Raw genomic sequence first — 445085 nt, forward strand, 5'->3', positions numbered from 1 at the left:
CCGACGCGGTCGAGCTGGACGACGACGTCGCCTGAGCGGCGAGCGTATCGCATGAGGGAGGCGCATCATGTCGGATGAGACCGGCGGCGCCTCCGTTTCCAAGCCCTCCGTGGCCGATGCCGGGTCGACGCCCGGCGGCGTGCTGTCGATCGACGCGATGGGCGGTGACCTCGGACCCGAGGCGGTCGTCGCGGGCATGGCCCGCGCGGTCAAGCTCATCCCCGCCATCCGCTTCGTCGTACACGGCGACAAGCCCGCCCTCGATGCGCTGATCGCCAAGCGGCGCGGCCTGTCGGATCACTGCACCACCCGCCACGCGGAAGGCGTCGTCACGATGGACGACAAGCCCGCGCAGGTCATGCGCAACGGCAAGGACACCTCGATGTGGTCCGCGATCGAGTCGGTCCGCTCGGGCGAGGCGACGGTCTGCGTCTCCTGCGGCAACACCGGCGCGCTGATGGCCGTGGCGATGATCCGGCTGCGCAAGCTGCCGGGCGTCAACCGGCCCGCCATCGCGATCTTCTGGCCGTCGCGCAATCCCAAGGGCTTCAACGTGATGCTCGACATGGGCGCCGATATCCGCGCCGATGCCGACGATCTTCTCCAATACGCGCTGATGGGCACGTCCTACGCCCGCAACGCGCTGGGCCTCGACCGGCCGCGGGTCGGCCTCCTGAACGTCGGCACCGAGGAGCACAAGGGCCGCTCGGAGCTGCGCGAGGCGCATGACCTGATCGAGGCGCTGGCCGATGCCAACCGCTTCGAGTTCGTCGGCTTCGTCGAGGGCGGCGACATCCCATCGGACCGCGTCGACGTGATCGTCACCGACGGCTTCACGGGCAACGTCGCGCTCAAGACCGGCGAGGGCACGGCCAAGTTCGTGCGCGACATGCTGTCCGAGGCGTTCCGCGCCACGCCGCTCTCGAAGATCGCGGCCCTTCTGGCGATGACGTCGCTCAAGCGGCTCGCCGCCCGGATCGACCCGCGCCGCGTCAACGGGGGCGTGTTCCTCGGGCTCAACGGCACGGTCGTCAAATCCCACGGTTCGGCGGACGAGACCGGCGTCGCCTCGGCCATCGCGCTGGCCTGGGACCTGTCGACCTCGGGGTTCAGCGAGAAGCTCAAGGCCCGGCTCGACACGGCCACCGGCCTTCAGGACGAGGATCAGGCATGACGGCAAGCGTGACCCGAGCGGTGATCCGCGGTGTCGGCCATTACCTCCCCGAGCGGGTCGTCGAGAACGACTGGTTCACCACCTTCCTCGACACCTCGGACGAGTGGATCAAGTCCCGCTCCGGCATCGAGCGCCGCCACTTCGCCGCCGAGGGGCAGACGACTTCGGACCTCGCCACCCGCGCGGCCGAGGGCGCGCTGGCCGATGCCGGGATGCAGCCCGACGATATCGACACGATCATCCTCGCGACCTCGACCCCCGACCTGACCTTTCCGGCCACCGCGACCATCGTGCAGGAGCGGCTGGGCATGACCCGCGGCTTCGCCTTCGACGTCCAGGCCGTCTGCGCGGGCTTCGTCTACGCGCTGTCGAACGCCAACGCCCTGATCCTCTCGGGTCAGGCCAGGCGCGTTTTGGTGATCGGCGCCGAAACCTTCAGCCGGATCATGAACTGGGAGGATCGCACGACCTGCGTCCTCTTCGGCGATGGCGCTGGCGCGGTGATCCTCGAGGCGACCGAGGGCACGGGCACCGCGTCCGATCGCGGCATCCTCGCGACCGACCTCCATAGCGACGGACGCCACCGCGACATCCTCAAGGTGTCGGGCGGCGTCTCCGCGTCGCAATCCACCGGTCATCTCATGATGGCCGGCAAGGAAGTCTTCCGCCACGCCGTCGAAAAGCTCGCCCGCTCGACCATCGACGTGCTCGACCGGGCGGGCGTGACTGTGGGCGACGTCGATTGCGTGATCCCGCACCAGGCCAATATCCGCATCATCAGCCGCACCGCCCAGAAGCTCGACCTGCCGATGGAGAAGGTCGTCGTCACCGTTCAGGACCACGGCAACACCTCGGCGGCATCGATTCCCCTCGCGATGTCCGTGGCCAAGGCCAGCGGGCAGGTCTCCGAGGGCGATCTGGTCGTGACCGAGGCGATCGGCGGCGGTCTCGCCTGGGGGGCCGTCGCGCTGCGCTGGTAGCCTAAGCCCAGACCCCGCAACGGCGTTCCATGTTCGTTCCTGCGCGGTTCGCCGCAGATGAACTTCTCGGCGCAAGCCCTTGTCATTGACACTATTTCCGGCGCGCTCCAATCTGTCCGCGGACGACCAATCCAAAAGACGAACCGGAGCAAACATGACCGGAAAGACCCTGACCCGAATGGACCTGAGCGAGGCCGTCTTTCGGGACGTCGGCCTGTCGCGCAACGAAAGCGCGAACCTCGTCTCGTCGGTCCTGCAACACATGTCGGATGCCCTCGTGGGCGGCGAACAGGTCAAGATCTCGGGCTTCGGCACGTTCTCGTGCCGCGACAAGGCCGCCCGTGTCGGCCGCAATCCGAAGACCGGCGAGGAGGCCCCAATCCCGCCCCGCCGCGTCCTGACCTTTCGGCCGTCGCACCTGATGAAGGACCGTGTCGCGGCCGGCAACGCCGAGCTCGAGCAGGCCTGAACTTGGCCAAACCTCCCGAGAAGGCGGATGGGGCCTTTCGCACCATCCGCGAGGTCGCCGACTGGCTGACCGTCCCGACGCATGTGCTGCGCTTCTGGGAGTCGAAGTTCGAACAGATCGCGCCCGTGAAAGGCGCGGGCGGGCGCCGCTACTACCGCCCGGAGGACATGCGTCTTCTGGGCGGCATCAAGGTCCTCTTGCACGATCGCGGCCTCACGATCCGCGGCGTGGGCCAGAAGATCGACGATGACGGGGTCGAGCCGGTGATGGCGCTCTCGCCCGAGCTGGAGATGCCCGAGCAGCCCGTCCAGCGCACCCGCAAGGTCATCCGCAACGGCGAGGCCGAGAGCACCGCGCCCCGCGTCGTGCCCTTCGACCGCAAGACCAAGAGCCCCGCCGCCCCCGACACGCCCGTCGATGCGACCCAGGCCGACCGGCCCGAGGCCGATCCGGTCGAAGCACCAGGGACCGACACCGCGCGCCCGCAGCCCGCGGACCGCATCACGCTGCCCGCCGGACCGGATCAGCCCGCCCCCCCGACCCCCGAGGACACCGCCGCCCCTGGCGACGCGCTCGACCCCGCTTCCCCGGACGAGGATGCCGAGCCCATCGCGCCCGACGGCGTCGGCCCGGTCCCCGACGGCCCCTCGCCCGACATGCCGGAGGTCGACCTGCCCGACGTGGCCGAGGCCGCGCCGCAACCCGACCGCCCCGAGCCCGACGCGGCACCGCCCGCGATGGAGATCCCGATGATCGACGCCGCCGCACCTCCGCCGACGCTGGCCGCCTTGCGGCTTGCGCGCGCAGCGACCGGGATCGACGCCTCCAACGCGCGCCGGATGCGCCGCGTGATCCGCAAGCTGCGCGGTCTCGTCGAGGAGATCGAGGACGAGCTGGACGCCTGAGATGACCGGATTTTGCCGCTTGCGCCCCCGTGCGAGTTCCGTATGTAGGGCGCCAGTCGGGCTATGGCGCAGCCTGGTAGCGCGTCCGTCTGGGGGACGGAAGGTCGCAGGTTCGAGTCCTGCTAGCCCGACCAAGCGCACCTCTCGGGGTGCTTGCAGAACGCTCCGTCCCGCGACGGGGCGTTTCGCATATCAGGGGGACCGCATATGACCGACGCGCCCGGCGTGCTCGCCAGTCAGCAGATCGAAGCCATGCTGGCCCACGGCGCGATCACGGCCCCGCCGCTGGTCGACGGGCAGGTCCAGCCCGCCTCCCTCGACCTTCGCCTCGGCGACGTCGCCTACCGCGTCCGCGCCTCGTTCCTGCCGGGTGCCGGACGGCGCCTCGCCGACCGCCTCCCCGAATTCGAGATGCACCGCATCGACCTATCGGACGGCGCCGTTCTGGAAAAAGGCGCGGTCTATCTCGTGCCCTTGCAGGAATCGCTGACGCTGCCCCCCGGTCTTTCGGCAGTCGCCAACGCCAAGTCCTCGACGGGGCGCCTAGACCTCCTGACCCGCACGGTCACCGATGGCGGGACCGAGTTCGACCGCATCCCGCCCGCCTATGACGGCCCGCTCTATGCCGAGATTTGCCCGCGCAGCTTCTCGGTCCTCGTGCGCCCCGGCATGCGCCTCAACCAGATCCGCTTCCGCGCGGGCGAGGCGGCGCTGGACGACGACGCGCTGCGCGCCCTCCATGCGCAGGTCCCGCTGACCGACGGGACGCCCGTGATCGACGACGGCCTCGGCTTCTCGGTCGACCTGACGCCCGGCGAGGGCGATCTCGTCGGCTGGCGCGCCAAGCCCCATACCGGCGTGATCGACCTCGACCGGCTGGGCCACTACGCGCCCCGCGACTACTGGGAGGCGATCCGCACCACCGATCGCCGCATCATCCTCGACCCCGGCGCCTTCTACATCCTCGTCAGCCGCGAGGCGGTCACGATCCCGCCGACTCATGCCGCCGAGATGGCGCCATACCTCGCGATGGTGGGCGAATTCCGCGTGCATTACGCGGGCTTCTTCGATCCGGGCTTCGGCCATGGCACGCCCGCGCGCGGCGTCCTCGAAGTGCGCTGCCACGAGGCGCCTTTCGTGCTGGAAGACGGCCAGATTGTCGGACGCCTGATCTACGAGGGGATGTCCGAGGTGCCCGCACAGCTCTACGGGCAAGGCATCGCGTCGAACTACCAAGGCCAAGGCCTGAAGCTCTCGAAGCATTTCGCGGCGCCCTGACGGTCAGTCGCGGATGTGGTCCTCGGCGGCGAGCGCATCGGTGACGCCCGCCTGCACGCCCCGCTCCAGATAGGTCGAGAGTGCGAGGAACGTCCGCGTCCGCTGCACGCCCTGCAGGTCGTAGACCCGCGACAGGAACCCCTCGAGCGCGTCCGAGGACGCCACCCGGACCTTCAGGATGATGCAGGCATCGCCCGTGGCCGAGTGGATCTCCTCCAGCTCCGGCAGATCCGCCAGTTCGGTTAGCGCGCGCGTCTTGCCCCAGCCCGTCGTCTCGACATGGACGAACGCCAGCATCGGCTTGCCCATCGCCGCCCCGTCGAGATCGGCCGTCGTGCCCCGGATCGCGCCCGAGGCCCGCAGACGCCGCACCCGCTCGTGGACCGCGGCCGCCGACAGCCCGACTCGCTCGGACAGGGCGGCGTAGGACAGTGTCGCGTCCCCGGCCAGCGCGCCGGATATTCTTCGGTCGATCGCGTCCAGACCCCGGCCTGCCGGACGTGCGGGCCGAACCTCCTCCGTTTCTTCGCCATCGGCCATATCGCAGCCTTCCCGTATATCATCCGCCCCGATAGCCCCGGAACCGGACCAAGATCGAGGAGATGGCGATGAACCGCAACCTGAACCTTCTGATGGCCGCCGTCGGCGTGATCGGCGCGAACTCCCTCGTGCTGGGGCCGGTCTCGCCATCCGTGGGCGCAGCACTCGGGCGACCGGCGGCGGATGTCATGCTCGCGGCGGCGGGGTTCGGCGCGGTCACGGCGCTCTCGGCGCTGGTCCTCGCGCCGTGGATCGACCGGATCGGCGCGGCCCGCGCGATCCGGCTCGCCTTCGCGGCGCTGACGCTGGGCCTGCTGCTCTGCGGCGCGGCACCGAGCTTCGGCTGGCTCGTGGCCGGACAGGCCATCGCCGGACTGGCTTCGGGCGTCGCCCTGCCCGCTGCCTACGCGCTCGCCGCCGAACTCGCACCGCCGGGCCGCGCCGCCGAGGCGCTGGGCCGAGTGCTGACGGGATGGACGCTGGCGATGGTGTTCGGCGTCACACTGTCGGCGGTGCTGGCCGATCTGGTGCATTGGCGGGCGGTCTTCGCGCTGGCGGCACTCGGCGCGGGCAGTCTGGCGCTCGTGCGGCTGCCCAACCGGCCGGGCGGCCCGGTCACCCCGCCCTGGAGCGCCCTGCCCCGGCCCGGCGTGGCGCGCGGCCTTTTGGCGCAGGCGGCGATGATGACGGCCTTCTACGGCACCTATTCCTTCCTTGGCGCACATTTCGAGCGGATCGGCGTGCCGACGCTCTGGGGCGCGCTGCCGGTGCTGGCCTATGGCATCGGCTTCGGCCTCGCGGGGCGGTTCGATCCCTGGCTCGACCGGCACGGCTATGGCGGCGCAGGACCCTGGGTCTTCGGCGCGGTGGCGCTGTCGCTTCTGGCGCTGGCAGGGGGCGCTGGATCGCTCTGGACGCTGGTCCCGGCCTTCTTCGCCTGGGGGTTGGCGAACCATCTGGGCCTCGGGCTGCTGGTCGGGCGACTGACGCAGGCGGGCGGCGCGCAGAAGGGCGCGGTGCTGGGTCTGAACACCGCCGTCACCTATCTGGCCGTGGTCGCCGGGGCCGCGGGCTTCCGGCCCGTCTTCGAAGGCGGGGGCTTCGCGCTCTGCGCCGGGGTCGGGGCGGGCCTCGCGGCCCTCCTCGCGGTCGAGGCGATCAGCCGACGGGGCAGCCGGCCCGCTGCGCCGGCGTGAGCCGGGCCAGCGGCACGATCCACGTATGCACCGCGAAGAGCACGGCGCCCGTCCGCGGCAGGCGCAGCACCGTCTGGCGTTCCGAGCGGACATAGCGCGCCGTCTCGGGGGCCTCGGGCGCCGCCGCTTCGGCCCGCGGCCGGTGAAGCACGGCCTCGGCATGGGGCAGGACGTTGGCGCGCCACATCGGGCGGCCGGGGACCGCGCGGTCGAACAGGCGCTGCACCCGCCGGGCCAGGTCGGCATCGTATTCGGGCACCGGCGCGTGGATGCGAACGAGCGGACGCCCGATCTTCTCGGCGAGGGTCCAATGGGCCGGGAAACACAGAAGTCCGGCGATCAGCACGTGCTCCGCCCCCCGCCGGTCGAGCAGCAGCAGATCTTCCTGCACCAGACGCGAGGCGACTTCGAGCGGTGCGCCGTCCAGAGACACGCGGAACCCGTCGGGGCGGCGCACCACGCGGCCTTCGCGGGCGAAGCCCGGCGGCAGTGCGGCGAGCACTGCGTCGAGGCACTCCGCCTCGGCCGCCTCCGCGCCCGGCTCCGCCATCAGCACCTGGTCCCGGCGTTCGGTCATCAGCCGCGCCTTCTCGGCCAACTGCGCGCCGTAGACCTCGTCGACGATGATCCACGACCCCTCGGTCACCGGCCGCATGCCCGGCATCCGCGACAGCGCCGGATCGGCCCAGGGCGTATGCGGCAGCACGGATTGGGTGATCTCCAAAGCGACATTCCCGGCGTCGGTTGCGGGCGCGACGGCGGGTCCGCAGAGCCCGACGGTCTGCATCATGAAGGACCACTATCGCGACAGTCGCAAGATCGACCCGTCCCGCGGCACGACGCTGGGCGACGGCACCCCCAACAATCAGGACCGGGTCGAGATCGGGCCGACCCCGCTGGCCTTCGCCGAATGGGCGGCGGCGGGCCTGGCGCTGCCGCATCTGCCGACAATGCGGCGCTATCGCCTCGACCGTCTGATCGCCGCCTGTGCGGCGCGGGACTATGGCGGTCTCCTGCTCTTCGATCCGCTCAACATCCGCTACGCGACCGACTCGACCAACATGCAGCTCTGGAACGCGCATAACCCGTTTCGCGCCGTGCTGGTCCGGGCCGATGGGCACATGGTCATCTGGGACTACCGCCCGGCGATGTTCCTGTCGGAGTTCAACCCGCTGGTGGCCGAACAGCGGACCGGCGCGGATCTCTTCTATTTCGACCGGGGCGACGGGCTGCCCCAGGCCGCCGCCGCCTTCGCCGCCGAAGTCCGCGATCTATTGACCCAAGGCGGCGCGCCGCTTCGGATCGGGGCCGACAAGCCCATGATCCACGCCCTTCGCGCGCTGGAAGCCGCCGGGATCGAGGTCCATCCCGGCGAGGAGGCGACCGAGAAGGCCCGCAGCGTGAAAGGCCCCGACGAGATCGCGGCCATGCGCTGTGCCCTCCAGTCCTGCGAGGCCGCGATGGCCGAGATGGAGGCCTTCGCCCGTGCGGAGGTGCCCCGCGGCGGCGTCACCGAGGCCGATATCTGGGCCGAGATGCACGCCGCCAATATCCGGCGCGGGGGCGAATGGATCGAGACGCGGCTCCTGACATCCGGGCCGCGCACCAACCCGTGGTTCCAGGAATGCGGTGGCCGCGTCGTGTCCGAGGGCGAGATCCTCGCCTTCGACACCGATCTCGTGGGGCCCTACGGCATGTGCGCCGACCTCAGCCGGACGTGGTGGATGGGTGACATGCCGGCCCGCGGCGACATGATCGACGCCATGCGCCACGCGCTCGACCATATCCGCGAGAACGAGGCGATGCTGGCCCCAGGCGTGCCCCTGCGCGACCTGACCTTCGGGACCCATGTCCTTAGGCCCGAGTTCCAGGCGCAGAAATACGGCTGTCTGATCCACGGCGTCGGGCTCTGCGACGAGTGGCCTCTGATCGTCTATCCCGACCACCATGTCGACGGCGCCTTCGACGCCTACGCGTTGGAGCCGGGCATGACCCTCTGCGTCGAAGCGCTGGTCTCGCCCGAGGGCGGCGACTTCTCGATCAAGCTCGAGGACCAGGTGCTGATCACGGAAGACGGGGTCGAGAACCTGACGCGCTACCCGTTCGATCCGCGCCTGATGTGAGGTCGGGCCGGGGGACGCCCCCCCGGACCCCCGTTTGCCCGGTGACCGCCCGTGCGGCAGCGGCGCACGCGCCTGCGCCCCGCGCGCCGTGCATATTTTGCGGAGCAAAGACGTCGGGCGGGCTATTCCTCGGGCGCCGCCCTGCTCAGCAGGTCCTTGTGGGCCTCCTCGCGGCGCTCCTCGTCGACCATCCTCTCGATGGTCCGGTCCGCGGCGACGTCTTCGGGCGCGGGAGCCTCGGGCTCGGGCGCGGGCGCGGCTTCGGTCACCACGATCTCGCCGTCGCGGCCCGCCTGGTCGGGCAGATCGAGGACCGGCAGCCCGCCGCCAGTCAGGTTCAGGCGATATGTCGGCTCGGGAAGGCCGATATTGGCGCGGGTCAGAGCCGCCATCACGATCCGAAGTGCCTCGCCCCGCGCGACCATGAAATTCGTCGCGCTCTGATCGACCCAGCCGTAGAACTCCATCGTGATCGTGCTGTCCCCGGCCTCCTTGACCCAGACCTGCGGCGGCGGATCGGCCTGGACGAAATCGAGCCCTTCAAGCGTCGCAAGCCCGATGCGCTTGGCCTCGGCCAGGTCGTCGTTGGGATCGATCCCGAGCGAGAAGCCGAACCGGCGCGCGGCATTGCGCGTGTAATTGATGATCTTGGCCTTGAAGACGACGGCATTGGGCAGGCGCAGGTGGTTGCCGTCGGGATCGAGCAGGATCGTCGCGCGGCTCGTGAGGCGGATGACCGAGCCCAGCGAGCCCTCGATCTCCACCATGTCGTTGGGCCGGAACGGCTGCCGGAGCGAGAGCATCACCGAGGCGATGAAGTTCTCGACCGTGTCGCGCACCGCGAAGCCCACCGCGAGGCCGACGATCCCCGCGGCCCCCAGAAGGCCCGTCAGGATCGCCGTCGCGTTGAGGATATCGAGCGCGACGACCACGCCGGCCAGCACGAAGGCCAGCCGCAGGATCATGCGGTAGATGTCGGCGATGAACGCGTTCGGGGCGAGCCGGCGCCACGGCGCGTCCCAGCGCGCAAAGGCCCAGCCCAGCGCGATCACGATCAGCCCCGCCGTGATCGCCACGAGGAGGAGCGGCAGGTAGGCCACGAACTGTGCGATCCGGTCGCCGAAGCGGTCGAGCACGGGATCGAGCCGGGTTGCGACCTCGGTGTTCTCGGTCACCTCGTTCTCGATCGCGACGACGCCGTCCACCCGCGCGGCCAACTCGTCCAGCCGGTCGATGGCCTCCGCGTCGAGGACCTCGCCCGAGAAGGTCACGATGCCCTCGCTGACGGTCACGGTGACCTCGCCGAACCCGTCGAGCTCGGCGATGATGCCCTCGATCCGGCGGTCGATCGCCGCGTCCGACGCTCCGTCCTGCGCCGTGGAGATCGTGCCGGATGGCTGCGCCGGGGCCTCCTGCGCCGCAGCGGGACCGCCAAGGAGTGCGGCGGTGAGGATCAGGGCGCGGAGGACGGGCATATCAGAACGTTTGATCGTAGTCGCCGACATTCGGCTCCTCGCGGATGATGGCGTCGAGATCGGCGAAGATCGCGCGCAGCTCCGCCTCGCTCTCGGGGCTTTCGCAGACAACGACCAGGTTCGGCGTGTTCGACGAGGCCCGCACGAGGCCCCAGGCCCCATTCTCCAGCATCACCCGCGCGCCGTTCACCGTCACCACGTCGACGATCCGCCGCCCGCCCAGCGTCCCCTCGCCCGCCATGGGCACGATCCGATCCACGATCCGCTGCAACGTGTCGTATTTCTCGGTATCGGGGCAATGCGGGCTGAGCGTCGGCGTATTCCAGACCTTCGGAAGGGCCTTTCGCAGGTCGGACATGGCCTTGTCCGGGTTGCGGTCGAGCAGCTTGCAGATCTCGACCGCCACGCGCGCCCCGCAGTCGTAGCCGCGCCCGATCGGTTCGGCGAGGAAGTAGTGACCCGACTTCTCGAAGCCCGCCAGGGCGCCGATCTCGTGGACACGCCGCTTCATGTGGCTGTGTCCCGTCTTCCAGTAGTCTGCCTTGGCGCCGTTGGCCTGCAGCACCGGGTCGGAGGCGAAGAGGCCCGTGGACTTCACGTCCGCCACGAAGGTCGCGTTCGGGTGCAGACCGCTCAGGTCGCGCGCCATGATGACACCGACGATATCGGCAAAGATCTCCTCGCCTTCGTCGTCGACCACGCCGCAGCGGTCGCCGTCGCCATCGAACCCGAGCGCCAGGTCCGCGCCCGACGCCTTCACCGATGCCGCCATGTCGTGCAGCATCTCCATCGCCTCGGGGTTGGGGTTGTAATGCGGGAAGGTGTAGTCGAGCTCGTTGTGACTGGGGACAACCTCGACGCCGATCCGGCGCAGCACCTCGGGCGCGAAGGCCGAGGCCGTGCCATTGCCCGTCGCACAGACCACCTTGAGCGCGCGCGACATCCGAAAATCGCCCACGAGGTCGTCGATATAGGCCTCCATCACGCCGTCCACCCGCTCCCAACGGCCACCGTCCCGGGCCTCGCCCCGACCCTCCAGCACGATATCCCGCAATTCGCCCATCTCGTCCGGGCCATGGGTCAGGGGGCGCTCGAACCCCATTTTCACGCCGGTCCAACCATTGGGATTATGGCTCGCCGTGACCATCGCGACGGCGGGCGCGTCGAGGTGGAACTGTGCGAAATACGCCATGGGCGAAACGGCGGGACCGATATCCTGAACATGAATGCCGGCCTGCGTCAGCCCGAGGATCAACGCATGCTTGATGGCCAGCGAATAATCCCGGTAATCGTTCGCCACGGCGATCCGCGGCTCGATCCCGCGGGCGTGCATCTGGGTGCCCAGCCCGAGACCCAGCGCGGTCACGCCGGGCAGGTTGATCTCGTCGGGGTATTTCCACCGCGCATCGTATTCGCGAAAGCCCGTGGGCGCGATCATCGGGTCGCGCAGGAAGGCCCAGGTGTTCGGCGTGACGGTGGCGTGGGGTTTCATCGAGACCTCGGCGTTCTTGTTCCCCGAAGACGTAGCGGGACCACCGCAGGTTGCAAACCGGACCGGCCCCTTCGCACGCTAAATCGGCCGATGGGTGCGCGAGGGGGCCATCCCCCTCGCCCGAACCAGAGCCGTGTGGCCGCCCGGGCGGCCGCTCCGCCGGATCAGCCGGTGACCTGCTCGCGCAGGATGGCGGCGGTCAGCGTCATCATCAGGTAGATGCCTGAGAAAATCAGGAAGGCGAGGATCGTGCTCTCGAAGGCGCGCGGATAGGTCGGCTCGTCGGGCTGGACGGGCGGGACGGGCGTCGAGAGATAGCGCACCTGCCGGTTGGCGGCGATGCGGCTGACCTCGAGCTGCTGGGCAGCCTGCTGCAGGAGAAGCTGCCGCGTCACGAGATCCTGTTGCGCCACGGCCAGCTCGGCCGTCACCCGCGCAAGGCTCGCATCATCCGCCGCGCCATCGGTCAGGCTGGACCGCAGGACATCCAGTTCCTGCTGCAGCCGCGCGATATTGGCCTCGGCCACCTGCACGCGAGTCGCGTTGGGCCGGGCATTGGCGTTTAACTGGTCGAGACGCAGGCGTTCGGCCCGAAGCTCGGTCTCGATCACGCCGATCTGGCTGTAGCTGTTGGAGACCTCGGCCTCGGCCGAGACGACGCCCAGCTGTTCCTGCAGGTCGACGACGCGGGTCTGCGCCTCGAGCATTCGGGTCTCGGCCGAGGCGAAGCTTTGCTCGGCGCCCGCCATCTGGTCGTCGCGCAGCCGCGAGGTCAGGTTGTCCACCTGCTCCTCGGCATAGCCGATCAGCGCGCGGCTGAAGGCGGCCGAGACGTCCGGATCGGCGGCGACGACTTCCATCTTGAGGACGCCCTCGGTGGGATCGTAGCCGATCTCGACCATGCGCTCGTAAAGCTCGTAGGCATCCTCGGAGCTGGCATCCGGCTCCAGCCGCTGAAGCGCGTCGATCTCGGGTTGCGCGAAATGCGCCCGAAAGCCGAGATCGCGGTCGAGCCGCTGGAACGCGTCGCGCGACAGAAGGTAGCCTTGCACCGAGATGCTGTCCTGCTGCGTGGCCAGCCCCGTCCCCGAGAAGAGACCGCCTAGCCCAGATGCGCCCGCGGACGCGGTATCGGCCTGCTGGATGATGAATTCGGACTTGGTCGCGAACATCGGCGTCGCGATGACGTAGTAGTAGAACCCCGCGATGAAGGTCGGCAGGGCCACGAAGAAGCCCAACCGCGTCAGCAGGAGCGCCAGCTTCCGGCGGCGGCGGCGCATGATGTCGCGCTGGATCTCCATGATCTCGCCCGCCCGGGCGTGGTCGTCGAGCACCTGGGCCGAGGGCTCGGCCGGCAGCGGCGCGGGGCGCGCGATGGCGGGGACGGCGGCGTCGCCCGAGGTCTCGCCCGGCACCAGTTCCAGCATGTTGGACCGCTCGAACGGGTCGATGCCGCGCGCGCGCAGCGCCGCGACCGCCTCGTGATCCGAAGCGACCTTGATGCCGTGCTTCTGCGCGATGCGTCGCGCCATCCGAAGCTGGCGGCCCGTCGGCTCGGCACCCTCGGCGGGATTGGCGTCATTGGCGGCCGGTGCGATCACGGTCACGCCCGTTTCGGGAAGGCCGCCCTCGGGCACCTTGACGCCGGGGCGGTTGAAGCCCGCGTCGGGGCGAATGCGGAATTTGCGGGCCTTAGGCATCGTATTCGTAAAGCCTCCGCGCCTCGTCCAGCGTGTCGAACTGGTGCAGCTTGCCGTCGCGCAGGACAGCCGCCGAACTCGCGAACCGCTCGAGCACCTTGGGCTGATGGCTGACGATCACGACCGTCGCCTTCTGCAAGCGGTCCTTCAGGATCGACCCGGCCTTGCGGTTGAACTCGGCATCCGTGGTCGCGGGCATCCCCTCGTCGATGAGGTAGATGTCGAAATCGAGCGCCAGCAGCAGCGCGAAGCTGAACCGCGCGCGCATCCCCTGGCTATAGGTGCCGACGGGCATGTCGAAATACTCCTCCAGCCCGCAGACATAGCGGCAGAAGGCTTCGACGTAATCCGCATCCAGCCCGTAGAGCTGCGCGATGTAGCGCGCATTCTCGGTCGCGGTGTTGCGGTTGACGATGCCGCCCATGAAGCCCAGCGGAAAGGACACGCGGGCGCGGCGGCGCACCTCGCCCTCGTCCGGCTTCTCGAGGCCCGCCATCATGTTGATGATCGTCGTCTTGCCGGTGCCGTTGGGCGCGAGGATGCCGACCGACCGTCCCATATCCACGCGGAACGACGCGCGATCGAGGATCACCTTGCGCCGTTCGCCGGTCCAGAAGGACTTGGATACGTTGTCGAATTCGATCATCGGGATCCCGAATCATTCGTTAACACGACGTCCCCGACACGGGGCCGCCCTGACCCATGTGGTAACCATGCTTTCCGTCAACAATGCGATAACGTGGCGCGAAACGTGATCGCCGGGCGCAGAAAGCGGGGCGTTTCCGGGGCGCTCCCCCCGGTGCGCCCCGCCCCGCATGGGTCAGCCGTGCTGTTTCTGGACCTTCGTCAGCTTGCCGGCAACGATACTGATCGCCGCGGCCGCAAAGCTCAGAAGCGCGCCCATCTTGGCCGCATCCTGTACCGGCCCCGGATCGAACGCCACGGAGGCCACGAAGAGCGACACGGTGAAGCCGATCGCCGCCACGCAGCCGATCACGAAGAGATCGACCGTCCGCATCCCCTGCGGCAGCCCGAACTTGAGCGTATGCGCCCCGATATAGCCGAAGAGCAGAACGCCGAACGGTTTGCCGATGATCAGACCCGCCAGCACCAGCCAGGTCGGCGCCGAGATCGAGGAGAACTCGACGCCCGCATTCATCAGACCGAAGAGGAAGAGCACGATCTCGACCGGGTGCTTCAGCAGGTGCTCGGTGTGGTTCAGAAGGTCGGTCAGGTACTGCTCGGCCTCGGCGAAGATTCCGAAGGCGCGGTCCGCATGGGGCAGCGTCGGCACGATGGGCAGAAGGCCCAGCGCCGGGTGCAGGCCGGCCTGCGCGAAGCCGAACCAGCTCAGCGCGCCCGCGATCAGGTAGGGCCACCACGACAGCTTCTGGCGCACCCAGGTCGATCGTGGGCGCAGCTGGTCGCCGCGATCCAGCCGCCGCGGCAACCGGTTGAAGAGGTAGAACACCCCCAGCGCCGAGAAGAGCGACAGGAGCAGCCAGATCGGCGCCAGCTCGCCCTCGGGGTAGAAGACCGCGAGGATGATGAGGCCCGCCGCGTCGTCCGCGATCGCCAGCAGCAGCAGGAACCGCACCGCCGGATGGCCCGCGCCGAACACGATCCGGCCCACGAGGTAGGAGAAGGCGATATCGGTCGCCGTCGGGATCGCCCAGCCGTTGGCCACCGCGTCGAAGGTGGTCGAGCCGAGGATCGCGGCGAGACCCAGATAGACCGCGATGGGCCCGATCATGCCGCCCAGCGTCGCGAAGAGCGGGGTCGCCGCCTTCTTGCCGCGCAGAGAGCCGTTTTCGAGGATCACCGCCTCCCAGACCTCCTTGCCCGCGATGGCGAAGAAGAAGGCCATGAGGATGTCGTTGACAAGGTAGTGGACCGTCAGGACCTTCGCCGTCTCGGCATGGCCGAACAGCTCGGCATCCTCGCCCATGGCGACTTCCCAATGGTGCAGGTCGTAGCCGATCAGGTCATTGAACCAGAGCGGCCACTCGACCATCAGGTGATACGAATGGGCATCGGTATTGGCCCAGACCAGGGCGATCAGCGCGCCGAAGATCAGCAGCAGCGAATAATTCGTCAGGAAGTTCCAGACCCGGTACATGCGCGCCCCTCTCGTGTCATTGCGGAGCGTGGTAGCGAGTGGCACCCGGAGCGGCAAGCGTGGTGCCGGTATCGGGCGCAAATAGGGGAGCGGCGGCCACGCCGCCGAGCACGGTCCGGCCGCGCGCTATTCGCTGGCCCCGGTCGACAGGAAGATCGGCCCGAGATTGGTGTTGCGCAGCCGGTCACGATGCAGAAGTTCGCCATCCGCGATGCAGACACGGTCGAGCAAGGAGTCGCGTGGGCCGTCCTCTGTCTCGAGCCGGAGCGCGTCGCCGTCTCCGGTCGCGATGATGGCGGCCGTGGGGTCGTTCGCCGCGACTCTCTCGAGGATGCCGCGCACATCGCCCGGATCGGTGATCCGCTCGACCTGGAAGAAGCACACCGCCTCGTAGGCGCCGCCGCCCACCAGAACCGTCCCTCCCACCAAGAGCGTCGCGGAGGCCATCAGGATCGAGCCGATGGTGCCCAGCGTGCCGCCAGCCCCGGCCGCGATACCCGCGGCGGTCGACACGCCAGCGGTCGCCGCGCCGATCATCGCCAGGCCCGAGCCATCGTGGACGAGCATGTCGTAGCTCGCCGTCGTCCGCGCGGCCTCCCCTGTCAGCGCGACCAGCATCGCGGCGGCGCAGATCTTCATGGGTCGTGGGATCGCAGGACTCCATAGGCCTCCGGTCCTCTGCGAGAGACGGGGAGCCGTCCGGACGAGAAAAAGGGCGCCCCGAAGGACGCCCTTTTCCGTTCCGTTCGCGGAGGCTTACATCATGCCGCCCATGCCGCCCATGTCGGGCATGCCGCCACCGGCGCCCGCGCCGCCGTCCTTCGACGGCTTGTCGGCGACCATGGCTTCCGTCGTGATCAGCAGACCGGCGACCGAGGCCGCGTCCTGCAGCGCGTGACGCACAACCTTGGCCGGGTCGATGACGCCGAACTTGAACATGTCGCCATATTCCTCGGTCTGCGCATTGAAGCCGAACTTCGGATCGGTGCTCTCGCGGACCTTGCCGGCCACGACCGAGCCGTCGACGCCCGAGTTCTCGGCGATCTGGCGCAGCGGGGCTTCCAGCGCCTTGCGGACGATGGTGATGCCGACATTCTGATCGGAGTTGTCGCCGGTCAGACCTTCGAGCACCTTGCCCGCCTGCACGAGGGCCACGCCGCCGCCGACGACGATGCCTTCCTGAACGGCCGCACGGGTCGCGTTGAGCGCGTCGTCGACGCGGTCCTTGCGCTCCTTGACCTCGACCTCGGTCATGCCGCCGACGCGGATGACGGCGACGCCACCGGCCAGCTTGGCCACGCGCTCCTGGAGCTTCTCACGGTCGTAATCCGAGGTGGTCTCCTCGATCTGGCCGCGGATCTGGGCGACGCGCGCCTCGATCTCGGCCTTGTCGCCCGCACCGTCCACGAGGGTCGTGTTGTCCTTCGTGATCGAGACGCGCTTGGCGGAACCCAGCATGTCCATCGTGACGTTCTCGAGCTTCATGCCGAGATCGTCCGAGATCACCTGGCCACCGGTCAGGATCGCGATGTCCTGCAGCATGGCCTTGCGGCGGTCGCCGAAGCCCGGTGCCTTGACGGCGGCGATCTTCAGGCCACCGCGCAGCTTGTTGACGACGAGCGTGGCCAGGGCCTCGCCCTCGACGTCCTCGGCGATGATCAGGAGCGGCTTCTGCGACTGGATGACCTGCTCCAGCAGCGGAACCATCGGCTGCAGCGACGAGAGCTTCTTCTCGTGCAGCAGGACGATGACGTCCTCCAGCTCGGTCGTCATCTTGTCAGGGTTGGTCACGAAGTAGGGGCTCAGGTAGCCGCGGTCGAACTGCATGCCCTCGACCACGTCGGTCTCGGTCTCGAGGCCCTTGTTCTCCTCGACGGTGATGACACCCTCGTTGCCGACCTTCTGCATCGCGTCGGCGATCTGGCGGCCGATCTCGGCTTCGCCATTGGCCGAGATGGTGCCGACCTGGGCGACTTCGTCGCTGTCGGACACGTCGCGGGCGGCGGCCTTGATGGCCTCGACGACCTTCGAGGTCGCGAGGTCGATGCCGCGCTTGAGGTCCATCGGGTTCATGCCGGCGGCGACCGACTTCATACCCTCGACCACGATGGCCTGGGCCAGCACGGTCGCGGTCGTGGTGCCGTCACCGGCCTCGTCGTTGGTGCGGGAAGCGACTTCCTTCACCATCTGTGCGCCCATGTTCTCGAACTTGTCCTCGAGTTCGATCTCCTTGGCGACGGAGACGCCGTCCTTGGTGATGCGCGGGGCGCCGAACGACTTGTCGAGGACCACGTTGCGGCCCTTGGGGCCCAGCGTCACCTTGACGGCGTTGGCGAGGGTGTTGACGCCCTTCAGCATACGATTGCGGGCGTCGGTATCGAATTTCACGTCCTTGGCGGCCATGAGAATCTCCTAGAATTGAATGGGGGGATCGATCTTCGGCTTTGGCGACGGGCACGGCGGCCCGGTCGCTCACATGATGCCGAGGATGTCCGATTCCTTCATGATCAGCAGCTCTTCACCGTCGAGGGTGACCTCGGTGCCGGACCACTTGCCGAACAGGATCTTGTCGCCGGCCTTGACCGACGGCGCGATCAGCTCGCCGCTATCCTTGCGCGCGCCTTCGCCGACGGAGACGATCTCGCCCTCGGCGGGCTTCTCCTTGGCGGTGTCGGGGATGATCAGACCACCCTTGGTCTTCTCGTCGGATTCGACGCGGCGGACCAGAACGCGGTCGTGCAGCGGTTTGAAAGCCATGTGAGCCTCATAAGCTTGGTGTTTCTCCCGTTGTCACTCACCCGGAGGGAGTGCCAACGAGGGGTAGGTATGAAGCGAGACAAGCCGAGTCAACATCGCCTAGAGGGGAAATTCGCGCGCGCCGAGTGGCGGCGTATCAGGGCTTGCCACTCCTCATGCCCGAACGACACGCTGGTCGCAATCCGATCGCGCGCAACTCAATTCGCCCTAAGCCACACCGCCATCGTTCGGCGGCGGCCCGTCCGGCTCGTAGTCCAGCAGGTCTCCCGGCTGGCACTCCAATTCGCGGCAGATCGCGTCGAGCGTGCCGAACCGCACGCCCCGCGCCCGCCCCGAGCGCAGTACCGAGAGGTTCTGTTCCGACAGCCCGATCCGCGCCGCGAGGTCGCGCGAGGTCATCTTGCGCCGCGCCAGCGCCACGTCGAGGCGCACCACGATCGCCATCAGATCATACCCCGGGTATCGTGCCAGAGCTCCGCCCCGAGCGAGAATGCCCGCGCCATGAACGCCGCCAGCAGCGCCGCCAACGCCGTCGAGACCTGCGCCGACCCGAGGCTTATACCCAGCATCCGCTCGCCGTCCGGATAATGCCATGTCGCGACCCCGGTGGCGGCCATATGCGTCAGCACGCCGACGATCAGTACCGTCCAGAGCCAGCGCGCCGTTCGCCCCGCCGCCAGCGACGCACCTGCGGGATCGAGCCAGCCCAGCGCCGCGAAGGTCTGCCGCATCGCCCCCGCCGCCCCCATCCATAGCCCGAGTTGCCCCGCCGCCACCAGCGCCAGCACCACCGCCTGCCAGAGCGCCATCCCGTGCGGGTCGGCCCCCGCGAGCCCGGCGAGCCATCCCCCCATCGGCATCGGCGTGTTCACCGCCCCCGCTAGAAGCACGAAAATCCCCGCCACCAGAAGCGCCTGCACCCCCGTCAGCACACGCGTCAGCATCCGAGCCGACCGTTGCAGGCCTGTCGTATCGACCATGTTTCGTCTCCCAATCCAATAATGAATGTTTTACATTAAACATCCAACGATTCGCAATTCATGATCGGATGCTACCATGAAGACAATCCTGCCGCTCCTCTTTCTGACCACCCTCGCGGGATGCGACGCGATCACGCCAGCGGGGCTGATGGCCGCCGCCCGGCTCGATCCGTTGACCACCGCGCCCGAGCATGTCGCACTCGCCGTCACAGTCCCCGACACGGTCCGGCTCCGCTCCGGCGACGCGGTCCTGTCGCTCGCCTTCCGGGCGGAGGGCGCGGACATGCCCGCCGTTTCCGAAACCGTACCCCTGATGATCGCGCCCGCAACCACCGCGTCCCCCGGCACGCGCCGCTACGTCGCCCGTATCGCGCCTGCCGACGCGCCGCGGCTGGTCGCCGCACAGACGGCCATCCGTGCGCTTCGCGCATCCGGCACGATGGGTGCGGGCAGCCTCGGCGTGTCGGTCGAACGCGGCTGCACCACCGCCCCCCTGGGCCGCTCGCTCCCGATCTCGACCGCGATCCGCACCGATCCCGAGGCGCCCTTCGTCCCGCTGACCCGTTCCGTGGACGCCTTCGACCGACTCTCGCCTGCAGAAGCGGCAGCCCTGCGCGCCCGCTTCGCCCCCTGCGACGCGTCCTGAGCCTGCGGCGCGCGGGGACCCACCCGCGCGCCGATCTCCACCGGCGGCCGCGCCCCCCTTGGCCCGCCGCCGCGCCCGCCTACCTGCCGGGGATGCCCGTCACCGACGACATCGCCGCCTGCCGCCACTGCGCCGACCGTTTCGCCGCCACCGCCAGCGCCCATCGCCCCCGGCCCGTCGTCTGGTTCCGCCCCGGCGCGCGCATCCTGATCGCGAGCCAGGCGCCCGGCATGCGCGCCCATCTTTCGGGCAAACCTTTCGACGACCCCTCGGGCGTGCGCCTGCGCGACTGGATGGGCGTGAACGGCGACACCTTCTGGGACCGCGACAACGTGGCCATCGTGCCGATGGGCTTCTGCTTTCCGGGCTATGACGACAAGGGCGGCGACATCCCCCCGCCGAAGATCTGCGCGGCGACATGGCGGGCCGCGGCGCTCGATCACGCGGGCGACCCGCCCGTGACGCTGCTGATCGGAGGCTACGCGCAGGACTGGCACCTGGGTCGCGGGCGCGTCACCGACAGGGTGCGCGACTGGCGCGCCCTCGCCCCGCGCATCTGGTGCCTGCCCCATCCCTCCTGGCGCAACACCGCGTGGCTGAAGAAGCACCCCTGGTTCGAGGCCGAGACCCTGCCCGCGCTCCGCACCGCCATCGCCGACGCGCTCGCGTGACGCCGCCCGACCGATCCGCTAGGGGGCGGGACCGACCGCAGCCGACGGACCCCGCATGACCGACGACACCCCCCTCGACCGCGCCCATCTCCGGGCCGAGGCGACCGGCGCCGACACCGACCGGCTCGCCTTCTGGAACGCGCTGGCCGAGGCCGAGATGCATCTCCTGCTCGACGCGGCCACGGACGATGCCGTCACCCCGCGCCTCGTCGAGATCGAGGGCGCGCGCTACGCCCTCGCCTTCGACCTGCCCGAGCGGCTGGAAGCCTTCACGGGGGCCGCGCCCACCGCCACGCTCTCCGGTCGCCGCCTCGCCGCGATGCTGGCCCCCGAGGCGCTGGGCCTCGCGCTCAACCTCGACGACGCGCCCTCGGCCCAGCTCCTCCCGCCCGAGGCCATCGGATGGCTCGCCGACACGCTCGCCCACGCCCCCGAAGAAGCCGAGCGCCGCATCGCCGAGGTCACGGCCCCCGGCGGCCTGCCGGACGCACTCCTGACGGCGCTCGACGGCAAGCTGACCCTCGCGGCGGGCCTCGCGCGGACCGCCTACCTCGCCGGCGTGACCTATACGGACGGCGCGCGCGGCCATATCCTCGGGGTGGTCGATCCGGTGCCGGGCGCCGAGCCCGACCTCGCCCGCGCGGTCTCGGAGGCGCTCGTCTTCTCGGGTCTCGACGCGGGCCAGATCGACGTGACGTTCCTGCGCGCCGCCCAGCCGCTGGCTGCCAGCCTCGCCCGCCACGGCCTCCGCATCGACCTGCCGCAGCCCGAGCCCCCGGGCCCTGCATCCGACCCCGACGCCCCGCCGCGCCTGCGCTAATTCCCCTACCGTCCGGGCGGCCCGACCCGAGATGGCCGGACCACCTTCGCGACCCGCGCAGCTCGAAGCGCCACGCTTCACCATGTCCCACCGCACCCTTACCCGCACCATCGCGGCGCATACCCTGCGACCCCAACACGGACCCGCGGCCCGGGCCGTCGCGCCCATATCCCATCGATGTGCCAGAAATATGCAATCGCCCGGCCCGCCGTTCATCGCGCGTTAACCGCTCGCGGCCAAACCCGTCCCCGTCGCGACGCGGATCGGCTCTCACCCGGTCCGGACATGGAAGACCGATCCCGTGCCCCCGGATGTTCGGGGGGTCGTGCGATCACCGGTGATGGCACCGACCCGGCCCCGAGGAGGGGTCGGACAGCGGGTGGTCTGCCCCTCGGGGGCGCGGCGCCGCATCCATCTCTCGCGAGCGACACCGGCCACCCGGCGGGACGCAATTTTCTTCCCGAAGAAAATTCGCCCCGCGGCGGCGCTACGCGTGTCGGCCGACCATCGGCGCGAGCGTCACGCCCTCGGCCTCCAGCGCCGTCCGCACGGCCCGCGCGATCGCGACCGCCTCCGGCCCGTCGCCATGCAGGCAGATCGAGTCGCACGCCGCCGGGATCGTCTTGCCCGACACCGCGTAAATCGCGCCGTCGCGGACGAAGCGCACCATCCGTGCGGCCGCGACCTCGGGGTCGTGGATCATCGCACCGGCTGTGCCCCGCGTGATCAGCGTGGCGTCGTCCGCATAGCCCCGGTCGGCGAAGATCTCGCCCGCCCATGGCCCGCCCATTTCGCGCGCGACCCGCTCCTGCGCGGTGCCCGCCAGCACCAGAAGAATCGCCTCCGGGTCGATCCGCCGGGCCGCGCCATATGCCGCGCGCGCCAGGTCTGCATCCTCGGACGCCATGTTGGCCAGCGCCCCGTGCAGCTTGAAGTGCCGGACCTCCGCACCGACGGTCGCCGCGACACCCCGCGCCGCGCCGAACTGCCAGGCCACGAGATTGGCCACGCTCTCAAGCGGCATGGCGATCCGCCGCCGCCCGAAGCCCTGCAGGTCCGCGTACCCCGGATGCGCGCCGATCCCGACACCCTTTGCCACGGCGCCGGCCATGGTCGCGGCCATCACGTCCCAATCGCCCGCATGGGCGCCGCAGGCGATATTGGCCGAGGTCACGATGTCGAGGAGCGCCGCGTCGTCGCCCATCGTCCAATCGCCGTAGCCCTCGCCCATATCGGCGTTGAGATCGACCTGCATGCCCCGGCTCCCGTCCCGCGAACCGGGGGCCAGCCCCCGGACCCCCGAGGTATTTCCGGCCAGAGGAGGACGGGTCAAGCGTCCCGTGCCGAGATCACGCCCCCGATCAGCTGCTCTCCGTTGAGATCGAGCGCGCGGGGGTCGCGGATCAGCGGCGCGGTCCGGGGTCGGCCCCAGCGGGCGGCGCGCGCCACCTCGCGCGTCACGAACCGCAGGGTCAGGGGCGCGCCGGGCGGCGCCTGCAGCGCGCGCGGCAGGTCTGCGGCGATGACCGTGCCGATCCGTGGATAGCCCCCGGTCGTCTGGCATTCCGGCCCGAGGATGTAGGGCACGCCGTCGCCGGTCATCTGCACGTCGCCGGGCCGGATGAAATCCGACAGGAGGCCGAGCTGTCCCGCGGTCTCGAACCCCGCGCCCGCCATGGCGAGCCGGACCCCCTGCCGGTTGCCGCGCGGGTCGCGGATGAAGGCGGTCGTCGTGAACCGGTCCCGCACCTCGGGCGGGAACAGCGCCGTCTGCGGACCCGGCACGATCCGCAGGACGCCCCCGCCCAGCCGGTCCATCGCCTGAACCCTGCGAGCGGGCCCATCGCTCGGACCGTAGGGCAGGACGTCGCCGGGGACGAGCGCGCGCCCGATCCGCGCGATCAGATGCGCCGCGCGGCTGCCGAGCACCGGCGCGGTCGCAAACCCGCCCGCGACATGGAGGTAGGAATAGACGCCCGCACCCGTGGGTTTGAGCTCGAGCCGCGTCCCCGCCGGCAGCGTCGTCGCGGTGTTCCACTCCACTGGCGCGCCATCGGCGGTGGCCCGCATGGGCGCACCGGTCAGCGCGACATGCGCCGCCGCTCCAAGCCGGACCGCGAGTGGCGCGCCCGGCGTCTCGATCCCGGCCCCCGCCTCGCCCAGCAACGCATCGGCCTCGTCGAGCGCCGCCCGGTCCGCCGCGCCGCCCTGCGCCAACCCCTGCGACAGCCAGCCGGGACGCCCGCGATCCTGCACCGTGACGAGCGGCCCGCAGGCGATGATCTCGAGCCCGGTCACGGCGCGCCCTGTCGGGACGTCCGGCGCAAGGATATGACCCCGCCGCCGTTCAGGTCTGCCATTCGGGCGGTCTGCACGACTGCGTTGGTTCGGGCCCGTCCCGGAGACAGCCATCCGGCACGACCGCGATCCGACACCGCGACGGGCAGTCCGCCGGTGACGACGGCGCGCGAGGTCATGGCGCATCGCGCCCGGCCAAGGGGCGTGCGAACCCGAAGCGCCTGTGCTCGCGACGTGATCGACGCGCGATCCGCTTGGCCAGCCGCATGCGGCAAACGCCAAGGTGGCTGCGCGTCCGGCTCGCCGCACCCCACCTCTGGATCCCGTCGCCGACCTGATCCGATCCCCATTCGGACCAAGCTGCACCGGCGCGCGCGGGTCACGACAACCGCTCCCATGTCGCACCGCCATGGCGGTCGGGATCCGCGGCGGCCCGGTCTTCCAACTCGGCGGGCGAGACCGCCGGGAAGGTCATCTCGTCGCCCGGCGCCAGCGCGATGGGGCGCGCACGACCCGGATCGAAACAGCCGAACGCCGTGCGCCCCACCTGTCGCCAGCCGGTCGGCGCCTCGGTCCCGAAGAGCACCAGTTGCCGGACCGCGACGACCAGCGCGCCCTCGGGCACCTTCGGCGTCAGATCGGTCTGACGCGGCAGGTCCCAACGCGGCGGCAGGATCCCGAGATAGGGCATCCCCGGCGCAAAGCCGAGCGCCAGCACCCGGAGCCGCGCCCCCGACAACGCCGCGACTGCCGCATCCTCGTCCAGCCCCGCCATCGCCGCCGCCTCGGCCAGTTGCGGCCCGTCGGCGCCGCCATAGGCGCATGGCACCCGCCAGAGGCGGCGCGGTGGGAGCGGCACATTGGCCCAGTCGCGGGCGCCGAGACGCGCACCCAGATCGGCCTCAAGCCCGTCGCCGCCGCCTCGGACCAGCACCGACCCCAGCGAGGAGGCCGTCTCCTCCACTCCATCCGGCGGGTCGGCGTCGAGTGCGGCGCGGAACGCCATGGCAGCCCGGTTCGCCGCATCGTCCAGCACATCGGTGAACCGCACGAGAAGCGCGTCTTCTCCGAGCGGATCGATGCGGGGAAAGCGGTTGGCCATGGCCCAGCCGTGACGCGCCCACCCGTGCCGGTCAAGCCCGGGACTTGCACCCCCGCGCCCGCCCTGCGATCCCTCGCCCATGCGGCTCGCCTATACCATGACCGACGGCAAACGCGCCCTCGACCCACTCCTGCACGGGGCGGCACGGCGGGCGATCACGGCCGGTCTCCGCGTCGCGGGGGTGGTGCAGGTGAACCATGACCGCCCGGGCGGCGAGCGCTGCGACATGGACGCGATCGTGCTGCCGGACGGGCCGACCGTGCGGATCAGCCAATCGCTCGGCCCCGCGGCGCGCGGCTGCCGGCTCGACCCCGAGGCGCTCGAGACCGCCGTCGCCGCCGCCGAGGCGGCGCTGGCGCGGGGCGCGGACCTCCTTATCGTCAACAAGTTCGGCAAGCACGAGGCTGCGGGGCGCGGCTTCCGCCCGGTGATCGCACGGGCGCTCGAGGCGGGGACGGACGTGCTCGTCGGGGTGAACCCGATGAACCGTGCGGCGCTCGACGCCTTTACGGACGGCGCCGCCGAGGCAGTGCCCCCCGAAGACGCCGCCCTCGATGCCTGGATCGCGGCACACCGCTCGGACCGCCGCCGCGTCGACGCGTCCGTTTAGCCACGCGCCCGAGCCGCCCCACGCGCTATCCGCTTACCGCAGGTTCGGAAGACGGCACCGCCAAGCGAACGCCCCTGCAACATGGACGGCAGGGCTCGCCGCCCATCGTTCATCTGCGGCCCTCGACCGAATGCCATCTTCACCGTGCAATTCGACCCCCACCTTCTGACAAACGAGGACCGCTACTCAGGCTGCGCCAAGTAATGTCCGACTCCCGTCGGGCCTGATCCTGTCGGACCCTTGGCGCTGAACGTTCCCAAGTAGGCACCCTGTCCGTCGGCTCCGTCGACATGGTCCGGGCACCGGCCAGCGCAGCGCGATCGGCCTTCGCTTCGATCACCGCGAACAGCATCGCTCGCGCCTCCGGCCTTGGCTCTTCACCGCCGCGCACCGGCACCGGCTCCATCGCGTTCAGGACCATTCCCGACCCAAATTCCTACCCCCAGCTTCGTGGGGTCGCTTCGCGCCACGCCTCCCGCTCTCCGATGTCGCTGACTCTCCCTCACCGAAGACCCGCTCGCAGACGCCGACCCTCCATCGCCCCCGCAACCCCGAGGCGCGCCGACTGGACCTTCGCAGCGGCGACCGCCTCCCACCGCGAAGCGCCGCTGCCGCCAACCACGCAGCGCAGTCCTTCTGGCCCAGCGCACCGGCCGCCCACCCGCACCGAAGCCGCCCTGCCGTCCAGCGCGATGGGCCCGCCGCCATGTCTGGGTCTCGGTGCACCACCATTGCAACCGTCCGGCACAGGGGCCAAGGAAGGCGCGTGACCGATCCCCGCACCCCCGATCCGGTCCCGGCCTGGCAAGTCTGGATCTGGCCCATCGCGCTCGTCGCGATCGGCGGCGTGCTGTGGCTCTTGCCCTGGCGCGACCAGGTGCCGGATCTCAAGGCCTGGGTCGAGGCGCGGGGCGCGCCCGCGTGGCTGGCCTTCCTGATCGTCTACATCGTCGTCGTGATCCTGCCCCTTCCGGCGGCGGCGATGTCGGTGGTGGGCGGACTGGTGTTCGGCTGGTGGGGTTATCCCCTGTCGATGGCCGGAAGCCTGCTGGGCTGCCTGCCGCCCTACCTGATCGGGCGGCACTGGCTGCGCGGTCCGGTGATGCGGCGCTTCGACGGGCCGCGGGTCGCGGCGGCCGACCGCGCGGTGGCGCGCCGCCCGCTTGTCTTCGTGGCGCTGCTGCGGCTGACCCCGATCCTGCCATTCACCTTGCAGAACTGGCTTCTGGGGCTGACCTCCGTCCGGACGATGCCTTACGTCGCCGCGACCGTGCTGGGGCTCGCGCCGGGGACGTTCGGCATGGTTTGGCTGGGCGTGCTCGGCGGGCTCGCCGTGGCGCGGACGGATCCCGCGACCCTCGCCATCGGCGCGGTAGCGCTGGCGGCGTTCGGGGCCGTGATCCTCTGGCTGGGGCGCATCGCGACCGACGCGCTGCGCGCCGAGGGCTTCCAGATCGGCACGCGGCGCCGCTAAGTCGTTGGGAACCTTCCGGCCCCGAGCGGATTGGGGCCAGTAACAGGCCCAGAACATCCTGCACGACATGAATGGCACGACACAGATCACGCCCCTGCCCGCCCGCGCCCCCCGGCGCGCCGGCGCGGTTGCGTGACGGACCGACCGGAGACGACACCATGGATCTCGACATCAAGGGCCGCACCGCGGTCATCTCCGGCGCGGCGGGCGACATGGCGCTCGAAACGGCGAAGATCCTCCAAGGCGACGGCGCGAACCTCGTCCTGACCGATATCGACGAGGACGAGCTGTCCGAGGCGGCCTCCAAGCTGGGCGACGGCGTGGTGACCGTGGTGGCGGACCTTACGTCGCAGGACGGTGCCGACAAGGTGGCCCAGGCCGTGGCCGACGCGGGCTGGCAGGCCGATATCCTCGTCCATGCCGCCGGGGTGACGGGCGCCAAGGGCGACCCGCTGGCCGACATCACCGAAGAGGACTGGGAACACGCCTGGAACACCGATTTCATGACCGCCGTGCGCATGTCGAAGGCGTTCATTCCCGGCATGAACGACCGGGGCTGGGGCCGGGTCGTCTTCGTCACCTCCGAGAACGTCGCGCAGCCCTATCCCGACGAGGTCGTCTACAACGCGTCGAAGGCCGCCGTCCTCAGCTTCGCCAAGGGCATGAGCCAAGTTTACGCGCAGAAGGGAACGCTGATCAATTGCGTGGCCCCCGCCTTCATCGAGACCGACATGACCGACGGGATGATGGAAAAGCGCGCCGAGGAGAAGGGCGTGTCCTTTGAAGAGGCGATCGACAGCTTCCTCGAGGAAGAGCGGCCGCACCTAGTGCTCGACCGGCGCGGCAAACCCGAGGAAGTCGCCTTCGTGATCGCCTGTCTCTGCTCGAACCGGGCGTCCTTCGTGAATGGCTCGAACTGGCGTGTGGATGGCGGTGCCGTCCAGACGATCAACGTCTGATGCCGTTCGAGGCCCCCGTCACCCGCGAGCGCCTGCTTCGCCGCATCCGCGCCCATCCGCTGGGCGAAACGCCCGAGGAGATGCGCCGCGCCTTCCACGATCTCGTGGTTGGACCCGCGACGGGGCGGATGCGCCGTCAGGTCTCGGTCGCCGAAGATCCCGGCGGGCTGACTGTCCGGTCGGTCGACGCGAGCGGCTTCACCGCGATGCCCCGGATCGTCTGGTTCCACGGCGGCGGCTATGTCTTCGGATCGCCCGAGACGCATATCCGCCCCGCGATCCGGCTGGCCGAGCATCACCGGTTCACCGTGCGCCTGCCCCGCTACCGGCTGGCACCCGAGCATCCCTGGCCTGCCCAGCGCGACGATGCCGTGGCCGAGGCCGAAGCCGCGCCAGCCCCGGTGATCCTCGCGGGCGACAGCGCAGGTGGTCATCTGGCGCTGGTGACCGCGCTGCGGATGGTGCGCGCCGGGAACGCGCCGCTGGCGCTCCTCCTCTTCTCGCCCAACACGGACCGGAGCGGGCTCAACACTGGTCGCGCCCGGATGGACGCGCTCGATCCGATGGTCGATGACGCGGGCGACCGGCGGCTGGCCCGGATGTGCTTCGGCGACATGGCCGACGACCACCCCGAGGTCTCGCCCGTGCTCGACGACCTGTCGCTGCTGCCGCCGACCTGGATCGAGGTCGGCACGCCCGAGGTGCTACATGGCGACGCGGTCGCGCTGCATCGGCGCGCGACCGAACAGGGCGCCGAGGTTCACCTGCACGAGACGCCGGGCCTTCTGCATATGGGCCAGCTCTGGCAGCCGTGGTGGGGCGAGGCGACCGCCTCGATCGACCGTGCCGCCGCCTTCGCGCTGTCGAAGGCCGCCAAGCGCCGGAACGAGGCAGCTGCATAACGGGACGCGGCGGGGTCTGCCGAACCGGCAGGCACGGTCCCGGTGAAATCGGCTAGATGGGACGGCAGGCATAATATGCTGTCGTAGGGGCCGCACGAAGGTTGATCTGGCCGGCTCTCGAGGCTGGGGAATGCAGGTCCGACGCAGGGTCGCACGACCCCGCTCGGGCACTCTCTACGTGGTCGACCGTGCTCCGACGCACGTGGCCTCAGCAGCATTATCTCAGTCAAATTGCCTGTAAAAAGATCGGCCGCGTCCGGCTAGCGGCGCATCCGACGTGCCATCTTCGCCACCCGGTCGACCTGGCGGATATTGCGCGCGGCCTTGCCGCCCAACAGCTTTGCGATCCCGCTGAACAGGACCAGTCGGAGGATCTGCTTCATCATGGCCGGTCTCCTCGGTGGCGTGCCACCGGGCCAACGCATGCGGCCCGTTGCGGGTTCAGTCGTCCTCGGGCGGCGGCGGCGTGAAGAGCTCGTCCTGCCCGTCCTCCTCGGGGAGCTCGGGGTCGCCGCCGGGGGGCGGCGCGCTGTCCAGCAGGCCCGCCGCGCGCAACTCTTTTAGACCCGGCAGGTCGCGCGGACTCTCCAGCCCGAATTGGTCGAGGAAGTTGCGCGTCACCACGAAGGTCACCGGGCGGCCCGGCGTGTCGCGGCGCCGCCCCAGCTTGATCCAGTCCAGTTCCAGTAGCTGTTCAACCGTGCCGCGCGACACCGACACGCCCCGGATCTCCTCGATCTCGGCGCGCGTCACGGGCTGGTGATAGGCGACGATGGCCAGCGTCTCGATCGCAGCCCGGCTCAGCTTGCGGGTCTCGACCGTCTCGCGGGTCATCAGGAAGGCGAGGTCCGGCGCGGTGCGGATCGCGTAGGCGTCGCCAACCCGCACGAGCCGCACCCCCCGCCCCTCGTAGCGGCGGCGCAGAAGGTCTAGGGCCGCGGGCGCGTCGCAGCCATGGGGCAGGCGCGCGTGCAGGTCAGCGACCGTCACGGGGGACGCGGTCGCGAAGAGGATGGCTTCGACCATCCGCTCCTGCTCGGCCAGCGGCGGCGCCTCGAAGAGCGGGTCGGTCTGCGCGTCGCTCATGCCCGCCCCCTGACGCGGATCGGGCCGAACATCGCCTCCTGCCGCAGCTCGATCCGGCCGTCCTTGGCCAGCTCCAGTGTCGCCGCGAAGGTCGAGGCGGTGGCCGAGCGTCGACGCGCGGGATCGCCGTCCCAGCCCTCGGGCAGAAAGGACAGAAGGTCCGTCCATTCGATGGCATGCCCGATCAGAGGACGCATCCGGTCCAGCGCCTCCTCCATCGTCCAGACGCCGTCGCGATCCATGGTGAAGGGGCGGAAATCGTCGCGGGTGCGCAGTCGGGCGTAGCCCTGCATCAGGTCGAGCAGCGTCGCGGTATAGGTCACGCGACGCGAGCGTGACACCTCCTGTGGCTCGCCGCGCGCGAAGACGTCGCGACCCAGCCGGTCGCGGGCCATCAGCCGCGCGGCGGCGGTGCGCATCGCCTCGAGCCGTTCGAGCTGGAAGGCCAAGTGTGCGGCCAGATCCTCGGCCGACACCTCCTCGCCCGGCTCGGGCGGCAGGAGAAGCTTCGATTTTAGGAAGGCCAGCCACGCCGCCATCACGAGGTAATCGGCGGCCAGCTCGATCCGAAGTTCGCGCGCCTTCTCGACGAAGGCCAGGTATTGCCGCGCCAGATGCAGCACCGAGATCGTGCGCAGGTCGACCTTCTGCGTCCGCGCCAATGTCAGCAGCAGGTCGAGCGGTCCCTCGAACCCGTCGACATCCACGATCAGCGCCTCGGCGGCGCGGCGGGCGTCGACATCGGTCGCGTCGCGGGGCGGTCCTTCGGTGAAGGGCAGGTCGGTCAATCGGCCCCCGTGGGATGCGGCTCAGGCGGTCAGTGCGCCAAGTTCCGCATGGGCCGCCTCGATGTCAAGTTCGACCGGCAACGCGCGGTCGGCCAGCGCGCGATCCGCCCGCTCCAGCGCGACACCGCCAAGCGCGGGACAGGTCGCGGCCACCTCCTGCATCTCGTCCCAGAGGCCGTTGCAATGCAGGACCACGTCGCAGCCGGCGGCGAGGCTGGCGGTGCAGCGTTCGGTTACCGTCCCGCCCAGCGCGCCCATGCCGATATCGTCGGTCATCAGGAGGCCGTCGAAGCCGATCCCGTCGCGGATCTCGGCGATGACGGGTGCGGACACGGTGCCGGGCGCGTCGTCGATCGCCTCGTAGACGACATGGGCCGACATGCCCATCGGCAGGTCGGCGAGGCGTCGGAAGACCTCGAAATCGGTCCTGCGCAGCACCTCCAGCGGCGTGTCGACACGGGGGAGCCGGTGATGGCTGTCGGCGGGGGCACGGCCATGGCCGGGGATGTGCTTCATGACCGGCAGCACGCCGCCCTGAAGACAGCCGTCGGCATTGGCGCGGGCACGCGCGGCGACCGTCTCGACATCGTCGCCGTAAAGGCGCGACAGCAGGAAGGGATGCGTGTCCTCGCCCGCGATATCGGCGGTCGGCGTGCAGTTCACGTCGATGCCCACGTCGCGCAATTCGCGTGCGATCAGCGTGGCGCGCAGGAACATCGCGCGGACCGGATCGGCGGCGCGGCTCATCTGCGTCAGCGGGCGCGGCCAGCGGGTCCAGAAGGGCGGACCGAGCCGCTGCACGCGCCCCCCCTCCTGGTCGATCAGGACGGGGGCGTTGCGGCCGACGGCCTCGCGCAGGGCGGCCGTCAGGGCACGCAGCCTGTCGGGTGTCTCGACGTTGCGGGCGAAGAGGATGAAGCCCCAGGGGTCGGCCTCGCGGAAGAAGGCCGTCTCGCGGGGGGTCAGGTCGGGGCCTTCGCACCCGGCGATGAAGGCCCCGGCCATGTCAGCGGACCGTGACCGGGATGCAGGCCGCGTCCTTGGCCAGAAGCGCCGAGCAGAAGCGGCGCGCATCGGCACCGTCCTCGAAACCGACGACGCGCAGGCGCCAGAAGTCGCGCCCGCCGGACGTGGCCTTCTGGATCATGCGGCTCTTGCCCGCGAGGTAATCGCCGAAGCGGCCATCGAGACGGTCCCATTCCGAGCGGGCGACGGCCTCGCTGTCGAAGGCGCCGAGCTGGACGACGCGGGTGCCCGGCGCGATCGTCGCGGGGTCGATGTCGCGGCTGGCCGAGGCGACCTGCGTGCCAGACGCGGCGGCCGGGGCGTCGGTCGGTACGGCAGCCAGCGCGGCAGAGACCGCAGAGGCGACCGGGTCGGCGGAGGCGGCGGCCGCGGCGGCCGCGGCGCGGCGTGCGGGCCGGGCGGCGGGCCGGGCCGAGCGCGCGACGCCCGCGACCACCGGTGCGATGGGGGCGGCAGCGATTTCCGGTTCGGAGGGGGTCAGCACGGCGAGGTTCGAGGCGACGATCTCGGCGGCGGGTGCCGAGGCGTTGATGGCCTCGGCCATGTCGTCGTCACGAAGGACCGCGGCAACGGCCACGGGCGCCGCCGGGAGGAGTTTGGCGGCTAGATCGGTCTCGGGCGTCGCGACCGGCGCGGCGGCGATTGCGGCTACGGGCGCGGGCGTGGCGAGCGCCTCGGCGACCGGATCGACCCCGGCGGCGGCCAGCCGCTCGCCCAGGGCGGGCGCGTCGAGCGTCAGCGGCGCGGGGGCGAGGACGATCTGGTCAGGCGCAGGCGCCGCGGCCCCGCCCGAGGTGATGTCCGAAAGCGCCATGCCCTGGAACGGCGCGACCGTGCCGCCGGGATTGTCCGGCTTGACCCGCATCGGCCCTTCGAGGGCGGCGATGACGGGAACGCCCGACACGTCGCGGAAGGTCAGGTCCACCGCCCAGGTCGCCATCGCGGCGGTCAGACCCAGCGAGGTCAGCGCCCCGGCCCAGTTGACCCAACCGAAATTGCGCGCCGCATCCGCCAGACGGGAAGGCGCCTCGGCCCCATAGTCCGCACCGAAATAATCCAGATCCGCCATGTGCCTGCCCTCCATCGACCGGGGCGGCGAAGCCCCGTCGATTGCCCGTATCACTGCCCAAGGACGCCCCGTTCCGGGTGTCGTCCCGATTGCCTCATCCCTCTGACGCGTGTGCCCCTCAGGGGGTCTTCAACGCATCTCGTCAGCGGGAGCGACGCCAAGGATACCCAAACCGGCTGCAATTACAATGGACACGGCACGAGGCAGGGCGATCTTGGCGGGCGAGTGTGACTTGTCGTCCTGAAGGAAGCGAAGCTGCGTCTCGCTGTTGCCGAGGTTCCAGAGACCGTGGAGCCCCGCCGCCAGCTCGTAGAGATAGAAGGCGATCCGGTGCGGCTCGTGGGTCCGGGCGGCGATCTCGACCAGCCGGGGCCATTCGGCGAGCTTGGCGGCCAGGGCCTGCTCGGCGGGATGATCGAGACCCGAAAGATCGGCCTGCGCCAGCGCCGAATCCGATGCGTCGATCCTCTGCTCGGCGGCGCGCCGCAGCACGGATTGCACGCGGGCATGGGCGTATTGCACGTAATAGACCGGGTTGTCCTTCGACTGCTCGAGCACCTTGGAGACGTCGAAATCGAGCGGCGCGTCGTTCTTGCGGGTCAGCATCACGAAGCGGGTCACATCCGCGCCCACCATCTCGATCACGTCGGCCAGCGTGACGAAGGTGCCGGCCCGCTTGGACATCTTCAGGGGCTCGCCGTCGCGGGTCAGGCGGACGAGCTGCGTCAGCTTGATATCGAGCGGCACGCGGTCGTCGGTCAGCGCCGCGACGGCGGCCTTCATGCGCTTGACGTAGCCGCCGTGATCGGCGCCGAAGACGTTGATCAGCGCGTCGAAGCCGCGCTCCACCTTGTCGAAGTGATAGGCGATGTCGGGCGCGAAATAGGTCCATGCCCCGTCGGATTTCTGGATCGGGCGGTCGACATCGTCGCCATAGGCGGTCGAGCGGAACAGCGTCTGCTCCCGCGCCTCCCAATCCTCGGGGAGCTTGCCCTTGGGCGGCGCGAGCGTGCCGCGATAGATCAGGCCCTTGGCGTCGAGCGCCGCGATCGCCGCCTCGATCCGGCCGGTGCCGTAGAGCGACTTCTCGCTGAAGAACACGTCCATCTCGACGCCCAGCCGCTTCAGGTCGGCGCGGATCAGGTCCATCATCGCGTCCGTGGCGAAGTCACGGATCGGGTCGAGCCAGACCTTCTCGGGCTGGTCGAGATAGGCGTCGCCGACTTTGTCCTTCAGGGCCGCGCCTACGGGCACGAGGTAGTCGCCGGGATAGACGCCCTCGGGAAAGGACACGTCGCGGCCATGCGCCTCGAGGTAGCGCAGGTAGACCGATCGCGCGAGCGTGTCGATCTGCGCGCCGCCGTCGTTGATGACGTATTCGCGCGTCACGTCGTGGCCCGCGTATTCCAGAAGCGCGGCCAGCGCGTCGCCGAACACCGCGCCACGCGTGTGCCCCACGTGCAGCGGACCGGTCGGGTTGGCCGAGACGTATTCGACGTTGACCCTGGTCCCCGCCCCCATCTGCGAGCGGCCGAACGCGGGGCCCTGCGACAGCACGGCGGCCACGGTGTCGCGCCAGACCTCAGGGGCCAGCCGGATGTTGAGAAAGCCGGGCCCCGCCACCTCGGCCGACGCGATGCGCCCGTCGGCTTCGAGCCGTGGGGCCAGCGCCTCGGCGATGTCGCGGGGCTTCATCTTCGCGGGCTTGGCCAGCACCATCGCGGCATTGGTCGCCATGTCGCCATGGGCCGCGTCGCGCGGCGGCTCGACCGTGACGTTGGCCGTCTCCAGCCCCTCGGGCAGCGCCCCGTCCGCCGCCATGGCGGTCAGCGCATCGATGACGAGGGCGCGGATATCGGCGAAGAGGTGCATGGGGCGCGGGTCCGTGGCTTGGGGTCAGGCCGCGCATCTACCCGCGGCACGGCGCGGGTTCAATCCACCACGCCCGCGCGGCGTCGGCCCGTCGCCCGCATCAGCCCGTCCCCCGATCGGCGCCGTCCCCGCGCGCCAGTGGCGTCACCCGGCATGTTCCATCGTCATCTCGATCGCCAGCGTGCATCCCGCCATGCCGGGCATCACCTCGCCCTCGGCCTTCATCAGCGCCTCGATATCCATGAAGACGCGGCTCTCGATCAGGACCGGCGACAGGGCGGCCATCGTCACTTCGAAGGCACCCGCAGGCATGCCCGGCACGGCGGCGACCCAGCTGTCATCGGGCTGGCGCGTCCAGTCGAGGCTGTCGCTGTCATCCTTGGCGATCGACATCAGGTTTGGATCGAAGCGGCCGTTCCAAGCGATTTCCATCGGCTGGTCGGCGTCGAAGCCCGCGGCCATCATCTCGGCCATGCCTGCAGCGAAGGGCGGGCAGGTCGGCGCAAGCTCGGTCTCGCGCGATTTCGGCTGCCAGGTGCCGTCGCGGGGCACGATCTCGGACAGGGCGGGCGTCGCGGCGAGGATCAGGAGGATGGGGGCAAAGCGGATCATCGGGGTCTCCGGGGTTGGGTCGCCGCACATCTCGCGGATCGGAATACGCGGGCCAAGTCCGGAAAACCCGGCCTCGCGGCGCGGGTCTAGGGGTCGGGTGGCACGAACTGTGCGTGACATTGCAGCGCGAAACGGTCGGTCATGCCCGCGATGTAGTCCGACACGATGCGCGCGCGGTCGGTCTCGGTCTCGGCGGCTGCGACGTCGGGCTGCCACCTGGCGGGCAGGTCCTGCGGATGGGCCATGAAATGCGGGAACAGCTCGTCAACCACGCGGGTGACCTCCTCGCGCATCTCGACCACCGACGGCGCGCGATACATCCGGTCGAAGAGAAACGCGCGGATGACCTTGAGATCGGTCCAGAGCGCAGGCGAGAACCGGGCCATCATGCGCCCGGCCTGGCGCACGTCGTCGGCCGAGGCGGGGGCTAGCCGCGCGAGGTTGGTTTCGGTGGTGCGGATCACGTCCTCGACCAGAACACCGAAGAAGCGGCGGAGCGCCTCGTGGCGGCGGCGATACGGGGCGAGGTCGGGCCAGGCGGCGTCGACCTCGGCGAAGCAGTCGCGAAGGATCGGCAGGTCGACCACTTCGGCGGCGGCGAAGAGCCCGGCACGCAGCCCGTCCATCAGGTCGTGGTTGTTGTAGGCGATGTCGTCGGCGATCGCGGCCACCTGCGCCTCGGCCCCCGCATGAGTGTGGAGTTCGAGGTCGTGGACGGCGTCGTACTCGGCCAGCGCGTAGGGAATGTCTCCGGTGACCGGCCCGTTGTGTTTGGCGATGCCCTCCAGCGTCTCCCAGGTCAGGTTCAGCCCGTCGAAGGCCGCGTAGTGCCGCTCCAGCCGGGTGACGATGCGGATGGCCTGCGCGTTGTGGTCGAAGCCGCCACGGGGCGCCATCAGGCGATCCAGCGCCTCTTCGCCGGTATGCCCGAACGGTGTGTGCCCGAGGTCGTGGGCCAGCGCCACGGCTTCGGTCAGGTCGAGGTTCAGGCCCAGATGCCCCGAAATGGTGCGCGCGACCTGCGCCACCTCGATCGAATGGGTCAGGCGGGTGCGGAAGTAGTCGCCCTCGTGCTCGACGAAAACCTGCGTCTTGTGCTTCAGTCGCCGGAACGCGCTGGCATGGATGATCCGGTCCCGGTCGCGCTGGAAGGGCGATCGGAAGGCGCTCTCCTCCTCGGGGAAGAGACGGCCGCGCGTGGCATCCGGGTCGCAGGCATAGGGGGCGGTCACGGGCGGCGGCTCACTTGTGCAGGGGCACGTCCCGCCCATATATCGGAGGGACCGGCAATTCCCACCCCCGGAGCCTGCTGCCATGGATCTCGCCCTGCCCCCCCGCGTCACCCCCCGCGCCTTCGAGCGCCTCTCCGAGATAGGCGCCGCCGACCAGGGCAAGGCGCTGCGCGTGGCGGTCGAGGGCGGCGGATGTTCGGGGTTCCAGTACCAGATCGAGCTGGGCGAGCCCGAGGAGGGCGACCTGAAGCTCGAAGGCGCAGGCGAGACGGTGGTGGTGGACGAGGTGTCCCTGCCCTTCCTGTCGAACGCGGTGATCGACTTCACCGAGGAGCTGGTGGGCGCGCGGTTCACCATCGACAATCCGAACGCGGCCTCGAGCTGCGGCTGCGGGGTTTCCTTCTCGATGTGATGGGGCGGGCCAAGGCTTTTCGGCGAAAAGCCTTTCTCAAATTCTTCGATAAGGATTTGAGGCGCGCCGGATCGGCTCAGGCGGCTGCCAGCCCGACGTCCCGCGTCATCCGCGCGAAGCGCACCCCCAGCATCGCGCTGACCGCCGCGAGGCCGACGACGAGGCCCAGCCAGATGCCCGACGGTCCGAGCCCGAGCGGGAAGCCCAGGGCATAGCTCGCCGGGATGCCCAGCGCCCAATAGGAGCCGATCGCGTAGATCATCGGGCGGCGCGTGTCCTGCATCCCGCGCAGATATCCCAGGAGCATGACCTGCGCGGCATCGACGCCCTGGAAAAGCGCCGCGAGCAGGAGGAGGTGGACGCCGAGCGCGAGGATCGCGGGCGCCTGCGGATCGGTGCCATCGAGGAACGCGCCGATCAGGAGCGGGCCCAGCCCCAGATACATGGCCGTCGCCGCCGCGACCGCCGCCGCCGACAGAAGGCCTGCCGCCCAGGCGGCGCGGCGGATCCCCGCCCGGTCGCCGCGCGACCACGCCTGACCCACGCGCACCGTCGCCGCCGATGACAGGCCGAGATGCACCATGAAGGTCAGGGCAGCGATCTGGATCGCGATGCCATGGGCGGCCAGCGGGATCGTCCCGAGCCAGCCCATCATCAGCGCCGAGGCCGCGAAGAGGCCGCTTTCGGACAGGTGCGTCAGCCCGATGGGCCAGCCCAGCGTCGCGATCTGGCGGAAGGCGGGCCAGTCGGGGCGGTGCGGATTGCGCCAGATGTCGAACCGCGCCATGCCCGGTCCCCGCGCGGCATAGAGCGCCAGCAGCAGGGCCGCGACCGCCTGCACCGCGACGGACGCGATGGCCGCGCCGCGCAGGCCCAGCTCGGGCGCACCGAGATTGCCGAAGATCAAAAGCCAGTTGAGCGCGATATTGACCGCGACCGCCGCCAGCGTCGCCCAGAGGACGATGCGGGTCCGTTCCAGCGCGCTGAGATGGCTGCGAAGCGTCGACATCACGAGGAATGGCAGGATGCCGATCCCTGCGATCCGCAGATACCCTTGGGCATCTGCCGCGATCTGCGGCTGCTGGCCGAGGGCGAGGAGGATCGGCTCGGAAAAGACAAAGAGCGGCAGCGAGGCGACCCCGTAGAGGATCGAGAGCCAGAGGCCCATGCGCGCGACGCGGCGGGCCTGTTGCTCGTCGCCGGTCTCGACCGCGGCGGCGGACATCGGCATCACCGCATAGGCGAAGCCCGAGCCGAGGATCGCGATCGAGAAGAAATAGCTCGACGCGAGGGTCACGGCGGCCAGCGCGTCGACCGAATACCAGCCGAGCATGATCGAATCTGTGACGCCGATCAGGACCTGCGCGACCTGGCTGCCCACGAGGGGCAGGCCGAGGGCCAGCGTCCGCCGGAGATGGTGGGTCAACGTGTCGGCCATGGTCCGGCGCTACGCCCCGCGGCGCGGCCTGTCCACACCCGTCAGGGGTCGATCCGCTCCTGCGTGCGGTTGGCGAGGGCCACCAGCTCGGCGCGGTGGCGGTCGAACATGCCGCGATGCTCGGGGTCGGCGCGGCCGGTGTCGGTATAGAGATCGAGGATCGCGTTCTCGGCCCGAAGGAGGCGCTTGAAGGTCGCGGGGCGCAGACCGGTCAGGGTCGCACCGATCCCGGCGACCTCGCCGCCGATGCCCGCGCCCGCGGCCGACTCGGGCTCGACCCGGAGACCGACCAGCGCCGACGAAAGCTCGTCCCTGTGGCCCAGATGCGCCGCGCGCCAATCATCGACCAGCGCGCCCAGATCGTCACCCGACGCGCCGTCGAGCGCGCCCCAGCGGGCCTCGGCTTCCTCGACCGCGTGGAGCAGCACCTGAAGCCGTTCGGCCGCGCCGGCATCGGGGGCGGCGGGCTCGGCCACGGCGTCGCTGGCGGCCTTGCCATTCGCGGCGAGCTGCGGCGGTGTCGCGGGTTGGTTGTCGTCCATGTCCATGTCCGGCCAACCCCCGCCCCGTCAGGACGGTTCCGCCAGCGCGTCGAGACCGGCCGCCATCTCGGCGGCGAGGGCCGGGCCGTCGATATCCGGACGCTCGACCGTGGCGCGCAGCCCGGTGACGTCGGATTGGTGCCGGCGGGCCAGCCGCGCGGGGTCGTGATGAGGCGCGATCTCGCCTGCCTCCTGCGCTGCACGGAATAGTGCCTCGAAGCGCGCTTCCATCGCGGTCAGGGCGGCGGCGGCATGGTCCAAGAGCGGGCCCTCGGGCGCCTCGAGCAGCGTCTTGACCAGCATGCAGGCGCGCGCCGGGGCCGGATCGGACGCGAGCGCGTGGAGATGCGCCTTGAGCCCGCCGAGCGGGCCGTGCCGCGCCCGAAGCTCCTCGAGCCGGGCAGCCCCGTCGGCGGTATAGCGGTCGAGCGCCAGCGCGTAGAGACGGTCCTTCGATCCGAAGGCCGCATAGAAGCTGCCCGGCCGCATGTCGAGCGCCTGCTCGAGATCCTTCAGCGACGTGCCCGCCCAGCCCTGCCGCCAGAAGAGATCGCGGGCGGTTGCGACGAGCATTTCGCGGTCGTGGCGGGCGGGGCGGGGCAATCGGTTCACCTCAACTTGATCGAACACTCAATAATTAATCTTGAGCGATCACTCAAACAAGGGCAGATTGGGGACAGCCAACCAATGGAGATAGATCATGGCCGACTTCACCGCCCACGACCTCGAGACCGCGCCCGATGCCGCCAAGCCGCTTCTGGAGAAATCCAAGGCCGCCCTCGGACGCATTCCCGGCCTGCACGCCGTCATGGCGGAGAGCCCGCAATTGCTCGAAGGCTACCAAGTGCTGCACCGGCTGTTCGCCGAGAGCGATTTCGACGCCGACGAGAAGACGGTCGTGTGGCAGGCGATCAATGTCGAGCATGTCTGCCATTACTGCGTGCCGGCCCATACCGGCATCGCCCGCATGATGGGCGTGGACGATGCGATCTCGGACTCCCTGCGCAACGAGACCGCCCTGCCCTCGCCGAAGCTCGAGGCGCTGCGGACGTTCACGCTGGCGATGCTGCGCGGGCGCGGCCATGTGGATGACGCCGAGATGGCCGCGTTCTTCGACGCCGGCTACGACCAGCGCGCGGTGCTGAATGTGATCCTGGCGCTCGCGCAGAAGGTGATGTCGAACTACACCAACCATGTGGCCGAGACGCCGGTGGATCAGGTCATGCAGAAATTCGCGTGGTCGAAGGCCGCCTGATCGCACCTGCCGCAACGAAAAAGGGCGCCCCGCGGGGCGCCCTTCCTGCATCGGACGGGACGGGATCAGCCGACCAGTTCGAGACCCGAGAAGAAATACGCGATCTCTTCCTTGGCGGTGTCGGGGCCGTCGGAGCCGTGGACCGAGTTCTCGCCGATGGACAAGGCGTAATCCTTGCGGATGGTGCCGGGCGCAGCCTCGGCGGGGTTCGTGGCGCCCATGACTTCGCGGTTCTTGGCGATGGCGTCCTCGCCTTCGAGGACCTGCACGACGATCGGCTCGGAGGTCATGAACTCGGTCAGCTCGCCGAAGAAGGGGCGATCCTTGTGGACGCCATAGAATTCCTGCGCCTGGGCCAGCGTCATCTGGATGCGCTTGGAGGCGACGACGCGCAGGCCGGCCTCCTCGAGCTTGGCGGTGATGGCGCCGGTCAGGTTGCGCTTGGTGGCGTCGGGCTTGATAATCGAGAAGGTGCGTTCGAGGGCCATGGGATGCTCCGTGGGGTTGCGTTTGGGCGCGCCCTAGCACGGGGCCTTCCGGGGGTGAAGCGGATGTGCGCGCCCGCTGGACCGCCCTTCGGCCGCGCGCGGCACCCCCGCGCGCACCACCTTGCCGTCGGGCGCGGAATGCGCGAAGGCAACGCCCATGCTGCAGATCACCGACCTCACCTATTCCGTCGCGGGCCGCACGTTGCTGGAGGGCGCGTCCGCCTCCATTCCCGACGGCCACAAGGTCGGGCTGGTGGGGCGCAACGGCACCGGAAAGACGACGCTGTTCCGGATCATCCGGGGCGAGATCCCGCTGGATGCGGGCGAGATCGCGCTGCCGTCGCGGGCGCGGATCGGGGGCGTGGCACAAGAGGTGCCGTCCTCGGACGTCAGCGTCATCAAGACGGTGCTCGCCGCCGACGAGGAGCGCGCGGCCCTCATGGCCGACACCAGCCAAGATCCCGCCCGCATCGCCGAGGTGCAGGCGCGGCTCGTCGATATCGACGCGTGGTCAGGCGAGGCGCGGGCCGCCTCGATCCTGAAAGGGCTGGGCTTTGACACCGCGATGCAGCTCCGGCCCTGCTCGGATTATTCGGGCGGTTGGCGGATGCGCGTGGCGCTGGCCGGCGTGCTCTTCGCGCAGCCCGACCTTCTGCTGCTGGACGAACCGACGAACTATCTCGACCTCGAAGGCGCGCTCTGGCTCGAGAACTATCTCGCCAGGTATCCGCATACGGTCATCATCATCAGCCACGATCGCGGCCTCTTGAACCGGGCCGTGGGCGGCATCCTGCATCTCGAGGACAAGGGGCTGACCTACTACACCGGCCCCTATGACAGCTTCGTCAAGATGCGGGCCGAGAAGCGCGCCGGCCAGGCCGCCGCGGCCGCCAAGCAAGCGGCGCACCGCGCGCATCTCCAAGCCTTCGTGGACCGCTTCAAGGCGAAGGCGTCGAAGGCCAAGCAGGCTCAGAGCCGGGTCAAGATGCTGGAGCGAATGGAGACGATCACCGCGCCCGAGGATGCCGCACGCGTGGTTTTCACCTTTCCGAAGCCCGAGGAGCTGTCGCCGCCGATCATCCGGCTGGAGGGTGCGGCGGTCGGCTACGGCGGCGATCCGGTCTTGAGGCGCCTGAACGTGCGGATCGATCAGGATGACAGAATTGCGCTGCTGGGACGCAATGGGGAAGGTAAATCGACCTTCTCGAAGTTGATTTCGGACAAGCTCAAGACCTGCGACGGCACGAAGATCACCTCCTCCAAGCTGCGGATCGGGTATTTCGCACAGCACCAGGTGGACGAGTTGCATATCGACGAGACCCCGCTGGAGCATATCCGGCGCGAGCGGCCCGACGAGGCGCCGCCAAAGCTGCGCGCGCGGCTGGCAGGGTTCGGGCTAGGCGTGGATCAGGCCGATACGGTCGTGGCCAAGCTCTCGGGCGGGCAGAAGGCGCGGCTGTCGCTACTGCTGGCGACGCTGGACGCGCCGCATATTTTGATCCTCGACGAGCCGACGAACCACCTCGACATCCAGAGCCGCGAGGCGTTGGTCGAAGCGCTGACGCGCTATTCGGGGGCGGTCGTCCTCGTCAGCCACGACATGCACCTGCTGAGCCTCGTGGCGGACCGGCTGTGGCTGATCGGCGGCGGCACGGTCGAGCCCTATGACGGCGATCTGGAGCAATACAGAAAAATGCTCCTGCAAGGTGAAGAACGTACCGCAGGTAGCGGAAAGAAAAAGGAAAAGCCCAAACCCGTGCCCGCCAGCCGCGAGCGGATCAGCGCGTTGCGCAAGGATGCGCGCGCCGCCGAGGAGCGGGTGAAGAAGATCGAGGGGATGCGTGACAAGCTGGCCAAGAAGCTGGCCGATCCGGAGCTCTATGAGAATGGCCGCGTGGGCGAGCTGGAGACCTGGAACAAGAAATACGCCGAGGTGATGGAAGCCGCCGACCGGGCCGAGGCGCTCTGGATGCAGGCGATGGAGAAGCTGGAGGCGGCCGAGGCATGACGACGCTCGAAGCCATCGCGGCCTTCACGGCCCTCTTCGTCATCATCGACCCGATCGGCCTTGCCCCGATCTTCGTGGCGCTGACCCGCGGCATGACGCCGGCACAACGCCGGATCATCGGGCTGCGCGCCTGTGCGCTCGCGGCGGTCCTCCTCGTCGTCTTCGCGCTGGTGGGCGAGGCGCTCCTGAACTTCCTCGGCATCTCGATGCCCGCCTTCCGCATCGCGGGCGGCATCCTGTTGTTCCTGACCGCGCTCGAGATGCTGTTCGAAAAGCGCACCCCCCGGCGCGAGGGTCAGGCCGAGGCGCATGTCGCGGATCCGTCGGTCTTTCCGCTGGCCCTGCCCCTGATCGCGGGACCGGGGGCGATCACGACGATGATCCTGCTGACCGACGGGGCGGAGCCGCTGGGTGCCGCGCAGGCGATCGGTGTGATGCTGGCGGTGATCGGAGTGGTGCTGGCGCTGTTCCTCGCCGCCTCGCCGATGGAGCGGCTGCTGGGGCCGACTGGCATCAACGTTGTCACGCGGCTTCTGGGGATGCTTCTGGCGGCGCTTTCGGTGCAATTCGTGCTGGACGGCCTCATGGCGATGCCGTGGTAGGGCTGGCATCGCGGCCCCCCGCGCCTATCTGACAGCCATGACCGGGGACGAGACCGCACGTCTGATCTATCTGGGGCTGTTCGGCGTCGTCATCGCGGGCAGCTACCTGGTCGCGAACCGGTCGCGGATGGGCCAGACGATGCAGATGGCCGCGATCTGGGGCTTCATCTTCGTCGGCGTGGTGCTGGTCTACGGCATCTGGGACGATCTTCAGCGCACCCTGATCCCGAGCCAGGTGGTCGCGGTCGATGGCGACAGCGTGATGGTTGACGTGCCGCGTTCGGCGGACGGGCATTATCACCTGACGCTGGACGTGAACGGCGAGGCGATCCGCTTCGTGGTCGATACCGGCGCAAGCGACCTCGTGTTGACGCGCGACGATGCGGAGCGGGCCGGGATCGATGTGGACGCGCTGCGCTTCCTCGGCCGGGCCTTCACGGCGAACGGTACGGTCGAGACGGCGGATATCCGGCTCGACGCCGTGTCGCTGGGCGAGATCGCGGACACGGATGTGCGGGCGGTCGTCAATGGTGGCGAGATGAGCCAGAGCCTGCTGGGCATGTCCTATCTGCAGAGCTTCGGGCGGATCGAGATCGAGGGCGACCGGCTGCGGCTGATCCGCTGAGAGCGGGGTTCAGGCGGCCCGCTCGCAGGTCACGGCGGCGTCGCACGCCAGGGACGACGGCGCGGCCGGCCCGATGATCGGCAGACCGGGCAGGAGCGGCGGCGGCGCCATCGGCGAGGCGAAGGCGGGACCGGCAGTCAGCAGAAGGGCGGTGAGGATGCGCATGGAAGCGCAACCCCCGCGCGGCCTAAAGGGTTCCGGCGTCAGACGTTTTTCGTCGCCTTCTCATCCCACTTGCCCGATTCCTCGGACCAGTAGCGCGCACCGATCCCGGCATCGGTCAGGGTTTTCCACTGGACGCGGGCGCGGGCCACGGCCTCGCCGTCGAGCCCGTCGAAGAGGACACAGCACCGCTTGGCGGCCGTGACCTCGACGGCATCAAGATCGGCCCCATCCACCGCCATCAGGCAATCGGGCGCGTTGGACGCCGCACCGGTGGTCAGGAGGATCGGCTGCTGCGCGTCGTGATCCCCGCCGGCGATGCCGTGGGGCAGGAAGCTGTCGGGCGGGCCCTGCCAGAGCGCGGCGTCGAGCCCCTCGAGCCGGGACGGGTCGCCGCCCCGGACCGCGACGCGCCAGCCCTGCGCCAACGACCGGGTCAGGAGCGGGATCAGCGTGTCGGGGACCGAGCGCCGCGTCAGATGGTAGAAATAGACCTCGCCCAATCAGTCGGCCTCGTAGGCGTCCCGCACCAGCCGGTCGAGCGCGCGCACGCCCCAGCCGGTGGCCCCTGCGGGCGCGAGATCGGTCCCGGACGACACGCTGGCCACGCCCGCGATATCGAGATGGATCCAGGGCGTCTCGTCCTTGACGAAGCGCTGGAGGAACTGCGCGGCGGTGATCGAGCCCGCGGGCCGGCCGCCCACGTTCTTCATGTCGGCCACGCGCGACTTGATCTGCTTGTCGTAGGCCTTGCCCAGCGGCATCCGCCAGGCGCCCTCGCCTTCGGCGGCGGCGGCCTTGAGGAAGGCGTTCGCTAGCGTGTCGTCGTTGCCGAAGACGCCCGCGTTGTGATGGCCCAGCCCGATGATGATGGCGCCGGTCAGGGTCGCCAGATCGACCATGCCGACCGGCTCGAACCGCTCCTGCGCGTACCACATGACGTCGCACAGAACGAGGCGGCCCTCGGCGTCGGTGTTGATGACCTCGACCGTGTCGCCCTTCATCGAGCGGACCACGTCGCCGGGGCGGTAGGCGCGGCCGTCGGGCATGTTCTCGACCAGTCCGACGATGCCGACGACGTTGGCGCGGGCCTTGCGGGTGGCGATGGTGTGCATGGCGCCGGCGACGGTGCCCGCGCCGCCCATGTCCATCGTCATGTCCTCCATCCCGGCGGCGGGTTTGATCGAGATGCCGCCCGTGTCGAAGACGACCCCCTTGCCGATCAGGGCAAGCGGCTTTTCGTCGCCACCGCCGTTCCACTGCATGACGACGACCTTGGAGGGGCTTTCGGAGCCCTGCCCCACGGCCAGCAGCGTCCGCATCCCGAGCTTTTCGAGATCGGCCTCCTCGAGCACCTCGACCTCGACGCCGAGATCGCGAAGCGCTTCGAGCCGGGTGGCGAACTCGGTCGTGGTCAGGATGTTGGCAGGCTCGTTGACGAGGTCGCGGGTCAGGAACACGCCCTCGGCCTGCGCGCGGAGGTCGACGAACCCGGCCTCGGCGGCCTCGGCATCCTTGACCATGACGACGATCTCGGCGGCGGGTTCGGCCGCGTCACCGGTCTTGTGATCCGCGAAGTCGTAGCCGCGGAGTGCTGCGCCCAGCACGACCTGCGCCAGCATCTTCTGCGACCCGCCCAGCACGGTCAGCGGACGCGCGCCGCGCATCTTGGCCAGTGCCGCCCCGGCGCGCATGGCGTCATCGGCGTCGGGCTTCTTGTCGAGCCGGACCAAGGCCACGGCCGAGGCGTCGAGACCGGCGGGAAACCCCAGCTCCATCACGTCGCCCGAGGACAGCTTCTCCCATGCGGGCGATTCGACCGCCCGCTTCACCGCGCCCTTGGTCAGCCGGTTCAGGCGGCGTGCCTCGGCCCCCATCGCGCCCCCTTCGGCGACGAGGCAGGCGATGACGCCCTCGGTGCCGGCGACGGCGTCGAGATTGGTGGCGACGAAGGAAACGGCGGCGGGACGGGTCATCGGGCACTCCGGCAGAGGGGTTGGGTCGGGCCGGACCCTAGTGCGGGGCGCGCGGGGATGCCAGCGGCCCCGATCGGGGGTTCCGACGCATCGCGCGGGCCGCTAGACAGATCGCATCGGGGACCGCCGGGGGACGGCTTGGGACTATTCGACAGATACCTCGCGGGGCAGTTGCTGATCTATTTCGGCTTCTTCAGCCTCGTACTCGTCGCGGTCTATTGGGTGAACCGCGCGATCGGGCTGTTCGACCGGCTGATCGCGGGCGGGTCGTCGGTGCTGACCTTCCTCGAATTCACCGCGCTGGCGCTGCCGAACGTGATCTATGCCGTCCTGCCGGTCTCCGCGCTGGTCGCCACGCTCTACGGTATCAACCGGCTCTCGGGCGACAGCGAGATGGTCGTGGCGCAGACCACGGGCCTGTCGCCCTGGCGGCTGGCGCGCCCGGTCCTGATCTTCGGGGTGGCGGTGGCGATCATGATCTCGGTGCTGGGCCATCTTCTGGTGCCCGCCGCGCGCACGGCCCTGTCCGAGCGGGGCCAGGCGCTCAGCCAGGACGTCACAGCGCGGTTCCTGACCGAGGGCGAGTTCCTGCATCCGGGCGACGGCGTGACCGTCTACGTGCGCGAGATCACCGAGGCGGGCGAGCTGCTGGGCCTGTTCCTGCAGGACCGCCGCAGCCCCGATGCGCGCACGTCCTACACCGCCGAGCGGGCGCTTCTGGTCCGCGCCGACGGGGCGACGCGGCTGGTGATGTTCGACGGCATGGCCCAGACGCTCGAGGTGCCGACGCGCAACCTCGTCACGACGACCTTCGACGATTTCGCCTATGACCTGGCGGGCCTTGCGGGGGGCGAGGGCGTGCGCCTTCTCGACCCGCGCGAGCTTTCGACGGCGGCGCTCCTGCGCGCGGATGAAGAGGCGCAGCGGATCACCGGCGCCGATGTCGCCAAGCTGCGATACGAGGGGCACGCACGCTTCGCCGATGCGGCCTTCGCGCTGGTGCTGCCGGTGATGGCGCTCGGGTTCCTGATGCTGGGCGGCTATTCGCGTCTGGGGCTCTGGCGGCAGATCCTCGGAGCGGTGCTGGCCGCCATCGTGCTGGAGATGCTCGGGAACGTGGCCGAGAACACCGTCCGGCGCGACGCGGACCTCTGGCCGATGGTCTATCTGCCGGCGCTTCTGACGGCGGCGCTGGCGGTGGCACTGGTCTGGCGGGACACGCGCGGGCCGCGCCTGATCGGACGACCGGCATGATCCTCGCGACCTATATCGCGCGGCGCTTCGCCTGGCTGGTGCTGATGGTGACGCTGGTCTTCACGGGGCTCCTGCTGCCGATCGACCTGATGGAGCAGCTCCGCCGTCTCGACGGGCAGGAGGCAGGGTTCGGCGACGGGCTGCGGCTGGCGGCGCTGAACCTTCCGGCGGCGCTCTACCAGATCCTGCCGCTGATCGTGATCCTGTCGACGCTGGCGCTGTTCCTGGCACTCGCGCGGTCGTCCGAGCTGGTGGTGATCCGGGCCGCCGGACGATCGGCGCTGCGGGCCCTGCTGGCCCCGGTCGCGGCAGCACTGGTGCTGGGCCTCGCCGCGCTGATCGTGGTGAACCCGATCGTGGCCGCGACCCAGGGCGTCTACGAGCGCGAGATCGCGGGCTTTCGCAACGGCCTCTCGAGCGTGCTCTCGATCAGCGAGGAAGGCGTCTGGCTGCGCCAGGGGGACGATTCGGGCCAGACCGTGATCCGGGCCGTGCGCTCGTCGCTCGACGGCACGATCCTGTTCGAGGCGACCTTCATCGCCTTCGACGCGAACGGCACGCCGGTCGAACGGATCGATGCCGCGCGGGCCGAACTCTCCGAAGGGCAATGGCTTCTGGAGGACGCCAAGCGCTGGCCGCTGGGCAGTTCGGACAACCCCGAACGCGACGCGCAGGCCGTGCCCTTCGCCACCGTCCCCTCGACGCTGACGCGCGAGGGCATCCGCGACAGTTTCGGCGTCCCCTCCTCGATCCCGATCTTCCAGCTTCCGGGCTTCATCCGGCAGCTTGATGCGGCGGGTTTTTCGGGGCGCACGCACCGGGTCTGGCTGCATATGGAGCTGGCCAACCCCTTCATGCTGGCCGCAATGGTCCTGATCGGGGCGGCCTTCTCGATGCGCCATTCACGGGCGGGGAAGTCGGGGATCATGGTGCTCTCGGCGCTGCTTCTGGGGTTTGGCGTGTTCTTTCTGCGCAATTTCGCGCAGGTGCTGGGCGAGAACGGGCAGCTTCCCGTGATGCTGGCCGCCTGGGCGCCGCCGCTGGCCGCGATTCTTCTGTCGCTGGGCGTCATCCTGCGGCTGGAGGACGGCTGATGCGCCTCGTCCTCGCCCTTCTCCTCGCGCTTCTCGCGGCACCCGCTTTCGCGCAGCAGGGCCCGGCGACGCTGGTGGCGGACCGGATCGATTTCGACGCGACACGGCTGATCGCGTCGGGCGGGGTCGAGATCTACTCGGACGGGCGCATCCTGCGGGCCAGCCGCATCACCTATCTGCGGGCCGAGGACCGGCTGGTGGTCGAGGGGCCGCTGGTGCTGCTCGACGGCGAGGGCAGCATCGCCGTGGCCGATTTCGCGTCGCTCTCGGCGGATCTGCGGGCCTCGGTCCTGCAGGGTGCGCGGCTGGTGCTGAACGAACAGCTCCAGATCGCCGCAACCGAGATCGCGACCGGGGCCGAGGGACGCTATACCCAGCTCTACCAGGCCGTCGCCTCGTCCTGCGAGGTTTGTGCCGCGAACCCGGTCCCGCTCTGGCAGATCCGTGCCAAGCGCATCGTCCACGACACCGAGGCGCGGCAGCTCTATTTCGAGAATGCCCGCTTCGAGGTGCTGGGCGTGCCGGTCGCGTGGCTGCCGCTCCTGCGGCTGCCGGACCCGTCGCTCGAGCGGTCGCGCGGCGTGCTGGCACCGCGTTTCTCCTCGGACGACCTGCTGGGCACAGGCGTCACTTTGCCGTATTTCATCCCGCTCGGGCCGTCGCGGGACATCACGCTCCTGCCCTATGTCACCAATACCGAGACGCGAAGCCTGGGCTTTCGCTACCGGCAGGCCTTCGACAACGGCGCCATCGAGATCAACGGCGCGGCCTCGGACGACACGGTCACCACTGACGACCTGCGCGGTTATCTCTTCGCCGAAGGGGCGTTCCTTCTGCGCGGCGACTGGCGGCTGGAATTCGACATCGAGACCGTCAGCGACGACACCTACCTCCTGAACTACGATATCAGCGAGAAGGACCGGCTGGACAGCCGTATCGCGGTCACCCGGATCGACCGCGACGACCGGGTGCTGGCCGAGGCCATCGTATTCGACAGCCTTAGGGCGGGCGACGACAACCGGTTCCTGCCGACCCGCGTCGTCACCGTCGAGAGCCAGCGCCGGGTGCCGCGCAGCGTGCTGGGCGGACAGGCGATCTGGACGCTTCAGGCCCATGCGCGCGAACGTACGGCAAGCGAGGTGCCGCTGGGCTTCCCGACCAATTCGGCGCGCGACGTCGCCCGCGCCTCGGCGGCCTTCGACTGGCGGCGGACCGAGATCCTCGGCAACGGGCTGGTGCTGACCGGGATCGCGGGGCTGCATCTCGATGCCTATAGCGTGCAGCAGGACCCGACCTTCGCCGACACGACCTTCGCGCGCGCGGTGCCCTATGGCGGCTTCGAGGCGCGGCTGCCCTTGGCGCGGGCGGGGGCCGGCGGCGTGCGCCACCTGATCGAGCCGGTCGTGCAGGTGATCTTCTCGCCCGACAACCGCGCGCGCACCCCCAACGAGGACAGCCTGACGCCCGAGTTCGACGAGGGGAACCTCTTCTCCGAGCAGCGCTTCGCCGGTCGCGACACGCGCGAGCTGGGAAACCGGGTCAATATCGGCATCGGCTACAGCCGCTTCTCGCCGACGGGCTGGACGCTGGGCGCGACGGTCGGCCGCGTGCTGCGCGACGACGACCTGGGGCAGTTCCGGCCAGGCACGGGGCTCGACGGGCGCAGCTCGGACTGGCTCGTCTCGGCCAGCGCGGAATACCGCGACCGCTTCCACCTGATGCAGCGGTCGATCTTCGACGATCAATTCGACTTTGCCCGCTCCGAGACGATCCTGCGCTGGACCGGTCCGCGTCATTCGCTCCAGACGCGCTACACCTGGCTCGAGGCCGATGTCGCGGCGGGACGTCCGATCGACACGTCGGAATGGGCGCTGGACGCATCGCGCGACCTTGGCGGCGACTGGACGGGGCGGGTGAACTGGCGATATGACTTCGTCACGAACGATGCCAGCCGCGCGGGCGCCGGCCTGACCTACCGGTCGGATTGCGTGACGGTGGATTTCGACGTGGAGCGGCGCTTCACTTCGAACACCACGCTGCGCCCCTCGACCCGGTTCGGGCTGGGGGTGGAGCTGGCGGGCTTCGGAGCGGACGACAGGCGCACGCGAAAGAGGCGCTGCGGAATATGAGGGGCTGGGGCATGACGAGATTTCTAGGCGCGCTGATGATCGCCGCGACGGTGCTTTGGGCACCCGCGGGGGCGATGGCGCAGAACCTCTTCGCCGCCGCCGCGCGCGTGAACGGGACCGCCATCACCGAATACCAGGTGCAGCAGCGGGCCCTCTTCCTGTCGCTCCTGCGCGCGCCCGACGCCACCTACGAGGGCGCCCGCGAGAAGCTGATCGAGGAGACCTTGCAGGTCGAGGCGGCGCGTGCCGCGGGGCTGCAACTGACCGCCGAGGAGCTTGACGCCGGCATGGTCGAGTTCGCCTCGCGCGCAAACCTGAGCCCCGATGAATTCATCGCCGCGCTCGAGGGCGCGGGTGTCGCCGGCGAGACCTTCCGCGATTTCGTGCGCAACGGCCTCTACTGGCGGCAACTCGTGCAACAGCGCTTCGGGCCGCAGTCGCGCCCGTCCGAGGCCGAGATCGAGCGGACGCTGGCGCGGGGCGGCGGGGCCGCGGTGCGCGTCCTCCTGTCCGAGATCGCGCTGCCGCTGACCCCCGAGACGCAGGACGAGGTGACGGCCCTGGCCCAGCGCCTGTCGGACACCGTCGTGGGCGAGGCCGCGTTCCAGCGCGCCGCCCGCGCCTATAGCCGCTCGCCCTCGCGCGCGCGGGGGGGCCGGGTCGACTGGGTCCCGCTGGCGAGCCTTGCGCCGCCCATAGCGGCCGCGGTCCTGACGCTGGCGCCGGGCGAGACCTCGGACCCGGTCAATCTGGGGTCCTTCATCGGCCTCTTCCAGCTGCGCGATCTCGACGAGACCGGCACCGCGACCGAGCCCACGACCGTCGATTACGCCGAATACCTCATCCCCGGCGGGCGCACCCCCGAGGCGCTGGGAGCGGCCGCGCGGCTCGCCGACCGGGTCGATACCTGCGACGACCTCTACGGTGTGGCCAAGGGCCAGCCGGCCGAGCGCCTGATCCGCGAGACCCGGCCGCTGGCCGAGCTGCCGAACGACCTGCGCCAGGAGCTGGCCAAGCTCGATGACGGCGAGGTCTCGACCCTGCTGACGCGGGGGGCGAACCTGCGCTTCGTGATGATGTGTGGCCGCGTCGTCGAACCCGAGGAGGGCGCCTTCGAGACGCTGGGCCAGCAGCTTCTGAACCAGCGCCTGACGAGCTATGCGCAGGGCTTCCTCGACGAGCTGCGCGCAGATGCCATCATCGAGATCCCCTGACGCCGCACCCGTCGCGGTCACCTGCGGAGAGCCCGCGGGAATTGGCCCCGAGGTCGTCGCCAAGGCGCGCATGGCCGCGCCTGACCTGCCGTTCTTCGTCATCGGCAGCCCGGACCATTTCGCGGGCCACGGCATCCCGATCGAGGTGATCGATGACCCGTCGGACGCGCGGACCGACGCCCTCTCGGTCCTGCCCCACGACATCCCCGGCCCCGCCCGCCCGGGTCACCCCGACGGCGCGCAGGCGGCGGGCGTGATCTCGGCCATTGCGCGGGCGGTTGAACTGGCCCGGTCGGGCGCGGCCTCCGCGGTCTGCACCGCGCCGATTCACAAGAAGGCGCTGAAGGACGGGGCGGGCTTCGCCTATCCCGGCCATACCGAGTACCTCGCGGCGCTGGGCGGGAATGTCGACGTGGTGATGATGCTCGCCTGCCCTGAGCTTCGCGTCGTGCCCGCGACGATCCACATCGCGCTCGAGGCCGTGCCCGCCGCGCTGACGCCCGAAGGGCTGGAGTCGACCCTCCGGATCACCCACACCGCCCTCCAACGCGAGTTCGGCATCGCGGCCCCGCGCATAGCGGTCGCCGGGCTGAACCCCCATGCAGGCGAAGGCGGCACGATGGGCCGCGCCGAGGTCGAATGGATCGATGCGCTGGTCGCGCGGCTCGGGCCCGAACTTGGATGCTTCGGCCCCCTGCCCGCCGACACGATGTTCCACGCGGGCGCACGCGCGGGCTACGACGCGGCGGTGGCGATGTATCACGACCAGGCGCTGATCCCGATCAAGACCATCGATTTCGCGGGCGGCGTGAACGTGACGCTCGGACTACCCTTCGTTCGCACCTCGCCCGATCACGGCACCGCCTTCGACATCGCGGGGCGCGGCGTCGCGGACCCGACATCGATGCTCGCCGCCCTGCGGATGGCCTGGGACATGGGGCGGCGACGCTGACGTCTTGGCTCCCCAAATATGCAGGCCCGGTCCGCAGCCCGACGCAAGACCTGCCCGCGGGGCGCCCGAAAACTCTTACCTTAAGAGTTTTCCGCCGCTAGCTGGGGCGTCATGAGCCAGATCGACGACCTGCCCCCCTTGCGCGACGTGATCGCCGCCCATGACCTGCGCGCGAAAAAGTCGATGGGGCAGAATTTCCTTCTCGATCTGAACCTGACGGCGCGGATCGCGCGGGTCTCGGGGCCGCTGGGCGGCGCGCGCGTGCTGGAGGTCGGGCCGGGGCCCGGCGGCTTGACGCGCGCGCTTCTGGCCGAGGGCGCGGGGCGCGTCGTAGCGATCGAGAAGGACGCGCGATGCCTGCCCGCGCTGGCCGAGATTGCGGCGCGCTACCCGGGTCGGCTGGAGGTCGTCTCAGGCGACGCTCTGGAGGTCGATGTGCCGCTCGAGGCGCCGTGGCGAGTGGTGGCGAACCTGCCTTACAATGTCGGCACCGAGCTCTTGGTGCGCTGGCTGACGCCCGCCGCCTGGCCGCCCCCGTGGGAAAGCCTGACGCTGATGTTCCAGCGCGAGGTGGCCGAGCGGATCGTGGCCGCGCCGGGATCGAAGGCCTACGGGCGGCTGGCGATCCTCGCGCAGTGGCGCTGCGACGCGCGGATCGCGATGACCCTGCCGCCCGAAGCCTTCGCGCCGCCGCCCAAAGTCTCATCGGCGGTCGTGCACCTGACCGCCCTGCCCGCCCCGCGCTTCGAGGCCGACGCTCGGGTGTTGAGCCGGGTCGTGGCGATGGGGTTCAACCAACGGCGCAAGATGCTGCGCGCGGCGTTGAAGGGGCTCGGGCCGGATATCGAGGACCGGCTGCGCGCGGCCGGGATCGCGCCGACGCAGCGGGCCGAAGAGGTCACGCTGGAACAGTGGTGCGCGCTGGCGCGGGCGGTGGCGGAGGCCTGACCCGAGGGTCAGTCCTGCGGCGTCGGCTCACCTTCGGGGGCCGGGGCCTTCTTGCGCACGCGGGACCGCTTGGACTTGTCCTCGGGCGCGGCTTCGGGGCCGCCCTGTGCGGGCGCTGCGGGCTCGGCCGCGACAGGTTCGGCGCGCGGGGCATCGGTCGCCTCGGGGGCGGCACGCTCGCGCTCGTCGCCGTTCGCATCGCCGGCGCCGTTGCGGTCGTTGCCGCCCCGATCATCCGAATTGCGGTCGTCGCGGTCGCGCCGGTTGCGACTGCGGCGCTTGGGACCGCCTTCGTTCGACTGGCCGTCCTGCCCGCCCTGGGTGTTCTGCTGCGGCTGGCCGCCATTCTGCTGGCCGCCCTGCTGGCCGCTACCGTTCTGGTTGCCGCCATTGCCGCCTTGGCCGTTCTGCTGACCGCCCTGCTGGGCATTCTGGCCGCCTTGGTTCTGCTGGTTCTGCTGCTGGCGCGCGTCCATTTCCTTCTGCGCGGCGGCAAGGATGCGGGTGTAGTGCTCGGCATGCTGCTGGAAGTTCTCGACGGCGACGCGGTCGCCGGAGAGCTGCGCATCGCGGGCGAGCTGGTTGTATTTCTCGATGATCTGCGCGGGCGTGCCGCGCACCTTCCCCTCGGGACCCGAGCTGTCGAAGACGCGGTTGACGATGTTGCCGCCCTGGGGACGGTTGTTCCGGTTCTTGTTCCGCGAACGGGACTTGCTGCTTCTCATGCGTGGGGTGTTTCCGCTGATCTTGGCCGTTCGTGCTGGCCGGGGACCGATGGCCCCGGCGGGGCTCGAGAGGTCCGGATTGGTCGGGCAGGCACCCCGGATGCGCCTGCGGCGCGTCAGCATGGATGCTGGGGTGGTTATGGGTGGCATCCCTGCGACTTACAAGAGGATTCGTTGCATTCTGCCCGTATTCGCGATGCCTCAGCGGGGATTTCCGCCGATGACGACGCGGTCGCGCCCGTCAAGATCGGATCCGATCTCCACGTCGCTGAGGCCTGCCGCCCGCCAGAGCGCCGCGACGGCCGCGCCCTGAGTCGGCCCGATCTCGACCATCAGGCGACCGCCGGGCGCGAGGCGCGCGGGCGCGTCGCGGGCGATGATACGGTAGGGGTCGAGCCCGTCCCCGCCGGGGGTCAGCGCGATCCGCGGCTCGCGCAGGACCTCTGGCGAGAGGTCGGCCATCTCGGCCTCGGCGATGTAGGGCGGGTTCGAGAGGATCAGGTCGAAGGAGCCGTCGATGCCGTCCAGCCAGTCGGCGCGGCGGAGCGTTGCCCGACCCGCCACACCGAGGCGTTGGGCGTTGTCGCGGGCCACGGTAAGGGCCGCGTCGGAGATGTCCGTGCCCGTGCCGGTCGCGTCCGGCCGGGCGGCCAAGAGCGACAGGAGGATGCAGCCCGAGCCGGTGCCGAGGTCGAGCACGCGGTCGAACGGTCCGGCGAGCGCGGCCTCGACCAGCGTTTCGGTATCGGGACGCGGGTCGAGCACGTCGGGGCTGACGCGGAATTCGTGGTCCCAGAAGGCGCGCCGCCCGGTGATATGGCTGACGGGTTCGCGCGCCGCGCGCCGGTCGATGGCGGCGGCGAAGCGGTCGAGCGTGCCGGGCGGCAGGTCCGTGGGGGGACGGGAACCCCGGGCGGCGTGGGTCAGGAGGCGCGTCGCGTCGCCCCGTGGATCTATGATACCGGCGTCGGCGAGCCGGATCGTGGCCGCGCGCAGGGCCGCGGCGACCGTGTCGCTCACGCCCCCATCTCGGCCAGTTGCCGGGCCTGCAGATCGGCAGTCAGCGCGTCGATCACCTCGTCGAGATCGCCCTGCATCACCTGATCGAGCTTGTAGAGCGTCAGGTTGATGCGGTGGTCGGTCATGCGGCCCTGCGGAAAGTTATACGTGCGGATGCGCTCGGAGCGGTCGCCAGACCCGACCTGCGCGCGGCGGTCCGAGGCGCGCTCGGCATCCGCGGCCGCACGTTCGGCATCGTAGAGGCGCGCGCGCAGCACGTTCATCGCGATCTCGCGGTTGCGGTGCTGCGATTTTTCGGCGGAGGTCACCATGATCCCGGTGGGCAGGTGGGTGATGCGGACGGCGCTGTCGGTCGTATTGACGTGCTGGCCCCCGGCCCCGCTGGCGCGCATTGTGTCGATGCGGATATCGGTCGCGGGGATGTCGATCTCGACGGCCTCGGCCTCGGGGAGGACCGCGACGGTCGCGGCGCTCGTGTGGATGCGCCCGCCGCTTTCGGTCGCGGGCACGCGCTGGACGCGGTGCACGCCGCTTTCGAACTTGAGGCGGGCGAAGACATTCTCGCCCTCGACCCGGACGACCAGTTCCTTGATGCCGCCGAGATCGGTTTCCTGCCGCTCGACCACCTCCATGCGCCAACCGCGCGCTTCGGCGTAACGGCGATACATCGCCTCGAGATCGCCCGCGAAGAGCGCCGCCTCCTCACCCCCGGTGCCGGGGCGGATCTCGAGGATCGCGGGCCGCGCGTCGGCGGCGTCCTTCGGCAGAAGCGCGATCTGGAGCTCGGCTTCGAGGGTCGCGCGGCGGGCGGCCAGGTCGGGCAGTTCCGCGCGGGCCAGTTCCGCCATCTCGGGGTCGTCGAGCATCGCCTGGGCCTCGGCCTCGGCCACCTCCAATGCGCGCCAGTCGCGGGCCAGTTCGGCCACGGGCTTCACGTCGGCATATTCGCGCGTGAGGTCGGCGATTTCGGAGGCGTCCGGCCCCGCATTCAGCCGCGCCTCGAGATATTCGAACCGTGACAGGATCTGGTCGAGGCGGTCGGAGGGCATCATGCCGTGGGCTTGGCGGGTGTGCATGCCTTGGTCAAGAGCCGCGCGCGTGCTATTTTGACGGCCAAGGAGGACCGCCCATGTTGAGAACGATCGCCATCGCAATCTTCGCGACCCTGCCCGCCGTCGGCGCCTATGCGCAGGCCACGAAGTCCATTCCCTGCGAGTGCCGCGACACGACCGGCAACCTGCACGAGGTCGGCGCCACGACCTGCCTGACCGTCGATGGCCGCACCTTCAAGGCGCTGTGCGACATGTCGCTGAACGTGACGATCTGGCGCGATACGGGCGAAATCTGCCCGATGAGCTAGGCCCGCCGATAGGTCGTGACCGCGCCGTAATCCTTGCGGGGCCCGCGGACGCGCCAGCGAACGGACCAGTCGGGCCACCGGCTGAAATCATAAGACAGGCGATAGTCGTCCGGTGGGCAGTCATGCGCCGCCTTCGGACGGGCGCCGCCCGTGATGCGATGAAACGGACGGCCATCGGCGAACTGCACCGCGATCCCGTCCGGCGCAATTGTCCAAAGCGTCCGGCGCGCGGCTTCGAAGCGGCTGCCGTCCGGGCGCATCATCGTCCCCGTTTCGAGACAGTCGAACGCGTCTTCACCCCTCGTCCAGACGGCGCGTCCCGTGACGCGGGTCGTGCCACCCTCCGCCTCGACGATATGTCGGCGGAAGGTCCATTCCCCTTCCAGCGCGGCCAGTCGGGCTTCGGGCGTCACGCCAGTGCCGACCCCAGCGCCCAGAGCGCGTGGCCGACGAAGACCAGAAGGACGCAGCCGACCGCGAAGCTGCCGAGATCCTTGGCGTGCTTGGCGAATTCGCTGATCTCGGGCGAGACGCGGTCGACCAGGAGTTCAATCGCGGTGTTGAGGGCTTCGGTCGCGAGCCCGGCAAGGAACAGCGCGATCATCACGCCCCATTGCACCGGCCCCACCCCGACGACGAGAAAGAGCAGCGCCGTGACCGCGCCCATCACGAGCTGGATCTGCGCCGCGCGCTGGCGCATCAGGAACCGCCCGCCCGCGAGCGAGTAGCCGGTCGCGGCGACCGGATGCATCCAGATGGGTTTGGCGTCTTTCGGCGGCGGCATCGTCACTAGCGGAAGGCCCCGTCGGTCGCGTTGCCGCGATCGTCGACGAAGCGGATGCGGGAGCCGTCGCCGGAGATCATGACGTCGAAGCAGGACCAGCTTTCGACCGGCGGCCAGACCGAGCAATAGCGCCCCGCGCTTTCGGTCCAGCGCCCGACAGAGGGCGTGCCCGCGTCGTAGCGCGTGCTGCCGTTCGAGCGGAACGCCTGCGTCGCCGACGGGTACTGCACCGTTCGGCCCGAAAGCGTGCCGTAGACATCCGCGACGGGCTGCCAGTCCTGCGCAACCACGGGCAGGGCCACGATGCAGAACATGGCGGCGAGGCGGACGGTCGGGCGCATTCTCGGGTCTCCTTCCCTTTCGGCGGCCCCCAGCGTAGGACGCCCGCGACCGACAGGAAAGGCCAGAGCCCATGATCCCCCGCTATTCCCGCCCCGACATGGTGAAGATCTGGTCGCCGGAGACGAAGTTCCGCGTCTGGTTCGAGATCGAGGCCCATGCCTGCGACGCGATGGCGGATCTGGGGGTCATCCCGCGCGAGAACGCCGAGGCGGTCTGGACGGCGAAGGACGTCGAGTTCGACGTCGCCCGCATCGACGAGATCGAGGCCGTGACCAAGCACGACGTCATCGCCTTCCTGACGCATCTGGCCGAGCATGTCGGCGCCGACGAGGCGCGGTTCGTGCATCAGGGGATGACGTCCTCCGACGTGCTGGATACGTGCCTCAACGTGCAGCTGACGCGGGCGGCGGATCTGTTGATTGCGGATGTCGAGGCGCTGCTGGCGGCGTTGAAGCGACGCGCGCTGGAGCACAAGGACACGATCCGCGTCGGCCGCAGCCACGGCATCCATGCCGAGCCGACGACGATGGGCCTGACCTTCGCGCGCTTCTACGCCGAGATGGACCGCAACCTGCGGCGTCTGCACACCGCACGCGAGGAGGTGGCGACCGGCGCGATCTCGGGCGCGGTCGGGACCTTCGCCAATATCGACCCGGCGGTCGAGGCGCATGTCTGCGCAAAGATGGGTCTCGAGCCCGAGCCGATCTCGACCCAGGTGATCCCCCGCGACCGGCATGCGGCGTTCTTCGCGGCGCTGGGGGTCGTGGCCTCGAGCGTCGAGAACATCGCGACCGAGATCCGGCACATGCAGCGCACCGAGGTGCTGGAGGGGGCGGAGTTCTTCTCGATGGGACAGAAGGGCTCTTCCGCGATGCCGCACAAGAAGAACCCGGTCCTGACGGAGAACCTGACCGGCCTCGCGCGGCTGGTGCGTGGCATGGTGATCCCGGCGATGGAGAACGTCGCCCTCTGGCACGAGCGGGACATCTCGCATTCGAGCGTCGAGCGGATGATCGGGCCGGACGCGACGATCACGCTGGATTTCGCGCTGGCCCGGCTGACCGGCGTGATCGACAAGATGCTGATCTTCCCCGACAACATGCGCGCCAACATGGACACGTTCCCCGGCCTCGTCATGTCGCAGCGCGTGCTTCTGGCGTTGACGCAGGCGGGCGTGTCGCGCGAGGACGCCTACGCAATGGTGCAGCGCAACGCCCTGACGGTCTGGGAAACGCGGAGCGATTTCCGCGAGGAATTGCTGGCCGATCCGGAGGTGGTGGCGGCGCTTGGAGCGGACGGGATCGAGGCGAAGTTCGACGAGGCCTACCACACCAAGCATGTCGACACGATCTTCGCGCGGGTCTTCGGGGATTGACGGATCGGCCCGCCGCCCCGGGGGGCGGCGGACCGGATAGCTCAGTTGCCGGAGGCGGCGCCTTCGACGGCCTCGGCGGCCCCTTCGACGGCGGCGGCCGCGCCCTCGACCGCATCGGCTGCGCCTTCGTTGATGACCACGGTCGCGTCACCGCCGCCACCATCGGCGACATCGCCGCCGCTGGAGATGAACCAGAAGATCGCGAGCGCGGCGATCACGGCGCCGAGGATCAGCCAGAGCGCCGATCCGCCGGAGCCGGAGCGCGTTTCGACGACGTTGACGGTCGTCTTGGGTTCGGAATGGGGGTCATTCGGGGTGGCCATGTCGGCTCCTCTCGGTTGTGCAGGCATGCCCATAAAACGTGCAGCTGCACGGAAAGGTTGCAGCGTCCACCCCGGGAATCGCGTCGGTCGTTTGCGATCGCGCCGGGATGCGCTACCCTTACGTCACCCAGAACCCGAAGGAGCCGTTCGATGAAGACCGTGAAACTCGTCCTCGCCGCCGCCATCCTGACCGGCGCCCCCGGCCTCGCCCTGGCGCAGGGGTGCAGCTACGGCAAGCAGCAGTCCGCCCAGATGTCCTGTGCGCCGGGCACCACGCTGAACGCCGACACCGGCACCTGCGTCCCTGTCACCGGGTGACACGCACCGGGCCGCTCGCGCGCCCGGTCTAGGCAGGATGCGATGCGAGGCACCGCCGGCCGGCGGGATGGTTCGGTGCGGCCGGCCTGTCCCGCCCAATGTCGGCGTTTAGACGTCATACCGAGAAACTGAACCATGACCGTACCGGGCCAAAGACGTCTCAGCCCGACGGCTGTCCCGCGACATAGGTCTCGGCGATGGCGCGGTCGTCGCCCATTATGATCGTCGGAAAGACCGCCTCCCAGAGGGTCTCGGCACGAGCGTGGCGCTGCGCGATCACGGGGGTCGAGGCGAGGTCGAGGATAACGAGGTCGGCGGCGCTGCCTTCGGCCAGCGTCCCGATCTCGTCCGCGGCATGGAGTGCGCGGGCCGACCCTTCGGTCGCCAGCCAGAGAAGCTGCGCGGGATGCAAGGCCCGGCCGCGGAGTTGCGCCACCTCGTAGGCCGCCGCCATCGTCCGTAGCATCGAGAAGTTCGAGCCGCCGCCGGTATCGGTCGCGAGGCCGACGCGATGCGTGTCGGCCAGGCCCATGTCGAAGAGGCCCGAGCCGATGAAGGTGTTCGAGGTCGGGCAATGGACGAGTGCGGCGCCCGTCTCGCGCAGGCGGTCGATCTCGCGCGGTTCCAGATGGATCGCATGGCCGTAGAGCCCGCGTTCGCCCAGGACGCCATGCGCCTCGTAAGTGTCGAGATAGTCGCGCGCGTCGGGGAAGAGGTCGCGGACCCATGCGATCTCGTCGGTCTGCTCGGAGAGGTGAGTCTGCATCAGGCAATCCGGATGCTCGGCCCAGAGCGCGCCCAGGGCCGAAAGCTGGTCGGGCGTCGAGGTGGGCGAAAAGCGCGGCGTGATCGCATAGCGCGCGCGCCCTGCCCCGTGCCAGCGGTCGAGAAGCGCACGGCTGTCGTCATAGGCCGATTGCGCCGTGTCGCGCAGGTCGTCGGGTGCGTTGCGGTCCATGCAGGTCTTGCCCGCCCAGACCGCCATGCCGCGCGCCGCCGCCGCCTCGAAGATCGCGTCGACGCTGGCCGGGTGGATCGTGCAGTAGCTGGCCAACGACGTGGTGCCGTGGGCGCGGGCAAGATCCAGCGTGCGGTCGGCGATGCGGCGGGCATAGGCGGGGTCGCCGAAGCGCGCCTCCTCGGGGAAGGTATAGCTGTTGAGCCAGTCGATCAGGCGCTTGCCCCATGACGCGATGATTGCGGTCTGCGGGTAATGCATATGCGCATCGACGAAGCCCGGCAGGATCAGCGCGTCGCCATGGTCGCGGAGGGTCGCGTCCGGGAATCGCGCCTGCATGGCGCCGCGCGTGCCCGTGGCGATGATCCGCCCGTCGGCGACGGCGACCGCGCCACGGGTCTCGTGACGTGCCGCATCTTCGGGCGGGACGGTGAACGGATCGGCGGTGAAGGCCAGAAGCTGGCCTGCGATGAGCATGGTCATGGGACCGGCGTAGCGCGCGCGCCAAATCGCCGCTACCCCTGACGCGACGGGCAGGCTATCGACGCGCAGACCCCAGTGGAGGCCGTGTCCATGCCGGAATTCGACGATGCCGTGATCGAGGCCGACACGCCCTACGAGGACGAGGTCGAGCTGGACGAGCCGCGCCTACGGGCCATCGCCGAAGCGCTCGAGGCGCGCGAGAGCACCGTCCTCGACGACCTCCTGGAGCCGCTTCACGGGGCGGATATCGCGGACCTTCTGGAACAGCTGACGGATGCGCAGCGCGGCCTGCTGCTGGCGCTCTGGTCGGGCCAGATCGACGGCGAGATCCTCTCGGAGCTCGACGAGGCGCTGCGCGAGGAGATCCTTGAGGCACTGCCCGCCGAGGACGTCGCCGAGGCGGTGCGCGAACTCGACACCGACGATGTCGTCGACCTGATCGAGAACCTCGAGGATGCCGATCAGGCCACCGCCATCATGGGCGCGCTGACCGAGGTCGACCGGGTCGCGGTCGAACAGGCGCTGACCTATCCCGAGTTCTCCGCCGGCCGCCTGATGCAGCGCGAGGTCGTCGTCGCGCCGTCCTTCTGGACCGTGGGACAGGCCATCGACCACCTGCGGACGATCGACACCGAGACCCTGCCGGAGCAGTTCTATCACGTCATCCTGACCGATCCGCGGATGCGGCCCGTGGGTCACGTGACACTGGGCAAGATCCTCTCGACCCCGCGCGAGACGCCGCTGGCCGAGATCGAGGAGGAGAGCTTCAGGACCTTCGAGGTGGACGATCCCGAGAGCGAGGTCGCCTACGCGTTCAACCAGTACCACCTGATCTCGGCGCCCGTGGTGGATGCCGACGACCGGCTGCTGGGTGTCATCACCATAGACGACGCGATCCGGATCCTCGACGAGGAGGCCGAGGAGGACATCCTGCGCCTTGCGGGCGTCGATGCCGAAGAAAGCCTGTCGAACCGCACGCTGGGCGTCGTGCGGCGGCGCTTCCCTTGGCTTGCGGTGAACCTCGTGACCGCGATCCTCGCCTCGCTGGTGATCTCGCAATTCGAGAGCGTCATCACCGAGATCGTGGCGCTGGCCGTTCTGATGCCGATCGTGGCGTCCATGGGCGGCAACGCGGGCACCCAGTCGTTGACCGTGGCGGTCCGGGCCCTGGCGACGCGTGACCTGACCGGCGCGAATGTCTGGCGCGTCATCCGGCGCGAGGTCATGGCGGGGGCGATCAACGGTGCCGCGTTCGCGGTCATCATGGGCGTGGTCGGGATCGTCTGGTTCGGCTCGCCGATGCTGGGCGTCGTCATCGCGGTGGCGATGGTCATCAACCTCGTGGTGGCGGGCTTTGCGGGGGTGGGCATACCGGTGGTGTTGCAGAAGGTGGGCGTGGACCCGGCACTGGCCTCGGGCGCATTCGTGACCACGGTGACGGACGTGGTGGGCTTCTTCGCGTTCCTCGGGCTGGCGGCGCTCTGGTTGCTCTAGGCGGGGGCAAAATCTTCGGCGAAGATTTTGCGGGCGCCCCTGCGCCGCGTTGCGCGGTCGGAGGGGCCGCGCAGGCTGCGGGTCGCGGCATTTCCATATTTGACGAGCAAAGACGGGCGAGGTCGCGCCCGGATCAGGCCGCCGCGTCGAGGAGGGCCCGGGCCGCGCCGCGGGCGGCCTCGGTGACGGTGTCGCCGGCGAGCATCCGGGCGATCTCGTCCACCCGGTCGGCCTCGGCCACGGGCAGGACGGTGGAGGTGGTTGTGTCGCCCGTGCTGCGCTTCTCGACCCGCCAGTGATGCGCGCCAAGGGCCGCGACCTGCGGGCTGTGCGTGACGACGAGGACCTGACCGCCCTGGGCCAGGGCCTGGAGGCGGCGGCCCACGGCGTCGGCCGTTGCACCGCCGACGCCGCGGTCGATCTCGTCGAAGATCAGGGTGAGGGACTTGTCGCCGCCGGTCAGGCAGACCTTCAGCGCCAAGAGAAACCGGCTGAGCTCGCCGCCCGAGGCGATCTTGTCGAGGGGGCCGGAGGGCGCGCCGGGATTGGTCGCGACCTCGAATGCGACGTGGTCGGCGCCTTCGGGACCGGGTTGGCCCGGCTGGACGATCGTGGTGAAGACCGCGCGCTCCATCTTGAGCGGGGCCAGTTCGCGGGCCATGGCGGCGTCGAGCCGGGTCGCGGCATCGCGGCGGAGCGTCGTCAGCGCCGCGGCGGCGGCGTCGTAGCGCGCCTCGGCCGCCGTCTCCGCCGCGGCCAGCCGCTCGAGCCCGCCCTCGGAGGCGTCGAGCAGGTCGAGCCGCTGTCGCAGATCGGCGAGGAAGGCGGCGAGGTCGTCGGGCTGGACGCCGTGTTTGCGGGCCATGGCGCGGATCGCGAAAAGACGCTCCTCCGTCTCCTCGACCTCGCGCGGATCGAAGGTCAGCGCGTCGAGGCAGCTTTCCACGCCGGCCTGCGCCTCGCCCAGTTCTACCAGGGCGCGCCCGAGCGCGTCGATCGCGCCCGCGAGGCTCTCGCCCGCCTGTTCGGCCGCGTCCTCGAGCCAGCGGGTGGCGTCGAGCATCTGGCCCTCGGCCCCCTGTCCGCCGATCGCGGCGAGGGCCTTGGCGACGTCGTCATGGATCCGGCCCGAGGCCTGCATCAGCCGGCGGCGGGTGTCGAGCTCGGCCTCCTCGCCCGGCGCGGGGGACAGGCGGTCGCCCTCCTCGACGGCGTGGCGGAGGAAATCCTCCTCGGCGCGGGCCGCGTCGATCGTGGCGCGGGCGGCTTCGGTCGCGCGGCGGGCCTCGGCCAGCTCGGACCAGGCGGCGCGCACGGCGGCGAGCGCGTCCGCATCACCGGCATAGGCATCCAGCAGCGCGCGATGGCCGCGCACGTTCAGAAGGCCACGATCGTCGTGCTGGCCGTGAAGTTCGAGGAGCGTGTCCGAGAGCGCGCGCAGCACCTCGCCGGTGACGCGCGTCCCGTTGACCCAGGCCGTCTTGCGCCCGTCGCGGGCGTTGACGCGGCGCAGGAGAAGCTCGCCCTCCTCGGCCTCGATCTCGTGGGCGTCGAGCACGGCGCGCGCCGGATGGCCGGGCGGCAGATCGAAGCTGGCCGTGACCTCGCCCTGCCGGGCGCCCTGTCGCACCAGTTCGGCCCGCCCGCGCCATCCGAGCACGAAACCGAGACTGTCGAGCAGGATCGACTTCCCGGCCCCCGTCTCGCCGGTCAGCACGTTGAGGCCGCCCCCGAACTCGAGGGAGAGCCGCTCGATGATGAGCATGTCGCGGATGTCGAGCGAACGGAGCATATGTCGGCGTCAGCGTCCTTGCGCGGGAGCACCGCGTGGTCCCTGCGGGACCCCGGTGATGGGCCTGTCACGAATGATGAGGGTGCGGAGCATGCCGGATAATTAAAGCGCCGCGCGAGGATTGGCGAGGGGATTGGAAGGATCGGTGCATGGGGGTGAGCCCCCTTCCGATGCGGGTCCAAGGAGCGCTTGGAGAAAGATCCCGCATGCCGGGCGGCCTCGCATTCGGGCGAGGGGCGAATACCGGACCGGCGCGAGAGGAGACCGCCGCAGGCCACGGGTTCAAGCGGCGTTGTCAAAAAGGGGGGCCGGGCATCTGAACCGCGCCCCGAACGGATCGCTGCGCGATGGACGCGGTCTAGAGCCAGTTGCCCCGGATCGTGCGGCGGTAGATGTCGCGGAGCCAGCCGGTGCCCGCCGCCTCGGGCGAGAGGCCGCGGCCGGTCAGTTGCCGGAAGGCGTCGTCGTAGAAGGGTGAGGACTGGAAGTTGTGCCCGAGGATCGCGCCCGCCGTCTGGGCCTCTTCGGTGAGGCCGAGGGCCAGATAGGCCTCGACCAGACGCATCAGCGCCTCGGGCGTGTGGGTGGTGGTCTGGAATTCCTCGACCACGGCGCGGAAGCGGTTGATCGAAGAGGGGTAGAAGCCGCGCTTGAGGTAGTAGCGCCCGATCTCCATCTCCTTGGCGGCGAGGTGATCGAAGGCGAGGTCGAACTTCAGGATCGAGGAGCGGGCGTATTCGCTGTCGGGATAGGTCTCGATAACCGTGCGCAGGCTGGAGAGCGCCTGGAAGGTCAGGCCCTGGTCGCGGCCCACCTGATCGATCTGGTCGTAATAGCTGAGCGCGAGGAGGTACTGCGCGTAAGCCGCGTCCTCGTCCGCCGGGTAGAAGTCGATGAAGCGCTGAGCCGAGGCGCGCGCGTTCTCGTAATCGCGGTCCTCATGGTAGGCAAAGGCCTGCATGATGAGGCCGCGCTTGGCCCATTCGCTGTAGGGGTAGAGCCGCTCGACCTCGCCGAAGAGGACCGCCGCGTCATCGGGATCGCCGGCGGCGAGCTGGACTTCGGCCTGCTGGTAGATGCCTTCGGGCGACGTGTCTTCGAGATCGATATTGGTGCCGCCGCGTCCACAGGCCGCAAGGATCGCAAGCGCGACGAGCGCGCCGGTCCATCGTATCGTTCCACCGGTCGTCATGTGGTCCAGATCCCCTGCCCCGTGCCCCCTGACAGGGCTTGCGCCGCACCATAGCGGCGACGGGTTGAGGTGTGAAGCATGCCGAGCGACCAATTCTCGTCAGAGATGCGTAAACACATCCTTCTCGAGACCCGCGCCGGGCAGGATGCCGCATTCGGCGGCCGTCAATGTGCGGACGCGGTAGGCGAGCGGGTCGGCAAACAGGGCGTGCAGAAGCTTGTTCGTCATGGCGTGGCCGGCGCGGATGCCGGTGTAGCGACCGAGGATCGGCGCACCGGCCAGCGACAGGTCGCCCAGCGCATCGAGCATTTTGTGACGCACGGCCTCGTCGGTGTGGCGGAAGCCTTCGGGGTTCACGACGCGGTCGCCATCGACCACGACGGCGTTGGCAAGCGAGCCGCCGAGCGCCTTGCCCGCCGCATGCATCGCGTCGACATCGGACTGGCGGCAGAAGGTGCGGCTGTCGCAGAGCTCGCGTACGAACGTGCCGTTCGACAGGCGCAGCACCTTGTGCTGCTGGCCGATGGCGCGATCGGCGAAATCGATGGAGAAGTCGATCTCGAGCTCGGGCGCGGGCGTCAGCGTGGCCGAAGCGGCGCCGTCGGAGACATGCACGCGGCGCAGCACTTCCAACGCGTGGACGGGCGCGTCCTGCCGCGCGATGCCGGCCTTGAGGATGGCCCGCACGAAATCCGAGGCGGAGCCGTCGAGGATGGGAACCTCGGGGCCGTCGATCTCGACGATGGCGTTGTGGATGCCGCATCCGGTCAGCGCGGCCATCACATGCTCGACGGTCGAGACGGAGACACCCGCCTCGTTGATCAGAAGCGTGCAGAGCGGCGAGGTCTCGACGCTGTCGTGGCGGGCGGCGATCATGCCGTTGCCCGCGACGTCGGTGCGGCGGAACCAGATGCCGTGATTGGCCATGGCGGGATGAATCGACATGCGGGCGGACCGGCCATGGTGCAGGCCGACGCCGGTGAAGTGGATCGCGGTGCGGATCGTGTTCTGCATGTCGTCTCAACCTCCGGGCGGCCATCGGGCACGCCGTTGAGACTGAGCTAGGCGCAGGGGGGCTGCACCGCAATTCAAGCTGGGTTACGGGGTGAAACAGCCGGGTCGCGGGGGTGGCGAAACTTCGCCGACCACCCCCGCCCTAACCGAAAATCAAACGTAACCAACATGTTGCGAATGCGCCTTCGGCGCGATTCCCCCCGTCATAGGGGCATGATGTGAACGCTTCGTAACGGTTCGAGACGAAAAAACGGCGGCCCCGAGGGGCCGCCGCCGGTCTTGGTGCTTGGGTGCGTCTGGCCCGCGTTCAGTTCGCCTGGCGGCGAAGGAATGCGGGGATCTCGATGCGCTCGTCCTCGGGGTCCGCCTGCGGGGCGGGGGCGGGGGCGGGGGCGGCCGTGGCCGGTGCGGCGGGGCGCGCCACAGGGGCATCCGCGGCAGTACCGGTCATCCGATTGATGAGGCTGCCGATGCCGAAGCGGGCGTTGTGGTCGGCGCCGCGGGGCGCTTCCTGCGGCTGCGCGCGCTGTTCGCCCTTGAGGACGGCGGCCCGCAGGCGGTCCATCGCCTCGGGGGTCGGCGCGCCCGGCGTCGCCTCGGGGCGCGGCTGGGCCTGGAAGCTCGGCACGGCCGGCTCGGCGGCCATCGCGGGCGCGGGCGTCGGCGCCGGCTGGTAGGACGGCGGCGGCAGGTCGTCGGCGGCGGGGCTGCGGCGACCGAAGAAGTCGTCGGCCATCGACGCCTCCTCGGCATCCTGCTGATCGACGGCGTCGAAGAAGCTGGCCGCGGCGGGAGCCGCGATGGGGGCCGGCTCGGGCATGGGTGCGGGCTGCTCGAGGGTCAGCGGCTGCGGCGCGGGCTCGGGCGTCACGGCGGCGGCAGCGGCCTGCTGGGCCTGAACCGGGGCAGTCGCTTCGGAGAGACGGCGGCGCGGCATCGGGGCCTCGTTGGCGCCCTCGGCGACGTCGATCCCGGTCGCGACGACCGAGACACGCATCGTGCCTTCCATCGCGGTGTCGAGGGTCGAGCCGACGATGATGTTCGCGTCCTCGTCCACCTCCTGGCGGATGCGGTTCGCGGCCTCGTCCATCTCGAAGAGCGTGAGGTCGTGCCCGCCGGTGATGTTGATGAGAACGCCGCGCGCACCCTTGAGCGACAGCTCGTCGAGAAGCGGGTTGGCGATGGCCTTCTCGGCCGCCTCGACGGCGCGATCCTCGCCCGTGGCCTCACCGGTGCCCATCATGGCCTTGCCCATCTCGTCCATCACGGACCGGACGTCGGCGAAGTCGAGATTGATCATGCCCGGACGGACCATCAGGTCGGTCACGCCCTTGACGCCCTGGTAGAGCACGTCGTCGGCGAGGCTGAACGCCTCGGTGAAGGTGGTCTTCTCGTTGGCGAGGCGGAAGAGATTCTGGTTGGGGATGATGATGAGGGTGTCGACGACCTTCTGGAGGGCCTCGACGCCCTCCTCGGCCTGACGCATGCGCTTGGCGCCCTCGAACTGGAAGGGCTTGGTGACGACGCCGACGGTCAGGATGCCCAGCTCGCGGGCGGCCTGCGCGATGATCGGGGCCGCACCGGTGCCGGTGCCGCCGCCCATCCCGGCGGTGATGAAGCACATATGTGCGCCGGCGAGACGGTCGACGATCTCCTCGATCGTCTCCTCGGCGGCGGATGCGCCGACCTGGGGCCGCGCACCCGCGCCGAGCCCTTCGGTGACGCGCGCGCCGAGCTGGATGCGCGACTGCGCCTGATTTTGCTGGAGCGCTTGGGCGTCGGTGTTCGCGACGACGAACTCGACCCCCTCCAGATCCTTCTGGATCATGTTGTTTACGGCGTTGCCGCCAGCTCCGCCGACACCGAAGACGGTGATGCGCGGACGCAGATCGAGTTCGGCGCCGCCGCCGGGCATGGTGAGATTCAACGTCATTGCTCTGTCCACCTGTATTGTGGGCCCGCCTCAGGCCGCTTGGTTCATGCGTTTTCCGCAGATTTTGACACAAGGTAACGAATCGCAAACCGTCCGTCACCCAAAAAACGAATCGGTGTGGCGGATCGGCCCGTGGACGGGACGCACGGCCCCGAAGGTGAGGAAATCCCGACCTTATCCGGTGCGCGGGTCATGGATTCCCGACTGACGGTCCGCCGCCCCGCCCGACATGCTGTCCTCACACCGTCGGATGACCCGGCGGGCACCACATCGGATGCGAAACGCATCCCTCAGGGAAGGATCAGAACATGTCTGCCAATATCGTCACCGTCACGCTGGGTCTCGGGGGCGGCGTCGTCGGCGCCCTCGCCGCCGCACTGCTCATCTCGGCCGCCGGGCCCGCCGCCGCCGGACAGGGCAGCTACCCGAACTGCGAGCCGCAGAAATTCGCCGACCTGCCGCGCCACACGCAGATCGCGATCTCGCAGTTCTGCCGCGACAGCCAGGAGGACGGGCCGGCCACGCCCGCCGCCGCGCCCGCGCCCGTCTTCGAGCCCGACTTCGAGAGCATCCCGGACATCGTGACCTTCGCGGAGCCGGGAGATACGGCGCTGCGCTGAGATCGGCGCCGCCCGCCCGGGGGGACGGGGTGAGCCGAGTGACGGGGCGGTCCCACCGGGGCCGCCCCGTTTCGTGTCGGCCTTTTTCGCGCCCCTGCCCGGTCTTGCCGCGAACAAGCCACGCGGGCGCAACCCTTCCCCCCGATCGCCATGTCAGGTTCGCCGCCGTGGCCACCGAACGCGCGGAGGACGACCGGCGGTGGAAATTCGCGATCATCGCGTTGGGCGCGCTTCTCGTGGCGGGCGCCGTCCATGCGGAGGTCCCTGCCTCTGCGGCCGCCACCCATTCGTCAGGGGTGCGCTGACGACACGTGTCGGGCGCCCCGATCCGCGTCGAGACACGCCCCATCCCGGCCCAAATCGCGCCGTCATCCCGGTGCAGATGCCGACCACCACATATCGAGAGGACATCCCATGACCCGCCCCAGCATGACAGCCCTGGTCGCCATCGCCGCCGTGACCCTCGGCACGAGCGCCCATTCGGCCGAAATGGTCCAGTATACGCTCGCCATCAGCGCCTTCTCCAAGCCCAGCGTCCAGATCACCAAGTCCAGCTCCACGCCGAAGCAGACGATCGGCTTGAACAAGAAGATCCGTCTGAACCAGAACCAGATCACCCAGCTGCCGCTCAATCAGCGGGCCGCCTACATCCTGAGTTCCGGCGGATCGCTGAGCCAAAATTCGAAAGTCAACGAATCCGAAGGCGACGTGGTCGCGTCCGTGCCGGACATCGCGACGCACGATCCGCATTTCTGACGACTACCAGTTGTCGCGGAACCAGCGGACGGCGCGGCGGATCGAGCGGCCAGATGTCCGCTCGGGCACGGCGTCGAAATCCCAGAACTCGTCCTGCGGCTCGGCACCCTGCATGCAGAGGCCCACGCAAGCCGCGAAGGCCGGGCCCTTGGCCGCTTCGGGCAGGCCCTGGACGCGAAGGGGGCGTCCGAGGCGCACCTGATTGCCCAGGATGCGCGCCGCCAGCCCGTCGAGACCGGGGATCTGGCTGGCCCCGCCGGTCAGCACGATGCGCTGGGACGGCAGGTCGCCGAAGCCCGCGATGTCGAGCCGGGCGCGCGCCTCTTCAAGGATTTCCTCGACGCGGGGGCGGATGATCCCGATCAGTTCGGTCCGCGTGACCGAGCGGCGGTCGTGATGCCAGTCGCCGGTATCGGCCTCGAGCGCGATGACCTCGCGGTCGTCCATTCCCGTGGCGACGACCCCGCCATAGCGGCATTTGATCATCTCGGCGGTCTGGCTGGGGATGCGCAGCCCCTGGCTGATATCGGAGGTGACGTGATCGCCACCGAGGCGCACCGTGTCGGCATAGACCATGTGCTTGCGCATAAAGATCGACACGCCGGTCGTGCCGCCGCCCATGTCGATGCAGGCCGCACCCAGCTCCTTCTCGTCCTCGACCAGCGCGCTGGTCGCGGCGGCGTAGGGCGCACTCGCGAGGCCGGCGAGTTCGAGATCGCAGCGGTGGATGCAGGTCAGAAGGTTCTCGATCGCGTGGGCATCGACCGACAGAAGGTGCATGTCCGTTCGCAGCATCTCGCCCGTCTGGCCGCGCGGATCGCGCAGCGTCGTGCGGTGATCGAGGCCGAAATTCACCGGCTGGGCGTGCAGGATCTCGCGCCCCGCGCCGAGATCCGGCGTGTCGACCGAAGCCAGCACACGGGCCACGTCATGGACGGTGCAGGGCCCGCTTTCCAGCGTCACCTCGCCGGCGAGGCCGTAGCTTGCGGGTCGTCCGCCGGAGAAGCAGGCGATGACATGATCGACGCGGACGCCCGCCATCTTCTGCGCACCCTGCACCGCGGTGCGGATCGCACGCTCGGTCTCGGGCATGGCGTCGACCTCGCCCATGCGGATGCCCCGCGACCGGGTCGTCGTCGCACCGATGACGCGGAAATTCGACTGGCCGGCCATGTGGCCGACGCCCTCGCCTTGGGGCGTATTCTCCTCGAAGCGCAGCACGAGGCACGCGGTCTTGTGGGTGCCCACGTCGAGAATGGCGACGACGCCCCGCTGGAGGGCGGCCTGACGCTTGCGGCGCATGGCCCGCTGGGCCTGGAACAGACGGCTCATTGATCCTCCGGTGTATAGCTGAGGCGCTCTAGCTCCTGCAGGCGGCGCAGCTCGTCGCGGGCGGGCCCGCTGAGGCGCAGCACCGGCCGGTGCGGAAGACGCAGGTCGATGACGGTGACGTCGCGGTCGAGCACACCTTGCGCGGCATGCATGGCCAGCGCGCGGTCGAGGGCGGCGGCAGGCGCGGCTTCGGGCAGCGCGATCCGCTGGCCGCGGTCGAGCACCACGTCCCAGCGGCGCGCGCCGATCCGGGTCAGGCCAACCAGGCGGTCGGTGACGGGCGCCGCGGCCTGGATGAGTGTCAGGGCCTGGGGCACGTGCTGATCGGCGCCGTCGCCTGCCACGATGGGCAGGGGCCCGGCCTCGGCGATATCCGTAAGCGTCGCGACGCGCTGACCCGTGGCGTCCAGCACTTCGATCCCGTCCGCATGGGTCCAGATGACCGCCGGTTCCCGCTCGGTCACCTTCAGAAGGAGGACGCCGCCCGATTTCACCCGAACCTCCGCGTCGAGCACGGGGTCGAGATCGACCAGCATCGCGCGCAGACCGTCGATATCGAGCTGGAACTGCGACAGCGGCAGGTCGATCGGCAGCACCTCCTGAATTTCTTCCTGAAGCTGCTCGGACGCGCCCTCGATCCGGAGCAAGCCGACCATGAATTCGGGGCGGTCCTGCACGGTGCGGATGGCGGTCTCGTAGCCGTCGACGATGGCCCGGATGCGCGCCTCGTCGTTGATGTACCAGGTGAAAAGGAAGACGAAGCCGAAGCTCGGGATGCCGGTGCGGATCAGCGCCCGGAAAAGCGGCGTCAGCCAGAGCCGCTGCAGCCGGTAGCGCCATTTCGACGGCGCAGGATCGGCGACCGCGCGTGCGCCGGGTTTCAGCGGTCGCATGAGGCATCCTCCACCAGCATCGCGCAGAGCGTCGCGAAATCGTGGCCCGCATGCTGCGCCTGCTCGGGCGTCAGCGAGGTGGGCGTCATGCCCGGCTGGGTGTTCGTTTCCAGAAGGATCAGCCCGTCCAGCCCGCGCGCCGGGTCCCAGCGGAAATCCGTGCGACTGATCGAGCGGCAGCCGAGGGCGGCGTGGGCGAGGCGCGCGTAGTCCTGACAGGCGGCGAAGATCTCGGACGGCAGATCGGCGGGCAGGACATGGGACGATCCGCCCTCGGCGTATTTCGCCTCGTAGTCGTACCAGCCGTCGGTGACGATCTCGGTCACGGTGAGCGCCGCGTCCATCAGGACGGTGCAGGTCAGCTCGCGGCCCGGTGCGTAGGTCTCGACCATCACGCGCTCGGGCATGGTGTCCGCGAGGTCGGGCGGCGCGTTCGCGCCCTCGGGGACGATGTAGATCCCGACCGACGAGCCGTCGGCATTGGGCTTGATCACGTAGGGCGGCGGCAGGACGTGTTTCGCCATCGCCTCCGCCTTCGACGCCATCCGGCTCTCGACGACGGGCAGTCCCGCGCGCGCGAAGGCCGCCTTCGACAGCGTTTTGTCCATCGCGCGGGCCGAGGCCAGCACGCCGGAATGGGTGTAGGGGATCGCCAGCCATTCGAGCAGGCCCTGGACGCAACCATCTTCGCCCCAGCGGCCGTGCAGCGCGTTGAAGACCGCGTCGGGCGCCAGATCGGTCAGGACCTGTGCGAGATCCGGGCCCGCGTCGATCTCGGTCACGTCGTAGCCCGCGTCGCGCAAGGCTTGCGCACAGCCGCGCCCGGTCGACAGCGAGACCTCGCGCTCCGACGAACGGCCGCCCATGAGGACGGCGACATGCTGGAATGTCCTGCCCGACATTGCCGTTACCTGCGCCTCTGCCGGGTCGCTCGCGCGCCGCGGTCTGTTGTTGTCGTCCCCGGCCTCTGACGGGCCTTAGCGGGGTCCGGGCTCTCCGACCCGCATGATTTCCCACTCTAGCGTCACGCCGCTGGTCTCGAAAACCCTCTTTCGGACCTCCTCGCCCAGACCCTCCAGCTCTGCGGCGGTTGCGCCACCCTGGTTGACGAGGAAGTTCGAATGCTTCGGGCTCATGATCGCACCGCCCCGCGTGGCGCCGCGCAGGCCCGCGTCGTCGATGACCTTCCAGGCCTTCAGGTCGTGCGTATCGTCGGCCCGTCCGGTCGAGGAAAATCCCGCCGGGTTGCGGAAGGTGCTGCCCGCGCTGCGATCCTTGGTCGGCTGGGTCTCGTCGCGGCGGGCGAGCTGCGCCGTCATCCGGGCCTCCAGCTCCCCCGGGTCGCCCTCGGGCGCGCGGAAGGTGGCGCGGGTGATGACGTGGCCCTCGGGGATGCGGCTGGATCGGTAGGCAAAGTGCAGGTCGGCCGCCGGGATCGTAACCGCCTCGCCCGCGCGCGTCACGGCCTCGATCTCGACCAGGTGGTCGGCCACGTAGGTGCCGTAGCAGCCCGCGTTCATCTTCACCGCGCCGCCGATCGCGCCGGGTATGGTGCGCAGGAAGGTCAGGTCGCGTCCGGCGGCGGCGGCGCGGCGCGCGACATGGGCATCCAGCGCGGCGGCGCCGGCATGGACGAGGTCGCCGTCGATCTCGAAGCCGTTGAAGCCCCGCCCCAGACGGATGACCACGGCCCTGATCCCGCCGTCGCGGACGATCAGGTTCGATCCGACGCCCATGGGGAAGACCGGCATGGCGGGGTCTAGATCGCGCAGGAAGGTGCGCAGATCCTCGGCATCCGCGGGCTGGAACAGCGCGTCCGCCGGACCGCCGACGCGCAACCAGGTCAGGTCCGCGAGGGGCCGGTTCTCGGTCAGCGTGCCGCGCACGACCGGCCAGCTCATGTCAGCCGCGCCTTCAGCCAACGGGCCGCGTAGCGCAGTGGCCAGCGCAGCACGAGCGCCATGACCCCAAGCCCGAGCAGCGCCCAGAGCGGCGACATCGAGAGCCAGAGCCACGCCAGCAGCGGCAGGCCGATGGCGATCAGGCCGTAGGCGGCGGGCCAGGACTGCTTCGCCGTCAGGACGGTCTGAAGAACCCAGGCGAGCACGACCCAGAGGCAGAGGGCGATCAGGGCCATGCCGCCTCTCCGTCCTCTGGCCCGAAATACCTTCGGGGGTGTCCGAGGGGGCCGACGGCCCCCTTGGCGGGGGGTGCGGGGGGCCGGCCCCCCGCCCTTACCCTCATGCCGCCAGACGCGCCGGCAGCGCGTTGGCCCAAGCCGAGATGGTGCCCGCCCCGAGGCAGACGATGATGTCGCCGGGCCGCGCCTGTTCGCGCACGAGACGTTCGAGATCGGCCTCGTCGGTCACCGCGCGGGCATGGCGATGACCGGTGCGGATCAGGCCCGCCACGAGGTCGTCGCGGGAGGCGCCCTCGATCGGGTCCTCGCCTGCGGCGAAGACGTCGGCGATGCCCACCACATCGGCATCGGCAAAGCAGCGCGCGAAGTCGTCGAAGAGCGAATGGAGCCGCGAAAAGCGGTGCGGCTGATGAACGGCGATGACGCGGCCGCCTTCGTCGATGGACTGGCGCGCGGCCTTGAGGACGGCGGCGATCTCGACCGGGTGGTGGCCGTAATCGTCGATGATGGGCACGCCATTCCACTCACCCACGCGGGTGAAGCGCCGGTTGACGCCGCCGAAGGCCGCAAGCCCGTCGCGGATCACGTCGTTCGGCACGCCCAGTTCGCGCGCGACCGCCACGCCGGAGAGCGCGTTCGACACGTTGTGATCGCCCGGCATCGGCAGGCGGCAGCCCTCGATCACCTCGCCCGTGTCCTGCAACGCGATGTCGAACAGCGCGACCCCGCCCTCGTAGCGCAGGCCCGTGGCCCGGATGTCGGCCTGGGCGTTGAAGCCGTAGGTGACGATGCGGCGGTCGGTGATGCGCCCGACCAGCGCCTGCACCTCGGCGTGATCGGTGCAGCAGATCGCGAGCCCGTAGAACGGGATGTTCGAGACGAAATCGGTGAAGCCCTGGCGCAGGTTCTCGATCGTGCCCCAATGCTCCATATGCTCGGGGTCGATATTGGTGACGATGGCGATAGTCGCGGGCAGGCGGTTGAAGGTGCCGTCGCTCTCGTCGGCCTCGACCACCATCCACTCGCCCTGCCCCATCCGGGCGTTCGAGCCGTAGGCGTGGATGATGCCGCCATTTACGACCGTCGGGTCCAGCTTACCCTGATCCAGCAGCGCCGCAACCATGGTGGTCGTCGTCGTCTTTCCATGCGTGCCCGCGACGGCGATGTTGGATTTCAGCCGCATCAGCTCGGCCAGCATCTCGGCGCGGCGCACCACCGGCAGGCCGCGCGCGCGGGCGGCGTCGAGTTCGGGATTGCCCGGCTTGATGGCCGAGGAGATGACGACGACTCCGGCCGCCTCGAGGTTTTCAGCACGCTGGCCCTCGAAGATGCGCGCGCCCTTCCCGGCCAGCCGGTCGGTGATCTTCGATGCCTTCAGGTCCGAGCCCTGCACGGTGTAGCCATGGGACAGGAGCACTTCGGCGATGCCCGACATTCCGATGCCGCCGATGCCGACGAAGTGGATCGGGCCCAGTTGGGTGGGCAGCTTGGTGGCGTTCGTGTTCATCGGCCTCGCGTTCATAAGTCGCTCACGTCTGTGACGAGGTCGGCCAGCCGGGTCGTCGCGTCGGGCACCGCCACGGACATGGCCGCGCGCGCCATCTGGCGCGCGCCGTCGGGGTTGGTCAGGATCAGCTCGGCCTGTGCCGCAAGGCTCGTCGCGTCGAGTTTCCGCTCCGGCAGCAGGATCGCGGCGCCGGCCTCGACGAGTCCGCGCGCATTGGCGGCCTGGTGGTCGCCGGCGGCGTGGGGATAGGGGATCAGGATTGCGGGCCGCCCGATGATCGACAGGTCCGCGATGGTCGACGCACCCGCGCGGGCGATCACCAGCTGCGCCTCGGCCATCAGGGTCGGCACGTCGTCGAAGAAGGGCCGGATCTCGGCATCCATGCCGGTGGCGGCATAGGCCGCCGCGACGCGGTCGTGATCCTCGGGGCGGGCCTGCTGGAAGACCCGAAGGTTGGCGCGGATGGCCTCGGGCAGCCGGGCAAGCGCGTCGGGCACGCAATCGGCCAGCACGCGCGCCCCCTGGCTGCCGCCGATGGCGAGGAGGGTCACCGGGTAATCGCCGGGCGGGATGTAGGGGCTGGCCGCGCGGGCGGCGACGGCGGCGCGGACCGGGTTGCCGGTATGCTGCCCCTCGACGCCCTCGGGCAGCTTCGTGGGCCACGTGCCGCAGGCGAAGGCATCGACGCGGCTGGCGAAGATCTCGTTGACGCGGCCGGGGACGCCGTTCTGTTCGTGGATCATGCGCGGCAGCTTCATCATCGTCGCCGCCGCCAGCGCCGGGATCGACGGGTAGCCGCCGAAGCCCGCGACCACGGCCGGCCGGTCGCGCCGGAAGCCCGACAGCGCGCGCATGACACCCGAGGTCAGCTTGAACGGCACGCCGAGCTTGGCCCCGAGCCCGCCCCGCTGCGGCGTGGCCGACGGCACGATCTCGATCTCGACCTCGTCCGGAAAGCCGCCCGCATAGCGCGCGCCCCGGTCGTCGGTCGAAAGCTTCACCCGCCAGCCGCGCGTCAGCATCTCCTCGGCGAGGGCCTGCGCCGGGAACATGTGGCCCCCGGTGCCTCCGGCGGCGATGACGACGAGGGGCGGCATGGGCTCAGCGGTATCCGTTCGACAGCAGGTGGTCCCCGATCTCGGCCTGGGGTCGCGTCCGGGTGAAGCACAGGAGCATTCCCGTCAACAGGCCCATGGCGATGAGCGAAGAGCCGCCGTAGCTGACGAAGGGCAGCGTCATGCCCTTGGCCGGAAGGAGCCGCACCGCGACCCCGAGGTTGATGAAGGCCTGGCTGGCGAGAAGGACGGTCAGGCCGGTCCCCGCTAGGCGGATGAACATGTCGCGCTCGACGCAGAGGCGCAGCAGGCAGCGCGCCGCGATGAACGCGAAGAGCGCCACTACGAAGAGCACCATGATCAGCCCGTATTCCTCGGCCGCCACCGCGATGATGAAGTCGGTATGGGCGTCGGGCAGGATCCACTTCACCCGGCCCTCGTTGACGCCGGTGCCGAAGAAGCCGCCCTCGCGGATGGCGTCGATGGCATAGCCCATCTGGGTGCGCGGATCGACTTCAGGGTTCAGGAAGCCGTCGATCCGGCGCGCGAAGTGTTCGGAGTTGTGATAGGCCGCGACGCCCACCAGACCGACCACGCCCACGACGCCCGTCAGAAGGACGATCGGCGCACCCGCGACGAAGTAGATCGAGGACCACGCAACGATCGTCAGCATCGCCTGACCGAAATCGGGCTGCAGCGCGAGGAAGGCGATCACCACCACGAGGATGCCGAAGCTGATCGACTTGCCCGGCGGGCCGTTCGGCTCGGATGCGGAGGCCATGAGCCATGCGGTCATGATGATGAAGACCGGCTTGAGGAACTCCGACGGCTGGAAGGACGCGAAGCCCATGGAATACCAGCGCGTCGCGCCCTTTCCGAAATCGGTGCCGAAGACCGGCAGGAGCATCAGGGCCGCGGCGGCCACGAAGAACCCGACCACGCCGAGGCGCCGCACGACCTGCGGCTGCATCATCGAGACGATCAGCATCACGACGAAGGCCAGCCCGCCGAAGATCGCCTGCTTCTTGACGTAGTAGAACGGGTGAAGCTCGTTGCGCTCGGCCAACGGCACCGAGGCCGCGAAGCCGAGAAGGAGCCCTGTCGCGAAGAGCAGGACCACCGCGCCCAGCACGCCCTTGTCCAATGTTCGCCACCACCGGGATACAATGGCCTCGCCCGGAAGGGCGACGACCGCGCCATGCGCGATTTCCGTCATCGATACGCCTGTAATGTCTGTTTCTGCCCGCCCGGTTATCCGGGTCTGGGCACAGGTTAGCGAATCAGCGCGAATCAGGCCAGAGAATTCCGCCCCTGCGCGGAATGGCCCGTATTCAGGAGGTTGCGACCTCGTGGTCGCGGACCGTTCGGGACGACTCCCAGAGTTCGATCGGATTGCCCTCGGGGTCGTGGATGCGCGCGAAGCGGCCGACCTCGGAATCCCACTCGGGGTCCGTCCGGATTTCGATCCCGGCGGCCGTCAGTTGGGCCGTCATGGCGTCGAGGTCGTGCACCCGGAAATTCAGCATGAAGGCCCGGTCGATGGGGAAATAGGCGTCCAACGTGGCGAAGGTCGCGAAGACCGTCGTGCCTCCGGCGGGTGCCCACTGCCCCGGCGTGCCGGTGATGCCGAGATGGGTCTCGTACCATTCGGACAGGGCCGCGGGGTCACGCGCGCGGATGAAGACGCCTCCGATCCCTTCGATCCGTTCCATGACACGACCCTCCTCGGGCCGCATCCTAGCGCGCGGGGCGGCGATCAGCCAAGAACGGCGGCGATCTTGGCCTTGGCGGTGTCCGGGTCCTCGCCATAGGCGATCAGGTCGACGACCGCGCCCTCGGCGTTCAGAACGAAGACCGAGGCGTAGTGGTCCATGGTGTAGTCGCCCTCGCCCAGCGGCCGCTTCTGGAAATAGACCTTCCACGATCGGGCCATCGCCCAGACGTCCTCGGGGGTGCCCGTGATGCCGGTGATCCGGTCGGATTGGGGCGTCAGGTAGTCGTCGAGGAACTCGGGCGTGTCCCGCTCGGGGTCGATGGTGACGAAATACGCACCCAGCGCGTCCGGCCCGACCTCGAGATCGCCCAGCCACGTCTCCATGTCGTAGACGGTCGTGGGGCAGATCTCGGGGCAGTGGGTGAAACCGAAGAAGAGAAGCGATGTGCGGCCCTGGAACGCGGCCTCGGTGATCGGGTCACCGCGATGATCGACCAGCTCGAACGGGGCGCCGAGTTCGGTCGCCGTGGCGAGCGTCACACTTCGGCTGTCCAGCACCTGGCGCAGAGCGATGCCCGCGCCGAGTGCCAGGACGGCGACCGCTAGGCCCGCGACGAGGATCAGGACTCGACGGCTCACGCGATCAGTTCCCGTGGCCAGAGGCACCATGGCCCATGCCGCCCGCCTCCTCAAAAATGGCGCGGATCTCGCCCAGACCTGCCACCGGCATGGCGAGGGTGATCTCGCCCGCCTCGGCGAAGGTGAGCGTGACGGCGTGGCGGTCGCCCGCCACGAGCGGTCCGCCCAGATCGAAGAGCATCAGGTGCAGCCCGCCGGGCATCAACGTGACGGTCTCGCCCGCCGGCAGCTCGATGCCGCCCTCGACCTCGATCATCGACATCACACCGTCATTCATCTCCATCGCGTGCAATTCGACCCGCCCCGCGACCTCGGGCGCGATCGCGGCGGCGACGAGCGTGTCGCCGGCGGCGCCGGTGTTGGTGATCCGGAGGAAGCCGCCGGCCACCGGGGCGGCGGGCGGCGTCGCGCGCAGGACCGGCGTCGCGATCCGCAGATCGCCCAGCGTCGCCATCTCGGCCGCGGCGGGGGTGGCGAGGACGGCCAGGGCGGCAAGAAGGCGGATCATGCGTGGTCTCCAACGGTGTGCTGGCCCCCACATGGCACCGGATCGCGCCGGTTCCAAGTGAGGCACCGCGTCGCAACCTTCCACTACTGGAAGGTTGGTCAGTTCCCGTAGGCCACCGAGGGCAGCCACGTCGTCAGCGCGGGGAAGTAGAACACGATCGCAAGGCCCGTGAGCTGCAAGAGCACGAAGGGAATGACGCCCTTGTAGATATGCGCGAGCGTGACCCCCGGCGGGCAGACGCCCTTGAGATAGAAGAGCGCGAATCCCACGGGTGGCGTCAGGAACGATGTCTGTAGCGTCACCGCCACGAGGATCGCGAACCACACGACGCTCGGGTCCTGCACCTGGTCGAAGCCCGGCACCGCCAGCTCGAGCCCGAGGATGATCGGCAGCATCAGCGGCATGATGATGATCGTGATCTCGATCCAGTCGAGCAGGAAGCCCAGCAGGAACACGATCAGGAGGATGAAGAGCACGATCATGTAGGGGCTCTCGAACGCGCCGAGGACGTGGTTCTGCACAATCTCGTCGCCCCCGTAGCGGCGCAGCACGAGCGCGAAGAAGTTCGCCGCAAGGAAGATGCCCACGATGTAGCCCGCCGTGTTCAGCGTCGAACGTCCCACGTCGCGCAGCACCGCGAAGCTGAGCTTGCCGTTGACCGCGGCCAGCAGGGTCGCGCCGAACGCGCCCAGGCCCGAGGCTTCGGTCGGTGTGGCGATGCCCGCGAAGATCGAGCCCAGCACCAGAAGGATCAGGAACATCGGCGGCACGACCGCCAGCAGGACTTCTTTGACGACGGGCCAGCCGACCTCCTCGGTCTTCTCGGGCGGCGGCATCGCGCCGGGCGAGATCAGGCCGTAGATCACGATGAACGCGATGTAGAGTCCGCCGAGGATCAGGCCGGGAAACAGGGCGCCCATGAAGAGGTCGCCCAGCGAGATGGCGAGCTGGTCGGACATGATGACCAGCATGATCGAGGGCGGGATCAGGATGCCCAACGTGCCCGCGCTGGCGATGGTGCCGGTGGCGATGGGCTTGGAGTAGTTCTGCTTCATCATCGCCGGCAGGGCCATGACGCCGAGGAGCGTGACCGAGGCGCCGATGACGCCCGTCGAGGCGGCGAGGATGATGCCGATCAGCAGCACGGTCAGCGAGAGGCCGCCGCGCAGCCCGCCGAAGAGCTTCTGCATCGCGTGCATCATCCGCTGGGCCACGCCCGACTGGTCGAGCATCAGGCCCATGTAGATGAACATCGGCAGCGCCACGAGGACGGGGTTCTTGACGATGTTGCCGAAGAGCCGCCCCGACAGGACCGAGAGCCGCTGGTAATCGATGCCAGTGCGGTCGAACTCGATCACGTCGCGGAAGCTGGAGCGGAACGGGTCGAGGAAGATCTCGGCGAAGAGCGCGAAGATCAGCGACACCCCGACCAGCGCGAAGGCCACGGGAATGCCGCGGAACAGCAGGAAGATGAAGGTCAGGAACATGACCAGGACGGCCAATTCGTTCAGCGTCATGAACGGCGCGATGGCTTCGAGGAGGAACATGGGCTCAGGCGTCCTCGGACTTGTCGCGCAGCAGATAGGCGGCGCCGATGATGATGACGGTGACGATCAGAGCGGAGGCGACGGTGTATTTCATCTCCTCCGGGCCAATCGCGAAGGTGTCGAAGAACCAATGCCGCGTCGCCTCGCGGGCGGTGGTGGCCTCGGTCGTCGCGAGGACCAAACCGAGGGCTGTGTAGTAGATCACGAGGTTCACGACGAAGGCGACGGCGGGAAAGGCCCAGAAGAGCTTGCGCCACCAGAGCGGGCGCACGAGTTTGCGCAGGTTGCGCACGTAGGCGAACCAAGTGGCCGCCGCGATGAAGAGGAAGCTCAGGTTCATGAAGACCTTGAGCAGGTAGAGCCGGTGCAGGCCGTTGGGGCTGTCGGAGCCCTCGCCCGCCTTCACCGAGCTGATGGCGTAGTCGAGCGTGGTGTCCCAGCACAGGATGATGAAGGGCAGGAACAGCCAGGCGAGGCCGAAGATGTCGATCTTGCGCTGCTTCGGCGCGTCGTAGCCGTCATAGAAGATGTCCACGCGCACATGGCTGTTGGTGGTGACCGCGTAGCCGATGCCGATCAGCACGGCGGCGCCGTAAATCCACCATTGCGCGTCGTCGAGCCAGGCCTGGTTCATGCCCGCGCCGCGCAGAACGACCTGGGCGCAGATGGCAATCATCAGGATCGGGAAGAGCCAGGCGACGACGTTGGAGATGGAGATGATGAACCGATCGCCGGCGCTGTGATCGGCGCGGCCGACCTCGCCGGGATCCGAGACCGCGACGATCGGCGCCTCGGCATCGTCCGAGACGGGCTCGGGCGGAATGGCATGGCTCATGGATGTCCCTCCGTGGTCCGCGCGATGCGCGGGGTCGTCGTGCCCTCCCTCGGGGCCGGTCGTTCGAGGGGCCGGGCGGCAGATGGCCACCCGGCCCCATCGTCGTCAGGTGCGGTCGGCGCGGGATCACACCGCGCCGACGCGCCGGATCAGTTGCGCGGACGCGGCAGGTAGATCGTGTCGCCCCAGGTCTTGTAGCCCGCGCGGAACTCCTGAAGGTCGTCCCAGACCTCTTTGAAGAACGCGTCCTCGGCGGCCAGTTCCTCGGCCACGTTGGTCCACTCGGTCTCGAATGCGGTCAGCATCTCGTCCGGCCAGGTCTTGATCGTCACGCCGTTCTGCTCGGTGTTGTCGATCATGGCCTGGAAGTTGGTGGCCTCGCCCTCGGCGTAGTTCGTGGTGATGTTGGCGAGACAAGCGACCTCGATCTGGTTCTGGGCGCGCTCGTCGAGCTCCTCCCAGCGATCCTTGTTGATCAGCAGCTCGAACATCGTGGCGGGCTGGTGCCAGCCGGGGAAGTAGTTGAACTTCGCGATGTTGTAGAAGCCGAGGCGCGCGTCCACGAGCGGCATCGAGAACTCGGTCGCGTCGATCGCGCCGCGCTCGAGCGCCGGGAAGATGTCGCCGCCCGCCAGAAGCGAGGTCGAGACGCCGAGGCGCTGCATCACTTCGGCGCCAAGGCCGAAGAAGCGCATGTTCAGACCTTCGAGGTCGGCAACCGAGTTGATCTCGTTCTTGAACCAGCCGGAGGTCTCGGGGGCGATGATGCCGCAGGGCTGGACGTGAACGTTGTAGCCGTTCTCGTCATACATGCGCTGGAACAGCTCGTGGCCGTCGTCATAGAGCATCCATGCGGTGAATTCGCCCACTTCGGGGCCGAAGGGCACGGCGGCGAAGAGCGAGGCGGCGGTGATCTTGCCCTGCCAGTAGCCGGACGTCGTGTAGGCGGCGTCGACCGACCCGTTCGACACGGCGTCGAGCGCCTCCAGCGTCGGGACCAGCTCGCCCGGATCGAAATGCTCGAACTCGACCGATTCCGAGATCGAGTTGATCTTCTCGACGAAATCCGTCCCGGCGGTGCCGAGGATCGGAAGGTTCTTGCCGAAGGCCGAGGTCATCTCCAGCACGTCCTGCGCCTGGGCGCCGGTTGCGAAGATGGCCGCGGTCGACGCGAGCGCGATTGCCTTGAGTTTCATGGATGTGGTTCCTCCCTGTTGAACCGTGCGATGGATGACGTTGCATCCGGGGCGACGCGCTCCTCACCAGCGCATCCGGTCAGATTTCCTTACCGGAGATGCCAAGTCGGTGTCACCCGAATTCGCCCGATCCGGATCAGGTTAGCGCCATCATACCCAGTTTCCCGTAGGCGTGGGGCCGTTTTTTTCAGCCATTCGCGCCAAATTCCGGGATCGCCCGCGACGGCCCGTGCGATAGGCGCCAGACCTCGCCGCCCTCGTGCGGGAAGACCTCGCGCACGATCGGGTCGTGTCCGGGCACGATCAGGTCCGGCCCCGAGGCCAGCCGCCCGAGCGCCGCGAACCCGTCCAGCATCTCGGCCAGGTCGGCCACGATGGGGAAGGGTTTCTCCGCGCGCATGTTCTCGTAGAAATGCGAGGCGTCCGACGCAAGGCAGAGCCAGCCCGCCTCGGTCCGCACCCGCACCGCCTGCAATCCCTTCGAATGCCCGCCGATGCGGTGGACCGTCACGCCTTCCGCGACCTCGGCCTCGCCGTCATGGAACACGACCTTCCCCGCATAGAGCCGCTTGACCGCCTCGCAGATGTGGTCGCCCGTGAACGGCATCCGGAGCGTGTCGTGGCACATGCAGGGCCCGGTGGCGAAGGCCATCTCGGCGGCCTGCATGTGAAGCCGCGCATTCGGAAAGAGATGCAGCCCGCCCGCGTGGTCGTAATGCAGATGCGTGACGATCACGGTCTCGATGGCCTCTGGCGTCAGGCCGAACGGCGCCAGCGCCGCGCCCGGATCGGTCAGGATTGGCCGGTCGCGCCGCGCGCCCTCGGCCGCGTCGTAGCCGGTATCTACGAGGATCGTCTCGGACCCGCGCCGCAGAAGCCACATGAAGTAATCCATGCCGTGGGGCGCGGCCGGGTGGTCGTCGAAGATGAAGCTCTCGCCGCGCACCCGAGCGCCCCGCTCGGCGTAGCGGATCGCGAAGACCTCCCACGGCTCAGCCATGCAGGACGGACCAGGTCGCCACGTCTTTCGCCGCGATCATCGGATCGCAGGTCGCGGTGAAGGTCTTGTAATGCGGCGTCTCGCGATGCGCGTCGAACCCCGCCGCGTCGTCGTAGAGTTCGTAGAGGAACACCTCGTCGGGGCGCGCCGGATCGGTCGCGACATCGAAGCGGTTGCAGGCCGGCTCGCCCAGAGAGGCGCGCGCGTTCTCCATCATCGCGGGCAGGAAATCGGGCATCCGGCCGGGCTTGACGGTGATGGTGACGGCGACTGCGAACATGTCTGGTCCTTGCGTTGGGCTCTGATTACGGTCCCGACAGTGCCGCCGGAGGAACCCCCATGTCCAAGACATTCGACATCGCCGTCTTCCACGGCGATGGCATCGGCCCGGAGATCATGGCCCCGACGCTCGACCTGCTCCGCGGCCTCGACCACGACTTCGCGTTCCATGACTGCCCGGCGGGGGCGGCGAGCTTCCTCGATTGCGGCAGCGACCTGCCCGAAGCGACGCTCGACACTGCGCGCCGGTCGGATGCGATCCTGCTCTCGGCGCTGGGCGATCCCGCCGTGCGCAAGCCCGACGGCACCGAGCTGGTGCCGCAGGTGGATCTGAGGATCGCGCTCGACCTCTATGCCGGCGTGCGCCCCGTGCGCATCGTGCCCGGCATGAAGACCCCCCTCGCGTTGCCCGAGGGCAAAGCGGTCGATTTCGTCCTGATCCGCGAAAGCACCGAGGGCCTCTTTCACACCCAGGGGCGGGGCACGGTCACCGACGAGATGGCCGAGGAGACGCTCCGCCTGACCCGCCGCACCACCGAGAAGGTCTGCCGCTTCGCGTTCGAGTTCGCAGCCGAGCGCCGGGCCGCCGGGCACGCGGGTCGCGTGACCAGCGTGGACAAGGCCAACGTCTTCCGCGCCTTCGCCTTCTGGCGCGACATCTTCGACGAGGTGGCGGGCGATTATCCCGACCTCGCCGCCGACCACGCCTATGTCGATGCGATGGCGCTCTGGTTCGTGATCCGGCCCTGGGACTGGGACGTGATGGTGACCGAGAACATGTTCGGCGATATCCTCTCGGATCTGGGCGCGGGGCTGATGGGCGGGCTCGGCATGGCGCCCTCGGCCGATATCGGCGACGACCACGCCGTGTTCCAGCCCTGCCACGGCACCGCGCCCGACATCGCCGGACGCGGTCTTGCGAACCCGGTCGCGATGATCCTCTCGGCGGGGATGATGCTAGACTGGCTGGGCCGCCGGCACGGGAACGACGCCATGGTGCGCGACGCCGTCCGCATCCAGGCCGCGGTCGATGCCTGCCTCGCGGCGGGAGAGACGACCGGCGATCTCGGCGGCACGCTCGACACGACCGGGGCGGCGGCGGCGGTGATGACGCGGCTGTGACCCGCGCCGTCGGTCTCTTCGGGCTGGGCTATTTCGCGCAATTCCACCGCGAGGCCTGGGGGCGCGTTCCGGGCGCGCATCTGGCCGCGACCGCCGATGCGGACCCCGCCACAGGCGCCGATCACGCCACGCTCGACGCGATGCTGGGCGCGGGCGGCATCGACATCGTAGATATCGCGACGCCGCCGCCGACCCATGCGGAGGCGATCCGCACGGCCCTCGCCTGTCGTCCGCAGGTCATCATCTGCCAGAAGCCGTTCTGCCGCTCACTGGACGAGGCGAGCGCGATCACCGCCGAAGCCGAAGCGGCCGGAATACCCCTGCTCGTACACGAGAATTTCCGCTTCCAGCCGTGGTTTCGGGCGATGAAGAGCTTGCTGGAGGACGGTGCGGTGGGCCGCCCGCTCGGGCTGACGTTCCGGCTGCGCACCGGCGACGGACAGGGCCCGGACGCCTATCTCGCGCGGCAGCCCTATTTCCAGACCATGCCGCGCCTTCTGATCCACGAGACGGGCATCCACTACCTCGACGTGTTCCGCTACCTGCTGGGCGAGCCGGACGGCATCTATGCCGATCTGCGCCGCCTGAACCCCGCGATCCGGGGCGAGGATGCGGGGCTCGTCGTGCTGGATTACGGCGGCGGCTGCCGCGCGGTGTTCGACGGCAACCGACTGGTGGATTTCGATACGGACGATCCGCGCCGGACCTTCGGCGAGGCGCTACTCGAGGGCGAGGACGGCACGCTGGCGCTGCGCGGCGACGGGGCGGTGATCCTCCGCGCGCATGGCGCGAGCGAGACGACCGAAGTGCTGCCCCCCGAGGATCGGCCCGGCTTCGCGGGCGACAGCGTGCAGGCGTTCCAGGCGCATGTGGTCGCGGGGCTCGGGTCGGGCCGCTGGGAGACGACGGCCCGCGACTACCTCGCGACGATGCGCCTGGTCGAACTGGCCTATGCCAGCGCGGCCTCGGGCACCCGCCTTCCCGCCGGGGTATGACGGCCAAGTACGTTTCCCCTTCGTTCACGCTCTCTTAAACCCTCGGCGCTAGACCTCGGGACATCGCGATGTCGTGGCCCTGTCGTGCCCGCCCCGCGATGAACGGTCGGGTGAAACCCGGCCCTCGGCGCGGGCCAGAGCGGCCCGCCCCCTGCCCCGAGGAACTCGGAGAGAGGCTGCAAGATGTCCAACCTGGCCGCACAGATCCGCGCAATGCCGCACCATGACTGGCTGACGATCGCATTGATCGCGCTGACCGCCCTCGTCCTGCTGGCACCGGCCGCCTTGCCGGCAATCGGCGCCGATCCTAGCAGGGGCGCCGTCACGTGCACGGTCCCGGCGCATGCGGACGCCCCGATCCGGTGCGGCTTTTCGGCGGGATAGACGCCGCAGTGCGAGCGGTTGTCGTCGTTGGGGCGGCGCCCGATGCTCGGGGTCGCGCCGTCGGCCGCGCCTAGCGCCGCGCCGCCTCGGCTGCCGCGCGGATGGCGCGGATATTCTCGCCATACGGCCCGGGCTCGCGGACCGAGCCGCCCTTGAACACCGCAGAACCCGCGACCAGCACATCCGCCCCCGCATCGACAACATCGGGCGCGGTCGTGGGATCGATCCCGCCGTCGATCTCGATATGCACGGGACGGTCGTCGATCATCTCGCGCAGGCGGCGGATCTTGCCGATCTGGCTTTGGATGAAGCGCTGCCCGCCGAAGCCGGGATTCACGGTCATCACGCAGACGAGGTCCACATCGTCCAGTAGCGCCGCCGCCGCCTCGGCCGGCGTGCCCGGATTGAGCGCCAGCCCGGCCCGCGCGCCCGCGCCCCGGATCGCCTGCAGCGTGCGGTGGATATGCGGCCCCGCCTCCAGATGCGCGGTGATTATATCCGCCCCGGCATCCGCAAAGGCGTCGATATAGGGATCGACCGGCGCGATCATCAGGTGGACGTCCATGACGCCCTTGATATGCGGCCGGATCGCCGCGCAGGTGGCAGGTCCGAAGCTGATATTCGGGACGAAATGCCCGTCCATCACGTCGACATGCACCCAGTCGGCGCCCTGCGCCTCGACCGCCTCGCATTCCGCGCCGAAGGCGGCAAAGTCCGCGGCGAGGATCGAAGGTGCGATCTTGATGGAACGGTCGAAGGTCATGGCGGCTCCTGTCGTCGTGTGCCTGCGGGCTAGCGCGCGGCGGGCGGCAGATAAACCCCCGCCTCGGTGATGACGGCGTCGAGCGGCATGTCCGTCGCCTCGCGCGGGACGGCATCGACCCGCTGCGCCTCGCAGGCGAGGCCGATGGCTTGCGCGTCCCGCAATCCGGCGAGCGTCCGGTCGTAGAACCCGCCGCCATATCCAAGCCGCCCGCACGCCGCGTCGAACCCCACCAAGGGCACGATCAGGAGATCGGGCACGCGCCAGCCGCCATCGACCGGCACCGACACGCCGAACGCTCCGGGTTCCAGCGCGCAGCCGGGCCACCATTCGCGAAACCGTAGAGGGGCGCCCTTCGCGGTGACCACCGGCACGCAGATGCGGTTCGCGCGGCTCAGCACCGCCATCGTGCCGCGCGGGTCGGCCTCGGACCCGATGGGCAGGTAGCCCGCGATCGTCCGGCCGCGGACGTCCATCATCCGCGCGAAGAGCCGGGTCGCCGCAGCCGCCCGGGCCTCGCGCCCGACCCCGTCGCGCGCGGCGATGCAGGCGGTTCGCAATTGCGCCTTTCGGGCCGGGGGGTTAGCGTCCGCTGTCATGCCATCCTTCGATCACCTGGCCATCTCGGCCGCCACGCTGTCCGAGGGGGCCGCCCTTGTCGAGGCGCAACTCGGGCACGTCATCGGTCCCGGCGGAAACCACACGCGGATGGGGACGCACAACAGGCTTTCGGGGCTGGGCGAGGGTGAATACCTCGAAGTCATCGCAATCAACCCCGACGCAGAAGCCCCCGACGGGCCGCGCTGGTTCGACCTCGACCGAAGGGGGGGCGCGGCGCGGGTCGGCAACTGGATTGCGCGCTGCGAAGATCTCGACGCCGCCATCGCCGAACATCCCGACGTGGGGCAGCCGATCCAGTTCGAGCGGGGCGAATATCGCTGGCGCATGGCTGTGCCCGAGGATGGCGTTCTGCCCTTCGACGGCTGCTTTCCGGCGCTGATCGAATGGCAATCCGGCCCGCCCGCCTTCGAGGATGCGGGCCTGCGCCTCGAAGCGCTGATGCTGCGGCATCCCAAGGCATCCGAGTTGCGCGAGATCCTTCACAGTCTCGTGCCCGATCCCCGCATCGTCGTGACCGAGGGCGACCGCTGGCTCTCGGCCCGGATCAAGACGCCGGACGGGACCCGCGTGCTCTCGTGACGACCGCGCCCGACGCAGCCGCGATCCTCGCCATGGCCGAGGCGACGCGCGCGGCCTTCCCCGGGCCCTTCGCGGGACCCGCGGCGGAGGTGCGGCTGAGCGTCGAGGAGTGGGCGGCGGACGCGCTGCTGGACGAGATGGAGATCGACGACGCCTACGATTTGACCGGCATCTACGAGGGCGTCGCGCTGACCGAGCGAAGCGTCGACTGGCCCGAGCCGCCGTCTTCAGTGACGCTGTTCCGGCGGCCGATCCTCGACGAATGGGCGGCGCGGGGGGACGTGACGGTCGAGGCGCTGGTCGCGCATGTCACCGTGCACGAGTTCGCGCATCATTTCGGATGGTCCGACGACGATATCGCGACCATCGACCGGTGGTGGGAGTGAGCGGGGCCTGACCCGGACATGAAAACGGGGCGCCGCCAAGGACGCCCCGTCAGTCGTTCTTTGTCGCCGGATCAGGCGGCGGCGGAGGGCCGCGAGGACAGTATCTCGTCCACGGCCTTCAGGGCGCCGTCCTCGTCCATGTCGTTCACGGCGGCCAGTTCGCGCGTCAGGCGGTCGAGCGCGGCCTCGTAGAGCTGACGCTCGGAATAGGACTGCTCGCGCTGCTCGTCATTGCGGTGCAGGTCGCGGACCACCTCGGCGATGGCGATCAGGTCGCCCGAGTTGATCTTGGCCTCGTATTCCTGCGCGCGGCGGGACCACATGGCGCGCTTGACGCGGGCCTTGCCCTTGAGCGTCGTCATCGCCTTGGTCACCACGTCGGGCGGCGAAAGCGAGCGCATGCCGACATCGGTTGCCTTGTTGGTCGGCACCCGCAGCATCATCTTGTCCTTGGCGAACGAGATCACGAAGAGCTCCAGCTCGAAGCCGGCGACCTCCTGCTTCTCGATCGACACGATCTGGCCGACGCCGTGCGCGGGGTAGACGACGAAATCGTTGGGGCGGAATTCGGACTTCTTGGCCATGGGCATCCTTTCGGTTGTCTTCGGCATGTCCCGCGGCCTGCGGCCGGTCGCGCATCGCGACAAGAAGACCGGCCTCCGGGTCGCCCCGGGGGTCGATGCGTTCGTTCTGACATGTCGACCGGGTCGGCAGACGAACCCGGAGTTGGTGGTGGCGCGCGGTGCCGGAGAGGCCCCGCTATCCTCGGGATCATACCACGAAAACGGGCGTCACGAAAGTGTCACCGTCGCTGACCCAATCGGGCGCGGTCTGGACGTGGCGTCAGCCGCCTTCGCCGGGCGCTTCGGAAAAGAGGTCCATCTTGCCCTCCTTGCCGTCCATCTCCTCGGCGTCGGGGAGCGGGTCCTTCTTGGTGATGATGACCGGCCAGGCTTCCGAGTACTTGCGGTTGAATTCGACCCATTTCTCCATCTCCGGCTCGGTGTCCGGGCGGATGGCGTCGGCGGGGCATTCCGGCTCGCAGACGCCGCAATCGATGCATTCGTCGGGGTGGATGACCAGCATGTTTTCGCCCTCGTAGAAGCAATCCACGGGGCAGACCTCGACGCAATCGGTGTATTTGCAGGCGATGCAGGCGTCGGTGACGACATAGGTCATGCGGGTTGTCCTTTCCGGTCCGCAGGCGGTCTAGCGGCGGGGCCGAACGGGTTCAACCGATGATACGCATTCGTGAGCGGCCGCCTCAGTCTTCAGGGGCCGCACGTTCCGCGTCGAGGCGGCGACGATCGCGCCCCGTCGGGCGGGGTCCGACACGGGGCACCGGCGGCGGCGTATGGTCGAGATAGAGTGCCTGCGCCTCGGCGGCGGGGCCCCGCCGGGTGCCCAGCGCGGCAACTTCGACGACGCGGATGCGGTTGCCCTGCGGGAAGGTCAGCGAATCGCCCGGGGCGATGCCGTGGCTGGCCTTGATGACGCGCTCGCCATTCACCCGGACGCGACCCTCTCCGACCATGCGCGCGGCGAGGCTGCGGGTCTTGAAGAACCGCGCCTGCCAGAGCCACTTGTCGATCCGAAGCCGCGCCCCGGGCGCGTCGCTCACTTGTCCTTCAGAGCCGCCAGCGCGGCGAACGGGTTGTCGGGGTCGATCGCCTTCTCGCGCTTGGGCCGCGATTCGAAGGTCTTCGGCCCGGCATCGCGCGCCTTCGGCCCGCCGCCCTGACGGGGGCCGCCCTTGCCCTTCGGCTTGCCCTTGCCGCGCGGACGCTCGCCCTGCCCCTCGCGGCGCGGACCGCGGGAATGGCGCGGCTTGGGCGCCCAGGTGAAGGTGTAGAACGTCCCGACCTCGGCGGCGTCGGCGATGGGCGCCGGGTCGTCGGACGCGGCATCGCTGGCGTCTGGCGCCGCTGCGGTCTCCGGTGCGGCATCCCCGGCGGGCGGGGCATCCGCGTCTGTCGCGACCGTTGTCTCGGTCACCGTCTCATCGGCCGGCACGGGGCGTTCGCCACCCATGGACGCGGGCGGCGCGGCGACCTCACCCTCGGGGGGCTGGGCCGCCTCAGGGACGGAATCGGTCGGCGTGGTGTCGGCCGCGGGCTTGGCGGGTGACGCCTTCGGGCGCTCGCCCTTCTCGGCGGCGTAGCCGAGCCCGCCCATCAGGTCGGCGAATTGCTCCAGCGTCATGCCTGTGATCGAGAGCATGTCGGCCGTCGCCTCGAATCCGCCCTTGCTGTCCATCGGGCGGATCATGTCGGCCAGCCGTTCCAGCATATCGATGCGGATCGCGCGCTGCCCGGCCAGCCGGTAGCCCGCCATCGCGTAGTAGCCATCGGGCGCGTCCGCCGCGGCGGGCACGGTCACGAGGCCCGGCGGCGGCGCCTCGGGGAATTCCTGCAGGCCCTTCGACAGCGACCAGAGCACGAGGCGCAGGCGCGTCGGCGCGGGCTTCAGGAGAAGCTGCTGGAAGATGGTGAACTGGCCGAAGCGCACGCCGTGCTTGCGAAGCTGGCCGCGCGCATCCTGGTCGAGAGCCTTGACGTCTTGCGCGACCTGCATGCGCGGCAGGATGCCGAAGCCTTCCGTCATCTGGAACGCAAAACCCCGCGCGAGGCCGGTGACCGCCTCGTCGCGCGACATGGCCAGAAGCGGCTCGAACGCCGCGGCGATCTTGCGGTCGATGAAGTGCTGCAAGCGGCGCGTGACCTTCTGGATGACCTCGGGGCCCGCCTCCTCGTCGACGAAGGCCTCGACGCCGGGCTTTAGCGGCTCGGGTCCGGCGACGAGCTTGCCGACGGCCTGGTCGCCCCACATGAGACCACCCTGCTCGGTGAAGTCCATCTCGGTGTCGGGCGCGTTATAGAATCGGTCGGCGCGCAGGTGGAATTCGGGGCGCAGAGCCTGCGTGGCGGCCTGGCGCACGGTCTTCGCCTCGTCGGGCGTGGTCGTCCCGGTCTGGTGGAAGCGGAAACCCTCGATCCGGCCGAGCGTCTCGCCCTCGACCGTCACCTGTCCCTTGTCGTCGATCTCGGCCAACAGGCCCTCCTTCATCTTCAGCCGCCGGAGCAGCACGCTGGTGCGCCTGTCGACGAACCGCTGGGTCAACGCCATGTGCAGGGCATCCGACAGGCGGTCTTCTACCTTGCGCGTCTCGCCGCGCCAATGGGCCTCGTCGTCGACCCAGTCGCGGCGCTGCGCGACATAGGTCCAGGTGCGGATATAGGCCAGCCGCTTGGACAACGCGTCGATATCGCCCTGCGTCCGGTCGATGCGCTTGATCTGACGCGCGAACCAGTCACCGGGGACGCGACCCTTGGTGCGCAGGAAGTCGAAGATCCGCGCCAGAAGGCTGGTGTGCTCGCCATGGCTGATGCCCTGGAAGTCGGGGATGCGGCACACGTCCCAAAGAAGGCGGACGTCGCGCGCATCGCGGATCTGCCCCGCGACACCTTCGAGCGCGTTGAGCGTCTTGAGTGATTGCAGGTCGTCGGCCTCGCGTCCCTTCGTCAGCAGGGTATCGCCCGACGGCGCCTCGAGCGACGCGATCAGTGCCTCGGGCGAGCCGAATTCCAGCGCCGAGGACCGCCACGCCAGCCGGTCGATGGCCTTGAACCGATGCTCCTCGATGGCCTCGACCAGACCGGCCTCCAGCGGCGCAGCCTCGCCCGTCACACCGAAGGTGCCCGGCTCGGTATAACGACCCGCCCGACCCGCGATCTGCGCCAGTTCGTGGGGCATGAGCGGCCGGATGCGGCGCCCGTCGAACTTGGAGGTGGCCGAGAAGGCGACATGCTTGATGTCGAGGTTCAGGCCCATGCCGATCGCGTCCGTCGCCACGAGGTAGTCGACATCGCCGTTCTGGTACATCTCGACCTGCGCGTTGCGCGTGCGCGGGCTGAGCGCGCCCATCACCACGGCGGCGCCCCCCTTCTGACGACGCAGGAGCTCGGCGATGGCGTAGCAATTCTCGACCGAGAAGCCGACGATGGCGGTGCGGCCGGGCATCCGGCTGATCTTCTTCGAGCCTGTATAGGTCAGTTCGGAGAAGCGTTCGCGCCGGGAGAACTGGGCCTTGGGGATCAGGTGCTGGATCGCAGGGCGCATCGTGTCCGAGCCCATGAACAGCGTCTCGTGCAGCCCCCGCATATGCAGCAGGCGATCGGTGAAGACATGCCCCCGCTCGGGATCGGCGCAGAGCTGGATCTCGTCGACGGCGGCGAAATCGGTCCCGAGGCTCGTGGGCATCGCCTCGACCGTACAGACCCAGTAGGCGGCGCGCGGCCCGACGATCCGCTCCTCGCCGGTGACCAGCGCGCAGACCGAGGGGCCGCGGATCGCGACGATGCGGTCATAAACCTCGCGCGCGAGCAGGCGCAGCGGCAGGCCGATCACCCCCGTCCGGTGCGCCAGCATCCGCTCGATGGCGTAATGCGTCTTGCCCGTGTTCGTCGGCCCGAGGACCGCCGTGACCCGTCCACCATCCGTCATGGATTCAGAGCGTCCGTCCGCCGGTCTGCTGCTCCAGCCGCTCGACCGCGGCATTCACGTTCGCTTCGGCGGGATGGACCTCCTGCGCGGCACGCAGGGCGTTGAGCGCGCCCGCCTCGTCGCCAAGCTGCTCCAGCATGATCCCGAGCCCCGCCAGCGCGCCGAAATGCCGTGGCTCCAGGATCAGCACCTGCTCGATATCCGCGATCGCGGGCCCGTAGCGGTCCATCAGAAAGAACGCAGTCGCCCGCTGGTTCCAGCCTTCAGCGAATTCGGGCGCGTGGTCGGTCAATGCGGTCAGGTGCACGATGGCGCGGGGGTAATCCTCGGCCGCCATGGCTCGGAGACCCCGCTGCAGCAAAAGGTCGATCGTGGCGCTGCCCGAATGGGTCCAGCGCTCCTGGATCTCGCGGGCCAGCCGCGCAGCCTCGGCGGCATCATGCTCGGGCGTCAGGGTCGAGAGCCGGTTCAGAAGCTGGTCGACATCGCCCTCCAGCACCTGTGCGGCGACGGGCGCGGACGTGGCGTAACACGCGACGGCGACGCAGAGGGCCTTGAGGGTGACGCGCGCGTCCATCATCCTAGTTTCCGATCCACCCTTATCCGTCATCCAGAGGACATCATGAGCGACATCATCAACGAAGCCGTCACCCAGCTCTCGGCAAAGATCGGTACCTTCGACGGCTCCGTCAAGTTCGTGATCCCCGGCGAGGGGTCGATCTTGGTCGATCAGGCCGGCGTGCGCGAAGGAGACGAAGACGCCGAATGCACGATGACCGCCGACGCGGAGACCTTCAAAGGCATCCTCGATGGCGACGTCAACGCGACCGCCGCCTTCATGTCGGGCAAGCTGTCGGTCGATGGCGACATGGGCACGGCGATGAAGCTCGGCGCGCAGCTCTAGCCGGTGGACGACGCCCCCTATTTCGCGGACGTGGCCATCGGGCCGCGTCCGTCGCGCTGCGTCTGGACCCGGACCTCGGACGACGTGACGCTGCGGGCGGCGACATGGGAGAGCGGACCGCGGGGAACGGTCATGCTGTTTCAGGGGCGGACCGAGTACATAGAGAAATATTCCGATGCGGCGGCGCAGCTCGGGCGGCACGGCTTTGCCTGTGCGGCGATCGACTGGCGCGGCCAGGGTCTGTCGCCCCGACCCGCCCGCGACCGGCGGCTGGGCCATGTCGGCGGCTTCGACGAATACCAGCGTGACGTGGACGCCCTGCTCGAGATCGCGCGCGCTGCCGACCTGCCGCGTCCGTGGCACGTGCTGGGCCATTCGATGGGCGGCGCGATCGCGCTCCGGGCCTGCATGCGGCAATCGGTCTTCCGGCGCGCCGTGTTCTCGGCGCCGATGTGGGGCCTGACGCTGCGCCCGCACGAGCGCGTCATGGGCTGGGGTGTGTCCGGCCTCGCCTCGATGCTTGGCCTCGGCGAGCGCAATACGCCCGGATCGGGCAAGTCGGCCGATCCGGCGGGTCAGCCCTTCGAGGACAACCTCCTGACCACTGATCCCGAGATGTTCGCCTGGATGAAGCGGCAGATCGCGGAACATCCCGACCTTGCGCTGGGCGGCCCGTCGCTGTCGTGGCTCTGGGCCGCGCTCCGCGAGATGCACGCGATGGCGCGGATGGCGGCGCCCGATCTGCCCGCGCTGACGCTGCTGGGCACCGACGAGCGGATCGTGGATTCGGACGCGATCCACGTGCGGATGAACGGCTGGGACGGGGGCACGCTCGAGATCGTCGAGGGCGCGCGGCACGAGGTTCTGATGGAGGGCGAGGCCCGGCGGAGCGCGCTGTATGACCGGATCGCGGCGCACCTGGACGGCTGACGGACGTCAACGCTTTCTCAACACCCGCTCGGTATTCGACGGACACCCCGAAGGTACGGCGGGGCGGTGAGATCGACGTCCGAGCGGGCGGCGGGCGATCCGGTGCGAAGAACCATTTTTCGTACGAAGAATGGTAAAGATTGTTCGTACGAACAATCTCCAGAAGGCCAGTATGGCGCTTCGACACCATGATCCCCGGCGGTCGAGGAACCCTAGGGGCGCCGACCGACTTTCACGGACCAAGTTGTCTGGCACGGCCGGGGCCGCCCCTTACGAAGACAGCTGGGAACCCGCCAACCTGGCGACGTATCGTCAGACCCTGTCAGTCAACGCCACCGCCAGGACCGGCGATCCGGACACGCATCACCGCCCCAACCGGTGCGCGACCGCGGCCGCGCCCATCTCCGACCGTGCCGCATGACGGACCCAAAGGATCATTCGCCGAGCGAATCTGCTCCACCCAGATCGTCAGCCGGAATCGTCTAGACCAGCCGACCCGCCTCCAACCGCAGCACGCGGTCCATCCGCGCGGCCAGCTCGAGGTTATGCGTCGCGATCAGCGCGGCCATCCCCGTCTCGCGGACCAACGCCATCAGCGCGTCGAACACCGTGTCCGAGGTGCCGGGGTCGAGGTTGCCGGTGGGCTCGTCCGCCAGCAGAAGTTCCGGCGCATTGGCCAGCGCGCGGCAGAACGCGACCCGCTGCTGCTCGCCTCCTGACATTTCCGCGGGGCGATGATCGGCGCGGTGGCTCAGGCCCACCCGGCCCAGAAGATCGTCCGCACGGGCCCGCGCGGCCGCCGGGGCAGCGCCGTCGGCGAGCTGTGGCAGGACGACGTTCTCGGCGGCCGTGAATTCCGGCAGGAGATGATGGAACTGGTAGATGAAGCCGATCCGCCGCCGCCGCGCGCGCGTCCGGGCCCGGTCGCCCTGCCCCGTCAGATCGTCGCCGCCCAGCGTGACGCGGCCCGCGTCCGGCGTGTCGAGCAGTCCCGCGATGTGCAGGAGCGTCGACTTGCCAGCACCCGAGGGCGCCACGAGGGCCGCGACCTCGCCCGACGCGATCGCCAGATCGACGCCGTCGAGCACCCGGATCTCGTTCGGACGCCCGAGATGGTAGCCCTTGGCGATCCCGTCCAGCCGCAATGTCTCACTCATAGCGCAGCGCCTCGACCGGGTTCATCCGCGCCGCGCGCCGCGCCGGGAAGATGGTCACCACGAAGGACAGCGTCAGCGAAAGGGCCACGGCGGTCAGCACGTCGCCCAATTCCAGCCGCGCCGGCAGCGCCGAGATATAACGGACCGACGGGTCCCAGACACCGCCCCCGGCCAGCGCGTTCACCGCGTTGAAGATCGGGTCGATATAGATCGCGAAGAGGCAGCCCAGCACCACGCCGATCACGGTTCCGACCACGCCGATCGACGCGCCGCAGATGAAGAACACCCGCAGGATCGTCCCCTGCGTCAGGCCCATCGTCCGCAGGATGCCGATATCGCGGCCCTTGTTCTTGACCAGCATCACGAGCCCGGAGGTGATGTTGAGCGTCGCGATAAGCACGAGGATCGAGAGGATGACGAACATGATGTTATCCTCCATCTGGAGGGCCCTCAGGAACGCGCCCGATGCGTTCTGCCACGTCCAGAGGTACGTTCCCTCGCCCCCCGCCGCGATCAGGTCGGTGGCGAACTCGTCCACCGTCTCGGGGTCGGCGACCGCGACCTGCACCGCGTCCGCCACGCCCGTCCGGTTGAAATAGATCTGGGCCTCGTCGAAGGGCATGTAGACGCGGGTCGAGTCGATGTCGAAGCGGCCGACCTGGAAGACGAAGGTCACCGGGTAGGCCTTGACGCGCGGGCTGGTCCCGAAGGCGGTCCGCACCCCGTCGGGCGAGATCAGGCGGATCGTGTCGCCTGCGCCCACGCCGAGGCTGCGCGCCACGCCCGATCCGATGGCGATTCCCTCGTCGAAGGCGTCGATGGAGCCTTGGCTCTCCTCTGGGTCGGCGATCCGAGGGATCTGCCCAAGATCCTCGGCCCGGATGCCCACGACCTGCACGCCCGCGTTGCGACCCGTCGCGCTGGCCATCACCTGCCCCTCGATCACCGGGGCGGCGCGCAGCACGCCCGGGATCGCCGCGACCCGCTCGGCCACGGCGTCGAACTCGGCAATGGTGCGCGTCGACTGACCGTTGGGCAGCACGTCGCCGTAGTTGAGGACCTGCACATGGGGGTTGGCGCCGATGATCGTGTCGACGAATTCGAACCGGAAGCCCGACCGCACGGCGAGCGTCGCGATCAGCGCGAAGACGGCCAGCGCGATCCCGATCAGCGAGATCCACGTCATGACGCTGATCCCGCCCTCGGACCGGCGCGCGCGCAGGTAACGCCAGGCGATCATCCATTCGAAACGTCTGAACATGGGGCCTCCGCGCCGGTTGGGGCCTAGGTGCGGGGGATGGAAGGCGGGGTCAAGGTGGCGCCGCGCCATCGGCGGCCGCGGATCGTCTCGCGTCACGCCCCGCGGCGGAGACCCGCATAGGTGATCCGGCGCAGGACCCATTCGAATGGTCCTTGCGCGAACCGCGTGCGCCAGACTGACAGCGCGACGATCAGGAGGATCGTCGTGATCATCCCGATGGCCACGGCGGCGCCCCGCCCGACCGCGTTCCAGAGATCGGCGCCATAGGCGGCGAATACGCTCGACAGGATGATCGACTGGCCGAGATAGATGCTGAGGCTGGATCCGCCCGCCGCAAGGGCGCGCGCCATGAGGGGCCCCGGTTCGCGCGCGATGGCCGCGATGAGGCCGAGATATCCGAGGGTCGCGATCGGGGCCGCGACGAAGGCCAGGGCCGCGCCGGGGATCGCCGTGCCCCATTGCCAGATGCCCGCCCCGAGAAGGCTGAGGGCGACGCCCGGCCCCAGACAGATCCGTCGCGCGCGCCGCCAGAGGGGGTGGCTTGCTGCGTCGATCATACCCGATTTGACCGAGGCCAGCCCGAGGCAGAACCAGCCGAGCGCCGAAAGACCCTGGACCACGAGAAAGAGCGGGAAGGTGAACGCGAACCCGATGCTGCGGAAGACGACCGCATCGAGGAGGCCGCCGTCCCCGAGCGCGGCGGCTTCGAAGAGGATGAACGCAACCGGCGTATCGGACGGCGCAAGAAGCAGGGGAAGGGCCACGACCGGTTGCACCACGAGGAGGGCGGCCCCCACCCGGACGAGGCGGGCGACCGGCCAGTCGCGCATAAAATAGAGGACCGACCCGGTCACGGCGTAGATCGCGAGGATGTCGCCGGGAAAGAACAGGCAGCCGTGGAGCACCCCCAGTAGCAAGAGGCCGAGCATGCGGTTCCGGTAGAGGCGTCCGAAGGGCAGGTCCCGGCGGGCCGCCGCGCGCATCAGGAAGCCGAGTCCGACGCCGAACATGAACGAGAAGAGCCCGTAGGTCTTAAGGAGGGCCAAGCCGTTGACCAGCCAGAGGACGATGGCGTCCAGCGCCGTCTCGCCACTCTGGTCGGCGAAGTCGGTCAGGACCGAGAAGGCGATATACTGGACGTTGACCACGACGATCCCGAACAGCGCGATCAGCCGGAGGTAGTCGGGCATTAGGGCCCGGTCGCGGATGGCCATGGCGGGGCTCCTCGTCCTCTGGCGTCCCGTGGGGCCCGGTGGTGCGGGTGGGCCGGATGCGGGCGGTTCGGGGTCTGTCCGCGGCTGCGGCGGCACGGGCGGCCCTACTGGAGGGCGAAGCCCGCGCGGATCAGGCTGGGCGGGCCCCGGCCCTTCGAGCCCGCCTAACCCGGCAGCATGTCAGGGATGCGACGCGTAGATCTCGCGCAGCTTCGCGATGGCCTCCTCGGGGGCCATCTCGACGCTCTCGCCGCTGCGCCGCGAGGTCAGCTCGACCTTGCCCGCGGCCAGGCCGCGCGGGCCGACGGTGATCCGCCAAGGCAGGCCGATCAGGTCCATCGTCGCGAACTTGCCGCCCGCCCGCTCCTTCGTGTCGTCGTAGAGCGGGTCCAGCCCCTCGGCCACGCATTGCGCGTAGATGCCGTCGCAGGCGCTGTCGGTGGCGCTGTCGCCCTGTTTGAGGTTGACGATGCCGACGCGGAAGGGCGTGACGCCCTCGGGCCAGATGATGCCCTTGTCGTCATGGCTGGCCTCGATGATCGCGCCCAGAAGACGGCTGACCCCGATCCCGTGCGATCCCATATGCAGCGCGGTGGGCTTGCCGTCGGGGCCCTGCACCGTGGCGCCCAGGGCGTCGGAATACTTGGTGCCGAAATAGAAGATCTGCCCGACCTCGATGCCGCGCGCCGTGCGGCGCCGCTCCTCGGGGACCTTCTCGAAGAGCGCCGCGTCATGGGTCTCGTCGGTGCGGGCATAGCGCGAGGTGAACTCCTCCATCACGCCGGCGCATTCGGCGACGTCGTCATAATCGATCTCGCGGTCGCCGAAGCTGAGCTCGGTGACCTCGGCGTCGTAGAACACCTCGCTCTCGCCCGTTTCGGCCAGCACCAGGAACTCGTGCGTGTCGTCTCCGCCCATCGCGCCGCTGTCGGCCCGCATCGGGATCGCCTGCAATCCCATCCGCTCGTAGGTGCGCAGGTAGCTGACGAGGTGGCGGTTGTAGGCGTGCAGCGCATCCTCGCGCGTCAGGTCGAAATTATAACCGTCCTTCATCAGGAACTCGCGCCCGCGCATCACGCCGAAGCGGGGCCGCACTTCGTCGCGGAACTTCCACTGGATGTGGTAGAGCGTCAGGGGCAGCTGCTTGTAGGAGCCGACATTAGCGCGCACGATGTCGGTGATCAGCTCCTCGTTGGTGGGGCCGTAGAGCATCTCGCGGTCGTGGCGGTCGGTGATCCGCAGCATCTCGGGGCCGAACGCGTCGTAGCGCCCGCTCTCGCGCCAGAGATCGGCCGATTGCAACGTCGGCATCAGCATCGGGATATGGCCCGCGCGCTGCTGCTCCTCGTGGACGATCTGCTCGATCCGGCGCAGCACGCGGTAGCCCAGCGGCAGCCACGAATAGATGCCCGCGCTCGATTGCTTGATCATGCCCGCCCGCAGCATCAGGCGGTGGCTGACGATCTGCGCCTCGGCGGGCGTCTCCTTGAGGACGGGCAGGAAGTAGCGGCTCAGGCGCATGGGTCGGGCTCCGGATCGGGTCCAAAACCCGATAGCCCCCGACCCGGCGCGGGGCAACAGGGCCCGCGACGCGGGGCGGCAAATACTCGCGGGGGACTGGCGCACACGGTAGGGCGGCGGGCAGATTATTCCGGAATAATCTGCGCCCCCCGCGTCACCGGCGCACGACCTTCACGCGGGCCTCGGCGCCCAGGGACGCGGCGAGCGAGCGGAACCGCGCCTCGGCGACCTCGCCATAGAGCGCCTCGCCGTCGCCCTTGGGCAGCGCCAGTTCCAGCACGCCCTTCTTGGGATAGAGCTTCATCGCCCCCATCAACGACGGGTCCTGTGCCGAGAACATCGCGCCGAAGCGCATCGCCTTGCCGACCTGCTCGGCCTGCCAGGTGTCCTCTTCGGACAGGAGGGGCGCCAGGTTCTCGAAGGGCGTCCCCTCGCGCTTGTTGCGGTAGCGATGGAGAAGCGCCGCCCCGAGGAACACCCGCTCGGAATGGGTCAGGCCGCCGAGATTGGCGCGCGTCGCGTTGTCAAAGCAGATTTCCGCACGGTAGTCGGGATGCGCCCGCCAGGACACGTCATGCAGCAGGCAGCAGGCCCGGATCAGCCGGCGGCGTCGGTCCGGCGCGCGGGTGAAGAGCGGCGAGACGAACTTGTAGAGCACCCGGCCGAAACCCGGCAGGCGCGCGTCCTTGGCCTCGGCGAAACGACAGCTTTCGATCAGCGGGTCGCGGGCGCGCAGCACGTCGGGCATCTGTTCGTAGAGAAGCCCCTCGCGGATGCCGTAGGCCGAGATGGCGATGATCTTCGGGTGGAAGGTCTTGAGGACACGGCTCAGCACTTCGGCAGCCACCGGCACCAGCGACATGCGCGCGCCCGATGTGCCGGTGCGGCCGCGCAGGTCCTCCAGATCGGCTTCGACGATGTAGTCGAACGTCGCGCGCAGGTCCTTTGGCGTCATCGTGTATTCGTGAAGGACGTGCAGCGGATAGCCGCGCCGTTCCATGTCGATCCGCGCGATCGCGCGCCACGACCCGCCCACGAGGTAGAGCCGGTCGTAGCGGTCGCGGCCGAGGGCCTCGGCCATCTCCCGAACGCCCGCCTCGATCTCGCGCTTTCGGGCGGCGCGGCCCTTGGCGGCGGCGAGCTTCAGGGGCCCGAGCTTGCCCGAGACGACCGCCCCGACGGCCCCGCCCGACAGCTCGGCCAATTCCATCGACGAGCCGCCGATGTCGCACATCAGGCCCTCTGCCTCGGGCCAGCCCAGGAGCACGCCCTGCCCCGAGAGCCGCGCCTCCTCGGTGCCGTCGATCACCCAGAGTTTGAGGCCCGTCTCGGCGCGCACCTCGGCCTCGAAGGCGGGGCCGTCCTCGGCCTCGCGGACGGCGGCGGTGGCCACGACCGTCAGGGAATTGACCTCCATCCCGCGCGCGAGGATGGCGAAGCGCTTCAGCGCGACCATGGCGCGGGCGCGCCCCTCGGGGTTCAGCTTGCCCGTCTCGGAAAGGCCCGCGCCGAGGCCGCAGAGAATCTTCTCGTTGAAGAAATAGGCAGGCGAGCGCGCCGCCCCATCGAAGACGACCAACCGGACCGAGTTCGAGCCGACGTCGATCACACCGACCCGCCGCAGGCTGCGCGCTTCGGGGCCGTCGAAGAGCGGCGTCCCGAAGGGGCCGTAATCCGCGGGGTCGATCGGAGGCGTCGTCATCGGGCCCGCCCTCCCCCGGCGCAGCGTCACGGGGGAGGAGTGGCACGGGGTCGGGGATGGGTCAATCTAGGTGCCGCCTCGCCACCACATGGGGACGCGACGGCAGCGTCACGCTAGCCAGGCCTGGAACAGGAGCCCCGAGGCCAGCGAGCCCGTCAGCGCAAGTGCGATATAGAGGACGAAGACCGACCGCTTCGCCAATGCCCAGACCGCGATGGCGGCGGGTAGCGAGGTCACGCCGCCCGCCACGAGGAAGGCAAGCCCGGCACCGGGTGCCATCCCCTGATCGACCAGCCCCGAGACGAGCGGTAGCGCCGCGTAGCCGTTGAGATAGGCGGGCACGCCGACCAGCGTAGCCGTCAGGATCGAGCCGATCCCGGTGCCGCCCACTGCCTGCGCAACCCATTCGGCAGGCACGAAGGCGATCATCAGGCTTTCGAGAATGAAGGCGAGGGTCAGCCATTTGAAGAGGAAGAGCGTCGTCTTGACGGCATCGCGCCGGAAGCGGGCGCGTCGCTCGGGGTCGTGCCAGAAGGCCCAGACGGGGGGCCTGGGGTTGCGGACACTGGACGCGCCGCAGCCGCCATTGCCGACGCCGTCCCGCAGCGGCGCGGCGAAGGCGCCCGCGCGGGTCAGTTGCAGCGTCACGAGACCGCCAAAGAGACCGAGGCCGATCGCCGCCATCGTCTTGGCGACCGCGAATTCGAAGCCGAGAACACCCGCCGTCAGCACGAACATCGACGGGTCGATCACCGGCGAGGCGAGCCAGAACGCCATCACCGCCGACAGGGGCACGCCCATCGCGAGCAACGCGGCGATCAGCGGGATTACTCCGCAGGAACAGAAGGGCGACAGCCCGCCGAATGCCGCGGCGAGCGCGATCATCAGGAGGGGCGAGCCGGTGAAGGCCCGCGCGATCAAGCCGTCCGCCCCGGTGGCGCCCGCATAGGCCGCGAGCGTGATCGACAAGAGAAGATAGGGCGCCGTTTCGGTCAGGGCGCGGGCGACGAAGGCGAGCGTGTCGCGGGCCTGTGCCGGATCGGCGATGGCGAGGCCGAGAAGGATCGCAGCCGAGACGAGCCAGACCCTGTGATCGGTCCAGACCTGTCGGGCGAACGCGGCGGCGGGGCTCGGCCGGCGGGGGGCGATATCTGTCATATCAATATATCCGGTTTCATGGTTATTTTAGGGCGACGAAAACGTCTCGTGGGCGTCATGCCGCGTCCTCCCGCACGAGGGACACGCCGTGGCAGCATTCTTCGGTCAAAAAACCGACCGCCGCCGCCATGCGGTCGTAATCCGCACGGTTGACGACCTCGCGGCCGCGCCGCTCCTGCTGCACGAGACCGGCCGCGACCAGCGTCCGGAGGTGATGCGCCAAGGTCGAAAGCGGCAGCTCCGTATGCGCGGCGATGTCGCCCACGATCAGGCCGTCATGCCCGGCGCGCACCAGCAGGCGAAACACGTCGAGCCGGGCGGCATGTCCCAGCGCCGCAAGTGCGGTTGCCGTAGCGGCGGTACGGTCGACATCGGTCATGGGACAATTATGACCACATTTCCGGTTTTGTAAAGATGCACCCTCAGTCCGGCGAGTGCGTCAGCTCGGGCACGTCCTTGGCCCCCGCGCTCCCGCGACCCGACAGCGACGGGTTCTCCATGAAGAAGCGATGGCAGTTGAACGGGTTGTCGAGCGCCGAGAGATCGGGCCGCGTCCACTCGCCCTCGGGGCCGAGGGTCCAGCTCTGCGCCACGTCGGCAAGGTTTGCGGCCATGATCTGGCCCACGATCTGCGCCTTCACGGTCGGGTTGGTACATTCGACCAGCGTCTCGATCCGGCGGTTCAGGTTGCGGCCCATCCAGTCGGCCGAACTGATATAGACGCGCGCCTTCTTGTGCGGCAGGCCGTGACCGTTCCCGAAGCATACGATGCGGCTGTGTTCGAGGAAGCGTCCGACAACCGACTTGACGCGGATCGTCTCGGAGAGGCCCTCGACGCCCGGCCTGAGGCCGCAGATGCCGCGGATCACGAGGTCGATGCGCACCCCTGCCTGGCTCGCGTCATAGAGCGCGTCGATAACGTCCGGCTCGATCAGCGCGTTCATCTTGGCCCAGATCATTGCGGGCCGCCCGGCGCGCGCGTGCTCGGCCTCCTCGGCGATGGACGCGATCAGCCGCTGCTTGATACCCGAGGGCGAGATCGTCAGCGATTCCAGCCCCTCGGGCGGCGCATAGCCCGAGATGTAGTTGAAGACCTTGGTCGCATCCCGCGCCAACGTGTCGCTGACGGTGAAGAGCGACAGGTCGGTATAGATGCGCGCCGTGATCGGGTGATAGTTGCCGGTCCCGAAATGCGAGTAGGTCACCAGCCGGTCGCCCTCGCGGCGGACGACGGTGCTGATCTTGGCGTGGGTCTTGTAGTTGGTGAAGCCGTAGACGACATGCGCGCCCGACCGCTCCAGCCGCCGCGACTGCCGGATGTTGGCGGCCTCGTCGAAGCGGGCTTTCAGCTCCACCAGCGCGGTGACGGTCTTGCCCGCCTCGGCCGCCTCGCAAAGCGCCGCGACGATCGGGCTGTCGCGCGACGTCCGGTAGAGCGTCTGCTTGATCGCCACGACATCCGGGTCCGTCGCCGCCTGCGCAAGGAAGCGGATCACCATGTCGAAGGTTTCGTAGGGGTGGTGCAGCAGCATGTCCTTCTGGCGGATCGCGGCGAACATATCCCCGTCGTGGTCCTGCACGCGTTCGGGGACGCGCGGCGTGAAGCTGGACCAGAGGAGGTCCTTGCGGTCGTCAACGACCAGCTCCTTCAGGGCGGCAAGGCCGATCAGGCCGTCGACCTCGATGACCTCGTTCTCCTCGACGCCGGTCTCCTCGATGATGGTCCGGCGCAGTCCCGTCGGCGCGTTCGCCGTGATCTTCATGCGCACGACCTCGCCCCGGCGGCGGCGCTTGAGCGCGGTCTCGAACTCCCGCACGAGGTCCTCGGCCTCCTCCTCGACCTCCAGATCGCTGTCGCGCAGCACGCGGAACGCGCAATGCCCCTTGATCGCATAACCCGGGAAGATCTGCTCGATCCGCATCAGGAGCAGGTCCTCGAGCGGCAGGAACCGGATATGCGGCGGCGTGTCGTCCCCGGTCGGCGCGTCGTCGAGGCGCAGGAACCGGTCGATCTGCGCGGGGACGGGAAGGAGCGCGCGCAGGGTGCGGCCATCGGCCTTTCGTTGCAGCTCGACGGCCAGCGCGAAGCCTTCGTTCGGGATGAAGGGAAACGGGTGGGCGGGGTCGATCGCCAGCGGCGAGAGGACCGGAAAGACCTCGCGCATGAAGCGGTCTGCGAGCGTTTCGCGTTCCTCCGCGGACAGGCCCTCGGGCGTCAGAAGGCAGATCCCCGCCTCTTCCATCTCGTCGCGCAGGGTCTTCCAGGTGGCCTGCTGTCGCTCCAGCAGGCGCAGCGCCTCGGCGTCGATCAGCACCAGCTGTTCGGCAGGGCTGCGCCCATCGGCGGCGGGGGTGCGGTTCCCGGCGCGCGCCAACTCGCGCAGGCCGGCCACGCGTACGGTGTAGAACTCGTCTAGATTGGCCGCCGAGATCGACAGGAAGCGCAGCCGCTCCATCAGCGGCACGCGGGGATTGTCGGCCTCCTCCAGCACGCGCCAGTTGAACGACAGCCATGACAACTCGCGGTTGAAGAACCGGCGCGGCCCTTCGCGGCGAGCGGCGTCGAGCGCCCTGGGGGCGGGAAGATCCGCGTTCAGGAAATCGGCATCGGGGGCGTGGACGCTCTGGCTGTCGGGCATGGGGCTGCGGCTACCCTTCGGGTATGACGGAAGAATGACGGGGTATGGCCCGAGGATATGCCAGACGCCCGCCGCGCGCCAGTTCACCCGTCGAGAAGGCTCCGGGCGAGCGCCAGATTGGGCGGCACGCCCTGCGCCAGCGATTCCCGGTCCAGACGGTCGACCATGGACGCGGCGGCGGCGAAGCTGCGCTCCATCCGCGGCAGGAGATAGCCGATCAGGGCGGGCTTCACCTGAAGTTGGCGATCCGCGAAGAGCTTGATGAGCACGACCGACAAGAGCACGTCGTCCGGGTCCTCGATGATCGCGGGCGTGACCGCCGCCAGGCGCGACGCCAGGTCCGGCAGCCCGACGTGCCAGTGCGCGGGCGGCGTCCGGCCGGTCAGCAAGAGACCCGCGCGACTGCGCGCGGCGGCGTTCAGAAGGTGGAAGAGCGCCGCCTCGTCCACGCCCCGGTCGGCATCCTCGACGACGAGCGGCCCTTCGGCCAGATCGGGTGCCATCTCGGGCGTAAGGCTGGCGGCCGGCACGATCCGCGCGCCCGCCGTCTCGGCCCAGATCGCGGCCAGGTGGGACTTGCCGCAGCCCTCCGGCCCGATCAGCGCCAGCCGCGCCTCGGGCCAATCGGCCCAGGTCTCGATCAGAGCCTGGGCCGTCGCGTTGGACGGAGCCACCATGAAGTCATCGCGCCCCCGCGCGTCCAGGCGCGGCAGCGGAAAAGCCAATTGATCGGCGGTCACTCGATCGGTCCGGCCGGGTCTGACGGCCGGTCGGACCCGCGATAGAGCAGGCTGTCGCGATAGCGCGCCAGCACGAAACGCGCGATCACGCCCAGCGCCGCTGCCACCGGGACGGCCACCAGCATCCCGACGAAGCCGTAGATGCTCCCGAAGGCCGAGAGCGCGAAGAGGAGCCCGACCGGGTGCAACCCGACCGACGAGCCGACGAGTTTGGGCGTCAGGATATTGCCTTCGAGGAATTGCCCTGCGGCGAAGATCGCCGCGACGAGCCCGATCGACAGCCAGTCGCCCCAGAACTGGAAGAGCGCAAGGCCGATCGCGAGTGCCCCGCCGACCAGCGCGCCCACGTAGGGGATGAAGGTGATCAGCCCCGCGACCGCCCCCACCACGAGGCCGAACTGCAACCCCACGGCCATCAACGCGACCGAGTAAAACGTGCCGAGGATGAGGCAGACGGTGCCCTGCCCGCGCACGAAGCTGGCCAGCGTGCGATCGATCTCGCGCGCGACCGTGCGGACGGTGCCGACGTGATCGCGCGGCAGAAGCTCGTCGATCCGGGCGACCATGTTGTCCCAGTCGAGCAGCAGGTAGAAGGCGACCACCGGCACGACGACGATGAAGACGAGCGCGTTGACCACGCCGAAGAGCCCTGCGACCACCTGCTGTGCCAACTGCCCGCCACGCGCGCGGATCGTCTCTCCCAGGTCGGTCAGGCCGCGGCGGATCAACCCGTCCTGCTCCATCAAGTCCGGGAAGCGCAGCGTCAGCCAGTCCCGCAGGGCCTCGAAATAGGTCGGCGCCGCCTGCACCAGCGCGCTCCCTTCGCGGATGATCATCGGGATGACGATTCCGACCGCGAGGACGAGCACGAAGATCCCGACCAGAACGATGATGGTCGTCGCCGCCCAGCGCGGCAGGCCGAGCCGCTCCAGCCGGTCGGCCAGCGGGTCGAGGATGTAGGCGATGGCGCCGCCGACGATGAACGGCAGCAAAATGTGCCCGAGATACCACAGGATGACGAGGAAGACCGCCGTGGCGAGCCCCCAGTAGAGCGCCTGTTGCCGGACCGGCAGTGCCATGGATCGTCCTTTCGATTGGGCGATAGATGCCCATCGGGGACGTGGGACGCAAGATGGGGCGGGGCGGGGTGGACGCCGCAAAAAGCCCGGATGGGCCTGGCCACGGCCCTGCGCGCGGGAGGAGATTGTTCGTACGAACAATCTCTACGTTTCTTCGTACGAAGAAACGTCGCGGCCAACGGCAGCCGCCGCCGGCGCGCATCCGGCGGACGTCTCTCGCGGCCTGCGCGCGGCCCCTGCTTCGTTTTGGATCGATAAGGATTAAGGACGCGTCAACGTCCCGGCGCGATCGTCAGACCAGCCGCGCCTTCACCATCGGGCCGACCGCCGCGAAGTCGATCTGACCCTGATGGCGGTCCTTCAGGATGCCCATGACGCGCCCCATGTCGCGCAGCGACGCCGCACCCGTCTCGGTGATCGCCGCGTCCAGCGCCGCCTCGACCTCGCTCTCGGAGAGCTTCCGGGGCAGGAATTCCTCGACCACCGCGATCTCGCTGCGCTCCTGCTCGGCCAGCTCGAGGCGCCCGGCTTCTTCGTAGGCACGCGCCGATTCCTGTCGCTGCTTGACCATCTTGGCGAGGATCGCCAGCGCCTCGGCATCGCCCACGGTTCGTCCCTCGGCCCGGAGCGCGATGTCCTGGTCCTTCAGCGCCGCGTTGATCAGCCGCAGGGTGCCGACCCGGCGCGTGTCCTTGTCGCGCATCGCCGCCTTCAGCCCGGAGGCCAGCCTGTCCCGCAATTCCATTCCGTGCCACTCCGCACCGGTTTCGACGAAGGGGCGAACTTAGGGGCTGACCGCGCGCGGGGCAACGCGGCGCGACCTCGCGTCACGCCGGGTCCGTGGCGCATCGGCCACGGCGCCGCCGCGCCTTGACCCGGACCGGCGGCGGGCCTATGCCCCCGAACGTTTGCCCGACAGCCGTCCTGTCCTCCGGAGCGCCCCATGTCCCAGCACCCCACCGCCTGCCTCGCCCTCGCCGATGGAACGGTCTTCCGGGGCCGCGGCTTCGGTGCCACGGGGCAGGCGACGGCCGAGCTCTGCTTCAACACCGCCATGACCGGCTACCAGGAGATCATGACCGACCCGTCCTATGCGGGCCAGGTCGTAACCTTCACCTTCCCGCATATCGGCAATACCGGCATCACCCCCGAGGATGACGAGACCGCGGACCCCGTCGCGGCCGGCATGGTGGTCAAGTGGGACCCGACCGAGCCGTCGAACTGGCGCAGCACGCGCGATCTCGAGGATTGGCTGGCCGCGCGCGGCCGGATCGGCATCGGCGGGATCGACACGCGCCGCCTGACCCGCGCCATCCGCCAGCAGGGCGCACCGCATGTGGCGCTGGCTCACAACCCCGACGGAGACTTCGACATCGAGGCGCTGGTTGCCGCCGCCCGCGCCTTCCGTGGCCTCGAGGGCATGGACCTCGCGCGGAAGGTCACGACGGCGCAATCCTACCGCTGGTCCGAGACGAAATGGGCCTGGCCCGACGGATACGGCACCCAGAGCGCACCGAAATACAAGGTCGTCGCCATCGATTACGGCGCCAAGCGCAACATCCTGCGCTCGCTCGCCCATGTCGGCTGCGACGTCACCGTTCTGCCGGCGACCGCCACCGCCGAGGAGATCAAGGCCCTGAACCCCGACGGTCTGTTCTTGTCGAACGGGCCGGGCGATCCGGCGGCGACCGGCGAATACGCCGTCCCCGCCATCCGCGAGATGGTCGAAAGCGGGATCCCCGTCTTCGGCATCTGCCTCGGGCACCAGATGCTGGCGATGGCGCTGGGCGCGAAGACGGTCAAGATGAACCACGGGCATCACGGCGCGAACCACCCCGTACAGCGCCGGGGCGACGGCAAGGTCGAGATCACCTCGATGAACCACGGCTTCACCGTCGATGCACAGACGCTGCCCGACGGCGTCGAGGAGACGCATGTCTCGCTCTTCGACGGCTCGAATTGCGGCATTCGCCTCTCGGGAAAGCCCGTCTTCTCGGTCCAGTACCACCCAGAGGCATCGCCCGGTCCCCATGACAGCGCCTATCTCTTCGACGATTTCGCAACGGCCATGGCGGCGCGCGCGGGCTGAGCCTGCAGAGTTAACCCTTCGTTAAGTCATAGGCGGCGACGGTCTTCGGACGTTCAGTTCCGAGACCGCCATGGCACCGTCGCTACAGTCCGTTGATTTCACTGACCTGTCAGAGGCTTACGATCCGCCGGCGGTCGATGGGGCCGTGCTGCCCTTCCCCGAATCGGCAACCCCGCCCGAAGGCGCGCCGGTCGATCCGACCTCGCCGCCCGGACCGGTCTTTCGCCATGTCGACCCTGTCCGGCGACCGCGCCTCGGCGAAGTTCTGCTCGACATGGGCGTCATCGGTCAGCCGGACCTGACCCATGCGCTGATCTTGCAACGGCAGCTCGAGGCTCGTCTCGGCGATGTCCTCTTGCGGCGCGGCCTCGTCTCCAGCGAGGACCTTGCGCGTGCCATGGCCCGGCAGCGCGGTCTTGGACGGGCGGAGGCGGCGCCGCGCGGCTGCTCGCGCAGCGATGCGATGGCCCGCCGCCTGCCGCCAGAGATCGCGATCGCGTTCCTCGCCCTGCCTTGGGACCGGATCGGCGGCCTGACGCGGATCGCCACCGCACGGCCCGAACGTCTGGACGAACTCCGCGCCGCCGTCGCCCCCTATTTCGATGCCTGCGTTTTCGTCGTCGCCACCGATGCCGAGATCGAGGCCCGGCTGGCGGTCGTCCACGGCGACGCGCTGGCGCGGGCCGCGGAATGTCGGGTCCCTGCCCACCAGAGCTGCCGGCACTGGAGGACGCGCTCGGCGCCTGCGCTGTTCGCCATCGTCACGATGCTGGCGATCCTCGCGATCTCCGAATGGCCCGCGACGGCGCTGCGGCTGGCCGTTGTTGCGGCGGTCGGCGTCAGCATCACCAGTCTCGCGCTCCGGTTCGCGGCCCTCATCGCGGTGCGCCTGCCCGCGCGGCGCGGTTTCGCCTCGGTCCGGCCGCCGCGCGTCGCGATGCGCAAGCTGCCCTGCGTCACCATCCTCGTGCCGCTCCACCGCGAACCCGGCATCGCGCGCCCCCTGACCGAACGACTCTCCCGGCTCGACTACCCGCGCGAGCTTTTGGACATCTGCCTCGTGGTCGAGGCGGGCGACACCTGCACGCTCGACGCGCTGGACGGCGCGACCCTGCCGCCCTGGATGCGCGTGATCCCGGTCCCCGATGGCCATCCGCGCACCAAGCCCCGCGCGATGAATTACGCACTGAACTTCGCGCGCGGCGATATCGTCGGCATCTACGACGCCGAAGACGCGCCCGCCCCCGACCAGATCCGCACCATCGTCGAACGCTTCGAGGCGGCGCCCGCCACCACCGCCTGCCTGCAGGGTCAGCTCGATTTCTACAACCCGACCCGCAACTGGATGGCGCGGTGCTTCACCATCGAATACGCCAACTGGTTCCGCCTCATGCTGCCGGGGATCGCGCGGATGGGCCTGGTCGTCCCGCTCGGGGGAACGACGCTGTTCTTTCGGCGCATCGTGCTCGAGGCGGTCGGCGGCTGGGACGCGCATAACGTGACCGAGGATGCCGATCTGGGCGTCCGTCTCGCGCGCGGGGGCTGGCGCACCGAGATCGTGCCGACCACCACGCTGGAGGAGGCGAATGCCTCGCCGATGACCTGGGTCCGGCAACGCTCGCGCTGGATCAAGGGCTACATGATGACCTGGGCCGTCCACAGCCGGGACCCCGTCCGGCTCTGGCGCGATCTCGGGCCGAAGCGCTTCTTCGGCTTCCATCTGCTGTTTCTCAGCTCGGTCCTCAGCGCGGCCCTTTTGCCGGTGCTCTGGTCGCACGCGGTGCTGATCTTCGGAATCGGCCATCCGATCGAAGCCTGGTTGCCACCGGGCGGCGCGTTCCTCCTGGGCGGGGCGATGGCGGGCCTGTCGCTGGTGTCGATGCTTCTGACCTTCGCAGGGTGCGCGGCGGCGCATCATCGCCATCTCAGGCCCTGGATCCCGACCCTCATGGTCTATTTTCCGCTGGCGACGCTGGCGCTTCTGAAGGCTGCGGCCGAGGTCGCGTCGAAGCCGTTCCACTGGGACAAGACCGAGCATGGCACTTTCGGCGGAGTCGAAGGCGACGGCGATATCGAGACCCTTCAGGCCGCGATGGCCGCCCCGCCGGGCCGCTAGATCCGCCGCGCCTCCTCGCGCAGGCGGACCTCGAAGGCGGTGCTCAGATGCTGGCGCAACGCGGCGGCGGCGCGGTCGCCGTCGCGCGCCGCGATCGCCTCGACGATGCTGTGATGTTCCTCCAGCGCCGCGGTCCCGCGCCCATCGGCGGCCAGCGAGGTCGTCGCCATCAGCGCCATGGACCGGTGCACCATCCCGAGTTGCTGCACGAGGTAGCGGTTATGCGAGGCGCGGTGGATCTGCTCGTGAAACCGTCGGTTTGCCCGCGACAGCGCTGCCGCATCACCCAGAAGCGCGCGATCCTCCTCGACCATCGCGGCCAGCACGCTGATCTCCTCGCGGGCGGCATGCTGGGCGGCGAGCCGCGCGGCCAGCGCCTCGAGCTCGGTGCGCACGACGTAGAGCTCCGCCATCTGGTCGTGGCTCAGCGTCGCCACGATGAGCGAGCGTCCGTCCCGCGTCAGGAGCGCCTGCGTCTCCAGTCGCTGCAACGCCTCGCGGACGGGAGTGCGCGACACGCCGAGCCGGTCGGCCAGCTCGCTTTCCACCAACCGGTCGCCGGGCCGGTAGGTGCCCTGGTCGATGGCATCGATGATGAGGGTATAGGCGTCTTTCGGGGTCATCGCGCGACGCTAGACGCAGCCCCGCGGCGGAGCAAGCACGGGGGTTGCGAGACCCCGGTACAGCCGCTAGCGGCGGGCATGGGTTTCGATCACGTCACCACCTGGGTCTTCGATCTCGACGAGACGCTCTATTCGCCCCGCACCCCGCTCTTTCCCCAAATCGAAGCGCGGATGGTCGGCTGGATCGTCGCCGAACTGGGCGTCACCGCGGCCGAGGCGGATCGCCTGCGCGCCCGCTGGTGGCATGATCACGGGACCACGCTCGCCGGGCTGATGGAGGAACACGGGACCGATCCCGATCCGTTCCTGCGCGACGTCCACGACATCGACTTCTCGGTGCTGGCGCCCGATCCGGACCTGCGGGCGGCGATCGCGGCCCTGCCTGGCCGCCGCATCATCCACACCAACGGCACGGCGGATTACGCGGCCCGCGTGCTGGATGCCTGCGATCTTGCGGGGCTCTGGGACGCGGTGCACGGCATCGAGCATTCCGAGGCCCATATCCCCAAGCCCGACGCCCGCAATTATGCCGCGACCCATGCGCGCGACGGGCTCGACCCCGCGCGGAGCGCGATGTTCGAGGACAGCCCCCGCAACCTCGAGGTGCCCGCGGGTCTCGGGATGGCGACGGTCCAGGTCGGCCCGACCCGCGCCGCGGATCCCTACATACAGCACCACACCGTCGACCTTGCCGGCTTCCTGCGCGGCATCGTCGCGGACTGACGGGGTGGAAGGCGGGCGGTCTGCGGACTACCTCGACGTCATGGCATTCGACACCGACATCCTGATCGCGGGCGCGGGCCCCGCGGGCCTCGCCGCCGCCTGCGCGCTGGGCGCCGAGGGGCACTGCGTAACCCTCGTGGACCCGGCGCCGCCCTTGATCGGCGAGGATGCGCCCGGCGCCGACCTCCGCACGACGGCGCTTCTGCAACCCGCGCGCGCGCTGCTCGACCGGGCGGGTGCCTGGGACGGACTCGCACCACACGCAACGGAACTCTGGACCATGCGGATCGTCGACGCCGCCGGGGCCGAGCCCGTGGCGCGCGACTTCGACGCACTCGATATCTCGGACGCGCCCTTCGGCTGGAACTTCCCGAACTGGCTCCTGCGGCGCGACCTTCTCGCGCGGGCCGAGGCGCTGGAGACCGTCACGCTGCGCTTCGGCTGCTCGGTCGCGTCGCTCCTGCTGCGCGAGGCCGAGGCCCGGGTGACACTCTCCGACGGCGCGCGCCTCGCGGCCCAGCTGGTGCTCGCCTGCGATGGCAAGGCCAGCCCGCTGCGGGACATGGCCGGGATCGGCGCGCGGACGGTGGATTACGGCCAGACGGCGATCGTCTTCGCCGTCGCCCATGCCACCCCGCACGACAATGTGTCGATCGAGGTGCACCGCGCAGGCGGTCCCTTCACGCTGGTGCCGCTGCCCGACCGCGACGGCGCGCATCGCTCGGCGGTCGTTTGGATGGACGAGGCGGGGACCCAGACCCGTCGCATGGACCTCGACGACGACGCCTTCGTGGTCGAGGCCGAAGCGCGGGCGGCGGGCGCTCTCGGGTCACTCCGCCTCGTGTCACGCCGCGCCGCCTGGCCGATCGTGTCCCGGCTGGCCGACCGCTTCACCGCGCGCCGCTTCGCGCTGGCCGCCGAGGCCGCCCATGCCATGCCGCCCATCGGCGCGCAGGGGCTGAACACGTCGCTCGCCGATATCGCCCTCCTCCGCGATCTCTGCGCCAAGGGCGAGATCGGATCGCGCGCGATGCTCGACAGCTACCAGCGCCGCCGCTGGACCGAGGTCGCCGCGCGGATGGCGGGGATCGACCTGCTCAACCGGACGTCCATCGCGGGGCGCGCGCCGATGCAGGCCGCACGCGGATGGGGGATCGGGCTGATCCACGACATCGCGCCGGTGCGCACACTCCTGATGAAGATGGGCCTCGGCCGCGTCGCCTGACTGGCCTCAAGCCGCGCGTTCGGCCGCCAGCACGTCGTCGAGCACCACCCGCAACCGCTCGGCCGTGCCGTCGACGTCGCGCAGCTTGTCCAACCCGAAAAGCCCCAGACGGAACGTCGCGAAATCGTCCGGCTCGTCCACCGCCAGCGGCACGCCGGCCGCGATCTGCATCCCTCGCTCGGCGAAGGCCTTCCCCGTCTGGATCGCCGGCGACGGTGCATAGGCCACGACGACGCCCGGCGCCTCGAACCCCTCGGCCGCGATGGATCGTAGCCCCCGCTCGGCCAGCATCGCGCGAACCTTGCGGCCCAGCGAGAATTGCGCGTCCCGTGCCGTGTCGAACCCGAAGGCCCGCGTCTCGGCCAGCGCGTCGCGAAACACCCGCAGCCCGTCGGTCGGCATCGTCGCGTGGTAGGCGTGGCCGCCACCCAGATAGGCGTCCATGATCGACAGCCATTTCTTCAGGTCGATCGCGAAGCTGTCCGATGCACTGGCCTCGATCCGCGTCCGCGCCCGGTCCGACAACATGGCGAGCCCAGCGCAGGGCTGCGCGCTCCAACCCTTCTGGGGCGCCGAGATCAGCACGTCGACGCCGGTCGCGCCCATGTCGACCCAGGCGCAGCCCGATGCGATGCAGTCGAGCACCATCAGCCCGCCGACCTCATGCGCGGCTGCGGCGATCTCTGCGATGTAGTCGTCGGGCAGGATGACGCCCGCGCTCGTCTCGACATGCGGCGCGAAGACCACGTCGGGCTTCGTCTCGCGGATGCGCGCGGCGACCTCGGCGGCGGGCGGCGGCGCGAAGGGCGCGCGGCTGTCGTTGCCGGTCTGGCGGGCCTTCATGACCTCGTGGCCCTCGGTAAAGGCGCCCGCCTCCATGATCTGGGACCAGCGGTAGGAGAACCAGCCGTTGCGCACCACGAGCGCCCGCGCGCCCTGGCCCAGCTGGCGTGCGACGGCCTCCATCGCGAAGGTGCCGCCGCCGGGCACGATGGCCACGTGATCCGCGCCGTAGACCTCCTTCAGCCCGGCATCGAGATCGCGCATCACCTCCTGGAAGGCCGCCGACATGTGGTTCAGCGAGCGGTCGGTGAACACGACCGAGAACTCCTCCAGTCCCGTCGGGTCCACCGTGTCGAGCATTGCCATCGTCGATCCTCCCCTGGCTGCGCCCGCTTTTTCCATGGGGCCGCGCGCTTGGCAAAGCCTATCTCGGCATACGACGCGGCGGGCGCACGGTCGCGCGCCCCGTGACCGATGGGCGCCAAGGCCCTAGGCTTCGGCCAGGCGCCGATCCCGGCGCGACGGGGGGACGCGCATGATCTACCACCATCTTTACAGCGATGCGGATGGCGAGAGCCGATGGCGCGACGTGACCGTCGATCTTCAGGAGCGCAGCTTCGCCCCGCCCGCGCGCGCCATCGAGATCTCCGCGCCCCGCGATGCCCGCCGCAGCCTCTTCCTGCGTCTGCGGGCCGGCTGGAACGAACCGATCCACCCCACCCCGGTCCGCCAGATGCTCGTCCCGACCGCCGGCCGCATCCGCGTCACGGCCAGCGACGGCGAAGCGCGCGAGATCGCGCCCGGCCGGATCTGGCTGATGGAGGATCGCAGCGGCAAGGGCCACCACACCGAGGTGATCGGCGAGGAGGATTTTCTCTGCGTGATCGTCCAGTACGACTGATGCGGGCTCAGATCGGACCGGCCAGCCGCTCCTCGCTCAAAAGGACGTTCGCCTCGACCTCGCCCACGCCGGGCAGTGCCATCACGCGCCGCCGCAGCACCCGCTCGAAATCCGCCAGGTCGCGCGCCGTGACCCGCAGCCGGTAGTCATATCGGCCCAGCACGTGATCGACCCGCCGCACCTCGGGGATCGCGCTGACGGCGCGCTCGAAATCCTCGAGGCTGACCCGCCCCTTCGTGGCCAACTTGACCCCGAGGAAGACCGTCACCCCGAAGCCCAGGGTCTCGAGATCGAGATCGAGGACGCGCCCGCGGAGCACACCCGCCTCGCGCAGACGCCGCATCCGCCGCCACGCCGCCGGCTGCGACAGCCCGACGGCCCGGCCGACGGCCCCGGCCGACAACGTCGCGTTGCCCTGCAGGACGCGCAGGATCGCCCGATCCAGATCGTCGATCACCGCGCCGCCTCCTCTGGCCGGAAATACCTCGGGGGGGCGAGGGGGGCGGCGCCCCCCCGCTGCGACATCCGCCTCACAGCGGCAGGCTCTGGTCGGTCTTGACCGTCGCCACATGCATCAGCGCCTCGATCTCGGCGATGTGCGGCAGGGTCAGGATACGGTCGCGATAGATCGACTGCCAGTGCCCCATGTCGCGAGCAATGGCCGTCAGGCGCGCGTCGACGCGGCCGAGGAAGGTCTGGACCTCCGTCACCTCCGGCACCTCGCGCGCGGCTTCGAGAAAGGCCTCGAAGGCGCGCGGGCGGGACTTCTCGAGCTGGATGCGCAGCGACACCTCGACCGTGTAGCCCAGCGCCGCCCAGTCGATGACCGCATGCACGCCCCGCACGACCCCCGTCTCGCGCAGCTTCTCGATCCGCCGCGCGGCCCGCGCGCCCGTGATCCCGAGCCGGGCGGACAGGTCCGCCGCGCTCATCTCCGGATCCGCGAGCCAGAGCCGCAGCAGCCGGCGGTCGATATCGTCGAGCATGGATTATCCGTTCAGCACCGTTTCGGTGAATGGATAGTGCGATCGGAGTGAGGATTCCACCCATATCCCTTCTCGCATACAGCGATCCGAGCGCATATCGACGGCTCAGGATTTCAACCGGAGGGATAACCCGATGCGCGTTTACTATGACCGCGACTGCGACGTGAACCTGATCAAGGATATGAAGGTGGCCATTCTCGGCTACGGCAGCCAGGGCCATGCCCATGCGCTGAACCTGCGGGACTCGGGCGCCAAGAACCTCGTCGTGGCGCTCCGCGACGGCTCACCGTCCAAGGCCAAGGCCGAGGGCGAGGGCCTCAAGGTCATGGAGATCGCCGAGGCCGCCGCCTGGGCCGATCTGATCATGTTCACCATGCCCGACGAGCTGCAGGCCGAGACCTACAAGCGCTACGTCCACGACAACATCCGCGAAGGCGCCGCGATTGCCTTTGCCCACGGCCTCAACGTCCATTTCGGCCTGATCGAGCCGAAGGCCGGCGTCGATGTCGTCATGATGGCTCCCAAGGGCCCCGGCCACACGGTCCGTGGCGAATACGTCAAGGGCGGCGGCGTGCCCTGCCTCGTAGCGGTCGACAACGATGCCTCCGGTCGTGCCCTCGAGATCGGGCTCAGCTACTGCTCGGCCATCGGCGGCGGGCGCTCGGGCATCATCGAGACCAATTTCCGCGAGGAGTGCGAGACCGACCTCTTCGGTGAACAAGCCGTGCTCTGCGGCGGCCTGGTCGAGCTGATCCGCATGGGCTTCGAGACGCTGGTCGAGGCCGGTTATGCCCCCGAGATGGCCTATTTTGAATGCCTGCACGAGGTGAAGCTGATCGTGGACCTGATCTACGAAGGCGGCATTGCCAACATGAACTACTCGATCTCGAACACGGCCGAGTATGGCGAGTATGTCTCGGGTCCGCGCGTCCTGCCCTACGACGAGACGAAGGCGCGGATGAAGGCGATCCTGACCGACATCCAGACCGGCAAGTTCGTGCGCGACTTCATGGGTGAGAACCAGGTCGGCCAGCCATTCTTCAAGGGCACGCGCCGGATGAACGATGCCCACCAGATCGAGGAGGTCGGCGCCAAGCTGCGCGAGATGATGCCGTGGATCTCGGACGGCAAGATGGTCGACAAGGCCCGCAACTGATCGGCCTCACGACGTGAACGCGGCGGGCGCGGGGGACATCCTCCGCGCCCGTTTCGCGTTCAGACGTCGGCGGGCTTGCCGTGGCTGTCCTTGTCGGCGGCCAGCGTGGATTTGCGCGCCTTGTCGTCATCCATGCGCTTGTGGATCTTCTCTTGGCTCATGAAGGCGAAGACGACGACGCCGAGCAGCGTCATGAAGGCAAGGGCGGGCAGCAGGAAATCGACCATGTTGGGACCTCTGGGTTCGGGTTGCAGGCGTATCGTGTCGAAACGCGCCGCCCGAAGCGGGGGTTCCGCCGGTCAGCCGGGCGGAAAGGTCGCATCGAAGGCGCGCGCGCCCGGCGGCGTGAAGCGGATGGCGCGACTGGCGGGATCGCGCCGCACCCAATGCCGCGCCTCCATCGCCGCGAGGATCGCACGCCCGAGCCGCCCCGAGAGATGCGAGCGCCGCTCGGACCAGTCGAGGCAATCGCGGCAAAGCGGCGCACGCCCCGGAAGACCCGTCGGGTCCACCTCCAGCGGTGCGAGGGCGCGGCCCATCGCCGCCGTCGCGACGGGTCCTTCGGCCAGCGCGCCCGACCGCATCAACGCGTCGTACATCTGGACGCCGCGCCGTCCCGCGAGGTGGTTGTAGCAGACCCGCGCCTCGCGCAGGTCGGCGTCGCGCGGACCGGGCCGCACACGCGAGGTCCGGGGTGCGGCGAAGGTCATCAGTCCTTCCAGCAGGGCCGCGACCTCGGGCCCGGCCAGCCGCAGATAGGCATGGCGCCCCTGTCGCGCCCGCGCCAGAAGGCCGCCCGCCTCGAGCTTGGCGAGGTGACTGCTCGCGGTCTGGGGCATGATGCCCGCCGTCTCCGACAGCTCCCGCGCGGTCAGGGCGCGCCCGTCCATCAGCGCGGCCAGCATCGCCGCGCGGGCGGGGTCGCCGATCAGTGCGGCGGTTCGGGCGATGTCGGGGCCGTTTCTCATGGTTCGACCATGACCGAACCATGCACCGCCGTCGAGCCGCTAGCCTCGTGATAGCACACGCCACGGAGGCCCTATGCTCACCTGCATCATCCGCTACGAGATCGACCCCGCCAAGCGCGACCACTTCGCGCGCTACGCCCGCAACTGGGGAACCGCCATTCCCCGCTGCGGCGCGGACCTGACCGGCTATTTCACCCCACATGAAGGCTCCAGCACGCTGGCCTACGGGATCTACGACATCGAAAGCCTCGCCGCCTACGAGGCCTATCGCGCCCGTCTTGCCGACGACCCGCTGGGCCGGGAGAACTACGCCTTCGCGCGGGCCGAGGGGTTTCTGCGCTCCGAAAGCCGGACATGGCTGAAGCGGGTGGACCGGTGATCGCGGTCATCTTCGAGGTCCGGCCCGCGGATGCGGAGGCCTATCTCAACCACGCCGCGCGGCTGCGCCCGCTCCTCGACGGCCATCCGGGATTCGTATCGGTCGAGCGGTTCCGCAGCCTCGCCGATCCCGGCCGCTACGTCTCGCTGTCGTTCTTCGAGAGCGAGGCGAGCGTCCGCGCGTGGCGCACCCGCCCCGAGCATCGCGCGACGCAGGCGGCGGGCCGTGCGGGCCTTCTGCCGGACTACCGGCTCAGGATCGCGGAGGTCGCGCGGGACTACGGCCTGCATGACCGCGCGGCCTGTCCGCTGGATTCGCTGGCGGTCCACGGCGCGCCGCGCTAGCTCCCCGCGAATGTCCACGACCAACACCGCTCCCGTCACCCGTCCGACGCTCGACAACTGGATCTCCATCGTCTCGCTCGGGGTGATCTGGGGCGGGACGTTCATGATCGTGGCGATCGCACTGCGCGGCTACGGCCCGGTGACCGTGGCCGCGGCACGTGTCGCGCTCGGCGGGCTCGCGCTGGTCGGGCTGGCGCTGGCCTCGGGGCGACCGTTTCCGCGTCTCGACGGGCTGCTCGTGGCCTTCCTCCTCGGCCTTGGCCTTCTCAACGCGGCCCTGCCGTTCCTCCTGCTGGCTTGGGGGCAACAGCACGTGCCCTCGGCCTTCGCGGGGCTCAGCATGGCGGTGCTGCCGCTCTTCCTGCTGCCGCTCGCCCATGTCTTCGTGCCCGGAGACCAGCTCACGCCCCGCCGGAGCGCGGGCTTCGGCATGGGGCTGATCGGCGCGATCGTCCTGCTCGGGCCGGGCGTGCTGGCCGCGGGCGAGGGCGATCTCGCGGCACTCGGTCGGCTCGCCTGCATCGCGGCGACACTCTGCTACGCGGTCTCGTCGATCATGACGCGGCGCTGCCCGCCGATGGACGCGATCTGGCTTTCGGCGGCTATCCTCGTGGTGGCGGCCCTCGGGCTCGTGCCCGCGATGCTCTGGTTCGAGGGCGTCCCCGGCCCCGCCACACCCGGTCAGATGGGCGCGATTGTGGCCCTGGGGCTGGTGCCGACGGCGCTGGCGGGCCTCCTCCGGGTGCGGATCATCCGGACCGCCGGGCCGGGCTTCATGACGCTGGTGAACTACCAGGTGCCAGTCTGGTCGATCGTGTTCGGCGTCACGCTGCTGGGCGAGGACCTGCCCGGTCGCTTCTACGTGGCACTGGCGCTGATCGCGGGCGGCCTCTTCGTCAGCCAGTCGGGGCGCAAGGCCTGACGCCGCGCGCGCCGTTGACAGGCGCGGCCGGGCGACGGACACCAAGGCAATGCTGGACATTCGCCCCGTCGGATACGTGATCGGACTGCTCTTGTTGATCCTCGGGGGTGCCATGGCGCTGCCGCTCGGGGTCGACCTCGCGGCAGGCAACGGCGAATGGGCACCCTTCGCCGAGAGCATGATCCTGACGATGCTTGCGGGGATGTGCCTCGCGCTGGCCTGCTCGAACGCCGTCCGCGACCGGCTGAGCCTGCAGCAGACCTTCATGCTGACGACCGGCGTCTGGCTGGCCCTGCCGGTCTTCGCGGCCCTGCCCTTCATGCTGGGCGCCACCGAGAGCAGCTATACGGACGCCTTCTTCGAGGCGATGTCGGGCCTCACGACGACCGGCTCGACGGTGCTGAGCGGCCTCGACACGCTGCCGCCCGGCCTTCTTCTCTGGCGGGCGCTCCTGCAATGGTTCGGCGGGATCGGCGTGATCGTCATGGCGATGGTGTTCCTGCCCGAGCTGCGCGTCGGCGGGATGCAGATCTTCCGCACCGAGGCCTTCGACACGATGGGCAAGGTCCTGCCCCGCGCCGCCGAGATCAGCTCGAGCATCGGCGTCATCTATATCGGCATCACCATCGCCTGCGCGATGTCCTACGGGGCCGCGGGCATGGACGCGTTCGACGCGGTGACCCACGCCATGACGACCGTCTCGACCGGCGGGTTCGCCAACTACGACGCGAGCTTCGGGGCCTTCCAGGGGCTAATCGAATACATCGCGGTCGGCTTCATGATCGTCGCCGCCCTGCCCTTCGTCCTCTACATCCAGGCGCTTGCGGGCAACGGCCTGGCGCTTTGGACCGATCCGCAGGTGCGTGGCTTCGTCGGCGCGCTCGCGGCGGCGGCGGCGATCGTGGTGACGGTCCTGACGCTGGGATCGTCCTACCCGCTGGAACGGGCCTTCCGCGAGGCGCTCTTCAACGTCACCTCGATCATGACCGGCACGGGCTATGCCAGCACCGACTACATGCTCTGGGGCGGGTTCCTCATCACGGTCTTCTTCTTCATCGGCCTGATAGGCGGCTGCGCCGGCTCGACCTCCTGCTCGGTCAAGGTGTTCCGCTACCAGATCCTCTTCGCGGCTGTGAAATCCCAAATCCGCCGCATCCACTCGCCCCACGGGATCTTCCGGCCGCGCTATGACGGGCGCACCGTGTCCGACGACGTGCTGTCCTCGGTGATGTCCTTCTTCGTGCTCTTCGTGGTCACGCTGGGCGTGTTCGCGGTGGCCCTCGCCATGACGGGGCTCGACTTCGTCACCGCCGTCTCGGGCGCGGCGACGGCCGTCGCGAATGTCGGGCCGGGACTTGGCGACACGATCGGGCCGTCGGGCAATTTCGCGCCGTTGAACGACACGGCGAAATGGCTTCTCTCGGCGGCCATGCTGATCGGCCGTCTGGAGCTGATGGCGGTCTACGTGCTCTTCACCCGGCGGTTCTGGCTGGCCTGACGGCGGGCGCGGAGGGACGCGTCGTCGCCGCGGGCGGGGGTCGGAAAGGCCCAGCGCCCAACCCCGGACCAGTTCGCAACGCGCCCGAACCTGCTGAGCTCCGCCCGTTCGCACCTCGATCGCTCCACTGGAGCGATCGCCGGGCTGCGCCCGGGCCGGCTGGGCTCCGCCCGTTCGCACCTCGGTGGCCCCACCGGGGCCCCCGCCGACCTTCGCCCGGGCCGGTGCTCACTCCCAGCAGCTCACCAGGACGGTCATGCCGGTGGCGCGGACGGTCAGGTCTTCGGGGGCCAGCGGGGTCGAGAGGTCCGAGGTCTCGGGGGCCACGCCCGCCGCCGCCAGGACATCCGCCAGCCGACGTGCCTTGACGGCGAAGGCCACGTCGCCCGGCAGCGCGCGGTCGCCGTCCCCGGCATCCGGCAGCAGCATCCCCGCGACCCGGCCCGCGCCGTCCAGCACGGGGCCGCCCGCATCGCCGTCCCGCGCCACGAGCGACAGCCGCACGCGATCTTCCGCGCCGTCGAGACCGCGCACATCCTCGAGCGTCCCGAAACTCAGCGTCGCCGCGCCCAGCACGCCGCCATAGGGGAACCCGCCGACGGAAACCGGCGAGCGGAGCCGCCCCTCCTCGGGGGCCAGTCGCGCGATCTCGACCGGCGCCAGCCGCGCCAGGGGGCGCAGGATCGCCACCGGCCCGTCCACCGCCGCGATCTCGACCTCGTGCATCCGGTCGAGCGTCACGCGCTCGCATCCCGCGACCGTGTCGGAGGCGGTGACGACCGTCCCCTGCCCGTCCACGAAGAACCCCGAAGCCGAGCGCAGCGGCCGCCGCACCTCGAGCCCGGAGACCATGTCGAAGCTCTGCTCGGAGGCCTCGAACCCGGCATCGACCGCGAGCGGCGTACCGATCGAGGTCAGCGTGCGCTCCATCTCGGGCAGCGCGCGCGTGGCGAGGTCCCCCTGCGCGGGCGGCCAAGACAGGATGTAGCCCATGATGTGCCCGTCCTCGAGCTTGGCGAAGACCTGCGTCGCGCGGTCGGCGGCCAGCCCCGAAATCCGGAAGCTCTCGCGCGATTTCGACCGCTCGCCCTCGGGCGGGACGATGTCGAGCGTCTGCAGGATCTCGTAGAGCCCGGCCAGTGTCGCGCGGTCGCCGGGCTGCGAGATCAGCGACAGCCGCACGCCGCTGTCGTCGCGGGGAAGGTAATGCACGAAGGGCGCCTCGATCCGGTCGAAGGACACGAGCCCCATCGGCGCGGTCATCGACAGGCCCGCCGAGGCCAGCCGGACGGGCGCAAGCCCCAGCTCCGACTGCGCTTCGGCATATTGTTCGAGCAGCGTCGCGCGCTGGCGCGTGGTCAGGACGCCGGTGACCTCGACGCCGTTCTCGGTCTGCCAGGCGGCCATCGAGTTGCGGGTGCCGCGTCCGTAGCTGCCGTCGATGGCGGCGGTGTAGAAACCGAACCATTGCAGCGCACGCTGCAGGTCCATCTTCTCGTCCCGCGTCAGCAGGGACTCCGAGCGCTGCGCCTCGCGCCGCGTCTCCTCGGGCTCGACCAGCGGGGCCGGCGGCACGATGGCATCCGCGTTGTCCGAGGCCGCCCTATCCTCCGTGTCTGGCTCTTCCGGGACGTCCGGGGTGGTCCCCACGACCGCGCCCGCGCCCACCGGCCAGTAGCGGTCGCGATAGGTCTCGCCCTCGACGACGTAGCTGTCGCGCGGGATCAGCCCGTCGCGCCGCAGCCGCGACAGCGTCGCGCGGGCCCCCGCCGCGTCGTAGGGCCCCAGCGCGATGCCGTACCACCCGCCCCGCAACCCGAAGCCGTTCACGTTGGGAAGGATGCCGCCATAGGCCCGCACCCGCTCCTGCGCGACGGTCAGCGACGGGTGCGCCTCGATCTGCACGTAGACGTCCTGCGCCCGCGCGCCGGTCGTCCAGAGGGCCATAACCATCAGTGCCGTCGCCAGAATCGCGCGCATCGCCAAACCTCACCAGAAGTGTCCGGCCATCTTCCTTCCCGATCGCGACGCGATTGCAAAGGGCACCGATGGTCACATCGCCCCGTGCACCCCGCGTTGACCCACCGAGTGTTGCCCACTAGACGCGGTGCCGACCCCCGAGACAGGCCCCCGCTCCATGACCGACGCCCCCGAAACGGCCCCGCCCCGTTCCTTCCAGGAGATCATCCTGAGGCTCCAGACCTACTGGGCGACACAGGGCTGCGCGATCCTCCAGCCCTACGACATGGAGGTCGGCGCCGGCACGTTCCACCCGGCGACCACGCTGCGCGCGCTGGGCCCGAACCCGTGGACGGCGGCCTACGTCCAGCCCTCGCGGCGGCCGACCGACGGGCGCTACGGCGAGAACCCCAACCGGCTGCAGCACTACTACCAGTATCAGGTCCTCATCAAACCCAGCCCGCCCGATCTGCAGGATCTCTATCTCGGATCGCTCCGCGCCATCGGCATCGACTTCGACCTCCACGACATCCGCTTCGTCGAGGACGACTGGGAGAGCCCGACGCTCGGCGCATGGGGCCTCGGGTGGGAGGTCTGGTGCGACGGCATGGAGGTCAGCCAGTTCACCTATTTCCAGCAGGTCGGCGGCCATGACTGCCACCCCGTGTCCGGAGAGCTGACCTACGGGCTGGAGCGGCTGGCGATGTACGTGCTGGGCTGCGATCACGTGATGGACATGCCGTTCAACGACCCGGACGCGACGATCCCGATGACCTATGGCCACGTCTTCCGACAGACCGAGGAGGAATACGCCCGCTGGAACTTCGACGTGGCCGACACCGCCGTCCTGTTGAAGCAGTTCGAGGAAGCCGAGGCCCATTGTCACGAGATCCTGTCGCGCGACGCTGACGACCCCAAGACCGGCCGCCGCATCGTCATGGCCCACCCCGCCTACGATCAGTGCATCAAGGCCAGCCACATCTTCAACCTCCTCGACGCCCGCGGCGTGATCTCGGTCACCGAGCGGCAAGCCTATATCGGCCGCGTGCGGACACTGGCGAAGGCGTGTGCGGACGCGTTCGTGCAGACGCGGGCCGGAGGGTGGGTGGCGGGGTAAGGGGGCTTCCCCTCGTTTGAATCCCTTATTGGCGACAAGCGGCCCAAGAGCTGCCGTCGAAGCGATACCGGGAATGCAGCGGCGCGACCCGTCGAACAGGACTTTCGCTGCGCATGCGTCCTGCAGGTGCCGTCGGAGGTCAGGTGTGCGAAAAGAACGGACTCGAGCTACCGAGGCTCGATAACTGGAAGAACGCTCTTCACAGCGTTTGCTATGCCGCTTGAGCCATTTGCCGCAAGAACTCTGATAACCCACGATTCAAAGTTTTCCCTTCTGGTCCCCTTCAAAACTGACGCCAAGGTTGCGGTGATCCCTCTTTTATTGTCGTAATAGCGCAGAAGTGCCGCCAGGTCTTTCTGCTGTATGGCGGCCCTAATTTCTCGTGTTCGAGCTTCTACGATCCCAGAAATATCCAGATTTTCAGTGCGAATACTGTATTCCCGAATTAGTTCCTCACTTGATGCTGAGCCTGAGAAATCGAGCTGCTTCAGCATGCGATCAACGCGCCTTTGGCAATGACGGGTGACCACCTTATCGATCTTTTCATCACTATCGAGTAAGCCGATTATTTCGTCGGAGATGTCATCGAGCTTTCTTTGCAAATCCGCCCCAGTAAAGCCATCAGACTCGGCAATCGCAGAGCAAACGACTGGAAGAGCTATAAGGTTCTCGACCTCCGATACAGGGATTATCTTGATTCCCAAGCCTTCAAAATAAGTTACATCCTCAACGCTGTAATCATCGCCGTCCACGATACCGGAACATGTTACCCTGGTCAGACTCGCATTGGCCCGCATTGAAACTACTGAATGGATTACTTCGGAGCAAGAAGATTTTGGAACAACTGTCCATTCTGGATAGCATGCGCGGTATATTGCGTAGTCAAGGCTATCATGTGTGCCCTCCACAAAGAGGATGGGGCGCCTACTGCCCAGAATGAGTGTGACCAGTTCCTCTGGAAAGCCGGTGTTCTCCGGAATCTCTTCAATCACCCAGTGGGGCTGAGGTGAAAAATCTCGAATGACATATTTCTTCGCGGATCGCGCTGCCGCAAAATCAAGGTCGTGAGTAATATATATAAATCCACAATCCCTTCGAGTGGCTTCTATTTCGTCCCATAGCTTCGCCATTATCGAGCGATGAACGTGAAGCTCTGGTTCATCGACTATCAAGACCGTTCCCTCCGCTGCAACCAGTGCTTGCCCTATCATGTAAAAAATGGCCCTCTCCCCATCACTCATCTCTGAGGCAGGGTATGTTTCACCAACGCCACCGGCTGAAACTGTGATGTTATCCCCGGAGATGTGAAGTTGACGATGAGGAAGAAGTCGGTTCCAGATTTTAAGAAGCTTGTCAAACTTGGTGATCTCAAAGCTGTCTTCACTGTGATCTGCGCCCGGCTTATGCCGACGATAGGCTTTCAACGAAGTGTTGGATTGATCGGCAAAAAGTGCTTGAATGAGATAATCAAAATCATTTAAGAGATGGGTCGCGCTTTTATTGCCCCATCTTCTAAGACGTCTATTCCTGACGTCAGCATCTCGTCTCGCGTTGCCAGTGTCTCCAAACCGCAATCCGGAAAGCGCTTGCCTTTCGCTGATTTTTTGAACCTCAGGGTTCATCGAGAGTGCGCGATGTGCAGATACCCGGTGTGCAGCATCGTTCAGGTTATTCTCGATGTGGACGGCAAGACGAGTTTTTCCGCCACCGTTCGCGCCGACGAAAATGACAGTCTGGCCCGGATCGATCTCTACTGCGAGAGATTCACTCGGGGTGGGGATAGAAAAATTGAAGGTCATAATGCTCTGCGATCTGCTAATCTCTGGCGATGCTATCGAGGGCTTGGAGCCCTCACAATGGGCGCTTTTCGGCCTTTTGTACCGGAGCACCGCTGTTTGACGATGCCATTGGCGCGACGAGCCAATCCAGCGTCAACCGGAAGCACGAGATCGTCTTTTACTGGTCGTCCGCGAACATGCAGATCGTGCGGCGATTCACTTCCGCCGTGCGCGTCTCGGGGTCCGCTACCAGCTCGAAGCCGCCTTGCGGCGGTGCAGCGCCAGGCCCGAGTTTGGCGTGGTCTGAATGTCTGCTTCCTACCTGGCAGCTTGGATGGCTCATTCCTGCGGCGAATGTCCGCTCCCCGCCGTCAGTGCTCAACACAAGCCAACACCCCTCCTCACTCCCGAAACACCGCGATCTCGCCCAGTCCCTTCTTCACCTTCGCCGCCGCCGGCACCGCGGCGCCCTCGGCGGGGTGCCCGGCCACGAGGATCATCACGGCCTTCTCGTTGTCCGGGCGGGCCAGGAGCTCGCGCAGGAAGCCCATCGGGTTGGGCGTGTGGGTCAGGGTCGCCAGCCCCGCGGTGTGGAGCGCGGCGATGAGGAAGCCGCTCGCGATGCCGACGCTTTCGGGAACGTAGTAGTGCTTGACGCGGCTGCCGTCGGCCCGCGTCCCCCAGCGCTGGGCGAAGATCACGATCAGCCAGGCCGCGTCGGTCAGGTGCGCCTTCTCGGCGTCGGTCCCCAGGGGCCCCAGCGCGTCGAGCCATTCCTGCGACGCGCCGCCCTCGTAGAACTTGCGCTCCTCGGCCTCGGCGGCCTCGCGGATGCGGGCCTTGAGGTCGCCTGCGGAAATCGCCTCGAAATGCCACGGCTGCTGGTTTGCGCCCGAGGGGGCGGTGCCGGCGGCGGCGATGCAGGCCTCGATCACCGCGCGGGGCACGGGCCGGGGGTCGAAGTCGCGCACCGTGCGGCGCGTCGCCAGCCCGTCGCGGAACGCCTGCGCCGCGGCCAGCATCTCGGCCTCGTCGCGCGCGCCCGGCCCTTCCAGCGGCGTCGCCTCGTATGTCGTCGTCCCGGCCGTCATCGCATCACCTCCGTCATCGCCCCCGATCCATGCACCGATCCGCCCCGAGGGGCCAGACCGCGCCGCCCCAGTCTTGTCCCCGCCCGGCGCGCGCGCTACCCCCGCGCCGACCCCATCCTTCGGAGACCGTCTTGGGCAAGTTCGCCGTCATCGCCATCCTTCTGGCCGCGCTGGGTGCCGGCGCGGGGCTCTGGTTCGCCCAGACCCGCGGCTATTACGCGCCGGTCGAGGGGCCGGTGACGCTGACGCTGTTCGCCGAGGACGGGCTGACGACGCTGCCCGCGAGCGGGGTCGAGGCCATCGCCTCGAAATCCTCGCCGCTGGGTTTCCGGGCCTGTTTCACCACCGATCTGGACCTCGCCGCGCTGGGGGACGAGATCGCCGCGACTCCGCATCCGGGCGCCGCGCCGACCATCGCGCCACCCTGGTTCGACTGCTTCGAGGCGGCGGCGATCGGCGCGCTCCTGAGCTCGGGCCAGGCCCGCGCCTTCCTCGCGTATCAGGACGTGGCCTTCGGCGTGGACCGGATCGTGGCGTTGGCCGCCGACGGGCGCGGCTGGGCGTGGCACGAACTCAACGATTGCGGGCGGAAGGCCTATGACGGCACCGCCGTCGGCCGCGCCTGCCCCGCGCGCGAGACCTTCGTGCCGCTCATCGAAGGAAGTCTCTGACATGTCCGACCTGCTGATCGAGCTCTTCTCGGAAGAGATCCCCGCCCGCATGCAGCGGCGCGCCGCCGCCGACCTGCAACGGCTGGTGACCGACGGTCTGGTCGAGGCCGGGCTGACCTATGCGGGGGCCGTGGCGCACGCGACGCCACGGCGCCTCGCCCTCTCCGTGCACGGCCTGACGGACGAGAGCCCGACCACCACCGAGGAGCGGCGCGGCCCGAAGGTCAGCGCGCCCGACACGGCGATCGACGGCTTCCTGCGCGGCGCGGGCGTGGCGCGCGAGGATCTCGAGGTTCGCGCCGACAAGAAGGGCGAGGTCTACATCGCCCGGATCACGACCCCCGGCCGACCCGCCGCCGCCATCGTGGCCGAGGTGCTGGAGCGGACGATCCGCGACTTCCCCTGGCCCAAGTCGATGCGCTGGGGCAACGGCACGCTGCGCTGGGTGCGCCCGCTGCGGCGTATCCTCTGCCTCCTGACGCGCGAGGACGGCTCGGAGATCGTGCCGCTCAAGGTGGACGGCATCGCCTCGGGCAACGTCACCGAGGGCCACCGCTTCATGGCCCCCGGCCCGATCACCGTCAGCTCCTTCGACGATTACGAGGCGAAGCTCGCACGGGCGCATGTCGTCCTCTCCTCCGAGACCCGCGCCGACACGATCTGGCAGGACGCGTCCAACCAGGCCTTCGCCGCCGGGCTCGAGGTGGTCGAGGATGCGGGTCTTCTGGCCGAGGTCGCGGGCCTCGTGGAATGGCCGGTCGTCCTGATGGGCCGGATCGGGGACGCCTTCCTCGACCTGCCGCCCGAGGTCCTCCAGACCTCCATGCGCGAGCACCAGAAGTTCTTCTCGGTCCGCGACAAGACCGGCCGGATCACCCATTTCATCACCGTCGCCAACCGCGCGACCGCCGACGACGGCGCCACGATCCTCGCGGGCAACGACCGCGTGTTGTCGGCCCGCCTGGCGGATGCGGTGTTCTTCTGGGAGAACGACTTGCGCGTGGCGAAGGCGGGCGGCGAGGACTGGGCCGCGCCGTGGCTCGCGAAGCTGGCCGACGTGACCTTCCACGCCAAGCTCGGATCGCAGGCCGAACGCATCGACCGCATCGCGGCGCTGGCCCGCGAGATCGCGCCCTCCGTCGGGGCCGATCCTGACCGCGCCGAGCGCGCCGCACGGCTGGCGAAGGCGGACCTGTCGTCTGAGATGGTCTACGAGTTCCCCGAACTTCAGGGCCTCATGGGCCGCTACTACGCCGAAGCCGCAGGCGAGCCCGCCGAGGTCGCGGCGACCGCCGAAGAGCACTATTCGCCGCTTGGCCCGTCCGACGACGTGCCGACCGCGCCGGTGAGCGTCGCCGTTGCGCTGGCCGACAAGCTCGACACGCTGGCCGGGTTCTGGGCGATCGACGAACGGCCCACGGGGTCGAAGGACCCGTATGCGTTACGGCGAGCGGGTTTGGGTGTCATTCGGTTGATCTTAGACAATCGTTTGCAATTTCCTCTCGACCCCGTTTTCAAGACAGCATTCGCTGCCAATGGGCATTCCGCAACGTGGGCAGGAGCGGACGGCGAACCCGATGCCGCAATTGCCGCCCCGCTGCTGCTGGAGGAATTCCTCCATGACCGCCTCAAGCAGCACCTCAAATCCGAGGGCATCCGCCATGACGTCATCGACGCCTGCCTCACGGGCGAGCGGACCGACGACCTGACCGACCTCGTGGCCCGGGCGCGTGCGTTGAACGCCATGATCCAGACCGAGGACGGCGCGAACCTGTTGCAGGGTTACAAGCGGGCCAAGAACATCCTCGACCAGGCGCAGGCGCAGGACGGCGTCGAGTACAGCTATGGCGGCGATGCCAAGCTGGCCGAGACCGACGAGGAGCGCGCGCTCTTCGCTGCGCTGGCCGAGGCGCGCCCGAGGATCGACGCGGCCATGGCGTCCGAGGATTACACCGCCGCGATGTCCGCGCTGGCGTGCCTCCGCGCGCCCATCGACGCCTTCTTCGAGGCGGTGCAGGTCAACGCCGAAAACCAGATCACGCGGCGCAACCGCCTGAACCTCTTGTCGGAGATCGTGACCATGGGGACCAAGATCGCCGATCTGTCGCGCATCGAGGGCTGAGTGGCGCGCCGGACCCGCCCGGGACCGGACCGCCTGGCCCTCGCCATGCAGCTTCGCAACACCGCGCGGGTCGCCCGCGTCCCGTCGCCGGAAATCGTTCGGAAACGGCAACGCGACATGTAACGTCACGTTTACACGAACGACCTTGCCGCATTGCAGCATTGCGCTATGCTGCAAGCGCAAAGGAAACCGGCCATGCTCGATACGCCACGCTTCACCGAGATCACGCCGACCGCCGACATCAAGGGCGAGCGGCATGGCAAGCGTGCCAAGTGCCTGCAGCGCCTGATCCGCATGGAGCTGCCGGTTCCGCATACCGTCGCCATCCCCTTCGACGCCGTGCGCGACATCGCGGGGGGCGAGATGATCGACCTCTCGACGCTGATCTCGCTCTTCGATGGCGAGCCGCGCCTGCTGTCGGTGCGGTCCTCGTCCGAGACGCCGGATTGGGGCGGCCCCGGCGCCGTCCTCAACATCGGGATGAACGATCACGCCCATGCCTGGCTGTCGAACACGTTGGGCGACACGGTGGCCGACAAGCTCTACCTGCGCTTCATCCGCTCCTTCGCGATCGAGGTGATGCGGCTTGACGAGGCCCCGTTCGAGGAGGCGACCACCCCCGCCGCCGCCCGCGCCGTCTTCGAGGAGGAGATGGAGGAGCCGTTCCCGCAGGATATCCGCGACCAGCTCGCCGCCGTGCTCCGCGCGATGGCCCGCGCGTGGGAGGGTACCTCCGCGCGCCTTCTGCGCCAGGCCCAGGGCGCGCCCGCCGACGCGGGGCTCGGTCTCGTGGTGCAGCGCATGGCGCAAGGCATGGGGCCTGGCCAGTCCGGCTCGGGCGTGGTGCAGTTCGTGGACCCGGCGACGGGCGCGCCGCAGGTCACGGGCCGCTACATGGGGCAGGCCATGGGCCGCGAGGCGCTTCGCGCGCCCGACCGCGCCCTCTACCTCACCCGCGACGCGCGCGGCCCCTCGCTCGAAGAGCTGCTGCCCGAGGTCTATGCCGAGCTTCTGGATGTCGGCGCGCGTTGCCGCACCCGCCTGCGCGAAGAGATGCAGGTCGAGTTCACCATCGACCAGGGTCGCCTCGCCGTGCTCGACGCCGTCCGCTGCCCGCGCGAGGCCCGCGCCGGGGTCGCCATCGCCACGGCGCTGGCTCGCGACGGCATCATCCCCCGCTCCGAGGCACTGCTCCGGATCGCGCCCGCCACGCTGAGCCGCCTGCTCCACCGCCAGATCGACACGGATGCGCCGCGCACCGTGCTCGCGCGTGGCGTCGCAGCCTCGCCGGGGGCCGCGTCCGGTCGCCTCGTCTTCGACCCCGCCGAGGCACAGGCGGCGCTGTCGCGCGACGAGGCCTGCATCCTCGTGCGCCGCGAGACCTCGCCCGACGACGTGCGCGGCATGCACGCCGCCGACGGCGTGCTGACCGAACGCGGCGGCACCACCAGCCACGCCGCCGTGATCGCGCGCGGCCTCGGCCTGCCCTGCGTCACCGGGGCCACGGGCCTGCGCGTCTCGGGCAAGGACAGGACCGTCACGCTGGCCGACGGGCGCGTGCTGGGCGAAGGCGACAGCATCACGATCGACGGCTCCTCGGGCGAGGTGCTGGACGGGCTGGTGCCGACGCAGGAGCCGATGCTCGACGACGCGTTCCGCGATATCATGACGTGGTCGGACCAGGCGCGCGATATCGGCGTGCGCGCCAATGCCGACACCGTGGCCGACGCGACGCTTGCCCGCGGCTTCGGCGTCGACGGGATCGGTCTCTGCCGGACCGAACACATGTTCTTCGACCCCGCCCGCCTGACCGTGATGCGCGAGATGATCTTCGCCGAAGGCCCGTCCGACCGCGCCGCGGCGCTCGAACGCCTCCTCCCGATGCAGCGCGACGATTTCACCGAGCTCTTCACGCTGATGTCGGGCCTGCCGGTCTGTATCCGCCTGCTCGATCCGCCCCTGCACGAGTTCCTGCCCTCCGAAGGCCAGGGCATCAGCGATCTTGCCGCGGCGCTCGACCGGCCGCTCTCCGAGGTGAAGACCCGCATCGCCGCGATGCAGGAATACAATCCCATGCTGGGGATGCGGGGCGTCCGCCTCGGGATCGCCATGCCCGAGATCTACGAAATGCAGGCCCGCGCCATCTTCGAGGCGACCGTCGCGGCCCTCGACGAGGGCTCCGTCGTCACCCCCGAGATCATGATCCCGCTCGTCACCGCCCGGCGCGAGGTCGAGCTGGTCAAGCGCCGGATCGACGCCATCGCCGCCGCCGTGCGCGAGGAATCGGGCACCGAATTCGACTACCGCCTCGGCGTGATGGTCGAGACGCCGCGCGCCGCGCTGCGCGCCGGTGAAATCGCCGAGATGGCCCATTTCCTCAGCTTCGGGACCAACGACCTGACGCAGATGACCTATGGCCTGTCGCGCGACGACGCGGGGCGGTTCATGTCGGCTTATGTCAACGAGGGCGTCTATCCCGAGGACCCATTCGGCACGCTCGACGTGGACGGGGTAGGCGAACTCCTCCTCCTGGGGGCGGCGCGCGGGCGGGCGGTTCGGCCCGACGTTACCGTGGCGCTTTGTGGCGAACATGGCGGCAGTCCCGAATCGATCGCCTTCTGCCGGTTGGCCGGATTCGACTATGTCTCCTGCTCGCCCTTCCGGGTGCCCGTGGCCAAGCTCGCGGCGGCCCATGCGACGATTCTCGGCAGCGATGCGGCAGATTCGCGCCGATCCTGACTAAAATCGGCAGGAATTCGCGAATTCGGCCCCGTTAGCGCCGCCGAACGCAACCTTTCGCCCAATGCTGCGGTTGCAAACACCGCTTTGAGACCGCACCTGTCCCACTCAGACAAAAGGGTGGACGTTGACGGAACGATAACCCGCAAAGGGTACAGCCGTCACAGCGTCCGAACGGATAGGACAGACTTGAATATGCGTAAGGTTTTCGGCGTGGTCCGCGTGGTTGCGGTCTCTCTTTTCGTGTGCGTTGCGACCCAGGGTGCGGCACAAGTGGTACAACCCCAGCTCGGCGGTGTCGGGCTCTCCGGCTGGACGAAACTGGCCAGCCTCAACTCGGGCCCCGAAGCGGGCGGATCGGTCCTCGATCGCCGCGCGCGGCCCCTCTCGGACGCGCGGCCCGACGACGCCGCCCGGATCGAGGAGATCGACCGGGATCTTCTCAGCGACATGGACCGGGCCAGCGGCAACGCGCAGTGGCGCTGCCTGACCGAGGCGATCTATTTTGAGGCGCGGGGCGAGCCTGTCGCGGGCCAGGTCGCCGTCGCCGAAGTCATTCTCAACCGCGTCGACAGCCCCCGGCATCCCAGCTCGATCTGCAAGGTCGTCAACCAGGGCACGGGCCGCCTGCACGCCTGCCAGTTCAGCTATACCTGCGACGGCATCCCCGAGCGCGTGACCGAGCAGGCCGCGTGGGAAAAGGCCGGCAAGATCGCCCGTCTCCTGATTGACGGTGCGCCCCGTGCGCTGACTGCCGATGCGACGCACTACCATGCGGATTACGTCAACCCGCACTGGGCCAAAGTCTATCCGCGCACGACCAAGGTCGGGCAGCACATCTTCTACAAGCAGATCCCCGGCGCCTGATCGGCCGCCGCATGACGCAAACGACCCCCGGGCCGACGGTCCGGGGGTTTTTTTCCGTCCCGACCCGTGGTCTGAGATGGAGGCCCTCCGCGCCTTGGACCCTCTGCCCCATGTCCGACCGTCACGCCCGCGACCAGCACGCGCTGCGCCTCGCCTTCGCCGCCCCGCTCGACCGGGCGCGCGCGGACGCGCTGCCACTCGACCGGATATCGCTGCGCGAGCATGTCCGCGAGGTCGAGATCGGCGCCTTCCAATTGGAACGCGGCGTGCTGCAGCGGGTGCGTTTCGACATCGTGGCCGAGGTCGTGCCCGACACCGAGGCGGTGCTGGGCGACGACGTGGACGGCATCCTGTCCTATGACACGCTGATCGAGGCAATCGATGTCGAGCTCGAGGCCGAGCGTCTGAACCTCCTCGAGACGCTGGCCGAGCGCATCGCCGCACGCGTCCTCCTGCACGACCGCGCCGCCCGTGTCTTCGTACGGATCGAGAAGCTGGATCGCGGCCCGCATGTGCTGGGCGTCGAGATCGTGCGGTCCCGCGCCGCCGGTCCCGTGGTTCCCTTGGCCGAGGATGCGCCCACGCCACGAATCGTCCTGCTGGCCGAAGGCGCGCAGGACGATCCCGCGCTGGGCGCGATGCTGGACCGGCTCGCGGGCGACCCGGTGCCCACCGTCCTGATCGCGACGCCCGATTTCGACGCGCCGCGCGCGGCCCACCCGATGCCCCAGCGCCGGATCGACCTTCTGGCGATGGAGCAGGCGGCCTGGCGGCTGGCGGCCCGCGACGATCGCTGCGTTGTCGTCGACAGCCGGACCGAGCTCGACTGGTCGATGCGCCGGGGCGGGATCACCCTCTGGGCGCCGTCGCGCATCGTGCTCGACGCGACCCATGGCCCCGAGAACGCCGACCCCGCGACGCTGGCCCGCTGGTTCGCCGCCGAGTTCGCCGCGGTCGAGCTGGTCCTCCCCGGCCCCATCGCGCCGGACGGCCCCGTCCCCGAGCGGCAGGCCGGATCGCTCGACGCGGTCTGATGGCCTATCTCCTGCCCCTGCCCGCGCGGGACGCCGACGGCCCGAACCTCGCGGACGGATGGCTGCGCTTCGACCGGGTCGCGCGGCTGGAGCGCGGGCGCCCCCGCGAGGTCGTGCCCATCTCGGCCTGCGCCGCGGCCGAACTCGCACCCCTCATCTCCCCCCGCGCGCCCGTCGCGGGCCTCACCTTCGACGCCCCGCGCGTCATGGGCATCCTGAACATCACGCCCGACAGCTTTTCAGATGGTGGCGCGCATCTGGCGGTGGACGCGGCCAGCGCCGTCGCCGACAGGATGACGGGCGCAGACATCCTCGACCTCGGTGCCGAGAGCACGCGCCCCGGCGCCGTTCAAATCCCCGCAACCGAGGAGATCGCGCGGCTCGCCCCAGTCCTCGCCGCGCTCGGCAACCGCCGGATCAGTGTCGACACCCGAAAGGCCGAGGTGGCCCGCCATGCCCTTGCCGCCGGGGCCACGATGATCAACGACGTCTCGGCCCTGGCCTTCGACCCTGGGATGGCCGCAACCGTCGCGGCCTCGGAGGCGGCGATCTGCCTGATGCACAGCGTGGGCACGCCCGAGACGATGCAGGATGACCCGCGTTATGGCGACGTCCTCCTCGACGTCTACGATGCGCTGGCCGACCGGATCGACGCGGCACTCGCCGCGGGCATCCCGCGCGACCGGATCGTGGTCGATCCGGGCATCGGATTCGGCAAGACGCGAAACCACAACCTCGCCCTCCTGCGCGATATCGGCCTGTTCCACGGGCTCGGCGTGCCGGTCCTGCTGGGCGCGTCGCGCAAGCGGTTCATCGGCGATCTGGGTACCGCACCCGCGCCGCGCGATCGGGGACCGGGAACGCTGGCGGTGACGCTGGCATCCGTGGCACAAGGCATCCAGATTCACCGTGTGCACGACGTGCCCGAGACGGTGCAGGCGCTCGCGCTCTGGCGGGCCGTGACGGGAGAGTGAGCATGGGCCTGTTCGGGACCGACGGCGTGCGCGGGCGCGCCAACGAGGGCAACATGACCGCCGAGATGGCGCTGCGCATCGGGGCGGCGGCGGGGCGCTATTTCCGGCGCGACGCGGGCCATTCGCTGCATGCGCACCGGGTCGTCATCGGCAAGGACACGCGCCAATCGGGCTACATGATCGAGAACGCGCTGACGGCCGGCCTGACCTCGACCGGCATGAACGTGCTTCTGCTCGGGCCCGTGCCGACGCCCGCCGTGGGGCTTCTGGCGCGGTCGATGCGCGCCGATCTGGGCGTCATGATCTCGGCCAGCCACAATCCCGCCGACGACAACGGCATCAAGCTCTTCGGGCCGGACGGGTTCAAGCTTTCGGACGCCGCCGAGGCCGAGATCGAGCGCATGGTCGAGGAAGGCGTCCGCCCGGCCGAGGCGCAGAACATCGGCCGCGCCAAGCGGATCGACGACGGGCGCGGGCGCTATGTCGAGTACGCCAAGACGACGATCCCCGCCGGCATGACGCTGGAAGGGCTGAAGATTGTGGTCGATTGCGCCAACGGGGCCGCCTACCGCGCCGCCCCCGAGGTGTTGGCCGAGCTGGGGGCGACCGTCATCCCGATCGGCGTCGCGCCGGACGGGCGCAACATCAACCGCGAATGCGGCTCGACCCATACCGATACGGCGGCGGCGGCCGTCGTGGCCCATGGCGCCGACCTGGCCATCTCGCTCGATGGCGACGCGGATCGGGTGATGATCCTCGACGCGGCGGGCCGCGTGGCCGATGGCGACCAGCTCATGGCGCTCTTCGCGGCGCGCTGGGCGGGCGAGGGTCGGCTTGCGGGCAACACGCTGGTGGCGACCGTGATGTCTAATCTCGGCCTGGAACGCCATCTCGCGGCGCAGGATCTCAAGCTTCACCGCACCAAGGTCGGCGACCGGCACGTGGTCGAGGCGATGCGCCGGGGCGGCTTCAACCTCGGGGGCGAGCAGTCAGGCCATATCGTCATGACCGATTACGCCACCACCGGCGACGGCCTCATTGCGGGACTGCAATTTGCCGCCGAGATGGTGCGCACCGGTCGCCCCGCCGCCGAGCTGATGGACGTGTTCGAACCGGTGCCGCAGCGGCTCGACAACGTGGCCTATGCCAGCGGCGCGAACCCGCTGGCCGCCGCCGGGGTGCAGACCGCCATCGCATCGGCCGAGGACGCGCTGACCGGCAGGGGCCGCCTCCTGATCCGGGCGTCGGGGACCGAGCCGTTGATCCGCGTGATGGCCGAATGCGAAGATCCGGCCCTTCTGGATCGCGTCGTCGACGAAGTGGCCGAGGCGGTCCGCGCCGCGGGCTAGACCCCCGCCAGATGCGCCGTCGCCCCGAGGGCCGCGGCCAGCACCAGCGTCTCGAAAAGGCCGCGCTTCAGGACCAGCAGCCAGACCAGCGCGATCGCTGCCAAAGCCCCGGCCACCGGGTCGAAGGACGCCCAGTCGGGCACCGGCGGGCCGAAGCCGTCCTCGTCCACCCGCCGGAAGAGGACGTGGATGCCGAACCAGAGCGACAGATTCGCGATCACCCCCGCCACCGCCGCCGACACCATGTCGAGCGCGCCGCGCAGACGCGGCATCGCCGACAGCCGATCGAGATGCGGCGCGCCTGCGAAGATCCACAGAAAGCAGGGCGCGAAGGTCGCCCAGAGCGTCACGAGCCCCGTCGCTGCCGCCACCGGCCAGCCCCCCGCCTGCGCCCCGCCCAGCCAGCCGGTGAAGAGCGTCACGAGGATCAGGGGCCCCGGCGTCGTCTCGGCCAGGCCCAGCCCGTCGATCATCTGGTCGGGGCTCAGCCAGCCCTGTGCCTCGACCGCCGTCTGCGCCAGTGCCGCGAGCACGGCATAGGCACCGCCGAAGCTGACGGTGGCGAGCCAGCTGAAGAACACCGCCGCCTCGGCCGGGACCGAACCGGGGGCCAGCGCCATCACGGCCAGAAGCGGCAGCCACCAGATCGCGAGCCAGGTCGCCACCGTTCGGACCGTGCCCGCATGGCGGATGGGCGCTTCCCCCGGCGCCGCACCCGAGGGCCGCGCGAGCCCCAGAAGGATCGCCGCCCCGAGCACCGCCCAGAAGGGTGCGCCGAAGACGAAGAGCGCCGTGAATGCCGCGACCGCAACGCCGAGCGCCACCGGCCCCCGCAATGCCTTGGCCCGCAGCTTCCAGAGCGCGCCCGCGACGATAGCCAGCGCCGCCGCCTTCACCCCGAGAAACGCCGCCTCGACCAGCGGCAAGCGCCCGTAGCTCAGGTAGAGCGCCGCAAGCGCCGCCATCACCACCGCGCCGGGCACGACGAACAGAAGGCCCGCCAGAAGCCCCCCGGCCGTGCCGCGCAGCCGCCAGCCCGCGAAGGTCGCAAGCTGCATCGCCTCGGGCCCCGGCAGGAGCGAGCAGAAGCCGAGCCCCCGAAGGAACAGATCCTCGTCGAGCCAGCGCGTCAGGTCCACCAACTCGCGATGCATCAGCGCAATCTGCGCGGCGGGCCCACCGAACGATAGCAAACCGATGCGGCCGAAGACGCGGGCCATTTCGGCCCAGCCCGGCGCGCTCATGCGGTCTGCCCCGCGAGCCAGTCATCGACCAGGTCGAGCGCCTCGAGCGGCGACGCGACCCGCGCCAGCCGACCGGCCAGCAAGCGCGCGGGCCCGCCGGAAAGATGCGCGACCGCCGGGTGGTCCAGCCCGGCCATCTCGGCCATGTCGCGGCCCGTCGCGGGCACCGCCGTGGCGTCCCGGACAGTCAGCGCGGGCGTCACCCAGTCCCGCGTCACCGGCAAGACCGACGCGTGCCGATCCACGAGGCGCCGCAGCACCCAGAATGCCGCCAGTTCGTCCCAACCGGCATCCGCCGCGACGATCCATCGGTCCGGCAGCGCGCGCGCCGTCATCAAGGGAAGGCCCGCCGCGACCCAGGCCAGATGCCCGTCCGTCAGGTATCGTGCCGCCACGCCCCGCGCGCGCAGAAGGCCCGCGCCGATCTGGCTCAGCTTGCCGCCCTTCTGGCAGGTGCAGACGACCGGACCCTCGGGCGGCGGCCCGTCCTCGAGCGCGGCGAGCGTGCCCGCGCGCGCGCCGGGAATGCGGCGCGGATCGGCGGCGGCATCCTCGTCGTCGCGCAGGTCGATCAGGACCGGCGCGTCGGGCGCGTCCAGGATCGCGGCGAGTGCGGCGGGGGTGATGGTGGTGTGGTTATGGGCCAAGGGGCATCCTCCGATTGAACGGTTGCTGGATGCGCGACTTGGGTCCGGAGACCTGTGGCGGGGTGTGCGCGACCCCGTGGCAGACCGTGCCACGGGGTCGCGGACGGGTCTAGCCCGGATGCACGAGCGTCCCGAAGAGACGCGGCTCCAGCGTCTCGGCGGCGAAGAGCGGTCCATGGGTCAGGACCGAGACCGCGTCATGACTGTGCAGGCTCTCCTGATGCGAGGCGACGACGCGGTGGTCCCCCGTGCCCGCCAGCGCGGCAAGCCCTTCGGAGAAGAGCCGGACGGCATCCTCCACGAAGATCGGGTTCGCGGCGTTGAGCTCGGCGAAGGCCTGTTCGTCCTCGCGCTTGACCATCACCTGCGTCTCCGTAGGCACGACCCGGCGGCACATGTCGATCACGTCCTCGACCGCCACATCACCCGTCACCTCGACCGAAAGACGCGCGACGGAGCGCTGCGAATGCGGCGTGGCGAGCTGGCCCCGGGTGCGGCGCGCATGTTCCGAAAGCTCCAGCGAGCAGGGGCAGGTCGAGGAATAGACGTAATCGAGATGGATCACCCGGCGGCGCGCGTCCCCCGACCGGATCACTTCGAAGGCGGCATCGTAATACTGCCAGCCGCTCAGGCCCGAGCGCAGGCTCTCGACCTCCAGTGGCAGCGCGAAGCGCAGCAGGATGCGCGCGTCCTCGGCCCCGAGATCGGTGCGATAGGCGTCGAGCGCCGCATCCACCGCCTCGAACCCGGCCGCCCCGGCGGCATGGGCATAGAAGCTGCGCATGACACGGCTCATGTTGATGCCCTTCCGGCCCGCCGCGAGGCTGACCGTGCCGGTCACCGAAGCATCGACGCCGCGCGGCCCCGCGCGCGTCGGCACCTGAAGCGGCAGGCGGAAGTTCGAGATGCCGACATGCTGGATCGCGACATGCGCGCCCCGGATCAGGTCCGCGGGGCCGTTCTGAAGGTCGGGCAGCGTCGCGCGGTAGGCCTCGTCGGCCACCAGTGCGGGATAGGCATCGGCGAGGATCGGATAGGCCTCGGGCAGCGGCGCACCCCCGGCATCGGCATAGCGGCGAAGCGTATCGAGCGCATCGCGCACGTCGTCTTCGTCGGGCTGGCGGTCAATATCCGGTGCGTGGACGTTCATGGCCGTCCCTCCCTTCGGTTCGCGCATAGGCCGCATCATGTGGGGATTACGCGGCGGAATCCAAGCCCGATTCGACCGGGAGCGGGCCGAACGCGGCGCCCCGGCCCGGTGGCGCGGTCCCGTTCAGGCCGCGCGCGACGCGGTGCCTTGCCCCAGGTCGCGCACCATGTCGGTCGCCCGGATCGTCACGCCATCGCGGACCTGCGGCGCGGGCGCGATGACCGTCCAGCCCAGCCGCGCGAGGAACGGGCGCGCCATGTCGCTGGCCCGCGCCGTCAGACGGGTGTGACCCGCCGCGCGCGCGCCGTTCTCGAGAACCGCTAGCAGCGCATCGGCGGTGCCCTGCCCCCGTTCATCGGGCGCGACAAAGGCGAGGTCGAGATAGCCGTCACCGCGCAACGTCATGAAGCCCACGGGCACGCCGTCGCGCTCGGCCACGCGGACGGTCTGGTCGGCCAGGCGCTCTGCGAACGCGCCCGCATCGGGCCGGGCGGGCAGCCACGCCGCCCGTGCGGCGTCGTCGTAGCACGGGGCCGCGCCCTCGTGGACGCCGCGCCAGAAGATCTCGATCAGCGCGGGGATGTCCGCAGCCCGACCCTCGCGGATCTCAAGCATGGTCCAGCGCCCCCAGCACGTCGGCCACGAGATCGCCCGCGTCCTCCAGCCCGCAGGACAGCCGGATCAGGCCCGGCGTGATCCCCAGCATCGTCTTCTGGTCATCGGGCAGCCTTTGATGCGTCGTCGTCGCGGGATGGGTCGCGATGGATTTCGCGTCGCCCAGATTGTTCGAGATCAGCACGATCTCCAGCGCGTTCAGCACCCGGAAGGCCGCTTCCTTGCCCCCGGCGACGTCGAAGGACAGGACGGTGCCCCCCTCCTCCATCTGCGCGCGGGCGAGGTCGCATTGCGGATGCGAGGCCAGATGCGGATGGATCACGCGGGCGAGCTTCGGGTGACCCTCCAGCGCCTCTGCCAGCGCCATAGCGGTCGCGGCCTGCGCACGGACGCGCAGGTCCATGTGCTCAAGCCCCTTCAGCATTACCCAGGCGTTGAAGGGCGACATGCTGCCGCCGGTGTGCTTGAGATACGGCTCGGCGGTCTTGCGGACGAACTCGGTCGTCCCGCAGATCACCCCGCCCAAGCAGCGCCCCTGCCCGTCCACATGCTTGGTTGTGGAATAGACGACGACATCCGCGCCCAGCTCGACCGCCCGGCTGAAGGCGGGCGTGGCGAAGACGTTGTCGACGATCACCAGCGCGCCGACGTCATGGGCGAGTGCCGCGACACCGGCGATGTCGACCACTTCCAGCGTCGGGTTCGACACACTCTCGAAGAAGCAGGCCTTCGTGTCGGGCCGAATCGCGGCCTTCCACGCGGCAATGTCGGTGCCGTCGATCAGCGTGACCTCGACGCCGTAGCGGGGCAGCACCTCGTCGAGGATATAGAGACACGATCCGAAGAGCGCGCGGCCCGCCACGACGTGGTCCCCGGCCCGCAGCATCGAGACCAGCGCGCCGTTGACCGCCGCCATGCCGGAGGCGGTGGCGAAGGCGTCCTCGGTCTCCTCGATGGCGGCGATCCGGTCCTCGAACATCGCGACGGTCGGGTTGCCGTAGCGGGCGTAGATGAACTCCTCGCGGGACGCCTCGAGGAACCGCGCCTCGGCGGCTTCCGCGCTGTCGTAGACGAAGCCCTGGGTCAGGAACATCGCCTCGGAGACCTCGCCGTATTGCGAGCGGCGGGTGCCCGCGTGGACGGCCATCGTGCGGGGCGAGAGCGGGCGGTTGGACGTGTCTTTCATGGCGGACCTCCTCGGGGGCCGATGGCGTGTCACCAGAGTATCGAGGGAGGGCCGCAGGCGTGCCCGATGCCTCTTTAGCGGAATTGCGACCGGGTATCGCCGGTCAGAGGGCCGCAAGCTGGATCAAATCCCCTCGGGGATGGCGATAGCGCGCATCCGCCCCCCGGATCAAGTCACAAGCTTGCAACCGGGGCCACGGCCCGCCACCGTCGCCGCATCCCGCACGGAGGCCCCCATGACCGATCCCATCGACCTCTATTTCTGGCCCACGCCCAACGGCTGGAAGGTCTCCATCGTGCTCGAGGAGATGGGCCTGCCCTACAAGACGCGTCTCGTGAACATCGGCGCGGGCGACCAGCACAAGCCCGACTTCCTCGCCATCAGTCCCAACAACCGGATGCCCGCCATCGTCGACCCCGACGGGCCCGACGGCGCGCCCATCGCCATCTTCGAGAGCGGCGCGATTCTGCAATATCTCGCCCGCAAGACCGGCACCTTCTGCGGCCGGACGGAGCGCGAGCGGATCGCGGTCGATCAATGGCTCATGTGGCAGATGGGCGGCCTCGGGCCGATGGCGGGCCAGGCGCATCACTTCCTGAAATACGCGCCCGCGATGGATCCGCCCAACGACCTGCCCTACGCCAAGGACCGCTACCGCGCCGAGACCGGGCGCCTCTATGGCGTGATGGACCGGCAGCTGGCGAAGTCGCGCTATATCGCGGGCGAATTCTACTCGATCGCGGACATGGCGTGCTGGGGCTGGGCCTCGCTCTGGGAGGGGCAGCAGCAGACGCTCGACGACAAGCCCAACCTCGCGCGCTGGCTGGACGAGGTCGGCGCGCGCCCCGGCGTCATCGCGGGCCGCGCGCTCCATGCCGACCGGCGCGCGGCCGACCCGAAGGTCAATGCGCAGGCCAAGGGATTGATGGCGGGCAAGGGCTGACGCACGCATGTCCCGAGCTTCCTCTGGAACAACACCGCGTGCTTCGCGTAGGGTTCGCGGGACACGGCTGGGGAGTCACCGATGAAATCCGAGGGGCTGCAAAAGATCGCCTTCACGGCCCTCGCCGTGCTCGTCGCGCTGGCGGGCTCCGGCATGCTCGATGGCGGGGCCCTCTGATCCATGGCGCGACGGTTCGGCGGTGAATTCAGCCCCCAGGGCAAGACGGAACCGGGCGCACCGCCGCCCGCGCCGTTGAAGCCTCCCATGATGGGCCGCGCGCGCACGTCGATCCTGATGGCGCTGGCCGTCATTCCCGTCATCGCCGCCTTCGTCCAGACCGGGGCCATCCCGCTGGCCGTCAACCTTCTGTCCGGGGCCGCGATCTTCGGCTCGGCGATCTTGACCCGCGAAGGGCTCAAGGCCGAGGCGGCCTGGGCCGCGCGCCGCATCGCCCGTCGCCCCGCCGTGCCGCGCAAGATCTTCGGGGCCGTGCTGATCGGCATCGGCGTCGCGCTCGGGGCCATGACGGGCTTCGGCGGCCTCGTCGCGGGCGTCATCTACGGCATAGTGGCGGCGGCGCTGCACCTGGTGTCCTTCGGCCTCGACCCGATGTCCGACAAGGGGATGGAGGGCGTCGACGCCTTCCAGACCGAGCGCGTCGCCCGCACCATCGAGGAAGCCGAGACCCACCTCGCCGCGATGGAGGATGCCGTGTTGCGCGCCAAGGATCGCGAGGCCGAGGCCCGCGTCGCCTCGGTCGCCGCCAAGGCCCGCGCGATGTTCCGCACCGTCGAGGACGACCCCCGCGACCTGACGGCGGCGCGCAAGTTCCTCGGCGTCTACCTGATGGCCGCGCGCGACGCGACGGCCAAGTTCGCCGACCTCTACGCCCAGACGCGGGATGCCGGCGCCAAGACCGAGTATTTCGCCCTTCTGGACGACCTCGAGCGGGGGATGGACGCCAAGCGCGAGACCCTGCTCGTTACCGACCGCACCGACCTCGACGTCGAGATCGAGGTGCTGCGCGACCGCCTGAAACGCGACGGCCTGCCCGTCCGAGACTAGACCAACCGGAGAGACCGCATGGACACGACCACTCGCCAGAAGGCCGCCGAAGACGCATCCGAGATCGCGGCCGTCACCGCCGTCACCCTGCCCGAGCCGGGCGGCGCGATCGTGCCGCTGGACCAGGCGCCCGCCCCCGTCGCGGCCGATATCCGCAAGCGGATGGACGAGCTCGACATGACCGACACCCAGTCGATCATCGAATTCGGCTCGTCGGCGCAGGCCGAGTTGCAGCAGATCAGCCAAGCCATGCTGCAGGACGTCAAGAACAAGGATGTCGGCCCCGCGGGCGATTCCTTGCGCGGCATCGTCAGCACGATCCGCGGCTTTTCCGTCTCCGAGCTGGACGTCCGCCGCAAGCGGTCGTGGTGGGAGAAGCTTCTCGGCCGCGCCGCGCCCTTCTCCAAGTTCGTCAGCCGGTTCGAGGACGTGCAGGGCCAGATCGACAAGGTGACCGACGACCTCCTCAAGCACGAGCATGTGCTCCTCAAGGACATCAAGTCGCTCGACAAGCTCTACGAGAAGACGCTCGATTTCTACGAGGAGCTGGGCCTCTACATCTCGGCGGGCGAGGCCAAGCTGGCCGAGATCGACGCGACCGTGATCCCCGCCAAGGAGGCCGAGGTCGAGGCCGCGCCCGAGGATCAGAAGATGATCCAGAGCCAGGAGCTTCGCGACCTGCGGGCCGCCCGCGACGATCTCGAGCGCCGGGTTCACGACCTCAAGCTGACGCGGCAGGTGACGATGCAGTCCCTGCCCTCGATCCGGCTGGTGCAGGAGAACGACAAGAGCCTCGTCACCAAGATCAACTCGACCCTCGTGAACACGGTCCCGCTGTGGGAGACGCAACTGGCGCAGGCCGTCACCATCCAGCGCTCGCGCGAGGCCGCCGAGGCCGTGCGTGATGCCAACGACCTGACCAACGAGCTCCTGACCTCGAACGCCAAGAACCTGCGCGAAGCGAACTCCGTCGTCCGCCAGGAGATGGAGCGCGGCGTCTTCGACATCGAGGCCGTCCGCCAGGCCAACGAGGACCTCGTGGCGACCATCAACGAAAGCCTCCAGATCGCCGACGAGGGCAAGGCCCGCCGCGCCGCCGCCGAGGAAGAGCTCGAGAAGATGGAGCGCGAATTGCGCGAGACGCTGGCCTCCGCCTCGGCCCGCCGCGATGGCGTGGGCGACAACACGGGCACGTCGGTTCCCACGGCGTGAGGCACGCCCGGTGGATCATGGCGGCGCTTCTCGGCGCCGCCCTCGCGACCTCGGCCTGCCAGCCGGTCGTGACCCCCGTCGACCCGTCGCCGACCCCGACCGCACGCCCCGCCGTACCCGTCTCCAGCGCCGGCCCCTCTGCCGAAAGCCAGGCTGCCGCCGCCTTCTATCGCCGGATCGAACGGCGCCTCTTGACCGAAGGGCTGCTGCGCCGCGACGGCGGGGGCCCCGACACGGCCTATGGCGCGACCGAGCTGGCGCGCAACTTCGAGCGGATCGCGCTGTTCTCCGAATACACGCAGATCGGCGGGCGCTACGTGGCCCAGCAAAGCCGCGCCCAGCTTCGCCGCTGGGAGGGCCCCGTCCGCCTGCAACTCCATTTCGGCGACAGCTCCGATTCCGCCACCCGCGAGCGCGACCGCCTGCGCGTGCGATCCTACGTCGCCCGCCTGCGCCGCCTGACCGGCCACCCGATCAACGTCGTTAACTCGGGCGGCAACTACCATGTCTTCGTCGTCTCGGTGGACGAACAGCGCGGCCTCGGCCCCGCCATCAGCCAGCTGGAGCCCGGTCTCAGTCGCGGCACCGTGCGCGAGATCACCAATCTCGACCGCAACACCTATTGCGCCGTCTACGCCTCCTCGACCGCCGACCAGCCCAACACCTACGTCTCCGCCATCTCGCTGATCCGGTCCGAGCACCCGGACCTCATGCGCCTGTCCTGCTACCATGAGGAGATCGCGCAGGGCCTGGGCCTCGCCAATGACAGTCCCGCGGCACGGCCCTCGATCTTCAACGACGACGAGGAATTCGCGCTCCTGACGACCCATGACGAAGAGCTTCTGACGATGCTCTACGACCCGCGGCTCTCGATCGGCATGAACGCCGCGCAAGCCCGCCCCATCATCCAGCGCATCGCGTCCGAACTCCGGCCCGCCGGCCCGGTCTGACGCGCTCAAGGGAGGTCCCCATGCCCATCTTCGACTTTCTCTCCGGCCAGTTCATCGACGTCATCGAATGGACCGACGACACCCGCGACACGCTCGTCTACCGGTTCGAGCGCCACGGCCACGAGATCAAGTACGGCGCCAAGCTGACCGTCCGCGAGGGACAGGCCGCCGTCTTCGTCCACGAGGGGCAGCTCGCCGACGTCTTCATGCCCGGTCTCTACATGCTCGAGACCAACAACATGCCGATCATGACGACGCTCCAGCACTGGGATCACGGGTTCAAATCGCCCTTCAAGTCCGAGATCTACTTCGTCTCGACCACGCGGATGACCGATCTCAAGTGGGGCACCAAGAACCCGATCACGCTGCGCGACCCCGAGTTCGGCCCGGTCCGCCTGCGCGCCTTCGGGACGTATTCGATCAAGGTCGGCGATCCCGCGAAGTTCATGACCGAGATCGTCGGTACGGATGGCGAGTTCACCCGCGACGAGATCCAGTTCCAGATCCGCAACATGATCGTGCAGGCCGCCTCCCGCGCGCTCGCCGGAAGTCGCATCCCGGTCCTCGACATGGCCGCGAACACCGACGACCTGGGTCGTATCGTGGCCGAGCAGATCAGCGCGACGATCGCCGAGTACGGTCTCACGGTGCCCGAACTCTATATCGAGAACATCTCGCTGCCGCCCGCCGTCGAGGCGGCACTCGACAAGCGCACGTCGATGGGGGTGCTGGGCGATCTCGACCGTTACCGCGACTTCGCCACCTCCGAGGCGATGCAGACCGCCGCCGCCACGCCGAATTCGGGCATGGGCGCGGGGCTTGGCATGGGGATGGGTATGGGCATGGCGCAGCGGATGGCCAATCCCGGCCCCTGGGGCGCGGCGCCTGCCGCAGCCGCACCGCCGCCGCCCCCGCCGGTCGAGCATGTCTGGCACATCGCCGAGAACGGGGCGACGAAGGGCCCGTTCTCCAAGGCGCGGCTCGGACGGATGGTCGTCGATGGCGAGGTCACGCGCGAGACGCTGGTCTGGACCCAAGGGCAGGACGGCTGGATGACCGCCGAGGACGTGACCGAGCTGGCGCAGCTCTTCACCGTTATGCCCCCGCCCCCGCCCCCCGCGGGCTGAGGACATGCGGGACGCCATCTTTCCCGACGCCCCGGCCAAGGCGACGCGGCGCACCGGCATCCACCCGGCGGTGCACACCGCATGAGCCGGGGCCCGGCCGCCCTCCGCCCCGTGGTGATGGCGCTGCACTGGACGGCGCTGATCGCGATGGTGGCCTGGCTCTTCGGGGCGCTGCCGAGCTGGGCGCTGGCCCTCCACGCGCTCGGCTGGGGCGCGATCACCGCCGTCTTCGGCCTGCGCGGCAGCCCCTCGCCCGCGCTCAAGGGCGCGCTCCGGCGCGCCGCGCATCTCGCCCACGCGGTCCTCCTCGCGCTCTACGGTCTCGCGGCACTTGCGGCCGCGCTCGATCTCGCCGCCGCGCGCGGCCTCGTGCTCGCCACGCTCGCCGCCGCCGCCCTCCACGCCGTATTCAACCTCTGGCGCGCCTCCGTCCTCGGCGACGGCGCGCTCCGCCGCATCACGCCGAAGGTGCTGCATTGACTCGCGCACCCCACCCGTCCTCTGGCCCGAAATACCTTCGGGGGTTCTCCAAGGGGGCGGACGGCCCCCTTGGGCGGGGGAGCGCGAGGGGGCGGGCCCCCTCGCCCCGCTTCACCCGCCGCACCTGGCTGAAGCTGATCCACTGGACGACGGTCCCGTTCTTTGTCTGGTTCCTCCTCGTCACCCCCGCCCATGTCGCATCATGGGGCTGGGCGTGGGTCGAGCTGCACTCGGTCTTCGGCCTGGTCTTCGTCAGCCTCGCCCTGATCTGGACGGCCGATCTCGTGATCCGCGGCCTCGCATCGCGCCCCGGCCCGAAGCTCACCGGCGCCGCCCGCGCCATCCACCGCCCCCTCCATCTCGCGTTGATCTGGGGCCTCTTTGGGGTGGCCTTCACGGGCTTCCTCCTCGGGCTCACGGCCAGCCGGACGCTCTTCGCGGGCACCGTCCTGCCCATCGCGCCGCCCCTCGGCCTGCCCGAGGCCAACCGCTGGGCCGGCACGCTGCACACGGTCGAGTTCTACGCCGTGGCCGCCATCGCCGCGGTCCACGTCGCCTATCACCTCTGGCGCCATATCCGCCTGCGCGACAACGCGCTCAGGATCATGGTCCCCCGCGCCCTACATCGGTTCCTATGAAGATCCCGACCGTTCGCGGCGCCCCGCGCCCGCCTGAAATCCCAAAGACCGAAGAGCATCGCTTCCCCTGCGACAATTGCGGCGGCGACATGCGCTTCGATCCCGGCGGCGACCGGATGATCTGCGACCATTGCGGCAATATCGAAGGCTTGGGCCGGGCCAGCCCCGCCGCCATCCGCGAGATCGACATCCGCGCGGGCCTCGACCGCGGCGGCGCCGAGACCGAGGAGACGCGCGTCCTCTCCTGTCCGAACTGCGGCGCGCAGGTCGAGTTCGACCCCGCCATCCACGCCGCCGAATGCCCGTTCTGCGCCACGCCCGTGGTCACCGATACCGGCACCAACCGGCATATCAAGCCCGCCGCCCTCGTGCCCTTCGGCCTCGACGAAGCCACCGCCCACGCGGCGATGAACGACTGGCTGGGCTCGCTCTGGTTCGCGCCGAACGGCCTTCAGAAATACGCTCGCAAGGGCCGCAAGATGTCGGGCGTCTACGTCCCCTACTGGACCTTCGACGCCCAGACCGACAGCGCCTATGCCGGTCATCGGGGTGACACCTACTACGTACGACAAACCGTCATGCGCGACGGCAAGCCCGTCTCGGTGCAGGTGCCCAAGATCCGCTGGACGCCCAAGCGGGGGCGCGTCCGGCGCTTCTTCGACGACATGACGATCCTTGCCTCGACCTCGCTGCCCAAGCGCCACACCGACGCGCTGGAGCCCTGGGATCTCTCCGCACTCGCGCCCTACGCGCCCCAGTTCCTCGCAGGCTTCCGGGCCGAAGCCTACCGCGTCGAACTCGAGGATGGCCTGACCGAGGCCCGCGCCCGCATGGATGCCGTCATCGCGCGCGACGTGCGGATGGATATCGGCGGCGACCAGCAGCGGATCACCTCGATCGACACGCGCTTGTCCAACGTGACCTTCAAACATGTCCTGCTGCCCGTCTGGGTCGCGGCCTACAAGTATCGCGGCCAGTCCTTCCGCTTCGTGGTCAACGGCCAATCGGGCCGCGTCCAGGGCGAGCGGCCCTATTCCAAGTGGAAGATCGCGCTCGCCGTCATCGCCGCGCTGATCGTCGCGGCCATCGCGCTCTTCATCTATGCGGCGGCCGAGGGCGGCGGCATCTCGACCGGGGGCCTCTCGCTGCCATCGGGTGGCGGCGCGGGCTGGCTGTCGGAGTGACCGGCAATCCGGTTGGCCCCGGCGCGCGGGGGGCCTAGGGTCCGCGCGGATGACACGGACGGGAGGCCGAGGGATGATCCTCTGCGCGGGCGAGGCCCTGATCGACATGCTGCCGCGCGAGACGGCGGACGGGCCGGGCTTCTACCCGGCCACCGGCGGCGCGGTGTTCAACACGGCCATCGCCCTCGGGCGGCTCGGCGCGCCCGTGGGCCTGCATACCGGGCTCTCGACCGATCTCTTCGGGGCGCGGCTGGGCGAGGCACTCGCGGCCTCGGGCGTCACCGACCGCACGGCGCGGTCGGATCGGCCCACCACGCTGGCCTTCGTGACCCTGACCGACGGACAGGCGCAATACGCCTTCTACGACGAGGGGACGGCGGGGCGGATGCTCTCGCCCGTGGACGCGCCCGACATGCGTGGCGTCACGGCGCTCTTCGTCGGCGGCATCAGTCTCGCGGTCGAGCCGTCGGCTCAGGCCTACGAGGGGCTCGCCCTCGGGCACCAGAACCTGCCCCTGATGATCGACCCGAACATCCGCCCCGACTTCATCGCCAACCCCGTTACCTACCGCGCGCGGCTCGACCGACTGCTTGGCGCCGCCGACATCGTCAAGCTCTCGGACGAGGACATGGCCTGGCTCGGAACCGATCCGGGCGAGGTCTTGGCCCGTGGCGCGCGCGTCGTCCTGCTGACCGAAGGGGCGAAGGGCGCGACCGCGATCACTGCGGAAGGCGAGATCCACGTCTCCGCCATCCGGGCCGAGGTCGTCGACACCGTCGGCGCGGGCGACACGTTCAACGCGGGCGTCCTCGCCGGGCTGCACCGCGCGGGCGCCTTGGCCAAGTCGACCCCCGACGCGGACGCCTTGCGCGCCGCGCTGGAGCTGGGCGTCGCCGCCGCCGCGATCACCGTCGCGCGGGCCGGGGCGAACCCGCCCTGGGCCGAGGAACTGGACCTCGCCGATGCCGAGAGCTGAGGTCTGGCGATGAAGGCCCCCGCATGAAAGCTCTCGTCCAGCGCGTCACCGAGGCACGGGTCGAAATCGACGGCGCCGTCTCCGGGCGCTGCGGCCCCGGTCTCATGATCCTCGTGTGCGCCATGCAGGGCGACGCCGAGGCCAATGCCGATGCGCTCGCCGGCCGCATCGCCAAGCTGCGGATCTTCCGCGACGATGACGGGCGCATGAACCGCTCGCTCCTCGACACCGGCGGCGGCGCGCTCGTGGTCAGCCAGTTCACGCTCTCCGCCGACACGTCGCGCGGCAACCGCCCCGGCTTCTCCGCGGCCGCCCCGCCCGATTTGGGCGAACATCTCTACGAGCATTTCGTCACGGCCCTGCGGGCCGAGGGCGTCACGGTCGAGACCGGCCGCTTCGGCGCCGACATGGCGGTGCACCTGGTCAATGATGGCCCGGTGACGATTCCGATCGAGCGTTAAGGCGCGGGTCCGATCCCGCGCTGGGGCAGGCGCCGGGGCGCATCACTCGGCGGCCGCGGCCCCCGTCTCCAGCATCTCGAACGCCTCCGCGAAGAACCGCTCCGAGCCGAAATTCCCCGATTTCAGAGCCAGCGCCGTGTCGTCATCCGTAAAGCACCACGGCACGCCGGGCGCGATCTCGGGGCCGATCCGCAGGCTTTCGACCGCCAGGGCGCGCGTCACGGCGCCCGAGGTCTCGCCGCCCGCGACGACGATCCGGCCCACGCCCATCTCGCGGGCGTCGCGGGCCAATTGCGCCAGCGCATCCTCGACCAGCGTGCCCGCGCGGACCACGCCCAGCGCCTCCTGCGCGGCGGCCACGGCCTTCGGCTCGGCGGTGGCGAACAGGATCTTCGGTGCATCGACGGCCTGCGTCGCCAACCACGCGCGCGCCGCCTCGAGCCCGCCCTTCGCCAGCTCCATCGGGTCCAGCCGGTAGCCCGCCGCGCCCGCGTCGATATAGGCCCCCACCTGCGCGCGGGTCATCGCCGAGCAGGAGCCCGACAGCACCACCTGTCCGCCCCCGGCCTTCGGCAGGTCGGCGGGCGACGCCAGCCCCGCGCCCGCGTCGCGCCAGAGCGCTGGCAGCGGTTGCGCGATGGCCGAGCCACCGCAGATCAGGTCCGCGCCCTGCACCGCCTCGGCGATCACGGCGAGGTCGTCGCCTTCGACCGCGTCCACCACCACGTGCCCGCGCAGGTCGTCCAGCGCCGCGCGCACCGCCGCCGCCCCCGCCCGCACGGTCGGAAAGGCGATCAGCCCGGTCTCGCGCGCGACCTGTGGGGCCAGCAGCCGCTCGAGCGACGAATCCTTCATCGGGGTCAGCGGGTGATCCTTCATCGGGCTTTCGTGCAGCGGAAGCTCGCCCACGTAGAGATGCCCCATGAACACGCGCCGCCCGTTCTCGGGGAAGGCCGGACAGTGGATCGCCCGGTCGAGCCCCAGATCCGACATCAGCGCCTCGGCCACCGGGCCGATATTGCCGCGCGGCGTCGAGTCGAAGGTCGAGCAATATTTCCAGAAGATCCGCTCGGCCCCCTGCGCGCGCAGCCAGCGGAGCGCCGCCCGCGCCTCGGCCACGGCATCCTCGGGCGGGACGGTCCGGATCTTCAGCGCGATGACCTCGAAGGCCGTCGCCTCGGTCGGGCCCTCGGGCACGCCGATCCGAAGGGTGACGGCCACGCCCGCGCGCGACAACATCGCGGCGAGGTCGGTCGCCCCGGTGAAATCGTCTGCGATCGCTCCAAAAAACGTGGATGACATGGCGGACCTCCCGGGGTCCGATCCTGACGGGCGCGCCAAGCCATTGAAAGCGCGCGCCCCTCCGGCGGCGCCCTTTCCGGCCAGATGGTGCAGGAAGGTCGCGGATGGACGGCGCGAAGGCGCGGGCGTAGCGTCGCGCAGACCCTTTGCGAACGGTGATCCCATGCCCGACACGACCCTGCCGAACTCTTGGGACGCGCGCGCCCGCGCCCACAGCTTCTTCGGCTTCACCGACCTGCCCTCGATCGAGGCGCGTGGCACCGTCGTCGTCACCCATGGCGAAGGCCCCTACGTCATCGACACCGAGGGGCGGCGCTATCTCGACGCCAATTCCGGGCTCTGGAACATGATCGCGGGCTTCGACGACCTCGACCTCATCCGCGCCGCGCAGGACCAATACGCGAAGTTTCCCGGCTACCACGCGTTCTTCGGCCGCATGGCCGACACCACGGTCGAGCTGTCGGAAAAGCTCGCGGCGGTCGCGCCGTTCGACGGGGCGAAGACCTTCTACACGAACTCGGGATCCGAGGCGAACGACACCATGGTCAAGATGCTGTGGTTCCTCCACGGCGCCGAGGGCCGCCCCCAGCGCCGCAAGATCCTGACCCGCTTGAATGCCTATCACGGCGTCACCGCCGTTTCGGCGTCGATGACGGGCAAGCCCTATAACTCGGTCTTCGGCCTCCCGCTGCCCGGCTTCGTCCACCTGACCTGCCCGCATTACTGGCGCGAGGGGGGCGAGGGCGAGAGCGAGGCTCAGTTCACCGCCCGCCTCGCCGCGGAGCTGGAGGAGGTGATCGCCCGCGAAGGCGCCGACACCATCGCCGGGTTCTTCGCCGAGCCGGTGCAGGGCGCGGGCGGCGTCATCCCGCCCTCCGAGGGCTATTTCGACGCGATCCTTCCCATCCTGCGCGCCCACGACATCCCCGTCATCGCCGACGAGGTCATCACCGGCTTCGGGCGGACTGGCGAGATGTGGGGCTGCCAGACCTACGGCTTCACGCCCGATGCCATCATCGCGTCCAAGGCCCTGACGGCGGGCTATTTTCCCATGGGCGCCGTCATCCTCGGCCCCGAGCTGGGCGACCGGTTGCAACGCGCCACCGACGCCATCGAGGAGTTCCCCCACGGCTTCACCGCCTCGGGCCATCCGGTCGGCTGCGCCGTCGCCCTGAAGGCGATCGAGCTGGTCGAGGGCGGGCTTCTCGACAACGTCCGACGACTGACCCCCGCCTTCGAGGCGGGTCTCGCCCGGCTGGCCGAGCACGAGCATATCGGCGAATGGCGGGGCAAGGGCCTGATGGGCGCGCTGGAGGCGGTCAAGGACAAAGCCACGAAGACGCCCTGGGACGGCGATCTCTCGGTGTCCGAGCGCATCGCCAACACCTGCACCGATCACGGCCTAATCTGCCGTCCGCTGGGCCAGAGCATCGTCCTCTGCCCGCCCTTCATCACCACCGACGACCAGATGGACGAGATGTTCGACAAGCTGGGCTCGGCCCTCGACGAGGTCTTCGCAGGGCTGAGCTAGGGCGCGCTCTTCGCCTGTTTGGCCCGGATGTAGCGCAGCTTGCGGCGCAACTCCGGGCTCTCCAGCCGCGCAAACGCGCCGCCCGAGAAGACTGGCCAATCCAGCGCCAGGCCCCGGCGGACCAGCTCGCCCGCGATGTCCTCGTCGTCGTCGCGGTAGCACCGCGCGACGTAGCGGGCATAGGTCGTCTCGCCCGTCAGGACGGCGGTGATCACCCGCCCCTTGCAGATGTCAATCATGGCCAATTTCGCCTCCTGCCCCCAGGGCTCGTCAAGCTCGGGCGCGTCAATGCCCCAGAGCCGCAACCGCACCCGCCCCATGATGATGGTGTCGCCATCGATGACACGTACCCGCCCCCGCAACTCCCGTCCGGCGATGGGATGGGGCAGCGGATGGGGCCGCGGCCCCGCATCGGGGGACGGGACTGGCCGGGTGCCGCGTCGCGTCCGATGTGGAAAGTCGCGCGGCTCGCGCCAGATGGCCGGGTCGTCGCGGACGGGCGGGCGCTTCGGGAACCGGCCGGGCCGGGCCGCGCGCCGGCCGGGCGACCGCATCGACGCCCCCGCGACCTTCGCCACGAGCAGGATGATGCCGCCCAAGGCGAAGAACAGGATGACCGCAGAGGCGCCGTCGCCGTCCATCGCGCGCCCGGGATCAGTCGGCCAGCTTGTTCAGCCGCGCCACGAGGCTCGAAGTGTCCCAGCGGCCGCCGCCCATCGCCTGCACGTCCTTGTAATACTGGTCGATCAGCGCCGTGCCCGGCAGGGTCGCGCCGATATTCTCGGCCTCCGACAAGCAGATCCCAAGGTCCTTGCGCATCCAGTCCACCGCAAACCCGTGCTCGAATTCGCCGTCGAGCATGGTCTCGTGTCGGTTCACCATCTGCCACGATCCGGCGGCGCCGCCCTGGATCACGTCGATCACCGCGCGTCCGTCGAGCCCCGCCTTCTGGGCGAATGAGATCCCTTCCGAGAGACCCTGCAGGAGTCCCGCGATGCAGATCTGGTTCACCATCTTCGTCAGCTGGCCCGCGCCCACATCGCCCATGCGGCGCGACTGCTTGGCATAGGCCGCCATCACCGGTTCGGCGCGGTCGTAATCGGCCTCGGCCCCGCCGCACATGATGACGAGCTGGCCGTTCTCGGCCCCCGCCTGCCCGCCCGAAACCGGTGCGTCGACATAGGCGATCCCGGCCGCCGCCGCCGCCTCGGCCAATTCGCGCGTGACCTCGGCCGAGACGGTCGTGTGATCCACGAAGACCGTGCCCTCGTCCATGCCCGCGAAAGCCCCATCCTCGCCCAGGCAGACCGAGCGGAGGTCGTCGTCGTTCCCGACGCAGGCCATGACCATCTCCGCGCCTTCGGCCGCCGCGCGCGGCGTCTCGCCGTGGCCGCCACCATGCTCGGACGCCCAGGCCTCGGCCTTGGCGCCAGTCCGGTTGTAGACCGTGACGTCGTGCCCCGCGCGGGCCAGGTGCCCGGCCATCGGCCCGCCCATCACGCCCAGTCCCAGAAATGCCAGCTTCGCCATGGGGCCACCCTTTCATCCGGTTGTAGGCGGGGTTAGACCGCCCGTGGGTCAAGGGGTCAACAGGGGTCTGGATGGAACGCGCCTTTCGATGGACGGTCCGCATCGTGGCAGCGGTGCTGCTGGTGGCGGGCCTCTCGGTCGTCGCGGTCCTCTGGCTCGCGTCGCGCAGCCTGCCCGATTACGACCGCACCGAGACGGTCCGCGGGATCGACGCCCCGGTCGAGATCGTGCGCAACACCCACAACGTGCCCCACATCTTCGGCACGGGCGACGCGGACGTGTTCTTCGGCCTCGGCTATGCCCATGCGCAGGATCGCCTCTGGCAGATGACGCTACTGCGGCGCACCGCGCAGGGACGCCTCTCGGAGGTGTTCGGCAACCGCACGCTGCGCACCGACGAGCTGATGCGCCGCCTCGGAATCTACCGCGCCGCCACCGCCAGCGTCGCGGCCCAGGACCCCGAGACGATGGCGATGCTGCGCGCCTATGCCGCCGGGGTAAATGCCCGCATCTCCGTCGTGAACCGCGACGCCTCGGGGCGGGGCGCGCCCGAGTTCTTCCTCTTTGAGCCGCAGATCGCCCCGTGGCAGCCCGCCGACAGCATCGCCATCGTCAAGCTGATGGCGCTGCAGCTTTCGGGCCACCTGACCGAGGAGGTGCGGCGCGCCCGCGCCTCGCTGATCCTGCCCGACGAGCGTCTCGCCGATCTGCATCCGGACATCCCCGGCAGCGGGACGGTCGTCCTCGCGGGGATGCGCAACCTCTTCCCGACGCTCGCGCCGACGCAATTCGCCGCCGCCGCGACGCCCGATCTCTGGCCCGTCGCACCCAGCGGGCTGGCGGGCGCGTCCAATGCCTTCGCGATCGCCCCCGACCGCGCGGCCGCGGGCGCCGCACTCCTGGCCAACGACCCGCACTTAGGTCTGTCGGCGCCGACGCTTTGGTATCTCGCGCGGCTGGAGCTCGAGACCGGCGGCGTCATTGGCGGCACCATCCCTGGCATGCCCATCGTCCTCGTGGGGCGGTCGGAGCGGATCGGCTGGGGCCTCACCTCGACCTATATCGACGACCAGGACGTGATGATCGAGCGGCTGAACCCCGACGACCCGACCCAATACGAGACCCCCGACGGCTGGGCCGCGTTCGAGACCGAGCGCTCCATCGTCTCGATCAAGGACGCGAGCCCCGTCACCCTGACCCTGCGCCGCACCGAGAACGGCCCCGTCCTGACGGCGGGCCAGTTCGACCTCGGGACGATCACGCCGCGCGGTCATGTCGCCGCCCTCGCCTGGACGGGCCTCTCGCCCGAGGACACCTCGATGCGTTCGGGCTTCGAGATCATGCGCGCCGAGACGCTCGACGACGCGCTCGACGCCGCCCGGCACTTCATCGCCCCCGCCCAGAACCTGATGCTGACCGACGGCACCCGCACCGCGATGACGATCATGGGACGCCAGCCCGATCGCGACGCACGCCACCAGTCGCAGGGCCGCATCCCCGCGCCCGGCTGGCTGGGGGCGAACCGCTGGGCCGGCCTGAAGCCCGCAGACGCTAATCCCGTCTGGGAGACGCCCGAGAGCGGTCTTCTGGGCAACACCAACAACAAGATCGTCGACCGCCCCTTCCCCGACCATGTCAGCCACTACTGGGGCGACAGCCAGCGGGTGCAGCGGATGTCCCGCCTCCTGCAGGCCCGCGAGGTGCATACCCGCGAGAGCCTGATCGAGGCGCAGCTCGATTCCGTTTCGATCACGGCCCGCGCGCTCTTGCCGCTGGTCGGACGCGACCTGTGGTTCACCGGCGAATCCGCGCCCGGCGGCACCCCCGAGCGTCGCCGCCAGACCGCGTTGCAGCTTCTCGCCGCGTGGAACGGCGAGATGTCCGAGCACCTGCCCGAGCCCCTGATCTACGCCGCCTGGATGCGCGCGCTGCAGGACCGGCTGATCCGCGACGAACTCGGCCCGCTCGCCAACGAATACGGACGCGTCCAGCCCCTCTTCATCGAGCGGGTGTTCCGCGATATCGGCGGCGCCGGAACCTGGTGCGATATCATCCAGTCCACCGCCGTCGAGACCTGCACCATGGTCGCACGGCTGGCGCTGGACGACGCGCTGCAATGGCTCGACGACCGCTACGGTGCCCGCGTCGAGACCTGGCGCTGGGGCGACGCGCACGAGGCGCGGCACGATCACCCCGTGCTGGGCGATATCCCCCTGCTGGGCGCGATCGTCAACATCCGGCAAAGCACCTCGGGCGGCGACCACACGCTTCAACGGGGCCGCACCTCGGGTGAGGATCCCGATCCCTTCACCAACGTCCATGCCGCCACCTATCGCGGCGTTTACGACTTCGCCGACCCCGAAAGCAGCGTCTTCATCACCTCGACGGGGCAATCCGGCCACCCGCTCTCGCGGCATTACGACGACCTGGGCGAGCTTTGGCGGCGCGGCGAATACATCCCCATGACCCTCGATCCCGACCTCGCGCGGGCCGGGGCCGTGGGCGTCACCACCCTGCGCCCCGCGCCCTAGGCTACGGACCTAGCCCACGCCGTCCGCGCCAAGCGCCTTGCCCAGCCGCGGCAGGCGCGCGCGCTTGAGAAGCGGCCGGAGCGGCATCGCCTCGCCCGACAGGCGCGCGGCTTCGGCCCGGACCGCCTCGACCGCCGCGCCGACGAGGTCCCCGTCGCGCAGCCACAGGTCCATCAGGAATGCGTCGGGCGGCTGCAGCGCGATCCCCTCGGCCGAAACATCTCGCCGTGGAAAGTCCCTGAGGTTCAGCGTCACCAGCACATCCGCCCCCGCATCCGACGCCGCCGCCAGCACGTGGACGTCGTTCGGATCGGGGAGCCACAGCCGCGCCTCGGTCGCCGCCCCCGGCCGCACCTCGGCCCCCGGAAAGGCCGCCCGGAGGGTCGCGATCTCACTCCGCGCGATGGCCTCGCCATCGGGCAGCTTCCGCGCCGCACGCGCCCATTCCTCCAGCACGCGCGGCGACCAGAGCGGCTGGTAGAGCCCCGCCCGCGCTACCCCGACCAGGATCTCGCGCAGGACCGTCGGGTAGAGCACGCAGGCGTCGAGAAAGACCTTCACGCAGTCCTCAATCCAGCATCCGAAAGGTCAGCGCCTTGAGATAGCCGCTCTCGGCCAGCTGCGGATGGACCGGGTGATCCGGCCCCGCGAAGCCCGTGTGGATCAGCTGCGCCATGCGCCCGGCCCGCCCGATCCCCCGGATCGAGGCCGCGCGGAACTTCGACAGCTCGGCGGCATGGCTGCACGAGCAGACCGTGAGATAGCCGCCCGGCGCGACCAATGGCGCGGCCAACCGCGCGACCCGCTCATAGGCGCGCAGGCCCGCCGTCAACGCGGGCTTGGCGGGCGCGAAGGCGGGCGGGTCGGCCACGACGATCCCGAACCGCGCGCCCTCGGTCGCGAGCGCGGCCATGACGTCGAACGCATCGCCCCGGCGGGTCGCGAACCGGTCCGACGCCCCCATCGCCCCAGCCCCCTGCTCGGCCAAGGTCAGCGCGGGGGCCGATCCGTCGACCGCCAGTGCCGACGCGGCCCCGCCCGCCAGCGCCGCCAGCCCGAAGCCGCCGACATGGGCGAAGACATCCAGCACCGATGCGCCCCGCGCCAGACCGGCCACCAGCGCGTGGTTCGGCCGCTGATCGTAGAACAGCCCCGTCTTCTGACCGCCGGCTAGATCCGCCAGGTAGATCGCGCCGTTCATCGGCACCTCGACCGGCGCGTCCAGCCCGCCCCGGAGCCAGCGCGTCTCGCCCTCGAGTCCCTCGGCCGTCCGCGCCCGCCCGCTTGCGTTCAACAGGATATGGGCCATCCCCATCCCGGCGAGCGCGTCGGCGAATGCCTCGATCCGCGCATCGGCCCAGGCCGCGTTGGGCTGGATGACGCAGGCCGCGCCGAAGCGGTCGATCACCACGCCAGGCAGGCCGTCCGCCTCGGCATGGACCAGCCGGTAGAACGGGGCGTCATAGGCGCGCGCCCGGTGGGCCAGCGCGCGTGCCAGCCGCGCGGCGATCCAGGCGCCGTCGATCTCGGCGGCGGGATCGGGATCGAGCATCCGGGCCCCGATCCGCGAGGCGGGTGTCACCGCGACCGAACCCAGCGGCAGCCGCTCGGCATCCTCGAGCACGGCGATCGTGCCGGGGGCCAGCCCCCGCGTGCGGCGGTCGAGCACGAGGTCGTCGGTGAAGACCCACGGATGCCCGTGGCGGATGCGGCGGGCATCGGCGCGGGGCTTCAGGCGGATCACGGGGCGCGGGGTGTCTGTCATGCCCCGCCTCTAGGCCGCGCGGCACGTCCGCGCAATCGGCCCGGACATGGAAACGGCCCCGCGTGGGGGCCGTCCGGGGTCGTCGGTGGGGCACGGCTCAGGCGGCGCGGGCGGTTCCGGTCAGGGCGGCGGCGGTGCCGCGCAGCCGCGCGACGAGCCGCGCGAGGCCGTGGCGGACATATTCGGCGCGCAGGGCGCGGGCGCGGGTTTCGACGGTGATCAGGTCATGGGTCATGTTCGTCTCCGGACGATAAGTCTTCGGGCGACCGGACAGGTCAGCCCCGTTGACCCATGACCTATGCCCCGCCCCGCCCGATGACCAATGCCGGGGCCGCAAGGCCCCGTTGCGTCCCGCGAAAGGCTCCGTCGCGTCAGCCGTCGATGGCGGCGATATCGGCGGCGACCGCCCGCGCGCCCTGCAGGATCCATCCATGCTCGGACGCCACCACGAAGAACGTGAACCCGTGCCGCGACCAGTCTGCGGCCGTCGCCGCGTTCGGCACCCAGGTCGCGTAGGTCTTGCCCGCGTCCCGGCAGGCCGCGCCGACCCGCGCCATCGCGGCGGGCAGGTCGGGGTTGTCGAGCCCGCGATGCCCGTAGCCCACCGAGAGGTCCGCCGGCCCGATAAAGAGCCCGTCGATCCCGTCCAGCGCCGCGATCGCCTCGCAGGCCTCGACGCCCTCCGGCTCCTCGATCTGGACCAGCACGACGGTTTCGGCGGCCGAGCGGTCGAGGAGGTCGGGCATGGTCTCGGCGGTGTAGTTGGCCCAGCGGGTCGAGCCCGCGAAGCCTCGCCCGCCATGGCCGAACCGGGCGGCGGCGGCAATCTCGCGTGCCTTTTGCGCGCTGTCGACATGGGGCACGACGATGCCTGTCGCCCCCATGTCCATCACGTCGAGGATACGCGCGGGCGTGCCATCGAGGATGCGGACCAGAACCGGAAAGTCCCGCGCCCGCGCCACGGCGAGACAGGCGTCGAGGGCCGCGCGGTCGAAGGGCGAATGCTCGGCGTCGATGCAGACGAAGTCGAGCCCGGACATCATCAGGATCTCCAGCGCGACATGGCTGGGCGTCTTCATGAAAGTGCCCGCCAGCCGGTCGCCCGCCCGCATCCGTGCCAACAGGCCCGTGGCCTTGCTCGTCTGGCTCATGTCGGTCCCTCCCATCGCTCCGTCGCCGCCAGCTTGCAGCCCCGCGCCCGCGACACAACCCCGCCCGGGGCTCGGCGGTGCGGCCGGGCCGATGACAGGTCGGGCGAACGGGTCCTTCCGCGCATCGCGCGGCCCGGCGACCGGAGTTGCGCGTGCCGGTCCGCGCGACACGCCGCATGGCAGCGCGCGGAAGCGCCCCGCCCGCCACACCACCCTCCCATTTTCGCGCCGCACCCGTCATCGCACGTGGCATCCAGAACAGCGCCAGGTTGCGGTCGGACGTCATCGCTCGGCTGGCCCGATCCGCGCGCGACGCGGATGTTACCGGTGCCAACGTCTTCCGGCGCGCCCTGACGCCAACATCACGGCTCGGGCATCGCCGGGGTCGGGGGCGGCGCGGCGAGGTCGGGCGCGGGCGGCGCGGGCTCGGCCCGCTGGCCCGGCAAGTCGCCCAGCTTGACCGCCCGCGCGCCGTTGAGCTGGCCCAGCCGCGCTGGCAGCGCCATGCCGAGCCCGGTGCGGTGCCGACCGGGGATCGACACACCCGACGCGCCCCCGTGCAAGGTCAGTTCCGACAACGACGTCGGCGGCAGCGGCAGCACGTCGCCTACCTCGAGCGCCGTCAGTGTCGCCAGCGAGATCCGCAGCGGCGGCAGCACCGCCTCGAGACGCACGGGCGCCGCGCGCACGACCTCGGACAGGTCCGCGGCCCAGTCCCGCTCAGCCGGGAGCGTCTCGCCCACGGCGGCGGGCGCTTCGGGCAGCGGCAACATCAGGACGATCCGCGCCGACCTCTGGCCCCCGCCCAGCGTCAGGCCGACCTCGAGCCGCAGCATCCGCGGGGCCGTCAACAGCATCGGCAGCGGGTCGGGTCCCGCGACGAAGCTGTCGGTCCGCAGCTTTCCCGGTCGCGGATCCTCGGAATCAGCGGGCAGGATGCGGTCGACCTGGCCCAGCACCGCGCGCGTGAAGGGTTGCGCCAGCGCGGCGTCGATCCGGGTCGGGCGGCGCGGCTCGCGGCCGGGGCCGTCGACGCGCCCGAGCGTCTGCACCTCGATCAGCGCGTCGACCATCTTCGGCTCAAGCACCACGACGCCGGTGACGCGCGACAGGACCTCGGCCTCGGGCGGGGCGTGGGGGTCGAGCCCCGGCGGGTCGATCAGAAAGCACAGCGATTGGGCATGCAGCCCCTCGAGCGCGGCCTCGCCCTCGGCCACGACGGCCTTGCGTTCGGTGATGTCGATATCGAGTGCCGATGTCGCCTCGCCCACCCGGCGGAGCGCGGTGACCAGCGCCCGCAGCGGCCCCGCCGCGACCGCGCCGCCCGGAGCGGCGGCTTCGGGGCGACGGCCGACCATGCGGCTGAGGATGGAAGGGGCGGGGTCGGTGGTCATGGGGTCCCAGGGCGGAATCGGTCGGCTCCTTCCTCGCGCCAAAGGGTTAACAAACCGTCTTGTCGGGGCGGATCACTCGGCGGCGCGGGGCATCGCGGGGGCGGCGGGCAGGCGCACCCGGAAGGCCGCCCCGCCCCGGCCCGGCACGTAGTCGATCGCACCACCGAGCCGCGCCACAACCTCGCGGCAGATGGCGAGGCCCAGCCCCGCGCTGCCCGCCGCGGCCTGGTCCGAGAGGCGGGTGAACTTCTCGAAGATCAGCGCGCGGTCCGAGGCCGCGATGCCGCTGCCGTTGTCGACGAACATCACCTCGACCGCGCCCGCCGCCCGCGTCACCGTGATCCGAAGCTCGGGCCGCGCGGCGTCGCAGTATTTCGCGGCGTTGGTGATGATGTTGATGAAGACCTGCGCCAGCCGGTCGGGATCGGTCAGGAGCGGCATCCGCTCGGCGGCGCGGTCGCGGTGGATCTCGATCGGGCGCGGCCCGGTGCCCGCGGTGGTCACCGCCCGATCGATCACGTCGCCGAGGTCCACCGGCTCGGGCTTCAGCTCGACCTGCCCGCTTTCCAGCACCGACAGGTCCAGAAGGTCGTCCAAGAGCCGCGTCAGGCGACGGCTTTCCTCGAGGATGATGCCCGCGTAGCGGCCCCGCTCGGCGTCCGGCACGTCCGGGTCGCGCAGGATCTCCGAGAAGGCCCGGATCGAGGTCATCGGCGTCCGCAGCTCGTGGCTCACCTGGCTGAGGAAGGCGTCCTTCTGCACCCCCAGCGCGGTCAGCTTGTCATTGGCCTCGCGCAGTTCGCGCGCGGTGCGGGTCAGCTCGGTCTGCTGCGCCTCGAGACGGGCGGAGTATTCCATGATCTGCGCCGTCTCGTCGGCCACGGCCATCAGGTCTTGCACCGACATCGACGCGTCCCCCGCGATGCCCGAGACCATGGCGTGCGCCGTCGCCGCCCCGACCGACCCCGAGAGCCGTCGCTCCAGCCGCTCCAAAAGCTCGGGCGTCGTTTCGGGAAGCTCTCCGGGGCGGCCCTGCGCGCGGGCCTCCTCGGCGAAGACGGCTTGCGTCTCGGGCGCGCCGAGGATGCGCTGCGCCATGATAAGAAGCTCCTCCGCCCCCGCCGTGCCGCCCCGCCGGCCCTTGGGCGCGACGGTCCGGTCGAACACGCCCACGAAGCGCGGCGCCTGGAGCTGCTCCATCGCCGTCGGCGTCGTCACCAGCGAGACCGCGCAGAAGGCAAGGATATTGGCGCTCCAGGACAGGAGAAGCGCCGAGAGATACGGATCGCCCGTCATCGCCAGGAGGGCGTCCGGCGCCAGCGCGCCGCCACCCATCGGCCCGATCAGCACCGGCAGCAGCATCACCCAGGCCCAGACCGCGAAGCCCGCCAGGACCCCCGCCACCGCCCCCGACCGCGTGGCCCCTGTCCAGAACAACCCGAAGAGCAGCGCGGGCAGGATCTGCGCCACCCCGAGAAACGAGATCAGCCCGATCGACGCCAGCGCCGCCGTGCCCCCGGTGACGCGCCAATAGGCGTAGCCCATCGCGATCACGGCGATGATCGACACGCGCCGCGTCAGCAGGACGACGTGACGCACGTCGCCCGAGATCGAGGCGCGGCCCTTGCCCTGCAGCGTCAGCCAGAGCGGCATCACGAGGTGGTTCGACAGCATCGTCGCCAGCGCGACTGACGCCACGATCACCATCGACGTCGCCGAGGAGAAGCCGCCGAGGAAGGCGAGCATCGCCAGCCCGTCGCGCCCTTCGGCCAGCGGCAGCGTCAGCACAAAGAGGTCGGGGTTCGCGCCCTCGGGCATCCGCGCGAGGCCGGTGACGGCGATCGGCACGACGAAGATGCACATTGCCAGAAGGTAGAGCGGAAAGGCCCATGACGCGGTCGCGAGGTGCCGCTCGTCCGAGTTCTCGACCACCATCACCTGGAACATGCGCGGCAGGCAGATCACGGCCGCCCCCGACACGAGGATCAGCGCCGTCCACCGCCCCGGCGCCGAGGTCCAGTCCGAGACCGGCGAGGCGGCGATGGCCGGACCGATGGCGCCAGGTCCGTCGTTCAGGCTCCAAACCACGAAGATGCCGACGGCCAGAAGCGCGGCCAGCTTGACGATGGCCTCGACCGCGATGGCGCTGACGATGCCGTCATGGCGCTCGCCGATATCGAGCTTGCGCGTCCCGAAGAGGATCGTGAAGAGCGCCAGCCCTGCCGCCGACCAGAAGGCGAGACCCGTCAGCTCGGCGGCATCGGTGCCGGGTGCGGCGAAGACCCCGAAGGACAGCGTCACCGATTGCAGCTGGAGCGCGATATAGGGGGTCGAGCCGACCACCGCGAGGACGGTGACCAGCACCGCCAGCAGGTTCGACTTGCCGTAGCGCGACGACAGGATGTCGGCGACCGAGGTGATCCGCTCGGCCCGGCCGACGCGCACCAGCTTGCGCAGGACCCACCACCAGCCGACGAAGACCAGCGTCGGGCCCAGGTAGATCGTCATGAATTCGAGACCCGAGCGCGCCGCGTAGCCGACCGCGCCGTAGAAGGTCCACGCCGTGCAGTAGATCGACAGCGACAGCGTGTAGACGATCGGCCCGCGCAGCACTCGCGCCCGGCCCCGGCCCGCCTGCCGCTCGGCCACGGCGGCGATCGCAAAGAGGATCGCGGCATAGCCGAGGCTGACCGCGATCACGAGGTTGAGCGAGAGGTTCACGCCCCCCCGCGCGCCGTCACCCGCCCGCCTCCGTGTCGGCCCCGTCGGCGACGTGGCGGCGTCCGATCCAGACGCCCAGGCCGATCAGCAGGAGCCACGCCGCGAAGAGGTATCCCAGCCAGCCCGCCGAGGCCCCGTCCGCCGCCACCCGGCCCGAGAGGACGAGATCCGGCGCGAAGAACAGTACGATCCCGAGAAACGGCAGCAGCCGCGCCGCGTCCGCCGTCCGCGCCCGCCGCCTTGCACGCCGCTGCGCGGCACTCGCCGCCGGGGTCATCCCGTCGGGGGTAGGCCGCATCGCGTCGCGCAGCCCGTTCACGCGGCGGCCCCGGCGAGACTGCGGATCGCGGCCAGCAGGTCCTGGTTCGAGAAGGGCTTGGTCATGAAGCGGCTGACGCCCAGCGCCTCGGCCCGCTCGCGGTCCTTCACCTGGCCCTTGGCGGTCAGCATCAGCACCGGCAGCGCGGGGTCGATGCCCGCGCGCCCGCCCGCCCGGATCGCGGCCAGCACGTCGAAGCCCGACTGCCCCGGCAGCATCACGTCGAGCACCACGACGTCCCAGGGCGCGCGCGCCACCGCGTCCAGCGCGGTCGCCCCATCGGAATGGGTCGACACCCGCCAGCCGTCGCGCTGCAGGATGAAGGCGATGGCCGTGGCGATATTGGCCTCGTCCTCGATCAGAAGGACGCGGCGCGGCTCCGGCGCGGCGGTCTCGTCATCCCTCATGGCGCCCGGCCTCCCCTCCGGTCGTCGAAGCGTCAGGATGGCCCGCAGGGCGCCGGCCTGTCCAGTCCTCGAAGCGTCACGTCTCGCCCGCCGTCGCCGCCTGCGAGAGGACCGACGGCTCGCGGCGCGCGGCGCAGGCCGCCCTCGGGCAGGTCCGGCAGCCCGGACCCACCGGACGCGCCCGGCCGGGGCCGCTGGCACGGGTCAGCAGCATCGTCGCGCGCAGCACCGGCGGGTCGCCGAAGGACACGGGCGCGCGCGCATCGGCCACGGCGTGCGCCTGCCAGACCGCGCCGTCGGGCGTGGCGATCGCCTCGACCACCGGGCGGCCGGGCTGCGCCAACGCGCCATAGACCGGCCAGAGCGGGCAGCCCGCCCCCATCACCGGCAGCGGAAAGCCGGCCGCGGGCTTGCGCCGCACCATCGCGCCCGCCGCGTCGCAGATCACGAGGCCCGCGCCCCGATGCACGACACCCATCCGGCGCAGCACCAGCGCCAGGTCACCGCCGGCGGGCCCGATCAGGTCGGACGGATCCGTCGCCGCCTCGACCCGCGCGCGCGGCAGGCGTTCGGCATCGGCGGCATCATCGCGCAGGATCGCCGCGGCCATCTCGCGCGCCGCCCCGTCCGCGATTCCGTCCAGCAGCGCCGGGATCGCGGCCGCGCCATCCGTCTCCAGCGCATCGAAGCGGTGACCGTTCTCGTCAAGGAAGCGCGAGACCGTCTCGACCGGCAGCAATCGGCGGTCACCCCGCGCGGCCTCGCGGTCGAAATAGCCGACCACCGCCTCGGCGCCGCTGGCCAGCCGCCGGCTCTCCTCGTCGATATTGGCGTGGAAGCGGCCCAGCCAGTTCGGGTCGATCTCGGGCGTCTGCGCAAGGATCGACGCCGTCGAGCGCACCGAGGCGACCGTGGTCAACAGCTCGTGCAGCGCGTCGGCCAGGCTCGGGTCGTGGGTCAGGCGGTCCGAAAGCGCCTCGATGGTGCGCGCCTGCGCGGCCAGCGCCTCGGCCTGCGCGGCGATCAGTCGGGCCCAGTCGGGGTGGCGGCGCGCGATCTCGGGCGCCTCGTCCAGCGCCTCGGCCGCCATTCCCTGCCCCGCGCCCGCATCGCGCAGCGCACCCGTCAGCACGACGTCCCCGTCCTCGGACAGAAGCGCGCGATCGACCCCCAGCGCATCGGCCAGCCGCCCCAGAAGGCCACCGCCGATCGGGCGGCGATTGTGCTCGATCAGGTTGAGGTAGCTGGGCGAGATGCCCGCCGCGCGCGCCAGATGCGCCTGCTTGATGCCCTCGGCCAAGCGACGCTCGCGGACGCGCAGGCCGGTGGGCAATGCGCGCGGGTCCTGCCTGATGCCGTCCAAGCCCCTGACTCCATGCGGTTGCTGCGGACGCGAACCCGCGATGCTGCGCGTGCGCGTCGATGGATTTACAAAACGCGCGATGCGCGTGTCGATTTATTTACAAGATTTTCGCGACCACCGTAAGACTTGTTGAACCATTTTCACCTCTGCCCCGATACTGCGGCCACCCGGTCAATGCGACCGGACCGCCCCGCGACCAGGGAGAGGACGCGGGTGACACCATAAGGGAGGGTCTCAATGACCAAATCGAATCTCACCCGTCGCGGTGTGATGAAGTCGGGTGCCGTCGCCGGTGCCGGCCTCGCCGCTCCGACGATCTTCACCTCGGCCGTCTGGGCCGATGGCCATACCGGCTTCACCAATGCCCCGCAGGGCGACACCGTGACGCTCGGCTTCAACGTGCCCCAGTCCGGCCCCTATGCCGACGAGGGCGCCGACGAGCTGCGTGCGTTCGAGCTGGCCGTGGAGCACCTCAACGGCGGCGGCGACGGCGGCATGCTGTCGACCTTCTCATCGAAGGTCCTCGACGGCACCGGCATCATGGGCAAGCGGGTCGAATTCGTCACCGGCGACACCCAGACCAAGTCCGACGCCGCCCGCGCGTCCGCCCAGTCGATGATCCAGCGCGAAGGCGCGATCATGATCTCCGGCGGCTCGTCCTCGGGCGTGGCCGTGGCCGTGCAGGCGCTCTGCCAGGAGGCCGGCATCATCTTCATGGCGGGCCTCACGCACGCCAACGACACCACCGGCAAGGACAAGAAGGCCAATGGCTTCCGCCACTTCTTCAACTCCTACATGTCCGGCGCCGCCCTCGCCCCGATCCTCGCCGCGCAATACGGCAACGACCGTAAGGCCTATCACCTGACGGCCGACTACAACTGGGGCTACACCACCGAGCAGGCCGTGCGCGAATCCACGGAAGCCCTCGGCTGGGAGACGGTGAACACCGTGCTGACCCCGCTGACGCAGACGGACTTCTCGTCCTACATCGCGCCGGTGCTCCAGTCCGATGCCGACGTGCTCGTGCTGAACCACTACGGCGGCAACATGGTCAACTCGCTGACCAACGCCGTCCAGTTCGGCCTGCGCGCCCGCGAAGTCGCCGGCAAGCAGTTCGAGATCGTCGTGCCGCTCTATTCCGAGCTGATGGCCCGCGGTGCAGGCGAGAACATCGCCGGCATCCTCGGTTCGCAGAACTGGGACTGGAAGCTCGAGAACCAGCTGGGAGACCGCTACTCGGGCACCAACGCCTTCGTGCAGTCCTTCGGCACCAAGTACGGCTTCCCGCCGTCGCAGGCCGCACATACCTGCTACGTGCAGACGCTGCTCTATGCGGATGCCGTCACCCGCGCCGGGTCGTTCAATCCCTGCGCCGTCGTCGAGGCCCTCGAGGGCTACGAGTTCGACGGTCTCGGCAACGGCCCGACCCTCTACCGCGCCGAAGACCACCAGTGCTTCAAGGACGTGGTCGTGGTGCGCGGCAAGGAGAACCCGGAGAACGAGTTCGACCTCGTGGAGATCGTCGAGGTCACCCCGGTCGACCAGGTCACCTACGCCCCCGATCACCCGCAATTCGCGGGCGGGTCGCTCGGCACCTGCAACCCGGGCGCCTGATCGCCTCGCGTCGCCGGGCCCCACGCGGGGCCCGGCGACACCCACCACATCCATCCGCCGACGCGCCTGCCCTGGCGCGAAGACGACCTGAACGCCTGAACCGGGGGCCGCCGCCATGGAAGCCATCATCCTTCAAGTCCTGAACGGTCTGGACAAGGGATCCGCCTACGCGCTGATCGCCCTCGGCCTGACCCTCATCTTCGGCACGCTCGGTGTCGTGAACTTCGCCCACGGGGCGCTCTTCATGCTCGGCGCGTTCTGCGCCGTGACCTTCTCGCGGCTCCTGCAGGTCTCGCATTCCGTCGTCGACGAGACGCGGACCGACTTCCTCGGCAACCCGCTACAGGTCGAGGTCCCCTACATCTACGACATCTTCGGACAGACCGCCGGGGACGCGATCATCGACTGGGCGGTGCCGCTCTCGATCCTGATGGCGATCCCGGTGATGATCGGCATCGGCGTCGCGATGGAGCGCGGCCTCATCCGCCACTTCTACAAGCGCCCCCATGCCGACCAGATCCTCGTGACCTTCGGGCTCGCCATCGTGCTGCAGGAGATCATCAAGTACTTCTACGGCGCCAACCCGATCCCGACCCCCGCCCCCGATGCCTTCGTCGGCTCGTTCGACTTCGGTGTGATGCTGGGCTTCGATCCGGGCGGCATCGTCTATCCCTACTGGCGCCTGATCTACTTCCTCTTCGCCGCGATCATCATCGCCGCCGTCTTCGCCTTCCTCCAGTTCACCACCTTCGGAATGGTCGTCCGCGCCGGCATGGCCGACCGCGAGACGGTGACCCTGCTGGGCATCGACATCGACCGGCGCTTCACGATCATGTTCGGCATCGCCGCCGCGGTCGCGGGATTGGCGGGGGTGATGTACACGCCCATCAACTCTCCAAACTACCACATGGGCATGGACTTCCTCGTCCTCAGTTTCGTGGTGGTCGTCGTCGGCGGCATGGGCTCTCTGCCGGGCGCCGTCCTCGCGGGGTTCCTTCTGGGGATCATCGAGGCCTTCGCGTCCATGACCGAGGTGCTCGACGTGCTGCCCGGCATCAACCAGATCGTCATCTACCTCGTGGCCATCATCGTGCTGCTGACCCGTCCGCGTGGCCTCATGGGCCGCAAGGGCGTGATGGAGGATTAATCCCATGACCGACCAGACAACCCAGGCCCCCGCGGGCAACGTCCCCGCCGCCCAGACCCGCCGCGACAGCCAGGGCGGTGTTCTCGGGCTGACGCGGAAGGATTTCGTCCTCTTCGCCTTCGTGGTCGTGCTGACGATCTTCGCGCCCTTCATCCTCAACCCGTTCCCCGACGGGTCGGCCATGGCCCAGTTCAACGCGGGCTACCCGGACCTGATGCAGCGCTTCGTGATCTTCGGGATCTTCGCGATCGGCTTCAACATCCTCTTCGGCCTGACGGGATACCTGTCCTTTGGCCACGCGGCCTTCCTCGGGGTCGGCTCCTATGCGGGCATCTGGGCGATGAAGCTGCTGACGCTCAACGTCATCCCGTCGATCATCGTGTCGATCGTGGTGGCCGGCCTCTTCGCGGCGATCGTGGGCTTCATCTCGCTTCGGCGCTCGGGGATCTACTTCTCGATCCTGACGCTGGCCTTCGCGATGATGTCCTTTGCGCTGGCCTACTCGGTCCTGACGCCGATCACCGGCGGCGAGACCGGGCTCCAGCTCAAGTATTTCGACCCGCGCATCCTCGACGGCGACCTGCCGCCGGGTGTGACGCCCCGCGCCAACCTCTTCGGCGTCGACATGGCGTCGAGCACGAACCTGCGCTTCGGCGCGTGGACCTTCACGCTCAACGTCGGCTACTACCTTGCCGGTGCGCTGATGCTCCTGGCGTTCTACCTCTCGATCCGCATCTTCCGCTCGCCCTTCGGGATGATGCTGCGGGCCGTGAAGTCCAACCAGAACCGCCTCAACTACACCGGCATATCGCCCAAGCCCTACACCCTCGCGGCCTTCGTGATCTCGGGGATGTATGCGGGCCTCGCGGGCGGCCTGCTGGTCGCGATGGACACCCAGGTCGGCGCCGAGCGCATGTTCTGGACCGCGAGCGGTGAAGTCGTGCTGATGACCATCCTCGGCGGCGCGGGCACCCTCATCGGGCCGGTGCTGGGCGCGGGCTTCATCAAGTATTTCGAGAACATCGTCTCGACCATCAACGAAAGCACGCTGCACGGCTGGTTCGCCTTCATGCCCGACGGGCTGGAGAACGCCATGGTCGCCATCATCTATCCCTTCGTGGGCAAGGGCTGGCACCTGACGCTGGGCCTTCTCTTTATGGCGGTCGTGATCTTCCTGCCCGGCGGGCTGGTGCAGGGCGGCCAGAAGCTCGCCACCGTCTTCCGCCGCGACAAGAACGCCGATCCCGTCGAGGGGCCGGCCGCCGAGCAACGCAAAGCCGCGGAGGACTGATCCATGGGCATTCTCGAAGTCAAGAACGTCGGCAAACGGTTCGGAGGTCTCCAGGCGCTGTCGGACGTCAATCTCAGCATCCCCGAACAGACGGTCCACGCGATTATCGGCCCCAACGGGGCGGGCAAGTCGACCCTCCTGAATTGTCTCGTGGGCAAGCTGATCCCCGACACCGGATCGGTCAGCTTCGAGGGCCAGTCGGTCCTCGGACGCAAGCCCTACGAGATCAACCAGATGGGCATCTCGCGGGTGTTCCAGACGCCCGAGATCTTCGGCGACCTCACCGTGCAGGAAAACATGATGATCCCGTGCCTCGCCAAGCGCGACGGGACCTTCGCGCTGCACGGCTATCGCAACATGATGAAGGACGGCGAGATCGTGGACCGCGCGCAGGCCATGCTCGAGGACATGAACATGGCCGACAAGCGCCACATGCACGCGGCCTCGATGTCGCGCGGCGACAAGCGGCGCCTCGAGATCGGCATGTGCCTGGCGCAGGAGCCTCGGCTTCTTCTGCTGGACGAGCCGACGGCGGGCATGGCACGGGCCGACACCAACAACACCATCGACCTGCTCAAGCAGATCAAGGACTCGCGCCCGATCACCATCGCGATCATCGAGCACGACATGCACGTCGTCTTCAGCCTGGCCGAGCGGATCACAGTGTTGGCCCAGGGCACGCCGCTGGTCGAGGACACGCCCGACAAGATCAAGGGACACCCCAAGGTGCGCGAAGCGTATCTGGGCGAGTCCTCAGGACACTGACGGAGGCCCATCCCATGAACGTCAAACCCGACTTCACCCGCCACGGAAACCAGGCCGCCACCGCGCCCGCCTATTTCAGCGTCCATGACATCCACGCCTATTACGGCGAGAGCTACATCGTCCAAGGCGTCAGCTTCAACGTCCACGAGGGCGAGATCCTGGCCCTTCTCGGCCGCAACGGCGCGGGTAAGACCTCGACGCTCCGGACCTGCGCCCGGCTCTCCAATCCCGACCTGCGCCGGGGCGAGATCTGGCTCGACCACCAGCCGCTGCACTCGATGTCGGCGCATGAAGCCTCGCAGGCCGGCCTCGGCCTCGTGCCAGAGGATCGCCGCATCATCCCCGGCCTTACCGTCGAGGAGAACCTCAAGCTGGCGCAGATCGCGCCGCCCATCGGCTGGTCGCTGGAGCGCCTCTACGAGCTCTTCCCCAAGCTGGGCGAGCGCCGCAAGCAGGAGGGCGTGACCCTTTCGGGTGGCGAGCAGCAGATGCTCGCCATCGCCCGCGCGCTGGCCCGCGACGTCAAGCTCCTCCTCCTCGACGAACCCTACGAGGGGCTCGCCCCCGTCATCGTCGACGAGATCGAGAAGACGCTCCACGAGGTCCGCAAGCTCGGCATGACGACGATCCTCGTCGAACAGAACGCCGTACGCGCGCTGGAACTCTCGGACCGCGCGGTCATCCTCGACACCGGGGGCGTCGTCTTCGACGGCACCGCGGCCGAGGTGCTGGGCAACGCCGAGCTGCGCGCCGAATATCTCGCCATCTGATCCCCGCACGGCCCCGTCCGGGCCGCGCGACACCATTTTCCCGAAGCCGACGCCGCCCCGCCGGGCGAAGGAGGACCCCATGCTCGACGACAAAACTCCGCTCTACCCGCCCTCGGACGAGATGGCCGCGAACGCCCATGCCGACCGCGCCATCTATGACGCGATGTACAAGGCCTCCGTCGAGGACCCCGAGGCGTTCTGGGCCGAGCACGGCAAGCGCGTCGACTGGATCAAGCCCTTCACCCGCGTCAAGAACACGTCCTTCGCGCCGGGCAACGTCTCGATCAAGTGGTTCGAGGACGGCACGCTCAACGTCGCCGCCAACTGCATCGACCGCCATCTCGCGGACCGGGGTGACCAGACCGCGATCATCTGGGAGCCGGACGATCCCAAGGATGACGCGCTCCACATCACCTATTCCGAGCTTCACGGCCATGTCTGCCGCATGGCCAACGTCCTGAAGAACCTTGGCGTGACCAAGGGCGACCGCGTCGTCCTCTATCTCCCGATGATCCCCGAAGCGGCCTACGCGATGCTCGCCTGCGCCCGGATCGGCGCAGTGCATTCGATCGTCTTCGCGGGCTTTTCGGCCGACGCGCTCGCCGCCCGCGTTCAGGGCTGCGACGCCAAGGTCGTCATCACCGCCGACGGCGCCCCGCGCGGCGGCCGCGTCACCAACCTCAAGGATGCGGTCAACCAGGCGCTGGTTCATTGCGACGACGACGTCAAATGCCTCGTCGTGCGCCGAACCGGCCAGCAGGTCGCGATCCGGCCCCAGAATGACCATTGGCTGCACGAGGAACTGGAGGGCGTCTCGGACGACTGCCCCCCCGAGGAGATGGCCGCCGAGGACACGCTCTTCATCCTCTACACCTCCGGCTCGACCGGACAGCCCAAGGGCGTCGTCCACACGACCGGCGGCTATCTCGTCTACGCGTCGATGACCCATCAATACACGTTCGACTACAAGGACGGCGAAGTCTTCTGGTGTACCGCCGACGTGGGCTGGGTCACCGGCCACAGCTACATCGTCTACGGTCCCCTCGCGAACGGCGCCACCACCGTGATGTTCGAGGGCGTCCCCACCTATCCCGATGCGGGCCGCTTCTGGGAGGTCTGCGCCAAGCATTCCGTCAACCAGTTCTACACAGCACCCACCGCCATCCGTGCGCTGATGGGCAAGGGGCGCGAGCCCGTCGAGAAGCACGACCTGTCGAGCTTGCGCATCCTCGGCACCGTGGGCGAGCCAATCAATCCCGAGGCGTGGAACTGGTACAACGACGTCGTCGGCAAGGGGAACTGTCCCATCGTCGACACCTGGTGGCAGACCGAGACCGGCGGCCACCTCCTGACCCCCCTGCCCGGCGCGACGGCGACCAAGCCCGGCTCGGCCACGCTGCCGTTCTTCGGCGTCCAGCCCGTGATCCTCGAGCCCACGACTGGCGAGGAGATCCACGAAACGGCGGCCGAGGGTGTGCTCTGCATCAAGGACAGCTGGCCCGCCCAGATGCGCACCGTCTGGGGCGATCACGCGCGGTTCGAGAAGACGTACTTCGCCGACTACAAGAACTACTACTTCACGGGCGACGGCTGCCGCCGCGACGCGGACGGCTACTACTGGATCACCGGTCGGGTCGACGACGTCATCAACGTCTCCGGCCACCGCATGGGCACCGCCGAGGTCGAAAGCGCGCTCGTCGCCCATTCCACCGTCGCCGAGGCCGCCGTGGTCGGCTACCCGCACCCGGTGAAGGGTCAGGGAATCTATGCCTACGTCACGCTGATGGGCGGCGAGGAGCCGTCCGAGGAGCTGCGCAAGACGCTGTCCGACTGGGTCCGCTCCGAGATCGGGCCGATCGCCAAGCCAGACCTAATCCAATGGGCGCCGGGCCTGCCCAAGACCCGCTCGGGCAAGATCATGCGCCGCATCCTGCGCAAGATCGCCGAAGACGATTTCGGCGCACTTGGCGACACCTCGACCCTGGCCGACCCGTCGGTCGTGGACGACCTGATCGAGAACCGGATGAACCGGAGCTGACGCCGGACCGCCCCCACGGCCGAACGGGGGCAGGGACGTTAACCGGTCCGGCGGAATGCCGGGCCGCGTTAACGGTTTGGCAAGACCGATGGCCGGATCATGTCGCTTGCCCAATGGTTCGAGATCGGAGGTCCGACCATGCCCGACGTGATGACCGCCCCCGCCATGCCCCCGGCTTTCAATGGGCTGGACCCCGGCGCGGCCCTGCCGCCCCCGCCGCCTTCGCCAGAGGCACAACCCGCGGCCCGCACCGACACCGCCCGACGCAGCGATCCGCCCGTTGTCGAAGCGGGCACCGGTGCCGACCTCGCACGGGCCGCCCGAGACGCGCTTGCCGATGCGCGCGCTGCACGACGCGCCATCCTTGCCGTGCTCGGCCCGCCGCCCTATCCGCCACAGATCGCGTCCGTCATGATGCTGGCCGGTGTCGCAGAACTCCGCGCCGTGATGTACGCCTGACGCACGCCTCCCCGCGCCTCCGGCCGGATCACGACGCTTTCCCTCGCGCCGCGAAAACGGTAAAGCCGCGAAAACAGGCTGCGAGGACGGTAATGACCAAATCCCATGATGGCGACGTCGCCTTCATCAAGGCGCTGGCGGAACTTCTGCGCGAGAACGACCTAACCGAACTCGAAGTCAGCCGCGAATACGGCGAGGACGACGCCCTCAACGTCCGCGTCGCGCGCCAAGTGACCGCGGCCCCCGCACCGGCCCCTGCCGCCCCCGCGCCGGCGCCCGCAGCCGCAGCCCCCGCCGCACCGGCCGCCCCCGCGGCCGCACCCGCGGCACAGGACGACCCCGCGCAGGACCCCGGCGCCATCACGTCGCCCATGGTCGGCACCGCCTATCTGTCGCCCGAGCCGGGCGCCGCGAATTTCGTGCAGGTCGGCGACACCGTGTCCGAAGGCCAGACGATCCTGATCGTCGAGGCGATGAAGACCATGAACCAGATCCCGAGCCCCCGCGCGGGCAAGGTCAAGCGCATCCTCGTCGAGGATGGCGCGCCCGTCGAATACGGTGCCCCCCTGGTCATCCTCGGCTGAGGAGCCCCGCCCATGTTCAAGAAAATCCTGATCGCGAACCGGGGCGAGATTGCGCTCCGCGTCGTCCGCGCCGCCCGCGAAATGGGCGTGGCCACCGTCGCCGTCCATTCCACCGCCGATGCCGACGCGATGCATGTCCGCATGGCCGACGAGTCGATCTGCATCGGCCCCGCGCCCGGCAACCTGTCCTATCTCTCGGTCCCGGCCATCGTCTCGGCCTGCGAGATCACCGGCGCGGAGGCGATCCATCCCGGCTACGGCTTCTTGTCGGAAAACGCGGCCTTCGTGCAGGTGCTGGAAGATCACGGCATCACCTTCATCGGCCCCACGGCCGAGCATATCCGCATCATGGGCGACAAGATCACCGCCAAGGACACGATGAAGGCACTGGGCGTGCCCTGCGTCCCCGGCTCCGACGGCGGCGTGCCCGATTACGAGACCGCGCAGACCGTCGCCGCCGAGATCGGCTACCCGGTCATCATCAAGGCCACCGCGGGCGGCGGCGGGCGCGGCATGAAGCTGGCCAAGTCCGCGGCCGAGCTCGAGACCGCCTTCCGCACCGCGCGCGCCGAGGGCAAGTCCGCCTTCGGCAACGACGAGGTCTATCTCGAGAAGTATCTCGGCACCCCCCGCCATATCGAGGTGCAGGTCTTCGGCGACGGCAAGGGACGCGCCGTCCATCTGGGCGAGCGGGATTGCAGCCTCCAGCGCCGCCACCAGAAGGTCTTCGAGGAGGCCCCCGGCCCCTCGATCACGCCCGAGCAGCGCGCCGAGATCGGCCGCACCTGCGCCGAGGCCGTGGCCAAGATCAACTATGCCGGCGCCGGCACCATCGAGTTCCTCTACGAGAACGGCGAGTTCTACTTCATCGAGATGAACACCCGCCTGCAGGTCGAGCATCCGGTGACCGAGGCGATCTTCGGCGTCGATCTCGTGCGCGAGCAGATCCGCGTCGCCTCGGGCCTGCCGATGTCCTTTCAGCAGGAGGACCTGACGATCAACGGCCACGCGATCGAGGTCCGCCTTAACGCCGAGAGGCTGCCGAATTTCTCGCCCTCGCCCGGCACGATCACGCAATACCACGCGCCCGGCGGCCTGGGCGTGCGGATGGATAGCGCGCTCTACGACGGCTACCGCATCCCGCCCTATTACGACTCGCTGATCGGCAAGCTGATCGTGCATGGCCGCGACCGCGACGAGGCCCTGGCCCGCCTGCGCCGCAGCCTGGGCGAGCTGATCATCGACGGCATCGACACGACGATCCCGCTCTTCCGCGAATTGGTCGAGGATCCGCATGTCCAGTCGGGCGACTACACGATCCACTGGCTGGAAGAATGGCTTGACCGGAACCTCGCCTGAGGTCCGGGGTCTTCACGTCGCGGGGCCGAGCCCCTAGCTTGGACCCATGCCGCGCGACACGCCCCACCTGACCGCCGAGACGCTGCTGATGGCTTACGCGTCCGGCGTCTTCCCCATGGCCGAGAGCCGGGACGATCCCGATATCTTCTGGGTCGATCCCACCCTGCGCGGTGTGCTGCCGCTGGACGGGTTCCGGCTGTCGCGCAGCCTCGGGAAGGTGATCCGGTCGGGCCAATTCGAGGTCACGCTCGACGCCGCGTTCGACGGCGTGCTCGCGGGTTGCGCCGACCGAGACGAGACCTGGATCAACCCCGAGATCGCACGGCTCTACACCCAGCTTCATCGCGGCGGGCACGCGCACAGCATCGAGGTCTGGTCCGATGGCCAGCTCGTCGGCGGGGTCTACGGCGTGACGCTCGGGGCCGCGTTCTTCGGCGAGTCGATGTTCAGCCGCGCGCGCGACGCCTCGAAGGTGGCGCTGGCCTACGCGGTGGCGATGCTGCGGCGGGACGGGTTCACGCTCTTCGACACGCAGTTCCTGACCGATCACCTCGCGCGGCTCGGCGCGGTCGAGATCCCGCGCGCGACCTATCACGCACGCCTGCGGCAGGCGCTGTCGGGGGGCGCACGGCTTCAGGGGCCGGTGCCTCAATCCTCGGCGGTGATGCACCTCAGGAGCCAGACGTCGTAGCGCCGGTGTTCCAGCGCGTTCAGCCCCGGCGAGGACGCGACCATCCAGCCCGCGAACAGCTCCTCGACGGCGCGCGCGTCCACCACCTGGATCAACCCGAACGCGTCGCCCGACAGGTTCCCGGACGGAAAGCGGCATTCATGCAGCGTCACCTGGAGCGGGCCGTAGGCCATGGTCTGGCCGCTGGCCATTTCGACGTCGATCACCTCGCCCGAGACCTTGTCCAGCGTCCGCAGCACCGCGCCCATGCCGGTGCTCGTGCGCACGGCCTGCGCCTCGGCCATCCCGGCCAGTGCCAGAGACAGGGCGAGGAAGGCCCCGGCGGCGCGGATCATTCGGGGCTCCAGGCCTCGTAATCGGCCTGCGGCTTGACGTCGGCGCGCCGCAGCGAGCCCTGCCGCAGGAACGCGCCCTCCGAGCCGGTCAGGTTCGGCTGGTGCGGCGCCTCCCAGGCCTTGTGGACCATCGGCATCTCGGTCGGAGGCTGCGGCAGCGTGAAGTGCAGCCAGCCATACCAGTCCGGCCCCACGCGCGTGGCGTCGTTGTCCCCGGCATAGATCACCCAGCGGCGGCTGGCATCGGAATTGCGGTAATAGACATTGCCCTGCTCGTCCTCGCCGACGCGCGTGCCGAAGCGCGAGGTAAAGAGCTGCGTGCCGATGGATTGGCCGTCCCACCACGTCACGAGGCGCTTGAGCAATCCGGCCATGGTCGTTCCTTCCGCGTGTCCGTCGGTCTTCGTCATACGGTGCTGCCTGCGGGGGTCAAGGGCGGCGGGTTCGTCGGGCCGGGGCTTGCCAACTGAACCGATTGGTTTAGATAGTGCGCGACAGCCTCGAAAGGTCCGCCATGATCCGCCCCGCCGCCCTCCTCCTCGCCGCCCTCGCCGCCACGTCGGCCCTCGCGCAGGAGACCGTGCCCGCTTCGGCCACCGTCGACGCCGCCCGCGCCCAGATCGAGGCGCTGGCCGCCGAGATGGATGTCGACGGCGATGCCCGCATCACGCTCGACGAATTGCAAGCGGCGGCGGGCCAGATCTTCCCCTCCATCGATGCCGACGCCTCGGACGGGCTGACCCGCGCCGAGTTCCTCGGCTGGGAGTTCGGGTTGGCCGAGATGGCCGCCTTCCGGGGTCGCACGCAGGGCTACGAGGCGGCGATGGGGATGGTGTTCGACCTCTTCGACCGGGATGGCAGCCAGGGGATCGACGCGGCGGAGTTCGAGGCCGCGATGGTCGAGTCGCATGCCTATGCCGATCTCGATGGCGATGCGGCCCTCTCCGCGGCGGAGTTCCGCTCCAACTTCGTGGTTAACGTCGCGCTGCGCAACGCACTGGTCCCGCAGGAGGTCCTCGGCGCGCGCCGTCCCTGAGGGCCGTTCGCGCCCCGCGCCGCTGCTATGCGCTGGCCCCGCCCGCCGCGGCGGCGTATCCTCGGGCGCGATGCACGAACCCGAGGACACGCCATGACCGAGACCCGCCAATACGGCTTCGACACCCTCCAGATCCATGCGGGCGCCCGCCCCGACCCGGCCACGGGCGCGCGGCAGACGCCGATCTACCAGTCGACGGCCTATGTCTTCCGCGATGCCGAGCACGCCGCCGCGCTCTTCAACCTGCAGGAGGTCGGCTACATCTATTCGCGGCTGACCAACCCCACGGTCGCCGTCCTGCAGGAGCGGATCGCGACGCTCGAAGGCGGCGTCGGCGGGGTCTGCTGTTCGTCGGGACACGCAGCGCAGATCATGGCGCTCTTCCCGCTGATGCAACCGGGCTGCAACGTAGTCGCCTCGACCCGGCTCTACGGCGGCACGGTTACGCAGTTCAGCCAGACTATCAAGCGCTTCGGCTGGTCCGCCAAGTTCGTCGATTTCGATGACCCGAAGGCCGTGGCCGACGCCATCGATGACGACACCCGCGCCGTCTTCGGCGAGGTGATCGCCAATCCCGGCGGCTGGATCATGGATATCGACGCCATCGCCAAGGTCGCCGACGACGCGGGCCTGCCGCTCATCATCGACAACACCACCGCGACCCCCTACCTCGTGCGCCCGATCGAGCATGGGGCCACGCTGGTCGTGCATTCGACCACAAAGTACCTGACCGGCAACGGCACCGTCACCGGCGGCTGCGTCGTGGATTCGGGCAAGTTCGACTGGTCGAAGTCGGGCAAGTTCCCGTCCCTCTCCGAGGCCGAGCCCGCCTATCACGGCTTGCGCTTCCACGAGACCTTCGGCGCGCTGGCCTTCACCTTCCACGGTATCGCCATCGGCCTGCGCGACCTCGGAATGACGATGAACCCGCAGGCGGCGCATTACACGCTGATGGGGACCGAGACGCTGTCGCTGCGGATGGACCGCCATGTCGCCAATGCGGAGAAGGTCGCGGGCTGGCTGGAGCAGCACCCGGCGGTCGAGCACGTCACCTATGCGGGCCTCGCGTCCTCGCCCTATCACGACCTCGCCAAGACGGTCTGCCCCAAGGGCGCGGGCGGGCTCTTCACCTTCGCGCTCAAGGGTGGCTACGACGCCTGCGTCAAGTTCGTCGACAGCGTCGAGATCTTCAGCCACGTCGCCAATCTGGGCGACACCCGCAGCCTCGTGATTCATTCGGCCTCGACCACCCACCGCCAGCTCTCGCCCGAGCAGCAGGCGGCGGCGGGGGCCGGCCCCGAAGTCGTGCGCGTCTCGATCGGGATCGAGGATGCCGACGACCTGATCGCCGATCTGGACCAGGCGCTGGCCAAGGCTGCGCCGCAGATGGCCGCCGAGTGACAGGCGGCGCCCCCGGCTCCGGCCGGGGGCGTCGGTCTCAGAGGCCCCGCCGCGTGACCAGCAGGTGGAACGCCATCATGTGGCTCGCCCCCGACAGCGTTACGCCGAAGAGCGGGATCAGCGCCAACGGGAAGGCGGCGATGGTCGACATCGCGGGCACCGCCATCAGCGACAGGACCAACCCCGTGCCGACTGCGAGCACGAAATCCGCCATTCCCACCACGTGCATCGCCCAATAGGCGCGGCGCGAACGCGGCCAGGCGAAAACGACCGCGCCCGCCATGAGGCCCGCCACCAGGTCACCGCACCCCGCCAGCATCACGAAGATCGGCGGCAGCGTCCCCGCCGTACCGGCATGGAAGAAGGCCAGGGCCGCCGGGATGCGCCAGAGGTGCAGCGCCGTCAGCCGCCGAAGACCGAACCCCGCGACCCATTCCCGAAGCGCCGGAGACCCGAAATAGGTCAACGTCAACGCCGTCAGAAGCAGACCCACCGTCACCCCGAAAAGCGGCAGCGGCAGGCTCGTGAAGACACCGGCCGCGCTCAGCACCGCGACGGCCCCGGCCCAGGCCCCCGACGCGATGAGGATGGTGCGTCCGCGCAGCGGCGCGCGCTCCGGCTCAACTGTCATATCCATGTCCATCTCCTTCTTGGGACCGACAGGTTCTCCGCCAGACCCTAATTACATGCATATGCACATTATAGATCACCTGTCGGCTGCGATCGCTCCGGTTCAGTCGCCCAGTTTTGCCATGCTGTCCCTCAGGCCGTCCCAGTCGGGCACGGCGCCAACGGCCTCCGCCTGCGCCGCGGCCCAATCCGGCAGCGCGGCATCGAGCGTCGCGCGACCGGCCCCCGTCAATGTCAGTCCCACGACCCGCCGGTCGGACCCGCCCGTCCCGGTGGCGACCAGGCCGCGTCGCCGCAGCGGCGTCAGCAGGCGCGAGGCCGTCGTCCGATCCATGTCGAGGGCGTCGGCCAGCGCACCGACCGTCCCCACCCCCCGCGCAAGCGCGACGAGGGCAGTGAACTGGCTGGCCGACAGATCGTGCGGCGCGAGATGCCGCTCGTAAAGCCGCGTCAGGCGCCGTGCCGTGGCGCGCGCAGCCTGCATCGCGCAGGTCGCGGCAACGGTATCGGGGCGGGGTTCATAAACCATGCAGTCGAGTTATATGCATATGCATTTATTCGTCAACCCCGTCTTGCCCCCACGCGGACATCTGCCCTACTCTCCAAGCCTTGGCCGTTGCCCTTGCGTGGTGCTTTGGCCACAGGCAAGGCAGGTTCATGACACCACAGATCGCCCTCCATCTCTCGCTCGACGGCATCGCCGTCCTGTCCCGCGCGCACGAGGGCGGCTGGTGGCGCGAGGGCGTCGTGCGTCTCGACGCCGAGGACATGGCCGAGGGGCTGTCGCGTCTGCGCGATCGGGCCGCCGCCCGTGTCGGCGAGGGGTTCACCTCGGTCCTGATCCTGCCCGACAGCCAGTTGCTCTACACCTCGCTCGAGCGCGACGACCGCAAGCCCGACGAGACGATCCGCGCGCTCCTGAAGGGGCGGACGCCCTATGCGGTCGAGGATCTGGCCTATGATTGGGAGCAGCGGGGCGACCGGTTGCAGGTCGCCGTCGTCGCACTCGAGACGCTGCTCGAAGCCGAGACCTTCGCCGCCGATTTCGGCTTCCGGCCGGTCGCGGTCGTGGCCGATCCCGAGGACAGCATCTATCCCGGCCTGCCGAATTTCGGGCAGACCGGTATCGCCCCGGAGCTGCTGGGCGGCGCGACGCTCGACCTGGATCTGGACGACGGGTTCGATGTGACCCCGGCCCCCGCCCCGCCCGCGATGCCCGAACCGGAGCCCGAGCCGGAGGCGACGGCGCCCGAGCCGGAGGACGCGCCCCCCGCCGAACCCGTGCCCGAGGTGGCGGCAACCGAGCCGGCAGAGACGCCCCCCACCGAGCCTGAGGCGGAGCCAAAGCCTGAGCCTAAGCATGAGCCGGTCGCGGCCGCACCGGCCATCCCCGTCCCAGCCCCCGCGCCGGAACCTGCCCCCGAGCCGGTCGAGGCCGCATCGCCCGCCCCCCCGACGGATGCGCCCGCGTCCGAGGAGATGCCCGAGGCTGCAACACCCGAGGCGCCGGAGCCGAAGGAGGAGCCGATCTTCGCGCGCAGCCGCCAGGCGATCGCCGAGGCCGACAAGGACAACCAGCCGACCTTCTCGACTCGGAGAAAGCCCGACGCGGCGTCAGAGACGCCCGAAGAGGTGCGCATCGCGCCGCGCCTGACCACCCCGCCCCGGCCCGGCACCCCGCCGCCGCCCCGTTCGGGCACGACCGCGCCGACCGTCCGGATCGAGCCGCGCGCAGACGGCATCGCCGCATCCGCGCCCGCCGCCGCCCCCGAGGACCGCCCGTCGAAGGTCGCGCCCATGGTCGCCGCCGCGGGGGGGCTCGCCGCCACGATCGGCGCACTCCGCGCCCGCCGTGCCGAGCGCCGTGTCGCCACCGAGGAGGAACAGGCGCGTGCCGCCGAGGCCGAGGCGCTGGCACTGCCGGGGCTCGCCCGCGAGAAGGCGTCGCAGCCCGAACGCTCGGGGCTGGGCCTCGGGCTCTACCTGACGCTGGGGCTCCTGGCACTGCTGGCCGTTGTCGGTCTCGGGGCCGCGTTCCTCGATGGCGGCGATCCCGTCGAACAGGCCGTGGTCGCGTCCGAACCCGCCCTGCCCGTGCCGGACGCGCCCGCCGCGCCCGACAGCGGCCCGGTCATCCTGACCGATACCGTCCCGATTCTGCCCACCGAGGAGGCGCGGGCCCCGGACGCGCCCGACGCGCCCGAAACCGATCTCGCCGCGCTTCTGCCCGCGCCTGACGGCACCAGCACCGCTTCGCCGATCCCCGATCTCGTCGACCCGCCGCTGCCCGTGCCCGGTGCCACGCCCGAGGAGCTGGCCGAGGCCGATGCGCCCGAGGGCGATCCCGGCCCGCTCGAGGTGTTCTCGGCGCGTGGGGCGTTCGAGGCCGCGCCGCCCCCCGCCGCCCCCGAGCCGCAGGACGCCGCCGAGATCTACCTCGCCTCCATCGACCCGGTCGTCGCGGCCGAGGACGCCGTGGCACTGCCTGCCGCGCGGACGCCGGAGGACGGGTTCACGCCACAGACCCTGCCCGCGCCGCCGGGCGTCGTCTTCGACACCGATGCCGAGACCGGCCTGATCGCGCCGTCGCCCGAGGGCGTGCTGGCACCGGGCGGCTTCGCGCTGGTGTCCGGACGTCCCGACGTCATGCCGACCCCGCGCCCCGATGACGCCCCGGTCGCAACCGAGCCCGATCCCGAAGCCGCCGCGGAGGTGGATGACGAAGCGCGCGCGATCCTGCGCCGCACCCGTCCGGTCGAGCGCCCGACTGATGCCGCCGAGCAGGTCGAACGCCAGAGCTTCGGCGGCCTGACCCGCGAGGAGATCACCCGCACGCGCCCGCAGCCGCGCCCGACCTCGATCCAGGATGCCGCCGTGCGCCGCGCGCAGGACGCCGATACCGCCGCGGCCATCTCCGGCGAGCAGGACGCCGCCACCCAGACCGCCGCCGAGCAGGCCGCGATCGAAGCCGCCGCCGCCTCGCTTGCCAGCCGGGGGGCGCAGACCGCGCCGACCGGGCCGGTCTCGGAGCTGGCGCTGGGCCAATCCGACCGGCCCCGGACGCGCCCCCGCTCCGTCGAGCGGGACGCAGCGCGGATCGTCACCCAGCGGCGCCAGCAGGCCTCGGCCGCCCCGGCCGCCGCCGCCGCGACCCCGCCAGCCCGGCAGGCCGACCAGGACAGCCCGCAGATCCGCTCGGCCGGGGGGAACGTCGCCCGCGCGGCGACGGAGCGGAACCAGTTGCGCCTCAACCGGATCAACCTGATCGGGGTCTATGGCCGCCCCTCGGCGCGTCGCGCGCTGGTGCGGCTGTCGAACGGGCGCTACGTCAAGGTCGAGGTCGGCGACCGGCTGGATCGCGGCCGCGTCGTCGCCATCGGCGAGGACCAGCTCGTCTATCAGAAAGGCGGGCGCAATGTCGGGCTGAACCTGCCCAACGGCTGAGCCCGGGTCAGAGCCCGAACGCCGCCCGCGTCGCGGGGGTCCACCCGATCCGCACGGTCGCACCGTCCTCGATCACAGGCCGCTTGATGAGCGTCGGATGCGCCGCCATCAGCTCGACCGGATCGCCCGCGCGCGCCGCCGTATCGAGGCCGCGCCACGTGGTCGAGCGGGTGTTCAGCAGCGCGTCGCCCACCGCGTCCCGCCAGCGCCGGAGCTCGGCCGCGCCCGGCACCGATTCGCGCAGGTCGCGCCATTCGACCTCGTATCCCGCCGCGCGAAGCGCCGTTCGCGCCGCCCGACAGCTGTCGCATTGGGCAATGCCGTGCAGGATAAGGGCGGTCGGGTGCGTCATGCCCCGGGTCATGCCCGGCGGGCTTGACAGAATCAATGCAGCCCTTAGCTCAAAAGAGTGTTCGTCGGGCACGGAGGCCCCGTGCGTGCGTCCACCATGCCGCCGCGATGTTGCGGGCGGGACGACACTTGAGGAGACCCGGTATGGCCACGGGCACCGTGAAATGGTTCAATACGACAAAGGGATACGGCTTCATCGCCCCCGATGACGGCGGCAAGGACATCTTCGTCCACATCTCCGCGGTCGAGCGCGCCGGACTGACCGGATTGCGCGACAATCAGAAGGTGGAATTCGAGATGCGCGAGGGCCGTGACGGTCGCTCCTCAGCCTCGGATCTCGTCCCGCTGGACTGACCGACCCCACATCCGATCCGATCCGAACCGATCCGCCGAGACGAGTGGGCCGGGATGTCTGGGCGCCTGCGAAAGCGGGCGTCTTTTGTGTTTGCAGGGGCGGACGCCTAGCGGGCCGCGTGGTGCGACGCCGCCGGGCCCCGGCGTCGATCGGACGGGAGCGGAGGCGCGGTCGGCCTGCCCCGTCGCGTGTCGCGGGGCCATGATGTGGCGGATGCGTGCATCTCGGGCGGTCGAACGGCCCCGGTCCAATGGGCCACGACCTCTGGATGGAAAACCGGCGCCGCGCCCTGGTGTCGGGCGGGCGGGTACTGGCACAGGCCGTTGGCCTGCGATCCTGACCGGGGCGATGTGCCCCGGTCCACCGGCGGGCGGATGAACCCGTCGCTTTCGTTTGCTGTCGACGGGAGAGGTTGTCCGGTCGAGCGGTTAACGCCTCGTGAATGCGCGCATGGAAACGCGCGAAACCCTTCGCTCGACCGGGCTCAGTCGGCCCATTCCCAAGGCGTCGTGTAGTTGCCCATCACCGCGATGACCTCGCGCTCCTCGACCTCGCCGGTCTTTTCCAGCCGGGCGACGAGCCCGCGGCGCTTGTCCTCGGTGACGCTCGCGACCTTGGCCGAAACGCCGGCATCGGCGAGGGCGGCGTCGAAGATCCGCGTGATGGCGCGCTTGCGCAGGTCGGGCTTGAAGACCTTGCCGACGGCGGTCTTCGGCAGCTCGTCGAGGATCTCGATATGCTTGGGATGCGCGGCGCGTTCGCCGACATGCTCCTTGCAATGCGCGATGAGGTCGTCGGGGCTGCAGGACGCGCCCGAGACCAGCTCGACATAGGCGCAGGGCAGCTCGCCCGCGAAGGCGTCAGGCTGGCCGATGGCGCCCGCCATGGCCACGGCGGGGTGGCCGGCCAGCGCCTCCTCGATCTCGGCGGGGTCGATATTGTGCCCGCCGCGGATGATCAGGTCCTTGGCGCGGCCCGTGATCCAGAGATAGCCATCCGGATCCATCCGGCCCAGATCGCCCGTCCGCAGGTAATGGCGGCCGTCGACCACATGGTAGAGGTTCGCGTTCTTGTCGGCCTCGGTATAGGTCGCGCCGTTGCTGACGCCGGGGTTCGAGACGCAGATCTCGCCCACGGTGTCGGCCGCGCATTCCTCGGCGCCGTTGCCCTTCTCCATCAGGATCTTCACGTCGCAATGCATGAAGGGGATGCCGACGGAGCCGATCTTCTTCTCGCCGTCCACGGGGTTGCAGGAGACGAGGCAGGTCGACTCGGTCAGGCCGTAGCCCTCGACCACGGTGACGCCGGTGTCGCGCTCGAACCGCTTGAAGAGTTCGACCGGCAGCGGGGAGGAGCCGGAGAACGCCGTCTTGATCGACGAGACATCGGCATCGACGGGGCGCTGCATCATGGCCGACATGGCGGTCGGCACGGTGATGAGGAAGGTCACCTTCCAGCGCTCGATCAGCTTCCACATGTTGTCGAAGACGCCGTCGCCCCGGTAGCCCTGAGGCGTCGGGAAGACGACATGCGCCCCGGACGCGACCATCGCCATCAGGATCACGTGGCAGGCGAAGACGTGGAACAGCGGCAGCGGGCACATCACCACGTCCTGCTCGGAGAAGAGCAGGCGATGGCCGATCCAGCCGTTGTAGATCATGCCGGAATAGCTGTGCTGCGCGACCTTGGGCATACCGGTCGTGCCGCCGGTATGGAAATAGGCCGCGACGCGGTCGCCGGTGGCATCCGCGAAGGTCAGCTTGTCCTTGGGCTGCTTGCCGGCCTCCTGCGTCCAGTTGAGGACGCGGGCCTTGTGCTTGACCTCGACCTTGGGCCGCAGGAGCGGGACGATCAGCTTCTTCAGGCCGGTGAGGTAGCGGTGCAGGTCCACCTCGAGCACGGTCTCGACATTCGGGGCCAGTGCGACGGCCTCGGCGACCTTCTGGGCCACGTCGGTCTTCGGAAAGGCGCGGAGCGTGACGACGACCTTGGCCTTCGTCTCGCGCAGGATGGCGCCGATCTGCTCGGGCTCGAGCAGGGGGTTGATCGGGTTGGCGATGCCCGCGACGGCCCCGCCCATCAGGACCATTGCGGTCTCGGTGCAGTTCGGGAGGACGTAGGCGACGGTGTCGGTCTCGCCGACGCCGAGGCTGCGGAAGAGGTTCGCGGCCTGCGTGACCTGGGCGCGGACCTCGTTCCAGGTCAGGGTCTCGGCGGGATCGGACGGGCCGGAGAAGAGCTGGTAGCTGATCGCGGGCCGGTCGCCATGCGCGGCGGCGGTGTTCGACAGAAGCTCGTAGAGCGTGGTCGCCGGTTGGGCGTCGGACCAGGGCTCGGCACCCTCGATATCCAGAATGTCCTGCTTGTTGGCAAAGCTCGCCATGTATTCCTCCCTGGGCGTCCCGCGGCCCTCCCGCCACAGGTTCGCGCGTAATTGGGGGTCACACAAGCGGAACGCAAGACGGACGCTACGGCGGACGGGACCACGAGGCGGCGCAATCCGCGGCGGGATGGACGCGGCGGGCGGGTCCGTGTGAGGACTGGTCCGGTTGGCGGGCCGCACGCGTCCGGCCCCGAGCGGCGAGGACGGAGACGATGAGAACGATGGCGGCGCTGGTCTTTCCCGGCTTTCAGACGCTCGACTATTTCGGCCCGATCGAGATGCTCGGCGGTTTTCGCGACGAGATCGAGGTGGTGACGGTCGCCCAGGGGTCGGACCCGGTCGTCAGCCGGCACGGGCAGCGGATCGTCGTGGACCGCACAATCGCGGAGGCGACGGATTACGACCTTCTGTTCCTGCCCGGCGGAGATTCCGCGCTGGATGCCGCGAAGGACCCCGCCCTGATGGACTGGATCCGCACGGTCTCGGGGTCTGCGGAATGCGTGCTCGCCGTCTGCACGGGGACCGTTCTGCTGGGGATGACGGGCGTGTTGGATGGGCGGCGCGCGACGACCAACAAGCTCGACTTCACGGCTACGGTGCCGCTGGCGCCGAAAGTCGAGTGGGTGAAGCAGGCGCGCTGGGTCGAGGACGGCACGTTCTTCACCTCGTCCGGCGTGTCGGCGGGGATGGACATGGCGCTGGGCGTGGCCGCGCGGCTGTTTGGGCGCGCGAAGGCCGAGGAGATGGCCTACGGCTCCGAATACATCTGGAACAGCGACCCGGAGCGGGATCCGTTCGCCGGGCCGGCCGGGCTGGTCTGAGGGCGGCTACTCCGCCGCGAGGCCGTCGGTGAATTGAAGCCGGGCGAGGCGCGCGTAGAGGCCGCCTTCGGCCACAAGCTCGTCATGGGTGCCCTGTGCCGCGATAGCGCCGTCCTGCATGACGACGATCCGGTCGGCCTGCTTCACCGTGGCTAGCCGGTGCGCCACGATGATGGTCGTGCGTCCCTCGGCCAGCGTGGCGACAGCATCCTGCACGGCGCGCTCGCTCTCGGCGTCGAGCGCCGATGTCGCCTCGTCGAGCAACAGGACCGGCGCGTCGCGCAGGATGGCGCGGGCGATGGCGATGCGCTGCTTCTGTCCGCCCGACAGCATGACGCCCCGCTCGCCGACATAGGTGTCGTAGCCCTCGGGCAGGGCGGTAAGGAAGTCATGCGCGGCGGCGGCCTTCGCGGCGGCCTCGACCTGCGCGTCGGTGGCCTCGGGATTGCCGAAGCGGATGTTGTCGCGCGCGCTCGCCGCGAAGATCACCGGGTCCTGCGGCACCAGCGCCATGCGGGCGCGGAAGCCGGCGCGATCCATCTCCCGCAGGTCGGTGCCGCCCAGCGTGATGGACCCGGCATCGGGGTCGTAGAAGCGCTGCAGGAGCTGAATCACGGTCGATTTGCCCGCGCCCGACGGGCCGACCAACGCGACCGTCTCGCCCGGCGCGACATGCAGCGTCACGTCGTCGAGCGCCGCGACGCCCGGACGGGTCGGGTAGCGGAAGGTGACACCCTCGAAGGCGATGGCCTCGCCCAAGGGCAGGGTCGCCGGGGCCTCGGGATCGGTGACGTCGTCCTCGACCTCCAGAAGCTCGACAAGTCGTTCGGTGGCACCGGCGGCGCGTTGCAGCTCGCCCCAGATCTCCGACAGGGCGGCGACCGCGCCCGCTACCATGATCGCGTAGATCAGGAACTGGATCAGCTCGCCCACGGTCATGACGCCGCCGCGCACGTCGCGCGCCCCGATCCAGAGCACGCCAACGATGCCCGCGAAGGTCAGCAGGATCACGATCACGGTCATGATCGCGCGGACACGGATGCGGGTGCGGGCCGAGAGGAAGGACTTCTCGGTCACGTCGTCGAAGCGGTCGGAGGCTTCGTGTTCGAACGTGTAGGCCTGGACGGTCTGGGCCGAGAGCAGCCATTCGGACGCCTTGCCCGAGGATTCGGCGATCCAGTCCTGGTTCTCGCGGCTGAGCGTGCGGAGGCGGCGGCCGAGCACGATGATCGGCACGATCACGGCGGGCACGATCAGGAGGACGAGGCCCGAGAGCTTGGGCGCCGTCCAGAGCATCAGCGCAAGGCCGCCCGTGAAGATCAGCATGTTGCGCAGCGCGATCGAAACCGACGAGCTGACGACCGACAGGAGCAGCGTCGTGTCGGTGGTGATCCGGCTGAGCACCTCGCCGGTCAGGATGCCGTCGTAGAAATTGGGCGACATGCGGATCATCCGGGCGAAGACCGCCTTGCGTATGTCGGCCACGACCCGTTCGCCCAGCCGGGTGACGAGGTAGTATCGCAGCCCGGTCCCCAGCGCGAGAAGCGCCGCGATCACGAGCGCCCATGCGAAGTAGCGGTCGAGCAGGCCCGCGGCCCCGGTCTGGAACGCGTCGACCACCTGCCGCACCGCGAGCGGCAGCACGAGCGACACGCCCGCCGTCAGCGTCAGCGCTGCCAGCGCCGCGACGACCATGCCGATATGCGGACGGAAGAACGGCGTCAGCGCCCTGAGGCTGCCGATGCGCTTGGACCGCGCGCGATCCGCTTCCTTGGCGATGTCGGCCATGGGCCCTCCGGTCTGGGGTTTCGAGGTAGCCGCGCGCGGCTGGAGGCGCAAGAACGACGCGGCGGCTTCGGGCTTGACCGTGGCGCATCGGGGACGCGAGGCTGCGCTCCGGGGGATGGGCGAGATGTACAATCCGATCGATGTGACCGCGATGGTGTTCTACGGGCTGGTCTGCATGGCGCTGGCCGGGTTCGTGCCCGCATCGCGACGGCGCGGGATCCGGCTGGCCATCGGGGCGGCGGTCGGCGTCGCGGCGGCCGTGGTGCTGCACCTCGTGCGGGGACCGCTGGGCCTCTGAGGGGGATCGGAGCGGGCGGCGGGAATCGAACCCGCATCATCAGCTTGGAAGGCTGAGGTCTTACCATTACACAACGCCCGCGCGCCGATGGCCCCGTCTATCGCCGCGGCGGGGGGCGGCGCAAGACCCGTGGCCCCCGTATTGAACCCCGTCCCGCCCGGCGCTAGACCGCCCCGGACCCGCAGCCCCGGAGGCCCCATGTCCATCGACCGAGAGACCGCACGCCGCGTGGCGAAGCTGGCGCGCATCGCCGTGCCCGAAGACCGGCTGGACGCGCTTGCGGGCGAGTTCAATTCGATCCTCGGCTTCATCGAGCAGTTGCAGGAGGTCGATGTGGACGGGGTCGAGCCGATGGTCTCGGTCGAGCCGATGCGCCTGAAGCGCCGCGAGGACGTGGTGACCGACGGCGGCCAGCCCGAGGCCGTGCTGGCCAACGCCCCCGAAGCCCGCGAAGGGTTCTTCGCCGTCCCGAAGGTGGTGGAATGAGCAACCTGACCGACCTCACGATCGCCGGCGCCCGCGACGCGCTGCGCGCCGGCGAGACGACCGCCGTCGCCCTGACCGAGGCGCATCTGGATGCCGTGGCCGCCTCGGGCGCGCTCAACGCCTTCGTGCATCACACGCCCGAGATCGCCCGCGCCCAGGCCGAGGCCGCCGATGCCCGCATCGCGCGGGGCGACGCGCCCGACATGTGCGGCATCCCCATCGGGGTGAAGGACCTCTTCTGTACCAAGGGCGTGGCCTCGCAGGCCGGGTCGGCGATCCTCGACGGCTTCAAGCCGGAATACGAAAGCACGATCACCGACCAGCTCTTCCGCGACGGCGCGGTGATGCTCGGCAAGCTCAACATGGACGAGTTCGCGATGGGCTCGTCGAACGAGACCTCGACCTATGGCGACGTGGTCAACCCGTGGCGCGCGGGCAATTCGGACGCCGCGCTGACGCCCGGCGGCTCGTCCGGCGGCTCGGCGGCGGCGGTGGCCGCACGGCTCTGCCTCGGTGCGCTGGGCACCGATACCGGCGGCTCGATCCGGCAGCCCGCGGCCTTCACCGGCATTACCGGGATCAAGCCGACCTACGGGCGGTGTTCGCGCTGGGGCGTCGTGGCCTTCGCCTCGTCGCTGGATCAGGCGGGTCCGATGACGCGCTCGGTGCGGGACGCGGCGATCTTCCTGCGGGCCATGTCCGGCCACGACCCGAAGGATTCGACCTCGGCCGATCTGGCGGTGCCGGATTTCGAGGCGATGCTGACCGGCGACATCAAGGGCCAGACCATCGGCATTCCGCGCGAATACCGCATGGAGGGGATGCCCGAGGAGATCGAGACGCTCTGGACCGAAGGCACCGAGATGCTGCGCGACGCGGGCGCCGAGATCCGCGACATCAGCCTGCCGCATACGAAATATGCCCTCCCCGCATATTACGTGATCGCGCCCGCCGAGGCCTCCTCGAACCTCGCGCGTTATGACGGGGTGCGCTTTGGGCACCGCGCCGCGCTGGACCAGGGCGACGGCATCACCGAGATGTACGAGAAGACCCGCGCCGAAGGCTTCGGCCCCGAGGTGCAGCGCCGCGTGATGGTCGGCACCTACGTTCTGTCGGCAGGGTTCTACGACGCCTACTACAACCGCGCGCGCCGCGTGCGGACGCTGATCAAGAAGGACTTCGAGGATGCCTTTGCGGCCGGGGTCGACGCGATCCTGACGCCCGCGACGCCCTCCTCGGCCTTCGAGCTGGGCGCGAATTTCACGCCGATCCAGATGTATCTCAACGACGTGTTCACTGTGACGGTGAACCTTGCCGGCCTGCCGGGCGTCGCGGTGCCCGCAGGGCTCGACCGGCGCGGGTTGCCGATGGGCCTGCAGCTGATCGGTAAGCCCTGGGACGAGGGCGGATTACTGAATGTTGCAAGCGTGATCGAAGCGCGGGCGGGCTTCGTGGCGCGCCCCGACAAGTGGTGGTAGTCTCGCGCCAAGAGCAGACGAGGCAGACATGCGTGTTCATTTCCTTATCGCGGCCCTCGGGGCCGTCCTGACCCTTTCCGCCTGCGAGCCGCCGGTCCCCGAAAGCGGGGTGGGCGGCGCGGCCTTCGAGACGCCCGAGCAATACGCCGCCCGCCGCGAAGCGCAGCTGCGCGGCACGCCTGCGCCCATCGCACCCGCGACGACCGTGCGCCCGCCCGACACGCCGGTTGCGGTGCTCGGGCCGCAGGCGACGACCCTGCCCGCCCCCGCGCCCGGCACGACCTCCGAAGCCGCGCAGATCGCCAGCCAGACGCGCGCCGTCCTCGGGGCACCGCCCGCGACATCGGCCGCCCCCGCCCCCCTGCCCGGCCCGGCGACAGCGGCGGTGAACCCCGGCGAGCTCGACCGCGACAATCCGAATATCAGCCGCGAGCAGGACTTCGCCGCCGTCTCGGCCGAGCGGAGCATCGAGGACGATGCCGCCCGCGTGCGCGCCGCGCGCCAGCAATACCAGCTCGTCCAGCCGACCGAGCTTCAGCGACCCAATGACAGCGCGCCCAACATCATCGCCTACGCGCTCAACGATGCGCAGGCCGTGGGAACCAAGGCCTTCCGCCGCAATCCGCTCAGCTCGAACCGCCGCTCCGAGCAGCGCTGCGCGGGCTACCGGACGCCGGATGTCGCGCAGGAGGAGTTCCTCGCGGCAGGCGGGCCACAATCGGACCGCCTGAACCTCGATCCCGATGGCGACGGCAACGCCTGCAGCTGGAACCCGGCGACCTTCCGCGCACTCGTCCGGCAATAGACGCGTGACGGTCGTCGACCGGCCCAGCCCCAATCACGGGCCGCGCCGCGACGGGCGGACGCGGCCCGACCTGGTGATGATCCATTACACCGCGATGCAGGGCGGCCCGGAGCCCGCGCTGACGCGGCTCTGCCTGCCCGAGGCCGAGGTGTCGGCGCATTACCTGATCGGCGAATGCGGCACGGTGTTCCGCCTCGTCGAGGAGATGGCGCGTGCGTGGCATGCCGGGGCCGGGTGCTGGGGTGCGTCGTCGGACCTCAATTCGCGCAGCGTCGGAATCGAGCTGTCGAATGACGGCTTCTCGCCCTTCCCGGCGGCACAGATGGACGCGCTGGAGGACCTCGTGGGCGATATATGCCGGCGACACGGAATCGGCCCGGCGGGCTTGATCGGCCATTCGGACGCGGCGCCGGGGCGCAAGATCGATCCTGGCCGGCGCTTCGACTGGCGGCGGCTGGCGCGGCGCGGGCTGGCCGTCTGGCCCGATGCGGAACCGGGCGACGCGCCGGATGCGGCCGGGTTCCGCGCGTTGGCGCAAATGGCGGGCTATACCGCGGACGTGGACGACGGGACGCTTCTGGGCGCGGTGCGGCTGCGGTTCCGGCCCTGGGCGTCGGGGCCGCTGGACCGGGTGGATATGGGCCTGATCGCGGACCTCGCGGCGCGCTTCCCCGTTGACGCAGGCGAAGCCGCCGTCTAGCCGCGACGGCGCGGGGGGCCGGGCGGCTGCGGGCAGAAATGTCCGAGGAAAGTCCGGACTCCACGAAGCGACGGTGCCGGGTAACGCCCGGACGGCGAGAGCCGATGGACAGCGCCACAGAGAACAGACAGCCCCGCATGCGGGGCAATGGTGAAACGGTGCGGTAAGGCGCACCGGGGGGGCGGCGACGTCCCCCGCATGGCAAGCCCCACCGGGAGCAATGCCGAATAGGGATCGCGCATGGGGCCGCTTCGCCTCGCGATCCGGGTTGGCAGCTTCAGGCCCGCGGCGACGCGGCGCCGAGATGAATGGTCGCCGATGGCGGGGGCAACTCCGCCGGAACAGAATCCGGCTTACAGGCCCCCCGCACATCCGAGTCCATCGCGCGCCCCGCGCGCGTCCGATCGGGCGCCCGACGACCCGGCCAGCAATCGCGCGATCGCGTCCGAAACCGCGAATCGGGTTGCCGAGTGAACAATTTCGAGCCCAGGATCGTTTCAAGCCGAGTCGAATCGAACAGAAAGGTGGGCCCGGATATGCGGACCGCCACCGAGACCCAGGGCCAACCCGGCGCAGATGCGCCTCCGATGTTCGACGAACTCCTTCCCGACAGTTGCGAGGGGACCGCGGTCGTCCATCGCGACGGACGCATCCTCGCCACCAACGATGCGCTGCTGGAGGGGCTGGGCTTCGCGCCCGAGGACGACCTGACCGGCCTGCCCTTTACCAGCCTCTGGCACCATGGCGAGCGGCCCTCGGTCGCCGCCGCGATGCGCCGCGCGCGTGCCGGGGCCGAGGAGGAGCTGTCGCTGGACCTCGCCTATCTGCAGGGCGAGACGCGGGGCTGCGTCGTCACGTTGCGCCCGGTCGAGACGGCGCCCGTCCTTCTCGTCCAGATGGATTGCGACTGAGCCATCCCGCGCTACGCCGCGCGCACCCTTGACAGCCGGGGTGCGGCGGATAGAAGGCAGCTTCCGGATTCAAGGGCGACGCGCGCGTGTCGCGGCCCGACCGACGCAGGAGACACCCGATGGCAAAGCCCACCACGATCAAGATCCGGCTGAATTCCTCTGCCGGCACCGGCCACTTCTACGTGACCAAGAAGAATGCCCGCACCATGACCGAGAAAATGGTCGTGCGGAAGTTCGATCCCGTCGCGCGCAAGCACGTCGAGTACAAGGAAGGCAAGATCAAGTAAGGAATCGCCTATTCGGGCGTCACTTACAGAAAGGTTAACGCGACCTTAACCGATCCCGATCTAGAGGGGCCATGCAGACAATCCGTCTGCATGGCCCTTTTCGTTTTCAGATCGGAGACTATCCATGACCTACACGTTGCGCCCTGCCCGTCCGACGGACCGCCATGTCGTCGACAACCTGCTGGGGGCGGTCTATCCGCGCCTCCTGCTCGACGATTACGACGGCGTCGCGGTCGACGCGATCCTGCCCCTTATTGCCAAGGCCAATCCCGACCTTCTGGACAGCGGCAGCTACTACATGCTGTTCGAGCATGGCGACCTCGTCGCCGTCGGCGGCTGGACCGAAACGGCGCCGGGCGAGGACATCCCCGAAGGCACGGCCCATGTCCGCCACTTCGCGACCCATCCGGACCGGCTGAAGCGTGGGCATGCCGGACGGCTGATGGACCATGTGCGCACCAAGGCGCGCGCGCGGGGCATCAAGCGGCTGGAATGCCTGTCGTCGCTGAACGCACGGCCGTTCTATTCCAAGCTCGGCTTCAAGGATCACGGTGTCGACGAGGCGCCCATCGCACCCGGCATCACCTTCCCGGTCGTGCGCATGGCCGCCCAGCCCTGAGCGCGGCGACGGCGGGGTGTTTGCCCCCCCGCCGTCACGCCAGAAGACGCGGATCGCCGCCCATCTCGAGCCCCGGGAAGACGAGGGTCGAGAGCGTCGCGCGGTCCGTCCCGAAGAGACCGTGCAACGCCCAGGCGGCGTAGGCGCGCACGTCACGCGTGGGCATCAGGTCGCGGCGATCGAGGAGCTGCGCCTCGGCCAGTCCCGGCCAGTCGCCCCAGACCTGGCCGCCCTTCAGCGCACCGCCCGCAAGCAACATCGTCCCACCGGTCCCGTGATCGGTGCCGCGCGTGCCGTTCTCGGCCGCCGTGCGCCCGAACTCGGTCATGCAGAGCACGACCGTGCGGTCCCAGTCCGGTCCGAGATCGGCGCGCAACGTCCCGAGCCCCCGCCCGAGGAGGCGCAGCCCGCGCGTGATTTCACGCGTCTGGGCGTTGTGCGTGTCCCAGCCGCTGATCGAGAGGGCGGCGATGCGCGCGTCCTGCCGAAGCTGGGCCGCGGCGAAGGAGAAGAGCGCATCGGTCTGCGCCTGCCGCCCGCCGCCGCCATCGATGGACGACCCCGAGAGCGAGAGCGCATCCTCGGCCGCGTTCCGAAAGAGCGGGTCGTCGTGGTAGACATGCAGGAGCAGGTCCGCCGTCGCCGGCGCGAGGTCGAGCCGCGCGTCGGGCGCCCAGCTCGCGTGATCCGCCGCGCCCCGGAGGAGCAGCATGTCGGTGCGCCCGACGGCGAAGGCCGTCCGGCCATGGGTGCCAGGCATCGTTTGCAGAAGGCGGTTGAGCCAGCCGTCGCGGTTCGCCAGCGGCGGCACCTCTCCGGCGGTGCCCGCTTCGAGGATGTCCTGCCCGTCGAAATGGCTGCGCTTGCCGCGATAGGGCGTGCTGACCGCCTGCGCGAAGCCCAGATCGCCCTCGGCCCACCAGGGAGCGAGGTCCGTGAGGCCGGGGTGGAGCGCGTGGAACCCGTTGAGGTCGAGCGCGCCCGCGTCGGGGCCGATCGGGAACCCGGGGCGGAGGCGGGCGAGATCCGGGTCGCCATAGGGCTGCAGCGCGTCGAGCCCGTCCATCGCGCCCCGCAGGATCACGACGACGAGCCGCGCGTCGCCCGGCAGGGCCGCGAAGGCCACGGGCGCCACGAGGGGCGACGCGGCGAGCGAGCATCCGATGCCCTGGAGGAATGCGCGGCGGGTGGGGATCATCGGGTCACCTCCGGTTGAACGCGGGCGACGCGAGGACGAGCGAGATGCCCGCCGCCCGCTCCTCGGCGGCGGCGGCGGCGAAGCGCAGGCGCTCGTCGGCCAGCGGGCCCAGCGCGGTTTCGACGAAGGCGCGCGGGTCGGGCAGGTCGCCCAGCGCCTCGGGGAGCGCGATGGCCCAGCCGAGCCGCGCGGCCAGAAGCTGCGGCGTGATCCAGTCCGCCGCGGCCTCGGGCCAGCCCTGCGGCCCCGGCGGGCGAAGCCAGGTCTGGCCCATCCGCTCCAGCGGCTGGTTCGCGAGGCTGCGGAGCGCGGGCACATCCGCCTCCATGATCGCGCGCCCGCGGCCCAGCGCGCGGAGCCCGGCGGCCAGAAGCTCCATCGGGCGGCGAACCTTGGCCAGCGTCGGCTGCCACGCGGCGTCGTGGTCGAGCATTGTGGCATAGACCGCCATCAGGTCGCCGCCCGTGCGGGTCCAGGTGGCCGTCATCCGCGCCACGAGGTCGGGATCTGGCGTGTCGGCGACGAAGTGCCGCGCGAGCTTGGTCGAGAGATGCCGCGCGGTGTCAGGATGGACGGCGAGGTCGGCCAGCACGCGGTCGATATCGCCCCGGTCGGGCCCGGCCCCGCCATAGGCGCGGCCAAGAACGGTCTCGGCGCCCGGCTCGGCCTGGTTGTGGCGAAACTGGGAATCGCCTTCGCGCGTGATGCTGAGGCCGGTCAGAAGCTCGGCCAGCTCGCGGACATCGGTCTGGCTGTAGGTCGCGCCAGCGCCCAGCGTGTGCAGCTCCAGTACTTCGCGGGCGAGGTTCTCGTTGATGTTGCCGCCCGAGCGGCGGCCGCGTGGCGAGTTCGGCCCGGTCGAGCCCCAGTTGTCGAGATAGATCACCATCGCCGGATGGGTCACGGCGGCGGTCAGAAGGGCGGCGAAGGACCCGGCGAGATGGGGACGGATCGCCGCCTCGTGGTAGCCGGGCACCGAGCGGCGCAGCAGCCCGCGCCCGCCCGCGACGGCGAAGTGATCGGCCCAAAACCACGCCAGCCGTTCGCGAAACCCGTCTTCGGTCAACGCGGCGCGGGCCAGCGCGCGCGCGAGATCCTCGTGATAGGCGACGACCATAGCGCGCTGGGCTGTGCGGAAGGCGTCGGCCCCGCCGTCGCGGCGCGCGCGGCGCAGGCGGATCCAGTCGAGCGCGGCGGCGGCCCGCACCTCCCATGACGGCTGCGGCCAGGCTTCGGCCATGCGGTCCGGCCCCGACAGACGCAGCAGGAGGTCGCCCGCGTCCCGCGGGGCCGCGATGTCGGGTGCGCGGCCCGTGCCGAAGCGGATGGCGGCCAGAGTCGAAATCATCCCCGATAGATAGGCGGCCGCGGCCGCCGATCACAGGGTTCGTTCAATCTGTCGGCATTCGGCGCAGGCCGAGTTCCGCCAGTTGGCCCGGCAGCGGCTCGGACGGGGCGCCCATCATCAGATCCTCGGCGCGCTGGTTCATCGGGAAGAGGATGACCTCGCGGATATTCGCCTCGTCGGCCAGAAGCATGACGATGCGGTCGATGCCCGCCGCACAGCCGCCATGGGGCGGCGCGCCATACTGGAACGCCTTGACCATGCCGCCGAAACGCTTGCGGACCTCGTCCTCGCCATACCCGGCCAGCTCGAAGGCACGGAACATGATCTCGGGGCGGTGGTTCCGGATCGCGCCCGAGACCAGCTCGTAGCCGTTGCAGGCGAGGTCGTACTGATAGCCGAGCACCTCCAGCGGATCGCCGTCCAGCGCCTCCATCCCGCCCTGCGGCATTGAGAAGGGATTGTGGCTGAAGTCGATCTTGCCGTCGTCATCCGCCTCGTACATCGGGAAGTCGACGATCCACGCGAAGGCGAAGCGGTCCTTGTCCGTCAGTCCCAGCTCGTCGCCAATGACCGTCCGTGCGCGGCCTGCGACGGCCTCGAAATCGGCGGGCTTGCCGCCGAGGAAGAACGCCGCGTCGCCCACGCCAAGGCCCAGCTGCTGGCGGATCGCCTCCGTGCGCTCGGGGCCGATGTTCTTTGCGAGGGGGCCGGCGGCTTCGAGGCCTTCGCCCTGGTCTCGCCAGAAGATGTACCCCATGCCCGGCAGGCCCTGCTCCTGGGCGAACTTGTTCATCCGGTCGCAGAACTTGCGAGAGCCGCCCGTGGGGGCGGGGATGGCGCGGATCTCGGTGCCGTCCTTCTCGAGGAGCGAAGCGAAGATGGCGAAGCCCGAGCCCGCGAAATGCTCGGACACGACCTGCATCTCGATCGGGTTGCGCAAGTCGGGCTTGTCCGTTCCGTACTTTAGCGCGGCATCGCGATAGGAAATGAGCGGCCAGTCCGCATCGACCGCGCGCCCGCCGCCGAACTCTTCGAAGAGCCCCGCGATCACCGGCTGAATCGTATCGAATACATCCTGTTGCGAGACGAAGCTCATCTCCATGTCGAGCTGGTAGAAGTCGGTGGGCGAGCGGTCGGCGCGGGGATCCTCGTCGCGGAAGCAGGGCGCGATCTGATAGTACTTGTCGAACCCCGACACCATCAGGAGTTGCTTGAACTGCTGCGGCGCCTGCGGCAGCGCGTACACCTTCCCCGGATGCAGCCGCGAGGGGACGATGAAGTCGCGCGCGCCCTCGGGGGACGACGCGGTGATGATCGGGGTCTGGAACTCGTTGAAGCCCTTGTCCCACATCCGCTCGCGGATGGAGCGCACGACGTTCGAACGCAGGATCATGTTCTTCTGCATCTGCTCGCGGCGCAGGTCGAGGAAGCGGTACTTGAGCCGCGTCTCCTCGGGGTATTCCTGGTCGCCGAACACCATCAGCGGCAGCTCGTCGGCCTTCCCCAGCACCTCGAGGTCGCGGATGAAGACCTCGATCTCGCCGGTCGGGATCTTGGGGTTCACGAGGCCCGCGTCGCGCGCCTTCACGGTGCCGTCGATGCGGATGCACCATTCCGAACGGACCTTCTCGACCTCGGCGAAGACCGGGCTGTCGGGATCGCAAAGAAGCTGCGTCATGCCGTAATGGTCGCGCAGATCGATGAAGAGCACGCCGCCATGGTCGCGGACACGGTGCACCCAGCCGGAGAGGCGGACGGTCTCGCCCACGTTGTCGGCGGTCAGACCGGCGCAGGTATGGGTGCGGAAGGCGTGCATCGGAGGCTCCACGGGGGGTTTGGGACGTTCGGGCCTATCGACACGCGCGGGCCCGAGGTGTCAACACCGCCGGGCCCCGCCGGAGCGTCACTGTGCGGCGAGCTTGCGCCCCGAGGCCCGCCCCATCACCAGAAGGCGCGGGCGCAGCGTCTCGACGATGAGGACGCTGGGTTGGAAGGGCCGCTCCTCGGCGGCGGCGCCGGGGAAACCGATGATGTCGAGACCGGCCTCGATCGCGGCCTCGGCACTCTCCGGTGTGTCCTCGATGGCGAGCGCGTGGTCCGCGTCGACGCCCAGGTCGTCCAGCGCGCGGCGGTAGATGTCGGGGGCAGGCTTGGGGTGCTCGACCATGCTGCGGTCGCCGATCCAGTCGAAGTCGCCGGCGCGCACCTCGGGGGCGAGCGCGCCGAGGATGGCATCGACCTGCCGCCGGTCGGTCGTGGTCGCAAGGCCGACGGCGATGGATTCGGCGCGGCAATGCGCGATCAGATCGACCACGCCATCGCGCGGCGCGAGACCCTCGCTGGCGATCAGCGCCTCGAAATGGCGGATCTTGGCGTCATGCAGGGCGGCGGCGTCGACCTGGTCCCCGGCGTCGCGGGCATAGGTGGCGATACGGGCCCGCCCGCCCGGGCGCAGCAGAAGCTTGCGGTAGCTGTCGCGATCCCAGACCCAGTCGAGGTCGGCGTCGGCGAAGGCGCGGTTGTAGGCGCGGCGCTGGAGCTCCGTGGTCTCGGCGAGGGTTCCTATCGCGCCGAAGAGCAGGGCTGAAACAGACATGTTTCTCTCGTCGTCTTTGGGGTGGTCGCCCGTCGCAAGAACCGGTGACGGGGCGTTCGGTTCCATCCGCAGCCCGAAATAGGCGGCGGATGGCCGGACGCGATGGCTTGCACCCCCGCCCCTGCCCCCCTAGACCACGGCCAATTTGCCAGCACTCGGGGGGAACCCATGCCCAAGCGGACCGACATCCAGTCGATCATGATCATCGGCGCGGGTCCCATCGTCATCGGGCAGGCCTGCGAGTTCGACTATTCCGGCGCACAGGCCTGCAAGGCGCTGCGCGAGGAAGGCTACCGCGTCATCCTCGTGAACTCGAACCCGGCGACGATCATGACCGATCCGGGCCTCGCGGATGCCACCTATATCGAGCCGATCACCCCTGAGGTCGTGGCCAAGATCATCGCGAAGGAGCGACCCGACGCGCTGCTCCCCACGATGGGGGGGCAGACCGGCCTGAACACGTCCCTCGCGCTGGACGATATGGGCGTGCTGGACGAGTTCGGCGTCGAGCTGATCGGGGCCAAGCGGGCCGCCATCGAGATGGCCGAAGATCGCAAGCTCTTCCGCGAGGCAATGGACCGGCTGGGCATCGAGAACCCGAAGGCCACGATCGTGGACGCGCCCAAGGTGGATGGGGTCTACGACATCGCGGCGGGCATGAAGAACGCCATGGATGCGCTGGAGGATATCGGCCTGCCCGCGATCATCCGGCCCGCCTTCACGCTGGGCGGCACGGGCGGCGGCGTGGCCTATAACCGTGCCGATTACGAGCATATCTGCCGCACCGGGCTCGAAGCGTCGCCCGTGGCCCAGATCCTCGTCGACGAGAGCCTTCTGGGGTGGAAGGAGTTCGAGATGGAGGTGGTCCGCGACAAGGCGGACAACGCCATCATCGTCTGCGCCATCGAGAACGTTGACCCGATGGGCGTCCATACGGGCGACTCGATCACCGTCGCGCCCGCGCTGACGCTGACGGACAAGGAATACCAGTTGATGCGCACCCACAGCATCAACGTCCTGCGCGAGATCGGCGTCGAGACGGGCGGGTCCAACGTGCAATGGGCGGTGAACCCCGCCGACGGCCGCATGGTCGTGATCGAGATGAACCCGCGGGTGTCGCGCTCCTCGGCGCTGGCGTCGAAGGCCACGGGCTTTCCCATCGCCAAGATCGCCGCGAAGCTGGCCGTGGGCTACACGCTGGACGAGCTCGACAACGACATCACCAAGGTCACGCCCGCCTCGTTCGAGCCGACGATCGATTACGTGGTGACCAAGATCCCGCGCTTCGCCTTCGAGAAGTTCCCCGGCTCCGAGCCCCTGCTGACGACGGCGATGAAATCGGTGGGCGAGGTCATGGCCATCGGACGGACCTTCCACGAATCCATGCAGAAGGCGCTGGCCTCGATGGAAACGGGTCTGACCGGGTTTGACGAAATTCAACTTTCGGACGATCCGGCGGCGATCAAGGCCGAACTGTCGCGCCAGACGCCGGACCGTATCCGCGTGATCGCCCAGGCGATGCGGCATGGATTGTCCGATGACGACATCCATGCCGTGACGCGGTTCGATCCGTGGTTCCTGGCCCGGATCAGGGAAATCATCGACTTGGAGGCCGAAGTTCGCACGAATGGCCTGCCGGTCGAGGAGGCGGGGCTTAGACGCCTCAAACAATACGGCTTTACCGACGCGCGGCTGGCCACGCTGACGGGCCGGACCGAGGACAACGTGCGTCGTGCCCGCCAGAACCTCGGGGTCGTTGCACAATTCAAGCGGATCGACACCTGCGCCGCCGAGTTCGAGGCACAGACGCCCTACATGTATTCGACCTACGAGACGCCCGTGATGGGCGAGGCAGAGTGCGAAAGCCGTCCGACGGACGCCAGGAAGGTCGTGATCCTCGGCGGCGGGCCGAACCGCATCGGCCAGGGCATCGAGTTCGACTATTGCTGCTGTCACGCCTGTTTCGCGCTGTCGGATCAGGGCTACGAGACGATCATGATCAACTGCAATCCCGAGACGGTGAGCACCGATTACGACACGTCCGACCGCCTTTATTTCGAGCCGCTGACCTTCGAGCACGTCATGGAGATCCTACGCGTCGAGCAGGAGAACGGCACCCTGCACGGCGTCATCGTCCAGTTCGGCGGGCAGACGCCGCTGAAGCTGGCCAACGCGCTGCACGATGCGGGCATCCCGATCCTGGGCACCACGCCGGACGCGATCGACCTGGCCGAGGATCGGGAGCGCTTCGCCGCGCTGGTCCGCGACCTGGGGCTGAAGCAGCCTGAGAACGCTATCGCCCATTCGGACGCCGAGGCGCGGCTGCGGGCCGAGGATCTGGGCTATCCGCTGGTCATCCGCCCGTCCTACGTCCTTGGCGGGCGCGCGATGGAGATCGTCCGCGATACCGCGCAGCTCGAGCGGTATATACGCGACGCGGTGGTGGTGTCGGGCGACAGTCCGGTCCTGCTCGACAGCTATCTCTCGGGCGCGATCGAAGTAGACGTCGACGCGCTCTCGGACGGCACGGATGTGCATGTCGCGGGGATCATGCAGCATATCGAGGAGGCGGGCGTCCATTCGGGCGACAGTGCCTGCTGCCTGCCGCCGCACACGTTGTCGGACGAGGTGATCGCCGAGATCCGCGAACAGACGGTCGCGTTGGCCCGCGCGCTGCGGGTCGTCGGCCTGATGAACGTGCAGTTCGCGGTCAAGGAGGGCCCGGACGGACCGGACGTCTACCTGATCGAGGTGAACCCGCGCGCGTCGCGGACCGTGCCCTTCGTGGCCAAGGCCGTGGATTCGGCCATCGCCAGCATCGCCGCGCGTCTGATGGCGGGCGAGCCGCTGTCGAACTTCCCGCTGCGCGACCCCTACCCCGCCGGTGCCGAGATCGCGCATGTGCCCATGGGCGACACGATGATGCTGAGCCATCCGGACACGCCGTGGTTCTCGGTCAAGGAGGCGGTGCTGCCGTTTGCGCGCTTCCCCGGCGTCGACACCCTGCTCGGTCCCGAGATGCGGTCGACCGGCGAGGTGATGGGCTGGGATCGCAGCTTCGCGCGCGCGTTCCTCAAGGCCCAGCTCGGTGCGGGTGTGACCCTGCCCGAAGGCGGGACGGTGTTCCTGTCGATCAAGGATGCCGACAAGACCGGCCAACTGGTCGAGACGGCGACGCTCCTGCGCGAGATGGGCTTCGACATCCTCGCGACCGAGGGCACCGCGGCCTTCCTCGACGGGCATGGCATCGCGTCCACGCGGGTCAACAAGGCCTACGAGGGCGGGCGCACGGTCGTGGACGTGATGAAGGACGGCGAGGTCGCTTTGGTGATGAATACCACCGAGGGCGCGCAGGCGGTCGAGGATTCGCGGTCGATGCGCAGCGTCGCGCTGACCAGCCGGATCCCCTACTTCACCACCCTCTCGGGCGCGAATGCGGCGGCGCGCGCCATACATGCGGCGGCCGAGGGTGATGTCGAGGTCCGCTCGCTCCAGTAGCGGAAACGATTCGCCGCGCAGGGGACGATTTTGCCCGCTCGGCGCCTCGCCGTTTCCGCCAGTAGCCCTCACGCAGCCCGAATCGGCGCGCGTTGTCGCCCGGCTGGGAACAGTGGGGCGGCAGCGGCGGAATGGTTTCCCGATCGCGCGATCCGCCCCGCAAAGGTCGCAATCCCAGCCAAGCCTCGCCCAATGCCGGAGTCAGCCTTCCATTAACCAAAACAAGGAAACGGTTGCATGGACCCGACAGGCCTTTCCCTCATGGCGATCAGCGCGACGAGCATCGCGCTCCGCCGATACAGCGACATGTCGCGCGACGACGTGCCCGCCTTCCCCGCGCATCGGATCGACGGTCCGCCCCGCGCCTCCGCCATCGAACGGTTGCGGATGTCCGGCCTCCGGGTCCGCTCGCTGGTCGATGTCGGGCGGCAGGCCATCTCGCGGCGGCTCGGTCGCTTCGCGGCGGGGCTGGGGCTGGAACTTCACGCACAGGTCTCGCTGGCCGGGATCATCGAGGCGCCGGGTGATCCGGCGGTCGAGGCGATCCTGCGGGGGCGTCGCCTGGACTACGTGCTGTCGGACGAATACGGCGTCCCGCTTTGTGGCATTGCGCTGGTGTCGGGCCCCGGCCCGGCCTACCGGGACAGCGTGTGCCAGCATGCGCTCGCCCTCGTCGGACTGCCGCTGGTGACGGTCTCCGTCCGGGCGGATTGGGCCGAAACGCGGGCCCGCCTCACGGCCGCGCTGAACCTCGAGCCGCCGGCGGCCAACGACCGGATGCCGATCATCGTCCGCGAGGCGCTTCCGATGCATGTCTGACGGTTCGGACGGGCGCCGTGGGGGCGCCCGTCCGGCCGATCGGCGTTAACCTTCGGGTGAAGACGGGGCCCGTTCGGGCGCCCGTCTTCATCTTTCGGTAACGAATGCGCGGCTAGGCAGAACGGGTCCCATTCGCCGAGGAGCCCGTCATGTTCGCCGCCCTGCCCTCGTCGTTCCAGCGAAGCCGCGACCGGCGCGTCATGTCGGCGGCCACCACACGGCTGAGTGGGGTCGACGACCTCGCGTCGGTAAGCCTCGGGGTGCGCTCGCTGGTGGACGAGGGGCGCGCGGCGCTGTTCGGGCGGCTTTGCGAACTGGCGCATCGCAACGGTCTGCACGTCGCGCCCGAAGTCTCTCTGATGGCGGTCTTCACCATCGATGGCGGTGCCGAGGGGCGCGGCCTGAGCCTGCGCAAGGCGCTGCGCAGCAAGCGGGTCGATTTCCTGCTGGTCGACGGATCGGCGCGCCCGGTCCTCGCGCTCGACTGCGCGGGTGGCGACCGCTGGCGGGACCGCGCGCTCCGGCGCGACCGGCTGAAGCGGCGCGCCTTCGCGCAGGCGCGGATCCCGTGGCTGGTGCTGTGCGGCGCGCCCGATTTCGCCGAGGAGGTGGACCTTATCGAGGACCGAATTCGCGCGCGACTGGCCGAGACAGGGGGCGACCGCAGCGCCGCGTGACGCAAGGGCGCGCGCCCCGCGCCGCTTGACGCCGGACCGGCCCGGCGGCAGACAGGGCGCCACCCGGCCGCGGGCCCGACGCCGCGGCGCCGTGTGCGCGAAAGGACGACCCAGATGCCCGTCACCATCACCGGATCGGGCGTGTTCACCCCGTCGCAGATCATCACGAACGACGATCTGGTCGTGGCCTTCAACGCCTATGCCGACCGCGAAAACGCCGCCCACGCGGACGAGATCGCCGCCGGCACGCGCGAGGCGATCCCCCATTCGAGCGCCGAGTTCATCCGTTCGGCCAGCGGGATCGAGCAGCGTTTCGTGCTCGACCGAGACGGCGTGCTGGACCCCGCCCGCATGTTTCCGCGCCTCGCCGCCCGGACCGACGACCAGCCGGGCCACATGGCCGAGATGGCGGTTGCCGCCTGCACCGACGCACTGGCGATGGCGGGGATCGACGCCGCCGGGGTCGACGCGGTGATCTGCGCCGCCTCGAACCACGAGCGGGCCTATCCGGCCGTCGCGATCGAGATCCAGAACCTCCTGGGCACCGGCGGATTCGCCTTCGACATGAACGTCGCCTGTTCCAGTGCCACCTTCGGCATCCAGGCCGCCGCCGACATGATCCGGGCCGGGTCCATCCGCCGCGCTATCGTGACCTGCCCCGAGATCTGCTCGGCGCATCTCGAATGGCGCGACCGGGACTGCCATTTCATCTTCGGCGACGTCTGCACCGCGCTGGTGCTCGACGGTGACCCGGACGCGCGGGGCTTCCGCATCGACAGCACCCGCTGTGCGACGCAATTCTCCAACAACATCCGCAACAACGACGGCTTCCTCAGGCGCACCCATGACCAGATGGAGGACCGCCGGGACATGCAGTTCATGCAGAACGGGCGAAAGGTCTTCAAGGAAGTGCTGCCGATGGTGGCGGGCCATATCGCGGACCACATGGCCGGTGAGGGGATCGCCGCCGAGGACCTCAAGCGCCTCTGGCTGCACCAGGCGAACAAGTCGATGAACGACTTCATCGGGCGCAAGGTGCTGGGCCGTGTGCCGGAGCCCGAGGAGCAGCCGAACATCCTTCAGGATTACGCGAACACCTCCTCGGCGGGGTCGATCATCGCCTTCGCCAAGCATTCGGCCGATCTGGGCGAAGGCGACCGCGGCCTGATCTGCTCGTTCGGGGCGGGATATTCGGTGGGATCGGTGGTCGTGACGCGGACCTGAGATGGCCAAGCTCTATTACAACTATTCGACGATGAACGCGGGCAAGAGCACGCTGCTCCTGCAGGCCTCCTACAACTATATCGAACGCGGGATGCGGACCTATCTGCTGACCGCGAATTTCGACGACCGGGCGGGCACGGGCCGGATCGCGAGCCGCATCGGCATCGAGGCCAAGGCGGACACTTATGCCGCCTCCAGCGACCTTTATGCGATGATCGAGGCGCGGCTGGCCAAGGAGCCATGCGCCTGCGTGCTGCTGGACGAGGCGCAATGGCTCAGCCGCGAACAGGTCTGGCAACTGGCGCGCGCGGTGGACGATCTGGGCGTGCCGGTGATGGCCTACGGGCTGCGGGTGGATTTCCGGGGCGAGCTGTTTCCCGGCTCCGCCGCCCTTCTGGCGTTGGCCGACGAGATGCGCGAGGTGCGTACGATCTGCTGGTGCGGACGCAAGGCGACGATGGTGATCCGGCAGGATGCGGATGGCCGCGCGCTGACCGAGGGCGCGCAGGTCGAGGTGGGCGGGAACGAGCGCTATGTCTCGCTCTGCCGGCGTCATTTCCGCGAGGCGACGGGCGATCGCGTGCCGCCCGAGATGCCGGTCTGACCGCTCAGGCCATCAGGCCTCGGACAAGCCCCTCGGCCCGCTCGATCAGGTGCGGAAGATCGACCGTCGTGACCGCGCCGTCGCGGACGACCTGACGCCCTTCGACGAACAGATGCCGGACCCGCCGCGCACCGGCCAAGGGCAGCGCGGCCACGTCCCAGGACCCCGCCGCCTCGACGTCGTCCACGGGCCAGAGGGCGAGGTCGGCGCGCATCCCCACCGCGATCCGCCCCACGTCGTCGCGCCCCAGAACGCGCGCGCCGCCGCGCGTTGCAACCCGGAGCGCGGCCTCGGGCGACATCGCGTCCGCACCCCGCGCGACCCGTTGCAAGAGCATCGCCTGCCGCGCTTCGTCCATCAGGTTGGCCGCGTCGTTCGAGGCCGAGCCGTCCACGCCCAGACCCACGGGCACGCCCGCGTCCAGCATATCGCGCAAGGGCGCGATGCCCGAGCCGAGGCGGCAATTCGAGCAGGGGCAATGCGCGACGCCGGTGCCGGTACGGGCGAAAAGCGCGATCTCAGCGGCGTCGAGCTTGACGCAGTGGGCGTGCCAGACGTCGTCGCCGGTCCAACCGAGGTCTTCGGCATATTGCCCGGGGCGACAACCGAAACGGTCGAGCGAATAGGCCACGTCTTCGTCGTTCTCGGCCAGATGGGAGTGGAGGCGGACCCCCTTGTCTCGGGCGAGGATAGCGGTGTCGCGCATCAGCTCGCGGCTGACCGAAAAGGGCGAACAGGGGGCGAGGCCCACGCGGCACATCGACCCCGGCGCGGGGTCGTGGAAGGCGTCGACCACGCGGATGCAATCGTCGAGGATCGGGGCTTCGCATTCGACCAGCGCGTCGGGCGGCAGGCCACCCTCGCTCTCGCCGATGGACATCGACCCGCGGGTCGGATGGAAGCGCAGCCCGATCTCGGAGGCGGCATGGATCGTGTCGTCGAGCCGCGCGCCGTTGGGGAAGAGGTACAGATGGTCCGAGGATGTGGTGCAGCCTGAAAGCGCCAGTTCCGCCAGCCCAAGCTGGGTCGCGACATGGATGTGGTCCGGCGTGAAGCGCGCCCAGATCGGATAGAGTGCCTTGAGCCAGCCGAAGAGCAGCGCGTCCTGACCGGCGGGCACGGCGCGGGTCAGCGTCTGGTAGAGATGGTGATGGGTGTTCACGAGGCCCGGCGTGATGACGCAGCGGTCCGCGTCCACGATTTCGCCCCGCGTTTCGAGCGACGGGCCTATGGCCGCGATGATGCCGTCGCGGATCAGGATGTCGCTGCCGTCGGCGGGGTCCGGCGTGTCGTCCATGGCGCGGATGCGCGCTGCACCCCGGATCAGCGTCTCAGCCATTCAGGAGGTCCAGCGCAGCGGCGTGGAGCGCGGGCGTGGCGGCGGCGATGGCGGTGCCGCCATCCTGCGCCGGGCCCCCTTGCCAGTCAGTGACGATGCCGCCCGCCGCCTGCACCAGCGCCATCGGCGCAAGGATGTCGTAGACCTGAAGCCCCGCCTCGATCACGAGATCGACATGGCCGGCGGCCAGCAGGGCGTAGCCGTAGCAATCCATGCCATAGCGCGTCAGGCGGCAGTGCCGGGCGACGCGGGCGAAGGCCTCGCCCTCGGCCGCGGTGCCGACTTCGGGGAACGTCGTGAGGATGGTCGCGTCGGCGAGGTCGGTGGTGGTACGGACACGGAGGTTGCGCCGTTCGTCCCCCCGCGTCCAATGCGCGACCGAAGGCCCGAAGCTTGCGCCGTAGAACCGCTCGCCGGTGAAGGGCTGGTCGACGATCCCCAGCCGCGGGCCGTCCGTATCGCGCAGACCCACCAGCACGCCCCAGGTCGGCGTGCCGGAGATGAAGCCGCGGGTGCCGTCGATCGGGTCCAGTACCCATGTCCAGCCGGTGGTGCCGGGCGTGGCCGCGGCTTCCTCGCCCAGGATGGCGTCGTCGGGGCGCATCCGGGCGAGGATGTCGCGCATCGCCGCCTCGGCGGCGCGGTCGGCGACGGTCACGGGGTCGAAGTGATCGCCCTTGCTGGCGACGGCAAGCGGTGTTCGGAAATGTTCGAGCGTGACGACGCGGGCCGCGTCGGCCAGCGCCTCGGCCACGGGGGCAAAGGTCTCGAGATCATCCGCCATGCCCGCACCCCACGTATCTTGCCACCGGGGGTGACACGAGGGCGCGCGCGCGGTCAAGCCGGTGTCAGGCGGCGGCGTCCGACATGACGCGGGCAAGGTCGAAGAGCCGGCGGCGCTGCGCTTCGGGGACGGCGTAATAGGCGCGGATCAGCTCCAGCGCCTCGCGGTCGGTGAGAAGGTCCTGACCCTTGCCCTTCGCGCGTCCGGTGTCGAACCCGTCGAAGAAATGTTCGACCGGCACGTCCATCGCATTCGCGATCTCCCAGAGGCGCGAGGCGGAGATGCGGTTCATCCCGGTCTCGTATTTCTGGATCTGCTGGAACTTGATGCCGACATGTTCGGCGAGCTGCTGCTGGGTCATGCCGATCACCCAGCGGCGGTGCCGCACGCGCTTGCCCACATGGACGTCGACGGGATGCTTCATGGTCGTCCTCCCTCGGTGTCGTATCATTCACTTAGGGCCGAACGCGGGTCGGTCGATATTCGTTCACGCGCGGTCGGAGGCAAACCGTCGCAGGTGCGCCGGGGGCTTCGGTCGCGTCACGGTTGCGGCGCTGCGCCCGGCAGGGCAGCAGGGGGCGACCCGCGAAGAGGAGAGACCGATGCGCGCCTATCTCGTAACCGACCACCAGTCCGACCCGGCCGTGACCGATGTGGAGGCCCCGCGTCCCGGCCCCGGCGAGGTGGCGCTGGCGATCGAGGCCTGCGCGCTGAACTTCGCGGATCTCCTGATGATCAAGGGGACGTATCAGGATACGCCCGCCCTGCCCTTCGCGCCCGGCATGGAGGTCTGCGGCACGGTCACGGCGCATGGGCCGGGCGTAGAGGCCCCGGCGATGGGGACGCGGGTCGCGGTGTTCGGCGGATCGGGCGGCCTGGCAGAGGCGGGGTGCTTTCCCGCGGCGCGCTGTGTCGCCGTGCCGGACGACATGCCGTCCGACATCGCGGCGAGCTTCATCGTCGCCTATTCCACGAGCCATGTCGCGCTGACCCACAAGGCGCGGCTGCAACCGGGCGAACGGCTGGTCGTGCTGGGGGCCGCGGGCGGCGTCGGGCTGACGGCGGTCGAGCTGGGCGCCAAGATGGGGACCGAAGTGGTCGCAGTGGCGCGGGGCGAGGAGAAGCTGGCCGTCGCGCGCGCGCACGGGGCGCATCACCTGATCGACGGTGACGCGCCGGACCTGCGCGACCGGATCCTGGCCCTGGGCGGTGCGGACGTGGTCTATGACGCGGTCGGTGGTGCCGCGTTCAAGGCGGCGTTCCGGGCGACCAACGCGGATGGGCGTATCCTGGTAATCGGCTTCGCCAGCGGCGAGGTCCCGCAGGTCAAGGCGAACCATCTGCTGGTCAAGAATATCGACCTTCTGGGCATGTATTGGGGCGGCTATCTCGCGGTGAAACCCGAGGTGATCCGGACCAGCATCGCGGCGCTTTTCGAGATGTGGAGCCGCGGCGAGCTTCGCCCCCATGTCAGCCACAGCGTGCCGCTGGCGCGCACCGCCGAGGGGCTGGAGTTGCTGCGGGCGCGGCGGTCGACGGGCAAGGTCGTGGTCACGATGGGTCGATGATCGGGCTCTGGCCACCCGTTCGATAGAGAAAATCAATCGAAATCGCCGGAATGGCGGGCCATTCCGCCTTGAAATGGTCACGCACGCCGCCAATATCTCAACACGAGGAAGCCCGTCCAATTCGCGGGTTTCCATGGTTTTCACCCTTGGAGGAGTTCCATGGCACAATTCGACGCCCTGCGGACCGGCACGATTTCCGGCGCACAGGCCGCGGAGATCGATCAGGGCCTCCGCGCCCATATGAACAAGGTCTACGGCACGATGTCCGTGGGCATGCTGATCACGTTCGCGGCCGCCTGGGCCATTTCCGGCCTCGCGGTCACGACGGACCCGTCCGCGGCCGTCGCCCAGCTGAATGCCGACACCTACCTGACGCAGCTGGGCTATTCGCTCTACGCGTCGCCGCTCAAGTGGCTGATCATGTTCGCGCCGCTGATCTTCGTGTTCGGCCTCTCGGCGATGATCAACCGCATGTCCGCGGCCACCGCTCAGGTCGCATTCTACGCCTTCGCCGCGGTGATGGGCCTGTCGATCAGCTCGATCTTCCTCGTGTTCACGGGCACGTCGATCATCAGCACGTTCCTCGTGACCTCGATCGCCTTCGCGGGGCTCAGCCTCTACGGCTACACGACCAAGAAGGACCTGTCCGGCATGGGCACGTTCCTCATCATGGGCGTGATCGGCCTGATCGCGGCGATGGTCATCAACATCTTCCTCGCCTCGTCGGCGTTGGCCTTCGCGATCTCGGCGATCGGTGTGCTGATCTTCGCGGGTCTGACGGCCTACGACACGCAGTCGATCAAGAACGAGTACATCGCCCATGCCGCGCATGGCGATCAGGAATGGCTGGGGAAGTCCGCGATCATGGGCGCGCTGCGTCTCTATCTCGACTTCATTAACATGTTCATGTTCCTGCTGCAGTTCCTCGGCAATCGCGAGTGACCTTTCGCATCTGAACGACGAACGGGCCGCCCCATGGGGCGGCCCGTTTTCGTTTCGATGGCGCGATCAGAGGGAGGTGAGGATCTCGCGGGCGGCGGCGATGCCGTCGGGCATCGGTTGATGACCCGCGCCGGGATGGGCGATCATCCGGGTCTCGGCCCCCTGCCCGGCCAGCGCCTCGACGCTGCGGGTCGCGCGGACCAGCGGGATATGCGGGTCGGCCTCGTGGCAGGTGACCAGCGCGCGCAGTCCCGAGAGGTCGGTGTCGTAGTCGAGGGCCTTCTCGCCGAAGCCGTAGACCTCGCCCGGCGCGTCCGCCGTGCCGACCAGCCCACCCGAAAGCGCGATCACGGCGCCGAGCCCTTCGCCGTGGCGCGCGGCGTATTCCAGCGCGAGGCAGGCGCCTTGCGAGAACCCGACCACGGCGACCTGCGCGCGCGGCAGATCGAGCGAGGCCACGGCGCGATCGACGGCGCCGAGCCCGTCCGCGAGCGGACGCTCCATCTGCGCCATCGGCGCGAGGAAGCTGGTCGGCCACCAGGACTGGCCGGGCGCTTCGGGCGCGGCCAGCGCCGCACCTTCGGCGCCCAAGGGGCCGACGAGGGACATCATGTCCCGCGCCGACCCGCCCCGCCCGTGGATCAGGACGAGGCCGATCACGCCTCGATCCGGGGCAGCGCCGCCTCGATCCGGTCGCGGATCGGCTCGTATTTCTCGGGCAGCTTGAGCGCCTCCCCGAGGCGTTCCAGCGGCTCATCGCGGGTGAAGCCGGGCGGATCGGTCGCGATCTCGAAGAGCACGCCACCCGGCTCGCGGAAGTAGATCGCGTTGAAATACTGCCGGTCGATCACGGGCGTGACCTGCATGCCCGCGGCAATCATCCGGTCGCGCCAGTCAAGCTGGTCGGCATCGTCCTTGGCGCGGAACGCGACGTGATGGATCGAGCCCGCACCCTGCTGGCCGCGCGGCGCGCCATCCGCGCGATAGAGGTCCACGACCGTGCCCCGCGCATCCCCCGGCGCCTTGAGGCGTAGACGCTCGGTGCCGCCCGCACTCTCGTGCCCCGCCTCTTCGTAGCCCATGTGGTCGACGAGAAGGCGCTGCGTCGGCCCGAGATCGTGGAGCCATAGCGTCGTCGAATGGAAACCGCCCTCGGCGGGGCCGTGATCGCCGGGTTCGGCCACCAGTTCGACCGTCGCACCGTCGGGATCGGTGACCGTGGCGACCGACTGGCCGAAGCGCTCGGCCGGGTCGGAGACGGTGCCGCCCTTGGCGCGCACCTCGTCCAGCCAGTCGGTGAAGACGCTCTCGCCGACCGAATAGCCATAGGCCGAGGCCATCCCGCTGCCGGGCACGCCGGGGCGGGCGCCAACGAAGGGGAAGAAGGTCAGGATGGTGCCCGGCTCGGCGGTGCGATTGCCGTAGTAAAGATGATAGGTGCCCGGATCGTCGAAATTGACGGTCTTCTTCACGAGCCGTTGGTCCATCAGCTTGGTAAAGAAATCGACGTTGGCCTGCGGCGGACCGCTGATGGCGGTGACGTGATGCAGGCCGGTGATGTGCTTGGTCATGGGATCGCTCCGTTCATGGCGTTGGACCAGAGATAGGCGATCCGTGCAGGGTCGTAAGGCCGATCCGTGCACAGGAATGGTTCGGGAGCGCGAAGGCGCGGGTCAGCGGCGCAGGAGCCGACCCTCGCCGCTGGCCCGCGGGCGATGGACATGGGCCGATTGCACCAGCCCGAATGCGAGCATCAGCACGATCATCGCCGAGCCGCCATAGCTGACCAGCGGCAGGGGGACGCCCACGACGGGGGCGAGGCCCATGACCATCGACATGTTGACCGCAAAGAACAGAAAGAACGCGACCGCGACCCCGAGCGTCACCAGCGACGCGAAGCGGTCCTTGTTGCGCAGGGCCGAGCCCACGCAGAACGCGATGATGAGGAGGTAGAGGATCAGGAGCGACATGCCGCCGAGGAAGCCGAATTCCTCGGCCAGCGTCGTGAAGATGAAATCGGTGTGTTTCTCGGGGAGGAAGTTCAGGCGTGCCTGCGTGCCCTGCATGAACCCCTTGCCCGTCCACCCGCCCGAACCCAGCGCGATCTTCGACTGGGTGATATGGTAGCCCGCGCCCAAGGGGTCGCTCTCGGGGTCGAGGAAGGTGTCGATGCGGCGATACTGGTAGTCCTGGAGGAGTTGCCACGTCGTGCCACGCGATTGCAGCACAGCCGTCACGAGGCCGACGCCCCCGGCGATGACGGTCGCGAAATAGGCCCAGTGGACGCCGGCGAGGAACATCACCGCCCCGCCCCCGGTCAGAAGCAGGATCGAGGTCCCGAGGTCAGGCTGCTGGATCACGAGGAAGACCGGCAGGAGGATGACGACGACCGGGATCAGCACCCATTGGGGCCGGCTGACCTTGGAGGCGGGCAGCCAATCGTAATAGGCGGCCAGCATCATCACGAGCGTGACCTTCATCAGCTCGGACGGTTGCAGGCGCATGAAGCCGAGGTCGATCCAGCGCTGCGCGCCGCCGCCGGTGGAGCCGACGAACTCGACCGCGAGGAGGAGCGCGATCGTCACCGCGTAGGCCAGCGCCGAGACGTTGCGCCAGAACCAGATCGGCACCATGGCGACGACGAACATCACCACCAGCCCGAAGACGAAGCGCTGCATCTGCGGCTCGGCCCAGCGCCAGCTTCCGCCCGCAACCGAGTAGAGGACGAGGAAGCCCAGCGCCGAGACCGCCGTCACGAGCAGGACCAACGCCCAATTGAGCGCCAGCACCTTCTGGAAGCCCGACGGGACGCGGGCGACGTTGTATTCGAGATAGCTCATGCCTCGGAGATGCCGGCGCCGCGGTTGAGGCCCGGATTGACCGGGAGCGCCGACAGGAGCTCCTCCATCTGGCCGCGCTGGCCCGACGGGTAGGCCTCGAGCGGCGGCATCCCGCCATGGAGCGCGTAGAGCATGATGTCGCGGGCCACCGGGGCCGCCGCCGCCGAGCCGCCGCCACCATGCTCGACCACGACCGAGATCGCGTATTTCGGATCGTCATGGGGCGCGTAGCCGACGAAGAGCGCATGGTCGCGACGGTTCCACGGCAGGTCCTCGTTGCGGAACACGCCGCGCGCGCGTTCGGCGGCGGTGATGTTGCGGACCTGGCTGGTGCCGGTCTTGCCCGACCACTTGATCCCGGCGAGGTCGAACTTGGAGCGCCCGGCGGTGCCGCCACGGGCATTGACGACCTCGTACATGGCGGCGCGAACCAGCTCGAGCTGGCTGCGGGGGATGTCGAGCGGCCCCTTCACGCCGGACGGGCGCGCGATGCCGTCGACGGATCGGACGAGGCGCGGCTCGACTTCGAGGCCGGAGGCGAGGCGCGCGGTCATCACCGCAAGCTGCATCGGCGAGGCGAGGACGAAGCCCTGCCCGATGGACGCGTTGAGGCTGTCACCGACGACCCAGGCTTCACCGCGACGCTCGGCCTTCCAGTCGCGATCGGGCACGAGCCCCTCGGAGACGGATGTCATCTCGAGGTCGAAGGCCTTGCCCAGCCCGAGCTTGCGGGCCATGGCGCTGATCCGGTCGATCCCGGCCCGCTGGGCGAGGTCGTAGTAATAGACGTCGCAGCTTTCGCGCAGCGATTTCGCGAGGTCGACCGCCCCATGCCCGGCGCGCTTCCAGCAGTGGAAGCGGCGGTTCGAGACGGTGGTGTGGCCGGGGCAATAGACCGTCTCGCCCGGAGAGATCTCGCCCGCCTCGACCGCCGCCAGCAGGGTCACCATCTTGAAGGTCGACCCGGGCGGATAGAGGCCCTGGACGATCTTGTTGTGCAGCGGGCGGTGATCGTTATCGCGCAGAGAGGCATAGTCGGGCACGCTGATGCCCGAGACGAAGAGGTTGGGGTCGTAGCTGGGCGAGGAGACGGCGGCGAGGACGTCGCCGTTGCGTACGTCCATCACCACGGCGCTGGCGCTTTCGGTGCCGAGACGGGCCTGCGTGAAATTCTGAAGCCCCGCGTCGATGGTCAGCTGGACGTCCTGGCCCGACTGGCCCGGCGTGCGCCCCAACTCGCGCATGATGCGTCCGGCGGCGTTCTGCTCGACCCGGCGCGAGCCCGCCCGCCCGCGCAGCACGCCTTCCAGCGACCGCTCGGCCCCGATCTTGCCGATCTGGAACTGCGGCGTCTGGAGCAGGGGATCGGGCGTCTCGGCCTCGGCAATGTCGCGCTCGGAGACGCGGCCGACATAGCCGACCACATGCGCGTAATCCTGCCCCAACGGATAGACGCGGCTGAGACCCACCTCGGGCGTGATGCCCGGCAGCGTCGGCACGTTGACCGCGATGGTCGACAGCTCCTCCCATGTCAGGCGGTCGGCCAGCGTGACGGACTGGTGCGGCCGGCGATCCATCTCGCGGAGGGCGCGTTGCAGCTTTTCCTCGTCGAGGCGGACGAGGCCGCGCAGCGCGGTGATGACACGGTCGACGTCGTCGGCATCCTCGCGGATCATCGAGACGCGGTAGATCTGTTCGTTGCCCGCCAGAAGGGTGCCGTTGCGGTCGTGGATCAGGCCGCGCGCGGGCGCCAGCAGCCGGACCTTGATCCGATTCTCCTCGGCCAGAAGCAGGAACTCGTCGGCCTGATCGACCTGGAGATGGCGCATCCGTCCCAGCAGAAGCGCGCCGAACCCCAGCTGCGCGCCGCCCAGCACCAGCGCCCGCCGGGTGATCCGGCGGCTCGACAGGGTGACGTCTTGCGGATTGCGCTTCATGCGACAGGTCCTTCAGGCGCGGGTGCCGAGGCTGTCCAGCTCGCCGGGGGCGAGCCGTCTCACCCCGATCAATTGCGAGAATACGGCGACTGGCGGGTAGAACACAATCGTCGCAAGGGCATGCAAGCCCTGCCCGATCAGCGGCGGCGTCTCGGCGAATAACAGCACAAGCGCCAGGTGGTTGGCGAGGAATGCCGCGAGGATGCAGCCCGCGACCAGCCCTGCCTCGGACCAGAAGGGCAGCGCCTCGGCGTGATCGACCCGTCGGCGCAGGTATTCCGACAAAAGGAGGACGATCAGCGTCCAGAGCCCGAGCGGCCGCATCAGGAGCGCGTCGTCGAGCAGAAGAAGCGGCACGATCAGCCAGACGGGGACGTAGTCGGGGCGGCGCAGCACCCAGGCGCAGATCAGGCAGACCGTCAGTTCCGGGCCGGGCACCCCCCCCTCGCCTGAGCCGAACGGCAGGAGCGCGAAAAACAGGATCACGAAGGCAAGGCCCGCAAAGGTCAGGCGATAGGCGAGAACGCGGCGCGCGAACATCTCAGCCGTCGCCCTCGGGGGCGGTATCCGGCGCGGGCTCGGGGCGCACGGGGCCCTGTACGGGGCCCGCCGGCGGCGCGATGAGGTCGCCGGTGCTCTCGATGCCGCGGGCGGGCCGGGTGCGCAACACCCGCAGATACTCCAGCCGGTTGGTGTCGGCCGAGAGGCGGACGCGCAAGCGGCCATCGGCGCCCCGCACGACCTGGCCGACGAGGAGATCGGGCGGGAAGACACCGCCATCGCCCGAGGTCACGATGCGGTCGCCCGCGCGCACGTCCTCGGGGTTCTCCACGAAATCGAGCGCGGGGGCGGCGGTCGTGTCGCCCGCGAGGATGGCGCGCTTGCCCGAGGGCTGGATCGTCACCGGGATGCGGCTGTTGCCGTCGGTCAGCAGGATGACGCGCGCCGTCCGGTCGCCCACGCCCGCGATGCGGCCCACGAGCCCGAGGCCGTCCATCGCCGCCCAGCCGTCGCGAATGCCGTCCGAGCCGCCCACGTTCAGGAGCACCGAGCGGCGGAAGGGCGAGCCGCTATCGGTCAGCACGACGCCGGTCACGAAGGTCAGGTCGGGGCTGAGCTGGACGTTGTTGAGATCGAGCAGGCGCGCGTTCTCCTGCTCGAGCTGGATCGCGGCCTCGCGCCAGGCCTTCATCTGCTGAAGCTCACGGCGCAGCTCCTGGTTCTGGTCGTAGACGCGGGCATAGCCCTCGAAATCCTCGATCAGCCGACCGCCCCAGGTGATCGGGACCAGCGCCCATTCGAAGCTCGGGACGACCCGGTCCACCAGCCCGGCGCGCAGCCGTTCGGCGCGCGGGTTGTCGATCCGCCAGAGCAGCACGAGCGCCACCAGGACGGCACAGAGAATCCCCAGCAGGAGCCGCCGGAGCGGCCTGCCGTAGACGTCTTCTCCGGGTCGGGTCCGGGACATGCGCCCCCCTCGTGGATCAGCTGTCGTAGTCGATGACGTGGGACAGTTGCCGCTCGAATTCCAGGGCCTTGCCGGTGCCGAGCGCCACGCAGTTCAGGCTCTCGTCGGCAACGCTGATGCTGAGGCCGGTCTGTTCGCGCAACGCGAGGTCCAGCTCGCCCAGAAGCGCGCCGCCCCCCGTCAGCATCACGCCGCGATCGACGATGTCGGCGGCGAGGTCGGGCGGGGTCGATTCGAGGGCGGTCATCACGCCCTCGCAGATCTGCTGCACCGGCTCGGCCAGCGCCTCGGCGACCTGCGCCTGGCTGATCTCGGTCTCCTTCGGGACGCCGTTCAGAAGGTCGCGGCCCCGGATCGTCATCACCTCGCCGCGCCCGTCCTCGGGCATCCGCGCGGTGCCGATCTCCTTTTTGATGCGCTCGGCCGTGGCCTCGCCCACCAGCAGGTTCTGATGGCGGCGCAGATAGCTCACGAGCGCCTCGTCCATGCGGTCGCCGCCGACGCGGATCGAGCGGGCGTAGACGATATCCGCGAGGCTCAGCACCGCGACCTCGGTGGTGCCACCGCCGATATCGACGACCATCGAGCCCGTGGGGTCGGTGATCGGCATGCCTGCGCCGATGGCCGCCGCGATGGGCTCGGCGATGAGGCCCGCCTTCCGCGCGCCCGCGCCCAGGACCGACTGGCGGATGGCGCGCTTCTCGACGGGGGTGGCGCCATGGGGGACGCAGACGATGATCTTCGGCTTGGTGAAGGTCGAGCGCTTGTGCACCTTGCGGATGAAGTGCTTGATCATCTCCTCGGCGGTGTCGAAATCCGCGATGACGCCGTCGCGCATGGGACGGATCGCCTCGATCGAGCCGGGGGTTCGGCCCAGCATCAGCTTGGCGTCCTCACCCACGGCGAGCACTTCCTTGCGGCCCTGCTTCATGTGGTAGGCGACGACCGAGGGCTCGTTCAGGACGATCCCCTTGCCCTTCACGTAGACCAGCGTGTTCGCCGTGCCGAGGTCGATGGCCATGTCCTTGCTGAACAGGCTTCCGAAAATAGACATGCGTGCGTTCCCCAAACCGTACCGCCCCCGTGGCGGTCGGCGCCCGGGGTTTTGCGGGGTTTAGCCGAGGGGTGCGGCGGTGGGAAGGGTGACCGGCGCGTGAGCGGGAGGTTGCCAAGGCTCGCGCGCTCGGATCGCGGCGCCGTGGCGGAGCGCGGCCGCCATGTCGCGATGGATTGAGGAATGGGGCCAACCGAACGGGTCGTCGGTGAGGCCGTGCTTCACCGGGTCCCGGTGGCAGCGGGCGATGGCGGTATGGAGCGCCGCTTCGTCGCGGATATGATCTTCCAAGTAGCGGCGTTGCCAGAGACCGCGCTCACGGCGCGCGCTTTGGCTGGCGCGGCGCGGCGGCATCGGCAGGGCGCGCGAGACGCGCGCCTTGATCAGGCGCCAGCGGGTCGCGTAGTCGGCGTCGCCCTCGGGCAGCGTCCAGACGCAGTGCAGATGATCCGGAAGGACCACGATCGCGTCGGTTCGCAATGGCCTGTCGCGGAGCGTCGCGCCGTAGGCGCGCCGGAGGAGATCGATTTCATCGACGAGAAGACGGCTGCCCCGCTCGGCGAGGGCGACGGTGAAGAAGATCGTGGCGCCGGGTATCGCGGGACGAATGTAGCGGGACATCCGTCAGGCTCTAGGGGCCGACGCTTAACATGAGGTGTAGGGTGCGTGGTTTCCACGCACCCTATGCCCCGTTTCGCACCTTAACCCGCGTCCTTGTACGAAATCTCGCGCGTGTCGGTGCCCGCCTTCTCGCGGCGCACCAGCAGGCGGTTGAGCGCGTTGACATAGGCGCGGACGCTGGAGACGACCGTGTCGGTATCCGCCGACTGCCCCGAGACGATGCGGCCGTCCTCCTCCATCCGCACGGTCACGGTGGCCTGCGCGTCGGTGCCTTCGGTCACGGCGGACACCTGGTAGAGCTGCAGCCGCGCATTGTGCGGCACCAGCGCCTTGACCGCGTTGAAGGCCGCGTCCACGGGCCCGTCGCCGGTCGCTTCGGAGGATTTCGCCTCGCCGTCGATGGTCAGCGTCAACTGCGCCTCCTGCGGGCCTTCCGTGCCGCAGACGACGCGCAGTTTCTCGACCCGGATGCGATCCTCGGCCTGGCGCTCCTCGTCCTGCATCAGCGCGATCAGGTCGTCGTCGTAGATTTCCTTCTTGCGGTCGGCCAGCGCCTTGAACCGCACGAAGACGTCGGCCAGCTGGTTGCCCTCGACGTCGTAGCCCAGCTCGGCCAGCTTGGAGCGCAGCGCCGCGCGGCCCGAATGCTTGCCCATCACCAGCGACGTCTCGGAGAGGCCCACATCCTCGGGGCGCATGATCTCGAAGGTCTCGGCGTTCTTGAGCATGCCGTCCTGGTGGATCCCGCTCTCGTGGGCGAAGGCGTTCTTGCCGACGATGGCCTTGTTGAACTGCACCGGGAAGCCCGAGACGCTCGCGACGCGGCGCGAGATCGCCATCAGCTTGGTGGCGTCGACGCCGGTCTCGTAGGGCATGATGTCGCCGCGCACCCGCAGGGCCATCACGACCTCCTCCAGCGCGGTATTGCCCGCCCGCTCGCCCAGCCCGTTGATCGTGCATTCGATTTGGCGGGCGCCGCCCTCGACCGCGGCCAGCGCGTTGGCTGTCGCCATGCCGAGGTCGTTATGGCAATGCGTGGCGAAGACCACGTCCTCTGCGCCCTCGACCTCGGCGATGAGGCGGCGGATCAGGTCGGCGCTTTCGTTGGGCGCCGTGTAGCCCACGGTGTCGGGGATGTTGATCGTGGTCGCCCCGGCCCGGATCGCGATCTCGACCGTCCGCGCGAGGTAGTCCCATTCGGTCCGCGTCGCATCCATCGGCGACCATTGGACGTTGTCGCAGAGATTGCGGGCATGGGTGACCGTGTCGTGGATGCGGTCGGCCATCTCGTCCTGGGTCAGGTTCGGGATGGCGCGGTGCAGGGGCGAAGTGCCGATAAAGGTGTGGATGCGGGGCGATTTCGCGTGGCGCACCGCCTCCCAGCAGCGGTCGATATCCTTGAAGTTGGCGCGGGCCAGTCCGCAGATCGTGGACCGGTCCGCGCGGCGCGCGATCTCGGAGACGGCCTCGAAATCGCCGTCGGAGGCGATTGGGAAGCCCGCCTCGATGATGTCGACGCCCATCTCGTCGAGCATGGAGGCGATCTCCAGCTTCTCGTCATGGGTCATGGTGGCGCCGGGCGATTGCTCGCCGTCGCGCAGGGTGGTGTCGAAGATGACGACGCGGTCTTTATCGGTGGGGGAGGTCATGGGTCTGTTCCTGTGATCCGGGGTGTCTTCCTTCGGCGCTGCGTCCCTCCCGAGCGGTCGCGCCGGATGGCACGCTCAGGAGCGGCTAAGAAGGAGGAGGTCCAGGATCAGGGTCGTCGTCATGGCGCGCAGAGTAGGCCGAGCATCGCAGGGATGTGAAGCCCCGAAGTCAGAACATCATGCAATCGGCCGCGGGCGGGAGCGGATCCGCATCGGCGGGCAGGGTGGCGGTGTAGTCGAAGGTCACGATCTCGGCGCCGCCGTCGAAGGCGATGAAGAGCTGGCCGGAGCCAGGGCGGATCGCGATCCCCTCGGGGTCGTCGCCGTATTCCAGAAGGTTCGCACGCGCAAGAAAGCCGCCCCGCGCGTCGAACTCGTAGAGGCTGTTGGAACCCTCCCAGTCGTCGACGATCAGGAGGTGGCCGGTGCGCGGGTCGATGGCGATGCCCTGCGCCTCGCTCAGGGGCGGGTCGAGGCGCATCGTGTCGATCCGGTCGTCGAGCGTGCCATCCGGGGTGAACCACGACAACCGCTCGGGGTCGTCCTCGACCGTCACGAGGCGGCCGTCCCCGTCGATCGCGATGCCCTCGGTATCGGCGAAGCCGCCCTCCAGCGCGAAGGGCGCGGCCAGGGGCGTGCCGTCCTTCGTCAGCCTTTGCAGCCGACCGAAGCCGTCACCGACGATCAGGGCGTCGCCCTCGATCGCGATGGCCTTGATGCGTCCCAGATCGCTGGAGATGCGGCGGAGTTCCTCGCCCTGAAGCGTGACGAGGATGGCCTCCGGGCCCTCGTTGGCGATCCAGAGGCCGCAGAAGGTCGGGTCGTAGTCGAGGCTGGCCGGCCGGTTGAGGTCGTAGCGGCCCGTCTCGCGGAGCTCCAGCGCAGCGGCGGGCAGGGCTGCGAGCGACCAGAGAAGGGCGAGGCGGAGCATGACGCAGGATGGGCGCGCCGCAGGGCCCCGGTCAATGCTGGACGCCGACCGCGCCGCCGCTAGATGGCCGGACGATGGCACATGCCCTCATCATAGGCGCCTCGGGCGGAATCGGCGCCGCCCTGGCGGACCGGCTGGCACAAGACGGCGACGTCATCCGGCTGAGCCGCCGGGCGGATGGGCTGGACGTGACGGATGACGCGTCGGTGGCCGCGCATCTCGCCGATCTGCCGCCGATCTCCACCGCTTTCGTCGCGACCGGCATCCTCGCGCCGGGCGGCGGCGCGCCCGAGAAGGCGCTGGACGCGGTGGACGCGGCGGCGATGGCGCGGGTCTTCGCGGTCAACGCCATCGGCCCCGCGCTGATCCTCAAGCATCTCGCCCCGCACCTGACCGACGACGCGCGCGTCGGCGTGCTGACGGCGCGGGTGGGGTCGATCGGGGACAACCGCATGGGCGGCTGGTACAGCTACCGCGCCGCCAAGGCCGCGGCGAACCAGATCGTCCACGGTGCGGCCATCGAGATCGGACGGAAGCGCAAGGGGGCCGTCGTCGTCGCCCTGCATCCGGGCACGGTCGAGACGCCGTTCACCGAAGGCTACAAGGCGCCGAAGGTCACGGCGGAGGCGGCGGCGGAGAACCTCGTGGGCGTGCTGCGCGGACTGACGCTGGCACAATCGGGCGGGTTCTTCGATTTTGCCGGGCAGGAGATCGCCTGGTGACGCGGCTGGTGCTGGTGCTGGGCGACCAGCTCTCCGACGACCTCTCGGCGCTCCGCGAGGGGGATGCGGCAACCGACGTGGTCGTCATGGCCGAGGTGCAGGCCGAGACCGATTACGTGCCGCACCATCCCAAGAAGATCGCCTTCCTCTTCGCGGCGATGCGCAAGCATGCCGAACGGCTGCGCGCGGCGGGCTGGACGGTGCGTTACACGACGCTCGACGATCCCGAGAACACCCACTCGATCCCCGGCGAGCTTCTGCGTGCCGCCGACGCGACCGGCGCGACCGAGGCCATCGCGACCGAGCCGGGGGAGTTCCGCCTGATCTCGGCGCTCGAGGATGGGCCGTTGCCCGTCCACATGTTCCCCGACGACCGGTTTCTCTGCAGCCACGCCGAGTTCGAGGACTGGGCCGAGGGCCGCAAGGAGCTGCGGATGGAGTGGTTCTACCGCGAGATGCGGCGGAAGACCGGGTTCCTAATGGATGGCGACCAGCCCGAGGGCGGCAAGTGGAACTACGACCACGACAACCGCAAGCCGCCCAAGGCGGGGCTGGATGCGCCGCGCCCGATGCGCTTCACCCCCGACGAGACGGTCGAGGAGGTGCTGGAACTGGTGCGCGCGCGGTTCGGGAACCGCTACGGGTCGCTCGACGATTTCTGGTTCGCGACCGAGCCGGGTCAGGCGCGCCGCGCGCTGGCGCACTGGGTCAAGACCGCCCTGCCCCGGTTCGGCGACTTCCAGGACGCGATGGTCAAGGGCGAGCCCTTCATGTTCCACGCGCTGCTCTCGCCCTACATCAACGCGGGCCTTCTGGGTTGGCGCGAGGTCTGCGAGGCCGCCATCGACGCCTACCGCGCGGGCGATGCGCCGCTGAACGCGGTCGAGGGGTTCGTGCGCCAGATCATCGGCTGGCGCGAATACATCCGGGGCGTCTATTTCCGCGAGGGTCCGGACTACACGAGCCGCAACGCGCTGGAGGCGACGCGCGACCTGCCCGAGTTCTACTGGACCGCCGAGACGGACATGGCCTGCGTTGCCGAATGCGTCTCGACCACCATGACCGAGGCCTATGCCCACCATATCCAGCGGCTGATGGTGACGGGCAACTTCGCGCTGCTTGCGGGGCTGGACCCGCACCAGGTCCACGAGTGGTATCTGGTGGTCTATGCCGACGCCTATGAATGGGTCGAGGCGCCCAATGTCATCGGCATGAGCCAGTTCGCCGATGGCGGCGTGGTCGGCTCGAAGCCCTATGTCTCTGGCGGAAACTACATCAACCGGATGAGCGATTACTGCAAATCCTGCGCCTATTCGGTCTCGCAGAAGACGGGCGCGGGCGCGTGCCCGTTCAACCTCCTCTACTGGCACTTCCTCGACCGCCATCGCGACCGGTTCGAGGGCAATCCCCGCATGGCGCAGATGTACCGAACCTGGGACCGGATGGATGCCGACCGGCGCGGCACCGTGATCGCCGAGGGTGACGAAATCCTCGCCCGGCTGGATCGCGGCGAGCGGATCTGAGGGCGTCCGCGCATCCCCGTCCCGGCCCGCATTCACCCCGTGATAACCTCGGCTTCGCCCCAATTCGGCCCCGGAGGCCTGTCATATCCGGGACAGACCCGATGAACCGGATGGACCTGACCATGCAACTCGATCGCCTTGTGACGAAGACGATGTCCCGCCTCGCCTGGAGCGGTTTTCGCCGCGTGTCGGCCGGCGCGACCGGCCCGAAGGTGCGCACGACCGAAGCCAAGACGCCGGGCGACGACCTGCGCGGCTCGGGCAGCTGGGCCAACGAGTGGGCCGGGGCCCGGAACGCCGTCGAGCGGGCCCGCGCCATGGCCAAGCCCGGACGCGACCGGAAGGCGCGCGCCAAGACCGACCTCGACTCGATCCCCGAAGGCACGATCCGGGTGCGCCCGCTGATGACCGGCCGCGAGGTGAAGCTGCACAACTGGATCGCGGACCGCCTCGAGGCCGAGGCACCGGTCTGCACCCTTCATGCGGGCGTGTCGCTGAAGGCATTCCTCAGCTCCGACATCGCGCGCGAGGATCATGACCCGCTGGCCGGGATGGTCGCCGACCTGCTGATCGCCGACGAGAAGGGCCAGCCCGTGGCCGCCCTCATCCGCGAGAACACCGCCGACCCGACCCGTCACCTGCTGATGCTGGACGCGCTTCTGGACGCCGATATCCCGATCGTGGACATACCGTCGCGCCCGTCGCTGAGCGCGCTCTGGGCGGATATCTCGGCCACGCTGCCGGTCGACTGACCGCCCGTTCCTCCGCCGCAACGCGGCCCGGTCCTTCTGGGCCGGGCCTTCCTCGTTCCGGGCGCCGCGCGCGGCGGGCGCCCTGCCGAATTCAGCCGTCGCTGCCCGCGGGAACCGGCGCACCGGCGGCGGGTGCCCCTTCGGCCGCCGGAACGGCGGTGTCCGTCGTCGCAGGGGCGTCGTCGCGGCGGGTCAGTGCCCCGGCCGCCCAGTCGCCCGATTCCACTTCGCCCGTCGCATAGCGCATCGTGCCCGGTCCCTGCCTGCGTCCGGCAGCGAACGCGCCTTCATAGACATCGCCGTTCGCATAGGTCGCGACGCCTTCGCCGTCGATCTCGCCATCGTCCCAGCCGCCGGTATAGCTGAACCCGTCGGCCATCGTGATCGTGCCCTGCCCCTCGCGCTGGCCGCGGATGAACCCGCCCTCGTAGACGGTGCCGTCGGCATAGGTCGCGCGACCCTGCCCGTGGCGCAGCCCGTCGGCCCATTCGCCCTCGTAGCGGTAGCCGTCGGTGAAGGTCATCGTTCCCGTGCCGTGGTTCTGGGCGTTGAGGAACTCGCCCTCGTACACGAGCCCGTTGGGATAGACGGCGCGCCCCTGCCCTTGGATCACGCCCGCCTCCCACTGGCCTTCGTACGTGGCGCCGTCGGCATAGGTGATCGTGCCCTCGCCATCGGCAAGGTCGTTGGCGAAGCTGCCGACATAGACCGAGCCGTCGGGATAGGTCACCTCGCCCGAGCCCTCGATCCGGCCCTCGACCCAACCGCCGCTATAGACGTAGCCGTCGGTGCCCCGGAACGTGCCCTGCCCGTGGCGGCGGTCGTCGGCGAACTCCCCCTCGTAGACGTCGTCATTGGCATATGTCACGCGGCCCTGCCCTTCGCGGCGGCCATCGACCAGCGTGCCTTCGTAGATGTCGCCATTGGCCTGCGTCAGCACGCCCTCGCCGTTGATCTGCCCGTCGGCCCAGGCCCCCACATAGGTCAGCCCGTCTGGCGTCCTGAGCGTGCCCTGTCCCGAGCGGACGTTGTCCGCCATTCCGCCCTCGTAGGTCGAGCCGTCCGGATAGGTGATCCGCCCCTCGCCCGATTTCACGCCCGCCGACCAGCCGCCGTCGTAGCGGTAGCCGTTGGGGCTCTCCATCACGCCCTGCCCGTCATGCAGCGCGTTGACGAACCCGCCGGTATAGCGCGTGCCGTTGGCATAGTCGGCCACGCCCTCGCCCTCGATCCGGCCATCGGTCCAGGCGCCGGTATAGGTGCCGCCATCGGCGAAGATGATCGTGCCCTCGCCCTCGGGCTTTCCGGCAACGAACTGTCCTTCGTAGATCGAGCCGTCGGGGAATTCCGCGCGGCCCTGACCCCGGATTTCGCCGTCGACCCATTCGCCCGTGTAGACGTAGCCCGAGGGCAGCGTGTAGGTGCCCGTGCCGTGCTGCATGCCGTCGCGGAATGTCCCTTCGTAGACGCCGCCGCCTTCGTACTGCTTGACCTGTACGTCCTGCGCGGCCAGCGGCATCGCCGCCAGTGCCGCAAGTGTCGTCAGTATCAGCCTGTCCATGCCCGCATTCCCCAGTCCTGCCTGCCCGGGAAGCTAGGCTCCGCAGCGCCGGGGCGCAACGGGGGGCGAACCATCGTGCGACGCATCGGCGCTTCCCCCCACCCCGCCAGCGCGCTAGGTCCAGCCCGACCCGTGCCCGGAGAGCCCGATGCCCGATACGTTCCGCCTGACGCTGGCACAGTTGAACCCCGTCATGGGCGATCTGGACGGCAACGCCGCCAAGGCCCGCGCGGCCTGGACGGCGGGTCGGGACGCGGGCGCGCAGATGGTGGCGCTGCCCGAGATGTTCCTGACCGGCTACCAGCCGCAGGATCTGGTGCGGAAGCCCGCCTTCGTGGCCCATGCGGCGGAGGTGCTGAACGCGCTGATCGCGGATTGCGCCGACGGCCCGGCCCTCGGGATCGGCGTGCCGCTCTGGCCGGTGGGCTCCGAGAAGCCCTACAACGCCTGGGTCGTGGCCGAGGGCGGGCGGGTCCTGGCCGAAATCGTCAAGCACCACCTGCCCAATTACAAGGTGTTCGACGAGAAGCGGTATTTCGAAAGCGGCGACGTCTCGGGCCCCTACGTCGTCGGCGGCGTCCGCATCGGCACGCCGATCTGCGAGGACGCGTGGTTCGACGACGTGACCGAGACGCTGGCCGAAACCGGCGCCGAGATCCTCGTGGTGCCCAACGGCTCGCCCTATTTCCGCGGCAAGCAGGACGTCCGCTATGCCCACATGGTTGCGCGCACGGTCGAGACGGGGCTGCCGCTCGCCTATCTCAACCTGGTTGGCGGGCAGGACGACCAGATCTTCGACGGGGCCAGCTTCGTGCTGAACCCGCATGGCGTGCTCAGCCACCACCTCCCGAGCTTCGAGGACGCGATCGTGCATGTCGATTTCGCGCGCGGCGACGACGGTTGGGCGGCGGTGCCCGGCGACCGCGTGCCGCAGCCCGAAGGGGCCGAGGCCGATTACCGCGCCATGGTGCTGGCGGTGCGGGACTACATGGCCAAGGCAGGGTTCTCGAAGGCCCTGCTCGGGCTGTCGGGCGGGGTGGATTCCGCCATCGTCGCGACCATCGCCGCTGATGCGATCGGGCCCGCCAATCTCCGCTGCGTGATGCTGCCGTCGGAATACACGTCCGCGCATTCGCTCGAAGACGCGCGCGGCGTGGCCGAACGGCTGGGCTGCCGCCTCGACACGGTTCCCATCGCCGCCGGGCGCGCCGCGATCACCGAGACGCTCGCGCCGCTCTTCGAGGGGACCGAGCCCGACCTGACGGAGGAGAATATCCAGTCGCGGCTGCGCGGCCTCCTCCTCATGGCGCTGTCGAACAAGTTCGGCGAGATGCTCCTGACGACAGGCAACAAGTCCGAGGTCGCGGTGGGCTATGCGACGATCTACGGTGACATGGCGGGCGGCTACAATCCAGTGAAGGATCTCTGGAAGACCGACCTCTTCGAGATCTGCCGCTGGCGGAATGCCCATTGGGTCGAGGGGTTTCTGGGGCCGAAGGGCGAGGTGATGCCCTCCCGCGTCATCGACAAACCCCCCTCGGCCGAGTTGCGCGACGACCAGAAGGACGAGGACAACCTGCCGCCCTACCCGGTGCTTGACGACATCCTGCGCCGCCTGATCGACGACGAGGCCGCGGTGGCGGAGGTCGTGGCCGCCGGGCACGACCGCGAGACCGTGAAGCATGTCGAAAAGCTGGTCTACCTGTCGGAATACAAACGCTTTCAATCCGCACCGGGCGCGCGGCTGTCCCAGCGCGCCTTCTGGCTCGACCGGCGCTATCCGATCGTGAACCGCTGGCGCGATCCCGGTTGAGGGCGCCGGGGGCCAGCCCCCGGACCCCCGGCATATTTCGGCCAAGATGAGGCCCGTTCACCGGGCTTTAACCACGGGTGTGCCAGCAATGGCGTGCGGTACAGGCTGGCAAGCCGATGACCGCCCAAGGTGAAGCCCCGCTTCGCCGCGCGTCCCGGCCCGAAGCTTGCATGACCTGCGACGCCCGGGACGCGCGTTCCCCTCTTCATCTTGGTGAAAATATGCCGGGGTCCGGGGCAGCGCCCCGGCGCCCTCCGCGGGCGGGCCCTCGGCGATTGACGCATGCGGGTGCAACCGGCATCCCTCGGGGCATGAGCATCTTCCATCTCGCCTTCAATGTCCGCGATCTCGACACGGCGCGCCGCTTCTACGGAGACCTCCTCGGCTGCGCCGAAGGGCGGTCGACCGACAGCTGGGTCGATTTCGACTTCTTCGGGCACCAGATCAGCCTCCATCTCGGCCCGCCCTTCGAGCATGCCCCGACCGGGCATGTCGGCGAGCACATGGTGCCGATGCCGCATTTCGGTGTGCTGATGCAGATGGACGCGTGGAAGGTTCTGGCCGACCGTCTGCGCGCGGCCGAGGTGGAGTTCGTGATCGAACCGGTGCTGCGCTTTCCGGGCGAGCCGGGCGAGCAGGCCACGATGTTCTTCCTGGATCCGTTCGGGAACCCGATCGAGATCAAGGGAATGCGCGACCTCAAATCCGCCTTCGCGACGTGACCCGCATTCTCTTCGCCGCCGCCCCGGCCCGCTGGGCGGAGTACCGCGAGCCTCTGCCCCGGGCGCTGGATGCCGTCGGCGTGGCTCACCGGATCATCACCCTAGAGGACGATCCCGATCCCACGACGATCGACTGGATCGTCTACGCGCCGAACTCGGCGCTGCAGGACTTCACGCCCTATACGCGGCTCAAGGGGGTGCTGAACCTCTGGGCGGGGGTCGAGGATGTCGAGGGCAACCCCACGCTCCGGGCGCCGCTGGCCCGGATGGTCGAGGACGGGCTGACGCGGGGCATGGTCGAATGGGTGACGGGCCATGTGCTGCGCCACCACCTCGGGATGGACGCGCATATCGCCAATCCGCGCCGCGCCTGGGACGCGACGCCGCCGCCGCTCGCGCGGGACCGCCCCGTGGCCATGCTGGGGATGGGCGAACTCGGAACGGCCTGCGCCGGGGCGCTCGTATCGCTCGGGTTCCCGGTGACGGGCTGGTCGCGCGGATTGAAAACCTTGCCCGGCGTGCGCTCGGTGACGGGGCCGGACGGCTTGACCGACGCGCTGGGCGGCGCCGAGATCGTCGTGCTGCTGACGCCCCTGACCCGGTCCACGGCCAACCTGATCGACGCCGCGGCCCTTGCCGCCATGCGGCCGGGTTCCGTCCTTCTGAACCCCGGACGCGGCGGTCTGGTCGATGACGACGCGCTGCTGGCGGCGCTGTCGGAGGGGCATTTGGCCCATGCGACGCTGGACACGTTCCGGACCGAACCCCTGCCCGAGGATCACCCGTTCTGGTCGCACCCGAAGATCACCGTGACGCCGCATATCGCCTCGGCCACGCGGCCCGAGGGGGCGGCCCGCGTCATCGCCGAGAACATCCGGCGGGGCGAGGCGGGCGAGCCGCTCCTCCACCTCGTGGACCGGTCCGAGGCGCTCGCCTGAGCGCGCTTGCACCCGGTCCCCGTTCCGGGCCACCCCTGTAGGCATGACCCATCGCCTGACCGATCTCGCCCAAAGCCTGCCCGCCTCCGTCCCCTTCGTCGGCCCCGAAACGCAGGAGCGGCAGCGGGGCGCGCCCTTCGCCGCCCGGCTCGGCGCCAACGAGAGTCCGTTCGGCCCCTCGCCCCGCGCCATCGCCGCGATGGCGGATGCCGCGGCCGACGGCTGGATGTACGGCGATCCCGAATTTCACGACCTGCGCCACGCGCTGGCCACGCATCACGGCATCCCGCCCGAGGCGGTCGTCGCGGGCGAGGGGATCGACGGCCTCCTGGGTTACCTCGTGCGCCTCCTCGCGGCGCCGGGCGACGCGGTGGTGACCTCGGCCGGGGCCTATCCGACCTTCAACTACCACGTCGCGGGCTTCGGCGGGGTGCTGCACGCGGTGCCCTACGCAGGCGATCACGAGGACCCGGATGCGCTGGCCGCCAGGGCGCGCGAGGTGGGCGCGAAGCTGGTCTACCTTGCAAATCCCGACAATCCGATGGGCAGCTGGCATGACGCCGCCCGCATCGCCGCGCTGATCGACGCGATGCCCGCTGGCACGCTCCTCTGTCTCGACGAGGCCTATGCCGACCTGGCCCCGCCCGAGGCGGTCGCGCCGCTCGATCCCGGCGATGCGCGTGTAATCCGGATGCGGACCTTCTCGAAGGCGCATGGCATGGCGGGGCTGCGCGTTGGCTACGCCATCGGACATCCCGATCTGATCGCAGCCTTCGACCGGGTGCGGAACCATTTCGGGCTGAACCGGGTGGCGCAGGCGGGGGCGCTGGCCGCCCTGGCCGACACGGAATGGCTGGCCGAGGTGCAGGCACGCGTTGCGCAGTCGCGCGACCGGCTGGCGGCGATCGCGACCGAGCAGGGGCTGCATCCCCTGCCCTCGGCGACCAATTTCGTGACGATGGATTGCGGCGGCGACGGCGATCTGGCGCGCCGCGTGATGGCGGCCCTCCTGGACGAGGGGATCTTCGTGCGGATGCCCGGTGTGGCCCCGCTCGATCGTTGCATCCGCGTCTCCTGCGGGACGGCGGCGGATATGGACGCGTTCGGCGCCGCGCTGCCGCGCGCGCTGCGATCCGCGCGATCGTGAGGTGCCGCGGGCGAAACCCGCGCTAGTCTTGTCGCGTCGACGCCACGCGAATCACCCGGAGGCCCGAATCATGGACAACGAACGGATCGGTCATGTCGAGGATTACACCAACGCCTTTCTCGGCGCGCTCTACCTCGTGCTCGTCGCGGGGCTTGTGCTGATCTGGGGCGTCTGGGGCTACGTCGTGGCGCTCGCGCTCTGCGTGGCGATCCACCGCGTGATCGAGATCGTCGGGACCCGCCGCGCGCGCGCCGAGGCCGAATGGGACGCGCGCGTCGCCGCCTGCATCGCCCGCGCCCGCCGCTGAGGCGACGGCGTCAGGGCGTCAGGCGCGACTTCCAGGTCAGGTCTTCCAGCGTGTCATGGGCGAGGTCGTCGATCGTCGGGCCCGTGGGCGCGAATTCCGCGACGGGCATGACCTCGACGGCCGATGCGGCGGGCGACCGGGTTTCGGAATAGTGCGAGATCCGCTCGGATCCGCGGACGATCGAGATCAGGATCGGCGTCCAGAGCAGGCCCATGGCGGCGCAGCCGAGCAGGAAATAACCCGACGGCCCGAGAATGTATTGTTTCAGCTTGGTCATGCCGGACCCCTCCGCACGGCCTCCGGAACGGGCCGCCGGGGGGATATGGCAGGCAATTGCGGCCAGAATTCGGCACCTGCCCCCTTCAGCGCCCCGCGACGACCCGCGCCGCGGCCGCCAGCCCATCGCCGCCATGGGGTACATCGAGCGCCACGAGCGCGGCCTGGATCGCGCCCAGCGTGCCCATCATCGAATGGGCCGACAGATGGCCCATATGCCCCACACGGAAGAAGCCGTCGGCCTCGGGGCTGTCGCGCGGCGCCATGCCGAGGCCTATGCCCAGCGTCACGCCGGCCTGGTGCTCGGCCCAGTCGCGCAGGCGCGTCCCGTGATCGGGCAGGCGCACCGCCGTCACCGCGTTCGAGCGGTCTGCGGGGTTGCGGACGTTCAGCTCCAGACCGCCCGGCGCCTCCCAGGTGTCGAAGGCCGCATGCAGGGCGCCGGCCAGCACCGCGTGACGGGCCCAGACGTTCTCGATCCCTTCTTCGTGGACGATCATGTCGAGCGCTTCGCGCAAGCCGTAGAGGTGATGCGTCGGACCGGTGCCGTAGAAGTAGCGGAAGTAGTAATCGGGGTTCGTGCGCGGCCGCCAATCCCAGTAGCCGGTGACGCAATCGGCCCGCTCGCGCGCGCGGTCGGCGCGGTCGTTGTAGAAGACGAAAGCCATGCCCGCGGGCGTCATCAGGCCCTTCTGGCAGCCCGCGATCATGACGTCGGCGCCCCACTCGTCCATCTCGAACCGGTCGCATCCAAGCGAGGCCATGCAATCGGCCTGTAGAAGTGCGGGATGGCCCGCCGCGTCCATCTCGGCGCGTATGGCGGCGATGTCGGAGCGGACGCTGGACGAGGTGTCGACATGCACCGCGAGGACCGACCGGATCTCGTGGTTGGTGTCGTCGCGCAGGCGCTGGCCGATGGCGGCGGGGTCCATCGCGGCGCGGTTGCCGAAATCGAGATACTCGACGCGCAGGCCCAGATCCTCGGCGATCTCGCCCCAGCCGTCGGCGAAGGTGCCTGTCCGCGGGATCAGGACCAGATCACCGCGCGCATGGGTGTTGGCGAGGCATGCCTCCCAGACGGCGTGGCCGTTGCCGATATAGATGGTGGCGGCATGCTCGGTGCGCGCGACGGCCTTGAGGTCCGGGATCAGCGAATGGGTCAGGTCCACCAGCGGGCCGGTATAGATGTTCGGGCTGGGCCGGTGCATGGCGCACAGCACCCGCTCGGGGATGATCGACGGCCCCGGAATGGCGAGCGTCCGGGGGCCGTGGGCCAGGCTCGGGGCGGTGGGGGTGTCGTCGCGCATCGCGGCCTCCGGGTGGTCTCGGGTCCGGGCTACGCCCCGCGCGGGCAAGGGTCAATCGGAGGGCTTGCCGCGGCCCGGCGATGCGCCCATGTCGGAGGCATGACACGCTCCGTTCTCCGCATCTCCGGGCCCGACCGCGAGACGTTCCTCAACGGCCTCATCACCCGCGACGTGCCCGATACGGGCCTCGGCTACGCCGCCCTCCTGACGCCGCAGGGCAAGTATCTCGCGGATTTCCTGACGTTTCGGGACATGGACGCGCTCTATCTCGACGTGGCCGAGCCCTTGGCCGCGGGGCTGGCGCAGCGGCTGGCGATGTATCGGCTCCGCGCCAAGGTCGAGATCGCGGCCTCGGACCTCGTGCCCGCGCGGCACGGGTCCGAGATTCCCGGGGCACTGGCCGACCCCCGCCCCGGCATGGGCTGGCGCAGCTATGACGGCGCGCCCGGCGACGACACCGACTGGGACGCGCGCCGGGTCGAGCATATGGTGCCCGAGACCGGCATCGAACTGATCCCGAACGAGACGTTCATCCTGGAGATGGGCTTCGAGCGGCTGGGCGGCGTCGATTTCCGCAAGGGCTGCTATGTCGGGCAGGAGATCGTGGCCCGCATGAAGCACAAGACCGAGCTGCGCAAAGGGCTGGCGCGGATCGCCGGGCCGGATCTCGTGCAGGGCGCCGAGATCACGGCCGGCGGCAAGCCGGCGGGCACGGTCCACACCGTGTCGGGAGAACGCGCGCTGGCCTATCTGCGCTTCGACCGCGCGGACGGGATGGAGGTCGACGGGGTGCCGGTGGTCCTGAACGGGCGCTGAGCGTCGGCGCGGCTGTCAGCCGGTCTCCAGCCGGTATTTCAGGAAGACCGCGCCATCATATGTCTGCTCACCGATGAACACCGCGCCGAGACGGTCCAGTGCACCGAGCTTCCGACGCGATGGCGGCAGCAGGAAGGTCACGAAGGGAATGCGCGGATCGGCGATGGCGAAATCGATCGCCGTTCGCGAGGTGCGCGCACCGAGGCCGAATGCCTCGGGTTTGAGGACCAGGCCGTAATCCCATTCGTCCCCTTCCTTCTGGAACCCGCCCCAGCCGACATATTCGCCATCGGACAGGATCGCCCAATGCCCGAGCCCGTCCCGGCTCCAACACGCCTCCTTCGCGGCGACGAATCCGGCGACCGCCGCCGCGTCCCATTCGAAATCGGACAGGGGCAGGTGCTCGGCCACGCGCGGGTCCGACATGTGGCGAAGGATCTCGTCTGAATCGACCTCGGTCAGGCGGGTGAAGGTGATGGCGGGCATCGCGCGGCCTTTCGAGGCGGTGTGATCGTGGCATCCGGCGGGTATATCGCAGCAGGACCGATGGCCAGTGCCGTGGGCCGGGTCGCGACGGCGCCGATCCAGACCCAGGGCGTGTGAGCGCGAAGGCGAGGCCGTGACCGACGCTGTGTGGCACAACGGCCCTTGGATCGGCCGCCGCCATGTCGAACGCCACGGTCCCGGCGCGACGCGGCCATTGCACAGCGGCGCCGCAGCGCAGACGTTGCACAGATGGCAACCGAGGTCGAATTCTCCTTCGCGACGCTGACGGCTCCGGCGCGACGGCACATCCGGGTGTTTCAACTCCACCAGTTCCTGGATCGGTTCGCCATGGGTCTTACGGTCGCGGTCGTCGCGCTGGCTCTGACCGATCGCGGCATGGACCTCTTCCAGATCTCGCTTCTGTTCGGGATCTACTCGCTGACCACCATGGCGATGGAACTGCCGTTCGGCGGACTGGCCGACAATATCGGCCGCAAGCCGGTCTTTCAGACGGCCGTTCTCGCCAGCCTGTTGTCGCTCGCGCTCTTCGTATCGACGGACGACTTCCCGATCCTCGCGCTCTCGTTCGCATTCATCGGGCTGGGACGCGCACTGCGATCGGGGACGCTCGACGCGTGGTTCGTCGAATCCTTCCGGGCCGCCGCGCCGGACGTCGATGTCCAGCCCGCCCTCGCCAAGGCGCAGTGGGCGAATGCCATGGGGCTGGCCGTCGGCGCCATCCTCGGGGGCGTCCTGCCCGACCTCTTCGGCACAACCGCCGAGACCCTGGGGTTCAGCGCCTACGACGTGTCCTACGCGGCGAGTTTCTGCGTCATGCTCGGCGTCCTCGTCTTCACCAGGCTCGCCATTGCCGAGGTGCCACGCCAGATGAACCCGCGCGCACTCGGGGCGGGGTTCGCGAACGTCCCCCTGGTGATCCGGGACGCGGGCCGACTTGCGCTGCGACATCGCGCGCTGTCGATCCTGCTGGCGGGGTTGGCCCTGTTCCTGATGGCGACCAATCCGGTCGAGGTCATCTGGCCGACCCACGCCAAGCCGATGATGGACGCCGCCTATGCCAACAGCGTCATCGGCGCGCTGACCGCCGTTTACTTCTTTGCCATCGCGTTCGGCGCATCGCTCTCGCCGCTGGTCAGCCGGATCTTCAGGCGACGCCACGCGGTGACGCTGGCGGCGACCTTCATCGCGCTCGCGGGGGTTCAGGTCGCGTTGGCCCTACAGGGCGGCATCATCGGGTTCGCCTCGGTCTTTATCATCTATTCGGTCGTCCTCGGTGTCAGCGAGACGCCGGCCAGCAGCATCCTGCATCGCTGCGTCGCGGACCGTCAGCGCTCCACGATGCTGTCGTTGCGATCCCTGATCCAGCAATTGGGCGCCGCATCGGGCCTCGTCCTAGCCGGAGCGGTCGCCGAGATCTACACCGTGCCCGTCGCCTGGATCGCCGGAGCCGTATTCCTTCTGGTGGCGGCGGCCCTGACGCTGGTGCTGGCCAACCGACTGGCTGGCGACACCGAGTAGCGGGCCGGTTCGCGCCACGCGGCACCGATGGCGATGGGCGCGCCTCGGCCGTTGGCGCGCCTCGATTGCCGCGAACCGTTTGCCCCGCCCGCCCCGCGCCCTTACCTAAGGCGCGACACCAGACACGAGGCTCCCATGACCCTGCTCCGCGACGCCAACGCCACGCCCGGCGGCGACCCCTTGGGCGATCTGCCCGAGTGGAATCTCGACGACCTCTATACCGGAGAGGATGCGCCGGAGCTCAAGCGCGACCTCGATTGGCTCGGCGAGGAATGCGCGGCCTATGCGGCGGAGTACGAGGGCAAGCTAGCCGATCTCGACGCCGCGGGGATGCTGGAGGCGATCCGCCGGAACGAGCGGATCGACGAGATCGCGGGCCGGATCATGTCTTTCGCGGGCCTACGCTACTACCAGGAGACCACGAATGGCGACCGCGCCAAGTTCATGTCCGACATGGAGGGCCGCGTCACCGAGATGACGACGCCGCTGGTGTTCTTCTCGCTGGAATTCAACCGCGTCGACGACGGGACCTACGACGGCTGGATGGCGGCCGATGCCGACCTCGCCCGCTACCGCCCTGCCCTCGACCGGCTGCGCGCGATGAAGCCGCACCAACTCTCGGACGAGCTGGAGCGGTTCCTGCACGATACGTCCGTGGTGGGCGCCAGCGCGTGGAACAAGCTCTTCGACGAGACGATCGCGGGGCTGACCTTCCCGGTGGGCGACGAGGAGCTGGGGATCGAGGCCACGCTGAACCTTCTGACCGATGCCGACCGCGATCGCCGCGAGGCGGGTGCCCGCGCGTTGGCCGACGTCTTCGGACGCAACGTCCGCACCTTCGCGCGCGTCCACAACACGCTGGCCAAGGAAAAGGCGATCACCGACCGCTGGCGCAAGCTGCCGACGCCGCAATCGGCGCGCCACATCTCGAACCACGTGGAGCCGGAAGTGGTCGAGGCGCTGCGTGATGCCGTCGTGGCCGCCTATCCGCGGCTGTCGCACCGCTACTACAAGCTGAAGGCCAAGTGGCTCGGGCTCGACACGCTGCAGGTCTGGGACCGCAACGCGCCCCTGCCGATGGAGGAGACGCGCACGATCGGCTGGGACGAGGCGCGGACGACCGTGATGGACGCTTATGCCGGGTTCGCGCCCGAGATGGCCGAGATCGCGAAGCCCTTCTTCACCGATGGCTGGATCGATGCGGCGGTAAAGCCCGGCAAGGCGCCGGGGGCCTTCGCGCATCCGACCGTCACGACGGTGCATCCCTATGTGATGCTGAACTATCTGGGCAAACCGCGGGACGTGATGACGCTGGCGCATGAACTGGGCCACGGCGTCCACCAGGTGCTGGCCGCCCCCCAGGGCGAGATGCTGTCGAACACGCCCCTGACCCTGGCCGAGACGGCGAGCGTCTTCGGCGAGATGCTGACCTTCCGCGCGATGCTCGATGGCGCCGAGACCGACGCCCAGCGCAAGGTCATGCTGGCCGGCAAGGTCGAGGACATGATCAACACGGTCGTCCGCCAGATCGCGTTCTACGATTTCGAGTGCAAGCTCCACGCCGCCCGCGCCGAGGGCGAGCTGACGCCCGAGGATATCGACGCGCTCTGGATGTCGGTGCAGGCCGAAAGTCTCGGGCCGGTCTTCGAGTTCATGGAGGGCTACGAGCACTTCTGGGCCTACATACCGCATTTCGTGCATTCGCCCTTCTACGTCTACGCCTACGCCTTCGGCGACGGTCTGGTGAACGCGCTCTACGCGGCCTACGAAGAGGCGCCGGAGGGCTTTCAGGAGAAGTATTTCGACATGCTGCGCGCCGGCGGCACCAAGCATCATACCGAGCTTCTGGCGCCTTTCGGCCTCGATGCTAGCGATCCGGCCTTCTGGGACAAGGGCCTCTCGATGATCGAGGGCTTCATCGACCAGCTCGAGGCGATGGAGGCCTGAGGCCCCGGCGCGGGAGGGGACGACGATGCAACTCTGGGTGGGCCTGGGCAATCCGGGCGCGAAATACGCGGGCAACCGGCACAATATCGGCTTCATGGCGCTGGAGCGGATCGCGTCCGAACACGGGGCGACCCCGTGGCGGTCGAAGTTCCAGGGCGAGATCTCGGAGGTCCGGTTCGGGTCGGATAAGGTCTGGCTCCTGAAGCCCGCGACCTTCATGAACTTGAGCGGCCAATCGGTGGGCGAGGCGATGCGCTTTCACAAGCTGACGCCTGCGGATGTCACCGTCTTCCACGACGAGCTGGACCTGGCACCCGGACGGCTGAAGCTGAAGACCGGCGGCGGGCATGCGGGGCATAACGGGTTGCGTTCGATGCACCAGCATATCGGGCCGGAATATCGCCGTGTGCGGCTGGGCATCGGGCATCCGGGGCACAAGGATCGGGTCGCGGGCTTCGTGCTGTCGGACTTCGCCAAGGCCGAGGGCGACATGCTGGACGACCTGTTGCGCGGCATCGCGGACGGGGCGCCGAAGCTCGCCGCGGGCGACGGGTCGGGCTTCATGAACGCCGTGGCACAGCGGACCGCACCGCCGCGCTCGTCCAAGACGGTAGCACCGGATGCGGCCCCGAAGCCCGCCGCGTCACCGCCCGAACTCGCCCCGGCGCCCGAGCCGGAGGCCAAGCTTTCCCCGCTCCAGCGGCTCGCGGCCCGGTTCAAGTGAAGCTGACCGAGGCGTTCCGCACGCAGGCCGCATCCTGCGCGGACCTTGGATCACCTTTCATGGCGCACCTGATGAGCCTGATGGCCGACCGGCTGCAACCGGACCACGGACCGGTGGCGCAGCGTCTATTCGAGTGGCCGGGCGACGTGACACCCGCCGGGGCATCGCTGCCGCTGCGGCTGGCCGGTGGATTGCACGCGCTGCGCTTGGGGGACGATGCAGGGCTCGCGGCGGTGTATCCGCCCGCGACCGCGACCGATGACGCCCTCTGGGACGCGATGTCCGGGGCAATGACGCGCGAGGCGGCGTTCCTCCTCGATTGGGTTGAGCGCGCCCCACAGACCAACGAGATCCGCCGTGCGGCGGTGTTTCGCGCTGCGGGCCATTGGCTCACCGCGCGCTACGGCCTGCCGCTGGAGCTGGCCGAACTGGGCGCCTCGGCGGGGCTGAACCTCCACTGGGACGCCTACGCGCTGCGGATCGGCGACGGCGTTTTCGGGCCGGATAACCCCGTGCTGACGCTCGCGCCCGACTGGACCGGACCGCCGCCGCCGGACGCGACACCGGTGATCGCCACCCGCCGGGGCACCGACCTCGCCCCGCTTTCGACCGTGGCAGATCGGATGCGCCTTCGGGCCTATCTCTGGCCCGACCAGCCCGCCCGGCTCGAGATGACCGAGGCCGCGATGGCCCTGCCGCCCGCGCCCGTCGATGCGGCGGATGCGGCGGACTGGCTGGACGCGCTGCCCCGCCAGATGCCCCACACCTGCCGGATGATCTGTCATTCGGTCGCGTGGCAGTACTTTCCGGCGGAGGTTCAGGCCCGCGCCCGCGCCACCATCGCGGATCTCGGGGCCGCTGCCACGACGCACCGGCCCCTCGCCCATCTTGAGATGGAGACCGATGGCGCGACGCCGGGCGCGCGGCTGACGCTGACCACGTGGCCCGGCGGGATGGTCCACGATGCGGGCCGCGCGGATTTCCACGGGCGCTGGATCGACTGGCGCCTGACGTAGCGGTGCGCTCGACGGGGAGGCTGTGCACGTGCTTAGGACACCGGCGGGAGGACCGGGAATGAAGTGGATCAGACGGATCGCGATCGCGGCATTGGCCGTGCTGGTGCTGGCGGGCGGTGCGGCGCTCTGGAAGCGCGAGGAGATTGGGCGGCTGATGGCGGTCAACAGCCTCTTCGCGCCCGACCGGATCGTCGCCAATTTCTCGAACATGGACGAGGCCTTCCTGAGCACGCCGATCAGCACCGGGCCCGGCACGCCCCTGCCCCGCGGGCCGGAGGTGGCGCTGCCCGAAGGGGCCGAGGACTGGATCGCGGACCGCGCGGTCACCGGACTCGTCGTCCTGCATGACGGCGCCATCACCCATGAAAGCTATCATCTGGGCACCACAAAAGACGACCTGCGGATCAGTTGGTCGGTCGCCAAATCCTTCCTGTCGCTTCTCACCGGTATTCTGGTCGAGGAGGGCGCGCTGTCGCTGGACGACCCGGTGACCCGGCACGTGCCCGCACTGGGCGGGACCGCCTATGGCGGCGCCACGGTCGAGGACGTCCTCCAGATGGAATCCGGCGTGACCTTCGACGAGGATTATTTCGACCGCGACAGCGACATCAACCGGATGGGCCGCACCGTGGCGCTGGGCGGCGCGCTCGACGATTTCACCGCCGCGCTCACCGGGACGAACCGCATGCCGGGGGGCGAGATGCGCTACGTCTCGATCGACACGCATGTCATCGGGATGGTCCTGCGTGGCGCGACCGGGCGCAGCATTCCGGACCTGCTGGACGAGCACCTGATGGGTCCGCTGGGGATCGGCGCGTCCTACTACGTGACCGATGGCGAGGGGGTGGCCTTCGTGCTGGGCGGGCTGAACATGACGACGCGCGACTATGCCAAGATGGGCGCGATGGTCGAACGGGGCGGTCGCGTCGGCGACCTGCAGGTCGTGCCCGAGGCGTGGATCGACGCGTCGACGGTGCCGTCGGCCAACACCGCGCCGGGCGGGATGCGCTACGGCTACCAATGGTGGATGCCACGCGACGCGCGTCCGGGCGAGATCATGGCGCAGGGCGTCTATGGCCAGTTCGTCTATATCGACCGCATCAGCGACGTGGTGATCGCGGTCAACGGCGCCGATCTCGGGTTCCGGGGCGATGGCGTGTCCGCGGGCAATATCGAGATGTTCCGTCGCATCGCCGCCGCGCAGGGGTGACGCGGGCGCCCGCAGGGCTAAGCTGTCGGGCGAGGAGGACGCCTGCCATGACCGACGACCGACCCGGACAGGTGCCGTCGCGCAATGTCGATGGCGGCCCGCTGGCCACCTGTTCGACCGACCCGGTCACGGGGTTCTTCCGGGACGGCTGCTGCAACACCGGCCCGCTCGACACCGGTCAGCACACGGTCTGTGCGGTTGTCACGGCCGAGTTCCTCGCCCATTCCAAGTATCTCGGCAACGATCTGAGCACGCCGCGCCCGGAATACGGCTTCGCGGGGCTGAAGCCCGGGGATCGCTGGTGCCTCTGCGCCGCACGGTTCCTGCAGGCCCACGAGGAAGGCGTGGCGCCGCAGGTCGACCTCGCCGCGACCCATGAGCGCGCGCTGGATATCGTGCCCGACGCCGTGCTCCGGTCCTACGCGATCGGCTAGGGCACGGGGCCTGTCGCTCAGGCGCGGTCTTCCATCATGTCCTCGACGAAGAGCCCGAGGAGCTGCGTGCGGCTGGAGACGCCCGCCTTGCGGTAGACCGCCGCGCTCTGCGCCTTGATCGTGCCTTCCGACGTGCCCCGGAGACGGGCGATGTCGCCGAGGCCCTGTCCCTTGAGCGAAAACAGCGCCACGTCGCGCTCCGCCGGGGTCAGCCCCCAGGCGTCGAACCGCTCCTCCACCAGGTCCATGAAGGCCGAGGACGCCGCGTGCAGCCGGCGCTCGGCCTCGCGGCGCCGTCGGTCCGACTGCCGAATGGCCAGCGCACCGAGGACCGAGCCGAGGAGCAGGCCCAGCGCCGCGCCGATCTCGATCAGCTCGCGCAGCCCCCAGGCCAACGGCACCGTCCGCAAGCCCAGCACTCCGACCAGGATATCGTAGACGAACACGATCGCGCAGACAGCCTGCACGGCCACCAGCAGCGCCAGAGCCAGCCCGCGCGTCTTCATGCGAAGCAGGTGTTCCCGTCGTCGCGATCAGTCATCGTCGTCGCCACCGTCGCCCGAGCCGGAGCCGGAATTGCCGCTGCCCGAGCCCGAGTTGCCGCTGCCGCCGCCGTTATCATCGTCGTCATCGTTGTCTTCGTCATCATCATCGCGGTCGTCCCTGTCGCGCCCCCGCCCGCGATCCCGTCGGTCGTCGTCGCGGTCGTCATCGGCGCGGGCGTAGTCGCGCAGCACCTCGCCCGTGCGCGGGTTGAAGACGATCTCGCGGCGCTGACCGTTGCCGCGCGCCTCGATGCGGACCCGCCCCAGAAGCGTGCGGCTGACCTCGATCCGGTCGAAGCCCTCGGCTTGCAGGCGGCCGATCATGCCCGACGGCGACTGTGCCTGCGCAGCCGCACCGAACGACAGGGCCCCGACGAGGAGCCCTGCCCGAAGAAGCCGCGAACATATACGTGTCATCTCCAGCCCTCTTCGCGGGATGGAGGCGGGCGCGCCGCCCCCATCCCCGGTCCTAGTCCCGATCCAGACGCGGATCAGTCGTCGTCGCTGTCATCGTCGTCGTCATCATCATCATCGTCATCATCGTCATCATCATCGTCGTCGTCATCATCGTCGTCGTCGTCATCGAAATCGTCGTCATCGAGGAAGTCCTCGTCGCGGCGGTCGATCTCGATCCCCTCGCGCCCCAGATACTCGTCCTCGGCGGCCTCGGTCTCCTGCTTAAGGATCTCGCCGGTCTCGTTGTCGTAGACGACCTCGAGCTTCATGTCGCCATCGACGGCTTCGACCTTCGTCTGGGTCGGACCGTTCTTGATCTCGATATACTCGAACCCCTGCCCTTCGAGGTCGGCGATGATCTGCTCGTTGAAGGTCTGGGCCGCGGCGGGCAGTCCGAACATCAGACCGATGATACCGGCCAGCGAGGTGGGTTTGATGAACATGTCGCGCTCCTGCGTCTGGTTGCAATGGAGCGAGGGTCGGCCAGCGATCCCGATCTGGCCATTCGACGGCGGTTTAGGCCCGCAATACAGGACATTGGTCGCATGCGCATAACCCGTGGGTTAGAGGACGTCGCCCATGTCCCAGCCCAGGGCGCGGGCCACGGTGAAGATATCCTTGTCGCCCCGGCCGCACATGTTCATGCAGATCAGGTGATCGGCCGGTAGGTCGGGGGCGATCTTCGTCACGTGGGCCAAAGCGTGGCTGGGCTCGAGCGCGGGGATGATCCCTTCCATCTCGCAGCAGAGCTGGAACGCCTCCAGCGCCTCGACATCGGTGATCGAGACATATTCCGCCCGCCCGATGTCGTGCAGCCATGAATGCTCGGGCCCGATGCCCGGATAGTCGAGGCCCGCGCTGATCGAGTGACCCTCGAGGATCTGGCCGTCGTCGTCCTGCAGCAGGTAGGTCCGGTTGCCGTGCAGCACGCCGGGCCGCCCGCCTGTCAGGGACGCGCAATGCTCCATCCGGTCGTTGACGCCCTTGCCGCCGGCCTCGACCCCGATGATCGCGACCTCCTTGTCGTCGAGGAACGGGAAGAACAGGCCCATCGCGTTCGACCCGCCGCCGATGGCCGCGATGATCGTGTCGGGCAGCCGGCCCTCGGCGGCCATCATCTGCTCGCGGGCTTCCTTGCCGATGATCGCCTGGAAGTCGCGGACCATCGCCGGGTACGGGTGCGGGCCCGCCACCGTCCCGATGCAGTAGAACGTGTCGGCCACGTTGGTCACCCAGTCGCGCAGCGCGTCGTTCATCGCGTCCTTGAGCGTGCCGCGCCCGGAGGTGACGGGGATGACCTCGGCGCCCAGCAGCTTCATGCGGAAGACGTTGGGGCTCTGGCGCTCGACGTCGTGGGCGCCCATGTAGACGACACATTTCAGGCCGAACTTCGCGCAGACCGTCGCAGTGGCGACGCCATGCTGGCCCGCGCCCGTCTCGGCGATGATCCGCGTCTTGCCCATGCGCCGCGCCAGGATGATCTGGCCCAGCACGTTGTTGATCTTGTGCGCGCCTGTGTGGTTGAGCTCGTCGCGCTTGAGGTAGATCTTCGCGCCGCCCAGCCGTTCGGTCAGACGCTCGGCGAAGTAGAGCGGCGAGGGACGGCCGACATAGTGGGTCCAGAGGTCGTGCATCTCGGCCCAGAAGCTGTCGTCGGTCTTGGCGAACTCGTATTGCCGTTCCAGCTCGAGGATCAGCGGCATCAGCGTCTCGGAGACGAACCGTCCGCCGAAATCGCCGAAGCGCCCGTTCTCGTCGGGGCCGGTCATGAAGCTGTTGAGAAGGTCGTCGGGCATGGTCGCTCCCCCATCTGCGCGACGCATCGTCTAGCGAGGGCACGGGCGCGCGGCAACGGGCGAAGCGTCGCGGTGGCGGGCGCGCGCGGCGCCGGGGCGCCGGGCCCCCCGGATGCGGCCAACGCCCCTTGCAGATCGGCCGCATTTCCCCTAACCCACGCGCGTCATCCGACAGCGCGATCCAAGGCGCGGCTTCCGGCCGCGTCCGACGCGCTTTCACCCGACCAACCCGTTTCGCCGAAGGCGGACATCAACCCAGACCGGCGGAGACAACCGCGCGGCCAGCAACAACCAGATAGGACACCATCAGCCACATGGCTCAGAACGCATCCATGGAGGAATTCGAGGCCCTCCTTAACGAAAGCCTCGAAATCGACACGCCGACCGAAGGGTCGGTGGTCAAGGGCAAGGTCATCGCGATCGAAGCGGGCCAGGCCATCATCGACGTCGGCTACAAGATGGAAGGTCGCGTCGATCTCAAGGAATTCGCCCAGCCCGGCGAAGCCCCCGAAATCGAAGTCGGCGACGAGGTGGAAGTCTACCTCCGCAACGTCGAGAACTCGCGCGGCGAAGCCGTCATCTCGCACGAGATGGCCCGCCGCGAAGCCGCCTGGGACCGCCTCGAAGCGGCCTACGGTAAGGAAGAGCGCGTCGAGGGCGCGATCTTCGGTCGCGTCAAGGGCGGCTTCACGGTCGATCTCGGCGGTGCCGTGGCGTTCCTGCCCGGCTCGCAGGTCGACGTGCGCCCCGTGCGCGACGCCGGCCCCCTGATGGGCCTCAAGCAGCCGTTCCAGATCCTCAAGATGGATCGCCGTCGCGGCAACATCGTGGTCTCGCGCCGCGCCATCCTCGAAGAGAGCCGCGCCGAACAGCGCGCCGAGGTCATCGGCAACCTGGCCGAGGGCCAGACCGTCGAGGGCGTGGTCAAGAACATCACCGAATACGGTGCGTTCGTTGATCTCGGCGGCGTCGACGGCCTGCTGCACGTCACCGACATGGCCTGGCGCCGGGTCAACGACCCGCGCGAGATCCTGTCGATCGGCGAGACGGTCAAGGTGCAGGTCATCAAGATCAACAAGGAAACCCATCGTATCAGCCTCGGCATGAAGCAGCTGCAGGACGATCCGTGGGATACCGTGATCGCGAAGTACCCGCTCGATTCGACCCATACGGGCCGCGTCACGAACATCACCGACTACGGTGCGTTCGTGGAGCTGGAGCCGGGCGTCGAGGGTCTCGTGCACGTCTCCGAGATGTCCTGGACCAAGAAGAACGTCCATCCGGGCAAGATCGTGTCCACCTCGCAAGAGGTCGAGGTCATGGTTCTCGAGATCGACACCGCCAAGCGCCGCGTGTCGCTCGGCCTCAAGCAGACGATGCGCAACCCGTGGGAGGTCTTCGCGGAGACCCACCCCGAGGGCACGGCCGTCGAGGGCGAGGTCAAGAACATCACCGAGTTCGGTCTGTTCATCGGCCTGCCCGGCGATATCGACGGCATGGTCCACCTGTCGGACCTGACCTGGGAAGGCCGGGGCGAGGACGTCATCGGCGACTACCGCAAGGGCGACATCGTCCAGGCGGTCGTGTCCGAGGTCGACACCGACAAGGAGCGCATCTCGCTCTCGATCAAGGCGGCCGGGGGCGACCCCTACGCCGAGGCGATCGGCGGCGTGAAGCGCGGCTCGATCATCACCGTCGAGGTGACAAAGATCGAGGATGGCGGCATCGAGGTGGAATACGAGGGCATGAAGTCCTTCATCCGCCGCTCGGACCTGGCCCGCGACCGTGCCGACCAGCGCCCCGAGCGCTTCGGCGTCGGCGACAAGATCGACGTCCGCGTGACCAACGTGAACTCGAAGGAGCGTCGTCTGGGTCTCTCGATCAAGGCGCGCGAGATCGCCGAGGAGAAGGAAGCCGTTGAGCAGTTCGGGTCGTCCGACTCGGGCGCGTCGCTCGGCGACATCCTCGGCGCGGCGCTAAAGTCCGACGACTGATCGCGGGCGCAGCCTGCGTCATATCACTTCGAAGGGGCCCCTCGCGGGCCCCTTCTTCGTTTCGCCCGAACCTTGGGTTACGGCGTTTTCGCCCGAACGCCTTGCGGCATGGCCGCATAACGAAGTGTCGAAAGACGTATCCCGAATGGGCCCGACCCATACCATATGTTGATCGATCCGTGAAATCATGGTTATTTCACACGGAGTTCGCGCCTGCCCCCTTTCGGTATCCCGCGACTTTTGCGATACACAGCGACGTAGCCGCCTGAACGTAAGACAGGCGGGCGGTGGGGGAACACCAGTATGATACGCTCCGAATTGATTCAGAAGGTCTCCGACGAGAATCCGCATCTCTACCAGCGCGATGTCGAGAAGATCGTCTCGACCATCTTCGACGAGATCACGTCCGCGCTGGCCGATGGGGACCGGGTTGAACTGCGCGGTTTCGGCGCCTTTTCCGTCAAGGAACGCGATGCGCGCATCGGGCGGAACCCGCGCACCGGTGAATCGGTCAATGTCGATCGCAAGCACGTGCCGTTCTTCAAGGCGGGTAAGCTGTTGCGCGACCGGCTGAACAACCGCGCCTGATCGCCTTCATCTGGACAGCACCGCGCGGCAGGGCTAGGTCCGGAGCATGAGCTTTCTGCGCTATCTCTTCCTCGGGCTCCTGGCCTTCCTGCTCCTCGTGCTGGCGCTGGCCAATCGCGGTGCGGTGACGCTGCGCCTGCTGCCCGAGGGCCTGAGCGACTATGTCGGCGCCGGGGCCGGGATCACGCTGCCCCTCTTCGTCGTCATCTTCGCGGCCATCGCGGTCGGCCTGCTGATCGGGTTCGTCTGGGAATGGCTGCGCGAGCACAAGCACCGCGCCGAGGCCCGGTCCGAGCGTGCGCAGAAGGAACGGCTGGAGCGCGAACTGGCCAAGACCCGCGCCACCACGGAGCAGGACGAGGTTCTCGCCCTGCTCGACACCCCCCGCTGAGACCGCATCCATGCTGCGCGTGACGCGTCGCACCGGCGGCGTGCGCGCCAAGATCTGCGGCCTGCGGACGACGGCCGACGTGACCGCGACTGCGGACGCCGGTGCGGCCTATATGGGCCTCGTGTTCTTCCCCAAGTCCCCGCGCAACGTCGATCCCGCCACGGCGCGCGACCTGGCACTTGCCGCGCCGCCGGGGCTCGCCAAGGTCGCGCTGGTGGTCGATCCCGAGGACGCTCTGCTGGACGCGCTGGAGGCAGTCCCGCTCGACATGATCCAGCTCCACGGTCGCGAGACGCCCGAACGGGTCGCGGCGATCCGGGCCCGGACCGGGCTGCCGGTGATGAAGGCCGTGGGCGTGCGCGATGCAGGCGACCTCGCGGCACTCGACACCTACGCGGATGTCGCCGACCAGCTCCTCGTCGACGCCAAGCCGCCCGAGGGCGCGGTGCTCCCCGGTGGCAACGGCATCGGCTTTGACTGGAACCTGATCGCCGGGCGGAACTGGACCCTGCCCTGGATGCTGGCCGGGGGCCTGACGCCCGAAAACGTGGCCGAAGCGGTGCGCCTGACGGGCGCGCGACAGGTCGACGTGTCGTCGGGGGTCGAATCGGCGCCCGGCGTGAAGGATGCCGCGAAGATCGCGGCCTTCTGCGCGGCGCTAGCGGATTAGATAGCGCGCGAAGAACGCGTCCACGGCGGCCTGCGTCCGCTCGGCCGAGGCCGCGACATATCCCATCTGCGCCGTGCTCTCGTCCCCTTGGTCGGGGTTCGTGAACGCATGGCCCGTCTGTCCGAAACAGAGCGCGTGCCAGTCGGGCGAATGCGCCTCCAGCTCCTCGGCCATGGCACCTAAATCGGCCGGCGTGGCGAGCGGATCGTTCCAGCCGTGACACAGAAGCACCGGCGGCATCGTCCGGGTATCGGTGGGTGGGCGGTCGTAGATGCCGTGGAGCGAGACCGCGGCATCCAGATGCCCCGCCCGCGCGAGGTCGAGCACGGCCTTCGCCCCGAAGCAGAACCCCACGGCGCCGACCGGGCGGCCCTCGGAGATCAGGTCCAGCGCCGCCTCGGTCCGCCGCAGAAGCGCGGGGCGGTCGGTGTTGAGGCGCTGCATCGCCTGCGACGCCTCCTTCATGTCGGCAGCCGTCCAGCCGTCGCCGTAGTAATCGACGCCCAGCACGTCGTAGCCCATGGCCGCGAGGCGATCGGCCTGCGCCATCTCGAAGTCGCGCAGACCCGCGAAGGCGGGCACCACCAGAAGCGCCGCGCCGTTGGGCGTGTCGGGCCGCGCGCGGTAGCCGCGCATCGTGGCGCCGTCGGCGGCATAGTCGATCCGGTCACCCATCCTCGTGATCCTCCAGCAAGTCGGGCTCCAGCCCCTCGATCGCGGCGACCGCGCTGCCCGCGATTCCCTTCACATCGCCATACATGCCCAGCATCGCGGCCATCGCCTTTTCGAGCTGCTTCTCGCGGGCAGCCCATTGGCCGGTCATGTGCTTTTTCTCACGCAGGAGCGCCTGCTGCATCGCCTCGAACGGCTCGACCACGGCCTCCATCCGGCCCCGGAACTGCGGGCCGGTCAGGTAGTCGTAAAGCATCTCGGTCTTGGTCGCCTGCCCCTCGCGCGCGCCACGGGCTTCGGCGACGCGGGCCATCCCGTCGCGCAGCACGTGGGCCAGCGGCACGGCATAGCGCGGCGCGGCGATCCAGACGCCGTCGACATGGGCGAAGGTATCGACCCCGTCGGGCCGCATCTCCGAGACGAGGACGCAGAGGTCGGCCCCTGCGGTACGCATGTCGTCGCGCAGCTTGGGCAGCCAGTCCTTCGACCAGGCGGCGGTGCGCTTCGATTCCCACAGGATCGTTCCGGCCCCGCCGACGCGCAGGATGCAATCGGCACCGCGGATGCCTTTGGGCACCGGCTCGACGGCGTCGGTGGGGAACGCGCGCGCCAGCTGGTCTTCCAGAACCAGCTCCGCCGCCTCGCCCTGCCGCTGCTGAGAGCCCTGCTCGACCTTCCTGGTCAGCACGTCGATCTGGCGCCGGAGCGCGTCCATCTGGGTGTCCTTCTCGGCGATCTTCAGGGTCGCGGCCTCCTGCGCCGCGCGGAGCCGGTCCTCGGCCATCGCCTTGGCCTGCGCATCGAGCTTGGTGCGTGCGGCCTGCGTGGCGGCGGCGACCTGCTTCTGGATCGTGAGGTCCATCTCGCGCGCGCGTTCGTCCAGCTCGGTCTCGCGGGCCAGCGCGCGGGCCTGCGCCTTCTGCGCCTCGGCCAGCTTCTCGCCCTGCGCCGCCGCCCGCTCGGTCGCGGCCTTGGCCTCGGCACGGGCGGTCTCGAGCGCTTCGGCCTGCGCGGCCTGCGCGGCCGCACGCGCCCCAGCCTCGATCTCGGCCTTCTGGGCCTCGAGCGCGGCAGCCTGCCGCTCGGCGGCGTCGCGTCGCGTCTGCGCCAGAAGCGGCCCGGCTAGCGATTCGGTCAACTTGATGGTGCCGCCGCAATCGGGGCAGGAAATCTCGGGGTCGGTCATGGCGTCACGCTGCCCGCTGGCGGCGGCGCCTTCAAGCGGTCAGATGTCCTGACCCTTCTCCTGCAGCCGGTCCAGAAGCTGGCGCTGCTCGCCCCGGCTGTCTCCCCGCCCGAATTGGAGCGCGCCCGAGGTAAAGAGCGTGCCGTAGGTCAGCGCGGCGTTCACCGTCTGGCCGATCCCGTCGATCAGCTGACGGCGGTCCAGCGCTCGGAACGGGTGGATGAAGATCGCCCAGACGCGGCCCTCGGCCACGGCATAGCGGGCGTCGAGCGCGCTGTCGAAATTAGCCTGCATCATGCGGCGCAGATCGGCCTCGGTCAGACCTTCGGCGGATCGGATCGGGACCATCGCCCGCATCCGGTCGGCGCGGGGATCGGCGACGATGAGGACGGGCACGTCCTCGATGGTGAAGCGGAACGCGCCGCCCGCCGCCTCGATCTCGGGGTCGAGAGCGGTCAGGATCTCGGTCATGCGGTCGAGCGTCATGTCGTGGGCCGCTGCGGGCAGCGGCAGGAGCATCAGGAAGAGGAGCGCGCGGATCATCGCCCGATCCTAGGCGCTGCGACCCGCGACGCGAAATGAACCTTCGGTGATCGCTGCGCTCAGCCCGGCAGCCGGTCGCGGACGAGCGCGGTCGCGGCGGCGAGTGCGGCCTCGACGCTCATCTCGGACGTGTCCAGATGCAGCGCGTCCGGGGCAGCGGCCAGCGGCGCCTCGACCCGGCCCATGTCGCGGGCATCGCGCGCGAGCACGTCCTCCAGCACGCCCTGCCGCGTCACCGCCGGGTCCTTGGCCACCAGCTCGAGGTAGCGGCGGTCTGCCCGCACCTCGGGGGCGGCGGTGACGTAGAGCTTCACCTCGGCCTCGGGGACGACGACGGTGCCGATATCCCGCCCGTCGAGAACCGCCCCGCCCTCCCGTCGCGCCGTGCGCCGCTGGAAGTCCAGAAGGGCGGCGCGCACCTCGGCGATCACGGCGCATCGGCTGGCGGCGGCGGCGATCTCGGCGGTGCGGAGCGCGGGGTTCTCGAGGTCTCTGGGGACCAGCGCGCGGGCCGCGGCGGTCGCATCCTCGCCGGCCGTCACGCGCGCGCCCACCGCGCGGTAGAGCAGCCCGGTGTCGAGATGCGCAAAGCCGAACTCGGCCGCGAGCGCCCGCCCGATCGTGCCCTTGCCCGACGCCGCCGGCCCGTCGATGGCCACCGTGAAGATCACGACGGCACCTGCGTGGTCAGGACCGGATCGGCCCCTGCGGCCTGCGGCAGGTCGCCCGCGATCTCGTACCAGTCGGCCTTGTCGGCGCAGAAGATGTGGCCCGCGAGCGATAGGCCCGTGGGCAGGTCCAGCGCGCCCGCCATGATCGACAGGTTCACCCCCGGCCCGTCCCAGAAGAGCGGCGCGCCGCACGTCGGGCAGAAGCCGCGTCGCGCCGTGTCGGACGAGCGGAACCAGCGCAGCTCGCCGGTCACGGTCACCGCGTCGCGCGGGGCCGACGTTGCGGCGACGTGATTGCCGCTGCTGCGGCGGCATTGCGCGCAATGGCACGCGATGACGGGGCGCATCGGCGCGTCCACCGTGAAGCGCACCGCGCCGCAGAGGCAGCCGCCGGTGCCGGTCACAGCGACGCCCCCAGCCCGTTCATCAGGTCGCGGAAGATCGGGAACGACGTGGCGATGGGCGTCGCGTCGTCGATCGTAACCGGAGCCTGCGCGGCCAGACCCGCGACGGCGAAGGACATGGCGATGCGGTGGTCGAGATGGCTCTCGACCGATCCGCCGCCGGGCATCCCGCCCGCGCCCCGACCGTCGACCTCCCACCAGTCGTCGCCGTCGCGCACGGTGATTCCGTTGGCCCGCAGCCCCGTAGCCATCGCGTCGATCCGGTCGCATTCCTTGACCCGCAGCTCGGCCACGCCGCGCATGACGGTTGTGCCTTCGGCATGGGCGGCGACGACCGAGAGGATCGGGTATTCGTCGATCATGGAGGCGGCCCGCTCGGGCGGCACCTCAATGCCCTTCATGTCGGGCGAGAAGCGCGCGCGGAGGTCGGCGACGGGCTCGCCCCCCTCCTCGCGCGGGTTCTCGTAGGTCAGGTCCGCGCCCATGTCGCGCAGCGTCTCGAAGAGGCCCGCGCGGGTCGGGTTCAGGCCGATATTCGGCACCAGAACGTCCGAGCCGGGCACGATCAGCGCGGCGCAAACGGGAAAGGCCGCGCTGGACGGGTCACGCGGCACCACGATGACCTGCGGGCGCAGCTCGGGGCGACCGACCAGCGTGATGACGCGGCCCTCGGGCGTGTCCTCGACCGAGAGATCCGCTCCGAAGCCCGCCAGCATCCGCTCGGAATGGTCGCGGGTCGCTTCGCGCTCGATCACCACCGTCTCGCCCGGCGCGTTCAGCCCGGCGAGGAGGACCGCCGACTTCACCTGCGCCGAGGGGACCGGGACCGTATAGCGCACCGGCACCGGTTCGGACGCGCCCACGAGTGTCATCGGCAGCCGTCCGCCCGAGCGGCCATGTGCCACCGCCCCGAACAGCGCCAGCGGGTCCGTGACCCGCGCCATCGGCCGCGCCCGGAGCGAGGCGTCACCCGTATAGGTGACCGCGAACCCGTGGGTCGCTGCCGCCCCCATCAAGAGGCGAACGCCGGTGCCTGCGTTGCCGCAATCGATCACGTCCTCGGGCTCCATCAGCCCGCCGGCACCGACGCCGTGGACATGCCAGGTGTCGCCGCGCTTCTCGACCTCGGCCCCGAAGGCCCGCATCGCGCGGCCGGTGTCGAGCACGTCCTGGCCTTCCAGAAGGCCCGTCACCCGCGTCTCGCCCACGGCCATCGCCCCGAGGATCAGGGACCGGTGACTGATCGACTTGTCGCCCGGCACATGCGCGTCGCCGGTCAGCGGCCCGGAGGCGCGGGCGGTCAGGGGCTGGGGCGTTCCGTGGCCGGACATGGGCGGTCTCCTGTCGTCTCGGGCGCGGGCTTAGCGCGTCCCGCCGCCCCCCGCCACCATCAGTCGAACAGCGGCACGTGCGGGGCCGCGTCCCGGGGCAAGAGACCGACCAGGCGCGGGTCGGCGAGCACCTCGACCTCCTGCCGGGTCACCGTGAAGCCGCTGCGCCGGTAGAAGGCGGGCGCGGCGGGGTGATCGAGCGTGCAGGTATGGACCCAGACGCGCGCGGGCGATGCGGCCCAGGCCAGATCTAGCGCGCGATTCATCAGCCAGCGCCCGGCCCCCGTGCCCTGCATCGTGGCAATCAGCCCGAAGAACGCGATCTCGACCGCGGCGGAGTCCCTGTGGTCGAGCTCCAGAAGGCCGACCGCCCCGTCGCCCTGCCGGAGCACCCGGATGTCGATTCCGGGATCGGCCAGGATCGCGGCCAGCGCCGCGTCGCCCATCGCCAGTCGCGACTGCCAGAGCCAATCCGCCCCGACGAGGCGAAACAGCGCGCGGTAGCTCTTGGGCGTCCGCTCCTCCAGCGGGCTGAGCGTCAGGTCCGGGCAAGGCGGCGCGGGGCGCGGGGCGGGTTTCTCGCGCATTTCCAGATGGGTTACGATGGTCGCGATATGGCCGTCGGGCACATCGTGAAAGCCGGGGGCGAGCGCGGTCATGGGCATCTCCTTGGCCTCCGCGATAGCCGCCCCTGCCCCGATCCGTCCAGCCACCCTGTCCAAGCGGTCCGCTGCCCCTATCTACCCCCCCATGAAACGCCGCACCTTCCTTGGCCTCGGTGCCCTTCTGGGCATCGGGGCCTGCGCCACACGCGAGGCCACCATGGGCAACCGCTACTATTCGGGCCCGGTCTCGGATCACTTCGACGGCACGCAGTTCTTCAACCCCGGCGGCACCGCGCCCAAGGGCTTCCGCGACCTCCTCCGCTGGCAGTTCGAGGGCGGAAAGGCCGATTGGCCCGACGATGTCGGCATCACGCGCGCGAGGCCGGAGGCGCGGGTCGCGGACTTGCGGGTCACGATGGTCGGCCATGCGACCGTGCTGATCCAGGCGGGTGGGTTGAATATCCTGACGGACCCGGTCTGGTCCCGCCGCGCGAGCCCGCTCAGATTCGCCGGTCCCGCGCGCGCGACGGCGCCCGGCGTGGCCTTCGGGGACCTGCCGCCCATCGACGCAGTCCTGCTCAGTCACAACCATTACGACCACCTCGACATCGCGACGCTGCGGCGCCTTCACGCCGCGCACGGAATGCCGGTCCTGACCCCGCTCGGGAACGACACGATCCTGCGGGACGCCATCGACGGAATCGATGCGCGGGCCAGCGATTGGGGTGGCGTTCTCGAGGCGGGCGACCTCGCCGTCCGCCTCCTGCCCTGCCACCATTGGAGCGCGCGGGGCACCGGCGACCGCAGCCACGCGCTCTGGGCCAGCTTCGCCATCGAGACCCCCGCGGGCCGCATCCTCCATGTCGGGGACACCGGCTACGACGAGGGGCGGCCCTATGCCGCCGCCGCCGCGCATGGTCCCTACCGGCTGGCGATCCTGCCGATCGGCGCCTACGCGCCCCGCTGGTTCATGAAGGATCAGCACCAGAACCCCGAAGAGGCGGTCGCGGGCTTCCGCGCCTGCGGCGCGCGTCACGCGTTGGCACACCATTGGGGGACGTTCCAGCTGACGAACGAGGCCCGGGACGAGCCGCCGGGCCGCCTGCGCAAGGCCCTGGCGCAGGCAGATATGAGCGCCGACAGCTTCCGCGCCGTCCCACCGGGCGAGGTCTGGGACGTCCCGGCCTGACGCCCGGCCCTCCTCTGGCCTGAAATACCTAGGGGGTTCTCCAAGGGGGGCGTGTCCCCCTTGGGCGGGGGAGCGCGAGGGGGCTGGCCCCCTCGCCCCGCCCTACCGCCGGCGAAACGTCATGTAATGCGGAACGCGGTCCTCGCGGATCGCCTTGGCCTCGTAGCGGGTGCGCACCCAGTCGTCCCAGGGCGTGCGCCAGTCCGACGGCCCCTCGGCCAGCCAGTCAAAGCCGTGGCGCGGCACCTCTTCCATCGTCTGGCGGACATAATCGGGGATGTCGGTCGCGACCCGGAACTCGGCGCCGGGCTTCAACACGCGGGCCAGCGGCTCAAGGTGCTCGGGCGTCACGAAGCGCCGCCGATGGTGGCGCGATTTCGGCCAGGGATCGGGATAGAGCAGGAACGCCTTCGCGATGCTCGCCTCCGGCAGAACGTCGAAGAGATCGCGCGCGTCGCCGGGATGGATGCGGACGTTCTCGACCGACGCCTGCCTGAGCTTGCCCAACAGCATCGCGACGCCGTTGATATAGGGCTCGGCCCCGATGATCCCGACCTCCGGGTTGGTCGCGGCCTGATGCACCAGGTGCTCGCCGCCGCCGAAGCCGATCTCCAGCCAGATATCGCGCCCGCCGAAGAGCGCCCCGAGGTCCAGCGGCGCACGCCCGGGGTTCGCGTCCCAGTCGACCGCCCCGGGCGACAGCGCCGCGAGATCGGCGTCGAGATAGCCCTGATGCGACGCCTTCAGGTGCTTGCCCTTGATGCGGCCATAGAAATTGCGATGCGGTCGGTCGGTCATGGCGCGGGCCATACGACGGGCGGGCGCCGGGGTGAACCCCGTCCCTCAGCCCGTGATACGGTTGACGTGGCCCATCTTGCGGCCCGGCCGGACCTCGGACTTGCCGTAGAGATGCACCTGCGTCGCCGGCGCAGCCAGATGCGCGGGCAGCCGGTCCATGTCGTCGCCGATCAGGTTCTCCATCACCACGTCCGCATGGCGCCGCCCGTCTCCCAGCGGCAGGCCCGCGACGGCGCGGATATGCTGCTCGAATTGGTCGACTGCGCAGCCTGCCTGCGTCCAGTGGCCCGAATTGTGCACCCGTGGCGCGATCTCGTTCACGACGAGGCCTGCGTTCGTCACGAACAATTCGACCCCGAGGACGCCGACGTAGTCGAGTGCGTTCACCACGCGACCAGCCAGAAGCGCGGCATCGGTCCGCTCGGCCCCCGAGAGCGCGGCCGGCACCCTCGTCGTCCTGAGGATACCGCCCTCGTGGACATTCTCGCCCGGATCGAAGCACACCGTCTCGCCCGAAAGGCCCCGTGCGACGATCACCGACACCTCGCGGCGGAAGTCGACGAAGCCTTCAAGGATCGCGTCCTGCCCTGCCATCGCGGCGAAGGCGTCGGCGGCCTGACCGGGATCGTCGATGCGCACCTGGCCCTTGCCGTCATAACCCATCCGGCGGGTCTTCAGGATCGCGGGCGCGCCGAGTTCGGCCAGCGCCGTCTGCAGCGCGGCGAGGTCGGGGATGTCGCGGAACGGCGCGGTCGCCAGCCCGAGACCGCCGAGGAAGGTCTTCTCGGTCAGCCGGTCCTGGCTGACGGCAAGCGCATCGATGTTTGGGCGGATCGGGCGGGCCGCGCCAAGCAGGTCGAGCGCGGTCGCAGCCACGTTCTCGAACTCGTAGGTGATGACCGACACGCCGGCGGCGAAGGCCCGGAGCGCGGCCTCGTCCTCGTAGGGGGCCTGCGTGACGGCATGGGCGACATGGGCGGCGGGGGCCGCGCCCGGTTCGTAGATATGGGTGAGGTAGCCGAGGCGGCTGGCCGCGACCGAGAGCATGCGGCCGAGCTGTCCGCCGCCGAGGATGCCGATCGTCGCGCCGGGCGGGAGCGCGGTCATTCGGGCGTCTCCGGGATGCCATCGGACAGGGCCTGCCGCCACGCGTCCAGCCGATCCGCCAGCGCGGGGTCGCCAAGCGCGAGGATGCCGGCCGCCATCAGGCCCGCATTGGCCGCCCCCGCCGCCCCGATCGCCATGGTCGCGACCGGAAAGCCGCGCGGCATCTGGACGATGGAATAAAGCGAATCCACCCCCGACAGCGCCTTGGTCTGCACCGGCACGCCGATCACGGGCAGCCGCGTCTTCGACGCCATCATGCCCGGCAGATGGGCCGCACCGCCCGCGCCCGCGATGATGACCCTGAGGCCGCGCCCCACGGCCTCGCGCCCATAGGACCAAAGCCGGTCGGGCGTGCGATGCGCCGACACGATCCGCGTCTCGTAGCCGAGCCCGAGCGCGTCGAGGATCTCGGCCGCCTCCTGCATGGTCGGCCAGTCGGAGGTCGATCCCATGATGATCCCCACGGGCGGTGCGTCAGCCATCTTGGCGCCTCATGCGATGATGTCGGGGGTCAGCTCGTCCTCGATCCGCGCGATGCGGTCCTTCAAGGCGAGCTTCTGCTTCTTGAGCCGCTTGACCGCCAGAAGATCGGGCGAGCGCGACTCCTCCATGGCGCGGATTGCCGTATCGAGATCGCCATGTTCCTGTCGGAGCACCTGCAGGCGCACGCGCAGCACCTCCTCGTGGCTCATCTCGCTTGGGGTCTCTGGCATCGGCTCCGGCGTGGGTCAGACGAGGATTGCCGCGTCCTACACGGCTTGGGGGCGCGGGTCCAATGATCTTGCACCATGGCCCGCGCATCCCCACATGACCTTGCGAACCCGGTGCCGCACAGGCGGGCCGGGCCACACTCGGATCGCTTGACGCATGAGGACCCGACGATGAGCAAGACGACCTTCGCCACCCATCCGTTCCTGTTGGGTTTCGACGAGCTGGAACGTCTGGTCGAGCGCACAGCGCGGACCGGCAACGACGGCTACCCGCCCTACAACATCGAGCAGACGGGGCCTTCGGGCTTCCGCATCACGCTCGCGGTCGCGGGCTTCCGCGAGGCGGATCTGGCGATCACGCTGGAGGATCGCCAACTGGTGATCCGCGGCCGGAGCCAGGATGACGCCGAGCGGACCTATCTCCATCGGGGCATCGCCGCGCGGCAGTTCCAGCGCGCCTTCGTCCTCGCCGAGGGCGTCGACGTGCAGGCTGCGACGATGGAACACGGATTGTTGCATATCGATCTGCAACGATCCGAGCCCGAGAACGTTGTCCAGACGATCCGCATCGAAACCGGCGGGAGCAGCGCAAGCTGATACGCGCGACGCGAAAGGATGGTCCCATGGCCAGACACGAAGAACTGACGAACGCGACGACGACCGGTCTTGTCTACGTGCGCAAGGTCGAGATCGGCGATCTCCCGAGTGCCGTGCAGAAGGAAGCGCGCGATGGCGGGCTCGACGAGATCTATGCGCTGCATAAGCCCAACGGCGAGCAGGTGGCGCTGGTCGGGGATCGGGGCCTGGCCTTCTCGCTGGCGCGGCAGAACGATCTGAACCCCGTCAGCGTGCACTGAACCGAACCCCGGGGTCCCGCACCCCGTCCGAAATTAGAACGGCGCCCTTCGGGGCGCCGTTTTCGTATCGGGGATCGTATGTGTCCGGCGGGCGGGCCTGAGCGCGACGCACGCGTCAGGTTTTGCGTCTCACCATTTCGGCCAGGAGGTTCGACAGGCCCGTCGTGCCCGACGGCTTGCGGATGATCGGGACGTCGGCCCCGTAGCGGTCGCGAAGCGTATCGAGATCGTCGCGTCCGGTGTGAAAGAGGAATGGCTTGCCCGCGGCGCGCAGCTCGTCGGCCACGGGGAACACCGCTTCGCCCCGAACATCCACGTCGAGCACCGCCGCGTCGGCGTCGGTGACACGTGTCAGGGCCGTCGCAACGCTGGAACAGGGGCCGACGATCTCGGCGCCCTCATCCTCGAGCGACATCGCCACTTCCATGGCGATCAGCGCTTCGTCCTCGACGACGAGAATGTTCAGTTCATCCAGCATGCGTTGCCGCGTCTCTCGTTCCAGTCTCTCGCCCATCCTGCGCGCCGGCGTCGTCCGGGACGTTCGGCGCCGGGACGATCGGCAATGGACCGTCCCGCATCGGGCGTTCTCACCGTCAAACCAACGCTCCACGAGATCGGTTCCGGCGATTGAAAGAGAATCCGGCGGTGATCGGGGTCCGCGTGTCGGAACCCGCTTTTTCATATTTCGCTGGTGTTCCGGTCCGGTGGCCGACCCCAGGGACGCGAATGCGAACATCCGCGCGCGACCGCGGCGGTAGGGGCGCGGGGCGGCGAACCGGTCCGACCCCCGGTCCTTGCCCGCGTCAGCCCGCGATCAGACCCATGCCTTCGAGCTTCAGCAGAACCTGCTGCGCACAATTGTCCACTTCGAACCCTTCGGTATCGACCACGAGTTCGGCGGCGACCGGCGCCTCGTAGGGGTCCGAGATGCCGGTGAACTCCTTGATCTTCCCCTCGCGCGCCAGCTTGTAGAGACCCTTGCGGTCGCGCCGCTCGCATTCTTCCAGCGACGTGGCGACATGGACCTCAACGAAGGCGCCGAAGGCCTCGATATCCTCTCGGACGGCGCGGCGCGTGGCGGTATAGGGTGCGATCGGCGCGCAGATGGCGATGCCGCCGTTCTTGGTGATCTCGCTCGCGACATAGCCGATGCGGCGGATGTTGAGGTCGCGGTGCTCCTTCGAGAACCCCAGCTCCGACGACAGGTTCTTGCGGACCACGTCCCCGTCAAGAAGCGTCACCGGACGGCCGCCCATCTCCATCAGCTTGACCATGATGGCATTGGCGATGGTGGACTTGCCCGACCCCGACAGCCCGGTGAAGAACACCGTGAAGCCCTGCTGGCTGCGGGGCGGCGAAGTGCGGCGGAGTTCGCGAACCACCTCCGGGAAGGAGAACCATTCCGGGATCTCCAGCCCCTCGCGCAGGCGGCGGCGCAACTCGGTGCCCGAGATGTTCAGGATCGTGACATCGTCCTTGTCGACGATCTCGTCCGCCGGCTCGTACTGCGCGCGCTCCTGGACGTAGACCATGTGCTTGAAGTCGACCATCTCGAGGCCGATCTCATCCTGGTGCTGCCGGAACAGGTCCTGTGCGTCGTAGGGGCCGTAGAAATCCTCCCCCGCCGAATTCTTGCCAGGACCGGCATGGTCGCGCCCGACGATCATGTGGGTGCAGCCGTGGTTGCGGCGGATGATGCCGTGCCACACCGCCTCGCGGGGGCCGGCCATGCGCATGGCGAGGTTCAGAAGGCTCATGGTCGTCGTGGACGGCTGATACTTGTCGAGCACCGCCTCGTAGCAGCGGACGCGCGTGAAATGGTCCACATCGCCCGGCTTCGTCATGCCGACGACCGGGTGAATCAGCAGGTTCGCCTGCGCCTCGCGGGCGGCACGGAAGGTCAGTTCCTGATGGGCGCGATGGAGCGGGTTGCGGGTCTGGAAGGCGACGATGCGGCGCCATCCCAGCTTGCGGAAATAGGCGCGCAGCTCGTTGGGCGTGTCGCGGCGGGCGCGAAAATCGTAATGCACGGGCGGTTGGATGCCCGTTATGGCTCCGCCCAGATAAACCGGGCCAGCCTGATGGTGCAGGTAGTTGACCGCCGGATGCGCGAGGTCGTCGGCGCCGTAGACCATCTCGGCCTCGCGCGCCTTGTCGGGGGTCCAGCGATCGGTGACCGACAGGATCGCGAGGATTACGCCCTCGGCATCGCGTAGCGCAATATCCTGACCTTCGGCGATCTCGCCCGCGAAAGCCTCGGACACGTCGAGCGTGATCGGCATCGGCCAAAGCGTGCCGTCGGCCAGCCGCATGTCGGCAACGACGCCATCGTAATCGGCCTCGCTCATGAAGCCCTTCAGGGGCGCGAAGCCGCCGTTCATCAGAAGTTCGAGGTCGCAGACCTGGCGCGGCGTCAGATCCCAGCTGGGCAGGGCGGCGGCCTCATGCCGGAGCTTCTGCGCGCTGTCATAGCTGACATAGAGTTCCTGGATCGGGGCTAGGTTCGGCGAGGCGGTGGACATGCGATGTTCCCGTGCGGTCGGTGGCTGCGGCGCGTCTCGCACGCAAGTGGCGCGATTTTAAGGCCGGTCGTTCGGGGACCGGCCATGCGCCAGCGGCATGGCAGGCGTCAAGGGCGGCACCCGGCCCGGCGCGACAGTAGGCGGCAAACCCTTCGGGAAGCCTAACGCCGCGATCCCCCGCGCGCGATCACTCCGCGGGTTCGTCCACCGGGGCGCCGTAGCCCAGCGGGGCCGACTGGTCCTGCTCGATTTCGGAATCGAGCCCGTGTTCGGCCAGGAACCGCTCGGCTTCCAGCGCGGCCATGCAGCCCATTCCGGCGCTCGTGACCGCCTGGCGGTAGATGTGGTCCGTCAGATCGCCCGCCGCGAAGACGCCGGGAATGCTGGTCGCGGTCGAATCGGGCTTTGTGACGACGTAGCCGCCCATATGGGTCTCGAGCTTGTCCTTCACCAGCTCGGATGCGGGCGCGTGGCCGATGGCGATGAAGACGCCGGTGCATGCGACCTCCTGCGTGGCGCCCGTCTCGCGATGGACCAGCCGGACGCCGGTCACGCCCTTGGGCATGTCGGAGCCCAGCACCTCGTCGAGCTGGTGATCCCAGATCGTCTCGATCTTGGGGTTCTTGAAGAGGCGGTCCTGCAGGATCTTCTCGGCCCGAAGCGTGTCGCGGCGATGCACGAGGATGACCTTTTTGGCGAAGTTCGTCAGGAACAGCGCCTCTTCGACGGCGGTGTTGCCGCCACCGACGACGACGACCGTCTGGCCGCGATAGAAGAACCCGTCGCAGGTCGCGCAGGCACTGACGCCGAAGCCCTTGAACGTCTCTTCGGACGGAAGGCCCAGCCACTTGGCCTGCGCCCCCGTCGCGAGGATCAGGGCGTCGGCAGTGTAGGTCGTGCCGCTGTCGGACTTGGCCGTGAAGGGCCGCTTCGAGAGGTCCAGCTCGGCGATGTGATCGCCCACGATCTCGGTGGCGACGGCGCGGGCATGGGCCTCCATCCGTTCCATCAGCGCGGGGCCCTGCACCTCGGTGTCGCCGGGCCAATTCTCCACCTCGGTGGTGATCGTCAGCTGGCCGCCGGGCTGGATGCCCTGCACCAGAACGGGCTCCAGCATGGCGCGGGACGCGTAGACGGCGGCGGTATAGCCGGCCGGGCCGGAGCCGATGATCAGAACCTTGGAATGACGGGTCTCGGACATGGGACGGCCTCCTCGCGCTTGGGCTCCCGATATGGGGCCGAATCGCGGCGGGCGGAACCCCCGCCGCGGCGCCTCGGGCGCAAGATGATTGCGGAGTTGCGAAACATTCTTGCGCAATAACCCCTCGCGTGGGAAAGATCGCGCCACCCGAGGAGAGACCCATGCCCCCGACCAAGCTCGATCCCATCGACCGCCAGATCCTCGCCGAGCTTCAGGCCGATGGCCGGATGACGAATGTCGAGCTGGCGCGACGGGTCGGCATCTCGGCCCCGCCCTGCCTGCGCCGCGTCCGCGCGCTCGAGGAGGCGGGGCTGATCCAGGGATACCATGCCGATGTCGACGCCCGCGCGCTGGGCTTCGAGGTGCAGGTCTTCGCGATGGTGTCGCTGCAGCGCCAGGCGGAGGTCGACCTCTCGGCCTTCGAGGCGCTGGCCACCGAATGGCCCCTCGTGCGGGAGTGCCACATGCTCAACGGCGAGATCGACTTCATCCTGAAATGCGTCGCCCCCGATCTGTCGACCTTCCAATCCTTCCTGACGGGCGAGCTGACGGCGGCCGACAACGTCGCCTCGGTCAAGACGTCGCTGGTGATCCGGGGCGCCAAGGACGTGCCGGGCGTGCCCTTCGACGTGCTCGAGGCGCGTCTGGCGATGGACGCCTGATGCCGCGCCCCAGCTTTCACATGATCGAGGGCGCGCCCTCGCCCGTCGCGACCTTCTCGCATTGCACCGAGGTCGATGGCTGGGTCTTCCTGACCGGCCAGATGCCGACCTGGCCGGGCGAGCCGGACCGCGCGCTGCCCGACGGCGTCGCGGCACAGACCGCGCGCGTGATGGACAACCTGATCCTCGTCCTCGAGGGCATGGGGCTCGATCTGGGCTGCGTCGCGCAGGCGCGGGTCTACCTCACCGACTTCGAGCGGGACTACGCCACGATGAACGCGACCTATGCCGCCTATTTCCCCGAGGGCGCGCTTCCGGCGCGGACCTGCATCGGGGTCACCGGGCTTGCTGTGGGCGCGCTGGTCGAAATCGACATGGTCGCTCGCCGCCCCTGACAGGGCTGCCCGATTCCCGTCATGTTCGGGAAATGGGGCGCATCCGGCCATTGTTCGGCATGTCGCTACAAAAACTCGCGAATTTCGGAAACGGGCGGCCCCGACGATGGCGTTTGTCGCGATCTCGCGCGGCAAAGCTGCCCCGAGTCTGCCTTATTTCCGAACTAGAATGGCCTTAGTTTCGACTTGGGGAAAACAAGATGAACGTCTGCATCAAGTACTGGAGCGCCGCGCCGCGCTGCACCGGCTCGCTCATGGATCAACTGCACGGCACCTCGCCCGGCGGGCTGGAGGCGGGACTGGCCATCCTGCTGCTCGTGGGCGCCGCGATCGCCGTTTTCGTGTTCCGCAATCCGGCATGACGCACGCGACCGGCCGCTTCGGGGGGAGCGGCCGGTCGCAACAGCCCGGGTCTGGCCGTCGGGGGGCGGTCAGACCTTGAGGCTGGGGATGATCTGCTTCTTGCGGCTCATCACGCCCGGCAGCACGACCTGATCGCCCGTCACGGAAGCGCCGAAGCTCGCCTCGGCGACCGATTTCACCAGCGCGTTCGGCACGAGGAGCGTCGCCTCCTCGGCGAGGATGTCCACCACGAAGAGCAGCACCTGCGCCACGCCGTCCTCGGCGGCGACGGCGGGCATCGCCTCCATCAGCGCGGCCTTCCGGTCGAGGATCGCGGCGGGAGACGTCGTCTCGAGAACCGAGACCCGGAACTTGGTGCCGCCGACCTCGTATTCCTTCGAATCCATCCGCAGAAGCTCCGCCTCCGAGAAAGAGGACACGTCCGACTTGGCCGCGAACATGTCGGCGGCGAAGGACGGGATGTCGATGCCGAGGTCGTCGGCCAGCCGTTCGGCGACGGCGCGGTCGTGATCGGTCGTCGTCGGCGAGCGGAATTCCAGCGTGTCCGACAGGATGCAGGTCAGCATCGCGCCCTTGATGCCTTCGGGGGCCGAGGACAGCGCCTGCCCCATCAGGTCGGCCATGATCGTCGCCGTGCACGCAAGCGGCCGGATCGTGATGTCGATCGGGGCCGCCGTCTCGAGCCCGCCGACCAGCTTGTGATGGTCGATGATCTGCCGCAGGTCGGCCCCGCCGATCGACGCCGGTAGTTCGGCGGGATTGTTGGTGTCCACGACGACGACCGGCTGGCCGGGGGCCAGCTCCGAGATCACTTCCGGCATGTCGAGCCCCCAGCGGCCCAGCATCCACGCGGCCTCGGTGTTGGGCTGGCCGGTCAGGACGGCGCGGGTGGGCGTGCCCTGCACCTCGGACAAGTACCAGGCCCAGGCGATCGGGCTGCCGGTCGAGTCGGTATCGGGGGAGAAATGGCCGAGAACGAGGTGGGTCATGGGGCAGGTCCCTGGGTCTGATGGCGGTCGCGCGGGGCCTTAGCGCGCCCGGCGGCGCTTGTCACGGGGGCCGCCGCGCCGCTATCCCGGGCCCCATGCGCGAGACCGACCTCTACCCGCCGGTGAAGGCCTTCCTCGAAGGCCAGGGCTACGCGGTGAAGGGCGAGATCGGGCCTGCCGACGTGGTCGCCGTCCGCGGCGACGAGCCGCCGGTGATCGTCGAGTTGAAGACCGGGTTCAGCCTCGCCCTCGTGCATCAGGGCATCGACCGGCAAGCGGTCACGCCGCATGTCTACCTTGCCGTCCCGGACGTGGCCGGGCGGCGCGGATGGTCGGCGCTGAAGGCCAACCTCAAGCTCGCCCGGCGGCTGGGTCTCGGGGTGCTGACGGTGCGGGCGCGCGACGGGCTGGTGACGGTCCATTGCGACCCCGGCCCCTTCCAGCCCCGGCTCCTGTCGAAGCCCCGCGCCCGGCTGCTGCGCGAATTCGCGGCCCGGCGCGGCGACCCGTCGCCCGGCGGTGCCACGCGGATCGGACTGGTGACCGCCTACCGACAGGACGCGCTCGTCCTCGCGGCGCATCTGGCGGCCGCGGGCACGTGCCGGGGCCGTGACGCGCGAGACGCGACCGGCGTGACGCGCGCCACGCAGATCATGCGCGACAACCACTACGGGTGGTTCGTGAAGGTCGCAGTGGGCACGTTCGAGTTGACCGAGGCGGGCCGCGCGGCGGCCAAGGGGGCAAATCCCTGAAGGAGCGAATTGCGGGCCCATTGCGGCGGCGAGACGGCATGGGTGGCCCCGTAGCATCCGCATATTCGGGGAGCAAAGACCGGCAGCCTCGCGCGGGCGTGACCCGACGCGGATTGCGCGGGCCGGGCCGCGCGGGCATTCGGACGGAATGCGCCTGTTCCTGATGACCGCCCTCGCCGTGACGCTTTTGGCGGCCAACTCGCTTCTGACGCGGGCGGGGGTGCTCGACGGGACCGATCCCGTCGCATTCGCGGCGATCCGGGTCGGGGCCGGGGCGATCGTGCTGGCTCTGCTCGCGGCGGGGCGTGGCATCGACCTTCGCGGCAGGCGGCGCTGGGGTGCTGCCTCGGCGCTGGTGATCTACCTGATGGGCTTCAGCCTCGCCTATCGCAGCCTCGACGCGGGGCTCGGCGCGCTGATCCTCTTCGCGACGGTGCAGCTGGGGCTGTTCGCCGCCGGTGCGGCCCGGGGCGAGCGGGCGGGTCCGGTGCGCCTGTCCGGCATGGCGATGGCACTGGGCGGGCTCGTCTGGCTGCTGGCCCCCGGCGGCGGGCCTTGGGCCTTCGGCGATGCCGCGCTGATGGTCGCGGCGGGGCTCGCCTGGGCGGCCTACAGCGTTGCGGGGAAGTTCGAGCCGAAACCGCTCGCGGGCACGGCCGGGAACTTCATCCTCGCCGCCGGGGCCGTCCTCCTTGCCGCACCGCTCTGGTGGGGGGCGGACGTGACGCTGCTGGGCTGGATCACCGCCGCCGCATCCGGTGCGATCGCCTCGGGGCTGGGCTACGCGCTGCTTTTTCGGGTGCTGCCGCGCATGGGGCTTGCGACGGCGGGCGTGGCCCAGCTCTCGGCGCCGGTGATCGCGATGGCGGGCGGCGCGCTTCTGCTGGGCGAGTGGCCGACCGGGCGCGCGCTGGCGGCGGCGAGCCTCGTGCTGGCCGGGATCGCGCTGGCCACGATCCGGCCGCGGCGTCAGCCCACGATCCGCTCCAGCGGATCGTAGCGCGGCGCGCCGGCGTCCATCCAGGCGACGGACGGCAAGGCGAGCGGGCGGTAGCGCAGCTCCGCCATCTCGGCCCGCGTGACCCAACGACGGCGTGTCACCACGCCCTCGGGATCCTTCCACGTGGGGTCGAGCGTCCCCTGCACGAGGCGGCAGCGAAAGAAGAGTTCGACCTGGTGGAAGTCGCGCGCGGGGTCGTGGAACTCGTTGACCAGGCAGGGCGCATCGACCCGCACCTCCAGCCCCGTCTCCTCGAGCACCTCGCGCGCGAGGTTCTCGGGCAGGCCCGCATGCGGCTCGGCCCCGCCGCCGGGCGCGCACCAGAGGTCGCTTCCCGCCGCGGGCGGATAGGCGTTCACGAGGAGGAGCCGGTCGCGGTGGACGAGGATCGCGCGGGCGGCGATGCGGATGGGGCGATGCGTCATGCAGGCCGACATAGCATGGCCCGTCGCCACGTCGCGCTGGCGAGCGGCCCCGCACGCGCATAGATGGGAGGGATGATCCGCCTCGCCCTGCTTCTCGTGGCCCTCGCCCTGCCCCTTCGGGCCGAGACGGTACCCGATTGCGTGGTTCTTTTGCACGGGCTGGCGCGGAGCGATGCCTCGCTGATCGTGATGGAGGAGGCGCTGGAGGCCGAAGGTTTCCAGACCGTCAATGCCGACTACCCCTCGACCACCGACGATATCGCGGCCCTGGCCGCGCTGACCCTGCCCCGCGCCTTCGCCGCCTGCGCCCCGGACGCCCCGGCGATCCATGTCGTGACCCATTCGATGGGCGCGATCCTGCTGCGCCATTGGTATGGCACCGCGACGCCGATCCGGCCGGGTCGCACGGTCATGCTGGCCCCGCCGAACCAGGGATCGGAACTGGTGGACGCGCTGGGGGGGCTGGCCCCCTTCGAATGGATGAACGGGCCCGCCGGGTTGCAGCTTGGCACCGACGGTCTGGCACCGCGGCTGGGGCCGGTCTGGCCCGGCGTCGGGGTCGTCGCGGGGACACGCAGCCTCAACCCCGTGGCCTCGGCCATCCTGCCGGGGCCGGATGATGGAAAGGTCTCGGTCGCATCGACGCGGGTCGAGGGCATGGACGACCATATCGAACTTCCGGTGACGCATACCTTCCTGATGAACTCGCCCCTCGTGATCGGCGAAGTGCTGGCCTTTCTGCGCACCGGGCGCTTCGACCGCGATCTCGGCTATACGGACGTGATCGAGACCTTCACCGACTAGGCGAGGCCTTCGCGGGCCAGTGCCTCCAGAAGCGGGCCGATCCGGGCCTCGTGGCGCGCCCAGCCGCCTTCGGAGGTGCGGTAGATCGGCTGGCGCACCTGCGCGAAGCTGAGCGTATCGACCCGTCCCGCCGTTTCGTGGAACCCGAGCACGCGGTCGTCCCAGCCGAGCCCGCAGGCGCCCAGCAGCGCGCGCGCCTCGGCCTCGGGATCCGCCAGCAGTGCCTCGTAGCGGATCGTGTGAAACGCCCCCTCGGGCAAGCGGTCACGCCAACCCTCCACCGCCGCACGGAACAGCGCGGCATGGGCCGCGATGCCCTCGGGCGACGCGGCGTAGCGATGGGTGCCGTCGGGGAAGTGATTGCGCCAGATCGACAGGGCGGTGTCGCGGGGATCGCGATCGACGACGACGATCGCGGCGCGGGGCAGGATCGCGCGGATGAGGCCGATTTCGACGAAGGAATGGATCGATTTGTCGGTGACGCGCCCCGCGGCCCCGGTCAGGCGACGAACCCGTGCGTCGTAGTCGGCGCCGATCGCCCCGAGCATGTCCGACGGCGGCGTCTCGCCCCGGTCGAGCAGCGTGACGAGCGGGCGGATCGCGTGCGACAGCAGGCCCAACTCGCCGCCTGCGGTCACATCGGGATGCGCGGCGAGGATGGCCTCGACCAGCGTCGTGCCCGAACGGGGCAGGCCCGTGACGAAGATCGGCGCAGCCTCGCAATCGCTGGGCGCGAGGTCGGCAAGCTGCGGCCAGCGTTCGAACGCGCGGACGAGCCCGGTGCGATCGGCCGCAGCGTCGTGCGGAAAGGCCTCGGCCGTCGCGGCGTTGGCGCGGGCCAACGCGGCGAAGGCGGCATCGGGCGCGTGCGGCTCGGTCGCGCGGGCCAGCGCGTAGAGCGCCAGCCGCCGGTCGGAGGCGGGCGTCGCCTCGGCCTCGGCGGCGGTTCGCATCGCGGCGATGGCCGGATCGTCCGCGCCCAGCTTGCCGCCATAGGCCAACGCGCGGAGCGCCGTGCCATGGGCCGGGTCCGCGGCGATGGCGGCGCGCAGATCGGCCTCGGCGGCGTCGGACCGACCCAGCGACTGGTAGAGCTGGCCGCGCGCCGCCAGGATGTCGGCGTCATCCGGCGCCCGGTCCAGCGCCGCGTCATAGGTGGCGAGCGATGCATCCGCATCGCGGGCCGAGGCCTGCGCGTGACCGAGCAGCCGCGCGCGATCGGGGGCGTCCGTCCTGCGCGCGGCGGCCGGCTCCACCGCGAGATCGGGGCGCTTCATCGCCAGCGCGGCTTCGGCCGCAAGGCGCAGCGGCGCGTCGGACTTCGGCGCAAGGGCGCGGGCGGCTTCGGCGGCGCGGAACGCGGGCTCGGCCAGATCCCCGGCGAGCGCCAGCCGCCCGAATGCCATCTGCGCGTCGGCCCAGCCGGGTGCGGCCTGAACTGCGCGCCGCGCTTCGGCCAGGGCCTGCGGCATCCGCCCCGCGCGGGCCAGCGCCCGGACCAGTCCCAGCCGCAGATCGGCAGCATAGGGCTCGAGCCGCAGGCCGCGGGCGAAGGCGTCCGCCGCTTCGGGCGCCTTGCCCGCATCGAGCCGGGCCTGTCCCAGCATCGCCCAGACGATCGCTCCGGCCTGCGCCTTGAGAAGCGGGGCCGCGACGGTCTCGGCCCCCCTCAGGTCGCGGGCCTTCACCTTCGCCGAGAGTGCGGCGAGGTCGCGCTTGCCCGCGGCCCCCGTCCCTTGCGCACGCGCGCCCTTGCCCGCGGCCGCGCCCTGCACCATCGCGACCAGCGGCGCAGGCAACCCGGCCCCCTTCGCGCGCTTCACGAAGGCGGGTCCGGCCCCGGCGGCATGGGCGGCCAGCGCCGCCTCCATCCAGACCGCAGGCTCCTTCGGGGCGGCGGCCAGGATCGCGTCGAACCCGGCCTGCGCGTCCCCGGCCCGACCGTCGATCAGCGCGGCCCGCGCCCGAAGAAACGCCGCCTCGACCCCGTCGAGCCCGCGCAGCGCCGCGATGGCGGTATCGGGGCGACCGGCGTCGATAGCGCGGCGGGCGTCGGCGAGGGGATCGGGTGCATCGGTCATGCCCGCCGCCTAGCACGCGCCACGAGGCCCCGGAAGCCGCGCCACAAAATTGCCGGATTCGCACCAACAGGCGAAATCGAAACCTATTGTTTCCGCCAAACCGGTTGATCCAACCCCCTGCACCGGGCCTATAAGACGGCCTGCGGTGGGGGCCGTATCTGCTTGGACGATCTCGTCATGACTGCTTACCAGCGGCTTCCTTCCGCGTCGCATATCCCTGTCACACCCGCCGCTGCGGACCGCGAGGCCTCGCGCGCGACCGTCGCGCTCGATCTGGCCTGGTTCGACCTCAGTGGTCGCGCCACGTGGGACCGGCGGCACCTGCCCGACACGCCCGAAGTGACCGGCGCCGTGGCGAGCCTCGCGCGCGGTGCGATGCTCAAGGGAACGGACGGCCCGATCGCGGTCGAGGACCTGATGCCCGGCGACCACGTCGCGACGCAGGACGGCGAGACGGTGCGGATCGACTGGATCGGATCGCGCACCTACGCGCCCTCGGACGAACGACCCACCTTCTACCGCGTGACCGCCCGTGCCTTCGGGCCGAATGGCCCCGAGGCGGACGTCATGCTGGGCGCTCGCGCCCATGTGCTGATCCAACACCGGCTCTGCTACGAACTCCTGCGCGTGCCGCGCGCCTTCGCGCCCGTCGCCGCGCTCGAGGACGGGCATCTCGTGTCGGCGGTCACGCCTCCGGGCGAAGTCACGGTCTACGGCATCGCCTGTTCGGGCCAGTCCGCGGTGATGGTCTCGGGCCTCGCCGTCGAAAGCTACCACCCCGCCCGTGCGACCGGCCGAAGCCTCAACCGCACCGTCCTTTCCGACATGGCCCGGCTCTTTCCGCAGATCGGCGACGGCGACGGCTTCGGCCCGCCCCGTATCCCCTATCTCAGCGCCTCCGAGGCGCATGGGCTGGCGATGGCGATCGGCTGACGGCTGGAAAGCGGCGATCCTTGCTGTAGGTATCGCGGCGAACCCAACCGTTCCGGAGACCGGCCCCCATGCAGATCATCCACGCCCTGTCCGAGGTCTCGGACCGCTACCGCGCGCTGTTCGTGGATCTCTGGGGCTGCGTCCATGACGGGGTGCGCCCGTATCCCGGCGCGGTCGAGGCGCTGCGGGCCTACCGGGCGGGCGGCGGGCACGTCATCCTCGTGACCAACTCGCCCCGCCCGCGCGCGGGCGTCGCCGAACAGATCGCCGAGATGGGCGTGACCGACGATGCCTATGACGACATCGCGACGTCCGGCGATTCGGCACGCACGGCGATGTATCGCGGGGCGGTCGGGACGCGCGTCTGGCACCTGGGGCCGGAGTTCGACGCCGGATTCTTCCAGCCGCCTGCCGTGCTCGACGATCCGCTGGCCGTCGAACGCGTCCCGCTGGAACAGGCCGAGGGCATCGTCTGCACGGGCCCGCTCGACCCCTTCGCCGACCCATCCGTGATGCGGCCCCAGTTCCTCGCCGCCAAGACGCGCGGATTGAAGCTGCTCTGCGCCAATCCCGATATCGTGGTCGATCGCGGCGGCGTACGCGAATGGTGCGCCGGCGCTTACGCCGAGCTCTATACCGAGATGGGGGGCGAGAGCCTCTATTTCGGCAAGCCCCATCCGCCGATCTACGACCTCGCGCGGCGGCGGCTGGGACAGATCGCGGATGTCTCGGACGCTTCGATCCTCGCCATTGGCGACGGTCCCGCGACCGATGCGGCCGGAGCGATGGGCGAAGATCTCGATCTCCTATTCATCTCGGGCGGCCTCGGGGCCGAGGAGACGGCCACGCCCGAGGGCGGCCACCCGGACCCCGGCAAACTGAACACCTATCTCGCGGCAACGGGCGTAGCGCCGACCTACGTCATCGGAACGCTTCGGTAACGTTCGGTCCCTTCTGCGGCAAAATTCGAACAATTCTTTCGTCGTGACTTGCCGCAATGCGGCATCCGTGCTAGCTCGCCCCCCATGAGTTCGGAGGGAGCGCCCATGCTCGACAACATGCCCCAGAGCACGATCTGCATCGAAGATATCGAGATCGGCATGACGCGGTCGCTGACCAAGGTCGTGACCGATCGCGACATCGAACTCTTTGCCGAGGTGTCGACCGATCACAATCCGGTGCATCTCGACGACGACTATGCGCGCGACACGATCTTCGAGGGGCGGATCGCCCACGGGATGCTGACCGCGGGCCTCATCTCGGCGGTGATCGGCGAGCAGCTTCCGGGTCACGGCACGGTTTATCTGGGCCAGACGCTCAAGTTCCTCGCGCCGGTGCGGCCCGGCGACCTCGTGACCGCCTCCGTCACCGTGACCGCGATGGATATCGCCCGCCGTCGCGTTACCATGGACACCGTGGCCGAGATCGACGGCAAGCCCGTCCTGAAGGGCGAAGCGACCGTCATGGCGCCGTCGCGCAAGTTCGACTGACGCTGCGGCCGGGCCGCGCTTGCGCCCCACGGGGCGGCGGGCTAGCCCCCGTTCCATGCGGATCTTCCGGGACCATCGCGCCATTCCGACCGACGCCCGCGGCGCCTCGGCGGCCATCGGCAATTTCGACGGCGTGCATCTGGGCCATCGCCACGTGCTGGACCGGGCCCGTCGCGACGGCGCACCGCTCGCCGTCGTCACGTTCGAGCCGCATCCGCGTGAGGTCTTCGCCCCCGATGCCCCGCCCTTTCGCCTGATGTCGCCCGCCGCCCGCGCGTCGCGCCTCGCGAAGCTCGGCGTCGATACGCTGTTCGAGCTGCCCTTCCCCGAGATCGCGCCGCTCAGCGCCGAGGCCTTCATGTCGAACGTACTGGCCGATGGGCTGGGCTTGACCCATGTCGTCACAGGTGCCGATTTCCGGTTCGGGAAAGGGCGCGCAGGGGATGCAGCGACGCTGCGGGACGGCGGCGCGCGCCTCGGGTTCGACGTCACCACGGTCGAGCTTCTGGGCGGCAACGCGCCGGTCTCCTCGACCGCGATCCGAACGGCGCTGACCGAGGGGCGACCCCGCGACGCCGCCCAAATGCTGGGCCATTGGCACCGGATCGAGGGCCCCGTCCTCCACGGCGAGAAGCGCGGCCGGACCTTGGGTTACCCGACCGCGAATATGGCGCTCGACGGGCTGCATCTGCCGCGTCTCGGGGTCTATGCGGTGCTGGTCGATATCCTCGACGGACCCCATGCCGGGTCGCGTCACGGGGTGGCCTCGCTGGGGGTGCGCCCGATGTTCGGCGACAACGTCCCCAATCTCGAGACCTTCCTCTTCGATTTCACGGGCGATCTCTATGGCGCGCAGCTCTCGGTCGCGCTGGTCGATTTCCTGCGTCCCGAAGCGACGTTCGACGGGCTCGCTCCGCTGGTCGCGCAGATGGATGCCGACAGCGCCCGCGCGCGCGACCTCCTGGCAGCCCTCGATGCCTGACGATCCCATCGACCGGACGGGGTTGCGCGACCGGTTCTGGACGCAGCCCCTCGGGCGCTTCACGCCGAAGGAGTGGGAGGCGCTGTGCGACGGCTGCGGCAAATGCTGCCTCAACAAGCTCGAGGACGAGGACACGCAGGAGGTCGCGCTGACCCGCGTCGCCTGCCGCCTGTTCGACGACGGGACCTGCCGCTGTTCGAACTATGCCGACCGGCTGTCCTACGTGCCCGAATGCGTCGTCCTGACGCCGAAGAACCTGCCGGACGTGGTCTATTTCTTTCCCGAGACCTGCGCCTATCGCCGCCTGCACGAAGGGCGCGACCTGCCGCATTGGCACCCGCTCCTGACCGGCGACCCGATGTCGCCGCATCTCGCCGGGGCGTCCCTGATGGACGAGACCGTCTCCGAGATGCAGATCCCCGAGGAGGATTGGGAGGATTTCGTAATCACCGAACCGACCGGAGGCGCCTGATGAACCTCAACTTCGCATCCGACAACACCGGTCCCGTCCACCCCGCCATCTGGGACGCGATGACCACGGCCAATGCCGGGGCCGCCATGCCCTACGGTGCCGACCCGTGGATGCCCGGCGTCCGCGAGCGTCTGCGCATCCTCTTCGAATGGCCCGAGGCGGAGGTGCTTCTGGTGCCGACGGGAACGGCGGCCAACGCGCTGGCGCTGGCCGGGCTGGTGCAGCCCTGGCAGTCGGTGCTTTGCCACCGCCTCTCGCATATCGAGCTCGACGAATGCGGCGCGCCGGAATTCTACACCGGCGGCGCCAAGCTGACGCTGGTGGATGGCGATGACGGCCGCATCGCGCCGGAGGCGCTGGAGGCGGCGCTCGCGGCGATGGAAGGCTCGGTCCACAACGTCCAGAAGGGCGCGCTGAGCCTGACGAACGTGACCGAGACCGGGAGCGTCTACGCCCTCGACACGCTGGCGGACCTGACGGGGATCGCGCGCGAACACGGGCTCGGCACCCATCTCGACGGGGCGCGATTCGGCAACGCCTGCGCCGCGCTGGGGTGCACAGCGGCCGAACTTGTCCGAGGCTTCGACATGGTCAGCTTCGGGGGCACCAAGAACGGCTGCATGGCGGTCGAGGCCATCGTCATGCGCGACCCCGCCCGGCTCCGCGAGATGGAGCTGCGGCGCAAGCGCGCGGCCCAGCTCTGGTCCAAGCATCGCTATCTCTCGGCGCAGATGGACGCCTATCTCGACGGCGATCTCTGGCTGGACAATGCCCGCACCGCGAACGCCGCCGGGCAGCGTCTGGTCGCGGGTCTGCGGGAGATGGGCGTCGAGGTCGTCGGCGATCCCACGGCGAACATGGTGTTCGCGCGGATGGATCGCGCGGCTCACGAACGCGCGCGGGCGGAGGCGCAATATTACCTGATGGATGCCGCCGAGCGCCCGCTCGCGCGACTGGTCTGCGACTTCACCAAGACCGAGGCCGAGGTGGACCGGCTGCTCGGGCTGATCCGGGGCTGACCCGCGCCGCCCTTGGGCGCGATCACGGCAGGCGCATCAGGGCCGTTTCGGGGGCGGGGGGACGAGGCGGCCGCAGCCATCGAACAGGGCCCGGATCAAGACCGCGTCCACCCTGTCGCGCCGTCAGGCTTTCCCCGCGGCCGGTTTCTTCGTCTCCATCGCGTCGAGCCGGGCCTTCAGCGCCTCGTTCTCCTCGCGGGCCTTCTGCGCCATCGCGCGGACGGCGTCGAACTCCTCGCGCGTGACGAAGTCGCGATCGGCCATCCAGCGGTCGAGCATCGACTTCATCGCCGTCTCGGCCTCGGCGCGCGCGCCCTGGGCCACGCCCATCGCGTTGGTCATCAACTGACCGATATCGTCCATGAAGCGGTTGCGGGTCTGCATCTGTCGGGCCTCCGTGCCGGTCTGGTAAACATATGGGGCGCAAGCGGCCCGGTCTCAAGCCGCACCGCGCTTGACCCCCCGTGCCGCGGCGGGCATGGCGAGAGCGATGATCGCCGCAATCCTGTCCTTCCCCAACGTCTCGCCCGAGATCTTCACGCTCGAACTGGGCGGGTTCGCCTTCGCGCTCCGGTGGTATGCACTGGCCTATATCGTGGGCATCGTCGGCGGCTGGTGGATGTCGCGCTGGGTCGTTTCACAGCCGCGTCTCTGGCGTAACGACACGCCGCCGATGACCCGCCAGCAGGTCGAGGACGTGATGACCTGGATCGTGCTCGGGATCGTGCTGGGCGGGCGTCTGGGCTACGTGATCTTCTATCAGCCTGCCTATTACCTTCAGAACCCGTCCGAGATCCTCGCCGTCTGGCAGGGCGGCATGTCCTTCCATGGAGGCGCGGCCGGCACGGCCATCGCGGTCACGGTCTACGCCTGGCGGCATGGCATCCCGATGCTGTCGATCCTCGATATCGCGTCACTGGTCGCGCCGCTGGGCCTCGGGCTCGGGCGGCTCGCGAATTTCATCAACGCCGAGCTCTGGGGCCGGCCATGGGACGGGCCGTGGGCGGTGATCTTCCCCGGCGGCGCGGCGCAGGCCTGCGCCAATGTGGGCGAGCTCTGCGCCCGGCACCCCAGCCAGCTCTACGAGGCGATCCTCGAAGGTGCCATCCTGCTGGGCGCGCTCTGGTGGGTGGCGCTGCGCGGCGGGTTCAAGCGGCCGGGCCTCCTCCTCGGGATCTTTCTGTCGGGCTATGGCGCCGCGCGCACCTTCGTCGAGCACTTCCGCCAGGCGGATGCGCAATACATAACCGAAGGCAACCCGCTGGGCCATGTCGTCCGGCTCGGCGAGGCCGGTCTGACCATGGGTCAACTGCTGTCGCTGCCGATGCTGGTCGTCGGCCTCGCGGTCATCGCCTGGTCCCTGACGCGGGCTCGCCCCGCCCGCGCATGACGCTTGCCGGGCAACTGGCCGCGCGCATCCGGGCGACCGGTCCGATGACGCTCGCGGAGTTCATGGCCGAGGCACTGCTCCACCCGACGCTCGGATACTACACCACCGGCGATCCGCTGGGCGCGGCCGGCGACTTCACGACCGCCCCGGAAATCAGCCAGATGTTCGGCGAGATGCTGGGCCTCTGCCTGGCGCAGACCTGGCTCGACCAGGGCGCGCCCGACACCGTCACGCTGGCCGAGCTGGGGCCCGGACGCGGCACGCTGATGGCCGACATCCTGCGCGCCACGCGGGGCGTGCCGGGCTTTCACGACGCGATCTCGGTGCATCTCGTCGAGGCGTCGCCCGCCTTCCGCGCCGCACAGGCGACGCGCCTGTCCGATTACGATCCCAGCTGGCACGACAGCGTGGACGATCTGCCCGATTCTCCCCTCCTTCTCGTGGCGAACGAGTTTCTCGACGCCCTTCCGATCCGGCAGTTCGCCCGCGTCGGGGACGGCTGGGCCGAGACCCTCGTGACGGTCACCGATGGCGGGCTGGCATTTGCACGGGGCGAGCCGGTGCCGGTGCCCGAGCTCGACCATCACGACGTCGCCGACGGCACCATCGTCGAGCGCTGTCCCGCGCTGGTGCCGGTGATCGGCGCGGTCGCGGCGCGGGTGGCCACAGGCGGCACGGCGATCTTCGTCGATTACGGCCACTGGCGCGCGCAAGGCGACACGGTGCAGGCCGTGCGCGCCCATGCGCCGGTCGATCCGCTGGACGCGCCGGGCACCGCCGACCTGACCGCGCATGTCGATTTCGAGGCCATCGCACGGGCCGCCGCCCCCGCCGCCGTCACGCCGATGATCCGACAGGGCGTGCTGCTGGAGCGGCTGGGGATCACGGCGCGCGCGCAGGCCCTCGCCCGAGGCCTCGACGGGGCCGAGCGCGATGCCCTCATCGCCGCCCATCGCCGCCTCGTGCACCCCGCCGAGATGGGCGACCTCTTCAAGGCCATCGCGCTTCATCCACCCGGCACGCCGCCGCCGCCGGGCTTCGACGCATCGGCTTGACCCTCCCGCGCGAACGCGCTCCCCTGCCCCGGACCGAACCCTCGCCCGCGGAGCCCGCGTGACCATGACGCTCGAATTCCTGCGATCCGATCTTCTGGGCGACGTGGCCCATGGATTCTTCACGCGCCGGGGTGGCGCGTCGTCGGGTATCTTCGCGGGGCTGAATTGCGGCACGGGTTCGTCCGACCAGGCCGAGGCGGTGGCGACGAACCGCGCCCGCGTGGCCGAGGCGATGGATGGCCCGCTGCACGGCGTGCACCAGGTCCATTCGGCGGATGTCGTGACCATCGACGGTCCCCTTTCCGAGCCGTCGACGCGGGCCGACGCCCTCGTGACCGCCAGCGCCGGCCAGGTCCTGACCGTCCTGACGGCCGATTGCCAGCCCGTCCTCTTCCACGAGCCCGAGGCGGGCGTGATCGGCGCGGCGCATGCCGGCTGGAAGGGCGCGCTCGGCGGGGTGCTCGAGGCGACGATCGACGCGATGTGCGACCTCGGGGCGACGCGGGGCCGGATCCGCGCGGCCATCGGCCCGACGATCTCGCAGCGGGCCTACGAGGTCGGACAGGAATTCCTCGACCGGTTCGAGGACGAGGACCCCGACGCGCTCGCGCATTTCGCGAACGGCGCGGACGGCAAGTATCAGTTCGACCTGCCGGGCTACGGCCTCCGGCGGCTCCGCGCGGCTGGGGTGCGGGCGGAATGGACCGGGCATTGCACCTATTCCGACGCCGGGCGGTTCTATTCCTACCGGCGCACGACCCATGCCGGCGAAGCCGATTACGGCCGCCTGATCTCCGCCATCACGCTCTGACGCGGGCGCGCCGCGGCGCGCCACGATTCCGCCCCGGAATCACCCGCACGCCGTCCCGCTCCCGCCGTGAGGGGCCGCCATACCGGTCTTCAACGCAGGACGAAGGAGACCCGGCCATGGCGCGACAGACCTGGATGGATCGCACGATCGAAGAAACCCGCACCGCCGAGATCCGGATGCCCTGGTCCCGCCGTCCGACGCCCGCGCCGGACCGCGACGCGCCCGCCCCGGTGCCGATCCGCGCCTGACCCGACACACGAGACGCGACCGGGTTCGAGTATTCTGCCTGTCACTCCCCGGTCCGACTGGACGCGGCCCCGCCTGCCTGGGGTCGCGTCCTTTTTTCATGGGCCGATCAGGCTACGCGCGATGAGTACCGTCGCCGCCGTCGCGGCAAGCCCCAGCGCCCAGGGCCGGATGCGTCCCCGCGCCACCCGCACCGCCCAGGGCCGTACCAGCCAGAGTGTCGCGCCGATCACCGGCAGGAGCGTGGCCGCGAAGGCCACGTGGCGCAGCCCGATCAGCCCCGCGACCGTCAGTGCCGCGATGGATACGGCCATGCCGAAGGCGAAGAACACGTTCTGCGTCGCCGCCGATCGCCGCGCTTCGACATCGGCGTAGACGATCGCCATCGGCGGCGCGCCGATCCCGGTCAGGGTGCCCATGACGCCCGCGACGGTCCCTGCTCCGAAGAGAACGCGTGGCGCGGGCCCCAGCCGCAGCCCCGCGACCGAGAGGATCACGCCCAGCCAGACGACCCCGCCCACCACCAGGGGCAGCGCGGGCGTACCGACGACCCGCGCCGCGATCCAGGCCGCGATCACCGCGCCCAGCATCCGCCCCGCGAAGCCCGGCGGCAGATCGCGCGTCACCACCGCCGAGCGGTCGGCGACAAAGCTTCCCGCGCCCACGGCGAGCCCGGTCAGGAGCACCGTGCCCGGCAGGAACTCCGGGGCAGCGAGCGCCAGGACCGGGGCGGCGACCATGCCGAACCCCTGCCCCGCGAGGCGCTGCAACGCGCAGCCCACCGCCGCCGCGAGCGCGCAGATCAGCCACGGCCCCAGCGCGGGCAGGAGGTCAGGCACGGTTGGCGATCTCGATCAGGTTGCCGTCGGGATCGCGGATATAGAGCGACCGGATCGGTCCCTCGGCACCGGTGCGCGCAACGGGTCCGGCCTCCACGGCGACGCCCCGCGCGCGCAGGTGATCGGCCCAAGCCTCGAGGGAATTGCGGCTGAGGAAACAGAGATCGGCACTGCCGGCCTGGGCCACGCGGGCCTTCGGCTCGAACTCTGCGCCCGTCTGGTGGAGATTGATCTTCTGGCGCCCGAACCGCAGCGCCGTCCGGGTCGAGCCGTCGGCTGGGTGGAACGTCTCGACGTCCATCCCGAGGGTCGCGGCGTACCATCGCGCCGTCGCGTCGGTATCGGCGACGGTCAGAACGAGGTGGTCCAGCGCCTCGACCCGCACCGGCGCGTCAGACACCGACGGACACGATCGCATCCGCCAGCACGGGCACCGAGCGGGCGCTCAGGCCGGCGATATTGATGCGCCCGTCGGCCACCATGTAGACGCCGTGATCGCGGCGCAGCGCCTCGACCTGATCGGGCGAAGCGGGCAGGAGCGAGAACATGCCGCGATGGGCCGCGAGAAAGCCGAAGCGGTCCGAGCCGGTCCGCGTGCGCAGCGCCTCGGCCAGCGTCGCCCGCAGGTCGAGCATGCCGACCCGCACGGCCTCGAGCTCGGCCGCCCAGTCGGCGCGCAGATCGGCATCGTCGAGGATCATTTGCACCACCCGCGCCCCGTGATCGGGCGGGAAGCTGAAGTTCAAGCGGTTGAGCGTGGCCAGCGCGCCCTGCGTGACGCCCAGCGCCGCCGCCGTGCGCGCGATCGCTAGCAGGAGGCCCGTCCGCTCGCGGTAGATGCCGAAATTCTTGGAACAGGAGGCCGCGATCAGCATCTCGGGCACACGGCCCGCCATTTCGCGCAGGCCCGCGGCATCGGCATCCAGCCCGTCGCCGAACCCTTGGTAGGCGATGTCGACGAAGGGGATGGCACCGCGTTCGATCAGAAGGTCCGCGACCTCGCGCCACTGGGCGAGTTTGAGGTTGGCGCCCGTCGGATTGTGGCAGCAGCCATGCAGCATCACCACGTCGCCGGCCGCGACCCGGCTCAGATCCTCCATCATGGCGGCCACATCCACGGCCCCCGCCTCGGCGTCGAAATAGCGGTAAGGCACGGTCTCGATGCCCAGATACGCGGCGATGGCGGGGTGGTTCGGCCAGGTCGGCATCGACAGCCAGAGCCGCGCGCCGGGCGCGGCCATCCGCACCAGTTCCAGCCCCTGCCGGATCGCGCCGGTACCGCCGGGCGTGGCCGCCATCGCCAATCGGTCGGCCGGCCGCGCGTCGCCCAGCACCAGCCGCGACAGCGCATCGCAAAAGGCCGGGTCGCCGGAGAAGCCGACATAGGTCTTGGTGTCCTGCGCATTGATCAGGCGGCGTTCGGCGGCCTTGACCGCCTGCATGACGGGGGTGTGGCCGGTGGCATCCTTGTAGACGCCGACGCCAAGGTCGATCTTGTCGGCGGGCGGATCGTCGCGGAAGGCCGCCATCAGGGCCATGATCTTGTCGGGTGCCTGTGGCGCGAGCTCGGTCAGCATCAGGCGTCCCCCGTCGCAAGACCGAGATCGGGATACATGCCCCACTCGGCCCACGATCCATCGTAGAGCGCGTGGTCGGGATGCCCCAGCCGGGCCAGCGCGAGGTTCACGATCGCCGCCGTCACGCCCGAGCCGCAGCTAGTTATGATCGGGCGCTTCAGATCGACCCCAGCGGCGGCGAAGGCCGCGCGCAGCCCCGCCTCGTCCTTCATCGTGCCGTCCGCTTCGAGCAACGCCCCGTAGGGCACGTTGCGCGCGCCCGGAATATGCCCGGCGCGCAGGCCCGGACGCGGCTCGGGCGCATCGCCGCGGAATCGGGCGGCGGCGCGGGCATCGACGACCTGCGCGCCGCCTAGCTTGGCGGCTTGCGCCACATCCGTCACGTCGCGCATCAGCCGCGGCTCCGGACGGACCGTCATGTGCCGGTCCTTGATCTGCGGCAGGTCGCTGGTCAGCGGTCGCCCCTCGGCGCGCCACTTCGGCAGCCCGCCATCCAGAACCGCCGCCCGCTGGCCAAACAGCCGGAAGAGCCACCAGACCCGCGCCGCCGAAAAGAGACCGGCGCCGTCATAGATCACCACGGTGTGCCCGTCGCCGACGCCCATCCGGCGCATCCGCGACATGAATTTCGCCGCACTCGGCGCCATATGCGGCAGGCTGGAACGCGCGTCCGAGACATCGTCGAGATCGAGGAACCGCGCGCCGGGGATATGCGCATCGCCGTATTCCTCGAGCGGATCGCGGCCCGCATCGGGCAGGTACCACGACGCGTCGATGATCCGCAGATCGGGCGACGGCAGCTTGCGCGCCAGCCAGTCGGTGCTCACCAGGGTGGACGGATCGTCGGTCATCGCACGGCCTCCCGCTCCGAGCGGCGCTCGGCGAAGACGCCGCGCCAGCTCGGGTCCAGATCGGCCATCCCGGCCAACGCATCGACATCGTCCGGATCGGCCCTCGGGTCGAACAGCGCGGTCGCGACGCGGTGCACGGTCCAGACGTCGTTCGGGCGCTCAAGCAGAACCATCTCGTCCCCCTCGGCCACCGCGCCCCCTTCGAGGACGCGCAGATACCAGCCCGTGCGACGCGTCTTCCGCACCCGGTAGGCCATGCTGTCCTCGCCGACATGCGCCGAAAGCTTCCAGCAGGGCTGGCGGCCCTGGCTGATCGCGACGCGGGCCGTGCCCATCGCCATGACGTCGCCGATGCAGACATCCGCCTCGGTCCAATCCGCCACCGCGACGTTCTCGCCGAAGCCGCCGGGCGCGAAGGCCGCGCGATCGCCGAGGTCGCGCCGCCAGCGGGCGTAATGCGCGACCGGGTAGACATGTACCGCCTTGCCGCGCCCGCCATGCACCGCGAGATCGGCCTGTGCGTCGCCCAGGAACCCGGTGGCACCCAGCGAGACGGGCCCGTCCCTGCGGGTCTTGGCGATGGCAGAGGGCGGCTTCGTCGGCCAGCGGTCCTGAACCGTGCCGGTGAAGATGCCTTCGATGCGGGCGCGTTCGTTCATGTCTGGCTCCCGGTGCGGGACACGGGGTCCCTTCGGCTTCCGGGCTTACCGCCGCCCCGTGCGCGAGGCAACGCGCAAGCCCGCGACGGCGTCATTCTCGGGGTTGCAAGGTCGCGCGCCGGGGTCTAGGACGCGGCCCTTGAGATACGGGCGGACACCCTTGGAGGCCGCCCCAACGCTAGATATTGGAGACACAACATGGCTGGTGAGATTCCGGATCTCGTGGCGCATGCCCGGACGGGGACAGGCAAGGGGGCCGCTCGTCAATCCCGTCGCAACGGCATGGTGCCGGGCGTCGTCTATGGCGGCGGCTCGGATCCGCTTCCGATCGAAATTCCCTTCAACGACCTCCTGAAGAAGCTCCGCGCGGGCCGCTTCCGGGCGACGCTCTGGAACCTCAAGGTCGAGGGCCAGGACGATGTCCGCGTCATCGCCCGCGACGTGCAGCGCGACGTGGTCAAGGACCTGCCGACCCATCTCGACCTGATGCGCCTCAAGCGCACGTCGAAGGTGAACCTCTACATCCCCGTCGAGTTCGAGGGCGTCGAGGGTTCGCCGGGCGACAAGCAGGGCGGCGTCCTGACGGTCGTACGCCCCGAGGTCGAGCTGCGCGTCACCGCCGGCGACATCCCCGATCACCTGACGGTGGACTGCTCGGGCATGGAGATCGGCGACACGGTCACGATCTCGGACGTGACGATGCCGGACGGCGCGAAGCCCACGATCGACCGCGATTTCGTGCTGGCCAACATGCAGCCGCCCTCGGGCCTGGCCTCGCAGTCGGACGACGAGGACGAGGTCACCGAGACCGAGGTCATCAACCAGACCGCCGATACGGTCGAGGGCGAGGACGCGTCCGAGGACTGATCCTCGGCCAGACATTGCTTTCAGGGGGGCGTGGACGGGAGACCGTCCGCGCCCCTTCTGCATCCGCCGTCGCCTGTCAGCCCAGCATTTCGGCTAGAACGGCATCGGGGCCGGATTTCGACGCGGGCTCCTTGCGCGCGATGGCAGGTGTTTCGCGGATATGCAGGTCCTCGGCCGCGCAGCGCAGCATAAAATCGGCCAGATCGCCGGTCCGTGTGCGGATCAGCTCGGGCGGGATCACGTCGTCGAACACCCGGTAGTCGCCCGACGGCCCCTCGTCGAGCAGCCAGCCGGGCCGCACCGCCGTCCAGCGCAGCTGTTCCGTCGCGCGCAGGATGCGCTCCATCTCGGCCATCTGGGCGAAGATCGACTTCAGTCCCAGTCGTGCCGCCGCCTGGAACCAGATTGGCCCCCGCGCCATCGTCTCGACGAAGCTGGCCGAGATGGTCACCAACCGGTCGACCCCGGTCGCGCGCATCGCCTCGATCAGGTTGGCCGTGCCCTCGGTATGGAGCGGCGGCGGGTTCACCACGGTCGACGGGCCCGCGTCGATCCCGACCGCGTTCAGCACGGCATCGACGCCCGCTAGATCGTCCTCCAGCCCGTCTCGCGTCATCAGATCGCTCTTGATCCAGGTGACGCCGGGGCCGGTCACGTCCGGCGGGTCGCCCGCATGGTAGCCCGCGCGGATCGTATGACCGACCGCCAGCCCCTGCCGCACGATCCGCAGGCCGGTCGCGCCATCCGCGCCGTAAACGAGAAACGTCTTCGCCATGTTGGGATCTCCTCTTCGCGGGGGAGAACCCGGACCGGCGCGGGACGGTTCCGTCAGGCCGGGGGCCGCCCGCCCGCCGCCGCATAGGCCATATCGATGACCCGTTGCGTCCCGGCGGCATCCTCCAGCGTCCAGGCGAAGGGCGCCTCGCCCCGGATCGCGGCACCGAAGGCCTCGACCTGCAGGACGTATTGATCGACGCCGTGCCACGACCGCTCGTGCGCGATCCCGTCGCGGCCGCGCCACGCGACGCGCGCGGACCCGAAGCGGGCGGCGTTGAACGGCGCGGTCAGACGGATCAGTCCGGCATCGCCGTGGAACAGCATCACCTGTTCGGGCAGAAGGCGCATCGAGTTCACCCAATGCGCGCTGAAGCCCGGGAAGCGCGCCGAGACGCGGGCCAACACGTCGCAGCCGTCCTCCCAGTCGATATCGGCATGGGTGATCGCGTCGGGCTCGGACCGTGTGGCCCAGCGGGTGGAGCCGTAGGTATAGACCCCGATATCCGGCAGCGCGCCGCCGCCCGTCGCGGCCATGTTGCGGATATTTCCGGGATCGCCCGAATTGTCGTAGGTGAAGACACCGCCGACATGGCCCAGCCGTCCGATCTCGCCGCCGTCCAGCAAATCGCGCACGAAGGCCCATTGGGGATGGTGGACGATCATGTAGGCCTCGGCGGCCTGTAGCCCGGTCCGGTCGCGCGCGGCGATCAGCGGGGCGATGTCGACCTCGGCCATGGCGATCGGCTTCTCGACCAGCACGTGCTTGCCCGCCTCGAGCGCCCGGATACCCCATTGGACATGCAGCGTGTGCGGCAGCGGGACGTAGACGGCATCCACCTCGGGATCGGCCAGAAGCGCGTCGTAATCGTCGTGGACGCGCAGACCCGGCGCGCGTTCGGCGAAAGGCGCGGCCTTTTCGGGCGAGCGGGTGGCCAGCGCGGCCAGGACATGGCCTCGTGCCATGTGGATCGCGGGCGCCATGTCGTTGCGCGCGAAACTCGAGGCGCCCAGCACGCCCCAGCGGATCGGATCGGTCATTTTGGCTCCCCTGTCGATGGGCCAGCTAGGCCAGAGTTTCGCGCCGAAGTCTTCCCCCGCGTCACTTGAGCTGGCTGTCCTTCGATCCGCGCCGGTTGATGCCCGCGCGCGGGGCCGCCCGCCCGTCCCGCTGGCTCGCGCAATCGACGCAGAGCTTCACACCCGGCAACGCTGCGCGACGCGCTTCGGGGATCGGCTCCTCGCATTCGGCGCAGTGGCTCAGGCTCTCGCCCGTGGGACGCGCCTGCGCCTTCATCCGCGCCAGCTCGTCCGAGATCGACGCTTCGATCTGCTCGGACACGGCACCGTCCTTGGCCCAGCCCCCGGCCATCAGGCGCGCAGCTCCACGATGGGGGCGAAGCCGCCATAGATCATCCGCATCCCGTCGAACGGCATCTCGGCCATGTCCTTCATCGCTGCGGCGAACTCGGGATCGGGGTCGCGCATCCGGGCATTGGCCGCGTCATGCGTGGCCTTGTCGGGCCATTCGATCCACGAGAAGGCGACCGTCTCGCCCGGCGCGCACTTCACGGCCATCGGAAAGGACGTGACCTCGCCCTCGGGCACGTCGTCACCCCAGCACTCGACCTGCGCGATGGCACCCAGCGGCTTGAAGATGACCTCCCACGCCTCGTGCGCATGGGCGACGAACGCCGCCTTCTTGTCGGTCGGCACCGCGGCGACGAACCCGGCGAAATAGGACATGGCGTCCTCCCTTCCTTGCTGTGCATTTCCCATCATAGCACGAAGAAGGGGGCCATCGCGGCCCCCTTCGATCGATCTGCCGTGGGCGCGGTCCCGTCAGGCGGGAACCATGCCCTTCTCGCGGGCGAGCTCGCGTACGCGGGTCGAGAGCTTCTCGAAGGCCCGCACCTCGATCTGGCGAATCCGCTCGCGCGAGACGCCGTATTTCTCGGACAGGTCCTCGAGCGTCACGGTCTCCTCGCTCAGCTTGCGCTGGGTCAGGATGTCCTTCTCGCGGTCGTTGAGCACGTCCATCGCGTCGGTCATCAGGCCGATCCGGCTTTCGTACTCGTCGCGCTCGGCGTAGTCGCCGGCCTGGTCGGCGCTGTCATCGGCCAGCCAGTCCTGCCACTGGGTCGAGCTGTCGCCATCCGACCCGACCATCACGTTCAGCGACGCGTCGCCACCCGACATGCGCCGGTTCATCGACGTCACCTCGTCCTCGGTCACGCCGAGGTCGGTTGCGATGCGCTGGACGTTCTCGGGGCGCAGATCGCCCTCCTCGAGCGCGCCGATGCGGTTCTTGGCCTTGCGCAGGTTGAAGAACAGCTTCTTCTGCGCGCTGGTCGTGCCCAACTTCACCATCGACCACGATCGCAGGACATATTCCTGGATCGCGGCGCGGATCCACCACATCGCGTAGGTCGCGAGGCGAAAGCCCTTCTCGGGGTCGAATTTCTTGACGGCCTGCATCAGGCCGACATTCGCCTCCGAGATCACCTCGGCCTGCGGCAGTCCATATCCACGATAACCCATGGCGATCTTGGCGGCGAGGCGCAGGTGCGACGTCACCATCTGGTGCGCGGCGTCGGTGTCGCCCTCCTCGACCCAGCGCTTGGCGAGCATGTATTCCTGCTCGGGCTCCAGCATCGGGAACTTGCGGATTTCCTGAAGATAGCGATTCAGCCCCTGCTCGGGCGAGGGGGCCGGAAGGTTGGCGTAAGTGGCCATGATGGGTGTCTCCCTCGAAGATGCGGCTGTGTTAAAAGGCTTAACATGCCGTTTGACTGGATATGGTGCGGCTTGACCGACCATTCAAGATCGCGGCCTCGCCGGTCGTTTCGTCTGACGGAGCCGTGATCTACCCCGTGCGCCAAGGCCGCGAAAGGGCCGGAATGGCGGTCATACTGCGCGAATTTGCACCATTAACGCGGCCGCAGGCGTCCTGTTCCGTCGGCAGGTCAGGTCAGCCTTCGCCCCGAAGCGCACGCAGCAAGGACTCCATGTCATCGGGCAGCGGGGCCGCAAAGGACATCTCTGCGTCCGTGACCGGGTGCCGAAAGCCCAAGGTCGCCGCGTGAAGGGCCTGCCGCGGGAACGCCTGCGCCGCCGTGCGCCCCGGCTGATTGCCTGGCATCTTCCGGGACCCGCCATAGACCGGATCGCCGATCAGGGCATGCCCGGCATGGGCCATGTGGACGCGGATCTGGTGCGTCCGCCCTGTTTCGAGCCAGCACTCGATGAAGGCCGCCGCGCCCAGGTCCTCCAGCCGCCGCGCACGCGTCACGGCGTGGCGTCCGCCGTCCCAGCGTACGGCCTGCTTCTGGCGGTCGGTCCGGTGGCGGTCGAGCCGCGTCTCGATCTTCAAGATGTCACCGGGCTCCAGCGAGACGCCGCGCGTGCCCCGAAGCCGCGGATCGCCGGGGGACGGCACGCCGTGGCAGATCGCGAGATAGCGCCGCTGGACATCATGCGCCTCGAACTGGGCGGCCAGCCCGTGATGCGCCGCATCGGACTTGGCCACCACCAGAAGGCCCGAAGTGTCCTTGTCGATCCGGTGAACGATGCCCGGTCGCTTCTCGCCCCCGACGCCCGACAAGTCGCCGCCGAAATGGTGCAGCAGAGCGTTGACCAGCGTCCCGCCGGGCGAGCCGGGCGCGGGATGCACGACCATGCCCGCGGGCTTCATCACGACGAGGAGGTCGGCGTCCTCATGCACGATCTCAAGCGGAATCGCTTCGGGCCGCGTGTCGGGATCGTCGGCGACGGGAACTGCGACATGCACCGCATCGCCTTCGGACGGACGGTCGCGCGCGCCAGCGACCGCGCCATTCACCGTCACGCGCCCCTCGGCCAGCAGGCGGGCCAGCCGGGACCGGCTCAGATGCGCCTCGGCTGGCACGTCGCGCGCGATTGCCTTATCGAGGCGCGGCGGCGGATCGGCCGCGATGGCGAAGGTCACGATCTTGTCCGACATGGAACCCGTCCCCGAGCCGTCGAACCTGCGCCTCCTGCGGGTGCTGGTGACGGTGTTGACGGGTGTGATGATCGCGGGGCTGATAGCGGTCGTGGTCGCCCTTGTCACCCGCCTGCCCAGCGCCGCGATCCGCTCGCCCGAGGGGCTTGAGATCCCGGCGGGCACCGAGATCGTCGCGGTGACGCAGGCCCCGTCCTACTGGCTGGTGACGACCGGGGACGACCGGCTCCTGGTCTTCGCGCCGGACGGGTCGCTCCTGCGCGACATCCCCCTCGGCGACTGAGCGGGGCGGGGGGCGAATTTTCGTACGAAAATTCGCACGCCCGCGCGCGCCCCGGACGTCACGACAGAAGCGGCGCGAGCGTGGGCCAGAGGCTGGCCAACAGGAGCGCCGCCATCACCCGGTTGAACACGCGTAGCCGTCCGGGCGACGTCAACACGCGGCGCAGTTGCAGCCCCATCACCAGCCAGAGCGAGATCGACGGCAGGTTCACAACCGTGAAGATCGCCGCAACCGGCACAACCGCCCAAGGTCCGCCCGCCGTGTAGAGCGTCACCGCCGTCAGGGCCATCGTCCACGCCTTGGGGTTCACCCATTGGAACGCTGCGGCCTGCAGGAAGGTCAATGGCCGCGCCTCGGCGGCGCGCGCCTCGGGCGGGGCCGCGTTCGCGATCTTCCATGCAAGCCAGACGAGATAGGCAACGGACAGGACCGCCAGCGCCATCTTGGCCATCGGGTAGATCGCGAAGACCTGCGCCAGCCCGAGGCCGACGAGCACGATCATCACGCCGAACCCCAGCGAGATGCCCAGCGCGTGCGGCACCGATCTGGCCACACCGAAATTCGCCCCCGACGCCATGATCATCAGGTTGTTGGGCCCCGGCGTGACCGAAGAGACGAAAGCGAAGGCCACGAGGCCGAGGAACAGATCGTAGGTCATGACGCGTAGTTTGGACCGCGCTCCGCGGGATGTCCTTGCGAAGGCGGCGCGGGCGGAGCATTATTCGCAAGATATGACCGATTTGGATGAGATAGACGAAAGGATCCTGCACGTACTGTCCGGCGATGGCAGGATCACGAACCAGGCGCTGGCGGATCGCGTCGGGCTTTCGCCTTCGGCCACGCTGCGGCGGGTGCAGTCGCTTGAGCGGTCCGGAATCATTACCGGCTATCGCGCGCGGATCGACGGCGACAAACTGGGCACCGGGTTCATCGCCTATATCGCCGTCGGCCTGAACGATCACACCAAGCGCGGACAGGAAGCCTTCGAGCAGGCGATCGCCACCGCGCCCGAAGTCCGCGAGTGCCACAACATTACGGGCGCGGTCGAATACCTTCTGAGGATCGAGGCGCGCGATCTCGCGGCCTACAAGCACTTCCATACCGAGGTGCTGGGCATCCTGCCGCAGGTCGCGCGCCTGACGACCTATGTCGTGATGGGCAGCCCCAAGGACGAGCGGACCTGAGACCTAGCGGTGCTGGTCGATCAGCACCGGATTGCCATCGGGATCGCGCAGGATCAGGTGCGCGGGGCCGGTGCCGTCAGGGTCGCAATCGGTCTCGGGCGTCAGCCCCGCGGCAATCAATCGCGCCCGGATCGCGCGGACGTCGTCGAAGGGACCGGGGACGTCCGTGCCCTCGGATGTCCAGCCCGGATTGAAGGTCAGCGTGTTGGCCTCGATCATGCCCGAGAACAGGCCCAGCGTGGTCGAGCCCTGCCGGAGGATCAGCCAGCCCTGCTCGGCCACGCCGCCGACCGGCTGAAAGCCCAGCGCTTCGTAGAAGCGGCGCGAGGCCGCGAGATCGGCCACGTTCAGGCTCAGGGAAAAGGCACCGAGGTCCATCCGAAGCTCCAAACCGATCGGGTCGCCACAGTCTAACGCCCCGGCGGGTATTCGCCAAATCGGCCCACCGGTCACGGCAGACTGACGGCAATCCGTCATCGCACCGTAACATCACCGTCACGATCGCCCGCGATCCTCCCTGCGTCATCGGGGGGCATCGCCCGCCCGGCCCTATCCCTCTGCCAGGAGATTTTGCGATGAAAGACCTCGAACACCTCAGCGCCGACGAATGGGACGAGATCCGCTCGCCCCGCCCCGAGATCACCGATTTCGACCGCGTGGTCGAGCGGGCCCTGTCGCGACGCGGCTTCATGAAGGGCGTCCTGGCCTTCGGGTCGGGTGCCGCCGTGATGGGATCGGGGCTTCTGACCTCGACCTCGGCCCGCGCGCAGGAGGCGGCGAATTTCGCCTTCGAGGGCATCCCGATCCAGACCGATGGCACCGTGCACGTGCCCGATGGCTATGACTGGCAGGTGCTGGCCCGCTGGGGCGACCCGCTCTTCTCGGATGCCGAGCCCTTCGACCCTGAAACCGGCATCACCCTCGCCTCGTCCGACCGCGTCTTCGGCGAGAACACCGACGGGATGGAGACCTTCACGGTCGATGGCCGCCAGCTGATCGCGGTGAACCACGAATACGCCAACGTCTCGACCAACCTGCCGTGGAAGGGCGACAACGCCTTCACCGCCGATGACGTGACCATCCTTCAGAACATCCAGGGCGTCACCGTCATGGAGGTGGCCGAGGGCGCGGACGGCTGGGAGGTGGTGGTCGACAGCCCCTATAACCGGCGCATCCACCACAACACGCCGATGACCATCGCAGGGCCCGCCGCCGGGCACGACATGCTCAAGACCGAGGACGATCCGACCGGCACGACCGCGCTCGGGACGATGAACAATTGCGGGTCCGGCAAGACGCCGTGGGGCACGTATCTGACCTGCGAGGAGAACTTCAACGGCTACTTCGGCGTGGCCGATCCGGAGGTCGAGTTCTCGGCCTCCGAGGGCTTCGCGCGCTACGGAATCGGGGCCGAGAGCCGCTACGGCTACGAGCTGCACCAAGCCCGCTTCGACGTCCGCAAGACCCCGAACGAGCCGCATCGCTTCGGCTGGATCGTCGAGATCGACCCCGCCGACCCCGAGAGCACGCCCATCAAGCGCACCGCTCTGGGCCGCTTCAAGCACGAGAACGCGGCGGCGGTGATCGCGTCGGACGGCCACGTGGTCGTCTATCTGGGCGACGACGAGCGGGGCGAATACCTCTATAAATACGTCTCGACCGGCACCTGGGCCGAGGGCCAGCCGACCGAGGGCCTGCTCGACGACGGCCAGCTCTACGCGGCGCGCTTCGACGATGACGGCACCGGCGAGTGGGTCGCGCTCACCCCCGAGGCCACGGGCATGGACGCGGGCATGATCCTGATCCACACGCGCATGGCCGCCTCGGCCGTGGGTGCGACCACGATGGACCGTCCCGAATGGGTCGCCACCAACCCGGTCACGCCGCAGGGCTACGTCGCGCTGACCAACAACCGCAATCGCGGCATCAAGCCGAACGCGGGCGGCGACCCGACGCCGGTGAACGGCCCCAACCCGCGCGAGGCCAACAACTATGGCCAGATCGCGCGCTGGATGCCCGATGACGGCAACCATTCGGCCACCGGGTTCACCTGGGATCTCTATGTCATGGCGGGCAACCCGATCGTGGGTCAGGGCGACTACATCGGCTCGGAGAACATCACCGAGGGCAATCTCTTCAATTCGCCCGACGGCATGGCCTTCGACACGACGGGCACGCTGTGGATCCAGACGGACGGGGACGACTCGAACGAGGGGCCATATACCGGCATGGGCAACAACCAGATGCTGGCCGGCGATCCCGCGACGGGCGAGATCCGGCGGTTCCTGACGGGGCCGAACGGCTCGGAGGTGACGGGCCTCGCATGGTCCGAAGACCTCAGGACGATGTTTGTCGGCATCCAGCATCCAAGCGCACCCTTCCCCGATGGCGCGGACTCGCTGCCCCGCTCGGCGGTGGTGACGGTGCGGCGCGCCGACGGCGAACCGGTCGGCTGAAACCTTGGCGAAGACGGTGCGCCGCGCGTGGCGCACCGTTCACCCGCCCCGGATGGATCAGGCGAGCGGGCGGTAGATGTGGAAGCCGTCAAAATCGGCCTTCCCGACATCCATGCCGCCATGGCGCAGGCCCGCATAGGCCATCGACAGGTGGAACATCATGTTGGGAAGCGCGAAACACGTGACGTAGCCCGCGGTGTCCTGGTCGAGATCGGCCTCGCCCGCGCGGTGCAGGACCCGCGCGCCCAGATCGCCCGGCCCCAGCGGCTCGATCAGCTCTCCGATCTCGTCGCAATATTCGATCAGGCGCGCCGCCGTAAGGTCGGTTTCCGGGGTATCGGGCACGTCGCGCCCGGCGGGCGGCCCCAGCGCCCGGCCCGCGAACCGCGCAGCAAGCGCGAACTGAAACCCGGTGTCGAACATGTCGGGGGCCAGCCGGATGGCCAATAGCCGGTCGGCATCCGGTCGGCGCGCCACGCGATCGAGCAGGCGCACCGTCCGCCCCAAGTAGTATTTCGCCGTATCGACCGCCGCCGCCGCGAAATCGCGCTCCGTGTCCATCCGTCGTCGCTCCTCCATTCGGCCGCGCCCTTCTATGTCTCGCCGGACAGCGCTGCCACCGCGCCATGGCGGTCGCAATCGAGGACATGGTCGTTCACCAGCCCCGCCGCCTGCATGAAGGCGTAGCAGGTGGTCGGCCCGCAGAAGCGGAAGCCCTCGGCCTTGAGGCGCTTCGACATCGCCGTCGAGACCGGAGTGGATGCCGGCACCTCGGCCAGCGTCGCGCGGCGCTCCTGCACCGGGCGTTGGTCCACGAAGCCCCAGACCAGGTCGGCGAACGGCGTGGCCCCGCCGAGCGCCAGCCAAGCCCGCGCGTTGCCAAGAACGGCCTCGATCTTGCCCCGGTGGCGCACGATGCCCGCATCGCCCAGAAGGCGCGCGACGTCGCCATCGCCCCAATCCGCGATCACGTCGGGATCGAACCCGGCGAAAGCCGCGCGAAACCCCTCGCGCTTGCGCAGAATCGTTAGCCAGCTCAGCCCTGCCTGCATCCCTTCCAGCGACAGCACCTCGAAAAGGCGGCGGCCATCCCGCTCGGGGACGCCCCATTCGACGTCGTGATAGGCCTCGTAAAGCGGGTCCGCGCTGACCCATCCGCATCGTCGCATGTCGCCTCCGCCGGAACCTCCCGGCGGTGCCGCCCGTTCCAATCCCGAATTCAATCCTGCGGAGGCTATCATGCCCGATATCAAGAATGCCAAGATCCTCATCCTCTCGACCGACGGGTTCGAGCAATCCGAGCTCGAGACGCCGCGCGACGACCTCCGGGCCAAGGGCGCGACCGTCCACGTCGCCACGCCTTCGGGCGATGCGATCACCGGGTGGGACGGCGACGACTGGGGCCAGGAGGCTGCGGCCGACCTCAAGCTCACCGATGCGCGGGTTGAGGAGTACGACGCGCTGGTGCTGCCGGGTGGCCAGATCAACCCGGATGTCCTGCGCGTCAACGAGGACGCCGTCGCGCTGATCCGGAGCTTCGTCGAGGCGGGCAAGATCGTGGCCGCCATCTGTCACGCGCCGTGGCTCCTGATCGAGGCGGGCGTGGTCGAGGGGCGCGACATGACCGCCTACCCATCGATCCGCACCGACCTGAAGAATGCCGGTGCCAACGTGAAGGACGCGTCGGTCGTGACCTCGAACGGGATCATCACGTCGCGGAATCCCGACGATCTGAACGATTTCGTGGCCAAGATCATCGAGGAAGTCGAGGAAGGCCGCCATTTGCGCCACGCGGCTTAACGCCCGCGTAAGATCGGCGTGGCAGCCTGTGGTCGTCCGATAGCGGGGGCCCCCATGCCACGCCGATCCTTTTCCGAACCGGGAACCGAAGACCCGCTGAGCTTCGCCGTGACCGAGCGCGATGCCTCGACGCTCGACATGGTGCGACGGGCGCTCGACTGCGGTGACGTGATGCTGGCCTTCCAGCCGGTGATCGCCGCGACGACCGGTGACGCGGCCTTCCACGAAGGGCTGATCCGCATCCTCGACCAGAACGGCCGGATCATTCCCGCGGCGCAGTTCATGAGCACGGTCGAGGTGCAGGAATTGGGCCGCGAGATCGATTGCGCGGCCCTTCGGTGCGGTCTCGGGGCGCTGGCCCGCACTCCGGGCCTGCGGCTTTCGGTCAATATGTCTGCCCGCTCGATCGGCTACCCCAAGTGGATGCAAATTCTGAGGCGCTGGCTGGCCAAGGACGAAACCGTGGGCGAGCGGTTGATCCTCGAGATCTCCGAAGAGAGCGCGATGCAGGTGCCCGAGCTGGTCAAGACCTTCATGGCCGACCTGCAGGACAAGGGGATCACCTTCGCGCTCGACCGCTTCGGGGCGGGGCGGACCTCGTTCCGGCATCTCAAGGAATTCTACTTCGACATCCTCAAGATCGATGGCGGCTTCGTGCGCGACTGCGATGTCGACCCCGACAATCAATGCATCCTCGGCGCGCTCGTCACCATCGGTCGGCAATTCGACATGTTCACCGTCGCCGAGGCGGTGGAGACCAGGGCCGAAGCGGATTTCCTTTCTTCCGCCGGCATCGATTGCCTCCAGGGCTTCTACTACGGCGCGCCCCAGACCAAGCCCGAATGGCTGCCCCCGCCGGGGCGCGCGATCGAGGGCCGCCCGACGAGGCGACTGGCGTGACGGCGCGCGCGCCCTATCCTGTTTGCCCCCGCGTGCCGGATTCGCTATGGCCAGCGTCGTCAGATGCCTGCCCGGACGGCCACCCGAACGCCTCGGCCCGTCGCCCGCGCGACCCAGATAAGGACCGTCAGAATGACAAATGTCGTGATCGCCTCCGCTGCCCGGACCCCCGTCGGCTCGTTCCTCGGCGCCTTCGCCAACACGCCCGCCCACGATCTCGGGACGGCCGTCATCGAAGAGGTCGTCGCCCGCGCCGGTGTCGATAAATCCGAAGTGTCCGAGACGATCCTGGGTCAGGTCCTGACCGCCGCGCAGGGCCAGAACCCCGCACGCCAGGCCGCGCTGAACGCGGGTCTGCCGCAGGAGGCGTCGGCCTGGGGCATCAACCAGGTCTGCGGCTCGGGCCTGCGCGCCGTGGCCCTGGGCGCCCAACACATCCAGCTTGGCGACGCGGCCATCGTCATCGCCGGCGGGCAGGAGAGCATGTCGCTCAGCCCCCATGCGCAGGCGATCCGCGCCGGTCAGAAGATGGGCGACATGAAGCTGGTCGACACGATGATCAAGGACGGCCTCTGGGACGCGTTCAACAACTATCACATGGGCCAGACCGCCGAGAACGTCGCCGAGAAGTGGCAGATCAGTCGCGATCAGCAGGACGAGTTCGCCGTCGCCAGCCAGAACAAGGCCGAGGCCGCGCAGAAGGCCGGCCGCTTCGCCGACGAGATCGTGGGTTTCACCGTAAAGACCCGCAAGGGCGACATCGTCACCGATCAGGACGAGTATATCCGCCACGGCGCCACCATGGACGCCATGCAGAAGCTGCGCCCGGCCTTCACCAAGGATGGCTCGGTGACCGCGGCCAACGCGTCGGGGCTGAACGACGGAGCGGCGGCCACGCTCCTGATGTCAGCCGATGACGCAGAGAAGCGCGGGATCGAGCCGCTGGCCCGCATCGTCTCCTACGCGACCGCCGGGCTCGACCCGACGATCATGGGCGTGGGCCCGATCTATGCCTCGCGCCGGGCGCTGGAAAAGGCGGGCTGGAAGGTCGACGACCTCGACCTCGTCGAAGCCAACGAGGCCTTCGCCGCGCAGGCCTGCGCCGTGAACAAGGACATGGGCTGGGATCCGTCGATCGTGAACGTCAACGGCGGCGCCATCGCCATCGGTCACCCGATCGGCGCGTCGGGCGCACGGGTGCTCAACACGCTCCTGTTCGAGATGAAGCGTCGCGACGCCAAGAAGGGCCTCGCCACGCTCTGCATCGGCGGCGGCATGGGCGTCGCGCTCTGCGTCGAGCGTCCCTGAACGGAACCGGGAGCGGGTCTCGACCCGTTCCCTTTCCATGTCGGACACCGAACATGAGGACCGGGCGCGCCCGCCCGGCGCGCCCGACTACGCGCAGCTCGTCTTCTCGGGCGGCGGGCTGCGGTGCTTCTGGCATGGTGGCTGGATGGAGGCGGCATCGAAGGACGTCTCCTTCGCGCCCGAACGGATCACCGGGGTGTCGGGCGGCGCGTTGTCGGCGGCGGCCTGGCTGGCCGGAAACGAGCACCGGCTCTTCGACCGTTTTGCGCGTGCCCTGCGGCAGACGGACACCAATGCCACGCTCGGCGATCTCGACACCGATGACGGGCGCACGCCGCATCAACGAGTCTACGAGGCCATCGTCGCGGACGTGATCGACGGGGACGCGCAGGCGCGCATCGCCGACGGCCCGGCCTTCCAGATCAGCATGGCGACGACCGGCGACAGCCATGCGGCACTGCTGCGTGCTCTGGCCGCGGGCACGCTCTACCAGGTCGAGCAGGCGGTCGCGCCGACACCACGGCCGCGTCTTTCGAGGGCGGCCGGCATCGAACAGCGCCTGATCGATGCCCGCGCGGCCGCGCAGGGCGGCACCCTCGTTGACCTGATCCGCATGGCCGCCACCGTGCCGCCCGCCTTCCGGCCCGACGAGTGGGAGGGCGAGCCGATCTATGACGGCGGCATGGTCGACAAGGCCCCGATGCCCTCGCCTGACCGGGGCCGTACGCTGGTTCTGCTGACCAAGCGGTTCGGTGACCTTCCGGATGACGATGATCGCATCGACTACGTCCAGCCGAGCCAACCGGTCCTGTCAGGCTCCAAGCTCGACTTCACCGACCCGGACCTCCTGCGTGAAGCGTGGGAGCAGGGTTCGGAGGATGGACGACGCTGGCGAAACAAGATTACCTAGACCAAACGGAGGAGGAAACATCATGTCCCGTATCGCACTCGTCACCGGCGGCAGCCGGGGGATCGGCGCCGCCATTTCGAAGGCTCTGAAGGACCAGGGGGCCACGGTTGCCGCAACCTATGCCGGCAACGACGAACGCGCGAAGCAGTTCACCGACGAGACCGGCATCAAGACCTATAAGTGGGACGTGGCCGATTACGACGCCTGCAAGGCGGGCATCGCGCAGGTCGAGGGTGATCTGGGCCCGGTCGACATCCTCGTGAACAACGCGGGCATCACCCGCGACGCGCCGTTCCACAAGATGACGCCCGAGCAGTGGCACGAGGTCATCGGCACGAACCTGAACGGCGTCTTCAACATGACGCACAACGTCTGGGGCGGAATGCGCGAGCGGAAGTTCGGGCGCATCGTCACGATCAGCTCGATTAACGGCCAGAAGGGCCAGTTCGCGCAGGCCAACTATGCCGCGACGAAAGCCGGAGATATCGGTTTCACGAAGGCCCTGGCGCAGGAGGGTGCGCGGGCCGGGATCACGGTGAACGTCGTCGCACCCGGCTACATCAACACCGACATGATGAGCACGATCCCCGAGAAGGTCATGGACAGCATCGTCGGCGCGATCCCGGTGGGTCGCCTCGGCGAGGCCGAGGAGATCGCGCGCTGCGTCGCGTTCCTCACCTCGGACGATGCGGGCTTCGTTACCGGATCGACGATCTCGGCCAATGGTGGCCAGTACCTCGCCTGAGGCGAGATCACGGTCCGGCTCCGAACCGGTCGGCTTATGAAAAAAGAAGGCCCGGTCCCGCGATGGGACCGGGCCTTTTCGGTCGAACCGGAGGCCGTGGGCTTCGGTGGGACCGCGGGTCAGGCGGTGCGGACGTGACCTGTCGCGACCCAGCGCGGCAGGCGGAACGTCAGCAGCGCGCGGAAGGCGGCGGCGCGCTCGGTGCGGGCACGGGCGAAGGCTTCATCATAGGTGCGGGTGGTATGCGTCTCGAACATGGCAGGTATTCCTTATGCGGCAAGATTTCTGTCTTGGTTCTTATATGGCGCCCCGAAACCAAACCAACAAACGAGACTTTCACGGCATTCAGTTAAGTGATACTTGACTGATATGACCGATCGCCTCCCCCCTCTGACCGCCTTGCGCGCGTTCGACGCTGCCGCCCGGCACATGTCCTTCCAGGATGCCGCGGGCGAATTGAACGTCACCCCGGCCGCGCTGTCGTTCCAGATCAAGTCGCTGGAGGAGCATCTCGGCGCGCCGCTGTTCCATCGCCTCAACCGCCGGGTGGAGTTGACCGAGGCGGGGATCGCACTCGCCCCGCAGACGACCGAGGGGTTCCAGACGCTGACGGCCGGGTGGCGCGCCGCCAAGCGGGTGCTCGACAGCGGCATCCTGACGGTCACCGCCGGTCCCGCGTTCACAGCCAAATGGCTGGCGCCCCGCCTCTTTCACTTCGCACAAGGGCACCCGGAGGTGGAGCTGCGCTTCGCGGCCACGCTTCGGACGCTGGATTTCGCCACCGACGACGTCGATATCGCGATCCGCTTCGGCCCGACCGAAACGGCGACGGACCCGAAGCTGCACGAGGCGCTGCGCATCGCGGAATGGGTCACGCCGATGATGCATCCCGATCTCGCGGCGCGGTTTCCCACACCCGCCTCGCTGCGCGATGCGACGATCATCTTCGACGACTCGATCGCCTTCCTGCGCAGTTCGGTCAGTTGGGAGGACTGGTTCGCGGCCTGCGGGATCGAGGCGGGTGACCTGCACGGACCTCGCTTCAGCCAGGCCGATCACGCCATCGACGCCGCGCAGGCGGGCGCGGGCGTGGTGATGGGCCGGGTGTCGCTGGCCGAGGCGGCACTGCGACAGGGCCAGCTCGTGGCACCGTTCGAGGTGGCGCTGGTGCCCCGCGCCGACTTCCGTGTGCTCTGTCCCAAGGGGGCCGAGACGCGGCCGAATACCCGCGCGTTCCTCGACTGGCTACGGGGCGAGCTTCAACGAATGGAAGACCACACCAAGGGCCGCCGCATGATCATGGCCCAATGACAAACGGCCCGCGCGGGGTGTCCGCGCGGGCCGTCGGTCTCGGGTCGGGTCGCGGTCAGTTGACCGGCGATGCGCTCAGACGCTCGATCTGCTGCTTGATGGCCAGCTTTCGCTTCTTCAGCTCGGTCAGCGCGATGCTGTCCACACCGGGAGCGCGCGATTCGGTCTCGACCTGTTTCGAGAGGTCCTCGTGCTTCTTCCGCAATTCCTGAAGGTGCGAATTGAGCGACATGGCGATCTCCTCTCCAATGATATGACATCTGCATGACACCACGGCGCGGCCCCGCCTGTCACGCGGTTTCCGCTGGGTCAGGCGACATGCTGCCTCGAATTCGAGCCAAATCGGCGGCAACGCGCGGCGATGCGGCGGCCCGTGCGACATGTCGCAGCACTATTCGGATACGGCGATCCCGTTGTCCCGCATCGCCGCCCGCGCGAGGAACAGGTCCCGCTGGGCCACCATCATCCGGCGCGGCAGGATTCCGATGGATCCTTCGAGAACCGAGATGTTTGCGTCCAGCACGAAGCAGTCTATATCCTCGCCGTCCAGCAAGGCGGTGGCGAAGGCGATGATCGTGGGGTCGTTGGTCCGGAGCAATTCGCGCATCATCGGACAGCTATGTGCGCGCTCCGCGCTTGTCGAGACGGGACCCCATGACAGACACACCTCCCCACGCCCGCCTGACGGCCGCCCTGTCCGAAGACATGGCGGCGGTGGGCGATCTGATCCGCGACCGGATGGCGTCGGAGAACGCGCCGCGCATACCCGAAGTGACGGCGCATCTGGTCGAAGCGGGCGGCAAGCGGGTGCGTCCGCTGATGACCGTGGCCTGCGCGCGGATGTGCGGCTACGAGGGCACCGACCACATCAAGCTCGCCGCGACGGTCGAGTTCATCCACACCGCGACGCTGCTGCATGACGACGTCGTCGACGAGAGCCGTCAGCGGCGCGGCCGACCGACGGCGAACCTGCTCTGGGACAATCAGTCGAGCGTGCTGGTGGGCGACTACCTCTTCGCGCGCAGCTTCCAGCTGATGGTCGAGACGGGCTCGCTGAGGGTGTTGGACATCCTCTCGGGCGCGGCGGCAACGATCGCCGAGGGGGAGGTGCTGCAACTGACGGCGGCGCGGAACCTCGCGACGACGGAGGAGACCTATCTGAAGGTCGTGCGCGGCAAGACGGCGGCCCTGTTCGAGGCGGCGGCACAGGTCGGCGGCGTGGTCGCGGGCGTGCCGGACGCGCAGGAGCAGGCGCTGGCCCGCTTCGGCGACGCGTTGGGCGTCAGCTTCCAGATCATGGACGACTGGCTGGATTACGGCGGCGCGGGCGACGGGATCGGCAAGAACCTCGGGGACGATTTCCGCGAGGGCAAGCTGACCCTGCCGGTGATCCGGGCGCTGGCCCGGAGCGATGACGCCGAGCGGGCGTTCTGGCGCGACGCGCTGGAGCGGGGGAAGTCCGAGGATCTGGACCGCGCGCGCACCATTCTCGACCGCCACGGCACGCTGGAGGAGACGCGCGTCGAGGCGCTGGCCTGGCGCGACCGCGCGCGGGCGGCGCTGGCCGAACTGCCGGCCTCCGATCTGCGCGAAATGCTTGGCGACCTGGCCGATTACGTGGTCGCGCGGGCGCTCTAGCGCAGCGTCGCCGCCCGGACCCACCAGCCGGTCCGGTCGAGTGCCGCCGCCGCCGCGTCGGCCGCCGCCCGGTCGGGCCAGAGCCCGAAGCAGGTGGCCCCCGACCCCGACATCCGCGCAAACCGGGCGCCGTGACCCCTGAGCGCAGCAAGGACATCCGCGATGCCCGGCGCGACCCGGAGCGCCGGCGGTTCCAGATCGTTGCGCTGGCCCCCGAGCCAGTCCGTCAGCCCATCGGCATCTGGAAAAGACGGCAGCACGCCATGGCCGGACTGGTCGACCCGCTCGAGCGCCGCGAAGACGGCCCCCGTCGGCGCAGGAAGCCCCGGGTGGATCAGCACCGCATGGAGCGGCGGCAGACCGAGCGGCTGGATGGTCTCGCCGATGCCCGACATGCGCGCGGCGCGCGCCACCATGCAGACCGGCAGATCGGCCCCGAGCGTGAGAAGAGCGTCGGTCTCGAGGGTCGCGCCCACCAGGCGCAGCGCCGCCGCAGCATCGGAGGATCCGCCGCCGATGCCGCCCGGATGGGGCAGGTTCTTCGTCAGCGTGACATGGCGCGGCGCATCGGCGAGCGCCAATGCGCGGCGCACGAGATTGGCCCCGCCCGTCGGGACACCTGCCGCGAACGGCCCCTCGACCGTCAGGCCGTCGCCCGGCGCGACCGTCAGGACGTCGCCCAGATCGGCAAACGCCACGATACTGTCGAGCAGGTGATAGCCGTCGGCGCGGCGGCCCGTGACGTGGAGCGTGAGGTTGACCTTGGCGGGCGCGAAGCCCGCCGCAGGGTGAGGCGCCACGGCGATCAGTCCTGCGCGACCCCGATCGGCCCCGCGCCGCCCTCTTCCTCGAGTACGACATCCAACCCGACCTCGAGCTTGCGGCGGATGCGCTCGACCTGTTCCTGCGGGTCGAGGCTCAGGGCACGCTGCCATTGGAACCGCGCCTCGCGCTTGCGCCCGACGGTCCAGTAGACATCGCCCAGATGGTCGTTGATCAGCGGATCGGTCGGCCGGAGCTGGACCGCCCGCTCCATCGGCGCGACCGCCTCGTCGTAGCGGCCGAGGCGGTAGAGCACCCAGCCGAGGCTGTCGGTGATGTAGCCGTCATCGGGCCGCGCCTCGACCGCGCGTTCGATCATACCCAGCGCCTCGTCGAGCTTGATGCGCTTCTCCACCAGACCGTAGCCGAGATAGTTCAGCACGCTCGGCTGATCGGGATTGAGTTCGAGCGCGCGGCGGAAATCTGCCTCGGCCCCGGGCCAGCGATCCAGCCGCTCGCGCGAAATCCCGCGTGCATAGAAGGCGAACCAGTCGCGCGGTCCCACCTCTTCGATCAGGGCGATGGCACGATCATAGGCCTCGACCGCCGGCTCGAACCGCTCGAGACGACGCAGCGTATCGGCATAGGCAGTCCAGACCTCGCGCCGGTCGGGCGTGGTACGGGTCAGGGCGCGCAGCACCTCGACGGCAGCCTCGGACTTGTCGGCGGCGAGGAGCACCTCGGCGCGCGTGATCTCCGCGCCGAAGAAGGCGGGGTGGTCGCGTGGCACCTGCGTCAGCGCGGCATCGGCCAGCGCATATTGCTCCTGCTCCTCCAGAAGCTCGCCGATCAGCACCAGCGCCTCGACGTGGTTCGGGCGCAGGACGCTGGCGGCGCGTGCATTGATGAGCGTGTAGGTCGGGGAGGTCTCGCCCACGAGGATCGCCGCGAGGGTGAAATAGGCTTCGGCCATGCCGTGCTGCGCCGTGGTGATGAAATCCCACGTGACCTCTTCTCCCGCCACGATGCGGGCGGCCAGCGCCTGCAGGCTGGGGCTGTTGGTCAGCGCGTTCGCCGCGTCGAGCAGTTCGGTCGCGTCCTCGGCCCGATCCAGCGCGGCCAGCACCTGCGCATGGGCCTCGACCCCGCGGGTCGTCAGGTTCATGGGGCCGTGTGCGTCGCCGGAGAAGATCTCCTCGGCGGCTTCGAAATCGCCTGCCATAGCAAGGGCATACCCCTTGTGGAGCCACGCGATGGGCGCGAAGCTTTCGCGCGTGGCCAGCTCGTCGAAGGCGGCGACGGCGCCCGGAATGTTGCCCTCGGCGCTCGCGATCCAGCCCTCGAGCAGCCCGTCGAGCAGCGTGCCCCCGACCCCGTCGCCGCCCAAAAGACCGAGCGCCGTCTCGAAATCGCTGTCGCGCAGGGCGCGGATCATCATCGCGTTGTCGGCGAACTGGCTGCTGCCGCCGGTCGCGGCGAGGGCTTCGGCATCGCGGGCGGCGCGGTCCACTTCGCCCAGGACGGAGTGGATGATGACGGCGTTCTCAAGGGTCTGCGGCGTGGCGCCGTCCTTGTCGACCAGCCGGTCGTAATACCGCCCCGCCGCCGCGTAGTCGTTCGAGAACCCGGCGATGCGGGCCGCGAGATACGGTCCCGCCACGTCCTGTGCCTGCGCCATCGGCGCCGCAAGAAGGGTTGCGGCCAAAAGGATCGGTCGGATCATGTCGAGTACCCCTCGGGCGGCGCGCGCCGTCCCGCAAACTGTCTGCCACCGGAGGCCCTGCGGGGGTGCGCCCCGTCCGTCGGCCTGTCCCGTCGAACGGTAGGAGAGCGGGCACGCAGATGCAACGGAACGGGGACCGCAATCGGCAGGTCCCCGCCTCACATCCGCGTCACATGTTGGGATAATTCGGCCCGTCGCCGCCCTGGGGTGTGGTCCAGACGATATTCTGACTGGGGTCCTTGATGTCGCAGGTCTTGCAGTGAACGCAGTTCTGGAAGTTGATCTGGAACCGCGCATCATCGCCCTCGCCCACGAATTCGTAGACCCCCGCCGGACAGTAGCGCGCCGAGGGCCCCGCGTATGTCGGCAGGTTCACCGCGACCGGGATCGACGGGTCTTTCAGCTTGAGATGCGCGGGCTGGCTCTCTTCGTGGTTCGTGAAGGAGAAGGCCACATTGGTCAGCCGGTCGAAGCTCAGCTTGCCGTCGGGCTTGGGGTAGTCGATCGGCTTGTGCTTGGACGCGGGCTCGGTGCTCTCGGCGTCGGACTTGCCATGGGACTGGGTGAAGGGCGACCAGCCCGTCAGGTTGTTGAGCCACATGGACGCCCCGCCCACCGCCATCGATGCCGTCAGGCCGTAATTCGACCAGAGCGGCTTGACGTTGCGCACGCGCTTGAGGTCCTTGCCGATTGGGCCGGACCGGACTTCGGCATCGTAGGCGTCGAGCGTATCGCCCTCGCGCCCGGCCAGGATGGCCTCATGCGCCGCCTCGGCCGCCGTCTTGCCGGACAGCATGGCGTTGTGGTTGCCCTTGATGCGGGGGACGTTGACCATGCCCGCCGCACAGCCCAGCAGCGTGCCGCCCGGGAACGCCGTCTTCGGCAGCGACTGCCATCCGCCCTCGGTGATGGCACGGGCGCCGTAGGCCACGCGCTTCCCGCCTTCCAGAAGCTCGGCCACCATCGGGTGATGCTTGAAGCGCTGAAATTCCATGTAGGGGAAGACGTACGGGTTCTTGTAGTTCAGGTGGACGACGAAGCCGACATAGACCTGGTTGTTGTCGAGGTGGTAGATGAAGGACCCGCCGCCGGCGTTCTTCCCCAGCGGCCAGCCCATCGTGTGGACCACCTTGCCGGGGCGATGCTTCTCGGGATCGATTTCCCAGATTTCCTTCATCCCGAGGCCGTATTTCTGCACGTCGGCATCGGCGGCGAGGTCGAAGCGCTCGATCACCTGCTTGGAGAGCGAGCCGCGCACGCCCTCGCCCAGCATGACGTACTTGCCGTGCAGCTCCATGCCCGGCTCGTAGCCATCGCCCTTGGTGCCGTCGGGGTTCAGTCCGAACTCGCCCGCGACGACGCCCTTCACCCGGTCGCCGTCATAGACCAGCTCCGAGCAGGCCATGCCGGGGAAGATCTCGACGCCGAGCGCCTCGGCCTGTTCGGCCATCCAGCGGCAGACATTGCCCATCGAGACGACGTAGTTGCCGTGGTTGTTCATCAGCGGCGGCATCGCGGCGTTGGGCACGCGGACGCGCCCCTCCTCGCCCAGGACGTAGAAGCTGTCGGAGGTGACGGGCACATCGAGCGGCGCGCCCTTGTCCTTCCAGTCGGGCATCAGCGCGTCGAGCCCCACCGGGTCCAGCACCGCACCCGACAAGATATGCGCGCCGACCTCGGAGCCCTTCTCCAGCACGACCACCGACCGCTCGGGGTCCAGCTGCTTGAGACGGATCGCGGCCGACAGGCCCGCGGGGCCCGCGCCAACGATAACGACGTCGTATTCCATGGCTTCGCGTTCGGTCTGATCGGTCATGTCGGGCCACTCTCGGGTCGGTTTCGGCAAGTTGCGAATGGGTATGGGGATGGGTGACGTGCGGGTCAATCGTGACGCAGCGGTTTGTCGCGGGGCGGCAAGGCCGGGGGTTTCACACCCCCGGACCCCCGTGAGGTATTTCGGGCCAGAGGATGAAGAGCAACGGCACATTAAGATTAACGGCGCGCCGCGTTAACCATCCTGGCCCGTGGGGCCCCTCCGTCGGAACGGCCGAAGTCGGTGTGCGACCGACGAAGTCCAGCGCCCCGCGCCCGGCATCAGCTTGGCGGCACGGGCAACGGGGCGCCGTCCCCTGGCGCGGCCATCGGCCCCTCGGCCTGTTCCGCGCGCCAATCCTGCGCCGGCCATCCCTAAGGTTCCGTTACCGGGTCCGTTCCTCTGGCCGGAAATACCTCGGGGTGCGGGGCAGAGTCCCGCGCCTGCCCTCGCCACCCGCGCGATCCTCCGCTAACAGGGCGCGACCCGTTCCCCGGAGGCCGCCATGACCCCCTTCCGCATCGTCCTGATCCTGCTTTGCGTGGCCGGCATCGTGCTGCCGATGCGTTATTTCCTGCCGTGGCTCGCAGCCAATGAGTGGGACCTGATGGCGATGGTCGATGCGTGGCATGTCAACGACGCGAGCTCCGGTCTCGTCTGGGACCTGACCGTAGCGGCGCTGACCCTGACGGTCTGGTGCATCTGGGAGAGCGTCCGCACCCGACGCTGGATCGGCCTTCTCGCCATTCCGGCCACCTATTTCGTCGGCGTGTCTTTCGGCCTGCCGCTCTATCTTCTGCTGAGACGCGCCTGATGGATCACTTCCTTTACAACGGCGGCATCCTTCATGCCGAGGACGTCCCCCTCCCCGAGATCGCGCGCGCGGTCGGCACGCCCGCCTATGTCTACTCGGCCGCCACGCTTCTGCGGCATTACACGCTCTTTGACGAGGCGCTGGCCTGGGGGCCGCATCTCGTCTGCTACGCCGTCAAGGCCGCGAGCAACGTCGCCATCCTGAAGCTCCTGGGCGATGCGGGGGCGGGCATGGACGTGGTCTCTGAGGGCGAGTACCGCCGCGCCCGCGCGGCGGGTGTGCCGGGCGACCGGATCGTCTTCTCGGGCGTCGGCAAGACGGAAGGCGAGATGCGCCACGTTCTCGCTTCGGGTGTGCGCCAGATCAACCTCGAGAGCGAACCCGAGATGCGGCTCCTGTCGCGGGTGGCCACCGAGATGGGGCTCGATGTGCCGGTCACCGTGCGCGTCAATCCCGATGTCGACGCCAAGACCCACGAGAAGATCGCCACCGGGCGCTCGGACGACAAGTTCGGCATCCCCATCGCCCGCGCCCGCGCCGTCTATGCCGAGATCGCGGCGCTGCCCGGCCTGCGCGTCGTCGGCATCGACGTGCATATCGGCTCGCAACTGACCGATCTCGACCCGTTTCGCGCCGCCTACCGCAAGGTCGCGGACCTGACCGAGACGTTGCGCGCGGAAGGCCACACGATCGAGCGGTTGGATCTCGGTGGCGGCCTCGGGATCCCCTATGCGCGCTCGAACCTCGCGCCGCCGGTGCCGCTCGAATACGGCCGCGTCATCCAGGAGGAGGTCGGCCATCTGGGCTGCGAGATCGAGATCGAACCGGGGCGCCTGATCGCGGGAAATGCGGGCATCCTCATGGCCTCGACAATCTTCGTGAAGGCTGGCGAGACGCGCGATTTCCTGATCCTCGACGCGGCGATGAACGACCTCATCCGGCCCGCGATGTACGGCGCGCATCACGATATCGTTCCGGTGGTCGAAGCCGCCCCCGGCGCCGAGACCCGGCCCTTCGACGTGGTCGGACCGGTCTGCGAAAGCGGCGATACCTTCGCCAAGGGGCGCGACATGGTGCCGCCCCGCGCAGGCGACCTCGTGGCGTTCCGGAGCGCCGGCGCCTACGGTGCGGTCATGTCCAGCGAGTACAATTCGCGCCCGATGGTCCCGGAGGTGCTCGTGCAGGGCGATCAATACGCGGTGATCCGCGCGCGCCCGACCTTTGACGAGATGATTTCGCGCGATACCATACCGGAATGGCTCTCGGACGCTTAAGTCGAGGGTCCCGGATGCCGGCGGAGGCGCCCTTTTGGCCGAGACCCGACCCACCGATGCGCCCGACGCGCGACTGCGGCGCCAGCTCCGGCTGACCCATGCGGGCCTCTGGGCCGAACGGGTGACGCGCGCATTCTGGCCCGCCTGGACCGCCGCGTTCATCGGGCTTGCGGCCTATGCCAGCGACTTGGTGCCCCCGCTTTGGGAGTGGAGCCTGATCGGCGCCTGCTCGGCCCTCGTTCTGGTGCTGGCGGGCCTCGGGCTGCGCGGCTTTCACGCACCGACCCGCGCCGAGGCGCGCGCGCGGCTCGACGCGACCCTGCCGGGGCGCCCGATCGCGACGCTTGCCGACGATCAGGCGATCGGCGGGTCCGATCCGCAGTCACAGGCCGTCTGGGCCGCCCATCGCCGCCGGATGGCCGCGCGGCTGGACGGCGCGAAGGCGGTGGCCCCAGATCTCAGGGTCTCGGACCGCGACCCTTACGCGACACGCTACATGGCGCTGACGCTTCTGGCGGTGGCGCTTCTCTTCGGGACGCTCTGGCGGCCGCCCGCGCCGGTGAACGTATCCGGCGGCGGCGAGGCGCAGGCCGCGGGTCTGACCTGGGAAGGCTGGCTCGAGCCGCCGCGCCATACCGGCCTTCCGACGCTCTACCTGGCCGATATTGCACCGGGCGAGGTCGAGGTGCCCGAGGGCACGCGCGTGACCCTGCGCCTCTACGGCACGGTGGGCGCGCTATCGGTGAGCGAGACCGTGTCGGGCCGCGACGTCGTCGACCCGACCGAGGCGATGCAGGATTTCATCGTCACGCAATCGGGCACGCTGGCGATCGACGGCACCGCCGATGCACCGGTCTGGACGTTGACCGCGCTGCCGGACGCGGTCCCCGAGATCGAGGTCGCGGGCGAAGCGGGGTTCGACTATCCCGACCAGATGACCCTGCCCTGGGCCGCGCGCGACGACCACGGCGTGACCGGCGCGCAGGTGGTGATCGCGCTGGACCGCGCCGCCGCCGATCGCAGTCACGGGCTTGCCGCCGATCCCGACCCCCGCGATCCGGTCGAGCTGGACCTCGCCCTGCCGATCACCGGCGACCGGACCGACATCCGCGAGGTCTTCCGCGCCGACCTGACCGAGCATCCGCTGGCGGGCATGCCGGTCGAATTGACGCTCGAGGCCGCCGATGCCGCCGGTCAGACGGGGCAGAGCACGGCGCGCATCGTCCTGCCCGCACGGCCCTTCTACGATCCGGTTGCGTCCGCGCTGGTCGAGCAGCGGCGCGACCTTCTCTGGGCCCGGTCCAACGACGCGCGGGTGACGCGCCTGCTGCGGGCAATGACGTGGAAGGCGGATGATACCTTCGACAATCCGCCCGCGTTCCTGATCGTCCGGATGGCGATCCGGCGGCTCGCGGCGGCCGAGACGCTGGACGCGGCGACGCAGGACGAAGTGGCCGCGATGCTCTGGGAGGCGGCGATCAGGCTGGAGGAGAACAGCCTCGATTCCGCGCTCGAACGTCTGCGCCAGGCGCAGGAGCGGCTGTCCGAGGCGATCCGTCAGGGCGCGCCGCCCGAGGAGATCGCGCGCCTGATGGACGAGATGCGCGACGCGATGGACGACTATACCCGCCAGCTGGCGCAGCAGGACCCGCAGCAGGGTCAGCAACAGCAGCAGGCGCAGGGCGAGATGCAGGAGGTCACGCCCGACATGCTCGAGGAGATGATGCGCCGCATCGAGGAGCTGATGGAGCAGGGCCGGACCGCCGAGGCGCAAGAGCTTCTGCGCCAGCTTCAGGAGATGATGGAGAACATGCAGGTCACCCAGGGCCAGGGTGGCGGCGAGGGAGAACCCGGCGAGGGCGAGCAGGCGATGCAGGATCTTCGCGACAGCCTGCGCGAGCAGCAGGGCCTTTCGGACGAAGGCTTCCGCCAGCTTCAGGAGCAGTTCAACCCCAACGCGCAGGCCGGCGAGGGTCAGCAGAATGAAGGTCCCAACGGCGGCCAGGGACGCGGCACCGAACACAGCCAGACCGGTCCGCGACAGGGTCAGCCCGGCCAGCAGGAGGGGCAGGAGCCGGGCGAGGGCCAGGGCGGCCAGGCCCAGTCGCAACAGCCCGGCGGCCAGTCCCAGAACCCGAGCGCGGGCGGCGGCGCGGGCGATCTCGCGGCCCGGCAGGAGGCGCTGCGGCGCGGGCTGGAGCAACTCCGCGAGAACATGCCGGGAGGCGGCAGCGAGGCAGGCGAGGCCGCGCGCGACGCGATCGGCCGGGCCGAGGACGCGATGCGCCGGGCCGAAGAGGACTTGGGTCGCGGCAGCCTCGGCGAGGCGCTCGACGATCAGGCGGAGGCGATGGATGCGCTACGCGACGGCATGCAGGAACTGGGCCGCGCCATGGCCGAGGAGCGCCAGCAGGGCAATCCGGGCGAGGGCGAAGGTCAGGCGGCGACGCCGGGCGGCGGCGCGTTCGACCGCGATCCGTTGGGCCGCCAGTCCGGCCAGGGTGGGCGCCTCGGGACCGACGAGAGCTTTCTCAACGGCCCTGACGCCGCACGGCGCGCCCGCGACCTGATGGACGAGATCCGGCGACGCTCGGGCGAACGCGACCGACCCCAGTTGGAGCTCGATTACCTGCGGCGATTGCTGGAGCGGTTCTGACGTCGGTCAGGCGTCGGGCGCGATCCGGTCCACCAGGGCCTCGGCCCCGGTCTCGAGCGCGATCCGCTGGGCATCCACGAAGCTGACGTACCCGTCGAGTGCGGCTGCGGCCTGCGGCACCGCGGCGGCGATGGCATCGGCGAAAATATACACTCCGACGAAGGCCAGGATTATGAGGCCGACTGTCAGGAACCCGATGCGGAACCCGCTCCGGGCCTGGGGGGCCGTCTGGGCATGACCGGCGGCTTCCGCCGCGGCAGCCTCGGCTTCGAGCGCACGTTCATCGGGGCGGAGCGAGGAGTTGATTTCCTCGATGTCCGGCAACAACTCCCGGCGGGTCGAACGCGCGGGGGCGGGACCGGCAGGATCGGCAACCTCGGGGTCCGCGTGCGCGGCGGCCGGATCGTCATAGGGGCCGTCATCCGTGTCGGCCGCGTCGCGCAGCGCCTCGGCGATGGCGTCGTCGGTGCCGTCATCCGGCGCGGCGGCGTCGTCGCGCGATGCGGGGGGGTCGGCTTCCAGCGGATGATCCGGGCCCTCGGTCTCGACGGTGTCGTCGCGGGCGCGGGCGACCGTGGCGGCGGCAGCCATGCGCGCGCGCTCGGCGGCCGCCCGTTCGCGCGGATCGCCGTCGTCCCCGGGAACGGCCTCGACGTCGGATGGCTGCGTCGCCGGATCGGTGTCCGGCCCTTCGGACGCCACTTCGGCGCCGGCGGTCGCGCGGGCACGAATGCGGTCCTCGCGGTCGCGCTCGGCCTGGAGGATGTCGCGGGTGTCGCCCTCGGCCATCCGGCGGGGCTCGGGTGCGGCGGCCTTCGGGACGGCCCCGGATGCGGCGGCGGCGGTGTCCGCCTCGGGGGCGCGTCGTCCGGGGCGGCGGACCGCGCGCTCCTCGACGGCGGTGGCCTGCCGCGCGCGGCCGTCCTGGAACCAGGTCGTGCCGCAGTTCGAGCATTGCACATCCCGTCCGCCGGACGGGATCATGTCATCCGCCACCTCGTATTGGGCGCTGCAATTTGGACAGGTGATACGCATGGGCCGGGGGCCGGTTCCTTGGGCTAATCGTGTACAATCACCGTCACCGCGCCCCATTGGTCCCTGCCTGTCAACCCCCGTGGCCCGGCGCGCCCCGGCAGGACGGGTCCGCCTGTGCTCCCACGGGGACAGACCCGCGCGATTGCGTCGAGATTGTGGCTGGGGCAGAAGGTCGCCGAGCAGGGGAGCGGCGGTGTGATCGAGCTTGAGGGCGCAGAATACGGCTATGGCGGCGCGGCTCTCCTTTCGGATCTGAGCCTGACGCTGGCGCCGGGATCGTTCCACTTCCTGACCGGACCTTCGGGCGCAGGCAAGACCACGCTCCTGAAGCTCTGCTACGGCGAATTGAAGCCGACACGCGGCACCGTGCGGATCGACGGGCGCGACACGCGGAGCCTCGGGCGGGACGGGTTGGCGCGGATGCGACGTCGGATCGGCGTGGTGCACCAGGATTGCCAGTTCCTCGACCATCTGCCGCTGGCCGGGAACGTCGCCCTGCCCCTTCAGGTCACGGGCCAGGATGTCGCGCGGGCCGATGTCGACCAGCTTCTGGGCTGGGTCGGGCTGGGCCAGCGTGCCGATGCCGCACCGCAGGAGCTGTCGGGCGGCGAGCGCCAGCGCGCGGCGCTGGCCCGCGCGGTCATCATGGACCCCGACATCCTGATTGCCGACGAGCCGACGGGAAATATCGACTGGGAGATGTCGCAACGCCTGCTGGGTCTGCTGGCCGAGCTGAACAAGCTGGGCAAGACCATCGTGGTCGCGACCCACGACCTCGCGCTGATCCGGGCGGCGAAGCCGTTGGTGCCCGCCCGCGTCCTGCGGCTGGCAGGTGGGACGTTGGCGGCGGCGGGGGCCGAGCTTTGACGTCGCTTCGCACGATGCTGGACCTCGTCATCGGCGACCGCGCCGCCGACCGCGTCGTGCCGCCGACCGGGCATACGGTCTGGCTGACGGTGCTGACGGCGGGCGCGATGGCCTTCCTCGCGGTCTTCGCGCTGGCCCTGTCGCTGGCCACCGGCCGGCTGGCGCAAAGCTGGGGCGAAAGCCTTGCCCAGGCGGCGACCGTGCGCGTGTCGGCCCCGGCCGACCAGGCCGACGCGCAGACCGATGCGGTGATGGCGATCCTCGTGACCACACCGGGCGTGGCCTCCGCCCGTGTCCTCACCGAGGACGAGCAGGCCGCGCTTCTGGAGCCGTGGCTGGGCCCCGACCTGCCGCTCGACCGGCTGCCCCTGCCCCGGCTGGTGGAGCTGGTGGGGACCGACGCGCTCGACCGCGAGGGGCTGCGTCTGCGGCTGGCCGCCGAGGTGCCGGGCGCCGCACTCGACGACCACACGCGCTGGCGGCAACCGCTGGTCACCGCAGCGGAGCGCCTGCGCCTGCTCGGCTGGACCGCGCTCGCACTGATCGGCGGCACGATGGCGGCGATGGTTACGCTGGCCGCGCAGGCCGCACTGGCCGCGAACCGTCCCGTGATCCGCGTCCTCCGCCTCGTGGGGGCGCGCGACGCCTATGTCGCGCGCGCCTTTACCCGCCGCTTCACGCTCCGCGCGTTGATCGGTGCGGTCGTCGGCACGGTGCTGGGCGTCGCTGCCATTGCCGCCCTGCCCGCCGCCGATGCCGCGGGCGGGTTCCTGACGGGGCTCGGCTTTCGCGGGGCGGGCTGGCTTCTGCCACTGCTGATCCCGCCGCTGGCCGCGATCGTGGCCTTCCTTGCGACACGACGCGCGGCCTTTCGCGCGCTGGCCGGTTTCGAGTAGGGGTCCGGGATGCAATATTTCCGCTCGCTGATCTTCAATGTCGCCATGTACGCCTGGATGCCGATCTGCGGGCTGATCTACCTGCCGCGGATGATCGCCTCGCCCGATGGCGCGCGTCGCGCGATGGACGTCTATGCCAATACCACGCTCAAGATGCTCGAGGCGATCTGCGGGCTGTCCTGCGAGTTGCGCGGCACGCCTCCGTCGGGGGGCCTCCTCGTGGCGGCCAAGCACCAGTCGTTCCTCGACGTGATTCTTCTCTGGTCGGCGGCACCGCGCGGGTTCTTCATCATGAAGTCGATCCTGGCCTATGCGCCGGTGCTGGGCCAATACGCGCTGCGCGTCGGCTGCGTGCCGGTCCAGCGCGGCAAACGGGGCGAGGCGATCAAGCGGATGCTGGCCGAGATCCGGTCGGGCAAGCGCGAGGATGGCCAACTCCTGATCTATCCGCAGGGCACGCGCGTCGCTCCCGGCGCGACGCGGCCCTACAAGGTCGGGACCTTCGCGCTTTACGAGCAGCTCGGGCAGACCTGCGTGCCCGTGGCGACCAATGTCGGAGTGTTCTGGCCCAAGCGCGGGCTTCTGCGAAAGCCGGGGCGCGCGGTGATGGAATTCCTCGAACCGATCCCGCCGGGTCTGGGCCGGGCGCAGTTCATGGCGCTGCTGGAGGAACGGGTCGAGGGCGGCTCCAATCGCCTGATGGCCGAGGCCGGGTTTCCCGTGGCGCAGCATCCGACGCTCGAAGGCGACCCGGTGGCCGACGCCGCCCATGACGTCGCTCAGGAAAAGACGTAGGCCCAGACGCCGCCCACGGCGAGCTGTGCCGCCACGAGGCCGGCCAGCAGGCCGCGCAGCCAGACCGAGCGGAAGCGGGTCCAGCACAAGGCGGCAAGCCCGACGACCAGCACCACCTCCAGCGGCGCGATCCAGCCCGCGTGGTGATTGCCGTCCCAGTAGCTGAACGGCGAGGCGAAGATCCAATCTGTCAGCGGCCAGAAATGGGCCCGCCCATCATCATGGTGCAGCGGGAAATCCAGTGCGAGGTGCAAGAGGCCCGCCCCTGCCCCGGCGATGAGCCACGGCAGTCCGCGCCAGAGCCCCAGCACCAGGAGAAGCCCCCAGACGAAGACCGAGTTGTCGACCGCGAAGACCGCTTGCCATTCGGGCGAGTAGTAGAGCTCGCCGAAGACCCGCTCCGCCGGGATGCCCCAGGCCAGCGCACCTCCCGCCAGAAGATAGAGGGACAGGTCGGGGATCAGGGCTCCCACCAAAGCCGCCGCGGTGACGCGGGGCCGACCGGGCTTGCCGAAGGCGGCCAGACCGATGATGAGATGGGCCGGGGTGTTCACGCGCCCACGGCTGACGGGAGGTTCGCGCCATGGCAAGGGCGATCATGGTGCAGGGGGCGGGGTCGAATGTCGGCAAGTCGATGCTCGTCGCCGGGCTCTGCCGCCATTTCGCGCGGTCGGGCCTGCGGGTGCGCCCCTTCAAGCCGCAGAACATGTCCAACAACGCCGCCGTCACCGCCGATGGCGGCGAGATCGGGCGCGCGCAGGCGTTGCAGGCGCTGGCCGCGGGCGTCGAGCCGGTGGTCGACATGAACCCCGTCCTCCTCAAGCCCGAGACCGAGACAGGCTCGCAGGTCATCGTGCAAGGCCGCAGGCTGGCGACGGTGAAGGCCCGCGACTATGCCGCACTGAAGCCGCAACTGCTGGACGCGTGCCTCGACAGCTTCCGGCGCCTCGCCGCGACATGCGACCTCGTGATCATCGAGGGCGCGGGCAGCCCCGCCGAAATCAACCTGCGCGCGGGCGACATCGCCAACATGGGCTTCGCCGAGGCGGCGGGCGTCCCCGTGATCCTGGCGGGCGATATCGACCGCGGCGGCGTGATCGCGCAGCTCGTAGGGACGAAATCCGTGCTCGACCCGGCCGATGCGGGTCGGATTACGGGCTTCCTCGTCAACAAGTTTCGCGGCGACGTCAGCCTCTTCGACGAGGGGACGCGCCAGATTGCAGCCCGCACCGGCTGGGCGCCGCTCGGGACCGTGCCGTGGTTCGCCGACGCCCACCGCCTGCCCGCCGAAGACATCCTCGACATTCGCTCCGCGCCGCGCGACGGCGCCTTCCGCATCGTCGTCCCCCGCCTGAACCGGATCGCAAATTTCGACGATCTCGACCCGCTCTCCGCCGATCCAGCACTCTCGGTCGAGATCGTGCCGCCGGGTCGGCCCCTCCCTGTTTGCGACCTCGTGCTGATCCCCGGCTCGAAGACCACGATCGCCGATCTCGACGCGCTCCGCGCCGAGGGCTGGGATATCGACATCGCCGCCCATCGCCGCCGGGGCGGGCATGTGCTGGGCATCTGCGGGGGCTACCAGGTGCTGGGTCGGACCCTCTCGGACCCCGAGGGGCTGGAGGGTGCGCCGCGGACGGTTCCGGGCCTCGGGCTTCTGGACGTCGAGACGGTCATGCGCCCCGAGAAGCACCTCGCACGGGTGCGCGCGACCGACACCGCCAGCGGGACCGAGGTCACGGGTTACGAGATCCATCTGGGCGAAACCACCGGCCCGGACACGGCGCGCGGCTGGCTCATGCGTGACGGCACGGCCGTCGGTGCCGCCAGCCCCGATGGCCGCGTCCTCGGATGCTACCTCCACGGGCTGTTCGCGGGCGACGCCTTCCGCGCGGCCTTCCTGTCGCGCCTCGGGGCCGGCCCGAGCGACGGGCCCTACGCAGCGGGTGTCGAGGCCACGCTCGACGCGCTGGCCGAGCACCTCGCGGGGGCCCTCGACATGGACGCGATCCTGTCGCTGGCCGGGCCGGTCTGACAGGACGTTTGTCAAGACGCGCCCGCGTGTTACCCTCCGGCCAAGCCGCAATCCTGCCCTTTCGGAGAATCCACCCCCATGCGCCGCATCCTGTCCGTCCTCGCCCTGGCCCTGTCGGCCACGGCGACCCCCGTCCTCGCCGCCCAATGCATCACCAGCCAAGGCCAGTTCGGCAACTACAAGGCGGGCCTCGCGCAGCAGGCGGCCGCGTCCGGCGTGGGCCAGCGCGGCCTCCAGGCCCTTCAGAACGCACAGCTTTCCGGGATCACCTGGCGGTTCGAATCGAACCCGGCCAGCCAGTCGGGCGTGGCGCAGGGAAACCCCGCGACCTTCCTCGCCAAGCGCTCCGGCAGCTCGGCGGAGGCGTTCATCAACCAGGTCCAGCGCAAGATCAACGCGAACCCCAACACCTTCGCCGCCATCGAACGCAGCTACGGCGTGCCCGGCTCGATCCTCGCGACGATCTGGGGGCTCGAGACGTCCTGGGGCGGCTATACCGGCCGCACGCCGATCGTCGACGGGGCGATAACGCTCGCCTCCTATTGCCGCCGCCATCCTCGCTTCGAGAGCCACGCTATCGCCGCACTGCAACTGGCGGATCGCGGCGTCATCAACTCGGGCACGCAGGGCGGCCCATCGGGCGAGCTGGGTCATATGCAGTTCCTCGCCGGGAACTGGGCGCGATTCGGCGTGGACGCCAATGGCGACGGCCGCGCCGATCCCTACAACGCGGTCGACGCCCTGGCCTCGGCGGCGAACATGCTGCGCGCGAACGGCTGGCGCGCCGGTCAGCCCTTCGGGCAGGGCACGGCGAACTTCAACGTCCTCTCGGCCTGGAACGACAGCGGCAACTACCAGCGCGCCATCGCCTATGCGGCCGAACGGGTGCGATGACCGGCGACGCGGGCGCTAGCGTGCTGATGGCGCGCCGTTGTTCTGCGAGCGCCTAGAGCCGAATCCTTTACGGAGCAACGTCCCAAGGTCGAATTCCCAATCGGACCGCCGGACACGTTCGCGGGCGAAACTCTCGGTGTGCGGGCGGCGGGACTCGAACCCGCACGGGCCAGGCCCCTCAGATTTTAAGTCTGGTGTGTCTACCATTCCACCACGCCCGCATGGCTCTCGCCTAGCGGGCGGGCGGGGGCGTTGGCAAGCGGGTCAGAGCTCGATCTCGTCTCCGCCCGGCCCCGGTTCCATCGTCAGGAAGTGCCGCTCCGACAACCACGGGTTCAGCGCGACGGCCTCGCGGATGGCGTCCTGTCCCTCGCCGATACGACCCATCGAGATCAGCGTCAGACCCTTGCCCGCGATCGCAGCCACGTGCCGGGGGCTCAGCGCGATGGCGCGGTCGAGATCCGGCAGAGCCGTCGCGAACTCGCCGCGCAGGAAATTCGCGAAGGCGCGCTGGTTGTAGCCCTCGGCATAGTCCGGGCAATATTCCACGAGCGCATCGAACGCGATCAGCGCGCCAACGAGATCGAAGGACGCGCGCCGGTCCATGCCTTCGTCGAGAAGCGCCTGCGCCTCGGCGTCCGGGGCCTTGGTCCAGAGCGCCCACATCGCCGCCGAGACGGGGCGGACCGCCATCTCGTTCGGGGCGGCTTGCGCCTCGGCCACGAGCGCGTCCATCGGGGCGCTGATATCCGGTGCGGCGGGGCAGTCGGCCAGGGCCGGGGCCGCGAGCGGAAGAAGGCAGAGGGTCAGGATGCGCATGGCCCCCACGGTGACGCGTCAGGCGGCCACGTCAAGTCATACGGGCGTGACCGTTACTGGTTCGCGGTGTCGACCGGCGTGTCGGGCCGGATGCGCTTGCCCACGCTGGAGAAGGCGGGCGTGCGGGCGAATTCGCCTACCAGCACGTCCAGTTCGGTCTCCATCACGGCGGCGAGGCTGACGGATTGCCCCTCCCATTCGGCCTTGGCCGAGATCACGGAGATCAGGCGGATTTCGCCGTCGAACACGGCGAAGACCGGTGCACCCGAGGCGCCGAAATCGACCGAACAGCTCAGTACGAGGATGTCGTCGTCCCGTGTGAGGATCGTGCAGGCCTCCTCGCGCGAAGGGGCGTCGGCGCGGTCGCGGGCATAGCTGACGACCTGAACCGTCTGGCCCGCACGAACCCGGAGCTGGGTGCGGAACGGCTTGACGTGGCCGCTGCGGACGGGCCGGTCCAGCTCGAGCAGGGCTAGGTCCGAGCCGACCCGGCCGAGGCGGTTGGCATCGGCGAAGTCGTATTCGGGATGCAGGACGATGCGACGGATGCCGCGATAGGCTTCGGCCCGCCCGAAGCGCAGCCCGGCCTGGAACTCGATGGTAGAGGGCTCGATGCGTTCGCCCGTCTCCTTGTCGTACATGCAATGGGCGGCGGTGATGACGACGTCCGAGGTCACGAGCGACGCGGTGCAGAACCCCCGATCCCCAAGGTTCAGCCGCCCCACCGCCTCCCAGCCGCGGGTGGCGTCAGCGGTGCTGAGGGTCTCGAGCATCCCGTCTGCCCCGGCTGGCGCAAGCGCGGCGGCCCACAGCGTGACGGCGGCGAGCGCGGTTCGGATCGTGGTCATCATGGAATGGTCGTCCCCGGAATGTGTCGGAGCCAACCTGGGGGGTGAGTCGGGCATGGCCGGGGCCGCACCGGTCTCGTTTCGGGACCAATCCGCGACGAATCCGCCTTATTGTGTCAGGGATCGGGCCTCTGGGGGCGGATCGTCCCGTTTCCGCCATGATCCACGTGCCGGTGCGCGTGACGTCCTGCGGCCGGGTGAGATACTCGGGATGGGCGGCGGCGCGCCGAAGCTCTGCCTTGCGGCGACGATCAGCGCAGACGCGGCGGTGCGGCGGCGCGCGGAGCGCCCGGGTCGTGCGCGGCGATGGCGGGCGGCACCGGCCCGCCGGTCGCCCAGTCGAGCAATTCGACCGTATGCACCACGGGCACCGAGGCCGCGCCGCCGATCTGCATCATGCAGCCGATATTCCCCGCCGCGATCACGTCGGGCTGCCGCTCCTCCAGCGTCGCCACTTTTCGGCGTTTCAACTCGCCCGAGATCTCGGGCTGCATAAGGTTGTAGGTTCCCGCGCTGCCGCAGCAGAGATGCGCGTCGCGCGGCTCGAGCACCGTGAACCCCGCCCGCTTCAGTAGGTCCTTCGGCGCGCCCTTGATCTGCTGGCCGTGCTGGAGCGAGCAGGCCGCGTGATAGGCGACCTGCATCGGCCCCGCCCCCGCATCCTCGGGCACGCGCCCTGTGGGCACGCCGCCGACGCCGTCGCGGGCGGGGCGCGGCGGTGTCACGTAGTCGCGATCGGTGCCCATCAATTCCAGCAGCACCTCGGACACGTCACGCGCGATGGCCGAGACCGCGGCGGCCTTCTCGGCCAGCGGATCGTTGCGGAACATGTGGCCGTAATCCTTCACCGTCGTCCCGCAGCCCGAGGTGTTGATGACGACGGCGTCCAGCCCCTCGCCCGCCATCTCGCGCGACCACGCCTCGATGTTGCGCGCGGCGAAGGCATGACTCTCGTCGGTCTTGCCCATGTGATGCGTCAGCGCCCCGCAGCAGCCCATGCCCTCGGGGATCACCACTTCGGCCCCGAGCCGCGTCAGGAGCCGGATCGTCGCGTCGTTGATGTCGGTGTTCAGCGCCTTCTGCGCACAGCCCGTCATCAGCGCCACGCGCATCTTCCGCTCGGGCACGGCGAAGACCTGCGGGTCGTCGTTGCGGCTGACGGGCGGGATCGTCTTCGGCGCCATCGCCAGCATCGCCTTCAGGCGCGCATCCGGCATCAGGAACGCGAAGGGCTTGCCGATCTTCGCCCCGAGCAGCGCCACGCGAAACCGCGTCGGATAGGGCAGGATGCGCGAGAGCGTCCAACGCAGCAGCCGGTCCATCAGCGGGCGCTTGTAGGTCTTCTCGATATGCTCGCGGGCGTGGTCGACCAGATGCATGTAATGCACCCCCGACGGGCAGGTCGTCATGCAGGCCAGGCAAGAAAGGCAGCGGTCGATATGCTTGACCGTCTTGGCATCGGCCGGACGGTCGTTCTCCAGCATGTCCTTGATGAGGTAGATGCGGCCCCGCGGGCTGTCGAGCTCGTCGCCCAGCACCTGGTAGGTCGGACAGGTCGCCGTGCAGAACCCGCAATGCACGCAGGTCCGCAGGATCTCGTTGGAGCGGGCGGTGCTCGGGTCGGCGAGTTGTTCGGGCGTGAATGTGGTTTGCATGTTGGACTCTACGCGAAGAAGAAGGCGAGGAAACCCGCAGCCCCGCCGATGGGGAGCGCTGCGGCGAGGTGCATCGCGCGCGACAGGGTGCGACGGTCGCCTTCGGGCGTGCGATACAGGTAGACCATCGCAGTCAGCGGGGCTGCGGCGAGGGCCGTTCCAACTGCGATCCCGGCCTCGCGCATGATGTCGAAATGGGTGGTGGACGGCACGTGCAGCGCCGCGCGGACGATCAGCGCCGCGCATGTCGCCAGCGCCAAGACGGCGACGATGAGACCGGCGGTGCGGGGCAGCAGCGTCGGCAACCAGAACGCCGCGCCGAAGAGGACCAGCCCGGCGGCGATCTTCATGCGGGAATCCCTTGTGACGCTTTCGGCCTGGTCATGCATGCTCCGGTGCGCCCGCAGAAAAGACGCCGCGCGGGTCGAACTGGACGCGGATGCCCTGTTCCAGCGCGGCGAGCGCGGGCGGCTGAACCGGCGCGTACGCAGGGCCGGTGACGCGGGTTGCATGGGCCCCGAGATCCCCCAGCGCGGCGGGCAGGTCACTGCCCTCGGGGACGCGCAGCCAGACGAGGCCACCGCCCCAGTCGAGCAGCGCCGCCTCGGCCCCCGCCCGCGCGACGACCTCGCCCGCCCGCGACGCGCGCACATGAACGCGCCAGACATCGCCCGCGCCCGCGACGGGCTCGGCATCCCGGATGCCGCGCCAGAGCGCGGTGGAGGCGTCGCCCTCGATCCGCTCGGTGGCACCGAACGGCGTCAGTACCTCGGCCAGCCGCCCCGCACGGTAGTCGACCGACCCCGCCAGCCCTTCCAGCCGGAGCACCGTCTCGCCAGCCTGAGGATCATGGGCCGCGGCGGAGACTTCGAAGGGGGAGGAGAGCGCGGCGGCCATCGCGGTGACGGCGTGGACCTCGTCCAGCCCGTCCAGCCGCAAGGTCGCCTGCGTGGCGGCGGCGGGCAGCACCTTGAAGCTGACCTCGGTGAGAATGCCCAGCGCGCCGCGCGATCCGGCGAGGAGCTTCACGAGATCGTAGCCAGTGACGTTCTTCATCACCCGTCCGCCATTCTTGACGACATGGCCACCACCATCGACGAAGCGCACCCCGATCAGGCTGTCGCGACAGGCGCCCGCCTGCACGCGGCGCGGCCCCGAGACGTTCATCGCGACTGCGCCGCCGATCGTGGGCGTGCCGGACGTGCCCAGAAGCGGGCGATGATCCATCGGCTCGAACGGAAGGCGCTGGCCCTCCGCGGCGAGTGCCGCCTCGACCTCGGCCATCGGCGTGCCCGCACGCGCAACGAGCGTCAGCGCGCCGGGCTCGTAGAGGGTGATGCCCGACAGACCCGCGGTCGTCAGCGCCTCTCCTTCCGCGGGCGCATGGCGCGTGCCGCCGCCCCGGATCGACAGCGGCCCATTGGCCCCGCGCACGATCTCGGCGACGTGGTCTTCGGTTTCGGGTGTCAGCACGTCCGGTCCTTCCTCTGGCCCCAAATACCTCCGCCGGAGGCAAGAATATTCGGCGAATATTCTTTCGCTCAGCCCCGCCGGTCCGCCGTGACGGCGAGCGGGAACACCTTGGCCGGGTTCAGCAGCCATTTCGGGTCGAACACGTCCTTGACGCGAAGCTGGGCCTCCATGTCGTCGGCGGTGAACTGGTGGTTCATCAGGTCGCGCTTCTCGATCCCGACCCCGTGCTCGCCCGTCAGGCATCCGCCCACCTCGACGCAGAGCTTCAGGATCTCGGCGCCCATCTCCTCGCAGATCTCCAGATCGCCCGGCTTGTTGGCGTCGTACATGATCAAGGGGTGCATGTTGCCGTCGCCCGCGTGGAAGACGTTGCCTACCCGCAGGCCGTATTTTTCCGACAGCGCGGTGATCCCGGCCAGCACGCGGGGCAGCTCGGAGACCGGGATCGTGCCGTCGAGACACATGTAGTCGCTGATCCGGCCCGTCGCCCCGAAGGCCGATTTGCGGCCCAGCCAGATCTTCGCGGCCTCGTCTGAGGATTGCGACTGGCGCAGCTCGACCGGGTCGTGGCGGCGCGCGATCTCTTCGATCAGGGCGAGCTGTTCGTCGATCTCGGCCTCGGAGCCCTCGACCTCGACGATCAGGAGCGCCTCGCAATCGGGATAGCCGGCATGGGCGTAATCCTCGACGATGCGGATAATGATGCGGTCCATGAACTCGATCGCCACCGGCAGCACGCCGGCCTTGATGATGTCCGCCACGCAGGCGCCCGCGACCTCGAGGCTGTCGAAACCGATCAGCACCGGGCGCGCGCCTTCGGGCTTGGGCAGGATGCGGAGCGTGGCCTCGGTGACGACGCCGAGCTGCCCTTCCGAGCCGCAGATCACGCCCAGAAGATCGAGCCCCGCGCTGTCCATATGTGCGCCGCCGATCTCGACCACGGTGCCGTCCATCTGGACCAGCGTCACGCCGAGCAGGTTGTTGGTCGTCACGCCGTATTTGAGGCAATGCGCGCCGCCGGAATTCATCCCTATATTCCCCGCGATGGCGCAGGCCAGTTGCGAGGACGGATCGGGCGCATAGAAGAAGCCGTCCGCCTCGACCGCGCCGGTGACGCTGAGATTGGTGCGCCCGGTCTGGAGGCGGATGATACGGTCGTCGTAGTCGACCTCGAGCACATCCGTCAGGCGCGCGACGCCGAGGATCAGGCAATCCGCCGTCGGCAGCGCACCCCCGGCAAGCGACGTGCCCGACCCGCGCGGCACGACCGGCACCTCGAGCGCGTGGCAGATGCGAAGCACATCCGACACCTCCTGCGTCGAGCGCGGCAGAACGGCCGCCAGCGGCGGGCACTTGTAAGCGGTCAGCGCGTCACATTCGTAGGCGCGCGTCTCGGCCTCGTCGCTGATCACAGCGTCGGCGGGCAGCACTTCGAGCAACCGGGCAACGAGCTCGGCCTTCTTGGCCAGGGCGAAGGGTTCGATCGGGGGCATTTCCATGGGACCGGTCCTCATCGCTGCAATTGGTAAGATCATATTACCAATTTCCGGGAAGGCAAGCGCCGTCTCGTGGTGCTAGGGCTTCGGCATGACACTCTCGCTTCTCACCGATCTCGCACCCGCCGACCTCGCGGCGCTCGCCGGGCTCCTGGTCGCATGGTTCGGCTGCGGCTGGCTGATCGAGCGGTCGGACCGGTCGGTCACGCAACTCATGAGCCGCTATCGGCGCGACTGGATGGTCGAGATGATCACGCGGCAGCCGCGCATCTTCGACGCGACGATCCTCGGGAGCCTTCGGCAGGGGACGACCTTCCTCGCCTCGGGCGCCATGATCGCGGTCGGCGGCGTGCTGGCGCTGGCCGGCAACGCCGAGCGACTGGACAGCATCGTGATGGATGTGGGCGCCGTCGGCCAGCCAGTTCTGCTCTGGCAGGCGAAGCTGACCCTCGTGGCGCTGATCCTCGTCCACGCGGTCTTCAAGTTCGTCTGGTCGAATCGGCTTTTCGGGTATTGCGCGGTGGTGATGGCCTCGGTTCCGAACGATGTCGATCACCCCGAGGCCCGCCCGCGCGCCGACCAGGCCGCCGAGCTGAACATCCGTGCCGCGCTCAACTTCAATCGCGGCCTGCGTTCGATCTATTTCGCCTTCGCCGCCCTCGCCTGGGTCGCGGGACCCTGGGCGCTGATGTTCGGGACGGCGGCGATCTGCTGGACGGTGCTGTCACGGGAATTTGCATCGACGTCCCGTATCGTCCTGATGGAGGATTGAGGCCATGCGTGTCCTTCTGCCCCTCGCCCTTCTCGCCGGACCCGCCCTGGCCGACCTCCCCGTCGTCGAGGCGGTCGAGCCGCGCACCGGCGGCGACGGCTGGACCTTCGACGTCACCGTCAGCCACGCCGATACCGGATGGGAGCATTATGCAGATGGCTGGGAGGTTCTGGGCCCCGACGGCATGCGGCTCGGCTACCGCGAGCTCCTGCATCCCCATGTGACCGAACAGCCCTTCACCCGATCGCTGCGCGGCGTCGTTGTCCCCGAAGGCGTGTCAGCAGTCACCGTGCGCGCCCATGACAACGTCCACGGCTGGGGCGAGGCGGTCGAGGTCACGTTGCCCTGACGGGGCGCCGTCAGGCGTCGGCATCCTTCGGAAGGGCCAGCCACAGCGCGCCATCCCTGTAGCCGCCGCGGATCAGATGGCCGGGCTGCGCCGCTTCGGGATAGTCGGCGTGCCAGTCCCGGAACCGGTCGTTCGTCACGATCGGCGCGCCCATATCGCGTGCGGCACGCAGGATCACGGGGTCGGCGGGCTCGCCTTTCGGAACGACCATCACGCGATTTTCGAGCAGGCCCAGCATCTTCGCCAGCGCTCCGTCGTGACGGTATCGGTCGAAGAGCTTGTCGCCGACATTGGCACCGAACACGACGCCCGGGCCGTAGCCCCGCGCGTCCAGCGTTCTAAGGACGTCGCGCACGGTCTCGATATCGGGGATTCCGCCCTTCCAATGCATCACGTTCGAGCCGTCGAGGATGATCGGCGGCCGGGTGTCGGCCACGGACCCCTTTCGCGCGGCGCGCAGCAGCAGGAAGAGCGCCGCGAGCCCGCATGGTCCCGCAAGAAGGAGGAGGTCCGACCAGCCCGGCAGCATCAGCGCGGCGGCGATCCCGAGGATCGAGAGCGTCAAGAGAAGAGCCGGTAGCCCCACCGTCACGCCGAATGCGCGCCGTCGGCCAGCGTCTTCACATAGGCCAGCACGTCCGCGACGCTGTCGCCGCGACCGATCCGCTCGACGATGGCGGAGCCGACGACGCAGCCATCGGCGACGGCGGCGATGTCGCGCGCGGCGTCGGGGGTCTTGATGCCGAAGCCGACGATGACCGGCAGGTCGGTCTCGGCCTTGATGGCGGCGACCTCGGGGGCGACCTTGTCGGCGCTGGCGGCCCCGGCACCCGTGATGCCGGTGATCGAGACGTAGTAGACGAAGCCGGAGGTGTTCTGGAGCACCTTCGGCAGGCGCGCGGCATCGGTGGTCGGCGTGGCAAGACGGATGAAGTTGAGACCCGCCGCCTGCGCGGGCAGGCAAAGCTCGGCATCTTCCTCGGGCGGAAGGTCCACGATGATTAGGCCGTCGACCCCGGCTTCCTTGGCCTGCTCGAGGAACCGGTCCACGCCGCGCGAATAGATCGGATTGTAATAGCCCATCATCACGACCGGCGTGGTGTCGTCCTCGGCCCGGAGCGCGCGCACGATGTCGAGCGTGCCGTCGAGAGTCATGCCGCCGTCGAGCGCGCGTTGTCCGGCCAGCTGGATCGTCGGGCCATCCGCCATCGGGTCGGTGAAGGGCAGGCCCAGCTCGATGACGTCGACGCCCGCGGCGGGCAGCCCCAGCACGATGTCCCGCGCGGTCGCCGCATCGGGGTCGCCTCCCATGACATAGGCCACGAAGGCGCGACGGTTCTCGGCGCGCAGCCGGGCGAATGTGTCGTCGATGCGGGTCATGCGGGCCTCCGGCGCAAGGGTCGCGGATCGGTGCCCGACGCGGGGGCCGAGGTCAATGCGCGGCGGGCGTATGGGTGGCATTCGGGTCGCGGTCGTGCGAGGCCGGGGGCGGGACCCATGGAACGGGCGCCTCCCGCGCATTGCACGATCCGTAGCCTCTCCCGTGGCCCGACCTCTGGACATTCGCGCGCGCGCCCCCATCTCGGGTGGCATGAATTACTTGCTCGCCATCCTTCTGCCGCCGCTGTCGATCTTCCTTGCGGGGCGTCCGATCCTCGGGATCGTGACGTTCCTCATCTGGATCCCGGCCATCCTGATATCCGGCGGCCTCGGCCACCCGATGTTCATCCTGCTGGCCTGGTTCATCATCTTCGAGCGCCGCAACAAGGATGTCGCCCGCTAGGCCCCGCTTGCCCCCCTGCCCCGCCGCCGCTATGGCGGCGCGGTCTGTTGAGGAGGACGCGTCATGGGTTTCAGGATGGGTATCGTCGGGCTGCCGAATGTCGGCAAGTCGACCCTCTTCAACGCGCTGACGAAGACCGCCGCCGCGCAGGCCGCGAATTTCCCGTTCTGCACCATCGAGCCGAATGTCGGCGACGTGGCCGTGCCCGACGCGCGGCTCGACCGGCTGGCCGATATCGCCAAGTCGAAGCAGGTGATTCCGACGCGCATGACCTTCGTCGACATCGCGGGCCTCGTGAAGGGCGCGTCCAAGGGCGAAGGCCTGGGCAACCAGTTCCTCGCCAATATCCGCGAGACGGATGCCATCGCCCATGTGCTCCGCTGCTTCGAAGACGGCGACGTCACCCATGTCGAGGACCGCGTGAACCCGGTCGAGGATGCCGAGATCATCGAGACCGAGCTGATGATCGCGGACATGGAATCGATCGAGAAGCGGATCGCCGGCCTCAGCCGCAAGATCCGCGGCGGCGACAAGGAAGCGGTGGCGCAGGAGCGGTTGCTGAAGGCGGCGCTGGCGGCGCTCGAGGCGGGGCGTCCCGCCCGCACCGTCGAGGTCGCCGAGGAGGATCGCCGCGCCTGGACGATGCTCCAGCTCCTGACGTCGAAGCCGATCCTCTATGTCTGTAATGTCGACGAGGGCTCTGCTGCCGAAGGCAATGCCCATTCCGCCGCCGTGGCCGAGATGGCTGCAGCGCAAGGCGCCGCGCATGTCGTGATCTCGGCCCAGATCGAGGAGGAGATCGCGCAGCTCTCTGACGAGGAGGCCGCCGAGTTCCTGTCCGAGATGGGGCTCGAGGAGGCCGGGCTCGACCGCCTGATCCGCGCCGGCTACGCGCTTCTGGCGCTCGAGACCTACTTCACCGTCGGCCCCAAGGAAGCACGCGCCTGGACCATCCGGCACGGCACCAGCGCGCCCAAGGCGGCGGGCGTAATCCACGGCGATTTCGAGAAGGGCTTCATCCGGGCCGAAACCATCGCCTACGACGATTTCGTCGCCCTGGGTGGCGAGCAGCCTGCCAAGGAGGCCGGCAAGATGCGGGCCGAAGGCAAGGGCTACACGGTCAAGGACGGCGACGTGCTGCATTTCCTCTTCAACACCTGAGGGATCGCGGGCGGGGACAACCCCCGCTGCGGCACGACTGCGTCAGGTCACGGGGAAATAACCCCCTCGCGGAGTTGTGAACTTGCGAATTGGAGCCACCTGTGGCCCCAAAGGGGTTTGGAATGTGGGCCGGGGGGCCCGCTCGACCGCCGCTATGCCTGACTGCCGAGGAGTACGTATCATGGATCGCCGTCAATTGATCGCCGGGAGTGCCGCGCTGGCGCTCTTCGGCTCCCACGAGGCCGCCGCGCAGGCGCTCGCCCCCGACATGATGCCGGTCCAGGTCCGCATTCGCGACGGCATCGCCGCCAACGAGATCCACGTGATCCCCGACAGCTTCATGCTCTATTGGACGCAGCCGGGCGGGCGCGCGATCCGCTACATGGTCGGCGTCGGACGTCCCGGCCTCTACGAATCGGGGGAATTCTACGTCGGCGCCAAGAAGGAATGGCCGTCCTGGACGCCCACGCCCGAGATGATCGCCCGCGACCCAGGGTCCTACAAGCAGTACGAGGACGGCATGCCCGGCGGCCCGAACAACCCGCTGGGCGCGCGCGCGCTCTATCTCTTCGAGCCGGGCCGGGGCGACACGTTCCTGCGCATCCACGGCACCAATGCTCCGCGCACGATCGGCACCGCGGTGTCGAACGGCTGCGCACGTCTGGTGAACGACCAGGCGGTCGACCTCTACAATCGCGTACCGATGCGCTCGCGCGTCGTGCTGCACCCGAAGGTCACCTGACACCGGCCCCCTCGTCCGGCCCCATCGGCCGGGCGAACGCTTCCGCCAGCGCATCGGACACCGCGCGGATGGCCGGGCGACGACGCAGATCCTCGTGCATCACCAGCCAGACCGGCAGTGCGCCGGTCAGGTCCGGCACGACGGGGACAAGGCCGAACCGCTCCGCCAGCGGGCGCTGAACGACCCCGATCCCGACACCCGCCCGCACCGCGCCGAGTTGCGCGACATCGCTGTCGCTCCGCCAGCCGCGATGCCGCGGCGACGCCAGACCCGCCTCCGCCAACCAACCGCCAAGCCGATCCGTTCGGTCGCCCCCGACCACCACGTGGCTCTTCGCAATGTCCGACCAGTCGCGTGGCATGCCGCGGCGGTCGAGATAGGCCTGCGCGGCGTAGAGCCCGAGGGGGATCGCCGGTATCTTTCGCGCCACGAGCGCCGCCGTCGTCGGTGCGACATGACGCACTGCCAGGTCCGCCTCCAGTCGAGGCAGGTCGCCCACCCTGTCCGTCGCCGCGACCTCGACCCTAAGACCGGGATGACGTGCGACGAGTGGTGCCAGCAGATAGGGCAGTCGCTCGGTCGCTACGATCTCGCTTGCGGTGATGCGAACGCGCCCTTCGATCCCCTGGCCCGCCGACGCGCGGCGCAGGAACGCGTGATGCGCCGCCTCCATCGCCTCGGCCTCCGATCGAAGCGCAAGCGCCTCTGGCGTCGGCGCAAGCCCCGTATACCCCCGGAGAAAGAGCGTCTGCCCCGTCGCGGCTTCGAGCGCCGCGATGCGTCCCCGGAGCGTGGGCTGCGTCAACCCGAGCGCGCGCGCAGCCGCCGACAGGCTGCCGTGCCGCAGCACGGCGAGAAAGGCGGCGATCAGGTTCCAATCTAGGTTCATCGCTTTCTTATGCGCCGATGGTCGTAGATCGACAATTTCCATCCAGCGAGACCCGATGGATGATGTCGCGAAGCGAAAGGCGGCACCGATGACGCGACCGATCCAGCTCCTCCTCCGGCTCGAAGGCCTCGCCCTCCTGACCGCAGCACTCTGGGGATACGCTGCATTGGGCGGCGACTGGATCGTCTTCGCAGTCGCCCTCCTCCTCCCCGACCTCGCGATGATCGCCTATCTGAGAGGTCCGAAGATCGGCGCGGCGGCCTACAATGCGGCGCATACGACCCTGCTTCCGGCCCTCCTCCTCGCCCTCGGCCTCTTGATCGATTCCGACCTTGCGACAAGCGCAGCCCTGATCTGGATCGCCCATATCGGCATGGACCGTGCCCTCGGTTACGGCCTCAAGCGGCCGACCGGCTTCCGTTCCACCCACCTCACCATCGCGCCATGACCTTTCTCCCTTGTCCCCCCGATACGCCCGCTGCTAGAGCGGTCGGCGGAGACGTGGCCGAGTGGTCGAAGGCGCTCCCCTGCTAAGGGAGTAGGCGGGAAACCGTCTCGAGGGTTCGAATCCCTTCGTCTCCGCCACTTGACCGGTAACCCACTGGTTAACCTACAGTTTTCCAAGAGCGAAACTGGCAAATCCGGCTCCTGCTACAGAATACTGCTACAGTGGGAGCGCCAAGGATGGGCATCACTTCGCATCTGGTGCTTCGCGGCACGACATATTATTTTCGCATGGCCGTGCCCCGCTACCTCGTCAAAAAGGTTGGTCGGGCCGAGGTCTCGACCTCTCTCAGAACTGTTCATCGCAAGGAGGCGACGCTAAGGTGTCGCTATCTAAGCAATTCGTTGGACGTTTATTTTCAGGGGCTTGGAATGCAAGATGGCCCGAGCATTGAGGACATCGACGCCGAGATAAAGGCGTACTTCCAACGGGCATTGAACTGGTCGTTGGAGTTCACCGAGGTCTTAATGGACGACACTACGCTGGACGCTGACGACGAAGCGGCGGAGCTCCCTAACCGGATCACGGGGTATCAAATCCAGCTGAAGTCTGGGAAATTCGATAGCGTCGTCCACAGCGACGCCCTCAACCTACTATCTCCCCTTCTCCCGCTTGGTGGTAAGGCCGATCTAGGCGCGATCAGGCACGCCTGTCGCGGCATAGCGCAGGCGAAGATTGAACAGTATCGCCGTCTAATTGGCGACTTGACGGGCGACTATTCAGATTTGGGGCAAGGCGATCCACGTTTCGCGGGGATTGTTGCAACAGGATACCCGCCCATGGGTGATGAAAATCAAATGGGGAGCGACACATTGCAATCAATTGCAATGCGGTTCCGCGATCACAAGGCAGAGGTTGGCGACGCACCGAAGACCATCGCTGACTTCGATGTAACTATGCGGCTTGCGTACGAAGTAATCCCCGCCGAACGGCCTATCCGTGCGATCAACGATGCAGATGTGCGTGGGATCAGAGATTTGCTCAAGCGGGTTCCTCCGAATGCTTTGAAAGCGAAGGCTTCGGCGGGCAAGTCTTTTTCTCAACTTGCCGCTGAGAACGAGAATGGCCCGTATCTGGCCTACGCTACGCAGGAGAAGCGTCTTCGGTTCTTCCACGCGATGCTGAACTGGGCCGTCGAGGAAGGTTATCTGGGCAAAGTTCCGGGCAGAAAAGTTGCGGTCGCGAGCAAAAAGCAGAAATCCAAAAAAGTGGGTGGCCCGTACTCCCACGAAGACTTGAAGGTTATCTTCACTACGCCAGTCTACACTGGGCGGGTGAGCGAGGCGCGGGCTGGCACTGCTGGGGAACATGTCTTCAAGGACGGCAAGTTCTGGGTGCCGCTGATCGGTCTTTTCTCAGGAATGCGTCTGGGAGAGATCGTGCAACTGCACAGGTCTGACTTACAGTGCGTCGATGGCGTCTGGGTGTTCGACATCAACCGCGCTGAGGATGACGACAAGAAGGTGAAGACCGAAACCAGCCTGCGTCAGGTGCCAGTCCACCAGACACTGATTGACCTTGGCCTGTTGGAACGAGGAGATGACAATAGCCTCGGGAAGCGGCTGTTCCCTGATCTGCGCCCCGCTCAGAATGGGTTCTATTCGCACAACTTCTCGAAATGGTGGAGCCGATACGGGCAAACCTTCGGCTTTCGCGGGGAGAAGAAAGTCTTTCACTCTTTTCGCCACCTTTTTACTGACGCGCTACGCGATCTGGAAGCACCTGACTATGTGCTGAAGGCCATACTCGGGCACTCGGACAAGAGCATCACAGCAAACTATGGTCACGGAGCGAAGCTGGCTTTGCGCAAATCCTACGTTGACAGGGTCCACTTCGATGTAGTCGCATTGAAGAAACTCATTCAACGAGAGCGTATTGGCGGGGAGTAGACGGGAAACGTGGCGATCAAATTGTCCAAGAAAAAGGTGGCTGCGTATAACAAGTCCCAAACCACCCCAAAAACGCCCAGTAAGGTAGTCCCCTTCATAGATAGAATGAGGGTTTCAATAAACTTCGAGCCTGGGGGAAAGGCTGAGGAGATCCACGGCAATATATGGACACAGGTGGCTGACAAGGAGGTGTTCACTCAGATCGCGTCTAAGGGTAGCTACAGCGCCGCATGGCGGATCAAGATCGCCTCTGCGCTCAAGCTCAAGCACTATCCGTTGATGCAGTACCGCCACGATGACAAGTGTGCGGTGCGGCTGGCAATCGACTGCGCACCTAATGATCTGGGGCCAGAAGGCCTCGACCTGATGCACATCTCCCTCAAATCCATTGTTGATGGTGGCTGGGTCGCATTCGTGGGACTGGGCAAGGTGAACATGATCGAAGTTACTGTGGACCTGCACGGCGTCCCGATGGGTGATTTCCACGTACTGCCGCAACAGACGACAACCGTGAAATCTTGGTCAAACGCCGGGAAACTTGAGACGCTCTATCTGGGGAAGACGCAGGGGAACTTCACAAGGATTTATGACCGTGGGAAGAAACGCACGAGCAAAAAGCAGGCATGGACGCATGGACATGTGACTCGTGTTGAGCGTGTCCTTAAAGGTCAGGCGATACCCGTCGCATCGCTCGGCAGTCTCGACAACGTGTTCGCGGGGATTAAGATGGTGGACCTACCCCCATCAGCCCCACCAGAGGGAAAAGGGTACATCTGGACGCTGTTCTGTGACGCAGTCGCTCAGCGAGGACTACCAGCTGCCTTGAAGGTTCTGCCTGCCGACACGTATCGAAAAAACTACAGGAAATGGCTGGCGCAGCACCCGAAACTGTGGTGGCAGCCAGAGGAAATCTGGGCTGAGTGGGGGCCGATGATCGAAAAGACACGGCTCGCCAGCGAGGACTGGTTCTGACTGTCCCTGAGACATTTCGAGAGACAAACCTTATTTGGTGCAATTGATTGCACTGAAACGAGTAATCCGTGGTTCCAAAGTGGTAGTCTGGGAGGGTTTTGCGGGGAGACAGTTACTCAAATAAGGCTCGCCATGGCGGAACAAACGCCATTTCTCCTTTCATGGGTAAGTCACTGAGATACGGTTATAGAGGGTCAGATGTCCCTGATCCCCCTTGCTTCAAGGAGGGATCATATGGACACTAGAACCAAGTTAGACCCATTTCGTAACGCGCTTCTGGCGGCGGTATCTGCCGGACGGGAATTTCCCCCACCTCAGCCTCTCGACATATCGCCCTGGCTGGCGATGAGCTTGCTCCAGAAGTCTGTCCGCCGAGGTCGTTGCGACCTTGCGCTTAAAGCCGCCGCCACATTGTACCGAGATGCCCCGGATCGACTGTGGCGACGGCTCGGGGGCATCGCCTTCGAGGACGTTGGTCTTGCCAACCTACAGGCTGTTGGACTGACCACTGCCGCACTAACGGGCAAACGGTTCCGTCGCGATCTGGGCGGGGATTGGAACGTCGCGTCGGTTGTGGTTCAGCGGCTAACACAAAGTAGGAAGAGCCGCGCCTGCGATGATTTGTTCATGGCTTTGGAGGCGATGCCCAGTCTTGCCGCCGACCGCCACACCCTCAGCGCCGAAACCAACCCCCGGCTTCGCCTGACTGCACTAACGACACCTAGCTTGCACACTCGCGCCCTGTCCATTTTGTTTCTGCTCGGCACCGACCGACCCGGATGGAGGTTGCCAGTCCGCAGGGGCGAAGTCGCGTTGGCCTTCGACCTGCTCGACGAACTCGGCACGGCCCCAACGACATTGGCAATTTGCCGCGAAGGGTATCGCAAGACGCAGGAGGCAATGCCGCCGCTGCTTGCGCTTCTGGCCTTGGAGAACGGACTGCGGGACGAAACCACCAATGACCGAATGCCGGAAGAAGCGATGATCGGGCCGGTACCGGGTTGGGCATTGGACATGTTCACCCGCGAAGGCAAAATGGCATTGACCCGGTTGCTGGTGACAGATGCAGGCATCGCAGAATTTGCCCGTTCCATGGTTCCGAAGCAGAAGCAGGTCGGATTCTTGGGGCAGGCTCTGTTCCGGGTGGAAGGCGGCCTTCTTGCTCGCCGCCTGGGGGGTGATCTCAGTGACCGCCTGCAATCCCAACTGCTGTACGAGACGCTGGGTGTGGAACCGCAGGCCGCAGTACAGGCACTGGACCTGATCCAGCAGGATTTGCCGTTACTCAATCGTATTCGGCAGACTGTGATCGGAGGGCAGCGCGATGGATAACACCTTCGGCCCCTCCGATAATATCTACATATCGGAGCCTCAGATCCCAATCAGAGCAAAGGCCAACCCCTTTGCAATCAACTGCAGTCATCCGGCGGATGCACGGTTACAAGAGCTGATCTCGGCCAGTCTGTCGGAAAACACCAAGCGAGCGTACATGGGCGATCTGACCCACTTCCGAGATGCAGGCGGTGAGCTTCCCGCCTCCCCAGAAGGTGTTGCCCTCTACCTATCGGCCTTTGCTGGCGAACTAGCGGTATCGACGCTTACCCGTCGCGTCGCAACACTGGGAAAAGTCCATAAGGCCAACGATTGGCCGAACCCGTGTCAAACCGAACTGGTGAAGTCCGTCATGCGTGGTATCCAGCGAACGCATGGCAGAAATCAGCATCAGGCCAAGCCCCTATGCCGCGAAGACCTGTTTATGGTTCTCGACGCGATGGGATTGACACGCAGGGACATCAGGGACAGAGCCTTGCTTCTGACCGGGTTCGCAGGAGGGTTTCGCCGCTCCGAGCTGGTGGGCCTGAACTGGGCCGATCTCTCCGAAGTCCGCGAGGGAATGGTGATAGCGCTGCGCCGTTCCAAGACCGATCAGACCGGGGTTGGGCGCAAGGTCGGTGTGCCCCTCGGACGGACGCGTCATTGCCCGGTTCGTGCGTTGCTGGCTTGGCGTGATGTCTCTGGCGACATTGGGCAAGCGGTCTTTAGGCCGGTTGATTGGCAAGATCGCACTCAGGTTACCCGCCTATCAGGTGAGGCTGTCCCGATCATTCTGCGTAAGCGTATGGCAGCAGCGGGTTTGGACCCCACCGGGTTCTCCGGCCACTCGCTTCGTGCGGGATTTGCCACCAGTGCAGCAAAAGCCGGTGTCGCTTCCTACAAGATCAAGCAGCAGACCGGGCACAAGTCCGACGCGATGCTGGGGCGCTATATCCGAGACGGCGAACTGTTTGAGGGCAACGCGGCGGGGGTGCTTCTGTGAGCGACTGGAACAGGCCCCCAGAGGCTCTTCCCGGCCAATGCCTCCACCCCTTGCACTGCGACAATCTCAAAAGTGCCGTCAGAGACGCCCTGCGCGGCGGACTGGATGCGTTGCAGTAGGAGGCCGCGCGGGGTGGACGTTGGCCTTTCTTCGAGACCAAGAAGCTGATTGGGCGTGACACCCAGTGTCTTAGCGATCAGAACGAGTGTGGCGAGGTCAGTCTCTCGATCCCCTCTGACATGATGCGCATAGCACCTCTCGATGAGACCGCTACGCCGCGCCACCTCGCCGTTGGAGATACTTAGTTCCTCCGCTCGATTTCTCGGACTCCTACAAATCGCATCCACAAGACCGTTTCTTGCTGGAAAAATGGAACACGTCATGAAACTATTGGGGAACTGTGCAAGAACAATATGTTTCTGGAAACCCCATCAGAATGTGACTTGGTGAGTTGAGATGAGAATATTTTGTGCTGCAGCGCTAATAGGGCTCACGGCCGCTGAGGCAGCTGCTCAGAGCAGAGAGGGCCTATGCGACCTAGTAGCTATCGAGATAGCAGACGAAGCGGAAGTACATCGTCTTCTGGCGCCGGGTGAGAATCATTTTGTACGTTGTTACGAAGGCTATACGCCACTTCACGTGGCGGTGTCTGCCAACAATCTACTCGCTATTCAAATATTAGCTGATGCGGGAAGCGATTTGGACGCACGGAATGACTTTGGTTCTACTCCACTCCATGTGGCGATATTGGCAAGTAGTGCCGGTGCGGTTGAGTTGCTATTGGACCTCGGCGCAGACATTCACTCGTTCGGACCCGACGCAATGTCCCCCTTGGCATTTGCTCGTAAGTGGGGTGAGGCAGAGATTGTCAGCATCCTCGTTGCCCGAGGGGCACGAATGTGACACGGGTCCTATTTGCCAACTTGGCACTCCGTTCTTACGAGGCTATGGCAGACCGTGCAAAATCAATCTGGCGGCCACTGCATGAATCCTTGCCCGCATAGCCGTTCATCGGGCAGCTTGAACCGAGCGGGTAGCGCAGGACACCTATGAATTCCGGCACAAAACCGAAACAGAGTCAATAATACGGTCGCAATATGTTCGAAAATTGGCCGGTAATTTTGACGGAGAAAATCCCTGAGCCCTTATGAATTGCAATTAACTGCAATCTCTACCGTGAACATCGCCGCTGGTGGACATCGCCGCTGAAAGAATGTCTCTTAAAGTGCAAAACTACCAACCTCCGGGGAAGATTTTCTTTGAACGTTCAGCAGCATAAGAAGCTCACAGATGACATCTGGGAGATCGCCAAGCGCCTGCGCGGCCCTTACCGCCCCCCGCAATACCGCCTCGTCATGTTGCCCATGGTGGTTCTACGCCGCCTTGACTGCGTTCTTGAAGACAGCATCGACGGGGTTTATGCCGAATACACCCGCCTCAAAGCAGCAGGGACGCCTGAAAAGGCGATGGAACGGATGCTGGCCCGTGTCGCCGACCCAATCCGGAGGCAGCCCCTCTACAACACCAGTAAATACACCTTCGCCCGCCTGACCGCCGACGCTGAGAACATAGCGCCGAACCTTGTAGCCTTTATCAACGGGTTCTCTCCCACGGCTCGCGCGATCTTCGAGAAGTTTAATTTCGCCGAACAAATCCAGAAGCTCGACGACAGCAACCGTCTGTTCCACATCGTCCAGCAGATGGCCACCGTTCCCCTGCACCCCGACGAGGTGGACAACCTCCAGATGGGCTACCTGTTTGAACATCTGGTGATGAAGTTCAACGAACAGGCCAACGAGGAAGCCGGGGACCACTTCACGCCCCGCGAGGTCATCGAGCTGATGGCAAACCTCGTCTACACGGGTGAGCAGGACGTTTACAAACCCGGCATCTACCGCACGATCTATGACCCGACATGCGGCACGGGCGGGATGCTGTCTGTCTCGGAACTGCACATCCGCTCAGGCAATGATGCGGCGAACCTCGCGCTCTACGGTCAGGAATACAATGACGAGAGCTGGGCCATCTGCTGCTCAGACATGCTCATCAAGGACGAAGAGACCGACAACATCATCCTCGGCGACACGCTGGGCGACGGCAAGACGGGCGACGGCTTCGAGGGTCACCAGTTCCACTACATGATGGCGAACCCACCGTTTGGGGTCGACTGGAAGGATCAGAAAAAGGTCGTCGAGAAGGAACACAAGACGCTGGGCTTCAACGGTCGCTTTGGCGCGGGCACGCCCGACATTGACGATGGATCGCTGCTGTTCCTCCAGCACATGATTTCCAAGATGCACCCCAGCCCGGACGATCCCGAGAACCCCGGCGACGGGTCCAAGATTGCGGTGGTGTTCAACGGCTCGCCGCTTTTTTCGGGCAGCGCGGGCGGCGGTCCGTCCAGTATCCGCCGCTGGATCATCGAAAACGACTGGCTGGACGCGATCATCGGCCTGCCGGATCAGCTCTTCTACAACACTGGCATCTATACCTATGTATGGATGGTCACGAACCGCAAACCGCCCGAGCGGCGCGGCAAGGTCCAACTGATCGACGGCACCTTGTTTGCCGAGCGGATGGACAAGAGCCTGAACAACAAGCGCCACCGCATAACCGACGCCCAGATTGCCGACCTGACCCGCATCTATGGCAACTACCGCGACGGCGAACAGGCCGAGGTGGTGGTGAACAAGAAGACGGGAGAGAAGGAAACCCGCACCGTCTCCCGCATCTTCAAGAACCATGAGTTCGGCTTCCTGCGCATCGTCGTGGAGCGCCCCCTGCGCATGAACTTCCAGACGACCCCCGAACGGATCGCGCGGCTGGATGACCTCGATCCCGACAAGCACCCGGTCTCGGAAATGCGGGCGGTGGTTGAGGCGATGGACGCAGACCGCCTTTACATGGACCTTGCCGAGTTTGACGCCGATGTGGTCGCCACTGCCGCCGATCTGGACATCAAGCTGGGCAAGGGTGTGCGCAAGACCCTGTGGTTGACCATCGGTGACAAGGACCAGAAGGCCGAGGAATGCATCTGGGTGGGCAACCGCCCCGAACCCGATGCCGAGTTGCGCGACACTGAAAACGTGCCGCTACCCGAAGGCACCCAGCTCCCGCTGCCGATGCAATTCGGCCCGGACCCGCAGAACAAGCTGAATGGTGAGGTGGTCGAGCTGATGACCCCGTCCATTGATGCCTACATGGAGGCCGAAGTTCTGCCCCATGTGCCCGATGCCTGGGTAGACTACAAAAAGACCAAGGTCGGCTATGAAATCCCGTTCAACCGGCATTTCTACGTCTACAAGCCCCCGCGTGAGCTGGACGAAATCGAAGACGAGATTGAGACGCTGGAAGGCGAGATCGCCAAGCTGCTGGAAGGTCTGGTCTGATGTCAGCGATCCCTCCGAAGGTGCAAGGCTTTGATCTGCCCGACACATGGCGTCGGAAGCGGATCAAGTATGTTGCGACCTACAACGATGAAGCCCTGTCGGACGACACCGACGATTTCAAAGAGATCGAATACATCGAAATTTCCGGTGTCTCTCTGGTTGGCGGTGTCGAAAACGTCTCGTCGCTCCAGTTCCACAAAGCGCCTTCCCGAGCGCGGCGGGTGGTCCGTGGTGGGGATACCCTTGTTTCCACAGTTCGAACCTACCTCAAAGCCATCGCAACAGTGCGCGAAGCGCCGGACAACCTGATTGCGTCAACCGGGTTTTGTGTGATCCGACCGGGCGAAGAGATCGACGCCGCATTCCTTGGTTGGGTGATGAAGTCGGAACCCATCGTCGGGGAGATCGTGGCCCGGTCTGTTGGCGTGAGCTACCCAGCGACCAATGCCAGTGAGGTGGTGAAGCTGGAAGCGCCACTCCCCGACCTAGACACGCAGCGGCGGATTGTGGGGTATCTGGATGACAAGACGGCGCGGATTGATGCGCTGATCGAAAAGAAACGGGCGCTGCTGGACCGTCTGGCCGAGAAACGCCAAGCCCTCATCACCCGCGCCGTCACCCGTGGCCTCAACCCCGACGCCCCCCTGAAAGACAGCGGCATTGACTGGCTCGACAAGGTTCCGGCGCATTGGGAGGTGAAGAAGCTCAAGTACCTCACGCCCAAGGTTAGTGTCGGCATCGTTGTGACACCCGCGAGCTGGTACGCCGAAGAAGGTGTGTTGGCGCTGCGCGGTCTCAATATCCGCCCGATGGGTTTCAACCTTCAAGAAACCCGGCTGATAAGTGACGATGGGCACGAGTTCCACGCTAAGTCAGAGTTGCGGGAAGGCGACTTGGTTTCGGTGCGGACCGGCGATCCGGGCACAACAGCAGTTGTCACAGAAGACCTTGCAGGCTCGAATTGCGTTGATCTGGTGATAATCCGCCGCCCAGCCCAGATGGTGCCACGATACCTCGGCTGGTTTCTCAACAGCAACGTCGCCAAAGTCCAATATCAATTGGGGTCCGAGGGCGCTTTGCAGGCTCACTTCAATGTTGAGACCTCAAAAGAAACCCTCATCGCGGTGCCTCCAACCGCAGAGCAGTCCGATATTGTCGCGCATCTTGAAGCTGCGCTGGCTGACCATGATATGATCGTTGAGAAGATAGCAACCAGCGTAGAAAAACTGGCCGAATACCGCGCTGCCCTCGTCACCGCCGCTGTGACAGGCAAGATCAAGGCGCTGCTCACCGAGGCCGCCCCCAAGCCCGCCAAGAAGGAAGCCCCCGCCGCCTTCAAACGCTCGGTGCTGGCCGCCTACATCGCCGACACGCTTTGCGACCACCCCACCTTTGGCCGAGTGAAGTTCCAGAAGCTCTTGCACCTGTGCGAAGCGCATCTGGAAATTCAGGAGGTCGCGGGCAACTACCACCGCGATGCCGCTGGCCCGTTCGACACACAGATGATGCGCTCGGTCCATTCCCAGATCGAAAAACAGGGCTGGATCGCGCCGGTGAAGGGCGACAAAGGCTGGACCTATGCCCGAGGCGAAAAGGTGGACGGCTACCGCGACCACTTCAATCGCTACTTTGGCGACCGCAAAGAGGCGCTGGAAGACCTGCTCGCCCTGATCGCGCCGATGAAGACCCAACAGGCCGAAATCGTCTCGACCGCCTTCGCGTCGTGGAACGATCTGCTGCTTGAGGGCAAGACGCCCAGCGATGATGAGATCGTGGACCTCATCCTGAACGACTGGACCGAGAGCAAGAAGGCAATCAGCGCCGACCGCTGGCATAGCGCCCTCGCGTGGATGCGGGAAAAGGGCCTCACCCCACGCGGGCTGGGAGAGCATACGAAGAGAAAGAGTTAAGGCGCGTGGCGCTTGAGTATTGATGGAGGGATTAGATGGCTGACGTATTTCACGATGGGATTGAAGCTCTGATGGCACGGGTTGCCGCCAGTGGCATTATTGGGGAGTGGACCGAGGAGGCAGGTAGCACAAAGCATGTTTTCCGGTCGCGTGAACGCGGGGTTTTGAACTACTGGCCCAACAAAGGGACCGTGCAGTATCAGGGCAAACCCGAGGCGCAGGCTCCCTTGAAGGCCGTGCTTGCGGGTGATGCACCTGCTATCCCGGCGGCTGCTGCGAACCCAGTTGATGCAAAGACCAAGATTTTCGTAGTTCATGGCCACGACACCCAAGCGTTAGAACAGCTTGAACTGATCCTGCGTCGGCTGGGTCTCGACCCCTACATCCTACAGAACAATGATGGTGGGTCCAACACCATCATAGAAGCACTGGAACAGCAGATTTATCAAGAAGCGGCCTTTGGTATCGTCCTGATGACGCCAGACGACTATGGGTATCCGAAGGCAAAGGGCGATGATGCCACCCAACCCCGTGCCCGTCAGAACGTGATCCTAGAGCTGGGGATGGTTCTGGCATCTCTTGGCCGCAATCAAATGGTGATCCTCAAGAAGGGCGCTCTTGAAACCCCCAGCGATGTTGATGGGGTTCTTCGCCTTGAGTTTAACGATCACGTCAAAGAAGTGGCCGTCAAGCTCGCACGTCGAATTAAGGCGGCGGGCATCGACATTGATGATGCCCTAATCGCTGGTTGCGGCGCGTGACATAATGGCAGGGCATACAGAGACCGATTTTGAGAAGGCAATTGAACATGGGCTGACCTCGCAGGGGGGATATGCTCGCCGGTCGCCTGCCGACTTCGATGAGGACTTGTGCCTGTTCCCTGCCGATGTGGTGGGGTTCCTAAAGGACACGCAGCCGCAGAAATGGGAGCAGCTCGAAGCCCTGTTAAAGGGGCAGACCGAGGATCAGGTGCTGTCCGATCTCGCCAAGGAGCTGACGACGAAGGGCACGCTGCACGTCTTGCGCCATGGGTTCCGCTGCTATGGCAAGACGCTTAGGCTGGCATACTTCCAGCCGAACACGGGGATGAACCCCGAGACGACCGCGCTCTATGCCAAGAACCGGCTGACGATCACGCGGCAGGTCGCCTTCACCTCGGTCAAGAAGGCCCCCGGCGGCAAGGCCAAGCGGTGCATCCTCGACGTGACGCTGGCTGTGAACGGCCTGCCGGTCGCCACTGCCGAGTTGAAGAACCCCATGACCGGCCAGCGGGCCGTGGACGCCAAGAAACAGTATGAGCGTGACCGCGACGAACGCGATCTGATGTTCAAGTTCAAGGAACGCGCCCTTGTGCATTTTGCCGTGGACCCGGACGAGGTGTGGATGACCACGCGCCTCAAGGGGGGCGAGACGTTCTTTCTGCCATTCAACAAGGGGCACAACCGGGGTGCTGGTAATCCGCCTGTAGAGGGTAACTGGAAGACCGCCTACCTGTGGGATGAGGTCTTGGCGCGGGATAGCCTTTTGGACATCCTGCAACGCTTCATGCACTTGGAGGTGAAGGAAAAGAAGGTCGCCACCGACCGGGGTCCAAAGACCGTCCGCAGGGAAACGATGATTTTCCCCAGGTATCACCAGCTTGATGCAGTGCGGAAGCTTGTGTCCCATGCCAAAGAGCATGGAGCAGGCCGCAACTACCTTGTGCAGCACTCGGCGGGGTCGGGAAAATCGAACAGCATTGCTTGGCTGGCGCACCGGCTGGCGGGCCTGCATGACGCGATGGATGCGAAGATTTTCCATTCGGTGATTGTGGTGACGGATCGCCTTGTTTTGGATCAGCAGTTGCAGAACACGATCTACCAGTTCGAGCATAAGACCGGGGTTGTTGAGAAGATCGATGAGAACACACAGCAACTTGCCCGTGCGATCTCGACCGGGGTTCCGATCATCATTTCCACCATCCAGAAGTTCCCATTTATAGCTCAGGCTCTGCGCACTTTGGAGGACAAAGGCGAAGAGTTGACGCTGACCACGGCGGGCAAACGATATGCCGTGATCGTGGACGAGGCGCATTCTTCACAGACTGGCGAAACGGCATCTGCACTGCGCGGGATGCTGAACAAGGACGGGATCGAGGCGGCAATTGCTGCTCAGCTTTCAGATGTGGAAGACGAGAACCTGACGGATGAGGCAAAAAGGGCGATCCTGCGGGACACGCTGCGGCGAGGGAAGCAGCCGAACCTGAGTTTCTTCGCCTTCACGGCAACACCCAAGTTCAAGACCAAAGCCATGTTCGATGAGCCGGGGTCGGATGGTCAGTCACCATTCCACGAGTACACGATGAAGCAGGCCATCGAAGAGAGCTTCATCATGGATATCCTCAAGAACTATACGACCTACAAACGGTTCTTTGGGCTGGTGAAACAGATCGAGAACGATCCACAGGTCCCGAAGCGGGCAGCGGCGAAGGCCCTGACCCAATTTCTCACGCTGCATCCGCACAACATTGAGCAGGTTGTCACGATCATTGTCGAGCATTTCCGCTCGAACGTGATGCACGAGATTGGCGGACGGGCAAAAGCGATGGTTGTGACCGGCTCTCGCCTAGAGGCCGTGCGTTACAAACTCGCCTTTGATCGCTATCTTGAGGAGCGCGGTTACAAGGGGATCAAGTCTCTAGTGGCCTTCTCGGGCACTGTCGAAGACCCCGCCATCCTCGAAAGCGCATACACTGAAGTTGGGATGAACAATGGGCTGCCGGAAGCAGAGCTGCCCGAGACATTCGACAGCGATGAGTATCGCGTTCTCTTGGTCGCCGACAAGTATCAGACCGGGTTCGATCAGCCGCTGTTGCAAACGATGTATGTCGTAAAGCGGTTGGCGGGGGTGCAGGCGGTCCAAACACTGTCGCGGTTGAACCGCATGGCACCGGGTAAGTCGCGGACCTTTATTCTAGATTTCGCAAACGAGGAAGAGGACATCTTCAAGGCGTTCAAGCCGTACTACGAAGATACGCCCACTGGCGAGAATGTAGACCCGCAGCGCCTGAACGAGCTACAGCATCGACTGCTGGAATGGGCGATATTCACGCCTGAGGATGTAAGCGCCTTTTCTGTCGTCTGGTATGGCAAGAAGAAGGATCACACTGCATCCGACCATAGGACGATGAACGCTATTCTGGATCGCGCGGTTGACGCTTTTCAGGATCGTGAAGAGGAAGAGCGTGAAGAGTTCAGGGGGCAGATCACTGCGTTCCGCAACCTCTACGCCTTCCTGTCGCAGATCATCCCTTATCACGATAGCGAGCTTGAGCAGTTCTATACCTTCTGCCGCAACCTGATCTCCAAGCTGCCCCCTCCGGGGGATGGGTCGTCCTTCACTTTGGATGACGAAGTTGCGTTGAAGTACTTCCGTATCCAGCAGATGACGCAGGGATCAATCGACCTCGATGATGGAGAGACCGACCCGCTGAAAGGGCCGACAGATGTGGGTTCGGGTGGACGGAAAGATGAGGAGGTGGGGCTGCGAGACCTTGTGGACAGGCTGAACGAGCGGTTCGGCACTAGCTTCACCCGTGCGGATCAGCTTTTCTTCGAGCAAGTTCGCGAAACTGCCGAAAGTGACGTTCGGATTGTCGAAGCTGCCTTGGCCAATAAGTACGATAACTTCTCGTCCTATCTCGAACGGATGTTGGATGAACTGTTCATAAACCGCATGGATGGCAATGAAGAGGTTTTCTCGAAAGTCATGAGCGATCAGCCGTTTAGGGCAGCAGTTCATAAGGGGTTGGCACGGGAACTGTACGAGCGCATCAGGGCGGGGCGTCGCCATTGAGCCCTACCGCTTCACATTGCCCAGACACCTGCTACAGTTTTGTATAAACCTTGGGGCTGGACCCAGCGTACTCCCTTGGAAAACTTAGCGGCGGACAAAGTGGAAACCTCTCCCTTCGTCTCCGCCACCCCCCCTCTGCCTTACCAACTTGGGCTGCGCGAAGACTGGCGAAGCCCCTGTCATCTAGCAGTTTTCAGCCATCTCGCGATCTCTTGGCAGTATTCGTATTGCGGGCTTCGGTCTCACTTCGTGGTATAATGTGAGGTATGGGGTCGGCGGCGATTGCCGCCCGGTTGGGGCGAACGTTTCTCGCGGATCCGGACCTAGCTAATGCCTCTTGGTCGATGGGTCCGGCGCAGCGTATGACCTGTCGATCCACCGCTCGGCGCTGACGCCCGGCCTGCAGACGACATTGCATCATTTGAATGACCCGATCGGCGCTATCGGCGCCCTGTTCGTCGTACCGTTCCTCCCCCTGATCCGGGACGGCCATCTCGTGCGGCAGATCGGAGCAATCTCGCACCGTTTCACGGGACGACGAACGCCGCGCCGAGCAGATCGCTATCTCCGCGGATCGCGTGATACACGGTCTGCGCGCTATCGAATCCAACGAAGGTTCGAGGCGAGCCGCGCTGACGCGTGACCACTCGCGACGAGGTTCGACGGTCACCACTCCGTATCCGGGCCGCCGCCGCGCCAAACTGAGCAGAAGCCGCATCTGGATCGTCGATCACGAAACGGAAGGTGCTTTCGGCGAAGTACTATCCGGGCGCCGAGGGTTCGAGGCAGGCTCCCTTAGCCGTTCCGTTGCGCCTTGACGTGGTCGACGAAGGCGCGGAGCGCGGGCGGCATCAGGCGGCGTTCGGTGTAGTAGAGCGACGGCGCGCCGAAGGGCGGGGTCCAGTCGTCCAGCACCGTCTCGAGCGCCCCCGTGGCAAGGTCGGCTGCGGCGTACTCGTCGAAGAGATAGGCCAGCCCGAGCCCTGCCCGCGCCGCGACCAGCTCGATGCCGTTCACGCGCAACGCGCCGTGCGGAACGAATTCGACGGGGCGGCCGTCCTTCTCCAGCGACCATGGCAGGGCGGTGCCGCCGGCGAACACATGGGCAATGCAGTCGTGATCGGCCAGGCCTTCGGGGGTCTCGGGTCGCCCCCGGGCGTCGAGATAAGACGGGCTGCCGACCACTACCATGCGCTGCGGCGCGCCGAGCCGGACCGCGATCATGTCCCCGTCGAGCCGGTCGTCGTAGCGCACGCCGGCATCGAAGCCGCCCGCGACGATGTCGATCAGGTCGCTCTGGGCCAGGAGCTCGAAGCTCACACCCGGATGAATTGCGGCGAAGGAGGCGACCAGCGACATCAGGCGCAGCTCCAGGGCCGGGCGCGGCCCATTGATGCGGATGCGACCCGTGAGCGTGTCGCCGCCCTGGATCGGACGTGCCGCGTCGGCAAGCACGGCGGCGGCATCGGCCACGCGCGCATTCAAGCGCCGCCCCTCCTCGGTCAAGGCGACAGACCGGGTCGACCGGTTGAAGAGGCGGACGCCCATTCGCGCCTCGAGTTCTCGGATCCGCTCGGAGAGCGTCGAGGGCGCGAGGCCGAGCTCCGCCGCGGCGGCACGGAAGCTGAGCCGACGGGCGAGGACGGAGAACTGGTGGAGCGTATCGAGGCTGGGGCGCATAGGACTCATCGTTCGGATATCCGGACAGGCCATGCCGGATCGGACGGATTATCGCACGCGGCCGGGGCGCATAGCTAGGGGTCATCGCACGATCCACGTTCCAAGGAGACCAGCCATGACCACCGCTCTCATCACCGGCGCCAGCCGCGGCCTCGGCCGCGCCGCAGCGCTCCATCTCGCACAGGATGGCATCGACGTCATCGGCACTTACCGTTCGTCGGAGGCCGAGGCGGACGCCGTCGCGACCGAGATCCATGCCGCCGGCGCCCGCGCCGTCATGCTCCGCTACGATGCCGAAGCCACCGACGCGGATACCTTCGCCGCCGACCTGAAGCGCGCACTGGCCGAGCTCGGCGCCGAACGGCTCGATCATCTGGTGAACAACGCTGGCGTCGGGGCCCACGCACCCTTCGCTGAGACCGATCTCGACGTCTTGGACCGGATGTACCGCATTCATGTCCGCGCGCCCTATGCGCTGACCCGTGCCGTCCTGCCGATGATGGCGGATGGCGGGCGCATCCTCTTCGTATCCTCGGGCCTGGCCCGCTTCGCGATCCCCGGCTACGGTGCCTACGCGGCGATGAAGGGCGCGGTGGAGGTGCTGACCCGCTACGGCGCTACGGAGCTGGGCGCGCGGGGCATCCGCGTGAATGCGATCGCGCCGGGCGCCATCGCCACCGATTTCGGCGGCGGCGCGGTGCGTGACAACGAGGAGGTGCGCGGCTTCGTGTCCTCGACCATCGCGCTCGGGCGGCCGGGCGAGGCGGACGATATCGGGGGCGCCGTGGCGGCGATCCTGTCGGATCGGATGGGTTGGCTCAACGGCGAGCGGATCGAGGTGTCTGGCGGGCAGTCGATCTGAACGCCGGGAACGGGGAACGGCTCCGCGCGGGGCCTGTCGGGGCTCCGCGCGGTCCGTCCGTGAGATCATCCAGTTCGATTGGCGCGCCGAAGGCGCGTTGTCTGAATAGCCGGGGCGCACCGTCGCCGAGTTGGGGCGACAGCGACGTCAGTCTCCGGGTGACGAAGCTGTCGGCGCCCCGCCGTATCGGTCGGGTGACGAGGGTGGCGCCAAAGCGATGGTGCCATGCCAGTCGGCCGCCCGTCGCGAGAGGCTCGATCTCCATGTCGGCGAGGCGGTCGCGGATCGCCATGCCGCTGGGGCTCGCCTAGACGAAGCGCATCGGCGCCTCCGACAAGACGATGCGTTCGACATAGTCCACGGCTCCGCAGGAGAGGTTATAGCCTACCGGACGGCGTCGATGGCGGCGATGGACGCCCTGATCGCCAAGCATTGGGACGACATCGCCGGTGACCTCCGCTCCTTCGAAGCCATGTATCCTGGCTGGCTGCTCGCCTTGGGGACCGCACCGCGCCCGCGCTGATGGGGCTTCAGCGGATGGCGCTTGCGAGCCGCGACGGCGCGGTCTCGGCAGAAGACCTGCGCGGTCTGACGACCGATTGGCCTGCGCCCTTTCTGCCGAAGACAGCGTCGTAAGGCGTCAGCCCGACAATCAGCCGGTCAGCATCGTCACCGCGAGGTAGAGCGAGCCCAGCGACGCGGCCGAGAAGCCCAGGATGCGCGCGAAGGGTAGGCCCGTATAGTAGAGCAGCACGAACCACGCCCGGCCCGCGATCACGACCGTGAGCGCGGTCGAGACGCCCGGACCGGTCGCGCCGGATGCCGCGGCCGCCGCGAGAACGGGGAGGACGTAGGCCGTGCTCTCGACCTGGTTGCGCCAGGCCCGCTCAAGTCGGAGCCCGAACGGTGTGCGGGTAACCGCGGGGCGGTTGGACGAAAAGCCGTAGCCGAAGCCTTGGGTGGCATAGGCGTAGACGATCTCGACGGTCAGGGCCGTCATCGAGATCAGCGCATAGAGGATCAGGGCGGTGGTCGCGGTCATGTCATGGTTTCCGGGGCGATGGCGACGAAGGATCGGTCGGGATCGGACATAGCCTGGCGCCGCGCCCGCAACGGCGCGTAGTCCGGGTCGGCGTACCAGGCGTCGAGGGCGGCGCGGTCGGGAAAGCGCAGGATGGCCAACATGCCGCCCGCCTCGCCCTCAAGCATCTCGGCTTGGGGCGCGACGGCGAACGTCTCGACCCCGTGACGCGCGTTGATGTCCTGAAGCGGGCCGGCGTAATCGCGGAGAAATCCTTCCATGTCGGACACCGCCAGCGAAGCGACCAGAACGACGCCGCTCATTGCCCGGCCTCCGGCAGCGTGGCGAGCCAGTCGGACAGCGCCGCGCCGATGGCGTCCGGGTGGTCCTCCTGCACGAAATGCACGCCCGCGCCCAGAGGCACATGGGTCAGGTTCGACGCGTTCGCCTCGACATATTCGACCACGGGGGGCGGCATCAGGGCGCCGGGCACGACCGAGAACATCAGCTTCGGGACGTCGGTCGAATAGAGCCATTCGCCGTTCGCCGCGATCACCTCCGCCGTGTGCGCGGGCTCGCCCCCGATGGGGATCTGGCGGGGCCATTCCAGGGTCGGGCGGCGGCTTTCGGGGGTTGGGAACGGGGCGCGGTAGTTCCCCATGACTTCGTCGGAGAGGGGCGTCGCGACCGCGATCTTCCCCAGAACCTCCTCGACGAAGAAGTTGCCTTGAAGGACCATCTCCTCGCCCGCGGGCGAGCGCAGCGCGCGGAACAGCTCCGCGTTCTGCGGACCGAGCGCCTCGAGCGACGGCGCGGGCAAGGCGGGCGGAATACCGGCCTCCATGAAGGCGAGGCCGCGGATCCGGCCGGTGCCCTCCTCGTTGCGCGCGATTTCCATGCCGAGGACGGAGCCCCAGTCGTGAACCACGAGCACGACCGCGCCCAGGTCCAGCTCGCCCAGAAGCGCGTCCAGATATGTCGCGTGATCCTCGTAGGTATAGGCGATGTCCGGCTTTCCGCTGTCTCCCATGCCGATCAGGTCGGGCGCGATGACCCGGTGATCGTCGGCCACATGGGGGATGATGTTGCGCCAGAGATAGGAGGAGGTCGGGTTGCCGTGGAGCATCAGGACGGCAGGCCCCTCACCCTCGTCGACATAGGCCATAGTCGAGCCGAGGACCTCCATCGTCTTCTTCTCGAACGAAAACGCGGCCTGCGCCAGAACGGGCGCGGCGGTGAGCATCAGCGCGGCAAGCGCGGGCAGGATCGGTCGCATGGGATGTCTCCGGTCGATAATGGTGATGCCCGAAACTAGGCCTTGCGATCATGCGACTTCGAGGCGCGATTTCGCGATGCCGTGGTGCGTTGATGCGACGCATGCCCTGTGCCAACCTGCCGGCCGGAGGTTCGCCATGCCCGATCGCCCGCTGGACTGGGATGCCGTGCAAACCCTGCTCGCCGTCGCGCGCGCCCGCTCCGTCCGGGGTGCGGCATCGGCGCTGGGCGTTCATCACACGACGGTCGGTCGCCGCGTCGACGCGCTCGAGGCGCGGATCGGTGCGCGGCTTTTCGACCGCAGGCCCGATGGCTGGGCCCTGACCCCGTCGGGCGAGGAGGTCGCAGAGGCCGGCCGCGGGTTCGACGAGGCGCTCGTGGCGGCCCGCAGGCGGGTCGAGGGCCGGGATGCGGCCCTGACCGGCCATGTGACGATCACCGTGGCCGAGCCGCTCTTCGTCCTGCTGATCGCCGTGCGCCTTCCCGAGTTGGTCGCGGCCCATCCCGATTTGGAGCTGCGCTTCGACACCGGCTACGATCTGCGCGACTTGGCCCGACGCGAGGCGGATGTCGCGCTGCGCATGGACAACAACCCGCCCGAAATCCTGGTCGGAAAGCGCCTCTTCCCCTACGGCGAAGCGAGCTATGCCGCGCCGGGCTACCTCGACGGCCCGGCCCCGCGATGGCTTGGCTGGGTGGCGGGCGATGACACCTGGATCGCTGCGACCGACCTGCCGCGCCTGCCGCTCTGGGGCGTCTTCCCGTCGATCGAGGCGCAGGTCGCCGCGGCCCGCGCGGGACTGGGCGCGGCCCTTCTGCCCTGCCTGATCGGGGACGCGGCGCAGGGATTGGTGCGCGCGACCGACCGAACTCCGCGGCCGTCCCGCGACATCTGGCTGCTGACCCATCCCGACCTGCGCGCCACGGCGCGCGTCCGGACGGTCATGGCGTTTCTCGAACAAGTCCTGCGCGATGCGCGCGACCGGATCGAGGGGCGCGCCCCGTCGCATTGATGCATCGGCACGCTGCAAGATCGCGCTATGACGTTGCCGCCCGGCCCGCGGAGACGTGCCATCTCCCTGATCACCACCAGTGACGCCGTTACACGCCATGCCGAGCAAGAGGACGCCCCCGAACTCATCGGGCCGCGCGCCCGCCCCCTGCCCCGGCAAGGTCCGCGTCGCGATGCGCGCCTTCGGACCGAACCCGGCCGAATTGCACCGCATGCAGGGCGCCCGACCCGTGGCCCTGGCTCGGTCGGAGGAGAAGGGCGATGGGCTGCTGGGTCGGATCATCCTGACGGAGCCCCTGTCGGGTATGCCGCCCGGGATGCCGTTCTGTCCGCTGCTGATCCGGGACTGACGATCACTCGCGTCCACCTCGTCTTCCGTCTGCTCGTGCAGCCGGATCGCCGGTCCGAGGTGGTGACAGGCCTCGCGCGCCCTTGGGCCGAGGTCGCAGTTCCGCCGAATCCGAGAGGACAGCCCTGCTGGAGCGCGACGCTGATGACACTCTAGCGAGGGGGATCCAGTTCCGGTCGGTCGTCACGGAAGAGGAGTAGAGGCGATCGCCCCCGTCACCCGCGGACGATCGCGTAGGTCTCCGGCTTGCGGTCGAGGAAGTGCTGATGCCCGAGCGGAATGCTCGTCGGCGGTGCATCGAGCGCGCCGTGATAGATCGAGCGGCGGCCGTCGTTACCGGTCCGGCGGTAGAACAGGCTGCTGCCGCAGGTGCCGCAAAACCCCCGCTCTGCGCCCTGGCCGCCGTCATACCAGCGCACGACCTCGTCGCCCGACAGGGTTTCGACCACCGTCAGGTCGATCCCGATCGCCGGGCCGCCGTGCCAGCGGCGGCAATCGGAGCAGTGACAGACGTCGAAGGCGCGGGGTGCCGGAATGGCGAAGCGGACGGCGCCGCACAGGCAGCCACCGGTGAGACGGTCGCGTTGGAACAGGGTGGTCATCGGCGAACCTCGATCTGGCCGATGATCGTGACCGTCCGATCCACGGGGGAACCGTCCGGGCCGGCACCGGCCTCGATCCGGTCGAGCGTGGCGGTGACGGCATAGCGGGTGCCGGGCGGCGGCGTCGCCGCGTCGATCAGGACGGTCATGGGGATCGTCGCGCCCTTGAAGGAAAGCGTCCCATCGGCGCGATGGCGACCCGGCGCCTTTGCCTCCACATCATGAGAGGCGAAGACGGCTTGCCCGTGATCGCCTGAGGCTAGCCATGCCGGCGCGTGCATCACCGCGTCGAGAAGGGGATCGCCGAGCGTGGCGGAGGCCAGACCGACGGTCACGCGGATGTCCCCCTCCTCGAGGTCAACCTCGGCGCGCCAATCCGAGAACTCTCCCGCGAGTTGCCGATCCCCCATCCCCACCTCGAAGCCGAGGGTCGAGCGGTCGTGCAGGACCTCGAAGGCAGAACCCGGAAAGGTAAGGCTCGCGAGGCTGATCGCGACTGTCAGGATGCGCATCTTGGAAACCTGTCCGTATGAGGGACGGGGGCGACCGGCGCCGCCCCCGCGTGGGATCACATCTCGACGTAGGTGCCGCCGTGGACGTTCGCGAAGTTGCGGAGATCGTTGGCCAGCGCGCCCTCGACCGCCGCGGCGGCCTGTCCGCCCATGTCCTGCGCCTCGTCGTAGTAGATGCGGGCCACGACCAGGGTGCCGTCGGCGCCCTTGTCCTCCAGCGTCCAGATCACGAAGAAGTCCTTGATCGGCAGCGGGACCGTCGAGCGCTCCATGTCGAGGTCGTAGGCGAACATCCGGTTCTCCTCGACCGCGAAGACGCGCTCGTAGGCCGTGCCCGCCCCACCCACGAAGTCGCAGCGTCGGACCGACCCCATGCCCAGCGCGCCCGGCGTCTCGGATGCGGAATGATCCCATTCCAGTGTCTCGATCTGCACGGACCAATCGGCGTTGCCGGTATGGACCCAGGGCCAGACTTCCTCGGGCGTGGAGGGGAAATGCAGCACCTGCACCGATTGCAGGGGGGCGTCTATATAGGCGCCGAGATATCCGGAGCCGTAGTCGTATTCGGTGACCGCGCCCTCCATCATGAACTCGGGCGCCGAGCCGAAGGCGGCGGTGCGTTCGGCTTCGATCGTGGGCATTTGCTGGGCCATTGCGGGCGTCATCAGGCACGCCGACAGGGCGATCGCGAGGATCGGTTTCATGGGGTCTCTCCTTGGTTGGAACCCGGCCCCGGCGGGACCGGATCGGGGATCAGGCCATCGCGCGGCGGGCGGCGATGCCCTTCTTCGAGGCGTCGGCCTTGATCTTGCTGGCGGACGGGCGACCCGTCTCGGCGTAGACCTTCAGGTCGTCGATGGTCTCGGTCAGCGCCTTCCTGAACTGCATCTTCATCATCGGCCCCATGAGGAGGTTCATGGGAAAGGCGATGTCGGCGCGCAGGGTCATGCTGGCCTTGGTACCGCCGCCCTGGGGCGTCAGCGTCCAGGTGTTGCGCAGGCCCTTCATGAAGCCCGGCATCTTCGCGCCGGTGGCCGAATAGGACACGACGTGGCGGGCGGGATCGTAGGCTTCGATCGTCTCGGTGAAGGGGCCGAGCGACGTCTCGCAAACCCGCCCCGCCGCCGGGGCGCCAACGACCTTGGGCGTGCCCTCGCGGGCGCCGGAAACATAGACGCTGCTGGCCCAGTCGCCGGCCGATGTGTAGTTCGGTCCGACGATCTCCCAGACTTTGTCGAGGGGAGCATCGATGGTGCGGCTGATGGTCAGTTCCATGGCTCAGCCCACCACGGTTCCGCCCATCGCGTAGCCGCCCTCGGACGTCTCCTCGATGTGCACGTTGATGTATTGCTTGATGTCGCCCTTGCCGGACTGCCCGGCGACGGTATTCAGCCCGTCGGTCAGCGTGGTGACGATGTCGGCCTTCTCGCCTTTGGTCCAGGCGTTCTTGGGGACGGTGACGCGGATTGTCGGCATGGTGATCGCTCCTCTAGGGAAGGTGGGTCGTTGTCTTCCGTGTGTTGCGAAGATCGTGCTCCCGCCGGGCAGCCTCAATGCAAGAGATTGCAGAGGTGCCTGCATTGGTGCAGTTTTCGGGGATGCGCCCGAGCGACCGCCTGGATTGGGACGACCTGAAGCTGCTGCTGGCGCTGGCCGAGTGGGGCGTCGTCCCGCGGGCGGCGGAGCAGTTGCGCACCGATCCCACGACCGTGACCCGGCGCCTGCGGCGGTTGGAGGACCTGTTGGATCGCAAGCTGGTGGAACGCATCAAGGGCGGCGTCGTCCTGACCCGGACGGCGCAGGATCTCGTCGAGCTCGCGCGTGTCACCGAGACCGGGCTCAACAGCGCGCTCGGGGCGGAGGGTCGGGTCGACGTGGCAGGTGTGGTCAAGCTGTCCGGCACGGATTTCGCGCTGGACCTCGTGGCCGCGGACCTCGCGCGCCTGTCCGCCGCGCATCCCGGTCTGGTCTTCGACCTGCGCCCGACGAACTCGTATCTCAGCTTCGAGCGGCGCGAGACCGACGTCGCCATCCGTATCGCGGAGGCCCCGCATGAAGGGCTGGTCGGGCGGCGGCTGGGGCGACTGACCCTCGGATTCTACGCGCCCGTCGCGCTGGCGGAGCGGGCCCTCGCCCTGCCATGGCTGTCGTGGAACCTGCCGATGGGCCTGACGACGATTGACGCCGCCATCGCCGCCCGCGATCCCGAAGGCCGCATCGTCGCACGGGTCGACAGCATGATGGCGCAGGCCCGGCTTGCCGCGACGGGAATGGCTGCGGCAGTCTTGCCCGACGCCTACGTGGCCGCCCATGCCGAGTTGTCGGACCTCGTGCGGATCGGGGATGCCGGGGATGCCGGCGCCTGGGTTCTGACCCATGAGGAGCTGCGCGACGTGCCCCGCGTGAAGATCGTCATGCGGGCGCTGGTGGAGGCGTTCGCGGAGATCGAGGCACGCCGAGCGGTTTGATCCAAAGGGTGGGCCTGATCGCCGTCGCGACCCGTGACGCCGCCGTGGCTGGGATCGGTCCGGGAGCGTTCAGATATGGGAAGGGCGGCGGCGTCACGACCGCCGCCCACGGCGAGGATCAGGCCGCCGCCGCGTGGGCATCGAGACCCGCCAGGGCCGCGCGGTAGGATTGCAGCATCATCGGCCGTACCATCTCCAACGTCTCGGCGTCGGCCTCGAACGTGGCCGTCCAGGTCGCGAGAACGCCGTCATCGGTCTGCTCGGTGGTCACGGTGCCACCCAGGTTCTCGACCGGGAACGGCGGGTTGGCGATCGTATATGCGAACCGCCCGCGCTCGCGATCGTTCTCGACGATGGTCTCCTGCAACTCGTAGCCGTCCATCGCGGGGTCGGGATGCGCCATGACGCAGACCCGCGCCGATCCCGCGGTGTCGCCATGGCAGGTGTCGGACTTGAGGAACGGGATCCACTTGCTCCAGGCGGGGTCGTGGACGGCATCGCGGGCGGCGTCGAGCGGAGCCCCGAGGAGCGTGGCGAAGGTGACGGAGGACGCTGTCTTGGTCATGGCATCTTTTCCTTGTTCTGAGATTGGACGGCCCGCCCGTTCGGGCGGGCCGGACGGATCAGGCGGCGGCGCGTTCAACGTGGCGCGCGTTGCCTTCGAGGGCCTTGGCCATCTTGCCGCGCAGCATGGGCTTCATCATCGGCAGCATCAGCACCCCGATCGGGCCCATGGGCGGCTTGAAGTCCATCGTGAACACAAGTTCGGTCTTGTGCGGCCCCTTGGGCCGCACCTCGAAGAGACAGGTCGCGCCCTTCATCGGCATGGTCGTGTCGTCGATCTTCAGGCCCAGCCTGCGCCCCGGCACATATTCGGTGATCGTCTCGCGCAGGTACTGGCTGCCATCGGCCTTCAGATCGCACTGGCGCTTGGCGCCCAGACCCGTCGGGGCGCTGCCGGGCATGATCCGCGAGGCGGCGAGGTTGTCGTTCCAGTCGGCGATGTCGCCATAGTCGTCGAGACTGGCCCAGACGGCGTCGGCGGGGGCGTTGATGGTCCGTGTGGTGCTGACCTTGGTCATGTCTCAGTTCTCCAGGTTGCGGTCGAGGAAGGTGGCGAGGGCGTCGACATAGGCGGCGGGCTCCTGCGCCTGCAGGTAATGGCCGGCCTCGGGGATGCGGGTGATGTCGGCGTCGTCCACGCCAAGCCGGGCCGCGAGGTCCGGGATCACGACGTCTGGGTCGAAATAGCCGTCGCGCTCGCCGAAGATGATCCCGGTCGGCCCATCATAGGCCGCCAGCGCCGCGTTGCGCGCCGCCTCGCCGCTCATGAAGGCGGGCACGGCCTGACCGAAGAAGGCCGTGTAGGCGGCCTGCGCGCCTGCGATGTCGGCGCCGTAGACGGCGACGTCCGCCTCGGGCGCCGTGCCCTCGCCCCACCAACCCTGGTCGAGCCACATCCGTGCCATCTCGCGCGCGGCCTGCGGGTCGGAGGCAAGCTGGGCGAAGGCGTCCTTCGGCGTTGTCTGCCCGCCCATGATGCCCATGACCAGCGGCGCGGGCGTGACCCCCGCGAGGCCCGCCATCGTGTTGGTCGCGACGACCGCCGACAGGCGCTCCGGCGCATCTGCCACGATCTGCCATCCGGTAAGGCCGCCCACGTCGTGAAGCACCAGCGCGGCGTCCTCGATGCCCAGTTCGTCGAGCAGCGCGACCATGCGGTCCGCGCGCGCCTCGGTCGAATAGGCTACCGCGTCCTCGGGCCTGGCAGAGGCGCCGAAGCCCAGCATGTCAGGCGCCACGACGCGGTAGCCGCGCGCGGCCAGCAGGGGGGCGACCTCGCGGAAGAGGTAGGACGAGGTCGGGATGCCGTGCAGCAGCAGCACCGCCGGATCGGAGGGCGCGCCGACGTCGAGATAGGCGATCTCATGCCCCCCGAGGGTCGCGGCGGCGAGCGTCGCGCGGTGCTCGTCGCGGGGATCCGCGTGGCCGGCGAGCGGCAAGGCGAGGGTGATCGCCGCCGCGGACGCGGCAAGCGTGGCTCGAATGGTCATGTCAGTCTCCTGTGGCGTTCCGTGCGCGAGGGGTGTATCGCTTCGGTCGTAGTGCTATATCACTACGCATGTCGGGAATTGCCCGTCAACTCGTTTCTCGGAAGTTCTCGCCATGGCCCGCACAAAACCGCTCGAAGCCCTTTCGCCTGTCCCCGGCGCGCCGGGCCTGCTGACGGCCCGCAAGGGCGCCGCGCGGATGTGCGCCGCGGCGTTGGGCGCCGGCGGCTGGCTGGTGTACTCGCCCATCGACGCCGATCCCGACGCCATCGCGGCCTGCGCGGATGGCCGGGAGGTGCGCGCGTTCCTCGCCCCGTCGCACTTCCATCACCTCGGACTGCAGGCGTGGTCGGACGCCTTTCCGGATGCGGCAATCCACGCCCCCGCGGCGGCGATCCCGCGACTGGAGGCACGCACCGGTCTGGCGATCGCACCGCTCGCAGACCTGCCGGCCCTCGCGCCGGGCCTGTCGGTCCTTGAGGCGCCCGGCGTGAAAGCGGGCGAGGCGTGGCTGCGGGCCGAGGGCGATGGTGTCACCTGGGCCGTCTGCGACGCCTTCGCCACGCCCGCGGCCCCGGACGACCCGCCCGCTCAGACGACCAGGCCGCGCGGTGCCTTCGCCACGATGTGCGTCGGCGATCCGGCGGTCTATAAGGCCTGGGCGCTGGCCCGCATCGCAGCCGATCAGCCGACCCAATTGTTGCCGGCCCATGGCGGCGCGGTGGCCGGGCCGGACGTGGCGGCGCGGCTGGCGGAACTCGTGGAGGCGCTTTGATGGCGAGACCTAAGGGATACGACGAGGCCGAGGCGCTTGACCGCGTGAAGGCCGCCTTTTGGCGCGAAGGCTACGAAGGTCTGGGCATCCGGGCCATCGAGGAGGAGACCAAGCTGGGCCGCTTCGCGATCCGCACCGCGTTCGGTGGCAAAGAAGGTTTGATGCATGCCGCGATGGGCGCCTATCGCGCCGAGGCGGAGGAATACGTCCTGGGCCCGATGCGCGCACGCGACGACCTCGACGCGCTCACCGAGATGCTCGTCGGCATCGTGACGCCAGCCGAGGGCAGCTGTCGCCACTTCGGCTGCCTGATGGTCAATAGCAGCATCGAGGGCGCGGTTCGGGAGAGCGAGCTGCTCAAGGCGCAAGTCACAGCGCATTTCGAGACCCTGCGGGAGGAGGTCGCCGCCCTCATCCGGCGGGCTCAGGCCCAAGGGCACGCGCGTGCCGACCTCGATCCGGAGGATGCGGGTCAATTCATCCTCGGCGTCGTGATGGGCGCGAACGTGATGAATCGGTCTGTGGGCAACGTGACCGCCGCACGCGGCTTCATCGCGCAGGCGGTTTCGACGGTGGATGGATGGCGCGCCTAGAACCGGCGGGGTCTTCGGATTGAAGACTACGGCACCCGGAGAGAAAGTCTGCAACCATGGCGCCGTGAGCTAGGCCGTCCGTCATCCCTCGACCGTCTTACGGACCAGATCGAACATGCCTGGGCACGTCGAGGATCTTGTTCTCCCTCACACGGCCGGAGTTTGCCGGACGCCGGGCGGAGGGTCGCGTTACCGCGAAGCCGGCCCAGCCGCGGTCACGTCCACCTCGACCTTGAACTGCGGTCTGCCCAGGGCCGGGACGACGACCAGCGTCCATGGCGGCCGGTGCACGCCGACGACCCTCCCGTGCACCTCGACATAGTCGTCGATGTTCTCCTCGCCGACGATGTAGCTCGTCACCTTGACCACGTTCTCGATGCCTAGACCTCGTTCCGAGAGGATGGCGAGGACGTTCTGCCACGCCAGTTCGGACTGCTCGGTCATGCGTTCGGGACAGCTCCCGTCCCGCCTTTGACCCATCTGGCCCGATAGCATCATCCATGCCGCTCCCGGCTCGACGAAGAGGGCGTGATGATAGTGGCTGGTCGGGGCGCATATGCCCTCCGGGTCGATGGGTGCGTGCATGGTTCCGTGCCTTTCGATTGTTGTCGCTCAGCGAGATGGCCGCCCGGCCGTGCTCAGCCTCCATCCCCAGATCCCAGCGATCAGGATTCCGAGATTCCCGGCGAGATCGAGCAGCATCCATTCGTTCAGCACCGGTTCGACGAAGACGAACCAATAGTCGAACACGAAAAAGGGGATCGAGCCGACCAGGCCGAAGACGAGGAACGTCGTTGGCGTGAAACGGGCGATCAGGATCAGCATTCCGGTGAGCACGGCCTGCGCGCCGAAGCATCCCATCAGGAACCGTGCCTGGTCGGTCGCATCCGCGAGGTCGGGCCGGAACGTCAGCCGGATCACCATGGCGGGCGCCATCAGACACCAGCCACCGAGAAGCAGGAAGATGGCCGCGAGGGCGAATTGCAGACGATCGGCGGTCATGCGGCCTGCTCTTTCGAGATGTCGAGTGGCCGACCGCTGATCCAGCAGCGATACCAGAGTGAACGGAACACCTCCTGAGGCGGGGTCAGGCCCGCCTGTACAAAGAGGGATCCCATGCGATCCGGCGACACCACCGGCAGGGTCGGGACGGTGCGCAGCTCCAACTGGACCGCCTCGGCCCGCGCGCCGATGTGGCGGGCATGGGCCTCGCAGAGCGGCACCAGCGTCTCGAACGCGGTCGCGTCCTCGACGCAGATGTCGGCATGGAGGAGACTGCCACCGGCGGCCAACCGGTCCCGGATGGCGGCCAGGTAGGCGAGCTTCGCGCCGTCGTCGGGAAGATGGTGCATCACGAGAAACGAGGTCGCGACGTCGAAGGACGCGTCCGTCTCCAGCTCCTCCACGCGGCCTTCGACGAACTGGATTTTGTCCACGTCGCCCGCGATCCGCCGCGCCAGTGCGAGGTTGTCCGGCGACGGATCGACCGCGGTCATCGCGGCATCCGGGACGGCGGTACGGATCGTCTCGATCTCCCGCCCTCCGCCCGCGCCGACGACGAGGACGCGGGGCGCCGGCGACGGCCCACCCGCGACCAGGGCCGCGCCGAGGCGATAGATCGTTTCGAGCCCCGGCACCGCCCGTTGGAGCTCGCGATACATCGCGAGGCGACCCAACGCATCCTCGCGTGAACTCCGGTCGTCGGTCGTCATGGCGTTCCTCCGTCCGGTGCGGACCGGCCCTCGGACGTCCGAGGACCGGTCCAGCCGCGTTCAGGACCTGCCGTCGCGGCCCAGTTCGATCTGCAAGCGCACGCCGTAGCCCTCGCTCATCCCCAGAAGGACCTGTTCGATCTCGGCCGGGGCCGCCGCGTACTCGCCGGTGCCGCCCGTCACGGCGCGCGTGACGGACACGCCGGGATCGGCCAGTTCGCCGCCGTGGCTGATCAGCAGGTCGCCGCTGTCGAAGCGATAGACCTGCCGCGTGATGACCATGGCCCCGGTCTCGGTCCGCATGCCGTCGGCGATGAAATAGCCGTCGCAGGTCCATTCGCCGATGACGAGATCGGGAAAGGCCGGGTCGCCACTCGCGAGCGTGCCCTCGACATCGCCGTCCAGCGTTCCGGCCGGATAGATATAGCCCTGCGTGACGAAGGCATTGCCGTAGGCCGGCATCCCGTCCTCAAAGACGGGAGCGCCGGCATGGATGAAGCGCGAGAGATCCTCGGCGACGTCGAAGGCCGCGAGCGGGTCGGCATGGGAATCGAGCGGCACGGAGGCCACCGCGGCGGCAAGAATGAGGTCGTGGAGTTTCATCGGGTGTTCCTTTCTGGAGGGGTCAGTGCGGGCGGGCGCCCGCGAGGGTGGTGGATCGGATGGCGGCGCGGGTCTCGGATGCGCGGGTCCCGGCGATGGCGGAACGCGCCGCGATCGACGTGGCGATCCGGTCCGCCGAGATGCCGGCAGCGTCGAAAAAGCCCGTGAAGATCGGCCGGAATCCCGTGAACCAGAGCCCGGGGTTGTCCGGATCGCTCTCGCCCATCGGTCGGCGCGGCAGGCCGCGATCGTCCAGCACGCCGAGATGGTCCAGAAGCGGTTCGAGGCCCGTCCGATAGCCGGTGGCCGCGATCACGACGTCGGGCGTGCAGGTCGATCCGTCGGCCAGGATGACCCGGTCCCCATCGAACGCTTCCACACGCGGCACGACGCGGAACCGTCTCCGGCGCAAGGCGTCGACGAAGCCGTCATCGATGGCGAAGGTGATCCCGTCGCGAAGCAGGCGCGTTCCACCGCCGTCCGGGTGGCGCGACATGCCGTAGCGGCGCAGGTCCCCCAGAAAGAGCCGTTCGGTCAATCGGAACGCGGGATCGAGGATCCAGGTGGGCAACGCCGCGAAGACACGCGCCAGGCCGTGCAGCGGGTAGCCGAGGATGCGCTGCGGCACCACGGCTGGGCCGTGTCGCAAAGACACCATGACCTCCGCCGGTCGGGCGCGCGACAGGTGGTTCAGCGCATCCGTTCCCGAGTTGCCTGCACCCACGACGAGCACGCGCTTGCCGTCGAAGCGGGAGACGTCGCCCAGCGCGGATGCGTGGATCAGCTCCCCTGCGAAATCCGCCTGGCCCGGCCAATCCGGGACTGAAGGCACGCTGTCGCGCCCGGTGGCGATCACGACATTCGCGGCGTGCTGGACGCCGGTTCCGGTGACCAACCGCCACCCGTCCGTCGCGCGTGCGATCTGCCGCACCGTGGTGCCGAACTGGATCGGTGCGGCCAATCCGGCGGCGTATCGCTCGATATGCCGGATGACGGTATCGCGGCGCAGGAAGACGCCGTCATCCCTCGGTGCCGCCTGACCGGGCAGGCCGGCGAACTTCCGATGGATGTTGAGCCGAAGCGCGGGGTGTCGCGACCGCCAGGGACCGGCGACATCGTCACCCGCTTCCAATACGGTGACGGGCAGGCCGCGAGCGGCGAGCGCCCTCGCGATGGCGAGGCCCGAAAGCCCCGCCCCGATCACGATCGTCGTGTCTGGGTCGATATACGTCATTGCCGGTCCTTCAGAGTTGAGCCGCCGAACGGCATGGCGTCGGGTGCGTGTCCGGTCGTGAGCCGTTCGAGGCCGATGTCGCGGAGCAGGTGGTCGGGAAGCCGGGCAAGTTCCTGGTGTGCATGGTGCGCGCGCCGCCCCTGCCGTTCCGCTGCGAACCAGCCCCGGATGGCGCGCATCGGCGCCAGCCGATGCGGGCGAGGCGCGCCGCCGGCGTATGAGATGAATGTCATGGCATGTCTCCGTGTCGCGGCCGGCTCAGGGACGGGCGACCATGTAGGCGTTCAGGGGATCGTGGGGCAGGCGGTGCAGCGCGACGGATGCGAAGCCGGTCTCGACCAGGTATTCCTGCGCGGTCTCGACGCCCCACATCGCGCCCAGCCCCGGTCCGCCCTGCCCGATGGAGATCGGCGTGCAATGCATGCTCGAAATCATGTAGAGGAGCGGCGCGAAGGGGTTGGCGATGTTCTTCTCGAGATCGCGCGACCCGCCGATATCCTGCATCAGGAACACGCCGTCGGGGCGCAGCGATGGTTTCACGATCCGCAGGAAGCCCTTGGGATCGGCTTGGTCGTGGACCGCGTCGAAGGCGCAGATCAGATCGAACGGGCCAAGCGGCTCGCCCGAGGACAGGTCGCGCGCCTCCAGACGCAGGTTGCCGAGCCCGTCCGCGCGGGCCTCCTCAAGGGTCGACGCGAACGCGTCCTCGCAAAGGTCGTAGCCGTGGAACCGGCTGTTGGGATAGGCGCGGGCCAGTGCCATCATCGCCCGCCCCGCCCCGCAGCCAAAATCGGCCACGTCGATGCCGACCTCCAGCCGATCGATCAGGCCGGGCATGATGGGCAGGATCGCTCGGGTCAGGTTGGCCACGACCAGCTGTGCGCTGTCTTCGGCCATCACCTCGTGGAAGCGGTCGAAATGGTGGTAGCAGAGCCCGCCGCCGTTGCGGAACCGGTCCAGCATCTCGTTTTCCACCGATGCCGCGACCCCGATGAACTGGGTCGTGACGGCCATGTTCTCGGGGCTCGCCGCGCGGGTCAGGACGGCGCCGTGTTCCGGCGGCAGCGTGTAGGTGCCGTCCCGCGGGTCGTACTCGACGACGCCCGCGGTCACCATGACGCCCAGCCACTCGCGCAGGTAGCGCTCCGTCACGCCGGCGCGGTCGGCCAGCCCCTCGGAACCGAGACCGGGATTGGACGCCAGCGCGTCGAAGAGCCCGGCGCGGTGTCCGAGGGATGTCATGATGGCGAGGGCCGCCTCGTTCAACGTGCCGACGAAGCGGTTCGCGAAGGCCGCGGCCTTGGCATCGTCGAAGTCGAACGTCTGGGTCTGATAGGTCATCTGTCGCTCCTGTCGTCGTTGGGAATGCGGCGCGATCCGCCGCTCTTCTGCGGCAGGTGATGGACCACGCCGCGCCATAGCGTTAGAAGGCAGCAGGAGCGGAACGGTGATAATCGGACGCAGTTTCGGGAAAAGAACGTGGTATGAGCATCAAAACGACCGTGATCGGATCACCCCTTGCGGGCACCTCGGTGCTGTTCTGCATCCTCGACGTGCTGGCCTCCGTCGGACGGGACTGGGAGATGTTGCACGGCCTGCCGGCTCAGGTGCCGGTCTTCGACGTCAGCCTGCGGACGGCAGACGGGGCGCCCTATTGGGACGTGAACGGACGCAAGATCACGCCCGACGCGATGCTGGACGAGGGGCCCGAAGCCGATCTCGTCATCGTTCCGGACATGCATTTCGATCCGAACGGAGGCTTCCCCGACGCGTATCGGCGGATGGCGGACTGGATCGCGGCGGCCCATGCGCGCGGCGCGATCGTGACCTCCGTCTGTTCGGGGGCGGTCCTGCTGGGTGCCGCCGGGTTGCTCGACGGCAAGGAGGCCACGACGCATTGGGGCTATGCCGACATGCTCGGGCGAGCCTTTCCGGACGTGAAGGTCTGCCGCGAACGCATTCTCGTCCCCGCGGGCGAGGGCCATCGCGTCGTGACCGCCGGGGGTGTCTCGGCCTGGGCGGACCTGATGCTCTACCTCATCGCGCGCTACGCGGGAACGGACGAGGCGCGGAGGATCGCGAAGCTCTACCTGATCGACCCGCATAGCGAGGGACAGCTGACCTATGCGTCGCTGACGACGGGGCGAAGCCATGACGATCAGCTGATCGCCGACGTGCAGGTCTGGGCGGCCCGGAACTACGATGCGCCGAGCCCCGTCGCTGCCATGGCGGAGCACGCGCAGATGACCGAGCGCGGCTTCCTGCGACGCTTCAAGAAGGCCACGGGGCAGGCACCGACGGACTATATCCGGACGCTGCGCGTCGAAGAGGCCAAGCAACTGCTCGAGACGACGGCGATGGCCGTCGAGGACATCTCGGCCGAGGTCGGATACTCGGAACCGTCCAGCTTCCGCGCCGCGTTCCGCAAACGCGTCGGCGTCTCGGCCTCCGCCTATCGCAGGAAGTGGCAGGCCCTCGCTCCGATCCGGACCTGAACCAGTCTCGTCGCGCCCGGTTTCGGGTGGGCGGCTCCGAGCCCATGCAAAACTTCGGGTCGGCTTCACCCAATCGCTGGCTTAGGGCCAGACATCCCGCGACATCTGCGAATCCAAATGATCATGGGATGGGACCGGCGCCCAGCGGACCTTGGCGCGACGCGAACGCGACGGCCGCACCACCGCGCCTCGCGAGGGCGCGCCAATATGTCCGTTGGGCCTTTCACCGATTCATGGTCTCCTGTCGCCAGGCAGCGGCAGGGACGGTGAAGACCTTGATGAACCGAATGATTGCGACGCTGGTCACCCTATTCCTGGCCGCCGGGGCAGGCCATGCCCAGACGGCGGACGACTATGACCGACTCGTCGAAGGTGCCGACCTCAGCGATGGGCCGGTGCGCATCTACGCCACGGCGGACGCGCATTACCTGTCCTTGCCGCCCGCGACGCTGGACCGGACGCTGATCTGGAGCGCGGAGGTCGCGCGCTACCCGGCCGACGCGACCGTGTCCTTCCGCGGCACCGAGATCGCGACGCGGGCCGTGAGCCTCGAGCGACGGGGCGACGTCGTGCTCGTGCGATCGCTTTCCTCGGGCTCGATCCGCACGACCGGCGAGCCGCGCGCGACTGACCCGGACCTGAAGCTCAGCCCGATCGACATCGCGATCTCGAACGTTCAGATCGGACCCGTTCTGCTGGCTTTCGACATCTTGGCGGAGAATGCGGACGGGCGGATGCTGCTCGACGCGACGGCGGCCTTCTCGTCGGACATCCCCGACTATTCGGTGAAGGGCGCGCTCTTCGCGTCCGGCTTGACGCCGCTCGCGGTCGATCCGGCGCGGTCCTACGTTGCGCGGGCCTCGGCGCATCCCGACAACGTATTCCTCGTCTCGCATCTGACGTTCCTCGCACAGGACGCGCTCGGCCTCGACCGCGCCCTCTCGGTGGAGATCGCGCACACGATCACGTTGCTGCCGGAGACCCCGATGGAGGTGCGTGAAGCGGACCCGCGCGTCGGCTATTTCTACACCGAGGTTCTGGAGTTCGAGGGCGCGGACGGCGCCATTGCCGGCACCCGGCGGCCCGCGCTGCGGCACCGCCTGATCCATGCCGATCCGGACGCGCCGCGCCCCTCGCCTCCCGTCGAGCCGCTGGTCTACTACCTTTCGCCCGAGATCCCCGAACGCTGGCGCCCCGCGATCCGTGCCGCCATCGAGGATTGGCAGCCTGCGTTCGAGGCGGCGGGCTTCACCAACGCCATCGTCGCGCGCGATGCACCCACGGGCGATCCGGACTGGTCGGTGAACGACGCGCGGATCAACGTCGTGCGCTGGATCGCGCAGCCCGTGGCCAACGCCCTCGGTCCGAACGTGCACGACCCGCGCACCGGCGAGATCCTGTCGGCGCATATCCTCGTCTGGCCCGACGTGCTCAACGTCTTCTCGGACTACTACTACCTCCTGATGTCCGAGGTGGATTCCCGCGCCCGGACACTCCCTCTGCCAGAGGCGCTGCAGGCACGAATTCTCCGCTACGCCGTCAGCCACGAGGTCGGGCACACGCTGGGCCTTCGCCACAATCACCAGGCTTCGACCGCATGGACGACCGAGCAGTTGCGTGACCCGGCCTTCACCGCCGAGAACGGCACGACGGCCTCGATCATGGCCTATGGGCGCTTCAACTACGTCGCCCGCCCCGGCGATGGGGTCGAGGACCTGTTCCCGCTGATCGGACCCTACGACGCCCACGCCATCGAATGGGGCTACACGCCGGGCCTGACTACCGCCGAGCTGGACGCCATCGCGTCGGAAGCGCACGAGCATCCGGAGCTGGCCTGGGGCGCGGGCGAGCTGCCCGAGGAGACGTTTGGCCGCTTCGATCCCGCTATTCAGCGCGAGAATATCGGCGCCGACCGGATCGAGGCGACGCGGGCGGGGATCGGGGCGGTGTCGGCTTCGCTGACCCGCCTTCCGGATGCCGTCGCGCCCGGCCCCGCGCGCGAGGCCACGATGGCGCGGATCTACGACCAGGCCCGCATGCGCTATCTCGATTTCACCGGCGGCGTCGCGCAGATGGTGGGCGGACTGACCTCCACCGCGTCGGACGGTGCGCCGACACGGGCCGTGTCCGTCGCCGACCAGACGGCAGCCCTGACCTACCTGATGGGGGATGCGATCGACTCGCTCGACGCCTTCTCGGACCCGGAGCTGCTGGGCGCGTTCCGCCCCGTCGGCGGGATCGAGGGCGTCGACGCCCTGGCCCAGGCGGTAGTGGCAAGCGTACTCGACCCGCTGAGGATCAGGCGCGTCTACACGCAAGATCAATTGGAGCCGGATCGCGCTTTCGGTGTGGCCGAGATGCTGGCCACGATCACCGACGCGATACTCGACGGCGAGACCAGCGTCGACGCGATGAGCCCGGCCGAGCGGGCCGCCCTGTCGCGATACGTGATGATGCTGCAGGCGCTGCCGCTCTATGAAGGCGATCCAACGGTGGCGGAGCTCGAGGGCTACGGCTTTCCGCAGGGCTTCATGCTGATGGCGGGTGCGGACCTGTCGGACACCGGCATCGCCGACGCCGCCGCGGTCGAGCTGGAACGGCTGGTCACCGCGCTGGCACCCGCCGAGGACGGTCTCGCCACGCGGCTCTTCAAGGACATCGAGCGTCTGCTGGGCGTCGATCCCGACGCACCCGCGGACCTCACGGAGGACGAGCTATGAGACATATGATCCCAACGACGGCGGCGGCCGCGGCACTCGCCCTGGCGGGCTGCGTGTCCCAGGAATCGAGCGAGGCGACGCTTGCCGCGCATGGCTATTCCGCGGCTTACGTGGCTGGCTATCACGATGGCTGCCCCAGCGGGCGGCGCGCCGGAGGGGACAGCTTCTCGCAGCGCGTGCGGGACGCGGGCGCATACGGGTCGGGCGGCGATTATCGAACGGGTTGGGATTACGGCTTCCTGGAATGCCGGGACCGTGAGCGGCAGGCGGAGGCCACCGCCCGTCTCATCGGCTCGGCCATCGCGACGGGCATCGGCCGCGACCACGGCGCGGACGGCGTGAACGCCCGCGAGATCCTGGCGGGTATCGACACGTCCGGTCTGGACACCTTGGGCCAATGAGGAGATCGAACATGGCTTTTCAGACCCGCCCCGCCGTCTTGGCAATCGCCGCTTGCATGATCGCTCCGGCCGCGCAGGCCTTCGACCGGCAGACGACAGCCGCACTCACGGCCTGCCACGATTACCTCTGGGAGGTGCCGGACTTCGAAAGCCTGCCGAATGCGGCGATCTCGGTCTGGCCGGCCTCGATCGACGGGAACGTCGTCAAGATCCACTGGATCGTCGACTGGACGGATCCGGACGTGAAGGCGGCCGGCAACTGCGCCTACACAGACGGAGAGATCATCGGCTATGAGCGGCAGTGAAGCGCGGCAGGGCGCAGGCATCGGTCTGCCCCTGACCGCCTTCGCGCTTGTCGCGGCATTCTTCCTCTACGAGTTCGTCGCCCGGATCCTGCCCAGCCTCGCCATCGACGGGATCGCCGGGGATCTCGGACTGACGAATGCTCGCTTCGGCACCGTCAGCAGCGTCTTCTTCTGGGTCTACGCGCCGATGCAACTGGTCGTCGGCGCGCTTCTCGACCGCTACGGCGCGCGGCGCCTCGTGGTCCCGGCCTGTGCGATCTGCTCGGGCGGCGTGCTTCTCTTCGGGATGTCGGACGCGGTGCCGCTTGTCCTGCTCGGCCGTTTCCTGACGGGGCTGGGCGCGTCCTTCGCCTTCGTCTCCGCACTCTTCGTCGTCACGCACCGCTTCCCGCCGGAGCGGTTCGCGCTGCTGTCGGGGGTCGTCAACATGATCGGCATGATCGGGGCGGCGGTGGGCGCGGTGCTTCTGACCGACGCAATGACGGTGATCGGATGGCGCGCGGCCTTCCTCTGGACAGGCCTGGCCGGGCTCGGGTTGGCGGTGGCGATGCTGGTACTTCTGCCGCGCGACGGAACGCCCGCCCCCAGGCTGCGGGGGCCCCTCGTCGCGGGCTTCGGCGCGATCTTCGTCGACACGCGGCTCTGGCTGATCGCACTGGCGGGTGCACTCTACTACATGCCGATCAATGTGTTCGGCGGGCTCTGGGGTCAGGGCGAGCTGACGGCGGATCACGGACTCTCCCCTGTTTCGGCGGAGGTCGTGGTTTCGATGGTGTTCTGGGGGATGGCGCTCGGCAGCGTGGCCGCCGGTGCAATCGCCGACCGCACGGGCCATCGGCGCCTGCTGGTCGCGGGCGGCGCAACGCTCGCGGCGCTCTGCTTCGGAGCTGCGATCTACGGGACGACCGGCTCGGCGATGCTGCTGGGTGCGCTCCTCTTCCTGGGCGGGGTCTTCTGTGGCGCGCAGGTCCTGACCTTCGCGATGGCCAGGGAGGGCACGGACGCGGGGAACGCGGGCAAGATCATCGCCTTCGTGAACATGGTCGGAATTGCGTCGGCCGTGATCTTCCAGCCGCTTATCGGCGAGATCCTCGACCTGTCGGACGGCAGCTACCGCATCTCGATGGCCACAATCCCCGCCTGCCTGATCGGGGCCGCGGCGCTGATGGCGATGGGCGGTCGCGGGGCCAGGCCGTGAGGCGCATCGCGGTGGCGGCCCTCGCGCTGGTTCTCGGTGCAGGCGTGACCCTGACGGTCATCCGCAGCGAGATCATCGAGGTCTGGACCGAGAGGCCCCGCCCCCTGTCCCGCGCGGCGTCCGAGACGGAGGCCACCCCCGATGAGGTCGCCGCCGCCCTGCGCGCGGCCGGCCTGAACAGGTCTCCGATCCTCGGCGATACCGGGATCGCCACGCATCTTCGCCGCCTGGAACGCGGCCAGGTCAGCGCGGCCGCGCTGCTGTCCTACGCGGCCGACCTGTCCGAGCTGCGCCGGATCAGCACGACGCGCGGCGCCCCGATCCCGAGCGCGTTCTGGGACGTCGAGACCCCGGCCCTCACGCGAGATGGTTGGACGCCCTTCGCGATCGTCGCCCATCTCAGCGAGCCGGAAGGTCGACCGTATCTGGACCTGCTGGCGCAAGCCTATGCCCGCTTCCACGCCTTTCGGACCGGACCCGAGGACGCGGATACGGCGCTCGCCGCCGCGTTCGACATTCTTGACCTGGCCCACGCCTACATCCGCGCGGTGCCGCCGGAGCGGCGTCTCCAACACGGCCCGAAGCTGGAGAGCGTCGAGGCCGCCACGCTGATGGCCTGGCAGACGCTGGTTGCCGGCACGACCCGCCAGGTTCCGTTCCTGCGCCGTCCGGCCTTCGACCACGGCTTCGTGGGACGGTTCAACGTCAAGACGATCTATCAATATGACACCGCCACGCCCATGTCGGTGGGCGCCGTCTGGGGCGTGTCCGGCTTCGCGCCGCGCTATGTCGGCCCGCCCGAGAACGACAACCAGGTCGAACACCTGACGATCACCGCGCTCCTTCAGGTCGTGGCGGGCACGCCTGTCGCCGCCCTCGACGCGCTCGAGCTGGAGAAGGTGGCGACGGGCGCCTCGAGCCGAGCGGAGGCGCGCGCCGATATCGCCCTCAACGGCGCGGTCCACGAGCAATTCGCGATCGCGCTTCACGAGGATTTCGCGGGGGCCGCCGACGCTCTTCACTCCGTGCTGTCGGACTAGCTCCGGGACGGTGTTCCCGCCGGCAATCGCGCCAGGATCCGGCCGGGCAACGCGCGCAAACGGGGGGCATCCATCGAAAGCGCTTCGAGAAGTTGAACGGCCACATGAAATCAATGCGCGATCGGCGCCATTTCGCGAACCGTGGCACATCTTTGACATCTGAGAGCGTCAGAACATGGCGTTCGTTAATGGCACGGTGCAGAACTCCGCTAGAGTGCCTCTTTCGTTCGGCCTACCTGCGCGGAGCGACCATTGGCGGTGGTTCGCGTGGTCCATACACGTCGTTTCGGGATTGTCTGCGCTCGGCTTCGGTTGGCGATGACGTGAAATCGACCATGCTCTCATCGGGCAGTCATCCATTGGCGGCACAGCGCGGCGTCGTTGCGTTTGCGCATCCTCCAAGCTCCTCCCGGATCGCAATCTCATCCTATTCTCGAAGATTGCGACGTAGTGGGGGGACCCCTCCACTATCGCCCGAAAAGCTCTGCCGATATCATCGTCAAGCGCTCGGAACGCCCTCCCGAGACCCAATACGCCGATAGCCGCCGATGAGCATTTTCGATACGATCAAGACGCGTGTCATCTCCATCGCATTTGCGTGGACCATAGGAATATGCGCGGCCGCGACCGGCATTCCATGTCGAAGGCGTCCGCAAATTATTCATGCGCCCGGCGAAATTACGCGCAAAATGCTGTGGCGCGATCGTTACACCATATCCGACATCCGTTGAGTTCGGCGTGTGCCATTGCGACCCCGCCTGAACTCGACCTAGGGTTTATTCCAAAGCCGACTTTCGCGACGGGGTTCGAAAATGAAGATGTCATTCGCCATCGCCGCGTTCACTTGCACGATCGCGGCGGCTGCTGTCGCACAGGAGAGAACCTTCTCTCTGACCGGCGTGACCGTCTACGAGGCGCAGACTCTGCTGGACTTCGCGACGCAGCTTTCGCTGTCCCGCGGTGGCGTCGTCACGCCGGAGGCCGTCGCCGCCACGATCGAGACGCTCTACCGCGAGGACGGATACTTTCTCGCCGAGGTTTTCGTCTCGCCGGACGGCTCGGTCCTGACGGTCGACGAGGGCGCGATCGGTGACATCGTGATCGACGGCGCCGACCCCGAGACGGCTGCCTTGATCGCCTCGTATATGTTGTCCGTCCAAGCCGAGAGACCGGCGACCCTCGCCACGTTCGAGCGCGGCTTGATGCTGTCGGACGATCTGGGGACGGTCCAGGTGACGTCGGAGATCGATTATCCCGACCCCGCGGGTCCGGCCCAGCTGCGCCTCGTGGCGACCGAACTGGACCGCAGCTATGGGTTCGTCACGCTCGACCATCCGGTCCGCGAACTGGGCGACGCGGCGACGATCACCTTCGACCAGACCTATCTCGGCGCGTTGTCGGCGGGTGATCTGCTGAACTTCAACCTGTCGGCGACCAGCGACTTCGCGGGAGATACGACCTTGCTCGGCACGCTGCGCTACCGCGTGCCCTTGGGGGCGTCCGGGGGCTACGGCGAAGTCTATCTCGGCAACGTGGCCGCGCGGCGGGATGCGACAGGTACGTTGCAGCAGACCGATATCGAGGGTCGCACCGCCATTCTCGCTTACGGATTTCCATTCGTCCGGAACGTCGAAGCCTATGGCTACGGATTGTTCGAGTTGAGATCGTCCGAGACGGATGTGGAAGTCGGCGGCACGACCTTCGAAGACGACGTGACAACGATTGGCGCCAGTTGGATCTACGGGCGGACGCTCGAAAACGGCGGCGAATTGGAATACGCGCTCACCTACACGTTGGGGCGCAGCGATGCGGGCGGCGGCGCAACCTTCTCGCACCTTCGGTTCGGGGCGGGCGTCATCGCGCCGACGGAATGGTTCGGTTCCGGCAGCTTCGCCAGCGCCGAAGTCTGGGGCCAGTACTCACGGGATCGCCTGCCCCAGATCGAGCAATTCCACGTCGGCGGCCGCGATCAGGACCGCGGATACGTTTTCGCCGAGGATGAAGGCGACACCGGCGCCTCCGCGTCGCTTGCGATGGGTCGCGACTTCTTTCCCGAGATGGAGGCGGTCCGCCGGGTCCGGCCCTACAGTTTCCTCGATCTGGCATTCGTGTCCGATACGGGTCCGGGTGGCGGGATGACGAATACGCGGGAATTCGCCTCAATTGGCTTGGGCCTCGATCTCGAATTCGAGAACCAGTTCTCGGTCTCGAGCTATGTCGCCGTCCCACTCATCGACGGCCCGTTCTCATCCGAGGGTGATCCGGCCCTCTATCTCGGCCTCACGAGGAGCTGGTGATCATGCCCCTTCGACATCTCATTCTCATCCTCGCCTTCGTCGCAGTTCAGCCGATGGACGCATCGGCGCGCGGAAACCACTTCGGCTGGTGCAACGGCGTCGGCAATCCGCATCAGGCGGCGAGTTGCGGCACCGGCGGAGGAACCACGACCGGCCCGGCCGTCTCGCCCGGGCAAGTGCCGCTTGCAAACCAGCAACCGCCCGGCACAACCGGGACGCCCGTGACGCCGGCCCAGGTACCGGTCTTGGCGCCGCAGATGGTGCCGAGCGCGACGCCGCAGGCGATGCCGCAGGCCATTCCCCAGACCGTGCCGGGTCAAATCCCGAGACCGGCGCAAACGGCGACACCCAATTTGGCCCCGAACGCCGTGCCGCAGGCGATCCCCCCCGCCATACCGGGCCGCATCCCGACACCTAACCCGGTCGCGGTGCCGGGACGCGTCCCGGTCGCGATCCCGAACGCAGTCCCGCAGAGGATCCCCGGACGTGTTCCGACGCCGCGACCGGTCCTGGTGCCGCCGCAGACCCCGACGGCCACGCCCCAAGCGGTGCCAACGGCCGTTCCGGGCGCGGTGCCGAACAGGATCCCGCAACCGGTCCCCGTCGCGGTGCCGGGCCAGGTGCCTCAGCCGGTCCCCTCGCAGGTACCGTTCCCCGTTCCGACGGCCGTGCCCGGACAGGTTCCGGTGGCGATCCCCCCGAGTGTTCCGCCCCTCACGGCATCGATCATTCCCCGGCCACGCCCGCTCCCCCAGCCCGTTCGTGGACCCGGCCTTCCGGTCGGTGGACAGACCGTCTCGGTGACCGTGCCCCAGGCCGTCCCGTTCCAGCGTCCGCAAGCCCGCCCCGCCCTCCAGCCCGCCCGCGTACCGCTCGTGGCCAAGACGGGAACTCCGCAGATCGTCCATCGCCCGCAGGCGAGACCGGATGCCGTCGGCCATTCGCAGGTCACCGCCACGACCGGCCGGCAAGCCGCGCACGCCCCGCCGACGTTCGTCGACCAGCGGGATGGACGGGAATGGGCGTGCCTAGCCAGCGGCCATGGCCAGCGACGGGCCAATCGGAACGCCCGCGCGGCGACCAATGGCGCACTCCCGCATCTCGGGTCGGTCGACACGCTCGGTCGGGACGTCCCCGCGCTCCATTCGCGGCACGCTCATTGCATGGTGACGATCAATCGACGCAATCGCTAGGGCCGGGCGAATGGAACCGGCTGTGAGGCAAGGGCGTGTTTCGTGATCTCGAACCCGATGGCGGCGCTGCGTGTGCGATCATGTGCGGGGGAGCTGCTGGAGATGCCCTCCCGCGCGGACAGACGCCAAGGTCGTTCTCCACGGTCGAAGCATCCAGAGCGCGGTCAGCGGGGGGTGTCCGTTCCCGCATGCGCCCTATCCATGACCGCCCGACATCGCGCAAAGAGGGCCTCGGTCTGGCGGGAGAGGTCGAACTCGCGTTCGATCCAGCGTCGCGCCGCGGTCGCCAGCGCCGCCACGTCCGCTGAGCCATCGCTCAAGGCGTTCAGGTTGTCGCAGAGCGCGTCCGCGTCTCCCTCGTCTGAGAGCAGGCCGGTCCGGCCGTGGGACACGAGTTCGGGGATCCCGGAATGGCGGGTCGTGCAGACCGGTGTCCCCAAGGCCATTGCCTCCATCAGCGTGACGGGTATGCCCTCCTGGTCGCCATCCTCGGCCGTAATGCTGGGTGCGAGAAAGGCGTCGGCGTCGGCGATGAGGGCAACCGTGGACTGGTGCGACAGGGGGCCAAGGAACCTGATCCGATCGCTTAGACCCGCGGCGGCCGCCTGCCTCCGCAGGTCCTCCTCGCAGGGGCCCGAGCCGCCGATTTCGTACGTCCAGTCGAGCTCCGGCGCCTTGCGGTGCAGTCGCGCCAGCGCCGCGATGGCGACGTGCAGGCCCTTCTTGGGCACCAGCCGCGCGACGCTGGCGAAGCGCAGGCGGCGCGATCCGAACGGCTCGGGCAATGTGAACGCGTAGCGCTCCGTCGGCACCCCGAGATGCAGCACCTCGACCCGCGCGCGCGGCGCACCACCCGCGACCAGAAGCTCGGCGAACGGCTCGTTCACCGTCAGGAACAGGTCGCCCGCCGCGAAGAGCCCGCGATACTTTCGCAGACCGTTCCGGTGATGCTCCACGCTCACGTCGCGACCGTGAAAAATCGTGACGAGCGGCGGGGATGGTTTGCCCGGCTGGCGCGCGCGGGCGACCGCGGCCCCGGCATAGCCGAAATGCGCGATCACGAGGTCGCTCTCGATCTGCCGCCATGTCCAGCGTTCCGCGCGGCGCCGGATCGCGTCGTGCAGTCGCGGGGGAAGATACCGCGTCGACGATTCCAGGCGTGGCGGCCAGTCGACGCGCCTGACCTGCTCCAGTCGGCGGACGTCGTCCGGTGACAGCCCCGCGTCTTCGTCGGCCTGCCTGCAGGCGACGGTGACGTCATGACCGGCCCGCAGCGCATGCAGGACCTGCGCGGTCACGAAGGTCTGGGACCGCGCGGGGAAGGTCGAGACGACGAAGCAGATCCTCACGCGGATCTCCGGTCGGATGCGGTGCCTGAGGCCGCCGCCTCGGAGATCACGCCGATGAAGGTGCGGAACTGCTGGGTGAAATCGAGCTCCGGCCGTCGGGCATACCGCTCGGCCGTGACGGACATCTCGGCATAGGCGTCCGGGTTGTCCCAAAGGCTGCGCAACGCGGTGACCCAGTCGGCGATGGGCGCGTCGTGGGGCAGCACGATACCGCCCGGCCCGATGGCCTGTCCCAGCCCGCCGCGGTCGGATCCGATCACGGGGATGCCGCTGCAATGCGCCTCCGAGGCGATGCGACCCCAGGCCTCCTCCCACTGGCTGGGGGCCAGGAGGATCCGGGTCCGGCCGTAGACCTGATCCATGTCGTCGGTCCGGCGCATGAAGGTGACGTTTGGCAGGGCATCCATCTCCGCCTTGGTGCGGCGAAAATCTTCTTCCCAGAGGGTCCAAGCCTCGACGAAGAGGAACGGGATGTCGGGACAGGCCCGCGCCATGTCACGGGCGATCTCGTAGCCCTTCTTGGGGTGGATATTGATGAGCGTCGTCATCTCGCGGGTGGTTTCGGTCCGGTATTTCTCGAAATCGATGGTCGGCGGGATCACGGTGCTCTCGATGCCGTATTCGCGCTTGTACCGCTCGGCGGTGAAGGGCGAATTGGCGATGAAGCGCGCGCCCGCGACCGCGCTGACGTCGCCGTCATTCTCGGAAAACTCGACATTCCGAAGGTAGAACACGACCGGTATGCCCTGTTCGGCAAAGAGCTGTCCGAGGACGGCGGATCGGCGGGTCTGGACGACGACGACGTCCGGCGCGAACCGCTCGATCGCGGCGCGGACGCGAACGGGGTCCATCGGCTCCCAGGTGCGCATCACCTCGTAGCCGAGGACGCGATCGACGCTGAAGGCGCGCCCGGTCAGCTTGCGTTGCGCGCGCATCCGCCACCCGAAGAACCCCCGCCCCGACGTGCCGCAATAGACGGCGCAGTCATGACGTTCGGCGAGGCTCTGCCGGATGAGGTGATCGGTGCTGTTCTGCGTGCCACCGCTCGCTTCCGGCAGCCAGCCGTTTCCGCCGGCGAAGAGTATGCGCATGGTCGGTCCCTTTCACTGAGGTCGCGATGTGGGGTCGGTCCGGACCGTCCCCGCGCGGGTGTCCGGCGGGGCGGCACAGGCCTCGTCGTAGAGGTCGGCATCGGCCCGGTAGAGCGTGCGAATGCGATCGATGACGCCGTCGGAAAGTGCGGCGCGCGGGGTCCGTGGACCGGTGCTGCGGTTCTTGTGCTTCAAGGCGCCCGGCGGCATTCCCGCGATCCGCTCGAGCGCGGCCGCCATCTGCGGCTTGGGGATGAGATGATCGACCACCACCTGGCCATCGTCGCAGACGAAGTCGCATTGCGGCCTGAAGTGGAAGTAACCCATCGCGTGCCGCCGGAAGGTGGCATCCGTCGTCATCCGCGCGGTCAAGGCGTCGATCGGATCGTCGCCGACCAGAAGCATCCCGAAGGTCCGGTCCAGCCTGTTGCGCCCGCCCGCCCGCAGGTAATCGTAAGCCGAGAGGAACCGTTCGACCGGCTCGCGCAGGATCGCGACCTTCGGCAGCGTGGCCCAGGCCCGCGGACAGGACGCGCGAAGCTCGCGCCAGGTGCGATGCCGGACGTGGTAACTAAAGAGGGCGTCCTCGACCGATGTGCCCGCGTTCTTCGGAATGTGGATCAGGACGATCCCCCGCTTCAGGTAGACCGCCTCGAGGTCCGGGTCCGGCGCCGGCTGCGCCTCGGCCAGCATCCGATCCGGCCAGAGACGCCACTCGAGCCGGGCCCTGATCCGGTCGAGACGGGTCACGTCGTCCCTCCCGAGGCCCAGCTCCGGGTCTTCCGCATCGCCTTCATCCCGAGGTCGAACGCCTCGCGTATGATGTCTCGACCGTAGCGGGTGAGCGAGAACAGCGACGCGAAGACCGCGTAGGAGAGGAGCACGCCAGCCAGCAGTCGCAGCGCGGCCGGCCCCGCAAATCCCGCCTGCGCGACCCAGAGCACGCCGTATGCCGCGGCACCGGCGGCGAGCGCGGGACCGATGCGCCGACGGATGCTGTCCGCGCGGATCGGGCCCTTTCGGCAGATCAGCATCCAGAGCGGCAGGAGCTTGAGCGCCGATACCGCGGCATAGGCCATCGCGAGGGCCACGACGCCGTATTGGACGCCGACCGCGAAGGCCGTGCAGGTGGCGATCGCCGAGGCGAGTCCCCACCACGCCATCTCTGTCGTGCGCCCCTGGCTGATGAAGAGCCACCCTGTCGGGTTCGCGAGCGACTGCGTCAGCCCGGCAATCCCCAGTGCGGCGAAGATCGGCGCGCTCTCGGCCCATTTCGCACCGAGCAGAAAGGGAACCGCGGTATCGGCCATCGCCGTGAGCGCCGCGACGCCGGGCATGACCGCCAGTTGCAGAAGACCGAATACGCGAAAGAAGGCGTGGGCGTATCGATCCGGCTCGCGCTGCAATCTCGACAGGACCGGCACCATGATCTGCGAGAGGGGCTGCGCGAAGCGGTTGAGCGGAAAGAGCAGCAGCTTGTAGGCGCGATCGTAGAGGCCGAGCGCCTCGCTGCCCCAGACCCGTCCGATCAGGACGTTGTCGAGATTGCGCGAGAAGAAATTCGCCAGCTTGAAGCCGGTGATGCCCGCGCCGAAGCCCAGAAGGTCCGCGGTGCCCGGCGCCATGGCCGGGCGCCCGGGCCGCCACGGCACCCAGAGCCAGACCATGAGCGTCCCGAGCGCCGACCCGGTGACCATCCCCGCGACGAGGGCCCAGGGCGATGGCGCGACGGACGCCCAGAGGATCGAAGTGCCGAGCGTACAGACGGCGACCGCGCCTGCGTTGATGGCGAGCCGCCCAAACATCATGCCCCGGTTCAGGAGGGCGAAATGCTGTGCCCCAAGGCCCGACACGAGGATCGTGACTGCCATGACCTGCAGGATCGCGACCAGCTCCGGCTCGCGGTAGAAATCGGCGATGAGGGGCGCCGCGAGGACCAGAAGCAGGGTGAAGAAAAGGCTGACCGAGGCGTTGACCCAGAAGAGCGAATTGACCTGTCCGTAGGTCAGATCGTCCTTCTGCACGATCGCCTGCATCAGGCCGAGTTCCTTGAAGATCGACACGAGCACGATCACCGGGCCGACCATGGCGACGAGCCCGAAATCGCCGGCCCCCAGCAATCGCGACAGGACGATCACCGACAGGACCTGGCATCCCACGGTCACGACCTGGCTCAGCCCCGTGTGCAGGCTGCCGCGCAGGACGGTGCCGCTGAAGCTGCTCAATGCCGAGGCATCGACCGTGCCGTTTGGGTCGTAGAGGGGCATGGACGTCTTTCGCGGGGTTGCGCGGAGAAACGCAGAAGAGCGTCACACAAGCCTGGACGCTCGGCCAGTTATCCCGAGACCCGAAAAAACACCGATCCCGCAGAAGGGCCATTTCCTGCACAAATAGCGGGCGAGTGAGGCGAAAACGCGCTCACCGACAGCGACCGGACGGGCGAAGCGCCATGGGACCACCGGAAGGGCTAGAGCAGAGCGGGCGTCGCTGATGCGATGGGCCGCGTGTGGATCGTCCGAGGACCCGATATGGCATCAGCGCAGCAGGGCGAGACAACCGGCCGCGCGGCGGCAGCGATGTGGTCGACCGGCCGGGACGCCCCTGACCCGGCATCGGCCGGGCGCGTCCTCTACCTTGCGCATGACCTCGACGATTCGGCGATCTGGCGGCGCGTTCGGATGTTGCGCCGTGCCGGAGCGGAGGTCGAGCTTGCGGGGTTCCGGCGGGGCGATGGCCCCCTGCCCGGCACGGCGATCGTGCTCGGGCAGACGCGCAACGCACGCATGGCGCAGCGGATCGCCTCCGTCTTGCGTGCCCGGATCGGGATTCGACGCGCGTTGCGGGGCGTCGCGCGCCCCGACGCCATCATCGCGAGAAACCTCGAGATGCTGGCGCTGGCCGGCCCCCTGCGGCGCGGGTTCGAGGCCGGGCCTCCGATCCGGCTGATCTACGAAGTTCTCGACATCCACCGCCTGCTTGTCGGCACCGGCCCGCCCTCGCGTCTTCTGCGCCGGATCGAGCGCCGCCTGTGTCGCGAGGTCGACCTCCTCCTCCTGTCCTCCCCAGCCTTCGCGCGCGAATATTTCGAACGCTTCGGGCAATGCCGTGCCCCCATCGCGCTTGTCGAGAACAGGGTGCCCGAGGCCGATCTGGCGGGATGGGTGCCTCCCCCGGACCGCCAAGACGAGGCGGACGGGCCGATCCGGATCGGTTGGTTCGGGATTCTGCGATGCGCGTGGTCGCTCGCCTGTCTCGATGCCGTGACACGCGCGGCGCCCGGCCGCTACCGCGTCCTCCTGCGGGGACGGCCCGCGCTCGACGCGGTACCCGGCTTCCACGAGATCGTCGCGGCCAATCCGGACCTCTCGTTCGAGGGGCCGTATGGCTATCCGGACGACCTGCCGATCATCTACGGCGATGTCGACCTCGCCTGGCTCGTGGATCGCTATGACGCGGGCGCGAATTCTGACTGGCTGCTGCCGAACCGTCTGTACGAAAGCGGGGCAAACGGCGTCCCTCCGATCGGGTTGGCGGGCACGGAAATCGCGGCGACGATGCGGTCCCTCGGCATCGGGGTGATCCTCGACGCGCCCACCACCACCGCGACATCGCGGGCGCTTGCCGCGTTGACCCCCGAAGCCCGCGCAGACCTTCGCCGCCGCCAGGATGCGGTGCCCCGGTCGAGATGGATCGCAGACGGAGCGGAAAGCCGAGCCCTGCTCGCGGAAATGCTCGGGCCGTGCGACCCGAAGCAGGCGCCGAAGCCCGATGGCGGCGTGCTCATCGTCATCCCGGCCCTGAACGAGGCGCGGCATATCGGCAGCGTCATCGATACGCTCGCGCCGTCGATGCGCCGCCTTCGTTCCGCCGGCCGCGCCGTCCGACTGGTCGTGGCGGATGGCGGATCTCGGGACGACACAATCCGGATCGCGAGGGCCCGCGCCGCCGCCCATCCCGATCTGGCCATCGACGTGATCGTCAACCCGGGCCGCCTGCAAAGCGCGGGCCTCAACCGCGCGGTGACGCAGGCAGGCGATGGAACGACGTGGCTCCTGCGCATGGATGCCCACGCGATCTACCCGGAGGCCTATCTCGAGACGCTGCTGGAGGAGGCGCGCCGCACAGGCGCCGCGAGCGTCGTGGTCGCGATGCGCGCGATCGGCCGGGGGCGGATGCAACGGGCGATCGCGCTTTGCCAGAATAGCCGCCTCGGAAACGGCGGCGCGGCGCATCGGATGGGCGGTGCGGGCCGCGCCGTTGAGCATGGGCACCACGCGCTGATGCGGCTCGACGCGTTTTGGGCCGTGGGCGGCTACGACGAGAGCTTTTCGCATAACGAGGACGCCGAGCTCGACATCCGCCTCGTCGCCAGCGGCGCGTCGCTTTGGCTGACCGGGAAGACCGGGCTCGATTACCTGCCGCGCGACCGGCTGGACGCGCTGGCGAAGCAGTATTTCGCCTTCGGACGGGGCCGAGCGCGGACGGTTCGGAAGCACCGCATCCGGCCGCGGATCAGGCAGACGGTCCTGATGGCGCTCGCCCCGCTGGTGGCCCTCGCCGCCCTGACGCCCGTCAGCCCGATCTTCGCGGCCCCGGCCCTGGCATGGCTCCTCGCCTGCATCGGAGGCGGGATCGTCCTGGCGATCTCGCGCCGGAGCGCCTTGGCGCTCGCCGCGGGGCCGATCGCGGCGCTCATGCAATTGGCGTGGTCGCTCGGCTTCTGGTGGCAATTCGTGCGGCCAACACCCGCTCCGGCGCTCCCCCGGCGGTTCCTGCCCTCGCCGGAGGTCCCGGCCGGCGAGGTCACAGTGGGGATCTGCACGTTCCGCCGCCCCTCGCTCCTCGCGACCCTCGACACGATCGAGCGGCAGGTGCTGCCGCCGGGTGTCTCGCTTCGCATCGTCGTCAGCGACAACGACACGCACCCGACCGCCGAAGATGCCGTCGCGGAGTTCGCGGCCCGCTCGCGCCACGAGGTCGTCTATCTCCATGCACCCGCGGGCAATATCTCGGTTGCGCGGAACGCCATCCTCGACGAGGGGGTGCGACATGGGGCGGCCCGGCTAGCCTTCATCGACGACGACGAATTGGCCCCGCCCGACTGGCTGCAATCCCTGCTGGAGCGGATGGCGGAGGACGGTTCGGACGCCGTGGTCGGCCCGGTGCGCGCGACCTACGCGGCGGACGCGCCGGCCTGGATGCGCGCCCTCGGCATCCACGACACCATCCCCGAGTTGGACCGTCGCGGACGGCCCATCGCGGGGCATAGCTGCAACGTGCTCCTGAACGCCGACGCGCAAGCCTTCCAGGGCCTGCGCTTCGACCTCGGACGCGGCGCGTCGGGCGGCGAGGACACCGCCTATTTCGAAGCGGCGCGGCGTCGTGGCGCCCGAATGGCGTTCGCCCCCGACGCCTGGCTGACCGAGCCGGTTCCGCCCGAACGGGCGCGCGTGCGCTGGCTACTGAAGCGGCGCTACCGGATGGGCCAGACCCATGGGAGCCTTCTGTCCGCGGGTGCGACTGTGGGCGACACGGCACTGAATCTCGCCCGCGCCGCGGCGAAGGTCGGATGGTGTGCCATCGCGACGCTCCTGACCGCGCCCATCGCGCGACGGCGCAATGCGAACCTGCTGCGCGGGGCGCTGCATGTCGGAACGATGTCGGCCCTTCTCGGGGTCGCCCCGGTCCGGATCTACGGCGAACCGGTTTCCGCCGACCGATCGTATTGAACGCAAAGACCAAAACGCCAGACCCGTGCCGCAAATCCACACAACGTCAGAAAACGGGGTGTTTCCCCGAATGTCCGTGACAGAATGCAGGGGTCGCGGTAAGCGATAATCCGCCGATAACCGAACCGGAGAGGGGCGAAGGCGGATGCGGTTTCCGAAATTCCTGTTCGGCCTTTTCGTGCTGATCGGCCTCGCCGTGACGATCGGCGCGATCGCAGGTTTCGCGCCGGGAAAGCTGGCGATTTTCGCGACCGTCGTCGCCGTCGTCGCGCAGCTCGCCTATGTCGGCGCCATCGCGCTCATGGCCTATTTCGGCAACCGGGACCGGCGAGAGGTCAGCCCTCGCCCCCGTGATACCGGCAGGGCGCGCGTCTCGCCCCCGAAAGACACCTGACCGCCGAAAATCCGCCGTCCGACAGGATCTTGTCCGATCGAACGGCGCTTGCGATCCCCTTGCGGATCGGCGCACCATCCCGCGGGCCCGAGCCGCGGGAGATGCTGAATGGATCATCCGGATCGCCGCGCCGTCGCGGTCGTCATCGCGGCGCATGACGCCCAGCGGACACTCGCCCGAGCCATTCGGTCGGCGCTCCACCAGCCCGAGACGTCCGAAGTCCTCGTCGTGGACGACGCGTCGAACGACGACACGCTCAGGGTGGCCGAGGCCGAAGCCGAGCGCGACAGACGGGTCCGCGTCATCGCGTTCGCGCAGAATGCCGGGCCGGCCGCGGCGCGCAATGCGGCCTTCGACGCAGCCGAGGCCGACATCGCCGCGATCCTCGACTCCGACGACGCGTTCCTGCCCGGACGGCTCGGCCGACTGCTCGCGGGTCCGCCGGCGGAGATCACCGCCGACAACGTCGCCTTCGTCGCCGAGGATGCGCTCGAGACGGCGAGCGCCGCCTTGTCCTCCCCCGGCGGGGAGCCGCGCTTCGAGCGCCTGACCACGGCGGAGTTCGTGCGGGGCAACCTTGCGCAAAGGGGCACGGCACGGGGCGAGCTGGGCTTTCTGAAGCCGATCCTCTTGCTGCCGTTCCTACGGGCGCACGGCCTGCGCTACGACGAAACCCTGCGCCTGGCGGAAGACTACGATCTGTATGTCCGGATGATGCTGGCCGGTGCCCGGTTCAGCCTCACGCGGTGCCCCGGCTATCTTGCCATGATCCGGCCCGGATCGCTCAGCGCGCGGCACGACACCGACGATCTCGCCCGCCTCCTCCGGGTGGTCGAGCGCCACATGGCCACCGACGACCTGCCCGGCGAGGTCTCCGCCGCGATGCGGGCGCTTCGGGACGAGATACGGGCGAAGTACGAGCATCGCGCCTTTCTCGACCTGCGGCGGACGGATGGCGCGGGCGCGGCGCTGCGCTATGCCATCGGGGCGCGCCGCCGCAGCGCACGGATCGCGCGCGGCATCCTGCGCGACAAGCTGAGCCTCAGCAGCGATGCAGGTGCGGTCATGGACGACGCGGAGATCCGACTTCTGCTGGACGCGACCACGGACGATACGCCTCAGGGCAGGTAGCCCGCGGCGTGTCGGCCCTCGACGCCTTCGGCCACGATCCGGACCGGGCCGCGACTGGCCAGCTCGGCCAACTGTCGGGCGAGCAGGACGTGGCTGTCGCCGGTCCGCGCGGTCGGCGCACGCATCGGCGAGACGGGGATGCGGATCGCATCGGGGGGCGCGTCGATCTCGGTCACGCAATCGGCCGGGGCCAGAACGACGGTTGTCTCGGTCGCCGCCCCAGTCGGCCCGGGGCTCTGCGTCCGTCGGCGCTGCCTGCGGTCGGACAGGCTGTCCCGTAGGTCGGCCAACAGCGCGGGACGGCGCGCGATCCGCATTGTGGCCGCGAACGGGCGGCGTGCCTTCAGGTCCTCGACCAACCGGGCGTAGTCCAGCTTCCGTCTGAGCAGGGCGTCGCGCGCGGCCATCGCTTCGTCAAGCGGGCCGTCGTCGGGCCGCGTGCGTCGGGCGATGTTCCATGCCTCGCCATGCGCTGCGACCAGAGCGGCGGCAGCTGCGGACGACAACCGGTGCGACAGCGATCCGGCATGGCGCCGGTAGAGATAGGTCGGGTCCGGTACGACATGAAACGCCGCCCCGGCGAGCAGGAGGCGCAGGTAGAGGTCGAAATCTTCGCCCACCCGGAGCCGCTTGTCATACCGGAGCGATTTGAGGCGTGCGGCCCGGATGACGGGCTTCAGGTAGCCCATCGAGGCACGTCCCGCCTCGGCGGTATCGCTGGTCACGAGCGCCGTCGCCGAGATCGCGTGCGTGCCGTCGATCCCCAGATCACCGAGCAGGGTGACCCCGGCAGTCTGCGGATCACCGAAATGGACCATGTCGTCGGCGATCATGTCCGCGGCCAGTATCTCGGCAGCCTCGATCAGGCGTTCGATCCGTGCGGGGTGCATCGCGTCATCCGAATCGACGATGGCGATCCAGTCGCCGCGAGCGGCGTCGAGCGTCGCGTTCCGCGCGGCCGCGGCGCCGACATTCGTCGCCAGCGTGATCGGACGGACGCGCGCGTCCTGCTCCGCCATCCGCCGGATGATCGCGGGCGTCGCGTCAGTGGATGCGTCATCGACGAGGATCAGTTCGAGATCGCGATGGCTCTGCGCGAGGACCGAACGGACCGCCGCCTCGAGATGGGTGGCACCTTGATGGGTAGCCATCACGACCGAAACCGTGGGGCGCGCCATGTCGTCGATCAAGACGTCTCGCTGACCCTAATGGCGGCCGGCACGGTCAGCGCGAGGATCATGAGGTCCGCCTCCGGACGGAACCGCGAGACGTAGAGGCGGTCATAGGCGATCCGGCGGTTATAGGACGTCGTGCTGCGACCGCTGATCTGCCAGAGCCCGGTGATGCCGGGACGCGCCCGCAGATAGTAGCGGCTCGAGCGACCGTAGCGCCGGAGTTCGGCCTCCGGGACCGGACGCGGACCGACGAGGCTCATGTCGCCGAGGAGGACGTTGAGAAGCTGCGGCAACTCGTCGAGGCTGAGCTTGCGGAGCACCGCGCCGACCGGGGTCACCCGCGGGTCGTCGCGGAGCTTCTGCGTCTCCTCCCATTCGCGCCGGGCATCCGTATTCTGAAGGAGGTGCCGGGCGAGGACCTCGTCACCGTTCACGACCATGGTGCGAAGCTTGAAGCAGCGGAACGGACGGTTGCCGTAGCCGATGCGCCAATGGCCGTAAAAGGCGCCGCCCTGCGAGGTGGCCGAGATCAGAGCCACCAGCCCCAGCAAGAGCGGCGCGATGAAGACCAACAGCGCCGACACCGCGACGACGTCGAACCCGCGCTTGAACCAGCCGCCGACCGGGATGGGGTCGCTCGACGCCAGCTTCAGGAAACGATGACGCGGCCGATCGGTGACGGCGGCCGGATAGAGGTCGTGGTCGATGTAGGAATTTCTGTCTGACATCGTCCCTGTCCTTGCTTTGGTCCGGCGCAGATGGCCCAGCGCTCCGACCGGAGGCACGGTGCCCCGATGACGCCGATTTAGGCGGTCACCGTCGCCGCATCGCGGCAGAGGGCTCGGCCTACGGACCGGACCTCTCTCGCGCTTTCTATTGAAATGTTGGGCTAATCATCCCCGCCGTCAAATTCGCTATGCCGCTCTGCAGCACAATCTACGCTGCATATTTCGTTTGAACATTTTCTTAGCAGGCTCGACCGGTAAGTAGGCAAGACTGCGCTGACGGCTGGTGCGAAGGTCGTTCTTTTCCGCCGATCCGGACCCACGCCCGTGACATGGCTTTCGGAAGCGAGTGTCCATCGGACAATGCGATCGGGCGGGACCATTCCGGACCCGCGATGCCGGTCGCCGATCCGCTCGGACAGACGAAGGACGCCGCCGATGAACGCGAATGTCGCGGCCCCGCCGCTCTCCCGGCGACGCATGCGGATCCTTTTCGGGAGCGCGCATCCCCATCTTCCCCAAATGTATGGCGGCGCGCAGTCGAGCACGCATGAACTCGTCCGCCGCCTCCGGGGCCGCGGACACGAGGTGGCGGTGCTGTCCGGTCTGACCGGGGCGGGTCTGGTGGGTGTCCGGGGGCGGATCCTCCTGAAGCTCGGAAGACGCGGGTTCGTCCGCGACGATACGCTGGGCTATCCGGCCTATCGCGCGTGGCATGCCGAGGAGGCCGCCGCAGAGGTGGTTCGCGACTTCCGCGCCGACGTCGCCGTGTTCCAGTCGCTGCGTCCCGTCCCCCTCGCCCGGAGCATCGACCGGAGCAGGATCCGCACGTTCATCTACCTGCGCAACGTCGAGCCGGACGATCTCGGGGGGCCGCTCGGGGGTTTGACCGATGTCGGCTTCATCGCGAACTCGCATTTCACCGCCCGCCGGTTCGCCGAGACCGATGGCGTGGCGGCGCATGTCGTCTATCCGATGATCGACGCCGATCGCTACCGGGTCCGCTCGACCCGCGAGACCGTGACCTTCATCAATCCGCATCCGCACAAGGGCGTGTCGGTCGCGCTCGACGTCGCCGAGCGGTGCGCCGACATCCCGTTCGTCTTCGTCCGGGGCTGGGGCCTCGAGCCGGAGGACGAGGCGCGCCTGCAATCCCGCCTGGCCACGCTGCCGAACGTCACATTGCGGCCCTCCACCCGCGATATGCGGACGGTGTACGGCACCGCGCGGATCGTCCTCGCCCCGAGCCAGTGGGAGGAGGCGTTCGGCCGGATCGCGGCCGAAGCGCATGTCAGCGGAATCCCCGTCGTGGCCTCTGCGATCGGGGGCCTTCCCGAGGCGGTCGGGCCGGGCGGCATCCTCGTCGCGCCGGATGCGCCAACGTCGGATTGGGTCGCTGCCGTGCGATCCCTCTGGCACGATGACGCGACCTATGCCGCCGCCTCGGATGCAGCACTCCGGCACGCCGCACGGGACGACATGGACCCGGAAAGGCAGATCGACCGCCTTTTCGACATCCTCGTCGGGGATGTCGCGGCGCCGATGCCCGGCTAGCCGCCATTGTCAGGTCGGCGGACCCTCGATGGGGTCTTCGGCGGGCGTGTCACCCGACGACAGGCCGGGCGTCCCGATCCCCTCCGTCGCCCCAAAGGCCGGAAGGTCGCTCTCGACAGCGACCTCGCCCAGACGAATGTCCAGCACGTCGCCACCCAGGACGCGGTCGGTCGGGGTAACGCGCGTCGTCTCCGGCCCATCGTCACCCGCACGCGTCACGGTTATCTCGGCCGACGTCTCGCCGAGAGCGCTGGACAGGGCGCTCCCCACTTCGCGCGCTTCGGCATAGAGGGCGGACTGGGTCTCCATCCGTACCTCGAGATCGCCGACTGCGGCGATCTGGTCCTGCAATCCTTCGACCAGTGTCAGGCGCCGACCATCCATCAGGTCGAGCCGATCGCGCCGCGTCTCGTTGAGGCGCTGTTCGGCATTGAGCCGCGCAGTCTCGATCTCCAGCCGGCGGATCTGCTGATCGGCCAACTGACGCTCCAGCTCGCGTTCGCCCCGGGCCGTCGCGAGGCCGCGCTCGACCAGCTGCGTGGCGTCCGTCAGCTGGGCCTCGATCAGCGCGACCTGCTCACTCCGGAGCTCCAGCTGCCGCGTGAGCCGCGTCACCTGTTCCGAGATCAGCGCCTCCAGCTCGTCGAGCTGCGCGAGGCTCGAATCCACCGACGCGCGGCGGGCGCGCAGGATCTCCCGCTCCCGCTCGATCAGCGCCGCGCCCAGCGGAGCGGCCGCGACCTCGGGCGGCACCTCGATGGACCGGTCCTCCATCTCGGCGCGCAGCCGCGCGATCGTCACCAGACGCCGTTGCCGCTCGAGGTTCAGAAGGCGGTAGGTCCCGAGCGCGGTCAGCGCGCCCCGATCGCCCCGGAGCAGTTCGGGCCCCGGATCGTCGATCCCGCCCGCCTGCCCGATTGCCTGCGCCACGGTCATGGACGGGAAGAAGGGATGCGTGCCGGGCGAACGTACATCGCCCGTGACGTAGATCGGCTGGAACTCCGTGATCCGCACGCTGGCTTCGACCCGGCCGTTGAGGCCGGCGCTGTCCGCAAGCTTCACCGCGATGAGATCACCGAGATCCAGCGGCGACATCCCGGCTGCGGACACGACCCCGACCAGCGGCAGCGACAGGGTGCCGTTCGGCGCGATCCGGATTTCGCCTCCGATATCGCTCCACGCGGTATAGGTCTCCTCCAGCGGGTCCCATCGCCCGATGCGGATTTCGACCAGCTGACGCGGTGCCAGAAGTTCGGATTCCGCCGGATCAGCGGTCTGGCCCGTGCTCGCGGCGGACCAGAGCATCGTCGCGAGCATCGTCGCGACCATGGCGACTGATCTAGGCATGAAGCGCACGCTCCTCGTAGCTGCCGCGTGTCATGTATCGGCTTGCGACTTCCAAGTCGGCGCCTTCTAGCACCGTCGTCGCCAGAACCGATCGGAACGCCGCACGATCGACAAGCGCGTCGGTGACGAAGCGTGGCTGGACGCGACCCCACGGCACGCGGAGGATCGCAAGGTCCACCGGCCAGCCCGGCGCATCGGGTGCCACCGGTCCGGCCAGCGGTTGCGTCAGCACGAGGACGACGTCGAACCGCTCGCGCAGGTTTGCGGCCACGGCATCGAGACCGGCGCGATGCGGTGCCTCCGCCCCGTCATGCTCGACGAACAGCGCCTCGAGACCGATGGAATGAATACCGCCCTCCTCTGTCTCGAAGGGCTGCGACCCGCCGTCCCCAGGCTCGACGGCATCGATCAGCAGCACGTCGCGGGCGCCGCCTGCGGCAAGGCGGCGTCCGAGTTGACGCGGCATGTCGCGCCCGAGCTCCTCCGCCGCGGTTAGGGGTGTCAGGAGGACCATCAGACCGCTTCCGAAGCGGGAATGGCGTTCGCAGGCCTCCGCAAGGAGCTGGATGGTGCGCATCCGCGTGGCCCTGCCGTCCTCGGTGCCCGCATCGGCGGATCGCGGCAGCACGCCCGCGCAATGCAGCCCGGTCTCCGCGCGCATCGCGGATGCGGTGCGCAGCGGCTTGGGCATCAACTCGCGCACGGCCCCGAGGAAGGCGCCCAACAGGATGCCCAGCATCATCCCCGTGATGAGCACGGATTTCTTCTGCGGGCTGATGGCGCCGGTCGGGATCGACGCATCGGAGATGATCTTCACGATGGAGATCGGAAACTGCTGTTGCTGCAGCGTGACTTCGAGGCTGTTGAGATAGCCGCGATAAACCTCCGCGTAGGTTGCGGCGATGGCCTCGAGCTGTTGCAGGCGGCCGCGCAGCGCGACCCCGTCGCTGCCGATCCGAGTGGCCGCGGAGAGGTCGGCCTGGAGGGATTGTTCACGGCTCCGGGCCACCGCGTGGACCACGCGTGCCGCCTCCGTCGCCTGCTCGAGCTCAAGCCGCATCGCGTCGCGAAGGTTGTCGATGGTCGCGGCCAGGTCGAGCGCGCGGGGATTGTCGGCGCCGAACTCCTCCGCCAGCCGCGCGTAGCGCATCTGCGCCTCGACATAGTCGCGCCGGATCCCCTGCACGACCGACTGGTCCTCGCCGCGGGCAAGCGGCACGGTGACGATGTCCCCGCCCGCCTCGGCCCGCGCGAGCAGCGCCTCCATGCTGTCGAGCTGTGCGCGCGCCCCGGCGGTTTCGGCCGAGGCCGAGACGAGCTCGCTGGCCAGTTCCGATTGCTGCTGTTCGGTGAGCAGACCGCCGCGCACCTCCAGAAGACCGTTCTCGACGCGAAACTCCTGCACGGCGGCGGCGGCGGCGATACTCTGCGCCTCGACCACCTCCAGCCGGTCGCGCAGCCATTGCTCGGCGGTGACCGCCACGTCGTTGTTGGTCCGCAGGTTGAACCGCTCGTAGGCCGAGCCGTAGGTCCGCGCGATCCGGGTCGTCAGCACGGGATCGTAGCCGCGATACGAGACCTCGATGACGAGGCTCCGCCCCGAGCGAGAGACCGAGAGCCGGTCGCGCAAGGTCGCCGCCGCGCGGTCACGGTCTGTCCGCTTCAGGTCCGACACCGCACCGGGTGATACCGCGCGGTCCCCGGATGACGGCGCCGATGGCGGCCGCGGCGACAGCGCGCGCGCCAGCGGATCGGTCAGCGACATCACCGCGTCGATCACCCGCTGGGTCGCCCCGACCGGGGGCGAGAGGAAGCCCTGGTTCTCGTCGAGGTCGAGCGCGTCCACGACCTGCAGGGCGAGCGCCTCGGAGCGGATGATCTGGATCTCGCTCTGCACGACGGCATCGGATCGCACAACGCTCGGCAGGGGCGAGACCTGGTTGATGAGCTCGGCCCGTTCCTCGTCCAGGAGGACGGTGACCCCGGCGACGTAGCGCGGCACCGACCCGAGGATGATGAGGATCGAGAGCACGATCCCGGCGGCGGCGCAGACGGCGACGAGACGCATCTGTCGGCGCGCCGCCCGGTAGAGGCCGCCGAAATCGGATTGCGGGCCCGTATCGGCCGGATCCAGGCCCTTCGTCGTGACCGGCTGCCACGAAATCCGACGGTCGCGCACGGGTTCGGTCATGTGCCCAGTCCCGTCCGCATGGGCTGGCTGGCGAAGCCGTGCATGTCACTCAGGATCGGCGCCGGTCGCGCGCCCTGCGCGCGGTGATCGAGCAGCTTCAGGAGGACGAACGGCACGAGGAAGGAGCCCGCGGTGTAGGGCGTGATGAAGTCGACCTCGGCCATGGCGCGGGGCAGGAACAGCAGCGCCAGCCCGGCGCAAAACGTGACCGCGCCCGTTCCATCCTCCGCGAGGATCGCCACCACCGGCACCGCAAAGAGCGCCAGGCAGATCGCCGAGACGAGCGTCAGCCCGAGCAGGCCGAGGCCGACATAGGCTTCGATCAGCACGTTGTGGAAGTGAAAGCCCGTCCGCGCCGTGATATAGAATTCCTCCCACAGCCGCTCGGCCTCGGGTCGGTCATGCACCCAGAACGCGTCGTACCCGACGCCCAGGAGCGGTCGGTTCGCGCCGAATTCGAGCGCCTGGTTCCAGAGGAAGGTCCGCCCCGTCAGCGTGGCGTCCTTCCCGACGGCCAGGAGGACGACGTCGAAGAGCCCGAGGATATACGCGGCCAGCGCACCGACGAGGCCGCCCGCAATCAGCGTCACGACGGCCCGGCGTCGAAGCGCGGGCGCAAGGCCGAGCAGCATCCGCGCGACCACAACCGTCAGGAGGGCCACGCCGGTCGTCAGGATCGACGTCGCGGAATCGGACATCCACAGGAGCACGACCGCGAGACCGGCGGTCGCGACGACGGCGGGCCAGAGCTTACGGTCGACGCGGAACGCCCAGAGCAACGCGACGCAGAACAGGATCGTCAGCGTCGCGAAGTAGCCGAGCTGGTTCTTGGAGGAAAACGCGCCGTTGAAGGCGTAGGACCCGTCCAGAAAGTCGTAGGAGTAGCCGCCGATCGCCACCGAGTAGAGGAGCACCAGGAGGCCGCCGATCGCTCCGCCGAGTGCGAGATTCGGAACGCTCGTCGCGCGCGCGGCGACCAATCCGAAGAAGACCGTCGTGCCGTACTGGATGGCGCTGCGGAGTGTCCGCGCGGGCGCGTCGCTCCAGACCGTCGAAAGCAGGCAGATCGCCGGCAACGCCAGCAGCGCGATCACGGGGAGCGGCCGCTCGAACAATAGTCGGGGTGCCGCGCAGAGCACCGCCGTCCAGACCCCGTAGAACGCCAGGATCGACACCGGTCCGACCCGCACCGAATAGGCGAACACGAAGAGCGACAGGGCAATCGCCGGCACAACGACGATCGCGTTGCGCGCGGGGTCGGCGATCCTGTCTCTGTCGAACGTCACTGCCGTCACCCGTGATCTGTCGCCGTAACCCGTGGACGCGCCGCGAAGGGCCGAACGCGAGGCGCCTGGGATGGTAGGTTAGCCATTCTATCCCGCGGCTTGCGATGCGGCGTCAAACCTGTCGGCGGCTTGGCGCCGGTCGGAGCGGGACCCGCGCCGCCCCGCGGCGTCGTTCTGCGACGGCCGCAATCAAATCCGGCAAAGTTGAAACCAACGCGGGGGCAACGATGCGGGCTAGTTTTCGGCAACCCCGTCCACGCACAGGATCGATTCGGGAAAGCGGCAGCCGTCGCCCAATGGCGTGTAGGCGATCCAATCCACCTTCAGCACCTTCGGGGCGGAGGCCGGATCGAACCGTCCCATCCAGTCGGTCAGCCGGTCGGTGGACCAGATGCTGGCGTAGATCTTCTGCGGCTCGTCCGGCAATGTCGCGTCGGTCGCCTCGCGGATCAGCACGCCGTCGATGAACCACCTGATGCGACCCGGTTCCCAGATGAAGGCGTAGGTCCGGACGGTCGCGTCGTCCTGCATGGGGTGCAGCGCCTCGTTCGCGCTGCTCCGGGCGGTGTGGAAATTGGTCTGGAGGACGGGCGCATCGCGCGCGAGGAACTCGAAGTCGATCTCGTTATGTGGCCGGTCCTGCGGCGCGCCGATGAAGGTGAAGAAGTTGGCGTTCATGCCTCCGGCATAGGGTACCCGCATGCGCGCCTCGAACGCGCCGTAGCCGTAGCGCGCGTTTGATTGCAGCTCGGCGCAACTGAGGTCGAACGCGTCCCGCGCCTCCGCGCTCATCCTCAGCCGAAGCTGTCCATCCGCGACCGCGACCTGGTTGGCGCTCCAGATGCAGTTCTGGTGCGGCCCGTTCGACCATCCGTCGGACACGAACCATCGCGCGCGGTCGAGATCGTCGAACGGCTCGAAAAAGGCCCCCTGCGCCCCGGCGGTAGCGGGTAGTAGGAGGCAGAGGGCGAGGCTCGCTGAGCGTGGGGTCGGCATGAGTTGCCTCCTGACGCGGGGGCGGTCGGCGGTCCGGTCAGCGTCGATGCTAGGCGCCCATCCGGGCCGCGCAAGTCACTCGGTGAAGCCCGGCCAGATCGCGCCGAGGTCGCGGCCGAGAAGCGCCGACAGCCCCGCGTTCCGGGCAGAGAGATGCCGGTTCAGATAGCGGCGCGTCTCCGGGCGCATGTCCTCGGGCGGCGTGGTTTCGGTCAGGACGCGGTCCGAGACGATGCGGTACCACACCCGGTAGGCGCGGTGACCCAGCCGCGCCGACAGGGACGACCGGCGTCCCAGATGCGCCGCATAACGGTAGCGCACGAGGCGGCGACCGATCCGGTTCAGCCCCAGCAGCGTTCCAGCCCGCTTGGGATAGAAGGTCCGGTTCTGCCAGCCCGCCCCATCTTCCAGCAGCATCGGCGCGAGGCCGAGAAAGGCCGTGACCCTGTCGATCGTCGCCTGGCGGGCCGCGTTGAACTCCTCGAACAGGACCGGGCACAGGCGGTCCGGGCCGAGGAGTTCCCGATAGCGTCTCAGCGGCGCGGCATAGGTCGAGCCGACGAGGATCGACGGCTCGGCGCTTACCGCCGCCTCGAACGACAACGAGGTCCGACCCGACCGCACGAGGTGCCAATATTGCGACCACGCCCGACGGACCGGATCGCGCAGCATGACGATGACCTTCGCGTCGGGAAGGGTGCGGGCAATGCGGTCGGGCGCGACGGCGGACATCAGGTAGGTGGTCGTGTCCTCGCCGACCAAGGCGCCGGCGGGCGCGTCGGCAAAGCGCGACCGATACCACGCCACGGCCTCGGGATCGTCGGGGTCTCGCCAGACGAGGTCGCCGTGTTCGATCGCGAGAAAGTCCGAATGGGCGACCGCATCGTCGGCATCGAAGTGATAGAGCTCGCCCGGTGCCACCCACGCGTCCGGATGTCGGTGCAGGATATGGTGCAGCGAGGTTGTGCCGCATTTCGGGGCCCCGCCGATGATGAAGTCCGGTCGCACGTCCAACCTCGCCGTCAGGTCCGCAGGCCCAATCTGTCGACCCGCGCCTGCGCGCGTCAACGGCGGCGTCGGGATCGGCGGCGGTCGGCCGACGGCACGACGCACCGGTCAACCCCAATCACCGATATCCGCGGAACGCTATGGACAATGGAGCAGCCCGCCCCGCGATCAATCCGGGCCGATCTGAGACCGGTCATCCTGCCGGGGCCGCGTGAGGACATGGAGGGCGGCATATCCGACTCCCCAGATCGCGATGAAGCCTTCGGTCCATTCGGTCGTCCAGCGGATCGCATCGAACGCCACGCTGTCGGGATCGAAGGCCCCCTGGAACACCTTCATCAACGTCGTCACGAGGACACAGAGCAGAAGCGGAACGAGTGACGGATCGGCCCGTATGGCGGTCCAGATGCGATCCGGCAGGATGGGCATGCGCGGCAACGTCAGAACGCCCGCCGCCACGACGAAGACGATATAGAACCATTCCGCCCGGCCCTGCAGTCCTTCGACATTGTGCAGCGTGAACTCCCCTTGCCGGTTCACCTCGAGCATCCAGTCCGGGATCTCGTAGCCGAGAAGCGGCTGGCCCCACTGCGTCTCCTCGAGCGCCGCGAGGGCCGCGACGAAGGCGAAGAGCGCCCAGTAGACGGCCACGAGGCCCAACCCCGACGCGCGAACGTGTCGATACGCGAGCCAGAGACCCAGCGCGAATGCGAAGACGAACCCGAAGGCCGTCACCATCTCGATGACCGTGTATTCCCGCGCCTGCCTGAACCCTCGGGACACGATGGGATACGTCGTCTCGTTGAAGACCAGAAGGCACCAAGCCAGCAGCACCGGAACCGGTCCCCAGAACAGGATCCGTCTGAGCGCAGTTTCGGTGGTCGCGACACCCCGGTGCCGGTCGGAAAACTGATGCGGGTCCTGCACGGCGAGCACTCGTTATGGCGGCGGCGATTTGCACTCGACCCGACGGAGCCGATGGTCGGCCCAAGCGAACGGTCTCCGATCCGGTGGTGCTAAGCCTCGGAGCTAGCACTATATTCCGGCACTGTCACGGCCCGGCGGTGCACAGGGTCACGGGTCGGCATCCTCGACCGCACGCGCGAGTGCGTCCGGACGGGCGCGTGGCTCTCACCCGTCTCGTTCCGCGCGGCGTCGGCGCAACCTTTTCGAGCGGCGGCTCTGGCTGACATCAATCAGCCGTTCCGGTCCTCCAGATCGCCGCCCAAAGGTCGCCTGGCAGCACGGGACGTCCACCGCGCACCGCACTGCCTCGCCCCCGGCTACGGTCACCGCCACGGGCCATACCCGTGACGCTGACCCCGGAGCGGTGAATCGCGCCTGCACCCAGTCGCTGCGCGCGGCCGACGGGACGCCCGGTCGCGGCCCATCAGGGTGAGGCGAGCCCGATGAGCGGACCGGCGAAGCTCGGGCTCAGGCGCGGGTCGGGGCCGAGGTCGGGCCGAGCAGGGCGGCTCCGACGGCGAGAAACCAGCCGATCGCACCGAGACCGAAGACAGTACCCGCCGCATCCCACAGCGGCGGCAGGATCGTCGCGAGTCCTGCCACGCTGGTCGCGACGCCGATCTGTGGCGCGACGGGTCCGAGCACGGGCCCACCCCGTGCGGTGAGGCTGATGGTCAGGATCCAGACTCCGCCTGCGATCTCGTTGCCACCGCCGAGCCCGAGTTCCACCGCGTGGAGCATCCGCCACCGTTCGGCCGCGGCGCCGGGATCGACCGTCCCAGCACGCACCCCCTCCACGGCGATGTTGGCGATCATGCCCGCGGCGAGAACGAGGGTCGCCCAGATCGTGCCGAACATGCGGGACAGCGCCGCAGGACCCGGCGCGGCGGGCGCAAGCCGCGCGTGCAGTGCTACGACCAGCACGGCGAGGGCGAGCCCGTTGAGGATGTAGATCACCATGTTCCATGCGATGAAAAGGCCGGGGCGCTCGAACGCGAAGGCCGTGACGGCGACGGCATCGACCGCGTTCGTCCCGTAGCCCAGCGGTGCCAGAACGGTGACCAGCAGCGCGAAACCCACGACGTAGGTCGCAGCACAGACAATGGCGGCGAGCCCGCCTGCGCTGTCGGCGGTCATGTCGACGTCCCTCCGGCGGCGAGGGATGCGAAATGATCCGTCAGGCGGCGCTTTCCATGGCGAGGGGCGACCATGTCGAGGCCCAGCGCCGTCAGGAAGAAGCGCGCGGGTCCGCCGATCCGCCGGGGCAGCAGCGGAAGGACCACGAGCGCCGCGCGACGCAAGGCATCGGGCAGATGCGTGATGCGCGCCGGGCGACCGAGCGCGGCGAATGCGGCGCGCGCGATCTCGTCCTGGGTCATCACATCGGGGCCGCCGATCTCGACCCAGCCGCGCCCGGCCGCGGTGGCGTCCACCACCGCTTCGGCTAAGTCGGCACCGTCGATCGGATTTAGCCGCGCGGACCCGTCGCCGAACAACCAGACACGGCCCGCGCGGGCCATCGTGAAGATGTCGCCCATATCCGAAAAGTATCCCGTGGGGGCGATCACGGTCGCGGGCATGTCCGACGCGTGCATCGCCGTCACGAACGCCGTCTTGGCGGCAACGAGCGGCACCTCCGCCATGCGATCCGCGCGAAGGACGTGGACATAGGCGAAGCGCCCGACGCCGGCACGCTCGGCTTCGCGCAAAAGGTTCAGGTTCGCGCCGTAATCGACCTCGCGGTAGCCGAGCCCGTCCGCCTGGCGCGTGATACCGAGAGCCGAGACCACGAGGTCGATGCCGTCCATCACCCCGGCCAGCGTTTCGCGCCGGGTGGCCTCGGCCACCACGAGGACATCCGCGAGCCCCTCGGCACGCGAAGCATCGCGGACGAGCGCAGTGACGTGATGCTCGTGGCGGGCATATGCGGTGCAGAGGGCGCGCCCGAGATAGCCGGTCGCCCCGGCCACGAGAACATGCATTTGAGTTTACCTTTCAGCCGAGGCCGACGCCCAGCGCGGCGGCGGTCATGAGAGCGGTGACGGGCGCCCAGAGTCGGCGTTCGGGGCGGGATGGGCTTGCGGCATTGGCCGCGCAGGTGAGAAGGGTGAGGGCCGCGGCAGGCCAGAAGACCGGCGCGAGGGATGCCGGTGCGAGGCCCGCGCGCGCCAGCACCGCGACCGCCATCCCTGCCAGAAGCGCCGCCTGCACCAGCGCGAGGCCGCGCCAGATCGGCGGCAGACGTCCCGAAAACCGTCCGCCCACGGTGTAGCGCCCGAAAGGCGCGCCCGCCGCGAGCGCGAGATGCATCGCCAGCGGCATCGCGGCGAGGGCGGCATAGGCGAGGGCGAGCGTCTCGGTCATGGTGCGGCTTCCATCCTGGGGATCCGGGTCGAAGCGGATCTAGACCGGGACGGTGTGCGGCGGCATGACCGGGGAGATCAGTCGATTGACCGCGGGCTCCAATTCATCCCGCGTCGGCCCGCCACGCGGTCGGGCTGACCCCCGTCCACCGCTTGAAGGCGCGCACGAAGGCGGAGGCCTCCGAGAAGCCCAGAAGATACGCCGTCTCGCCGACCGACACTCGTCGCGCGCCGAGATACTCCATCGCCATGCGGCGGCGCAGATCGTCATGGACCCGCGCGAAGGTGGTGCCCTCGTCCTTCAGCCGCCGATAGAGCGTCTGGCGGCCGAGACCCAGATCGCGGGCGACGGTATCCATCGAGAAACTGCCCTTGTGAAGGTCGGCCAGCATCCGCGCCTCGACGGCGGCGCGGACCGTCTCGCGCGCGGCAAGCTTGGCCATCAGCGTATCCGCATGCCCGGTGAACAAACCGAAGACGTAGGCCGCGGCGTCCGGGCGCGGCAGGTCGAGGCAGCCGGGATCGAGGCGCACGGCGATCCGGCCCGCATCGAAGCGCACCGGCACCCGCAGGAGGTCGCCATAGCCCGCGGCGTGGGTCGGCGGCGGAAAGGCCAGATCGACCGCAAGTACGACGGGCCGGTCCGACGTGGTGGCGCGCAACTCTCCGATCAGTTGCCCGAGCGCACCTTCGGCGGCGAGGTGAAACCCGTCCGGGACGGGCAACCGGTCTTCGATCCAGGTCTCGCGGCCCTCGATCAGCGCATAGCGGGGGGCGCTCGCGGGGCCGGCGCCATCGACGATGAGGCGCGCGTAGCGGTTGAGCTGGCGCAACCCCTCCCGCAGCGTCGGGGCGCGGGCGAGGATGCCGCCGACGACGGACATGGTCTCGGCCCGCGTGCCGAGGCCGGAACGCATCACGATGAGCGGATCGCCCGTGAGGTCGACCGCAGCCCGGAGAAGACAGTGCCAGTCGCGCCGCGGCAGCCGTGCCTCGGGATCGGCGAGTTCCGCCCCGGTCAGGCCGGACGCGCGCAGCAGGGCGGCACGGGACGCACCCCGCGCGGCGGCGAAATCGAGGAAGGCCTGCGCGAAACCGGCGGCCATGGTGGGCTCGGACATCTGGCGGATCCCCGGGGGCTCGACGATGCGGTTCGCCCGGTCATCCCGCACCTGCCCGGACAGGATCAATATGGGCCGCGTCGCGCCGGAGGGGCAAGCCGCCATGGCGGTGCCACGCGAACCAGCGGCCCTGCCCTTCACCCGCACTGACCCCATGGGCAAGGTTCGTGAGGATCGGCGTCCGACACATCCGATAGGGGTTCAAGCGGTGGATAGGACGCCGACGGCGCCGGACACCGGCGCTATGCCGGGTCCGCCATGCGAGCGTGCGGCGTGACACGCCCCCGGGAAAGCAGCCAGAGGGCGAACCCGATCTCCGCCAGCGTGACGATCGCGAGGAGGGCGCCCCCGACGGCGCCCAGCACAGCAGAACTCGGAGCCGCGACGGCCCGGATGCTGTCTACGAGATAGCCGGTCCCGCCAACTGCCAGCATCACCGACAGAAGCGGCGGCACGGCGCGCGACCTCCACGCCAGCACGCCGAGAAGCCAGAGGTGCAGCGCGAAGAAAACCTGCCAGACCCAGACCCCGGCTTCGTCCATTCGCCCGAGCACCCAGACGAGATCGGCGCGGGCGGCCATATCCATCGCCAGATGCGGGTCCATCGCGATTGCGAGGATCGCGGCCTGCGGCAGCAGCATCGCCGCCATCACTGCGGCCATCATCAGGCGCGCGACCAGCGCCGCTGTTGCAAGCACGGCGCCATATGGCCGGAACATCGCGAAAAGCATTACCGCCAGCACGACCTCCGACAGCATCATCACGACGTCGCCGCCGACCCCGGCGATGAAGAGGCCGGGCCCCGCCGCGATGGCGTCGAGCGCGGCCGCCGGATCGCCCGATACCTCGAGACGAGCGGGCACGTAGAGGATCGAGAAGAACCCGGCCCCCGCGATCAAAAGGTAGAGCGTACCAGCCATCCGGGCGAAGGATCGGGTTGTGGGGTCGTCGAACGCGCGCATGGCAGCCTCCGTTGGGTTCGTGTGCCGATGGGTGCGAGATACGCGGCGGCGAACATCTGCGATATTCCCCGGTTCTGCCGATCTGCTATGTGTTCCTGCATGGAATGGCGTGCCGTCACCTTCGACTGGAACCGGGTCCGGGCGTTCCTCGTGACTGCCGAGGAGGGATCGCTCTCGGCGGCGGCGCGAGCGCTCGGCCTGACGCAGCCGACGCTCGGGCGGCAGGTCGAGGCGCTCGAGGTCGAGCTGGGCGTGGCCCTGTTCGAACGGCATGGGCGCGGTCTGCGCCCGACGGCCGCAGGGCTCGACCTCCTGGAGCATGCGCGGCGGATGGGCGACGGCGCGGCGGAGTTGGCGCTCGCGGTCGCGGGGCTGGGCGACGACATCGCGGGCGAGGTCTCCGTGTCCGCCTCCGACATCTATGCCGCCCGGCTCCTGCCCCCGATCCTCGGCGCGCTCCATGCCGCCCATCCCGAACTGCGCATCGAAATCGTCGTCGACAACCAGCTCTCGGACCTGCGCCGCCGCGAGGCCGATATCGCCATCCGCAACGTCCGCCCCGCCGAGCCCGACCTGATCGGCCGCAAGCTGCGCGATGCGAACGGGCGGCTCTACGCGGCGACGACGCTGCTGGAACGGTTGGGGCGGCCCGCGGACCCACAGGGCTTCGCGGGCGCCCCGGTCCTGGAGATCGACCGGACAAACGCGCTTCGGGGCATGATGGCGGGGATGGGCTTTCCGGTCGAGGCAATGGCCTTTCCCTACCGGACGTCGAACTTCGTCACCGCATGGGAGATGGTCCGCGCGGGCCACGCGATCTGCGTCCTCGACGACCGGATCGGCGACGCGGAGCCGGGGGTGGAGCGCATCCTGCCCGATCTCGATCCGGTCGTCTTCCCAGTCTGGCTCGTCGCCCATCGCGACGTTCGCCGCGCGCGCCGCCTGCGGGTGGTCTGGGAGGCGCTCGCCGAGGGGCTGCGCTAGCGGACCGCGCGTGGGGCGGCGCTGCGGGACGCGTAGTCGCGCAGCAGAGCCACGCGCCGGGGACGGAAGCTGCGACCGCTGAGCGATGCGGTCTCGATCCCCGAGGCCCGGAAATGCCTCCAGTCCTGCCGCAGACAGCACCAGACCAGCACCATCAACCCGCCCTCGGCATAGCTCATCCCCAAGGGCCAGACCTCGCGCTGCGTGACCCCACCGGCCCGGTCGCGATACCGTATGTCGAGCGCGAGCTCGTCCCAGCAGGCGCGCCGCAAGAGCGCCATGTCGATGCCGAGCGCCACCGGCGTGGTCGGCGGGCGGAAGGTACGCAGCACGGTGTGCATCGCACGGCGCGACTGCGTGTCGGGCAAGGTGGCGATGATCCGCGCGAGGGCCGAGCGGCCCGCCGCCTCGAGCGCCGGATCGCCGGTCTGGCGCAATTCCCCCACCCCGAGGACCAGCGCCTCGATCTCGAGCGGGGAGAAGCTCTGCGGTGGAAGGGCCGGGTCTTCCGTCAACCGGTAACCGACCCCGGCCGCGCCATCGATCAACGCACCGCCCGCGCGCAGCGTGGCGATGTCGCGATAGAGCTGGCGCCGGGATACGCCCGTCTCGCCGGCCAGCCGTTCGGCCGTGACGGGAGCGGGCAGCCGGCGCAGCGCATCCATCAGGCGCATGAGGCGGTCGGTGCGGGCCATGCTGACGGAAACTGACAGGAGGGTCGGGATAAGCCAAGCCTGACCACAACCGGAGGACCACCCATGCCGACCCTGTTTCACGCCCCGAATTCCCGCGCGACCGCCATCGTCTCCCTCGTCGAGGCGATGGGACTGATGGACCGCATCGACCTCGTGGAGGTAACGGTCGCCCGTCAGGATGGCGGCGGCCGTCCCGATCCGCGCAACCCCCATCCCGAGGGGAAGGTGCCCTACCTGACCGATGGCCGCGACCATGTGCGTGAGCGCGGGGCGATCGTCCTCTACCTGACGGATCGCTTTCCCGAAGCCGGGCTCGGCCGCCCCGCCGGGCATCCCCAGAGAGGCGCGTTCCTGAGCTGGCTGTTTTACTATCAGGGCGTCATGGAGCCCGTGCTGGTGCTCGACGCGGCGGGGATCGAACATCCCGCCCTGCACGCCACGTTTCGCGGCATGAACGACATGCTGGCGCGTCTGTCGGAGGCCCTGGACGGCCAGCCTTTCCTGCTGGGCGAGGAGTTCTCGGCCGTGGATCTTCTGGTGTCGAGCCCGTTCCTGTGGATGCCGGACACGCTCCGCGATCACGCCACGATCCGCGACTGGGTCGACCGCTGCGCCGCGAGGATGGGGCCGAATTCCGATCAGTGATCGCCGGGCGCCGGCGATCAGCCAAACGCATCCGCCTCGGCTCGGGCCGGGGGGAGGCACGTCCGGTGCGAACCTGTGTCTCGACGCCCCGATTGTCCGGCCCCGCGACAGGCGTGGACACCAATCGCTACGTCGCGCCGCGACCGGCGCGTGGAGACTTGCGGCGGGCGCGTCGGGGCTTGCGGCTGCCGTGCTTCTCGAAGACGGCGCTGGCCTCGGCGCGCGCCGCGTCGGTGCGGCGGAGGTCATAGATGCGGGTCTTCGCCAGGCGCGCGGTCTCCTGGTGGTCGACGATGCGGGCGGGGTAGTCCGGAGGTGGATCTGGCAGGGTCCAGGGCTCCTGTAGGGCCGTACCGCTCAGGCCCGCCAGTTCGGGAACCCATCTGCGGGTGAAGACGCCCTCGGGATCCTGGTCGTGTCCCTGCTTGACCGGCGAATAGATCCGCACGGCGTTGATCCCGGTCTCGCCCGCCTGCATCTGGCTCTGGGGCCAATGGATGCCCGGTTCGTAATCGGTGAAGAGCCGGGCGAGGACCGCGCCCGACATCTGCCAGGGCAGCCAGAGGTTGTAGGACGCGAAGGACATCAGCATCGCGCGCATGCGGAAATTGATCCAGCCGGTCGCGCGCAGGTAGCGCATGCAGGCATCGACGAAGGGATAGCCCGTCGCGCCTTCGGCGAAGGCGGTCAGCCGGGCGTCGTCGTTGGGCACGGGCCGCAGGCCCTCGTAGGCGCGCGCCATGGGCAGCCATTCGATCTCGGGCTCGGCCTCGAGCTTCTGCATGAAGTGGCAATGCCAGTGCAGCCGACCAACGAAGGATTTCAGCGCCCCCGGCCAGCGGCCCCGCTCGGGTCGGGCGACGGCGTCCAGCGCGGCGATGCGCGCCTGCGTCGCCTGGTAGATTTCGCGCATCGAGAGCGTGCCGGCCATCAGGTGCGGCGAAAGGCGCGAACAGGCCGTCTCGCCGGTGACGGGGCTCGACATAGCCTTCTGGTAGGGCTCGCCCCGCTCGGTCAGGAAGCTGTCGAGGAGGCGCAGCCCGGCCTGCCGCCCCGGCGTCTGAAGGCTCACGATCCCGTCGGGCGCGAGGCCGAGATCGTCGGCGTCGGGGATCCCGGACGGGGCCGCGTCGACCCAGTCCACGTGTTCGGGCTCGGTCCGGATCGGCTCGGACATCAAGGCGTCCCAACGGCTGGCCCAGCGGTCGCGCGAGAGATCGGCGCCACGCCAGACGCCGAACTGGCGATGCTCCGTCCACGGGGTTCCGGTCGCCCGGCACCACGCCCCGACGGCGCGATCGCGAGCGTAGGTCCAGGCGTTGCCGGTCTCCATATGGGAATGGAGGTCGAAGGGGCCATGGCGATCCCGGATCGCCGCCAGCGTGTCGGTCACCGTGCCGGTCTGGACCGAGAGGTCCCCGCCCCGCGCGCGGATGTCGTTCCGCAATTCGGCCAGTGATCCGCGCAGGAAGGCCCACTGGCGATAGGACGTATCCGGCAGCGCCCAGTAGTCCGGCTCGGCCACGTAGAGCGGCAGGACGGGGCCGCCCGCCGCCGCGAACAGCGCGCCGTGGTCGTGGAGCCGCAGATCGCGCTTGAACCAGACCACCGAGAGGCGGGGGGCGCCGGGCGCAGGGGTCGGATCGTCGGCACTCATGGGCCCGGCCTTTCGGATATGGGCGCGAGGGGGCGCCGTGTGCCCTGCGGCAAGATGGTCCGGTGGCAGGGCGCGTCAAACCCGGCCGGGGGACACCTCCTAGCTTGGCGCCAGCAGCGCCTCGGTCGCCTCGCGGACCCGGCGGAGGGGGTGGCGCACGATCGGGGTCCAGTGCGGATCGACCGCGAGGCCGGGGCCGTAGCCCCAGCGCGCGGCGCGCGCCGCCTGTTCCGCCCCGAGATCCGGCGCCCCCGCGTAGTCGGCGTTCCGGTCGGCGATGGCTTCGAGTTTGGGCGCCGTCTCCGCGTCGAGATCAAGGAACGCCGCAAGCGCGCGGCGATACCGGTCGGGCCGCGCGGTCAGGTCTTCGTAGCGCAGCACGATCACCGAATGGAGGCGCGGCAGATCGCCCGCCACCCGGCAATGCGCGTCGAGCCAATGGTCCATCAATGCGTCCGGCGCATCGTCGACCCAATTCGCGACCGCCGCGGCCACGGCCTCGGGATGGCGCAGCACGACGACATATTGCGAAAGCGGGAAAAGCTGCTGGAGAAGGCGCATCCGGGTGAGGTTGACCGGCGACTTCTCGATCCGCCAGGAGCCGGCGCCGAACCACGGGTCCCAATCGGCCTCGAGCCGGGTGCGCGTCTCCAGCCGGTTGAGCGGGTGCGCTTCGGTCAGGTGCTGTTCGGGATCGGTCGCGAAGGTCATGGGGCGCCCGGCCAGCGCGTCATGCGGGATCGCCCCCTGGAGATACGCGCCCTCGTTCTCGGGGACCGGCGCTCCTTCGATCCGCGCCACCCCCGGAAGCGATCCCGCGAGCCGTGCGGTCAGGCTGGTGCCCGACCGGTGCAGCCCGCCCGCGAATAGGTAACGGGGCCGATGCGTCAAAGATCTTTCGCCTAACATATATCAACATCCCAACGACTTACCGTGAAACCCCTTGTTTCACTGCGCTCGCCGGCGAGTCCTCACCGGCGACGGCATCACGCGACCTAGAGCGCCCGGAACGCGCGCCTAGATTGGCTGTTGGACCACGGTTGCAAGGAGGCCGCGATGCATATCGTTCACGTCGCGATCGGGGGGTGCCTGACCCTTCCGAACGTCCGATACGGCATCACCGACGACACCGGCGGGCATATCGCCTACATCCTCGGGGCGGCGGCCGCGCAGGCTCGGCGCCCGGAGGTGAGCCACGTCGATATCGTGACGCGCGCCTTCGACGATGTGACCCTCGGAGCGGACCATGGGCGCGCCGTCCAGCCTGCCGGCGACGGGCTGCGGATCTTGCGCCTGCGCACGTCCAACGGCGCGTATCTCGCCAAGGAGGCGCTCGCTGCAGAGCGTCCGGCCCTGTCCGAGGCCTTCACGGCCCTGATCGCCGGAATGGCGCGCCCCCCGGAGGTCATCCACGCCCATTTCGCCGATGCCGCGGCCATCGTCCGCGCCGCGGCGGCACGGTTCGACATCCCGGTCGTCTACACGCCCCACTCGCTTGGGATCGACAAGGCATCCTGCGATGCGGGCCGTCCGCCCGCCGCGCTGATCCGGCGCATCGCGCTCGAGCGGACCGCGCTCCGGGTCGCGGACGCCGTAATCGTATCCTCGCGCGACGAAGCCGAGCGGCAGGTCGAGGGCTACGGCATCGACGTGGCGGGCCGCACCCATCGGGTCGCGCCTGGGGTCACCCGCCGCGACGGCCCGCCCGGCACGGGACAGGCACGCGCGCTCATCGACCACGCGCTCAGCGATCCCGAGCTGCCCATGATCCTCGCCATCGCGCGGCCCGTCCGAAAGAAGAACCTCGCCGCCCTGGTCCGGGCCTATCTCGGGTCGCCGACGCTCGGGGCGCGTGCGAACCTCGTGATCCTCGCCGGTCAGCGCGGTGCGGGCATCGCACAGACGCCCGAGACGGCCGGCGTCATCGCGGAACTGGAAAGCCTCGCCCGGCAGTGCCCCGGCCGGATCGCCCTGCCCGAACGGCACGGGCCGGATATCGTAGCCCAAGCCTACCGACTGGCCGCGCGACGCGGCGGGGTCTTCGTCAACCCGGCGCTGCACGAACCATTCGGCCTCACCCTTCTCGAAGCGGCCGAGGCGGGACTGCCCGTGGTCGCGACCCGCAATGGCGGGCCAGGCGACATTCTCGGGACGCTGCGCAACGGCACGCTGGTCGATCCGGACGACCCGGAGGGCATCGGAGCGGCCATCATAGGCCTCCTCGACGACGGCCACGCATGGCGGGCGGCGGCCGAGGCTGGTCAATCGCGCCTTCGGGCCTTCGATTGGGACGTCTGGGCCGATCGCGCGGCGCGGATCTACGCTGATCTCCGGCGCCCGGCCCGGAGCTTCGCGGTGCCGCACGCGCTTCTGGCCTCCGACATCGACGGCACGCTGACCGGCTGCCGCACCGGGGCGGCCGCATTCCGGGGTTGGGCCGCGACCCGCGATCTGCCCTTCGTCGTGGCCACCGGTCGCTGCATCAGCGAAGCCCGCGCGGTCCTCACCCGCTGGGATTTGCCAGCACCCGATGCCTTCATCACCGCCGTTGGGACGGAACTCCACCTGCCCGACGCCCGGGGCCGGATGGAACGATGCGAGCGCTACGCCGCGGCAATCTCGGAGAACTGGGATCGTGCGGCGGTTCTGGCCCGCCTCGCCGAGGCGGGCGCCCGCATGCAGGCCCCGGTCGAGCAACGCCGCTGGAAGCTGGCCTGTCTGGGTGACGCGTCCGAAGCCGAGCGTCTGCGCGCGGCCTTGGACCGGGCCGGGCTGGCCGCGCGGGTCGTCCCGTCGCATGGGCGGCTGATCGACATCCTCGCGCCCCGCGCCGGGAAGGCCGCCGCGATCCGCGCCTACGCAGCGGGCCAAGGGCTGGACGCGCGCCGCTGCGTCGTCGCGGGCGACAGCGGCAACGATCTTGACATGCTGACGATGGGGGGCACGGGGATCGTCGTCGGCAATGCGTTGCCCGAACTCGACCACCTCACGCCCGGACCCGACCTCCTGCGCACCCGCGCCCATCATGCCGGCGGCGTGCTCGAAGGCCTGGCGGCGGCGGGCCTGATCGGCGCGCGCGCGGCCGCGGAGGTCGCCGCATGAGGGATCTCGTCCACGATCCGGCCCCCCGGCCCTTCGGCTATTTCCTGCATCACCAGGGGCGCGGCCATATCGAGCGCTGCGCTGCGATCGTTGCCGGCCTGCCGCCGGATCGCCCGTTGACGCTGTTCTGCGCAAGGCCCGACCTCGTCGGTTCGACTCGCGCCGGGGTCGAAATCGTCCCGATCCCTTCGCTCTTCGAGGCGACGGGAGACGAGCGGCCCGCCGACTGGATCGAGACACCCGAGACACTGCATTGCGCCCCCGTGGGCTGGCCGGGCATCCGCCGCGCCATGGCCGAGATCACCGGTTGGTTCGCCCGCGCCGACCCGGCCCTGATCGTCTGCGACGTCTCGGCCGAGGTCGCGCAACTGGCGCGCATCTGCTCGGTTCCACATGTGAAGGTCGTCCAGCACGGCGACCGGGGCGATGCCGGGCACCGCGCGGCCTATGACGGCGCGGCGGGGCTAATCGTGCCCTGCGACGCGCGCCTCGCGCAGCCCGACTGGACGGACGGGATGCGCGCAAAGTCGGTCTTTGCGGGCGGGCTCGGGGTCGAGATGGACCTCCCCGACCGCGCCGATGCGCGCCGCCGTATGGGCATCGAACCGGACGAGGAGGTCGTGCTCGTCGTCTCGGGCGGCGGCGGCACGGGCTTTGCGGTCGCCCCGCTCGCCGTGGGCGCCCGCGCCATGCCGCAGGCGCGCTGGATCGCCGTCGGCCGGCTCGAGCGCGACTGGCATGCAACCGTCCCCGCCAACCTCCACATCCGCGGCTGGGTCGAGACCATGGCCGACCATCTCGCCGCCGCCGACCTCGTGATCGCATCGACGGGCAACACGACCTGTCAGCAGATCCTCGCGGCCGGGCTGCCGTGGATCGCGGTGCCGGAATGGCGCTATTTCGACGAACAGATTGCCAAGGCGCGCGCGCTCGATGCGGCAGGTGTCGCGACCCATCTGCCCTCCTTGCCGTCGTCGATCCCCGCTTGGCGCCGCGCCGTGGCCGAGGCCCGCGCCCGGCACGATCCCGAGCTGCAACGCGATATGGTCCGCCCCGATGCCGCGCGGCACGTGGCGGACTGGCTCGAAGCGCTGGCCGCGCGGCTCGACGCGCCCATCCCCCAACTCGCAACCGGAGCCTGACATGACCCGAGACCTGCCTGCCGTTTCCGTCCTCACGCTCGCCCGAGGGCGCGAGGCGCATCTGAAGAACGTGATCCGCGGCCTCGCCACCCAGAGCGTACCGCCTCGCGAACTGATCGTGGTCGCGATGCAGGAGGCGCCCTATCGCGACCTGCCCGAAACCGACTTTCCGATCCGGCAGATCCACGTCGTCGAGGCCGAGCTGCCGCTGGCCCGTGCGCGCAACGCCGCCGCCGCGGCGGCAGCGGGCGATGTTCTCGTATTTCTCGACGTCGATTGCATCCCGCATCCCGACCTCGTGCGCGATTACGCCGTCTGGACCGGGCCGGGCGACGGGCTGACCATGGGCGAGGTGCTGTACCTGCCCGCAGGCGCGGCCGATCCCGGATGGACGATCGCGGGCTTCGACGCCGTTGCGGTGCGCCATTCCGACCGGCAAGGCCCGCCCGACGTCGGACGGCGGCGCTGCGCAGACTACCGCTGTTTCTGGTCGCTGACCTTCGCGATGCACCGGCGCGACTGGGATCTCTCGGGCGGTTTCGACGAGCGATTTACGGGCTATGGCGGCGAGGATACCGATTTCGGCCGCACGCTCTACGAGGCGGGGATACCGATCTGGTGGATCCGCGGCGCGCGCGCCTACCACCAGCATCACCGCCACTGCATGCCCCCGATCCACCATATCCCATCGATCCTGCGCAACACCGAGATCTTCGCGGAGAAATGGGGGCATCGGACGATGGAGCACTGGCTCCATGGCTTCCGGATGATGGGGCTGATCGAGAACGGGCCGGACGGGCTACGGATGCTGCGGTCGCCGGGGCCGGACGATTTCGCGCTCTGCGAGCAGCGGGCGGACATGCCCTATGCTGCGACTGCACCGGTGATCCGCTACCTCGAGGGCCGGTCGCGGGACGGGGACGCCGTCGCGCGCTCGCCTGCCCAGCAGCACGCGGCGATGACGGCCCGTCAGAACGAGTTGCTGCGTCCCCCGCCCGGCGTCGCGGCCGAATGATGCGCGTCGCCCTCGTCGCGCATATCCGCCACCCGATCGCGCCCCCTTTCGCGGGGGGCATGGAGGCGCATTCCTATCACCTTGCGCGCGGCCTCGCGGCGCGGGGGCACGACGTGACGCTCTTCGCCAGCGGCGACAGCGCGGTGCCCGAGGGCGTGCGCCTGCATCCGGTCGTCGCGACCCATTACGACCGGGACTTTCCGTGGCACCGCTTCCACGGAACGGACGCACTGACGGCCCATCTCGACGCGGCCTATGCGCGGGCGGGCCGCGACATCCTCGGCGGCGGCTACGACATCGTCCACAACAACAGCCTGCACCGCTTCATGCCACGGCTGGCGGTGGCGCATGGCGTGCCGATGGTCACATCGCTGCACGTGCCGCCCTTCGATGCATTACGGCGCGCGGTCCATGGCGGCATCGCGCCCTGGACGCGGTTCACCGTGACCTCGCGCACGCAACTGGATCGCTGGTGGCCGGGGGCGCCCCCGCCCGAGGCGTCGGTCCTGCCGAATGGGATCGACCTCGCCGAATGGCCGTTCAAGGCGTCCGGGCATGGCGGTGCGGTCTGGGCCGGGCGGATCACACCGACCAAGGGCCCGCATCTGGCCGTCCGGGCCGCCCGGCGCGCGGGGCTGCCCCTGACGCTTTTCGGGACGATCGAGCATCGCGACTACTTCGAGACGGACGTCCGCCCGTATCTCGGCGGCGACATCCGGTATGGTGGCCATCTCCGGGGTGCCGATCTCGCCCGCGAAATCGGCGCCGCGTCCGTCCTGCTCTTTACCCCGCTCTGGGACGAACCGTTCGGGCTGGCCGCCATTGAGGCGATGGCGACGGGCGTGCCGGTGGCCTGCACGGATCGGGGCGCCGTCCGCGAGGTCGTCGGCGAGTGCGGCCGCTTCGCGCCGTCCGACGACGTGGCCGCGCTGGCGCACGCCGCGCGGGAGGCGATCGGACTGCCACGGGCAGACTGCCGCGCGCGGGTCGAGGCGCTGTTCTCGCAGGACGTCATGCTCGACCGGGCCGAAGCGCTCTATGCCGACGCCCGTGCCGCTGCCCCGGTTGCCGCACCTTCGCGTGCCTTCCGCCCCTTCGAGTTGCAGGTCGCCCCGCCGGTCGCGCTCTCGGCCTGAACCGGCCCCACGCTGCGATTTCTGGAACTGGCGCCCCGGCTCGCTATGTTCCCGATCAACGCACGGGAGCCCGATGAACGACACGCCGCAGACGCTGACCCGCCGGGGAATGGCCGCACGCCTGACCGATGAACAATGGGCCGAGGTGCGCGCCTGCTGCTCCGAGATCAGGTCGTGGCCGGGCCGCGCGGTCATCAGCCGCAAGCACGACCCGCTGGATCGAAGCCTCTTGCTCGTCGAGGGGTTGATCGCACGGCATGTGCCGGGTCCGGATCGTGCCCTTCACGAGATGGTCGCGCTGGAGGTGCCGGGCGATTTCGTCGACCTCCACAGCTTCCCGGTCGGGACGCTCGACCACGACGTCACCGCCATTACCGATGCCCGCCTCGCCGTGCTGCCCCATGACCGCCTGAAAGAAATGATGGACCGGCGTCCGGACGTGGCACTGGCGCTCTGGGCCCTTACGGTGGTGGACGCGTCGATCCATCGCTATTGGTCCTTCCGTGTCGGCGCGCTTCGGGCGACGGCCCGCGTCGCGAACCTCCTGTGCGAGTTGCAGAGCCGCCTGGAGATGGCCGGACTGGCGGACGGCTCGGGCTTCGACCTGCCCCTGACGCAGGTCGATCTGAGCGAGGCCTGCGGCCTGTCACCGGTGCACGTGAATCGCGTCATCCGCGAGTTGCGCGAGGCGGGGCATTGCACCGTGAAGGACGGGCGCGTCACGATCTGCGACCTGAAGGCTCTGCGGCGGACGGGGAAATACGATCCGTCCTTCCTCGAGATCGGCATCCAGCGCGACGGGCTCTAGGTCGGACCCGCGCACTCTACGTCGGCGCCTGCCTGCGGGACGGCGTTCCGAACCGGGAGATCACCGCATGCCCGACGCCGACCGATGGGACGGTCAAATAGGCACGTCTCCATGATTCCAGAGCGGCTCGGCAGGCGCGAACGGACGGCGGTCGTCCGGACCATGGACGCCGATAAACGTGGCAGGCCCTGACGGGCGAGCCGCGCACATGACCCGCACTCAGGCTCCCATGCGCCGGCGCCGCTCGCGGATGCGCGCATCCGCCGCGGGGGTGCCGTCGTGGAACGAGCCGAAGACCCGGTCCCACGGGATTTCGAGCGAGCCGTAGTTACACTCGAAATAGCGGTGATGCATCTGGTGATGGAATGTCCCGAGCCGCAGGCGGTTCGCATCCCGCACCACCAATCCTTCGAAGCCCGTATGCGTCGTCGCCGCGGTCAGCGCGTAATACTGGAGATGAAACATGATGTGGACCGGGTGGGCGGCGACAACGAAGTGGATCAGAACGGAGCCGAGGAAGATCACGTGTTCGACCGGATGCATCGACAGGCCCGACCAGGGGCCGACATTGATGTTGCGGTGATGCAGCGCATGCACGTGGCGGTAGAGCACCGGCACATGCAGGAGCCGGTGGATCCAATAGAAATAGAAGCTTTCCCAGACGGGGATCAGCACGAAGAGCGCCACGAACCAGACCGGATGCGCGGCCCACGTCAGGAGCGGCGCGTGACCGTTCGCCAGCGCCCAGAACATCAGGACCTCGTAGCCCGTCCAGACCGTCACGCCCGAGGCCAGCGTCCAGAACATGTTGTCGCGGATCTGCCCGCCCAGCGTGAACTGCCGGCCGTTCTTCATCAACGGGCGTGCATCGTATCGGAGCCGCTTGCCCTGCCGCGTGAAGGTGTAGAACCACAGGTGCAGCCCGCCCGCGACCACCGTCATCAGCACGAGGTTCCGCAGCCAGATCTCGGCGATCCATGACGCGGCCAGCACCCGCGTTTCCTCGAGTGGCGGCTGAAACCAGGCATAGGAGGCGAGGGCCACGCCGACGATAATCAGCCGTTCGGTGATCAGGAACCACGAATGCCAGACCCAGCGCAGCATCTCGACCGGACGCAGCGGCCAGCGAAAGAACGGCGAGACCCGGAGCGGCACGTCGGGAACGTGGTTCCAACCCTTGAGCGGGGCGTCAGGCATGGCGGTCTCCTCGAGACGGGATAACGTCCCTACGAGTGTCGCAGATGCGCCATCGTCGGAAAAACGGTATGATCCGGGCAATGCTCTCAGGATTTCCGAGGAAGCCATGGCGATCACCCTGCGCGCGATGCGCTATTTCACGACCGCGCTGCGACATGGCAGCATCGCCGGCGCGGCCGCCGCGCTGTCGGTCGCGCCCTCGGCGGTCGCAGCTGCCATCGACCGGATCGAGGCGCATTTCGACCTCGACCTCGTGCGTCGCCAGCGGTCCAAGGGGATCGGTCCGACGGCCAGCGGACGCATCATCGCGCAGCGGTTCGAGCGGCTGCTCGAGGATTACGAGGCGATCGAGGCGCAGGGCGCTGACCTGAAGTCGGCCCCCGGCGGCACCTTGCGGATCGGGTATTACGCCCCGGTCGCCCCCGCCTTCCTGCCCGCGATCCTGATGACCGCCCTGCCCGATCCGTCGGCGGTCGAGCTGCATCTCGAGGAATGCGACAACGACGCCGCGCAGGCCGGACTGCTGGACGGGCGCTACGACCTGATCCTGTTCGTCAGCCGCGACGTGTTGCCGTCCATCGCCTACGACATCCTGATTAAGGCCCCGGCCTATGCCCTGCTGCCCGAAGCGCACCCGCTGGCGGCAAAGGCATCCGTCACGATGGCCGAGATCGCGGCCGGTCCGCTCGTGGTTCTGAACCGGCCGGTCGCATCGGACTACTATCGTAGCGTCTTCGCGGCGGGCGGGTCGGAGATCGCCGTGGCCGCCTATGCGAACTCGACCGAGATGGTGCGGAGCCTCGTCGGCGCCGGGCTGGGCTGCGCCGTCCTTAACATGCGGCCGCTGACCGCGCGGAGCTACGGCGGCGATGCTGTCGTGGCGCGCCCGATCTCGGACCCGCTGCCGCCCCTGTCGCTGGCCATCGCCTACGACGCCACGCGCCCGCGACGGCTGGTCGAGACGGTCATCCGCGCCTGTCGCGCGCAGTTTGCGGACGCCGCGCGCGACCGGTGCATCGTTACGGGTTGAGCGCGACGGTGGCGCGCGCCGCAGCCCGTATACCGCACGAAGAACGGGGCGGCCGAAGCCGCCCCGCCGCCGCCCGTTCAGACGTCCCTAGCGCTCCAGCGCGCCGACGCCCGAGAAGCGGAACGCCTCCTGCTCCAGCGCATTCAGTTCGTCCACGCTCATCTCGTTGTTGGCGATGGTGATCCGCCCGAGGAAGATACGCGGCAGCTCGTTCTCGCGGCCTTCCAAATGGTACTTGATCGCCTCGGCCACGGCGGCGCCGACATCGTCGCCCATCCGCATCGGCGTGGCGTCGAGCTCGCCGTTGCGCAGCGCCTCGAGCTCAAGACCCGTGCCGCCCCAGCCGGTCGAGAAGATCTCGTCCTCCATGCCCATGGCGAGCTGGGCCTCGACCGAACCCATCGCCATCGCGGTGTTGGCATTATGGATGATCTTGGCCTCGGGATAGGACTGCATGATGTAATTCGTGCCATCGAACCCGCCTTCGCGGCGGTACTCGCCGTAATGCTCGTAGGCGAGGTCCCAGTTGCCCTTCTCCTCGACGCAAGCCGCGAAGTCGCCCGAGCGCTGATTGTCGGTGATGCCCGGAATGCCCCGGTTGAGCGCGTAGACCTGGTCCGGCCCCAAGCGGTCGACCATGTAGTCGCAGATCAGGAGCGCACCCTCGGCGGCCGAGAAGTCGAACCACCCAGCGGGCTGGTTCTCGAGGTATTTCGGCGGGGTGAAGAACGAGATGACGAAAGTCGTGAAATCGTCGGTCGCGGCCAGCTTGTCGATATTGTCGGCCTGCGTCGCCAGTTCGGACGGCCCGAACAGCACGAAGTCCCAGATGTCCTTATCCTGGATAACCTGGTCGGTGTAGGTCGCCTGCAGCGAGTGCTCGATCTGGCGCGAGGCGAATTCGGTCGTCTCGTACTCGATGCCCAGTTCGTCGAGGCGCTTGGTGAAGGCGAGATACATGCGCGCCCAGAAGTCCGAGACGTCCGCCGACGGATAGACCAGCGCGATCTGGAGCGGGCCGTCCTGTTCGACCGCGAGTGGCACGGCCTCGGATCCGACCACCTCGCGCAGAGCCTCCAGCTCGCCGGGGCGGTTCATCTGCTCGACGAGGTAGAAATCGCGATCAGCGTCGCCCTCGACCTCCATCAGGGGAATCTGTCGATCGTCCTGCGCCATCGCGGCGCCCGTCGTCATCAACAGGGCCAGTGCCGTCATCGTCGTCTTCATCGTCCTATCCTCCCAGGTTGGATATGGTCTCGCCCGGCCTCAGCCGGACCGGTTGGGGTCGCCGGCGAAGGCCCACCCCAAAAGCAGCAGCACCAGAAGCGTGCCGACGATCAGCGCGATCATGCGCAGCAGACGTCGCGTTTCCGGCTGCGCGAATGTCGCGGCCAGTCCCTTGGCGCCGTCGCGATCCTTCTTCTGTAGCCAGGTATAAAGCGCCACCGACGTCACGATCACCACGCCCGAACCCACCGATTGCCAGAAGAACTCGATCCTGAGCGTGACGAGCGCGTTGATCATCAGCGCCAGCAGCAGCACCCCCGCGAGCGAACCCAGAAGCGACGCGCGCCCGCCAAAAAGGGACGTGCCGCCGACCACGACGGCCGCGATGACATGGAGGTTGAAATAGGGGGCCGAGGTGGCCTGCACGGCGTTGAGCTTGCCCAGGAGCATCACGCCCGCCAGACCCGCCATCGCACCCATCAGCACGTAGGCGTAGATCTTGTAGCGGTCGATCGCGATGCCGGTCAGTTCGGCGGCCTGCGGCTCGGACCCGATGGCGATGGTGTAGCGGCCGAAATGCGTGCGCGTCAGCAGGACCCATCCGACGGCCATCGTGGTCAGGCCAATCAGGACCGGGATCGGCAGGAACCACGAGAGCTGCCCGCGTCCGATATCGGTTATGAGATCGGGATAGCGCGCGAGGACGAGGCCCTTGGCCAGCACCAGCGCGAAGCCGCGATAGACAAGGTCCATCGCAAGCGTCCCGATCAGGTCGGGCACCTTGAACTTGGTGATGATGAGGCCGTTGATCAGGCCCATCGTCGCGCCCAGCGAAATGGCGACGGCCACGCCCGCCCAGGCCGGGAAGCCGTAGACCTTCATCAGGAAGCCCGCGATGATCGTCGAGAGCGCGGCGACCGATCCGATGGACAGATCGATCCCGCGCTGGGTGATGACGAAGGTCATCGCCATGGCCATCGGCATGTAGAGCGCCGATTCCAGCAAGATGATCTCGAGGTTTGAAAGGCGGAAATAACGCGCCGGCTCGAGGATCGCCATCACCAGGAGGATCGCCGCGATCATCGCGACCGGCGCGATGAACCCCATGTACGGCGCCAGTCGCGCGCGCAGGTCGGGTCCGCCCGGCGGTGTCGGAATGGCGGTGCTGTCGGTGACGGGCCGGGTGGTCATGCCGCGCTCTCCGTGGTCTCGTCGCCCGCGCCGACGATCAGGCCGAGCACGTCTTGGGTCGTGACGTCGGCGACGTTGACGACACCGACGCGCTTGCCCCGGCGCATCACCTGCACGCGGTCGGCGACCTCGAACACGTCGTCGAGCGAATGCGAGATCAGGATGACCGCCAGCCCCTGCTCGCGCAGCGTCTCGATCAGGCGCAGCGTGCGCGCCGTCTCCTGCGGGCCGAGCGCGGCGGTCGGCTCATCCATCACGAGGACTCGCAGATCTGCGTGATAAACGGCGCGCGCGATGGCGATGGCCTGGCGCTGGCCGCCCGAAAGACTGGCCGCCGGGCTGTCCATGTCGGGCAGGCGCACACCCAGGCGATCGAAGAGAACCTTCTCGGCCTCCGACCGCATCCGTCGGTTGTCGAGAAGCGGCACGCCGAGCACCGATGTCGTCAGCTCGTTCCCGAGAAAGACATTGGCCGCGGGCGGCAGGTGATCGGCGAGCGCCAGCGTCTGGTAGACCGCGTCGATGCCCAGCGCGATGGCGTCTGAATGGTCCGCCATGGACAGGGGTGTGCCATCCATCTCGATCCGCCCGGCCGAGGGCTGATAGACGCCGGTCAGGATCTTGATGAGGGTCGACTTGCCGGCGCCGTTGTCGCCGACGATCGCGAGGACCTCGCCCGAATGCGCGTCCAGATCGACATCGTCCAGGGCCGTCACGCCGCCGAACCGCTTGACGATCCCGCGCATCGCGATGGTCGGCGCGGCTTGCGCGTCTGCCATCCGAAGTCCTCCCGTGTTACCGCTACCATGGGCCGCTGGTTTCGATTCTGTCAACGGAAGGACCGGTTTGGCCCGATTGGCGCTCAGGCTTCACCGCGCGCGCGGCGCATCTTGGCAGCGGGACTTTGTCAGCCGGAGACGCGTCCGGGGCTCTCGATGACGGGGTAGTCTGCGGCTCCGCTGGAGGGCGCCAGAACTTCAGGCATCGCCGAACCGCGTCTCCATCTCGCGCCGGACGCGGACGGCCTCGAGGGTCTCGTCCACGGTGACATCCGCCCATGTGATCGGCTGGCCCATAGGCACGTCCGTCTTGAGGGTCACGCCATGCGCCAGCCCGATGGGCAACGCGCCGCGTTCCAGCGACGTACGCGCGGGCAAGAGCTTGCCCCAGACGGTGAAGCCCCCCTCGCCGTCGAGCACCTCGCCCGCCTTGAGGTCGCGCTTGGGCATCGACACCACGTCGCCCTCGAAGCCCATGGTCGCGCCCGTCGGCAGCCCGAGGATCGCGGCCGACAGGATCGAGACGTTCAGCTCCAGCCCGATCAGGTGGAAGGGCTTGTACATCGCCGAATAGCGCCCCGTGGCGTCGGTGTTCATGCCGTATTGGCGAAAGCAGGCCGCCGCGTAGTCGTTGGGGGCCTCGATCACGACATAGACGCCCCAGCGCAGGTCCCGGAAGACCGGCCGCCCATCCCGTTCGAGCGAGGAGACGACCTCGACCTGCCCCTTGGCCGAAAGCTGCCCGCCCTCGGCTGCCGGGCGCAGAACGTGCGAAAGATCGTCCATCCCCGCCGGCGGAAACGCGAGGCCGTCCGGCGGCGCGGCGAGGCCCGTCGCATTGGCGATCGCGGCCATTTCGAGGGCGGATTTCGTGCCGTCGAGAAAGCTGTTGAACATCTGCGGGTTCATCCCCGCCTCTTTCGCCTGCGCGGGCGTCAGGCCGTAGTGATCCCAGACGGTGTCGGGCGTGGAGGCGTGATAGGCGGGCAGGTATTTCGTGCCCTTGCCCGCCGCGACCACGCTGAAGCCGCAGGACCGCGCCCATTCGACCAACTCGCAGGTCAGCGCGGGCTGGTCGCCATAGGCCATCGAATAGACCACGCCCGCGCGCCGCGCCTCTTCGGCCAGAAGCGGCCCGGCCAGCACGTCGGCCTCGACATTGACCATCACGATATGGCGGCCCTCGCGGATCGCGTGCCGCGCGTGGGCGACACCCACGACCGGGTTGCCCGTCGCCTCGACGACGACGTCGACATCGTCGCGGGCGATCATCGCCATTGCGTTGTCGGTAAAGGCGACGGCCTCGATCAGATCGTCCGCCCAGCCGACCTCCGCGCAGGCCGCGCGCGCATGATGGGGGCGCAGGTCGGCGATCGCGGCGACCCGCAGGCCGGGCGTCGTCGGCACCTGCGACAGGAACATCGAGCCGAACTTCCCCGCCCCGATCAAGCCGACGCGGACCGGGTTTTGCGCGTCCGCGCGAGCCAGAAGGTCTTGGTAGATGAACATTGAAGGCGCCTCCTTGGCTGCGGGCGATGGTTGACCCGCGCCGGGCCATTTGCAATACGGAATTTGGAATTCAGAATCCCGTTTGACAGATCAGCCGAAGCGGAGAATGCGATGGACGCGCTCGATCCCGTCACCGCGGAGCCGGCCCTGACGCAACTGGTCCATGACCGCCTCGTCGAGGCGATCTCGGCCGGTCGCCTGCCACCGGGCGCACGGCTGACGCAGGACCGCGTGGCCAAACTCCTCGACGTGTCGCGCCAGCCGGTCAGCCACGCGCTGCAGCTTCTCAGGCACCAGGGCCTGGCCGTGCAGCACGGGCGCAAGGGGCTTGCCGTCGCCCCGATGGACGGCGTGCAGATCTGGCGGCTGTACCAGGTGCGTGCGGCGCTGGACGGCCTCGCCGCCCGGCTGGCCGCCACCCGGGTCCGCGACGGCGTGGCGTCACGCTCCGAGACCGCAGCACTCCGCCGCGCGCTGGAGCGCGGGGCCGCCATCGGCGACGATGCCAAGACCATCACGCTCGTTCGTGCGGATGTCGCCTTTCACCGCGCACTGCACGACCTCTCGGGCAACGCCGAGATCGCGCGAACGGTGTCCGAGCAGTGGCCGCAATTCATGCGCTCGATGGCCGTCGTCCTCGACGGGCGGGCGCACCGGACGCTGGTCTGGACGGAACATGCCGCCATCGTGGCGCCGGTCCTCGCCGGCGATGCGGACGCGGCGGAACGATGCGCCCGCGACCATGCCGAGCGGGCGGGCGAGGAAACGAAGCGCCGGCTCGGCACGATGGCCGCTGGCGCAAGCGACTGACACGGAACGATCACACCCGGAGGACGGCCCGATGAAACTGAACGACACGCAGATCACGCAGCTGGACGAAGAGGGCTGGGTCTTCCTGCCCGATTGCTTCTCGCCCGAGGAGGTCGCCGTCCTGAAAACCGAGGCCGAGAGCATATACGACGAGGATCGCCCCGAGATCTGGCGCGAAACCTCGGGTGCGCCGCGCACCGCCTTCGCCGCGCATACCTATAACGAGGCGTTCGGCATCCTCGGGCGCCATCCCCGCCTGATCGAGCCCTTGGAGCAGGTCTTCGGCGAACAGGTCTACATGCACCAGTTCAAGATCAACGCGAAGGCCAGCTTCACCGGCGACGTCTGGCAATGGCATCAGGATTACGGCACCTGGGCCCGCGACGACGGCATGCCCGAGCCCCGCGCGATGAACATCTCGGTCTTTCTCGACGAGGTGTTCCCGTTCAACGGACCCCTGATGCTCATCCCGCGCAGTCACCGGCACGGCGTACTCGACGCGGGGCACGACACCTCGACCACGAGCTACCCGCTCTGGACCCTCGACAACGACGCCGTGACGAAGCTCGTGGACGAAGGGGGGCTGATCGCGCCCACGGGCAAGCCCGGCGGCGTCCTGATGTTCCACGGCAATCTCGTGCACGGCTCGGCGGGCAACATCACGCCCTTCCCGCGCAAGATCGTCTATCTGACCCTCAACGCGGTCTCGAACCACATCCGCACGCCGACGCGCGAGGAGTGGATCGCCCATCAGGATTTCACGCCGATCGAAAGCTGCGACGACGACGCGCTTCTGCGCTTCGCCAAGGCGTATGAGCACGCAGCCGAGTAGCCGGTCCATATTGGCACGGACGGCGGGGCACGGGTCAACCGACGCGGGCGCTTGACGGGGCCCGAGGCAAGCGCGGCCTGAACGTTCTTCAGGGCGGCCCGCCCGTGTGGCCCGAAGCCCCCTGTGACCCGCCATCCGCCTGGCGCTGTCAGGCGTCCTGCCGTCGTCCTGCCTCGTCGATCCGGCGCGAGAACGGGTCCATCGGGGTATGCAGCCGCAGGTGGCGGATGAAAGCGCGGGCGATGCGTGGCAGCGGGCGGTGGTTGCTCACGACGAAATGGCTGCGATAGCGGATCGGGCTTTCGAACGGCACGAAGACGAGATCCTGCGCGCGGTAGTGGTGGAGCGGGAACGGATTGACGACCGCCACTCCGATCCCCGCCCGCACGAGGTCGGCGGCCGCGAACGAGGTCGTGACTTCGGCCACCATGCGCGGCACCGCCTTGGCGCGGGTCAGGACCCGGTCGAGCTGACCGCGCCGCGCGTGGCGAGGTGCCAGACCGATCAGGTCCTGTCCGTCGAGATCGGCCGGTGTCACGAGCGTCCGCCCGGCCAGCGGGTGCCCGGCCAGCATGACGCAGACCGCGTCGCTCTGGCGGAACGGCACCAGCTTGAGGTCGGCGCGCGTCAACTCCGTCCCGATCAGGCCCAGGTCGAAGCGATCGGCGATGATCTCGCGCGCGACCTCGTCCGAAGAGGCGACCTCGAGACTGACGAAGAAGCTGCGGTTCGCGGTCAGGAACGTGCCGATCTGCTCGACGAGGAAGCGATGCGCATAGCTCGGCGGCGCGATCAGGCGGAGCGTTTCCCGCACGTTGTCCTCGGGGCCGTCGATCCGCGACAGCGCCTCGAAGAGCGGGTCGAGCCGGAGGTTCAGGCGCACCGCCTCCTGCGTCGGTCGGAGGCGTCCCGCCTCGCGGGTGAAGAGCGTCACCGATTGCCGGGCCTCGAGGTTGGCGATGGACCGGCTGACCGCGGATTGCGACAGGCCGAGACGCCGCGCCGCCTCGGCGGTGGTTCCGGTCTGGAGCACGGCACGCAAGGCATCGTATTCGCGCAGGCTGTGCCAGCGCCCGAGGGGGGTCGCATCGCGGGAGGCGGACATGGCGACTAGGTCAATGACAAAAACTCATCGTCTTTACTATGACGCTATGCAACCAACGTCGTCTAGGCTCTCCGCACGGATGAGGACATCCATGACCGATACCGAACCATACATCTTCGACGGCCATAACGACCTGCTCTCGCGGCTCTGGCGGGCGGGTGGTCAGGCGGCGACTGCCGAGATGGCGGGCGGGGACGCGGGCGCCATCGACGTGCCAAAGGCGATTGCTGGCGGCTTCGGCGGCGGGTTCTTCGCGGTCTATGTCTCGTCGCCCGCGGGCATGGACCTCGACGCGCTCCACGACCTGATGCGCGAGCCCAGCTACGACATCCCGCTCCCCGATCCGGTCGACTGCGAGGACGCGCTGCCCATCGTTCTGGGCCAAATGGCGATCCTCTTTGCGCTGGAGCGCGAGGGTTACCTGCGCGTCTGCCGCAGCGTCGCCGACATCCGCGCCGCACGCGCCGACGGCATCATGGCCGCGATCCTGCATATCGAGGGCGCCGAGGCGATCGACGCGGACCTCCATGCGCTCGACGTGTTCCACGCCGCCGGGCTGCGCTCGCTCGGGCCGGTCTGGTCACGCCCGACCATCTTCGGCGACGGCGTCCCGTTCCGCTTCCCGTCCACGCCCGATACCGGGCCGGGCCTCACCGATCATGGCCTCCGGCTGGTCAAACGCTGCGACGCGCTCGGGATCATGCTCGACCTCAGCCACCTGAACGAGGCCGGGTTCTGGGATGTCGCGCGCCATTCCACGAAGCCCCTCGTCGCGACCCATTCCAACGCCCATGCGCTCTGCGAACACTCGCGCAACCTGACGGACCGGCAGCTCGACGCCATCCGCGACAGCGACGGCATGGTCGGGCTGAACTTCGCGGTGTCCTTCCTGCGCGAAGACGGCCGGAAGGTCGCCGATACGCCGGTCGAAACCATGCTGCGCCATCTCAACCATCTGATCGAGCGGCTGGGCGAGGACCGGGTGGGGCTTGGCTCCGACTATGACGGGGCCGTGGTGCCCGACGTCGTCCACGACGTCTCGAACCTGCCCGCCCTGCGCCGCGCGATGCGCGACCACCACTACGGCGAGGCGCTGATCGAGAAGATCTGCCACGGCAACTGGCTGCGGCTTCTGGAGCGGACATGGGGCGCCGAAGACCCCGGCCGCGATCAACGACAAGGAGAGAAAGAATGAACCTGTTCACACGCACCCTCGCGGGGGTGGGCCTCGCGGCGACGCTCCTGACGGGGACGGCCACGATCGCGATGGCCGAGACGCCCGACAACATGCTGGTCATCGCGCATCGCATCGACGACCTGACATCGCTGGATCCGGCCGAGAGTTTCGAGATCCAGGGCTCGGATGCCAGCCGCAACATCTACATGAAGCTGGTCAACCTGTTCCCCGACGATCTCGAGGCCGGCTACCAGCCCGAGATCGCCGAGAGCTGGGAGGTGTCCGAGGACGGGCGCACCATCACCTTCACGATCAAGGATGGGCTGACCTTCCATTCGGGCAATCCGATCCGGGCCGAGGATGTCGAGTTCTCGCTGCGCCGCGCGGTGCTGATGGACAAGACCCCGGCCTTCATCCTCAAACAATTCGGCTTCACGCCCGAAAACGTCGAGCAGACCATCGTGGCCGACGGCAACACCGTTTCGATCACCACCGACCAGACCTACGCGACCTCCTTCGTGCTGAACTGCCTCACGGCGACGATCGGCGGCGTCGTCGACAAGGAACTGGTGATGGCCAACGAGGTCGATGGCGATTTCGGCAACACCTGGCTCAAGACCAACTCCGCCGGGTCGGGCGCCTACAAGCTCGTCTCGTGGAAGCCCAACGAGAGCCTGACGCTCGAATCCAATCCCGACTTCTATCTCGGCGCCCCCGAGATGGAGCGCGTGATCGTCCGTCACGTCACCGAAAGCGCCAGCCAGCGGCTGCTGCTGGAGCGGGGCGATATCGACGTGGCGCGGAACCTCAACCCCGAGGACATCCAGGGTGCGTCCGCGGCCGAGGGCGTCGAGATCGCCGAGGAGCTGCGCGGGCGGCTGATGTATGTCGCGCTGAACCAGAAGCATCCCGAGCTGTCGAAGCCGCAGGTGCGGCAGGCGTTCAAGATGTTGATCGATTATGAGGGCATGGAGAACTCGTTCCTCAAGGGCGCCTACACGACGCATCAGAACTTCCTGCCCCGGACCTATCTCGGGGCCGTGGACGAAAACCCGTTCACCTACGACGTCGAGGCGGCACGCGCCTTGATCGAGGAGGCGGGCGTGCCCGAAGGCCTCGAGATCGAGCTGGGCGTCCGCGAGGCGCAGGAGCGGATCGAGATCGCGCAGGCGCTGCAGAACGCGGCCGCGCAGGTGGGGATCACGATCAACATCACCGTCGGAACCTCGGCCCAGATCCTGGCCCGTTACCGTGCGCGCGAACTCGACGTCTATGTCGGCGCTTGGGGTCCGGATTACCCCGATCCGCACACCAACGCGGGCACCTTCGCCTACAACCCGGACAATTCCGACGAGGCGAACGCCACCGGCCTTCTGGCCTGGCGCAACAGCTGGGACACGGGCGGCCTGACCGAGATGGTCGACGCCGCCGTGATCGAGCCCGACCGGGACATGCGCGCCCAGATGTATCGCGACATCCAGGCCCAGTTCCGCGAGACCTCGCCCTTCGCGGTGATGTTCCAGCTGACCGAGCAAATCGGGCTTCGGGACAATGTCGACAACCTGTCGCTCGGCGGACCGATCACCAATGCCGCGTATTGGAACGTGACGAAGGGCGAATAAGCGCCCATCGTCTCGCCAGACCGGGGAGGCGCGCGCGTCGCGCCTCCCCATCCGTCCGAGGACCCGCCATGGCCGTCACCGACCCAGCACCCCGCCGTCGCGCGCCGCTTGCGCCATGGTTCACGGGCACGCTCAAGACCGTGGGCTCGATCGCGGCCACGATGCTGGGCCTTCTCTTCGTGACCTTCATCATCGGGCGCGTCATGCCCATCGACCCCGTGCTGGCCATCGTCGGCGAGCGCGCGTCTCAATCGACCTACGACGCGGTCTACCAGCAACTCGGACTCGACCGGCCCCTCATCGTGCAGTTCGGCATCTATGTCTGGGACGTGATCCGTGGCGATTTCGGCATGTCGATCCTCAACGCCCGCCCCGTGGCCGAGGACATCGCGCGCGTCTTTCCCGCCACGCTGGAGCTGGCGACCATCGGCGTCATCATCGGCATCGTCATCGGCATCCCGCTCGGCGTCGCCTCGGCCGTCCGGCAGGGCAGCTGGATCGATCAGGTCGCCCGGGTCGTCGCACTTGTCGGCTACTCGATGCCGATCTTCTGGCTGGGCCTGATCGGGCTTTTGATCTTTTACGGCATCCTCGGCTGGGTGGGCGGGCCCGGACGGCTGGGCATCTTCTACCAGGACATCGTGCCCGACCGGACCGGCATGATCCTCGTCGACAGCGCGATCGCGGGGAACTGGGACGTCTTTCGCAACGCGTTCAGCCATATCGTGCTGCCCGCCTCGCTGCTGGGCTATTACTCGCTGGCCTATATCAGCCGCATGACGCGCTCATTCATGCTCGAGCAGCTCAGCGCCGAATACATCACCACCGCCCGCGTGAAGGGCATGTCGGAATGGTCGGTCATCTGGGGCCACGCGTTCCGCAACATCCGCGTCCAGCTCATCACCGTCATCGCGCTCAGCTACGCGAACCTTCTGGAGGGATCGGTCCTGACCGAGATCATCTTTGCCTGGCCCGGCATCGGCAGCTACATCACTACGGCGCTTCTGGCGGCGGACATGAACGCGGTGCTGGGCGGGACGGTCGTCGTCGGCCTGATCTTCATCTGCCTCAACATCTTCTCCGACCTGCTCTACCGGGTCTTCGATCCGAGGTCGAAATGAGCGACGCCTCCCCGACGGACGCGGGCTGGCGCGCCTGGCTGACCTCCGACACGCCCGCCTCGCGCCGGCAGGCCAAGGCGGCTGCGATCTATCAGGGCTGGCTGAACTTCCGGTCGAACACGCTGGCGATGGTCGGGCTGGGCATCCTCGTGCTCCTGCTGGCCATCGCGGCCTTCGCGCCGCACCTGGCGCCGCATGACTGGATGGCGCAGGACCTCGGCAACCGGCTGCAACCGCTGGGCACGCCGGGTCACCTCCTCGGCACCGACAGCCTCGGGCGCGACATCCTCAGCCGCCTGATCTACGGCAGCCGCATTACGCTCTACATCGTGGCTCTGGTGGCCCTCATCGCACCCGTCGCGGGCCTCCTGGTGGGAACGGTCGCAGGCTATGCCGGGGGCTGGGTCGACGCCGTCCTGATGCGGATCACCGACATCTTCCTCGCCTTCCCCCGCCTCGTGCTGGCGCTGGCCTTCGTCGCAGCCCTGGGCGCGGGGATCGAGAACGCCGTCATCGCCATCTCGCTGACCGCGTGGCCGCCCTATGCCCGGATCGCGCGGGCCGAGACGCTGACGATCCGGTCCTCGGACTACATCAGCGCGATCCGCCTGCAGGGCGCGGGCCCGCTCCGGATCATCACCAAGCATATCTGGCCGCTCTGCATCTCGTCGCTCATCATCCGCGTCACGCTCGACATGGCGGGCATCATCCTCGCCGCCGCGGGCCTGGGCTTTCTCGGCCTCGGCGCGCAACCGCCCAGCCCCGAATGGGGCGCGATGATTGCCGAGGGGCGCCGCTTCATCCTCGACCACTGGTGGGTCGCCACCGTCCCCGGCCTCGCGATCTTCACCGTCTCGCTGGCCTTCAACCTCCTGGGCGACGGGCTGCGCGATGTGCTCGACCCTAAGAGCGGGGGCCAGTCATGAGCGCCGATCCCCTGCTCGACATACAGAACCTCCATGTCCGCTTTCCGACGCGCCAGGGCCTCTTCGAAGCGGTGCGCGGCGTGTCCTTCACCCTCGGCCACGAACGCCTCGGCATCGTCGGCGAAAGCGGGTCGGGCAAGTCGATGACCGGCCGCGCGATCCTGCGCCTGATCCGCCCGCCCGGTCAGGTCGAGGCCGACCGCATCGCGCTCGACGGCGTCAACCTGCCGGATCTGGACGAGGCGGCGATGCGCAAGATCCGCGGCCAGCGCATCAGCATGGTCATGCAGGACCCCAAGTTCAGCCTGAACCCGGTCATGCGCGTCGGCGACCAGCTGATCGAGGCCTACCGCCTGCACGCCAAGGGCAGCCGCCGCGCCGCCCACGCCAAGGCGGTCGAGATGCTGGATGCCGTGTCGATCAACGACCCGGAACGGGTGATGCGCGCCTACCCGCACGAGGTCTCGGGCGGCATGGGTCAGCGAATCATGATCGCGATGATGCTGATCCCCGACCCCCAGATCCTGATCGCCGACGAGCCGACCAGCGCGCTCGACGTGTCGGTCCAGCGGCAGGTGCTGACCATCATGGACGATCTCGTGCGCGATCGCGGCATGGGTCTGATCTTCATCAGCCACGACCTCAACCTGGTCGCCGATTTCTGCGACCGGGTGCTGATCATGTATGCGGGCCGCGTGGTCGAGACCTGCGACGCCAAGCGCCTGCACGAGGCGACCCATCCCTATACGCGCGGCCTGCTCGATGCGTTGCCCCGCCTCGACCGCCCGGTTGAGAAGCTCTCAGTGCTGCAACGCGACGCGGCCTGGGCCGACGCGCCGTCGGCACCGTCATGAACGCCATCGAGATCGAGGGGCTGGACGTCTGGTTCGGCGAAGGGGCCGACCGCGTCGACGCCGTCCGCGGCGCGACCTTCACGGTGCCCGAGGGGCGGAGCTTCGGCCTCGTGGGCGAGAGCGGGTCGGGCAAGTCCACCATCCTGCGCGCCATCACCGGGCTTGCGCCGAACTGGACGGGCCGGATCGCCATCGAAGGCAGCGATCTCGTCGGCGCCAAGCGGCAGCGCAGCTTCTTCAAGCGCGTCCAGATGGTGTTCCAGGACCCCTATGCGTCGCTGCATCCGCGCCATTCGGTCGATCAGGTCCTGTCCGAGACGCTGCACCTCCATGGCATCCCCGATATCGACCGGCGGGTGCCGAAGCTGCTTTCGGATGTGGGGCTCGGGCCGCGCTTCCGGTTCCGCTACCCGCACCAGTTGTCCGGCGGCCAGCGCCAACGGGTGGCCATCGCGCGGGCCCTGGCGGGCGAGCCGGATATCCTCCTGCTGGACGAGCCGACCTCGGCGCTCGACGTCTCGGTGCAGGCCGAGATCCTGAACCTGCTGACCGATCTCCGGGCCGAGCGCGGCCTGACCTACCTGATGGTCTCCCACGACCTGCCGGTGATCGGACATATGTGCGACAAACTTGCCGTGATGCGCGGCGGCGAGATCGTCGAGGTGATGGATGTCGAACGGCTGCGGACCATGACGCCCTCGCATCCCTACACCCAAGAGCTGATCGCCGCCTCGGCGCTCTGATCGGGGACACCCCTGCGGATGGAAGCCCTGGCCCCACCGTTCGGTGCGACCCTCTGGTCTAGGCCGCGTCCGGCGGCGTGGGGCCTGCGCCCGCCGCGAAGATCACGCCGGGGTTCATCAGCCCGCCCGGGTCGAGGGCCGCCTTGATCGCCCGCATGGCAGCCAGTTCGGACGGTTTCGCAAGGCGCGCCAGCTCTGCCGCCTTGAACCGCCCGATCCCGTGTTCGGCGCTAATGGCACCGCCGAGATCGACGACGATATCGTGCAGCCGCGCGGTCAGTTCGGGCGCGATCCCGGCATAATCGGCGCGCGTCCGGCCCCTGGCGGGAAAGACGTTGAAATGGACGTTGCCGTCCCCGGCATGGCCGAAGGTATTGAACCGCAGGTCCGGGGCGATGCCGAGGAGCGCGGCGCGGCCTTCGGCGATCAGGCGCGGCACGTGCGACAGCGGGACCGACACGTCATGGGACGCGATCGGACCGACCGCGCGGCTGGCCTCGGGGATGCCTTCGCGCACCTGCCAGAAGGCGTCGCGCTGCGCCTCGGATCGCGAGACGGCGCCGTCGGACACGAGGCCCCGCGCCAACCCATCGGCGGCGATCTCCTCGAGGACCGCGGCCGCGTCGCCTTCGAAGAGGCCGATCTCCATCAGGACAGACCAGTCCGGGGCCGCGTCGAAGGGCTGGCGGACCGCAGGAAGATGCTCGGCCAGCCAGCGCAGGCCCTGCCCGTCGATCAGCTCGCAGCCCGAGACCCCCTCGCCTACGCGGGCGCGTGCGATTGCCAGCAGGTCGAGCGCCGCACGGGGCGAGGCGACCGCAAGAAATGCCGCGGCGCGCGCGCGCGGCTCGGGCACGAGGCGGAGGGTGGCGGCGGTGATGATCCCGAGCGTGCCCTCGGACCCGATGAGCAGGTGGCGCAGGTCGTAGCCGGTATTGTTCTTGCGCAGCCGCCGCCCCCCCGAGACGACCGAGCCGTCGGACAGCACCGCCTCGACGCCCAGCGTCAGGTCGCGCATCGTGCCGTGCCGCAGCACCGCCGTGCCCCCGGCATTCGTCGCGAGCAATCCGCCGATCTGCGCCGATCCCCGCGATCCGAGCGTCAGCGGGAAGGCCAGGCCCGCCGCCTGTGCGGCCTCCTGCACAGTTGCGAGGATCGCGCCCGCCTCGACCTCGATCGCGCCCTCGTCCGGCCAGACCGCGCGGATCGCGGCCATACGCGTCAGCGACACCACCAGCGCGGGCGGCCCGTCGCCGACCTGTCCGCCGACCAGCCCCGTCCCGCCGCCATAGGGCACCATCGGGACGCGGGCAGCGGCGCTGGCGCGGACGACGCGCGCGACCTCGTCGGTGTCGCGCGGGGTGGCGACCCATTCGGCGGTGCCGGTCGCGCGGCCACGCAGCTCGGTCCGGTGATGCGGGGCCGCGGGCGCGAGCAGCTGGCCAAGATCGCGGCGCAGCCCGTCCCAGTCCGGCCCGCTCATCTCCGGTCCCGCCCCTCGACCGGGGCCGCCGCCTCGGGCGGATGAGCCGCCGCCTGCTCGTGCGCGTGGCGCGTCAGCGCGGCGAAGCGATAGAGGCCGTGGACGAACTTCCCGTAGGGCATCGTGAGGAAGAAGGCGAAGACGACGCCCAGATGCACCGCCAGCAGCAACTCCATCGCGGGCGTGCCGCGCAGCGCATAGAGCGCGAGACCCGTGGCCCCGAGGCCAAGAAGCGTCCAGGTGAAGGCTGCGCCCATGCCGGACCGGCGCGCGGGGTCGGGGCGCAGCGCCGGATCGCGCCGGAGGTCCGAGCGGATCAGCCCGGCCGCCCCGACCACCAGCATGACCCCGCCGGGAACGCCCAGGAGCTTCGGCGGGGCCCACCACGGATAGGGCGCGGCCCAGTCGAAGAGGTAGTGCAGCACGGTGCCCGAACTGGTCGAGGCAAAGCAGAGAAGGAAGCCGTAGAACGTCAGGTGATGAAAGGTGCGGCGCTGCCGGTCGGGCCGCTCGGATTCGGTCATGCAACCCATCCCGCCCCCGTCGAGATAGCGCAGCGTCGTGGCGTCCTTCATCGCGCGCCAGAGCGCCGCGGCGGTCACCGGTACCGCATTGCCTCCATCCGCATGGCGCCAGAACCGCACGAGCGAGAGCGCCAGCGCGAGAAGCGAGAAGAGGAAGACCGGCGCGAAGACCGCGACCATCGCGTCGTGGGACATCACGGCGTAGAAATCGCCCGACGCGCCGCCCCCCGACCAGAGCGCGAAGCCGAGGATGAAGGCGGCGACCGCCACGACCGAAGCCAGCGCGATCCAGACCCCGTTGCGCGCGAAGACCGGGGCCATGAACCCGGGCCAAGCGAAGCGCGCATAGCTCTCCTCGCGCAGTTCCGCCATCGCAGCGGGCACGTTCACGGCGAAGGGATGCGGCGGCGCGTATTGGCAGTCGTAGTGGCAAGCACCGCAGTTGTGGCAGAGGTTGGCAAGGTAATCGACGTCTCCGCCCTCGAAGACGCGGCGCAGCTCCATCGCAGGAAAGACGGCGCACAGGCCTTCGCAATACCGGCAGGCATTGCAGATCTGCATCTGGCGCGCGACCTCGTCCTGCGCGGCAGTGGCAAGCGTGGGCAGGTCGGGACCGGTCATGCCGCACCCCGCCGGGCCGCGGCAACTCGGGCGGGCGCGCTGCTCATGCGACGCGGTCCCGCGTCGGGGCGTTGGACAGACCGCGCGCGGCGGTCTCGCCCGCGATGCGCCCGAAGACCGTGCCGATGGTCATGCCGATCCCGGCGAGATACCCCTGCCCCAGCACGTTGCCCGCCATGATCTCGCCCGCCGCGAAGATGTTCGGGCTGGCCGCCCCGTCGAAGAGGACGCGGGCGTCGCGGTTCACCCGAAGGCCCATATAGGTGAAGGTGATGCCCGGACGCAGCGAGTAGGCCCGGAACGGCGGCGTGTCGATCGGGCGGGCCCAATGCGACTTGGGCGGCGTCAGCCCCTCGGTGCGGCAATCGTCGTGGATCGCGGGATCGAACGCACCGGGGACGCAGGCCGCGTTGAACCGCGCCACCGTGTCCGACAACGCGTCGGGGTCGATCCCGATCTGCGTCGCGAGCCCCTCCAGCGTGTCGTCGACCGTCGGCGGAAAGACCGAAGGCATGAAGCTGTCCGCCGATTTCGCGTCGATGATGACGTGACCGACCTGGTCGGGCTGCGCCGCCACGAGACGGCCCCAGATGGCGTAGCGCTTGGGCCAGAAATCCTCGCCCTCGTCGTAGAACCGCACGCCGTCGCGGTTCACCACGATCCCGAACGGCAAGCAGTCGAGCCGGGTGACGATGCCGCCGTCGAAGCGCGGGGCGCGACCGTCCACCGCGACCGCGTGGAACTGATCGACCGTGCCAACCCGCTCGGCGCCCGCGTCCAGCATCAGGCGCAGGACGCCGCCGGTGTTGTAGGGGGTGCCCCGGATCAGGAAATTCTCCGCGGCCTCGCCCCAACCCTCCCGCAACCATTCGACATTGGCTTCGAACCCACCGGAGGCGGCGACGAAGGCGCGGGCCTGGACCCGTTCGGGCGCGGGGCGGTCGGTGTCCCATCCGGATTCGAGCGTGGCGGCGACGAAGGTGCCGCGGTCGATCTCGAGGGCGGCGACGCGGGTGTCGTAGCGGATCTCGACCCCGAGATCCTCTGCCGTGCGATAGAGCGCGTTGAGCATCGAGCGCCCGCCCCCGAGAAAGAACGCATTGGTCCGCCCGAGGCTTAGCGTGCCACCCAGCGACGGCTGGAAGCGGACGCCTTGCGTCTCGAGAAAGTCCCAGATCCCGGCGGAGCGCTGAAGCGTCAGTTCGGCCAATTCTGCGTCGGTCCGGCCATCGGTCACGCGCATCAGGTCGTCGAGATATTCCTCGACCGGGTAGGGTCCGGTCAGGATGCCGTTGCCCGCGTCATGGGCAACGCGGCAGTTGCGGGTGTGACGGGTGTTTCCACCGCGCATCGCCTTGGGTGCCGCCTCTGCGATCAGCACCCGCGCGCCGCCCCGCGCCGCGCAGATGGCCGCGCAGAGCGCCGCGTTGCCGCCCCCGGCGATCAGGATATCGGTCACGCGCCCAGCCCCGAAAACGTAACGAGCCGCGCCTCGGTCATCTCGCGGATCGCGTGCCGGGGGCCCTCCTGCCCGAAGCCCGACGCCTTGACCCCGCCATAAGGCATCAGGTCGACGCGGCTCGACGAGGTTTCGTTGATGTGGACGCCGCCGACATGGAGCGTGTGCGCCGCGCGGAAGGCGGCCCCGACATCCTGCGTGAAGACGCCCGTGGCCAACCCGTAGCGCGTCGCGTTCACCCGTGCGACGGCATCGTCCAGACCGTCCACGGGGATCAGCGCGGTGACGGGACCGAAGAGTTCGTGCTCGAACATGGCGGCCGGGGGATCGGCGATGACGGTGGGCGGCATCAGCGCCCGGTCGCGCGCGCCCGCCAGAAGTGGCGTCGCGCCCGCGATCATCGCCTCGACGCGGGCGGCGGCGGCCTCGGAGATCATGGGGCCGATATCGGTCCCTTCCTCTGCCGGGTCGCCCGTCACCAGCCTGCCGGCCGCCGCCAGATAGGCGTGGCGGAAGGCGTCATGCACGTCCCGCGCCACGTAGAGGGTCTGGATCGAGGTGCAGACCTGCCCAGCCTTGCGAAAGCTCGCGGCGGCGCACTTGGCCGCGATCGTCTCGAGATCGCCGTCGAGCACGATGGTCGCGGCGATCGAGCCCAGTTCCATCTGCGTGCGGCGAAGGCCCGCCGCCCGGTGGATCGCGGCCCCCGCCTCGGTCGAGCCGGTGAAGGCGTAGAAGGCCGGGCGCGGATCGGCCAGCAACGCCTGCGCGACATCCGGCCCGCCCTGCACGGTCTGCGCCGCGCCGGGCGAGAGACCGGCGTCGAGCAGTGCCCGGACCAGCATGTTCGCGGCGCTCGGCGTCTTTTCGGACGGCTTGAGGATCACCGCGTTGCCCGCCGCCAGCGCCGGGCCGACCTTGTGGGCGGGCGTGTTGAGGGGCGCGTTGAACGGCGTGATGGCGACGACCGTGCCCACCGGCACGCGCATCGTGAAGCCGACGCGCCCGGCGACCGCGCCGTCGAAGGGCACCATCTCGCCCGTGATGCGCGTCGCCTCCTCGGCCGAGAGCCGCAGGGTGGCGATCGTGCGCGCGATCTCGGAGAGGGCGTCGCGCCGCGGGAAGCCGGCCTCGGCCACGATGGCGGCGGCGATCTCGTCCTGCCGTGCGTCGATCAGGTCGGCCGCGGCCCGCAGGCACGCGGCACGGTCGGGCGGGGCCAGCGGGGCGGCGGCATAGGACGCGGCGGCGGCGAGCGCAGCCTCGATGTCGCGCGGCGTGGCGGCCCGGAGCGGATCGAGCGGGCGAAGGTGGAACTTGTCCAGCACCTCGATCGCGGGTCCGTCGGCCCGCAGCGCACCGTCGATCAGCGACCCGACCATCAGAACTGGGCCGCGTATTGCGCAGGGTCGATCCGTGCGCCGATTACCAGCGGCACGTCGCCCGGGTCGGCGGCCAGCGCGTCGGCAAGCGCCGTCTCGTCCTCGGCCATGATGGCATGGCAGCCCATCGATTCGGCCAGCGGCGCCAGTGCCGTTTCCTCGATGACGGTGCCGGTCGAGGGGACCTGCCGCGCCATCTGCTTCAGCTCGATCCGGTTGAGCGAGTTGTCGACGAAGACCAGGACCTTGAGCCCTAGCTTGAGCGAGGCCGCAAGCCGCAGCTCGGATTGTACCATCGCGAGGCCGCCATCGCCGGTAAAGCAGATCACGGTCTCGTCGGGCATCAGGTGCTTGGCCGCGATGGCGGCGGGCAGCGAGAAGCCCATCGACGACAGCCCGTTGGTCATCAGGAAGCGCCGCGTGCCCTGCGGCCGCCACCCCTGCCCCACCAAAAGCTTGTGCGATCCGACATCGGTCGAGGCGATGCTGTCCGCGGGTAGCACGTCGCGGGCCACGCGGATCACGTCCGACGGGTTCAGCACCCCGCCGACCCGTCCTGCATCAAAGGCCGTCTGAAGCGCGGCGCGGTGGTCCGCGAGGGCGCGCTCGGGCCAGCCAGGCGCGGCGGGCACCGCATCGGCCAGGGCAGCGAGCATTGGGCCGATCGAGCCGACAATCTCGGTTTCGGCCGCATAGATCTGGTCGGTATTGGGCAACTGGTCGATATGGATCACCGGTGCGCTGACCGACCACGGCTTGATCAGCTCGACCGCGTCGAAGCCCGCGCAGATGACGAGGTCGGCGGAGCGCATGACATCCCACATCAGCCCTTGGCAGGCCATGTCGAGCGTGCCGGCGAACCGCGGATGCGCCTCATCCACGGTGCCCTTGGCCATGGGCCCAGCGACAATGGCCGCACCGATCCGCTCGGCGAGTGCGACGATCTCGGGGCCGGCCTCCGACTGCATCGCCGAGATCCCGAAGAGGATCAGTGGACGGCGGGCCGCCGCGATGCGCGCCTCGGGCAGCGTACCGGAATGGATCAGCACCTGCCCCGCCGTCTCGGTGGGCGGCAACTGGATGCGGTCATCCTCGGCCTCGGCGGTCACGTGGTCGGCATGCATCGTCAGGTGGACAGGGCCGGGTCGCGGCGCGACGGCCGTGCGATGCGCCTTGCGTAATACCGTTCCGACCGTGTTCGGCGCGAGGTCGGCGGCCCATTTGCTGACCGGTACGAAGATCGCGCGCTGGTCCACGACCTGATGGGTGAAGATCGGCGCCCGCGCGGTGTCGATCTGACCCGACAGCGCCAGCATCGGCACGCGGTCCAGCCACGCATTGGCCACCGCGTTCACGAGGTTGGTGGAGCCGGGGCCGAGCGTCGACAGGCAGACGCCGGGCCGCCCGGTCAGCATCCCCGCAGCCTCGGCCATCAGACCTGCCGTGCCCTCGCGGCGGGCCAGCACGAACTCGATCCCCTCGGTCCGGCAGGCCTCGAGGAAGCCGACGGACGGGTCACCGGGATAGCCGAAGACCGTGCCGATGCCGGCGGCCTTGAGGTATCTCGCGCAGGTTTCGGACAGGTTCATGGGGACCTCGGGGTAGATTTCCCGTATTGGATACGTTTGTATGCAATCTGAGGTCAACAGGAGGATTTGATGGATTTGCAACTGAGCGGCAAGGTCGCGCTCGTTACGGGCGGCAATGCGGGCATCGGTCAGGCGATCGCGCGGATGATGGCCGCCGAGGGGGCGGCGGTGGTGATCACCGGACGCAACGAGGCGACGCTGACCGAGACGAAGGCCGGGATCGAGGCCGATGGCGGGACCTGTCACACGGTCATGGCCGAATTGCAGGATACGGACGTGGCCGCGCATGTCCGCGACGCGGCCCGGGCCGCGGTCGGGCCGGTCGACATCCTCGTGAACAATGCGGGCGGGTCGCGCCCGTTCGGCAAGGACGCCACCGAGGCGCAGTGGGACGAGGCGCTGACGCTCAACTTCACCCGGCCCCGCCAGATCGCCACGGCGATCCTGCCCGATATGGTCGGCCGGGGCTGGGGCCGGATCGTCAACATCACGGGCAAGTCCGAGCCCGAGGGCGTGAACGGCGCGTTCTGCGCCAAGGCCGGCATCCATTCCTGGTCCAAGGGGCTCAGCCGCGAAGTCGGACCGGACGGCGTGACGGTCAACTGCCTCGCGCCCGGCCGCATCATGTCCGACCAGATCCGTCGCAACTACAGCCCCGAATATCGCGCCGAGCAGTCCCGCACCGAGATCCCTGTGGGCCGATATGGCGAGCCGGAGGAATTGGCCGCGCTTGCGGTCTTCCTATGCTCGCCGCTGGCGTCCTACATCACCGGGACGATGATCGCCGTCGATGGCGGCCTGCGCCGCTACCAGTTCTGAGGAGGCCGTCCTGACCACCACCGCCGCCAGCGCCTACGACGCGATCCGCGACCGCATCCTGTCGGGCGCGATCCAACCCGGTGACCGCCTCCGCGAGACCGCGCTCGGTGACGAGCTGGGGCTGTCGCGCACCCCGGTCCGCGAAGCGATGCGGCGGCTCGAACAGGACGGCCTTCTGGAGCATGTGCCCCATCGGGGCGTCGTCGTGCGCCGCCTCGACCCGCAGCAGATCACCGAGCTCTACCTGATCCGCGGTGTGCTCGAGGGGACCGCCGCCCGCCTCGCCGCGCAGCATGGCAGCGAGGCCGAGATCGCGGCGCTGCGCGAATTGCTCGCGACGCAGCCGTCCGAGGCGGACGACAAGGGCGCCGCGGAGGCGTCGCGGCGCAACGCCGTCTTCCACCGCGCGATCCGGGACGCGGCCCATAACCGGTTCCTGCTGACCGCCATGGAAGGCGTCGAGGGATCGCTGGCGCTGCTGGGGCCGACGACGCTGGGGATGCCCGGTCGTATCGCTGCGGCCGGCGTCGAGCATGCGGCCATCCTCGACGCCATCGCCGCCCGCGCGCCCGACGCGGCCGAGGCGGCGGCGCGGGCGCATATCATGCAGGCGCATCAGGCGCGGCTGCGGCTGCTCTACGGCGCCGGGTGACGGTCGCGCACGAATGCCGCCACGAGTGCCGCGACCGCGTCGGGGGTCTCGACCGGCGGCAGGTGCCCCGCGCCCGCGACGATCTCGCAGGTGGCGCGCGGCAGACCCGCGGCGAGAGCGCGCATCGTGTCAGGCGGGGTCGAGACGTCCTCGGCCCCGCCGAGGCACAGCACGGGCAGCTTCAGGCGCGCAAGATCCGCACTCAGGTTGCAGGCTCCGATGGCGCGACAGGCCGCGAGATAGCCCGCGACGGGCTGGGCCGCGAGCGCCCGCTGCGCCCGCGCGATCACGTTTGCATCGTCGAAAGCCGGCGCGAACCAGCGGCGCACCTGCTCGGCAGCGAAGGGGGCCATGCCCTCGGCCTCGATCCGCTTGGCGCGCGCGTCGTAGTATTCCGCCGATCCAATCCGGGGCGCCGTGTCCGCGAGAACCAGCCCGGCGAAGCGATCGGGCGCGTCCAGCGCGGCGCGCATCGCGATCTGCCCCCCGATCGAGAGCCCACAGACCACCGCGCCCTCCGGCGCGAGGGCCAGAAGATCGGCGGCGTGGTCCGAGATTCGCTCGCCCTGTCCGCCCGACCGCCCCTGCCCGCGCAGATCGTAGAGCGTGATGCCCCACGCCGTCGGCATCCGTTCGGCGACCCCCTCCCAGACCCAAGCGCCGGTCCCGAGGGCGGGCACGAAGACCAGCTCCGGCGCGCCGGCCGCGGCGGAGCGGCGGCGCACCCGGAAGGTCGCGTCTCTCACAGTGCGGAACATCGCCCGAGGCTGGCCGCCGGAGCCGGGGGGCGCAAGTGCTGGACCTGAGCGCGATCGCCGAGCTGGGCGTCGTGACCGTCGCGCTCGTGCTGCTTGCGGCGGTCGTCGCCTCGGCGATCCACGGCGCGACCGGGATCGGCGGCGGCTTCCTGATGGCCATCGTGCTGGCTCCGCTGATCGGGGTCACCGCGGTGGTGCCCGTCCTCGCCTTGTCGCTGACCATGTCCGGCATCGCGCGGCTCTTTCTCAACCGTGACGCATTGCACTGGAGCGCCTACCGGGCCGTGATGATCTCGACCGTTCCGATGGTCGTCGCGGGGGCGTTGCTCTACGCGCATCTCGACGCGACCACGATCGCGCTGATCCTCGGCACGACGATCCTCGCCTCGGTGCCCCTGCGCCACTGGGCCGCGCGCAACGAGATCCGCGCATCCCGACCCATGCTGACCGGCGCGGGGGGCGTCTACGGCCTCGTCTCGGGGGCGTCGATCGGCGCGGGGATGCTGCTGATCCCGTTCCTGACCGGGCACGGGCTCGACCGGCGGCAATTCGTCGGCACGCTGGCCGCGATCGCGCTTTCGATGAACGTCACGCGCAGCACGGTCTATGGCGGCAGCGACCTTCTCGGCGGCGGCTGGCTGGCGCTCGGCCTTCTGGTCGGCCTGGCGACGCTGCCAGGCAACTGGATCGGACAGAAGGCGCTCCGCCGCGTCTCGGAGCGGGGCCATGGCCGCGCGCTCGACGTGCTGACGATCTTCGGGGGGTTGAACTTCTACCGGCTGGCGCTGGCCTGACCCTCGGGCTGGGGCGGCAGGCCGATCTGCTCGAGGAAGTCCGCGGCGACCGTCCGCGTCACGCGCACCAGCGCATCCGCCTCCGGGACGAGCGTCTGGCCGCGCAGGAAATGCATCCCGAAAGCCATCGGATAATAGGGGCGCAGCGGCACCGTCGTCAGCAGGTCGGGCTGGGCCGCCGGCAGCATCGGGTCGCAGATCGTCACGCCCGCGCCGATCGCGACGAGCTGGCAGGCGAGATGCGTCGTGCCGACCTCGACGGCGGGCGAGAGGATCGCGTTGGCATGGCCGAAGATCGCCTCGGTCTGTTGGCGCAACAACGTCCCCCGCCCGAGCGTGATGAACGGGTCATCCCCGATCTCGTCGATGGCGACGGTCTCGGACCCTTCCAGACGGTGCCCGCGGGGCAGGACGAGGACCGCGGGCAATTCGAAGAGGAGGCGCGTGTCGATATCGCGGTGCCGCGCGGGCAGCGACGACAGCCCGACATCGAAGCGCTGCCCGGTGATCCATGTCTCGAGCAGGCGTCGGGGCTGCACGTCGACCGACAGCTCCACATCGGGATGCGCGGCCTTGAAGCGGGCGACCACGGGTGCGGTGATGGCCGTCGACAGGCGCGGCATCGACACCAGCCGGAGGCGACGCCGCGCGCCCGCCCGGACCTCGTCGGCGAAGTCGCCGATCCGCTCCAGCCCGGCGAGCACGGGCTGCAATTCGTCGAGGAACGCGCGCCCGGTCTCGGTCGTGCGAAGCTGGCGGCGCGAGCGGTCGAACAGCGTTAGCTGGAGCGAGGCCTCCAGCCCCGCGATCTGCCGCGACAGCGCGGGCTCGGACATATTGAGCACCCGCGCCGCGGCCGTCAGCGAGCCGAGTTCGGCCACCGTCTGGAATGCCCTCAGTGCCTCCGTTCGCATCGCGCCGCACCCTTTCGCTTTTCGCAAGAGAACCGAAAATCTTCTCAATTGTAGAAGCCCCGTACGCCGTGGCAGCCTACCATGCAAGGTGCCGTCCGGGGAGAGACGGCCTGCAAGGGAGGAAGACATGTCCAAGATTCTGATCGCCGGTACGGTTCTCGCCGCGACCGCAACGGCCGCGCTGGCGGATTACCCCGAGCGCCCTGTGCGCCTGATCGTCGGCTTCTCGGCCGGGGGCGGCACGGATACCTCGGCGCGGGGCTTCGGGTCCTTCGTGGCCGGGGCGCCGACGATGAACGAAATGCCGATGGTCGTCGTGAACCAGCCGGGCGGCTCGGGCCTTCAGGCGGCGCAGACCGTCGCGGACGCGGATGCCGACGGCTACACGCTCTACATCATCAACAACGGCACGCTGTCGGCCACTTCGCTGGCCACGCCCGAGGCCGAGTTCGACCCCCGTGCGCGCCTCGAAAACCTCGGCTGCGTCACCCAGCTCGTGACCGGCCTTCAGGTCCCGGCGGATCATCCGGCGGATTCGGCCTCCGACTGGGTCGAAGCGGTCAAGGCGTCGGGCGAGACCGTCCGCTGGTCGACCTCGGGGGCCGCGACGATGCACGCCATCGTCGGCCATCTCTTCATGAACGCGAACGAGATCGACCATCAGGTTGTCCCGTTCCGCGGCGGCTCGAACGCGCGCAACGCCCTCGTGGCAGGCGACGTGACGGCCAGCTTCAACGGCAACCAGCTCGTCGACGGGTTCGAGGCGGATATCAAGGTTCTCGGCGTCCCGTCGCTGGAGCGCGATCCCGCCAACGAAGACGTGCCGACCTTCGCCGAACAGGGGCTGGACGGGCTGAACGTGACGGGGCCGATGTGCGTCTACGGGCCGGTCGGTCTGCCCGAGGAGGTCGTGACCGACATCTCCGCGGCGATCCAGGCCGTGACCGAGATGGAGGGCTTCGGCCGCTTCATGGGTCGCTCGGGCCTCGCCGCGATGCACCTGACGCCCGAGGCGGGCGCCGAGAACCTGTCGCGGCTCTACGATACCTTTGCGCCGGTCGTGGCCGAGGTGACGGCGGCGCAGAACTGATACCGATCTCTCCCGGAGAGGTCGGGGGCGCGGTTGCGACCGCGCCCCCGACCGCATCGGAGCACCCATGCCCCTGACCGCCCGCACCCGCATCGACCTTGGCGTCGCCGCGACCGTCATCGCCATCGGTGCCGTCTTCGCGTTCGAAGCCTGGCGCATTGATCCCGCCTCCTACGAGGCCGTGGGGCCGCGCGCGGTGCCGCTGTTCCTGGCCGTCGCGATGATCGTGCTCGGCGCGTCCATCGGCCTCGGCGCGTGGTGGCGCGTTGGACACGGCACACCGCCCGAGCCGGGCTTCGGCTTCGCCGATAGCGACCTGCGCCGGGTGGCCGCCGTGATCGGCGCGGGGGCCGTCTATACGTTCGCGTTCTGGGCCATGGGCTACATGATGGCCACGATCCTCGGGATGGCGATGGCGCTCTGGGTCTTCGGTGTCCGCAGCCCGGTGATGCTGGTGGTGCTGCCGCTGATTGCGGGTATCGCGTATCAGGTGATCTTCATGGGTTATATGGGCCTTCTCGACCCGCGCGGCGCGCTTCTCAACCTGCGCTGGCTGTCGAACCCGGTGACGCCGCGATGACCGCGCTCCAGGATCTGATCGGCGGCTTCGGGATGCTCTTCTCGGACCCGCAGGCGCTGTTCTTCACTCTGCTTGCGGCCTTCGTCGGCATCGTCTTCGGCGCACTGCCCGGCCTTACCGCCTCGGCCGCCATCGCGATGCTGCTGCCGCTCAGCTTCTATCTCGGGCCGCTCCCCGCGCTGGCCTTTCTCTACGTGATCGGAAAGTCCGGCCGCTACGGCGGCTCCATCGCGGCGATCCTCTTCAACACGCCCGGCACGGCGGCGAGTGCCGCGACCATGCAGGACGGCCATCCGATGGCACGGCGCGGCCAGCCGAACCGGGCGCTGCGAACGGCCACGGTCGCCAGCGTCTTCGGCGACTACGTGGGCGAGATCGTCCTGATCTTCGGGGCGGTCTGGATCGCGACCTACACGCGCACCTTCGGCCCCACCGAGTATTTCGCGATCTACCTGATGGCTTTCGTGGTGATCGGCTCGGTCGTCGGGCAATCGATCACCAAGGGGATCCTGTCGACGATCCTCGGCGCGCTCGTGGCGCTGATCGGTGTGGACATCATCACAAACACGCCGCGCCTGACCTTCGGCACGCAGGACCTGCGCGACGGCATGTCGCTCGTCCCGCTCCTGATCGGGGTCTTCGTCGTGTCCGAGATCGTCATTCAGGCCGAGCGGGCAGGCAAGGCGGCGGTCGTCGATGCGGGCCTCGCCGATATCCACCGCCGCGATCACCTCTCCTTCGCCGAGGTTCGCCGCCTGATCCCGCTGATGTTCCGATCCTCCATCATGGGCAGCGTCATCGGCATGATGCCGGGCCTCGGCTCGTCGGTCGCCTGCTTCGTGGCTTACGGCGAGGAAAAGCGCCGTGCGTCCAATCGCGAAGAGTGGGGCACCGGTGTGATCGAGGGCATCGCCGCGCCCGAAAGCGCCAACAACGCCGTGTCGGGCCCGTCGATGATCCCGCTCCTGACGCTCGGCGTGCCGGGCTCGACGGTCGCGGCGGTCCTGATCGGCGTCTTCCTGATCCACGGCATCCAGGTCGGCCCGCTGCTCTTCTCCGAGAGCAATATGATCATCACCGACAGCGGCGATTTCTTCTCGTCGCGCGAACTGATCTTCGCGCTCTTTGCAGCAGGGCTCGTGGGGATCGCGGCCTACGGCTTCCTTGGGTTCTGGGGCGGGCCGCTGATCGGCAAGACCATCGCGCGGGTGCCGCCGCGCTATCTCTATCCGTTCATCTTCCTGACCGCCGTCGCCGCCTCCTATTCCGCCCGCGCCTCGATCCTCGACGTCGCCATTGCCCTTCTCTTCGGGGTGGTCGGCTACCTGATGCGGCGTACGGGCTTCGCGCCCGCGGCCTTCGTCATCGCCTATGTCCTCGCCCGCCCGATGGAGGAATCGTTCCGCCAGGCGCTCCTGCTCAGCGACGACGGCGCGCTCATCTTCCTGCGCGAACCCGTGGCGGGCGGGTTCCTTCTGGCCGGAGCGATCGTCGTGGTGCTGCGGCTGATCTCGACCCGCCGCGCGGCCCGCCGGGATGCCACGGCATGACCGGGCGCGGCCCGCTGGACGGCCTCCGCGTCGTCGACTTCACCCATGTGCTCGCCGGTCCGGCCTGCGCCTACATGCTCGGCCTTCTCGGCGCCGAGGTCGTCAAGGTCGAGGGCCCGGACGGCGAGGCAATGCGCTGGCGTGGCGGGACCGATTCCGACGCCGCGGCGGCGGGCCGCTCGACCGCGTGGCTGGCACAGGCGGGCGGCAAGCGCTCCGTCGTCCTCGACCTCCAGACCGAGGCCGGATCCGAGGCGATGCACCGCCTTCTCGACCGCGCCGACGTGCTGGTCGAGAACCACCTGCCCGCGACGCTCCGACGGCTCGGGCTGGACGATCTGACGACGCGATACCCGCGCCTGATTCACTGCGCGATGACCGGCTACGGACGCGGCGGCGCGCTCGAGGATGCGCCGGCTTACGACGTGAACATCCAGGCCGCCTGCGGGATGATGTCGGTCACGGGCACGTCCGCGTCGGGCCCGCTGCGCGCCGGGGCGCCGGTGATCGACTACGGCGCGGCGATGGCGGCGGGTTTCGCGATCTGCGCCGCCCTGGTCGAGCGGGCGCGGACGGGATCGGGCACGTTCGTCGACGTCTCCATGCTCGAGACGGGCCTGACCATGATGGCCTCGCAGGTGGCCGACATGACCGCCACCGGCCAGGTGCCCGGCCCACGCGGCAACGCGGCCAACTCGCGCTCGCCCGCGGCGGGTACCTTTCCCTGCCGGACCGGGCATCTCTCGCTCGGGGTGAACGAGGAGCACCAGTTCCACGCGTTGGCGCAGACGCTCGGCCGCGAGGAGTGGCTCGACGACCCGCGCTTCGCCGACCGGGCCGCGCGCGCCGCACATGCCGAAGCGATGGAAGCGGCCCTGATCGACGCGCTCGCCCCACGCGATGCGATCGATTGGGAGCGCAGCTTCCGGGCGGCGGGCGTCCCGGCCGCGCGCCTGCAAACTCTCGACGCCGCACTGGACATGCCGCAGATCGCGGCGCGCGGCTTCCTCGCGCCGATGGGCGACGCCTCCGTCCCCACCCTGCCGTTTCGCATCGGCGGTCATACCGCCGTCCCCTCGACCGGCCCCCGTCCGCTCGGGGCGGACACGGACGACGTCCTGGCAGAACTGGGCTTGCCCGACGCCAAGTCCTGACGCCGTGCCCGATGTGGCACGAACCGGCCCGCCCTTAACGGAGCCTTAGGCGATGGCCCGCTAGAAGACCGGCACGCTGACGAACGGGTGCCGATACGATGTCATTGCGAGACCGCCTCCGCCGCGAGACGCGCACCGCCCATGCGGACGTGGATGCCCGCTTCGGCGCCTACGATATCGTCCAACCGGGACGGTACGGGGATTTCCTGACCGCGCATCTCGGCGCGCTGACCTTGCTCGACGCGCGCGCGGACCGACGGGCCGGCGAAGACGTGCGGCGCGACATCGCGGCGATGCGGGGGCGGATCCGCCAGGACCTCCGGTGCTTGGGTCGCCCGGCCCCGCCTGCCGCGGTGCCATCGCCCTCGACCGGGCCCCTGCATCCGGATGCGTTGCGCTACGCGGTCTGGGGCTCGCAGATCGGCATGTCCTTTCTGCACCGTCAATGGGCCGCCCTGCCCCGGACGCCCGTCCGCCTCACCAGCCGGTTCCTGACCACGCCCTTTGTGCCCCCGTTCTGGAAGGCGCTCTGCCACCGTCTCGCCGCGACGCCCGCCACCGGGGACACGCCCGACCGCGTCGTCGCCGATGCCGGGCGCATCTTCGACATCTACGCCCATGCCGCCCGGCGCAGCCCTTCGGATCTCAGCCATGCCGGATAGCGCGCGCGACCTCGATCTTACCTCCTGCGACCGCGAGCCGATCCATCTTCTGGCACGCGTGCAGCCGTTCGGATGCCTCATCGCGATTTCGGCCGACTGGCTGATCCTGCATGTCTCCAGCAACGTCGCAGGCATTCTGAGCGTCCCCGCCGAGGACCTCGTCGGCACCCCATTCGCCGCGCTGTTCAGCGACTCCGTCGCCCATATGCTGCGCGGCCGCACCCAGGTCCTCAACGCCGGCAACCAGGCCTGCCGCGTGTTCGGAGCCGACCTCTTCGATGACGGGCGCCGCTTCGACATCTCGATTCACCCGACGGATCGCGGGTTCATCTACGAATTCGAGCAGAAGGCCGATCTCGCCCCGCGCAACGACATGGAGCTCGTCCAGACATTGCTTGCGACCGTCCGCGTGCAGGAGCATCCCGACGACCTGTTGCGCGCGGCGGCCAGCGCCATGCGCGCTCTGTGCGGCTTCGACCGGGTGATGGTCTACCGGTTCGGCGCGGACGGCAGCGGTCAGGTGGTGGCCGAGGCGGTGGCGCCGGGTGCCGAAAGCTTCCTCGGCCTGCGCTACCCGGCCAGCGACATTCCCAAGCAGGCACGCGCGCTCTACCGCAAGAACCACCTCCGGCTGATCGCCGATGTCGATGCCGAGGTGCTCGACGTCGTCCCGGCGCGATGCCCCAACGGCGACGCTGTCGACCTGTCGGGCGCCGTGACGCGCGCCGTCTCGCCCGTGCACCTGCAATACCTGCGCAACATGGGCGTGCAGGCGTCGATGTCGTCCTCGATCATCCAGAACGGCACGCTCTGGGGGCTTTTCGCATGCCACCACGATGCCCCGCGATATGTCGATTACGAACGGCGGACCGCGATCGAACTCTTCACGCAACTGGTGTCCTACGAACTCGCCGACCGCCAGAACGCCGAACTCCGCGAGGAACTGGCCGATACCAAGGCCCTGCATGACCGCATCATGCTGCGCGTCTCGAACGGGCTCGGACTCTTCGACGGCTTCCCCGACCTCGCGGACGAGATCCACGAGCTGATCGAGTTCGACGGCATCGCCATCTTCTCCGACGATCGATACGTCTCCCTCGGGGCCGCGCCCACTGAAGACGAATTCATGCGGCTCGTCCGGTTCCTAAACACCATGACCATGGGAAACGTCTTCGCCACCGACCACCTGGCCGAGCGCTATGCCGGCGCGGCCGCCCTGTCGGACCGCGTCGCCGGGATTCTCGTCCTCCCGATCTCCCGAAGTCCGCGCGACTACATCGTGCTCTTCCGATCGGAGGTGCGCCGCTCGGTGACCTGGGCCGGCCGTCCCGAAAAACCGGTGACATTCGTCGACGGGCAACCGCGCCTGAGCCCGCGCACCAGTTTCGCGGCCTGGCAGGAGGACATCCGGGGCCGGTGCGCACCTTGGACCGACCGGCATCTGAGCATTGCGGACACGCTACGCCACTCGCTCCTCGAGGTCGTACTGAAGGTCACGGACGAAGCCGGGCGCATCGCCCGGCATCTGCGCCAGAAGCAGGAACTCCTGATCGCCGAGCTCAATCACCGGGTCCGGAACATCCTCAGCCTGATCAGCGGAATCGTCTCGCAGGCGAACCGCGCCGACCCGTCGCTGGAGACCTATGTCGCGAACCTCGAATCCCGCATCCAGGCGCTGGCCCGCGCCCACGACCAACTGACACAGCAGGATTGGGCAGCAGCCTCGTTCTTCCAGCTCGTGACCGCCGAGATCGCCGCATACACCCAGAACGACGGCGATGCCGTCCTCCTCGAGGGGACCGACGTGCGGCTGGAGCCGCAGGCCTTCACCACGCTGGCGCTCGTGGTACACGAACTGGTGACCAACGCGATGAAATACGGCGCGCTCTCGTCGCGACACGGTCGCATTCACCTCTCCTGCCGGATCGACCGCACGGGCGCCTACGTCATCCACTGGGCTGAACGGGGCGGCCCGACCGTGCAGGCCCCTACGCGCGAAGGCTTCGGGTCGACCATCGTGAACCATTCGATCCCGTTCGACCTGCAAGGCCTGTCGGACGTTCGCTTCAACGTCTCGGGTCTCGTCGCCCAATTTGCCGTCCCGGCGTCCCATTTCAAGACGGTGACCGCAGCCGGAGAGCGCCGCGAAGCCTCCCCGGCGCCGGTCGGCGCGCAGCCCGAGCCACCGATGCCCGCGGCGGACACGACGCCGGCCGCACCGACGCCGCTCGACGGTCTCGAACTCCTCCTCGTCGAGGACAATATCGTGATCGCGATGGACACGAAGGCAAAGCTCGCCAAGCTGGGCGCGTCCCGCGTGCAGATCGCAAGCTCGGTGCGCGTCGCGCTGAAGGTGATGGACGAAGCGTCGATCCAATGCGCTGTGCTGGACGTCAATCTCGGCGACGAGGTGTCGATCGCCGTGGCGCAGCGGCTTCACGCCCAGGGCATACCGTTCATCCTGGCCACGGGCTACGGCACGGATCAAAGCGCGCTCGACGGGTATCCCGATGTCACGATCATGGTGAAGCCCTACAGCCTGAACGACCTCAGCGCTGCCCTGGCTACCGAACTGGCCCGGCACGCAGAGCGCGACCCGAAAACGAACAGCTCTCATGCCATGCTCTAACCCTGTCCGAGACCATATCGGATTGGTCCCGCCGACCCGACCGGAGTGGAGACCCCGGAGCCGTCGTGATGGCCTCCGAATGGGACCGGGATTGCCTGATCTGAAAGCGGACCTGAATGCGGGCGTGCCAAAGCTCGGCCAGCCCGTCCGCGCGACGCCCCCCCGCGCGCCGGCCCCACCCTTTGGCGCGGAACCGATCCAATGACCGCCCTTCGTGTCGCCTATGTCGAGGATGAGGACGATATCCGCGAGCTGACGGAGATCGCACTGACCAGCTTCGCGGACTTCACCGTGCAGACCTACGCGTCGGGAGCCGAGGCCTTGGCAGAAATGGCGGCATTCGCCCCTGACCTGATCCTGCTCGACGTGATGATGCCGGCGATGGATGGCAAGACGCTGTTTGGCCGCATCATGCGCACAGATGCTTTGGCAGATGTCCCCGTGGTCTTCATGACAGCGAAGGCCCTTCCGGCGGAATGCGAGGAGTTGCGCGCGCTCGGGGCCGTGGGCGTGATCTCCAAGCCCTACGACCCCGTGACGCTCGCCGATCGGGTCACGGACCTGTGGCGCGCAGCAGCCGTCAGGTCCTGAGGATCGCCTCGCGCCATAGCGCGCTCGGGCGGTGCATCGCCCACACCCAGTCGCCCGAGCAGCCCTGCAAACCCGCGTCGCAGCGTGGCACCCACGCCCGAAACGCGGGAAATCCGCACGGTCGAGTGGATCGGGAACGGCGCTGCGCGATCCAACCGGACCCGCGCGAGTTGCTTGCTTTCGTCGAGACGGAAGGCCGTCCGGAACTCGTCGGGGATGGATTGCGACACCGGAAGGATTGCCTCGATCCGGCCGGAATGGGTCAGTTGCCCGCTGGAGATGTGCACCCGGTCGCCGTTCTCGATAGCGAAGAGATAAGTCTTCGGGAGGTAGGCGAGCACGTAGGGTTCGCCCCAGAGCAGCACGAGGATCGGCTTGCCTGGCAGATAGACCTCGCCCGGCGCGGGGACCTCGCCACCGACGATGCCGCCGACACCGGCGAGATGCCGC

The 445085-nt window shown here is 69.0% G+C and carries 451 protein-coding genes, 4 tRNA genes, 1 other RNA gene and 1 pseudogene (2 of these 457 running past the window's edge); 218 read left to right on the forward strand and 239 right to left on the reverse strand.

Translation table 11 applies throughout. The features are described 5' to 3' along the window. From rpmF to ACK8OR_RS05620, 7 genes are all read left to right on the forward strand, one after another. Positions 1-35: the final stretch of a 50S ribosomal protein L32 gene (rpmF, locus tag ACK8OR_RS05590; protein ID WP_298433693.1), read on the forward strand. The gene continues 169 nt to the left of window position 1, outside the view; only the last 35 of its 204 coding nucleotides appear in the window; its start codon lies beyond the left edge, outside the window; its stop codon occupies positions 33-35. A 32-nt stretch (positions 36-67) separates the two neighbouring features. Beyond that, the gene (plsX, locus tag ACK8OR_RS05595; protein WP_410188438.1) at positions 68-1174 is read left to right on the forward strand and encodes a phosphate acyltransferase PlsX; all 1107 of its coding nucleotides are present in this window, start codon (positions 68-70) and stop codon (positions 1172-1174) included. Next, positions 1171-2154 carry a beta-ketoacyl-ACP synthase III gene (locus ACK8OR_RS05600; RefSeq protein ID WP_410188439.1) on the forward strand — a complete coding sequence of 328 codons (984 nt, stop codon included), beginning with the start codon at positions 1171-1173 and terminating at the stop codon, positions 2152-2154. The genes plsX and ACK8OR_RS05600 overlap by 4 nt, the downstream gene beginning before the upstream one ends. A 154-nt stretch (positions 2155-2308) precedes the next feature. After that, positions 2309-2623 carry an integration host factor subunit alpha gene (gene ihfA, locus ACK8OR_RS05605; protein WP_410188440.1) on the forward strand — a complete coding sequence of 105 codons (315 nt, stop codon included), beginning with the start codon at positions 2309-2311 and terminating at the stop codon, positions 2621-2623. 2 nt (positions 2624-2625) lie between these two features. Continuing rightward, on the forward strand, positions 2626-3528 hold the full coding sequence (locus tag ACK8OR_RS05610; RefSeq protein ID WP_410188441.1) for a MerR family transcriptional regulator: 903 nt from the start codon (positions 2626-2628) through the stop codon (positions 3526-3528). 57 nt (positions 3529-3585) lie between these two features. Next, positions 3586-3662 (forward strand) — tRNA-Pro (locus ACK8OR_RS05615). Positions 3663-3735: 73 nt separating this feature from the next. Then, positions 3736-4806 (forward strand): 2'-deoxycytidine 5'-triphosphate deaminase, encoded by a 1071-nt coding sequence (locus ACK8OR_RS05620; RefSeq protein WP_410188442.1) that lies wholly within the window; start codon positions 3736-3738, stop codon positions 4804-4806. A gap of 3 nt (positions 4807-4809) precedes the next feature. On the opposite strand, the gene ACK8OR_RS05625 is transcribed toward ACK8OR_RS05620, so the two are convergent. Then, a complete protein-coding gene (locus ACK8OR_RS05625) occupies positions 4810-5346 on the reverse strand; it encodes an Lrp/AsnC family transcriptional regulator (protein ID WP_410188443.1) in 537 nt (178 codons plus the stop codon). Between the two features lie 68 nt (positions 5347-5414). On the opposite strand from ACK8OR_RS05625, the gene ACK8OR_RS05630 reads away from it, so the two are divergent. Continuing rightward, positions 5415-6542, forward strand: coding sequence for an MFS transporter (locus ACK8OR_RS05630; RefSeq protein WP_410188444.1), 1128 nt, complete (start codon positions 5415-5417; stop codon positions 6540-6542). Here the strand turns inward: ACK8OR_RS05630 and ACK8OR_RS05635 are convergent. After that, positions 6505-7332, reverse strand: a complete 828-nt coding sequence (locus tag ACK8OR_RS05635; RefSeq protein WP_410188445.1) for a heme-dependent oxidative N-demethylase family protein — start codon at positions 7330-7332, stop codon at positions 6505-6507. The two genes, ACK8OR_RS05630 and ACK8OR_RS05635, sit on opposite strands and share 38 nt — an antisense overlap. Between ACK8OR_RS05635 and dddP the strand changes: the two genes are divergently transcribed. Continuing rightward, a complete protein-coding gene (gene dddP / locus ACK8OR_RS05640) occupies positions 7331-8665 on the forward strand; it encodes a dimethylsulfonioproprionate lyase DddP (protein ID WP_410188446.1) in 1335 nt (444 codons plus the stop codon). The two genes, ACK8OR_RS05635 and dddP, sit on opposite strands and share 2 nt — an antisense overlap. Positions 8666-8787: 122 nt before the next feature. On the opposite strand, the gene ACK8OR_RS05645 is transcribed toward dddP, so the two are convergent. The 10 genes from ACK8OR_RS05645 to ACK8OR_RS05690 all read right to left on the reverse strand — a co-directional run bounded on the left by ACK8OR_RS05645 (position 8788) and on the right by ACK8OR_RS05690 (position 19188). Continuing rightward, complete coding sequence (locus ACK8OR_RS05645; protein ID WP_410188447.1) at positions 8788-10140, reverse strand: mechanosensitive ion channel domain-containing protein; 1353 nt, start codon at positions 10138-10140, stop codon at positions 8788-8790. Between the two features lies 1 nt (position 10141). Next, on the reverse strand, positions 10142-11632 hold the full coding sequence (locus ACK8OR_RS05650) for a phosphomannomutase/phosphoglucomutase (protein WP_410188448.1): 1491 nt from the start codon (positions 11630-11632) through the stop codon (positions 10142-10144). Positions 11633-11796: 164 nt separating this feature from the next. Beyond that, the gene (locus tag ACK8OR_RS05655; RefSeq protein ID WP_410188449.1) at positions 11797-13332 is read right to left on the reverse strand and encodes a capsule biosynthesis protein; all 1536 of its coding nucleotides are present in this window, start codon (positions 13330-13332) and stop codon (positions 11797-11799) included. After that, on the reverse strand, positions 13325-13978 hold the full coding sequence (locus tag ACK8OR_RS05660) for an ABC transporter ATP-binding protein (RefSeq protein WP_410188450.1): 654 nt from the start codon (positions 13976-13978) through the stop codon (positions 13325-13327). Before ACK8OR_RS05660 ends, ACK8OR_RS05655 begins: the two co-directional genes overlap by 8 nt. Positions 13979-14152: 174 nt before the next feature. Next, on the reverse strand, positions 14153-15451 hold the full coding sequence (locus tag ACK8OR_RS05665; protein WP_410188451.1) for a Na+/H+ antiporter NhaA: 1299 nt from the start codon (positions 15449-15451) through the stop codon (positions 14153-14155). Between the two features lie 126 nt (positions 15452-15577). Further along, positions 15578-16090: a hypothetical protein gene (locus ACK8OR_RS05670; protein ID WP_410188452.1), complete on the reverse strand. Its 513-nt coding sequence runs from the start codon at positions 16088-16090 to the stop codon at positions 15578-15580. Positions 16091-16207: 117 nt separating this feature from the next. Continuing rightward, positions 16208-17854, reverse strand: a complete 1647-nt coding sequence (gene groL, locus ACK8OR_RS05675) for a chaperonin GroEL (RefSeq protein ID WP_410188453.1) — start codon at positions 17852-17854, stop codon at positions 16208-16210. Between the two features lie 69 nt (positions 17855-17923). Next, positions 17924-18208: a co-chaperone GroES gene (locus tag ACK8OR_RS05680; RefSeq protein WP_298433745.1), complete on the reverse strand. Its 285-nt coding sequence runs from the start codon at positions 18206-18208 to the stop codon at positions 17924-17926. Between the two features lie 207 nt (positions 18209-18415). Continuing rightward, entirely contained in the window at positions 18416-18652 is a 237-nt protein-coding gene (locus ACK8OR_RS05685; RefSeq protein ID WP_410188454.1) for a helix-turn-helix domain-containing protein, read from the reverse strand. After that, complete coding sequence (locus ACK8OR_RS05690) at positions 18652-19188, reverse strand: hypothetical protein (RefSeq protein ID WP_410188455.1); 537 nt, start codon at positions 19186-19188, stop codon at positions 18652-18654. Before ACK8OR_RS05690 ends, ACK8OR_RS05685 begins: the two co-directional genes overlap by 1 nt. A gap of 76 nt (positions 19189-19264) precedes the next feature. On the opposite strand from ACK8OR_RS05690, the gene ACK8OR_RS05695 reads away from it, so the two are divergent. The 3 genes from ACK8OR_RS05695 to ACK8OR_RS05705 all read left to right on the forward strand — a co-directional run bounded on the left by ACK8OR_RS05695 (position 19265) and on the right by ACK8OR_RS05705 (position 21325). Continuing rightward, positions 19265-19834, forward strand: coding sequence for a hypothetical protein (locus ACK8OR_RS05695; protein WP_410188456.1), 570 nt, complete (start codon positions 19265-19267; stop codon positions 19832-19834). Between the two features lie 92 nt (positions 19835-19926). Next, on the forward strand, positions 19927-20505 hold the full coding sequence (locus tag ACK8OR_RS05700; protein WP_410188457.1) for a uracil-DNA glycosylase family protein: 579 nt from the start codon (positions 19927-19929) through the stop codon (positions 20503-20505). 55 nt (positions 20506-20560) lie between these two features. Then, positions 20561-21325 (forward strand): SseB family protein, encoded by a 765-nt coding sequence (locus ACK8OR_RS05705; protein ID WP_410188458.1) that lies wholly within the window; start codon positions 20561-20563, stop codon positions 21323-21325. Positions 21326-21812: 487 nt separating this feature from the next. Here ACK8OR_RS05705 and ACK8OR_RS05710 read toward each other — a convergent pair whose 3' ends face one another. From ACK8OR_RS05710 to ACK8OR_RS05720, 3 genes are all read right to left on the reverse strand, one after another. Continuing rightward, positions 21813-22580 (reverse strand): LamB/YcsF family protein, encoded by a 768-nt coding sequence (locus tag ACK8OR_RS05710; RefSeq protein ID WP_410188459.1) that lies wholly within the window; start codon positions 22578-22580, stop codon positions 21813-21815. A 74-nt stretch (positions 22581-22654) separates the two neighbouring features. Continuing rightward, on the reverse strand, positions 22655-23623 hold the full coding sequence (locus ACK8OR_RS05715) for a 5-oxoprolinase subunit C family protein (protein ID WP_410188460.1): 969 nt from the start codon (positions 23621-23623) through the stop codon (positions 22655-22657). A gap of 379 nt (positions 23624-24002) precedes the next feature. Beyond that, entirely contained in the window at positions 24003-24725 is a 723-nt protein-coding gene (locus tag ACK8OR_RS05720) for a 5-oxoprolinase subunit B family protein (RefSeq protein WP_410188461.1), read from the reverse strand. A 79-nt stretch (positions 24726-24804) separates the two neighbouring features. On the opposite strand from ACK8OR_RS05720, the gene ACK8OR_RS05725 reads away from it, so the two are divergent. From ACK8OR_RS05725 to ACK8OR_RS05740, 4 genes are all read left to right on the forward strand, one after another. Next, positions 24805-25335, forward strand: a complete 531-nt coding sequence (locus tag ACK8OR_RS05725) for a DUF2478 domain-containing protein (protein ID WP_410188462.1) — start codon at positions 24805-24807, stop codon at positions 25333-25335. A gap of 766 nt (positions 25336-26101) precedes the next feature. Continuing rightward, positions 26102-26809: a TVP38/TMEM64 family protein gene (locus ACK8OR_RS05730; RefSeq protein WP_410188463.1), complete on the forward strand. Its 708-nt coding sequence runs from the start codon at positions 26102-26104 to the stop codon at positions 26807-26809. Between the two features lie 158 nt (positions 26810-26967). Beyond that, positions 26968-27768, forward strand: coding sequence for an SDR family NAD(P)-dependent oxidoreductase (locus ACK8OR_RS05735; RefSeq protein ID WP_410188464.1), 801 nt, complete (start codon positions 26968-26970; stop codon positions 27766-27768). Further along, a complete protein-coding gene (locus ACK8OR_RS05740; protein ID WP_410188465.1) occupies positions 27768-28670 on the forward strand; it encodes an alpha/beta hydrolase fold domain-containing protein in 903 nt (300 codons plus the stop codon). Before ACK8OR_RS05735 ends, ACK8OR_RS05740 begins: the two co-directional genes overlap by 1 nt. A 260-nt stretch (positions 28671-28930) precedes the next feature. On the opposite strand, the gene ACK8OR_RS05745 is transcribed toward ACK8OR_RS05740, so the two are convergent. From ACK8OR_RS05745 to ACK8OR_RS05780, 8 genes are all read right to left on the reverse strand, one after another. Beyond that, positions 28931-29056, reverse strand: coding sequence for a hypothetical protein (locus ACK8OR_RS05745; RefSeq protein ID WP_298433786.1), 126 nt, complete (start codon positions 29054-29056; stop codon positions 28931-28933). Positions 29057-29111: 55 nt separating this feature from the next. Beyond that, positions 29112-29756 (reverse strand): SMC-Scp complex subunit ScpB, encoded by a 645-nt coding sequence (gene scpB, locus ACK8OR_RS05750; protein ID WP_410188466.1) that lies wholly within the window; start codon positions 29754-29756, stop codon positions 29112-29114. Continuing rightward, positions 29753-30544: a segregation and condensation protein A gene (locus ACK8OR_RS05755; protein ID WP_410188467.1), complete on the reverse strand. Its 792-nt coding sequence runs from the start codon at positions 30542-30544 to the stop codon at positions 29753-29755. Before ACK8OR_RS05755 ends, scpB begins: the two co-directional genes overlap by 4 nt. 21 nt (positions 30545-30565) lie before the next feature. Continuing rightward, a complete protein-coding gene (locus ACK8OR_RS05760; RefSeq protein ID WP_410188468.1) occupies positions 30566-31549 on the reverse strand; it encodes a glycoside hydrolase family 3 N-terminal domain-containing protein in 984 nt (327 codons plus the stop codon). Between the two features lies 1 nt (position 31550). Then, positions 31551-32639: an SPOR domain-containing protein gene (locus tag ACK8OR_RS05765; RefSeq protein WP_410188469.1), complete on the reverse strand. Its 1089-nt coding sequence runs from the start codon at positions 32637-32639 to the stop codon at positions 31551-31553. Positions 32640-32768: 129 nt separating this feature from the next. Continuing rightward, the gene (argS, locus tag ACK8OR_RS05770) at positions 32769-34511 is read right to left on the reverse strand and encodes an arginine--tRNA ligase (protein WP_410188470.1); all 1743 of its coding nucleotides are present in this window, start codon (positions 34509-34511) and stop codon (positions 32769-32771) included. Positions 34512-34655: 144 nt separating this feature from the next. Next, complete coding sequence (locus ACK8OR_RS05775) at positions 34656-35123, reverse strand: hypothetical protein (protein WP_410188471.1); 468 nt, start codon at positions 35121-35123, stop codon at positions 34656-34658. Between the two features lie 86 nt (positions 35124-35209). Next, positions 35210-36355, reverse strand: coding sequence for a deoxyguanosinetriphosphate triphosphohydrolase (locus tag ACK8OR_RS05780; protein WP_410188472.1), 1146 nt, complete (start codon positions 36353-36355; stop codon positions 35210-35212). Between the two features lie 82 nt (positions 36356-36437). Between ACK8OR_RS05780 and ACK8OR_RS05785 the strand changes: the two genes are divergently transcribed. Beyond that, the gene (locus ACK8OR_RS05785; RefSeq protein ID WP_410188473.1) at positions 36438-36767 is read left to right on the forward strand and encodes a HesB/IscA family protein; all 330 of its coding nucleotides are present in this window, start codon (positions 36438-36440) and stop codon (positions 36765-36767) included. Between the two features lie 76 nt (positions 36768-36843). On the opposite strand, the gene ACK8OR_RS05790 is transcribed toward ACK8OR_RS05785, so the two are convergent. From ACK8OR_RS05790 to ACK8OR_RS05800, 3 genes are read right to left on the reverse strand one after another with little or no spacing between them, the layout of a single operon-like run. Further along, complete coding sequence (locus tag ACK8OR_RS05790; RefSeq protein WP_410188474.1) at positions 36844-38205, reverse strand: MATE family efflux transporter; 1362 nt, start codon at positions 38203-38205, stop codon at positions 36844-36846. A gap of 41 nt (positions 38206-38246) precedes the next feature. Beyond that, the gene (locus ACK8OR_RS05795) at positions 38247-38747 is read right to left on the reverse strand and encodes a hypothetical protein (protein ID WP_410188475.1); all 501 of its coding nucleotides are present in this window, start codon (positions 38745-38747) and stop codon (positions 38247-38249) included. Between the two features lie 27 nt (positions 38748-38774). Continuing rightward, positions 38775-39377 carry a TetR/AcrR family transcriptional regulator gene (locus ACK8OR_RS05800; protein ID WP_410188476.1) on the reverse strand — a complete coding sequence of 201 codons (603 nt, stop codon included), beginning with the start codon at positions 39375-39377 and terminating at the stop codon, positions 38775-38777. Between the two features lie 70 nt (positions 39378-39447). On the opposite strand from ACK8OR_RS05800, the gene ACK8OR_RS05805 reads away from it, so the two are divergent. Next, positions 39448-40002, forward strand: coding sequence for a carboxymuconolactone decarboxylase family protein (locus ACK8OR_RS05805; protein WP_410188477.1), 555 nt, complete (start codon positions 39448-39450; stop codon positions 40000-40002). A 65-nt stretch (positions 40003-40067) separates the two neighbouring features. On the opposite strand, the gene ndk is transcribed toward ACK8OR_RS05805, so the two are convergent. Next, positions 40068-40490: a nucleoside-diphosphate kinase gene (gene ndk / locus ACK8OR_RS05810; RefSeq protein WP_298433822.1), complete on the reverse strand. Its 423-nt coding sequence runs from the start codon at positions 40488-40490 to the stop codon at positions 40068-40070. A 157-nt stretch (positions 40491-40647) separates the two neighbouring features. Here ndk and ACK8OR_RS05815 point away from each other — a divergent pair, with 157 nt between their 5' ends. The 3 genes from ACK8OR_RS05815 to ACK8OR_RS05825 are packed head-to-tail and all read left to right on the forward strand — an operon-like array spanning position 40648 to position 43725. Next, positions 40648-42498 carry an ABC-F family ATP-binding cassette domain-containing protein gene (locus ACK8OR_RS05815; protein WP_410188478.1) on the forward strand — a complete coding sequence of 617 codons (1851 nt, stop codon included), beginning with the start codon at positions 40648-40650 and terminating at the stop codon, positions 42496-42498. After that, positions 42495-43100, forward strand: coding sequence for a MarC family protein (locus ACK8OR_RS05820; protein WP_410188479.1), 606 nt, complete (start codon positions 42495-42497; stop codon positions 43098-43100). Before ACK8OR_RS05815 ends, ACK8OR_RS05820 begins: the two co-directional genes overlap by 4 nt. Before the next feature lie 37 nt (positions 43101-43137). Next, positions 43138-43725 carry a retropepsin-like aspartic protease family protein gene (locus ACK8OR_RS05825; RefSeq protein ID WP_410188480.1) on the forward strand — a complete coding sequence of 196 codons (588 nt, stop codon included), beginning with the start codon at positions 43138-43140 and terminating at the stop codon, positions 43723-43725. Between the two features lie 9 nt (positions 43726-43734). Here the strand turns inward: ACK8OR_RS05825 and ACK8OR_RS05830 are convergent, their stop codons facing one another. Genes ACK8OR_RS05830 through ACK8OR_RS05840 form a run of 3 tightly spaced genes read right to left on the reverse strand, consistent with a single transcriptional unit; the run spans position 43735 to position 45863 of the window. Beyond that, entirely contained in the window at positions 43735-43890 is a 156-nt protein-coding gene (locus ACK8OR_RS05830) for a hypothetical protein (RefSeq protein WP_410188481.1), read from the reverse strand. Between the two features lie 38 nt (positions 43891-43928). Continuing rightward, complete coding sequence (locus ACK8OR_RS05835) at positions 43929-44390, reverse strand: DNA polymerase III subunit chi (protein ID WP_410188482.1); 462 nt, start codon at positions 44388-44390, stop codon at positions 43929-43931. Then, the gene (locus ACK8OR_RS05840; RefSeq protein WP_410188483.1) at positions 44391-45863 is read right to left on the reverse strand and encodes a leucyl aminopeptidase; all 1473 of its coding nucleotides are present in this window, start codon (positions 45861-45863) and stop codon (positions 44391-44393) included. It abuts the gene before it with no gap. 138 nt (positions 45864-46001) lie between these two features. On the opposite strand from ACK8OR_RS05840, the gene lptF reads away from it, so the two are divergent. The 6 genes from lptF (at position 46002) to rsmA (ending at position 53454) form a co-directional block, all read left to right on the forward strand. After that, a complete protein-coding gene (gene lptF, locus ACK8OR_RS05845; RefSeq protein ID WP_410188484.1) occupies positions 46002-47117 on the forward strand; it encodes an LPS export ABC transporter permease LptF in 1116 nt (371 codons plus the stop codon). Then, entirely contained in the window at positions 47114-48211 is a 1098-nt protein-coding gene (gene lptG / locus ACK8OR_RS05850; RefSeq protein ID WP_410188485.1) for an LPS export ABC transporter permease LptG, read from the forward strand. The genes lptF and lptG overlap by 4 nt, the downstream gene beginning before the upstream one ends. Then, entirely contained in the window at positions 48211-50340 is a 2130-nt protein-coding gene (locus ACK8OR_RS05855) for an LPS-assembly protein LptD (protein WP_410188486.1), read from the forward strand. The genes lptG and ACK8OR_RS05855 overlap by 1 nt, the downstream gene beginning before the upstream one ends. An 11-nt stretch (positions 50341-50351) precedes the next feature. Then, positions 50352-51554, forward strand: a complete 1203-nt coding sequence (locus ACK8OR_RS05860) for a peptidylprolyl isomerase (RefSeq protein ID WP_410188487.1) — start codon at positions 50352-50354, stop codon at positions 51552-51554. Continuing rightward, the gene (gene pdxA / locus ACK8OR_RS05865; RefSeq protein WP_410188488.1) at positions 51532-52506 is read left to right on the forward strand and encodes a 4-hydroxythreonine-4-phosphate dehydrogenase PdxA; all 975 of its coding nucleotides are present in this window, start codon (positions 51532-51534) and stop codon (positions 52504-52506) included. Before ACK8OR_RS05860 ends, pdxA begins: the two co-directional genes overlap by 23 nt. Positions 52507-52617: 111 nt before the next feature. After that, on the forward strand, positions 52618-53454 hold the full coding sequence (rsmA, locus tag ACK8OR_RS05870; protein ID WP_410188489.1) for a 16S rRNA (adenine(1518)-N(6)/adenine(1519)-N(6))-dimethyltransferase RsmA: 837 nt from the start codon (positions 52618-52620) through the stop codon (positions 53452-53454). An 8-nt stretch (positions 53455-53462) separates the two neighbouring features. On the opposite strand, the gene ACK8OR_RS05875 is transcribed toward rsmA, so the two are convergent. The 3 genes from ACK8OR_RS05875 to prfA all read right to left on the reverse strand — a co-directional run bounded on the left by ACK8OR_RS05875 (position 53463) and on the right by prfA (position 56251). Continuing rightward, entirely contained in the window at positions 53463-54179 is a 717-nt protein-coding gene (locus ACK8OR_RS05875) for a DUF4167 domain-containing protein (protein WP_410188490.1), read from the reverse strand. Between the two features lie 201 nt (positions 54180-54380). Further along, positions 54381-55199, reverse strand: a complete 819-nt coding sequence (gene prmC / locus ACK8OR_RS05880) for a peptide chain release factor N(5)-glutamine methyltransferase (protein WP_410188491.1) — start codon at positions 55197-55199, stop codon at positions 54381-54383. After that, positions 55196-56251 (reverse strand): peptide chain release factor 1, encoded by a 1056-nt coding sequence (gene prfA / locus ACK8OR_RS05885; protein ID WP_410189871.1) that lies wholly within the window; start codon positions 56249-56251, stop codon positions 55196-55198. The genes prmC and prfA overlap by 4 nt, the downstream gene beginning before the upstream one ends. 77 nt (positions 56252-56328) lie before the next feature. Here prfA and ACK8OR_RS05890 point away from each other — a divergent pair, with 77 nt between their 5' ends. After that, the gene (locus tag ACK8OR_RS05890) at positions 56329-56559 is read left to right on the forward strand and encodes a hypothetical protein (protein ID WP_410188492.1); all 231 of its coding nucleotides are present in this window, start codon (positions 56329-56331) and stop codon (positions 56557-56559) included. On the opposite strand, the gene ACK8OR_RS05895 is transcribed toward ACK8OR_RS05890, so the two are convergent. Genes ACK8OR_RS05895 through ACK8OR_RS05905 form a run of 3 tightly spaced genes read right to left on the reverse strand, consistent with a single transcriptional unit; the run spans position 56556 to position 57684 of the window. Continuing rightward, complete coding sequence (locus tag ACK8OR_RS05895; RefSeq protein WP_410188493.1) at positions 56556-56972, reverse strand: DUF6314 family protein; 417 nt, start codon at positions 56970-56972, stop codon at positions 56556-56558. The two genes, ACK8OR_RS05890 and ACK8OR_RS05895, sit on opposite strands and share 4 nt — an antisense overlap. Then, complete coding sequence (locus ACK8OR_RS05900) at positions 56969-57343, reverse strand: diacylglycerol kinase (RefSeq protein ID WP_410188494.1); 375 nt, start codon at positions 57341-57343, stop codon at positions 56969-56971. Before ACK8OR_RS05900 ends, ACK8OR_RS05895 begins: the two co-directional genes overlap by 4 nt. A gap of 5 nt (positions 57344-57348) precedes the next feature. Continuing rightward, positions 57349-57684: a hypothetical protein gene (locus ACK8OR_RS05905; protein WP_410188495.1), complete on the reverse strand. Its 336-nt coding sequence runs from the start codon at positions 57682-57684 to the stop codon at positions 57349-57351. Positions 57685-57755: 71 nt separating this feature from the next. On the opposite strand from ACK8OR_RS05905, the gene purB reads away from it, so the two are divergent. Continuing rightward, entirely contained in the window at positions 57756-59060 is a 1305-nt protein-coding gene (gene purB, locus ACK8OR_RS05910) for an adenylosuccinate lyase (protein ID WP_410188496.1), read from the forward strand. A 41-nt stretch (positions 59061-59101) separates the two neighbouring features. On the opposite strand, the gene ACK8OR_RS05915 is transcribed toward purB, so the two are convergent. Further along, positions 59102-59383: a hypothetical protein gene (locus ACK8OR_RS05915; protein WP_410188497.1), complete on the reverse strand. Its 282-nt coding sequence runs from the start codon at positions 59381-59383 to the stop codon at positions 59102-59104. Positions 59384-59533: 150 nt separating this feature from the next. Here ACK8OR_RS05915 and ACK8OR_RS05920 point away from each other — a divergent pair, with 150 nt between their 5' ends. Beyond that, positions 59534-59701, forward strand: a complete 168-nt coding sequence (locus ACK8OR_RS05920) for a hypothetical protein (protein ID WP_410188498.1) — start codon at positions 59534-59536, stop codon at positions 59699-59701. Positions 59702-59861: 160 nt separating this feature from the next. Here the strand turns inward: ACK8OR_RS05920 and guaD are convergent, their stop codons facing one another. Continuing rightward, positions 59862-61142, reverse strand: a complete 1281-nt coding sequence (guaD, locus tag ACK8OR_RS05925; protein WP_410188499.1) for a guanine deaminase — start codon at positions 61140-61142, stop codon at positions 59862-59864. 90 nt (positions 61143-61232) lie between these two features. On the opposite strand from guaD, the gene mgtE reads away from it, so the two are divergent. Next, a complete protein-coding gene (gene mgtE, locus ACK8OR_RS05930) occupies positions 61233-62636 on the forward strand; it encodes a magnesium transporter (RefSeq protein WP_410188500.1) in 1404 nt (467 codons plus the stop codon). 133 nt (positions 62637-62769) lie between these two features. Here mgtE and recN read toward each other — a convergent pair whose 3' ends face one another. The 4 genes from recN to ftsZ form a co-directional block, all read right to left on the reverse strand. Continuing rightward, the gene (gene recN, locus ACK8OR_RS05935) at positions 62770-64428 is read right to left on the reverse strand and encodes a DNA repair protein RecN (protein WP_410188501.1); all 1659 of its coding nucleotides are present in this window, start codon (positions 64426-64428) and stop codon (positions 62770-62772) included. 358 nt (positions 64429-64786) lie between these two features. Then, positions 64787-65620, reverse strand: coding sequence for an outer membrane protein assembly factor BamD (locus ACK8OR_RS05940; protein WP_410188502.1), 834 nt, complete (start codon positions 65618-65620; stop codon positions 64787-64789). 99 nt (positions 65621-65719) lie between these two features. Then, positions 65720-66634 carry a UDP-3-O-acyl-N-acetylglucosamine deacetylase gene (gene lpxC / locus ACK8OR_RS05945; protein ID WP_410188503.1) on the reverse strand — a complete coding sequence of 305 codons (915 nt, stop codon included), beginning with the start codon at positions 66632-66634 and terminating at the stop codon, positions 65720-65722. 307 nt (positions 66635-66941) lie between these two features. Further along, positions 66942-68567: a cell division protein FtsZ gene (gene ftsZ / locus ACK8OR_RS05950; protein ID WP_410188504.1), complete on the reverse strand. Its 1626-nt coding sequence runs from the start codon at positions 68565-68567 to the stop codon at positions 66942-66944. A 308-nt stretch (positions 68568-68875) separates the two neighbouring features. Between ftsZ and ACK8OR_RS05955 the strand changes: the two genes are divergently transcribed. The 3 genes from ACK8OR_RS05955 to ACK8OR_RS05965 all read left to right on the forward strand — a co-directional run bounded on the left by ACK8OR_RS05955 (position 68876) and on the right by ACK8OR_RS05965 (position 69943). Then, positions 68876-69187 carry a hypothetical protein gene (locus ACK8OR_RS05955; protein WP_410188505.1) on the forward strand — a complete coding sequence of 104 codons (312 nt, stop codon included), beginning with the start codon at positions 68876-68878 and terminating at the stop codon, positions 69185-69187. 167 nt (positions 69188-69354) lie between these two features. Next, on the forward strand, positions 69355-69492 hold the full coding sequence (locus ACK8OR_RS05960; RefSeq protein ID WP_410188506.1) for a hypothetical protein: 138 nt from the start codon (positions 69355-69357) through the stop codon (positions 69490-69492). A 109-nt stretch (positions 69493-69601) separates the two neighbouring features. Next, positions 69602-69943 carry a hypothetical protein gene (locus tag ACK8OR_RS05965; RefSeq protein ID WP_410188507.1) on the forward strand — a complete coding sequence of 114 codons (342 nt, stop codon included), beginning with the start codon at positions 69602-69604 and terminating at the stop codon, positions 69941-69943. A 3-nt stretch (positions 69944-69946) separates the two neighbouring features. Here ACK8OR_RS05965 and ftsA read toward each other — a convergent pair whose 3' ends face one another. The 16 genes from ftsA to ACK8OR_RS06045 form a co-directional block, all read right to left on the reverse strand. After that, a complete protein-coding gene (ftsA, locus tag ACK8OR_RS05970) occupies positions 69947-71275 on the reverse strand; it encodes a cell division protein FtsA (RefSeq protein ID WP_410188508.1) in 1329 nt (442 codons plus the stop codon). Beyond that, positions 71272-72168, reverse strand: coding sequence for a cell division protein FtsQ/DivIB (locus ACK8OR_RS05975; protein WP_410188509.1), 897 nt, complete (start codon positions 72166-72168; stop codon positions 71272-71274). The genes ftsA and ACK8OR_RS05975 overlap by 4 nt, the downstream gene beginning before the upstream one ends. Further along, a complete protein-coding gene (locus ACK8OR_RS05980; RefSeq protein ID WP_410188510.1) occupies positions 72156-73070 on the reverse strand; it encodes a D-alanine--D-alanine ligase in 915 nt (304 codons plus the stop codon). The genes ACK8OR_RS05975 and ACK8OR_RS05980 overlap by 13 nt, the downstream gene beginning before the upstream one ends. Positions 73071-73145: 75 nt before the next feature. Then, entirely contained in the window at positions 73146-74069 is a 924-nt protein-coding gene (gene murB, locus ACK8OR_RS05985) for a UDP-N-acetylmuramate dehydrogenase (RefSeq protein ID WP_410188511.1), read from the reverse strand. Then, positions 74066-74305 (reverse strand): DUF2484 family protein, encoded by a 240-nt coding sequence (locus tag ACK8OR_RS05990; RefSeq protein WP_410188512.1) that lies wholly within the window; start codon positions 74303-74305, stop codon positions 74066-74068. Before ACK8OR_RS05990 ends, murB begins: the two co-directional genes overlap by 4 nt. Before the next feature lie 103 nt (positions 74306-74408). Beyond that, on the reverse strand, positions 74409-75815 hold the full coding sequence (murC, locus tag ACK8OR_RS05995) for a UDP-N-acetylmuramate--L-alanine ligase (RefSeq protein ID WP_410188513.1): 1407 nt from the start codon (positions 75813-75815) through the stop codon (positions 74409-74411). An 11-nt stretch (positions 75816-75826) separates the two neighbouring features. Continuing rightward, entirely contained in the window at positions 75827-76912 is a 1086-nt protein-coding gene (locus ACK8OR_RS06000; protein ID WP_410188514.1) for a UDP-N-acetylglucosamine--N-acetylmuramyl-(pentapeptide) pyrophosphoryl-undecaprenol N-acetylglucosamine transferase, read from the reverse strand. A 4-nt stretch (positions 76913-76916) separates the two neighbouring features. After that, positions 76917-78086, reverse strand: coding sequence for an FtsW/RodA/SpoVE family cell cycle protein (locus ACK8OR_RS06005; protein ID WP_410188515.1), 1170 nt, complete (start codon positions 78084-78086; stop codon positions 76917-76919). 115 nt (positions 78087-78201) lie between these two features. Continuing rightward, entirely contained in the window at positions 78202-78582 is a 381-nt protein-coding gene (locus ACK8OR_RS06010) for a VOC family protein (RefSeq protein WP_410188516.1), read from the reverse strand. A 44-nt stretch (positions 78583-78626) separates the two neighbouring features. Then, positions 78627-79223: an SCO family protein gene (locus ACK8OR_RS06015; RefSeq protein ID WP_410188517.1), complete on the reverse strand. Its 597-nt coding sequence runs from the start codon at positions 79221-79223 to the stop codon at positions 78627-78629. A 4-nt stretch (positions 79224-79227) separates the two neighbouring features. Beyond that, a complete protein-coding gene (locus ACK8OR_RS06020) occupies positions 79228-79731 on the reverse strand; it encodes a copper chaperone PCu(A)C (RefSeq protein WP_410188518.1) in 504 nt (167 codons plus the stop codon). A 98-nt stretch (positions 79732-79829) separates the two neighbouring features. Then, positions 79830-81278, reverse strand: coding sequence for a TRAP transporter large permease (locus ACK8OR_RS06025; RefSeq protein WP_410188519.1), 1449 nt, complete (start codon positions 81276-81278; stop codon positions 79830-79832). A gap of 4 nt (positions 81279-81282) precedes the next feature. Continuing rightward, complete coding sequence (locus ACK8OR_RS06030; RefSeq protein ID WP_410188520.1) at positions 81283-82113, reverse strand: TRAP transporter small permease subunit; 831 nt, start codon at positions 82111-82113, stop codon at positions 81283-81285. Between the two features lie 149 nt (positions 82114-82262). Further along, positions 82263-83309, reverse strand: coding sequence for a TRAP transporter substrate-binding protein (locus ACK8OR_RS06035; protein ID WP_410188521.1), 1047 nt, complete (start codon positions 83307-83309; stop codon positions 82263-82265). Positions 83310-83496: 187 nt separating this feature from the next. Further along, a complete protein-coding gene (locus ACK8OR_RS06040) occupies positions 83497-84309 on the reverse strand; it encodes an N-acyl homoserine lactonase family protein (protein ID WP_410188522.1) in 813 nt (270 codons plus the stop codon). Beyond that, positions 84302-84589, reverse strand: coding sequence for a putative quinol monooxygenase (locus ACK8OR_RS06045; RefSeq protein ID WP_298433969.1), 288 nt, complete (start codon positions 84587-84589; stop codon positions 84302-84304). Before ACK8OR_RS06045 ends, ACK8OR_RS06040 begins: the two co-directional genes overlap by 8 nt. A 59-nt stretch (positions 84590-84648) precedes the next feature. Between ACK8OR_RS06045 and ACK8OR_RS06050 the strand changes: the two genes are divergently transcribed. The 3 genes from ACK8OR_RS06050 to ACK8OR_RS06060 all read left to right on the forward strand — a co-directional run bounded on the left by ACK8OR_RS06050 (position 84649) and on the right by ACK8OR_RS06060 (position 87089). After that, positions 84649-85710 carry an isocitrate/isopropylmalate dehydrogenase family protein gene (locus ACK8OR_RS06050; RefSeq protein WP_410188523.1) on the forward strand — a complete coding sequence of 354 codons (1062 nt, stop codon included), beginning with the start codon at positions 84649-84651 and terminating at the stop codon, positions 85708-85710. Further along, on the forward strand, positions 85707-86705 hold the full coding sequence (locus tag ACK8OR_RS06055; RefSeq protein WP_410188524.1) for a Gfo/Idh/MocA family protein: 999 nt from the start codon (positions 85707-85709) through the stop codon (positions 86703-86705). The genes ACK8OR_RS06050 and ACK8OR_RS06055 overlap by 4 nt, the downstream gene beginning before the upstream one ends. 183 nt (positions 86706-86888) lie before the next feature. Continuing rightward, complete coding sequence (locus ACK8OR_RS06060) at positions 86889-87089, forward strand: hypothetical protein (protein ID WP_410188525.1); 201 nt, start codon at positions 86889-86891, stop codon at positions 87087-87089. Between the two features lie 70 nt (positions 87090-87159). Here the strand turns inward: ACK8OR_RS06060 and rpe are convergent, their stop codons facing one another. Both rpe and ACK8OR_RS06070 read right to left on the reverse strand, forming a co-directional pair. After that, entirely contained in the window at positions 87160-87852 is a 693-nt protein-coding gene (rpe, locus tag ACK8OR_RS06065) for a ribulose-phosphate 3-epimerase (protein WP_410188526.1), read from the reverse strand. A 29-nt stretch (positions 87853-87881) separates the two neighbouring features. Further along, positions 87882-88451 (reverse strand): 5-formyltetrahydrofolate cyclo-ligase, encoded by a 570-nt coding sequence (locus ACK8OR_RS06070; RefSeq protein WP_410188527.1) that lies wholly within the window; start codon positions 88449-88451, stop codon positions 87882-87884. Between ACK8OR_RS06070 and ACK8OR_RS06075 the strand changes: the two genes are divergently transcribed. Next, complete coding sequence (locus ACK8OR_RS06075; protein WP_410188528.1) at positions 88450-89052, forward strand: VOC family protein; 603 nt, start codon at positions 88450-88452, stop codon at positions 89050-89052. The genes ACK8OR_RS06070 and ACK8OR_RS06075 overlap by 2 nt on opposite strands. Positions 89053-89084: 32 nt before the next feature. Beyond that, entirely contained in the window at positions 89085-89438 is a 354-nt protein-coding gene (locus tag ACK8OR_RS06080; RefSeq protein WP_410189872.1) for a metallopeptidase family protein, read from the forward strand. Positions 89439-89509: 71 nt separating this feature from the next. Here the strand turns inward: ACK8OR_RS06080 and ACK8OR_RS06085 are convergent, their stop codons facing one another. The 5 genes from ACK8OR_RS06085 to ACK8OR_RS06105 form a co-directional block, all read right to left on the reverse strand. Further along, positions 89510-90028, reverse strand: coding sequence for a CarD family transcriptional regulator (locus ACK8OR_RS06085; protein ID WP_410189873.1), 519 nt, complete (start codon positions 90026-90028; stop codon positions 89510-89512). Between the two features lie 253 nt (positions 90029-90281). Then, positions 90282-90617 (reverse strand): ferredoxin FdxA, encoded by a 336-nt coding sequence (gene fdxA, locus ACK8OR_RS06090; protein WP_298433988.1) that lies wholly within the window; start codon positions 90615-90617, stop codon positions 90282-90284. Positions 90618-90702: 85 nt separating this feature from the next. Continuing rightward, entirely contained in the window at positions 90703-91059 is a 357-nt protein-coding gene (locus tag ACK8OR_RS06095; protein WP_410188529.1) for an RNA-binding S4 domain-containing protein, read from the reverse strand. Next, on the reverse strand, positions 91056-93941 hold the full coding sequence (locus ACK8OR_RS06100) for a helicase-related protein (RefSeq protein ID WP_410188530.1): 2886 nt from the start codon (positions 93939-93941) through the stop codon (positions 91056-91058). The genes ACK8OR_RS06095 and ACK8OR_RS06100 overlap by 4 nt, the downstream gene beginning before the upstream one ends. A 4-nt stretch (positions 93942-93945) precedes the next feature. Then, entirely contained in the window at positions 93946-94521 is a 576-nt protein-coding gene (locus ACK8OR_RS06105) for a tetratricopeptide repeat protein (protein WP_410188531.1), read from the reverse strand. A 42-nt stretch (positions 94522-94563) separates the two neighbouring features. Here ACK8OR_RS06105 and ACK8OR_RS06110 point away from each other — a divergent pair, with 42 nt between their 5' ends. Both ACK8OR_RS06110 and ACK8OR_RS06115 read left to right on the forward strand, forming a co-directional pair. Next, positions 94564-94845, forward strand: coding sequence for an SCP2 sterol-binding domain-containing protein (locus tag ACK8OR_RS06110; protein ID WP_410188532.1), 282 nt, complete (start codon positions 94564-94566; stop codon positions 94843-94845). Between the two features lie 3 nt (positions 94846-94848). Further along, positions 94849-95775, forward strand: coding sequence for an alpha/beta fold hydrolase (locus tag ACK8OR_RS06115; protein WP_410188533.1), 927 nt, complete (start codon positions 94849-94851; stop codon positions 95773-95775). A gap of 626 nt (positions 95776-96401) precedes the next feature. Here the strand turns inward: ACK8OR_RS06115 and ACK8OR_RS06120 are convergent. The 11 genes and pseudogenes from ACK8OR_RS06120 to ACK8OR_RS06170 form a co-directional block, all read right to left on the reverse strand. Beyond that, positions 96402-96932: pseudogene (locus tag ACK8OR_RS06120) on the reverse strand (ABC transporter ATP-binding protein); the annotation flags it as partial. Then, the gene (locus ACK8OR_RS06125) at positions 96925-98193 is read right to left on the reverse strand and encodes a lipoprotein-releasing ABC transporter permease subunit (protein WP_410188534.1); all 1269 of its coding nucleotides are present in this window, start codon (positions 98191-98193) and stop codon (positions 96925-96927) included. The pseudogene ACK8OR_RS06120 and the gene ACK8OR_RS06125, both read right to left, overlap by 8 nt. 92 nt (positions 98194-98285) lie before the next feature. Further along, positions 98286-99407, reverse strand: a complete 1122-nt coding sequence (locus tag ACK8OR_RS06130) for a DUF418 domain-containing protein (protein ID WP_410188535.1) — start codon at positions 99405-99407, stop codon at positions 98286-98288. Between the two features lie 180 nt (positions 99408-99587). Beyond that, positions 99588-100928: a proline--tRNA ligase gene (gene proS, locus ACK8OR_RS06135; RefSeq protein ID WP_410188536.1), complete on the reverse strand. Its 1341-nt coding sequence runs from the start codon at positions 100926-100928 to the stop codon at positions 99588-99590. A 154-nt stretch (positions 100929-101082) separates the two neighbouring features. Then, positions 101083-102630 (reverse strand): Ppx/GppA family phosphatase, encoded by a 1548-nt coding sequence (locus ACK8OR_RS06140; protein ID WP_410188537.1) that lies wholly within the window; start codon positions 102628-102630, stop codon positions 101083-101085. A gap of 108 nt (positions 102631-102738) precedes the next feature. Beyond that, positions 102739-103788, reverse strand: a complete 1050-nt coding sequence (locus tag ACK8OR_RS06145) for a permease (protein ID WP_410188538.1) — start codon at positions 103786-103788, stop codon at positions 102739-102741. 55 nt (positions 103789-103843) lie between these two features. Then, positions 103844-104167 (reverse strand): ArsR/SmtB family transcription factor, encoded by a 324-nt coding sequence (locus ACK8OR_RS06150; protein ID WP_410188539.1) that lies wholly within the window; start codon positions 104165-104167, stop codon positions 103844-103846. Positions 104168-104210: 43 nt separating this feature from the next. After that, a complete protein-coding gene (locus tag ACK8OR_RS06155; protein ID WP_410188540.1) occupies positions 104211-106427 on the reverse strand; it encodes an RNA degradosome polyphosphate kinase in 2217 nt (738 codons plus the stop codon). 83 nt (positions 106428-106510) lie between these two features. Continuing rightward, complete coding sequence (locus ACK8OR_RS06160) at positions 106511-107167, reverse strand: P-loop NTPase family protein (RefSeq protein ID WP_410188541.1); 657 nt, start codon at positions 107165-107167, stop codon at positions 106511-106513. Next, positions 107164-108246: an AI-2E family transporter gene (locus ACK8OR_RS06165; RefSeq protein WP_410188542.1), complete on the reverse strand. Its 1083-nt coding sequence runs from the start codon at positions 108244-108246 to the stop codon at positions 107164-107166. Before ACK8OR_RS06165 ends, ACK8OR_RS06160 begins: the two co-directional genes overlap by 4 nt. A gap of 292 nt (positions 108247-108538) precedes the next feature. Further along, a complete protein-coding gene (locus tag ACK8OR_RS06170) occupies positions 108539-108991 on the reverse strand; it encodes a GatB/YqeY domain-containing protein (RefSeq protein ID WP_410188543.1) in 453 nt (150 codons plus the stop codon). Positions 108992-109189: 198 nt separating this feature from the next. Here ACK8OR_RS06170 and carA point away from each other — a divergent pair, with 198 nt between their 5' ends. Together carA and ACK8OR_RS06180 are read left to right on the forward strand one after the other, a co-directional pair. After that, positions 109190-110335 (forward strand): glutamine-hydrolyzing carbamoyl-phosphate synthase small subunit, encoded by a 1146-nt coding sequence (gene carA, locus ACK8OR_RS06175; protein WP_410188544.1) that lies wholly within the window; start codon positions 109190-109192, stop codon positions 110333-110335. Between the two features lie 70 nt (positions 110336-110405). Beyond that, entirely contained in the window at positions 110406-112451 is a 2046-nt protein-coding gene (locus ACK8OR_RS06180; protein ID WP_410188545.1) for a glycosyltransferase family 2 protein, read from the forward strand. On the opposite strand, the gene ACK8OR_RS06185 is transcribed toward ACK8OR_RS06180, so the two are convergent. Then, positions 112448-113074: a GntR family transcriptional regulator gene (locus ACK8OR_RS06185; protein WP_410188546.1), complete on the reverse strand. Its 627-nt coding sequence runs from the start codon at positions 113072-113074 to the stop codon at positions 112448-112450. The two genes, ACK8OR_RS06180 and ACK8OR_RS06185, sit on opposite strands and share 4 nt — an antisense overlap. A gap of 78 nt (positions 113075-113152) precedes the next feature. Between ACK8OR_RS06185 and ACK8OR_RS06190 the strand changes: the two genes are divergently transcribed. Both ACK8OR_RS06190 and ACK8OR_RS06195 read left to right on the forward strand, forming a co-directional pair. Next, positions 113153-113797, forward strand: a complete 645-nt coding sequence (locus tag ACK8OR_RS06190) for a pyrimidine 5'-nucleotidase (protein WP_410188547.1) — start codon at positions 113153-113155, stop codon at positions 113795-113797. Between the two features lie 40 nt (positions 113798-113837). Further along, positions 113838-115022, forward strand: coding sequence for an FAD-dependent monooxygenase (locus ACK8OR_RS06195; protein ID WP_410188548.1), 1185 nt, complete (start codon positions 113838-113840; stop codon positions 115020-115022). A gap of 6 nt (positions 115023-115028) precedes the next feature. Here ACK8OR_RS06195 and ACK8OR_RS06200 read toward each other — a convergent pair whose 3' ends face one another. Beyond that, entirely contained in the window at positions 115029-116171 is a 1143-nt protein-coding gene (locus ACK8OR_RS06200) for an aminotransferase class V-fold PLP-dependent enzyme (protein WP_410188549.1), read from the reverse strand. Between the two features lie 169 nt (positions 116172-116340). On the opposite strand from ACK8OR_RS06200, the gene ACK8OR_RS06205 reads away from it, so the two are divergent. Beyond that, positions 116341-116706: a cupin domain-containing protein gene (locus tag ACK8OR_RS06205; RefSeq protein WP_410188550.1), complete on the forward strand. Its 366-nt coding sequence runs from the start codon at positions 116341-116343 to the stop codon at positions 116704-116706. A 7-nt stretch (positions 116707-116713) separates the two neighbouring features. Here ACK8OR_RS06205 and ACK8OR_RS06210 read toward each other — a convergent pair whose 3' ends face one another. Continuing rightward, on the reverse strand, positions 116714-117163 hold the full coding sequence (locus tag ACK8OR_RS06210; protein WP_410188551.1) for an Lrp/AsnC family transcriptional regulator: 450 nt from the start codon (positions 117161-117163) through the stop codon (positions 116714-116716). A gap of 73 nt (positions 117164-117236) precedes the next feature. Then, positions 117237-117692, reverse strand: coding sequence for an Lrp/AsnC family transcriptional regulator (locus tag ACK8OR_RS06215; protein WP_410188552.1), 456 nt, complete (start codon positions 117690-117692; stop codon positions 117237-117239). Positions 117693-117825: 133 nt separating this feature from the next. Between ACK8OR_RS06215 and ilvC the strand changes: the two genes are divergently transcribed. Next, entirely contained in the window at positions 117826-118848 is a 1023-nt protein-coding gene (gene ilvC, locus ACK8OR_RS06220; RefSeq protein ID WP_410188553.1) for a ketol-acid reductoisomerase, read from the forward strand. Between the two features lie 59 nt (positions 118849-118907). On the opposite strand, the gene ACK8OR_RS06225 is transcribed toward ilvC, so the two are convergent. Next, a complete protein-coding gene (locus ACK8OR_RS06225; RefSeq protein WP_298434049.1) occupies positions 118908-119075 on the reverse strand; it encodes a hypothetical protein in 168 nt (55 codons plus the stop codon). Between the two features lie 72 nt (positions 119076-119147). Continuing rightward, positions 119148-119816 (reverse strand): helix-turn-helix domain-containing protein, encoded by a 669-nt coding sequence (locus ACK8OR_RS06230; RefSeq protein ID WP_410188554.1) that lies wholly within the window; start codon positions 119814-119816, stop codon positions 119148-119150. 73 nt (positions 119817-119889) lie between these two features. Here ACK8OR_RS06230 and ACK8OR_RS06235 point away from each other — a divergent pair, with 73 nt between their 5' ends. From ACK8OR_RS06235 to ACK8OR_RS06250, 4 genes are read left to right on the forward strand one after another with little or no spacing between them, the layout of a single operon-like run. Then, positions 119890-120195 (forward strand): NIPSNAP family protein, encoded by a 306-nt coding sequence (locus ACK8OR_RS06235; RefSeq protein WP_410188555.1) that lies wholly within the window; start codon positions 119890-119892, stop codon positions 120193-120195. After that, entirely contained in the window at positions 120171-120539 is a 369-nt protein-coding gene (locus ACK8OR_RS06240; RefSeq protein ID WP_410188556.1) for an antibiotic biosynthesis monooxygenase family protein, read from the forward strand. Before ACK8OR_RS06235 ends, ACK8OR_RS06240 begins: the two co-directional genes overlap by 25 nt. A 10-nt stretch (positions 120540-120549) precedes the next feature. Continuing rightward, on the forward strand, positions 120550-121461 hold the full coding sequence (locus tag ACK8OR_RS06245; protein ID WP_410188557.1) for a DMT family transporter: 912 nt from the start codon (positions 120550-120552) through the stop codon (positions 121459-121461). A gap of 49 nt (positions 121462-121510) precedes the next feature. Next, entirely contained in the window at positions 121511-122959 is a 1449-nt protein-coding gene (locus ACK8OR_RS06250; RefSeq protein ID WP_410188558.1) for a TrkH family potassium uptake protein, read from the forward strand. 228 nt (positions 122960-123187) lie between these two features. On the opposite strand, the gene ACK8OR_RS06255 is transcribed toward ACK8OR_RS06250, so the two are convergent. Further along, positions 123188-124939, reverse strand: a complete 1752-nt coding sequence (locus ACK8OR_RS06255) for a serine protease (RefSeq protein WP_410188559.1) — start codon at positions 124937-124939, stop codon at positions 123188-123190. 157 nt (positions 124940-125096) lie between these two features. Between ACK8OR_RS06255 and ACK8OR_RS06260 the strand changes: the two genes are divergently transcribed. After that, on the forward strand, positions 125097-126035 hold the full coding sequence (locus tag ACK8OR_RS06260) for a glycine--tRNA ligase subunit alpha (protein WP_410188560.1): 939 nt from the start codon (positions 125097-125099) through the stop codon (positions 126033-126035). A gap of 167 nt (positions 126036-126202) precedes the next feature. Here the strand turns inward: ACK8OR_RS06260 and ACK8OR_RS06265 are convergent, their stop codons facing one another. Then, a complete protein-coding gene (locus ACK8OR_RS06265; protein WP_410188561.1) occupies positions 126203-127834 on the reverse strand; it encodes an AAA family ATPase in 1632 nt (543 codons plus the stop codon). A gap of 380 nt (positions 127835-128214) precedes the next feature. Then, positions 128215-128904 carry a nitroreductase family protein gene (locus ACK8OR_RS06270; protein ID WP_410188562.1) on the reverse strand — a complete coding sequence of 230 codons (690 nt, stop codon included), beginning with the start codon at positions 128902-128904 and terminating at the stop codon, positions 128215-128217. A gap of 131 nt (positions 128905-129035) precedes the next feature. On the opposite strand from ACK8OR_RS06270, the gene ACK8OR_RS06275 reads away from it, so the two are divergent. The 7 genes from ACK8OR_RS06275 to glmM all read left to right on the forward strand — a co-directional run bounded on the left by ACK8OR_RS06275 (position 129036) and on the right by glmM (position 138660). Then, positions 129036-129575: a DUF6446 family protein gene (locus tag ACK8OR_RS06275; RefSeq protein WP_410188563.1), complete on the forward strand. Its 540-nt coding sequence runs from the start codon at positions 129036-129038 to the stop codon at positions 129573-129575. 1 nt (position 129576) lies between these two features. After that, positions 129577-131697, forward strand: a complete 2121-nt coding sequence (gene glyS / locus ACK8OR_RS06280) for a glycine--tRNA ligase subunit beta (RefSeq protein ID WP_410188564.1) — start codon at positions 129577-129579, stop codon at positions 131695-131697. Between the two features lie 195 nt (positions 131698-131892). Next, complete coding sequence (locus ACK8OR_RS06285) at positions 131893-134436, forward strand: putative PEP-binding protein (protein ID WP_410188565.1); 2544 nt, start codon at positions 131893-131895, stop codon at positions 134434-134436. Positions 134437-134709: 273 nt separating this feature from the next. Next, entirely contained in the window at positions 134710-135303 is a 594-nt protein-coding gene (locus ACK8OR_RS06290) for a cell wall hydrolase (protein WP_410188566.1), read from the forward strand. A 110-nt stretch (positions 135304-135413) separates the two neighbouring features. Continuing rightward, positions 135414-136337 (forward strand): dihydroneopterin aldolase, encoded by a 924-nt coding sequence (locus ACK8OR_RS06295; protein ID WP_410188567.1) that lies wholly within the window; start codon positions 135414-135416, stop codon positions 136335-136337. After that, entirely contained in the window at positions 136337-137311 is a 975-nt protein-coding gene (gene folP / locus ACK8OR_RS06300; RefSeq protein ID WP_410188568.1) for a dihydropteroate synthase, read from the forward strand. The genes ACK8OR_RS06295 and folP overlap by 1 nt, the downstream gene beginning before the upstream one ends. Before the next feature lie 2 nt (positions 137312-137313). Continuing rightward, on the forward strand, positions 137314-138660 hold the full coding sequence (glmM, locus tag ACK8OR_RS06305) for a phosphoglucosamine mutase (protein WP_410188569.1): 1347 nt from the start codon (positions 137314-137316) through the stop codon (positions 138658-138660). On the opposite strand, the gene chrA is transcribed toward glmM, so the two are convergent. The 5 genes from chrA to metZ all read right to left on the reverse strand — a co-directional run bounded on the left by chrA (position 138657) and on the right by metZ (position 143502). Further along, entirely contained in the window at positions 138657-139904 is a 1248-nt protein-coding gene (gene chrA / locus ACK8OR_RS06310) for a chromate efflux transporter (protein ID WP_410188570.1), read from the reverse strand. The two genes, glmM and chrA, sit on opposite strands and share 4 nt — an antisense overlap. Next, positions 139901-140551 carry a rhodanese-like domain-containing protein gene (locus ACK8OR_RS06315; protein ID WP_410188571.1) on the reverse strand — a complete coding sequence of 217 codons (651 nt, stop codon included), beginning with the start codon at positions 140549-140551 and terminating at the stop codon, positions 139901-139903. Before ACK8OR_RS06315 ends, chrA begins: the two co-directional genes overlap by 4 nt. 109 nt (positions 140552-140660) lie before the next feature. After that, on the reverse strand, positions 140661-141701 hold the full coding sequence (folE2, locus tag ACK8OR_RS06320; RefSeq protein ID WP_410188572.1) for a GTP cyclohydrolase FolE2: 1041 nt from the start codon (positions 141699-141701) through the stop codon (positions 140661-140663). A gap of 123 nt (positions 141702-141824) precedes the next feature. Beyond that, positions 141825-142316 (reverse strand): GNAT family N-acetyltransferase, encoded by a 492-nt coding sequence (locus ACK8OR_RS06325; RefSeq protein WP_410188573.1) that lies wholly within the window; start codon positions 142314-142316, stop codon positions 141825-141827. Next, positions 142309-143502: an O-succinylhomoserine sulfhydrylase gene (metZ, locus tag ACK8OR_RS06330; RefSeq protein WP_410188574.1), complete on the reverse strand. Its 1194-nt coding sequence runs from the start codon at positions 143500-143502 to the stop codon at positions 142309-142311. The genes ACK8OR_RS06325 and metZ overlap by 8 nt, the downstream gene beginning before the upstream one ends. Positions 143503-143737: 235 nt before the next feature. On the opposite strand from metZ, the gene ACK8OR_RS06335 reads away from it, so the two are divergent. The 10 genes from ACK8OR_RS06335 (at position 143738) to dtd (ending at position 152538) form a co-directional block, all read left to right on the forward strand. Next, a complete protein-coding gene (locus ACK8OR_RS06335) occupies positions 143738-144445 on the forward strand; it encodes a glutathione S-transferase N-terminal domain-containing protein (RefSeq protein ID WP_410188575.1) in 708 nt (235 codons plus the stop codon). Between the two features lie 264 nt (positions 144446-144709). After that, entirely contained in the window at positions 144710-145510 is an 801-nt protein-coding gene (locus ACK8OR_RS06340; protein WP_410188576.1) for a 5-bromo-4-chloroindolyl phosphate hydrolysis family protein, read from the forward strand. Positions 145511-145528: 18 nt separating this feature from the next. Beyond that, positions 145529-146722, forward strand: a complete 1194-nt coding sequence (locus ACK8OR_RS06345; protein WP_298434132.1) for a toxic anion resistance protein — start codon at positions 145529-145531, stop codon at positions 146720-146722. Between the two features lie 17 nt (positions 146723-146739). After that, complete coding sequence (locus ACK8OR_RS06350) at positions 146740-147672, forward strand: DUF2927 domain-containing protein (RefSeq protein ID WP_410188577.1); 933 nt, start codon at positions 146740-146742, stop codon at positions 147670-147672. Between the two features lie 20 nt (positions 147673-147692). Then, on the forward strand, positions 147693-148799 hold the full coding sequence (locus ACK8OR_RS06355) for an SPFH domain-containing protein (protein WP_410188578.1): 1107 nt from the start codon (positions 147693-147695) through the stop codon (positions 148797-148799). Between the two features lie 81 nt (positions 148800-148880). Beyond that, the gene (locus ACK8OR_RS06360; protein WP_410188579.1) at positions 148881-149279 is read left to right on the forward strand and encodes a hypothetical protein; all 399 of its coding nucleotides are present in this window, start codon (positions 148881-148883) and stop codon (positions 149277-149279) included. Next, the gene (locus ACK8OR_RS06365; RefSeq protein WP_410188580.1) at positions 149276-149917 is read left to right on the forward strand and encodes a cytochrome b/b6 domain-containing protein; all 642 of its coding nucleotides are present in this window, start codon (positions 149276-149278) and stop codon (positions 149915-149917) included. Before ACK8OR_RS06360 ends, ACK8OR_RS06365 begins: the two co-directional genes overlap by 4 nt. Beyond that, on the forward strand, positions 149914-151101 hold the full coding sequence (locus ACK8OR_RS06370; protein WP_410188581.1) for a primosomal protein N' (replication factor Y) - superfamily II helicase: 1188 nt from the start codon (positions 149914-149916) through the stop codon (positions 151099-151101). The genes ACK8OR_RS06365 and ACK8OR_RS06370 overlap by 4 nt, the downstream gene beginning before the upstream one ends. Positions 151102-151174: 73 nt before the next feature. Next, positions 151175-152077, forward strand: coding sequence for a carbohydrate kinase family protein (locus tag ACK8OR_RS06375; RefSeq protein WP_410188582.1), 903 nt, complete (start codon positions 151175-151177; stop codon positions 152075-152077). Between the two features lie 23 nt (positions 152078-152100). After that, positions 152101-152538 carry a D-aminoacyl-tRNA deacylase gene (dtd, locus tag ACK8OR_RS06380; protein WP_410188583.1) on the forward strand — a complete coding sequence of 146 codons (438 nt, stop codon included), beginning with the start codon at positions 152101-152103 and terminating at the stop codon, positions 152536-152538. Positions 152539-152580: 42 nt separating this feature from the next. On the opposite strand, the gene otnK is transcribed toward dtd, so the two are convergent. Next, positions 152581-153840: a 3-oxo-tetronate kinase gene (gene otnK, locus ACK8OR_RS06385; protein ID WP_410188584.1), complete on the reverse strand. Its 1260-nt coding sequence runs from the start codon at positions 153838-153840 to the stop codon at positions 152581-152583. 163 nt (positions 153841-154003) lie between these two features. On the opposite strand from otnK, the gene ACK8OR_RS06390 reads away from it, so the two are divergent. Further along, a complete protein-coding gene (locus ACK8OR_RS06390; RefSeq protein WP_410188585.1) occupies positions 154004-155371 on the forward strand; it encodes an aminotransferase in 1368 nt (455 codons plus the stop codon). Here ACK8OR_RS06390 and ACK8OR_RS06395 read toward each other — a convergent pair. Both ACK8OR_RS06395 and ACK8OR_RS06400 read right to left on the reverse strand, forming a co-directional pair. Beyond that, positions 155368-156012 (reverse strand): thermonuclease family protein, encoded by a 645-nt coding sequence (locus ACK8OR_RS06395; RefSeq protein ID WP_410188586.1) that lies wholly within the window; start codon positions 156010-156012, stop codon positions 155368-155370. The genes ACK8OR_RS06390 and ACK8OR_RS06395 overlap by 4 nt on opposite strands. Positions 156013-156025: 13 nt before the next feature. After that, the gene (locus tag ACK8OR_RS06400) at positions 156026-156901 is read right to left on the reverse strand and encodes an NAD(P)-dependent oxidoreductase (RefSeq protein ID WP_410188587.1); all 876 of its coding nucleotides are present in this window, start codon (positions 156899-156901) and stop codon (positions 156026-156028) included. A gap of 71 nt (positions 156902-156972) precedes the next feature. Here ACK8OR_RS06400 and ACK8OR_RS06405 point away from each other — a divergent pair, with 71 nt between their 5' ends. Further along, positions 156973-159432, forward strand: coding sequence for a penicillin acylase family protein (locus ACK8OR_RS06405; protein ID WP_410188588.1), 2460 nt, complete (start codon positions 156973-156975; stop codon positions 159430-159432). A gap of 9 nt (positions 159433-159441) precedes the next feature. On the opposite strand, the gene ACK8OR_RS06410 is transcribed toward ACK8OR_RS06405, so the two are convergent. From ACK8OR_RS06410 to ACK8OR_RS06450, 9 genes are all read right to left on the reverse strand, one after another. After that, on the reverse strand, positions 159442-159993 hold the full coding sequence (locus ACK8OR_RS06410) for an RSP_2648 family PIN domain-containing protein (RefSeq protein WP_410188589.1): 552 nt from the start codon (positions 159991-159993) through the stop codon (positions 159442-159444). Between the two features lie 7 nt (positions 159994-160000). After that, positions 160001-161197 carry an RSP_2647 family RNA methyltransferase gene (locus ACK8OR_RS06415; protein WP_410188590.1) on the reverse strand — a complete coding sequence of 399 codons (1197 nt, stop codon included), beginning with the start codon at positions 161195-161197 and terminating at the stop codon, positions 160001-160003. A 97-nt stretch (positions 161198-161294) separates the two neighbouring features. Further along, the gene (locus tag ACK8OR_RS06420; protein WP_410188591.1) at positions 161295-161432 is read right to left on the reverse strand and encodes an RSP_7527 family protein; all 138 of its coding nucleotides are present in this window, start codon (positions 161430-161432) and stop codon (positions 161295-161297) included. A gap of 136 nt (positions 161433-161568) precedes the next feature. After that, positions 161569-162348 carry an HpcH/HpaI aldolase family protein gene (locus ACK8OR_RS06425; protein ID WP_410188592.1) on the reverse strand — a complete coding sequence of 260 codons (780 nt, stop codon included), beginning with the start codon at positions 162346-162348 and terminating at the stop codon, positions 161569-161571. A gap of 362 nt (positions 162349-162710) precedes the next feature. Continuing rightward, positions 162711-163742, reverse strand: a complete 1032-nt coding sequence (locus ACK8OR_RS06430; RefSeq protein WP_410188593.1) for a FliM/FliN family flagellar motor switch protein — start codon at positions 163740-163742, stop codon at positions 162711-162713. A gap of 72 nt (positions 163743-163814) precedes the next feature. Further along, positions 163815-166463, reverse strand: coding sequence for an ATP-binding protein (locus ACK8OR_RS06435; RefSeq protein WP_410188594.1), 2649 nt, complete (start codon positions 166461-166463; stop codon positions 163815-163817). A 16-nt stretch (positions 166464-166479) separates the two neighbouring features. Continuing rightward, positions 166480-166782, reverse strand: coding sequence for an adenine nucleotide alpha hydrolase family protein (locus ACK8OR_RS06440; RefSeq protein WP_410188595.1), 303 nt, complete (start codon positions 166780-166782; stop codon positions 166480-166482). Then, on the reverse strand, positions 166779-167189 hold the full coding sequence (locus ACK8OR_RS06445; protein ID WP_410188596.1) for a response regulator transcription factor: 411 nt from the start codon (positions 167187-167189) through the stop codon (positions 166779-166781). Before ACK8OR_RS06445 ends, ACK8OR_RS06440 begins: the two co-directional genes overlap by 4 nt. Positions 167190-167265: 76 nt before the next feature. Next, positions 167266-168552: a short-chain fatty acyl-CoA regulator family protein gene (locus ACK8OR_RS06450; RefSeq protein WP_410188597.1), complete on the reverse strand. Its 1287-nt coding sequence runs from the start codon at positions 168550-168552 to the stop codon at positions 167266-167268. A gap of 237 nt (positions 168553-168789) precedes the next feature. Here ACK8OR_RS06450 and ACK8OR_RS06455 point away from each other — a divergent pair, with 237 nt between their 5' ends. The 10 genes from ACK8OR_RS06455 (at position 168790) to aat (ending at position 179270) form a co-directional block, all read left to right on the forward strand. After that, a complete protein-coding gene (locus tag ACK8OR_RS06455) occupies positions 168790-170166 on the forward strand; it encodes a substrate-binding protein (RefSeq protein ID WP_410188598.1) in 1377 nt (458 codons plus the stop codon). Between the two features lie 115 nt (positions 170167-170281). Then, a complete protein-coding gene (locus tag ACK8OR_RS06460; RefSeq protein ID WP_410188599.1) occupies positions 170282-171313 on the forward strand; it encodes a branched-chain amino acid ABC transporter permease in 1032 nt (343 codons plus the stop codon). A 4-nt stretch (positions 171314-171317) separates the two neighbouring features. Continuing rightward, positions 171318-172604, forward strand: coding sequence for a branched-chain amino acid ABC transporter permease (locus ACK8OR_RS06465; protein ID WP_410188600.1), 1287 nt, complete (start codon positions 171318-171320; stop codon positions 172602-172604). 3 nt (positions 172605-172607) lie between these two features. Next, positions 172608-173369 (forward strand): ABC transporter ATP-binding protein, encoded by a 762-nt coding sequence (locus ACK8OR_RS06470; protein WP_410188601.1) that lies wholly within the window; start codon positions 172608-172610, stop codon positions 173367-173369. 14 nt (positions 173370-173383) lie between these two features. Beyond that, on the forward strand, positions 173384-174139 hold the full coding sequence (locus tag ACK8OR_RS06475; protein WP_410188602.1) for an ABC transporter ATP-binding protein: 756 nt from the start codon (positions 173384-173386) through the stop codon (positions 174137-174139). A gap of 79 nt (positions 174140-174218) precedes the next feature. Next, positions 174219-176177, forward strand: coding sequence for an acetate--CoA ligase (gene acs, locus ACK8OR_RS06480; protein WP_410188603.1), 1959 nt, complete (start codon positions 174219-174221; stop codon positions 176175-176177). A gap of 99 nt (positions 176178-176276) precedes the next feature. Continuing rightward, the gene (locus ACK8OR_RS06485) at positions 176277-176636 is read left to right on the forward strand and encodes a hypothetical protein (protein ID WP_410188604.1); all 360 of its coding nucleotides are present in this window, start codon (positions 176277-176279) and stop codon (positions 176634-176636) included. Between the two features lie 92 nt (positions 176637-176728). Further along, positions 176729-177220 carry an acetyl-CoA carboxylase biotin carboxyl carrier protein gene (accB, locus tag ACK8OR_RS06490; protein WP_410188605.1) on the forward strand — a complete coding sequence of 164 codons (492 nt, stop codon included), beginning with the start codon at positions 176729-176731 and terminating at the stop codon, positions 177218-177220. 12 nt (positions 177221-177232) lie between these two features. Continuing rightward, positions 177233-178579 (forward strand): acetyl-CoA carboxylase biotin carboxylase subunit, encoded by a 1347-nt coding sequence (gene accC / locus ACK8OR_RS06495; RefSeq protein ID WP_410188606.1) that lies wholly within the window; start codon positions 177233-177235, stop codon positions 178577-178579. Positions 178580-178625: 46 nt separating this feature from the next. Next, positions 178626-179270, forward strand: coding sequence for a leucyl/phenylalanyl-tRNA--protein transferase (gene aat, locus ACK8OR_RS06500; RefSeq protein WP_410188607.1), 645 nt, complete (start codon positions 178626-178628; stop codon positions 179268-179270). On the opposite strand, the gene ACK8OR_RS06505 is transcribed toward aat, so the two are convergent. Both ACK8OR_RS06505 and ACK8OR_RS06510 read right to left on the reverse strand, forming a co-directional pair. Further along, complete coding sequence (locus ACK8OR_RS06505; RefSeq protein WP_410188608.1) at positions 179228-179605, reverse strand: DUF2155 domain-containing protein; 378 nt, start codon at positions 179603-179605, stop codon at positions 179228-179230. The genes aat and ACK8OR_RS06505 overlap by 43 nt on opposite strands. Continuing rightward, positions 179602-180015, reverse strand: a complete 414-nt coding sequence (locus tag ACK8OR_RS06510) for an NADH:ubiquinone oxidoreductase subunit NDUFA12 (RefSeq protein ID WP_410188609.1) — start codon at positions 180013-180015, stop codon at positions 179602-179604. The genes ACK8OR_RS06505 and ACK8OR_RS06510 overlap by 4 nt, the downstream gene beginning before the upstream one ends. A gap of 104 nt (positions 180016-180119) precedes the next feature. On the opposite strand from ACK8OR_RS06510, the gene ACK8OR_RS06515 reads away from it, so the two are divergent. Continuing rightward, a complete protein-coding gene (locus ACK8OR_RS06515; protein ID WP_410188610.1) occupies positions 180120-180641 on the forward strand; it encodes an EF-hand domain-containing protein in 522 nt (173 codons plus the stop codon). A 93-nt stretch (positions 180642-180734) separates the two neighbouring features. After that, positions 180735-182042, forward strand: a complete 1308-nt coding sequence (locus ACK8OR_RS06520; RefSeq protein WP_410188611.1) for an O-acetylhomoserine aminocarboxypropyltransferase/cysteine synthase family protein — start codon at positions 180735-180737, stop codon at positions 182040-182042. Positions 182043-182079: 37 nt separating this feature from the next. Here the strand turns inward: ACK8OR_RS06520 and ACK8OR_RS06525 are convergent, their stop codons facing one another. After that, on the reverse strand, positions 182080-182679 hold the full coding sequence (locus ACK8OR_RS06525; protein WP_410188612.1) for a hypothetical protein: 600 nt from the start codon (positions 182677-182679) through the stop codon (positions 182080-182082). Between the two features lie 96 nt (positions 182680-182775). Next, positions 182776-183201 carry a MarR family winged helix-turn-helix transcriptional regulator gene (locus ACK8OR_RS06530; protein ID WP_410188613.1) on the reverse strand — a complete coding sequence of 142 codons (426 nt, stop codon included), beginning with the start codon at positions 183199-183201 and terminating at the stop codon, positions 182776-182778. Positions 183202-183329: 128 nt separating this feature from the next. Here ACK8OR_RS06530 and ACK8OR_RS06535 point away from each other — a divergent pair, with 128 nt between their 5' ends. Next, entirely contained in the window at positions 183330-186116 is a 2787-nt protein-coding gene (locus ACK8OR_RS06535; RefSeq protein ID WP_410188614.1) for a hypothetical protein, read from the forward strand. A gap of 7 nt (positions 186117-186123) precedes the next feature. Here the strand turns inward: ACK8OR_RS06535 and ACK8OR_RS06540 are convergent, their stop codons facing one another. Further along, positions 186124-186468 (reverse strand): arsenate reductase family protein, encoded by a 345-nt coding sequence (locus ACK8OR_RS06540; protein ID WP_410188615.1) that lies wholly within the window; start codon positions 186466-186468, stop codon positions 186124-186126. Positions 186469-186611: 143 nt separating this feature from the next. Here ACK8OR_RS06540 and ACK8OR_RS06545 point away from each other — a divergent pair, with 143 nt between their 5' ends. After that, entirely contained in the window at positions 186612-186821 is a 210-nt protein-coding gene (locus ACK8OR_RS06545) for a cold-shock protein (protein ID WP_298434249.1), read from the forward strand. 485 nt (positions 186822-187306) lie between these two features. Here ACK8OR_RS06545 and ACK8OR_RS06550 read toward each other — a convergent pair whose 3' ends face one another. Further along, complete coding sequence (locus ACK8OR_RS06550) at positions 187307-189205, reverse strand: acyl-CoA synthetase (RefSeq protein WP_410188616.1); 1899 nt, start codon at positions 189203-189205, stop codon at positions 187307-187309. Between the two features lie 212 nt (positions 189206-189417). Here ACK8OR_RS06550 and ACK8OR_RS06555 point away from each other — a divergent pair, with 212 nt between their 5' ends. Beyond that, positions 189418-190026 carry a DJ-1/PfpI family protein gene (locus ACK8OR_RS06555; RefSeq protein ID WP_410188617.1) on the forward strand — a complete coding sequence of 203 codons (609 nt, stop codon included), beginning with the start codon at positions 189418-189420 and terminating at the stop codon, positions 190024-190026. 6 nt (positions 190027-190032) lie between these two features. Here ACK8OR_RS06555 and ACK8OR_RS06560 read toward each other — a convergent pair whose 3' ends face one another. Continuing rightward, a complete protein-coding gene (locus tag ACK8OR_RS06560) occupies positions 190033-191814 on the reverse strand; it encodes an ABC transporter transmembrane domain-containing protein (RefSeq protein WP_410188618.1) in 1782 nt (593 codons plus the stop codon). Between ACK8OR_RS06560 and ACK8OR_RS06565 the strand changes: the two genes are divergently transcribed. Next, positions 191813-192112, forward strand: coding sequence for a hypothetical protein (locus ACK8OR_RS06565; protein WP_410188619.1), 300 nt, complete (start codon positions 191813-191815; stop codon positions 192110-192112). The genes ACK8OR_RS06560 and ACK8OR_RS06565 overlap by 2 nt on opposite strands. Positions 192113-192122: 10 nt before the next feature. On the opposite strand, the gene ACK8OR_RS06570 is transcribed toward ACK8OR_RS06565, so the two are convergent. Continuing rightward, a tRNA-Gly gene (locus ACK8OR_RS06570) sits at positions 192123-192193 on the reverse strand. A gap of 117 nt (positions 192194-192310) precedes the next feature. Here ACK8OR_RS06570 and gatC point away from each other — a divergent pair. From gatC to ACK8OR_RS06610, 8 genes are all read left to right on the forward strand, one after another. Beyond that, entirely contained in the window at positions 192311-192598 is a 288-nt protein-coding gene (gene gatC, locus ACK8OR_RS06575) for an Asp-tRNA(Asn)/Glu-tRNA(Gln) amidotransferase subunit GatC (protein ID WP_298434265.1), read from the forward strand. Beyond that, a complete protein-coding gene (gene gatA, locus ACK8OR_RS06580) occupies positions 192595-194076 on the forward strand; it encodes an Asp-tRNA(Asn)/Glu-tRNA(Gln) amidotransferase subunit GatA (RefSeq protein ID WP_410188620.1) in 1482 nt (493 codons plus the stop codon). The genes gatC and gatA overlap by 4 nt, the downstream gene beginning before the upstream one ends. 28 nt (positions 194077-194104) lie before the next feature. Beyond that, entirely contained in the window at positions 194105-194881 is a 777-nt protein-coding gene (locus ACK8OR_RS06585) for a hypothetical protein (RefSeq protein WP_410188621.1), read from the forward strand. A 4-nt stretch (positions 194882-194885) separates the two neighbouring features. Then, positions 194886-195581, forward strand: a complete 696-nt coding sequence (locus ACK8OR_RS06590) for an N-acetylmuramoyl-L-alanine amidase (protein WP_410188622.1) — start codon at positions 194886-194888, stop codon at positions 195579-195581. Positions 195582-195591: 10 nt separating this feature from the next. Then, positions 195592-195953: RNase P RNA component class A (gene rnpB / locus ACK8OR_RS06595), an RNA gene on the forward strand. A 215-nt stretch (positions 195954-196168) separates the two neighbouring features. After that, on the forward strand, positions 196169-196492 hold the full coding sequence (locus ACK8OR_RS06600) for a PAS domain-containing protein (protein WP_410188623.1): 324 nt from the start codon (positions 196169-196171) through the stop codon (positions 196490-196492). A 119-nt stretch (positions 196493-196611) separates the two neighbouring features. Continuing rightward, on the forward strand, positions 196612-196779 hold the full coding sequence (rpmG, locus tag ACK8OR_RS06605; RefSeq protein ID WP_055661766.1) for a 50S ribosomal protein L33: 168 nt from the start codon (positions 196612-196614) through the stop codon (positions 196777-196779). A 124-nt stretch (positions 196780-196903) separates the two neighbouring features. Then, complete coding sequence (locus tag ACK8OR_RS06610) at positions 196904-197398, forward strand: GNAT family N-acetyltransferase (RefSeq protein WP_410188624.1); 495 nt, start codon at positions 196904-196906, stop codon at positions 197396-197398. A 34-nt stretch (positions 197399-197432) separates the two neighbouring features. Here the strand turns inward: ACK8OR_RS06610 and ACK8OR_RS06615 are convergent, their stop codons facing one another. The 4 genes from ACK8OR_RS06615 to ACK8OR_RS06630 all read right to left on the reverse strand — a co-directional run bounded on the left by ACK8OR_RS06615 (position 197433) and on the right by ACK8OR_RS06630 (position 202540). After that, complete coding sequence (locus tag ACK8OR_RS06615) at positions 197433-198596, reverse strand: DUF1501 domain-containing protein (protein WP_410188625.1); 1164 nt, start codon at positions 198594-198596, stop codon at positions 197433-197435. Positions 198597-198600: 4 nt separating this feature from the next. Then, a complete protein-coding gene (locus ACK8OR_RS06620) occupies positions 198601-199944 on the reverse strand; it encodes a DUF1800 domain-containing protein (protein WP_410188626.1) in 1344 nt (447 codons plus the stop codon). Positions 199945-199987: 43 nt separating this feature from the next. Beyond that, positions 199988-201760, reverse strand: a complete 1773-nt coding sequence (gene aspS / locus ACK8OR_RS06625) for an aspartate--tRNA ligase (protein ID WP_410188627.1) — start codon at positions 201758-201760, stop codon at positions 199988-199990. An 87-nt stretch (positions 201761-201847) separates the two neighbouring features. After that, a complete protein-coding gene (locus ACK8OR_RS06630; RefSeq protein ID WP_410188628.1) occupies positions 201848-202540 on the reverse strand; it encodes an HAD-IA family hydrolase in 693 nt (230 codons plus the stop codon). 168 nt (positions 202541-202708) lie between these two features. Between ACK8OR_RS06630 and carB the strand changes: the two genes are divergently transcribed. The 5 genes from carB to ACK8OR_RS06655 all read left to right on the forward strand — a co-directional run bounded on the left by carB (position 202709) and on the right by ACK8OR_RS06655 (position 209362). Further along, a complete protein-coding gene (gene carB, locus ACK8OR_RS06635) occupies positions 202709-206038 on the forward strand; it encodes a carbamoyl-phosphate synthase large subunit (RefSeq protein WP_410188629.1) in 3330 nt (1109 codons plus the stop codon). Positions 206039-206275: 237 nt separating this feature from the next. Continuing rightward, the gene (locus tag ACK8OR_RS06640) at positions 206276-206857 is read left to right on the forward strand and encodes a hypothetical protein (protein ID WP_410188630.1); all 582 of its coding nucleotides are present in this window, start codon (positions 206276-206278) and stop codon (positions 206855-206857) included. Between the two features lie 149 nt (positions 206858-207006). Beyond that, positions 207007-207534, forward strand: coding sequence for a DUF2726 domain-containing protein (locus tag ACK8OR_RS06645; protein WP_410188631.1), 528 nt, complete (start codon positions 207007-207009; stop codon positions 207532-207534). Between the two features lie 114 nt (positions 207535-207648). After that, entirely contained in the window at positions 207649-208758 is a 1110-nt protein-coding gene (locus tag ACK8OR_RS06650; protein ID WP_410188632.1) for a beta-ketoacyl-ACP synthase III, read from the forward strand. Between the two features lies 1 nt (position 208759). Beyond that, on the forward strand, positions 208760-209362 hold the full coding sequence (locus ACK8OR_RS06655) for a thymidine kinase (protein WP_410188633.1): 603 nt from the start codon (positions 208760-208762) through the stop codon (positions 209360-209362). Between the two features lie 4 nt (positions 209363-209366). Here ACK8OR_RS06655 and ACK8OR_RS06660 read toward each other — a convergent pair whose 3' ends face one another. The 3 genes from ACK8OR_RS06660 to ACK8OR_RS06670 form a co-directional block, all read right to left on the reverse strand. Then, positions 209367-210701 (reverse strand): 8-oxoguanine deaminase, encoded by a 1335-nt coding sequence (locus ACK8OR_RS06660; RefSeq protein ID WP_410188634.1) that lies wholly within the window; start codon positions 210699-210701, stop codon positions 209367-209369. Then, a complete protein-coding gene (gene hisN / locus ACK8OR_RS06665) occupies positions 210694-211485 on the reverse strand; it encodes a histidinol-phosphatase (protein WP_410188635.1) in 792 nt (263 codons plus the stop codon). Before hisN ends, ACK8OR_RS06660 begins: the two co-directional genes overlap by 8 nt. Before the next feature lie 64 nt (positions 211486-211549). Then, on the reverse strand, positions 211550-211909 hold the full coding sequence (locus ACK8OR_RS06670; protein ID WP_410188636.1) for a helix-turn-helix domain-containing protein: 360 nt from the start codon (positions 211907-211909) through the stop codon (positions 211550-211552). Between the two features lie 178 nt (positions 211910-212087). Between ACK8OR_RS06670 and ACK8OR_RS06675 the strand changes: the two genes are divergently transcribed. Then, complete coding sequence (locus tag ACK8OR_RS06675; protein WP_410188637.1) at positions 212088-213053, forward strand: NADPH:quinone oxidoreductase family protein; 966 nt, start codon at positions 212088-212090, stop codon at positions 213051-213053. Positions 213054-213212: 159 nt separating this feature from the next. Continuing rightward, entirely contained in the window at positions 213213-213995 is a 783-nt protein-coding gene (locus tag ACK8OR_RS06680) for a Bax inhibitor-1/YccA family protein (RefSeq protein WP_410188638.1), read from the forward strand. A 66-nt stretch (positions 213996-214061) separates the two neighbouring features. Here the strand turns inward: ACK8OR_RS06680 and ACK8OR_RS06685 are convergent, their stop codons facing one another. The 10 genes from ACK8OR_RS06685 to ACK8OR_RS06730 form a co-directional block, all read right to left on the reverse strand. Then, positions 214062-214655 carry an alpha/beta hydrolase gene (locus ACK8OR_RS06685; protein WP_410188639.1) on the reverse strand — a complete coding sequence of 198 codons (594 nt, stop codon included), beginning with the start codon at positions 214653-214655 and terminating at the stop codon, positions 214062-214064. Then, positions 214652-215566: a ring-cleaving dioxygenase gene (locus tag ACK8OR_RS06690; RefSeq protein WP_410188640.1), complete on the reverse strand. Its 915-nt coding sequence runs from the start codon at positions 215564-215566 to the stop codon at positions 214652-214654. The genes ACK8OR_RS06685 and ACK8OR_RS06690 overlap by 4 nt, the downstream gene beginning before the upstream one ends. Positions 215567-215668: 102 nt before the next feature. After that, positions 215669-216835 carry a rod shape-determining protein RodA gene (gene rodA / locus ACK8OR_RS06695; protein ID WP_410188641.1) on the reverse strand — a complete coding sequence of 389 codons (1167 nt, stop codon included), beginning with the start codon at positions 216833-216835 and terminating at the stop codon, positions 215669-215671. Further along, entirely contained in the window at positions 216832-218772 is a 1941-nt protein-coding gene (gene mrdA / locus ACK8OR_RS06700; RefSeq protein ID WP_410188642.1) for a penicillin-binding protein 2, read from the reverse strand. Before mrdA ends, rodA begins: the two co-directional genes overlap by 4 nt. Before the next feature lie 12 nt (positions 218773-218784). Continuing rightward, the gene (locus ACK8OR_RS06705) at positions 218785-219312 is read right to left on the reverse strand and encodes a rod shape-determining protein MreD (RefSeq protein WP_410188643.1); all 528 of its coding nucleotides are present in this window, start codon (positions 219310-219312) and stop codon (positions 218785-218787) included. Between the two features lies 1 nt (position 219313). Further along, a complete protein-coding gene (gene mreC / locus ACK8OR_RS06710) occupies positions 219314-220240 on the reverse strand; it encodes a rod shape-determining protein MreC (protein ID WP_410188644.1) in 927 nt (308 codons plus the stop codon). A 16-nt stretch (positions 220241-220256) separates the two neighbouring features. Then, the gene (locus tag ACK8OR_RS06715; protein WP_410188645.1) at positions 220257-221294 is read right to left on the reverse strand and encodes a rod shape-determining protein; all 1038 of its coding nucleotides are present in this window, start codon (positions 221292-221294) and stop codon (positions 220257-220259) included. Between the two features lie 60 nt (positions 221295-221354). Beyond that, positions 221355-221915 (reverse strand): REP-associated tyrosine transposase, encoded by a 561-nt coding sequence (locus tag ACK8OR_RS06720; RefSeq protein ID WP_410188646.1) that lies wholly within the window; start codon positions 221913-221915, stop codon positions 221355-221357. An 80-nt stretch (positions 221916-221995) separates the two neighbouring features. Beyond that, positions 221996-223564, reverse strand: a complete 1569-nt coding sequence (locus ACK8OR_RS06725; protein ID WP_410188647.1) for a 2-isopropylmalate synthase — start codon at positions 223562-223564, stop codon at positions 221996-221998. Between the two features lie 169 nt (positions 223565-223733). Further along, positions 223734-224495, reverse strand: a complete 762-nt coding sequence (locus ACK8OR_RS06730) for a hypothetical protein (RefSeq protein ID WP_410188648.1) — start codon at positions 224493-224495, stop codon at positions 223734-223736. A gap of 74 nt (positions 224496-224569) precedes the next feature. Between ACK8OR_RS06730 and ACK8OR_RS06735 the strand changes: the two genes are divergently transcribed. The 3 genes from ACK8OR_RS06735 (at position 224570) to ACK8OR_RS06745 (ending at position 227492) form a co-directional block, all read left to right on the forward strand. Beyond that, positions 224570-225217: an SDR family NAD(P)-dependent oxidoreductase gene (locus ACK8OR_RS06735; protein WP_410188649.1), complete on the forward strand. Its 648-nt coding sequence runs from the start codon at positions 224570-224572 to the stop codon at positions 225215-225217. Continuing rightward, the gene (locus ACK8OR_RS06740; protein ID WP_410189874.1) at positions 225211-226740 is read left to right on the forward strand and encodes a cryptochrome/photolyase family protein; all 1530 of its coding nucleotides are present in this window, start codon (positions 225211-225213) and stop codon (positions 226738-226740) included. Before ACK8OR_RS06735 ends, ACK8OR_RS06740 begins: the two co-directional genes overlap by 7 nt. 101 nt (positions 226741-226841) lie before the next feature. Continuing rightward, positions 226842-227492, forward strand: coding sequence for a hypothetical protein (locus tag ACK8OR_RS06745; protein WP_410188650.1), 651 nt, complete (start codon positions 226842-226844; stop codon positions 227490-227492). 91 nt (positions 227493-227583) lie between these two features. On the opposite strand, the gene ACK8OR_RS06750 is transcribed toward ACK8OR_RS06745, so the two are convergent. Further along, on the reverse strand, positions 227584-229053 hold the full coding sequence (locus ACK8OR_RS06750) for an MORN repeat-containing protein (RefSeq protein ID WP_410188651.1): 1470 nt from the start codon (positions 229051-229053) through the stop codon (positions 227584-227586). Positions 229054-229201: 148 nt separating this feature from the next. Between ACK8OR_RS06750 and ACK8OR_RS06755 the strand changes: the two genes are divergently transcribed. The 5 genes from ACK8OR_RS06755 (at position 229202) to ACK8OR_RS06775 (ending at position 233980) form a co-directional block, all read left to right on the forward strand. Further along, positions 229202-230866, forward strand: a complete 1665-nt coding sequence (locus tag ACK8OR_RS06755) for an NAD+ synthase (RefSeq protein ID WP_410188652.1) — start codon at positions 229202-229204, stop codon at positions 230864-230866. A 311-nt stretch (positions 230867-231177) separates the two neighbouring features. Continuing rightward, on the forward strand, positions 231178-231588 hold the full coding sequence (locus tag ACK8OR_RS06760) for a VOC family protein (protein WP_410188653.1): 411 nt from the start codon (positions 231178-231180) through the stop codon (positions 231586-231588). Next, positions 231585-232526: a 2-hydroxyacid dehydrogenase gene (locus ACK8OR_RS06765; RefSeq protein ID WP_410188654.1), complete on the forward strand. Its 942-nt coding sequence runs from the start codon at positions 231585-231587 to the stop codon at positions 232524-232526. Before ACK8OR_RS06760 ends, ACK8OR_RS06765 begins: the two co-directional genes overlap by 4 nt. Positions 232527-232569: 43 nt before the next feature. Continuing rightward, the gene (locus ACK8OR_RS06770; protein ID WP_410188655.1) at positions 232570-233673 is read left to right on the forward strand and encodes a pyridoxal phosphate-dependent aminotransferase; all 1104 of its coding nucleotides are present in this window, start codon (positions 232570-232572) and stop codon (positions 233671-233673) included. 70 nt (positions 233674-233743) lie between these two features. Continuing rightward, complete coding sequence (locus ACK8OR_RS06775; RefSeq protein ID WP_410188656.1) at positions 233744-233980, forward strand: hypothetical protein; 237 nt, start codon at positions 233744-233746, stop codon at positions 233978-233980. A 10-nt stretch (positions 233981-233990) separates the two neighbouring features. Here the strand turns inward: ACK8OR_RS06775 and ACK8OR_RS06780 are convergent, their stop codons facing one another. Further along, a complete protein-coding gene (locus tag ACK8OR_RS06780; RefSeq protein ID WP_410188657.1) occupies positions 233991-234257 on the reverse strand; it encodes a hypothetical protein in 267 nt (88 codons plus the stop codon). An 85-nt stretch (positions 234258-234342) separates the two neighbouring features. Then, on the reverse strand, positions 234343-235563 hold the full coding sequence (locus ACK8OR_RS06785) for a pyridoxal-phosphate-dependent aminotransferase family protein (RefSeq protein WP_410188658.1): 1221 nt from the start codon (positions 235561-235563) through the stop codon (positions 234343-234345). A 99-nt stretch (positions 235564-235662) separates the two neighbouring features. Here ACK8OR_RS06785 and ygfZ point away from each other — a divergent pair, with 99 nt between their 5' ends. Further along, entirely contained in the window at positions 235663-236379 is a 717-nt protein-coding gene (gene ygfZ, locus ACK8OR_RS06790; protein WP_410188659.1) for a CAF17-like 4Fe-4S cluster assembly/insertion protein YgfZ, read from the forward strand. 15 nt (positions 236380-236394) lie between these two features. Here the strand turns inward: ygfZ and ACK8OR_RS06795 are convergent, their stop codons facing one another. Beyond that, positions 236395-236865, reverse strand: a complete 471-nt coding sequence (locus tag ACK8OR_RS06795; protein ID WP_410188660.1) for a GNAT family N-acetyltransferase — start codon at positions 236863-236865, stop codon at positions 236395-236397. A gap of 249 nt (positions 236866-237114) precedes the next feature. Between ACK8OR_RS06795 and ACK8OR_RS06800 the strand changes: the two genes are divergently transcribed. From ACK8OR_RS06800 to ACK8OR_RS06825, 6 genes are all read left to right on the forward strand, one after another. Then, complete coding sequence (locus ACK8OR_RS06800) at positions 237115-238404, forward strand: MFS transporter (protein WP_410188661.1); 1290 nt, start codon at positions 237115-237117, stop codon at positions 238402-238404. Between the two features lie 135 nt (positions 238405-238539). After that, positions 238540-240351: a M3 family oligoendopeptidase gene (locus ACK8OR_RS06805; RefSeq protein WP_410188662.1), complete on the forward strand. Its 1812-nt coding sequence runs from the start codon at positions 238540-238542 to the stop codon at positions 240349-240351. 25 nt (positions 240352-240376) lie between these two features. After that, the gene (gene pth, locus ACK8OR_RS06810; protein WP_410188663.1) at positions 240377-241075 is read left to right on the forward strand and encodes an aminoacyl-tRNA hydrolase; all 699 of its coding nucleotides are present in this window, start codon (positions 240377-240379) and stop codon (positions 241073-241075) included. After that, positions 241072-242091 carry a DUF2332 domain-containing protein gene (locus tag ACK8OR_RS06815; protein WP_410188664.1) on the forward strand — a complete coding sequence of 340 codons (1020 nt, stop codon included), beginning with the start codon at positions 241072-241074 and terminating at the stop codon, positions 242089-242091. Before pth ends, ACK8OR_RS06815 begins: the two co-directional genes overlap by 4 nt. Before the next feature lie 58 nt (positions 242092-242149). Next, entirely contained in the window at positions 242150-243301 is a 1152-nt protein-coding gene (locus tag ACK8OR_RS06820) for a serine hydrolase domain-containing protein (protein ID WP_410188665.1), read from the forward strand. Between the two features lie 47 nt (positions 243302-243348). After that, positions 243349-243735, forward strand: coding sequence for a DUF2237 family protein (locus ACK8OR_RS06825; RefSeq protein WP_410188666.1), 387 nt, complete (start codon positions 243349-243351; stop codon positions 243733-243735). Positions 243736-243752: 17 nt separating this feature from the next. Here the strand turns inward: ACK8OR_RS06825 and ACK8OR_RS06830 are convergent, their stop codons facing one another. The 4 genes from ACK8OR_RS06830 to trpB form a co-directional block, all read right to left on the reverse strand. Next, positions 243753-244241, reverse strand: a complete 489-nt coding sequence (locus ACK8OR_RS06830; RefSeq protein ID WP_410188667.1) for a helix-turn-helix transcriptional regulator — start codon at positions 244239-244241, stop codon at positions 243753-243755. A 27-nt stretch (positions 244242-244268) separates the two neighbouring features. Continuing rightward, positions 244269-244697 carry a hypothetical protein gene (locus ACK8OR_RS06835; RefSeq protein ID WP_410188668.1) on the reverse strand — a complete coding sequence of 143 codons (429 nt, stop codon included), beginning with the start codon at positions 244695-244697 and terminating at the stop codon, positions 244269-244271. 74 nt (positions 244698-244771) lie between these two features. Further along, the gene (locus ACK8OR_RS06840) at positions 244772-245179 is read right to left on the reverse strand and encodes a PepSY domain-containing protein (RefSeq protein WP_410188669.1); all 408 of its coding nucleotides are present in this window, start codon (positions 245177-245179) and stop codon (positions 244772-244774) included. Between the two features lie 120 nt (positions 245180-245299). Further along, entirely contained in the window at positions 245300-246532 is a 1233-nt protein-coding gene (gene trpB / locus ACK8OR_RS06845) for a tryptophan synthase subunit beta (RefSeq protein WP_410188670.1), read from the reverse strand. A gap of 314 nt (positions 246533-246846) precedes the next feature. Between trpB and rpsA the strand changes: the two genes are divergently transcribed. The 4 genes from rpsA (at position 246847) to ACK8OR_RS06865 (ending at position 250175) form a co-directional block, all read left to right on the forward strand. Continuing rightward, on the forward strand, positions 246847-248526 hold the full coding sequence (rpsA, locus tag ACK8OR_RS06850; protein WP_298434431.1) for a 30S ribosomal protein S1: 1680 nt from the start codon (positions 246847-246849) through the stop codon (positions 248524-248526). Between the two features lie 303 nt (positions 248527-248829). Further along, positions 248830-249114 carry an integration host factor subunit beta gene (gene ihfB, locus ACK8OR_RS06855; RefSeq protein ID WP_298434434.1) on the forward strand — a complete coding sequence of 95 codons (285 nt, stop codon included), beginning with the start codon at positions 248830-248832 and terminating at the stop codon, positions 249112-249114. A 46-nt stretch (positions 249115-249160) separates the two neighbouring features. Further along, positions 249161-249505 carry a LapA family protein gene (locus tag ACK8OR_RS06860; RefSeq protein ID WP_298434437.1) on the forward strand — a complete coding sequence of 115 codons (345 nt, stop codon included), beginning with the start codon at positions 249161-249163 and terminating at the stop codon, positions 249503-249505. A 10-nt stretch (positions 249506-249515) separates the two neighbouring features. Continuing rightward, positions 249516-250175: a phosphoribosylanthranilate isomerase gene (locus ACK8OR_RS06865; protein WP_410188671.1), complete on the forward strand. Its 660-nt coding sequence runs from the start codon at positions 249516-249518 to the stop codon at positions 250173-250175. On the opposite strand, the gene ACK8OR_RS06870 is transcribed toward ACK8OR_RS06865, so the two are convergent. Genes ACK8OR_RS06870 through ACK8OR_RS06900 form a run of 7 tightly spaced genes read right to left on the reverse strand, consistent with a single transcriptional unit; the run spans position 250164 to position 255641 of the window. Continuing rightward, entirely contained in the window at positions 250164-250850 is a 687-nt protein-coding gene (locus ACK8OR_RS06870; RefSeq protein ID WP_410188672.1) for a dienelactone hydrolase family protein, read from the reverse strand. The genes ACK8OR_RS06865 and ACK8OR_RS06870 overlap by 12 nt on opposite strands. Beyond that, the gene (locus tag ACK8OR_RS06875; RefSeq protein ID WP_410188673.1) at positions 250843-252033 is read right to left on the reverse strand and encodes a DUF2130 domain-containing protein; all 1191 of its coding nucleotides are present in this window, start codon (positions 252031-252033) and stop codon (positions 250843-250845) included. Before ACK8OR_RS06875 ends, ACK8OR_RS06870 begins: the two co-directional genes overlap by 8 nt. Before the next feature lie 39 nt (positions 252034-252072). Then, on the reverse strand, positions 252073-252576 hold the full coding sequence (locus ACK8OR_RS06880; RefSeq protein ID WP_410188674.1) for a polysaccharide deacetylase family protein: 504 nt from the start codon (positions 252574-252576) through the stop codon (positions 252073-252075). A 59-nt stretch (positions 252577-252635) separates the two neighbouring features. Beyond that, complete coding sequence (locus ACK8OR_RS06885) at positions 252636-253247, reverse strand: (d)CMP kinase (protein WP_410188675.1); 612 nt, start codon at positions 253245-253247, stop codon at positions 252636-252638. After that, entirely contained in the window at positions 253244-253651 is a 408-nt protein-coding gene (locus ACK8OR_RS06890) for a GFA family protein (RefSeq protein WP_410188676.1), read from the reverse strand. Before ACK8OR_RS06890 ends, ACK8OR_RS06885 begins: the two co-directional genes overlap by 4 nt. Then, positions 253648-254982: a 3-phosphoshikimate 1-carboxyvinyltransferase gene (gene aroA, locus ACK8OR_RS06895; RefSeq protein WP_410188677.1), complete on the reverse strand. Its 1335-nt coding sequence runs from the start codon at positions 254980-254982 to the stop codon at positions 253648-253650. The genes ACK8OR_RS06890 and aroA overlap by 4 nt, the downstream gene beginning before the upstream one ends. A gap of 59 nt (positions 254983-255041) precedes the next feature. Next, positions 255042-255641, reverse strand: a complete 600-nt coding sequence (locus ACK8OR_RS06900) for a GNAT family N-acetyltransferase (protein ID WP_410188678.1) — start codon at positions 255639-255641, stop codon at positions 255042-255044. Between the two features lie 91 nt (positions 255642-255732). On the opposite strand from ACK8OR_RS06900, the gene ACK8OR_RS06905 reads away from it, so the two are divergent. After that, positions 255733-256776, forward strand: coding sequence for an MBL fold metallo-hydrolase (locus ACK8OR_RS06905; protein WP_410188679.1), 1044 nt, complete (start codon positions 255733-255735; stop codon positions 256774-256776). A gap of 102 nt (positions 256777-256878) precedes the next feature. On the opposite strand, the gene trmB is transcribed toward ACK8OR_RS06905, so the two are convergent. The 4 genes from trmB to ACK8OR_RS06925 are packed head-to-tail and all read right to left on the reverse strand — an operon-like array spanning position 256879 to position 259394. After that, complete coding sequence (trmB, locus tag ACK8OR_RS06910; RefSeq protein ID WP_410188680.1) at positions 256879-257574, reverse strand: tRNA (guanine(46)-N(7))-methyltransferase TrmB; 696 nt, start codon at positions 257572-257574, stop codon at positions 256879-256881. 45 nt (positions 257575-257619) lie between these two features. Then, positions 257620-258681, reverse strand: a complete 1062-nt coding sequence (locus ACK8OR_RS06915; protein ID WP_410188681.1) for a 5-(carboxyamino)imidazole ribonucleotide synthase — start codon at positions 258679-258681, stop codon at positions 257620-257622. Next, positions 258678-259163: a 5-(carboxyamino)imidazole ribonucleotide mutase gene (purE, locus tag ACK8OR_RS06920; RefSeq protein ID WP_410188682.1), complete on the reverse strand. Its 486-nt coding sequence runs from the start codon at positions 259161-259163 to the stop codon at positions 258678-258680. The genes ACK8OR_RS06915 and purE overlap by 4 nt, the downstream gene beginning before the upstream one ends. 9 nt (positions 259164-259172) lie before the next feature. Continuing rightward, positions 259173-259394 (reverse strand): YdcH family protein, encoded by a 222-nt coding sequence (locus ACK8OR_RS06925; protein WP_410188683.1) that lies wholly within the window; start codon positions 259392-259394, stop codon positions 259173-259175. A gap of 168 nt (positions 259395-259562) precedes the next feature. Between ACK8OR_RS06925 and ACK8OR_RS06930 the strand changes: the two genes are divergently transcribed. Beyond that, positions 259563-259988 carry an Hsp20 family protein gene (locus tag ACK8OR_RS06930; RefSeq protein ID WP_410188684.1) on the forward strand — a complete coding sequence of 142 codons (426 nt, stop codon included), beginning with the start codon at positions 259563-259565 and terminating at the stop codon, positions 259986-259988. A gap of 26 nt (positions 259989-260014) precedes the next feature. Continuing rightward, entirely contained in the window at positions 260015-260248 is a 234-nt protein-coding gene (locus tag ACK8OR_RS06935; protein ID WP_410188685.1) for a DUF1150 family protein, read from the forward strand. Between the two features lie 115 nt (positions 260249-260363). Here ACK8OR_RS06935 and ACK8OR_RS06940 read toward each other — a convergent pair whose 3' ends face one another. The 3 genes from ACK8OR_RS06940 to trxB all read right to left on the reverse strand — a co-directional run bounded on the left by ACK8OR_RS06940 (position 260364) and on the right by trxB (position 263971). Next, the gene (locus ACK8OR_RS06940) at positions 260364-260726 is read right to left on the reverse strand and encodes a response regulator (protein WP_410188686.1); all 363 of its coding nucleotides are present in this window, start codon (positions 260724-260726) and stop codon (positions 260364-260366) included. Between the two features lie 325 nt (positions 260727-261051). Beyond that, on the reverse strand, positions 261052-262770 hold the full coding sequence (locus tag ACK8OR_RS06945) for a bifunctional sulfate adenylyltransferase/adenylylsulfate kinase (RefSeq protein ID WP_410188687.1): 1719 nt from the start codon (positions 262768-262770) through the stop codon (positions 261052-261054). A gap of 187 nt (positions 262771-262957) precedes the next feature. Next, positions 262958-263971, reverse strand: coding sequence for a thioredoxin-disulfide reductase (gene trxB, locus ACK8OR_RS06950; protein ID WP_410188688.1), 1014 nt, complete (start codon positions 263969-263971; stop codon positions 262958-262960). A 161-nt stretch (positions 263972-264132) separates the two neighbouring features. Here trxB and ACK8OR_RS06955 point away from each other — a divergent pair, with 161 nt between their 5' ends. The 3 genes from ACK8OR_RS06955 (at position 264133) to ACK8OR_RS06965 (ending at position 265390) form a co-directional block, all read left to right on the forward strand. Continuing rightward, complete coding sequence (locus ACK8OR_RS06955; RefSeq protein ID WP_410188689.1) at positions 264133-264633, forward strand: Lrp/AsnC family transcriptional regulator; 501 nt, start codon at positions 264133-264135, stop codon at positions 264631-264633. Continuing rightward, the gene (locus ACK8OR_RS06960; RefSeq protein ID WP_410188690.1) at positions 264633-265028 is read left to right on the forward strand and encodes a RidA family protein; all 396 of its coding nucleotides are present in this window, start codon (positions 264633-264635) and stop codon (positions 265026-265028) included. The genes ACK8OR_RS06955 and ACK8OR_RS06960 overlap by 1 nt, the downstream gene beginning before the upstream one ends. A gap of 200 nt (positions 265029-265228) precedes the next feature. Continuing rightward, positions 265229-265390, forward strand: a complete 162-nt coding sequence (locus ACK8OR_RS06965; protein WP_410188691.1) for a hypothetical protein — start codon at positions 265229-265231, stop codon at positions 265388-265390. Positions 265391-265459: 69 nt separating this feature from the next. Here ACK8OR_RS06965 and ACK8OR_RS06970 read toward each other — a convergent pair whose 3' ends face one another. Further along, positions 265460-266380: a manganese-dependent inorganic pyrophosphatase gene (locus ACK8OR_RS06970; protein ID WP_410188692.1), complete on the reverse strand. Its 921-nt coding sequence runs from the start codon at positions 266378-266380 to the stop codon at positions 265460-265462. 95 nt (positions 266381-266475) lie between these two features. Between ACK8OR_RS06970 and ACK8OR_RS06975 the strand changes: the two genes are divergently transcribed. Both ACK8OR_RS06975 and ACK8OR_RS06980 read left to right on the forward strand, forming a co-directional pair. Beyond that, the gene (locus ACK8OR_RS06975) at positions 266476-267132 is read left to right on the forward strand and encodes a DUF2161 domain-containing phosphodiesterase (protein ID WP_410188693.1); all 657 of its coding nucleotides are present in this window, start codon (positions 266476-266478) and stop codon (positions 267130-267132) included. A 148-nt stretch (positions 267133-267280) separates the two neighbouring features. Next, complete coding sequence (locus ACK8OR_RS06980; RefSeq protein ID WP_410188694.1) at positions 267281-268132, forward strand: DMT family transporter; 852 nt, start codon at positions 267281-267283, stop codon at positions 268130-268132. On the opposite strand, the gene ACK8OR_RS06985 is transcribed toward ACK8OR_RS06980, so the two are convergent. Further along, positions 268102-268557, reverse strand: coding sequence for an NUDIX domain-containing protein (locus tag ACK8OR_RS06985; RefSeq protein WP_410188695.1), 456 nt, complete (start codon positions 268555-268557; stop codon positions 268102-268104). The two genes, ACK8OR_RS06980 and ACK8OR_RS06985, sit on opposite strands and share 31 nt — an antisense overlap. Before the next feature lie 72 nt (positions 268558-268629). On the opposite strand from ACK8OR_RS06985, the gene ACK8OR_RS06990 reads away from it, so the two are divergent. Continuing rightward, positions 268630-269361 carry an esterase/lipase family protein gene (locus tag ACK8OR_RS06990; protein ID WP_410188696.1) on the forward strand — a complete coding sequence of 244 codons (732 nt, stop codon included), beginning with the start codon at positions 268630-268632 and terminating at the stop codon, positions 269359-269361. Here ACK8OR_RS06990 and ACK8OR_RS06995 read toward each other — a convergent pair. Then, positions 269358-271442 (reverse strand): tetratricopeptide repeat-containing sulfotransferase family protein, encoded by a 2085-nt coding sequence (locus tag ACK8OR_RS06995; RefSeq protein ID WP_410188697.1) that lies wholly within the window; start codon positions 271440-271442, stop codon positions 269358-269360. The two genes, ACK8OR_RS06990 and ACK8OR_RS06995, sit on opposite strands and share 4 nt — an antisense overlap. 177 nt (positions 271443-271619) lie before the next feature. Between ACK8OR_RS06995 and ACK8OR_RS07000 the strand changes: the two genes are divergently transcribed. From ACK8OR_RS07000 to ACK8OR_RS07025, 6 genes are all read left to right on the forward strand, one after another. Further along, positions 271620-272375 carry a Hint domain-containing protein gene (locus ACK8OR_RS07000; protein ID WP_410188698.1) on the forward strand — a complete coding sequence of 252 codons (756 nt, stop codon included), beginning with the start codon at positions 271620-271622 and terminating at the stop codon, positions 272373-272375. Between the two features lie 68 nt (positions 272376-272443). Then, the gene (locus ACK8OR_RS07005) at positions 272444-273316 is read left to right on the forward strand and encodes a TIGR01459 family HAD-type hydrolase (RefSeq protein WP_410188699.1); all 873 of its coding nucleotides are present in this window, start codon (positions 272444-272446) and stop codon (positions 273314-273316) included. Positions 273317-273421: 105 nt separating this feature from the next. Beyond that, on the forward strand, positions 273422-273865 hold the full coding sequence (locus ACK8OR_RS07010; protein WP_298435109.1) for a MaoC family dehydratase: 444 nt from the start codon (positions 273422-273424) through the stop codon (positions 273863-273865). A gap of 55 nt (positions 273866-273920) precedes the next feature. Continuing rightward, complete coding sequence (locus tag ACK8OR_RS07015; protein ID WP_410188700.1) at positions 273921-274847, forward strand: bifunctional riboflavin kinase/FAD synthetase; 927 nt, start codon at positions 273921-273923, stop codon at positions 274845-274847. Beyond that, the gene (locus tag ACK8OR_RS07020; RefSeq protein ID WP_410188701.1) at positions 274840-275319 is read left to right on the forward strand and encodes a YcgN family cysteine cluster protein; all 480 of its coding nucleotides are present in this window, start codon (positions 274840-274842) and stop codon (positions 275317-275319) included. Before ACK8OR_RS07015 ends, ACK8OR_RS07020 begins: the two co-directional genes overlap by 8 nt. Then, the gene (locus ACK8OR_RS07025) at positions 275319-276338 is read left to right on the forward strand and encodes a threonine aldolase family protein (RefSeq protein WP_410188702.1); all 1020 of its coding nucleotides are present in this window, start codon (positions 275319-275321) and stop codon (positions 276336-276338) included. The genes ACK8OR_RS07020 and ACK8OR_RS07025 overlap by 1 nt, the downstream gene beginning before the upstream one ends. 123 nt (positions 276339-276461) lie before the next feature. On the opposite strand, the gene ACK8OR_RS07030 is transcribed toward ACK8OR_RS07025, so the two are convergent. Beyond that, on the reverse strand, positions 276462-276722 hold the full coding sequence (locus tag ACK8OR_RS07030) for an accessory factor UbiK family protein (protein WP_410188703.1): 261 nt from the start codon (positions 276720-276722) through the stop codon (positions 276462-276464). Positions 276723-276828: 106 nt separating this feature from the next. Here ACK8OR_RS07030 and lgt point away from each other — a divergent pair, with 106 nt between their 5' ends. The 4 genes from lgt to ACK8OR_RS07050 all read left to right on the forward strand — a co-directional run bounded on the left by lgt (position 276829) and on the right by ACK8OR_RS07050 (position 279842). After that, complete coding sequence (gene lgt, locus ACK8OR_RS07035; protein ID WP_410188704.1) at positions 276829-277728, forward strand: prolipoprotein diacylglyceryl transferase; 900 nt, start codon at positions 276829-276831, stop codon at positions 277726-277728. Next, a complete protein-coding gene (locus ACK8OR_RS07040) occupies positions 277725-278783 on the forward strand; it encodes a class I SAM-dependent methyltransferase (RefSeq protein ID WP_410188705.1) in 1059 nt (352 codons plus the stop codon). The genes lgt and ACK8OR_RS07040 overlap by 4 nt, the downstream gene beginning before the upstream one ends. Positions 278784-278847: 64 nt before the next feature. Beyond that, complete coding sequence (gene pgeF, locus ACK8OR_RS07045) at positions 278848-279594, forward strand: peptidoglycan editing factor PgeF (RefSeq protein WP_410188706.1); 747 nt, start codon at positions 278848-278850, stop codon at positions 279592-279594. Positions 279595-279710: 116 nt separating this feature from the next. Further along, complete coding sequence (locus ACK8OR_RS07050) at positions 279711-279842, forward strand: hypothetical protein (protein WP_410188707.1); 132 nt, start codon at positions 279711-279713, stop codon at positions 279840-279842. 96 nt (positions 279843-279938) lie between these two features. Here ACK8OR_RS07050 and ACK8OR_RS07055 read toward each other — a convergent pair whose 3' ends face one another. Genes ACK8OR_RS07055 through ACK8OR_RS07075 form a run of 5 tightly spaced genes read right to left on the reverse strand, consistent with a single transcriptional unit; the run spans position 279939 to position 283766 of the window. Then, a complete protein-coding gene (locus ACK8OR_RS07055; RefSeq protein ID WP_410188708.1) occupies positions 279939-280679 on the reverse strand; it encodes a TSUP family transporter in 741 nt (246 codons plus the stop codon). Continuing rightward, on the reverse strand, positions 280672-281079 hold the full coding sequence (locus ACK8OR_RS07060) for a VOC family protein (protein WP_410188709.1): 408 nt from the start codon (positions 281077-281079) through the stop codon (positions 280672-280674). The genes ACK8OR_RS07055 and ACK8OR_RS07060 overlap by 8 nt, the downstream gene beginning before the upstream one ends. After that, entirely contained in the window at positions 281072-282256 is a 1185-nt protein-coding gene (locus tag ACK8OR_RS07065) for an amino acid aminotransferase (protein ID WP_410188710.1), read from the reverse strand. Before ACK8OR_RS07065 ends, ACK8OR_RS07060 begins: the two co-directional genes overlap by 8 nt. Continuing rightward, positions 282256-283107 carry a 3-mercaptopyruvate sulfurtransferase gene (gene sseA, locus ACK8OR_RS07070; RefSeq protein WP_410188711.1) on the reverse strand — a complete coding sequence of 284 codons (852 nt, stop codon included), beginning with the start codon at positions 283105-283107 and terminating at the stop codon, positions 282256-282258. Before sseA ends, ACK8OR_RS07065 begins: the two co-directional genes overlap by 1 nt. Next, positions 283104-283766, reverse strand: coding sequence for an MOSC domain-containing protein (locus ACK8OR_RS07075; protein WP_410188712.1), 663 nt, complete (start codon positions 283764-283766; stop codon positions 283104-283106). The genes sseA and ACK8OR_RS07075 overlap by 4 nt, the downstream gene beginning before the upstream one ends. Before the next feature lie 198 nt (positions 283767-283964). Here ACK8OR_RS07075 and ACK8OR_RS07080 point away from each other — a divergent pair, with 198 nt between their 5' ends. Next, on the forward strand, positions 283965-284633 hold the full coding sequence (locus ACK8OR_RS07080) for a 50S ribosomal protein L25/general stress protein Ctc (protein ID WP_410188713.1): 669 nt from the start codon (positions 283965-283967) through the stop codon (positions 284631-284633). A 76-nt stretch (positions 284634-284709) separates the two neighbouring features. On the opposite strand, the gene ACK8OR_RS07085 is transcribed toward ACK8OR_RS07080, so the two are convergent. The 6 genes from ACK8OR_RS07085 to ACK8OR_RS07110 all read right to left on the reverse strand — a co-directional run bounded on the left by ACK8OR_RS07085 (position 284710) and on the right by ACK8OR_RS07110 (position 289389). Further along, complete coding sequence (locus ACK8OR_RS07085) at positions 284710-285408, reverse strand: NAD(P)-dependent oxidoreductase (protein WP_410188714.1); 699 nt, start codon at positions 285406-285408, stop codon at positions 284710-284712. 53 nt (positions 285409-285461) lie between these two features. Further along, complete coding sequence (locus ACK8OR_RS07090) at positions 285462-286448, reverse strand: Gfo/Idh/MocA family protein (protein ID WP_410188715.1); 987 nt, start codon at positions 286446-286448, stop codon at positions 285462-285464. A 61-nt stretch (positions 286449-286509) separates the two neighbouring features. Continuing rightward, complete coding sequence (locus tag ACK8OR_RS07095; RefSeq protein ID WP_410188716.1) at positions 286510-286779, reverse strand: DksA/TraR family C4-type zinc finger protein; 270 nt, start codon at positions 286777-286779, stop codon at positions 286510-286512. Beyond that, positions 286779-287153 carry a DUF1428 domain-containing protein gene (locus ACK8OR_RS07100; protein WP_410188717.1) on the reverse strand — a complete coding sequence of 125 codons (375 nt, stop codon included), beginning with the start codon at positions 287151-287153 and terminating at the stop codon, positions 286779-286781. Before ACK8OR_RS07100 ends, ACK8OR_RS07095 begins: the two co-directional genes overlap by 1 nt. Positions 287154-287249: 96 nt before the next feature. Further along, positions 287250-288143, reverse strand: coding sequence for an RNA polymerase sigma factor RpoH (gene rpoH, locus ACK8OR_RS07105; RefSeq protein WP_410188718.1), 894 nt, complete (start codon positions 288141-288143; stop codon positions 287250-287252). A 235-nt stretch (positions 288144-288378) separates the two neighbouring features. Continuing rightward, positions 288379-289389 carry an RluA family pseudouridine synthase gene (locus tag ACK8OR_RS07110; RefSeq protein WP_410188719.1) on the reverse strand — a complete coding sequence of 337 codons (1011 nt, stop codon included), beginning with the start codon at positions 289387-289389 and terminating at the stop codon, positions 288379-288381. Between ACK8OR_RS07110 and ACK8OR_RS07115 the strand changes: the two genes are divergently transcribed. After that, positions 289388-289672, forward strand: coding sequence for a DUF6476 family protein (locus tag ACK8OR_RS07115; protein WP_410189875.1), 285 nt, complete (start codon positions 289388-289390; stop codon positions 289670-289672). The genes ACK8OR_RS07110 and ACK8OR_RS07115 overlap by 2 nt on opposite strands. A 58-nt stretch (positions 289673-289730) precedes the next feature. Here the strand turns inward: ACK8OR_RS07115 and ACK8OR_RS07120 are convergent, their stop codons facing one another. Next, complete coding sequence (locus tag ACK8OR_RS07120; RefSeq protein WP_410188720.1) at positions 289731-290330, reverse strand: LysE family translocator; 600 nt, start codon at positions 290328-290330, stop codon at positions 289731-289733. Between the two features lie 73 nt (positions 290331-290403). Here ACK8OR_RS07120 and ACK8OR_RS07125 point away from each other — a divergent pair, with 73 nt between their 5' ends. Further along, positions 290404-290856, forward strand: coding sequence for an Lrp/AsnC family transcriptional regulator (locus ACK8OR_RS07125; protein WP_410188721.1), 453 nt, complete (start codon positions 290404-290406; stop codon positions 290854-290856). A gap of 3 nt (positions 290857-290859) precedes the next feature. Here ACK8OR_RS07125 and ACK8OR_RS07130 read toward each other — a convergent pair whose 3' ends face one another. Then, positions 290860-291234 carry a VOC family protein gene (locus ACK8OR_RS07130; RefSeq protein ID WP_410188722.1) on the reverse strand — a complete coding sequence of 125 codons (375 nt, stop codon included), beginning with the start codon at positions 291232-291234 and terminating at the stop codon, positions 290860-290862. A gap of 197 nt (positions 291235-291431) precedes the next feature. On the opposite strand from ACK8OR_RS07130, the gene ACK8OR_RS07135 reads away from it, so the two are divergent. Further along, on the forward strand, positions 291432-293312 hold the full coding sequence (locus tag ACK8OR_RS07135; protein ID WP_410188723.1) for a PhoX family protein: 1881 nt from the start codon (positions 291432-291434) through the stop codon (positions 293310-293312). Between the two features lie 57 nt (positions 293313-293369). On the opposite strand, the gene ACK8OR_RS07140 is transcribed toward ACK8OR_RS07135, so the two are convergent. Together ACK8OR_RS07140 and ACK8OR_RS07145 are read right to left on the reverse strand one after the other, a co-directional pair. Next, a complete protein-coding gene (locus ACK8OR_RS07140) occupies positions 293370-293873 on the reverse strand; it encodes a DUF1993 family protein (RefSeq protein ID WP_410188724.1) in 504 nt (167 codons plus the stop codon). A 32-nt stretch (positions 293874-293905) separates the two neighbouring features. Continuing rightward, a complete protein-coding gene (locus ACK8OR_RS07145; RefSeq protein WP_410188725.1) occupies positions 293906-294481 on the reverse strand; it encodes a DNA-3-methyladenine glycosylase I in 576 nt (191 codons plus the stop codon). A gap of 70 nt (positions 294482-294551) precedes the next feature. Between ACK8OR_RS07145 and ACK8OR_RS07150 the strand changes: the two genes are divergently transcribed. The 5 genes from ACK8OR_RS07150 to phbB all read left to right on the forward strand — a co-directional run bounded on the left by ACK8OR_RS07150 (position 294552) and on the right by phbB (position 298975). Further along, on the forward strand, positions 294552-295112 hold the full coding sequence (locus ACK8OR_RS07150; protein ID WP_410188726.1) for a type 1 glutamine amidotransferase domain-containing protein: 561 nt from the start codon (positions 294552-294554) through the stop codon (positions 295110-295112). Positions 295113-295166: 54 nt separating this feature from the next. Further along, positions 295167-296012, forward strand: coding sequence for an EAL domain-containing protein (locus ACK8OR_RS07155; RefSeq protein WP_410188727.1), 846 nt, complete (start codon positions 295167-295169; stop codon positions 296010-296012). A 132-nt stretch (positions 296013-296144) separates the two neighbouring features. Next, positions 296145-297320: an acetyl-CoA C-acetyltransferase gene (locus tag ACK8OR_RS07160; protein ID WP_410188728.1), complete on the forward strand. Its 1176-nt coding sequence runs from the start codon at positions 296145-296147 to the stop codon at positions 297318-297320. Between the two features lie 37 nt (positions 297321-297357). After that, complete coding sequence (locus ACK8OR_RS07165; protein ID WP_410188729.1) at positions 297358-298230, forward strand: patatin-like phospholipase family protein; 873 nt, start codon at positions 297358-297360, stop codon at positions 298228-298230. A 22-nt stretch (positions 298231-298252) separates the two neighbouring features. After that, positions 298253-298975, forward strand: a complete 723-nt coding sequence (gene phbB, locus ACK8OR_RS07170; RefSeq protein ID WP_410188730.1) for an acetoacetyl-CoA reductase — start codon at positions 298253-298255, stop codon at positions 298973-298975. 119 nt (positions 298976-299094) lie between these two features. Here phbB and ACK8OR_RS07175 read toward each other — a convergent pair whose 3' ends face one another. Beyond that, complete coding sequence (locus ACK8OR_RS07175; protein WP_298434626.1) at positions 299095-299232, reverse strand: hypothetical protein; 138 nt, start codon at positions 299230-299232, stop codon at positions 299095-299097. A 112-nt stretch (positions 299233-299344) separates the two neighbouring features. Between ACK8OR_RS07175 and gcvA the strand changes: the two genes are divergently transcribed. Next, positions 299345-300286: a transcriptional regulator GcvA gene (gene gcvA, locus ACK8OR_RS07180; RefSeq protein WP_410188731.1), complete on the forward strand. Its 942-nt coding sequence runs from the start codon at positions 299345-299347 to the stop codon at positions 300284-300286. 55 nt (positions 300287-300341) lie between these two features. Here gcvA and ACK8OR_RS07185 read toward each other — a convergent pair whose 3' ends face one another. Then, positions 300342-300518, reverse strand: a complete 177-nt coding sequence (locus tag ACK8OR_RS07185) for a YdcH family protein (protein WP_298434632.1) — start codon at positions 300516-300518, stop codon at positions 300342-300344. 159 nt (positions 300519-300677) lie between these two features. Then, positions 300678-300893, reverse strand: coding sequence for a putative signal transducing protein (locus ACK8OR_RS07190; RefSeq protein ID WP_410189876.1), 216 nt, complete (start codon positions 300891-300893; stop codon positions 300678-300680). Between the two features lie 47 nt (positions 300894-300940). Between ACK8OR_RS07190 and ACK8OR_RS07195 the strand changes: the two genes are divergently transcribed. Beyond that, a complete protein-coding gene (locus tag ACK8OR_RS07195) occupies positions 300941-301924 on the forward strand; it encodes a polyprenyl synthetase family protein (protein ID WP_410188732.1) in 984 nt (327 codons plus the stop codon). On the opposite strand, the gene ACK8OR_RS07200 is transcribed toward ACK8OR_RS07195, so the two are convergent. The 3 genes from ACK8OR_RS07200 to ACK8OR_RS07210 all read right to left on the reverse strand — a co-directional run bounded on the left by ACK8OR_RS07200 (position 301921) and on the right by ACK8OR_RS07210 (position 306225). Next, positions 301921-302724 carry a 4-(cytidine 5'-diphospho)-2-C-methyl-D-erythritol kinase gene (locus ACK8OR_RS07200; protein ID WP_410188733.1) on the reverse strand — a complete coding sequence of 268 codons (804 nt, stop codon included), beginning with the start codon at positions 302722-302724 and terminating at the stop codon, positions 301921-301923. The genes ACK8OR_RS07195 and ACK8OR_RS07200 overlap by 4 nt on opposite strands. Positions 302725-302729: 5 nt before the next feature. Beyond that, positions 302730-304409, reverse strand: coding sequence for a tetratricopeptide repeat protein (locus ACK8OR_RS07205; protein ID WP_410188734.1), 1680 nt, complete (start codon positions 304407-304409; stop codon positions 302730-302732). Between the two features lie 169 nt (positions 304410-304578). Next, positions 304579-306225 carry an electron transfer flavoprotein-ubiquinone oxidoreductase gene (locus ACK8OR_RS07210; RefSeq protein WP_410188735.1) on the reverse strand — a complete coding sequence of 549 codons (1647 nt, stop codon included), beginning with the start codon at positions 306223-306225 and terminating at the stop codon, positions 304579-304581. 502 nt (positions 306226-306727) lie between these two features. Between ACK8OR_RS07210 and ACK8OR_RS07215 the strand changes: the two genes are divergently transcribed. From ACK8OR_RS07215 to ACK8OR_RS07225, 3 genes are read left to right on the forward strand one after another with little or no spacing between them, the layout of a single operon-like run. Beyond that, complete coding sequence (locus ACK8OR_RS07215) at positions 306728-307036, forward strand: DUF2834 domain-containing protein (RefSeq protein WP_410188736.1); 309 nt, start codon at positions 306728-306730, stop codon at positions 307034-307036. Further along, the gene (gene lysA / locus ACK8OR_RS07220; RefSeq protein WP_410188737.1) at positions 307036-308310 is read left to right on the forward strand and encodes a diaminopimelate decarboxylase; all 1275 of its coding nucleotides are present in this window, start codon (positions 307036-307038) and stop codon (positions 308308-308310) included. Before ACK8OR_RS07215 ends, lysA begins: the two co-directional genes overlap by 1 nt. 34 nt (positions 308311-308344) lie before the next feature. Further along, positions 308345-310966: a DUF4175 domain-containing protein gene (locus ACK8OR_RS07225; RefSeq protein ID WP_410188738.1), complete on the forward strand. Its 2622-nt coding sequence runs from the start codon at positions 308345-308347 to the stop codon at positions 310964-310966. Between the two features lie 6 nt (positions 310967-310972). Here ACK8OR_RS07225 and ACK8OR_RS07230 read toward each other — a convergent pair whose 3' ends face one another. Next, positions 310973-312058 (reverse strand): zinc-ribbon domain-containing protein, encoded by a 1086-nt coding sequence (locus ACK8OR_RS07230; RefSeq protein WP_410188739.1) that lies wholly within the window; start codon positions 312056-312058, stop codon positions 310973-310975. A 138-nt stretch (positions 312059-312196) separates the two neighbouring features. Between ACK8OR_RS07230 and ACK8OR_RS07235 the strand changes: the two genes are divergently transcribed. Genes ACK8OR_RS07235 through ACK8OR_RS07245 form a run of 3 tightly spaced genes read left to right on the forward strand, consistent with a single transcriptional unit; the run spans position 312197 to position 314559 of the window. Further along, on the forward strand, positions 312197-312868 hold the full coding sequence (locus ACK8OR_RS07235) for a cell division ATP-binding protein FtsE (RefSeq protein ID WP_410188740.1): 672 nt from the start codon (positions 312197-312199) through the stop codon (positions 312866-312868). A 14-nt stretch (positions 312869-312882) separates the two neighbouring features. Next, the gene (locus ACK8OR_RS07240; protein WP_410189877.1) at positions 312883-313764 is read left to right on the forward strand and encodes a cell division protein FtsX; all 882 of its coding nucleotides are present in this window, start codon (positions 312883-312885) and stop codon (positions 313762-313764) included. 9 nt (positions 313765-313773) lie between these two features. Next, positions 313774-314559 (forward strand): lysophospholipid acyltransferase family protein, encoded by a 786-nt coding sequence (locus ACK8OR_RS07245; RefSeq protein WP_410188741.1) that lies wholly within the window; start codon positions 313774-313776, stop codon positions 314557-314559. Here the strand turns inward: ACK8OR_RS07245 and ACK8OR_RS07250 are convergent. After that, the gene (locus ACK8OR_RS07250; RefSeq protein ID WP_410188742.1) at positions 314544-315113 is read right to left on the reverse strand and encodes a cobalamin biosynthesis protein CobQ; all 570 of its coding nucleotides are present in this window, start codon (positions 315111-315113) and stop codon (positions 314544-314546) included. The two genes, ACK8OR_RS07245 and ACK8OR_RS07250, sit on opposite strands and share 16 nt — an antisense overlap. A gap of 29 nt (positions 315114-315142) precedes the next feature. Between ACK8OR_RS07250 and ACK8OR_RS07255 the strand changes: the two genes are divergently transcribed. Both ACK8OR_RS07255 and ACK8OR_RS07260 read left to right on the forward strand, forming a co-directional pair. Then, the gene (locus ACK8OR_RS07255; protein WP_410188743.1) at positions 315143-316594 is read left to right on the forward strand and encodes a cobyric acid synthase; all 1452 of its coding nucleotides are present in this window, start codon (positions 315143-315145) and stop codon (positions 316592-316594) included. Positions 316595-316672: 78 nt separating this feature from the next. Then, positions 316673-317488, forward strand: a complete 816-nt coding sequence (locus ACK8OR_RS07260; RefSeq protein WP_410188744.1) for a lytic murein transglycosylase — start codon at positions 316673-316675, stop codon at positions 317486-317488. A 139-nt stretch (positions 317489-317627) separates the two neighbouring features. Here the strand turns inward: ACK8OR_RS07260 and ACK8OR_RS07265 are convergent. The 7 genes from ACK8OR_RS07265 to ACK8OR_RS07295 form a co-directional block, all read right to left on the reverse strand. Then, positions 317628-317709 (reverse strand) — tRNA-Leu (locus tag ACK8OR_RS07265). Positions 317710-317752: 43 nt separating this feature from the next. Next, a complete protein-coding gene (locus ACK8OR_RS07270; protein ID WP_410188745.1) occupies positions 317753-318307 on the reverse strand; it encodes a tetratricopeptide repeat protein in 555 nt (184 codons plus the stop codon). Positions 318308-318360: 53 nt separating this feature from the next. After that, positions 318361-319158: a trypsin-like serine peptidase gene (locus ACK8OR_RS07275; protein ID WP_410188746.1), complete on the reverse strand. Its 798-nt coding sequence runs from the start codon at positions 319156-319158 to the stop codon at positions 318361-318363. A gap of 248 nt (positions 319159-319406) precedes the next feature. Next, positions 319407-320810, reverse strand: coding sequence for a glycolate oxidase subunit GlcF (glcF, locus tag ACK8OR_RS07280; RefSeq protein WP_410188747.1), 1404 nt, complete (start codon positions 320808-320810; stop codon positions 319407-319409). An 8-nt stretch (positions 320811-320818) separates the two neighbouring features. Continuing rightward, positions 320819-321160, reverse strand: a complete 342-nt coding sequence (locus ACK8OR_RS07285; RefSeq protein WP_410188748.1) for a hypothetical protein — start codon at positions 321158-321160, stop codon at positions 320819-320821. Between the two features lie 31 nt (positions 321161-321191). Beyond that, positions 321192-322280 (reverse strand): FAD-binding protein, encoded by a 1089-nt coding sequence (locus tag ACK8OR_RS07290; protein WP_410189878.1) that lies wholly within the window; start codon positions 322278-322280, stop codon positions 321192-321194. Positions 322281-322351: 71 nt separating this feature from the next. Further along, a complete protein-coding gene (locus ACK8OR_RS07295) occupies positions 322352-323782 on the reverse strand; it encodes an FAD-linked oxidase C-terminal domain-containing protein (protein WP_410188749.1) in 1431 nt (476 codons plus the stop codon). 88 nt (positions 323783-323870) lie between these two features. On the opposite strand from ACK8OR_RS07295, the gene ACK8OR_RS07300 reads away from it, so the two are divergent. Next, entirely contained in the window at positions 323871-324551 is a 681-nt protein-coding gene (locus tag ACK8OR_RS07300) for a DUF599 domain-containing protein (protein WP_410188750.1), read from the forward strand. A gap of 4 nt (positions 324552-324555) precedes the next feature. After that, positions 324556-324900, forward strand: coding sequence for a hypothetical protein (locus ACK8OR_RS07305; protein ID WP_410188751.1), 345 nt, complete (start codon positions 324556-324558; stop codon positions 324898-324900). Positions 324901-324910: 10 nt separating this feature from the next. On the opposite strand, the gene ACK8OR_RS07310 is transcribed toward ACK8OR_RS07305, so the two are convergent. Continuing rightward, entirely contained in the window at positions 324911-325465 is a 555-nt protein-coding gene (locus tag ACK8OR_RS07310) for an NYN domain-containing protein (RefSeq protein WP_410188752.1), read from the reverse strand. A gap of 23 nt (positions 325466-325488) precedes the next feature. Further along, entirely contained in the window at positions 325489-326280 is a 792-nt protein-coding gene (gene trpA, locus ACK8OR_RS07315) for a tryptophan synthase subunit alpha (protein ID WP_410188753.1), read from the reverse strand. Positions 326281-326491: 211 nt separating this feature from the next. Here trpA and ACK8OR_RS07320 point away from each other — a divergent pair, with 211 nt between their 5' ends. The 3 genes from ACK8OR_RS07320 to ACK8OR_RS07330 all read left to right on the forward strand — a co-directional run bounded on the left by ACK8OR_RS07320 (position 326492) and on the right by ACK8OR_RS07330 (position 328586). Further along, entirely contained in the window at positions 326492-326683 is a 192-nt protein-coding gene (locus tag ACK8OR_RS07320) for a hypothetical protein (RefSeq protein ID WP_298434694.1), read from the forward strand. Between the two features lie 63 nt (positions 326684-326746). Continuing rightward, on the forward strand, positions 326747-327844 hold the full coding sequence (gene ychF / locus ACK8OR_RS07325; RefSeq protein ID WP_410188754.1) for a redox-regulated ATPase YchF: 1098 nt from the start codon (positions 326747-326749) through the stop codon (positions 327842-327844). A gap of 181 nt (positions 327845-328025) precedes the next feature. Further along, positions 328026-328586: a L,D-transpeptidase gene (locus ACK8OR_RS07330; protein ID WP_410188755.1), complete on the forward strand. Its 561-nt coding sequence runs from the start codon at positions 328026-328028 to the stop codon at positions 328584-328586. Here the strand turns inward: ACK8OR_RS07330 and ACK8OR_RS07335 are convergent. Next, complete coding sequence (locus tag ACK8OR_RS07335) at positions 328579-329475, reverse strand: LysR family transcriptional regulator (protein WP_410188756.1); 897 nt, start codon at positions 329473-329475, stop codon at positions 328579-328581. The two genes, ACK8OR_RS07330 and ACK8OR_RS07335, sit on opposite strands and share 8 nt — an antisense overlap. Positions 329476-329563: 88 nt before the next feature. Between ACK8OR_RS07335 and ACK8OR_RS07340 the strand changes: the two genes are divergently transcribed. From ACK8OR_RS07340 to ACK8OR_RS07390, 11 genes are all read left to right on the forward strand, one after another. Further along, positions 329564-329923 (forward strand): DUF4260 domain-containing protein, encoded by a 360-nt coding sequence (locus ACK8OR_RS07340; RefSeq protein WP_410188757.1) that lies wholly within the window; start codon positions 329564-329566, stop codon positions 329921-329923. 47 nt (positions 329924-329970) lie between these two features. Next, positions 329971-330060: transfer RNA gene (locus ACK8OR_RS07345), tRNA-Ser, on the forward strand. 99 nt (positions 330061-330159) lie between these two features. Beyond that, entirely contained in the window at positions 330160-331869 is a 1710-nt protein-coding gene (locus ACK8OR_RS07350; RefSeq protein ID WP_410188758.1) for a DUF6538 domain-containing protein, read from the forward strand. A 9-nt stretch (positions 331870-331878) separates the two neighbouring features. Further along, positions 331879-332841, forward strand: a complete 963-nt coding sequence (locus ACK8OR_RS07355; RefSeq protein ID WP_410188759.1) for a hypothetical protein — start codon at positions 331879-331881, stop codon at positions 332839-332841. Between the two features lie 198 nt (positions 332842-333039). Next, the gene (locus ACK8OR_RS07360; protein ID WP_410188760.1) at positions 333040-334173 is read left to right on the forward strand and encodes a hypothetical protein; all 1134 of its coding nucleotides are present in this window, start codon (positions 333040-333042) and stop codon (positions 334171-334173) included. Next, the gene (locus ACK8OR_RS07365; protein WP_410188761.1) at positions 334166-335158 is read left to right on the forward strand and encodes a site-specific integrase; all 993 of its coding nucleotides are present in this window, start codon (positions 334166-334168) and stop codon (positions 335156-335158) included. Before ACK8OR_RS07360 ends, ACK8OR_RS07365 begins: the two co-directional genes overlap by 8 nt. Before the next feature lie 456 nt (positions 335159-335614). Next, entirely contained in the window at positions 335615-336061 is a 447-nt protein-coding gene (locus ACK8OR_RS07370) for an ankyrin repeat domain-containing protein (RefSeq protein WP_410188762.1), read from the forward strand. Positions 336062-336417: 356 nt separating this feature from the next. Beyond that, the gene (locus tag ACK8OR_RS07375; RefSeq protein ID WP_410188763.1) at positions 336418-338547 is read left to right on the forward strand and encodes a type I restriction-modification system subunit M; all 2130 of its coding nucleotides are present in this window, start codon (positions 336418-336420) and stop codon (positions 338545-338547) included. Further along, entirely contained in the window at positions 338547-340457 is a 1911-nt protein-coding gene (locus ACK8OR_RS07380) for a restriction endonuclease subunit S (protein ID WP_410188764.1), read from the forward strand. Before ACK8OR_RS07375 ends, ACK8OR_RS07380 begins: the two co-directional genes overlap by 1 nt. Positions 340458-340492: 35 nt before the next feature. After that, on the forward strand, positions 340493-341218 hold the full coding sequence (locus ACK8OR_RS07385; RefSeq protein WP_410188765.1) for a TIR domain-containing protein: 726 nt from the start codon (positions 340493-340495) through the stop codon (positions 341216-341218). A gap of 4 nt (positions 341219-341222) precedes the next feature. Beyond that, positions 341223-344291 carry a type I restriction endonuclease subunit R gene (locus ACK8OR_RS07390; protein ID WP_410188766.1) on the forward strand — a complete coding sequence of 1023 codons (3069 nt, stop codon included), beginning with the start codon at positions 341223-341225 and terminating at the stop codon, positions 344289-344291. Positions 344292-345086: 795 nt separating this feature from the next. Here the strand turns inward: ACK8OR_RS07390 and ACK8OR_RS07395 are convergent. Next, positions 345087-345971 (reverse strand): LysR family transcriptional regulator, encoded by an 885-nt coding sequence (locus tag ACK8OR_RS07395; RefSeq protein ID WP_410188767.1) that lies wholly within the window; start codon positions 345969-345971, stop codon positions 345087-345089. A gap of 115 nt (positions 345972-346086) precedes the next feature. On the opposite strand from ACK8OR_RS07395, the gene ACK8OR_RS07400 reads away from it, so the two are divergent. Beyond that, a complete protein-coding gene (locus ACK8OR_RS07400) occupies positions 346087-346833 on the forward strand; it encodes an SDR family NAD(P)-dependent oxidoreductase (protein ID WP_410188768.1) in 747 nt (248 codons plus the stop codon). A gap of 652 nt (positions 346834-347485) precedes the next feature. Here the strand turns inward: ACK8OR_RS07400 and ACK8OR_RS07405 are convergent. The 3 genes from ACK8OR_RS07405 to ACK8OR_RS07415 are packed head-to-tail and all read right to left on the reverse strand — an operon-like array spanning position 347486 to position 349130. Beyond that, on the reverse strand, positions 347486-347875 hold the full coding sequence (locus ACK8OR_RS07405; protein WP_410188769.1) for an MAPEG family protein: 390 nt from the start codon (positions 347873-347875) through the stop codon (positions 347486-347488). Continuing rightward, entirely contained in the window at positions 347872-348177 is a 306-nt protein-coding gene (locus tag ACK8OR_RS07410; RefSeq protein WP_410188770.1) for a DUF1330 domain-containing protein, read from the reverse strand. Before ACK8OR_RS07410 ends, ACK8OR_RS07405 begins: the two co-directional genes overlap by 4 nt. Further along, a complete protein-coding gene (locus tag ACK8OR_RS07415; protein WP_410188771.1) occupies positions 348174-349130 on the reverse strand; it encodes a haloalkane dehalogenase in 957 nt (318 codons plus the stop codon). Before ACK8OR_RS07415 ends, ACK8OR_RS07410 begins: the two co-directional genes overlap by 4 nt. Positions 349131-349266: 136 nt before the next feature. Between ACK8OR_RS07415 and ACK8OR_RS07420 the strand changes: the two genes are divergently transcribed. Together ACK8OR_RS07420 and ACK8OR_RS07425 are read left to right on the forward strand one after the other, a co-directional pair. Then, complete coding sequence (locus ACK8OR_RS07420; protein ID WP_410188772.1) at positions 349267-350142, forward strand: LysR family transcriptional regulator; 876 nt, start codon at positions 349267-349269, stop codon at positions 350140-350142. Between the two features lie 97 nt (positions 350143-350239). Further along, a complete protein-coding gene (locus ACK8OR_RS07425; RefSeq protein WP_410188773.1) occupies positions 350240-350491 on the forward strand; it encodes a hypothetical protein in 252 nt (83 codons plus the stop codon). A gap of 214 nt (positions 350492-350705) precedes the next feature. Here ACK8OR_RS07425 and ACK8OR_RS07430 read toward each other — a convergent pair whose 3' ends face one another. The 5 genes from ACK8OR_RS07430 to ACK8OR_RS07450 are packed head-to-tail and all read right to left on the reverse strand — an operon-like array spanning position 350706 to position 353080. After that, a complete protein-coding gene (locus ACK8OR_RS07430) occupies positions 350706-351092 on the reverse strand; it encodes a GFA family protein (RefSeq protein ID WP_410188774.1) in 387 nt (128 codons plus the stop codon). Next, the gene (locus ACK8OR_RS07435; protein ID WP_410188775.1) at positions 351089-351604 is read right to left on the reverse strand and encodes a YceI family protein; all 516 of its coding nucleotides are present in this window, start codon (positions 351602-351604) and stop codon (positions 351089-351091) included. Before ACK8OR_RS07435 ends, ACK8OR_RS07430 begins: the two co-directional genes overlap by 4 nt. A 56-nt stretch (positions 351605-351660) precedes the next feature. Continuing rightward, positions 351661-352308 (reverse strand): SRPBCC family protein, encoded by a 648-nt coding sequence (locus ACK8OR_RS07440; RefSeq protein WP_410188776.1) that lies wholly within the window; start codon positions 352306-352308, stop codon positions 351661-351663. A 49-nt stretch (positions 352309-352357) separates the two neighbouring features. Beyond that, positions 352358-352879, reverse strand: coding sequence for an SRPBCC family protein (locus tag ACK8OR_RS07445; RefSeq protein WP_410188777.1), 522 nt, complete (start codon positions 352877-352879; stop codon positions 352358-352360). Between the two features lie 3 nt (positions 352880-352882). Continuing rightward, positions 352883-353080 carry a tautomerase family protein gene (locus ACK8OR_RS07450; RefSeq protein WP_410188778.1) on the reverse strand — a complete coding sequence of 66 codons (198 nt, stop codon included), beginning with the start codon at positions 353078-353080 and terminating at the stop codon, positions 352883-352885. Between the two features lie 77 nt (positions 353081-353157). Between ACK8OR_RS07450 and ACK8OR_RS07455 the strand changes: the two genes are divergently transcribed. Then, positions 353158-354072 carry a LysR substrate-binding domain-containing protein gene (locus ACK8OR_RS07455; RefSeq protein ID WP_410188779.1) on the forward strand — a complete coding sequence of 305 codons (915 nt, stop codon included), beginning with the start codon at positions 353158-353160 and terminating at the stop codon, positions 354070-354072. A gap of 118 nt (positions 354073-354190) precedes the next feature. Here the strand turns inward: ACK8OR_RS07455 and ACK8OR_RS07460 are convergent, their stop codons facing one another. The 3 genes from ACK8OR_RS07460 to ACK8OR_RS07470 are packed head-to-tail and all read right to left on the reverse strand — an operon-like array spanning position 354191 to position 356126. Next, on the reverse strand, positions 354191-354637 hold the full coding sequence (locus tag ACK8OR_RS07460; RefSeq protein ID WP_410188780.1) for an SRPBCC family protein: 447 nt from the start codon (positions 354635-354637) through the stop codon (positions 354191-354193). Between the two features lie 58 nt (positions 354638-354695). Then, positions 354696-355154 (reverse strand): SRPBCC family protein, encoded by a 459-nt coding sequence (locus tag ACK8OR_RS07465; protein WP_410188781.1) that lies wholly within the window; start codon positions 355152-355154, stop codon positions 354696-354698. Positions 355155-355157: 3 nt separating this feature from the next. Then, positions 355158-356126: an alpha/beta fold hydrolase gene (locus ACK8OR_RS07470; protein WP_410188782.1), complete on the reverse strand. Its 969-nt coding sequence runs from the start codon at positions 356124-356126 to the stop codon at positions 355158-355160. Positions 356127-356238: 112 nt separating this feature from the next. On the opposite strand from ACK8OR_RS07470, the gene ACK8OR_RS07475 reads away from it, so the two are divergent. Together ACK8OR_RS07475 and ACK8OR_RS07480 are read left to right on the forward strand one after the other, a co-directional pair. After that, positions 356239-356898, forward strand: coding sequence for a hypothetical protein (locus ACK8OR_RS07475; RefSeq protein WP_410188783.1), 660 nt, complete (start codon positions 356239-356241; stop codon positions 356896-356898). Beyond that, positions 356898-357491: a TetR/AcrR family transcriptional regulator gene (locus ACK8OR_RS07480; protein WP_410188784.1), complete on the forward strand. Its 594-nt coding sequence runs from the start codon at positions 356898-356900 to the stop codon at positions 357489-357491. Before ACK8OR_RS07475 ends, ACK8OR_RS07480 begins: the two co-directional genes overlap by 1 nt. 189 nt (positions 357492-357680) lie before the next feature. Here ACK8OR_RS07480 and ACK8OR_RS07485 read toward each other — a convergent pair whose 3' ends face one another. The 7 genes from ACK8OR_RS07485 to ACK8OR_RS07515 are packed head-to-tail and all read right to left on the reverse strand — an operon-like array spanning position 357681 to position 362381. Then, positions 357681-358076, reverse strand: a complete 396-nt coding sequence (locus ACK8OR_RS07485) for a RidA family protein (RefSeq protein WP_410188785.1) — start codon at positions 358074-358076, stop codon at positions 357681-357683. A 27-nt stretch (positions 358077-358103) separates the two neighbouring features. After that, positions 358104-358493 (reverse strand): hypothetical protein, encoded by a 390-nt coding sequence (locus ACK8OR_RS07490; RefSeq protein WP_410188786.1) that lies wholly within the window; start codon positions 358491-358493, stop codon positions 358104-358106. Further along, on the reverse strand, positions 358490-359203 hold the full coding sequence (locus tag ACK8OR_RS07495; protein WP_410188787.1) for a class I SAM-dependent methyltransferase: 714 nt from the start codon (positions 359201-359203) through the stop codon (positions 358490-358492). The genes ACK8OR_RS07490 and ACK8OR_RS07495 overlap by 4 nt, the downstream gene beginning before the upstream one ends. Before the next feature lie 60 nt (positions 359204-359263). Further along, positions 359264-359806: a hypothetical protein gene (locus ACK8OR_RS07500; RefSeq protein WP_410188788.1), complete on the reverse strand. Its 543-nt coding sequence runs from the start codon at positions 359804-359806 to the stop codon at positions 359264-359266. 22 nt (positions 359807-359828) lie between these two features. After that, complete coding sequence (locus ACK8OR_RS07505) at positions 359829-361040, reverse strand: flavin-containing monooxygenase (protein WP_410188789.1); 1212 nt, start codon at positions 361038-361040, stop codon at positions 359829-359831. Further along, positions 361037-361273 carry a DUF1127 domain-containing protein gene (locus ACK8OR_RS07510; protein ID WP_410188790.1) on the reverse strand — a complete coding sequence of 79 codons (237 nt, stop codon included), beginning with the start codon at positions 361271-361273 and terminating at the stop codon, positions 361037-361039. The genes ACK8OR_RS07505 and ACK8OR_RS07510 overlap by 4 nt, the downstream gene beginning before the upstream one ends. 25 nt (positions 361274-361298) lie before the next feature. Continuing rightward, the gene (locus ACK8OR_RS07515; protein ID WP_410188791.1) at positions 361299-362381 is read right to left on the reverse strand and encodes a class I SAM-dependent methyltransferase; all 1083 of its coding nucleotides are present in this window, start codon (positions 362379-362381) and stop codon (positions 361299-361301) included. Positions 362382-362524: 143 nt separating this feature from the next. Here ACK8OR_RS07515 and ACK8OR_RS07520 point away from each other — a divergent pair, with 143 nt between their 5' ends. The 7 genes from ACK8OR_RS07520 (at position 362525) to ACK8OR_RS07550 (ending at position 371496) form a co-directional block, all read left to right on the forward strand. Next, positions 362525-363535, forward strand: a complete 1011-nt coding sequence (locus ACK8OR_RS07520; RefSeq protein WP_410188792.1) for a GlxA family transcriptional regulator — start codon at positions 362525-362527, stop codon at positions 363533-363535. A 278-nt stretch (positions 363536-363813) separates the two neighbouring features. Then, entirely contained in the window at positions 363814-366255 is a 2442-nt protein-coding gene (locus tag ACK8OR_RS07525; protein WP_410188793.1) for a zinc-dependent metalloprotease, read from the forward strand. Then, positions 366252-366656 (forward strand): hypothetical protein, encoded by a 405-nt coding sequence (locus tag ACK8OR_RS07530; RefSeq protein WP_410188794.1) that lies wholly within the window; start codon positions 366252-366254, stop codon positions 366654-366656. The genes ACK8OR_RS07525 and ACK8OR_RS07530 overlap by 4 nt, the downstream gene beginning before the upstream one ends. An 11-nt stretch (positions 366657-366667) precedes the next feature. Then, a complete protein-coding gene (locus tag ACK8OR_RS07535; RefSeq protein WP_410188795.1) occupies positions 366668-366961 on the forward strand; it encodes a hypothetical protein in 294 nt (97 codons plus the stop codon). Further along, entirely contained in the window at positions 366948-368159 is a 1212-nt protein-coding gene (locus ACK8OR_RS07540; RefSeq protein ID WP_410188796.1) for an MFS transporter, read from the forward strand. The genes ACK8OR_RS07535 and ACK8OR_RS07540 overlap by 14 nt, the downstream gene beginning before the upstream one ends. Continuing rightward, complete coding sequence (locus ACK8OR_RS07545) at positions 368156-369199, forward strand: hypothetical protein (protein WP_410188797.1); 1044 nt, start codon at positions 368156-368158, stop codon at positions 369197-369199. Before ACK8OR_RS07540 ends, ACK8OR_RS07545 begins: the two co-directional genes overlap by 4 nt. 812 nt (positions 369200-370011) lie before the next feature. Continuing rightward, positions 370012-371496: a ShlB/FhaC/HecB family hemolysin secretion/activation protein gene (locus ACK8OR_RS07550; RefSeq protein WP_410188798.1), complete on the forward strand. Its 1485-nt coding sequence runs from the start codon at positions 370012-370014 to the stop codon at positions 371494-371496. Positions 371497-372853: 1357 nt separating this feature from the next. Here ACK8OR_RS07550 and ACK8OR_RS07555 read toward each other — a convergent pair. Genes ACK8OR_RS07555 through ACK8OR_RS07570 form a run of 4 tightly spaced genes read right to left on the reverse strand, consistent with a single transcriptional unit; the run spans position 372854 to position 377396 of the window. Next, positions 372854-374038: a glycosyltransferase gene (locus ACK8OR_RS07555; protein WP_410188799.1), complete on the reverse strand. Its 1185-nt coding sequence runs from the start codon at positions 374036-374038 to the stop codon at positions 372854-372856. Next, positions 374035-375129 (reverse strand): glycosyltransferase, encoded by a 1095-nt coding sequence (locus tag ACK8OR_RS07560; protein ID WP_410188800.1) that lies wholly within the window; start codon positions 375127-375129, stop codon positions 374035-374037. The genes ACK8OR_RS07555 and ACK8OR_RS07560 overlap by 4 nt, the downstream gene beginning before the upstream one ends. A 12-nt stretch (positions 375130-375141) precedes the next feature. Next, positions 375142-375879 carry a hypothetical protein gene (locus tag ACK8OR_RS07565; RefSeq protein ID WP_410188801.1) on the reverse strand — a complete coding sequence of 246 codons (738 nt, stop codon included), beginning with the start codon at positions 375877-375879 and terminating at the stop codon, positions 375142-375144. Beyond that, positions 375876-377396, reverse strand: a complete 1521-nt coding sequence (locus tag ACK8OR_RS07570) for a lipopolysaccharide biosynthesis protein (RefSeq protein WP_410188802.1) — start codon at positions 377394-377396, stop codon at positions 375876-375878. The genes ACK8OR_RS07565 and ACK8OR_RS07570 overlap by 4 nt, the downstream gene beginning before the upstream one ends. A 261-nt stretch (positions 377397-377657) precedes the next feature. Between ACK8OR_RS07570 and ACK8OR_RS07575 the strand changes: the two genes are divergently transcribed. The 3 genes from ACK8OR_RS07575 (at position 377658) to ACK8OR_RS07585 (ending at position 382383) form a co-directional block, all read left to right on the forward strand. Next, positions 377658-380858 carry a glycosyltransferase gene (locus ACK8OR_RS07575; protein ID WP_410188803.1) on the forward strand — a complete coding sequence of 1067 codons (3201 nt, stop codon included), beginning with the start codon at positions 377658-377660 and terminating at the stop codon, positions 380856-380858. A 145-nt stretch (positions 380859-381003) separates the two neighbouring features. After that, complete coding sequence (locus ACK8OR_RS07580; protein ID WP_410188804.1) at positions 381004-381252, forward strand: hypothetical protein; 249 nt, start codon at positions 381004-381006, stop codon at positions 381250-381252. 108 nt (positions 381253-381360) lie between these two features. Beyond that, a complete protein-coding gene (locus ACK8OR_RS07585) occupies positions 381361-382383 on the forward strand; it encodes a glycosyltransferase family 2 protein (RefSeq protein WP_410188805.1) in 1023 nt (340 codons plus the stop codon). Here ACK8OR_RS07585 and ACK8OR_RS07590 read toward each other — a convergent pair. Continuing rightward, positions 382371-383573, reverse strand: a complete 1203-nt coding sequence (locus ACK8OR_RS07590; RefSeq protein ID WP_410188806.1) for a glycosyltransferase family 2 protein — start codon at positions 383571-383573, stop codon at positions 382371-382373. The genes ACK8OR_RS07585 and ACK8OR_RS07590 overlap by 13 nt on opposite strands. Next, positions 383570-384286, reverse strand: a complete 717-nt coding sequence (locus ACK8OR_RS07595; RefSeq protein ID WP_410188807.1) for a sugar transferase — start codon at positions 384284-384286, stop codon at positions 383570-383572. The genes ACK8OR_RS07590 and ACK8OR_RS07595 overlap by 4 nt, the downstream gene beginning before the upstream one ends. A 435-nt stretch (positions 384287-384721) precedes the next feature. Here ACK8OR_RS07595 and ACK8OR_RS07600 point away from each other — a divergent pair, with 435 nt between their 5' ends. Then, a complete protein-coding gene (locus tag ACK8OR_RS07600) occupies positions 384722-385837 on the forward strand; it encodes a glycosyltransferase (protein WP_410188808.1) in 1116 nt (371 codons plus the stop codon). A gap of 9 nt (positions 385838-385846) precedes the next feature. Here the strand turns inward: ACK8OR_RS07600 and ACK8OR_RS07605 are convergent, their stop codons facing one another. The 11 genes from ACK8OR_RS07605 to ACK8OR_RS07655 form a co-directional block, all read right to left on the reverse strand. Continuing rightward, a complete protein-coding gene (locus ACK8OR_RS07605; protein WP_410188809.1) occupies positions 385847-387184 on the reverse strand; it encodes a polysaccharide biosynthesis/export family protein in 1338 nt (445 codons plus the stop codon). Beyond that, positions 387177-389375, reverse strand: a complete 2199-nt coding sequence (locus ACK8OR_RS07610; protein ID WP_410188810.1) for a GumC family protein — start codon at positions 389373-389375, stop codon at positions 387177-387179. The genes ACK8OR_RS07605 and ACK8OR_RS07610 overlap by 8 nt, the downstream gene beginning before the upstream one ends. After that, entirely contained in the window at positions 389372-390661 is a 1290-nt protein-coding gene (locus ACK8OR_RS07615; RefSeq protein WP_410188811.1) for an O-antigen ligase family protein, read from the reverse strand. The genes ACK8OR_RS07610 and ACK8OR_RS07615 overlap by 4 nt, the downstream gene beginning before the upstream one ends. 234 nt (positions 390662-390895) lie before the next feature. Beyond that, positions 390896-391657, reverse strand: a complete 762-nt coding sequence (locus ACK8OR_RS07620; protein WP_410188812.1) for a family 16 glycosylhydrolase — start codon at positions 391655-391657, stop codon at positions 390896-390898. Between the two features lie 75 nt (positions 391658-391732). Next, the gene (locus ACK8OR_RS07625) at positions 391733-392665 is read right to left on the reverse strand and encodes a sulfotransferase family protein (protein WP_410188813.1); all 933 of its coding nucleotides are present in this window, start codon (positions 392663-392665) and stop codon (positions 391733-391735) included. 168 nt (positions 392666-392833) lie between these two features. Beyond that, a complete protein-coding gene (locus ACK8OR_RS07630) occupies positions 392834-393592 on the reverse strand; it encodes a hypothetical protein (protein ID WP_410188814.1) in 759 nt (252 codons plus the stop codon). 507 nt (positions 393593-394099) lie between these two features. Continuing rightward, positions 394100-394768, reverse strand: a complete 669-nt coding sequence (locus tag ACK8OR_RS07635) for a hypothetical protein (protein ID WP_410188815.1) — start codon at positions 394766-394768, stop codon at positions 394100-394102. Then, positions 394765-395613: an SDR family oxidoreductase gene (locus ACK8OR_RS07640; protein ID WP_410188816.1), complete on the reverse strand. Its 849-nt coding sequence runs from the start codon at positions 395611-395613 to the stop codon at positions 394765-394767. The genes ACK8OR_RS07635 and ACK8OR_RS07640 overlap by 4 nt, the downstream gene beginning before the upstream one ends. A gap of 13 nt (positions 395614-395626) precedes the next feature. Beyond that, positions 395627-395995 carry a hypothetical protein gene (locus ACK8OR_RS07645; RefSeq protein WP_410188817.1) on the reverse strand — a complete coding sequence of 123 codons (369 nt, stop codon included), beginning with the start codon at positions 395993-395995 and terminating at the stop codon, positions 395627-395629. A gap of 103 nt (positions 395996-396098) precedes the next feature. Further along, complete coding sequence (locus ACK8OR_RS07650) at positions 396099-397115, reverse strand: AraC family transcriptional regulator (protein WP_410188818.1); 1017 nt, start codon at positions 397113-397115, stop codon at positions 396099-396101. 242 nt (positions 397116-397357) lie between these two features. Beyond that, on the reverse strand, positions 397358-398077 hold the full coding sequence (locus tag ACK8OR_RS07655; protein WP_410188819.1) for a DUF4386 domain-containing protein: 720 nt from the start codon (positions 398075-398077) through the stop codon (positions 397358-397360). Between the two features lie 99 nt (positions 398078-398176). Between ACK8OR_RS07655 and ACK8OR_RS07660 the strand changes: the two genes are divergently transcribed. Next, on the forward strand, positions 398177-399061 hold the full coding sequence (locus ACK8OR_RS07660) for a LysR family transcriptional regulator (RefSeq protein WP_410188820.1): 885 nt from the start codon (positions 398177-398179) through the stop codon (positions 399059-399061). On the opposite strand, the gene ACK8OR_RS07665 is transcribed toward ACK8OR_RS07660, so the two are convergent. After that, positions 399058-399756, reverse strand: a complete 699-nt coding sequence (locus tag ACK8OR_RS07665; protein ID WP_410188821.1) for a helix-turn-helix transcriptional regulator — start codon at positions 399754-399756, stop codon at positions 399058-399060. The genes ACK8OR_RS07660 and ACK8OR_RS07665 overlap by 4 nt on opposite strands. A 63-nt stretch (positions 399757-399819) precedes the next feature. Between ACK8OR_RS07665 and ACK8OR_RS07670 the strand changes: the two genes are divergently transcribed. Then, positions 399820-400401, forward strand: coding sequence for a glutathione S-transferase family protein (locus tag ACK8OR_RS07670; protein ID WP_410188822.1), 582 nt, complete (start codon positions 399820-399822; stop codon positions 400399-400401). A gap of 127 nt (positions 400402-400528) precedes the next feature. Here ACK8OR_RS07670 and ACK8OR_RS07675 read toward each other — a convergent pair whose 3' ends face one another. Next, positions 400529-402058 carry an FAD-binding domain-containing protein gene (locus ACK8OR_RS07675; RefSeq protein WP_410188823.1) on the reverse strand — a complete coding sequence of 510 codons (1530 nt, stop codon included), beginning with the start codon at positions 402056-402058 and terminating at the stop codon, positions 400529-400531. Positions 402059-402157: 99 nt separating this feature from the next. After that, positions 402158-402949 (reverse strand): sulfotransferase, encoded by a 792-nt coding sequence (locus tag ACK8OR_RS07680; protein WP_410188824.1) that lies wholly within the window; start codon positions 402947-402949, stop codon positions 402158-402160. 165 nt (positions 402950-403114) lie between these two features. Here ACK8OR_RS07680 and ACK8OR_RS07685 point away from each other — a divergent pair, with 165 nt between their 5' ends. From ACK8OR_RS07685 to ACK8OR_RS07705, 5 genes are all read left to right on the forward strand, one after another. After that, the gene (locus ACK8OR_RS07685) at positions 403115-405160 is read left to right on the forward strand and encodes an HAD-IIB family hydrolase (RefSeq protein WP_410188825.1); all 2046 of its coding nucleotides are present in this window, start codon (positions 403115-403117) and stop codon (positions 405158-405160) included. Beyond that, a complete protein-coding gene (locus tag ACK8OR_RS07690) occupies positions 405157-406302 on the forward strand; it encodes a glycosyltransferase (protein ID WP_410188826.1) in 1146 nt (381 codons plus the stop codon). The genes ACK8OR_RS07685 and ACK8OR_RS07690 overlap by 4 nt, the downstream gene beginning before the upstream one ends. A 1-nt stretch (position 406303) precedes the next feature. Further along, positions 406304-407317 carry a glycosyltransferase family 2 protein gene (locus ACK8OR_RS07695; protein WP_410188827.1) on the forward strand — a complete coding sequence of 338 codons (1014 nt, stop codon included), beginning with the start codon at positions 406304-406306 and terminating at the stop codon, positions 407315-407317. Continuing rightward, positions 407314-408453, forward strand: coding sequence for a glycosyltransferase (locus ACK8OR_RS07700; RefSeq protein WP_410188828.1), 1140 nt, complete (start codon positions 407314-407316; stop codon positions 408451-408453). The genes ACK8OR_RS07695 and ACK8OR_RS07700 overlap by 4 nt, the downstream gene beginning before the upstream one ends. 73 nt (positions 408454-408526) lie before the next feature. Next, positions 408527-409261, forward strand: a complete 735-nt coding sequence (locus ACK8OR_RS07705; protein WP_410188829.1) for a Crp/Fnr family transcriptional regulator — start codon at positions 408527-408529, stop codon at positions 409259-409261. 219 nt (positions 409262-409480) lie between these two features. Here the strand turns inward: ACK8OR_RS07705 and ACK8OR_RS07710 are convergent, their stop codons facing one another. Then, the gene (locus tag ACK8OR_RS07710) at positions 409481-410458 is read right to left on the reverse strand and encodes a sterol desaturase family protein (RefSeq protein WP_410188830.1); all 978 of its coding nucleotides are present in this window, start codon (positions 410456-410458) and stop codon (positions 409481-409483) included. Between the two features lie 106 nt (positions 410459-410564). Here ACK8OR_RS07710 and ACK8OR_RS07715 point away from each other — a divergent pair, with 106 nt between their 5' ends. Beyond that, a complete protein-coding gene (locus ACK8OR_RS07715) occupies positions 410565-411488 on the forward strand; it encodes a LysR substrate-binding domain-containing protein (RefSeq protein ID WP_410188831.1) in 924 nt (307 codons plus the stop codon). A gap of 87 nt (positions 411489-411575) precedes the next feature. Here ACK8OR_RS07715 and ACK8OR_RS07720 read toward each other — a convergent pair whose 3' ends face one another. The 4 genes from ACK8OR_RS07720 to ACK8OR_RS07735 form a co-directional block, all read right to left on the reverse strand. Further along, a complete protein-coding gene (locus ACK8OR_RS07720) occupies positions 411576-412715 on the reverse strand; it encodes a substrate-binding domain-containing protein (RefSeq protein ID WP_410188832.1) in 1140 nt (379 codons plus the stop codon). Between the two features lie 39 nt (positions 412716-412754). Further along, complete coding sequence (locus tag ACK8OR_RS07725; protein WP_410188833.1) at positions 412755-413906, reverse strand: ABC transporter permease; 1152 nt, start codon at positions 413904-413906, stop codon at positions 412755-412757. Further along, a complete protein-coding gene (locus ACK8OR_RS07730) occupies positions 413903-414685 on the reverse strand; it encodes an ATP-binding cassette domain-containing protein (protein WP_410188834.1) in 783 nt (260 codons plus the stop codon). The genes ACK8OR_RS07725 and ACK8OR_RS07730 overlap by 4 nt, the downstream gene beginning before the upstream one ends. A gap of 198 nt (positions 414686-414883) precedes the next feature. Continuing rightward, complete coding sequence (locus ACK8OR_RS07735) at positions 414884-416194, reverse strand: NAD(P)H-dependent oxidoreductase (RefSeq protein WP_410188835.1); 1311 nt, start codon at positions 416192-416194, stop codon at positions 414884-414886. A 111-nt stretch (positions 416195-416305) separates the two neighbouring features. Here ACK8OR_RS07735 and ACK8OR_RS07740 point away from each other — a divergent pair, with 111 nt between their 5' ends. Together ACK8OR_RS07740 and ACK8OR_RS07745 are read left to right on the forward strand one after the other, a co-directional pair. Then, positions 416306-417004, forward strand: a complete 699-nt coding sequence (locus tag ACK8OR_RS07740) for a GntR family transcriptional regulator (RefSeq protein ID WP_410188836.1) — start codon at positions 416306-416308, stop codon at positions 417002-417004. Between the two features lie 31 nt (positions 417005-417035). Further along, complete coding sequence (locus ACK8OR_RS07745; protein ID WP_410188837.1) at positions 417036-417836, forward strand: phytanoyl-CoA dioxygenase family protein; 801 nt, start codon at positions 417036-417038, stop codon at positions 417834-417836. Between the two features lie 148 nt (positions 417837-417984). Here ACK8OR_RS07745 and ACK8OR_RS07750 read toward each other — a convergent pair whose 3' ends face one another. Continuing rightward, entirely contained in the window at positions 417985-418941 is a 957-nt protein-coding gene (locus ACK8OR_RS07750) for a LysR substrate-binding domain-containing protein (RefSeq protein WP_410188838.1), read from the reverse strand. Between the two features lie 91 nt (positions 418942-419032). Between ACK8OR_RS07750 and ACK8OR_RS07755 the strand changes: the two genes are divergently transcribed. From ACK8OR_RS07755 to ACK8OR_RS07780, 6 genes are all read left to right on the forward strand, one after another. Next, positions 419033-420136, forward strand: a complete 1104-nt coding sequence (locus ACK8OR_RS07755; protein ID WP_410188839.1) for a dipeptidase — start codon at positions 419033-419035, stop codon at positions 420134-420136. After that, positions 420133-421740, forward strand: a complete 1608-nt coding sequence (locus tag ACK8OR_RS07760; RefSeq protein WP_410188840.1) for an ABC transporter substrate-binding protein — start codon at positions 420133-420135, stop codon at positions 421738-421740. The genes ACK8OR_RS07755 and ACK8OR_RS07760 overlap by 4 nt, the downstream gene beginning before the upstream one ends. Positions 421741-421808: 68 nt before the next feature. Next, positions 421809-422861, forward strand: a complete 1053-nt coding sequence (locus ACK8OR_RS07765) for an ABC transporter permease (RefSeq protein ID WP_410188841.1) — start codon at positions 421809-421811, stop codon at positions 422859-422861. Continuing rightward, positions 422858-423787, forward strand: a complete 930-nt coding sequence (locus ACK8OR_RS07770) for an ABC transporter permease (RefSeq protein WP_410188842.1) — start codon at positions 422858-422860, stop codon at positions 423785-423787. The genes ACK8OR_RS07765 and ACK8OR_RS07770 overlap by 4 nt, the downstream gene beginning before the upstream one ends. Further along, positions 423784-424641: an ABC transporter ATP-binding protein gene (locus tag ACK8OR_RS07775; RefSeq protein ID WP_410188843.1), complete on the forward strand. Its 858-nt coding sequence runs from the start codon at positions 423784-423786 to the stop codon at positions 424639-424641. Before ACK8OR_RS07770 ends, ACK8OR_RS07775 begins: the two co-directional genes overlap by 4 nt. After that, complete coding sequence (locus tag ACK8OR_RS07780; protein WP_410188844.1) at positions 424638-425384, forward strand: ABC transporter ATP-binding protein; 747 nt, start codon at positions 424638-424640, stop codon at positions 425382-425384. Before ACK8OR_RS07775 ends, ACK8OR_RS07780 begins: the two co-directional genes overlap by 4 nt. 58 nt (positions 425385-425442) lie before the next feature. On the opposite strand, the gene ACK8OR_RS07785 is transcribed toward ACK8OR_RS07780, so the two are convergent. The 5 genes from ACK8OR_RS07785 to ACK8OR_RS07805 are packed head-to-tail and all read right to left on the reverse strand — an operon-like array spanning position 425443 to position 432442. Then, entirely contained in the window at positions 425443-426867 is a 1425-nt protein-coding gene (locus ACK8OR_RS07785; RefSeq protein WP_410188845.1) for an FAD-binding oxidoreductase, read from the reverse strand. Beyond that, complete coding sequence (gene tcuB / locus ACK8OR_RS07790; RefSeq protein WP_410188846.1) at positions 426864-428012, reverse strand: tricarballylate utilization 4Fe-4S protein TcuB; 1149 nt, start codon at positions 428010-428012, stop codon at positions 426864-426866. The genes ACK8OR_RS07785 and tcuB overlap by 4 nt, the downstream gene beginning before the upstream one ends. Positions 428013-428055: 43 nt before the next feature. Further along, complete coding sequence (gene tcuA, locus ACK8OR_RS07795) at positions 428056-429471, reverse strand: FAD-dependent tricarballylate dehydrogenase TcuA (protein ID WP_410188847.1); 1416 nt, start codon at positions 429469-429471, stop codon at positions 428056-428058. Further along, entirely contained in the window at positions 429468-430853 is a 1386-nt protein-coding gene (locus ACK8OR_RS07800; RefSeq protein ID WP_410188848.1) for an aldehyde dehydrogenase family protein, read from the reverse strand. The genes tcuA and ACK8OR_RS07800 overlap by 4 nt, the downstream gene beginning before the upstream one ends. Beyond that, a complete protein-coding gene (locus tag ACK8OR_RS07805; protein WP_410188849.1) occupies positions 430853-432442 on the reverse strand; it encodes a thiamine pyrophosphate-binding protein in 1590 nt (529 codons plus the stop codon). The genes ACK8OR_RS07800 and ACK8OR_RS07805 overlap by 1 nt, the downstream gene beginning before the upstream one ends. A gap of 69 nt (positions 432443-432511) precedes the next feature. Between ACK8OR_RS07805 and ACK8OR_RS07810 the strand changes: the two genes are divergently transcribed. Together ACK8OR_RS07810 and ACK8OR_RS07815 are read left to right on the forward strand one after the other, a co-directional pair. Next, a complete protein-coding gene (locus tag ACK8OR_RS07810) occupies positions 432512-433261 on the forward strand; it encodes an SDR family oxidoreductase (protein WP_410188850.1) in 750 nt (249 codons plus the stop codon). Then, the gene (locus ACK8OR_RS07815) at positions 433233-433913 is read left to right on the forward strand and encodes a GntR family transcriptional regulator (protein ID WP_410188851.1); all 681 of its coding nucleotides are present in this window, start codon (positions 433233-433235) and stop codon (positions 433911-433913) included. Before ACK8OR_RS07810 ends, ACK8OR_RS07815 begins: the two co-directional genes overlap by 29 nt. Here the strand turns inward: ACK8OR_RS07815 and ACK8OR_RS07820 are convergent. Beyond that, the gene (locus ACK8OR_RS07820) at positions 433898-434659 is read right to left on the reverse strand and encodes an alpha/beta fold hydrolase (protein WP_410188852.1); all 762 of its coding nucleotides are present in this window, start codon (positions 434657-434659) and stop codon (positions 433898-433900) included. The genes ACK8OR_RS07815 and ACK8OR_RS07820 overlap by 16 nt on opposite strands. Before the next feature lie 47 nt (positions 434660-434706). On the opposite strand from ACK8OR_RS07820, the gene ACK8OR_RS07825 reads away from it, so the two are divergent. Beyond that, on the forward strand, positions 434707-435465 hold the full coding sequence (locus tag ACK8OR_RS07825; RefSeq protein WP_410188853.1) for a sulfite exporter TauE/SafE family protein: 759 nt from the start codon (positions 434707-434709) through the stop codon (positions 435463-435465). Here ACK8OR_RS07825 and ACK8OR_RS07830 read toward each other — a convergent pair. Then, on the reverse strand, positions 435444-436379 hold the full coding sequence (locus ACK8OR_RS07830; protein WP_410188854.1) for a LysR family transcriptional regulator: 936 nt from the start codon (positions 436377-436379) through the stop codon (positions 435444-435446). The genes ACK8OR_RS07825 and ACK8OR_RS07830 overlap by 22 nt on opposite strands. Positions 436380-436506: 127 nt before the next feature. On the opposite strand from ACK8OR_RS07830, the gene ACK8OR_RS07835 reads away from it, so the two are divergent. From ACK8OR_RS07835 to ACK8OR_RS07865, 7 genes are all read left to right on the forward strand, one after another. After that, a complete protein-coding gene (locus ACK8OR_RS07835) occupies positions 436507-437469 on the forward strand; it encodes a Bug family tripartite tricarboxylate transporter substrate binding protein (protein WP_410188855.1) in 963 nt (320 codons plus the stop codon). A 67-nt stretch (positions 437470-437536) separates the two neighbouring features. Beyond that, positions 437537-438049, forward strand: coding sequence for a tripartite tricarboxylate transporter TctB family protein (locus tag ACK8OR_RS07840; RefSeq protein ID WP_410188856.1), 513 nt, complete (start codon positions 437537-437539; stop codon positions 438047-438049). Continuing rightward, a complete protein-coding gene (locus ACK8OR_RS07845; RefSeq protein WP_410188857.1) occupies positions 438046-439599 on the forward strand; it encodes a tripartite tricarboxylate transporter permease in 1554 nt (517 codons plus the stop codon). The genes ACK8OR_RS07840 and ACK8OR_RS07845 overlap by 4 nt, the downstream gene beginning before the upstream one ends. Next, positions 439596-440753, forward strand: a complete 1158-nt coding sequence (locus ACK8OR_RS07850) for a CaiB/BaiF CoA transferase family protein (protein WP_410188858.1) — start codon at positions 439596-439598, stop codon at positions 440751-440753. The genes ACK8OR_RS07845 and ACK8OR_RS07850 overlap by 4 nt, the downstream gene beginning before the upstream one ends. A gap of 104 nt (positions 440754-440857) precedes the next feature. Beyond that, a complete protein-coding gene (locus ACK8OR_RS07855) occupies positions 440858-441415 on the forward strand; it encodes a biliverdin-producing heme oxygenase (RefSeq protein WP_410188859.1) in 558 nt (185 codons plus the stop codon). Then, positions 441405-444044 (forward strand): HWE histidine kinase domain-containing protein, encoded by a 2640-nt coding sequence (locus ACK8OR_RS07860; RefSeq protein WP_410188860.1) that lies wholly within the window; start codon positions 441405-441407, stop codon positions 444042-444044. Before ACK8OR_RS07855 ends, ACK8OR_RS07860 begins: the two co-directional genes overlap by 11 nt. 201 nt (positions 444045-444245) lie before the next feature. Then, positions 444246-444635: a response regulator gene (locus ACK8OR_RS07865; RefSeq protein ID WP_410188861.1), complete on the forward strand. Its 390-nt coding sequence runs from the start codon at positions 444246-444248 to the stop codon at positions 444633-444635. Here the strand turns inward: ACK8OR_RS07865 and ACK8OR_RS07870 are convergent. After that, positions 444569-445085 carry the 3' portion of an HlyD family secretion protein gene (locus tag ACK8OR_RS07870; RefSeq protein ID WP_410188862.1) on the reverse strand. 632 nt of this gene lie beyond the right edge of the window, so only the last 517 of its 1149 coding nucleotides appear in the window; its start codon lies off the right edge, out of view — the gene reads right to left on this strand; it ends in the stop codon at positions 444569-444571. The genes ACK8OR_RS07865 and ACK8OR_RS07870 overlap by 67 nt on opposite strands.

Origin of the sequence: Jannaschia halovivens, from assembly GCF_046452375.1 — a bacterium.
GTDB classification, from domain to species: domain Bacteria; phylum Pseudomonadota; class Alphaproteobacteria; order Rhodobacterales; family Rhodobacteraceae; genus Jannaschia; species Jannaschia halovivens.

Coding starts and splice junctions, on each gene's coding strand:
- plsX (WP_410188438.1), top strand. CDS start 68: ATGTCGGATGAGACCGGCGGCGCCTCCGTTTCCAAGCCCTCCGTGGCC.
- ACK8OR_RS07550 (WP_410188798.1), top strand. CDS start 370,012: ATGAAGATGTCATTCGCCATCGCCGCGTTCACTTGCACGATCGCGGCG.
- ACK8OR_RS07435 (WP_410188775.1), bottom strand. CDS start 351,604: ATGCGCATCCTGACAGTCGCGATCAGCCTCGCGAGCCTTACCTTTCCG.
- ACK8OR_RS07420 (WP_410188772.1), top strand. CDS start 349,267: ATGCCCGATCGCCCGCTGGACTGGGATGCCGTGCAAACCCTGCTCGCC.
- ACK8OR_RS07260 (WP_410188744.1), top strand. CDS start 316,673: ATGCGCCGCATCCTGTCCGTCCTCGCCCTGGCCCTGTCGGCCACGGCG.
- ACK8OR_RS07610 (WP_410188810.1), bottom strand. CDS start 389,375: ATGACCGAACCCGTGCGCGACCGTCGGATTTCGTGGCAGCCGGTCACG.
- ACK8OR_RS06675 (WP_410188637.1), top strand. CDS start 212,088: ATGCGCGCCTATCTCGTAACCGACCACCAGTCCGACCCGGCCGTGACC.
- purE (WP_410188682.1), bottom strand. CDS start 259,163: ATGGCTGACGCACCGCCCGTGGGGATCATCATGGGATCGACCTCCGAC.
- ACK8OR_RS05830 (WP_410188481.1), bottom strand. CDS start 43,890: ATGCGCATCCTCACCGCCCTTCTGCTGACTGCCGGTCCCGCCTTCGCC.
- ACK8OR_RS06200 (WP_410188549.1), bottom strand. CDS start 116,171: ATGGCAATGCTCGACACGGTGGACCCGACGGGACTGGAGGAGTTCTCG.
- ACK8OR_RS07415 (WP_410188771.1), bottom strand. CDS start 349,130: ATGCGACCGATCCTGCCCGCGCTTGCCGCGCTGATGCTCACCGCCGCG.
- ACK8OR_RS07480 (WP_410188784.1), top strand. CDS start 356,898: ATGGCGAGACCTAAGGGATACGACGAGGCCGAGGCGCTTGACCGCGTG.
- ACK8OR_RS05645 (WP_410188447.1), bottom strand. CDS start 10,140: ATGCCCGTCCTCCGCGCCCTGATCCTCACCGCCGCACTCCTTGGCGGT.
- murC (WP_410188513.1), bottom strand. CDS start 75,815: ATGAACACGAACGCCACCAAGCTGCCCACCCAACTGGGCCCGATCCAC.
- ACK8OR_RS07580 (WP_410188804.1), top strand. CDS start 381,004: ATGCGGTTTCCGAAATTCCTGTTCGGCCTTTTCGTGCTGATCGGCCTC.
- lysA (WP_410188737.1), top strand. CDS start 307,036: ATGGATCACTTCCTTTACAACGGCGGCATCCTTCATGCCGAGGACGTC.
- ACK8OR_RS07540 (WP_410188796.1), top strand. CDS start 366,948: ATGAGCGGCAGTGAAGCGCGGCAGGGCGCAGGCATCGGTCTGCCCCTG.
- ACK8OR_RS07025 (WP_410188702.1), top strand. CDS start 275,319: ATGAACCTCAACTTCGCATCCGACAACACCGGTCCCGTCCACCCCGCC.
- ACK8OR_RS06795 (WP_410188660.1), bottom strand. CDS start 236,865: ATGCCCGCCATCACCTTCACCCGCCTGACCGAGGTCGATTCAGACGAG.
- recN (WP_410188501.1), bottom strand. CDS start 64,428: ATGCTCCGTTCGCTCGACATCCGCGACATGCTCATCATCGAGCGGCTC.
- ACK8OR_RS07410 (WP_410188770.1), bottom strand. CDS start 348,177: ATGAGCGGCGTCGTTCTGGTCGCTTCGCTGGCGGTGTCCGACATGGAA.
- ACK8OR_RS06975 (WP_410188693.1), top strand. CDS start 266,476: ATGCGCGAGACCGACCTCTACCCGCCGGTGAAGGCCTTCCTCGAAGGC.
- ACK8OR_RS07110 (WP_410188719.1), bottom strand. CDS start 289,389: ATGTCGGACAAGATCGTGACCTTCGCCATCGCGGCCGATCCGCCGCCG.
- ACK8OR_RS06680 (WP_410188638.1), top strand. CDS start 213,213: ATGGCACAATTCGACGCCCTGCGGACCGGCACGATTTCCGGCGCACAG.
- mrdA (WP_410188642.1), bottom strand. CDS start 218,772: ATGAAGCGCAATCCGCAAGACGTCACCCTGTCGAGCCGCCGGATCACC.
- ACK8OR_RS06105 (WP_410188531.1), bottom strand. CDS start 94,521: ATGATGGACGCGCGCGTCACCCTCAAGGCCCTCTGCGTCGCCGTCGCG.
- ACK8OR_RS07700 (WP_410188828.1), top strand. CDS start 407,314: ATGATGCGCGTCGCCCTCGTCGCGCATATCCGCCACCCGATCGCGCCC.
- ACK8OR_RS07215 (WP_410188736.1), top strand. CDS start 306,728: ATGACCCCCTTCCGCATCGTCCTGATCCTGCTTTGCGTGGCCGGCATC.
- ACK8OR_RS07370 (WP_410188762.1), top strand. CDS start 335,615: ATGAGAATATTTTGTGCTGCAGCGCTAATAGGGCTCACGGCCGCTGAG.
- ACK8OR_RS06995 (WP_410188697.1), bottom strand. CDS start 271,442: ATGACCGATGCACCCGATCCCCTCGCCGACGCCCGCCGCGCTATCGAC.
- ACK8OR_RS05745 (WP_298433786.1), bottom strand. CDS start 29,056: ATGATGAAGCAGATCCTCCGACTGGTCCTGTTCAGCGGGATCGCAAAG.
- ACK8OR_RS05860 (WP_410188487.1), top strand. CDS start 50,352: ATGACGAGATTTCTAGGCGCGCTGATGATCGCCGCGACGGTGCTTTGG.
- ACK8OR_RS07575 (WP_410188803.1), top strand. CDS start 377,658: ATGGCATCAGCGCAGCAGGGCGAGACAACCGGCCGCGCGGCGGCAGCG.
- ACK8OR_RS05900 (WP_410188494.1), bottom strand. CDS start 57,343: ATGCCGCCGCCGAAAGACGCCAAACCCATCTGGATGCATCCGGTCGCC.
- ACK8OR_RS07085 (WP_410188714.1), bottom strand. CDS start 285,408: ATGGCGAAGACGTTTCTCGTTTACGGCGCGGATGGCGCGACCGGCCTG.
- ACK8OR_RS07075 (WP_410188712.1), bottom strand. CDS start 283,766: ATGAACGAACGCGCCCGCATCGAAGGCATCTTCACCGGCACGGTTCAG.
- ACK8OR_RS07360 (WP_410188760.1), top strand. CDS start 333,040: ATGTCCCTGATCCCCCTTGCTTCAAGGAGGGATCATATGGACACTAGA.
- lgt (WP_410188704.1), top strand. CDS start 276,829: ATGATCGCCGCAATCCTGTCCTTCCCCAACGTCTCGCCCGAGATCTTC.
- ACK8OR_RS07780 (WP_410188844.1), top strand. CDS start 424,638: ATGAACGCCATCGAGATCGAGGGGCTGGACGTCTGGTTCGGCGAAGGG.
- ACK8OR_RS07720 (WP_410188832.1), bottom strand. CDS start 412,715: ATGAAGACGACGATGACGGCACTGGCCCTGTTGATGACGACGGGCGCC.
- ACK8OR_RS07080 (WP_410188713.1), top strand. CDS start 283,965: ATGGCTGGTGAGATTCCGGATCTCGTGGCGCATGCCCGGACGGGGACA.
- ACK8OR_RS06535 (WP_410188614.1), top strand. CDS start 183,330: ATGACACCACAGATCGCCCTCCATCTCTCGCTCGACGGCATCGCCGTC.
- ACK8OR_RS07100 (WP_410188717.1), bottom strand. CDS start 287,153: ATGTCCTATTTCGCCGGGTTCGTCGCCGCGGTGCCGACCGACAAGAAG.
- ilvC (WP_410188553.1), top strand. CDS start 117,826: ATGCGCGTTTACTATGACCGCGACTGCGACGTGAACCTGATCAAGGAT.
- ndk (WP_298433822.1), bottom strand. CDS start 40,490: ATGGCCCTCGAACGCACCTTCTCGATTATCAAGCCCGACGCCACCAAG.
- ACK8OR_RS05965 (WP_410188507.1), top strand. CDS start 69,602: ATGACCCGCCCCAGCATGACAGCCCTGGTCGCCATCGCCGCCGTGACC.
- ACK8OR_RS05790 (WP_410188474.1), bottom strand. CDS start 38,205: ATGGCCGACACGTTGACCCACCATCTCCGGCGGACGCTGGCCCTCGGC.
- ACK8OR_RS05660 (WP_410188450.1), bottom strand. CDS start 13,978: ATGATCGAATTCGACAACGTATCCAAGTCCTTCTGGACCGGCGAACGG.
- ACK8OR_RS06865 (WP_410188671.1), top strand. CDS start 249,516: ATGCTGCGCGTGACGCGTCGCACCGGCGGCGTGCGCGCCAAGATCTGC.
- ACK8OR_RS06225 (WP_298434049.1), bottom strand. CDS start 119,075: ATGGTCGATTTCCTGCTGCCCGCCCTTGCCTTCATGACGCTGCTCGGC.
- ACK8OR_RS06945 (WP_410188687.1), bottom strand. CDS start 262,770: ATGTCCACCGCCTCGCCGAACCTAGCCCCGATCCAGGAACTCTATGTC.
- ACK8OR_RS07730 (WP_410188834.1), bottom strand. CDS start 414,685: ATGGCAGACGCGCAAGCCGCGCCGACCATCGCGATGCGCGGGATCGTC.
- otnK (WP_410188584.1), bottom strand. CDS start 153,840: ATGTCATCCACGTTTTTTGGAGCGATCGCAGACGATTTCACCGGGGCG.
- mreC (WP_410188644.1), bottom strand. CDS start 220,240: ATGTCCCGGACCCGACCCGGAGAAGACGTCTACGGCAGGCCGCTCCGG.
- ACK8OR_RS05840 (WP_410188483.1), bottom strand. CDS start 45,863: ATGACCCGTCCCGCCGCCGTTTCCTTCGTCGCCACCAATCTCGACGCC.
- ACK8OR_RS05975 (WP_410188509.1), bottom strand. CDS start 72,168: ATGCGACCGCTGAAACCCGGCGCACGCGCGGTCGCCGATCCTGCGCCG.
- ACK8OR_RS06925 (WP_410188683.1), bottom strand. CDS start 259,394: ATGCCAGAGACCCCAAGCGAGATGAGCCACGAGGAGGTGCTGCGCGTG.
- ACK8OR_RS06745 (WP_410188650.1), top strand. CDS start 226,842: ATGAACCGGATGGACCTGACCATGCAACTCGATCGCCTTGTGACGAAG.
- ACK8OR_RS06800 (WP_410188661.1), top strand. CDS start 237,115: ATGGCAACCGAGGTCGAATTCTCCTTCGCGACGCTGACGGCTCCGGCG.
- ACK8OR_RS07190 (WP_410189876.1), bottom strand. CDS start 300,893: ATGCGCGAATTGCTCCGGACCAACGACCCCACGATCATCGCCTTCGCC.
- ACK8OR_RS06425 (WP_410188592.1), bottom strand. CDS start 162,348: ATGAGCCAGACGAGCAAGGCCACGGGCCTGTTGGCACGGATGCGGGCG.
- ACK8OR_RS07715 (WP_410188831.1), top strand. CDS start 410,565: ATGGCGATCACCCTGCGCGCGATGCGCTATTTCACGACCGCGCTGCGA.
- rsmA (WP_410188489.1), top strand. CDS start 52,618: ATGAGCCAGATCGACGACCTGCCCCCCTTGCGCGACGTGATCGCCGCC.
- fdxA (WP_298433988.1), bottom strand. CDS start 90,617: ATGACCTATGTCGTCACCGACGCCTGCATCGCCTGCAAATACACCGAT.
- rpe (WP_410188526.1), bottom strand. CDS start 87,852: ATGACCTTCGACCGTTCCATCAAGATCGCACCTTCGATCCTCGCCGCG.
- ACK8OR_RS06980 (WP_410188694.1), top strand. CDS start 267,281: ATGCGCCTGTTCCTGATGACCGCCCTCGCCGTGACGCTTTTGGCGGCC.
- ACK8OR_RS07450 (WP_410188778.1), bottom strand. CDS start 353,080: ATGCCGACAATCCGCGTCACCGTCCCCAAGAACGCCTGGACCAAAGGC.
- ACK8OR_RS07560 (WP_410188800.1), bottom strand. CDS start 375,129: ATGCGCATACTCTTCGCCGGCGGAAACGGCTGGCTGCCGGAAGCGAGC.
- ACK8OR_RS05670 (WP_410188452.1), bottom strand. CDS start 16,090: ATGAAGATCTGCGCCGCCGCGATGCTGGTCGCGCTGACAGGGGAGGCC.
- accC (WP_410188606.1), top strand. CDS start 177,233: ATGTTCAAGAAAATCCTGATCGCGAACCGGGGCGAGATTGCGCTCCGC.
- rodA (WP_410188641.1), bottom strand. CDS start 216,835: ATGAGCTATCTCGAATACAACGTCGCCCGCGTCCCGTCGGGCTTCCAG.
- pdxA (WP_410188488.1), top strand. CDS start 51,532: ATGCCATCATCGAGATCCCCTGACGCCGCACCCGTCGCGGTCACCTGC.
- ACK8OR_RS07275 (WP_410188746.1), bottom strand. CDS start 319,158: ATGATGACCACGATCCGAACCGCGCTCGCCGCCGTCACGCTGTGGGCC.
- ACK8OR_RS06690 (WP_410188640.1), bottom strand. CDS start 215,566: ATGACCAAGCACATCACCGGCCTGCATCACGTCACCGCCATCAGCGGT.
- ACK8OR_RS06715 (WP_410188645.1), bottom strand. CDS start 221,294: ATGTCTATTTTCGGAAGCCTGTTCAGCAAGGACATGGCCATCGACCTC.
- ACK8OR_RS07620 (WP_410188812.1), bottom strand. CDS start 391,657: ATGCCGACCCCACGCTCAGCGAGCCTCGCCCTCTGCCTCCTACTACCC.
- ACK8OR_RS06050 (WP_410188523.1), top strand. CDS start 84,649: ATGTCCAAGACATTCGACATCGCCGTCTTCCACGGCGATGGCATCGGC.
- ACK8OR_RS06335 (WP_410188575.1), top strand. CDS start 143,738: ATGACCGATCCCATCGACCTCTATTTCTGGCCCACGCCCAACGGCTGG.
- folP (WP_410188568.1), top strand. CDS start 136,337: ATGGCCTATCTCCTGCCCCTGCCCGCGCGGGACGCCGACGGCCCGAAC.
- ACK8OR_RS06390 (WP_410188585.1), top strand. CDS start 154,004: ATGCCCGACACGACCCTGCCGAACTCTTGGGACGCGCGCGCCCGCGCC.
- ACK8OR_RS06735 (WP_410188649.1), top strand. CDS start 224,570: ATGGCACATGCCCTCATCATAGGCGCCTCGGGCGGAATCGGCGCCGCC.
- ACK8OR_RS07090 (WP_410188715.1), bottom strand. CDS start 286,448: ATGACCGATCCGATCCGCTGGGGCGTGCTGGGCGCCTCGAGTTTCGCG.
- ACK8OR_RS06085 (WP_410189873.1), bottom strand. CDS start 90,028: ATGCCCATGGCCAAGAAGTCCGAATTCCGCCCCAACGATTTCGTCGTC.
- ACK8OR_RS06245 (WP_410188557.1), top strand. CDS start 120,550: ATGTCCACGACCAACACCGCTCCCGTCACCCGTCCGACGCTCGACAAC.
- ACK8OR_RS05990 (WP_410188512.1), bottom strand. CDS start 74,305: ATGGCCCTGATCGCCCTCTGCCTCTGGGTCGTGCTCGCCTGGGTTCTT.
- acs (WP_410188603.1), top strand. CDS start 174,219: ATGCTCGACGACAAAACTCCGCTCTACCCGCCCTCGGACGAGATGGCC.
- ACK8OR_RS07020 (WP_410188701.1), top strand. CDS start 274,840: ATGCCTGACGATCCCATCGACCGGACGGGGTTGCGCGACCGGTTCTGG.
- ihfB (WP_298434434.1), top strand. CDS start 248,830: ATGATACGCTCCGAATTGATTCAGAAGGTCTCCGACGAGAATCCGCAT.
- ACK8OR_RS06005 (WP_410188515.1), bottom strand. CDS start 78,086: ATGACGGAAATCGCGCATGGCGCGGTCGTCGCCCTTCCGGGCGAGGCC.
- ACK8OR_RS06550 (WP_410188616.1), bottom strand. CDS start 189,205: ATGGCGAGCTTTGCCAACAAGCAGGACATTCTGGATATCGAGGGTGCC.
- ACK8OR_RS06565 (WP_410188619.1), top strand. CDS start 191,813: ATGGGCCCTCCGGTCTGGGGTTTCGAGGTAGCCGCGCGCGGCTGGAGG.
- ACK8OR_RS06880 (WP_410188674.1), bottom strand. CDS start 252,576: ATGATCCGCGCGCTCCTCTTCCTGATGCTCCTGCCGCTGCCCGCAGCG.
- ACK8OR_RS06285 (WP_410188565.1), top strand. CDS start 131,893: ATGCTCGATACGCCACGCTTCACCGAGATCACGCCGACCGCCGACATC.
- ACK8OR_RS07830 (WP_410188854.1), bottom strand. CDS start 436,379: ATGCGAACGGAGGCACTGAGGGCATTCCAGACGGTGGCCGAACTCGGC.
- pgeF (WP_410188706.1), top strand. CDS start 278,848: ATGACGCTCGAATTCCTGCGATCCGATCTTCTGGGCGACGTGGCCCAT.
- ACK8OR_RS05735 (WP_410188464.1), top strand. CDS start 26,968: ATGGATCTCGACATCAAGGGCCGCACCGCGGTCATCTCCGGCGCGGCG.
- ACK8OR_RS05940 (WP_410188502.1), bottom strand. CDS start 65,620: ATGACGACCGGTGGAACGATACGATGGACCGGCGCGCTCGTCGCGCTT.
- ACK8OR_RS07040 (WP_410188705.1), top strand. CDS start 277,725: ATGACGCTTGCCGGGCAACTGGCCGCGCGCATCCGGGCGACCGGTCCG.
- ACK8OR_RS06985 (WP_410188695.1), bottom strand. CDS start 268,557: ATGACGCATCGCCCCATCCGCATCGCCGCCCGCGCGATCCTCGTCCAC.
- purB (WP_410188496.1), top strand. CDS start 57,756: ATGATCCCCCGCTATTCCCGCCCCGACATGGTGAAGATCTGGTCGCCG.
- ACK8OR_RS06215 (WP_410188552.1), bottom strand. CDS start 117,692: ATGCTCGACGATATCGACCGCCGGCTGCTGCGGCTCTGGCTCGCGGAT.
- ACK8OR_RS05915 (WP_410188497.1), bottom strand. CDS start 59,383: ATGGCCACCCCGAATGACCCCCATTCCGAACCCAAGACGACCGTCAAC.
- ACK8OR_RS06240 (WP_410188556.1), top strand. CDS start 120,171: ATGGCTGAAGCGGGTGGACCGGTGATCGCGGTCATCTTCGAGGTCCGG.
- ACK8OR_RS06180 (WP_410188545.1), top strand. CDS start 110,406: ATGGCACCGTCGCTACAGTCCGTTGATTTCACTGACCTGTCAGAGGCT.
- ACK8OR_RS05620 (WP_410188442.1), top strand. CDS start 3,736: ATGACCGACGCGCCCGGCGTGCTCGCCAGTCAGCAGATCGAAGCCATG.
- ACK8OR_RS05635 (WP_410188445.1), bottom strand. CDS start 7,332: ATGATGCAGACCGTCGGGCTCTGCGGACCCGCCGTCGCGCCCGCAACC.
- ACK8OR_RS07320 (WP_298434694.1), top strand. CDS start 326,492: ATGAATTACTTGCTCGCCATCCTTCTGCCGCCGCTGTCGATCTTCCTT.
- ACK8OR_RS05775 (WP_410188471.1), bottom strand. CDS start 35,123: ATGATCCGCTTTGCCCCCATCCTCCTGATCCTCGCCGCGACGCCCGCC.
- tcuB (WP_410188846.1), bottom strand. CDS start 428,012: ATGACCGGTCCCGACCTGCCCACGCTTGCCACTGCCGCGCAGGACGAG.
- ACK8OR_RS06130 (WP_410188535.1), bottom strand. CDS start 99,407: ATGGCCATCCGCGACCGGGCCCTAATGCCCGACTACCTCCGGCTGATC.
- ACK8OR_RS07760 (WP_410188840.1), top strand. CDS start 420,133: ATGAACCTGTTCACACGCACCCTCGCGGGGGTGGGCCTCGCGGCGACG.
- ACK8OR_RS06775 (WP_410188656.1), top strand. CDS start 233,744: ATGGACAACGAACGGATCGGTCATGTCGAGGATTACACCAACGCCTTT.
- glyS (WP_410188564.1), top strand. CDS start 129,577: ATGTCCGACCTGCTGATCGAGCTCTTCTCGGAAGAGATCCCCGCCCGC.
- ACK8OR_RS07195 (WP_410188732.1), top strand. CDS start 300,941: ATGACAGACACACCTCCCCACGCCCGCCTGACGGCCGCCCTGTCCGAA.
- ACK8OR_RS06070 (WP_410188527.1), bottom strand. CDS start 88,451: ATGACAGCGGACGCTAACCCCCCGGCCCGAAAGGCGCAATTGCGAACC.
- ACK8OR_RS07380 (WP_410188764.1), top strand. CDS start 338,547: ATGTCAGCGATCCCTCCGAAGGTGCAAGGCTTTGATCTGCCCGACACA.
- ACK8OR_RS06205 (WP_410188550.1), top strand. CDS start 116,341: ATGATCTACCACCATCTTTACAGCGATGCGGATGGCGAGAGCCGATGG.
- ACK8OR_RS06485 (WP_410188604.1), top strand. CDS start 176,277: ATGTCGCTTGCCCAATGGTTCGAGATCGGAGGTCCGACCATGCCCGAC.
- ACK8OR_RS06585 (WP_410188621.1), top strand. CDS start 194,105: ATGCGTGTTCATTTCCTTATCGCGGCCCTCGGGGCCGTCCTGACCCTT.
- ACK8OR_RS06060 (WP_410188525.1), top strand. CDS start 86,889: ATGTCCAACCTGGCCGCACAGATCCGCGCAATGCCGCACCATGACTGG.
- ACK8OR_RS06645 (WP_410188631.1), top strand. CDS start 207,007: ATGTTCGCCGCCCTGCCCTCGTCGTTCCAGCGAAGCCGCGACCGGCGC.
- ACK8OR_RS07150 (WP_410188726.1), top strand. CDS start 294,552: ATGCCCGATATCAAGAATGCCAAGATCCTCATCCTCTCGACCGACGGG.
- ACK8OR_RS07230 (WP_410188739.1), bottom strand. CDS start 312,058: ATGGGGCGCGGTGACGGTGATTGTACACGATTAGCCCAAGGAACCGGC.
- ACK8OR_RS06835 (WP_410188668.1), bottom strand. CDS start 244,697: ATGACACGTATATGTTCGCGGCTTCTTCGGGCAGGGCTCCTCGTCGGG.
- ACK8OR_RS06260 (WP_410188560.1), top strand. CDS start 125,097: ATGACCGACGCCCCCGAAACGGCCCCGCCCCGTTCCTTCCAGGAGATC.
- ACK8OR_RS06470 (WP_410188601.1), top strand. CDS start 172,608: ATGGGCATTCTCGAAGTCAAGAACGTCGGCAAACGGTTCGGAGGTCTC.
- ACK8OR_RS06405 (WP_410188588.1), top strand. CDS start 156,973: ATGGAACGCGCCTTTCGATGGACGGTCCGCATCGTGGCAGCGGTGCTG.
- ACK8OR_RS06375 (WP_410188582.1), top strand. CDS start 151,175: ATGATCCTCTGCGCGGGCGAGGCCCTGATCGACATGCTGCCGCGCGAG.
- ACK8OR_RS07350 (WP_410188758.1), top strand. CDS start 330,160: ATGGGCATCACTTCGCATCTGGTGCTTCGCGGCACGACATATTATTTT.
- ACK8OR_RS05785 (WP_410188473.1), top strand. CDS start 36,438: ATGGATCTCGCCCTGCCCCCCCGCGTCACCCCCCGCGCCTTCGAGCGC.
- ACK8OR_RS06780 (WP_410188657.1), bottom strand. CDS start 234,257: ATGACCAAGCTGAAACAATACATTCTCGGGCCGTCGGGTTATTTCCTG.
- ACK8OR_RS07710 (WP_410188830.1), bottom strand. CDS start 410,458: ATGCCTGACGCCCCGCTCAAGGGTTGGAACCACGTTCCCGACGTGCCG.
- ACK8OR_RS07015 (WP_410188700.1), top strand. CDS start 273,921: ATGCGGATCTTCCGGGACCATCGCGCCATTCCGACCGACGCCCGCGGC.
- ACK8OR_RS06185 (WP_410188546.1), bottom strand. CDS start 113,074: ATGACCCCGAAAGACGCCTATACCCTCATCATCGATGCCATCGACCAG.
- ACK8OR_RS06825 (WP_410188666.1), top strand. CDS start 243,349: ATGACCGACGACCGACCCGGACAGGTGCCGTCGCGCAATGTCGATGGC.
- ACK8OR_RS07385 (WP_410188765.1), top strand. CDS start 340,493: ATGGCTGACGTATTTCACGATGGGATTGAAGCTCTGATGGCACGGGTT.
- ACK8OR_RS06110 (WP_410188532.1), top strand. CDS start 94,564: ATGAGCGACATCATCAACGAAGCCGTCACCCAGCTCTCGGCAAAGATC.
- ACK8OR_RS06860 (WP_298434437.1), top strand. CDS start 249,161: ATGAGCTTTCTGCGCTATCTCTTCCTCGGGCTCCTGGCCTTCCTGCTC.
- ACK8OR_RS06755 (WP_410188652.1), top strand. CDS start 229,202: ATGCCCGATACGTTCCGCCTGACGCTGGCACAGTTGAACCCCGTCATG.
- phbB (WP_410188730.1), top strand. CDS start 298,253: ATGTCCCGTATCGCACTCGTCACCGGCGGCAGCCGGGGGATCGGCGCC.
- murB (WP_410188511.1), bottom strand. CDS start 74,069: ATGAGCTGGCCGGTCGTGCGCGGCACGCTGACCGAGAACCGGCCCCTC.
- ACK8OR_RS06505 (WP_410188608.1), bottom strand. CDS start 179,605: ATGATCCGCGCCGCCGGGGCCTTCCTCGCCCTGTCTCTGGCACTGGCC.
- trpA (WP_410188753.1), bottom strand. CDS start 326,280: ATGACCCGCATCGACGACACATTCGCCCGGCTGCGCGCCGAGAACCGT.
- ACK8OR_RS06970 (WP_410188692.1), bottom strand. CDS start 266,380: ATGACCCACCTCGTTCTCGGCCATTTCTCCCCCGATACCGACTCGACC.
- ACK8OR_RS06750 (WP_410188651.1), bottom strand. CDS start 229,053: ATGGACAGGCTGATACTGACGACACTTGCGGCACTGGCGGCGATGCCG.
- ACK8OR_RS05740 (WP_410188465.1), top strand. CDS start 27,768: ATGCCGTTCGAGGCCCCCGTCACCCGCGAGCGCCTGCTTCGCCGCATC.
- ACK8OR_RS06230 (WP_410188554.1), bottom strand. CDS start 119,816: ATGAGAAACGGCCCCGACATCGCCCGAACCGCCGCACTGATCGGCGAC.
- ftsZ (WP_410188504.1), bottom strand. CDS start 68,567: ATGACGTTGAATCTCACCATGCCCGGCGGCGGCGCCGAACTCGATCTG.
- ACK8OR_RS06720 (WP_410188646.1), bottom strand. CDS start 221,915: ATGTCCCGCTACATTCGTCCCGCGATACCCGGCGCCACGATCTTCTTC.
- ACK8OR_RS06000 (WP_410188514.1), bottom strand. CDS start 76,912: ATGCCGCCCCTCGTCGTCATCGCCGCCGGAGGCACCGGGGGCCACATG.
- ACK8OR_RS06620 (WP_410188626.1), bottom strand. CDS start 199,944: ATGATTTCGACTCTGGCCGCCATCCGCTTCGGCACGGGCCGCGCACCC.
- aspS (WP_410188627.1), bottom strand. CDS start 201,760: ATGCACGCCTTCCGCACCCATACCTGCGCCGGTCTGACCGCCGACAAC.
- ACK8OR_RS06360 (WP_410188579.1), top strand. CDS start 148,881: ATGAGCCGGGGCCCGGCCGCCCTCCGCCCCGTGGTGATGGCGCTGCAC.
- ACK8OR_RS07095 (WP_410188716.1), bottom strand. CDS start 286,779: ATGGCCGGGGGCTGGGCCAAGGACGGTGCCGTGTCCGAGCAGATCGAA.
- trmB (WP_410188680.1), bottom strand. CDS start 257,574: ATGACCGACCGACCGCATCGCAATTTCTATGGCCGCATCAAGGGCAAG.
- gatC (WP_298434265.1), top strand. CDS start 192,311: ATGTCCATCGACCGAGAGACCGCACGCCGCGTGGCGAAGCTGGCGCGC.
- lptG (WP_410188485.1), top strand. CDS start 47,114: ATGATCCTCGCGACCTATATCGCGCGGCGCTTCGCCTGGCTGGTGCTG.
- ACK8OR_RS07400 (WP_410188768.1), top strand. CDS start 346,087: ATGACCACCGCTCTCATCACCGGCGCCAGCCGCGGCCTCGGCCGCGCC.
- groL (WP_410188453.1), bottom strand. CDS start 17,854: ATGGCCGCCAAGGACGTGAAATTCGATACCGACGCCCGCAATCGTATG.
- ACK8OR_RS05805 (WP_410188477.1), top strand. CDS start 39,448: ATGGCCGACTTCACCGCCCACGACCTCGAGACCGCGCCCGATGCCGCC.
- ACK8OR_RS06560 (WP_410188618.1), bottom strand. CDS start 191,814: ATGGCCGACATCGCCAAGGAAGCGGATCGCGCGCGGTCCAAGCGCATC.
- ACK8OR_RS07210 (WP_410188735.1), bottom strand. CDS start 306,225: ATGACCGATCAGACCGAACGCGAAGCCATGGAATACGACGTCGTTATC.
- lpxC (WP_410188503.1), bottom strand. CDS start 66,634: ATGCAGAACACGATCCGCACCGCGATCCACTTCACCGGCGTCGGCCTG.
- hisN (WP_410188635.1), bottom strand. CDS start 211,485: ATGGCGGATGATCTCGAGACCTTTGCCCCCGTGGCCGAGGCGCTGGCC.
- ACK8OR_RS07655 (WP_410188819.1), bottom strand. CDS start 398,077: ATGCGCGCGTTCGACGACCCCACAACCCGATCCTTCGCCCGGATGGCT.
- ACK8OR_RS06840 (WP_410188669.1), bottom strand. CDS start 245,179: ATGTTCATCAAACCCACCTCGCTGGCCGGTATCATCGGTCTGATGTTC.
- ACK8OR_RS06475 (WP_410188602.1), top strand. CDS start 173,384: ATGAACGTCAAACCCGACTTCACCCGCCACGGAAACCAGGCCGCCACC.
- ACK8OR_RS07595 (WP_410188807.1), bottom strand. CDS start 384,286: ATGTCAGACAGAAATTCCTACATCGACCACGACCTCTATCCGGCCGCC.
- ACK8OR_RS06340 (WP_410188576.1), top strand. CDS start 144,710: ATGATGGGCCGCGCGCGCACGTCGATCCTGATGGCGCTGGCCGTCATT.
- ACK8OR_RS06030 (WP_410188520.1), bottom strand. CDS start 82,113: ATGAGCCATGCCATTCCGCCCGAGCCCGTCTCGGACGATGCCGAGGCG.
- ACK8OR_RS07705 (WP_410188829.1), top strand. CDS start 408,527: ATGAACGACACGCCGCAGACGCTGACCCGCCGGGGAATGGCCGCACGC.
- ACK8OR_RS05765 (WP_410188469.1), bottom strand. CDS start 32,639: ATGGCGGATCTGGATTATTTCGGTGCGGACTATGGGGCCGAGGCGCCT.
- ACK8OR_RS07765 (WP_410188841.1), top strand. CDS start 421,809: ATGGCCGTCACCGACCCAGCACCCCGCCGTCGCGCGCCGCTTGCGCCA.
- ACK8OR_RS05665 (WP_410188451.1), bottom strand. CDS start 15,451: ATGTACCGGGTCTGGAACTTCCTGACGAATTATTCGCTGCTGCTGATC.
- ACK8OR_RS07585 (WP_410188805.1), top strand. CDS start 381,361: ATGGATCATCCGGATCGCCGCGCCGTCGCGGTCGTCATCGCGGCGCAT.
- ACK8OR_RS06195 (WP_410188548.1), top strand. CDS start 113,838: ATGGCATTCGACACCGACATCCTGATCGCGGGCGCGGGCCCCGCGGGC.
- glcF (WP_410188747.1), bottom strand. CDS start 320,810: ATGCAAACCACATTCACGCCCGAACAACTCGCCGACCCGAGCACCGCC.
- ACK8OR_RS06025 (WP_410188519.1), bottom strand. CDS start 81,278: ATGTTCCTCCTCGAAGCCATCGCGCCGTTCATGACGCTGAACGAATTG.
- ACK8OR_RS06955 (WP_410188689.1), top strand. CDS start 264,133: ATGCCCCCGACCAAGCTCGATCCCATCGACCGCCAGATCCTCGCCGAG.
- ACK8OR_RS07115 (WP_410189875.1), top strand. CDS start 289,388: ATGGAACCCGTCCCCGAGCCGTCGAACCTGCGCCTCCTGCGGGTGCTG.
- trxB (WP_410188688.1), bottom strand. CDS start 263,971: ATGTCCGAGACCCGTCATTCCAAGGTTCTGATCATCGGCTCCGGCCCG.
- ACK8OR_RS06295 (WP_410188567.1), top strand. CDS start 135,414: ATGTCCGACCGTCACGCCCGCGACCAGCACGCGCTGCGCCTCGCCTTC.
- ACK8OR_RS06270 (WP_410188562.1), bottom strand. CDS start 128,904: ATGACGGCCGGGACGACGACATACGAGGCGACGCCGCTGGAAGGGCCG.
- carB (WP_410188629.1), top strand. CDS start 202,709: ATGCCCAAGCGGACCGACATCCAGTCGATCATGATCATCGGCGCGGGT.
- ACK8OR_RS06875 (WP_410188673.1), bottom strand. CDS start 252,033: ATGACCGACCCCGAGATTTCCTGCCCCGATTGCGGCGGCACCATCAAG.
- ACK8OR_RS05690 (WP_410188455.1), bottom strand. CDS start 19,188: ATGGTCGATACGACAGGCCTGCAACGGTCGGCTCGGATGCTGACGCGT.
- ACK8OR_RS06610 (WP_410188624.1), top strand. CDS start 196,904: ATGACCTACACGTTGCGCCCTGCCCGTCCGACGGACCGCCATGTCGTC.
- ACK8OR_RS06145 (WP_410188538.1), bottom strand. CDS start 103,788: ATGACAGATATCGCCCCCCGCCGGCCGAGCCCCGCCGCCGCGTTCGCC.
- ACK8OR_RS06830 (WP_410188667.1), bottom strand. CDS start 244,241: ATGAAGACGCGCGGGCTGGCTCTGGCGCTGCTGGTGGCCGTGCAGGCT.
- chrA (WP_410188570.1), bottom strand. CDS start 139,904: ATGAGCGCGCCGGGCTGGGCCGAAATGGCCCGCGTCTTCGGCCGCATC.
- ACK8OR_RS05795 (WP_410188475.1), bottom strand. CDS start 38,747: ATGGACGACAACCAACCCGCGACACCGCCGCAGCTCGCCGCGAATGGC.
- ACK8OR_RS07050 (WP_410188707.1), top strand. CDS start 279,711: ATGGCGCGACAGACCTGGATGGATCGCACGATCGAAGAAACCCGCACC.
- ACK8OR_RS07185 (WP_298434632.1), bottom strand. CDS start 300,518: ATGTCGCTCAATTCGCACCTTCAGGAATTGCGGAAGAAGCACGAGGAC.
- ACK8OR_RS06640 (WP_410188630.1), top strand. CDS start 206,276: ATGGACCCGACAGGCCTTTCCCTCATGGCGATCAGCGCGACGAGCATC.
- ACK8OR_RS06400 (WP_410188587.1), bottom strand. CDS start 156,901: ATGGCGAAGCTGGCATTTCTGGGACTGGGCGTGATGGGCGGGCCGATG.
- ACK8OR_RS07030 (WP_410188703.1), bottom strand. CDS start 276,722: ATGCAGACCCGCAACCGCTTCATGGACGATATCGGTCAGTTGATGACC.
- ACK8OR_RS07390 (WP_410188766.1), top strand. CDS start 341,223: ATGGCAGGGCATACAGAGACCGATTTTGAGAAGGCAATTGAACATGGG.
- ACK8OR_RS06900 (WP_410188678.1), bottom strand. CDS start 255,641: ATGACCGCGCTCGCCCCCGGCTTTCACGATGTGCCCGACGGCCATATC.
- ACK8OR_RS07735 (WP_410188835.1), bottom strand. CDS start 416,194: ATGTTCATCTACCAAGACCTTCTGGCTCGCGCGGACGCGCAAAACCCG.
- ACK8OR_RS07335 (WP_410188756.1), bottom strand. CDS start 329,475: ATGAACCTAGATTGGAACCTGATCGCCGCCTTTCTCGCCGTGCTGCGG.
- ACK8OR_RS06420 (WP_410188591.1), bottom strand. CDS start 161,432: ATGACCCATGACCTGATCACCGTCGAAACCCGCGCCCGCGCCCTGCGC.
- ACK8OR_RS06100 (WP_410188530.1), bottom strand. CDS start 93,941: ATGACGGATGGTGGACGGGTCACGGCGGTCCTCGGGCCGACGAACACG.
- ACK8OR_RS06600 (WP_410188623.1), top strand. CDS start 196,169: ATGTTCGACGAACTCCTTCCCGACAGTTGCGAGGGGACCGCGGTCGTC.
- ACK8OR_RS07660 (WP_410188820.1), top strand. CDS start 398,177: ATGGAATGGCGTGCCGTCACCTTCGACTGGAACCGGGTCCGGGCGTTC.
- ACK8OR_RS07175 (WP_298434626.1), bottom strand. CDS start 299,232: ATGTTCGAGACGCATACCACCCGCACCTATGATGAAGCCTTCGCCCGT.
- ACK8OR_RS05700 (WP_410188457.1), top strand. CDS start 19,927: ATGCCCGTCACCGACGACATCGCCGCCTGCCGCCACTGCGCCGACCGT.
- ACK8OR_RS05695 (WP_410188456.1), top strand. CDS start 19,265: ATGAAGACAATCCTGCCGCTCCTCTTTCTGACCACCCTCGCGGGATGC.
- ACK8OR_RS07010 (WP_298435109.1), top strand. CDS start 273,422: ATGCTCGACAACATGCCCCAGAGCACGATCTGCATCGAAGATATCGAG.
- ACK8OR_RS07005 (WP_410188699.1), top strand. CDS start 272,444: ATGCAGATCATCCACGCCCTGTCCGAGGTCTCGGACCGCTACCGCGCG.
- ACK8OR_RS05705 (WP_410188458.1), top strand. CDS start 20,561: ATGACCGACGACACCCCCCTCGACCGCGCCCATCTCCGGGCCGAGGCG.
- ACK8OR_RS06345 (WP_298434132.1), top strand. CDS start 145,529: ATGGACACGACCACTCGCCAGAAGGCCGCCGAAGACGCATCCGAGATC.
- ACK8OR_RS07490 (WP_410188786.1), bottom strand. CDS start 358,493: ATGACCGCCGATCGTCTGCAATTCGCCCTCGCGGCCATCTTCCTGCTT.
- ACK8OR_RS07865 (WP_410188861.1), top strand. CDS start 444,246: ATGACCGCCCTTCGTGTCGCCTATGTCGAGGATGAGGACGATATCCGC.
- ACK8OR_RS06510 (WP_410188609.1), bottom strand. CDS start 180,015: ATGACGAAGACCGACGGACACGCGGAAGGAACGACCATGGCCGGATTG.
- ACK8OR_RS07255 (WP_410188743.1), top strand. CDS start 315,143: ATGGCAAGGGCGATCATGGTGCAGGGGGCGGGGTCGAATGTCGGCAAG.
- ACK8OR_RS06820 (WP_410188665.1), top strand. CDS start 242,150: ATGAAGTGGATCAGACGGATCGCGATCGCGGCATTGGCCGTGCTGGTG.
- ACK8OR_RS06655 (WP_410188633.1), top strand. CDS start 208,760: ATGGCCAAGCTCTATTACAACTATTCGACGATGAACGCGGGCAAGAGC.
- ACK8OR_RS07330 (WP_410188755.1), top strand. CDS start 328,026: ATGGATCGCCGTCAATTGATCGCCGGGAGTGCCGCGCTGGCGCTCTTC.
- ACK8OR_RS07640 (WP_410188816.1), bottom strand. CDS start 395,613: ATGCATGTTCTCGTGGCCGGGGCGACCGGCTATCTCGGGCGCGCCCTC.
- dddP (WP_410188446.1), top strand. CDS start 7,331: ATGAAGGACCACTATCGCGACAGTCGCAAGATCGACCCGTCCCGCGGC.
- ACK8OR_RS07140 (WP_410188724.1), bottom strand. CDS start 293,873: ATGGACACGGAGCGCGATTTCGCGGCGGCGGCGGTCGATACGGCGAAA.
- ACK8OR_RS05680 (WP_298433745.1), bottom strand. CDS start 18,208: ATGGCTTTCAAACCGCTGCACGACCGCGTTCTGGTCCGCCGCGTCGAA.
- ACK8OR_RS07475 (WP_410188783.1), top strand. CDS start 356,239: ATGGCCCGCACAAAACCGCTCGAAGCCCTTTCGCCTGTCCCCGGCGCG.
- ACK8OR_RS07285 (WP_410188748.1), bottom strand. CDS start 321,160: ATGAAGATCGCCGCCGGGCTGGTCCTCTTCGGCGCGGCGTTCTGGTTG.
- ACK8OR_RS07295 (WP_410188749.1), bottom strand. CDS start 323,782: ATGGAAATGCCCCCGATCGAACCCTTCGCCCTGGCCAAGAAGGCCGAG.
- ACK8OR_RS06350 (WP_410188577.1), top strand. CDS start 146,740: ATGGCGGCGCTTCTCGGCGCCGCCCTCGCGACCTCGGCCTGCCAGCCG.
- ACK8OR_RS05820 (WP_410188479.1), top strand. CDS start 42,495: ATGACGACGCTCGAAGCCATCGCGGCCTTCACGGCCCTCTTCGTCATC.
- ACK8OR_RS06170 (WP_410188543.1), bottom strand. CDS start 108,991: ATGGAATTGCGGGACAGGCTGGCCTCCGGGCTGAAGGCGGCGATGCGC.
- ACK8OR_RS06870 (WP_410188672.1), bottom strand. CDS start 250,850: ATGGGTGACCGGATCGACTATGCCGCCGACGGCGCCACGATGCGCGGC.
- ACK8OR_RS07205 (WP_410188734.1), bottom strand. CDS start 304,409: ATGATCCGACCGATCCTTTTGGCCGCAACCCTTCTTGCGGCGCCGATG.
- ACK8OR_RS05855 (WP_410188486.1), top strand. CDS start 48,211: ATGCGCCTCGTCCTCGCCCTTCTCCTCGCGCTTCTCGCGGCACCCGCT.
- ACK8OR_RS07745 (WP_410188837.1), top strand. CDS start 417,036: ATGAAACTGAACGACACGCAGATCACGCAGCTGGACGAAGAGGGCTGG.
- ACK8OR_RS06010 (WP_410188516.1), bottom strand. CDS start 78,582: ATGGAACGGATCGAAGGGATCGGAGGCGTCTTCATCCGCGCGCGTGAC.
- ACK8OR_RS06530 (WP_410188613.1), bottom strand. CDS start 183,201: ATGGTTTATGAACCCCGCCCCGATACCGTTGCCGCGACCTGCGCGATG.
- ACK8OR_RS06630 (WP_410188628.1), bottom strand. CDS start 202,540: ATGTCTGTTTCAGCCCTGCTCTTCGGCGCGATAGGAACCCTCGCCGAG.
- ACK8OR_RS07570 (WP_410188802.1), bottom strand. CDS start 377,396: ATGCCCCTCTACGACCCAAACGGCACGGTCGATGCCTCGGCATTGAGC.
- ACK8OR_RS05600 (WP_410188439.1), top strand. CDS start 1,171: ATGACGGCAAGCGTGACCCGAGCGGTGATCCGCGGTGTCGGCCATTAC.
- ACK8OR_RS05760 (WP_410188468.1), bottom strand. CDS start 31,549: ATGGCCGGGGCCTTCATCGCCGGGTGCGAAGGCCCCGACCTGACCCCC.
- aat (WP_410188607.1), top strand. CDS start 178,626: ATGCCGCGCGACACGCCCCACCTGACCGCCGAGACGCTGCTGATGGCT.
- ACK8OR_RS06960 (WP_410188690.1), top strand. CDS start 264,633: ATGCCGCGCCCCAGCTTTCACATGATCGAGGGCGCGCCCTCGCCCGTC.
- ACK8OR_RS05825 (WP_410188480.1), top strand. CDS start 43,138: ATGACCGGGGACGAGACCGCACGTCTGATCTATCTGGGGCTGTTCGGC.
- ACK8OR_RS06165 (WP_410188542.1), bottom strand. CDS start 108,246: ATGGCACTGCCGGTCCGGCAACAGGCGCTCTACTGGGGGCTCGCCACG.
- ACK8OR_RS07810 (WP_410188850.1), top strand. CDS start 432,512: ATGGATTTGCAACTGAGCGGCAAGGTCGCGCTCGTTACGGGCGGCAAT.
- ACK8OR_RS07340 (WP_410188757.1), top strand. CDS start 329,564: ATGACGCGACCGATCCAGCTCCTCCTCCGGCTCGAAGGCCTCGCCCTC.
- ACK8OR_RS07850 (WP_410188858.1), top strand. CDS start 439,596: ATGACCGGGCGCGGCCCGCTGGACGGCCTCCGCGTCGTCGACTTCACC.
- ACK8OR_RS06990 (WP_410188696.1), top strand. CDS start 268,630: ATGATCCGCCTCGCCCTGCTTCTCGTGGCCCTCGCCCTGCCCCTTCGG.
- ACK8OR_RS07430 (WP_410188774.1), bottom strand. CDS start 351,092: ATGACCACCCTGTTCCAACGCGACCGTCTCACCGGTGGCTGCCTGTGC.
- ACK8OR_RS07465 (WP_410188781.1), bottom strand. CDS start 355,154: ATGACCAAGGTCAGCACCACACGGACCATCAACGCCCCCGCCGACGCC.
- ACK8OR_RS06045 (WP_298433969.1), bottom strand. CDS start 84,589: ATGTTCGCAGTCGCCGTCACCATCACCGTCAAGCCCGGCCGGATGCCC.
- ACK8OR_RS07160 (WP_410188728.1), top strand. CDS start 296,145: ATGACAAATGTCGTGATCGCCTCCGCTGCCCGGACCCCCGTCGGCTCG.
- ACK8OR_RS06805 (WP_410188662.1), top strand. CDS start 238,540: ATGACCCTGCTCCGCGACGCCAACGCCACGCCCGGCGGCGACCCCTTG.
- ACK8OR_RS06075 (WP_410188528.1), top strand. CDS start 88,450: ATGCCATCCTTCGATCACCTGGCCATCTCGGCCGCCACGCTGTCCGAG.
- ACK8OR_RS07835 (WP_410188855.1), top strand. CDS start 436,507: ATGTCCAAGATTCTGATCGCCGGTACGGTTCTCGCCGCGACCGCAACG.
- ygfZ (WP_410188659.1), top strand. CDS start 235,663: ATGACACGCTCCGTTCTCCGCATCTCCGGGCCCGACCGCGAGACGTTC.
- ACK8OR_RS06255 (WP_410188559.1), bottom strand. CDS start 124,939: ATGCGCGCGATTCTGGCGACGGCACTGATGGTTATGGCCCTCTGGACG.
- mgtE (WP_410188500.1), top strand. CDS start 61,233: ATGCCGGAATTCGACGATGCCGTGATCGAGGCCGACACGCCCTACGAG.
- ACK8OR_RS05625 (WP_410188443.1), bottom strand. CDS start 5,346: ATGGCCGATGGCGAAGAAACGGAGGAGGTTCGGCCCGCACGTCCGGCA.
- ACK8OR_RS07245 (WP_410188741.1), top strand. CDS start 313,774: ATGCAATATTTCCGCTCGCTGATCTTCAATGTCGCCATGTACGCCTGG.
- ACK8OR_RS05815 (WP_410188478.1), top strand. CDS start 40,648: ATGCTGCAGATCACCGACCTCACCTATTCCGTCGCGGGCCGCACGTTG.
- metZ (WP_410188574.1), bottom strand. CDS start 143,502: ATGAAAGACACGTCCAACCGCCCGCTCTCGCCCCGCACGATGGCCGTC.
- ACK8OR_RS06935 (WP_410188685.1), top strand. CDS start 260,015: ATGGCCAGACACGAAGAACTGACGAACGCGACGACGACCGGTCTTGTC.
- ACK8OR_RS06455 (WP_410188598.1), top strand. CDS start 168,790: ATGACCAAATCGAATCTCACCCGTCGCGGTGTGATGAAGTCGGGTGCC.
- ACK8OR_RS07845 (WP_410188857.1), top strand. CDS start 438,046: ATGACCGCGCTCCAGGATCTGATCGGCGGCTTCGGGATGCTCTTCTCG.
- ACK8OR_RS05905 (WP_410188495.1), bottom strand. CDS start 57,684: ATGCGCCCGACCGTCCGCCTCGCCGCCATGTTCTGCATCGTGGCCCTG.
- ACK8OR_RS05955 (WP_410188505.1), top strand. CDS start 68,876: ATGTCTGCCAATATCGTCACCGTCACGCTGGGTCTCGGGGGCGGCGTC.
- ACK8OR_RS07445 (WP_410188777.1), bottom strand. CDS start 352,879: ATGGAACTGACCATCAGCCGCACCATCGATGCTCCCCTCGACAAAGTC.
- ACK8OR_RS06615 (WP_410188625.1), bottom strand. CDS start 198,596: ATGATCCCCACCCGCCGCGCATTCCTCCAGGGCATCGGATGCTCGCTC.
- ACK8OR_RS06370 (WP_410188581.1), top strand. CDS start 149,914: ATGAAGATCCCGACCGTTCGCGGCGCCCCGCGCCCGCCTGAAATCCCA.
- ACK8OR_RS05980 (WP_410188510.1), bottom strand. CDS start 73,070: ATGTCGGGCAGGACATTCCAGCATGTCGCCGTCCTCATGGGCGGCCGT.
- ACK8OR_RS07600 (WP_410188808.1), top strand. CDS start 384,722: ATGAACGCGAATGTCGCGGCCCCGCCGCTCTCCCGGCGACGCATGCGG.
- ACK8OR_RS06265 (WP_410188561.1), bottom strand. CDS start 127,834: ATGACCTTCAATTTTTCTATCCCCACCCCGAGTGAATCTCTCGCAGTA.
- ACK8OR_RS05685 (WP_410188454.1), bottom strand. CDS start 18,652: ATGGCGATCGTGGTGCGCCTCGACGTGGCGCTGGCGCGGCGCAAGATG.
- sseA (WP_410188711.1), bottom strand. CDS start 283,107: ATGACCGACGATCCGTCCACCCTGGTGAGCACCGACTGGCTGGCGCGC.
- gatA (WP_410188620.1), top strand. CDS start 192,595: ATGAGCAACCTGACCGACCTCACGATCGCCGGCGCCCGCGACGCGCTG.
- ACK8OR_RS07270 (WP_410188745.1), bottom strand. CDS start 318,307: ATGCGCATCCTGACCCTCTGCCTTCTTCCGCTCGCGGCCCCGGCCCTG.
- gcvA (WP_410188731.1), top strand. CDS start 299,345: ATGACCGATCGCCTCCCCCCTCTGACCGCCTTGCGCGCGTTCGACGCT.
- ACK8OR_RS06520 (WP_410188611.1), top strand. CDS start 180,735: ATGACCGAGACCCGCCAATACGGCTTCGACACCCTCCAGATCCATGCG.
- rpsA (WP_298434431.1), top strand. CDS start 246,847: ATGGCTCAGAACGCATCCATGGAGGAATTCGAGGCCCTCCTTAACGAA.
- ACK8OR_RS06770 (WP_410188655.1), top strand. CDS start 232,570: ATGACCCATCGCCTGACCGATCTCGCCCAAAGCCTGCCCGCCTCCGTC.
- ACK8OR_RS06080 (WP_410189872.1), top strand. CDS start 89,085: ATGGCCGAGGCGACGCGCGCGGCCTTCCCCGGGCCCTTCGCGGGACCC.
- ACK8OR_RS06395 (WP_410188586.1), bottom strand. CDS start 156,012: ATGGACGGCGACGGCGCCTCTGCGGTCATCCTGTTCTTCGCCTTGGGC.
- ACK8OR_RS07665 (WP_410188821.1), bottom strand. CDS start 399,756: ATGGCCCGCACCGACCGCCTCATGCGCCTGATGGATGCGCTGCGCCGG.
- ACK8OR_RS06445 (WP_410188596.1), bottom strand. CDS start 167,189: ATGAGGGATGACGAGACCGCCGCGCCGGAGCCGCGCCGCGTCCTTCTG.
- ACK8OR_RS06760 (WP_410188653.1), top strand. CDS start 231,178: ATGAGCATCTTCCATCTCGCCTTCAATGTCCGCGATCTCGACACGGCG.
- ACK8OR_RS06155 (WP_410188540.1), bottom strand. CDS start 106,427: ATGCCCGACAGCCAGAGCGTCCACGCCCCCGATGCCGATTTCCTGAAC.
- ACK8OR_RS07740 (WP_410188836.1), top strand. CDS start 416,306: ATGGACGCGCTCGATCCCGTCACCGCGGAGCCGGCCCTGACGCAACTG.
- ACK8OR_RS06035 (WP_410188521.1), bottom strand. CDS start 83,309: ATGAAACTCAAGGCAATCGCGCTCGCGTCGACCGCGGCCATCTTCGCA.
- ACK8OR_RS07000 (WP_410188698.1), top strand. CDS start 271,620: ATGACTGCTTACCAGCGGCTTCCTTCCGCGTCGCATATCCCTGTCACA.
- ACK8OR_RS05875 (WP_410188490.1), bottom strand. CDS start 54,179: ATGAGAAGCAGCAAGTCCCGTTCGCGGAACAAGAACCGGAACAACCGT.
- ACK8OR_RS07530 (WP_410188794.1), top strand. CDS start 366,252: ATGAGACATATGATCCCAACGACGGCGGCGGCCGCGGCACTCGCCCTG.
- ACK8OR_RS07525 (WP_410188793.1), top strand. CDS start 363,814: ATGAACCGAATGATTGCGACGCTGGTCACCCTATTCCTGGCCGCCGGG.
- ACK8OR_RS07155 (WP_410188727.1), top strand. CDS start 295,167: ATGCCACGCCGATCCTTTTCCGAACCGGGAACCGAAGACCCGCTGAGC.
- ftsA (WP_410188508.1), bottom strand. CDS start 71,275: ATGAGCCGTCTGTTCCAGGCCCAGCGGGCCATGCGCCGCAAGCGTCAG.
- ACK8OR_RS06325 (WP_410188573.1), bottom strand. CDS start 142,316: ATGCTTGAGATCCGCGAGGGTCGGGCTGCGGACATCCCCGCGCTGATC.
- ACK8OR_RS06465 (WP_410188600.1), top strand. CDS start 171,318: ATGACCGACCAGACAACCCAGGCCCCCGCGGGCAACGTCCCCGCCGCC.
- ACK8OR_RS06235 (WP_410188555.1), top strand. CDS start 119,890: ATGCTCACCTGCATCATCCGCTACGAGATCGACCCCGCCAAGCGCGAC.
- ACK8OR_RS07775 (WP_410188843.1), top strand. CDS start 423,784: ATGAGCGCCGATCCCCTGCTCGACATACAGAACCTCCATGTCCGCTTT.
- ACK8OR_RS06125 (WP_410188534.1), bottom strand. CDS start 98,193: ATGTTCAGACGTTTCGAATGGATGATCGCCTGGCGTTACCTGCGCGCG.
- ACK8OR_RS06965 (WP_410188691.1), top strand. CDS start 265,229: ATGAACGTCTGCATCAAGTACTGGAGCGCCGCGCCGCGCTGCACCGGC.
- ACK8OR_RS07485 (WP_410188785.1), bottom strand. CDS start 358,076: ATGCACGCACCCATCGACCCGGAGGGCATATGCGCCCCGACCAGCCAC.
- ACK8OR_RS07405 (WP_410188769.1), bottom strand. CDS start 347,875: ATGACCGCGACCACCGCCCTGATCCTCTATGCGCTGATCTCGATGACG.
- ACK8OR_RS06730 (WP_410188648.1), bottom strand. CDS start 224,495: ATGCTCCGCCTCGCCCTTCTCTGGTCGCTCGCAGCCCTGCCCGCCGCT.
- ACK8OR_RS07670 (WP_410188822.1), top strand. CDS start 399,820: ATGCCGACCCTGTTTCACGCCCCGAATTCCCGCGCGACCGCCATCGTC.
- ACK8OR_RS07455 (WP_410188779.1), top strand. CDS start 353,158: ATGCAAGAGATTGCAGAGGTGCCTGCATTGGTGCAGTTTTCGGGGATG.
- ACK8OR_RS07515 (WP_410188791.1), bottom strand. CDS start 362,381: ATGACCTATCAGACCCAGACGTTCGACTTCGACGATGCCAAGGCCGCG.
- ACK8OR_RS06020 (WP_410188518.1), bottom strand. CDS start 79,731: ATGATCCGCCTTCTTGCCGCCCTGGCCGTCCTCGCCACCCCCGCCGCG.
- ACK8OR_RS07135 (WP_410188723.1), top strand. CDS start 291,432: ATGAAAGACCTCGAACACCTCAGCGCCGACGAATGGGACGAGATCCGC.
- ACK8OR_RS06940 (WP_410188686.1), bottom strand. CDS start 260,726: ATGCTGGATGAACTGAACATTCTCGTCGTCGAGGACGAAGCGCTGATC.
- ACK8OR_RS07510 (WP_410188790.1), bottom strand. CDS start 361,273: ATGACATTCATCTCATACGCCGGCGGCGCGCCTCGCCCGCATCGGCTG.
- ACK8OR_RS06190 (WP_410188547.1), top strand. CDS start 113,153: ATGGGTTTCGATCACGTCACCACCTGGGTCTTCGATCTCGACGAGACG.
- ACK8OR_RS05920 (WP_410188498.1), top strand. CDS start 59,534: ATGAAGACCGTGAAACTCGTCCTCGCCGCCGCCATCCTGACCGGCGCC.
- dtd (WP_410188583.1), top strand. CDS start 152,101: ATGAAAGCTCTCGTCCAGCGCGTCACCGAGGCACGGGTCGAAATCGAC.
- ACK8OR_RS07750 (WP_410188838.1), bottom strand. CDS start 418,941: ATGTCCGCCTCCCGCGATGCGACCCCCCTCGGGCGCTGGCACAGCCTG.
- ACK8OR_RS05720 (WP_410188461.1), bottom strand. CDS start 24,725: ATGGCCAACCGCTTTCCCCGCATCGATCCGCTCGGAGAAGACGCGCTT.
- ACK8OR_RS07145 (WP_410188725.1), bottom strand. CDS start 294,481: ATGCGACGATGCGGATGGGTCAGCGCGGACCCGCTTTACGAGGCCTAT.
- ACK8OR_RS05890 (WP_410188492.1), top strand. CDS start 56,329: ATGTTGAGAACGATCGCCATCGCAATCTTCGCGACCCTGCCCGCCGTC.
- ACK8OR_RS07635 (WP_410188815.1), bottom strand. CDS start 394,768: ATGACCGCCGACAGCGCAGGCGGGCTCGCCGCCATTGTCTGTGCTGCG.
- ACK8OR_RS07695 (WP_410188827.1), top strand. CDS start 406,304: ATGACCCGAGACCTGCCTGCCGTTTCCGTCCTCACGCTCGCCCGAGGG.
- ACK8OR_RS06705 (WP_410188643.1), bottom strand. CDS start 219,312: ATGTTCGCGCGCCGCGTTCTCGCCTATCGCCTGACCTTTGCGGGCCTT.
- ACK8OR_RS06905 (WP_410188679.1), top strand. CDS start 255,733: ATGAAACGCCGCACCTTCCTTGGCCTCGGTGCCCTTCTGGGCATCGGG.
- ACK8OR_RS06930 (WP_410188684.1), top strand. CDS start 259,563: ATGAGCAAGACGACCTTCGCCACCCATCCGTTCCTGTTGGGTTTCGAC.
- ACK8OR_RS07300 (WP_410188750.1), top strand. CDS start 323,871: ATGACACTCTCGCTTCTCACCGATCTCGCACCCGCCGACCTCGCGGCG.
- scpB (WP_410188466.1), bottom strand. CDS start 29,756: ATGAGCGACGCGCAGACCGACCCGCTCTTCGAGGCGCCGCCGCTGGCC.
- ACK8OR_RS06355 (WP_410188578.1), top strand. CDS start 147,693: ATGCCCATCTTCGACTTTCTCTCCGGCCAGTTCATCGACGTCATCGAA.
- ychF (WP_410188754.1), top strand. CDS start 326,747: ATGGGTTTCAGGATGGGTATCGTCGGGCTGCCGAATGTCGGCAAGTCG.
- ACK8OR_RS06250 (WP_410188558.1), top strand. CDS start 121,511: ATGCTGGACATTCGCCCCGTCGGATACGTGATCGGACTGCTCTTGTTG.
- argS (WP_410188470.1), bottom strand. CDS start 34,511: ATGCACCTCTTCGCCGATATCCGCGCCCTCGTCATCGATGCGCTGACC.
- ACK8OR_RS07770 (WP_410188842.1), top strand. CDS start 422,858: ATGAGCGACGCCTCCCCGACGGACGCGGGCTGGCGCGCCTGGCTGACC.
- ACK8OR_RS06515 (WP_410188610.1), top strand. CDS start 180,120: ATGATCCGCCCCGCCGCCCTCCTCCTCGCCGCCCTCGCCGCCACGTCG.
- ACK8OR_RS07395 (WP_410188767.1), bottom strand. CDS start 345,971: ATGCGCCCCAGCCTCGATACGCTCCACCAGTTCTCCGTCCTCGCCCGT.
- ACK8OR_RS07645 (WP_410188817.1), bottom strand. CDS start 395,995: ATGACCGAGACGCTCGCCCTCGCCTATGCCGCCCTCGCCGCGATGCCG.
- ACK8OR_RS07505 (WP_410188789.1), bottom strand. CDS start 361,040: ATGACGTATATCGACCCAGACACGACGATCGTGATCGGGGCGGGGCTT.
- ACK8OR_RS06650 (WP_410188632.1), top strand. CDS start 207,649: ATGCCCGTCACCATCACCGGATCGGGCGTGTTCACCCCGTCGCAGATC.
- ACK8OR_RS07470 (WP_410188782.1), bottom strand. CDS start 356,126: ATGACCATTCGAGCCACGCTTGCCGCGTCCGCGGCGGCGATCACCCTC.
- aroA (WP_410188677.1), bottom strand. CDS start 254,982: ATGTCCGGCCACGGAACGCCCCAGCCCCTGACCGCCCGCGCCTCCGGG.
- ACK8OR_RS06140 (WP_410188537.1), bottom strand. CDS start 102,630: ATGACGACGCCTCCGATCGACCCCGCGGATTACGGCCCCTTCGGGACG.
- ACK8OR_RS05650 (WP_410188448.1), bottom strand. CDS start 11,632: ATGAAACCCCACGCCACCGTCACGCCGAACACCTGGGCCTTCCTGCGC.
- ACK8OR_RS07675 (WP_410188823.1), bottom strand. CDS start 402,058: ATGAGTGCCGACGATCCGACCCCTGCGCCCGGCGCCCCCCGCCTCTCG.
- ACK8OR_RS06430 (WP_410188593.1), bottom strand. CDS start 163,742: ATGACCACCGACCCCGCCCCTTCCATCCTCAGCCGCATGGTCGGCCGT.
- guaD (WP_410188499.1), bottom strand. CDS start 61,142: ATGACCATGCTCATCGCAGGCCAGCTTCTGGCCTTCACCGCCGATCCG.
- ACK8OR_RS07815 (WP_410188851.1), top strand. CDS start 433,233: ATGGCGGCCTGCGCCGCTACCAGTTCTGAGGAGGCCGTCCTGACCACC.
- rpmG (WP_055661766.1), top strand. CDS start 196,612: ATGGCAAAGCCCACCACGATCAAGATCCGGCTGAATTCCTCTGCCGGC.
- ACK8OR_RS07460 (WP_410188780.1), bottom strand. CDS start 354,637: ATGACCAAGACAGCGTCCTCCGTCACCTTCGCCACGCTCCTCGGGGCT.
- ACK8OR_RS05725 (WP_410188462.1), top strand. CDS start 24,805: ATGCGGCTCGCCTATACCATGACCGACGGCAAACGCGCCCTCGACCCA.
- ACK8OR_RS07520 (WP_410188792.1), top strand. CDS start 362,525: ATGAGCATCAAAACGACCGTGATCGGATCACCCCTTGCGGGCACCTCG.
- ACK8OR_RS07495 (WP_410188787.1), bottom strand. CDS start 359,203: ATGACGACCGACGACCGGAGTTCACGCGAGGATGCGTTGGGTCGCCTC.
- ACK8OR_RS05655 (WP_410188449.1), bottom strand. CDS start 13,332: ATGCCTAAGGCCCGCAAATTCCGCATTCGCCCCGACGCGGGCTTCAAC.
- ACK8OR_RS07440 (WP_410188776.1), bottom strand. CDS start 352,308: ATGAAACCGATCCTCGCGATCGCCCTGTCGGCGTGCCTGATGACGCCC.
- accB (WP_410188605.1), top strand. CDS start 176,729: ATGACCAAATCCCATGATGGCGACGTCGCCTTCATCAAGGCGCTGGCG.
- proS (WP_410188536.1), bottom strand. CDS start 100,928: ATGCGCCTGAGCCGCTACTTCCTGCCCGTCCTCAAGGAGACGCCCGCC.
- ACK8OR_RS06670 (WP_410188636.1), bottom strand. CDS start 211,909: ATGAAGCATCCCGTCGACGTCCATGTGGGCAAGCGCGTGCGGCACCGC.
- ACK8OR_RS06415 (WP_410188590.1), bottom strand. CDS start 161,197: ATGACAGACACCCCGCGCCCCGTGATCCGCCTGAAGCCCCGCGCCGAT.
- ACK8OR_RS07785 (WP_410188845.1), bottom strand. CDS start 426,867: ATGAGCGGGCCGGACTGGGACGGGCTGCGCCGCGATCTTGGCCAGCTG.
- ACK8OR_RS07685 (WP_410188825.1), top strand. CDS start 403,115: ATGCATATCGTTCACGTCGCGATCGGGGGGTGCCTGACCCTTCCGAAC.
- ACK8OR_RS07240 (WP_410189877.1), top strand. CDS start 312,883: ATGCTGGACCTCGTCATCGGCGACCGCGCCGCCGACCGCGTCGTGCCG.
- rpoH (WP_410188718.1), bottom strand. CDS start 288,143: ATGGCCACTTACGCCAACCTTCCGGCCCCCTCGCCCGAGCAGGGGCTG.
- ACK8OR_RS07755 (WP_410188839.1), top strand. CDS start 419,033: ATGACCGATACCGAACCATACATCTTCGACGGCCATAACGACCTGCTC.
- ACK8OR_RS07650 (WP_410188818.1), bottom strand. CDS start 397,115: ATGTCCGAGCCCACCATGGCCGCCGGTTTCGCGCAGGCCTTCCTCGAT.
- ihfA (WP_410188440.1), top strand. CDS start 2,309: ATGACCGGAAAGACCCTGACCCGAATGGACCTGAGCGAGGCCGTCTTT.
- ACK8OR_RS07605 (WP_410188809.1), bottom strand. CDS start 387,184: ATGCCTAGATCAGTCGCCATGGTCGCGACGATGCTCGCGACGATGCTC.
- ACK8OR_RS07860 (WP_410188860.1), top strand. CDS start 441,405: ATGCCGGATAGCGCGCGCGACCTCGATCTTACCTCCTGCGACCGCGAG.
- ACK8OR_RS07500 (WP_410188788.1), bottom strand. CDS start 359,806: ATGAAACTCCACGACCTCATTCTTGCCGCCGCGGTGGCCTCCGTGCCG.
- ACK8OR_RS07120 (WP_410188720.1), bottom strand. CDS start 290,330: ATGACCTACGATCTGTTCCTCGGCCTCGTGGCCTTCGCTTTCGTCTCT.
- glmM (WP_410188569.1), top strand. CDS start 137,314: ATGGGCCTGTTCGGGACCGACGGCGTGCGCGGGCGCGCCAACGAGGGC.
- trpB (WP_410188670.1), bottom strand. CDS start 246,532: ATGCCCGACGACCTTCTCAACAGCTTCATGACCGGCCCCGACGAGAAC.
- ACK8OR_RS07800 (WP_410188848.1), bottom strand. CDS start 430,853: ATGGTCGGGTCGCTGATCGACGGTGCGCTGCGGGCCGACGGACCCGCG.
- folE2 (WP_410188572.1), bottom strand. CDS start 141,701: ATGAACGTCCACGCACCGGATATTGACCGCCAGCCCGACGAAGACGAC.
- ACK8OR_RS06915 (WP_410188681.1), bottom strand. CDS start 258,681: ATGACCGCGCTCCCGCCCGGCGCGACGATCGGCATCCTCGGCGGCGGA.
- ACK8OR_RS06545 (WP_298434249.1), top strand. CDS start 186,612: ATGGCCACGGGCACCGTGAAATGGTTCAATACGACAAAGGGATACGGC.
- ACK8OR_RS06785 (WP_410188658.1), bottom strand. CDS start 235,563: ATGCGCGACGACACCCCCACCGCCCCGAGCCTGGCCCACGGCCCCCGG.
- ACK8OR_RS06540 (WP_410188615.1), bottom strand. CDS start 186,468: ATGACGCACCCGACCGCCCTTATCCTGCACGGCATTGCCCAATGCGAC.
- pth (WP_410188663.1), top strand. CDS start 240,377: ATGCAACTCTGGGTGGGCCTGGGCAATCCGGGCGCGAAATACGCGGGC.
- ACK8OR_RS05710 (WP_410188459.1), bottom strand. CDS start 22,580: ATGCAGGTCGATCTCAACGCCGATATGGGCGAGGGCTACGGCGATTGG.
- ACK8OR_RS06150 (WP_410188539.1), bottom strand. CDS start 104,167: ATGACCGATGTCGACCGTACCGCCGCTACGGCAACCGCACTTGCGGCG.
- ACK8OR_RS07690 (WP_410188826.1), top strand. CDS start 405,157: ATGAGGGATCTCGTCCACGATCCGGCCCCCCGGCCCTTCGGCTATTTC.
- ACK8OR_RS06040 (WP_410188522.1), bottom strand. CDS start 84,309: ATGGCTGAGCCGTGGGAGGTCTTCGCGATCCGCTACGCCGAGCGGGGC.
- ACK8OR_RS06525 (WP_410188612.1), bottom strand. CDS start 182,679: ATGGATATGACAGTTGAGCCGGAGCGCGCGCCGCTGCGCGGACGCACC.
- ACK8OR_RS07840 (WP_410188856.1), top strand. CDS start 437,537: ATGCCCCTGACCGCCCGCACCCGCATCGACCTTGGCGTCGCCGCGACC.
- ACK8OR_RS07725 (WP_410188833.1), bottom strand. CDS start 413,906: ATGACCACCCGGCCCGTCACCGACAGCACCGCCATTCCGACACCGCCG.
- ACK8OR_RS07805 (WP_410188849.1), bottom strand. CDS start 432,442: ATGAACCTGTCCGAAACCTGCGCGAGATACCTCAAGGCCGCCGGCATC.
- ACK8OR_RS07065 (WP_410188710.1), bottom strand. CDS start 282,256: ATGCTGACCGAGCTCGCGCCACAGGCACCCGACAAGATCATGGCCCTG.
- ACK8OR_RS06555 (WP_410188617.1), top strand. CDS start 189,418: ATGAGAACGATGGCGGCGCTGGTCTTTCCCGGCTTTCAGACGCTCGAC.
- ACK8OR_RS07535 (WP_410188795.1), top strand. CDS start 366,668: ATGGCTTTTCAGACCCGCCCCGCCGTCTTGGCAATCGCCGCTTGCATG.
- ACK8OR_RS07365 (WP_410188761.1), top strand. CDS start 334,166: ATGGATAACACCTTCGGCCCCTCCGATAATATCTACATATCGGAGCCT.
- ACK8OR_RS05630 (WP_410188444.1), top strand. CDS start 5,415: ATGAACCGCAACCTGAACCTTCTGATGGCCGCCGTCGGCGTGATCGGC.
- ACK8OR_RS06660 (WP_410188634.1), bottom strand. CDS start 210,701: ATGGCTGAGACGCTGATCCGGGGTGCAGCGCGCATCCGCGCCATGGAC.
- ACK8OR_RS07125 (WP_410188721.1), top strand. CDS start 290,404: ATGACCGATTTGGATGAGATAGACGAAAGGATCCTGCACGTACTGTCC.
- ACK8OR_RS07305 (WP_410188751.1), top strand. CDS start 324,556: ATGCGTGTCCTTCTGCCCCTCGCCCTTCTCGCCGGACCCGCCCTGGCC.
- ACK8OR_RS06460 (WP_410188599.1), top strand. CDS start 170,282: ATGGAAGCCATCATCCTTCAAGTCCTGAACGGTCTGGACAAGGGATCC.
- ACK8OR_RS06725 (WP_410188647.1), bottom strand. CDS start 223,564: ATGACCTCCCCCACCGATAAAGACCGCGTCGTCATCTTCGACACCACC.
- ACK8OR_RS07165 (WP_410188729.1), top strand. CDS start 297,358: ATGTCGGACACCGAACATGAGGACCGGGCGCGCCCGCCCGGCGCGCCC.
- carA (WP_410188544.1), top strand. CDS start 109,190: ATGTCCCAGCACCCCACCGCCTGCCTCGCCCTCGCCGATGGAACGGTC.
- prfA (WP_410189871.1), bottom strand. CDS start 56,251: ATGATGCCCTCCGACCGCCTCGACCAGATCCTGTCACGGTTCGAATAT.
- ACK8OR_RS07425 (WP_410188773.1), top strand. CDS start 350,240: ATGCCGAGCAAGAGGACGCCCCCGAACTCATCGGGCCGCGCGCCCGCC.
- ACK8OR_RS07130 (WP_410188722.1), bottom strand. CDS start 291,234: ATGGACCTCGGTGCCTTTTCCCTGAGCCTGAACGTGGCCGATCTCGCG.